Annotated in this window: 386 protein-coding genes, 2 tRNA genes, 1 pseudogene and 1 riboswitch (1 of these 390 cut by a window edge); of the genes and pseudogenes, 244 read left to right on the top strand and 145 right to left on the bottom strand. The window is 41.9% G+C overall.

What is annotated here, in order from left to right:
- The 4 genes from BLQ87_RS17305 to BLQ87_RS17320 all read right to left on the bottom strand — a co-directional run.
- Positions 1–619, bottom strand: partial view of a DUF4249 domain-containing protein gene (locus BLQ87_RS17305; protein WP_074609971.1) — the 5' portion only. The gene continues 194 nt to the left of window position 1, outside the view; 619 of the gene's 813 nt are visible here — the first part of the coding sequence; its start codon is at positions 617–619; the stop codon falls past the left edge of the window.
- Positions 620–624: 5 nt separating this feature from the next.
- The gene (locus BLQ87_RS17310; RefSeq protein WP_074609231.1) at positions 625–2,952 is read right to left on the bottom strand and encodes a TonB-dependent receptor; all 2,328 of its coding nucleotides are present in this window, start codon (positions 2,950–2,952) and stop codon (positions 625–627) included.
- 141 nt (positions 2,953–3,093) lie between these two features.
- Positions 3,094–4,359, bottom strand: a complete 1,266-nt coding sequence (locus BLQ87_RS17315) for a hypothetical protein (protein ID WP_143010466.1) — start codon at positions 4,357–4,359, stop codon at positions 3,094–3,096.
- Between the two features lie 215 nt (positions 4,360–4,574).
- Positions 4,575–5,042 (bottom strand): pyrophosphohydrolase domain-containing protein, encoded by a 468-nt coding sequence (locus BLQ87_RS17320; protein WP_074609235.1) that lies wholly within the window; start codon positions 5,040–5,042, stop codon positions 4,575–4,577.
- 303 nt (positions 5,043–5,345) lie between these two features.
- Here BLQ87_RS17320 and BLQ87_RS17325 point away from each other — a divergent pair, with 303 nt between their 5' ends.
- The gene (locus tag BLQ87_RS17325) at positions 5,346–6,026 is read left to right on the top strand and encodes a hypothetical protein (RefSeq protein WP_143010467.1); all 681 of its coding nucleotides are present in this window, start codon (positions 5,346–5,348) and stop codon (positions 6,024–6,026) included.
- A gap of 135 nt (positions 6,027–6,161) precedes the next feature.
- Here BLQ87_RS17325 and BLQ87_RS17330 read toward each other — a convergent pair whose 3' ends face one another.
- Positions 6,162–6,755, bottom strand: coding sequence for an HD domain-containing protein (locus BLQ87_RS17330; protein ID WP_074609240.1), 594 nt, complete (start codon positions 6,753–6,755; stop codon positions 6,162–6,164).
- A gap of 299 nt (positions 6,756–7,054) precedes the next feature.
- On the opposite strand from BLQ87_RS17330, the gene BLQ87_RS17335 reads away from it, so the two are divergent.
- The 24 genes from BLQ87_RS17335 to BLQ87_RS17450 all read left to right on the top strand — a co-directional run bounded on the left by BLQ87_RS17335 (position 7,055) and on the right by BLQ87_RS17450 (position 34,113).
- Positions 7,055–8,230, top strand: coding sequence for a hypothetical protein (locus BLQ87_RS17335; RefSeq protein ID WP_143010468.1), 1,176 nt, complete (start codon positions 7,055–7,057; stop codon positions 8,228–8,230).
- A gap of 18 nt (positions 8,231–8,248) precedes the next feature.
- Positions 8,249–9,487 (top strand): quaternary amine ABC transporter ATP-binding protein, encoded by a 1,239-nt coding sequence (locus BLQ87_RS17340; protein WP_074609242.1) that lies wholly within the window; start codon positions 8,249–8,251, stop codon positions 9,485–9,487.
- A 1-nt stretch (position 9,488) separates the two neighbouring features.
- Entirely contained in the window at positions 9,489–10,316 is an 828-nt protein-coding gene (locus tag BLQ87_RS17345; protein ID WP_074609244.1) for an ABC transporter permease, read from the top strand.
- A 41-nt stretch (positions 10,317–10,357) separates the two neighbouring features.
- Positions 10,358–11,221 (top strand): glycine betaine ABC transporter substrate-binding protein, encoded by an 864-nt coding sequence (locus BLQ87_RS17350; protein WP_074609246.1) that lies wholly within the window; start codon positions 10,358–10,360, stop codon positions 11,219–11,221.
- 192 nt (positions 11,222–11,413) lie between these two features.
- Positions 11,414–12,157 carry a glycosyltransferase family 2 protein gene (locus tag BLQ87_RS17355; protein WP_074609248.1) on the top strand — a complete coding sequence of 248 codons (744 nt, stop codon included), beginning with the start codon at positions 11,414–11,416 and terminating at the stop codon, positions 12,155–12,157.
- Positions 12,158–12,163: 6 nt separating this feature from the next.
- Positions 12,164–13,228, top strand: coding sequence for an MraY family glycosyltransferase (locus BLQ87_RS17360; RefSeq protein WP_074609250.1), 1,065 nt, complete (start codon positions 12,164–12,166; stop codon positions 13,226–13,228).
- 132 nt (positions 13,229–13,360) lie between these two features.
- Positions 13,361–14,356, top strand: a complete 996-nt coding sequence (gap, locus tag BLQ87_RS17365; protein WP_074609252.1) for a type I glyceraldehyde-3-phosphate dehydrogenase — start codon at positions 13,361–13,363, stop codon at positions 14,354–14,356.
- Positions 14,349–14,801 (top strand): GNAT family N-acetyltransferase, encoded by a 453-nt coding sequence (locus BLQ87_RS17370; RefSeq protein WP_074609254.1) that lies wholly within the window; start codon positions 14,349–14,351, stop codon positions 14,799–14,801. The genes gap (BLQ87_RS17365) and BLQ87_RS17370 overlap by 8 nt, the downstream gene beginning before the upstream one ends.
- Before the next feature lie 144 nt (positions 14,802–14,945).
- Positions 14,946–16,139, top strand: a complete 1,194-nt coding sequence (locus BLQ87_RS17375; protein ID WP_074609256.1) for a phosphoglycerate kinase — start codon at positions 14,946–14,948, stop codon at positions 16,137–16,139.
- A 201-nt stretch (positions 16,140–16,340) separates the two neighbouring features.
- The gene (mraZ, locus tag BLQ87_RS17380) at positions 16,341–16,814 is read left to right on the top strand and encodes a division/cell wall cluster transcriptional repressor MraZ (protein ID WP_074609258.1); all 474 of its coding nucleotides are present in this window, start codon (positions 16,341–16,343) and stop codon (positions 16,812–16,814) included.
- Entirely contained in the window at positions 16,804–17,709 is a 906-nt protein-coding gene (rsmH, locus tag BLQ87_RS17385) for a 16S rRNA (cytosine(1402)-N(4))-methyltransferase RsmH (RefSeq protein WP_074609976.1), read from the top strand. Before mraZ ends, rsmH begins: the two co-directional genes overlap by 11 nt.
- Complete coding sequence (locus BLQ87_RS17390; RefSeq protein WP_074609260.1) at positions 17,706–18,125, top strand: FtsL-like putative cell division protein; 420 nt, start codon at positions 17,706–17,708, stop codon at positions 18,123–18,125. Before rsmH ends, BLQ87_RS17390 begins: the two co-directional genes overlap by 4 nt.
- Positions 18,115–20,214: a penicillin-binding protein gene (locus BLQ87_RS17395; RefSeq protein ID WP_074609262.1), complete on the top strand. Its 2,100-nt coding sequence runs from the start codon at positions 18,115–18,117 to the stop codon at positions 20,212–20,214. Before BLQ87_RS17390 ends, BLQ87_RS17395 begins: the two co-directional genes overlap by 11 nt.
- Before the next feature lies 1 nt (position 20,215).
- Complete coding sequence (locus tag BLQ87_RS17400) at positions 20,216–21,673, top strand: UDP-N-acetylmuramoyl-L-alanyl-D-glutamate--2,6-diaminopimelate ligase (RefSeq protein ID WP_074609265.1); 1,458 nt, start codon at positions 20,216–20,218, stop codon at positions 21,671–21,673.
- Positions 21,673–22,920, top strand: a complete 1,248-nt coding sequence (gene mraY, locus BLQ87_RS17405) for a phospho-N-acetylmuramoyl-pentapeptide-transferase (protein WP_074609267.1) — start codon at positions 21,673–21,675, stop codon at positions 22,918–22,920. The genes BLQ87_RS17400 and mraY overlap by 1 nt, the downstream gene beginning before the upstream one ends.
- Positions 22,920–24,263 (top strand): UDP-N-acetylmuramoyl-L-alanine--D-glutamate ligase, encoded by a 1,344-nt coding sequence (murD, locus tag BLQ87_RS17410; protein WP_074609270.1) that lies wholly within the window; start codon positions 22,920–22,922, stop codon positions 24,261–24,263. Before mraY ends, murD begins: the two co-directional genes overlap by 1 nt.
- A 3-nt stretch (positions 24,264–24,266) precedes the next feature.
- Positions 24,267–25,433 (top strand): FtsW/RodA/SpoVE family cell cycle protein, encoded by a 1,167-nt coding sequence (locus tag BLQ87_RS17415; protein ID WP_172664858.1) that lies wholly within the window; start codon positions 24,267–24,269, stop codon positions 25,431–25,433.
- Between the two features lie 6 nt (positions 25,434–25,439).
- Positions 25,440–26,573, top strand: coding sequence for an undecaprenyldiphospho-muramoylpentapeptide beta-N-acetylglucosaminyltransferase (murG, locus tag BLQ87_RS17420; RefSeq protein WP_074609272.1), 1,134 nt, complete (start codon positions 25,440–25,442; stop codon positions 26,571–26,573).
- Positions 26,554–27,909 carry a UDP-N-acetylmuramate--L-alanine ligase gene (gene murC, locus BLQ87_RS17425; RefSeq protein WP_074609980.1) on the top strand — a complete coding sequence of 452 codons (1,356 nt, stop codon included), beginning with the start codon at positions 26,554–26,556 and terminating at the stop codon, positions 27,907–27,909. Before murG ends, murC begins: the two co-directional genes overlap by 20 nt.
- Complete coding sequence (locus tag BLQ87_RS17430; protein WP_245723877.1) at positions 27,902–29,149, top strand: cell division protein FtsQ/DivIB; 1,248 nt, start codon at positions 27,902–27,904, stop codon at positions 29,147–29,149. Before murC ends, BLQ87_RS17430 begins: the two co-directional genes overlap by 8 nt.
- A gap of 27 nt (positions 29,150–29,176) precedes the next feature.
- On the top strand, positions 29,177–30,538 hold the full coding sequence (gene ftsA / locus BLQ87_RS17435) for a cell division protein FtsA (protein WP_069379165.1): 1,362 nt from the start codon (positions 29,177–29,179) through the stop codon (positions 30,536–30,538).
- Positions 30,539–30,667: 129 nt separating this feature from the next.
- On the top strand, positions 30,668–32,296 hold the full coding sequence (ftsZ, locus tag BLQ87_RS17440; protein ID WP_074609274.1) for a cell division protein FtsZ: 1,629 nt from the start codon (positions 30,668–30,670) through the stop codon (positions 32,294–32,296).
- Between the two features lie 159 nt (positions 32,297–32,455).
- On the top strand, positions 32,456–33,697 hold the full coding sequence (locus tag BLQ87_RS17445) for an aminotransferase class I/II-fold pyridoxal phosphate-dependent enzyme (RefSeq protein WP_074609982.1): 1,242 nt from the start codon (positions 32,456–32,458) through the stop codon (positions 33,695–33,697).
- Positions 33,698–33,933: 236 nt separating this feature from the next.
- Entirely contained in the window at positions 33,934–34,113 is a 180-nt protein-coding gene (locus BLQ87_RS17450) for a histone H1 (protein ID WP_074609277.1), read from the top strand.
- Between the two features lie 67 nt (positions 34,114–34,180).
- On the opposite strand, the gene dapA is transcribed toward BLQ87_RS17450, so the two are convergent.
- The 3 genes from dapA to BLQ87_RS17465 are packed head-to-tail and all read right to left on the bottom strand — an operon-like array spanning position 34,181 to position 37,787.
- Positions 34,181–35,062 carry a 4-hydroxy-tetrahydrodipicolinate synthase gene (dapA, locus tag BLQ87_RS17455; RefSeq protein ID WP_074609279.1) on the bottom strand — a complete coding sequence of 294 codons (882 nt, stop codon included), beginning with the start codon at positions 35,060–35,062 and terminating at the stop codon, positions 34,181–34,183.
- 9 nt (positions 35,063–35,071) lie between these two features.
- Entirely contained in the window at positions 35,072–37,084 is a 2,013-nt protein-coding gene (ligA, locus tag BLQ87_RS17460) for an NAD-dependent DNA ligase LigA (protein WP_074609281.1), read from the bottom strand.
- A 19-nt stretch (positions 37,085–37,103) separates the two neighbouring features.
- Complete coding sequence (locus tag BLQ87_RS17465) at positions 37,104–37,787, bottom strand: ACP phosphodiesterase (RefSeq protein WP_074609283.1); 684 nt, start codon at positions 37,785–37,787, stop codon at positions 37,104–37,106.
- 63 nt (positions 37,788–37,850) lie between these two features.
- Between BLQ87_RS17465 and tyrS the strand changes: the two genes are divergently transcribed.
- Positions 37,851–39,137, top strand: coding sequence for a tyrosine--tRNA ligase (gene tyrS, locus BLQ87_RS17470; protein WP_074609285.1), 1,287 nt, complete (start codon positions 37,851–37,853; stop codon positions 39,135–39,137).
- A 70-nt stretch (positions 39,138–39,207) separates the two neighbouring features.
- Here the strand turns inward: tyrS and BLQ87_RS17475 are convergent, their stop codons facing one another.
- Genes BLQ87_RS17475 through BLQ87_RS17485 form a run of 3 tightly spaced genes read right to left on the bottom strand, consistent with a single transcriptional unit; the run spans position 39,208 to position 43,014 of the window.
- Entirely contained in the window at positions 39,208–40,191 is a 984-nt protein-coding gene (locus BLQ87_RS17475; RefSeq protein WP_074609288.1) for a LuxE/PaaK family acyltransferase, read from the bottom strand.
- A gap of 29 nt (positions 40,192–40,220) precedes the next feature.
- Positions 40,221–40,571, bottom strand: coding sequence for a hypothetical protein (locus BLQ87_RS17480; protein ID WP_074609290.1), 351 nt, complete (start codon positions 40,569–40,571; stop codon positions 40,221–40,223).
- 4 nt (positions 40,572–40,575) lie between these two features.
- Positions 40,576–43,014, bottom strand: coding sequence for a penicillin acylase family protein (locus BLQ87_RS17485; protein ID WP_317048282.1), 2,439 nt, complete (start codon positions 43,012–43,014; stop codon positions 40,576–40,578).
- 195 nt (positions 43,015–43,209) lie between these two features.
- Between BLQ87_RS17485 and BLQ87_RS17495 the strand changes: the two genes are divergently transcribed.
- From BLQ87_RS17495 to glgB, 3 genes are all read left to right on the top strand, one after another.
- Positions 43,210–46,089: a TonB-dependent receptor gene (locus tag BLQ87_RS17495; protein ID WP_074609297.1), complete on the top strand. Its 2,880-nt coding sequence runs from the start codon at positions 43,210–43,212 to the stop codon at positions 46,087–46,089.
- A 184-nt stretch (positions 46,090–46,273) separates the two neighbouring features.
- Entirely contained in the window at positions 46,274–48,745 is a 2,472-nt protein-coding gene (locus BLQ87_RS17500; RefSeq protein ID WP_074609298.1) for a glycoside hydrolase family 31 protein, read from the top strand.
- A gap of 24 nt (positions 48,746–48,769) precedes the next feature.
- Positions 48,770–50,761: a 1,4-alpha-glucan branching protein GlgB gene (gene glgB / locus BLQ87_RS17505; protein ID WP_074609300.1), complete on the top strand. Its 1,992-nt coding sequence runs from the start codon at positions 48,770–48,772 to the stop codon at positions 50,759–50,761.
- Here the strand turns inward: glgB and BLQ87_RS17510 are convergent, their stop codons facing one another.
- The 3 genes from BLQ87_RS17510 to BLQ87_RS17520 all read right to left on the bottom strand — a co-directional run bounded on the left by BLQ87_RS17510 (position 50,762) and on the right by BLQ87_RS17520 (position 56,566).
- On the bottom strand, positions 50,762–53,491 hold the full coding sequence (locus tag BLQ87_RS17510) for a CHAT domain-containing protein (protein WP_143010469.1): 2,730 nt from the start codon (positions 53,489–53,491) through the stop codon (positions 50,762–50,764).
- Complete coding sequence (locus BLQ87_RS17515) at positions 53,479–55,479, bottom strand: DUF7849 domain-containing protein (RefSeq protein ID WP_074609304.1); 2,001 nt, start codon at positions 55,477–55,479, stop codon at positions 53,479–53,481. Before BLQ87_RS17515 ends, BLQ87_RS17510 begins: the two co-directional genes overlap by 13 nt.
- A 97-nt stretch (positions 55,480–55,576) precedes the next feature.
- On the bottom strand, positions 55,577–56,566 hold the full coding sequence (locus BLQ87_RS17520; protein ID WP_074609306.1) for a hypothetical protein: 990 nt from the start codon (positions 56,564–56,566) through the stop codon (positions 55,577–55,579).
- A gap of 145 nt (positions 56,567–56,711) precedes the next feature.
- Between BLQ87_RS17520 and BLQ87_RS17525 the strand changes: the two genes are divergently transcribed.
- On the top strand, positions 56,712–57,281 hold the full coding sequence (locus tag BLQ87_RS17525; RefSeq protein WP_074609308.1) for an RNA polymerase sigma factor: 570 nt from the start codon (positions 56,712–56,714) through the stop codon (positions 57,279–57,281).
- Positions 57,281–58,012, top strand: a complete 732-nt coding sequence (locus BLQ87_RS17530; RefSeq protein ID WP_074609310.1) for a tetratricopeptide repeat protein — start codon at positions 57,281–57,283, stop codon at positions 58,010–58,012. Before BLQ87_RS17525 ends, BLQ87_RS17530 begins: the two co-directional genes overlap by 1 nt.
- A gap of 103 nt (positions 58,013–58,115) precedes the next feature.
- Here BLQ87_RS17530 and BLQ87_RS17535 read toward each other — a convergent pair whose 3' ends face one another.
- Together BLQ87_RS17535 and BLQ87_RS17540 are read right to left on the bottom strand one after the other, a co-directional pair.
- The gene (locus BLQ87_RS17535) at positions 58,116–58,535 is read right to left on the bottom strand and encodes a hypothetical protein (RefSeq protein WP_074609312.1); all 420 of its coding nucleotides are present in this window, start codon (positions 58,533–58,535) and stop codon (positions 58,116–58,118) included.
- Positions 58,536–58,666: 131 nt separating this feature from the next.
- Positions 58,667–59,185, bottom strand: a complete 519-nt coding sequence (locus BLQ87_RS17540; protein ID WP_074609314.1) for a hypothetical protein — start codon at positions 59,183–59,185, stop codon at positions 58,667–58,669.
- A 461-nt stretch (positions 59,186–59,646) separates the two neighbouring features.
- On the opposite strand from BLQ87_RS17540, the gene BLQ87_RS17545 reads away from it, so the two are divergent.
- From BLQ87_RS17545 to BLQ87_RS17575, 7 genes are all read left to right on the top strand, one after another.
- Positions 59,647–60,141: a hypothetical protein gene (locus BLQ87_RS17545; RefSeq protein WP_074609316.1), complete on the top strand. Its 495-nt coding sequence runs from the start codon at positions 59,647–59,649 to the stop codon at positions 60,139–60,141.
- A gap of 4 nt (positions 60,142–60,145) precedes the next feature.
- Positions 60,146–61,072: a TIGR01777 family oxidoreductase gene (locus BLQ87_RS17550; protein ID WP_074609318.1), complete on the top strand. Its 927-nt coding sequence runs from the start codon at positions 60,146–60,148 to the stop codon at positions 61,070–61,072.
- Between the two features lie 236 nt (positions 61,073–61,308).
- Complete coding sequence (locus BLQ87_RS17555) at positions 61,309–64,047, top strand: DUF1553 domain-containing protein (protein ID WP_074609984.1); 2,739 nt, start codon at positions 61,309–61,311, stop codon at positions 64,045–64,047.
- A gap of 8 nt (positions 64,048–64,055) precedes the next feature.
- Entirely contained in the window at positions 64,056–65,564 is a 1,509-nt protein-coding gene (locus BLQ87_RS17560; protein ID WP_074609320.1) for a DUF1501 domain-containing protein, read from the top strand.
- A 31-nt stretch (positions 65,565–65,595) separates the two neighbouring features.
- Positions 65,596–66,528, top strand: a complete 933-nt coding sequence (locus BLQ87_RS17565) for a sugar phosphate isomerase/epimerase family protein (RefSeq protein ID WP_083361926.1) — start codon at positions 65,596–65,598, stop codon at positions 66,526–66,528.
- A gap of 12 nt (positions 66,529–66,540) precedes the next feature.
- Positions 66,541–67,953, top strand: coding sequence for a c-type cytochrome domain-containing protein (locus BLQ87_RS17570; protein WP_074609322.1), 1,413 nt, complete (start codon positions 66,541–66,543; stop codon positions 67,951–67,953).
- Positions 67,954–68,148: 195 nt separating this feature from the next.
- Complete coding sequence (locus BLQ87_RS17575; RefSeq protein ID WP_074609324.1) at positions 68,149–69,390, top strand: MFS transporter; 1,242 nt, start codon at positions 68,149–68,151, stop codon at positions 69,388–69,390.
- A gap of 29 nt (positions 69,391–69,419) precedes the next feature.
- Here BLQ87_RS17575 and BLQ87_RS17580 read toward each other — a convergent pair whose 3' ends face one another.
- A complete protein-coding gene (locus BLQ87_RS17580) occupies positions 69,420–71,207 on the bottom strand; it encodes an alpha-L-fucosidase (RefSeq protein ID WP_074609326.1) in 1,788 nt (595 codons plus the stop codon).
- Positions 71,208–71,388: 181 nt separating this feature from the next.
- Here BLQ87_RS17580 and BLQ87_RS17585 point away from each other — a divergent pair, with 181 nt between their 5' ends.
- Positions 71,389–72,474, top strand: coding sequence for an acyltransferase (locus BLQ87_RS17585; RefSeq protein ID WP_074609328.1), 1,086 nt, complete (start codon positions 71,389–71,391; stop codon positions 72,472–72,474).
- A 75-nt stretch (positions 72,475–72,549) separates the two neighbouring features.
- Here the strand turns inward: BLQ87_RS17585 and BLQ87_RS17590 are convergent, their stop codons facing one another.
- Complete coding sequence (locus tag BLQ87_RS17590) at positions 72,550–72,864, bottom strand: helix-turn-helix domain-containing protein (RefSeq protein ID WP_083361927.1); 315 nt, start codon at positions 72,862–72,864, stop codon at positions 72,550–72,552.
- A 136-nt stretch (positions 72,865–73,000) separates the two neighbouring features.
- Here BLQ87_RS17590 and BLQ87_RS17595 point away from each other — a divergent pair, with 136 nt between their 5' ends.
- The 5 genes from BLQ87_RS17595 (at position 73,001) to BLQ87_RS17610 (ending at position 76,258) form a co-directional block, all read left to right on the top strand.
- Entirely contained in the window at positions 73,001–73,651 is a 651-nt protein-coding gene (locus tag BLQ87_RS17595) for a hypothetical protein (protein ID WP_074609333.1), read from the top strand.
- Positions 73,652–73,733: 82 nt separating this feature from the next.
- Positions 73,734–74,201, top strand: a complete 468-nt coding sequence (locus BLQ87_RS17600; protein ID WP_074609335.1) for a hypothetical protein — start codon at positions 73,734–73,736, stop codon at positions 74,199–74,201.
- A gap of 3 nt (positions 74,202–74,204) precedes the next feature.
- Entirely contained in the window at positions 74,205–75,287 is a 1,083-nt protein-coding gene (locus BLQ87_RS17605) for a winged helix DNA-binding domain-containing protein (RefSeq protein WP_074609337.1), read from the top strand.
- A 331-nt stretch (positions 75,288–75,618) separates the two neighbouring features.
- The gene (locus BLQ87_RS33530; protein ID WP_143010470.1) at positions 75,619–75,852 is read left to right on the top strand and encodes a hypothetical protein; all 234 of its coding nucleotides are present in this window, start codon (positions 75,619–75,621) and stop codon (positions 75,850–75,852) included.
- Positions 75,853–75,856: 4 nt separating this feature from the next.
- A complete protein-coding gene (locus tag BLQ87_RS17610; protein WP_074609339.1) occupies positions 75,857–76,258 on the top strand; it encodes a GreA/GreB family elongation factor in 402 nt (133 codons plus the stop codon).
- Positions 76,259–76,329: 71 nt separating this feature from the next.
- Here the strand turns inward: BLQ87_RS17610 and BLQ87_RS17615 are convergent, their stop codons facing one another.
- The gene (locus BLQ87_RS17615) at positions 76,330–77,301 is read right to left on the bottom strand and encodes an EamA family transporter (protein WP_074609341.1); all 972 of its coding nucleotides are present in this window, start codon (positions 77,299–77,301) and stop codon (positions 76,330–76,332) included.
- A gap of 8 nt (positions 77,302–77,309) precedes the next feature.
- Complete coding sequence (locus tag BLQ87_RS17620) at positions 77,310–77,789, bottom strand: Lrp/AsnC family transcriptional regulator (RefSeq protein WP_074609343.1); 480 nt, start codon at positions 77,787–77,789, stop codon at positions 77,310–77,312.
- Positions 77,790–77,935: 146 nt separating this feature from the next.
- On the opposite strand from BLQ87_RS17620, the gene BLQ87_RS17625 reads away from it, so the two are divergent.
- From BLQ87_RS17625 to BLQ87_RS17635, 3 genes are all read left to right on the top strand, one after another.
- A complete protein-coding gene (locus BLQ87_RS17625) occupies positions 77,936–78,604 on the top strand; it encodes an HAD family hydrolase (RefSeq protein ID WP_074609345.1) in 669 nt (222 codons plus the stop codon).
- Positions 78,605–78,725: 121 nt separating this feature from the next.
- Positions 78,726–79,244, top strand: coding sequence for a DinB family protein (locus tag BLQ87_RS17630; RefSeq protein ID WP_074609347.1), 519 nt, complete (start codon positions 78,726–78,728; stop codon positions 79,242–79,244).
- Between the two features lie 3 nt (positions 79,245–79,247).
- A complete protein-coding gene (locus BLQ87_RS17635; RefSeq protein ID WP_074609350.1) occupies positions 79,248–79,784 on the top strand; it encodes a DinB family protein in 537 nt (178 codons plus the stop codon).
- On the opposite strand, the gene BLQ87_RS17640 is transcribed toward BLQ87_RS17635, so the two are convergent.
- The 4 genes from BLQ87_RS17640 to BLQ87_RS17655 form a co-directional block, all read right to left on the bottom strand.
- Positions 79,765–80,436 carry a response regulator transcription factor gene (locus BLQ87_RS17640; protein WP_074609352.1) on the bottom strand — a complete coding sequence of 224 codons (672 nt, stop codon included), beginning with the start codon at positions 80,434–80,436 and terminating at the stop codon, positions 79,765–79,767. The two genes, BLQ87_RS17635 and BLQ87_RS17640, sit on opposite strands and share 20 nt — an antisense overlap.
- A 3-nt stretch (positions 80,437–80,439) precedes the next feature.
- Positions 80,440–81,228, bottom strand: a complete 789-nt coding sequence (locus BLQ87_RS17645) for a sensor histidine kinase (protein ID WP_074609354.1) — start codon at positions 81,226–81,228, stop codon at positions 80,440–80,442.
- Positions 81,207–81,728, bottom strand: coding sequence for a hypothetical protein (locus BLQ87_RS17650; protein WP_074609357.1), 522 nt, complete (start codon positions 81,726–81,728; stop codon positions 81,207–81,209). Before BLQ87_RS17650 ends, BLQ87_RS17645 begins: the two co-directional genes overlap by 22 nt.
- Positions 81,729–81,869: 141 nt before the next feature.
- A complete protein-coding gene (locus BLQ87_RS17655) occupies positions 81,870–82,238 on the bottom strand; it encodes a hypothetical protein (protein WP_074609358.1) in 369 nt (122 codons plus the stop codon).
- Between the two features lie 242 nt (positions 82,239–82,480).
- Here BLQ87_RS17655 and BLQ87_RS17660 point away from each other — a divergent pair, with 242 nt between their 5' ends.
- Positions 82,481–83,272 carry an EndoS/ChiA family endoglycosidase gene (locus tag BLQ87_RS17660; RefSeq protein WP_074609360.1) on the top strand — a complete coding sequence of 264 codons (792 nt, stop codon included), beginning with the start codon at positions 82,481–82,483 and terminating at the stop codon, positions 83,270–83,272.
- A gap of 95 nt (positions 83,273–83,367) precedes the next feature.
- Here BLQ87_RS17660 and BLQ87_RS17665 read toward each other — a convergent pair whose 3' ends face one another.
- From BLQ87_RS17665 to BLQ87_RS17685, 5 genes are all read right to left on the bottom strand, one after another.
- A complete protein-coding gene (locus BLQ87_RS17665; protein WP_074609363.1) occupies positions 83,368–83,991 on the bottom strand; it encodes a phosphatase PAP2-related protein in 624 nt (207 codons plus the stop codon).
- Between the two features lie 144 nt (positions 83,992–84,135).
- Positions 84,136–85,338 (bottom strand): DUF763 domain-containing protein, encoded by a 1,203-nt coding sequence (locus BLQ87_RS17670; protein ID WP_074609365.1) that lies wholly within the window; start codon positions 85,336–85,338, stop codon positions 84,136–84,138.
- Positions 85,339–85,725: 387 nt separating this feature from the next.
- A complete protein-coding gene (locus tag BLQ87_RS17675) occupies positions 85,726–86,829 on the bottom strand; it encodes a PepSY-associated TM helix domain-containing protein (protein WP_074609367.1) in 1,104 nt (367 codons plus the stop codon).
- On the bottom strand, positions 86,826–89,192 hold the full coding sequence (locus BLQ87_RS17680; protein ID WP_074609370.1) for a TonB-dependent receptor: 2,367 nt from the start codon (positions 89,190–89,192) through the stop codon (positions 86,826–86,828). Before BLQ87_RS17680 ends, BLQ87_RS17675 begins: the two co-directional genes overlap by 4 nt.
- Positions 89,193–89,364: 172 nt before the next feature.
- A complete protein-coding gene (locus tag BLQ87_RS17685) occupies positions 89,365–89,853 on the bottom strand; it encodes a hypothetical protein (RefSeq protein ID WP_083361928.1) in 489 nt (162 codons plus the stop codon).
- A gap of 165 nt (positions 89,854–90,018) precedes the next feature.
- Between BLQ87_RS17685 and BLQ87_RS17690 the strand changes: the two genes are divergently transcribed.
- Positions 90,019–90,255: a hypothetical protein gene (locus tag BLQ87_RS17690; protein ID WP_074609372.1), complete on the top strand. Its 237-nt coding sequence runs from the start codon at positions 90,019–90,021 to the stop codon at positions 90,253–90,255.
- Between the two features lie 2 nt (positions 90,256–90,257).
- On the opposite strand, the gene BLQ87_RS17695 is transcribed toward BLQ87_RS17690, so the two are convergent.
- From BLQ87_RS17695 to BLQ87_RS33535, 5 genes are all read right to left on the bottom strand, one after another.
- Entirely contained in the window at positions 90,258–91,049 is a 792-nt protein-coding gene (locus BLQ87_RS17695; protein ID WP_074609375.1) for a hypothetical protein, read from the bottom strand.
- A 139-nt stretch (positions 91,050–91,188) separates the two neighbouring features.
- Positions 91,189–92,190: a type I glyceraldehyde-3-phosphate dehydrogenase gene (gene gap / locus BLQ87_RS17700; RefSeq protein ID WP_074609377.1), complete on the bottom strand. Its 1,002-nt coding sequence runs from the start codon at positions 92,188–92,190 to the stop codon at positions 91,189–91,191.
- A gap of 4 nt (positions 92,191–92,194) precedes the next feature.
- Positions 92,195–93,037 (bottom strand): hypothetical protein, encoded by an 843-nt coding sequence (locus tag BLQ87_RS17705; RefSeq protein WP_074609380.1) that lies wholly within the window; start codon positions 93,035–93,037, stop codon positions 92,195–92,197.
- A gap of 2 nt (positions 93,038–93,039) precedes the next feature.
- Positions 93,040–94,026 (bottom strand): 6-phosphofructokinase, encoded by a 987-nt coding sequence (gene pfkA / locus BLQ87_RS17710; protein WP_074609383.1) that lies wholly within the window; start codon positions 94,024–94,026, stop codon positions 93,040–93,042.
- A gap of 344 nt (positions 94,027–94,370) precedes the next feature.
- Complete coding sequence (locus BLQ87_RS33535; protein ID WP_143010471.1) at positions 94,371–94,568, bottom strand: hypothetical protein; 198 nt, start codon at positions 94,566–94,568, stop codon at positions 94,371–94,373.
- Between the two features lie 340 nt (positions 94,569–94,908).
- Here BLQ87_RS33535 and BLQ87_RS17715 point away from each other — a divergent pair, with 340 nt between their 5' ends.
- Positions 94,909–95,598: an NUDIX hydrolase gene (locus BLQ87_RS17715; RefSeq protein WP_074609385.1), complete on the top strand. Its 690-nt coding sequence runs from the start codon at positions 94,909–94,911 to the stop codon at positions 95,596–95,598.
- Positions 95,599–95,743: 145 nt separating this feature from the next.
- Here the strand turns inward: BLQ87_RS17715 and BLQ87_RS17720 are convergent, their stop codons facing one another.
- Positions 95,744–96,601: an N-acetylglucosamine kinase gene (locus BLQ87_RS17720; RefSeq protein ID WP_074609388.1), complete on the bottom strand. Its 858-nt coding sequence runs from the start codon at positions 96,599–96,601 to the stop codon at positions 95,744–95,746.
- Positions 96,602–97,065: 464 nt separating this feature from the next.
- Between BLQ87_RS17720 and BLQ87_RS17725 the strand changes: the two genes are divergently transcribed.
- Genes BLQ87_RS17725 through BLQ87_RS17735 form a run of 3 tightly spaced genes read left to right on the top strand, consistent with a single transcriptional unit; the run spans position 97,066 to position 100,195 of the window.
- Entirely contained in the window at positions 97,066–98,103 is a 1,038-nt protein-coding gene (locus BLQ87_RS17725; RefSeq protein WP_074609390.1) for a threonine aldolase family protein, read from the top strand.
- A gap of 8 nt (positions 98,104–98,111) precedes the next feature.
- Positions 98,112–99,599, top strand: coding sequence for an acetyl-CoA carboxylase biotin carboxylase subunit (accC, locus tag BLQ87_RS17730; protein WP_074609392.1), 1,488 nt, complete (start codon positions 98,112–98,114; stop codon positions 99,597–99,599).
- Positions 99,600–99,607: 8 nt separating this feature from the next.
- Complete coding sequence (locus tag BLQ87_RS17735; protein ID WP_074609395.1) at positions 99,608–100,195, top strand: riboflavin synthase; 588 nt, start codon at positions 99,608–99,610, stop codon at positions 100,193–100,195.
- On the opposite strand, the gene BLQ87_RS17740 is transcribed toward BLQ87_RS17735, so the two are convergent.
- Complete coding sequence (locus tag BLQ87_RS17740) at positions 100,196–101,335, bottom strand: tetratricopeptide repeat protein (protein WP_074609397.1); 1,140 nt, start codon at positions 101,333–101,335, stop codon at positions 100,196–100,198.
- Positions 101,336–101,785: 450 nt separating this feature from the next.
- Here BLQ87_RS17740 and BLQ87_RS17745 point away from each other — a divergent pair, with 450 nt between their 5' ends.
- The gene (locus BLQ87_RS17745; RefSeq protein ID WP_074609399.1) at positions 101,786–102,085 is read left to right on the top strand and encodes a hypothetical protein; all 300 of its coding nucleotides are present in this window, start codon (positions 101,786–101,788) and stop codon (positions 102,083–102,085) included.
- Between the two features lie 51 nt (positions 102,086–102,136).
- On the opposite strand, the gene BLQ87_RS17750 is transcribed toward BLQ87_RS17745, so the two are convergent.
- Positions 102,137–103,912: a sensor histidine kinase gene (locus BLQ87_RS17750; protein ID WP_074609401.1), complete on the bottom strand. Its 1,776-nt coding sequence runs from the start codon at positions 103,910–103,912 to the stop codon at positions 102,137–102,139.
- Positions 103,913–104,062: 150 nt separating this feature from the next.
- Between BLQ87_RS17750 and BLQ87_RS17755 the strand changes: the two genes are divergently transcribed.
- Entirely contained in the window at positions 104,063–104,650 is a 588-nt protein-coding gene (locus BLQ87_RS17755) for a porin family protein (protein WP_074609404.1), read from the top strand.
- Between the two features lie 110 nt (positions 104,651–104,760).
- Positions 104,761–105,042: a hypothetical protein gene (locus BLQ87_RS17760; protein WP_074609990.1), complete on the top strand. Its 282-nt coding sequence runs from the start codon at positions 104,761–104,763 to the stop codon at positions 105,040–105,042.
- Here the strand turns inward: BLQ87_RS17760 and BLQ87_RS17765 are convergent.
- The 3 genes from BLQ87_RS17765 to BLQ87_RS17775 form a co-directional block, all read right to left on the bottom strand.
- Positions 105,039–105,959: a YihY/virulence factor BrkB family protein gene (locus BLQ87_RS17765; RefSeq protein ID WP_074609406.1), complete on the bottom strand. Its 921-nt coding sequence runs from the start codon at positions 105,957–105,959 to the stop codon at positions 105,039–105,041. The genes BLQ87_RS17760 and BLQ87_RS17765 overlap by 4 nt on opposite strands.
- A 123-nt stretch (positions 105,960–106,082) precedes the next feature.
- Positions 106,083–107,213, bottom strand: coding sequence for a 4-hydroxyphenylpyruvate dioxygenase (gene hppD / locus BLQ87_RS17770; protein ID WP_074609408.1), 1,131 nt, complete (start codon positions 107,211–107,213; stop codon positions 106,083–106,085).
- 35 nt (positions 107,214–107,248) lie between these two features.
- Positions 107,249–108,415: a homogentisate 1,2-dioxygenase gene (locus BLQ87_RS17775; protein ID WP_074609410.1), complete on the bottom strand. Its 1,167-nt coding sequence runs from the start codon at positions 108,413–108,415 to the stop codon at positions 107,249–107,251.
- A gap of 326 nt (positions 108,416–108,741) precedes the next feature.
- On the opposite strand from BLQ87_RS17775, the gene BLQ87_RS17780 reads away from it, so the two are divergent.
- Together BLQ87_RS17780 and BLQ87_RS17785 are read left to right on the top strand one after the other, a co-directional pair.
- Positions 108,742–109,740, top strand: coding sequence for a fumarylacetoacetate hydrolase family protein (locus BLQ87_RS17780; protein WP_074609412.1), 999 nt, complete (start codon positions 108,742–108,744; stop codon positions 109,738–109,740).
- Between the two features lie 112 nt (positions 109,741–109,852).
- Positions 109,853–110,740, top strand: coding sequence for a flavin reductase family protein (locus BLQ87_RS17785; protein ID WP_074609414.1), 888 nt, complete (start codon positions 109,853–109,855; stop codon positions 110,738–110,740).
- On the opposite strand, the gene BLQ87_RS17790 is transcribed toward BLQ87_RS17785, so the two are convergent.
- From BLQ87_RS17790 to BLQ87_RS17825, 8 genes are all read right to left on the bottom strand, one after another.
- Positions 110,735–111,271, bottom strand: coding sequence for a C40 family peptidase (locus BLQ87_RS17790; protein WP_074609417.1), 537 nt, complete (start codon positions 111,269–111,271; stop codon positions 110,735–110,737). The genes BLQ87_RS17785 and BLQ87_RS17790 overlap by 6 nt on opposite strands.
- 61 nt (positions 111,272–111,332) lie before the next feature.
- Complete coding sequence (locus BLQ87_RS17795; protein ID WP_074609418.1) at positions 111,333–112,034, bottom strand: SDR family NAD(P)-dependent oxidoreductase; 702 nt, start codon at positions 112,032–112,034, stop codon at positions 111,333–111,335.
- A complete protein-coding gene (locus BLQ87_RS17800; RefSeq protein ID WP_074609421.1) occupies positions 112,035–113,813 on the bottom strand; it encodes an aromatic amino acid hydroxylase in 1,779 nt (592 codons plus the stop codon).
- 116 nt (positions 113,814–113,929) lie between these two features.
- Entirely contained in the window at positions 113,930–114,415 is a 486-nt protein-coding gene (locus BLQ87_RS17805) for a GtrA family protein (RefSeq protein WP_074609424.1), read from the bottom strand.
- Positions 114,416–114,417: 2 nt separating this feature from the next.
- Positions 114,418–116,346, bottom strand: coding sequence for an LTA synthase family protein (locus BLQ87_RS17810; RefSeq protein ID WP_074609426.1), 1,929 nt, complete (start codon positions 116,344–116,346; stop codon positions 114,418–114,420).
- Positions 116,347–116,492: 146 nt separating this feature from the next.
- Positions 116,493–118,016, bottom strand: a complete 1,524-nt coding sequence (locus tag BLQ87_RS17815) for an FMN-binding glutamate synthase family protein (protein ID WP_074609428.1) — start codon at positions 118,014–118,016, stop codon at positions 116,493–116,495.
- A gap of 337 nt (positions 118,017–118,353) precedes the next feature.
- A complete protein-coding gene (locus tag BLQ87_RS17820) occupies positions 118,354–119,061 on the bottom strand; it encodes a CAP domain-containing protein (RefSeq protein ID WP_074609430.1) in 708 nt (235 codons plus the stop codon).
- Between the two features lie 173 nt (positions 119,062–119,234).
- A complete protein-coding gene (locus tag BLQ87_RS17825; RefSeq protein ID WP_074609432.1) occupies positions 119,235–121,715 on the bottom strand; it encodes a TonB-dependent receptor in 2,481 nt (826 codons plus the stop codon).
- A 491-nt stretch (positions 121,716–122,206) separates the two neighbouring features.
- On the opposite strand from BLQ87_RS17825, the gene BLQ87_RS17830 reads away from it, so the two are divergent.
- Genes BLQ87_RS17830 through BLQ87_RS17850 form a run of 5 tightly spaced genes read left to right on the top strand, consistent with a single transcriptional unit; the run spans position 122,207 to position 128,117 of the window.
- On the top strand, positions 122,207–123,316 hold the full coding sequence (locus tag BLQ87_RS17830) for a porin (RefSeq protein WP_074609434.1): 1,110 nt from the start codon (positions 122,207–122,209) through the stop codon (positions 123,314–123,316).
- Between the two features lie 19 nt (positions 123,317–123,335).
- Positions 123,336–124,766 carry an anion permease gene (locus tag BLQ87_RS17835; protein ID WP_074609436.1) on the top strand — a complete coding sequence of 477 codons (1,431 nt, stop codon included), beginning with the start codon at positions 123,336–123,338 and terminating at the stop codon, positions 124,764–124,766.
- A gap of 10 nt (positions 124,767–124,776) precedes the next feature.
- Positions 124,777–125,454 (top strand): succinate dehydrogenase cytochrome b subunit, encoded by a 678-nt coding sequence (locus BLQ87_RS17840; RefSeq protein WP_074609438.1) that lies wholly within the window; start codon positions 124,777–124,779, stop codon positions 125,452–125,454.
- Positions 125,445–127,361: a fumarate reductase/succinate dehydrogenase flavoprotein subunit gene (locus BLQ87_RS17845; protein ID WP_074609440.1), complete on the top strand. Its 1,917-nt coding sequence runs from the start codon at positions 125,445–125,447 to the stop codon at positions 127,359–127,361. Before BLQ87_RS17840 ends, BLQ87_RS17845 begins: the two co-directional genes overlap by 10 nt.
- 12 nt (positions 127,362–127,373) lie before the next feature.
- On the top strand, positions 127,374–128,117 hold the full coding sequence (locus tag BLQ87_RS17850) for a succinate dehydrogenase/fumarate reductase iron-sulfur subunit (protein ID WP_074609443.1): 744 nt from the start codon (positions 127,374–127,376) through the stop codon (positions 128,115–128,117).
- 54 nt (positions 128,118–128,171) lie between these two features.
- Here the strand turns inward: BLQ87_RS17850 and BLQ87_RS17855 are convergent, their stop codons facing one another.
- Complete coding sequence (locus tag BLQ87_RS17855; protein WP_074609445.1) at positions 128,172–129,653, bottom strand: glycine--tRNA ligase; 1,482 nt, start codon at positions 129,651–129,653, stop codon at positions 128,172–128,174.
- A gap of 433 nt (positions 129,654–130,086) precedes the next feature.
- On the opposite strand from BLQ87_RS17855, the gene BLQ87_RS17860 reads away from it, so the two are divergent.
- The 9 genes from BLQ87_RS17860 (at position 130,087) to BLQ87_RS17900 (ending at position 138,128) form a co-directional block, all read left to right on the top strand.
- Positions 130,087–131,007 (top strand): glycerophosphodiester phosphodiesterase family protein, encoded by a 921-nt coding sequence (locus BLQ87_RS17860; RefSeq protein ID WP_172664859.1) that lies wholly within the window; start codon positions 130,087–130,089, stop codon positions 131,005–131,007.
- A 1-nt stretch (position 131,008) separates the two neighbouring features.
- The gene (locus BLQ87_RS17865; RefSeq protein WP_074609450.1) at positions 131,009–131,716 is read left to right on the top strand and encodes an ATP-binding cassette domain-containing protein; all 708 of its coding nucleotides are present in this window, start codon (positions 131,009–131,011) and stop codon (positions 131,714–131,716) included.
- A gap of 92 nt (positions 131,717–131,808) precedes the next feature.
- Positions 131,809–132,327, top strand: coding sequence for a hypothetical protein (locus BLQ87_RS17870; RefSeq protein WP_074609452.1), 519 nt, complete (start codon positions 131,809–131,811; stop codon positions 132,325–132,327).
- 177 nt (positions 132,328–132,504) lie between these two features.
- Entirely contained in the window at positions 132,505–133,029 is a 525-nt protein-coding gene (locus tag BLQ87_RS17875) for an outer membrane beta-barrel protein (protein WP_074609455.1), read from the top strand.
- Positions 133,030–133,061: 32 nt separating this feature from the next.
- Complete coding sequence (gldF, locus tag BLQ87_RS17880) at positions 133,062–133,790, top strand: gliding motility-associated ABC transporter permease subunit GldF (protein WP_074609457.1); 729 nt, start codon at positions 133,062–133,064, stop codon at positions 133,788–133,790.
- A complete protein-coding gene (gldG, locus tag BLQ87_RS17885; RefSeq protein WP_074609459.1) occupies positions 133,784–135,460 on the top strand; it encodes a gliding motility-associated ABC transporter substrate-binding protein GldG in 1,677 nt (558 codons plus the stop codon). Before gldF ends, gldG begins: the two co-directional genes overlap by 7 nt.
- 34 nt (positions 135,461–135,494) lie before the next feature.
- A complete protein-coding gene (gene dnaN, locus BLQ87_RS17890; protein WP_074609461.1) occupies positions 135,495–136,619 on the top strand; it encodes a DNA polymerase III subunit beta in 1,125 nt (374 codons plus the stop codon).
- Positions 136,620–136,705: 86 nt separating this feature from the next.
- Positions 136,706–137,395, top strand: a complete 690-nt coding sequence (locus BLQ87_RS17895; RefSeq protein WP_074609463.1) for a DUF4397 domain-containing protein — start codon at positions 136,706–136,708, stop codon at positions 137,393–137,395.
- Between the two features lie 73 nt (positions 137,396–137,468).
- Positions 137,469–138,128, top strand: coding sequence for a VTT domain-containing protein (locus BLQ87_RS17900; RefSeq protein WP_074609465.1), 660 nt, complete (start codon positions 137,469–137,471; stop codon positions 138,126–138,128).
- Here the strand turns inward: BLQ87_RS17900 and BLQ87_RS17905 are convergent.
- The 5 genes from BLQ87_RS17905 to BLQ87_RS17925 are packed head-to-tail and all read right to left on the bottom strand — an operon-like array spanning position 138,125 to position 145,381.
- Positions 138,125–139,081: a zinc dependent phospholipase C family protein gene (locus BLQ87_RS17905; protein WP_074609467.1), complete on the bottom strand. Its 957-nt coding sequence runs from the start codon at positions 139,079–139,081 to the stop codon at positions 138,125–138,127. The two genes, BLQ87_RS17900 and BLQ87_RS17905, sit on opposite strands and share 4 nt — an antisense overlap.
- A 35-nt stretch (positions 139,082–139,116) precedes the next feature.
- Positions 139,117–140,976 carry a molecular chaperone DnaK gene (dnaK, locus tag BLQ87_RS17910; RefSeq protein ID WP_074609469.1) on the bottom strand — a complete coding sequence of 620 codons (1,860 nt, stop codon included), beginning with the start codon at positions 140,974–140,976 and terminating at the stop codon, positions 139,117–139,119.
- 39 nt (positions 140,977–141,015) lie between these two features.
- On the bottom strand, positions 141,016–142,116 hold the full coding sequence (locus BLQ87_RS17915) for a DUF3810 domain-containing protein (RefSeq protein WP_074609471.1): 1,101 nt from the start codon (positions 142,114–142,116) through the stop codon (positions 141,016–141,018).
- Positions 142,116–143,450, bottom strand: coding sequence for a dihydroorotase (locus tag BLQ87_RS17920; protein WP_074609473.1), 1,335 nt, complete (start codon positions 143,448–143,450; stop codon positions 142,116–142,118). The genes BLQ87_RS17915 and BLQ87_RS17920 overlap by 1 nt, the downstream gene beginning before the upstream one ends.
- 26 nt (positions 143,451–143,476) lie before the next feature.
- Positions 143,477–145,381 (bottom strand): M1 family metallopeptidase, encoded by a 1,905-nt coding sequence (locus BLQ87_RS17925; protein WP_074609475.1) that lies wholly within the window; start codon positions 145,379–145,381, stop codon positions 143,477–143,479.
- Between the two features lie 215 nt (positions 145,382–145,596).
- On the opposite strand from BLQ87_RS17925, the gene BLQ87_RS17930 reads away from it, so the two are divergent.
- Genes BLQ87_RS17930 through BLQ87_RS17945 form a run of 4 tightly spaced genes read left to right on the top strand, consistent with a single transcriptional unit; the run spans position 145,597 to position 147,980 of the window.
- The gene (locus BLQ87_RS17930; protein ID WP_074609477.1) at positions 145,597–146,928 is read left to right on the top strand and encodes a DEAD/DEAH box helicase; all 1,332 of its coding nucleotides are present in this window, start codon (positions 145,597–145,599) and stop codon (positions 146,926–146,928) included.
- An 11-nt stretch (positions 146,929–146,939) separates the two neighbouring features.
- A complete protein-coding gene (locus BLQ87_RS17935) occupies positions 146,940–147,218 on the top strand; it encodes a hypothetical protein (RefSeq protein WP_245723878.1) in 279 nt (92 codons plus the stop codon).
- Positions 147,219–147,554, top strand: coding sequence for a gliding motility protein GldC (gene gldC, locus BLQ87_RS17940; RefSeq protein ID WP_074609482.1), 336 nt, complete (start codon positions 147,219–147,221; stop codon positions 147,552–147,554). It abuts the gene before it with no gap.
- Positions 147,555–147,557: 3 nt separating this feature from the next.
- Positions 147,558–147,980 carry a hypothetical protein gene (locus BLQ87_RS17945; protein WP_074609484.1) on the top strand — a complete coding sequence of 141 codons (423 nt, stop codon included), beginning with the start codon at positions 147,558–147,560 and terminating at the stop codon, positions 147,978–147,980.
- A gap of 191 nt (positions 147,981–148,171) precedes the next feature.
- Here BLQ87_RS17945 and BLQ87_RS17950 read toward each other — a convergent pair whose 3' ends face one another.
- Positions 148,172–148,687 (bottom strand): DUF421 domain-containing protein, encoded by a 516-nt coding sequence (locus tag BLQ87_RS17950; RefSeq protein ID WP_074609485.1) that lies wholly within the window; start codon positions 148,685–148,687, stop codon positions 148,172–148,174.
- Positions 148,688–148,691: 4 nt separating this feature from the next.
- Complete coding sequence (locus tag BLQ87_RS17955; RefSeq protein WP_074609486.1) at positions 148,692–149,183, bottom strand: methylated-DNA--[protein]-cysteine S-methyltransferase; 492 nt, start codon at positions 149,181–149,183, stop codon at positions 148,692–148,694.
- A 73-nt stretch (positions 149,184–149,256) separates the two neighbouring features.
- Here BLQ87_RS17955 and BLQ87_RS17960 point away from each other — a divergent pair, with 73 nt between their 5' ends.
- Complete coding sequence (locus tag BLQ87_RS17960; protein ID WP_074609487.1) at positions 149,257–149,916, top strand: heme exporter protein CcmB; 660 nt, start codon at positions 149,257–149,259, stop codon at positions 149,914–149,916.
- Here the strand turns inward: BLQ87_RS17960 and BLQ87_RS33810 are convergent.
- The 9 genes from BLQ87_RS33810 to BLQ87_RS17985 form a co-directional block, all read right to left on the bottom strand.
- Complete coding sequence (locus BLQ87_RS33810) at positions 149,913–150,056, bottom strand: hypothetical protein (RefSeq protein WP_172664860.1); 144 nt, start codon at positions 150,054–150,056, stop codon at positions 149,913–149,915. The two genes, BLQ87_RS17960 and BLQ87_RS33810, sit on opposite strands and share 4 nt — an antisense overlap.
- Before the next feature lie 82 nt (positions 150,057–150,138).
- A complete protein-coding gene (locus BLQ87_RS33540; protein WP_143010472.1) occupies positions 150,139–150,345 on the bottom strand; it encodes a hypothetical protein in 207 nt (68 codons plus the stop codon).
- A 23-nt stretch (positions 150,346–150,368) separates the two neighbouring features.
- Complete coding sequence (locus BLQ87_RS17965; protein ID WP_074609488.1) at positions 150,369–150,575, bottom strand: hypothetical protein; 207 nt, start codon at positions 150,573–150,575, stop codon at positions 150,369–150,371.
- A gap of 217 nt (positions 150,576–150,792) precedes the next feature.
- Positions 150,793–150,960 (bottom strand): hypothetical protein, encoded by a 168-nt coding sequence (locus BLQ87_RS33815; protein WP_172664861.1) that lies wholly within the window; start codon positions 150,958–150,960, stop codon positions 150,793–150,795.
- A 59-nt stretch (positions 150,961–151,019) separates the two neighbouring features.
- Entirely contained in the window at positions 151,020–151,229 is a 210-nt protein-coding gene (locus BLQ87_RS33545; RefSeq protein WP_143010473.1) for a hypothetical protein, read from the bottom strand.
- Between the two features lie 47 nt (positions 151,230–151,276).
- Positions 151,277–151,492 (bottom strand): hypothetical protein, encoded by a 216-nt coding sequence (locus BLQ87_RS17970; RefSeq protein ID WP_074609489.1) that lies wholly within the window; start codon positions 151,490–151,492, stop codon positions 151,277–151,279.
- Between the two features lie 292 nt (positions 151,493–151,784).
- Complete coding sequence (locus tag BLQ87_RS33550; protein WP_143010474.1) at positions 151,785–151,985, bottom strand: hypothetical protein; 201 nt, start codon at positions 151,983–151,985, stop codon at positions 151,785–151,787.
- Positions 151,986–152,043: 58 nt separating this feature from the next.
- Positions 152,044–152,247, bottom strand: coding sequence for a hypothetical protein (locus BLQ87_RS17980; protein ID WP_074609493.1), 204 nt, complete (start codon positions 152,245–152,247; stop codon positions 152,044–152,046).
- Positions 152,248–152,352: 105 nt separating this feature from the next.
- Entirely contained in the window at positions 152,353–152,562 is a 210-nt protein-coding gene (locus BLQ87_RS17985; RefSeq protein ID WP_074609495.1) for a hypothetical protein, read from the bottom strand.
- Positions 152,563–153,121: 559 nt separating this feature from the next.
- On the opposite strand from BLQ87_RS17985, the gene ccsA reads away from it, so the two are divergent.
- The 12 genes from ccsA to BLQ87_RS18045 all read left to right on the top strand — a co-directional run bounded on the left by ccsA (position 153,122) and on the right by BLQ87_RS18045 (position 162,700).
- Positions 153,122–153,778 (top strand): cytochrome c biogenesis protein CcsA, encoded by a 657-nt coding sequence (gene ccsA / locus BLQ87_RS17990; RefSeq protein WP_074609498.1) that lies wholly within the window; start codon positions 153,122–153,124, stop codon positions 153,776–153,778.
- Positions 153,779–153,936: 158 nt separating this feature from the next.
- The gene (locus BLQ87_RS17995) at positions 153,937–154,155 is read left to right on the top strand and encodes a CcmD family protein (protein ID WP_074609501.1); all 219 of its coding nucleotides are present in this window, start codon (positions 153,937–153,939) and stop codon (positions 154,153–154,155) included.
- Between the two features lie 152 nt (positions 154,156–154,307).
- Complete coding sequence (locus tag BLQ87_RS18000) at positions 154,308–155,729, top strand: Glu/Leu/Phe/Val family dehydrogenase (RefSeq protein ID WP_074609504.1); 1,422 nt, start codon at positions 154,308–154,310, stop codon at positions 155,727–155,729.
- Positions 155,730–155,869: 140 nt separating this feature from the next.
- Positions 155,870–156,544, top strand: a complete 675-nt coding sequence (msrA, locus tag BLQ87_RS18005) for a peptide-methionine (S)-S-oxide reductase MsrA (protein ID WP_074609506.1) — start codon at positions 155,870–155,872, stop codon at positions 156,542–156,544.
- A 155-nt stretch (positions 156,545–156,699) separates the two neighbouring features.
- Complete coding sequence (locus BLQ87_RS18010) at positions 156,700–157,110, top strand: cytochrome c maturation protein CcmE domain-containing protein (RefSeq protein WP_074609509.1); 411 nt, start codon at positions 156,700–156,702, stop codon at positions 157,108–157,110.
- 5 nt (positions 157,111–157,115) lie between these two features.
- Positions 157,116–159,584 carry a heme lyase CcmF/NrfE family subunit gene (locus BLQ87_RS18015; RefSeq protein WP_074609511.1) on the top strand — a complete coding sequence of 823 codons (2,469 nt, stop codon included), beginning with the start codon at positions 157,116–157,118 and terminating at the stop codon, positions 159,582–159,584.
- A gap of 19 nt (positions 159,585–159,603) precedes the next feature.
- The gene (locus BLQ87_RS18020) at positions 159,604–160,365 is read left to right on the top strand and encodes a Rossmann-like and DUF2520 domain-containing protein (RefSeq protein WP_074609513.1); all 762 of its coding nucleotides are present in this window, start codon (positions 159,604–159,606) and stop codon (positions 160,363–160,365) included.
- Between the two features lie 43 nt (positions 160,366–160,408).
- On the top strand, positions 160,409–160,741 hold the full coding sequence (locus tag BLQ87_RS18025) for a 2Fe-2S iron-sulfur cluster-binding protein (RefSeq protein WP_074609516.1): 333 nt from the start codon (positions 160,409–160,411) through the stop codon (positions 160,739–160,741).
- An 18-nt stretch (positions 160,742–160,759) separates the two neighbouring features.
- Complete coding sequence (gene iscX, locus BLQ87_RS18030; protein WP_074609518.1) at positions 160,760–161,002, top strand: Fe-S cluster assembly protein IscX; 243 nt, start codon at positions 160,760–160,762, stop codon at positions 161,000–161,002.
- Between the two features lie 5 nt (positions 161,003–161,007).
- Complete coding sequence (locus BLQ87_RS18035; RefSeq protein ID WP_074609521.1) at positions 161,008–161,535, top strand: KdsC family phosphatase; 528 nt, start codon at positions 161,008–161,010, stop codon at positions 161,533–161,535.
- A gap of 109 nt (positions 161,536–161,644) precedes the next feature.
- Positions 161,645–162,049: a hypothetical protein gene (locus tag BLQ87_RS18040; RefSeq protein ID WP_074609523.1), complete on the top strand. Its 405-nt coding sequence runs from the start codon at positions 161,645–161,647 to the stop codon at positions 162,047–162,049.
- Between the two features lie 69 nt (positions 162,050–162,118).
- Positions 162,119–162,700: a Maf family nucleotide pyrophosphatase gene (locus tag BLQ87_RS18045; protein WP_074609525.1), complete on the top strand. Its 582-nt coding sequence runs from the start codon at positions 162,119–162,121 to the stop codon at positions 162,698–162,700.
- Here BLQ87_RS18045 and BLQ87_RS18050 read toward each other — a convergent pair.
- The 7 genes from BLQ87_RS18050 to BLQ87_RS18080 all read right to left on the bottom strand — a co-directional run bounded on the left by BLQ87_RS18050 (position 162,697) and on the right by BLQ87_RS18080 (position 168,776).
- Complete coding sequence (locus BLQ87_RS18050) at positions 162,697–163,602, bottom strand: Ppx/GppA phosphatase family protein (RefSeq protein ID WP_074609527.1); 906 nt, start codon at positions 163,600–163,602, stop codon at positions 162,697–162,699. The genes BLQ87_RS18045 and BLQ87_RS18050 overlap by 4 nt on opposite strands.
- A 5-nt stretch (positions 163,603–163,607) precedes the next feature.
- Positions 163,608–164,942, bottom strand: coding sequence for an ABC transporter permease (locus BLQ87_RS18055; protein WP_074609528.1), 1,335 nt, complete (start codon positions 164,940–164,942; stop codon positions 163,608–163,610).
- Positions 164,939–165,853 carry an ABC transporter ATP-binding protein gene (locus BLQ87_RS18060; RefSeq protein WP_074609530.1) on the bottom strand — a complete coding sequence of 305 codons (915 nt, stop codon included), beginning with the start codon at positions 165,851–165,853 and terminating at the stop codon, positions 164,939–164,941. The genes BLQ87_RS18055 and BLQ87_RS18060 overlap by 4 nt, the downstream gene beginning before the upstream one ends.
- A gap of 140 nt (positions 165,854–165,993) precedes the next feature.
- On the bottom strand, positions 165,994–167,169 hold the full coding sequence (gene dnaJ, locus BLQ87_RS18065; protein ID WP_074609532.1) for a molecular chaperone DnaJ: 1,176 nt from the start codon (positions 167,167–167,169) through the stop codon (positions 165,994–165,996).
- A gap of 6 nt (positions 167,170–167,175) precedes the next feature.
- A complete protein-coding gene (locus tag BLQ87_RS18070; RefSeq protein ID WP_074609534.1) occupies positions 167,176–167,757 on the bottom strand; it encodes a nucleotide exchange factor GrpE in 582 nt (193 codons plus the stop codon).
- Between the two features lie 129 nt (positions 167,758–167,886).
- Positions 167,887–168,570 carry a cell division ATP-binding protein FtsE gene (locus tag BLQ87_RS18075; RefSeq protein WP_074609536.1) on the bottom strand — a complete coding sequence of 228 codons (684 nt, stop codon included), beginning with the start codon at positions 168,568–168,570 and terminating at the stop codon, positions 167,887–167,889.
- Positions 168,571–168,572: 2 nt separating this feature from the next.
- Positions 168,573–168,776 (bottom strand): fructose-6-phosphate aldolase, encoded by a 204-nt coding sequence (locus tag BLQ87_RS18080; RefSeq protein ID WP_074609538.1) that lies wholly within the window; start codon positions 168,774–168,776, stop codon positions 168,573–168,575.
- Positions 168,777–169,533: 757 nt separating this feature from the next.
- Between BLQ87_RS18080 and BLQ87_RS18085 the strand changes: the two genes are divergently transcribed.
- The 5 genes from BLQ87_RS18085 to BLQ87_RS18105 all read left to right on the top strand — a co-directional run bounded on the left by BLQ87_RS18085 (position 169,534) and on the right by BLQ87_RS18105 (position 176,405).
- Positions 169,534–172,695, top strand: a complete 3,162-nt coding sequence (locus BLQ87_RS18085) for a SusC/RagA family TonB-linked outer membrane protein (protein WP_074609540.1) — start codon at positions 169,534–169,536, stop codon at positions 172,693–172,695.
- A 64-nt stretch (positions 172,696–172,759) separates the two neighbouring features.
- Complete coding sequence (locus BLQ87_RS18090; protein WP_074609542.1) at positions 172,760–174,250, top strand: RagB/SusD family nutrient uptake outer membrane protein; 1,491 nt, start codon at positions 172,760–172,762, stop codon at positions 174,248–174,250.
- A gap of 28 nt (positions 174,251–174,278) precedes the next feature.
- Entirely contained in the window at positions 174,279–174,938 is a 660-nt protein-coding gene (locus BLQ87_RS18095; RefSeq protein WP_074609544.1) for a fasciclin domain-containing protein, read from the top strand.
- Positions 174,939–174,964: 26 nt separating this feature from the next.
- Positions 174,965–175,945, top strand: coding sequence for a DUF5007 domain-containing protein (locus BLQ87_RS18100; RefSeq protein WP_083361930.1), 981 nt, complete (start codon positions 174,965–174,967; stop codon positions 175,943–175,945).
- Between the two features lie 34 nt (positions 175,946–175,979).
- Positions 175,980–176,405, top strand: coding sequence for a hypothetical protein (locus BLQ87_RS18105; RefSeq protein ID WP_143010475.1), 426 nt, complete (start codon positions 175,980–175,982; stop codon positions 176,403–176,405).
- A gap of 100 nt (positions 176,406–176,505) precedes the next feature.
- On the opposite strand, the gene BLQ87_RS18110 is transcribed toward BLQ87_RS18105, so the two are convergent.
- Positions 176,506–177,540 (bottom strand): acyl-CoA reductase, encoded by a 1,035-nt coding sequence (locus BLQ87_RS18110; RefSeq protein WP_074609548.1) that lies wholly within the window; start codon positions 177,538–177,540, stop codon positions 176,506–176,508.
- A gap of 75 nt (positions 177,541–177,615) precedes the next feature.
- Between BLQ87_RS18110 and BLQ87_RS18115 the strand changes: the two genes are divergently transcribed.
- Positions 177,616–177,966, top strand: coding sequence for a 4Fe-4S dicluster domain-containing protein (locus BLQ87_RS18115; protein WP_069380006.1), 351 nt, complete (start codon positions 177,616–177,618; stop codon positions 177,964–177,966).
- 63 nt (positions 177,967–178,029) lie between these two features.
- Here the strand turns inward: BLQ87_RS18115 and BLQ87_RS18120 are convergent, their stop codons facing one another.
- A complete protein-coding gene (locus tag BLQ87_RS18120) occupies positions 178,030–178,485 on the bottom strand; it encodes a universal stress protein (RefSeq protein ID WP_074609550.1) in 456 nt (151 codons plus the stop codon).
- 257 nt (positions 178,486–178,742) lie between these two features.
- On the opposite strand from BLQ87_RS18120, the gene BLQ87_RS18125 reads away from it, so the two are divergent.
- Positions 178,743–179,525 (top strand): C40 family peptidase, encoded by a 783-nt coding sequence (locus BLQ87_RS18125; RefSeq protein ID WP_074609552.1) that lies wholly within the window; start codon positions 178,743–178,745, stop codon positions 179,523–179,525.
- A gap of 260 nt (positions 179,526–179,785) precedes the next feature.
- Here the strand turns inward: BLQ87_RS18125 and BLQ87_RS18130 are convergent, their stop codons facing one another.
- From BLQ87_RS18130 to hisG, 11 genes are all read right to left on the bottom strand, one after another.
- Complete coding sequence (locus BLQ87_RS18130; protein WP_074609554.1) at positions 179,786–180,262, bottom strand: OsmC family protein; 477 nt, start codon at positions 180,260–180,262, stop codon at positions 179,786–179,788.
- 72 nt (positions 180,263–180,334) lie between these two features.
- Positions 180,335–181,231, bottom strand: coding sequence for a WD40 repeat domain-containing protein (locus BLQ87_RS18135; RefSeq protein WP_074609556.1), 897 nt, complete (start codon positions 181,229–181,231; stop codon positions 180,335–180,337).
- Positions 181,232–181,265: 34 nt separating this feature from the next.
- Positions 181,266–181,763 (bottom strand): 2'-5' RNA ligase family protein, encoded by a 498-nt coding sequence (locus tag BLQ87_RS18140; RefSeq protein WP_074609995.1) that lies wholly within the window; start codon positions 181,761–181,763, stop codon positions 181,266–181,268.
- A gap of 49 nt (positions 181,764–181,812) precedes the next feature.
- On the bottom strand, positions 181,813–182,403 hold the full coding sequence (gene hisIE / locus BLQ87_RS18145; protein WP_074609558.1) for a bifunctional phosphoribosyl-AMP cyclohydrolase/phosphoribosyl-ATP diphosphatase HisIE: 591 nt from the start codon (positions 182,401–182,403) through the stop codon (positions 181,813–181,815).
- Positions 182,400–183,155 carry an imidazole glycerol phosphate synthase subunit HisF gene (gene hisF / locus BLQ87_RS18150; protein WP_074609561.1) on the bottom strand — a complete coding sequence of 252 codons (756 nt, stop codon included), beginning with the start codon at positions 183,153–183,155 and terminating at the stop codon, positions 182,400–182,402. The genes hisIE and hisF overlap by 4 nt, the downstream gene beginning before the upstream one ends.
- 4 nt (positions 183,156–183,159) lie before the next feature.
- Entirely contained in the window at positions 183,160–183,909 is a 750-nt protein-coding gene (hisA, locus tag BLQ87_RS18155; RefSeq protein ID WP_074609563.1) for a 1-(5-phosphoribosyl)-5-[(5-phosphoribosylamino)methylideneamino]imidazole-4-carboxamide isomerase, read from the bottom strand.
- A 1-nt stretch (position 183,910) separates the two neighbouring features.
- Positions 183,911–184,504, bottom strand: coding sequence for an imidazole glycerol phosphate synthase subunit HisH (hisH, locus tag BLQ87_RS18160; RefSeq protein ID WP_074609565.1), 594 nt, complete (start codon positions 184,502–184,504; stop codon positions 183,911–183,913).
- Positions 184,504–185,637 (bottom strand): bifunctional histidinol-phosphatase/imidazoleglycerol-phosphate dehydratase HisB, encoded by a 1,134-nt coding sequence (gene hisB, locus BLQ87_RS18165; protein WP_074609567.1) that lies wholly within the window; start codon positions 185,635–185,637, stop codon positions 184,504–184,506. The genes hisH and hisB overlap by 1 nt, the downstream gene beginning before the upstream one ends.
- Positions 185,638–185,639: 2 nt before the next feature.
- Positions 185,640–186,686, bottom strand: coding sequence for a histidinol-phosphate transaminase (gene hisC / locus BLQ87_RS18170; RefSeq protein ID WP_074609569.1), 1,047 nt, complete (start codon positions 186,684–186,686; stop codon positions 185,640–185,642).
- A 1-nt stretch (position 186,687) separates the two neighbouring features.
- A complete protein-coding gene (gene hisD / locus BLQ87_RS18175; protein ID WP_172664862.1) occupies positions 186,688–187,974 on the bottom strand; it encodes a histidinol dehydrogenase in 1,287 nt (428 codons plus the stop codon).
- Between the two features lie 6 nt (positions 187,975–187,980).
- Positions 187,981–188,832 carry an ATP phosphoribosyltransferase gene (gene hisG, locus BLQ87_RS18180; protein WP_074609573.1) on the bottom strand — a complete coding sequence of 284 codons (852 nt, stop codon included), beginning with the start codon at positions 188,830–188,832 and terminating at the stop codon, positions 187,981–187,983.
- Positions 188,833–189,122: 290 nt separating this feature from the next.
- Here hisG and BLQ87_RS18185 point away from each other — a divergent pair, with 290 nt between their 5' ends.
- The 14 genes from BLQ87_RS18185 to BLQ87_RS18250 all read left to right on the top strand — a co-directional run bounded on the left by BLQ87_RS18185 (position 189,123) and on the right by BLQ87_RS18250 (position 203,203).
- Positions 189,123–190,700 carry a L,D-transpeptidase family protein gene (locus tag BLQ87_RS18185; RefSeq protein ID WP_245723879.1) on the top strand — a complete coding sequence of 526 codons (1,578 nt, stop codon included), beginning with the start codon at positions 189,123–189,125 and terminating at the stop codon, positions 190,698–190,700.
- Between the two features lie 21 nt (positions 190,701–190,721).
- Positions 190,722–192,767 (top strand): BatA domain-containing protein, encoded by a 2,046-nt coding sequence (locus tag BLQ87_RS18190; protein ID WP_074609575.1) that lies wholly within the window; start codon positions 190,722–190,724, stop codon positions 192,765–192,767.
- Positions 192,764–194,026, top strand: a complete 1,263-nt coding sequence (locus BLQ87_RS18195) for a dihydroorotase (RefSeq protein WP_074609577.1) — start codon at positions 192,764–192,766, stop codon at positions 194,024–194,026. Before BLQ87_RS18190 ends, BLQ87_RS18195 begins: the two co-directional genes overlap by 4 nt.
- Positions 194,019–194,690, top strand: coding sequence for a hypothetical protein (locus BLQ87_RS18200; RefSeq protein WP_074609579.1), 672 nt, complete (start codon positions 194,019–194,021; stop codon positions 194,688–194,690). Before BLQ87_RS18195 ends, BLQ87_RS18200 begins: the two co-directional genes overlap by 8 nt.
- A gap of 16 nt (positions 194,691–194,706) precedes the next feature.
- Complete coding sequence (locus tag BLQ87_RS18205; RefSeq protein ID WP_074609581.1) at positions 194,707–195,294, top strand: DUF4199 domain-containing protein; 588 nt, start codon at positions 194,707–194,709, stop codon at positions 195,292–195,294.
- Positions 195,295–195,381: 87 nt separating this feature from the next.
- On the top strand, positions 195,382–196,335 hold the full coding sequence (locus tag BLQ87_RS18210) for a glycosyltransferase family 2 protein (protein ID WP_074609583.1): 954 nt from the start codon (positions 195,382–195,384) through the stop codon (positions 196,333–196,335).
- A gap of 3 nt (positions 196,336–196,338) precedes the next feature.
- A complete protein-coding gene (locus BLQ87_RS18215) occupies positions 196,339–197,307 on the top strand; it encodes a glycosyltransferase family 2 protein (RefSeq protein WP_074609585.1) in 969 nt (322 codons plus the stop codon).
- Complete coding sequence (locus BLQ87_RS18220; RefSeq protein ID WP_074609587.1) at positions 197,304–198,092, top strand: hypothetical protein; 789 nt, start codon at positions 197,304–197,306, stop codon at positions 198,090–198,092. Before BLQ87_RS18215 ends, BLQ87_RS18220 begins: the two co-directional genes overlap by 4 nt.
- Positions 198,093–198,101: 9 nt before the next feature.
- Entirely contained in the window at positions 198,102–199,619 is a 1,518-nt protein-coding gene (locus tag BLQ87_RS18225; protein ID WP_074609589.1) for a GH3 auxin-responsive promoter family protein, read from the top strand.
- An 11-nt stretch (positions 199,620–199,630) separates the two neighbouring features.
- Positions 199,631–200,782, top strand: a complete 1,152-nt coding sequence (locus BLQ87_RS18230; protein WP_074609591.1) for a 1-deoxy-D-xylulose-5-phosphate reductoisomerase — start codon at positions 199,631–199,633, stop codon at positions 200,780–200,782.
- A 38-nt stretch (positions 200,783–200,820) separates the two neighbouring features.
- Positions 200,821–202,155: an RIP metalloprotease RseP gene (rseP, locus tag BLQ87_RS18235; protein WP_074609593.1), complete on the top strand. Its 1,335-nt coding sequence runs from the start codon at positions 200,821–200,823 to the stop codon at positions 202,153–202,155.
- A gap of 5 nt (positions 202,156–202,160) precedes the next feature.
- The gene (gene hscB / locus BLQ87_RS18240; RefSeq protein ID WP_074609595.1) at positions 202,161–202,697 is read left to right on the top strand and encodes a Fe-S protein assembly co-chaperone HscB; all 537 of its coding nucleotides are present in this window, start codon (positions 202,161–202,163) and stop codon (positions 202,695–202,697) included.
- 80 nt (positions 202,698–202,777) lie between these two features.
- On the top strand, positions 202,778–203,062 hold the full coding sequence (locus BLQ87_RS18245) for a DUF3817 domain-containing protein (RefSeq protein WP_074609597.1): 285 nt from the start codon (positions 202,778–202,780) through the stop codon (positions 203,060–203,062).
- Between the two features lie 61 nt (positions 203,063–203,123).
- Positions 203,124–203,203, top strand: a tRNA-Leu gene (locus tag BLQ87_RS18250).
- Here BLQ87_RS18250 and BLQ87_RS34265 read toward each other — a convergent pair.
- The 6 genes from BLQ87_RS34265 to BLQ87_RS18285 all read right to left on the bottom strand — a co-directional run bounded on the left by BLQ87_RS34265 (position 203,157) and on the right by BLQ87_RS18285 (position 210,321).
- On the bottom strand, positions 203,157–204,278 hold the full coding sequence (locus BLQ87_RS34265; protein ID WP_394331833.1) for a recombinase family protein: 1,122 nt from the start codon (positions 204,276–204,278) through the stop codon (positions 203,157–203,159). The two genes, BLQ87_RS18250 and BLQ87_RS34265, sit on opposite strands and share 47 nt — an antisense overlap.
- A complete protein-coding gene (locus BLQ87_RS18265) occupies positions 204,253–204,540 on the bottom strand; it encodes a hypothetical protein (protein WP_074609599.1) in 288 nt (95 codons plus the stop codon). Before BLQ87_RS18265 ends, BLQ87_RS34265 begins: the two co-directional genes overlap by 26 nt.
- Before the next feature lie 30 nt (positions 204,541–204,570).
- Entirely contained in the window at positions 204,571–205,650 is a 1,080-nt protein-coding gene (locus BLQ87_RS18270; protein WP_074609601.1) for an HNH endonuclease, read from the bottom strand.
- Positions 205,651–205,937: 287 nt separating this feature from the next.
- Positions 205,938–206,678 (bottom strand): DUF6602 domain-containing protein, encoded by a 741-nt coding sequence (locus BLQ87_RS18275; RefSeq protein ID WP_074609603.1) that lies wholly within the window; start codon positions 206,676–206,678, stop codon positions 205,938–205,940.
- Positions 206,679–206,704: 26 nt separating this feature from the next.
- Positions 206,705–209,050, bottom strand: coding sequence for a YecA family protein (locus BLQ87_RS18280; RefSeq protein ID WP_074609605.1), 2,346 nt, complete (start codon positions 209,048–209,050; stop codon positions 206,705–206,707).
- Positions 209,051–209,463: 413 nt separating this feature from the next.
- On the bottom strand, positions 209,464–210,321 hold the full coding sequence (locus tag BLQ87_RS18285) for an AraC family transcriptional regulator (protein ID WP_074609607.1): 858 nt from the start codon (positions 210,319–210,321) through the stop codon (positions 209,464–209,466).
- Between the two features lie 153 nt (positions 210,322–210,474).
- Between BLQ87_RS18285 and BLQ87_RS18290 the strand changes: the two genes are divergently transcribed.
- From BLQ87_RS18290 to BLQ87_RS18310, 5 genes are read left to right on the top strand one after another with little or no spacing between them, the layout of a single operon-like run.
- Complete coding sequence (locus BLQ87_RS18290) at positions 210,475–211,857, top strand: sugar porter family MFS transporter (RefSeq protein WP_074609609.1); 1,383 nt, start codon at positions 210,475–210,477, stop codon at positions 211,855–211,857.
- A 14-nt stretch (positions 211,858–211,871) separates the two neighbouring features.
- On the top strand, positions 211,872–212,750 hold the full coding sequence (locus BLQ87_RS18295; RefSeq protein ID WP_074609611.1) for a phytanoyl-CoA dioxygenase family protein: 879 nt from the start codon (positions 211,872–211,874) through the stop codon (positions 212,748–212,750).
- Between the two features lie 5 nt (positions 212,751–212,755).
- A complete protein-coding gene (locus tag BLQ87_RS18300; protein ID WP_074609614.1) occupies positions 212,756–213,616 on the top strand; it encodes a hypothetical protein in 861 nt (286 codons plus the stop codon).
- 9 nt (positions 213,617–213,625) lie between these two features.
- Entirely contained in the window at positions 213,626–215,590 is a 1,965-nt protein-coding gene (locus tag BLQ87_RS18305; RefSeq protein WP_083361931.1) for a DUF1565 domain-containing protein, read from the top strand.
- Between the two features lie 56 nt (positions 215,591–215,646).
- Positions 215,647–217,281 carry an ABC-F family ATP-binding cassette domain-containing protein gene (locus BLQ87_RS18310; RefSeq protein WP_074609617.1) on the top strand — a complete coding sequence of 545 codons (1,635 nt, stop codon included), beginning with the start codon at positions 215,647–215,649 and terminating at the stop codon, positions 217,279–217,281.
- Between the two features lie 41 nt (positions 217,282–217,322).
- Here the strand turns inward: BLQ87_RS18310 and BLQ87_RS18315 are convergent, their stop codons facing one another.
- Positions 217,323–218,405: an alpha/beta fold hydrolase gene (locus BLQ87_RS18315; RefSeq protein ID WP_245723880.1), complete on the bottom strand. Its 1,083-nt coding sequence runs from the start codon at positions 218,403–218,405 to the stop codon at positions 217,323–217,325.
- A gap of 159 nt (positions 218,406–218,564) precedes the next feature.
- On the opposite strand from BLQ87_RS18315, the gene BLQ87_RS18320 reads away from it, so the two are divergent.
- From BLQ87_RS18320 to BLQ87_RS18355, 9 genes are all read left to right on the top strand, one after another.
- Entirely contained in the window at positions 218,565–219,950 is a 1,386-nt protein-coding gene (locus BLQ87_RS18320) for an MFS transporter (RefSeq protein WP_216857796.1), read from the top strand.
- Between the two features lie 129 nt (positions 219,951–220,079).
- On the top strand, positions 220,080–220,640 hold the full coding sequence (locus BLQ87_RS18325; RefSeq protein ID WP_074609622.1) for an RNA polymerase sigma factor: 561 nt from the start codon (positions 220,080–220,082) through the stop codon (positions 220,638–220,640).
- 71 nt (positions 220,641–220,711) lie between these two features.
- On the top strand, positions 220,712–221,848 hold the full coding sequence (locus tag BLQ87_RS18330) for a FecR family protein (protein WP_074609624.1): 1,137 nt from the start codon (positions 220,712–220,714) through the stop codon (positions 221,846–221,848).
- 293 nt (positions 221,849–222,141) lie between these two features.
- Positions 222,142–225,723, top strand: coding sequence for a TonB-dependent receptor (locus BLQ87_RS18335; RefSeq protein WP_172664863.1), 3,582 nt, complete (start codon positions 222,142–222,144; stop codon positions 225,721–225,723).
- Positions 225,724–225,745: 22 nt separating this feature from the next.
- The gene (locus BLQ87_RS18340; RefSeq protein WP_216857797.1) at positions 225,746–227,167 is read left to right on the top strand and encodes a RagB/SusD family nutrient uptake outer membrane protein; all 1,422 of its coding nucleotides are present in this window, start codon (positions 225,746–225,748) and stop codon (positions 227,165–227,167) included.
- A gap of 9 nt (positions 227,168–227,176) precedes the next feature.
- Positions 227,177–227,332 carry a hypothetical protein gene (locus BLQ87_RS33980; RefSeq protein ID WP_216857798.1) on the top strand — a complete coding sequence of 52 codons (156 nt, stop codon included), beginning with the start codon at positions 227,177–227,179 and terminating at the stop codon, positions 227,330–227,332.
- Positions 227,333–227,529: 197 nt separating this feature from the next.
- Positions 227,530–228,222: a helix-turn-helix transcriptional regulator gene (locus tag BLQ87_RS18345; RefSeq protein ID WP_074609628.1), complete on the top strand. Its 693-nt coding sequence runs from the start codon at positions 227,530–227,532 to the stop codon at positions 228,220–228,222.
- Between the two features lie 75 nt (positions 228,223–228,297).
- A complete protein-coding gene (locus BLQ87_RS18350; RefSeq protein ID WP_074609631.1) occupies positions 228,298–228,711 on the top strand; it encodes a DUF1761 domain-containing protein in 414 nt (137 codons plus the stop codon).
- A gap of 10 nt (positions 228,712–228,721) precedes the next feature.
- A complete protein-coding gene (locus BLQ87_RS18355) occupies positions 228,722–229,303 on the top strand; it encodes a YdeI/OmpD-associated family protein (RefSeq protein WP_074609633.1) in 582 nt (193 codons plus the stop codon).
- Positions 229,304–229,379: 76 nt separating this feature from the next.
- Here BLQ87_RS18355 and BLQ87_RS33555 read toward each other — a convergent pair.
- A pseudogene (locus BLQ87_RS33555) lies at positions 229,380–229,613 on the bottom strand (hypothetical protein); the annotation flags it as partial.
- A gap of 261 nt (positions 229,614–229,874) precedes the next feature.
- Here BLQ87_RS33555 and BLQ87_RS18360 point away from each other — a divergent pair.
- Together BLQ87_RS18360 and msrA (BLQ87_RS18365) are read left to right on the top strand one after the other, a co-directional pair.
- Positions 229,875–230,258, top strand: a complete 384-nt coding sequence (locus tag BLQ87_RS18360) for a DUF4180 domain-containing protein (RefSeq protein ID WP_245723881.1) — start codon at positions 229,875–229,877, stop codon at positions 230,256–230,258.
- A 68-nt stretch (positions 230,259–230,326) separates the two neighbouring features.
- On the top strand, positions 230,327–230,818 hold the full coding sequence (gene msrA / locus BLQ87_RS18365; protein ID WP_074609635.1) for a peptide-methionine (S)-S-oxide reductase MsrA: 492 nt from the start codon (positions 230,327–230,329) through the stop codon (positions 230,816–230,818).
- A gap of 228 nt (positions 230,819–231,046) precedes the next feature.
- On the opposite strand, the gene BLQ87_RS18370 is transcribed toward msrA (BLQ87_RS18365), so the two are convergent.
- Positions 231,047–232,579, bottom strand: a complete 1,533-nt coding sequence (locus BLQ87_RS18370) for a Dyp-type peroxidase (protein WP_074609637.1) — start codon at positions 232,577–232,579, stop codon at positions 231,047–231,049.
- A 24-nt stretch (positions 232,580–232,603) separates the two neighbouring features.
- Positions 232,604–233,296: a hypothetical protein gene (locus tag BLQ87_RS18375; protein WP_074609640.1), complete on the bottom strand. Its 693-nt coding sequence runs from the start codon at positions 233,294–233,296 to the stop codon at positions 232,604–232,606.
- Positions 233,297–233,761: 465 nt separating this feature from the next.
- Here BLQ87_RS18375 and BLQ87_RS18380 point away from each other — a divergent pair, with 465 nt between their 5' ends.
- The 3 genes from BLQ87_RS18380 to BLQ87_RS18390 all read left to right on the top strand — a co-directional run bounded on the left by BLQ87_RS18380 (position 233,762) and on the right by BLQ87_RS18390 (position 235,336).
- Positions 233,762–234,067 (top strand): NIPSNAP family protein, encoded by a 306-nt coding sequence (locus BLQ87_RS18380; RefSeq protein WP_074609642.1) that lies wholly within the window; start codon positions 233,762–233,764, stop codon positions 234,065–234,067.
- Between the two features lie 120 nt (positions 234,068–234,187).
- Positions 234,188–234,727 (top strand): Crp/Fnr family transcriptional regulator, encoded by a 540-nt coding sequence (locus tag BLQ87_RS18385; protein WP_074609644.1) that lies wholly within the window; start codon positions 234,188–234,190, stop codon positions 234,725–234,727.
- A gap of 60 nt (positions 234,728–234,787) precedes the next feature.
- Positions 234,788–235,336, top strand: a complete 549-nt coding sequence (locus tag BLQ87_RS18390) for a DinB family protein (protein WP_074609646.1) — start codon at positions 234,788–234,790, stop codon at positions 235,334–235,336.
- 64 nt (positions 235,337–235,400) lie between these two features.
- Here the strand turns inward: BLQ87_RS18390 and BLQ87_RS18395 are convergent, their stop codons facing one another.
- From BLQ87_RS18395 to BLQ87_RS18405, 3 genes are all read right to left on the bottom strand, one after another.
- Entirely contained in the window at positions 235,401–237,839 is a 2,439-nt protein-coding gene (locus tag BLQ87_RS18395; protein ID WP_074609648.1) for a phosphocholine-specific phospholipase C, read from the bottom strand.
- Between the two features lie 73 nt (positions 237,840–237,912).
- Complete coding sequence (locus BLQ87_RS18400) at positions 237,913–239,397, bottom strand: SusD/RagB family nutrient-binding outer membrane lipoprotein (protein WP_074609651.1); 1,485 nt, start codon at positions 239,395–239,397, stop codon at positions 237,913–237,915.
- 32 nt (positions 239,398–239,429) lie between these two features.
- A complete protein-coding gene (locus BLQ87_RS18405; protein ID WP_074609653.1) occupies positions 239,430–242,573 on the bottom strand; it encodes a SusC/RagA family TonB-linked outer membrane protein in 3,144 nt (1,047 codons plus the stop codon).
- Positions 242,574–243,144: 571 nt separating this feature from the next.
- Between BLQ87_RS18405 and BLQ87_RS18410 the strand changes: the two genes are divergently transcribed.
- Positions 243,145–244,092 carry a helix-turn-helix domain-containing protein gene (locus BLQ87_RS18410; protein ID WP_074609655.1) on the top strand — a complete coding sequence of 316 codons (948 nt, stop codon included), beginning with the start codon at positions 243,145–243,147 and terminating at the stop codon, positions 244,090–244,092.
- A 64-nt stretch (positions 244,093–244,156) separates the two neighbouring features.
- Here the strand turns inward: BLQ87_RS18410 and BLQ87_RS18415 are convergent, their stop codons facing one another.
- Together BLQ87_RS18415 and BLQ87_RS18420 are read right to left on the bottom strand one after the other, a co-directional pair.
- The gene (locus BLQ87_RS18415; RefSeq protein ID WP_074609657.1) at positions 244,157–244,828 is read right to left on the bottom strand and encodes a hypothetical protein; all 672 of its coding nucleotides are present in this window, start codon (positions 244,826–244,828) and stop codon (positions 244,157–244,159) included.
- 76 nt (positions 244,829–244,904) lie between these two features.
- On the bottom strand, positions 244,905–245,990 hold the full coding sequence (locus BLQ87_RS18420; protein ID WP_074609659.1) for an acyltransferase family protein: 1,086 nt from the start codon (positions 245,988–245,990) through the stop codon (positions 244,905–244,907).
- 769 nt (positions 245,991–246,759) lie between these two features.
- On the opposite strand from BLQ87_RS18420, the gene BLQ87_RS18425 reads away from it, so the two are divergent.
- From BLQ87_RS18425 to BLQ87_RS18475, 11 genes are all read left to right on the top strand, one after another.
- A complete protein-coding gene (locus BLQ87_RS18425) occupies positions 246,760–247,329 on the top strand; it encodes an RNA polymerase sigma-70 factor (protein ID WP_074609661.1) in 570 nt (189 codons plus the stop codon).
- A gap of 101 nt (positions 247,330–247,430) precedes the next feature.
- Entirely contained in the window at positions 247,431–248,561 is a 1,131-nt protein-coding gene (locus BLQ87_RS18430; RefSeq protein ID WP_083361932.1) for a FecR family protein, read from the top strand.
- Between the two features lie 232 nt (positions 248,562–248,793).
- Complete coding sequence (locus BLQ87_RS18435; RefSeq protein ID WP_074610007.1) at positions 248,794–252,126, top strand: TonB-dependent receptor; 3,333 nt, start codon at positions 248,794–248,796, stop codon at positions 252,124–252,126.
- A 14-nt stretch (positions 252,127–252,140) separates the two neighbouring features.
- Entirely contained in the window at positions 252,141–253,964 is a 1,824-nt protein-coding gene (locus BLQ87_RS18440) for a RagB/SusD family nutrient uptake outer membrane protein (protein WP_074609663.1), read from the top strand.
- A 12-nt stretch (positions 253,965–253,976) separates the two neighbouring features.
- Complete coding sequence (locus BLQ87_RS18445; RefSeq protein ID WP_083361933.1) at positions 253,977–254,858, top strand: discoidin domain-containing protein; 882 nt, start codon at positions 253,977–253,979, stop codon at positions 254,856–254,858.
- Positions 254,859–254,930: 72 nt separating this feature from the next.
- Positions 254,931–257,342, top strand: coding sequence for a family 20 glycosylhydrolase (locus tag BLQ87_RS18450; protein WP_074609667.1), 2,412 nt, complete (start codon positions 254,931–254,933; stop codon positions 257,340–257,342).
- Positions 257,339–258,961 (top strand): discoidin domain-containing protein, encoded by a 1,623-nt coding sequence (locus BLQ87_RS18455; protein WP_074609669.1) that lies wholly within the window; start codon positions 257,339–257,341, stop codon positions 258,959–258,961. Before BLQ87_RS18450 ends, BLQ87_RS18455 begins: the two co-directional genes overlap by 4 nt.
- A 296-nt stretch (positions 258,962–259,257) precedes the next feature.
- Positions 259,258–260,484, top strand: a complete 1,227-nt coding sequence (locus BLQ87_RS18460) for an enolase C-terminal domain-like protein (protein WP_074609671.1) — start codon at positions 259,258–259,260, stop codon at positions 260,482–260,484.
- A gap of 10 nt (positions 260,485–260,494) precedes the next feature.
- On the top strand, positions 260,495–262,138 hold the full coding sequence (locus tag BLQ87_RS18465; RefSeq protein WP_074609674.1) for a sodium:solute symporter: 1,644 nt from the start codon (positions 260,495–260,497) through the stop codon (positions 262,136–262,138).
- 1 nt (position 262,139) lies between these two features.
- Positions 262,140–262,556 carry an L-rhamnose mutarotase gene (locus BLQ87_RS18470; RefSeq protein WP_172664864.1) on the top strand — a complete coding sequence of 139 codons (417 nt, stop codon included), beginning with the start codon at positions 262,140–262,142 and terminating at the stop codon, positions 262,554–262,556.
- A gap of 35 nt (positions 262,557–262,591) precedes the next feature.
- On the top strand, positions 262,592–263,362 hold the full coding sequence (locus BLQ87_RS18475) for an SDR family NAD(P)-dependent oxidoreductase (RefSeq protein WP_074609676.1): 771 nt from the start codon (positions 262,592–262,594) through the stop codon (positions 263,360–263,362).
- Between the two features lie 4 nt (positions 263,363–263,366).
- Here BLQ87_RS18475 and BLQ87_RS18480 read toward each other — a convergent pair whose 3' ends face one another.
- Positions 263,367–264,284, bottom strand: a complete 918-nt coding sequence (locus BLQ87_RS18480; RefSeq protein ID WP_083361935.1) for an AraC family transcriptional regulator — start codon at positions 264,282–264,284, stop codon at positions 263,367–263,369.
- Between the two features lie 148 nt (positions 264,285–264,432).
- Between BLQ87_RS18480 and BLQ87_RS18485 the strand changes: the two genes are divergently transcribed.
- Positions 264,433–265,758, top strand: coding sequence for an alpha-L-fucosidase (locus BLQ87_RS18485; protein ID WP_143010478.1), 1,326 nt, complete (start codon positions 264,433–264,435; stop codon positions 265,756–265,758).
- Between the two features lie 32 nt (positions 265,759–265,790).
- On the opposite strand, the gene BLQ87_RS18490 is transcribed toward BLQ87_RS18485, so the two are convergent.
- A complete protein-coding gene (locus tag BLQ87_RS18490) occupies positions 265,791–266,213 on the bottom strand; it encodes a DUF1801 domain-containing protein (protein WP_074609681.1) in 423 nt (140 codons plus the stop codon).
- A 134-nt stretch (positions 266,214–266,347) separates the two neighbouring features.
- On the opposite strand from BLQ87_RS18490, the gene BLQ87_RS18495 reads away from it, so the two are divergent.
- From BLQ87_RS18495 to BLQ87_RS18535, 9 genes are all read left to right on the top strand, one after another.
- The gene (locus BLQ87_RS18495; RefSeq protein ID WP_074610014.1) at positions 266,348–267,658 is read left to right on the top strand and encodes a Gfo/Idh/MocA family protein; all 1,311 of its coding nucleotides are present in this window, start codon (positions 266,348–266,350) and stop codon (positions 267,656–267,658) included.
- Between the two features lie 213 nt (positions 267,659–267,871).
- The gene (locus BLQ87_RS18500) at positions 267,872–268,567 is read left to right on the top strand and encodes a 3-keto-disaccharide hydrolase (protein WP_074609684.1); all 696 of its coding nucleotides are present in this window, start codon (positions 267,872–267,874) and stop codon (positions 268,565–268,567) included.
- A 17-nt stretch (positions 268,568–268,584) separates the two neighbouring features.
- Positions 268,585–268,893 carry a winged helix-turn-helix transcriptional regulator gene (locus BLQ87_RS18505; protein ID WP_074609686.1) on the top strand — a complete coding sequence of 103 codons (309 nt, stop codon included), beginning with the start codon at positions 268,585–268,587 and terminating at the stop codon, positions 268,891–268,893.
- 82 nt (positions 268,894–268,975) lie between these two features.
- Positions 268,976–269,899 carry a ClpXP adapter SpxH family protein gene (locus BLQ87_RS18510; RefSeq protein WP_074609688.1) on the top strand — a complete coding sequence of 308 codons (924 nt, stop codon included), beginning with the start codon at positions 268,976–268,978 and terminating at the stop codon, positions 269,897–269,899.
- Positions 269,900–270,297: 398 nt separating this feature from the next.
- Complete coding sequence (locus BLQ87_RS18515) at positions 270,298–271,995, top strand: glycoside hydrolase family 26 protein (protein WP_074609691.1); 1,698 nt, start codon at positions 270,298–270,300, stop codon at positions 271,993–271,995.
- Positions 271,995–273,311, top strand: a complete 1,317-nt coding sequence (locus tag BLQ87_RS18520) for a glycoside hydrolase family 2 TIM barrel-domain containing protein (RefSeq protein ID WP_083361936.1) — start codon at positions 271,995–271,997, stop codon at positions 273,309–273,311. The genes BLQ87_RS18515 and BLQ87_RS18520 overlap by 1 nt, the downstream gene beginning before the upstream one ends.
- Complete coding sequence (locus BLQ87_RS33825; protein ID WP_074609693.1) at positions 273,298–277,086, top strand: glycosyltransferase; 3,789 nt, start codon at positions 273,298–273,300, stop codon at positions 277,084–277,086. Before BLQ87_RS18520 ends, BLQ87_RS33825 begins: the two co-directional genes overlap by 14 nt.
- 53 nt (positions 277,087–277,139) lie before the next feature.
- Positions 277,140–277,460, top strand: coding sequence for a pyrimidine/purine nucleoside phosphorylase (ppnP, locus tag BLQ87_RS18530; protein WP_245723882.1), 321 nt, complete (start codon positions 277,140–277,142; stop codon positions 277,458–277,460).
- Positions 277,461–277,484: 24 nt separating this feature from the next.
- The gene (locus BLQ87_RS18535) at positions 277,485–278,381 is read left to right on the top strand and encodes a DMT family transporter (protein ID WP_074609695.1); all 897 of its coding nucleotides are present in this window, start codon (positions 277,485–277,487) and stop codon (positions 278,379–278,381) included.
- Here the strand turns inward: BLQ87_RS18535 and BLQ87_RS18540 are convergent.
- Positions 278,378–278,953, bottom strand: a complete 576-nt coding sequence (locus BLQ87_RS18540; protein WP_074609698.1) for a hypothetical protein — start codon at positions 278,951–278,953, stop codon at positions 278,378–278,380. The two genes, BLQ87_RS18535 and BLQ87_RS18540, sit on opposite strands and share 4 nt — an antisense overlap.
- Before the next feature lie 171 nt (positions 278,954–279,124).
- Between BLQ87_RS18540 and BLQ87_RS18545 the strand changes: the two genes are divergently transcribed.
- The gene (locus BLQ87_RS18545) at positions 279,125–279,883 is read left to right on the top strand and encodes a hypothetical protein (protein ID WP_074609701.1); all 759 of its coding nucleotides are present in this window, start codon (positions 279,125–279,127) and stop codon (positions 279,881–279,883) included.
- A 5-nt stretch (positions 279,884–279,888) separates the two neighbouring features.
- Here BLQ87_RS18545 and BLQ87_RS18550 read toward each other — a convergent pair whose 3' ends face one another.
- Positions 279,889–280,656 carry a DUF2625 domain-containing protein gene (locus tag BLQ87_RS18550; RefSeq protein ID WP_172664865.1) on the bottom strand — a complete coding sequence of 256 codons (768 nt, stop codon included), beginning with the start codon at positions 280,654–280,656 and terminating at the stop codon, positions 279,889–279,891.
- 118 nt (positions 280,657–280,774) lie between these two features.
- Positions 280,775–281,242, bottom strand: a complete 468-nt coding sequence (locus BLQ87_RS18555; RefSeq protein ID WP_074609703.1) for a hypothetical protein — start codon at positions 281,240–281,242, stop codon at positions 280,775–280,777.
- A 205-nt stretch (positions 281,243–281,447) separates the two neighbouring features.
- On the opposite strand from BLQ87_RS18555, the gene BLQ87_RS18560 reads away from it, so the two are divergent.
- Both BLQ87_RS18560 and BLQ87_RS18565 read left to right on the top strand, forming a co-directional pair.
- Positions 281,448–281,951 (top strand): hypothetical protein, encoded by a 504-nt coding sequence (locus BLQ87_RS18560; protein ID WP_074610020.1) that lies wholly within the window; start codon positions 281,448–281,450, stop codon positions 281,949–281,951.
- A 1-nt stretch (position 281,952) separates the two neighbouring features.
- A complete protein-coding gene (locus BLQ87_RS18565; RefSeq protein ID WP_074609705.1) occupies positions 281,953–282,624 on the top strand; it encodes a hypothetical protein in 672 nt (223 codons plus the stop codon).
- 8 nt (positions 282,625–282,632) lie between these two features.
- Here BLQ87_RS18565 and BLQ87_RS18570 read toward each other — a convergent pair whose 3' ends face one another.
- The gene (locus BLQ87_RS18570; RefSeq protein WP_143010479.1) at positions 282,633–283,463 is read right to left on the bottom strand and encodes a hypothetical protein; all 831 of its coding nucleotides are present in this window, start codon (positions 283,461–283,463) and stop codon (positions 282,633–282,635) included.
- Positions 283,464–283,672: 209 nt separating this feature from the next.
- Between BLQ87_RS18570 and BLQ87_RS18575 the strand changes: the two genes are divergently transcribed.
- From BLQ87_RS18575 to BLQ87_RS18590, 4 genes are all read left to right on the top strand, one after another.
- Positions 283,673–284,419, top strand: a complete 747-nt coding sequence (locus BLQ87_RS18575) for a hypothetical protein (protein WP_074609708.1) — start codon at positions 283,673–283,675, stop codon at positions 284,417–284,419.
- Positions 284,420–284,810: 391 nt separating this feature from the next.
- Positions 284,811–285,368: a TetR/AcrR family transcriptional regulator gene (locus tag BLQ87_RS18580; RefSeq protein WP_074609710.1), complete on the top strand. Its 558-nt coding sequence runs from the start codon at positions 284,811–284,813 to the stop codon at positions 285,366–285,368.
- 62 nt (positions 285,369–285,430) lie between these two features.
- On the top strand, positions 285,431–286,612 hold the full coding sequence (locus tag BLQ87_RS18585) for an MFS transporter (protein ID WP_074609713.1): 1,182 nt from the start codon (positions 285,431–285,433) through the stop codon (positions 286,610–286,612).
- Positions 286,613–286,842: 230 nt separating this feature from the next.
- Positions 286,843–287,661: an energy transducer TonB gene (locus BLQ87_RS18590; protein ID WP_074609715.1), complete on the top strand. Its 819-nt coding sequence runs from the start codon at positions 286,843–286,845 to the stop codon at positions 287,659–287,661.
- Between the two features lie 51 nt (positions 287,662–287,712).
- Here the strand turns inward: BLQ87_RS18590 and BLQ87_RS18595 are convergent, their stop codons facing one another.
- Together BLQ87_RS18595 and BLQ87_RS18600 are read right to left on the bottom strand one after the other, a co-directional pair.
- Positions 287,713–287,898 (bottom strand): hypothetical protein, encoded by a 186-nt coding sequence (locus BLQ87_RS18595; RefSeq protein ID WP_074609717.1) that lies wholly within the window; start codon positions 287,896–287,898, stop codon positions 287,713–287,715.
- Between the two features lie 42 nt (positions 287,899–287,940).
- Complete coding sequence (locus BLQ87_RS18600) at positions 287,941–288,849, bottom strand: AraC family transcriptional regulator (protein ID WP_074609719.1); 909 nt, start codon at positions 288,847–288,849, stop codon at positions 287,941–287,943.
- A gap of 107 nt (positions 288,850–288,956) precedes the next feature.
- On the opposite strand from BLQ87_RS18600, the gene BLQ87_RS18605 reads away from it, so the two are divergent.
- The 8 genes from BLQ87_RS18605 (at position 288,957) to BLQ87_RS18645 (ending at position 299,331) form a co-directional block, all read left to right on the top strand.
- Positions 288,957–290,432 (top strand): alpha-L-fucosidase, encoded by a 1,476-nt coding sequence (locus BLQ87_RS18605; RefSeq protein ID WP_083361938.1) that lies wholly within the window; start codon positions 288,957–288,959, stop codon positions 290,430–290,432.
- Positions 290,433–290,436: 4 nt separating this feature from the next.
- Entirely contained in the window at positions 290,437–291,093 is a 657-nt protein-coding gene (locus tag BLQ87_RS18610) for an RraA family protein (RefSeq protein WP_083361939.1), read from the top strand.
- 2 nt (positions 291,094–291,095) lie between these two features.
- On the top strand, positions 291,096–291,398 hold the full coding sequence (locus BLQ87_RS18615) for a UxaA family hydrolase (protein WP_074609722.1): 303 nt from the start codon (positions 291,096–291,098) through the stop codon (positions 291,396–291,398).
- Positions 291,391–292,596, top strand: a complete 1,206-nt coding sequence (locus BLQ87_RS18620; RefSeq protein ID WP_074609724.1) for a UxaA family hydrolase — start codon at positions 291,391–291,393, stop codon at positions 292,594–292,596. Before BLQ87_RS18615 ends, BLQ87_RS18620 begins: the two co-directional genes overlap by 8 nt.
- A 24-nt stretch (positions 292,597–292,620) precedes the next feature.
- A complete protein-coding gene (fucP, locus tag BLQ87_RS34075) occupies positions 292,621–295,824 on the top strand; it encodes an L-fucose:H+ symporter permease (RefSeq protein WP_083361940.1) in 3,204 nt (1,067 codons plus the stop codon).
- A 184-nt stretch (positions 295,825–296,008) separates the two neighbouring features.
- The gene (locus tag BLQ87_RS18635; protein WP_172664866.1) at positions 296,009–297,634 is read left to right on the top strand and encodes an ABC1 kinase family protein; all 1,626 of its coding nucleotides are present in this window, start codon (positions 296,009–296,011) and stop codon (positions 297,632–297,634) included.
- A 196-nt stretch (positions 297,635–297,830) separates the two neighbouring features.
- Complete coding sequence (locus BLQ87_RS18640) at positions 297,831–298,445, top strand: GNAT family N-acetyltransferase (protein WP_074609726.1); 615 nt, start codon at positions 297,831–297,833, stop codon at positions 298,443–298,445.
- Complete coding sequence (locus tag BLQ87_RS18645) at positions 298,429–299,331, top strand: GNAT family N-acetyltransferase (RefSeq protein ID WP_074609729.1); 903 nt, start codon at positions 298,429–298,431, stop codon at positions 299,329–299,331. The genes BLQ87_RS18640 and BLQ87_RS18645 overlap by 17 nt, the downstream gene beginning before the upstream one ends.
- 27 nt (positions 299,332–299,358) lie before the next feature.
- On the opposite strand, the gene BLQ87_RS18650 is transcribed toward BLQ87_RS18645, so the two are convergent.
- Entirely contained in the window at positions 299,359–299,664 is a 306-nt protein-coding gene (locus tag BLQ87_RS18650) for a hypothetical protein (protein ID WP_074609731.1), read from the bottom strand.
- Between the two features lie 389 nt (positions 299,665–300,053).
- Between BLQ87_RS18650 and BLQ87_RS18655 the strand changes: the two genes are divergently transcribed.
- A complete protein-coding gene (locus BLQ87_RS18655) occupies positions 300,054–301,037 on the top strand; it encodes a DUF6266 family protein (RefSeq protein WP_074609733.1) in 984 nt (327 codons plus the stop codon).
- A 395-nt stretch (positions 301,038–301,432) separates the two neighbouring features.
- On the top strand, positions 301,433–302,050 hold the full coding sequence (locus BLQ87_RS18665) for a hypothetical protein (RefSeq protein ID WP_074609738.1): 618 nt from the start codon (positions 301,433–301,435) through the stop codon (positions 302,048–302,050).
- 81 nt (positions 302,051–302,131) lie between these two features.
- Here BLQ87_RS18665 and BLQ87_RS18670 read toward each other — a convergent pair whose 3' ends face one another.
- Positions 302,132–303,361, bottom strand: a complete 1,230-nt coding sequence (locus BLQ87_RS18670; RefSeq protein ID WP_074609740.1) for a glycoside hydrolase family 27 protein — start codon at positions 303,359–303,361, stop codon at positions 302,132–302,134.
- Positions 303,362–303,568: 207 nt separating this feature from the next.
- Here BLQ87_RS18670 and BLQ87_RS18675 point away from each other — a divergent pair, with 207 nt between their 5' ends.
- A complete protein-coding gene (locus tag BLQ87_RS18675) occupies positions 303,569–305,947 on the top strand; it encodes a family 78 glycoside hydrolase catalytic domain (protein WP_074609743.1) in 2,379 nt (792 codons plus the stop codon).
- A gap of 206 nt (positions 305,948–306,153) precedes the next feature.
- On the opposite strand, the gene BLQ87_RS18680 is transcribed toward BLQ87_RS18675, so the two are convergent.
- Positions 306,154–306,224, bottom strand: a tRNA-Met gene (locus BLQ87_RS18680).
- A gap of 194 nt (positions 306,225–306,418) precedes the next feature.
- On the opposite strand from BLQ87_RS18680, the gene BLQ87_RS18685 reads away from it, so the two are divergent.
- Together BLQ87_RS18685 and BLQ87_RS18690 are read left to right on the top strand one after the other, a co-directional pair.
- The gene (locus BLQ87_RS18685; protein WP_073230680.1) at positions 306,419–306,598 is read left to right on the top strand and encodes a histone H1; all 180 of its coding nucleotides are present in this window, start codon (positions 306,419–306,421) and stop codon (positions 306,596–306,598) included.
- Positions 306,599–306,722: 124 nt separating this feature from the next.
- Complete coding sequence (locus tag BLQ87_RS18690; RefSeq protein ID WP_074609745.1) at positions 306,723–308,924, top strand: glycoside hydrolase family 97 protein; 2,202 nt, start codon at positions 306,723–306,725, stop codon at positions 308,922–308,924.
- Between the two features lie 83 nt (positions 308,925–309,007).
- Here the strand turns inward: BLQ87_RS18690 and BLQ87_RS18695 are convergent, their stop codons facing one another.
- The 3 genes from BLQ87_RS18695 to BLQ87_RS33830 all read right to left on the bottom strand — a co-directional run bounded on the left by BLQ87_RS18695 (position 309,008) and on the right by BLQ87_RS33830 (position 310,744).
- Entirely contained in the window at positions 309,008–309,679 is a 672-nt protein-coding gene (locus tag BLQ87_RS18695; protein ID WP_074609747.1) for a dioxygenase family protein, read from the bottom strand.
- Positions 309,680–309,772: 93 nt separating this feature from the next.
- Positions 309,773–310,567, bottom strand: coding sequence for a LytR/AlgR family response regulator transcription factor (locus BLQ87_RS18700; RefSeq protein WP_074609750.1), 795 nt, complete (start codon positions 310,565–310,567; stop codon positions 309,773–309,775).
- A 39-nt stretch (positions 310,568–310,606) separates the two neighbouring features.
- Positions 310,607–310,744: a hypothetical protein gene (locus tag BLQ87_RS33830; protein ID WP_172664867.1), complete on the bottom strand. Its 138-nt coding sequence runs from the start codon at positions 310,742–310,744 to the stop codon at positions 310,607–310,609.
- 184 nt (positions 310,745–310,928) lie between these two features.
- Between BLQ87_RS33830 and BLQ87_RS18705 the strand changes: the two genes are divergently transcribed.
- Positions 310,929–312,257: an alpha-L-fucosidase gene (locus BLQ87_RS18705; RefSeq protein ID WP_074609752.1), complete on the top strand. Its 1,329-nt coding sequence runs from the start codon at positions 310,929–310,931 to the stop codon at positions 312,255–312,257.
- A 52-nt stretch (positions 312,258–312,309) separates the two neighbouring features.
- On the opposite strand, the gene BLQ87_RS18710 is transcribed toward BLQ87_RS18705, so the two are convergent.
- Positions 312,310–312,771, bottom strand: coding sequence for an SRPBCC family protein (locus tag BLQ87_RS18710; RefSeq protein ID WP_074609755.1), 462 nt, complete (start codon positions 312,769–312,771; stop codon positions 312,310–312,312).
- Between the two features lie 131 nt (positions 312,772–312,902).
- On the opposite strand from BLQ87_RS18710, the gene BLQ87_RS18715 reads away from it, so the two are divergent.
- Complete coding sequence (locus BLQ87_RS18715) at positions 312,903–314,243, top strand: bactofilin family protein (protein ID WP_074609757.1); 1,341 nt, start codon at positions 312,903–312,905, stop codon at positions 314,241–314,243.
- Between the two features lie 22 nt (positions 314,244–314,265).
- Here BLQ87_RS18715 and BLQ87_RS18720 read toward each other — a convergent pair whose 3' ends face one another.
- The 4 genes from BLQ87_RS18720 to BLQ87_RS18735 are packed head-to-tail and all read right to left on the bottom strand — an operon-like array spanning position 314,266 to position 317,421.
- Positions 314,266–315,585, bottom strand: coding sequence for a sensor histidine kinase (locus BLQ87_RS18720; RefSeq protein ID WP_074609759.1), 1,320 nt, complete (start codon positions 315,583–315,585; stop codon positions 314,266–314,268).
- Between the two features lies 1 nt (position 315,586).
- Positions 315,587–316,261 (bottom strand): response regulator transcription factor, encoded by a 675-nt coding sequence (locus BLQ87_RS18725; protein ID WP_074609762.1) that lies wholly within the window; start codon positions 316,259–316,261, stop codon positions 315,587–315,589.
- Between the two features lie 10 nt (positions 316,262–316,271).
- On the bottom strand, positions 316,272–317,114 hold the full coding sequence (locus BLQ87_RS18730; protein WP_074609764.1) for a hypothetical protein: 843 nt from the start codon (positions 317,112–317,114) through the stop codon (positions 316,272–316,274).
- A gap of 10 nt (positions 317,115–317,124) precedes the next feature.
- On the bottom strand, positions 317,125–317,421 hold the full coding sequence (locus BLQ87_RS18735) for a hypothetical protein (protein ID WP_143010480.1): 297 nt from the start codon (positions 317,419–317,421) through the stop codon (positions 317,125–317,127).
- Positions 317,422–317,595: 174 nt separating this feature from the next.
- On the opposite strand from BLQ87_RS18735, the gene BLQ87_RS18745 reads away from it, so the two are divergent.
- Positions 317,596–318,393 (top strand): DUF4382 domain-containing protein, encoded by a 798-nt coding sequence (locus BLQ87_RS18745; protein ID WP_074610031.1) that lies wholly within the window; start codon positions 317,596–317,598, stop codon positions 318,391–318,393.
- A 205-nt stretch (positions 318,394–318,598) separates the two neighbouring features.
- On the opposite strand, the gene BLQ87_RS18750 is transcribed toward BLQ87_RS18745, so the two are convergent.
- Positions 318,599–319,426, bottom strand: a complete 828-nt coding sequence (locus BLQ87_RS18750; protein WP_074609770.1) for a M57 family metalloprotease — start codon at positions 319,424–319,426, stop codon at positions 318,599–318,601.
- A gap of 203 nt (positions 319,427–319,629) precedes the next feature.
- Positions 319,630–320,481, bottom strand: coding sequence for a LysR family transcriptional regulator (locus BLQ87_RS18755; RefSeq protein ID WP_074609772.1), 852 nt, complete (start codon positions 320,479–320,481; stop codon positions 319,630–319,632).
- A gap of 148 nt (positions 320,482–320,629) precedes the next feature.
- On the opposite strand from BLQ87_RS18755, the gene BLQ87_RS18760 reads away from it, so the two are divergent.
- The gene (locus tag BLQ87_RS18760) at positions 320,630–321,814 is read left to right on the top strand and encodes a helix-turn-helix domain-containing protein (RefSeq protein WP_074609774.1); all 1,185 of its coding nucleotides are present in this window, start codon (positions 320,630–320,632) and stop codon (positions 321,812–321,814) included.
- A 353-nt stretch (positions 321,815–322,167) separates the two neighbouring features.
- Here BLQ87_RS18760 and BLQ87_RS18765 read toward each other — a convergent pair whose 3' ends face one another.
- From BLQ87_RS18765 to BLQ87_RS18775, 3 genes are read right to left on the bottom strand one after another with little or no spacing between them, the layout of a single operon-like run.
- On the bottom strand, positions 322,168–323,802 hold the full coding sequence (locus BLQ87_RS18765; protein ID WP_083361942.1) for a tyrosinase family protein: 1,635 nt from the start codon (positions 323,800–323,802) through the stop codon (positions 322,168–322,170).
- 16 nt (positions 323,803–323,818) lie between these two features.
- Positions 323,819–324,286 (bottom strand): hypothetical protein, encoded by a 468-nt coding sequence (locus BLQ87_RS18770; RefSeq protein ID WP_143010481.1) that lies wholly within the window; start codon positions 324,284–324,286, stop codon positions 323,819–323,821.
- Positions 324,287–324,323: 37 nt separating this feature from the next.
- A complete protein-coding gene (locus tag BLQ87_RS18775; RefSeq protein WP_074609780.1) occupies positions 324,324–324,746 on the bottom strand; it encodes a hypothetical protein in 423 nt (140 codons plus the stop codon).
- 341 nt (positions 324,747–325,087) lie between these two features.
- Here BLQ87_RS18775 and BLQ87_RS18780 point away from each other — a divergent pair, with 341 nt between their 5' ends.
- Positions 325,088–325,528 (top strand): SRPBCC family protein, encoded by a 441-nt coding sequence (locus BLQ87_RS18780; protein ID WP_074609781.1) that lies wholly within the window; start codon positions 325,088–325,090, stop codon positions 325,526–325,528.
- A 77-nt stretch (positions 325,529–325,605) separates the two neighbouring features.
- Here BLQ87_RS18780 and BLQ87_RS18785 read toward each other — a convergent pair whose 3' ends face one another.
- Complete coding sequence (locus BLQ87_RS18785; protein ID WP_143010482.1) at positions 325,606–326,157, bottom strand: hypothetical protein; 552 nt, start codon at positions 326,155–326,157, stop codon at positions 325,606–325,608.
- A 213-nt stretch (positions 326,158–326,370) separates the two neighbouring features.
- On the opposite strand from BLQ87_RS18785, the gene BLQ87_RS18790 reads away from it, so the two are divergent.
- The gene (locus BLQ87_RS18790) at positions 326,371–327,984 is read left to right on the top strand and encodes a Na+/H+ antiporter (RefSeq protein WP_074609785.1); all 1,614 of its coding nucleotides are present in this window, start codon (positions 326,371–326,373) and stop codon (positions 327,982–327,984) included.
- A 47-nt stretch (positions 327,985–328,031) separates the two neighbouring features.
- Here BLQ87_RS18790 and BLQ87_RS18795 read toward each other — a convergent pair whose 3' ends face one another.
- Positions 328,032–329,246: an outer membrane protein assembly factor BamB family protein gene (locus BLQ87_RS18795; RefSeq protein WP_074609787.1), complete on the bottom strand. Its 1,215-nt coding sequence runs from the start codon at positions 329,244–329,246 to the stop codon at positions 328,032–328,034.
- 193 nt (positions 329,247–329,439) lie between these two features.
- Between BLQ87_RS18795 and BLQ87_RS18800 the strand changes: the two genes are divergently transcribed.
- Positions 329,440–329,853 carry a VOC family protein gene (locus BLQ87_RS18800; protein WP_074609789.1) on the top strand — a complete coding sequence of 138 codons (414 nt, stop codon included), beginning with the start codon at positions 329,440–329,442 and terminating at the stop codon, positions 329,851–329,853.
- A 23-nt stretch (positions 329,854–329,876) separates the two neighbouring features.
- Positions 329,877–330,455, top strand: a complete 579-nt coding sequence (locus BLQ87_RS18805; RefSeq protein WP_074609791.1) for a YdeI/OmpD-associated family protein — start codon at positions 329,877–329,879, stop codon at positions 330,453–330,455.
- Between the two features lie 30 nt (positions 330,456–330,485).
- Here BLQ87_RS18805 and BLQ87_RS18810 read toward each other — a convergent pair whose 3' ends face one another.
- From BLQ87_RS18810 to BLQ87_RS18820, 3 genes are all read right to left on the bottom strand, one after another.
- A complete protein-coding gene (locus tag BLQ87_RS18810) occupies positions 330,486–331,721 on the bottom strand; it encodes a Ca2+-dependent phosphoinositide-specific phospholipase C (RefSeq protein WP_074609794.1) in 1,236 nt (411 codons plus the stop codon).
- Positions 331,722–331,730: 9 nt separating this feature from the next.
- The gene (locus BLQ87_RS18815; protein WP_074609796.1) at positions 331,731–334,544 is read right to left on the bottom strand and encodes a TonB-dependent receptor; all 2,814 of its coding nucleotides are present in this window, start codon (positions 334,542–334,544) and stop codon (positions 331,731–331,733) included.
- 157 nt (positions 334,545–334,701) lie between these two features.
- The gene (locus tag BLQ87_RS18820; protein WP_074609799.1) at positions 334,702–335,775 is read right to left on the bottom strand and encodes a helix-turn-helix domain-containing protein; all 1,074 of its coding nucleotides are present in this window, start codon (positions 335,773–335,775) and stop codon (positions 334,702–334,704) included.
- 146 nt (positions 335,776–335,921) lie between these two features.
- On the opposite strand from BLQ87_RS18820, the gene BLQ87_RS18825 reads away from it, so the two are divergent.
- Both BLQ87_RS18825 and BLQ87_RS18830 read left to right on the top strand, forming a co-directional pair.
- Entirely contained in the window at positions 335,922–337,799 is a 1,878-nt protein-coding gene (locus BLQ87_RS18825; protein ID WP_074609801.1) for a sensor histidine kinase, read from the top strand.
- A gap of 117 nt (positions 337,800–337,916) precedes the next feature.
- Positions 337,917–339,758, top strand: coding sequence for a sensor histidine kinase (locus tag BLQ87_RS18830; RefSeq protein ID WP_172664868.1), 1,842 nt, complete (start codon positions 337,917–337,919; stop codon positions 339,756–339,758).
- 40 nt (positions 339,759–339,798) lie between these two features.
- Here BLQ87_RS18830 and BLQ87_RS18835 read toward each other — a convergent pair whose 3' ends face one another.
- A complete protein-coding gene (locus BLQ87_RS18835) occupies positions 339,799–340,281 on the bottom strand; it encodes a hypothetical protein (RefSeq protein ID WP_074609806.1) in 483 nt (160 codons plus the stop codon).
- Between the two features lie 244 nt (positions 340,282–340,525).
- On the opposite strand from BLQ87_RS18835, the gene BLQ87_RS18840 reads away from it, so the two are divergent.
- From BLQ87_RS18840 to BLQ87_RS18865, 5 genes are all read left to right on the top strand, one after another.
- Positions 340,526–341,659 carry an MFS transporter gene (locus tag BLQ87_RS18840; protein WP_074609809.1) on the top strand — a complete coding sequence of 378 codons (1,134 nt, stop codon included), beginning with the start codon at positions 340,526–340,528 and terminating at the stop codon, positions 341,657–341,659.
- Between the two features lie 461 nt (positions 341,660–342,120).
- On the top strand, positions 342,121–343,356 hold the full coding sequence (locus BLQ87_RS18850; protein WP_074609811.1) for an MFS transporter: 1,236 nt from the start codon (positions 342,121–342,123) through the stop codon (positions 343,354–343,356).
- An 84-nt stretch (positions 343,357–343,440) separates the two neighbouring features.
- Positions 343,441–344,262: a helix-turn-helix domain-containing protein gene (locus BLQ87_RS18855; protein ID WP_074609814.1), complete on the top strand. Its 822-nt coding sequence runs from the start codon at positions 343,441–343,443 to the stop codon at positions 344,260–344,262.
- A 65-nt stretch (positions 344,263–344,327) separates the two neighbouring features.
- On the top strand, positions 344,328–344,804 hold the full coding sequence (locus tag BLQ87_RS18860; RefSeq protein WP_216857801.1) for a VOC family protein: 477 nt from the start codon (positions 344,328–344,330) through the stop codon (positions 344,802–344,804).
- A 92-nt stretch (positions 344,805–344,896) separates the two neighbouring features.
- A complete protein-coding gene (locus BLQ87_RS18865; protein ID WP_143010483.1) occupies positions 344,897–347,332 on the top strand; it encodes a mechanosensitive ion channel family protein in 2,436 nt (811 codons plus the stop codon).
- A gap of 137 nt (positions 347,333–347,469) precedes the next feature.
- Here BLQ87_RS18865 and BLQ87_RS18870 read toward each other — a convergent pair whose 3' ends face one another.
- The gene (locus tag BLQ87_RS18870; protein ID WP_074609818.1) at positions 347,470–349,494 is read right to left on the bottom strand and encodes a M3 family metallopeptidase; all 2,025 of its coding nucleotides are present in this window, start codon (positions 349,492–349,494) and stop codon (positions 347,470–347,472) included.
- Positions 349,495–349,685: 191 nt separating this feature from the next.
- Here BLQ87_RS18870 and BLQ87_RS18875 point away from each other — a divergent pair, with 191 nt between their 5' ends.
- The 6 genes from BLQ87_RS18875 (at position 349,686) to BLQ87_RS18900 (ending at position 353,768) form a co-directional block, all read left to right on the top strand.
- The gene (locus BLQ87_RS18875) at positions 349,686–350,669 is read left to right on the top strand and encodes an NAD-dependent epimerase/dehydratase family protein (protein WP_074609820.1); all 984 of its coding nucleotides are present in this window, start codon (positions 349,686–349,688) and stop codon (positions 350,667–350,669) included.
- A 176-nt stretch (positions 350,670–350,845) separates the two neighbouring features.
- On the top strand, positions 350,846–351,361 hold the full coding sequence (locus BLQ87_RS18880; RefSeq protein ID WP_074609822.1) for an FKBP-type peptidyl-prolyl cis-trans isomerase: 516 nt from the start codon (positions 350,846–350,848) through the stop codon (positions 351,359–351,361).
- A 319-nt stretch (positions 351,362–351,680) separates the two neighbouring features.
- Complete coding sequence (locus BLQ87_RS18885; protein WP_074609825.1) at positions 351,681–352,154, top strand: RNA polymerase sigma factor; 474 nt, start codon at positions 351,681–351,683, stop codon at positions 352,152–352,154.
- Positions 352,144–352,641 (top strand): hypothetical protein, encoded by a 498-nt coding sequence (locus tag BLQ87_RS18890; protein ID WP_074609827.1) that lies wholly within the window; start codon positions 352,144–352,146, stop codon positions 352,639–352,641. Before BLQ87_RS18885 ends, BLQ87_RS18890 begins: the two co-directional genes overlap by 11 nt.
- Before the next feature lie 2 nt (positions 352,642–352,643).
- Positions 352,644–353,246: a GrpB family protein gene (locus BLQ87_RS18895; protein ID WP_074609830.1), complete on the top strand. Its 603-nt coding sequence runs from the start codon at positions 352,644–352,646 to the stop codon at positions 353,244–353,246.
- Positions 353,247–353,330: 84 nt separating this feature from the next.
- Entirely contained in the window at positions 353,331–353,768 is a 438-nt protein-coding gene (locus tag BLQ87_RS18900; RefSeq protein ID WP_176832997.1) for a DUF4822 domain-containing protein, read from the top strand.
- Between the two features lie 31 nt (positions 353,769–353,799).
- On the opposite strand, the gene BLQ87_RS18905 is transcribed toward BLQ87_RS18900, so the two are convergent.
- Positions 353,800–354,456: an HAD family hydrolase gene (locus tag BLQ87_RS18905; RefSeq protein ID WP_074609835.1), complete on the bottom strand. Its 657-nt coding sequence runs from the start codon at positions 354,454–354,456 to the stop codon at positions 353,800–353,802.
- A gap of 426 nt (positions 354,457–354,882) precedes the next feature.
- A riboswitch (SAM riboswitch) is annotated at positions 354,883–354,993 on the top strand.
- Positions 354,994–355,241: 248 nt separating this feature from the next.
- Between BLQ87_RS18905 and BLQ87_RS18910 the strand changes: the two genes are divergently transcribed.
- From BLQ87_RS18910 to BLQ87_RS18950, 11 genes are all read left to right on the top strand, one after another.
- A complete protein-coding gene (locus BLQ87_RS18910; RefSeq protein ID WP_074609838.1) occupies positions 355,242–358,430 on the top strand; it encodes a SusC/RagA family TonB-linked outer membrane protein in 3,189 nt (1,062 codons plus the stop codon).
- A gap of 5 nt (positions 358,431–358,435) precedes the next feature.
- Positions 358,436–359,875, top strand: a complete 1,440-nt coding sequence (locus BLQ87_RS18915) for a SusD/RagB family nutrient-binding outer membrane lipoprotein (protein ID WP_074609841.1) — start codon at positions 358,436–358,438, stop codon at positions 359,873–359,875.
- Between the two features lie 160 nt (positions 359,876–360,035).
- Complete coding sequence (locus BLQ87_RS18920; RefSeq protein ID WP_074609843.1) at positions 360,036–360,776, top strand: SDR family oxidoreductase; 741 nt, start codon at positions 360,036–360,038, stop codon at positions 360,774–360,776.
- 494 nt (positions 360,777–361,270) lie between these two features.
- Positions 361,271–361,429 (top strand): hypothetical protein, encoded by a 159-nt coding sequence (locus BLQ87_RS33835; RefSeq protein WP_172664869.1) that lies wholly within the window; start codon positions 361,271–361,273, stop codon positions 361,427–361,429.
- 53 nt (positions 361,430–361,482) lie between these two features.
- Entirely contained in the window at positions 361,483–361,647 is a 165-nt protein-coding gene (locus BLQ87_RS33840; RefSeq protein WP_172664870.1) for a hypothetical protein, read from the top strand.
- A gap of 36 nt (positions 361,648–361,683) precedes the next feature.
- On the top strand, positions 361,684–362,649 hold the full coding sequence (locus BLQ87_RS18925) for a sterol desaturase family protein (protein WP_074609846.1): 966 nt from the start codon (positions 361,684–361,686) through the stop codon (positions 362,647–362,649).
- A 101-nt stretch (positions 362,650–362,750) separates the two neighbouring features.
- A complete protein-coding gene (locus BLQ87_RS18930; RefSeq protein ID WP_083361943.1) occupies positions 362,751–365,921 on the top strand; it encodes a SusC/RagA family TonB-linked outer membrane protein in 3,171 nt (1,056 codons plus the stop codon).
- A gap of 19 nt (positions 365,922–365,940) precedes the next feature.
- Positions 365,941–367,491 carry a RagB/SusD family nutrient uptake outer membrane protein gene (locus BLQ87_RS18935; protein WP_074609848.1) on the top strand — a complete coding sequence of 517 codons (1,551 nt, stop codon included), beginning with the start codon at positions 365,941–365,943 and terminating at the stop codon, positions 367,489–367,491.
- Between the two features lie 24 nt (positions 367,492–367,515).
- Positions 367,516–369,096: an arylsulfatase gene (locus BLQ87_RS18940; RefSeq protein WP_074609850.1), complete on the top strand. Its 1,581-nt coding sequence runs from the start codon at positions 367,516–367,518 to the stop codon at positions 369,094–369,096.
- A gap of 25 nt (positions 369,097–369,121) precedes the next feature.
- Positions 369,122–369,865, top strand: coding sequence for a rhodanese-like domain-containing protein (locus BLQ87_RS18945; protein ID WP_074609853.1), 744 nt, complete (start codon positions 369,122–369,124; stop codon positions 369,863–369,865).
- Positions 369,866–369,876: 11 nt separating this feature from the next.
- The gene (locus BLQ87_RS18950) at positions 369,877–371,709 is read left to right on the top strand and encodes an arylsulfatase (RefSeq protein WP_074609856.1); all 1,833 of its coding nucleotides are present in this window, start codon (positions 369,877–369,879) and stop codon (positions 371,707–371,709) included.
- 72 nt (positions 371,710–371,781) lie between these two features.
- On the opposite strand, the gene BLQ87_RS18955 is transcribed toward BLQ87_RS18950, so the two are convergent.
- Positions 371,782–372,198: a transcriptional regulator gene (locus BLQ87_RS18955; protein ID WP_074609859.1), complete on the bottom strand. Its 417-nt coding sequence runs from the start codon at positions 372,196–372,198 to the stop codon at positions 371,782–371,784.
- Positions 372,199–372,361: 163 nt separating this feature from the next.
- Between BLQ87_RS18955 and BLQ87_RS18960 the strand changes: the two genes are divergently transcribed.
- Positions 372,362–372,970: an alpha-ketoglutarate-dependent dioxygenase AlkB family protein gene (locus tag BLQ87_RS18960; RefSeq protein ID WP_074609861.1), complete on the top strand. Its 609-nt coding sequence runs from the start codon at positions 372,362–372,364 to the stop codon at positions 372,968–372,970.
- A gap of 13 nt (positions 372,971–372,983) precedes the next feature.
- On the opposite strand, the gene BLQ87_RS18965 is transcribed toward BLQ87_RS18960, so the two are convergent.
- From BLQ87_RS18965 to BLQ87_RS18975, 3 genes are read right to left on the bottom strand one after another with little or no spacing between them, the layout of a single operon-like run.
- Positions 372,984–374,072 carry a metallophosphoesterase gene (locus BLQ87_RS18965; RefSeq protein ID WP_074609863.1) on the bottom strand — a complete coding sequence of 363 codons (1,089 nt, stop codon included), beginning with the start codon at positions 374,070–374,072 and terminating at the stop codon, positions 372,984–372,986.
- Positions 374,073–374,105: 33 nt separating this feature from the next.
- Positions 374,106–374,915 (bottom strand): 4-hydroxy-tetrahydrodipicolinate reductase, encoded by an 810-nt coding sequence (dapB, locus tag BLQ87_RS18970; protein ID WP_074609865.1) that lies wholly within the window; start codon positions 374,913–374,915, stop codon positions 374,106–374,108.
- A gap of 46 nt (positions 374,916–374,961) precedes the next feature.
- Positions 374,962–375,450, bottom strand: a complete 489-nt coding sequence (locus BLQ87_RS18975) for a DUF6985 domain-containing protein (protein ID WP_074609867.1) — start codon at positions 375,448–375,450, stop codon at positions 374,962–374,964.
- Positions 375,451–375,719: 269 nt separating this feature from the next.
- Here BLQ87_RS18975 and BLQ87_RS18980 point away from each other — a divergent pair, with 269 nt between their 5' ends.
- From BLQ87_RS18980 to BLQ87_RS19080, 21 genes are all read left to right on the top strand, one after another.
- Entirely contained in the window at positions 375,720–377,372 is a 1,653-nt protein-coding gene (locus BLQ87_RS18980; protein ID WP_074609869.1) for an alkaline phosphatase family protein, read from the top strand.
- A 99-nt stretch (positions 377,373–377,471) separates the two neighbouring features.
- Positions 377,472–378,008 carry a class I SAM-dependent methyltransferase gene (locus BLQ87_RS18985; RefSeq protein WP_074609872.1) on the top strand — a complete coding sequence of 179 codons (537 nt, stop codon included), beginning with the start codon at positions 377,472–377,474 and terminating at the stop codon, positions 378,006–378,008.
- 72 nt (positions 378,009–378,080) lie between these two features.
- On the top strand, positions 378,081–378,812 hold the full coding sequence (locus BLQ87_RS18990; protein ID WP_074609874.1) for a hypothetical protein: 732 nt from the start codon (positions 378,081–378,083) through the stop codon (positions 378,810–378,812).
- A 58-nt stretch (positions 378,813–378,870) separates the two neighbouring features.
- Complete coding sequence (locus BLQ87_RS18995) at positions 378,871–379,671, top strand: formylglycine-generating enzyme family protein (protein ID WP_074610036.1); 801 nt, start codon at positions 378,871–378,873, stop codon at positions 379,669–379,671.
- 159 nt (positions 379,672–379,830) lie between these two features.
- A complete protein-coding gene (locus BLQ87_RS19000; protein WP_074610038.1) occupies positions 379,831–382,293 on the top strand; it encodes an outer membrane beta-barrel protein in 2,463 nt (820 codons plus the stop codon).
- Positions 382,294–382,389: 96 nt separating this feature from the next.
- Positions 382,390–383,376: a glycoside hydrolase family 43 protein gene (locus BLQ87_RS19005; protein WP_074609876.1), complete on the top strand. Its 987-nt coding sequence runs from the start codon at positions 382,390–382,392 to the stop codon at positions 383,374–383,376.
- A gap of 244 nt (positions 383,377–383,620) precedes the next feature.
- Entirely contained in the window at positions 383,621–384,517 is an 897-nt protein-coding gene (locus BLQ87_RS19010; RefSeq protein ID WP_074609878.1) for a polysaccharide lyase, read from the top strand.
- A gap of 744 nt (positions 384,518–385,261) precedes the next feature.
- Complete coding sequence (locus tag BLQ87_RS19015) at positions 385,262–392,281, top strand: type I polyketide synthase (RefSeq protein ID WP_074609880.1); 7,020 nt, start codon at positions 385,262–385,264, stop codon at positions 392,279–392,281.
- Between the two features lie 2 nt (positions 392,282–392,283).
- Positions 392,284–396,579, top strand: coding sequence for a type I polyketide synthase (locus BLQ87_RS19020; RefSeq protein WP_074609882.1), 4,296 nt, complete (start codon positions 392,284–392,286; stop codon positions 396,577–396,579).
- Positions 396,567–396,866 carry an acyl carrier protein gene (locus BLQ87_RS19025; protein WP_074609884.1) on the top strand — a complete coding sequence of 100 codons (300 nt, stop codon included), beginning with the start codon at positions 396,567–396,569 and terminating at the stop codon, positions 396,864–396,866. Before BLQ87_RS19020 ends, BLQ87_RS19025 begins: the two co-directional genes overlap by 13 nt.
- On the top strand, positions 396,857–397,618 hold the full coding sequence (locus tag BLQ87_RS19030; RefSeq protein ID WP_074609886.1) for an alpha/beta fold hydrolase: 762 nt from the start codon (positions 396,857–396,859) through the stop codon (positions 397,616–397,618). The genes BLQ87_RS19025 and BLQ87_RS19030 overlap by 10 nt, the downstream gene beginning before the upstream one ends.
- Positions 397,619–397,630: 12 nt before the next feature.
- Entirely contained in the window at positions 397,631–398,830 is a 1,200-nt protein-coding gene (locus BLQ87_RS19035; RefSeq protein ID WP_074609888.1) for a glycosyltransferase, read from the top strand.
- A 15-nt stretch (positions 398,831–398,845) separates the two neighbouring features.
- Entirely contained in the window at positions 398,846–400,054 is a 1,209-nt protein-coding gene (locus BLQ87_RS19040) for a glycosyltransferase (RefSeq protein ID WP_245723883.1), read from the top strand.
- Between the two features lie 5 nt (positions 400,055–400,059).
- On the top strand, positions 400,060–401,313 hold the full coding sequence (locus BLQ87_RS19045) for a condensation domain-containing protein (RefSeq protein WP_074609892.1): 1,254 nt from the start codon (positions 400,060–400,062) through the stop codon (positions 401,311–401,313).
- Positions 401,310–402,581: a condensation domain-containing protein gene (locus tag BLQ87_RS19050; protein WP_074609894.1), complete on the top strand. Its 1,272-nt coding sequence runs from the start codon at positions 401,310–401,312 to the stop codon at positions 402,579–402,581. The genes BLQ87_RS19045 and BLQ87_RS19050 overlap by 4 nt, the downstream gene beginning before the upstream one ends.
- A 1-nt stretch (position 402,582) precedes the next feature.
- On the top strand, positions 402,583–403,071 hold the full coding sequence (locus BLQ87_RS19055) for a hypothetical protein (RefSeq protein WP_143010484.1): 489 nt from the start codon (positions 402,583–402,585) through the stop codon (positions 403,069–403,071).
- Positions 403,072–403,264: 193 nt separating this feature from the next.
- Complete coding sequence (locus tag BLQ87_RS19060) at positions 403,265–403,834, top strand: RNA polymerase sigma factor (protein ID WP_074609898.1); 570 nt, start codon at positions 403,265–403,267, stop codon at positions 403,832–403,834.
- A gap of 73 nt (positions 403,835–403,907) precedes the next feature.
- Positions 403,908–405,041, top strand: coding sequence for a FecR family protein (locus BLQ87_RS19065; RefSeq protein WP_083361954.1), 1,134 nt, complete (start codon positions 403,908–403,910; stop codon positions 405,039–405,041).
- A 287-nt stretch (positions 405,042–405,328) separates the two neighbouring features.
- Positions 405,329–408,652 (top strand): TonB-dependent receptor, encoded by a 3,324-nt coding sequence (locus tag BLQ87_RS19070; RefSeq protein ID WP_176832998.1) that lies wholly within the window; start codon positions 405,329–405,331, stop codon positions 408,650–408,652.
- Between the two features lie 10 nt (positions 408,653–408,662).
- Positions 408,663–410,051, top strand: coding sequence for a RagB/SusD family nutrient uptake outer membrane protein (locus BLQ87_RS19075; protein WP_172664872.1), 1,389 nt, complete (start codon positions 408,663–408,665; stop codon positions 410,049–410,051).
- Positions 410,052–410,062: 11 nt separating this feature from the next.
- A complete protein-coding gene (locus BLQ87_RS19080) occupies positions 410,063–411,145 on the top strand; it encodes a TlpA disulfide reductase family protein (RefSeq protein ID WP_074609905.1) in 1,083 nt (360 codons plus the stop codon).
- A 67-nt stretch (positions 411,146–411,212) separates the two neighbouring features.
- Here BLQ87_RS19080 and BLQ87_RS19085 read toward each other — a convergent pair whose 3' ends face one another.
- Positions 411,213–412,079, bottom strand: a complete 867-nt coding sequence (locus BLQ87_RS19085; RefSeq protein WP_074609907.1) for an ATP-grasp domain-containing protein — start codon at positions 412,077–412,079, stop codon at positions 411,213–411,215.
- A 30-nt stretch (positions 412,080–412,109) separates the two neighbouring features.
- Positions 412,110–412,370 carry an Ada metal-binding domain-containing protein gene (locus tag BLQ87_RS19090; protein ID WP_074609909.1) on the bottom strand — a complete coding sequence of 87 codons (261 nt, stop codon included), beginning with the start codon at positions 412,368–412,370 and terminating at the stop codon, positions 412,110–412,112.
- Between the two features lie 477 nt (positions 412,371–412,847).
- Between BLQ87_RS19090 and BLQ87_RS19095 the strand changes: the two genes are divergently transcribed.
- From BLQ87_RS19095 to BLQ87_RS19135, 9 genes are all read left to right on the top strand, one after another.
- Complete coding sequence (locus tag BLQ87_RS19095; RefSeq protein WP_074609910.1) at positions 412,848–414,101, top strand: aminotransferase class V-fold PLP-dependent enzyme; 1,254 nt, start codon at positions 412,848–412,850, stop codon at positions 414,099–414,101.
- 26 nt (positions 414,102–414,127) lie between these two features.
- Entirely contained in the window at positions 414,128–414,562 is a 435-nt protein-coding gene (locus BLQ87_RS19100; RefSeq protein ID WP_074609912.1) for a SufE family protein, read from the top strand.
- 44 nt (positions 414,563–414,606) lie between these two features.
- Positions 414,607–415,422, top strand: a complete 816-nt coding sequence (locus BLQ87_RS19105) for a class I SAM-dependent methyltransferase (protein WP_074609913.1) — start codon at positions 414,607–414,609, stop codon at positions 415,420–415,422.
- Positions 415,423–415,558: 136 nt separating this feature from the next.
- Positions 415,559–416,146 carry an RNA polymerase sigma factor gene (locus BLQ87_RS19110; RefSeq protein WP_074609915.1) on the top strand — a complete coding sequence of 196 codons (588 nt, stop codon included), beginning with the start codon at positions 415,559–415,561 and terminating at the stop codon, positions 416,144–416,146.
- Between the two features lie 99 nt (positions 416,147–416,245).
- Positions 416,246–417,397 (top strand): FecR family protein, encoded by a 1,152-nt coding sequence (locus tag BLQ87_RS19115; RefSeq protein ID WP_074609916.1) that lies wholly within the window; start codon positions 416,246–416,248, stop codon positions 417,395–417,397.
- Between the two features lie 288 nt (positions 417,398–417,685).
- The gene (locus BLQ87_RS19120; RefSeq protein ID WP_245723884.1) at positions 417,686–420,964 is read left to right on the top strand and encodes a SusC/RagA family TonB-linked outer membrane protein; all 3,279 of its coding nucleotides are present in this window, start codon (positions 417,686–417,688) and stop codon (positions 420,962–420,964) included.
- Between the two features lie 19 nt (positions 420,965–420,983).
- Positions 420,984–422,432: a RagB/SusD family nutrient uptake outer membrane protein gene (locus BLQ87_RS19125; protein WP_074610039.1), complete on the top strand. Its 1,449-nt coding sequence runs from the start codon at positions 420,984–420,986 to the stop codon at positions 422,430–422,432.
- Positions 422,433–422,455: 23 nt separating this feature from the next.
- Positions 422,456–424,822 carry a PDZ domain-containing protein gene (locus BLQ87_RS19130; RefSeq protein WP_074609923.1) on the top strand — a complete coding sequence of 789 codons (2,367 nt, stop codon included), beginning with the start codon at positions 422,456–422,458 and terminating at the stop codon, positions 424,820–424,822.
- A gap of 125 nt (positions 424,823–424,947) precedes the next feature.
- The gene (locus BLQ87_RS19135; protein WP_074609924.1) at positions 424,948–425,568 is read left to right on the top strand and encodes an NAD(P)H-dependent oxidoreductase; all 621 of its coding nucleotides are present in this window, start codon (positions 424,948–424,950) and stop codon (positions 425,566–425,568) included.
- Between the two features lie 42 nt (positions 425,569–425,610).
- Here the strand turns inward: BLQ87_RS19135 and BLQ87_RS19140 are convergent, their stop codons facing one another.
- The 5 genes from BLQ87_RS19140 to BLQ87_RS19160 form a co-directional block, all read right to left on the bottom strand.
- A complete protein-coding gene (locus BLQ87_RS19140) occupies positions 425,611–428,907 on the bottom strand; it encodes a TonB-dependent receptor (RefSeq protein ID WP_074609926.1) in 3,297 nt (1,098 codons plus the stop codon).
- Positions 428,908–429,093: 186 nt separating this feature from the next.
- Positions 429,094–430,233, bottom strand: coding sequence for a FecR family protein (locus tag BLQ87_RS19145; protein ID WP_083361946.1), 1,140 nt, complete (start codon positions 430,231–430,233; stop codon positions 429,094–429,096).
- A 108-nt stretch (positions 430,234–430,341) separates the two neighbouring features.
- Entirely contained in the window at positions 430,342–430,938 is a 597-nt protein-coding gene (locus BLQ87_RS19150) for an RNA polymerase sigma factor (RefSeq protein WP_074609929.1), read from the bottom strand.
- A gap of 451 nt (positions 430,939–431,389) precedes the next feature.
- Positions 431,390–432,547, bottom strand: coding sequence for a hypothetical protein (locus BLQ87_RS19155; RefSeq protein ID WP_074609930.1), 1,158 nt, complete (start codon positions 432,545–432,547; stop codon positions 431,390–431,392).
- 9 nt (positions 432,548–432,556) lie between these two features.
- Positions 432,557–433,450 carry a TssN family type VI secretion system protein gene (locus BLQ87_RS19160; RefSeq protein ID WP_074609932.1) on the bottom strand — a complete coding sequence of 298 codons (894 nt, stop codon included), beginning with the start codon at positions 433,448–433,450 and terminating at the stop codon, positions 432,557–432,559.
- A 119-nt stretch (positions 433,451–433,569) separates the two neighbouring features.
- Between BLQ87_RS19160 and BLQ87_RS19165 the strand changes: the two genes are divergently transcribed.
- The gene (locus BLQ87_RS19165; RefSeq protein WP_074609934.1) at positions 433,570–434,508 is read left to right on the top strand and encodes a type VI secretion system baseplate subunit TssG; all 939 of its coding nucleotides are present in this window, start codon (positions 433,570–433,572) and stop codon (positions 434,506–434,508) included.
- On the opposite strand, the gene BLQ87_RS19170 is transcribed toward BLQ87_RS19165, so the two are convergent.
- Together BLQ87_RS19170 and BLQ87_RS19175 are read right to left on the bottom strand one after the other, a co-directional pair.
- Complete coding sequence (locus BLQ87_RS19170; protein ID WP_074609936.1) at positions 434,505–436,358, bottom strand: type VI secretion system baseplate subunit TssF; 1,854 nt, start codon at positions 436,356–436,358, stop codon at positions 434,505–434,507. The two genes, BLQ87_RS19165 and BLQ87_RS19170, sit on opposite strands and share 4 nt — an antisense overlap.
- A gap of 83 nt (positions 436,359–436,441) precedes the next feature.
- Positions 436,442–436,876: a GPW/gp25 family protein gene (locus BLQ87_RS19175; RefSeq protein ID WP_074609939.1), complete on the bottom strand. Its 435-nt coding sequence runs from the start codon at positions 436,874–436,876 to the stop codon at positions 436,442–436,444.
- 152 nt (positions 436,877–437,028) lie between these two features.
- Between BLQ87_RS19175 and BLQ87_RS19180 the strand changes: the two genes are divergently transcribed.
- The 9 genes from BLQ87_RS19180 to tssD form a co-directional block, all read left to right on the top strand.
- On the top strand, positions 437,029–437,547 hold the full coding sequence (locus tag BLQ87_RS19180; RefSeq protein ID WP_074609941.1) for a type VI secretion system TssO: 519 nt from the start codon (positions 437,029–437,031) through the stop codon (positions 437,545–437,547).
- Positions 437,548–437,552: 5 nt separating this feature from the next.
- On the top strand, positions 437,553–438,041 hold the full coding sequence (locus BLQ87_RS19185; RefSeq protein WP_172664873.1) for a type VI secretion system transmembrane protein TssO: 489 nt from the start codon (positions 437,553–437,555) through the stop codon (positions 438,039–438,041).
- A gap of 29 nt (positions 438,042–438,070) precedes the next feature.
- On the top strand, positions 438,071–439,015 hold the full coding sequence (locus tag BLQ87_RS19190; RefSeq protein ID WP_074609943.1) for a PKD domain-containing protein: 945 nt from the start codon (positions 438,071–438,073) through the stop codon (positions 439,013–439,015).
- A 6-nt stretch (positions 439,016–439,021) separates the two neighbouring features.
- Positions 439,022–441,379 (top strand): type VI secretion system protein TssR domain-containing protein, encoded by a 2,358-nt coding sequence (tssR, locus tag BLQ87_RS19195; protein WP_074609945.1) that lies wholly within the window; start codon positions 439,022–439,024, stop codon positions 441,377–441,379.
- A gap of 10 nt (positions 441,380–441,389) precedes the next feature.
- Positions 441,390–443,903 carry an ATP-dependent Clp protease ATP-binding subunit gene (locus tag BLQ87_RS19200; protein WP_074609947.1) on the top strand — a complete coding sequence of 838 codons (2,514 nt, stop codon included), beginning with the start codon at positions 441,390–441,392 and terminating at the stop codon, positions 443,901–443,903.
- Between the two features lie 74 nt (positions 443,904–443,977).
- Positions 443,978–444,424: a hypothetical protein gene (locus BLQ87_RS19205; RefSeq protein ID WP_074609949.1), complete on the top strand. Its 447-nt coding sequence runs from the start codon at positions 443,978–443,980 to the stop codon at positions 444,422–444,424.
- A gap of 38 nt (positions 444,425–444,462) precedes the next feature.
- Positions 444,463–445,854 carry a DUF5458 family protein gene (locus BLQ87_RS19210; protein WP_074609951.1) on the top strand — a complete coding sequence of 464 codons (1,392 nt, stop codon included), beginning with the start codon at positions 444,463–444,465 and terminating at the stop codon, positions 445,852–445,854.
- 144 nt (positions 445,855–445,998) lie between these two features.
- Positions 445,999–446,568: an NAD(P)H-dependent oxidoreductase gene (locus BLQ87_RS19215; RefSeq protein ID WP_074609953.1), complete on the top strand. Its 570-nt coding sequence runs from the start codon at positions 445,999–446,001 to the stop codon at positions 446,566–446,568.
- Positions 446,569–446,748: 180 nt separating this feature from the next.
- The coding region (gene tssD / locus BLQ87_RS19220; protein WP_317048276.1) for a type VI secretion system tube protein TssD at positions 446,749–446,894 on the top strand (146 nt) is incomplete at its 3' end.

Genomic DNA, 446,894 nt, shown 5'->3' on the forward strand with positions numbered 1-446,894 from the left:
CTGTTTTCAGTTGATCCTGATCGTCGTTATTCCCGGTGAAAAACAGCACAGTAGGCACATCATTCCCATCAGTCAAACGGTCATTTTCTGCATACACCTGTTTCGATTGAACCCCATTTACTTTCATTACAAAGCGGTATTGGTTGGCAATGCCGGCCGGATCTTTATAATGTACCTGTGCCTGTTTCTGATCATCACCTCCAAAATTAAATACTTTGACATCCAGAAAATCAATCCCTACCGGAGCAGGCATACCGGACGTTGCGGTATAAACTACATTATTTACCGTTGCCTTAAGCGTATAAACCCGCCCTGTTTCTCCCTTTAAAGAGGGAAAAGTATACATCCCTGGCGCCGTTTCTGAAAAGGTCCAGGAATGGCTATTGTCATCTGTAACCGTAACCACTGCCCCGCTAACCGGAGGGTAGGTATTGTTTTCCGTATAAGGAACAGATTTGCTGATTTTAATCACCTGTTGTCCCGGCTGATCGGTGATGTTTCCCTCGATTACGAGTTGACTTTCGGCGTTGTCCAGCTTCACGTCAATCACTTTTTCACAGGCGCTAAGTGTAATGAATCCGGCAAGAAGCAGGGATATATATTTGATTTGTTGTAACATGATCATTAGAATTTGAAGTTATAAGTTACTGAAGGGGTGATGCCAAAAAGACTGGTTTGCACAGCTTCTGTGCGGGTTGGGTCATTTTCCTTATCTCTGAACCTGATGGCATAAGGGTTTTTAGTGTTGAGGACATTGTAGATACTGAATGTCCAGCTGCTCTGGAACCTCCGGGTTTCTTTTGCCTTCAGGGTCGCTCCAATGTCCAGTCTTGAAGTGTTGGGCATCCGGTTGGCATTTCTATCCGTATAATAATAAGTAGTCAGTCCGCCTATGTCGTACTTGCCTGCCGGATAGGTAACCGCATTTCCGGTATTGAAAATATAATTGGCAGAAACAGACCAGCGTTTACTCAGGTTGTACATGGCCACCATCGATAAATCATGTGTTCGGTCTTGTCTTGCAGGAAAATAACTGCTCTGATTGATCCCTTTAAACTGCCGCTCTGTTTTTGAAAGGGTGTAACTGATCCATCCGGTCAGCCTGCCTTTGGTTTTTCTTCCATAGAGCTCTATTCCGTAAGCGCGTCCCTTTCCGTACAAGAGGAGCGATTCTATCTCTGCGTTGGCTGTTAAATCTGCACCATCCTTATAGTCAATTTGGTTTTGCAGCCATTTGTAATACACTTCTGCAGAAAACTCATAACCATTGTCTTCTGTGTTTTTAAAATATCCAAGAGCGATCTGATCCCCAATCTCGGGTTTGATGTTGTTGCTGCTCATCACGTATTGGTCGGTTGGAGAGCTTGTTCCTGAATTGTTGAGGATATGGATGTTTTGAGTATTTCGGTTGTAAGAAGCTTTGATGGAGTTTTTATCATTCAGTGTATAACTTGCCGAAAAACGGGGCTCCAGGTTGAAGTAGTTTTTAACAAAATCCCCACTTTTGTAGGTCTTTGAAGAAATGAGTTCTGTGGCGTCGTTATAGGTATTGATCTTTCCGGGGCCAAGCAGGGAGAACTGGCTCAACCGCAGGCCAAATAGCAAATTGAATTTTTCGCTCAGTTTCCATTCGTCCGATAAATAAAGGCCAAATTCCAAACCATAACGCTTTTCAATAGAAAGTGGATTGATACTGGAATTACCGGAGGCTGTAATGTCAGAAGGCATGATCTGATGGTGTGTACCCTGTAAGCCAAATCTGAGCAGGTGATTACTGCTGAAATATTGAAAATCCTGTTTGAAGTTTAAATCCCTGATGAGCGATTTAACTTTGGCATTGCTTTGATCATCGATCAGTTCAATGGCATAACTATAACGGTTGTAAATTAAGGAGGTATTTGAGAATAACCTGTTGTTAAAGATATGGTTAAAACGTACTGTTGCTGTGGTATTGCCCCAGTCATTGGCAAACAGGTCTTTAATCCCGATATTGTCCTGGCCAAAGTAACCGGAAAGAAACAGGGTGTTTTTATCGTCAAATTTGTAATTCACTTTCGCATTGATGTCATAGAAATTAAGGGTATTCTTCTTCAAAGCGGAGTCGCCAAAAGCTTTCAGCAGGAGGTCGATATAGGTTCTCCTTGCGCTGATCATAAAGGAGCTTTTATTTTGAACCAGCGGACCTTCTGCTTTGATGCGTGAAGCAATGAGGCCAAGGCCACCCTCTATACCAAACTTCTTATCGTTACCGTCCTGCATTTTGACATCCAGTACGGAAGATAAACGGCCACCGTATTGTGCCGGCATACCTCCTTTATACAGGCTGACATCCTTAATTGCATCGGCATTAAAAGTAGAGAAGAAACCCAGCAAATGGGCTGAATTGTAAACCGTCGCCTCATCCAGCAGGATCAGGTTTTGATCAGCGGCACCACCGCGGACAAAAAATCCGGTATTGCCTTCTCCTCCGGATTTTACACCAGGCAGAAATTGTATGGCCTTTAACACGTCCTTTTCTCCCAGTAATACAGGTACATTGTCGAGGTCCTTCATGTTGATTTTGTTCAGGCCCATCTGGGGACTTCTGACATTTTCATTCTTCAGTTCTCCTGCACTGATCTGCACTTCCTGTAAGGTCGAAGCCGGGACAAGGGCTATGTTAATGGTCAATGCTTTGCTGAGCAAAACTTTCTGAGTTGAAGTTTGATAACCACTGTAACTAACGATCAGGCTGTATTCCCCGGCAGCAGCAGTAATTGAATAAAAGCCATAGGCATTAGTTGCCAGACCAGTATTTTGAGCTGCGTTTTGCAGTTTAACGGTTGCTCCGATTAACGTTTCCCCTGTCGCCCCGTCTTTTACCGTTCCGCTTATCGTAACGCGTTGCTGCGCAGACAAAATAAAGGGGACTGAGCTGAGTAGCGTAAAGAGAAAAATGAATGTTATTTTCATGCCATTTAGATGTTTAATGAAACGAAAGTATCTAAATGGCATAGAAGCGCCTTGAAAATAGCGATGAGTTGTATAGAATATCAGTTCAGCCGTTAAAAAAACAAGATGACCTGTATGGTCAATTCATGAAAGAAATGAAGCTTAAGGTTTGCAGCCAATGATACTGACCATCGTTAGTTTGTTGTCTTTGTCGTAAAAATAGGATTTGAGACTGCAATCCTGCCCGATGAGGGTCACTTGTTTAAATAATTGCTGCAGATTTTTATCCTTGCCGAGCATGATTTGTTTGTAGGGATGCTCCCAAATGATTTCGTTTTGCGAACTCAGCGTTTTTGGGTTTAAGCTGTAAAAACTGGATTTTGTGTAGAGGTCGTCGGTCTCATTTTTATATTCATAAATGGTTTCCGAGTCTTTGCTGCTTTCTCTGACGATTCTTCCATATTGATCATAAATATAATCTGTGTTACTGCCTGACCCGGCATCAGGCCCTCTGGAAAATCTCCTCACACATTGTTTTTGGTCATTGAAATAAAAAGTCTCACAACTCCGGGGAACACCGTTTTCGATGTTTATGGTGTGATATCTGTCTTTTTCATAGATAAACCGGGTGGTATTATTATCAGAAATCAGTTCCAGGATCAATCCTGATTGGTCGATGGTGTACCTTAGGCGATAACTCAGTTCGCCCTGATTGAAGTTACTCATTTCCAATACCTGATTTTTGTCATTATACAGGTAAGTACTGTGATTGGACATTTTTTCCTGCATCAGGCTATCTTTGAACATCTCAGCATTTCTTTCCGGGCAATTACAGTCTACATATCTTTTAGAATGACTTAAATAATGAATGGTATTGGCGTTTTTTATCAGTTGAACAGCATAATCCTGATCTGGAACGAATTTCGATTTCATGATCTGCTTCATTTCTTCCAGAAGACTGATGCTGTTTTTCTGATCCAGTATCTTTGGAACGAGTTCATCAGCAGAACTGATGTTGAGGTAAGTCTTTATGGTTTTTAGATATTGATCTGGCCTGGTTACAAGTATCGGTTGATCAATGCCATTGGAGATCAACATTCCATAAGGTTTCCGGGCATTCGGACGGTAAAAGAAAAATCTGCCCGATGTATTGTTGTATTCCACGACGTTCTTAGTGTTGATGTCGAATATTGGAAAGCTGGAATAAACCGCTCCAAAATAAGCATTTACTTCCCTGCTGTTTTTTTTGTGCTTCTGGTATTGAGGACTGCGATCATCTGATCCGAAAAATATGATGCTATTGCCGGGCTCAGTAAAACTAATGGCTGCTTTTTCTTTTAATGGCATCTCCCGGAGAAACACTTTCTGAGCAAAAGAATTGGTAGAAAAGAAGCAGAGTAATAAGCAATACAAAAGGGTTCTTAACATCTGATCGGGATTTTGGTTCAGGGGCTTAAATTAACGTTTATTATCAGACCTGTATTGCTATTTTGATGTTCGTCCGGAATCAGCTGATATTTGCGGGGATCAGGTCATTATTCGTTTGAGAATAGCAAAAGGGATTGTGAGAATGGCACGAGAGGTTAAAAGAACAGGATCCTTTTAAAAGGATCCTGTTTATGATAAAGAATTTTTTCAATTCCTTAATAAATGATGCTTTTCAGGTCTGCAGGGGAATAGTTGATAGATTTTAGGGTCTTATCATCATTTGATCTGTAAACCAGAAATAGGGAGTCTTCTTCTTTGTGGTAAGCATTACATTGATGATTGGTTCTGTAATGTTGAATCGTCTCATTTGCCTCTTCTTCAGATTTACAGGCCTTACTCATGTTTGAACGATGAACTTCGTCAAAAAGTGCTTTAAATTTATCTGCCAATCCGAATTCCAAAATGGCTCCTGCCAAAACATATTGCAGGTCACATAAAGCATCCGCTATTTCAATCAGGTTGTTTTCTTCTACTGCTTGTTTCAGTTCATTCAGCTCTTCAGCAAGAAGAGAAACCCTAAGGTTACATCTTTCCTTAGCAGGGATACCCGGTGCCTCTTGAATCGGATGTTTAAATGTTTTGTGAAATTCTGCGACCTGGTTTAGTGAATTTGTCTCTTGCATGTGTTATTGATTTAAGATGGTATGCTGTGTTTCCATCAAAATTAATATATTTCGGTGAATATATCAGCTGTCTGGTTTGGATGGTATTGCTGTGGAACTGGTCTTTATGCGAATCGTAAATACCCTGGAACGGAAATGTATCTTTCTTTATATTTATGAATGATTAACGTGCTATTTAGATATCCTGCTTCTTGCTTGCTTTTGTTTCTTACAGCCTGTAATCCCTTTCCCCAAAAGGATACACATCTAGAATTGCCTTTTCTTTCTGAACTGGTTGGTCGAAAGGAATTGTTCACAAAAATTATGGATTATAAAGGAGTGAGCGCGGTCAGCTTTTTAAAGGATGATCGGGTACTGGTGATGCCCGACAATAGTAGCCTGCCCTTGAAAATAACCGATGCGGAAGGAAAGGTCCTGTTTCAGGTGGTTTATGATTTCAGGAAACCACTTTATCTTGACCCACAAGGGAACCTGTATGGGAATGGCAGGAAGTATTTTTATCCTGACTATACAAGAGCTGTCGACTTTGAAAATGTGATGGTTAGCGATAGCCTAAGGAATAAATATGCGGAATTTGAATTGAAAAATCCAGGTAACGATAGCCTTAACCGTAAACTGACAGACGCTTATGAGGTCGGTTTTTTAAAAAAATATAAGCTGACACCCTGTGAGTTTGTAGTGGTCAATACGGAAAAGTGTGATGTCCTTGAAGTCAGAAATAATAAATTGTTGTTACGCCAGACAACGCTGACAAAAAATGATTTTGCTAAAAAAGAAGAACGGCTGACGGAGTTCGATGACGCAGTTTTGCTGAGGTGGAGAAATGGAAAAATGGTGACTCCGGAGTATATGCATTACTATCAGATCAATGATGAAGTCAGGTTTAAAATGGATGATGTGGAGTTGCTTAAATTCGGAATACTAAAAGGGGAGACCTATCTTGATACGCCTTATGGCTTATTTAAATTTCATTCCGGGAAATAGTGATGAAAATATTCCCGCCATTGCTAGTTGTTTATGTCTTATTCGTTACAAACTAACGATGGAATATTCCAAATGCTACATTATATCGCATTAAAAACGAAAGCCCCTTTTTAGGGGCGTTCCGGTAAAAACGGATTAGGTTTTCTTTAATATCCCCTTTTCAATACTTTCTTCGAACAGCATTTGTGTATGCTCCCAAAGTATTTGAGAACCATGTTGCATCGCACTGGTTTTCCTGATCACTGTATCATATTTAACATCAAACTCCATCCAGGTTCCTCCCCGGTTAGAGACATTTTGTAAAATCGGTTCTAATCTGTCCAGTGATTTTGCAAATCTGGCTTCCGCGGTCTGTCCTTCTTCAAATTCTTCCCAGATTGCAATAAATTCTTCTTTCTGTTGAACAGGTAACATGCCGAAAATTCTTTCTGCAGCTTTCCTTTCTTCTTCGGTATTGGTATGATTTGCGGTCGTATCGTATAAAAAAATATCTCCTGAATCGATTTCTACGATGTCATGGATCAGCAGCATTTTTACTACTTTTTGAACGTCTACTTTTTCATTGGCATGTTCGGCCAGAACCATGGCCATCATGGCGAGGTGCCAGCTGTGTTCTGCGTCATTTTCATTCCGCTCACTGTTAAATAGACGGGTTTTTCGCTGAATGTACTTGAGTTTGTCGATTTCGTGGATGAAGGCCAGTTGCTTAGCCAGGTGCTCTAAATTCATGTGATTACATTTGATGTTTAAGCATTGCAAAAGTAGCATTTAATCCGGTAAGAAAGAGCCGCCTGAAGCTCCATTTCTAAGGTAAACTTGATTTATTGCTTGTTTTTTCTTACCTTTGCAGTGTTTTTAATTTAAACCTTCGCTGTTGTTACGCCATCTGTGCGTTATTTTCTTAAAAGGAAACGGCACAATATCTGTTTAAATGCCTAAGGGATTTGCTCCCTGGAATTCATTATAATGTTTTATTTAAAGCATTTTTTTACAAGCAGCAATAAAGCGGGCCTGTATTAAACTTTATTATGGTAAAATTCACACAGCTTATAGGCTGTTTAGTGCTATTTATAGTTGTTCCATTAGCCACAACTTTAGCCCAGGACTCTACAAGAACAATACCCGACACCGCGTCGGTACGCATATTGTCAGATCAACCCAGTCTAAGGATCGGAGGTGCATTGCGGTTCAATTATAACCTTTCTTCCTGGAAGAAAGAACAAGTAAAAAGAGGAGGAGATTTCGGGCTCGATATGTTTCGGATCAATGCAGATGCCTCGTATAAAAAACTGGATTTTCATGCCGAATACCGGTTTTATGCCAAATCCTCCGGAGGAAGCTTTTTAAAGGATGGTTATTTAACCTATCATTTCAACGACAGTACCAATCTTGCAGTCGGACTGGTTCAGAATCCTTTCGGTAATACCACTTATAACTCTCACAACTGGTTTTTTAACCTGCCTTATTACCTCGGCTTTGAAGATAAAGCTTCCATGGGAATCCGGTTTCATCAACACAGCAAACGCTGGTCTTATGATCTTGCCTTTTTTAAAAATGCGATGGAACTCGATTTTGGCGATCAAACGGAAATTGATCCTTCGAGATATTCCTATGATGTGGCCGGCAGAAATAAAGAAGTAAATCAGGGAAACCTGAGAACAGAATATCTGTTGTCGGACAATAAACGAATTGGCATCTCCGGGATGCTTGGAGGAGTATACAATATACCTACGGGACAAATGGGCTCAAGATGGGCTGCGGCAATACATACAGACCTGAATTTCGGGAAACTGAATGTGAAACTTCAGTCGATGTATTACCAGTATCATTTGGCCGATTCCGCACAATATAAAGAGGTACTCCGTCTTGCTGCCTATGGTTCAGCTTATGAGGTAGCCACTAAAGCCTATTTGCATACTGCATCTTTTGCCTACACTGTACCTGTTAAACTGGGCCCGGTAACGGCAGTCACATTTTATGAAAACTATTCTTACATGAATAAGCCACAGGCCGGATATACGGATTCCCAAATGAACGTATTGGGAGGCATGATCAGCGCCGGAAACCTGGTCACTTATGTCGATTGGGCTGCCGGAAACAACCAACCCTGGTTGGGACCGGAATGGCAAAATGGCTTGTCTTCAGGTAATCCGGAATCAAAATGGCACAGTCGGTTCAACATCAATATCGGCTATTATTTCTAACATATAACATATAAAGACATGTCTAAACTTAAGATAGAAGACCTCACGCTCATATTCGGAAAAGAAAAAGAGGAGGCACTTTCATTATTGAAGCAAGGGAAAAGCAAAGCGGAGATTCTTAAAAAAACAGGTTGTACCGTTGCGGTAAAGAATGCCAGTTTTAACATTGAACAGGGTGAATTCTTTGTCATCATGGGATTGTCGGGGAGCGGCAAGTCGAGTTTATTGCGCTGCCTGAACCGCTTGATTGAGCCAACATCAGGAAAAGTGATTTTAAACCAGCGCAACATTACCAGCCTTGGAGAAAAAGAATTACAAGCCGTTCGCCGTAAAGAAATGGCCATGGTTTTTCAGAATTTCGGACTGTTACCTCACCGCACCGTACTTGAAAATGTTGCTTTCGGACTGGAGTTACAGGATATCCCACAGAAGGAACGGGAAGAAAAAGCAAAAGCAGTGATTGACCTGGTGAGTCTGAAGGGATATGAAAATCAGCATACTGGCGAGCTTTCGGGAGGGATGCAACAGCGTGTGGGACTGGCCAGGGCTTTAGCCAACGATCCTGAGATCCTGTTGATGGATGAGGCCTTTTCGGCATTGGATCCTTTGATCCGTACACAAATGCAGGACGAGTTGATTGATTTGCAGGAAAAAATGCACCGGACTATTGTGTTTATTACACATGATCTTGATGAAGCCATTCGTCTGGGAGATCGCATTGCCATCATGAAAGATGGAGAAGTGATACAAATAGGTACGCCGGAAGATATATTGACCAACCCGGCAACAGATTATGTATCCTCATTTGTGGAAAAAGTAGACCGTAAATCAATCATTACAGCAGCGAGTCTGATGTTTGAAAAACCGACGGTAGCAATTCTGAGAAAAGACGGGGTAGAAGGGAGTCTGCGTAAAATGCGTTCTTCCGGACTGACCTCCTTACCAGCGGTCTCCGTGGATAAACATTTTCTTGGTTTCGTTTACCTGAAAGATATTCTGGAACTGAAAGCAAAAGGAGAACATACGATTGAAAAAGCAATCATCAAAGATATTCCTGTTGCCTATCCGGAGACTACCGTAGAACAGATGCTTCCTTTCATTGCAGAAAATGGAAGAGCGGTTCCGATTGTCGACATCGAGACAAATAAACTGATCGGTATTGTTGCCCAAACTTCTTTACTGATCGAAACGACAGGAGCAAGCTGGGAAAATGTTACTGGAAACACAATTGATAACCTTCAAAAAGAAATAATATAGTATGATACATATAGGAACTTATATAGAACAATTTATAAACTGGCTTACCCTTCATTTTGCTGCACTGTTTCATGTCATCAAAGTGCTGGTGGAGTCTATCGTGAACTCTGTGGAGTGGATACTGATGTTCCCTCCATTTTATGTCATCATTGCATTGGTTGCTTTTCTGGCCTGGAAAAGAACGGGTTGGGGATTGATGCTGTTTACGCTGTTGGGCTTAACCCTGATCTGGGGAATGGGCTATTGGGCGCAAACCATGGCAACATTGGCGTTGATCTTATCTGCGGCTTTCATTGCCTTATTGATGGGCGTTCCGCTGGGGATCTGGGCAGCGAAGACACCGTTGGCCGGGAAACTGATCAGACCGGTACTCGATTTAATGCAAACGATGCCTGCTTTCGTTTACCTGATCCCTGCAGTGTTGTTCTTTGGGCTTGGAAAGGTTCCGGGAGCATTTGCTACCGTAATCTTTGCAATGCCTCCTGCAGTGCGCCTAACGACACTTGGAATCAGTCAGGTGCCAAAGGATATCGTAGAAGCGACCCGCTCTTTCGGAGCAACACCCCGTCAGCTACTTTTTAAAGTGGAATTGCCACTGGCATTGCCAACAATTCTGGCAGGCGTAAATCAGACGATTATGATGGCACTTTCTATGGTTGTGATTTCTGCAATGATTGCAGCTGGTGGATTAGGTGAAGTGGTGCTTAAAGGAATTACACAGTTGAAAATCGGTTTAGGCTTTGAAGGTGGAATTGCAGTCGTGATTCTGGCAGTGATTCTCGACCGTATTACACAGTCGTTCGGACCGAAGAAAAAGATAAACGCCTAGGTTGATCAGCGTATAAATTGAACAAATAAAAACAACATACTATGAAAAGATTCATCAGCGGAATATTAATCGCAATGACCATTGGGATGGTTTATTCCTGTGGAAATACAACAAATGATAAAAAGGTAACGATAGCGTACGTAAACTGGGCAGAGGGAGTCGCGATGACTCATTTGTCTAAAGTCTTACTGGAAAGAGAAGGATATACGGTGGATTTGAAAAATGCAGATGTGGCGCCGGTATTTGCGGCGGTAGCAGGAGGAGATGCTGATATATTTCTGGATACCTGGATGCCGATAACGCATAAAGATTATATAGATAAATTTGGGGCTAAGCTGGAAATGTTGGGAACTAATTTTAAAAATGCAAGGATCGGTTTGGTCGTTCCTGATTATGTGAAGGTCAATAGCATAGAGGAATTGAATGCAAATGCAGCGATGTTTGATGGCAAGATTGTGGGCATTGATGCCGGTGCGGGAATTATGAATAAAGCGGAAGCCGCGGTTAAAGATTACGGTTTGAAACTGGAACTGCAATCTGCAAGTGAAGCGGCAATGCTGGCCATTCTGAAGAAAAGCATCGATGCGAAACAAGCTGTAGTCATTACAGGCTGGTCTCCTCATTATATTTTCAGTAATTATAAATTGAAGTTCCTGAACGATCCTAAAGGAGTGTTTGGAGCAATAGAATCAATTCAGACCGTGGCTAATAAGGATTTTGTCCTGGCAAATCCACAGGTGACGACTTTTTTTAGAAATTTTCAGCTGGATGGTCAGGAACTGAGCTCCTTAATGGCTGCAATGGAAAGTGAGGACAACGAGAAAGTTGCGGTTGAAAAATGGCTGAAGGAACATGTAGTGCTTGAAGGGCAAATGAGGTCTTTCCTGAAAATGGACAGTAACTAAATTTAATAAATCCTGTAAAAGCGGTTTGAAATAAATTTTTCAAACCGCTTTTTTATGCGCGGGATACTGCTTTTATGTCTGTTTTCCGGTCTTTATGAAGGGGGATTTGAGTTTTATTTAATTTTTAAGACAACTTTTTAATTAACTATTAAGTATTTTCAATATATTCGAATGTGTGTAATTTAAATAGTTATGAAAATAAGTATCGTTACAGTTGTTTTTAATGGGGTGGAATTTATCGAAGATTGCATCTTATCACTGGTTGCTCAGGATCATTTGACGGTAGAATATATTCTGATCGATGGGGGCTCAACAGATGGAACCATTGAGGTCATAAACAGGTATCTGAAGTACATTTCCTATTTCAGTTCGGAAAAAGACCGTGGTTTATATGATGGGTTGAATAAGGGGGTTGCCATCGCTACAGGTGAGGTGCTGGGGATATTACATGCGGACGACTGCTTTGCCGATCGGGGCGTGCTCAGCGCAGTGGCCAATTGCTTTAAAGTGAATCATTGTGAGGCCGTGTATGGTCATTTAAATTTTATACAACGGCATTTTCCCGCCAAGTTGAAAAGGAAATGGATTTCTAAGGCTTATAACAGAAAGGACCTCCAGTATGGCTGGATGCCTGCTCATCCTGCTTTATTCTTAAAAAAAGAACTGTTTCTTTCTTTAGGGGGCTATGCGCTGGATTTCGGAACCTCCGCGGATTATGAACTCATATTGAGGTATTTCTACCGGAATAGGATTCATGCGGTTTTTATAGACCGGGTATTGGTGAATATGAGGTTGGGGGGATTAAGTAATGGTTCTTTCAGGAAGCGGGGCAGCGCTGCAATTTATGATTTTAAAGCATTGAGTACTCATGAAATCCCTTATCCTTTTTTAGTATTGATATTGAAAAAGCTTAGGAAAGTAAGGCAGTTTTTTTAGGTGTTGATGGTGGAGGGGATTGGCTTTTTTGTATTCAGTTTACTGCTGGTCGCATTGTTAATTCCTGTGGTCATTCGGTTTTCTTTCCTTTTAGGGTTGTATGATGAGGCTGACGGAGATAGAAAAGACCATGGAAGGAACATTTCCAGGCTCGGTGGGTTGGCCGTCTTTGCTGGATTAATGACGAGTGTTTTACTGTTCACAGATCTAAAAACAGATTTAAATATGGTCTTTGCGCTGGCCTCCTTTATCCTGTTGTTTACGCTGGGTCTGAACGATGATGTTTGCGGAACAGGTCCGCTTTTAAAGATTGCGGTGCAATTGGTATCGGCTATTATTCTGATCTCCGCCGGCTGGTGTCAGGAGCCCGGATGGATCGGCTTGTTAAAGATTTTTTTGTTTGTGCTGCTCTGCAATGCTTTTAATCTGATCGATGGACTGGATGGCCTGGCGGGAACTTTGGGGCTCTTTGTGAACCTTTTCTTTGGCATCCTGCTCTTTCTTGGGGAGGATCACAGTTATGGCGGAATTGCTTTGATGCTGTCGGGATCCCTTGCTGGCTTTCTCCTGTTTAACTATGCACCGGCAAGAATATTTATGGGGGATGCCATGGCAATGCTGACTGGGCTGATTTCCGGGCTAATGGCGCTGAGGTTTATTAAACTGGCGGATGGAGGAGGCATCAGTTTTCTGTATTCAGACTCGGCCATGGCTGTCGCTTTGGCGGTATTGATCGTTCCGGTATTTGATTGCCTGAGGGTATTTTTAATTCGGCTCCTGCATCGCAGATCTCCGTTTTCCGGGGACAGAAATCATATCCACCACCGCCTGAAACAAATGGGATATACAGATGGAACAGTAGTTTTTCGCCTGCTTATTTTTAATATCAGTATGGTCGTAATGACGCTTTTCTTGCAGCACCTGGGTAATTTTACCCTGATCATCCTGCTGTTTTCCATTTGTGTTTTTTCTAATGGGCTGCTTACTTTTATGATCCGGAAAACGGCAGACAAAAATTACCGTTTAAGGGATGTTCTGCTCAGGGATACTTTAAATATCGGCCGAAATTAATCGCTGCGTAATTTTTAATATTCTGTCCGGAAATAGTACCGCTCCTATAAAGAATATAGGTACTTTTGCGCCGTAATTTACAAAGACCGAAGGGTATTTTAGATTGCTACACCAACAAAACAACAGATAGAAATGAATATAGCAATTAATGGTTTTGGTAGAATTGGCCGTATGTTTTTACGCAGGGCAATTGAGAAAAACATCAATGTTGTGGCCATCAATGATTTAGGTGATGCAGCAACGCTGGCGCACTTATTTAAGTATGATACGGTCCACAGAGGGTTTAAAGGGAAGGTCTCTTTTGAATCAGATGCCTTAATCATTAACGGGAAGAAGATTCAGCTGTATTCAAAATCTAATCCTGAGGAGCTTCCGTGGGCAGCGCTGGAGATTGATCTGGTACTGGAATCTACTGGTAAATTCATTAGCAGGGCAGGAGCAGGCTTGCATTTGCTGGCTGGTGCTAAACAAGTGTTGATTTCTGCACCCGCTGCGGATAAAGACATTCCTATGGTGGTGCTTGGTGTAAATGATGGAGCGATAGATTTGAAAAGCAGCATTCTTTCCAATGCTTCCTGTACCACAAATAATGTGGCGCCAATGGTAAAAATATTAGATGATAACTGGGGGGTGCTGGAAGGGTATATCACTACTGTGCATTCCATGACCGGGGATCAGAACCTTCACGATGGCCCGCATAAAGATTTAAGAAGGGCAAGGGCGGCTTCAGCTTCTATCATTCCGACAAGTACTGGCGCGGCAAAAGCAATTACGAATATTTTCCCTCATCTGGAAGGTAAATTGGGTGGTGCGGGGATCAGGGTTCCGGTTCTGAATGGTTCCTTAACAGATTTTACCTGCCTTTTAAAATCGCCGGCAACGATTGAGGAGATTAATGCAGCTTTTAAAAAGGCTTCAGAAGAGGAGATGAAAGCTTTGGTGGAGTATACCGAAGACCCTATAGTTTCCGTTGATATTTTAGACAATCCACATTCCTGCATCTTTGATGCCCAGCTGACCTCCATCGTTGGAGATATGGTTAAAGTAGTAGGATGGTATGATAATGAATCCGGATATTCTGCCAGATTGGTAGACCTGATTCAAAAAATTGAGAAAATAAATGGTTAAATATATATCAGCTGAACAGACACTGCCCCTGCGCAGTTTGGTGCTCAGAAACGGAATGCCGGAAGCGCAATGTGTGTTCCCTCAGGATCACATGGAGGGGGGCTTACATTTGGGTTGTTTTGCGGGAGATCAATTGGTTTCTGTTGCGACAATCTTCCCTGAAGATCATCCTGAACATGGCCCTCATGGCTTCCGTTTGCGTGGAATGGCTTCTGATCCTGCCTTTGCAGGAAAGGGATATGGTGCAAAGCTCATAAATTTTGCAATTGATGAACTGACATCCGCTAATGCTGCTTATATTTGGTGCAATGCCCGCAGTGCTGCCGCTGCTTTTTATACGAAGCTCGGTTTTACAATGATTTCTGAAGAGTTTGAAATACCGGGAATAGGCCCGCATTTCAATATGATCCGGTTGCTGGCTGTAAAAAATAATAAGCTGAGTTAAACCTGTCTCTTTTTTTTAAGCTGCAGGACTATTAAAACCGATAATTCTAAACAATAACAATAATGAAACCATCATCAGCATACCAATACAAACCATAATAAAGATGCTGATGACAGCTTCATAACCTTTAAAAACTATATACGAATGAAAACAATAGACCAGTGTAATTTCAAAGATAAAAAAGCCTTAATCCGGGTGGATTTTAATGTTCCTTTGGATGCGGAATTTAACATTACTGATGATAAAAGGATGCGTGCTGCATTGCCTACCATTACTAAAATATTGAATGACGGTGGTTCAGTGATCCTGATGTCTCACCTGGGACGTCCAAAAGGCGGTCCGGAAGATAAATATTCTTTGAAACACATTTTAGGTGACCTTTCCAGAATGCTGGATTTAGAAGTGAAATTTGCAGAGGATTGTATTGGTACATCTGCGGTAGATAAAGCTAAAAACCTGGAGCCGGGACAAGTGTTGTTATTGGAAAATCTTCGTTTCTATAAAGAAGAAGAAAAAGGCGACAGAGATTTCGCGGAAAAGTTGTCTAAACTGGGAAATGTGTATGTAAACGATGCTTTTGGTACTGCACACCGTGCACATGCTTCTACATCGATCATCGCAGAATTCTTTCCTAACGATAAATACTTCGGCTATCTGATGGCGGAAGAATTGAAAAATGCAGAAAAAGTAAACCATGGTGCGGTGAAACCTTTCACAGCAATTATGGGTGGTGCTAAAGTATCTGATAAGATTTTGTTGATCGAAAGCTTATTGGATAAAGTGGATAACCTGATCATTGGTGGTGGAATGGCTTACACTTTTGCGAAAGCGCAAGGTGGTGAGATCGGTACTTCACTATTGGAAGAAGACAGAATGGCACTTTGCCTGGAACTGCTGGAAAAAGCAAAAGCTAAAGGAGTGAATTTATATCTCCCACTTGATACCACCATCGCCGATAAATTTGCAAATGATGCAGAGAAAAAGGATGTGGATACGGGTCATATTCCGGCAGACTGGATGGGATTGGACATCGGCCCGAAAAGTATTGAGCTGTTTTCTGAAGTGATTAAAAATTCAAAAACTTTGCTTTGGAATGGTCCGATGGGTGTTTTTGAAATGGCTAATTTTGAGCAGGGTACCCGTGCAATTGCAAATGCGGTTGTAGCTGCTACTCAGGATAATGACGCTTTTTCATTGATCGGTGGAGGTGATTCTGCTGCGGCAATCGCTAAATTCAATTTAGAAGATAAAGTGAGTTATGTATCTACCGGTGGTGGTGCATTATTGGAATATATGGAAGGTAAAGAATTGCCGGGAGTGAAGGCGATCAATGCCTAACGTTTTTGACTAAATTTAGGACAGGCGTTTCGTTTTAAACGGAGCGCCTGTTTTTTTTACCACCTTGATTCAGGCCTTTTTAGCACTTTAAAGGGGCAAAAATCTTGGTACGAAATATGTTGATAATTTTTTGTGGTAGAATGTGGTAAAAAGTGGTAGAAATATCTATTTTTACCCTACATAAAAAGTGCACATATTAAAATGGTTCAATTGTTAGGAGAATTTGATTGTAAATTGGATGCGAAAGGCCGCTTGATGGTTCCTTCGTCTCTGAAAAAACAATTGCCCAACGTTGAGCAAGAGGGACTTGTGATTAACAGAGGTTTTGAAAAGCACCTGGTGATCTACCCTAAAAAAGTATGGGAGGGAATCGTGGAAGAGTTAAGTAAGTTGAATCCGTACGAACAAAAAAACAGAGAATTTATTCGATATTTTACCCGCGGCGCGACGGAATTGACGTTAGATGCGACCGGAAGGGTGAATTTACCTAAGTCTTTATTGGAATCTGTAGGCATAGAAATCAGTGCAGAACTGGTTTTGGCCTGTCAGTTTGACAAGATTGAAGTTTGGTCTAAAAAAGCGTATGACGCTTTGTTTGATAAAGAGCCTGAAGATTTTGCAGTGCTTGCAGAAGAAGTAATGGGCAATAAGAACAGGAGGAATGATGGAGAATAATTACCACATCCCCGTAATGTTAAAAGAATGTATCGATGGTTTGAATATCAAACCTGATGGTGTATATGTGGACGTGACCTTTGGTGGTGGCGGACATTCAAGAGAAATTCTGAAGCATTTAGGTAAAGACGGAGTGTTGATCGCCTTCGATCAGGATCCTGATGCACAGAGGAATAAGATTGATGACCCACGTTTTATTTTTGTAGACCAGAATTTTGCCTTTATCAAAAATAACCTGCGCTTGCTGGGTTATAAAGCGGTAGATGGTATCCTGGCCGACCTTGGCGTTTCTTCTCATCAGTTTGATGTGCCGGAAAGAGGTTTTTCTACCAGGTTCGAATCTGACCTGGATATGCGTATGGATAAACAAGGCGCTTTAACGGCTGCTGATGTTTTGAATACCTATACGGAAGATAAGCTTCATAAAATTTTCGGAATTTATGGTGAGGTGAAAAATGCCAAATCACTGGCCCGTGCGATTGTAACCGGCCGTGTGGAACAACCGATTAAAACACTTGCTGATTTTAAAAGAGCAGCAGGTGCACATATTCCGAAAGGAAAAGAGCATAAATATATGGCTCAGGTGTTCCAGGCATTGCGCATCGAGGTCAATGCAGAAATTGAAGTGCTGGAGAATTTTTTAATGCAAACGGCTGATGTCTTAAAAACTGGTGGCCGTTTGGTAGTGATGTCCTACCATTCTTTGGAAGACAGACCGGTTAAGAATTTCATCGCAAAGGGGAAATTTAAAGGTGAGGTGGAAAAAGATTTTTATGGGAATGAGCAAAAACCCCTTAAAACCATCACCAGAAAAGCGGTGATTGCGGAGGCTGAAGAGCTGGAACGCAATAGCCGGGCAAGGAGTGCCAAACTCAGAATTGGAGAAAAGCTATGAATAACGAGTTCAGGCACCACATAGAAGAGGAGGATTTGGAACCTGAAGAAATTCAGTTGAAGAAACCACGGAGGAAAGTAAGGGAGCCTGAAGGTGAAAAAGCGTTCTTTAAAAAGTTATTTACCGAAGGGGTAGTGACTAAGGAAGCGGCAACAGATATGTTACCGTTTTTACTGTTTTTGTCTGTTTTGTGTATGCTATACATTGCAAACAGCCACATGGCAGTCAAGAACATTAGAAATATTGACAAATTAAATAAAGAAGTAAAAGAGTTAAGCTGGGAATATAAGTCGCTAAAAGCAGACTTAATGTTCAAAAGCAAATTGACTGAAGTAGCAAAAAAGGTAGATACATTGGGAATTAAGGAATTAACCGAACCTCCTAAAAAAATTGTAATCAACACAAATGAACATTAGAGCAAACATATTATTACGTGTTTATCTGTCTTTCGGACTGATTGTACTGCTTGCCGTGGCAGTATTGGTCAGACTATGCGATGTACAATTTGTAGAGGGGCATAAATGGCGTGCCATGGCCGATAGCCTCTCTACTAAGTATATCAATGTGGAAGCTGCACGTGGAAATATCTATTCATCAGACGGAAGTCTGCTGGCGACCTCAATTCCTGAGTATGAACTGAGGATGGATTTGTTTGCGGGCGGAATCGATGATGATAAAGTGTTCTATGGAAAAGTAGATTCTTTAGCGCTTAAATTATCTCAGTTCTTTAAAGATAAAACGCCTAAAGAATATTCACGTTACCTGCGTTCGGCGAGACAGGATAGTGCCCGTTACCTGCTGATTAAACGTAAAATCGGTTATCAGGAACTGAAAACGATCAGAACATTCCCGTTGTATAACATCGGGAAATATTCAGGTGGTTTAATTGCAGTGCAACAGAACAAAAGAATTAAGCCTTTCAAATTCCTGGCTTCCAGAACAATCGGTTATAAAAACGAGAACGTTGCCAATGGGGTAGGTCTGGAAGGCGCTTATGGAGATTACATCAACGGAGAAAGTGGTAAAAGATTGGTACAAAGGATCGCTGGTGGTGTTTGGATGCCGGTAAATGATGAAGCAGAAGTCGCGCCTAAAGAAGGAGCTGATATTATATCAACGATCGATATCAATATGCAGGATCTTGTGCAAACTGCTTTGGAAAGACAGTTAAAACTGAGTGATGCAGATCATGGAACAGTAATCCTGATGGAAGTAAATACCGGTGAAGTACGTGCCGTAGCGAATTATACCAGGGTGTCTGAAGGTGTTTATGAAGAGAAGTTTAATTATGCGATTGGTGGTAGCCAGGATCCTGGATCTACGTTTAAACTGGCTTCTTATATGGCATTGCTGGAAGACAAAAAAGTAGATACAAATACTTTGGTGGATACTGGCGATGGTTTTTACAGGATTCCGGGACATACGATTAAAGATTCACATGGCGGGATTGGTGTGGTAACGGTCATGAAAGCCTTTGAGCAATCGGCAAATACAGCGATTGCGAAATTGGTTAACATCCATTATAAGGATAATCCTTCTCAGTTTACGGATCATTTATATGATATCCACATGAACAAGAGATTGGATTTACAGATCCCTGGAGAAACAAATCCGGTGATCAAAAATCCTTCTAACAGAAGCTGGAACAAGAACATGACCTTGCCACAAATGGCTTATGGTTATGAAATGCAGATCACGCCGCTTCAAATGCTGACCTTTTATAATGCGGTAGCAAATGATGGAAAATACATCGCACCGATCTTTGTGAAAGAGATCAGAAGACTGGGAAATCCAATTGAGCAATTCCATGCAAGGGTAATCAGCGATAGAATTTGTTCGGAAAAAACGATTAAGAAATTGCAGGCCATGCTGGAATCTGTGGTGACCAAAGGAACAGGTAAGCTGATGGGCTCTCCGTTTTACAGGGTTGCCGGAAAAACAGGAACGGCACAGGTGGCTGATGGTAACAAAGGATATGGAAAGAAAGTTTATCAGGCTTCATTCTGTGGATATTTTCCTGCAGACAAACCTAAGTATTCCATTATCGTGTCGATCAACGGGCCTAAGAACGGATATTATGGCGCAACGGTAGCTGGTCCGGTATTTAAAGAAATTGCAGACCGCATTTACGCAAGTGATATGCAGATGTATAACAATGTAAAAGACCACCTGGTAGGGAATACGAAAAACCCGGAAGCTAAAGCCGGGCAGAGTAAAGCAGTGAAGAAAGTATACAATGCTTTAGGAATTAAATCGCTTTATGCAGCTAAGTCTGCCTATTTCAATAGCATCGATACCAATAATGGTGTGGTGTACGAAGAGTATAATTCTATCAAAGGAATTATGCCTAATGTAAACGGAATGGGACTAAAAGATGCTTTGTATCTTTTAGGGAATGTGGGATTGAAAACTAAAGTGATTGGAAGTGGAAAGGTGTTTAATCAGTCGATCCCTTCCGGAAGTAAAATAGGTAAAGGATTGGCAGTAGAATTAGAATTGAGATAGTATGCAGTTACAAGATGTTTTATATGGAATAGCAATAACAAACCTGGTTGGCGTAACCAACAGGGAGGTGACTGCACTTGCTTTTGATTCCCGTCAGATCATTAAGGATACTGTATTTTTTGCGATTAAAGGAACTTTGTCCGATGGGCATAAATATATAGCTGATACCATTAATGCAGGTGCTTCAGTAGTGGTTTGTGAGCAGATTCCTGAAAACAGACATGCAGAGGTGACTTATATTCAGGTAGAAAACACTTCGGTTGCCCTGGGTGCAATGGCGGCTAATTTTTACCATAATCCTTCTTCAAAATTAAAGCTGATCGGGATTACGGGTACAAATGGTAAAACGACCATCGCAACGATATTGTTTAAATTGTTCCGCGAGCTGGGCTTTAGTGTAGGCCTGATCTCTACGGTGCAGAACCACATCAATGATGCGGTAATTCCTGCTACCCATACCACACCTAATCCGATTGCTTTAAACGAGCTGTTGCAGAATATGGTGGATGAAGATTGTGAATACTGCTTTATGGAAGTGAGTTCTCATGCGGTTGTTCAGCACAGAACTGAAGGATTGAGTTTTGCAGGCGGGGTGTTTTCAAACATTACACATGATCACCTGGATTTTCATAAAACCTTTGACAATTATATCAAAGCGAAGAAAGCATTTTTTGACGGACTTCCGGCCAGCGCTTTTGCATTGACCAATCTGGACGACCGGAATGGAATGGTGATGTTACAGAATACCAGGGCCACAAAACAAACTTATGCCTTAAAACAGCTGGCTGATTTTAAAGCGAAAGTAGTAGAGAACAGCTTTAATGGTTTACACCTGGATATTGACCATTCAGATGTATTCTTTAAACTGGTAGGCTCTTTCAATGCGTACAACCTGTTGGCGGTTTATGGAACGGCGGTATTGCTGGGTCAGGATAAACTGACGGTATTAACTGCTTTGAGCAACCTGACCGGTGCGGAAGGAAGATTTGATTACATCACTTCCAGCCAGAACATTATCGGGATTGTGGATTATGCACATACTCCGGATGCGGTTCAGAATGTGTTGAGCACGATTAGCGACATCAGAAAAGGAACAGAACAAGTGATTACCATCATTGGCTGTGGTGGTGACAGAGATAAAACGAAACGCCCGGTAATGGCACAAGTGGCCTGCGACTGGAGTGATAAGGTGATCCTGACTTCGGATAATCCAAGGTCAGAGAATCCGCAAACAATTGTAGAGGAAATGGAAAAGGGCGTGTCGCCAACAAATAAACGTAAGACGTTGAGTATAGTGGATAGAAGAGAGGCGATAAAAACGGCTTGCCATTTAGCAAGGCCAGGAGATATTATCCTGCTTGCCGGAAAAGGGCATGAGAAGTATCAGGAGATCAATGGAGTGAGGTATCATTTTGATGATAAAGAAATATTAATGGAACAATTAAACTTAATCAGCTAATGTTGTACTATCTGTTTGAATATCTAAACCAGCATTACGATTTTCCGGGATTGAGGTTGTTTCAATACATCACTTTCCGTACTTCATTAGCGGTGATTATTTCGCTGATCATTACCACGGTTTTTGGCCGTAGAATTATTGATTATCTGCAAAAAATGCAGGTAGGTGAGACGGTGAGGAATCTGGGCCTGGAAGGACAGATGCAAAAACAAGGAACACCAACAATGGGTGGAATCATGATCCTGTTAGGGATTCTGGTGCCTACATTATTGCTGGCGAACCTTTCAAATATTTATGTTTTGCTGATGATCATCACCACAGTGTGGATGGGAATTATCGGTTTTGTGGATGATTATATCAAGGTCTTCAAGAAAAATAAGGAAGGTTTAGCGGGAAGGTTTAAGATCGTCGGACAGGTTGGTCTGGCTTTGATCATTGGCTGGACGATGTATTTCAATCCTAATATTGTGGTGAGGCAAACGGTGGATGAATCGGGAATCTCGAAAACTACGGCACCAATGGTGTTGAGACAAAAAGGAGAAAGTTTTTACTATACTCAGGATGTGAAATCTACGCTGACAAATGTGCCTTTTTATAAAAATAATGAGTTTGATTATGCCAAAGTCCTTAAGTTTTTGGGTGATGGATATGAGAAATATGCGGTTTTTGTATTCCTGTTGTTTGTGGTAATTATCGTAACTGCAGTATCCAACGGGGCGAACATTACGGATGGGATCGATGGTCTGGCAACAGGTACTTCGGCCATTATCGGATTAACCTTAGGCTTGTTGGCTTATGTATCTGGTAATACCGTGATCGCAGACTACCTGAACATCATGTATATCCCCAATTCGGGAGAGCTGATGATTTTTGCGGGTGCTTTTGTAGGTGCTTGTGTGGGCTTCTTATGGTACAATTCCTACCCTGCGCAAGTGTTCATGGGAGATACGGGAAGTCTGGCCATCGGGGGAATCATCGCAGCATTTGCGATCATGATTCGTAAAGAGTTGTTAATCCCGGTTTTATGTGGGGTATTCCTGATAGAAAATCTATCGGTAATTATCCAGGTGAGCTATTTTAAATATACCAAGAAACGTTTTGGTGAAGGGCGAAGGGTTTTCCTGATGTCGCCTTTACACCATCATTATCAGAAAAAAGGATACCATGAAGCGAAGATCGTTACCCGTTTCTGGATCATTGGAATTCTTTTGGCCATTATTACCATCATCACTTTAAAACTACGATAATGGAAAATAACAGGATAGTCGTTTTAGGTGCGGGAGAAAGCGGAGTAGGTGCAGCTATGTTGGCGCAGAAACATGGGTTTGATGTTTTTGTATCTGACTTTGGTGCGATTGCTTCTCAGTATAAAGAACGTTTACAGGAGCTGAATATCGCTTTTGAAGAAAAACAACATACCTCAGAAGAGATCTTAAATGCCACAGAAGTAATCAAGAGTCCGGGAATTCCGGATAAGGCTCCGATTATTGTCGCGTTGAAAAAGAAAGAGATTCCGGTGATCTCTGAGATCGAGTTTGCGAAAAGATATACCGATGCAAAAACGATTTGTATTACCGGGTCGAATGGAAAAACAACAACGAGCATGCTGACTTATCATATTTTGAAGAAAGCAGGTTTGAATGTTGGACTGGCCGGGAATATCGGAAATAGCTTTGCTGCGTTAGTGGCTACAGCTGATTTTGATTGGTATGTACTGGAGATATCCAGCTTTATGCTGGATGATATGTATGATTTTAGAGCAGATATCGCTGTTTTATTAAACATCACGCCGGATCACCTGGACAGGTACGACTACAAGCTGGGGAACTATGCGGCATCAAAAATGCGTATCGCTCAAAATCAGGGTAGTAATGACACTTTCATCTATTGTGCCGATGATGAAGAGACGATAAAGGCAATGAAACACATCAGGTTTAATTCAAAAATGTACCCCTTTTCTATTCGAAAACAAATCGAAGAAGGAGCATACCTGGAAAGTAACAACATGCATATCAATATTAACCATAAAGACCCATTAACCATGTCTATCATAGAACTAGCGTTACAAGGCAAGCATAATATTTATAACTCTATGGCTTCAGGCATAGTGGCAAAGGTATTAGAGATCAGAAATGCTACCATTCGTGAAAGTATGGGGGACTTCAGGAATATTGAACACAGACTGGAACATGTGGCAAAAATATCCGGTGTGGAGTATATCAATGATTCTAAGGCAACGAATGTGAATTCTACCTGGTATGCATTGGAAAGCGTAAATACCGATGTGATTTTGATCATGGGTGGTGTAGATAAAGGAAACGATTACGAAATGCTGAAAGACCTGGTTCGTCAGAAGGTAAGGGCAATCGTGTGCTTAGGAAAAGACAATAAACGAATTCATGAAGCTTTTGAAGATGATGTGGAAGTGATCGTCAATACTTTTTCTGCAAATGAAGCGGTTAAGATGGCTTATCACCTGGCTAAAAAAGGAAATACGGTATTGCTGTCGCCGGCATGTGCAAGTTTCGATTTGTTCAAGAATTATGAAGACCGTGGCAATCAATTTAAGATGGCTGTGAAAGAATTATAGATTATGATCGCAATAAATAAGATTTTAGACAAAACAAAAGGAGATCGCTGGATATGGCTGATCATTATCCTTTTGTCTCTTATCTCTATACTTACGGTGTATAGTGCTACGGGAACCTATGCTTATAAAGTTGGTAAAACAGTAGAAAAGGTTTTATTAACCAAGCATTTGATCTTCGTGATTATGGGGATAGGGATGATCTATATCGCGCATTTACTGGATTATAAATATTACGCAGGAATTTCAAAGATCCTGATGATCATCACGATTCCATTGCTGTTTTATACGGCCATATTCGGGGCGAGCATCAATGAGGCTTCCCGTTGGGTGAAAATTCCGGTGATCGGACTGACGTTTCAAACGTCCGATTTGGCGAAACTGGCATTAATTACGTTTCTGGCGAGAATGCTGACGAAGAAACAGGAAAATATTAAGGATGTAAAAGAGGCCTTTATCCCTATTATGGGATCGGTATGTGTCGTATTTGCTTTGATTGCATGGGCGAACTTGTCTACGGCAATCATGCTTTTTGGTGTAAGTATCCTTTTGCTCATCATTGGAAGGATCAGTATCAAACAGATCTCTATTGTATGTGCAGGCGGGGCGGTATTGCTGCTGCTGATTGTGTTTTTAGGCCCGAGGGCAGGAACATACAAGTCGAGGGTAAATGCGTTTTTGCATCCGGAGAAACAGAATTCAGATAAGACCTATCAGGCGGATCAATCTAAAATTGCCCTGGCAACAGGTGGCGTTTTTGGAAAAGGACCGGGCAATAGTACGCAAAGGAATTTCTTACCGCATCCGTATTCGGATTTTATCTTCGCGATTATCGTGGAGGAATATGGTTTGCTGGGAGCGATGACGGTGATTGTATTGTATCTCGTGTTGCTCTACCGATGCGTCCGGATTGTAACCCAAAGTCCGAAGGCCTTTGGGGCTTTGCTGGCTGCGGGCCTTAGTTTTAGTCTGACCATACAGGCTTTTGCTAACATGGCCGTAGCAGTAGGATTGGGTCCGGTAACAGGGGTTCCATTGCCATTGGTAAGTATGGGTGGAACATCAATGATCTTTACGAGTATCGCATTCGGGATTATCCTGAGTGTAAGTAGAGATGTAGAAGAAAAAGGCAGTAAAAAAGTAGTTGTAGGTGAAATACCTGCAATGGCATAATATAAGATGAAGAGAGCAACGAGAGTAATTATTTCAGGGGGTGGTACCGGCGGACATATTTTTCCGGCGATATCAATAGCGAATGCTTTAAAACGCATGGAGCCGGGCTGTGAAATTTTATTTGTCGGCGCTACAGGCAGAATGGAAATGGAAAAAGTTCCTGCTGCGGGATATAAGATTATTGGTTTAAACATCAGCGGTATACAAAGAGGCTCTATTGCGAAAAATTTAAGTTTGCCATTTAAATTGCTTGGAAGCATGCGTAAGGCCTTGCAGTTAATTGCTGATTTTAAACCTGATGTAGTGGTTGGCGTGGGTGGCTATGCTTCCGGACCAATCTTGTTCGCTGCATCACTGAAAAATGTGCCCTACCTGATTCAGGAGCAGAATTCTTATGCGGGAATCACGAATAAATGGCTGGGTAAGAAAGCAGCTAAAATCTGCGTGGCTTTTGATGATATGGACCAGTTCTTCCCAACAGGAAACATCCTTAAAACAGGAAATCCGGTAAGGAAAGATGTGGTGGATATCGCACAAAAACACCATGCAGGAGCAGAATTGCTGAAGCTGGACCCGCTAAAGAAAACCATTCTGGTGACAGGTGGTAGTCTTGGTGCAGGGACATTAAATAAAAGCATTGAAAAGCACCTTCAGGAATTGATTGATGCGGATGTGCAGTTGATTTGGCAAACGGGTAAGTTTTACTATAAAGGAATTGTAGAGCGGGTGGGCTTGGATTTTCATCCCAATATCAGAATCCTGGAATTCCTGAATAAAATGGACATGGCTTATGCTGCTGCCGACTTGATTATTTCAAGAGCCGGAGCAGGTACGATCGCAGAACTTTGTCTGATTAAAAAGCCGGTCATCCTGGTGCCTTCACCAAATGTGGCAGAAGATCACCAGACCAAAAATGCAATGGCACTGGTTAAGCAAAATGCCGCATTGTTAATTGCCGACCGTTCTGCGGAAGATACGCTGATACCGGAGGCTTTGAGTTTATTAAACGATAAGGAACGCAGTAAGATGTTTTCCGAAAATATAGGAAAGATGGCTTTGCCGGATTCCGATAATATAATTGCAGAAGAGGTAATGATTTTAGCAGGGAAAGGAGGTCATGATGGAGTTAGAAAGGATTAAGCGGATTTATTTTGTAGGAATTGGTGGGATCGGCATGAGTGCCCTTGCACGTTATTTCAAAAACAGGGGTTGTGTGGTATGTGGTTATGACAAGACCAGAACAAACCTGACGATAGCACTTGAAGGTGAAGGGATTCCGGTTTCTTATGTGGATGAAGTCGCTTCATTGCCTGCTGAATTTGCAACACATGATGTGGATACACTGATTGTGTACACTCCGGCCATTCCAAAAATCAGTGCTTTGCTGAACCATTTCAGGGAGGGCGACTTTGTCTTGAAAAAACGTTCTGAAGTACTGGGAATCATTAGTAAAGGTCAGTTCTGTATCGCAGTTGCAGGAACACATGGAAAGACGACAACTTCGTCGATCATTGCACATGTGCTAACAGATACGGGTTTTGGCTGCACCGCCTTTCTAGGAGGAATAGCCAGCAATTATAACAGCAACTTTTTGCTGGGAGATAACAATGTGGTGGTCGTAGAGGCTGATGAGTATGACAGGTCGTTTTTGACCTTACATCCGGATCTTTCTGTGATTACTTCCATGGATGCAGATCACCTGGATATTTATGGTGATGCGGGGCAGCTTGAGGAATCCTTCCGCCTGTTTGCCGGACAATTGAAACCGGAAGGAACCTTGTTTGTGAAAGCAGGATTACCTCTGGAAAACGGAATTACGTATAGCGCAGGTTCATCTGCTGTGATTAAGGGAGAGAACATCCGTGTGGAAGGCTCTAAGTTTGTTTTTGATTATGCAGATGGCGATACGCTGATTTCAGATTTTCAGCTGATGCTGCCTGGAAAACATAACGTAGAAAATGCAGTTGCCGCCATCGCAGTGGCCTTAAAGCTGGGCATTGATGCGGATAAAATAAAGGTCGCTATTGCGAATTTTAAAGGGGTAAAAAGAAGGTTTGAATATATAGTTAATGAGGATGGTCATATTTATATTGACGATTATGCCCATCATCCGGAAGAATTAAGGGCTTGTTTTGACGCAGTCAGACAGCTGTATCCGGAGAAAAAGCTAACGGTGATTTTTCAACCGCATTTGTTTACACGGACGCGTGATTTTGCAGATGATTTTGCGAAAGTATTGAGTACCGTGGATGAACTGGTGTTACTGGAAATTTATCCGGCGAGAGAATTACCTCTGGAAGGAATTGATTCCAGCTTTTTACTGAATAAAATTACCCTTAAAAATAAAGAGATTATTGCCAAAGGCCTGGTGCCGGAATACATTAAAAATAAGAACCCTGAATTGCTGTTGACAGTGGGTGCAGGGGATATAGATACGTTAATACAACCACTTAAAGCTAATTTCACTAATGTTTAAAGACATCAATTGGAAATCGGTATTTAACAAGTTTGCCTGGATATTTTGTCTGAGCGGCCTGGTGGTGCTTATGAGTTTCGTAAGCAGCAAGAAGAATACGGTTGCAATTGCCAATGTCAAAATATTAATTCCGGGTGCGGATAACTTTATCGAAAGAGAAGAGATTGATGCGGTTTTAAAACAGAGTCAGGGTTCTTTGATCGGGCGTAAGCTGGAAGAGGTGAACCTTCAGGACATAGAGAAAAAGATTAAATCGAATCCTTATATCGCTCTGGCAACGGTCTATGCGGATATGGACGGTGTGATTCATATTGAAATTAAGCAACGCCAGCCGATTTTAAGGGTGATTAATGCCAATGGTCAGGACTATTATATTGACCGGAATGGATTGAAAATGCCGGTATCTCCAAATTTCACCGCAGATGTACTGGTGGCGAATGGAAATGTGATGGAACATTTTACCGGAAGAGTGGATACACTGATCACCAAACTGGCCAGGGATTTGTATGAGACTGCATTGTTTATCAAGAAGGATACTTTGTGGGATGCACAGATCGAACAGCTTTTTGTAAATGATAAGGCAGATATCGAGCTGATCCCAAGAGTAGGCAATCAACGCATTATTCTGGGTTCTGCAGATTCTTTAGAAGTAAAGATGAGAAACCTGCTGGCTTTTTATAAGCAGGCCATGCCTAAGGTAGGATGGGATACGTATAAGACGATCAATGTCAAGTATACGAACCAGGTGGTTTGCGTAAAAAATAAACCGGATTCTGTAATTGTTAACGGTGTGAAGCGGCCTAAGATCGTCGATACGCTGAAGTCAAATAAAGCGGTGGTTGATCAATTGGTTTTGCAGCAGATCGCCATGGAAATGAAAAATGACGGAGATGACCCTGACCAGCCTGATGGCGCAGTGGCCCCCCCGCCAAAACCGGTTAAGCCTGTTGGAAGTACAAGACCAGCGATAGCGAAAACCACAAAACCAGTAACGGCAAAGGTCACAAAACCTGCGGTTGCTAAAACGGTAAAGAAAAAGGTTACCCCGCCGGTAAAGAAAGCAACAGTGCCGGTAAAGAAGGCAACAGCGCCAGTAAAGAAGGCAACGGTGAAACCAGCTACTAAACCGGCAACAACAAAGCCCGCTAAACCGGTGGTAAAGAAACCGGTAAAAACTGCTGCAAAGAAGCCGGGTGCAGCAAAAGAAAATAGTAAAACAGATACCAAGAAGAACAAATAGTATAAAACTCAACAAATCGATATAGTTATGGGCAAAGAAAAATCTATCGTGCAGTCTCCAATCGTAGTAGGATTGGATATTGGTACTACAAAGATCTGCGTGATCGTAGGCCGGCGCACGCAGCACTCAAAAATCGAAGTACTGGGCATAGGGAAAGCGGAGTCTGCCGGGGTTACCCGTGGTGTAGTTTCCAACATCCAAAAAACGGTGCAGGGAATCGCACAGGCCGTGGAAGTGGCCAGTGGGCAATCGAATGTAGAAATCCGCGTGGTAAACGTTGGTATTGCTGGTCAGCATATCAAGAGTTTGCAGCACCGCGGAATTCTGACGAGAAGAGAGCTGAACAATGAAATCGGTAAAAAAGATATAGACAAATTGATTGATGATATGTTCAAACTGGTAATGCCCCCGGGAGAAGAAATCATTCATGTTTTGCCTCAGGAATTTACCATCGATAATGAGCCCGGAGTAAAAGACCCTATCGGAATGGCAGGAGTGCGCCTGGAGGCGAACTTCCACATCATTTCAGGACAGGTTACTGCTGTCAAGAATATCATGAGGTGCGTAACCAATGCCGGGTTACAAACTCAGGAATTAATTTTGGAGCCTCTTGCTTCTTCTGAATCGGTGTTGAGCGAGGAAGAGAAGGAAGCAGGAATCGCATTAGTGGATATCGGTGGTGGTACTACTGATATTGCTATTTTTCATGAAGGTATCATCCGCCATACTGCCGTTATCCCATTTGGTGGCAATAGCGTAACGGAAGATATTCGTGAAGGTTGTTCTGTAATGAGAAACCAGGCTGAACTGTTGAAGACCCGTTTCGGTTCTGCCCTGGCTGAAGAAAATAAAGAAAATGAAATCATTTGTGTTCCCGGACTGAGAGGAAGAGAACCGAAAGAGATTTCCGTGAAAAACTTAGCTTATGTGATCCAGGCCCGTATGGAAGAAATCATTGAGCATGTTTACTATGAGATCAAATCTTCAGGATATGAGAAAAAACTAATCGGTGGTGTGGTCATTACCGGTGGTGGTGCGTTGTTGAAACACCTTTCTCAGCTGGTAGAATATGTGACTGGTTTGGATTGCCGTGTAGGTTATCCGAATGAGCATTTGTCGAAATATGAAGACATGCCAAAGACGATCTATGATGACCTGAAAAGCCCGATGTATGCAACGAGTGTTGGCTTGCTGATCAAAGGAATCCAGAAAGCAGAAGAGTTGATTGAAGAAATGAAACAACCCGGAGTTTATGTGGAAAAACCTAAGGATGGCAAAGACAAAACCAAGAATTCCGGTGGTGGCTTGTTCGACAAGCTGTTAGCGAAAGCCAAGGATTTTGTGAAGGATGATATGAACGTAAGTGATGAAGATTATATTAAATCATAATATTTATCCACAATAAACGATTTTTCCACATTTTAAACACTTGTGGGAAACGCCTGTTAAAAAGTGTGTATTATTACATAGGTAGATGAACAGGAAAAACGAATTTTTAAATAACTGATTCATAAAGATATGCAGTTCGAAATGTTAAAAGATAAGTCATCAATCATCAAGGTAATTGGTGTTGGTGGCGGTGGTGGTAATGCGGTAAACCATATGTACCGTCAGGGAATTACAGGGGTAGACTTTATTATTTGTAATACAGATGCGCAAGCATTGGAGTTTAGTCCGATCCCTAATAAGGTACAATTGGGTGCAAGCCTTACCGAAGGAATGGGTGCAGGCTCAATCCCTGAGGTTGGAAAAAACTCTGCTATTGAAAATATAGATGACATCAAACAAATGCTGGGAAGCACCACAAAGATGTTGTTTATTACAGCCGGAATGGGTGGTGGTACCGGAACAGGTGCCAGCCCGATCATTGCTAAAGCAGCTAAAGAATTAGACATATTAACCGTAGCCATCGTGACTACGCCTTTTGCCTTTGAAGGAAAGAGACGTAAGATGCAGGCCAATGATGGTTTGGATGAGCTGAAGAAATATGTGGATTCGTACCTGGTGATTTCGAACGACCGGTTACGTGAAATCTTTGGTAACCTGACCTTAGGTTCCGCTTTTGCACAGGCCGATGATATCTTAACTACCGCCGCAAAAGGAATTGCAGAGATCATTACCGTACCTGGATATATCAACGTGGATTTTAAAGATGTGCGCACCGTAATGAAAGACAGCGGTGTATCGATCATGGGTAGTTTTGCCTGTGATGGTGAGAACCGTGCTTTAAATGCAGTGGAAGGCGCATTGGCTTCTCCGTTATTGAAAGACAATGAGATTGAAGGTGCCAGATATATTTTGTTAAATATCAGTTCAGGTTTGCGTGAAGTAACGATGGACGAGGTAACCATTATCACGGATTATATTCAGGATAAAGCAGGTCTTTCTGCTGACCTGATCTGGGGTAATTGTATTGATGAGAACCTGGAAGATAAATTATCGGTGACGATCATCGCAACAGGATTCCAGACGACAGAGCAACGTGATGAAGAAAAAAAGAATGTAAAAAAGATTTCTTTGCTCACGCCTGAGGAGGCTCCTTTGGTAAAACCTATAGAAGCAGTAAACTCTTTTATTGCGCCTAAACCTGAAGCGGTTTCTAATGAGCCGGTGATGAAAGCAAAGGATGAGCTGAAACAGTCTGATCTTTTCGGTGACCTGTACGGAAACAATAAGAGAAAAATGGAAGATCCTGAAAACGGGATCGTAAGACATACCCTGGTTGAAGAAGAAGCTTCGGCTGCGGAAAGCCAGGAACCTTCTTTTGAGTTTGAAATCAAAGTGGCAGAAACTGATTTTGTATTTGAAAAACCAGAGTCTGTATTTAACAATGATGTAGAACCTCAAAAACAGGAAATCGTTGAAACAGGTGCTGATGACGATAAAAACGATGAGTCTATCGAAGATCAGTTGAAAAAATCCAAAGAAAGGATTTTGAGGCTAAAAGACCTGAGCATGAAACTGAGAACCAGCAATGGTTTACAGGAACTGGAAAATGAGCCTGCTTATAAACGCAAACAAATGCAGTTGCAACAGGTTCAGCATTCTTCAGAATCTCAGGTTTCAAGATTTACGTTGAGCAATGACGAGGACGGATCTACAGAGATCAGACCTAATAATTCATTTTTACATGATAACGTTGATTAATAAAATCATCTGAATATTTAAAAAGCCTTAGCAATTTCTTTGCTGAGGCTTTTTTGGCATAATAATCGTACGTATGCCTATAAAGGGGGATAATTGCTATTGAAGCATAATAACCTTAAATTTGCAAAAAATAAGACATATAATTTAAATAGATACACATTGGATATTTTTGATAAAGTAGCAAAGCGCATGGGCCCGATTGGTCAGCACCAAAAATGGTCACATGGATATTTCTCTTTTCCTAAATTAGAAGGAGATATCGCGCCTCATATGAATTTTCGTGGCAAAGAACATTTAGTTTGGAGTTTAAACAATTATTTAGGGTTAGCAAACCATCCTGAGGTAAGAGAGGCAGATAAACAAGGAGCAACGGATTTCGGTATGGCCTATCCTATGGGCGCAAGGATGATGTCGGGGAACTCTAAATACCATGAGCAAATGGAGCAGGAGCTGGCAGCCTTTGTTGGAAAACCTGATGCATTTTTGTTAAACTATGGTTACCAGGGAATGGTTTCGATCATCGACTGTCTGGTAGATAGAAATGACGTGATTGTTTATGATGCGGAATCTCATGCCTGTATTATAGATGGTCTGCGTCTGCATATGGGAAAACGTTTTGTGTATCAGCATAATGATATTGAGAGTGCCCGTAAGCAACTGGAGCGTGCTACTAAACTGGTAGAACAAACCGGTGGTGGTATCCTTTTGATTACTGAAGGTGTTTTCGGAATGTCCGGAGCACAGGGTAAACTAAAAGAACTGATCGAATTAAAGAAAGATTTCGATTTCCGTTTACTGATTGATGATGCGCATGGTTTTGGTACAATGGGACCAACAGGTGCAGGAACTCATGAAGCACAGGATTGTATTGATGGCGTAGACGTTTACTTTGGTACTTTTGCCAAGTCGATGGCCGGAATTGGTGCTTTCGTTGCCTCTACTGAGGAGCTGACCAATTTCTTCCGTTATAATATGCGTTCCCAGACTTTTGCAAAGGCATTGCCTATGCCAATGGTAATTGGATTGCTGAAACGTTTGGAATTGCTTAAAAACAGTCCTGAGTTAAGAGAACGCCTATGGAATATTGCGACTACCCTTCAGAAAGGTTTAAGGGAGCGTGGATTCGATTTAGGCGTAACGAATACGATGGTAACACCGGTATTCTTAAAAGGGGAGTTGCTGGAAGCTACAGCATTAACGATGGACCTTCGTGAGAACTACGGGATCTTCTGTTCGATTGTGGTGTATCCGGTAATTCCTAAGGGACTAATCGAGCTGAGGTTGATTCCTACGGCAGCCCATACTTTAGAGGATGTACAGCGTACCTTAGACGCTTTTAGCGAAGTGTCTGAAAAACTTAAAAGCGGTTATTACAAAGAGAATCAGTTCTCTATGGCTTAATCATAATCATGAATGAAAAAAGAGACTGCTTTTGATTAGGCAGTCTCTTTTTTATTTAAAAGAGAAATCTGTTTCGATTTGGAAAGAAAGGGGGTATACCGCTTCGGAAAGGCTGAAAATAGTTCTCATTTACGCCTATTTATTGTCTCAAACTCTTTTTTTATTAAAATAAACATCTTACTTTAGTAATAGAGTATCAATCAAACCATTAAAAAACTAAAAGGAGTAAATTAACGATGAAAAAATTTAACGAAGCAAAAGAACTTGTTGCCGCTTTAGAAGCTGATGCAGACAAATTCTACAACAAAGCCAACAGTGCTGCAGGAACCCGCGTACGTAAAGGTATGCAAGACCTTAAAAACCTAGCTCAGGCTATTCGTTTGGAAGTTCAGGAGACTAAAAACAAAGCCAGCTAACCCAACTTTTTGGTTCAAAAAAAAAGCGTCCAGGAAACCGGGACGCTTTTTTTATGGAACCTGCTTTTTAAGCAGTGATTCTTTTCGTTTCTGCAATGATGGCCTGACGCAATTCATCGGATACTTTTACCAAAGGTAAACGTACATGATCATCACAAACACCCAGTTGTTTCAGGGCTGCTTTTACACCGGCAGGATTTCCTTCTGCAAACATTTGTCTGGTAAATTCAATCAGGTTCAGGTGCAATGGAGCTGCAGCACTGAAATCGCCTTTTAAAGCCAGTCTGATCATATCAGATAATTGTTTTGGTAAAGCATTTCCGATCACCGAGATCACACCTACAGCACCCAGGGAGATCATTGGCAAAGCCACGGGATCATCACCGGAGATCAACATGAAATCAGCCGGTTTATCCCTCATGATCTGGTTAAACTGGTCGAAATTTCCGGAAGCTTCTTTCGTTCCGATGATGTTTTTAAAATCATTGGCCAAACGACAGGTCGTTTCCGGACTCACATTACTTGCCGTACGGCCCGGTACATTGTACAATAAAATAGGTAGGGCAGTTGCTTCAGTCACTGCTTTATAATGCTGGTAAATGCCTTCCTGAGTTGGCTTATTATAATATGGACTGGCTGATAAGATTGCATCATAACCATTCGCTTCAAAATCTTTTATGCTTTGTGCAACTTCTGCAGTATCGTTTCCTCCGATACCTGCAACAAGCGGTAAACGGCCATTATTGATTTCAGCAGTAAATTCCCAGATCTTCTTCTTCTCACTCTTATTCAGGGTTGACGCTTCTCCTGTGGTACCTAAGGATACCAGGTATTCTACCTTTCCTTCGACTAAGTAATTGATCAGGTTTTTTAGTCCGTCATAATCTACTGTTCCGTCTGCATTAAATGGTGTAACCACTGCTACACCTGTTCCGTGAAATTTATTCATCTTTTATGTTTACTTCAATAACTCTAATAGGTCGTCTACAGAAATCAGGGGGACATTTAGCTTGTTTGCCTTCTCTAATTTGGAAGGACCCATATTATCACCCGCTACAAGGTAATTCAGCTTGGCAGAAATGCCGCTTAATATCTTGCCCCCATTGTTTTCTATCATTTCTTTGAGCTCTTCTCTACTGTAATTCTCAAAAACTCCCGAAATTACAAATGTTTTTCCAGTTAACTTGTCACTTTCCAGTGTAATTTCTTTTTCTACCACTTCGAATTGCAGTCCGTAGCCTTTTAACAGGTCAATTTGTTGCAAATGCTCTGGTTTCCCGAAGTATTCTATGATGCTTTCTGCGATTCTCTGGCCGATTTCATCAATTGCAACCAGCTCTTCCAGACTTGCACTGGTTAATTTGTCAATATGCTTTGTGCCTACCGCCAGTTTCCGGGCAACGGTTTCACCAACATACCTTATTCCCAATCCGAAAAGGACTTTTTCGAAAGGCATTTGCTTGGACTGCTCTATTCCTTTCAGCATGTTCTCAATAGAACGTTCTCCAAATCGGTCCAGGGTTTTCAGTTGATCAGATTTTTCATGCAGGGTATAAAGGTCGCTGATATGGGCCACCAGACCACGCTGATAAAAAGTCTCGATCGTTTCATCTCCCAGTCCGTCGATGTTCATCGCCTTGCGGCCGATGAAATGCTGCATTTTTCCAACGATCTGCGGCGGACAAGCCTCGTCGTTAGGGCAATAGAAAGCTACTTCTCCTTCTTTTCTGATCAGGCTGGTATTACATTCCGGGCAAAGCGTTGGGTAATTGACCTTTACTGCTCCCTCTTTACGTTTCTCCAGGTTGACATTGATGATCTTAGGAATGATTTCTCCCCCTTTTTCTACGAATACGCTGTCTCCCTCATGAAGGTCCAGTCTTTCAATTTCATTCGCATTGTGTAATGTGGCCCTTTTTACCGTTGTTCCTGCCAGCTGAACTGGTTTAAGGTTGGCTACAGGGGTAACCGCACCGGTACGTCCTACCTGGTAAGTCACCTTCTCCAGAATGGTTTCTACTTCCTGTGCTTTGTATTTATAAGAAATGGCCCAGCGTGGGGATTTGGCGGTAAAACCTAATTCCTGTTGTTGGGCATAACTGTTCACTTTTATAACGATTCCGTCGATCTCATAGGATAATTTAAAACGGGCTTCTTCCCAGTATTGAATAAAGGCCAATACCTCATCTATACTGCTGCTGAGTTTGGTATGCTCACAAACATTGAAGCCCCATTCTTTAAGGTTCTCCAGGCTTTCCCAATGCGTTTTGAAATAGTTTTTATCGGTATTCAAAGAATAAAGGAAACAATCCAGCGGACGTTTGGCTACTTCTTTGGAATCCTGCATTTTAACGGTCCCTGCTGCAAAATTTCTTGGATTGGCATATTGTACCTCACCCAGTTCTTCGCGCTCCTTGTTGAGGCGGTCAAAGGCTGCACGGTGCATGAAAATTTCTCCTCTGATTTCAAAAAGAGGAGGAACCGCTTCATTTTTTAATTGATGAGGGACGTTGCGGATGGTTTTGATATTGGTGGTCACATCATCCCCTTTGCTGCCATCACCTCGGGTAACGGCTCTGACCAATTTGGAATCTTCATAAGTCAGACTGATGGAGAGACCATCAAACTTTAATTCACAAACATATTGAAACTGGTCGCCAATGGTTTTTCTGACACGGTCGTCGAAGTCACGGAGGTCCTGTTCATTATAAGTATTACCTAAAGAAAGCATGGGCCAGCGGTGCGGAACGGTGGTGAAGTTTTTAGTGATATCGCCCCCAACTTTTAAGGTAGGGGAGTTGGGATCAGCAAATTCAGGGTGTTCTTTTTCCAGTTTATCCAACGCTGCCAACTTTTGATCAAACTCATAATCTGCAATGGTAGGCATTGCCAGAACATAATAATTGTAACTGTGTTGGTTAAGCTCCTTAACCAAGGCTTCCATTTTGTCTTTTATCTCCATAAGTGGCATAAGACAAAGATAGAATAAATCAGAATAAAGGAGGAAGCATACCTTCTATGCGATCGAAAATCCCCATATAATCAGGCTCAATAGCTGCTTTATATGCTTCCAGTTTTTCTGTAAGCATGGCCAGCTGGGTTTCCGTAAATGGATTTTCCCATAAGCGCATGCAGATGCGGTTCAGTGCATAGGATATGTTTTCCATCTTTTGATAACTGAAAAGATACCTGCTGGAGATGAAACGTTCTAAGAAATTAAAGAATACAGTGGTGTCCCTTAGTCCGCAATTCTTTAAAAAAGCATCCAGGGAAGCTTTATCTGATTGGCTCAGGTGTTCATAAAATGTGGGGATGTTGACTTTTCCTTTTACTGTAAGTAAATGATCCAGGATCAGTTCCAGTCCGATGTGTGCCAGAAAAAAGGGTTTTACAGGGCTATTTTCAAAGACTGGTAAAATGAGTTGTTTTAAAGCATTGGTTTCTGTCTTGAAGAATTCCGAAGAATGGAAAATCCGGTCTACTTCCAGGTGTCTTTCCCAGCCTTTGAGCATGGACAACTGATGTTCATCCGCTTCAAAAAGATGTTTTTCTTTTAAAGGGTAGAGGTTGCTGTCCTTCTGTGCATTTTTGACCAAATCGGGCAAAATGACACCGATGACCATGTTTTCATCATAGTTGTCTCGTTCGAAATAGAAATGGGATAGAAAGTTCATCGCTTTAAAAGTAGCTATTTTTGTTCAGTGCTTTTCCTATATTTGCGGCAAAAGGATATAATAATGACCAATTTTGTTGAAGAATTACGCTGGAGAGGCATGTTACAGGACATCATGCCTGGTACTGAAGAAAAATTAAATGAGGGAATGACGTCCGGGTATATTGGTTTTGATCCGACTGCAGATTCACTGCATGTAGGCCACCTGACCCAGATCATGACGCTTATTCATTTTCAACGTGCAGGACATAAGCCTTATGCTCTCGTAGGTGGTGCAACAGGAATGGTTGGAGATCCTTCCGGTAAATCCGATGAAAGAAATCTTCAGACAGAGGCTATGGTAGAACATAACCTTGCAGGAATGAAGAAACAACTTTCTAAATTCCTCAAATTTGAAGATGCCGGTAATGGAGCAGTCATGGTGAATAACAATGACTGGTTTAAAGACATGAACCTGTTTACTTTTATCAGGGATGTTGGAAAACACATTACGGTCAACTATATGATGGCTAAGGACAGTGTGAAAAGACGTTTGGATGGTGATTCCGGACTCTCTTTTACCGAATTCTGCTATCAGTTGATTCAGGGTTTTGATTTTTATTATTTATGGAAACACCATAATTGCCTTATTCAAATGGGCGGTTCTGACCAATGGGGGAACATTGTTACCGGTACGGAACTGATCAGACGTAAAGACGCAGGTACTGCCTTTGCGATCACGACTCAATTGATTAAAAAAGCAGACGGAACTAAATTTGGCAAGACTGAAAGTGGCGCCGTTTGGTTAGATCCTGAGAAAACTTCAGCTTATAAGTTCTATCAGTTTTGGTTAAATGCTTCTGATGATGATACCAAGAAGTGGATCAGGATCTTTACGTTAAAAACGAAGGAAGAAATCGAAGCGCTGGAAACGGAGCATGATGCAGCTCCTCATTTGCGCACCCTGCAAAAAGCATTGGCAGAAGACATCACCGTAAGGACACATTCTTTGGAAGCATTGGAGACTGCGATCAAGACTTCAGAGTTTTTATTTGGAAATGGCTCTTTAGAATTTTTCAATACTTTAACAGAGACGCAGGTTCTGGAGATTTTTGAAGGAATTCCTCAGTTTTCTATTTCAAAAGAAGAGTTGAGCCTGGGTATTGATGCAGCCACTTTACTCGCAGAAAAATCTTCAGTATTTCCTTCTAAAGGAGAAGCGAAGAAATTGATTCAGGGTGGTGGAGTATCGGTAAATAAAGAGAAATTAAAAGATGCTGCAGAAATCATTTCGGCGGATCATCTGTTAAATAACCAGTTTATTATCGTTCAGAAAGGAAAGAAAAACTACTTCCTGCTGATTGTAAAATAATCTTAAAGAATTAAAGTAAAAATCCCGGCTATAGACCGGGATTTTTTTTATGAATCATTTTTTAGGATACTTATTGAACCAATAGGTTGCAGCCTCTGATATCGGCATTGTCAAAGCGGCCCAATACTTCAAAGGAACCGTCCCGGAATAAACGTCCCAGGTCTTGAGTGGCAATAAAAGAACAGGAATTTAGGTTTGCAAGGTCGATGACATTGATCCCACCGCTACGGTTGTTGCGGAGTAGTGTTAAAGGATCATTGGTATCTCTCAGGTGGATTTTCATCCATGGCGGGCAGGCGAATATGCCTTCTCCTTTAGAATAAGCCTGGGAAAGCAGCTCCGTCATGCCATACTCACTATGGATATCACTTACACCAAAGCCGGTTTGTAAAAGTCCGTGTAATTCCTCTCTCACCATTTCTTTTCTTTTTCCTTTCATTCCGCCGGTTTCCATCACTACAAGTTCTGGGAAATCTAGCTGATATTGCTCGATAAAATCAAGCAGAGCATAGGTCACACCAATCAGAATGGTTTTCTGACCTGTGGCCTTCAGCTGATTTAATTTTTGATGTAATTCTTCGTGGTTATGTAAAAAATATCCGCTATCCGGATGTTTGCTGTCCCGGATCAGGGCATCCACCATATAAATTAAAGAAGAGCCGTCGCGCTCCAGGTAGGATGGAAGTAAGGCCAGGAAACAGGTGTTTTCAATCTGTCCGTAAAACTGTTCAAAAGCAAGCGTAAAACTTTGATCATAGACGGAAAGATCAGTCACCAGGTGCCTGCTTTGGACCATTCCTGTCGTCCCGGAACTGCTGAAAGTGATTTCAGTGGCCTCCTTGCTGCTTAGTATTTCATGTGTTTTAAAAAAACTGATCGGCAGGTAAGGAATCTCCATAGAGGTTTTGATTTCGGCTGGTTTAACCCTCAGGTGAGAAATGTATTCCTTATAAATGTTACAGTTTTCTGCCTGATGTCTGAATACGCTCAGGCAGCTTTCTTCAAACTGACTGTCGCTACTGATCGAAAATATTTGCTTGATTAAATCCTTCACCCGGCAAAAATACGCAAGAATGTTTTAGTTTAGGCATTGGTCTTTTTAGATAATACTGCTTTTCTGAAGTGATATCCGCAAATGCCACTGATTGCAGCAACGAAGGCACCTAACAGGGAACTGAATAGGAGTACCATCCACCAGACTTTTACGCCCAGCATTTCTGCTACCCTCGAAGCTAAAAGATGCTGATTAGGAATGCTTTTAAACAAGGCCATACCCAGCCAGAGCAGAAGGATCGCAAAGAAAGGAGACCAAAGAGAAATCTTCGCTGTTTTACCTATTAATCCGCAGGTTGCAAAAGAAATTACAACGATGACCCACCAGGGGAGCACCATTTGCAGTAAAAAGGAAGCGATAAGTATGACTATAAAAACCATTGTATTATTTTTTGGTTATTTTTAATTGAGAAATTATTTTGGCATTAGGATCATTCGGGGATTGCATAAAGTAAAGGTCGTACAATTTTCCGCTTGCCCAGGTATCGATCATGTCATCATAGAAACGGCTTCCCGGATTTCCGGATTGTCCGCCGGGGAATACCCCATGTCCTTTAGGGTTTTTACCCAGTTCAATGACCATTCTCCAGGAAGGGCCATTACTTTCACTAAGGGCATCGATGGTCATCTTACCACCACCGATCATTAGGGTTTTAGATCCAAAACCGGGGATTTTCGCCAGGTGAGGCACATTGGTATGTTTTACATTTGCCCATTCCCATTTCTTACCGATGGCACCGTATTTTCTTTCCAGGCTGTCGCAGGAGTATTTAAAAGCTTCGTTCACTAAGTCACTCAGCGTTTCTTTTTCCGGTGTATTGATGTTGTCTACCCATTTGGAGTTAGGTTCCTTTAAAATCAGCTGTAAAGAGCGGTCGCGGGAAGGAAAGCGCATAGGTACGGAATCAACTACAAATTCATCACTCCAGATATTGGATTGCAGTCTTTTTGTCCAGAGGTCAAAAATGCTTGCGGCCAGCGATTTGGCTTCATAATATTTGTTCCACTCTGAGGTAATTCGGAGCGCTTCTTTTTGGGTTGCATTCAGTTTGCTGTTGTCTACCAGGCCTAAAATGGCAGGCAGGATATTTTGCGCAAAAATGCTGTAAGTATCGGTTTGCATTGTCCGGATACTATCGACAGTAGCTTTAGTCATCGCAGTTAAGCGGTCATTGATTCTTTTACCACGTTCATACGGACTAAATTCCCAGTTGATATAATAGGGATAGCTGGGATCTGTGGATGACTGGTTGGCCGAGCTGACAAAACCTCTTGGCGGATTCTTTACTGTAGGATTGTGTGCCGCAGGAATCCAGCCTTGCCAATCACTTTTAGGGTCTGTTCCATCCAGGATAAATTTACCCTGGTTTTTCCATTTTAAAGGGAATTTACCATTTGCAGTGATGGCGATGTCATTATTCGCGGATGCGAATATAAAGTTTTGCGCAGGGGCGGTATAATAAGTTAAGGCTTTGCGATAGTCATCATAATTTTTTCCCCTGTTTAAAAGGTAAAAGGTTTTGAGCTCGTTTGATTTTTCATGAGCAATCCAGCGGAGCGCATTCCCTATGGGAACATTTCCTGCCCTGGCGTAATTTTTAGGTTTTTGAAGGTATACCACCGGACCATGATGCGTATAGAAAACGGTATCGGTTTCTGTTTTGCCTCCCCTGATCTCAATTTTCTCCAGGCGCGTACTGGTATTTTTCCATTGGTTATTGTACCAATAGCTTTTATGGGTATTGTCTTTAAACTTGATCTGATAGAAATCCAGTACGTCTGCGGCTACATTGGTTACTCCCCAGGCAATGTTCTGGTTGAAACCGATGATAATGCCCGGAGCTCCGGGAAGAGATACACCATAAGAATTGAGGCCTGGAGCATGCAACTGAATCTGATACCAGATGGATGGCAGGGTCAGGTCAAGGTGTGGGTCATTGGATAGAATCGGTGAACCTGAAAGGGTCTTTGATCCGGATAATGCCCAGTTATTGCTTCCGATTCCTTCTTCTTTTTGTTTGGTTTTTACCGATCCTGTCATGATTTCGGTGAATGAAGCCGGTGGCGTCGGGATGGGTAAAGGTTGGAAATCCCATTTTGTGCCTACCGGAATGATGGGGTCTTCTTTGAAAGGATAATCCGGAAACAGATCTTTAACGACCTCAGTACCGAATTTCTTTCTGATATTGGTCATGTAAAACTCATCAGAACCCATGGCCAGAACGGCCGACATTTGTTTTAACAACAACGCGCATTTGATTGGCGTCCAGTCTTCGGGTTTAAAATCTAGTATTTTATATTCAATAGGTAATTTTGCTGCGGATAAAGAGTGGATATAAGCATTGATTCCGGCAGTATAAGCAAGAATCATTTCTTTGGATTTGGGATCAGCCATCATTCCTTCCAACGATTTTTCTGCGCCGTAGACCATTCCCATTCGCCGTTGGTACCTGTCGACCTCTATGGCTTTTTTTCCTACTACCTCAGATAAACGTCCGGCAGCATAACGCGTTTGAAAGTCCATTTGCCATAACCGGTGCTTTGCAGTTACATAACCCTGAGCATAATAAACATCGTGGTCATTCTGTGCGAAAATATGAGGAATCATACGATCGTCAAAAGCAATATCTACGTTGGCAATCGTTTCTTTTAAAACGAGACTTTTGCGCGCCTTTACAGAAGTATTCTCTGCGTTTTGCCAGAATCCGGTAAAAGGGTTAAGAAACTTTAGTATGGGGGGAGTGTCTCCGAATTTTGTATTCAATGCATAAGCTAACAGTATCGGGATTACAATGCAAATCAGGGCTTTTATTTTATTCATCATAATTGAATTAAAGGTACACTTTATCTTATCAATTAAAGCGCTCAGTTTCTGGTTTCTGCAATTTAACACAAAACTTAATTCGTTTAAAATGAAAATTAGATTTTGTCTATTAAATAGTCTACAAAATACAGTTTGGATAATTAAAAAATTGTATTAAATTTAAGATAAAATTAACCAAATATAAAATTCTTACGTATGAGCAAAACTTTTACAAAAGCAATCTTCACGTTTTTACTGTTCTTTGTTGCTGTTTCAGCGGCACAGGCACAAAACGTCGTCATTAGTGGGACGGTGACCGATAAACTCACTAAAGAACCAATACCAGGTGTTGGGATTACAGTTAAAGGCACCACTTCAGGAACCGCTACTGATAATGCTGGAAAATACAATTTCAGTACCTCGCAGAAAGCACCTTTTACGTTAGTCATTTCTTATTTGGGGTATATTTCGGTTGAAAAACAAATTACCGGCAATACTTCCAATCTGGATGTAGAGCTGGAGCAAACCGCGCTCTTAGGGCAGGAGGTAGTAATTTCTGCTTCCAGGACTCCTGAGAGAATTCTGGAATCTCCGGTATCTGTGGAGCGTATGGGCGCTACTGCAATTAAAGAGATCGCAGCGCCTTCTTTTTATGATGCCCTGAATAATATGAAAGGGGTCGAAATCAGTACCCAGAGTTTAACCTTCAAATCGATCAATACCAGAGGATTTAACTCAAATGGAAATACCAGGTTCAACCAGTATGTAGATGGGATGGACAACCAGGCTCCTGGTTTGAACTTTTCCGTCGGTAACATCGTTGGGGTAAATGACCTGGATGTGGACAATGTCGAGCTATTGCCTGGTGCATCTTCTGCTTTGTATGGAGCAGGAGGTATCAGCGGAACGATGTTGGTGACTTCTAAAAACCCATTCGACTATCAGGGTGCGAGTTTTCAATTTAGAAAAGGAATCAACCATGTGAACGACGATGCCACCAGCAGACAGCCGGTTAACCAACTGGATGTGCGCCTGGCAAAAGCATGGAATAACAGGTTTGCAGTTAAAGCGACCTTCTCTTTTATACAGGCGGAAGACTGGCATGCAAACAATTTCAGCAATTTTGACCGCGCAGCCCGTCAGTTTAAGCCTGGAGACAGGAGCTCTGATCCGAACTATGACGGAATCAACAGCTATGGTGATGAGGTGAGTCAGAACATGAGAAATGTGGCACAGGCGGTACTTAACGCCGGAACCTCAGGTTTTGTAAAGACCGCCTTAGGTTTGCCAACTGACCCTACAGCTGCACAGATTGCCGCTTTCAAAGCTGGTCCTGGTGCTCCTATACTTGCAAACTTCTTGAGTACAGATCCGCGTTTCAGGCCATTTACCGCAGGATTAAATACGCCAGGCCTGCTTCCGGATCAGAACGTTTCCAGAACGGGATATGAGGAAGCAAATCTGGTAGATTATAAAACCCAGTCTTTGAAAACCTCAGGCGCTTTACATTATAGGTTTACCCCTACGATAGAAGCGATTGCACAGGCAAACTGGGGAACAGGGACTTCTGTATATACGGGATCAGACCGTTACTCTTTACGTAATTTCAGCATCGGACAATACAAACTGGAATTAAAAGGACAGGATTTCTTCCTGAAAGGATATACTACTCAGGAGCGTTCCGGAGATTCTTATATTTCTTCTATCCTTGGAAGCTATATTAATGAGAAATCAAAGCCATCAAAAGATTGGTTCCCTCAGTATGTAGGTAATTATGTGGGTGCCCGTTCCTTAGGCGCAAATGATGCGGCTGCACATGCTGCTGCCAGAGCTGCTGCCAATCAGGGAAGATTCGAGCCTGGATCTGCACAATATGAAGCTGCCAAACAGCAGATCATGAATACAACAATTGCCAGTACAGATTTTAACAAAGGTATTTATGGGGCTAAATTCAATGATAAAACCAATTTATACCACTATGAAGGGATGTACAATCTAACCAATGCACTGAACAATGTAGTAGAGTTCCAGGTCGGCGCTTCTTACCGCATCTATCAGTTGAGGTCTGGTGGTACGATCTTTAATGACCTTAACGATAAAATCGACATCAATGAATACGGTGCTTTCGGACAGTTAGGTAAAAAATTCTTCAACGATAAGGTGAAGCTGACCGTATCCGGTCGTTACGATAAAAGCACGAATTTTGAAGGCCGCTTTACGCCAAGGGTAACGGGTGTATTTACTGTTGCGCCTAATAACAATATTCGTTTGTCCTATCAGACAGGATATAGAAACCCAACTACACAAAATCAATATATAGATTTATCTGTTGGTGGTGGTTCACAGCGCTTAATTGGTGGATTACCTGAAAGTCTGAACAACTATAGCCTTTATACCAATAAGCCATTTACTGATGTAAGTTATCGTGCCTTCCTGGCATCAGCTTCTGCAGGTACGCCAAACCCGGCTTTACTGCAAGCCTATAATTTTGATCCTAAAGGAGTACTTCCGGAAAGTGTTCAGGCTTATGAAGTGGGATATAAAGGTTTGTTAGGGCCTAAGTTCCTGATTGACGCCTATGCTTATTACAACAGGTACAAAAACTTCATCACCTCTGTAGATGTTTATCAGAATAACAGCGGTACGTTCACGAAGTTCGGTGTTCCGGTAAATGCTACCGGAGAGGTGAAAGCCTATGGTGCTGCTTTAGGAATAGACTATTTATTGGGTAAATTCAATGTGAGTGGTAACGTTTCCTATAATGAGATCGGTGATCTTCCTGCTGGTTATATCAATGATTTCAACACGCCTAAATACCGTTACAACCTTGGATTCGGTAATAAGGAGATCTTTAAAAATGTAGGCTTTAATGTGGCCTGGCGCTGGCAGGATAAATTCTACTGGAACTCTTCTTTTGCTTCAGGAGATGTACCTGCCTATAGCACATTGGATGCGCAGATCAATTTGAAAGTACCTTCGGTAAACTCTATGATTAAAATCGGAGGATCAAATGTATTGAACAAATATTACTTCACTTCTTATGGTAATCCTTCCGTTGGAGCGCTATACTATGTGTCTTATACTTTTAATCCTTAGGGATCTCTCTCCAGTTACACCATGAAAAGCCCTGGCCCCAAAGCCGGGGCTTTTTGTTGGTTAAAACGATCGCTTACAATGGAAAAGCTGCAAAATAATCCTTTGGTTTTCATATAAATTTTAACACCTTAGTTGTACAGATTACACGATCTATTGATCTGCTATTTTTACTTAAACGATTTTCATGGAAGAACAAAACGAACACGGGAAAGAAATAAAGGATGATGGCATAATTCAGGAAATTGTTGAAGAGACAGTACAACATTTGAATAATCCTGTTACCGACCTGAAGCCTATTGTTAAGAAATACCTCTCAGCAGTACAAAAGGTCAAAAAAGATGGGAATAAATTTTACTTTTCTGATGGTGATGCAAGGGTAGAGATCAGGGTGGTGAGCGATGAGATCATCAGAGTGAGACTGGCACCACATGGTGTTTTTTTAGATGATTTCTCTTATGCCGTTCCGGTAGTAGACCAGAAGGTGACGACTTTTAAAATGGAAGAACTGGAAGACCATTATGCCATTTCTACAAATACCATAACCTGTAAGATCAGAAAAGACGATTTCCACATCTCTTTTACGGAAAAACTGAGCCAGATGGTGATGAGCGAAGATGAATCGCCAATGCACTGGGAAGAAAATATAGAATTTGGTGGTTATTATGTATATGCTACTAAAAAATGCTTACCCGAAGAGAACTTTTATGGTTTAGGAGATAAATCAGGAAATATGAACCTCCGGGGGCGCCATTTCCAAAACTGGAATACGGATGCTTATTCTTTTGGATGGGATCAGGATCCTTTGTACCGGACGATTCCTTTTTATCTGGGAGTGCATCAGCAGGCCGCATACGGGATTTTCTTTGACAATACTTTCCGTTCTTATTTCGACTTTGGAAAAGAAGACAACCAAAAGACCAGCTTCTGGGCCGATGGTGGAGAGCTGCAATACTATTATATCCATGGCCCACACATGATGGACGTGGTGAAAAGATATCAGACGCTGACGGGCACTCACCCTATGCCACCTAAATGGGCATTGGGCTATCATCAATGTCGCTGGAGTTATTATCCTGAGAAGAAGGTGAAAGAAATTGCCGATGGTTTCAGGTCCAGAAATATCCCTTGCGATGCCATTTATCTGGATATCGATTATATGGACGGTTACCGTTGCTTTACCTGGAACAAAAACTATTTCCCTGATCCTAAAAGAATGATCAAGGAACTGGCGGATGATGGCTTTAAAACCGTTGTGATGATTGATCCGGGAATTAAAGTGGACGACAATTACTGGGTATTTAAAGAAGGTAAAGAAAACAATTACTTCTGCCGAAGGAGTGATGATTATTTTATGGAAGGCCATGTTTGGCCTGGCAGATGTCAGTTCCCGGATTTCACCAACCCAACAGTAAGGGAATGGTGGGGTAATTTGTATAAGGAACTGGTGGATATTGGCGTAGCTGGTGTCTGGAACGATATGAATGAGCCTGCCGTATTTGGTGCGGGAACATTTCCAAATGACGTAAGACATAATTTTGATGGTTACCGCGGATCACACCGTAAAGCACATAATGTTTATGGGATGCAAATGGTACGTTCAACCTATGATGGTTTGAAAAAACTGATGCGCAATAAACGTCCCTTTACGATCACCCGAGCGGGTTATTCCGGAATGCAACGGTATGGTTGTGTATGGACAGGGGATAACGTCGCAACCTGGGAACACCTGAAATTAGGGAATATCCAGTGTCAGCGGATGTCTGTATCGGGCGTTCCTTTCTGTGGAACTGATATCGGAGGTTTTAGCGGAGAGCCGGATGCAGAATTGTTTACCCGCTGGATTCAGCTGGGGACCTTCTCTCCGTTTATGCGTGCCCACTCTGCCGGAGATACTGCCGAAAGAGAGCCCTGGAGCTTTGGTGAACCTTATACAAGTATTAACAGGACCTATATAGAGTTAAGATATCGTTTGATGCCTTATCTGTACTCTGTTTTCTGGGAACATCACCGTTATGGATTCCCGATTCTGAGACCCTTGGTGATGTTGGAACAGGAAAATTTAAGCAATCATTTCCGTCAGGATGAGTTCACCTTTGGGGATAAAATACTGGTTTGCCCGGTTTTGGAACAGGGAGCAACTTCCCGCCTTGTATATTTGCCTAAGGGAAAATGGTATAACTTCTGGACACATGAAGTGCTGAACGGGGAAAGCGAGCACAATATCGAGGCTGCTTTAGATCATATGCCACTGTTTGTACGTGCAGGATCTGTGATTCCTGAATATCCGGTGATGCAATATGTAGGAGAGAAGAATGTAGATGAAGTATTGTTAAACATCTATTATTCGGACTACGAAGTGAATTCTTTCCTTTATGAAGACCATGGAGATACCTTTGCTTATGAGCAGGACATCTATTCAGAGAAGAAATTCAGCGTTAAGGGAGATCAAAAGAAATTAAAGATTGAGCAGAGTGTAGACGGACTTTACACGCCTAATTATGAACTCTACAATTATAACATCATCGGAATACCGTTTAAAGTGAAGAAGATCACGGTGGATGAACAAGATGTATTGGATTTTCATATGGATGAACGCAATTGTTTGCGCTTTAAATCCAACAAGAATTTTATGACGATTAAGGTATACGGTGAATAATGTAAACTAGTTAAAATCATTTTAATGAGCACATCAGGTAAAAGCAGTTCCAGTAAGAAAGTAACCGGTAAAAAGATCGAGACCACTCCTGTTTTAGAAGAACGCAGCAAAAGTGTCTGGCTGCATAGCTTGTTTACTGATTTTGACATTTCATTATTCATTTCGGGTAAGCACTTCCGTTTGTACGAGAAAATGGGAGCACATCTCCTGAAGATCGATGAAAGGGATGGTGCTTATTTTTCCGTTTGGGCGCCCAATGCGCAAGAGGTGAGTGTGGTGGGGAACTTTAATAAATGGGATCAGACCGCACATCACTTAAATAAACGCTGGGATGCCTCCGGTATCTGGGAGGGCTTTATACCGGATTTAAAAAAGGGGGAAGTCTATAAATATGCCATCAAAGGTTTTGATGGGGTAGACATTCAGAAAGGAGACCCTTTTGCTACACGCTGGGAACATCCGCCACGAACGGCTTCAGTAATTTGGGATACTGATTATAAATGGGGAGATAAGCCCTGGCTAAAGAAACGCCCAAAGCTGAATGCCTTAAATCAGCCGATGTCTGTTTATGAGTTGCATTTAGGGTCCTGGCAAAGAGATCCGGCGGAACCTAAAAGGGTGTTGACCTATAAAGAGATTGCTAAAAGCCTGGTTCCTTATATTCTGGACATGGGTTTTACGCATGTGGAGCTAATGCCCATCATGGAATACCCTTATTTTCCTTCCTGGGGGTATCAGATTACCGGATACTTTGCGGCGAGCTCCAGACATGGGACACCGGAAGAGCTGATGTACCTGATCGATGAGCTGCATAAAAACAATATTGCCGTAATCCTGGATTGGGTGCCTTCACATTTCCCGGGGGATGCACATGGACTTTATCATTTCGATGGAACGCACCTTTACGAACATGCCGATATGCGCAAAGGTTTTCATCCGGACTGGAAGTCTTATATCTTCAATTACGACAGAAATGAGGTTCGTTCCTTCCTGATCAGTAATGCTTTATATTGGCTGGATCAGTTTCATGCTGATGGACTTAGGGTGGATGCTGTCGCCTCTATGTTATATTTTAATTTTTCGAGAAAGGAAGAAGATGCAGCTACAAATGAATTTGGTGGTAGCGAAAATCTGGGCGCCATTCAGTTTCTAAAAGACCTGAATGAAGCGGTCTATGGTAATTTCGAAGGAGTGCAAACTATTGCAGAGGAAAGCAGTACTTATCCGGGCGTAACACATCCTGTACATGCCGGAGGCTTAGGTTTTGGAATGAAATGGATGATGGGTTGGATGAATGATACCTTGAAGTATTTTAAAAATGATCCCATTAACCGTAAGTTTCATCACCATCAGCTTACTTTTAGCATTACGTATGCGTTCAGTGAAAACTTTATGCTGCCTTTCTCTCATGATGAGGTGGTTCATGGGAAGTCTTCTATGATTTATAAAATGCCGGGTGATGAGTGGCAGAAGTTTGCAAACCTCCGTCTTTTATATGCTTATATGTTTACGCAGCCAGGGACCAAGTTGTTGTTTATGGGCAATGAATTTGCGCAGACGCATGAATGGGATTTTAAAAGCTCACTCGACTGGCATTTACTCCAGCATGCACCGCATTTGGGGATGCAGAAAACAGTACGGGCGATTAATAATTTATACCGCTCTGAGCCTGCTTTGTATGAACACAGTTTTTCTTATGAGGGATTTGAATGGATTAATGCTGACGATGCGGCACACTCGGTCTATATCTATCTTAGAAAGGGAACCAAAGCAAAGGATACTTTAATTGTGATTTTAAACATGACGCCGGTATACCGGGAGCACTACCTTGTGGGGTTACCTTTTAAAGGAAAATGGAAAGAAATTTTCAATACGGACGCTAAGGAGTTTTTCGGAAGTGGGAAACACAATGAAAAATTAATGATCTCTGAGGAGGTAGCTTGTCATGGACGTGAAAATTCCATCAGTTTGAACATTCCACCACTGGGGGCCATCATCTTAAAACAGGGTAAATAATCATTTTTTTAACCGGTAAAATACAAATGCTGCGGTAAGGCCGGCGATGATCAACGCAATGTAATAGTAGTGCGGAGGCCATCCCGCTTTGGGAAGATTGATGCTTTGGTCATAACCCATAAAGATGAGTGCGTCCCAATAATAGGGGAGGTATTGATTTGCACTTTGCTGAGGACTATTTAACCAGGTTAACTTTGCTTCATGTAAGGAATTGCTGATTTCCTTTCCTTTCAATAAATTTTTATAGGTCTCTGCGGTTATTTTAGCGGCCGCATCATCATTCACATTCCAGAGCGTAGCAATGGTGCCTTGTGTGCCAATTGCAGCGAAACCTCTGCTTAGGCTGATGATTCCTTCTCCCTCTGCCATCATCCCATCTGCGGTTCTGCAGGCGCTGAGTACCACCAGACCTGGTGCATTTTGCAGGGCCGACAATTCAAATAAGAATACCTGGTCATCATTAAAGGCAAGAGTAGGTTCTTTACGCACACCCGAAAGGTAAGAATGGGTACTGATGTGCAATACATCTGCCTGTTCAAAGGCCCTGAGGAAATCTTTTGTACCCGCTTCTTTGTCAATTAAGAATTCGCCGGAAACCAGTCTTTTTAAGGAAGCGGCTTCAAGGGCAACTGCAGGAATGGCTTGTTTGTTATTCCCCTGGTGGGTGATGAATAATCCTGCAAATTTTTCTCTGTCCGGTTTTTCTTTTTCAGATAAGCTGCTATGCTTTCTCTTGCTTTGGTTGATCCAGGTTTGGATGGAGAACGCATATGCTATGCTTTGTTTTTTTAAAAGAAATGGCCATTTGGAAATAGAGGTCTGGTAAGATTGATCAGTAATCAGTCCTTCAAAAGAAAGTTTTCCCATTGCTTCATCAGGAACAATGATCAGGTGCTCATTTTTTCGAAAACTGAAATCGCCCATTAAGGTCTGATAACAACGGTAAGAGGCCTTAAAAAAAGCTTCTGGGTTGTTCATCATCGCTTCCGGCCCATGGCTATAATAAGTGTCTACAAAATCACTGATCCCTTGTTTTACTGCTGAGGCCTGATTGATTCTGGTCACTTGTTTCACCTGTCTGTTGCTGATTTCAATGGCATAAATGGCACTGTTGCCGGAAAAGAACTCGACGAAATGTGCTTTAGCAGGTAATCTTTTCAGAATAGTTTGGGTATTCAGTTCTGCATCTGCATTCCAGGCCATTGCAGGATAACGTTCCCTTATTTTTTTATTGACATATTCCAGTTTAAATTTCAGGTCAGCGCTATTTCTTGCGGCATGACGAATGTCTCTGGCATCTTGTAATGCTATTTTTTCCTGATAAGCAATGGCACTTTCCAGGTTTTGTTTCTGAATAAACAGGGGCTCTTTGGTTTGAAGGGCCAGTTGTTGCTGGTTGCGTCTGATGTCGTCCAATAGCGTCCTGGCCTTGGTTTGTTCCATGAGGTTTAGAATGACTTCTGCATAATGGTGCTGCCTGGTTTTTTCCAATAATCCAAATGCGATGGCAATTGCTTGCTCGGCCATTTGTTTGGTTTCCGATTGAAAACGCTGCTTTGTTTTTACGTCAGCGAGTTCAAAACGTATTTTATCTCCTGCCAGTAGAGACCATCTGATGTTTTGAAGAGCTTCTTTTTCTGCTCCTAAAAGTGTATAAACCAGGGAGCGCTGATAAAACACATCCTGCAAACGGTTGTCGCCAAAGATTTTGTCGGGATTGACCTGCCCCTCGGAATTTAGGAGGCCCAGGGTATTTAAGGTTTGATTGAAAAAGCTCAAAGCCGCTTTGCCTTGTTGCTGTTTCAATTTTATTTTCCCTAGTTGGGTGATGATATTTGCTTTTTCCCGTAACCTGTTTCCTTTATAATACTGATCGTTGGTTTTTAATGCCAACTGGTAATAACGTGTGGAAAGCGGTAAGTTTTTCAGGGCCAGTTGAACATTGCCAGCGGTAATGTAACTGCTCAATAACCAGTAGGCGGTTTCCTGATCTTTTATTGTGTTTTTTTGTCGGGCAATGTTGCTGGAAATGACAACTTCTGCGTCCTTTAATTCCTTTTTGTCATAGTAAATATCTGCGAGGGTATTGTCTAAAAGAATAGCGATAGGCGAGGTTGATTTGACCTTTTGTTTTCCCCATTGAATACATTCCAGTGCTTTTTTGAAATCTCCGATAGAACGATAAGAAATACCAAGGTTGTTATAAGTAGAAGCAGCAAGTTCTGCATTGTGTTCTTTCAAGGCAAAGGCCAGTGTTTTTTGCTGGATAAAAATCGCCTTTTCATAATCTCCAAGCCGTGTATAATTATTGGCCCAGGGTTTTAATACAAAATCGGAAATATCCATACTGACGTTATGGTCCAGCCAGTAATTGTAGGCCTGTTCATAGCAATTGATGGAGTTTAGGATATTTCCTGCATACATTTGGTTGTAGCCCTGATGACTCAGCAGCAATAGCCAGGCTTGCATTTCTTCGGTGGATTTTGGACCACGCCAGGCAGCCGTAGTACTGCTCATCAGGAACGAGAGGGTTTCTCTGGGGTGCGCCTGGGTATAGTCGATTCTGGTGTAGATCCAATCACTAAGGTTGTTGCTTCTTTTTAGCGAGTCCAGTGTGTTTTTTGTAGGAACAGGTAACAACCCGGCCGTTTGTGCGGCGAGGAATGTTGAAGAAAATAAGAAAAAGGCGAAAAGACTGCCCCTGATCATTTTTCTGATTAGAACTTCCACGTTAAATAAGTGATTAACCTGTTGTTGCTATGTTGCAAAGTATATAAATATCGGAAGCCAATAGCCGGGCCTATATGAACCTTTCCCACTTGAATATCAGCAAAGAGCGTGTTTTGAAAATCATTGAAGCTGCTGCTGATCTTTTTAAAACTTTTTATAATCGGAGGACTGGCACCGGTTGCAGTGGCTTCGAGTACAATCGTCCGTAAAGGTGTGGCTTGTTTGTCGAGGTTAAAGGAAACCAGGGTACCAATGCCGGCACCGAAATACTTATTGAAATTACGCCTGATCTGCAGTGGGACCAGATTGATCGTAAGGACCCTGATCCTCGCGGTGCTATCGATATAGTCGATCTTTTCTTCTTTTCTGTTTGGAACGGGGATAAACCTGCCATTTCCAGGTGTTCTTTTGATCAGGAATTCTTTTTCTGAAAAGGAATTCATGTACAGCTCCGCCTGTAAAAAATAACGGTGTGGGGAATAAGGAGCGATGCTCAGTCCGAAAGTGATGTTCTTCTGTCCGGAAAAAGGAGTGTTGCCACTTTCAAATGGAAAGCCATATCCGGCAATAATTCCCGGCGACAAGCCTGTTTTATATTTTCCTGCAGCTCTGTTGGTATAGATCGGTTCATTCTTGTCAAAGACAATGGCGGCACCACTTCTGAAAGGCAGTTTTTTAGGTTTTTCCAGAAAGCCGATCTTATATTCCACATAGCCCATCGTGGAATCTGCATCGTTTACCCCTTTCTGTTGCAAACCTGGAAGATAGATGTTTTTGAAAACGAAATGAACGCTATCCGCTGTTCTGATGGTATCCATGCAGCTTTGATTGACATAGGCTGAATCACAGTTTACAATTTTAGGTTTTGAATCCATGACCTCAATGGAGGCAATATCCAGATTTGGAGGAATGGCTACACCGACGTCTACTTTTTTTGCGGGTCCTTTACCGGTGTTTTGGAATTTAACTTTATAGGTTAGTTTTCTGTTTTTTCCGGTAAAGCGATAATTCATCCTGCTGTTTTTCAGCATCATTTTATTCGGATCATGAGAAGCTACAATCTGTAGCTCCATCGTGAAAAATTCCGTAGCTGCGAGGGCATCGTCAGGAATGAACATACCTGTTAGTTTGACTACCGCATTGGTGTCTTTGATCATTTCGGGAGTTGTTTTTAGATGAAGAAAGAGAAAGTTCTCCTGTCCGGATTTTAGGTTTTGGAATTTCCAGCCTTCAGCTTTTCTAAAAGCGCTCATTTTTTCCTTGATCAAAGCAGTGCCTTCCGGATCAAATACGGGGCTTGTCGTTGCCGGAGCAGCAGGTCCTTTGAGCGAGGTGGTATATGGATTCTCTGCCTGTTGTTTTAGCGCTGCAAAGCTACCATGTTTATCTATCGCTGATTTTTTCTCATTGTAATAACTCCGGACTTCGGCAAGTTCAAAGTTATCTTTATTGAACTCCTTATCATTATATAGGAAAGCAATGGTTCCGCTTAAATTGGCAATGCCATTCTCTGGTTTATTTCTGTAGCCCAATACGAGCATCATATCATCACCAGGTTTAGGCATGCAATTGGTTTTCATTTCAATAGATCCGCCGGATTTAAAGAGTGATGGACCCTGGTTTGATGCAAGGACAGGTCTGCTGGTTCCTGGTTTTAAGGGTTTCGGTCTGGTTGGCGGGCGTTTGCCATCATCATAACTATTGGTTGCAAAAAGCCTCACCTGATATAGGTCGTTGCCTGGGAAAAAGTGAAGTGGCTCTTTTTCAAATGAAAAACTGCCATCGCCAAACTCCCAGAAATAGGTGTAAAATGGTTCCGGAGCTCCTGCGATTTGCCTTAGCGGGCGTAAAGTGGAGCTGAATTTTATTCCATTAGATTCCTGTTTAGAATGGATGATGGCGGGAACGGTATCTGCCGGAACAATTTGTGTTTGGGCAAATGCGCTTCCAAAGTAGAGCAGAGCGAGTATACAGACTAGTTTTTTCATCTTAGCTAATAAATTTAACAATAAAATCCTTAAAAACCAGAAAAGATAAAGCCCTGTTAAGGGCCTTATCTGATGGTATTGGAGCGCTTGCTTTTTTTTAGTAACTGTCGAGGCTATTGATTGCTGCCTGAACGGCAGATTCTGTAGTTTCAGCTAAAGTGAGGACTACATTTTGTCCGGCACTGATGGTCACTTCCTGTGAGGCATAGTAAAACTTGCCATCTTTGATAGAGAAAGAGAGCATCCGTCCCTGAACTCCGATTGGCATCATGTTGTCATAACTTTTTACTTTGTTCGCTCCACCAGGAGTATACAACTGAGCAGCAACATTACTTCCTTTGGCACAAAAGAAAACATAAGTTTCTCCGCTGAAAGCATGGAAGTTGGCAAAGGTTCCAGGGTTGTTGTTCACTTCAACAGTGATGGTTGTTTTAGGATTGGCATAGCTGTAGAATACATCGCAGTTGATCCAGCCCAGTGTTCCAAAGTCAAAGGTGAAGGTTGAATTTGTCGCATTTACTTCTTTTTGGCCTGCACCATTGGCTTGTGGTCTTGGTGCTTGCCATGCCATTTGATTATTGCCCGCAGCAACCAGTGGTTTGTCGTTCTGATCTACACCTATCCAAAGTTGGGTTGCACCTTCTCTTTTAGCAGGGATAGATATTTTTACGGGTACAGCAAGGTTTTGATCGACACTGCTGCCATTGGATTTTACGTCGACAAAGATAAACCCGTCGGAGGCAAGTGGTGCTCCTGAAGCATGGTTGGTATTTGCACCGGTAAACAAAACGGTACTTCTTTTCAATACTTCATATGCTTCAACAGTTACAGTACCCGTTACTGCTACACCTCCTTTGGTGAGTGATCCGGCAGGGAAATTGATTTTTGTTCCTCCTGCAAGGGTAACGGTCTGAGGTAATGCCGAAGCATTGATCTGTAATGTCTGTTGCTGGGCGCCGAATTTCGCTGTGAAATCTTTTGCACTTTGTACCATACCTTCGTCGTTGGTACCTTTGTCTTTTTTACATGCAATGGTTAAACAAACGATTGCAATAAATAGCGTAGAGATTAGGTTGAACTTTTTCATGTCTGTAGAATTTTAAATAATTGTGTGATTCGAATAGATATCAAGAACGATGAAATATTGTTACCCCCCTGGAATGATTTTTTTTTACAGCTTGTCAAAAGAAACTTTAAATTAGCAGGGACATCATTTATATTTAATCCGTTATATGGCTAAAAACATACATGCAGATCAACGTTTTATTGTCGGACTGGTAAATAATGATGCGGTCATTATCAACGACATCTATAAACGTTGCGCCCATAAAATAAAATCATGGATTACTTTTAATAATGGGAGCGAAGATGATGCTGCGGATATCTTTCAGGAAGCCTTAATGGATATATACCGGCAAGGGAAGTACAAATCCCTGGAGCTGACCTGTCCTTTTGAGCCTTACCTGTTATTGGTTTGTAAACGTAAATGGTTGAACCAGATTAAAAAAAGATCAATTCTACCGGTAACAAATTCGGAGGAGGATTTATTACATATCGGAGAAGATACTTTTGCTCAGGCAGATGAGCTGGAAAATCAGGCCAGACAATCGGACTTGTTTTACAGTGCATTTGAAAAACTGGGAGCACGCTGTCAGGAAATCATTTCCTGGAGCATGAAAGGAGAAGCACAGGAGAAAGTTGCGGAAGCACTTGGAGTAACTTATGGTTACCTGCGCAAAAAGAAATCTGAGTGTATGGCTTCGCTGATAAAAATGGTTCAATCAATTAAAACGGAAGAATAATGGCTAACGAGGATAAATTAACCGATGTTGCACGGTATGTGGAAGGGGATATGGAAGCAGTGGAACTACAGGCTTTTGAGGTGTTACTCAGAGCAGATGCCGGATTACAAGGCCTGCTGGCTGAATATAAAGATGTCCATCAAACTTTAAAGATGAAGATCGCACCTGATGCTCAGGATAAAGCCGTAGTGAATAGATTACTGGAACTGAATGGGGAATATTTCAGGAAGGATGGGAAAATAATGGCTTTGAACGGCTATTTGAAATGGATCAGTATTGCGGCGGTGTTGGTGATCGGACTATTGGTCTGGGCGCCATGGTCTGGCGGATTATATGAAAAATATACGATCAGCAGGGAAATGTCCGTAGCAGAGCGTGGAACAGGTGCCGAGCAAAAAATAGAAGATGCGGCAGCACTTTATAATACCGGCGATTTTTCCGGGGCAGCAAAAATATTGGGTCCTGTTTATCAATCCGATCCCGAAAGGGCAATGGTAGCCTATTATTATGGGATTAGTTTGATAGAAAACAGCCAGGAGAAGGAAGCACGCAAGGTGTTGTTAAAGCTATATGAAGGAACGTCTGTTTTTAAATATGATGCCCTGTATAACATTGCACTAAGTTATGTGAAAGAAAAGAACGATCAAGAGGCGCTGGTTTGGCTGGGTAAGATTCCGGCAGGTGATCACAATTACGGGAAAGCAAAGGAACTGATCGGAAAATTGAAATAATATATTTAAGGAAAAGAGCTGGTACTCAAAGCGCCTGGTCATGATTTATGACGCAGGCGCTTTTTTTTATGTGGAATATGCAGATTCGTAAGATTGGGTTATATTAATCGAATATAATCTGTTCTGGTCCTGAAACCTTGTTGATGTGGCAGGCACACCTGCCTCCTTGTACTTTGATAACAGCTGATTTTGTCTGCTTGGTGTCCACAGATGTGCCGGTAATTTTTAAATCATCGCCTTCTTCAGAAAGACTTTTCGTATTTCCGTCATTTACCACTATATGAGCGCCAGCTATAAGGTTTGCTGCAGCACTTGAATTTGCGTACACCTTTTCGCCAGTTCTTTGGTTGACTACACTGACGTCTTTGACTTCGGTGCCGATCCCTTTATTGTCTACGAATCTGATAACTATTGAGCGAAATTCTTCCGTACATATTTTATCGCCACATTCTGAATCTGTTGTCTTTTTTTTGCAGGAAAGGAATGCACTTCCCATTAATAGTGCAAGTATGAGGTTTTTCATAATTTGTTGATTTTTAATAATAAACGGAACAATTTGAAAAAACGCTACAGTTGAAATTAACGAGCGCCGTTACATTAACGCTGTATGATAAATATGGGCGAAAAAAAAGCCTGCAATTTGCAGGCTCTTTTTTATTCGAAATTATAAATGACATGTTGCGTCAACTGTTTTTTATCTCTTAACCGTTGAAGGTTGTCATGTAAAGCACTCTTGTCTTCGATGCCGGTACTGCTCAGCAGCGCTTGCTTATAAAACTCATTTGCTGCCTCCCAACGTTTATCCTGCTCCGCATAGTTTCCCATTTGTTCGTAGATACAGCACTTACATACGCCTTTTACAAGGAGTGCCTGACTGAAAATCTGTTCTGCTAATTTTGACATTTCCAAAGTGGTTAGCAAACGGAGATAAGGAAGGTAAACATCCGGAAATTCCGGTTCCAGTCCGATACATTTTTTATAATAGTATCCGGCAGTCTGATAGTTTTTGAATCTATCCTGATAGATATTTCCCAGATGATAATATGCCCTGGCATATTCCGGATCAATCTGAATAATTTCGTTCATTAGATGAAGTGCTTTCTGAGGCTCGCCGTGCTCTAGCTCGTCGATGGCTTCAAGATATTTCTCTTCGGTGGTATATAAAATGTCCATAAGGATACTTGTCTTTTTTTGTTCCGGTTATTAAAACTTCCGGAGGGCTATTAAATCTTTGATTATTGGTAATGCTGAATATCTTGGAGAGGCATTAGATCCCGGACAGAAAGGGAAGGTCCATGCTTATCCGGTGCAGGCAAACCACTGGGTTGCTGCTGTTCATTTGGATATGTTGGTACTTAAGCATGTTCTTTTTTTACAAATGTAAGGATATGTATCTAAATATCAAAACGTTTGGTTTTTCTGCAAGATCTTGAATGATAAGGGGAAAGCGATTGCTTACCTGGGTACGCTGGAACAGGTTAAAAATATTCAAGAGGATTGCTATTTATTATTAAACTTTCAGTATTTATTGAAAGTTTAATAATAATGTTATATTTGCATGTGGAATTAGCAGAAGAAAACGGAAGGGGGCTGGTTCCGGGACTCAATTGTAAAAATATTTAAATCCTGTAAATATGGAAACGCTAAAAAAATACCTGATGCTTTATGATGGGAACTTCGGAGTTCAGCAACCTTTAAAATGGGCTTATCGTTTTGGCTTTCTTCTTTTCACCTGGTTCTTTACGGGATTCATATTGACAGCCTATGTAGAACTATTGAAAGAATTGATGCCTGTTGGTCATGCTTACAGGGAATACCAGATTTGTGGCGGACAAATCATTTTTCAGGGGATCATCATCAGTTTTCTTTTTCCCGCGCAACGATGGACCTATCTTGGGAACATGATGACCATCTCTTTTGCCGGCGCATTGTTGTTATTGCCTGGTTTGCTGCTGGCTCAATATCTGGTACTTCCCGCTCTTTTTTATGCGCTTTACTTTATGGGCGTTGCAGGAATAATGTTTCTGGAACATATCCGGAGAACCAGACTCCTGCAACTTGGAAATACATTAACTATGACCTGGGTAGCTTACCGCATCATCATCCTTTTAATCATTCTTTTAGCTTAATTATATGAAATATCATAAAGTAATACTTGCAGGAGGTAATGGGTACCTCGGTAAAGTGCTCGCAGACTATTACAAAGAACTTGCAGAAGAGGTTTTGATTCTAAGTCGTAAACCCATGGCTGCCAGTGGTAACATCCGGACAGAAGTATGGAATGGTAAAGCCGAAGGAGACTGGGTAAAATCATTGGAAGGGGCAGACTTATTGGTTAACCTTTGCGGTAAGAATGTCAATTGCCGGTATACCGCTAAAAATCAGGCAGAAATCATCAGTTCCAGAACAATTCCAACGAGGTTGCTTGGTAATGTAATCGGGAAGATGGCCCAGCCGCCAAGACTGTGGATCAATGTGACCTCAGCGACCATTTATCGGCATGCGGAAGACCATGCTCAGGATGAAAAAAACGGGGAATTGGGATATGGATTCTCTATTGAAGTCTGTAAGCAATGGGAAGCAGCATTTTTTGAATCTGAAACGCCAAACACGAGAAAGGTTGCTTTGAGGATGGGAATAGTACTCGGTAGGAATGACAGCGTTTTCCCAAGGCTATTGAATCTGGTCAGGCTTGGATTGGGAGGTCAGCAGGGGGATGGTCAGCAATATGTTTCCTGGATTCATGAGCATGATGTTGCCCGTTGTACAGAATGGCTGACAGATGAAGAAAAAATGGAAGGCGTGATCAACTGTGCGGCACCGGTAGCAGTTAAAAATATGGAGTTAATGAAAGTGATGAGGAAAGCATATGGTATTCCTTTCGGTTTGCCATGCCCGCAGTGGTTATTGGAAATTGGTGTGCGGTTAATCGGTACAGAGACTGAATTGATCTTAAAAAGCCGCTGGGTTTCTCCTGGACGCTTATTGGATAATGGCTTCACCTTTCAGTTCGCGGAAATTAAACCGGCTGTACACGACATTTTGAGTATCAGGGTTTAATCTCAATCGTGATTGATTTATCTGGTGTATCAAGGATATTACGCTGTATTTGTTTATAGCACATTTTGTGTGGACAATATAGTGTCAGTATTGGAGAATCTACGTGAAGGTTTTTGAGCTGGCTTCGGCTATCTTTAGTTTTTAATTATTTATTGTAGTTGAAAGTGTTTTTGTAAAGAAAGAAACCCGGAACTATTTGTAAATTACCTGAACTAACTAAATGTATGATTCCCGGTATGAAATTATTTCGTAGCAAAAAGTTGCTTGTGATCCTTGTTATTTTCGGAGTTGTGGTGTTGGGTGCTTTCCTGATGCCTTCTTCAGATAAAGTGGATTTCAATACACAGATCAAACCTATTCTTAATAAGAAATGTATCTCCTGTCATGGGGGAGTGAAAAAGCAAGGTGGTTTTAGTGTCTTGTTTCATGAAGAAGCATTGGCAGCGACTAAAAGCGGTAAACCTGCTATTATTCCCGGGGATCCCGATGGGAGTGAAATGATCAAACGGTTACTCAGTAACGATCCGGAACTCAGAATGCCTTATCAGCATGAAGCCTTAAATGAAGAGGAAATAGATCTTTTCAAACGCTGGATTAAGCAGGGTGCCAAATGGGGAGATCATTGGGCCTATCTTCCTGTAAAAGAAGTGGAAATTCCTGATGTATCGGAAGACTGGGTAAAGAATGACATCGATAAATTTATTTATGCAAAGCTGGAAGAGAAAAAAATGAAACCTTCGGCGGAAGCAGATAAAGCTACTTTATTAAGAAGGGTAAGTCTTGACCTGATTGGATTGGCTCCTTCAGATCAGGTGATGCGCCAGTATCTCAATAGTAAGGACAACGATAAAGCTTATGAAGCACTGGTCGACTCGCTAATGGCTTCCCCTCGTTTTGGGGAGAAATGGGCTTCTATGTGGTTGGACGTCGCAAGATATGCAGATACTAAAGGTTATGAATCTGATGGTGGCAGGGAGGTTTGGAAGTATCGTGACTGGGTGATCAGAGCATTTAATGAGGATAAACCCTATAATCAGTTTATTACCGATCAGATCGCAGGAGATTTCTATGTTAACCCCACAGATGAGCAATATATCGCCACTGCGTTCCACAGAAATACGATGACCAATGACGAGGGGGGAACGAACAACGAAGAGTTTCGCGTTTCTGCGGTATTGGATCGTGTGAATACGACCTGGGAAGGTTTATTGAGTACCACCTTTGCCTGTGTACAATGCCATAGTCACCCTTACGATCCATTTAAGCACGATGAGTTCTATAAGTTTATGGCCTATTTCAACAATACAAGGGATGAAGACCTGCAATCCGAGTACCCGTTATTGAGACAATATGATGATTCCTTACAAAGAAAGCTGACCGGCTTAACCTCCTGGTTAAAGCAAAATGCTGGACAGGAAAAGGCAGCTGAAATTTATAAATTTCTTAAAACGGGGCAGCCCAGCATCAATTCAACGACTACAGACAGCCTGAAGAATGCCGTTATCGGCAATAATAATATCGCTTTGTTTTTTAAGAACAATGCACAGGCGCGAATCTCAGCTGTAGATTTGAAGGGGGTAAAACAAATGATTTACCGCTATTCCTCGAATGCGCCGGGAGGAAGTATGCAACTGCGTATGGACCATCCTAACGGACCAGTGATCGCTTCATGGAAGGTTCCTCCGGGAGATAAATATCAAAATTTAGAGGTAGAGATCAAACCTCAAACGGGGATTCATGATGTTTACCTGAGTTATCAGAATCCGGGGATAAAAAACAAAGACCAGTTTGCGGTATACTTCGATTGGTTTTATTTCTCTGATTCCTTTCCTGGTAAGACTAAACCGGGTTATGCGGAAAACAAAGCAGCTTTCTGGACTTTATTGAATTCAAATCCTTCTTCTATTCCGGTTATGGTAGAAAATCCAGCGAACCGTCAACGAAAAAGTTATGTGTTTGAAAGGGGCGCCTGGATCACGAAGGGAAAAGAAGTACAGGTTGGTGTGCCGAAAACACTGGGTTATGCCATGCCTGAAAATGCACCTAAAAACAGGATGGGCCTGGCGATGTGGTTAACGGATTCCAGAAATCCCTTGCTTTCACGGACGATGGTAAACCGACTTTGGGAACAGTTGTTCGGAACCGGAATTGTAGAGACGCTGGAGGACATGGGAACCCAGGGAATGTCGCCAACACATAAAGAATTACTGGATCATTTGTCGTGGGAGCTAATGCATAAGTATAAATGGAGTGTGAAAGCACTGCTGAAGGAAATGGTAATGAGTGCGACTTACAGGCAGGATTCCAGACTTTCGGAAGCGGTCAAAGAAAAAGATTTATTTAACCATTATTACGCAAGAGGTCCACGTACCCGATTAAGTGCAGAACAGTTAAGAGACCAGCATTTAATGGCCAGTGGCGTGCTGAGTACCAAAATGTACGGACATGGGGTGATGCCATGGCAGCCTGAAGGAATCTGGAACTCGCCTTACAATGGTGCCAAATGGGAAAATTCCAAAGGCGAAGATCAGTACCGCAGAGCGATTTATACCTATTGGAAAAGATCGGCTCCTTATCCTTCGATGATTGCATTTGATGGTGCACAAAGGGTGGTTTGCAGCCCGAGAAGAATCCGTACGAATACGCCACTACAGGCCTTAGTGACCTTGAATGACGAGGCTTATATAGAAATGGCACGTCATTTTGCAAAGCGGATGGAGCTGGAAGGTGGTAAAGATATCGGGCAAAGGATCAGTAAAGGCTATCAATGGGTGATGTATCGCCCCATTGCTGGGCCTAAACTCCGGATTCTGGATAAACTGTATTTGCAGGCCTTCAATGATTATAAAAAAAATCCTGCAAAGATGGGAGAGATCCTTGGCGCAGGGGATAAAGATAAAAATCCGGAAAAAGCCGCATTGGTAATTGTAGCCAATGCCATGCTTAACCTGGATGAAGTAGTGACCAAAAATTAATTACCGTCATGACAAGAGATGAATTAAATGCACACCGCCTCATAAAAGAAGCAAAGGAAACAGAATTGAGGTCTTTTACCCGCCGGCATTTTCTAAAAGAAAGTGCGATGGGTCTGGGTGCCATTGCAATGGGGTCCCTATTGGGAAGCTGTAACTTTGGCGCTAAAACCAACAATCCGGTTTTATATGATCCCGCTCATCCTTTATTGCCGAAATCACCGCCGTACTTTGGAAAAGCCAAAAGCGTGATCTATCTGCATATGGCAGGAGCGCCTTCTCAACTGGAGCTCTTCGACTATAAACCGGAGCTGATGAAAATGGATGGACAGGATTGTCCGCCTTCCCTTCTGGCAGGGAAAAAGTTTGCGTTTATCACCGGGGTACCTAAAATGCTGGGCGCACAGGCACAATTCGCACAGCATGGACAGAGCCGTGCCTGGGTGAGCGACAATATGCCTCATTTCTCGACGATGGTTGATGAAGTGAGCTTTCTGAAAGCAGTGAGTACCGATCAGTTTAACCATGCACCGGCACAACTGCTGATTCATACGGGAAGTCCTCGTTTGGGCAGACCAAGTATCGGAAGCTGGGCAACCTATGGATTGGGAACCGAAAATCAAAACCTGCCGGGTTATGTGGTACTTACAAGTGGGGGAAGTTTCCCCGATGCAGGGAAAAGTATTTGGGGGAGTGGATTTCTGCCTTCTGTTTATCAGGGCGTTCAATGCAGAAGCGAAGGAGATCCGGTCTTGTTTATCAAGGATCCTCATGGGATGAGCCGTGATCTGCGTAAAGCATCGATCGATGCCATCAATGCTTCTAACGAACTGGAATATGCAAATTATAATGATCCGGAAATTCTTTCCAGGATTTCACAATATGAGATGGCTTACCGAATGCAAATTTCCGCACCGGAAGTCATGAATATCAATGATGAGCCTGCTTATATTCATGAAATGTATGGTACACAACCAGGGAAATCTTCTTTTGCCAACAATGTATTGCTGGCCCGAAAGCTGGTGGAGAAAGGAGTACGGTTTGTTCAGCTCTTTGACTGGGGATGGGATGCGCATGGAGACGGACCGAATAATTCACTGAATATCGGTCTGAAGAATAAATGCAGAAGTACAGATAAACCAATCACAGCGCTATTGCTGGACCTGAAACAAAGAGGGTTACTGGACGAAACCCTTGTGGTTTGGGGAGGCGAATTCGGCCGCACGCCAATGATGGAGAACAGAAATGGAATTCAGAATCCCTATAATGGAAGAGATCATCATACGGAAGCATTCACGATGTGGATGGCTGGTGGTGGAATCAAGAAGGGCTATACACATGGCGAGACGGATGAAATCGGATATAGCGCAGTAAGTGGAAAAGTAGATCCTTTTGATATTCAGGCTACCATACTTAACCAGCTCGGATTTAATCATGAGCAATTTACCTATCCTTTCCAGGGCAGGCCATTCCGTTTAACGGATGTGTCAGGAAAGGTAATCCAGGATATCGTTGCCTAATTTAAAATTAACCAAACAACCACTGAAACGAATGCACCAAAACCGACGGAATTTTATTAAAACTACTGCCACCGCTACTGCTGCGGGACTATTTGCGCCCTTAACGGAGTTGGTCGCGAAGGAAACAATTGGTATTAAAGCTGCTGCAGGCTATGAATTGCTGTTTATGGCGACCGACTGGGGATTTAACGGTACGATAGATGAATTTTGCGCAGCAGCGAAAAAAGATGGATATGAAGGAATTGAGTTGTGGTGGGCGGTAGACAATCCTGCTGCTCAGCAATCATTATACGATGCTTTAAAAAAGCATCAGCTACAGGTCGGCTTTCTTTGCGGTGCTGGTCAGCCCAAAGCAAAGCCTCACCTGGAAACATTTATGAAAAACCTGGATGCGGCATTAAATAGCGTTCAGAAACCATTATACATCAACTGCCATTCGGGAAAAGACTATTTTACTTATGAGGAAAATAAGGCGCTGATTGATTATACGACTAAAAAATCTAAAGAAACCGGAATTCCGGTTTACCATGAAACCCACCGCGGGCGGATGTTGTACTCGGCACCGGTAGCCCGTCAGTTTATTGAGAAAAATCCGGAGCTGCGCCTCACCCTGGATATTTCTCACTGGTGTAATGTCCATGAAAGCTTACTGGCAGATCAGCAGGAAACAATTGATCTGGCACTGGAACGGGTTTCTCATATTCACTCCAGAGTTGGACATCCCCAGGGGCCTCAGGTCAATGATCCAAGGGCACCGGAATGGGAGCATGCCTTAAAAGCCCATCTGGGCTGGTGGGATAAAGTCATCGCCCGTAAAAAGAAAAATGGGGAGCGAATGACGATCTTAACAGAATTCGGTCCACCTGATTATATGCCGACTCTGCCGTACACCCGTCAGCCTGTTGCTGATCAGTGGGCAATAAATGTATATATGATGAACCTATTGCGTAAGCGTTATCAATAATTTGAGGCCAGAATGATGCTTTTATCTATATCAGACCTCATTGGGAGGTTTCACCCTATATTGGTACATCTTCCGATAGGAATTTTACTGTTGGGCTGTTTATTTCAGCTGATCAGCAGGTACCCTAAATTTTCCGGATTAAAGCCGGCGATTCCGCTGACTTATCTCTTTGGTTTCCTTGGAGCAGTATGTTCTTGCATAAGCGGCTACCTTTTGTCTCAGAGTGGCGATTATGATGCCGGTCTTGTTGATGTACACCAATGGCTGGGGATAGGCACTGCTGCCTTTTCTTTGGTTTCCTATGTGATGATTCAGAAAGCTGCCCGGGAGTTGTTCTTAAATGTGACCGCTGCGGGATTGCTCATGCTGATTACGTTAACAGGACACTATGGTGGCTCTTTAACACATGGATCTGATTACCTGACTTCCGCATTGACGGATGGCCCTGAAAAAGGTGCTTCTCCAATTCCTCCGGTTGCAAATGTCCAGCAGGCGATGGTATACACCCATATGGTACAGCCACTATTGAAGAATCGCTGTTACAGTTGTCATGGTGCGGAAAAACAAAAAGGAAAGCTTCGTCTGGATAGTAAGGAATTTATGTTGAAAGGGGGAGAAGAGGGAAAGGCATTGATTCCTGGAAGTCCTGAAGAAAGTGCCCTGATCAAAAGGTTACTGCTACCGATCAGTAATGAAGATCACATGCCCCCAAAAGAGAAACCTCAGCTTTCTGCGCAGGAACTCGCTTTATTGGAGTGGTGGATCAAAGAAGGTGCTGATCTAAACAAAAAAGTGCAGGACCTTAAACAAACGGAAAAAATTAAACCGGTATTGCTTAGCTTTCAGACCGGTGCAAAAAAGGAAGCGGACAAGGTTTTAGAAGTTCCTGTAAAAGAGGTTGGCAAAGCAGACGCTAAAGTTATTGCAGATTTGAAAGCGGCAGGGGTGGTAGTGATCCCGGTAATCAGCAACAGCAACTATTTATCGGTGAGTTTTGTGACCGCCAAGCCATCCGCCAATACATTAACGCTTTTGAAATCTTTGAATGAGCAACTGATCTGGCTGAATCTGGCAAATACAGATCTTGGTGATAAAGGCATGGAAATTATCGCAGGCTTGAAAAATCTGGTCCGCATTAATTTAACGAAAACACAGGTTACAGACCAGGGGTTGGTAAAATTGAAAAGTATAAATACGTTACAATATTTAAATCTGACGGGTACAAAAATAACTGGAAAAGGCCTGCTTACCCTGAAAGGCTTAAAGGAAATCCAGCAGATTTATTTGTATCAATCGGCGGTAAATAAGACAGAAGAACAGGTATTAAAGAAAGAATTCCCGAAAGTTATTCTTGATTTTGGCGGATATCTGGTCCCGACAACGGCGAAGGATACTACTGAAGTAAAGCCAGCTACGGCTTCTTGATCGTAATCCTGATTTTTTCTACGCTGCCGAAATTTTGTAAATTGATTCAGCTGACATCGGTAAAGAATCTTAGGTGGGTTTCGTACAGGGTAATCCGTACTAAAATAAACAGACAAAAATATGGGTTATTAGCACCATATGAAAATGGAATCACTATTTTAGAAATGGAATACCATTCCTAAACCCATTTTATAAATGACCACGCTAACCAAAGAAAAAAGTGCATTGGCATATTTGCTGAGTGCACCTGTTATTGTAGCTTCCCTGGGCTATTTTGTCGACATCTATGACCTCCTTTTATTCGGAATTGTGCGGATCCCCAGTCTAACGGAATTGGGCCTCGATGAAGCAGCCCGTTCGATTGAAGGCGCAAGTATTCTCAACTGGCAAATGACGGGTTTATTACTTGGAGGTGTGCTATGGGGAGTGCTGGGAGATAAGAAAGGGCGGCTCTCCGTACTTTTTGGCTCAATCATTACCTATTCCATTGCAAACTTTGCCTGCGGTTTTGTACATGATGTTTTTATCTATAAAATTTTACGCTTTATTGCCGGAGTTGGTCTGGCGGGAGAGCTTGGCGCAGGAATCACCCTGGTTTCCGAGAGCCTTCCAAAACGTCTAAGGGCATTGGGGACTTCCCTGGTTGCAGGTGTAGGCGTACTGGGAGCAGTAGTAGGTTATTTCACGGTTGAATTATTTAGCTGGAGAAATGCTTATTTTATCGGGGGCGGAATGGGAATTCTGCTGTTATTTTTAAGGATTGGTGTGTTTGAATCAGGCATGTTCCATGCGATGAAAGCAAAAGAGCAATTGAGTAAAGGGAATTTTCTTTCGTTTTTTACCAAGAAGAGCAGATTGATTTTATACCTGAAATGTATTGGTGTTGGTCTCCCTACCTGGTTTGTAATCGGAATTTTGGCCACATTTAGTAATGAGATCGGAAAAGCATTACACATTTCTGAAGCAATAAAGCCGGGATTAGCGGTGATGTGGTGTTATGTTGGCCTTGCAGCCGGCGATTTGGTGAGCGGCCTGTTGAGCTATTGGCTGGAATCGCGCCGTAAGGCAGTGGCCTTTCTGATGTTATTCGCAGCCATCGGAACGGTATTGTTTCTGTTTGGTGGAATAGAAACGTCCCGGGGTTTATACCTGATGTGTCTTTGGACCGGTTTCGGAATTGGATATTGGGCAATGTTTGTCACCATTGGCGCAGAACAGTTCGGTACCAATGTGCGTGCTACAGCTGCAACTACGATCCCAAACATGGTAAGGGGGACTGTGGTTCTAATGACTACGTTTTATACCTTTTTAAAACCACAGGTGATGGAATTATATGCCGCAGGAATCGTCGGGCTCATCTGTTTTGCAATCGGATTTTATTGTATTAAAACCATTCCGGAAACCCATCATAAAGACCTGGACTTTGTAGAAGATTAACTTTTTTGTGCTTTAAAAAAAACATCCGGTTATAAAACCGGATGTAAGATGACTGACTTCAGTTTGAAGAGTTCCTTTGCATTGGTTTCTGGTCGTAGTTTTATGGTGTATAGGCCAGCTTTGGGTACAGAAATGATGGCTACAGGGTGTTTAATGAATAACAATGGTTTTCCTGAATTGAATTCTGAAGTCCTCAGTGTTTGAAATTTGTAGGCCTTACCTTCAAATTCCAAAATTCCTTCCTGTTTTGCATTTTCTTCGGGGCATGAATATTCTAAAAGTATTTTATAGTCGCCGGCCGCTGTAATGTTAAACTTAAATTCAACCTGGTCATCGGGCTTAACCATATTCAGAATGCAGGGAGTGTGTTTCCAATCTCCGAAATAATGACTGTAAGTCAGGGTTTCCAGTTTTGCTGCACCACTGGTTTTAGCATTAACGACTTCCAGCATGTTGGTGTCGTATTGAGGTGATGCGGTGGAGATATTGTTTAAATACCTATCCTGTAATGTGCCTGTATAGTTGATGGCGATGACGGTATTGTGTGGATCAGCAGAATGTGGCATAGCTACGATTAAGGTCTGATCTTTTAGGGAGTATTTTAAAGCGGTTTTATCAGTTAAGCGGTAAACTTTAGTAATGTTGCTATTTACGCCTGGGACGACTATTTTTCCGTCTTTAGGTGGATTCAGGACATGAAGAAACAGCTTCCCTGGTTTGGAGGTTGTGACACCCCAGGGTTGCGCAGGAATAAGTCCATAAGTGCTTTCATAAATACTTTCTCCGTTTACTTTCAACCAGAGGCCGGTTGCTCTGAGAAATTTCTCAGAATAATAAGGGATTTTTCCTTCTCCATCCGGTCCTACATTGAGCATAAGATTACCACCTTTTGAGGCAACATTTGCGAGCAGGTGAATGATCTCTTCAGGTGATTTAAAATTCATATCATGACTGATGTATCCCCAGGAATCATTATGGGTGTATATGGATTCCCATGCTCCTTTAATTGGAGTAGCAGGGACCTCCGAATCTCCAAAGGTCCTGTAGTCGCCAAGCCCTTGCCCAACACGGCTGCTGAACAGACTTTTTGGTTGAAGTGCATGCATTTCATCTACGAGATCCTGAGTTTGTTGCTTGTTTAATCCTCCAGGCATGTCGAACCAAACAATCCCCAGATTGCCATAATTGGTTAGTAATTCTTTCAGTTGTGGGATTGATTTTTCTTTGTAATATTTCAAATAGTCTTTATCGGCTTCCTTGAAATCCCAGTTGTTTCCCCCTCCGTTAGGTTCATGCCAGTCTAAAAACTGAGAATAATAGAAGCCGAACTGAATGCCTCTTTTTCTGGTGGCATCGGCGAGTGCTTTCATTGGGTCTTTACCATAGGGAGAAGCTTTTACAATATTGAAATCACTGACTTTCGAGTCGTACATCGCAAATCCTTCATGATGTTTTGCAGTGATGACCATATAACGGATGCCTGCATCTTTTGCCAGATCTGCCCATTCCTGAGCCTTGAATTTAACGGGGTTAAAGCTGGAAGCAACCTTTGCATATTCGGATGCAGGAATCTTAGCCTGGTTCATCAGCCATTCTCCGCTGCCATAGTAATCTTTATCTTTCCATACACCCGCAAGCTTTGAATACAGCCCCCAGTGAATAAACATCCCAAACTTCGCATTCTTAAACCAAACGGTATTCGGATTTTCTTTTTCACTTGCTTCTTTGTCCCATCTGTCAATATCTTGTGCAAATGAAAATCCAGAGGTTAGGAAGTATAAAAAGCTGCAGATAATGATTTTTTTGAGGTGGTTCATACGAGTTTAATGGTTGCTGGTTAGTTTGTTACTAAGTTAAGGAGCCTGTTTTTTCATTGTTCTCTGTTTATAGCTAATCATTAAGCTTTTTTGGCAAGATATTCACATTTCCAGGCAATCCTTGGTAGTTTGCCTTAAATGGTTTAGGTTTATCCCTCCCAAATGTGTAGAAAGGATAGAAATGGAAGGTCTGGTAAAAATGGAAATGGATAGAATGACGAATAAGGTAAAAATTAACTGGCTTGATTTATTAAAAGTGATCGCTGTATTTATGGTGATTGTGGCGCATGCCAATGATTGCATTATTCTAAATCAGGATGGAAATTTTAATTTTGAATGGGGAACTTATATAGGTTCTTTATACCGTTTCGCCGTTCCGTTATTTGTACTGATCTCCGGAGTTTTACTTTTGCCTGCTAAATTGGGCACTATAGAGTTTTATAAAAAACGCCTTTGGCGAATTGTTCCAGCCCTGCTCTTTTGGGGCCTGGTGTATGTCTTGTTCGATGGATTGGTGCTAAATCATAAAGCTTGGGATAAGATCCTGATGGAGATTGCTAAACTTCCATTGAGCTTCGGAGATTCTGCTCCTCACCTTTGGTATTTGTATATGTTGGTTGGATTGTACCTGGTCATACCAATAATATCGCCATGGGTAGTTAAAGCCACAAAAAGAGAGCTGGAACTGGTATTGGCAATTTTTATCTTTTCGACTTTTATTCCTTATCTGAAGTTTCTGACTGGATTGGCCTTTGGGGTCTGTGACTGGAATGAATTCCATTCCTTTTATTACCTGTCAGGTTTTATAGGATATCTGTTAATGGGCTATTACCTGTATACTTATTTGCCGGGATGGAGTAACAAAGCAAAAAGGTGGACAGGGGCATTTCTGTTTTTAACCGGATATGGAATTACGTATTATCTGACAATCAGTGTTCCTTTCTCGATCCCAAATATTGAAATGGTATGGTACTACTGTTCTCCAAATGTCCTTTTAGAAGCAGTTGGTGTCTTCTTACTGGTAGAGGGAATGGAGTTTAAAGAAGGACTGCTCCTCAAAGTGATCCAAACTATTGCGCATTATTCTTTCGGGATTTTCCTGGTTCATTATTTTTTTATTGGTGTTATTTTCAGGTACATCGCTGCTCATTTTGATCTTCATCCTGGAGTAAATGTATTGGTATCCTGCATGCTTACCCTCTTCATTGCTTTTGCTGTGGTATGGATACTCGCCAGGTTCAGGCTGACGCGTAAATTAGTCATGTAAACCTGATTTATTTTGAGCTCCTTCGACTGAGAAAGCTGTTAAGGATAGCTGGCATGCTCATCGAAGGAACTACCGTTATTTGTCGTTGCGTAGTCCCAATAACCTTTTTATCCATCGGATAGTCTTCTGTAGAAAGGTATACCGGTGTTTGTGATCGGTAATGATATTGGAGATGATGAATTTCTGATCATAGGCTTTTATAGCGGCCAATGGCACATCCAGAATTTCGGCAATCTTCGTAAGTGATTCTTCTTTGATAACGGCCTTCTGCTCCATTCTTGATACCGCCTGCTGACTTATTCCCAGTGCCTTGGCTAGTGTTTCTTGTTTCATTTCACGAGCTGTGCGAATGCGGCTCAGGTTTCTTCCTAAATGAGGTCTCTCAGTCATAGTACTAATTTTTAAGTTTTTGTATTGTTTGAATAGCTAATTGTATAATACAACCTCTTAAATTGTTAATTACAACGGTGTGTAAATAAATTTATTGAGATGAGTATTATAGTTTTGGTTAATTAAAACGAAACATATGACAATTATCGCTAAAAGAAAAGAAAAAGGATTAAAAATTAGTTTTACCACTTTCGACCTGATTTACTTCATTCAGGTGAAAAGAATTGCTTCCGGCCTGTCTCAGGAAGAACTGTCCTTTTTAATCGGCAGAGGACACAGCTTTATAGAAGAAAGGGAAGCTTTTAAATCCAACAAAGAATTGTGGTTGGGGGACGTGTCAGTAATGTCTAAAATATTTGATTGCAGACCTGCTGAGTTCTTTAGGAGTGTAAAGGGGAAGGTGAATGAAATTCGGTTGTTATCCAGACAGATGATAAAAGGTGATTACATTCAATATGAAGTTTTTGGGTTACGTGAAGATAATTCCATTGAATTGTTATACATGATCAATGAGGAGGACCCGTTAAAAAAATATACGGAACATGAGCAGTCTGTTTTGCTGAAGCTTTCCCAAACAGAGGTTGCAGGATTGCTGAGTGAACGCTACTTTGAGGGAGTGGAAAGATCTCCGTTTGAAATTTTCAGGGAATGTCGTAAACGTGGTGGCTTGCTCATTAAAGCGGACTTTGTAGCCCAGGTTTTGAATAATTATTTGATCGGACCTGGACCGCAGGTGCTTAGGAAATACAAACATAAAGACAGGGGATTTGTGTATCAGGGATTGTAATGAAAAATTAATGTTATACTTAAAAAGTATTTTTAATATTTTAGTGAGACTTTAATTGTTTAAAGTCGATAAATCAACGGAAATGAATTTAAAAATTACTGCTCTTTTATTAACTACTGCCCTGGTTCCAGTCTTGAAACATGGGAATAATCCAAATCATGTAGCTAAAGATGTTCCGATTAAGGGAACATGGGAGCTGGTATCAGGTGTTACAATTCAGAAAGGGGATACGACCTTCACAGATTATAGAAAAGGCCAGAGGCAAATAAAGATCATCAATGATACTCATTTTGCTTTCCTAAACCACGACTTGAAAATGGGCAAAGAGGGAACCCCTGTCTTTGTAGCCGGGGGAGGAAAGTATACCCTAAAAGGGAATCAGTATACAGAGCACCTGGAGTACTGTAATTATAGAGAATGGGAAAATAAGACTTTCACATTTACGGTAACCTTAAAAAAAGATACCCTGACCCAGCGCGGAATGGAAAAAGATGAAAAAATTGGGGTGGACAGAGAGATCATTGAGAAATATGTAAAATCAATAGATTAAGCCATGAACCTGGAGGATGTTGCAAATATTAGGTTAGTAAACCAGCAGATCGAGGCAAGTACCTTTAATAGGGGGAAGGATCTGGTATCCTGGATGGGAGCAATGCAGGCTCAGGATTATGCAATGGCGATCTGGGGAATTGGACTGAGGCTTTCTGAGGCTACGGAAAAATTGATCCAGAAAGAGATAAACAACGGGTCGATCCTGAGAACACACCTGTTGCGGCCAACCTGGCACTTTGTTTCTGCCGATGATATCTGGTGGATGTTGGAACTCACAGCAGCACAGGTAAGGATGAAATCCGGATCAAGGCTTAAAGAACTGGGCATAGACTCCGAGGTTTCCTTGAAAAGTAATCAGGTTATCGAATCTGCTTTTGCAAACCATAAATACTTAACCCGGGAGGAATTGTATTTTGAAATGGAACAAAATAAGGTGGGAGGCGGTAAAGATCGCTGGTCTCACCTTATTTTTCTGGCGGAACTGGAAGGCATTTTATGCAGCGGAATAAAGAGAGATAAAAGCCAAACCTATGCCATCCTTGCTGATCGGGTGCCAAGACCAACTTCAATTAGCAGGGATGAGGCACTGGCGAAATTGGCGTTTAAGTATTTTTCAAGTCATTGTCCAGCCAGTATCAATGATTTCATCTGGTGGTCAGGCTTGCCTATAACTGCGGCGAAAAGAGCGTTGGAGATCATAAAGCCGAATTTTATTTCTGAAACGATTGCCGATCAGGAATTCTGGTTCCCTGAACATTTTTCCAGACCCCTCTCGAAAATTCCTTCTGTGTACCTGTTGCCGGCTTTTGATGAGTTTCTCATTAGTTATAAGGATAGAACTGCAGCATTTCCTTTAGCACATCACTCCAAAGCCTTTACCAACAATGGGATTTTTCATCCGGTCATTGTGGTCAACGGGCAGGTGAAAGGGCTATGGAAACGAACGATAAAGAAAGATGAGGTTTACTTTGAGCCAAAATTCTTTAACCCGGTATCTAAAGATATTTTAGATTTAACGGCGAAATCGGCCCTAAAATTCGCTGAATTTTTGGATAAAAAGTTAGTGTTTGTTGAACCAGCCTAAGGCTATATTTTTTATATCCGGGCATTTGGGCTACCTTTGTCTTAATGAATTCTACAAGGCAGTTAAATAAAACATACAACGATCAGTTTGCTACGCAATTGCGGACTGCGACTGCTATGTTCTGCCGTTTTCTCTCCCTGCAATATCGCCTGGGAGATTCTTTTCTTAAAAGTAGCAAGGACTTTATTAATTAAGCCCCAGCCTCTCTGAAGGTTTGGGGATGATTACCTTAATTTCTTTTCCTTTTATCTTTTTGTTTTTTTATCATGAAAAAATCAGACATGGCATCCCTTTTTAGGGCTGTTCTTGTGTTGCTTTCTTTGCTGAACCTATGCGTTTTGCTACTCGCTGTCCTATTGTTGAAACCCATATGGATTGGTTTTGCCATTGCCCTTTTTGTGCTGCTGATGGAAATACAATCGCTATTGATGAAATGGAAGATAAATCCTTAAGAAAGATGGAGAAATTAATCAGGAGGAGCCGGGATTTTGATGATTTGGCCCCAGTTGAGTTTCAGACTGGGGCTACAAGATTAATTAAATTATTTGACCCATTTAATCCATAAATCCATGAATACGACTTCATTAAAAATAGACAATACACCCATTATTTTATCAACAGGAATTTTCGATTTGTTAAAAGACCACATTAGAAGAAGGAAATTAAGCAAATTCAATGAAGAAAAGCTAAAGCTGGAACTTCGTTGTGCAAGACAGGTACTAAGAAAAGAATTGCCGGAAGATGTGGTTACCGTAGATACTTGTGTTCGGGTAAAAGAACTGGAATCAGGGAATGAATTTATCTACACCCTGGTGGCTCCGGGAAAAGCAAGGGATAAGCATAAGACGCTTTCCATCTTATCACCTATCGGCGTTGCAATGCTGGGTTATGTTAAGGGAGCTAAGTTACAATGGGAAATGGCTGATGGAATCAAAGCTTATCAGATAGAAGAAGTGACAAAACTGGGATAGCCTGGTATTTTAACCCTGTTCAGGATTTTCTACTGAACAGGGGTCTTATGACAATAGATATTTCTTCCCCCTTATTTAGAAACCTGCAATTCTGCGGCAGAAGAAGTGGCTTTTGTCGCATTTCTATATTTGACCAGATTAATCAGAAGTACACTTGCCAGGATTACAATAAGTCCTAAAATCTGGATCAGGGTCACTTTTTCATTGGTAAAACAAACACTTAGTAACACCGCTACTACCGGATTGACATAAGCATAAGTGCTCACCTGTGTTGCAGGGCGGACACTTAACAACCATACATAAGCACTAAAGGCAGCAATGGATCCAAAAATGATCAGGTAACCGATCGATAGCCAGGCATCCAGTGGGATGTTCTCCCAATGAAAGCCCTTGAATTCTGAAGTCAGAAAGCTGCCTGGTATGAAAGCAATCCCGGCGGCGAGCATTTGCCAGGCTGTATTCACGGCTACAGAGCTCTGTGGATCGGATTTATACTTGGAGAATAAAGATCCGCCAGCCCATGCAATTGGACCAATCATCAATAAAGCCATTCCTAAAATCTGCATATCACTTTGGCTGGTATTCAGCGAGCGCATGATCTGTTCCCCGAATAATAAAATAACACCAATAAAGCCGATGATCAGACCTGCTATGGTAGATTTGCTGCTCAGGTTCTCTTTCCATTTTGGTTTATCCAGAATGACAAACCAGATGGCAGCGGAAGCGACCATGATCGCAACCAATCCACTGGGAATAAACTGCTCCACCCAGATGACAATACCATTTCCAACACCAAGCATCAAAAAGCCACTTATTGCTGCATATTTAATATTTTTCCTGTCAAAGATTTGCTCTCCTCTGAAACGGCACCAGGCCATGAGTAAGGCTCCGGCAACGAGGAAACGAAAAGTGCCCAGAATAAATGGAGGAAAGCCCGCAAGCGCTTTCTGAATGAAAAAATAAGTAGAACCCCATACCACATAAACGGTGGCAAAAGCCAGATAGACAAGGAGGGGGGACGCGGTTTTATTTAGGTTTGCCATAGGATGAATTATTTTTCAGGGATGACCAATTGTTGTTCTTCTTTTACTGTTTCCAATACAATCGTGGTTCGAATGGAAAGTATATTCGGGATTTTACTAAATGAATTGCGCATTAAAGCCATGAGCGAGGCCGAATCTGTAGTCCTGACCTTTACCAGATAACAATCGTCGCCGGCAATAATATGTACTTCCTGGACCTCTTTTAGTTTAGAAAGTTCATTTGCAGTATCCATACAGCCTATGCTGTGCGACGCTTTCATAGATATGAAGGCAAGTAATTTTAAATTAACAGCAACAGGATTGATTCTTGCCGTATACTGAGTAATTACATTTTTTTGCTCTAGTTTCTTTACGCGCTCCAAAACTGCCGAGGGTGCCATTTCCAGTTCTTTCGCCATATGAACATTGGAGATTCTTGAATTTTCCTGCATTAACCTTAAAATGGCCAGGTCAATTTTATCTAAACTGATGGTGTTTTCGATTATCATTCTATAAATTTATGTAAAATCAGAATAATATTCAAAATTATATTTAAAAATATGTTTTTAATTCTTTTTGATGTGTTTCGTGAAGCTTATCTTGTTTAGGATGGTAACTAAGTATAAAAGAAATATATTAGCGGATATAAAAAATCATGAAGAATATAAAGGCACTTTTATTTGATTTAGATGGAACACTGATCGATTCTGAATATTTTCATTATGAATGCTGGAACGAAATTCTGGAGGAGTACGGAGTTCAGTTGACCTATCCGGATTGGCTGAAGAATTATGCCGGAATTCCTTTACCTGTTAATGCCCGTAATTTGCAGGAAAAATATGTGATCAATGCTTCCCTACCTGAAATGGTGAAAAGAAGGGAGGCCCTTACGCTGGAAAGGTTGAAGACTAAAGACGTCAACCTGATGCCTTTTGCTTTAGAAGTGGTCAAATTCTTTCATGAGCAAGATCTTGTACTTGCTATTGTTACTTCCAGTCCCCGTGAAGATGTGGAAGCCATCTTCGACAGAAATGGTTTGAGACCTTACTTCAGTTTAATCATCACGAGATCGGAGGTGCAGCACAACAAGCCTGATCCGGAGAGTTACAATAAGTGTTGTGAAGCACTTGGATTGTCCAAAGAAAACTGCTTGGTATTTGAAGACACCATTAATGGAATTAAAGCTGCAAAAGCAGCGGGGATCAGGTGTTTTGCCATTCAGAGTAATACAGATATGCACGAATCACTTGATATTGCTGACCGGTTGTTTTTAGATTTAATGGAAGCGAAAGAATACCTGCTTAGTGATCAGTTTGTTGCTTAGGCGGTTGTCTCGAATACCCCCTAAGATTGACATTTACAGCACCCCTTAAGATTCGGATTTAGCCTTAACTTAGGTATTGTATTGTTAATCAAATAATTTTTGAATCTCAAAATCTAACCAAATGGAAGCACTAAAAACAGATAAAACAGCATTCATCGAAGGGTTTATTTTGTTGTATGACCTGCATACGACATTATTTTCTAATGTAATTGAAAATATTTCAGCGGAGGATGCGCATAACCGACTAAATACCAAAGCAAATCATGTAGCCTGGCTTACCGGAAGTTTGGTGCAGGAAAGGTTTGATTTGGCCAACGCGTTGAATATTGAGGACCGGCAAAAAGCTGCATCCTTGTTTGAAGGGCATAAAGGCGTTCAGGATCAGTTAACTTACCCTTCTTTGGCGAGCTTTAAAGAAGATTGGATCGCTATTTCTCCAGAGTTACGGGCCGCATTATTAGCAGTAAGTCAGGAGAAACTGGACAGTATCATCCCAATGCCTGGTGGTGAGATGACTTTCTTCGATTGGGTTTTCTTCATTATTCATCGGGAGTCTTACTGCATCGGACAAATCGGCCTTTGGCGGAGACTACTTGGCTACGACGCGATGAGATACCCAATGGAACCTGAAAAAAAATAAAAGATGAATAAAGAAAAGATAGCTAAAGAAATGGAGGAAACAATGACTGCTTTATCAGCATTGCTTTCCTCTTTTAGTCAGGAAGAAATCAATAGGGTTCCCTTTGAAGGAAGTTGGACGGCTGGACAGGTGGCCAGACACCTGATGCTGTCAAACTCGGGCTTTTTAGAAATACTATTTGGGCCGGATAAAGAAGCTGACCGTCCTGTAGATCAGAAGGTGGAGCAGGTTAAAGCTGACTTTCTGAATTTTACGACTAAAATGCAGTCGCCGGACTTTGTCTTGCCTAAAGCAATGATTTATGATAAAACTGCTTTGCTCGATGCCCTGGAAGATATAAAAGCTAAGTTCGCAGTTGTGATTAACACTTTAGATCTGAGCAAAATCTGTATGGCATTCGAGTTGCCTGGATATGGCTATTTTACCCGATGGGAAGCAATTTACTTTGTTATTTATCATAACCAGCGACATTCACATCAGTTAGGAAATATTTTCCAAAAACTGAAGGACACAGCAGGGACTATAGATCTGCGTCAATAATCTTATTTTTGAAAGCGAAAACAACAAGGCCTGCTACATTTTTAGCGCCGGTTTTTACCAACAGGTTATTTCGGTGACCATCAACTGTTCGTAAGCTGATAGAAAGTTGATCGGCAATTTCAGCAGTCGTAAATTCCTGACAAATCAGCGTAAGGATTTCTTTTTCCCGCTGAGTCAGTGAGGAGCTGGCATCGAAGCCTCTGACATTCGCTTTATTGAGCAACTTGCCCGATTGCAGGGTTTTTAATACCATTTCATTAAAATAGAAACCATTGTGAAAGGTGGTTTCTATCGCATTTTTAAGCTCGCTTAATTCAGAGTTTTTCGCGATATAACCATTTACACCCTGTTGAATCATCCTGGTGATGTGTTTCTCTTCCCCATGAACTGACAGTACAATTACCCGTACGTCAGGAAAGGATGTTTTTAGCTTTCTAGTGGCTTCCATCCCATTCATTTCCGGCATATTCAGGTCCATCAGCACGATATCCGGCTTCAGTTCACCGCAGTCGTCCATGGCATTTAACAATTCTATTCCATTTCCTGCTTCAAACATCACTTCCATATTACCGAAGCTTTTGATGTTATTCACCAGGCATTCCCTGAACATTACCTGATCATCGGTAACTGCTATTCTTATCAATCTGTTCATATATTAAATTTTAACAGGAAAGTAAATGGAAACCCCAAATCCTTTTTGAGCGGTATGATAACTCAGGGTGCCACCATTCATTTCTATCCGGTTTGTAATATTGTGTATTCCCAGCCCTCTGCGTACCTGCTCGTGATCAAAGCCTATGCCATCATCATGGTAATCATAACTGACTTCTCCATTATTGCAGATCAGCATAATTTCAACCCGTTTTGCTTCCGCATGTTTTACCGTATTGCTAATCAATTCCTGTGTAATGCGGTAGAGCGCCAGTTCTATTTCCTGATTTCCGCATTTATCGAGACCCCGACTCTCAAAATCTACCTCTAAACCGTCAGTGCCTTCAAATTGGAAACACAATTCTTCTATTGCTGCTGCAATTCCGAACATTTCCAACTCATTTGGAATCATGTTATGAGAAATCCTTCTGACACTCATTATGCCTTTATCGACCAGAAGTTTGCTTTCTTTAATGAGTTCAATACTCCCGGAAGAGGTATTGTGTTTTTTTTCAAATTGTATGATCTTCATTCCAAGTGTTGAGAAAATACTCCCAACCTCATCATGAAGGTCTTTTGCGACCCTACGCCTTTCCTCTTCTATCTTTTCAATATTGTTGCGGGTTAATTTACGCTGGTAATCTGCTTCGGTTTCTTTTAATTGTACCTGTTGGTTGTAAAATTTCTTCTGGTATACAAAAAAGAGTACGACAACCGCGGCACTGAGCAGGAACATCACGAGCATGCCGGTAAACATAAAAAAGTAAACATCTAAGCCTTCCTGCGTTGCCATAAACCAATAAAGATTAAAGAATAAAGCACGCAAGAGAGAAAGGCATGTAATTGCCAGACGATCATGTTGAACTTCAAACTCAGGGGCAAAATGTAATTACTAAGCATAAATAGTAGAAAACTTCCCGAGAAATAAATAAAGAAGCCGGTATTGATCCAGAATGTGGCACTTTTCTCAATTTGTATGTACAAGGTTTGTTTGGTTATCTTATAATAGTAAAATAGAGAGGTGCTGATAATGATAATGCTTTCCAGCGTCCGTGGGTAGGTATTAAATATATGCCATTTTTGAATATAGAATGCATTGATCAGGCAAAAGACAAGAAATGCCAAAATGAGTGCGATGAACCAGACCTTATCAATAACGTTTTTAAAAACTATCTGGTAAAATAACATGATTGTAGAGAATTCAATCATGGTGTAGATGTGAAGGACCGGAAGATTATTTTTGCTGAATATCCACAATGAAGCGCTGTAAACAGCTAAAATTGCAATTAGCATTAAGTGAATACTAATCACTTTTAGTTCTTTTGGATAAGATCGGAAATACTTTAATGAAAGTATCAATGGGCAAAAAATGAAGCCCATTGAAAAAATTAAAGTAAGATATTCTACTTTTAGTATTTTAGAAAACATAATTTATTATCCTAATGGACTGTCTGGTGGTGGGCAGGTTGGTGGACAAGGCATGGTGAAGTCAAATATATTGCTGTCTTCTTTAATATTTTCAGCCAGAGAAACTTCAGTATTGATCATGTCATGACCATAAATATCTGCCGGAACCATAATTAATCTTTGCTCTCTTCCTTTTTCCATGTCAGTGTCCCAGCCAAAATAAACACGTACATAACTTGCGCCCTTTTCTTCTACCATGTCTTTTAATTCCTGTGCATCAATTAAATAAGATTTGATGAAGTTGCCGCGCGCTGCCCAGGCCTTGGTGATTTGTTGAGCTTCCGATAACGGGATCTCAAAAATACTTTTGTCGTGTTTAGACGAGTGATGTTCCATAGTTGTTGTTATTTTAAGTTATTATTTGATTTGTAAATCGAATGGCATTGTTTCAATTGGTTAATCTAAAATAAACATTTTTTGTTGAGTAGATTGATTATTTGCGCTGTATTTATATTTGTTACGCTCGTGTTATTTATATAGGTATAAATACCTGTTTTTGAATTCAGGTAATGCAACGCATATCTGGGTGATATCAATTGATGAACTTTAACCATCATTTTTAACCCCTTGACTGATTTATGAAAGCTCCTGATCCTCTTTTTGTTACTTATTGGCTAGGTTATGCGAATCAAAAAATGATCATTGAAGAGCTACCGAACGGAATTGACGTCATCAATCTGTTCCTGATCAATCTTGATCCTCAAAAGACATTGCAACACCTGTATCTAACCAGTAATGGTATGACCTGGGCCAGTATTTTGGCGGGGGTAAGGATACAGCAGAATAGAGGGGTTAAAGTTTTGGCATCGATTATCAGTTCACCCAATCCACAAATATCCTGGAATACCATTGCTGATCCTGCGGCTTTCGCAGCAGATGTTTACGATCTGGTAGTGAATACCTGGAAATTGGATGGAATAGATATTGATCCTGAAATGGGGGGTGATATTCCCAATGATACATTTATTGAAGTGGTCTGGCAGCTGTCTAAATATTTTGGGCCCAGGTCTAAAACCGGGAAGACGATGAGTTATGTCACCTATCAATACTATGCGGATGAACAATTATTGAAACAATGTAATGCCTTGTTTGATTACGTGGCGTTGATGGGCTATTTCTGGGATTTGGAAACGATGATCAGTCAATTTGAATTGTATGCAGGTCTGGTGAGTAGTAAAAAGCTGTTGTTTGGCGTACAGCCGGGTCATCATCAGGCAACCTCACTGGCAGAGGCAGTTCAGTTGACGAAATGGCAACCGGATAACGGAGTAAAAGGGGGCATGATGCTCTTTAACATTAATATTGATAAAGATTTTCACTACACAAACGGATTAATTAAAATGCTTAAATCGAGGGAACTGACTTCATAAGTCCGACGCCCGGAATAAAATTATATTGCTCTCAGGCACGTGAACGGGGTAGATCCCAGGATTTACCGCCGTTTACTATTCTCCCTGAGGAAAGCTTATAACTTCTCTATTGATTTTCCGAAATACCAGCAGATCCAACTAAAGAAAGGTGCTGCAATTACATCTGCTGTGTAGTGTACGTGCTGAACCAACAGTAATATCCCAATGATTCCGGAAGCAATAAAAGCAATTGTTTTCTCCCGCTTTTTCTCCAGACATAAGGCACCCAAAAAGATGGTAGCCGTATGTCCGGAAAAGAAAAGATCTTTTGTGATCACATTGGAGCCATAGAAGACTACGGAGCAGGGATCTATTAGTTCTATGATTTCTTTTGGTGGATGAAGTGGAACGATCGAAATGGTAATGATCCTTGCCGCACAGAGAAATATATAAGCCCATAATGCGGTCAGACAAATCGAGGTATTCCTGGACATGCGCATCAGGAAGAAGATAGACATCCCGTAAAGTAAAATAAATATATACAGAGAAACGTCAATAGCAGGGATCTGAGCCAACAACCAGTCATTAAGTGTATATCCCTTCTCCCTGTTTTCTACATAAGAGAAGAAATGAGGAATAAAAATCAGAATCAATGCAAGAATAAAGATTCCCAGGATAAATTTAAGTCTGAATGGCGGGTAATCCCAGGCAATTTGCCAGGAGAATTGTTTAAACTGCATTAAAAGGTTTTGTTGGTATTTCTAAATGTAAATTGAACAAATAACGTAATTAATCCCCTATAAAAGAATAACCTGACTAAGAAAAATTAATTATTCTACGAAAAAAATAAGATGTTTAAACAGGTAATTTGGCGCTTACAACTCTTAAAACAGACTAAGTTGATGTTTTGAAGGAGGTTTCGCGTCACCTAAGACGGTTTTACCGCCATATTTCCAGGAATCGTTGCGTTCTTTTTGGATCAACTCCTCAAAATTGTCATTTGGAATGAAGTTTTTTTCTGCTTTTCGGGCAAGTTCTCCTAATTTAAGAATGGCTTGTTGCTTATCCGACTGACCGATCCTGGCCTGTTGGATAGCTTTTCCCAGTACCTGAATCGTTTCATCATATACTTTTAGAGGAACAGGAAAAGGATGGCCATCTTTTCCGCCATGGGCGAAGGAAAAACGTGCCGGATCTGTAAAACGGGAAGGAGTGCCATAAATAATTTCACTAACCAATGCCAGAGATTGCAGGGTTCTTGGTCCGAGACCTTCCAGTAATAGCAATTCTTCAAAATCTGCCGGACGTTTTTCTTGTGTGAGCCATAACAGGGCACCCAGACGTTTTAGGTCGATATCTTTTGCTTTTACTTCATGACGGTTGGGCATGACTAGTTTTCTGACTTCTTTGAGTATGCGTTCCGGGCCTTCGGTGGTCATGGATAACATGGCGTCGCGGGAAGTTCGTGCCTCTTTTGCAACAAGATTTAAGATCTGCCCCTGGTTAATGCCACAAATTCCGGTATGAGGTTCTTCTACAAAAGAAGCAAGAGCGGAAGAGTGCCAGTGATACCTTCTGGCAGTAGCGCTGTCATTTCGCATTCCTTGTTGAACGACAGTCCACAGTCCAGCTGAATTGACCACAAAATTGTGGGTATACAATTGGAAACCGTCCTGGATAGCGGTATTGTCTACTTTGGCACTCAACCTGCTGCACCTCACCAATTCATGCCCATCAAGACCTGTATGCTGTGCGATGTTTAACAATTCAGCGGGAGTCTGTCTTGATTTTAATCCTTTTCCTCCGCAAATATAAATGCCCAGTTCCTTGCTTCGGGGATTGATTGCTCCTTTTAAAGCGCCCATTACGGAGGTGGTAATTCCAGAGGAATGCCAGTCCATTCCCATCACGGCCCCCAGACTCTGAAACCAGAATGGATCACTTAACCGGCGTAATACTTCGGCTGTGCCATGCTCTATAATAATCGCCTCAGTGATGGCAAGCCCTAAACGAGCCATGCGTTCTGCAAGCCATTTGGGCACATAGCCATAATGTAGCGGTAAGTCGGCTGTTCCGGAAGATTTCATTGCTAACAAAATTAGTAAAAAAAATCAATAGATGAATTTTTCGTCTTTAGGTACTTGTCTGATGCGTAAAAAATCCGTTTTATTTGCGCTTACATTCATTTGACCCTCAGGTAGTTTTTAAAACATCGTTTATAGGCCCGTTGGACCAATCAGGGATCAATCAACCCCCTATTGAAGATCAATAGATGATCAAATGCATGTTAACGGATATGAAAAACATTTTGATCGCATATTAACCGAAATGAATTAAAACAAGAAAGGGATGCTCCATCCAGACGCATCCCTTTTCTAACCAAATATAAACCTGTATGAAACGGTTTTTTCTTAAATCTCTTTATCTTAATTTCTGCTATGTATACATGAATTATGCCAAAATATATAATTAGCCTAATTGTATCGTTTTTTTACTTTTCTCCACCAAAGCAAGGCGCCTGTAATGGAGAGTAAACCAGGTAATAAACCTATAATAACATACAATACTTTAACCGGAGTGCCGCCAAAAGTCCCTGCATGCAATGGAAAAAAGGTCGCCTCTGTTTTTGCCCATAATCCTTTTTCAGTTAAACGTTCCATCGAGATGACCAGGCCTGTACCCGGATCAATGGCGACGGAATTCCCATTATAAAAGAAGGAGGATTGATTCTTCAGTGGTCCGCTAAGCCGGAATAGTTTCTCTGCTTGTGTTGGTAGGTAAATGTGCTGAGGAATCAAATCGGGCATCGCATTACGGGCAGTCCGGAGCAGCTGATCTGCAGGCTGAACAGACAGGACATTTGTAGGAGCAGAAACAGTTTGCTTTTTCCAATAACCTGGATCAAAGGCAAATTTATTCATCCAGAACCCGGTAAAGAAGATGATCAAATTAAAAAACAAAGCCCATACCCCAACGATTCTATGGAGGTCAGAGGAGATCGTTCTCCAGTTTTTCCATTTCATCTTTACCTGAAATGTGAAAACCTTCCAGATGTATTTCCGGTAGATGATCGATCCGGTTATTGTAGATAGCAGCATTGTGATCCCGAATACAGTTGCCAGCAATAATCCGGGAAGCCCTAACTGGAAACTCCAGTGGAACTGTAATATCCAATGCATAAAACTTGGATTGAAATCCTTCAGATTTCCGTCCCGCAAAATTGCTCCTGAATATGGATTGATGCTCATCATCCCCAAATCATAAGTACTGATTTTTCCATCGTTCTGATACAAACGGAATTCATATGCTTCATCAGTTGCTGCATTGGGATTTAGCCAGGCTATGCCTGTTAAATGAGCGTGCTGCCGACCAATCTTTCTATAAATGGTATCCAGTGATAATGCCTGCCCTTTAGGTTCTACATGGAGTACTTCTGCGTTGATCATCTGATCAATCTCTTTTAAAAAGACAAGGGCAGAACCACTTAGTCCCAACAACAAGAGAAAAATACCACTGATCAAGCCCAGCCAGCTGTGTAAAGAGAAAATCAGGACACGTGTAAAATTTATTTTTCTCATTTGATCTGGTAACTTAAACCAATTCTGTAGTTAAAAGGATCTCCCAAACCTCCGGTTACCGTACTTGACCTGCTCCCTGTGAAATAATGTTTATTCGTTAGGTTGTAGGCATTAAACTGGAGGTTGTACGGGCCCTTGCGATAGTTAACAGCAGCATCAAGTACCGTGTATTCCGGAAATAGAAAATTCTGGTTGCTAATAAGGCCTACCTGATCACTCACATACCTCAGGCCACCAGCAATTCCCAGCCCCTTGATTAAACCGGTGTTGACGTTGTATTTTAACCACAGATTGGCCATATGTTTAGGCGCGTTGTTAAAACGGTCCCCTTTTTTTCCAAACGCGCTTGTACTTAATATGATATGTTCATTATAGGCATATCCCATAATTACATTAAAGTTCCGGATCGTTCCCATAGCGGTAAATTCAACCCCTCTGCTTCGTGTTCCATCAATTGCAGCCTGGCGGTGGGAATTTTCTTCTGTCGGCGCAGGTGCCAGAATATTGGCATAGTTGATCTGGTAAAGTGATACATTGGTTGACAATTGCCGGTTAAAGAAATCGCCTTTATAGCCAATTTCATATTGTGTTGCTTTGCGGGTAGGGAAGGGGCCTCCTGAAAGCACATTGTTCGAGGTCTGGGGATTAAAAGATTTAAGATAAGTCCCATAGATAGACATATTTTCAGCTGGCAGGTATACGAATCCCAGGCGGGGGATAAGTCCTGAAGCCTGCAATTCATCACCCTGCTTATTATCTCTGCTCGAAAGCGGTGTTTCTTTAGCATCGTATGAATCGTATCTAAGGGAAAGTAATGCTTTTAACTGCCTGCCGAAGCTGATTTGGTCCTGCAGGTATATGCCTGCAAGGTTTGTAATGCGTTTATTGTCATCAGACTCTTCGGCTGCAACCGAAGCTGCCGGCGGATCATTACTATAATCAGGATTAAAAATCGAAATCCTGGAGGCCGCTTTGTATTGGTAATCGTTTTTAGTCCATCCGTATCTGTTGTAATCCGCACCTCCGGTCAATTGATGTTTTAATGGTCCTGTCTTCGTTTCATAAGTTAAATAGGCAGTAGTCTGGAGACTGAAGCGATTGGTTTCCCAGTCCTGGTAACCTCTGCTGATGGAATCATTTTTGATTTTCCCTACCGGGATATGATCGGTATAATCCAGTGCGTTATTAACCACCCGTTGAACTGCTGTCATTTTTAAACGGTCATTGAAACGGTGATTGAAGGTAAGTGTGGCAGAAGTATTGTGGGTTTTTCCATAATCTGTAGGACTTTGAATGGTTAGATGATCCGGGTAGTAATTGAAATCAAAAGTGCCATCGGGTCTCGTGCGGATAAAGGTTCCATTGTCGTATTGTTGTACGGTCTTTTGATAAGCATAATTGATCTCCAGGTTCAATTCTGTTTTATCGGAAAAAAGGTAAGTCAGGGAAGGGGCAATGAAGATGTTCTCTTTATTTTGGCCATCGCGGAAACTCTTCGATTTGTCGTACCCTATAATGGCGCGGTAAAGCAGTTTTTTGTTTCCGGACAATGGCCCGGTGAGGTCAAGGGATGCCCTGCGGAAATTCCAGCTACCCAAAGATAATTCGATGCCATATCTGTTTTGTGCCAGTGGTTTTTTGGTAATGAAATTGACCACCCCGCCAGGTGCACCTTCACTAAATAAAGCGCCCGAAGGACCACGTAAAAGTTCCACCGATTCTACATTGTATAATAAGGGCTGCTGACTCCATAAAAAGAGATTACCTCTGATGCCGTTATACAGTAAAAAGCTGGCATCTGTCGGGGAATAGGCAGTAAATCCACGCATATTGAAAGAACCATTTCCATTGTTTGCTTTCATTCCGGTAAACGTACCTGCAATCTCGTTTAAAGTGAAAGCCTGACGGTCTTTTATCGCCTGGGAAGATATGATTTGTACCGATTGTGGCGTACTTAATAAAGGAACATCCATCCGGGTGGAACTGCTGGAGTTTTGGACCTGATAAGGATTTTTTATGCGATTGATGACCACTTCTTTCAGCTCCTGTTTACTTTTCGAAAGTTGCAGGTGGAGGATCGCAGTTTTCCCCGGATTGATCATCAGGTTTTGTTTACTCGCGGTGTATCCGACATTAGAAACGATCAGGATGTAAGTCCCGGCGGGGATAGCTTTTAAAATGAAATTTCCATCTAAATCTGTTTTTGTGCGGATGTCGGTATTTTGAAACTGAATGGAAGCACCTGATATAGGCTCATCCTGAAAGGACACGATGTTACCTTTTAAAGATCCTGTACCGGATTGTGCCAAGAGTTCAGTGCTCAGGAGGAATAAAAATATAATGGAGAAAATCTTGATTTTCATTTTTTGTAATTGATTTTTTTAAAATAATGAAAGACACCAAGCCTAAAAAGCAGGGTCTGTTTGAAAAAAAAAGCAGTTTTTATTTTGCAGAATACACTTCAGCATCAACACAGGCAATATTAAATAATAGCCGGGGTTCGATACGGAAATAGGATTTTTAAAAATAAAAAGATTAAGCAGTCCTGAATTGGGGTGGTTTGAAAATGTCGTTGGAAAACGAGGAAGGTTTAAAATGAAGGTAAAAAGGGTTGAATTCTCTTCTTTGAAGTGACAGCAGGCATTCTGCTACTTTAAGCCGGTTCAACTTACAAAAAAAGAGAACATTTGCTTTCTCCTGACTTTGAGCCCTTTGTTTTTCTTCATTTTGTTCGGCTTGTTGTAGCTTTTTTGCTAAAACGCAGCGACCATTACAATGCATCTGAGGTTTGTCTTTATTTTCACAAAGCGCATTGGCGATGTAATCCTGATTCATTTTAAAGGCCAACATAATCCCAGCCTTATTAAAGGATTGCAATGCAATGATCAGGAGTAATAATATGCAGACGGGTTTTCTCAATGAATAGGCTTTCGATGGGGACAAAGTTATCATTTTTTTGGTAAAGGAGGAGGAATAGAAAAGGACGCTCCCACTTCTGGCAATGGTGAAAAAATGAAAATTCATTTACCGGTAATTTTCTGCTGTTCGGCGGTATTTTTGTCCGCTTCAACCATAAGGTCCTTTAGTTATTTCAACAGATGCTGCATCTTTAATTTAAATATCAGATGAGGGAGCATTGAGGTTCACAATTGCAAACCATCGCATTTAGAAATATTAAATCTTACAGCAATGAATATTGTTATTTTTAAAACGTCAGTTCAGGAGAAAAGCGACCTGATCTCTATAAAGCCAATTATGAACACCCTGTTTGGGGAAAAGAACTGGTCTTTTGCCTTTGAGGATGTCGATAAGATTCTGAGGGTGGTGAGTTCAGTTCCCTGTGTTGCCGCAGTAAGACAGATTCTAATGGACAATGGTTTCCTCTGCGAGGAACTTCCTTATTCACTAGACGAATTCAAGGTTTAACGCTATTTGAATTCTTTGATGTCCACAATCCTGTCGTCGTCATTGTATTTCAGAAATGAAATGCTTTTTTTGTTTTTCTGAAAACTATAGTTGTTTTGAATCCAGGCGTATACCCCTGGTATATCCTGAGGAACATCTCCTTTTAATAATTCGGTTGATACTTCAGCTGAAGGATAATGAACCTGGTATAGAGACTTTTGAACCAGGAAGACTGCCGTTTGTCTGTCCGGAGACATCAATAAAAACTGGCCCTGAATTCTTTCTGCGGGATTTTGTCTTTTGATAAGGTAAGCCTTGGCATTTACATTCGTAATAAAGAAATCGTTGTCCACCAGATATCCCGCTGCACCAACTCTATTGATTCCTTTGGTGAATTTTTGATCCTGACTGCCATTTGAAGGGCGGTACAAACTGATCACTTCCAATCCCTTGTCTTTTAGACTGATGATGTATGATGGGCTAACTAGTCCCGTGCTGTCGGCCAGTTGAACCAGCAAAGATGTTTTTTGCGTATTAATGAATTGAGCAGAAATAAATTTATCAGTGGATTTATTCTTGTCGGAGGCATCGGTTTGAATGCGAACAGTAGTGTCTCTGAACATCACGCTAAACTGTTGCGGGTGGCTATTGGCGACGGTATAAATGGTAAGAGAATCAGATTTTTGTTCCGGATAACGGTTAAAACCTTCATTTTTGGTTAGTATTCTTGGAAGGTAGGATTTCGTTTGTTCCTCTTTTTTATTGCATCCAATAGAAAGAGTGATTAAAGCAAGGGCATATAAGAATAACTTCATAACCAGAAAATAAGATGGAAAATTAATTTTCCGCAAAGATAAAAAAGAATAGTATGATTTCTTAGTAAATAACAAGAAAGGGATGTTCCATCCAGACACATCCCTTTTCTAACCAAATATAAACCTGTATGAACGGGTTTTACTTTAAATTTCCGTAGTACTCTACGAATTTAGCTAATGCATTAGAATAGCCCCATTCGTTATCATACCAGGAAACCACTTTTACGAAGTTGTCATTTAATGCAATACCTGCATTTGCATCGAAAATTGACGCATGATCATCTCCTATAAAGTCAGAAGAAACAACTTCATCTTCTGTATATCCTAATACACCTTTCAAGTAACCTTCAGAGGCTTCTTTCATGGCAGTTTTAATTTCTTCGTAAGTAGCCGCTTTTTCTAAGCGCACTGTTAAATCAACTACAGATACGTCTGCTACCGGTACACGGAAAGCCATACCTGTTAATTTTCCTTTTAAAGCAGGGATTACTTTTGTAACCGCTTTAGCAGCTCCTGTTGCAGAAGGGATAATGTTAGAGAAACCTCCACGTCCACCTCTCCAGTCTTTCGCCGAAGGACCATCTACTGTTTTTTGTGTTGCAGTAACCGCGTGTACTGTGCTCATTAAACCCTCGATGATACCGAATTTATCGTTTAATACTTTAGCGATTGGTGCTAAACAGTTAGTCGTACAAGAAGCGTTAGAAACCACAGTTTGATCAGCAGTTAACTGTTCGTGATTTACACCCATTACATAAGTAGGGATCGAATCATCTTTAGCCGGAGCAGAAAGAACAACTCTTTTAGCGCCTGCCTGAATGTGTTTCTCTGCATCAGCCTGAGTTAGGAATAATCCAGTAGATTCAATTACAGTTTCTACACCTACTTCATCCCATTTCAAGTTTGCAGGATCTCTCTCTGCTGTGATGCGGATGGTTTTTCCGTTTACTACAAGGTGTCCGTTTACTACTTCAATTGTACCATCAAAACGGCCGTGAGTAGAGTCGTACTTTAACATATAAGCCATGTAATCCGGCTCCACTAAATCATTGATCGCAACAATATCTAATCCTCTTTTTAAAGCAGCTCTAAAAACCAGTCTGCCGATACGGCCAAAGCCGTTTATTCCAATTTTGCTCATTTTGTTAATTTGAATAGTAGTTTAGTAAATTATATATCGGTTCTTTAGTAATCGATGTAATTTCCAGTTGGTGTCTTTTTGCAGTTGCCCGCAGTTCCTCCTGGAAGTTTCCCGCAACAAGGCCTACAAAATGTATTTCTTTTCCGGGGTGTAATTTCATTGTTGGCAATAAGTAAGTATTAAAGTAGCTTTCAAAACCTTTTTCAATGATGTCCAGAAGGAACTTATCCGTTCTGTTTTCCAGGAAAAAATCAAAGAAAGAACTTAAAAACTGTTGCGCCATCGGACGCTTATAAACGCGTTCCAAAATCTGTGGGCGGTCAAGGTTATATTTAACCTCAAACTTCTTCTGTAGGTCTGCAGGTAACTTTTCCTGTACAAAATTCTTCAGAAGCGTTTTTCCCAGGTAATTTGCAGAACCTTCATCTCCCAGAATATAGCCTAATCCGAAATTGTTTTTCTCCGGATTTTTGCCGTCGAAATAAGCACAGTTTGCACCACTGCCTAAAAGTCCGACAATCCCGCTGTTGTTGTAGCAGGAGGCTAATGCTGCACCATAAAGGTCATCTTTAACCGATATTTTGCTATACCTGAAAAATTGGCCCAGCGTTTCAGCAAGCTCATTCCTTCTTTCCTCTGATGAAGCACCGGCAGCGAAAACGTAGATTTTCTTAATGCTTTCCGCATGGTTCACCAGGATGGATTTTTTATTTAAAAATTGAAGTATAGACTTTTGATCATTAAAACAAGGGTTAATTCCCGGCATACTACATTCTGCAATGGTTTTCCCGTCTCTGGCAATTTTCCAGAAGGCTGTTTTTGATCCGCTATAAACGACTGCTATCATAATTATATTGATAAAACTTTAGTCATCTCCAACAAATCGCTTTCCAGTTTGAACGTATGTCTTGTTAACGCTTCGTCTATACTTGTCGTCTTTACATCATTACCACGTAAACCAACCATTTGCATGGTACTTCCTTTCAGGAGTTCGTTGATGGCTGCAAAGCCTAAACGACTTCCTAAAATCCGGTCGAAACTACTTGGACTACCGCCACGTTGGAGATGTCCTAATATAGTTACTTTCGTGTCATAGTGGTTAAATCTCTCTTTAACTTTTTTCGCAACATCGTAAGCACCACCATCTTTATGGCCTTCCGATACAATAACGATGCTCGAAGATTTTTTTGTAGAAGCGCCTACTTCCAGCTGAGAAATCAGCTCATCGAGGCTTGTTTCCTTTTCCGGTAACAACACTGCCTCAGCACCGCTGGCGATGGCACTTCTCAAAGCAATACATCCCGAATCCCTGCCCATTACTTCAATGAAAAATAAACGGTCATGGGAATCTGCAGTATCTCTGATTTTATCTATTGCTTCAATAACGGTGTTTATAGCCGTATCGTATCCAAGCGTAAAATCGGAACCATATAAATCATTGTCAATTGTTCCCGGAATTCCGATGACCCGGATGCCGAATTTTTTACCGAAGCGCTGTGCACCCGTAAAGGTTCCATCTCCTCCGATTACGACCAATCCATCAATGTCACGGGCTTTTAAGTTTTGAAAAGCCAGCTCCATTCCTTCTTCAGTTTTAAACTCAAGGCAACGTGCGGTCTTTAATATGGTACCACCAAGGTGAATGATGTTACTAACGGATCTTGCATCCATAGGAATGATGTTGTTACTGATCAATCCCTGATATCCCTGCAAAACCCCAAACATGTTGATACCATTGTATATTCCGGTCCGTACTACTGCTCTGATGCAGGCATTCATTCCGGGAGCATCTCCTCCTGATGTTAATACGGCGATATTTTTAATATTTGGTTTCATGATTTATGATTACGAATATAGCGTGTATTTTTTACACTAAGTAATTTATTTTAAAATTTCCTGCCGGAACACAAAAACCGTGTTCCAATTTGTTTACGTTTCAAAAAGAATAATAAGTTTATTACATGCGTTTTAAACCTGTTTTTAAGCTGTTATTTGGAATAAAAGAGAAAAACAGAATTAATCCTATGGGCCCTTACCTCATCTTAGTCTGGAATCCCTTATTCCAGATTCTGACAATACTCTGGCAAAAGCCGATTCATCCATTTCTAAAAATGAGATGAAAACCTTAATCCAGATGATAAGCAGCTGCAATATATAAAAGAGTATGGAAAAAATCAGAATTAAATTTGGTGTAATAGCTGGAGGAGTTCCTGCTCTGTTCTTAGGCTGAGGGAAGGATCTCCTGGAATCTGAATTTTTAAATTGTGCTCTTCCGTCCAGAGGTGATCGTCCTGAGCACACCAGTCACCACAATTTGCGTTCTGTAATATTGTAGATACTAAGATTGGAGAGGTTCTCACCACAGATGAAATATTCATTTTGATTACTATGCCTGATATAGGTGTAATATCCCGAATCGGATGATGGCAATTAGGAACAATTAGCAATGTTCATTATTGCTAATATAGAAAAACCGCTGAAAGAATATTTGCAACATTTTTTCTATAATTCTCTTTTTCATTTTGTTTTTAACTTAAATCCTGTTAATCTTGTTAAAACAGGATATTATTTAAGAACTTTAAAAGATTAGCTCCAATAACAACGGGGGAAAAAAGGGAAAAAAGATAGAGAAGATCAATAATCTAAAAAAAATGAGGTGCCTAAAAGAGATTTAAAGGCCGATTTAAGAAATAAGTTTGTAAAATAAAATTTAATATTTTGAAAGAAGTCTTACCAAAATTTAATTCCACTTTCTCGATTGATTGTGTGTTGTTCGGATTTGATGAAGGAGAATTGAAAATTCTTTTGATCGAAAGGAATGAAGAGCCATTTAAGGACTGGTGGGCCCTGCCGGGGAATATTGTTTCCGAGGATGAGAGTCTGGACCAAAGTGCGTCCAGAATTTTGCATGAGCTAACCGGCCTTGGCGACGTTTACATGGAGCAGTATTATACTTTTGGCGATGTAAACCGACATCCTCAGGGAAGGGTAGTCAGTATCGCCTATTATGCACTTTTGAGGCTGGGAGGTGATAAAGCTTTAAAACCGTTAAGCAACTACGCGAAACAGGCCCATTGGATCAATGTAAAGGACCTGCCTAAGCTGGCATTTGATCATCAGCAGATCTTTGATAAAGGCCTGGAAAAAATTAAAAGAAGGATCAAACACCAGCCCATTGCTTTTGAGCTCTTGCCTGAAAAGTTTACGCTTACTCAGTTGCAAAATGTTTATGAAATCATTTTGAATAAAAAGCTGGACAAAAGAAACTTCAGGAAAAAGATGCTGAGCTTCGGCGTGCTGAAAGACCTGGATGAAAAACAAAAAGGAGTGTCCTTCCGTGCAGCAACGCTATATAAATTTGATAAGCGTAAATATGCGAAGTTGTTTGGGAAAGAGATTTCCTTTTGAAACAGGACAGACCCCGATCCCGAAAACGGACTAAGGGGCAGTCTGACAAGGATTTCGATTTAACCGTTTTAAATGATAAAAGCCCAGGATGGGCTTTTATCATTTAAAAAAAAGCAGCTCTTTTAAGGAAGCTGCTTTGAATATTTTATTTATTTACTGCGCTGATGTGGTAATCTACCAGGTCATCTATAGGAGAGCGGATCACCTTGCCTACGCCCATCTCGTATCTGTCTGCCACAATGCTCAGAATGTCTCTGAAGCTGTAACCTACGGATCCCACACAGTTTAAAGAATACTCTTTATAATTCGGGTAATGAATAACCAGGTTCTCAAAGAATGCTGTAAATGCATAATCTACTGTAGAGAACGTATAGTCTTCGTAATTGTCTTTGAAGTCGTATAAGAACTTACTGAAACCAGCGCAAAAGCGGTTTGGAAGTGGTTTGTTATAGATGTGGTCAAAAATATCCTCATTGGTTAACGCATAGTTGTCATAAAAAGTCTCTCTAAGACCTTTAGGCATATAACCTTTCATATAATCACTCAGAATTCTTTTGCCGATGAAACATCCGCTACCTTCATCTCCAAGGAAATAACCCAGAGAATCGATGTTCAAAGAGATGTCTTTACCATCATATAGGCAGGAGTTTGTTCCTGTTCCAAGGATCGCTGCAAAACCAGGCTCATCGCCAAGTAATGCTCTGCAGGAAGCCAGTAAATCATGGCCTATATTGATCTCCGCATTCGGAAAAATCAGCTGCATGGCATCTGCTACAATTTTGCGCTTGGCATCAGTAGAGCAACCTGCACCATAATAGTTCACTTGAGTTAGTTTCTCCGTTTCTAAATGATCCGGAAGAGATTTTCTTAACGAACCAACAATATATTCTGTATCTGAGAAGTATGGGTTATATCCTTCTGTATTAAAATGAATTTTCCTACCTGCTTCATTAATTAAACACCAATTGGTTTTGGTTGAACCACCATCTGCAATAACTATCATCTTAATTTGTTTTTTTCGGGATAAAAGTAAATAATCCTAACACTTTTGTATGGTTTTTTTTCATAAATGTAATTCTTTAGTTTAAGTTTTTAAATAATTATCCGTCTTTAAATAGTTAAAAAGGCGGTTTTTTGTAATTTTATTTATTGATTTAAGGTTACCATATTGTTAAAAAAACACTAAGCTAAAATACGCTTGTTATTTTGAAATCCAAATTTAAAATCAAGCATTTGCAAGAAAGGGTTTTTTTATTGGGTTAAACTGCGCTTTCGGCGTAGAAAAAAACCTCAATTGGACATTTATTAAACGATTTAGTACCCATTTATAGCCAATTTTCCCAAAAACGCATAAAACTTAAAAAAGCGGCGAAGAAACTTAACAATAGTTTTACACAAAGGTTTAGTTTGTAAATAGAAGATAGATCGCCGGATTTTTTGAATATTTGTATTCATTCGTAAATGACTATGGCAATAAAAATTGATTTTAGAAGCGATACCGTAACCAGGCCAACGGAAGGTATGCTCGCTGCAATGATGAGCGCAAAGGTGGGGGATGATGTGTTTGGAGAAGATGAAACTGTTCATAAACTGGAGACTAAACTCGCTACGATGTTTAACATGGAAGCAGGGCTTTTTTGCCCCTCAGGAACCATGACCAATCAGATCGCCATCAAATGCTTCACTCAGCCGATGGATGAAGTGATTTGCGACCAGACGGCACATGTCTACAGGTACGAAGGCGGGGGTATTGCCTATCATTCTATGGCCTCTGTCAGATTGCTGAACGGCGATCGCGGGATATTAACCCCGGAATTGATTGAGCCGGAAATTAACGATGAAAATATTCACTATCCGAACTCCAGCCTGGTAGTCCTTGAAAATACAGTCAACAAAGGTGGAGGTGCCTGCTATAATCTGACTCAGATTGAGCCGATTCATACCTTATGTAATATTAAAGGTCTAAAACTTCACCTGGATGGTGCCCGTATCTTCAACGCATTGGTTGCGACTGGTGATCATGCCAGGAGTTACGGACAGTATTTTGATGGTATTTCCATCTGCCTTTCTAAGGGGCTGGGTGCTCCGGTCGGATCTGTTCTGCTCGGTTCTAAAGAAACGATTAGAAAAGCAACAAAAATCAGGAAAGCATTTGGTGGTGGAATGCGTCAGTCGGGTTTTCTGGCAGCTGCAGGAATTTACGCACTTGACCATCACGTAGATCGTATGGCCATTGATCATCAGCATGCCAAAGCGCTGGCAGCAGCACTGAGTCCATTGAATTATGTGGCTTCGGTGATGCCTGTAGAGACCAATATTGTGATTTTTGAAGTTGCTGCAGGATTTAAAGCAGAAAACGTCATACACCTGCTTGCCGAAAAGGGAATTGCCTGCAGCATGATGGGGACGAATATCAGATTGGTGACACATCTCGATATTTCTTCGGAGATGATCGACATGGCGATAGAAAACATCATACATTTGCACCCATCGGGGCATAAATAACCTATTAAATGAAGAAAATCCTTATAGCCAACAGAGGCGAAATTGCATTGCGGATCATGCGCTCTGCACGTGAGATGGGCATAAAAACCGTAGCCGTATATTCCGAAGCAGACCGGGAAGCGCTTCATGTGCGCTATGCAGATGAAGCCATTTGTATTGGTCCTGCTGCTTCCAGTCAAAGTTATTTGTTAGGAGAGAAGATCATTGAAGCCTGTAAAATTACCGGGGCTGAAGCCATCCATCCCGGATATGGTTTCTTATCAGAGAATGCTTCTTTTGCCCGATTGGTGAAAGCTTCCGGACTGATCCTGATCGGTCCTACACCCGAAGCAATGGAAATTATGGGAAATAAGTTGTCTGCAAAAGCAGCGGCTTTAAAGTATCAGATCCCAATGGTTCCGGGAACGGAAGAGGCGATTACAGATGTCAGCGAGGCAAAATTAAGAGCAGTAGAGGTTGGCTTTCCCATCCTGATTAAAGCCGCTGCCGGTGGTGGCGGAAAAGGAATGAGGGTGGTAGAGCAGGTTTCCGATTTTGAGGAGCAAATGCAATTGGCGGTAAGTGAAGCAACATCTGCTTTTGGTGATGGTTCGGTCTTTATTGAGCGTTATGTGTCTTCCCCGCGACATATAGAAATACAAGTCCTGGGGGATACCCATGGCAATATTGTTCATCTTTTTGAAAGGGATTGCTCTGTCCAGCGCAGGCACCAGAAAGTAATTGAAGAGGCACCTTCCAGCGTGCTTACTGGAGCAATCCGGGAGAAAATGGGAAAGTGTGCAGTTGATGTAGCCCGTTCGGTAAACTATGTAGGTGCCGGAACAGTAGAATTTATTCTGGATGAAAACCTGGACTTTTTCTTTTTGGAGATGAATACCCGGTTGCAGGTAGAGCATCCGGTAACAGAAATGATCACCGGACTGGATTTGGTAAAGGAGCAAATTAAAATTGCCAGGGGCGAAAAGCTTTCCTATCGCCAGGAAGACCTTCATATTAATGGCCATGCGATGGAACTGAGAGTTTATGCGGAAGATCCTGAAAATAATTTCCTGCCTGATATAGGTGTGCTGGAAACCTATAAGACGCCGAAAGGGAATGGGGTACGGGTAGACGATGGTTTTGAGCAGGGGATGGAGATTCCGATTTATTATGATCCAATGATCGCTAAATTGATTACTTACGGAAAGACGCGGGAAGAAGCCATGGACCGAATGATTCGAGCGATCGACGAATATCACATTACCGGGATAAAAACTACCCTGGCTTTTGGCAAATTTGTCATGCAGCATGAGGCCTTCAGGTCGGGAAACTTCAATACACATTTTGTAAGCAAACACTTTAACCCGGAACGTTTAAAGGAAGAGGATCCGGACGAAGCGCTGATGGCCGCATTGGCAGGGGCGATGTTTTACAAAAAGGCAACAGCGCTGGTAAATGCACAGCTTCAGACCGAACAGGTCAGTAACTGGAAAAGAAACAGAACAAATTATAATTAAATACGCAGATGTTTACAGGAATAATTGAAACATTAGGAGAAATAGAAAGCATCAGAGAAGAAGGAACTAACCTTCATTTCGTAGTTCAGTCTGAATTGAGCAATGAACTAAAGATCGACCAGAGTGTATCACATAATGGGGTTTGCTTAACTGTGGTCGCATTGACCGAAAATACACATACCGTAACCGCGATTCAGGAAACCCTGGAAAAATCCAACCTTGGTGATTTAAAGGTAGGAAGCAAGGTAAATCTGGAGCGTTGTATGCAAATGAATGGGCGTCTTGACGGACATATTGTACAGGGCCATGTGGATCAGACCGCAGTCTGTGTAAAAAGAGAAGAGTTGGATGGCAGTTGGGAATACCGTTTTAAATACGATTCCAAAAATGGAAATGTGACTGTAGAAAAGGGTTCTGTTTGCGTGAATGGGATTAGTTTAACGGTAGTTGGTTCGGCGGATGACGAATTTTCTGTATTCATCATCCCTTATACCTTTGACCATACCAACCTTCATCAGGTTAATGTGGGTGATGCCGTAAATATTGAATTTGATATCATTGGAAAATACGTGGCCCGATTGGTTGGCCGTTCGTAATTACCTCTTCAATTCCTCTACTTTATTTTTTATAAATGTGATCAGCTTGGGTTGTTCCTGCGGATTAATCGTCTTTAGGTATTGATTGTAATAGCTGATCGCATTTTTTTTATCGTTGAATTTGTTTTCATATACAAGGGCGATATTGTAGTATAAGCTGCCGTTGTTTTCAAAGAGAAGCCCTCTTTTGTAAGCCGTATTTGCCTGCTCATTCTTATCGATGTTCTCAAAAGAATCCCCCAAAAGACCATAATAACTTGCAATTCCCGGAGAAATGGCCGCTTTGATCGTTTTTTCTAAATAAGGAACTGCATTTTTATAGTCTTTAATCCCCCGGTAACTCAATGCAATATTGTAAAGCAGGCCTTCATTGTCGGCAGATGTGTTTTTGATCTTTAGAAAATAATCCAGTGCTTTTTGATATTCCAATAGCAAAAAATGGCTCTTACCAAGGTTGTTGAGGACAAAAGTGGAACTATCTCCATAGCTGAGCAGTTTTTCTCCGGTTTGGATGGCTATCTTATATTTTTTTGAACCCATGCTCACCGGCATTTTCATTTTGAGCAGCTGAAAATTGCTGCTGTCTGCTTTCAGTGCCGGTTCGAGAATATCTTCTGCTTTTTGAAAGAAATTACTCTTAAAATAAACCTCACAGAGGTCAAAAACAACATCTGCATCTATTGGATTTATTTTATTTGCTTTTTGGAGGTTACTCACCATTGGGCCAATTTCTCCCTGTTCTTTCTCGATTCTGGCGAGTTGTTTATAGGCATTAAAGCTATTGCTATCCAGTTTAAGGACCTGGTTGAAGTATTCTTTTGCTTTGATGTTATTCCCTCTTCTGATATTGATGTTAGCGAGGTTAAACAATCCTGAAATGTCAGCTGGCTTTTCTGTATACAACTTCAGGTAGTTCTTTTCTGCTTCTGCCAGTTTTCCCGCCATCAGATAAGCATATGCGAGCTGAGAGAGTTCCTTTGGATCTTTGGTATCTTCCTTATAGGTGCTTTGCAGGTACTGTGCAGCCTCTGCATAACGTTGCGTTTGAAAATAGTCGAGTAATTTCTCTTTATCTACCGCTTGTGCCTGTACAAATTGAACACTTACAAAAGTCAAAAGAAAGGAAAGAAGCTTTTTCATTGGAATATAATTGTTTTTTAATGGCTATGAAGCGATCATGATCTTTATTCGTTTCGTTATGTGATCTGTAAGATCATGATGGTTTCATTGGAATATAATTGTTTTTTTTTCGCGTTAATCATTGATTTTTAAAAGTTCTCAAGAACTCGTAAACTCGGTTATGAAGCGATCATGCGCCTATTATTCATTTTTATTTATTGCTTTCAATGGTATTCAGGAGCTCGCAAGCGAGGTTCATGACTTTTTGTAATCGGTATGCTGATGATGGCTTCATGACCATATAGTTAGGTTTTCGAAATCAACATTTCACAAACTAAGTTATTAGTTATTCCTTGATAATCCAAATCTGAATGTCATTATCTGTTTTTTTATCGAAAAAAAGAAAACATATTGCCCCGGTAAACGGTTGGTTAAGGTATACATCAAATGTTAATATTAATATAAAAGCATATGGATACTTTAAAAAAGTTTGAATTAATGGAGAAGATTGTCAGAGAGTTGGAAGATTTACAACACTCGCAGCAGGCGATCATCCAGAAGATAGGGAAGATCGAAGTTGACAATATTGAATTGGGAGATAAAAGACTGGATAAAGATTTACCCGATATGCACCAAAGGGTTTCAGACAATCTGGATACCATCGTAGGAATCCTCGAATATTTTGCGGATAAAACCCAAAGCTTCGGAAATAAGAACAATGTAGATGCGTTAAAAGAAAGACAGGCAATTAACGATGCCACTGGTAACTAGCCAGACAAATAACAGAAAAAGCCAGCAAGATCCTGCTGGCTTTTTCTGTTATTAACCCATCCCTGATGTGGGTTCAATAGGAATAAACAGGTGGAAGGTGGTGCCTTTTCCGAATTCGCTTTCTACGGTAATCCTGCCTTCATTTCTTTCCATAAACTCTTTACATACCATTAGCCCAAGGCCTGTTCCTTTTTCGTTCATCGTTCCCCTGGTGGAGATATTGTCACCGCCAAATAGCTTTTTCAAGGCCTCTTTTTTAATTCCCATTCCATTGTCAGCAATAGAAAGGAGCATCTGTCCCTTGTGATAAACTGCAGTGATGTCGATCTCACAACCTTCATAACAGAACTTTATGGCATTGCTCAACAGGTTTCTCACCACGATCTGAATCATCAGCATATCTGCGTAGACGATATTTCCTGGAAATACGTCCTGTATAATCTGTACATTTTTTGATGCAGCAGAGGGTAAATGGTAATTTACTTCATTAACGATCATACTCTTCAGGTCAAAATACTCTTTATTGATGCCATAGCCTTTGAGCTGACTTCTGGACCAATGCAGGATATTCTCTAATAGATCTGTAGTATACAGGATGTCTTTATTTAGTATCGGAGATAATTCTTTAAACTCCTCAATCGTAATCAGGTTGTTCGAAATCATTTTGAGGACTTCCGAAAGGTTCACCAAAGGGCCGCGCAAATCATGGGCAATGATCGAAAAGATCCTGTCTTTTAACTGATTGAGCTTTTTGAGCTCTTCAGTTTGCTGCTGCGACCTCAGGGATTCCTGCTTAAAATGGGTAAGGTCCTGTAATTTAATGATGGTCGCATCATTATTCAGGCGGTTCTCATCGAGGTATAAGATGTCGGCTTCCAAATCAACGGGGCCGGACTGACTCGCAATATGCAGCTCTATTTTCCCCGACTGATGTGTTTCCAGAAATTCAAAAAAAGCTTTCTGTTCCGGAAAGAACGTTTCAACTTGTGTCCCGATGATAGTTTTACTGTTCGGATCCGTCAGGTATTTTCTGAAAGCGTTGTTATAGTCGATCACCCGGTTCTTTTTATCGATCACCAAAAAGCCATCCTGAATTAAATCAAGTACTTTTTCTCTGGCAATTGGCAATACATCAAAGAGTTTGAACCGGTAGATGGCAATGGCGATAAAGAAAATCGTTGCTGCGAAAGAAAAAGGGGTAAGGTCTAAATTTCCAACCGGACGGAAGCCCAGGATATAAGCAATATTCGTTATCCATGGAATGATTGCTGCAAAGACCACACTGTAATTTTGACTTTTATAGATCGGATCAGCTTTGCGAAAGGTGGCTATTAACAGATAACTGCCATAGCCGAGTAATAGATAGAAGTATCCGGTGAATAATTTATAAGCGATCCCAGGGACAAGGTAGACCATTGGAAATTCCCCCGTTTTATCCATGTAATAGTTCTTATAATGCAAATGGTGGTAACTATTTGTCCAGACCAGCAGGGTAACTGTTACTGTGACTCCAATTAAAACGGAAAGCGTTAAAGGATGTTTGTACCACTTTTCCTTACCTGCTATTTTTAAGCAAAATAAGACCCAGCAGAGGGGAAGCGTGGTAATGCCTACATACTCGATGTTAATGAAAAACTTTGCCTGATCCAGTCCCGAACTGGCCAGCTCAAGTCCATACGCCAACGACCAGATCGCATTGGACAGCATCATCAGACCAAATACCTGAACCACTCCCTGCTTTTTTTTATAAGCATACCAGGAGAAAAAAAGCATAATGCTTCCGGAGAATATTAGAAATAAGGAGTAGACATTAAATGTAAAATCCATTTAAATAGTAGATGAGAATGCGATTTATAAGATGCCTCAAATATACCCCATACTTAATGATTGTGAATATAAAACTACGTAATTTAGTTATGAATTAAAAATATTCTTAGTTTTACATAACAGTTATCCATATCAACTTATCATCACATTATGAAAAAAATAATCTTATCTGCATTATTCATCTGTTCCAGCATGATGGCTTTCAGTCAGGTGTTACCTAGTTTTCAGTTCGGACTAAAAGGTGGGGTCAACCTGTCGAAATTCAGTACTCAAAGTACTTTTAGCAGCGATAACAGGGCGGGATATTATGGTGGCGTCTGGGCACGTATCGGTGCAGCAGGAATACACCTGCAACCGGAGCTTTACATTTCCGGTAAGAATACAACGTTAAAAAATAGCGCTGGTGAAGAAAATAAAGTAAAGTTTACCAGTTTGGATATCCCGGTTTTAGTAGGTACAAAAATCGGAGCAGCAGGGATTGGTATTCGTTTGAATACAGGGCCTGTAGTTTCTTTTATCCTGAATAAAGACCAGTCTATCGGTGATGCAACCAGCTCTGCGCTTAAAGGAAACTTTAAAGATCAAAACTTTGCATGGCAGTTTGGTGCAGGTTTAGACATCAGCAAGTTAGGTATAGATTTAAGATACGAACAAGGTCTTTCTAAAATTGGAAAAGACGATTATAGCGGTAAAAAGCTAGGCTTGTTCACTTTAGGATTGGCTTACCGTTTATTCTAAAAACAAAAGTTTTCAACATTTTGTTGAAAAGGGGTGAGCACCAGTTGCTTACCCCTTTTTTTGGCTCTAAAATTGACAGTATCATTCTCCCTAACTTAAATAATACGACTATGAATATCAAAGAGTTATTATTAAACGGAAAGAGCTTCTCTGAGCTCTTAAAACAGTTCTCCATCGAAGCAGATGATGTTAGAATTCAGGACGAAGATGTCATCCTGTCTGACCAGATTTTGAAACACCAGGAGGTAGTAAAGGAAAGTATCTGTATTGAAGGAAAAAATAAAGAAGGAATCGTGAACTTTTTCGGAACCCTTCATTATAACTTATTGAGCAAGCTGGCTGTATTTGAGATGCAGGGATTTGAGAAGATTACTTCTCCTCAGGTTTGTTAGGTATCCTTGATCACCTCTTTGATTTCATAATTAAATGTGCCTTTAATTGGGCGTATGGGAGTCTTTTTGTCGTCACTCAAGACTTTTACATAGCAGGCGCCGAAATAGAAAATGAAAGAAGAATAGAATACAAACAGCATAATCAGGACGATAGAGCCTGAAGTTCCATAAATATTGCCTATCCCGCTTAGTGGCAGCATAATCCTTAGAATATACTTTCCGATGGTGAATAAGATACCGGTCAGAATGCCGCCATGGATGGCTGATTTCCAGGTCGGACGGCCATTGGTCAGAAAGCGGAATAAAATCGTAAACCATACGGTTACAATGACCACAAACAAAGCCTGATTTAATATCGAAAGAAAGAATTTTCCAAATGTAGGAGCTGCATTATTGATATAAACTCCGATAATGGCCTGTACACTGTCTGTCAGCAGACCTACGAAAAATAAAAGCCCTGCGAGTAGAATAATCACAAAAGAGCGGGCCCGGAGCTGCATCTTAAAATAGAAACCTGCTTTTGCCTTGATTCCGATCGACCAGATCTGGTCCATGGAATTTTTGATCACCGCAAACAAGGTAGTGGCCACAAAGATGAAAAAGATAAAGCTCAATATGGTCGCATACCATTCATGATCAACACCTCTGATGTTTCTGAGGGTTTGCCGGATCTGCAACGTACTGCTGTCGTCCAATACACTGCCCAGGCTTTCAAACAACCGGTTCACCAGGGTTTTCCGGTCCATAAAAAAACCAAACAGCCGGATCAGGATAATGAGGATAGGAGGGATGGCGAAATTGGCAAAAAAAGCAGTTGCTCCCGCAAGACGTAAAGGATCATTCTTTTTGAACAACCTGAACGCTACACTGAAGCGCGTACAAAATAGTGAGATTCTGCTGATGCTGTTAATTTCCATTCCCCCGGATTGCCTTGAGGCCCGAAAATAGCTAAATTTTTTAAATCAGAGGGAGATGTAACATAAAAAAGCCAGTACTGTATTACAGACTGGCTTCGTTTTATGAATAATAATGGTCAGTTTTTATAAGTTTCCTCTCAGCTCCTGTTCACGCTCCAGTGATTCAAATAAGGCTTTGAAATTACCTGCACCAAATGATTGTGCTCCTTTTCTCTGGATGATCTCAAAGAATAGCGTCGGACGGTCCTCTACCGGTTTGGTAAAGATCTGCAGCAGGTAACCCTCTTCATCACAGTCTACCAGGATACCCAGCTCTTTCAATTGCGCAATCTCCTCGTCAATTTCTCCTACGCGCGTTGGCATCATGTTGTAATAGGCTTCAGGGGGTGCACTTAAAAACTCAACCCCTCGAGATTTTAAGTTCCTTACAGTAGACAAAATATCTTTTGTCGCTACCGCAATGTGCTGCACCCCTTCGCCTTCATAAAACTCTAAATATTCTTCAATCTGTGATTTTTTCTTTCCTTCAGCAGGCTCATTGATCGGGAATTTTGAGAAACCGTTCCCGTTGCTCATCACTTTACTCATCAGTGCAGAATATTCGGTATTGATCTGCTTGTCATCAAATGAAAGAATGTTGACAAAGCCCATCACCTCCTCATACCATTTCACCGTTTCGTTCATCCTGTTCCAGCCTACGTTTCCTACGCAATGGTCAATGTATAAAAGACCTGTTTCTGCTGGGTTGTAATCGCTTTTCAGATCCTGAAATCCGGGCATGAAAGTACCCGTATAGTTTTTACGTTCAATGAACATGTGGATCGTCTCGCCATAAGTATAAATACCAGACATTTTCACTTCTCCATGCTCATCTGTTTTTGTTACCGGCTCCAGATAAGGTTTTGCACCACGTTTGGTGGTTTCTTCAAATGCGCTGTAGGCATCATCTACCCAAAGGGCAAGAACTTTTACCCCATCACCATGTTTTTTCACATGCTCCGCAATCGGGCTGTCCGATTTCATGGCAGTAGTTAATACCAACCTGATTTTTCCTTGTTGTAAGACATAAGATGCGCGGTCGCGAACGCCTGTCTCTGGTCCTGCATAAGCTAAGGATTGAAAGCCAAATGCTGTTTTATAATAATGTGCAGCCTGCTTTGCGTTTCCTACATAGAATTCTATGTAATCCGTTCCGTTGATTGGAAGGAAATCCGGTGCTTTAGCGATCTTTTCTGCAAATGTTTGTGTACTCATGATTAAATATTTTTTTAAATACGCTGTTTATCTGATTATTCTACGTTATGCTGCCAGCTTTTGTGATAGCTTTCATCCTCAATCTTTATCGCATCTTCCGTTAACATTAATGGACGGAAAGGATCAATCATTACGGCCAGCTCCTGAGTGCTTTCCTTACCGATTGATTTTTCTACCGTTCCCGGGTGTGGTCCATGAGGAATTCCACCCGGATGTAAGGTGATTTGTCCTTTGACCACGCTTTTTCTGCTCATAAAATCACCGTCTACATAATACAAAACCTCATCACTGTCCACATTGCTGTGGTTGTATGGTGCAGGAATGGAAAGTGGGTGGTAATCGTATTTACGTGGAACGAAGGAGCAGATCACGAAGTTATGTCCTTCAAAAGTCTGGTGTACAGGAGGTGGTTGGTGCAAACGACCGGTAATCGGTTCAAAATCATGGATAGAAAAAGCCCATGGATAATGGAAGCCGTCCCAGCCTACAAAATCAAAAGGATGTGTACCATAAATATAAGGGTACATCAAACCTTGTTTCTTGATCAGCACCTTAAAATCACCGACTTCATCAATGGTTTCCAGGTCTGTAGGGCGTTTAATGTCGCGCTCACAATATGGAGAATGTTCCATTAACTGTCCGTATTCATTTCTATAACGCTTTGGAGAGCGGATCGGACTGAAACTTTCTGTGATAAAGAGTCTGTTCGTCTCGTCATCGAATTCCATCTGATAAATCGTTCCTCTTGGGATCACCAGGTAATCTCCATAAGCAAAACGGATTTTCCCGAAGCCTGTTTTCAAGGTTCCGCTACCTTCATGAATGAAGATGACCTCATCCGCCTGACTATTTTTATAAAAATAATCGGTCATCGATTTTCTCGGCGCCGCTAAAGAGATGTGCAGATCACTGTTCACCAATACCGGTTTCCTGCTTTCCAGGTAATCGTCTTCCGGTTTCACATTAAATCCGATTAAGCTCGTATGCCGCAGGTGTTTCTCACGGGCGATTTTAGGCTCTACAGAATAGGGTTCCCCAAGGGATTTTACGATGGTTGGCGGGTGACAATGGTAAACCAGTGAATATAAGCTTGAAAACCCTTCAGTAGAAACTAGTTCTTCTGCGTATAAATTGCCATCTGGTTTTCTAAAAACGGTGTGGCGTTTCGCAGGAATGGTTCCTAAGGTATGATAAATAGGCATAGCAGTAGGTTATTTTGGTTAGAATAATATATATTAATAACGATAAAACGCGGAAAACGTTTTATAAAAGTAGCGGGAAAAGCTAAATGGAATATTGAGCAAAAATGATCTTGGAAAGCATCGCATACCGGAACGCCGCCAACGCTTGTCTGGCTACTTGATTTTGGTATGTGAGGTGCTGTATCATTTTGTTTGCGTCAGCTAAATTAAGGAATAAATCCAGTAATCAACAAACAATAAAAGAGATTTAATGGAGATAATTTTTTTATGCACATGGTTGCTGTAATTTTATATAGCTTTGAACAACTACATAAAAAACTGAGCATATGAAGCTGGTATCCTATAAAACAGAAGACAGAGAACACCTGGGTGTTTTTGTAAACGGACATATTTATAATCTGAATTCATGCGACAAGCAATTGCCAAATGAGATGAATGCTTTTTTAGCGGGCGGAGAGGAATTGATGGACCGTGCAAAAAAGATTGATGCACAAATTAAATCAGGTGAGATTGAACCTAAAGAAGAAGCTTTCTATGAACTGATCGCTCCCGTACCACACCCGACATCCTGCAGGGACGGATACGCCTTCCGTCAGCATGTAGCGGCGGCAAGAAGGAACCGTAAGGTGGATATGATTGCTGAATTTGATCAGTATCCTATCTTTTATTTCACCAACCATAATGCCATTCAAGGCCCCGGAGAGATCGAATGTATGCCCGATCATTTCCAAAAGCTTGATTTCGAGCTGGAAGTAGCGATTGTAATCGGTAAAAAAGGAAGAAACATCACCGCTGCAGAAGCTGATGATTATATCGCAGGTTATATGGTGATGAATGATATGAGCGCAAGAACCCTGCAAATGGAGGAAATGCTCCTGAATTTAGGCCCGGCCAAAGGAAAAGATTTCTCTACCGTAATCGGCCCATGGTTGGTTACTCCGGATGAATTGGCGCAATATAAAGTAGCTGCCAAACCTGGTCATACCGGAAATGCATACAACCTGAAAATGACTTGTACGGTAAACGGAGTGGAAGTATCTGCCGGTAATATGGCGGATATGGACTGGACCTTTGCGGAGATTGTAGAACGTTGCGCTTATGGCGTAGATATCCTTCCAGGCGATGTGATTGGTTCGGGAACAGTAGGTACAGGATGCTTCCTGGAACTGAACGGAACCGGATTACTGAACAACCCTGATTTCAAGCCGCAGTGGTTACAGGATGGCGATGTCGTGGAAATGGAAGTTACCGGACTTGGACATTTAAGTAATATCATTAAAAAAGTGGATTCAGATTTCTCTATCCTCGCTTTAAAGAAAAAATAAAACCATTCCCGTAAAGAGCAATTCTCTTTACGGGATTTCATACGTCCTGAAAACCATGTCCTGTGCTAAAAACAGGGATGATTACACCTCTCAGGCCTTTAAATAAAAGAATATGCTGACTATCGACGTCGCCGAACTTTCCCCTGCCCAGTTGCAGAATTACATGCAATATGCCATTGCGCCAAGACCAATCTGCTTTGCCACTACCATTGATAAGGATGGAAATATCAACCTGAGCCCTTTCAGTTTTTTTAACATGTTCAGTACCAATCCCCCTTTGTGTATCTTTTCTCCTGCGAGAAGGGTGCGGGACAACACCACTAAACATACCCTTGAAAATGTGCTGGAGGTAAAGGAATGTGTGATCAATATCGTCAACTATCCGATGGTACAGCAAATGAGCCTGGCCAGTACCGAATATGCAAAGGGCGTGAATGAGTTTGAGAAATCAGGCTTTACCATGTTGCCTTCACAATTGGTCAAACCACCAAGGGTGGCCGAAGCTCCGGTACAAATGGAATGTATCATCAGGGAAGTGATTCACCTTGGAGAAAACCCCGGTGCAGGAAACCTGATCCTGGCAGAGGTAAAACTCATCCATATCAAAGAAGAAATCCTCGATACGGAGGGGAAGATTGACCAGGCAAAGATAGACCTTGTAGCCCGTCTGGGTGGCGATTGGTATTGCCGCGTTACTCCGGAAAACCTGTTCAAAGTAGCGAAACCTTTAACCACACTGGGGATTGGTGTAGATGCTTTACCTTCGGCAGTAAGAAACTCGCATGTGCTGAGTGGAAACGACCTTGGTATGCTTGGCAATGTAGAACATTTGCCTTCGGCAGATGAAATAGATGCAATCAGGGATACCGGTCTTGTTAAAGAAGTATTAGATGCCACTATTGGCGATGCCAATAACCGGGAGCGTGAACTCCATGAACTGGCAAAACAATGGCTAAGCGAAGGAAAAGTGAATGAAGCCTTAAAAGTAGTGCTGTTATAAAATGCTGACTAGTTTCATGAATCGTTTTTTATAAAAACCTTCATTTAAGCTCGTAATCGTCACTCCTTTTTTACTACCGGAAGAGGAGTGAATGAATTTGATCTCATCGCCATCTATCGAATAGACGATGCCGACATGGCCAATCCTGCGGACCCTGCTGTTCGTTCCTGTAAATAAGATCACATCGCCTATCTGTGCATCTTCCAGATTTTTAGCTTCCCCTCTGGAGGCAAATTCTCTGGAAGAACGGGGTACTTTAAAGCCAAAGTTCTGAAACACATAGCTGACAAATCCGGAACAGTCGAAACCTCTCTTTGGGTTACTCGACGCATAACGGTAAGGGATTCCGATCATGGACTTTGCAAATTCCAACAGTCTGTTGGTCGACTGCGGCTTACTGGCAGGCATTGCCGGCGTAATTTCCATCAGTTTGGAAACCAGTTCTTTATATTGAACAGGAGTCGTGTTTTGCGATCTTGCTGCAAACATACTAAATGAAAGAAAGAGGGAAAGGATGATGCTTTTCTTCATAAGGATGGGCTAAAGGTATTAAAATATCTTTAGCCCGTTTATAATGTTGATAACTTGATGATTAAGGGGTGGTTACGGCTACAGGAAGCACTTTTCCGTTAAAAAACTTATGTCCTGTCTTTGCAAAATCAGCCACATACTTGCCCATTTCGAAAGCCATTACCGGAGATTGATAACCCGGAAATGCCTGTTCCAGCATTTCTGTCTGAGCAGAACCCAGCGCAAGGCAATTGATTTTTATTCCGGTATCTGCCAGTTCAAAAGCCAGGCATTCCGTTAACGTATGTAAGGCACCTTTACTCGAAGAATAGGCCGCAAGTCCCGGAAATTTAACGCTGCCCTGGAAGCCACCCATACTGCCGATATTTACAATATGGCTACCTGAAGTCATTAAAGGAAGCAGGTTCTGGATCATGTTAAAATGTCCCAGTACATTGCTTTCGAACATCTGGTATAAATCTGCTCCGCTCGTTTCCAGAAAGGGTTTATTGATCAGCGCGCCTGCATTGTTGATCAGAATGTCTACTGTTCCTAACCTTTCCTTTAAAAAAGGAAGCAATGCAGCATAATCATCATTTACAATGTCAAACTCTACCGGAAGTAATACGCAGTCAGGATTTATTCCCTTCGCGATTTCCAGTAATTTACGCAGTTTGTCCGCAGAACGGGCAATACATACGATTTTGTTGTCTTTATTCAGTGCAAACTCTAAGGCGGCTTCAAAGCCTATCCCACTGCTTGCACCTGTTAATACTATATTCATCTAATCTTCTTCAGTAATCAATTGACTCACCGGGTTTTCAATCACATGTAAACCATCTGTGATTAACTTACGGTAATCTGCTTCATTCGCAGCCTTTAGCTCCAGGTAGTCCCGTAACTCCTTCTCGAACGCAGAATCCAGCTTTTTATGATAAATAATCTCGAGAATTTCTAAAGTCGCCAACCAGTCGGAACGGTGTGCTGTCTTTAATTCTTCAAATAGCGCAATACATTTTTCATAATCTCTTTTCTCCTGTCTGATGGTCCGGATTGCTTCATAGATATCGTGCAGCTTTTGAGTTTTCTCATCGTAGCTCACTTTATGGGTCTGTTTATCACTGATATGGGTGATTTCTTCGTAAGCGTCTTTATCTGCTGCCCCGTTAAATACCGAGATGATTTTTTCACCTACTGCCATATCATAAGTACCCCATTCCGGTTGGAACAGCACGTTGCCATTGTTTTCCTTTACCGTACAATCTTCAAATGCGATCAGCACTGTTTTTTCGGCATGTCTGATGATTTCTTTTACGGTTCCTGTCAGATGAATCCCGCTGTCGAAAGTCAGATCCGAAGCTTGTCCTGTAGCAATCCCCAGGTCCTGAAGCTCAGAAAGGCTCAGATTTTCCAATACCAGGCCATTCAAACGGCCAACAGGGGAGGAGAATCCATCTTTATGGTAAAATTTACCATGTCCTTCCAGTTGTTTATTGTTTACCGCCAATGCCGATGGACCGGTTGTTTTTATAAAAGTAAGTTCATTTGCCGTATCTATGCCCATATCTGTAAAGACACCAGTCACCTGTAAACCAGAACTGTAAACCGCCGTTGCCGGATTTTTACATTCGATTGCTTTGGTCAGACTTTCTGCGCCACCACGTCTGAAGGCCATTGTATCTGCATACTGCTCTAAAACGTCGATCAGGTTTTGAAAAGTTGCGGTCACAAATAATTGCGGCTGCGGTTTAGTGATGTCATACTGTGCATTGATCGCATCAATGGTATACCACTTCTTTTCCACATCATCTTTCATGCAGCTGGAGCTTTCTCCAATAGAGGACAGTAAACCTGCGCCATAAATTTTAGGCTCTTCCAGTGTACCAATCAATCCATATTCCACGGTCCACCAATGCAGGCGGCCCAGGAGTGCCATTTCAGAAGGCTCGCCCATATTCTCGGCCACCACCTGTAAATGTTTTTCTGCTTTTGCGATTTCCTGTTCCGGAGCATCAGCAGATTCCTTTAAAATGGAAAGGTTACGGATGGCCTCATAAAGTTCAAAATCTTTCGAAGAGAACATTGCTTTAGCCCCGATAGAACCAAAATAGCTTAGGTAACTGTTGTAATCTGCGTCTGCAATAATTGGCGCATGTCCTGCCGACTCATGGATGATATCCGGAGCTGGTGTATATTCAATATGGTTAATCTGACGAATGTCTGCGGCAATCACCAATACCTGGTAAGCCTGGTATTCCATGAAAGCTGCAGGAGGAATAAACCCATCTACGGTAACTGCTCCCCAGCCTATTTTGCCAAGGTTATCGTTCATGGTTTGTAAATTGGGGATATACTCTATGCTCAGACCTGCGCGTCGTAAACCTTTAATATAAGGGTAATAGGCCACCTGTTTCAGGTAACTATAGTTCTGGCGCATTACATAGCGCCAAACTGCCTGATCGATTGGCGTATATTTTTCGTAATGCTGCTCTACAATAAATTGCCTTAAATGCTTTGGAAGCTTAGCTACTTGGGGATTGTTAAAGTCATTAAAATCACTCATTACGTGTGTTGGTTAGTGTTGAGCCCAATATAAGAAAATCTATGCCTTCCCCTTAAAAAAACGGGAATAGATTTCAGAAAAATAACGCGAAACAGACAAGTTGTGCAGTATTGTACTTATTTTCTGACCTTAAATGTAAAGTACTTTTGAGAAAAATAACTGAATACCGTAAGGACCACAGTAATGATAATCTTTGAAATTGTCGGATAAAAACCGAAGGCCTCTACCAGTACTTTCAGCATGGCGAGGTTCAGCAGGATGTTGGTTACAAATACAGAACCATAGCGAAAGAGCTGGATCCTTCCCTTGAGGTTTGACTTCGTGAAAATCAGGTATTTATTGAGGATAAAACCGATACAAAAGGTGATTAACGACTCAATGGCCAGTGCCGCTACCGGAGCAGTAATCAGACCGGGAAGAAAAGGAATGGAGAGCTTTACGTCTTTTTGATGTAAAATCCAGTTATAGGCAATATAATACACCACAATCCCCGATGCTGCGGTTGTACTTCCCGATACCAGATAACGGAAAGTATGAAGCGATAACCAGCGGGAAAAAGGAGGATAAAAAAAGTCTATTAATCTTAATAACGCTTTACGCATGCTTATTTGAAGGTTAATTTATTCTCTATCATCCTGTTGTTATATTGCTGTCTGAAGGCCTTTAAATTCTTTTCCAATTTCTCTGCGATCAGTGGTTCCTGTTTCAAAATATTGTGTTTAACCAGGCGGTCTGTTTTTAAGTTATAGAGTGCCAGATTGTCTTTTCCATCATTTACCAGGTAGTAATCACCCATGTAAAAATTGAAAGAACCATCGTTATTGTTCAGGACAAAGTTATCCGTTTTTTTATCAAAAGCATCAAAACCGAAAGAGAAATAAGGTTTGTCGTAATGCAGATAGTTCAATACGGTAGGCATAATGTCTATCTGTTGTACCAGTTTATCCGCTTTTCCTTTCAGTTCTCCTCCCGGGCGGTAAAACAGAATTGGAATCGAGAAATACCCCGGGGAGTTTTGGTATTCAGGCAAATAAGACACCGTTGCATGGTCTGCACAGAGTACAAACAGCGTGTTTTTATACCATGGCATTTTAGACGCTGTTCTAAAGAAATTGCGCAGGGCCATATCGGTATAACCAAGAGGTTCCTGTACCGGAAGTGGTCCTTTAGGGAATTTGCCAACGTATTCATCCGGCAGGCGGAAAGGGTGATGAGAAGATAAAGAGAAGAAACTGGCAAAGAAAGGTTGTTTCAGCGTATTCATTTCATTTGCCATATACTGCATATATGGATCATCCCATATCCCCCAGGTACCATCAGAATCACCTTTCTTCTGGTACTCATTTTGTCCGAAATACTTTTTAATCCCTGCAAGGTGGGTATAGGAAGAGAAACCCATGGAACCGTTTGGTGCACCATGGAAAAACGCCGTCTCATAACCTTTCTCTCCTAACAATTGGGCAATACTTGTGGTTTTATTGCCGGAATAGATCGAAAGGACGAAGGGTTCATTAATAGAAGGGATTCCGGTGATGACCGAAGGCAGGGCATCTATGGATTTACGCCCGTTGGCATAGGTATGTGTGAAGGTATAGCTTTCGCCCACAAGGGAATCCAGGAAAGGGGTATAGCCCTTATACTTGCCTTCCAGTAAGTCCTTATTAAGGCTGCCTACATGCTCCTTGCCCAGACTTTCAATAATCAGAAAAACGACATTTAACTTTTTAAAAGCAGCGGTATCCGCTGGCTGATGAATTGGGTTATAGATGGCATTCAGCGTTTGTTCATCGTAATAATTTACAGGTTTTAATTTGGAAACCCTAAGTGTCCTGATGATTGCGAAAGGTGTATTGAGCACCAGGCTCATCTGATCGGGAGTATCTACAAATTCGCCCGCATTGCTTAAAGTGATCGGTCTGGTGCCGAAGCCCCATCCGCCACGTACCCCTGTGATACACATTAAAGTGATCGCCAATAATAATCCAGTATGTAAAAGATAGATTGGCCAGGTAAACCTGACCGTATTTTTAACCTTTACCAATTGATAAAGTTTGTGGAAGGCCCAGATGAAAACCGCAAGGACGACCAACAGGTACCAGTAATCCTTTAAAAAGTCTACAAAGAGCTTAAATTTATTCTGCTCATTGCTGAACTGACCAAAAACTGTTGCAGTTGTTCTTTTTAAGGTGAATTTATAATATACGAAATCAATCAGATTGGCGATGATGCCAATGCTGTTGGTGATGATAAACAGCCATTTGCAAAACTTTTGAAAGCCTTCACTATAACGGAATGGGAAGGGGATCAAATGAAGCAGGATGTAAATCGCATTGATATAGATTAAGGCAGAAACATCAAATTTAAGTCCGCCCCAAAGCATATACAGGTATTTCGGGAAAGTAATGTTCTGAAAAAGCCCCTGATTAAAAAGGTAAAATCCAATTCTGCACAAGGTATATAGGAACAGCAATATCAGGAAGCGATAGGCCAATACCAGATAGAGGTTCAGCCCTGTAGTGTCTTTTCTTTTCAAAGTTTTGATTTTAACCCTGCAAATTTAAGTATTGATAATGATTTATTGATGTTTAATTAACTGGCTTGTTGTATATAGCATAAAAAGGCTATCCCCTTTTACAGAAGACAGCCCTTTTATCAGTTTTATGCTCGCGGGAGCCGCAGTTAAGAGAAATAGATCTCCTTGAAATTCAAGGTTTTTGTCGTGTCAATTCTTCTGTTAAAACGTTCCGGTTTAATCTCCGACAGGCTATCAAAACCACAGGCTTCCATTAACTCTACTGTCGCATGGACGGTATTTTTATGGAAATTTGCGACCCGGTGTTTTTTGTCGGTCACATCGATTCCTTTGAATAAACTCTTATCCTGCGTAGCGATACCTACCGGACATTTACCACTGTCGCATTTCAGGGCCTGAATACAACCTAAAGCCATCATCATCCCTCTGGCACTGTAGCAGGCATCTGCGCCAAGGGCGACCACCCTCATGATGTCAAATCCGGTGATGATCTTTCCTGAAGCCAGAATTTTAATGTCATCCCTGAGTCCGTATTTCTTCAAGGTAATGTTTACAAAGGAAAGGGCATCCAGTAAAGGCATCCCTACATAATCTGTATATTCAAGAGGAGCTGCTCCGGTTCCACCTTCTGCACCATCTACGGTAATAAAATCCGGAGAGATTCTGGTCAGCGACATCGCTTCACAGATGTCAACAAATTCCTGTTTGCTGCCGATACACAGCTTAAATCCTACAGGTTTTCCTCCGGAAAGTTCACGCAATTGCTGAATGAAACGCATCAGGCCTGTTGCATTAGAGAAAGTACTGTGTGCCGGAGGAGAAAGGATGGTTGTTCCTGCCACCACGTTTCTGATCTCTGCAATTTCAGGGGTGTTTTTCGCTGCTGGTAAAATACCACCATGTCCCGGTTTTGCACCCTGAGATAATTTCAGCTCAATCATTCTCACATACTCTCTTTTAGCGTTCTTTTGGAATAAAGCAGCGTCAAACTTTCCTTCCGCATCCCTGCATCCGAAATAGCCTGTACCTACCTGCCAGATCAGATCGCCGCCACCTTTAACGTGATAGGGACTGATTCCTCCTTCGCCGGTATTGTGGGCAAATCCATTGAGGTTGGCCCCATTACTTAAGGATTGGATCGCTGTTTTGCTCAACGCACCAAAACTCATCGCGCCAATGTTCAGGATACTCAGGTTGTATGGCTGTAAACAGGCTTGTCCGCCTACTTTTACGCGGAGGTCCATATTGGTTAACTTCTTAGGGTAAATGCTGTGTGATACCCATTCGTATCCTTCCTGATAAGGGTCTACCTGCATTCCAAAAGCAACGGTTTCTCGTTCATTTTTTGCCCTTTGGTAAACAATAGAGCGCTGGCGGCGGTTAAAAGGTTTTCCATCCAGTTCCGATTCGAAGAAATACTGACGCATTTCAGGTCTGATGGATTCAAAGAAATAACGCAAACGGCCAATTACCGGATAATTGCGCAATACGGCATGTTTCGACTGAAAACGGTCGTAGGCCAATGCGGTTACTAAAATAACCGGCAGGGCGATCAATAGGTGGAACGCAGATTTTTGATAAAATGCATTCACGATTAAAGCTACAGTGCCCAGTAAGGCGATCCAAAGAAATACTGTTCCAAGTATAGAACGAAATTCTTTTTGTTTCATAAATTGAGGATAAATAAAAGGAAAATGGTCAGACTGAGAGGAACATGATTTAAGAATCGTATGCCTTCAGCATGATTTAAATGGTGATTTTGATAAATGAACAGGCCCCTGAATCAACGAAATCTTATGTGGAAAGACTCGGGGCAAAGAGAATAAAATCTCTGCAGGTACTCTGAAAGGCAAAGCCAAAGGCATAATTGTCTCTAACATATCGGCGGAAACGCCTATACACAGTTATATATTTACCCTCACTTGCTTTCATCCGGGCAAAGCTCGGCACCTTTTTCTTCAATTCAAAGCAATTCAAAGCAATTCTAAGTTATTTAATTGTAAATAATTATTCCGGAAGGGAGACGAAGTCGATTACTGCACAATAACGGTAACGCCTATGAGGCTGAATACTCAATCCTATTGTGTTTAGTTTTGAGGAGGTATTCAGGATGAGCTTTCTATGGCCAAGATCTGCAACCCCCTTGTCGAGCAATAACATACAGACGTTGGATAAGCCAGAAGTAAAGCCGAAAGCCAGGCATTCTCCGTTTGATTTATTGGGATATACCTTTCCAATGCGTTGTTGAACGGTACGCCCATCTTTGGAATTATGTCCTGCAAAATTATTTCTGTTCAGGTCTTTTGCATGTGATTTCGCCACGTTGCTGAGCGCTTCATCGGGCCAGAATACTGGAAAATCCTTCACCTTCTCCAGATCTCTGCGCAGACTTCTGTAATAATTGTCGTTCCTGTTTACCTTTACTTCATTGTAATTTCCGTATTGCTGCATTTGCAGGTTATGGGCATCAACAAATTCCTGAAAATAGGTGTCGAAAAACTTAGCACCGTCCATTCTGGCGAGGTTCATGTAAATGACCATATCTTTTTCTTCGGCTGTCAGGTAGTCTACATTGCCCGCAGTATTGGCCATTTTCAACTCCTCTCTTGTCCAGCTGTCGTCGGGATCTGATTTTTTGGATGAAGCAGAAGAGCCGGAAGAACCGGGAGAAAGCAGGGGGAATAAGAAACAAAGGGCAATTGTGATTATTTTCATTCGTGGTTATTGTGCTTAAATGCTAAGGTGATAAAGCATTTATCAGCGTTTTAACGCAAAAAACCGGCCATATTGTATACTATTGATTTTATTATTTTATGAAGTACAGGATTGGCTGACAAAGAAAAAGGATGTCTTTTGGGGACATCCTTTTTCAATAGAAACAATTGTTTTTAGAATTTATAGCTCAGTGTAGTGATAAACTGTCGTGGTGCAATCGGGTTCACACTGTAGTTTTCATGAACAAAATAATTCAGTTCATTGGTGATATTGGCTACTTTGGCTAACAAGGAAAGCTTTTTCCAGGAATAGCCGGCGGAAAGGTCGAAGGTGGTAAAGGCACCTAACGGGATAATCCCTGTTGAGGTTCCTGATTTATTGGTATTTCTTCCACCATTACGATCTCCGGTATAGTAGGCCGAAGCACCTAATTTAAGTCCTTTAAGGTCTCCATTCTGAAGGGTATAAAAAAGGGAAGCATTGGCCGTATTTTTTGTCGTCCCTACCAGACGTTCTCCTTCTTTGATTCCTCCGGGAATGATTACTTTGCCCGTATTATCTTTGGTCTCTTCCAGGGTTTTTTTATAACGCATAAAGTTATAGCTGTATCCTGCAAGAAAGTTCAGTCCTTTTACGATGGTTCCTGTGATGTCCAGTTCTAAACCATCACTGGCGGTCTTTCCGGTAAATTCTTTTCTATTGGTATCTGAATTTGGCATCCCCTGGGCATCGAACAATGCGGTTTGCGCAAACTTATTGTTAAGGATTCTATAAACGGTAAGGTTTGCGGACAATCTGCCATCCAGAAAGTCATTTTTAATACCGGCTTCATACTGATCAATAATGGAGGGATCCATTGGTGAATTGGTATTGATGTCAAGGCCGGCATTTGAGGTGAAGTTATTCGCATAGCTTACGTAAACAGAGGTCGTTTTAAAGGGCTCGTAGATTAAGCCGACTTTAGGTGAAAAAGCACTTTCTGTTTTTGATTTGTCAATTCCATTTTTGTTGATCGTTTTTTGTCCGGTCAGGTAATCAGTCGTGGCCGTCCTCGGTGTCTTCTGGAAGGTATAACGAATTCCTGCCAATACTTTAAACTGATCTGTTACTGCCACTAAATCCTGGATAAAAGCACCCATTCTGTAGATTGGAGTCTGGGTATCTGAAATTAGCGGAGTTTCAGGAAGGTTATTATTGGAAGGGATATTAAAGCTTGATCCATTGGTGATGTTCACCTGATCATAGTATTTGCTTTTAGTTACAGGGTCGGTCAGGTTATTAGGAACGGAGTATCCATAAGCCTTGGTTTTTGACTGATCTGCATCAGCTCCAACGAGGATGGTATGTTGTATACTCCCGGTTTTAACTGATCCGTTTAAATTGATCTGTTGATTGAAAGTAGTTTCTTCTGTCTTTGAGCGGGTAAGTGCACGGTTCCAGGTACCATCTTGAGCGGCAAAGGGACGTTCCGAAGAAAAGTAATTCCTGTTGTAGGATTGAAGTGCTGCAATTACATTCAATTTCCAGTTGTCATTGAATTTATGAGTCAGGTTTGCCTGGGCAGTGGTTGTATTGGTTTTATTGTATGCCCATTGTGTGTTTAGGAATACATTTCTTCCAATATTTTGTGGAAGCTTATTTCCAACAGTACCGATTCCAAAATCAGGTGTAAAATCACTTTTCAGGTAATCTCCCTGAATGAGAATTTCCGTATTTTTCCCTGCATTATACAATAGGGAAGGATTTACATACACTCTTTTGGAAGTTACATCATCTCTGAAACTCCCTGCATTTTCGTAGTTTCCAATCACGCGGAAGGCAAGATCTTTGGCAATTGGCCCATAGATGTCTGCAGTTGGCTTATACAGATCATAGCTTCCGGCACGCATGGAAACTTCTCCACCATAGTTGAATTTAGGTTTTTTAGTGATCATGTTGACCACCGCTCCACCTGAAACACCACCATATAGTAAGGCGGCACTTCCTTTTAGTATTTCTATTGATTCCAGGGTGCTTGTTTCAGGCATACCACCTGTAGTGGTGCGTGCACCGTTTTTAAATACGTTGTTTGTACCCAGAGCGTAGCCACGTGCATAAAAAGTTTCTCCGTTAACACCGCCACGGTTTGCACCGAAGGCAACGCCGTTTACATTTTTTAGGGCATCACTCAATCTGTTCATCTGCTGATCTGCAATCGTTACACTGCTAATGAGCTGAACGGCTTGAGGAAGATCTCTTGGCGATATAGCGATTTTACCTAACGTAACAGGTTTAAGATTCTGACTGTTGGTACCTGCGATGATCACCTCATTCAATTCTGAAGAGTTTTCTGACAGGATAAAGTCTACGGTCGCAGTTTGTCCTTCAGTAACTGTTACCTTTTGAGATTGCACCTGTAAACCCACATAAGAGGTCTTTATAGTATATTCAGCTGCCTTTAGATTGTGGAAGCTAAAAGTTCCATCTTCTTTTGTCAAGGTTCTTCTGTTGTTTTCGATAATCTGAACGTTAACGTATCCGGCAGGTTGTCCATCTTTGGACCTTACTTTACCAGTAATGCTTCCCCTTGCCGGGGCAGATGCGAGTTGTGCGAATGTATTTGCAGATAAAATTAAAAGTAGCGTAAAGCTAAGTAGTTTGTAGAGGTGTTTCATTTGCTTATTTAGACTTAATCTAACGAACGGCAAATGTACTTCCTGATTTTGATATGACCAAATTTATCTGGATTAATTTTAAATAGTGCGAATCTGAGGCAGATAACCCATTCTAATCACCTTTAGAGGTGGTTGTTAGAAAAAACATAAAAATATTTTTGCACAGATATAATAATCTGAATGTATGAGCGTCTATATATGTGAGAGCGTTAATTTAAACGGGGAGGCTTCGGACGAGGCTTCCCCGTTTTCCTTATAAAGGCTTCCCGTCCAATTCTGGTTTCTTTTGATAAAAAGATGTCCTCTTTAATTCCTTTATTATCCCCATAAAACTACATCATCAATGTCCTGAAGGCCAGAAACTTTTAGGGAATCCCAGGCTTTTAACCTTTTTTATTTTTCAGAAGAAGGAAAAAAAATCTCAAATAAATGTTACCTTTCAGTAGGTATTCGATACTTTTTGAGTTTTTTCATCCCTTAACTTAAATATAATGAAGTTCAATCTAACGCTGCTTTTCCTCCTTTGTTTGCCTTTTCTATCAAATGCCCAGGGGATTGATATTCCGGTAACCTCCAAAACTAAACTCAACTTTTCGGGAATGCTGCAAAGTCAGTTCAATTACTCATTGGATGATGATATTGACATTAAAGGATTGCACCATTCGGGTGATGAACAGGTTTCTCATAATTCTTTTTCCGTCAAAAGAGCACGGTTACAACTCAACGCCACCATCAGCGACCGCATCAATGCGGTTATCCTGGTGAATTTTGGTGATTTTACCGGAAACCCCCAAAATAAAGTACTTGAAAATGCCTTTATCAAATACAGCATCAATGACTATGTGAACTTTCAGTTCGGTCAGTTTCGCCCGCAGTTCGGACAAGAGGACAATTATCCGGTAGATTTTGTACAGTCTATAGATTATTCCAATCAGTATTACCTGTTTGGGGGGAACAGCTGGCAGAGTTTCCAGATTGGTGCTAGTTTCTCCGGTAAAATCAAAGACATTGCTGTTCCTATTGAATATGCTATAGGCATTTTTAACGGCAATAACCGGAATACCGTCGACAACGACGATGGCAAGATTTTTCCCGCACGACTGGTTTTTGGGCTGAATAAAGAAACACATTTGGGGCTCAGCGGAGGAGCCGGTAAAAATATGGGACAGAAGATCTGGGCTTATGGAATAGACCTGGACTATAAAAAACAACTCAATGAAAAATGGGGGATAAAATTCACCTCCGAATACAAACAGGGAATCAATAGTCAGGAATTCTTTAACCAGACAAGCCCTGTGATTCCGGTCAGCCGCTATGCGATGAGAGGGATTTATGTCTTGCCAAATGTCAGTTACAGCTTCAAAAATACAAGACTGAAAGACCTGGAATTTGCCTTTCGTTACGAATATCTGGATGCCGATTTTAAGCAGTCGGGCAATGCCAGACAAACCTACATCCCTATGCTTAGCGCTTCTTTTGCCGAGGCCTATGCGATCCGCGTTCAGCTTGGTCTGATGATGGACAGGTATCAGAGAAATATACCAAACACCACAGAATACAATACCAACAGGGTGATCTGCCAGGTGCAGGCGCGCTTTTAACGAACTAATACGACAAACTATGCAAGAAATTAACTACAAAATGATGCTGGTCACCCTGGCTTTTGGGGCCATTATTTGGTTTTTACCCATCCCGGATGGTGTTAAGCCGGAAGCATGGCATCTGCTCGCTATTTTTCTTGGAACGATCCTGGGGATCATCCTTAAAGCGGCTTCGATGGGAACGATGTCCATGATCGCTATCGCTACTGTGGCCTTGTCGGGTGTCCTTGCACCGGGAAATCCGGGTAAGTCCATCACTTTAGCTTTGAGTAGTTTCGGAGATAAGGTGATCTGGCTGATTGGAATTTCCTTTTTTATCGCCCGTGGCTTTATTAAAACCGGATTGGGCAGCAGGATTGCTTATCTTTTTGTCCGGGTTTTTGGTCGCAGTTCTTTAGGTTTAGGCTATGGGCTCGGACTGGCAGATCTGGTACTTGCACCAGCCATTCCAAGCAATACGGCCCGTGGCGGTGGAATTATCTATCCCATCATGAAAGCAATGGCCTTAAATTTTGGCTCTGTCCCGGAACAACCGGAAACACACCGGAAACTGGGCGCTTACCTGAGTTTGAGTTGTTATAACATCAATCTGGTTACTTCTGCTATGTTTCTTACCGGAACGGCGAGTAACCCGATGTGTCAGAAATTTGCCGCCGACCTCGGCATTCACATCACCTGGATGTCCTGGATGTGGGCAGCCATTGTTCCGGGGATCATCTCGCTGATCGCTGTGCCTTATATCCTTTACAAAATATATCCGCCAGAGCTCAAAAAAACCAGTGGGGCGACACAAATGGCGACAGAGAAATTGAAAGAGATGGGAGCGGTGACCAGGAATGAATGGCTCATGCTCACCGCTTTTGTGGTCCTGCTTTTTCTATGGATTACCGGAGATCTCTTTAAAATTGACGCAACGACGACGGCCTTTATCGGCCTGGTATTCCTATTGCTTTCCAGGGTCCTCACCTGGGAAGATGTGAAAAGTGAAAAAGGAGCATGGGATACCATTGTATGGTTTTCGGCACTGGTGATGATGGGGAGCGCGTTGAATCAACTGGGTTTGATTCCCTGGTTCAGCAACCTGGTGAAAGCCAAAATTGGAGGCATGAGCTGGACAATGGCCTTTCCGATCATTATCCTGGTTTACTTCTATAGCCACTATCTTTTTGCAAGCGCTACGGCACATGTGGCTTCCATGTATGCGGCATTGCTGGGGGTAGGCATCAGTATTGGGATTCCGCCGATGCTGCTGGCCTTATCGCTCGGTTTTTGCGGAGGAATATTTGGAACCTTAACCCATTATGGACATGGTCCGGCACCTGTGTTTTTTGGCAGTACCTATGTAGAGGTGAAGGACTGGTGGTCGCGCGGGTTCATCTTAAGTATCTTTTTCCTGATCATCTGGATGGGCATCGGAGGCCTCTGGTGGAAAGCGATTGGTTTATATTAAATGAAATAGAATGGAGCACACTTTATCTACCCTGATGCGCAAAACGCTGATGGCCTTAACGGGATTATTTCTTTGCTTTTTTCTGGTGATTCACCTGTTGGGAAACTTGCAGCTGCTATTGCCGGCGGTACAGGCAAAGGAAAGTTTTAATGGCTATTCTCAGCTGCTCTCCGGGAATATTTTTATCAAGATCATTTCCTATGTTTTATATACTTCCCTAATTGTCCATTGTCTGGACGCCCTGGTGATCACGCTTAAAAACCGAAAAACAGCAGGTAAATATGCCGTTGATAAAAGAGGGGCATCAAGCAAATGGTATTCCCGGAATATGGGGATTTTAGGGACATTGATCCTGATCTTTCTGGTTTTTCATTTTAAAGATTTCTGGTATCAGTATAAATTCGGCACATTGCCAGTGGACGAATACGGTCATAAAGATTTGTACACCATCGTGATTGCTGCCTATCAGGACTGGTGGTATGTACTTTTTTATGTGCTTTCTATGTTTGCATTGGGCTATCACCTTTTACATGGCTTTTTCAGCGCGGCCCGTTCTCTGGGTGTTTACCATCCAAAATACGTTTCCTGGATCAGGGTCTTCGGCAGGGGGTATAGCTATGTCATCACCGCAGGATTTGCCATTATCCCGATCTACGTTTACTTAACTCAGCATGTATCATGGAATTAAATGCAAAAATACCTCCCGGCCCCTTAAAAGATAAATGGAGTTTTTATAAAGATCATGCAAGACTGGTTAATCCTGCCAACAGGAAAAAACTGGAAGTAATTGTCGTCGGTACCGGACTTGCCGGAAGTGCTGCCGCCGCATCGCTGGCAGAAATGGGATATAAGGTCAAATCTTTTTGTTTCCAGGATTCTGCGAGAAGGGCGCATTCTGTAGCAGCGCAAGGTGGGGTAAACGCAGCCAAGAATTATAAAAATGACGGGGATAGCGTGTACCGCATGTTTTACGATACGATCAAGGGAGGGGATTTCCGTTCCCGGGAAGCCAATGTTTACCGCCTGGCAGAGTGTTCCGCACAGCTGATAGACCAGGCAGTAGCACAGGGCGTGCCTTTTGGCAGGGAGTATGGCGGCTATTTAAACAACCGCTCCTTTGGAGGGGTACAGGTGAGCCGGACTTTTTATGCAAGGGGACAAACCGGACAACAATTGTTATTGGGTGCCTATCAGGCATTGATGAGACAGGCTGCGGCAAAAACAGTCACGCTTTATACCCGTCATGAGATGCTGGATCTGGTACTTGTGGATGGAAAAGCAAGGGGAATCATCGTCAGAAATCTGGACACAGGAGAAATTGAGCGTCATTCTGCAAATACAGTGATCCTGGCCACAGGAGGCTTCGGTAAGATCTATTATTTATCTACGCTGGCGATGGGTTGTAATGCTTCTGCCATTTGGCGGGCACATAAGAAAGGCGCATTCATGGCTTGTCCAAGCTGGACTCAGGTTCATCCGACCTCGCTTCCACAATCCGGAGATTACCAGAGCAAACTAACCCTGATGTCTGAATCCCTGCGCAATGACGGGCGGATTTGGGTACCCTCAAAGCCGGAAGAGAAAAGAAAACCAAATGATATTCCTGAGAATGAACGTGATTATTACCTGGAACGCCGGTACCCTGCTTTTGGAAATTTGGCGCCGAGGGATATTTCTTCCAGAGCTGCCAAAGAGCGTATCGATGCCGGATTCGGCGTCGGGCCACAACTGAATGCCGTTTATCTGGACTTTTCTAAAGCAATAAAAGAACAGGGGAAAGAAAAGATTCAAGAAAAATATGGAAATCTGTTTGATATGTACCGTAAAATTACGGCCACAGACGCGTATTCAGAACCAATGATGATCTCGCCGGCAGCCCATTTTTCTATGGGTGGACTATGGGTGGATTATGAACTGATGACCACTATTCCGGGTTTATTCGCCCTTGGTGAAGCAAATTTTGCAGACCATGGCGCAAATCGTCTTGGGGCAAACTCCTTGTTGCAGGCTTGTGTGGATGGTTATTTTGTTGCGCCTTATACGGTTTCCAATTACCTCGCAGGAGAGATTCATTCCCCGAAACTGGAAACGGATGCGCAGGAGTTCATAGATGCGGAAGTGCAGGTGAGGGCGCATCTTGGGAAATTACTAGCGATTAACGGAACTAAAACCGCCGATCATTACCATAAAACATTGGGCAAACTGCTGTATGATTATTGCGGACTGTCCAGAAGTAAAAAAGGATTGTTGTATGCCATTGATGAAATAAAAAAACTACGCGAAGATTTCTATCAACACCTTAAGGTTCCGGGAACGGAGGAAGAAATGAATGGTGAACTGGAAAAAGCAGGGCGGATCAGTGATTACCTCGAAGTAGCAGAACTGATGTGTCAGGATGCTTTAACAAGGGACGAATCCTGTGGGGCTCATTTCAGGGAAGAATACCAGACTCCGGAGGGAGAAGCATTGAGGAACGATGAGGAGTTTTGTTTTGTATCTGCCTGGCAATGGCAAGGGGAGAACAGGGAAGAGCGGTTGGTTCCCGAACCGCTGCATTTTGAAAATGTGGAATTAACAGTGAGAAGTTACAAATAATCAAACCGGGTTATGAAGATCAATTTGAAAATATGGAGGCAAACTGATGCCGGAAGTCCTGGGCATTTAGTCGATTATCAGCTGGATAATGTCATCCCTCACATGTCCTTTCTGGAAATGATGGATACACTGAACGAACAACTTATCCTGAGTGGAGACCGTCCGGTGGAGTTTGACCACGATTGTCGGGAAGGAATCTGTGGCCAATGTGGGATGATGATCAATGGACGTGCACATGGACCAATCCCTCACCTCACCACCTGTCAGCTGCACATGCGGGAATTCAAAGATGGGGATACGATCTATGTCGAACCTTTCCGGGGTAAAGCTTTTCCGGTAAAAAGAGACCTGCGGGTAGACCGCTCAGCATTCGACCGGATCATTATGGCAGGAGGTTTTATCTCGGTAAATACGGGACAGGCACCGGAGGCAAACGGAATTCCGGTAAGTCATGAACATGCAGAATCTGCTTTTGATTCTGCAGCTTGTATCGGCTGCGGTGCCTGTGTGGCTACCTGTAAAAATTCCAGTGCAGCATTATTTACTTCAGCAAAAATTGCGCACCTGGCCAAATTGCCGCAGGGCAAGATAGAGTCCAGAAAAAGGGTGCTTTCCATGGTAGAACAGATGGACATAGAGGCCTTTGGCCATTGTACGAATACGGAAGCTTGTGAAGTGGAATGTCCTCAGAACATTTCTGTGCTGAATATTGCGAGGATGAATTGGGAATATACCCTGAGTAAAGTTTTGAAATAAAAAATCCGGTGTTATTTTCTAACACCGGATTTTTTATAAGTATGTTTTTATCGCTTATTGCAATAAGTTTCTCCAGCTCACTTTGCTTGAGATTAAAGACTCCAGGTCTTTAATGTCTATGCGTTGTTGTTCCATGGTATCACGATGACGGATGGTTACCGTATCGTCTTCCAGGGTCTGGTGATCTATCGTCAGACAGAATGGGGTACCGATGGCATCTTGTCTGCGGTAACGTTTTCCAATTGCATCTTTTTCTTCATATATACAGTTGAAATCAAGTTTTAAACTGTTCATGATTTCTCTTGCTTTTTCCGGTAAACCGTCTTTTTTGGTTAATGGGAAGATGGCTACTTTTACTGGTGCTAAACAAGGATGTAAGCGTAGTAAAGTTCTGCTGTCTTGTTTTTCTCCATCGCTCAGGTCCTGCTCTTCAAAAGCATTGATCATCGTTAAGAGGAACATGCGGTCTAAACCAATAGAAGTTTCGATCACATAAGGAATATAGTTTCCATAAGGTTTTCCTTCTTCATTCAGTTCTGCATCAAAATACTGCATTTTCTTGTTAGAGAACTTCTGGTGTTGCGTAAGGTCGAAATCTGTACGGCTGTGAATACCTTCTACTTCTTTAAATCCAAAAGGGAATTCAAATTCGATATCTGTAGCGGCATTGGCATAATGTGCCAGTTTCACATGGTCATGGTAACGGTATTTCTCTGCAGGAGTACCCAATGCCTGGTGCCATTTTAAACGCGCTTCTTTCCAGTAAGCAAACCATTTTGCATCTTCACCCGGACGAACAAAGAATTGCATTTCCATTTGTTCAAATTCACGCATTCTCATGATGAACTGACGGGCAATAACTTCATTTCTGAAGGCCTTTCCAATTTGTGCAATTCCGAAAGGAATTTTCATTCTTCCTGATTTCTGCACGTTTAAGAAGTTCACAAAAATACCTTGTGCCGTTTCCGGACGTAGGTATACTTCATCAGATCCTTCTGCCATTGCACCAAACTGAGTGCTGAACATCAGGTTGAACTGGCGTACTTCAGTCCAGTTTTTGGTTCCGCTTACCGGGCAGGCAATCTCATGCTCCTCGATTAATAGTTTTAAACGTGGAAGGTCTTCTGCCTGTAAAGCATTGTCCATATCGGCCTGCAATTTTGCAGCCTTTTCTGTTTTTCCGTCTTTTTCGTAGCGGGCAATTTTATCTTCTAACAACTGATCGGCACGATAGCGTTTTTTAGAGTCTTTGTTATCGATCATTGGATCGTTAAACCCATCTACGTGTCCGCTGGCTTTCCATACTTTCGGGTGCATAAAGATTGCAGAATCTATTCCTACAATGTTTTCATGCATCTGAACCATAGATTTCCACCAATAAGTTTTAATGTTGTTCTTTAGTTCAGCGCCTAGTTGTCCGTAGTCATATACAGCACTTAGTCCATCATAAATCTCGCTGCTTTGAAATACAAAACCGTATTCCTTGGCGTGTGATATTACATTTTTAAATTGTTCGTCGTTAGTATTCTTTGCCATAGTGATGCAAATATAGAAGATTAACAAATAAATCAGCTCACCTAAGTTGGATGATTCTTAAAATACAATGCAGGGATTGTAAAGACCAGGTAGGAATAGCACAAAATCAGGACATTTTTTTTGTAAAGCTATATCCGTAATAAGGGCTCGGAACTGCCTTGAAACAGGGTTCCGGGCACCACGCTCTGACCACGCTTTAAACTCGGTCTATACTCGGTGCAAGCCCGCTTGAAAGCGTGTTAAAGGCGGGTGAGCAACGCCTATAAATGGAGTGTGTTATGAGCAATACTGCAAGCTGTCTTTTACCTGCTTTTTCTCTGAATGTTTTGTGGTAAACTTTATTTCGGAATGAACAGCTCCATACTGAAAAGGCAGCATAAATTGAATGCAGAGAAATATCATTGGGTAAGGTCTAATTTTCCTACTTTTGAACATGAAACAATTTAATCTGCTTCTGGCGGGCTTTCTTTTGCTTGCCGTATCTTGTACCTCACAAACAAAAAATTACATTTCTTTTGGGAATGCCCGGGAATTAAGAGGCTTTTTAAACAGAAAAACGCCGGGATACCCACTGATCAGTGCACATAGAGGCGGGCCTATGAAGGGCTTCCCTGAAAATTGTATTGCCACTTTTGAAAATGCGACGACCCATCAGCCTGTAGTCATTGAGTTTGATGTGACATTGAGTAAAGATTCTGTGTTGGTGGTGATGCACGATGACAAGCTGGACAGAACAAGTAATGGAACGGGCTTCATCAGAGAACATACCTATGCCGAATTGCAGAAGCTGCAATTGAAAGACAATTTCGGAACCTTAACCTCTTATAAGATTCCTACTTTAAAAGAGGTCTTAAGCTGGGGTAAGGGAAAAGTATTGTTCACCATTGATGTGAAGAGGGGAGTTCCTTTTGCAAAAATCATTGAGGAAGTCCGCAAAACCAAATCTGAATCTAATTCGATCATCATTACTTACAATGACAATCAGGCAGTAGAAGTACATCAACTGGCTCCGGACCTGATGATTTCTGTTTCGGCCAAATACAATAACGATCTGGAACGTTTAAAGTCTAAAGGTGTTCCTTATGATAGAATGGTTGCCTTTGTGGGAACACGCGGATTTGATCAAAAAGATTTTTGGGCTTTACATCAGGACGGTATCCCTTGTATCATGGGAACAATGGGTAACTTAGACAAACGTGCAAAGACCAGAAGAGGCACTAAGTATTATTATATGTACGCGAACAGCGGTGCAGATATGATCTCTACAGACAATCTGGTGATGGCTGGAAAAGAACTGGATCAATATAGAAAAGATAAGAAGATAACTTCTGTACACGTTAAAAAAGTAAAGTAAATTGAGTATTCAGGTAAAGGGGCTGGCGAAACATTATGGTCAGCAAAAAGCAGTAGACGAGATTAGCTTTGAAGCTAAACCAGGAAAGATTTTGGGCTTTTTAGGCCCTAATGGTGCCGGGAAGTCGACCACGATGAAAATGCTGACGGGCTATTTAAAACCTACATCCGGGACGGCTAAGCTGTGTGGTTTTGATACCCAGATGGACAGTCTTGAAGTCAGGCGCATTATGGGCTATCTGCCCGAAAACACGCCGCTCTATACAGATATGTACGTGCAGGAATTTTTGTTATTTGTGGCAAATACTTATCAATTGAAAGATGCTGCATTACGTGTAAAAGAAACGATAGAAAAGGTAGGGCTCGATCCGGAACAGCATAAAAAGATTTCCATGTTGTCGAAAGGATACCGGCAAAGGGTAGGTTTGGCTCAGGCTATCATTCATCAACCCAAAGTATTAATTCTGGATGAACCGACATCAGGACTGGACCCAAACCAGCTCACAGACATCAGAGAGTTGATCAAAAATCTTGGGAAAGATAAAACGGTGATTCTTTCTACGCATATTATGCAGGAGGTAGAAGCACTTTGTGATGAAGTCATCATCATCAATAAAGGCAAAATTGTAGCCAATGCCACAATTACTGAACTTAAAAATGAACACCAAATGACTTCTTTAGAGGATATTTTCAGAAAACTGACCTCCTGATTAATTTTTATTTATGAGTTTGTAACGATTGGCCAAGTTTTTGCATCTAAGAGTTGATTTTATATCAGTAATATAAATTTAAACGTAAACACATGAGAAAATTATTTTTACTAACAGCAATCGCAGGTATTTTTGCATTCACTAATGTTAATGCACAGAAAGATGCGGCAATGAGTGGCCCTAAGTTAGGTATAGGTGCTGAATTCGCGTTTCCAGTAGGAAACTTTGGCGATTGGGCTAAATTTGGTGTTGGAGGTTCATTATTGTACCAACATCCGGTAGCTCCAAATTTGAATTTAACTGCTAATGCAGGTTACCTAAGTATCAAAGCTAAAGATATTATTGGTGGTGGTACTTCAGGAATTATTCCGGTAAAGGTTGGTGCCAGGTATTTTGTAGCAGAAAATTTTTATGTAAATGGTGAGCTAGGTGCTGCGTTTTCAACTGAAACAGGTGGTAGTACTGCATTTGCTTACTCTCCAGGTCTTGGTATTGAGTTCCCGGTTGCAGACAAATCTTCAATCGATGTAGGAGCACGTTACGAAGGATGGTCTAAAAATGGTACAAGTTCATTTATCGGCTTAAGAGCTGCATTTAACTTCGGTTTGTAGAACTTAATCTATTAAAACTTATAGATTCTGTCAAAGAATCTGATGAAGCCTTCCTGTTTACAGGGAGGCTTTGTTGTTTTATTCTTTCGGAGAAGTTTAACGTACGGTTTATGAACTTTTAATTTTTTTTGTATCTATGTGTCGAATTTTAGCTTCAGGCCCTATTAATTAGATTCCATGAAAAGACTACTCTTAATCCTCTTCACATTTGCTGCTATTAGTGCTACTAAAGCCCAAACGGGCGATCCTGCTATGGAAGGTCCAAAATTCGGAATTGGTCTTGACTTCACCTTTCCGATGGGAAGTTTTAAAGATCAGACAAATTACGGAGTAGGGGGCTCTCTATTATATCAACATCCTGTTTCCAAAAACCTAAGCATCACCGGAAATGTTGGTTATCTGAAATTAAACGGAAAGAAGACCATACTCAATCTCAATTACAGTGAAGGGTTTATTCCGGTAAAGGCTGGAGCAAGGTATTTCCTTGCGGAAAACATTTACGGCGGAGCTGAATTGGGTGTTTCTATTTCTACCGCCAGTGGAAATGGTTCAGGCACCTCATTTATTTATGTGCCAGCTGTTGGCGTTGCATTCCCTGTCTCCGATAAAGGCATTGTAGATGTGGGGGTTCGTTACGAAAGCTGGACGAGAAGCAGTAGTACCCGTTCTTTTATTGGCATTAGGGCAGGATATAATTTTTAATTTTCTAACTTCGGCATCGTTAATTAAAATGCATGTACGCGGTATTTAAAAGGGAATTATTTAGCTTATTGAACTCCTTAATGGCTTATATTACCATTGGGGTTTTCCTTCTGGCTTCTGGCTTATTGTTGTGGTTTTTTCCGGATACTTCTATTCTGGAATACGGCTATGCCGAGCTGAGCAGCTTTTTTAACCTTGCTCCTTTTTTATTCCTCTTTCTTATTCCTGCCATTACCATGCGTTCTTTTGCAGAGGAAAGGCGGGAAGGGACTTATATTTTACTCGCTACAAGACCAGTTACTGACTGGCAGATCATACTGGCCAAATACCTGGCCTGCTTTGTTCTGGTGCTCTTTGCATTGATCCCCACACTGATCTATTGTTATTCTGTATCAAAGCTGGCCCTGCCCGCAGGGAATATTGATACCGGGGCAATTATTGGTTCTTATATTGGCTTATTGTTATTGGGAGCTTCCTTTCTAGCGGTCGGAATTTTTGCCTCTTCCATCACGAAAAACCAGGTGGTGGCCTTTGCCATTGCCGTATTTCTATGTTTTATCGCCTATAGTGGATTTGATGCCATGAGCCAGATTTTTGGTTTTCGGGCCATTGAAAATATATTGCTCAGCCTGAGTGTAAACGAACATTATCAATCCATTAGCAGGGGTGTTCTGGATACCCGTGACCTGGTTTATTTCCTCAGTTTCATTATCGCATTTCTTGGGCTGACTAAACTCGTGATCGGAGGTCGGAAATGGTAGGCAACAAACAAAAACTGTCGGGTATCCTCATTTTTGTGGCGGGTTTAATTCTGCTCAATGTCCTTGCGCAATACGTGTATACCAGAATCGACTTCACCAAAGAAAAGCGATTCACCTTAACACCAAAATCAAAAACCATTCTCGGGAAGATCAATCAGCCGATTACGATTACTGTATTTTTAGATGGCGACCTTCCCGCTCCTTTTAAACGACTTAGAAATGCAACCAGAGATCTGCTTGCCGATTATAAAGCCTACGGTGGAAAAGAAATCAAAGTGATTTTCAGAGACCCGATTTCCGGGCTTTCGATACCCGAACAGGATACTGTGATCAATAATCTATACCGCTCGGGCATTGAACCGACCACCATAAACATTAAAAATGATGCTGGTTTTGCCCAAAAGATGGTTTTTCCGATGGCCATGCTGGAGAGTGGTGACCATCAGCTTCCGCTAAGATTATTACAAAACCTGAACGCGACAGGAAGTTACGAGGAGAACATCAACAATTCGATTCAGAACCTGGAATATCTGTTTACCGGTGCGATTCAGAAAGTGTTGAGCAATGAGCATCCCAGGATCGGTTTTACCGAAGGTAACGGAGAACTATCGGACCTGTCCTTAAATGATGCGATCAACAGCCTTTCAGAAAGCTATGAAGTGGGCCGGGTAAACCTGAATACCATTGATGCTGCAGGGCTGGATAAATTGAAAGTCCTGATCATTGCAAAACCACAGCAGGAATTTACGGAGGCCGAAAAATATAAGATCAACTATTTTGTCATGAAAGGGGGCAGGGTAGTCTGGACGATAGATCAGGTGAGTGCCGACCTGGATAGTTTAAAAGGATCGGGAGAGCAGCTGGCTTTCAATAAAAAGCTAAACATAGACGATATGTTGTTTATGTATGGCGCCCGTGTAAATTACAACCTGATCGCAGATGCGAATTGTGTTGAAATTCCGTTAAGCATGGGACAGCAGGGCCAGATAGAACTGGCGCCATGGGTTTATTATCCGTTGCTGATGCCGGATACGGCACACAACCTGGTGAAGAACATCGATGCAGTCAGAGGTGAATTTAGCAGTACGGTAGATACGATTGGGGTAAAAGGACTAAAGAAGACGGTGATCCTGCACTCTTCCCCATTTAATAAGATTTTTAATGCGCCGAAATTGCTTTCTCTGCAAATGGTGGCTGAACAACCTGATCCGCGTGATTATGCCAGTGTCCCACAAAACCTTGGGGTACTAATTGAAGGGACTTTCCCTTCCGTGTTCCTGAATCGTGCGGTTCCGGCAGGCATTACCGGAAATTACGCGGTTGCTCCGCTAAGTAAACCAACCAAAATGATCGTGATTGGTGATGGCGATGTCTTCAAAAATCAGCTGAGCAGTAAGGATGGTTCTGCATTTCCCTTGGGTTTCGACAGATACACCCAAAAAAGCTACGGAAATAAAGCATTGTTGTTAAATATTGCAGATTACCTGTCAAATGATGATAATTTAATTACTTTGCGCAATAAGGAGGTTAGGATCAGGTTATTGGATAAAGCACGTCTGCGTACAGAAAAGCTACAATGGCAATTGATCAATATGGCTTTACCTTTATTATTGTTAATATCGTTCGCAATTTTTCAACATTATTACCGTAAGCATAAGTATGCAAGGTAATTTTTATATTTTTGAGAACTGACAAGATCATACTATGAGATTTATTGTATCCACATCAACGTTATTAAAACATTTGCAAACAGTAAACGGTGCGTCGAGCAGTAGTACTGTATTGCCAATACTGGAAAATTTCCTCTTTGAGATTAAAGACGGAAGTTTAACCATATCTGCCACTGATTTACAAACCAGCATGACGACCTCCTTACCGGTGGAGTCTAAAGAAGGCGGAAAAGTAGCTGTGCCGGCAAAAATACTTTTAGACACTTTAAAAACATTACCTGATCAGCCGATCTCTTTCAATATCGATGACAATACCTTTTCTATTGAAATCAGCGCGGGTGATGGTAAGTATAAGTTAAGTGGAGAAAATGGAGATGATTTTCCTAAAATCCCAACTGTAGAAAATGCTTCTTCTGTAAATTTACCTGCTTCGGTATTAACGGAAGCAATCACCAAAACTATTTTTGCAGTGAGCAGTGATGAGTTACGTCCGGCAATGACTGGCGTATACTGTCAGCTTTCTGAACAACACATCACCTTTGTGGCTACTGATGCACATAAACTGGTAAGATATAGAAGAATGGACAGCAAAGGAGATAAAGCTTCTTCTTTCATCCTTCCTAAAAAAGCATTAACCTTATTGAAAGCAGCACTTCCTTCTACTGATGCGAATGTTTCTGTGGATTACAATGCTACAAGTGCTTTCTTTAAATTCGAGAACATCAATTTGGTTTGTCGTTTAATTGACGAGCGTTATCCTGATTATGAAGCAGTAATTCCTGCGAATAACCCGAATAAACTGATCATTGACCGTGCATTGTTCTTAAATACCTTGCGCAGGGTGGTGATTTTCGCAAATAAAACCACACACCAGGTGCGTTTAAAAATCAATGGCAGTGAATTGAACATCTCTTCTGAGGATTTGGATTTCGCCAATGAAGCACATGAGCGTCTGAGCTGTCAATATGAAGGTGAAGACCTGGAAATTGGATTCAATGCGCGTTTCTTAATCGAGATGTTGAGCAACCTGAGTGGAGAAGAAGTAACATTGGAACTTTCTACACCTAACCGCGCAGGATTACTGATCCCACAAACAAACGACGAAAATGAAGACGTTCTGATGTTGGTGATGCCGGTAATGCTGAATAACTATAACTAGATTTAAAAATAAATATATTGGAATGGCTTGGTTTTTGACCAAGCCTTCTTTTTGTAAAATACTTTGTAAATTAAATTGTTGTTGTCATGGAAAAAAAGTTCTCTTACCCAAAAAGCATTAATTTAGCCCTGACCATCATTTGTATTGGCCTGGCAACGATTTTGAGTTCCTGCCTGAAGGCTCCTAAACCTATTCCTGTTGGAGAAGCAAAATTAAGGTATATCAATGCCGCATTTGGCTCGGCTGCACAGGCATTTTATATCAATGGAAAACGGTTCGGATCAGGACTGGTCAATTACGGACAAATGTCTGCCTCATTTCCTGTAGTATCAGGAACGCAATCCCTGGCCTTTGCTGATGAAGCATCATCCCAGCCTACGGCAGGAATTAATGGAGAGCTTGAGATTAATGGAAACTATTCGATCTTTCTATATAAAAACCTGGATGGCAAAGCGGAAGTTCTGGGAATAGGGGATAACCTTACTGCCCCGGACGCCGGAAAAGCTAAAATCAGGTTTATTCACCTGAATGGTTTTCTGAACAATTCTATTGCCATAAAGGTGACTGGGGGAGCAGAACTTATATCGGCACTTCCTTTTGCAAACAGCAGCACCTATTATCAGGTAGATCCGGGAGCTAAATTTATTGCTTCAGGAACTGGCGTAACCAGCAATCCGGAAATTGACCTGGGCATCCTGGCGGGTAAAATTTATACCGTCTGGCTTAGCGGAAGCGACTCAACGGAATTGAAAGCCTATTCATTCACTGCTAATTAAATTTACATTACTAAATCAAAAAGAGCATGGTTATTGCCATGATATTCTTAATTTTGGGCTTAATTTATACAACTTGGAAATTTTCTCACAACTGGTAGATTTTATATTACACACCGATAAAGCTTTAGTACAGCTGGTAAGTGATTATAAAACATGGACTTATCTTATTCTTTTCTTAATTATTTTTGCTGAAACTGGTTTTGTGGTAACTCCATTTTTACCCGGCGACTCTATGCTGTTTGCAGTAGGTGCACTCATCGCAAAAGGAGGCACAGGTCTGGATATCTGGGTTATGTTCCTGCTGTTAAGTGCTGCCGCCATCCTGGGGAACAGTTTAAATTACAGGCTCGGCAGTTTCTTTGGCGTGAAAGTCTTTAAAGAAGGAAATAAGATTCTAAAACTTGAATATTACAATAAATCGCATGAGTTTTTTGAGAAGCATGGCGGAAAAGCAATTATGTTTAGCCGTTTCCTTCCGATCTTCAGGACGATTGCACCTTTTGTTGCCGGAGTAGCAAAAATGCCTTTTGGCAGGTTTACTTATTACAATGTGGTAGGTGGTCTTGGCTGGATCGGCAGTTTATTATTCGCAGGTTTCTTATTGGGCCAGATTCCGGTGATCAGAGATAACTTCTCTATTGTCATCATCACGATTGCAGTCGTTACTTTCGCCCCGGTGATTTACGCAGCAATAAAAAGCAGGATTAAACCTAAAGATATCATCGAGAACTAAGGCTCCCGGCCGATTAGTTGTCCTTTATCATAAAGCCTTTTGTCTTCCTCGGCCTTTTTCCGGTCTGAGGAAGACATTTTTTTTTGGATCAGGTTGCGCAATTCCGGTTGCCCGGCGTCTATCCAGGCGGAATACCAGTAGGAGCCTGTTGCGTGGATGGCCCCACGCATCTGTCTTTCCACCATCTGGTTCATCTGTTCATGGTAAGCCCTGGAATAACCTAAAGAATATTGTCTCATTACCTGTTGGTTTCTTTTTGAAAAGCTATACTTTCTGTAAGCAGGAAAGCTGGCGTTAAGCTGTGCTTCCAGTGTGAGCACACTATCCAGTAACGCATGACTATGACTGATGATTTTCCAGGCCTTTCCAAGTGGATCTTCTATGTACGCCGCCTTGCCGACTCTGTAATTGTACTTTTCGGCAAACAGCTCCGGTAAACGGCTTTCCCAGAAAGCGTGGATGCCATGTTGATTGCTCAGTTGCCCGTTATGGTTTTGCGTGGTATGCAGCGGGACATGCGCATCGGCAATATAATGCCCGAGGTAGGCAGAATAGATAAGAATCTTCATGGAATCCCTGTTTTTAAACGCGTTGACGAGCTGATAGTAAGACTTTTGAATCTGCCAGGGGAGGGTTCCGCTACTGCTTAATTTTTCAGCACCATATTTTTTTAAAGCATCGTTATACCTCCTGGGAATGCTGTCAATATTTGATTCATAGACTTCTACATCAAGGTAATGCCTTGGCGCTTCGGCAGAGTCTGCATAGCGGCGTTTGTCGGCATCTACAGAGTGATCACTGAGGTATTTGATATTTGCCTTGTAAAAAGTATTGATGCCGTTATGGAGCGTAAAAACAGCAAGGTGGTTGATCCGTTGATGGGCGTAAAATCCCCAGGAGCAAAAAAGAAAGGTTCCGGCACATAGCATTACAGAGATCAGCAAATACTTCATCTCTGTAAAACTATATAAAGGAACCTATTGAGTGGTTATTTATCTATGCTTTTTCCTTTCATGGCGGAGGATACCGCCACATCCATCACGCGCTCGGCAAACGGACGGGTAAATTCATTCAGTTCATCGGCTTTTTTAAGAATCTCATCTTTTTCTGCCTTTGCTAAAGCCTGTTTAAGAGCCTCAATATGTGTTTTTGTATCCGAAATTTCTTCCGGAGTCAGGAAACTGCCATGTTTTTCAATAAAGCGTTCGGCAGTATAAGCCAATTGTTCTCCTTCGCTTCTGGCTTCAATCAGCATGCGTTGTGCAACATCGCTTTTGGCATGGGTGATGCTGTCGATGAGCATTTTTTCTACCGTATCATCCGTCAGTCCGTAACTTGGGGTAATGTCAATTTCCTGTTTTACACCTGACCTTAACTCTATCGCCTGAACGGTTAGAATTCCATCGGCATTGAGCATAAAGTTGATGTCTACCTTCGGCAATCCGGCAGGCATGGCAGGAATGCCTTTCAGGTCAAATTCTGCTAATTTTCTATTCTCCTGTACCAGGTCACGCTCTCCCTGAAAAACAGAGATTTTCATGTTTACCTGTCCGTCGATAGAGGTGGTATATTGTCTTCCTGCTTTCGTAGGTACTTTTGCATTTCTGGGAATGATCACATCCATCAGTCCGCCCATGGTTTCAATACCCAGGGAAAGTGGGGTAACATCAAGTAAAAGGATGTCTGACCGGTTTCCGGCAAGGATATCCGCCTGAATGGCAGCACCAAGGGCAACCACTTCATCCGGGTTGATCTGATCATGAGGAGGGCGGCCAAAAAACTCGGCAACCTGTGCTTTTACATAAGGGGTTCTTGTCGAACCACCAACAAGTACAACTTCATCAATCTCAGCAACGGTAAGCTTGGAATCAGCTAAAGCCTGTTTACAAGAGTTTAAAGTTTCTGCTACTTTCGCTGCAATCAGCTCCTCAAAAGTTTGTTTATCTAAAGTACACCAGATGTCTCCGATCTGCTCATTGAACAGGTTCTGGCTACTTAGCGCTTTTTTTGCTTCTTCTGCTTTTAACCTCAGCGACTGCATTAATCCGGAATCCTGAGCCAGGGCTGCTGCATCAAGTTTATTTTTTTCTATCCAGTAGTGAACGATGGAACGGTCAAAATCATCCCCACCTAAAAAGGTATTTCCATTTGTGGATAACACTTCAAAAATGCCGTTTTGTATGGATAAAATGGATACATCAAAGGTTCCGCCTCCAAGGTCATATACGGCAATTGTTTTCTGTTGATTGGGATCAAGACCCAGACCGTAGGCCAGACTGGCTGCGGTAGGTTCGTTTACAATTCTCAATACATCCAGACCTGCCAATCTACCTGCATCCCGGGTCGCTTGTCGCTGGCTATCGTTAAAATAAGCAGGAACAGTGATCACGGCACGGTTTACCGGTGTTTTTAAAGCATGTTCAGCTCTTGCCTTCAATTCTTTAAGAATCTCTGCAGAAAGCTCTATTGGGGTATAGAATTTATCACCGGCTTTAATTTTTACCAGTGAATCATTTTCATCATCAATGATTTTATAAGAAAAGGTATCCTGATGACCGGCCACATCTTTATAAGACCTGCCCAGCAGTCTTTTTACGGAAAATATGGTGTTTGCAGGATCTGTAATTAAAAAGTCTTTGGCTTCATTTCCTACCAGTGCATCTCCTTTGGCATTAAAATGGACCACTGAAGGAACCAATAGCCCCTTTCCGGTATCATTGATCACCTGTGGGTTTTTGTCCGGGTTAATAAAGGCCACCAGACTATTGGTGGTGCCAAGGTCAATGCCGACGATGATTTCTTCTTGTTGCAGGGAGCCTGTCGCCAGGTTGATGGATATCTTTGCCATAGTCCGGCAAATTTAGGAATGTTTTAAGGTTTTTTTGTGTTAAGGTTGTAATGTTTTGAGCTTCTGCCTTTGAATCAGTTCTTTTTTGTGAATATTATACAGCCAGATCACAATATCCTGATAGCTGTCGGCACCCTTAGCCTGGTTATTGAGCTTTAGGAAACCATCCAGCGCGATGCCCATATAACCATACATATCGCTGTTGTATTTCTGCCAGAAGGCCCTCTCTGCTTTGAAATCTTTAATGGTTTCGGGATTGATGCTGGCATACAGGCGTTGATAGTCTTCCGGGGATTTAATTCTGATCTCGAATAAAATACTCCTCAGCATATTGTAAGCCGCGGAATAGCGGAAGTTTTCATCTGTGCTGTGAATGGCGGTTAAATAACCGATCAGGTTGGCTTCATCTTCTCTTCCTATGCCAAGCTGGTGGGCAATTTCATGACAGGTAACGAAAGGCAATGATACTGCCGGAAGTCTCATATTTACATTTGCCTCTCCAGATAAAGGATTGTAATAACCTTCAATGCCAATTTTGGTGACGATCCAGCTGTTTAAGACGGCTTTCACTGAGGGGCTGCGGTATTGAAAAAATGCGTTATTTTTTTTCATCAGATCGTAAGCTTCTTTTGCCTTACTTTCCAGCTCATCAACGTTGTAGTTTTCTTTTTTAAGGTGTTGAAGTGTATTCAGCTTGTCGATGAAATACTCCCCCAATAAAACGAGTTCTGTGGTATTGTATTTCCCGTCCGAAATTCCCAATCGTTTGGAAATAGATGGACGTGAATAATTGAGGCCCCAGAGGATTTTAAAAACAAGGTATAAGATCAGAAAGAAATTCAGCAATTGTAAGGGGACATTGATCCGGTCTTCGGACTTTAGTTTCTTTTGAGAAAGTTTTCTGAAGAACAGATAAATGCTCCTCAATGCATAAAGCACCAGAAGGAGGTATAGGAAATCGCCAAGTGCAAAAGGAAAGATGGAACTGAGGAATCGCTGAGCAACAGAGATGGCCTGATAGAGGCCATCTGAATAAAACCTTTCGATAAATGAGCTGTTCATCCCGGCGAGAAATACCAATCCCGACAGGAGGAAGAGCAGGACAAACTTTTTAATCCCGGGTTTGTCCTTTAATGTCATTATCTGTTGAAATTTAGTCTTTTGCCAATGGCATTGGTCATGAATTTCCCTTTTTGATAAGCCAGATTTCCGGAAACGAAGGTATGCGTAATTTCCGCCTGAAAGGTTTGACCTTCAAAAGGAGACCATCCGCATTTATACCAAAGATTGGCTCTGGTTACTTTTACGGGGTCATTCAGGTGAACCAATACCAGATCTGCCCAGTAGCCTTCTCTGATAAAACCTCTTCTGTCTACGTTGAAGCAGGTGGCCACATTGTGTGCTGTTTTCTCCGCAATCTGTTCGAGTGTAATTTTCTTTTGATGGTACATTTCCAGTAAAGCAGATAGGGCGTGTTGTACCAGTGGGCCTCCGGAAGGGGCTTTCAGGTAAGGTTGCTCTTTTTCTGCGATGGTATGTGGGGCATGATCTGTTGCAATGATGTCAATATGACCATCTAATACGCCTTTTAGTATCGCATCTTTATCTTGTGCTGTTTTTACAGCCGGGTTCCATTTGATCCAGTTGCCTTTGGCTGCATAATCCTGATCATCAAACCAAAGGTGATGTATACAGGCCTCGGCCGTAATTCTTTTATCTTTTAGCGGAGTAATTGCGTCAAAAAGAGCCACTTCTCTGGCAGTAGAGATGTGAAGAATGTGTAACCTGGTATTGTATTTCCTGGCGAGTTCTACAGCCATTGAAGAAGAAATATAACAAGCTTCTGCACTTCTGATGAGTGGATGCATGTCTATGGTGATGTTATCTCCATATTTTTCTTTGTAGGCAGCCATGTTCTCACGAATGGTTTTTTCATCTTCGCAATGGGTGGCAACGAGCATCGGGGCATCTTTGAAAATGTTTTCCAATACTTTCTCATTGTCAACCAGCATATTTCCTGTAGAAGAGCCCATGAAGACTTTAATTCCGCAAACATTTTTAGGGTCTGTTTTTAAAACTTCCTCCAGGTTATCATTTGAAGCGCCCATGAAGAAGGAATAGTTGGCCAATGAGACCTCTGATGCAATCTTATACTTGTCTGCCAGCAATTCCTGGGTTAAGGTATTGGGTACGGTATTTGGCATTTCCATCCAGGAGGTGATTCCTCCGGCTACTGCAGCCATACTTTCGGAAAAGATGTCTGCTTTGTCCGTTAAACCCGGTTCCCTGAAATGGACCTGATCGTCAATCATACCCGGAAAGAGGTGTAAGCCTTCCGCATTAATTTCTTTTGCGCCTTCCGCCTGGATATTCGGGGCGATTTTTTCAATAAATCCGTCTTTAATCAGTACGTCAGCAACAAATATTTGGCCTTCGTTAACCACTGAGGCCGCTTTTATCAGAATGGTGTTCATGACCTCAAACTTAAATAAAAATTTTGTTATTTGCTTTTCCAGGTATTATCTCCGGCATTTGCATCTACAAATAATCCCCCGTTTATATTGATTTCCGATACGGTTTTCTTCGCTTTTAAGGAAACTACCGCTGCTTTCTGATTGGCTTTCCATAAAGCAGGTGTCTGGTGGAAAACCCCGGTGGATCCGTCCTTATAGGTAAGGATCACGTCAAAAGGAACGGCGAAGCCTCCGGTATTGCGGACCGAAAGCTGGTAAGCCAGACCTTTGTTCGTTACTTTGGCGATGCTCAGGTCGATGTAATTATTGCTGAAAAACCAGTTGTTCCAGTACCAGTTCAGGTTTTGTCCGGAAACATCATTCAGCGTATAGAAAAAGTCCCATGGAATAGGATGTTTCCCGTTCCAGCGGTCCATATAAGCATGCAGGTGTTTTTTGAAAGCCACATCGCCAAGCATGTCTTTTAGTGCAAGATAGGCGAGGGAGGGTTTCACATAGGCGTTATTGCTATAGCCTGCTCCGGAAACCTGGGTAGATAAAGAAATGATGGGTTGATCTTCTTCTGTTGAAGGATCGAAGATCCACCTGTTCACCCTGAATGTCTTATAGTTTCCATCCGCTTTCTTTTTCCCCAGCTGGTCAATGCCAATAAGGTATTCTAATGTGGTTGCCCAGCCTTCATCCATATGTGCATAACGGGTTTCGTTGGTGCCCATGTAAAAAGGGAAATAAGTATGTGCAATTTCATGGTTCAGAACAAACTGAGAGAATTCCATATCCGGTGTGCTGGAGTCGTTTACCATCATCGGATATTCCATATCGGCAAAGCCCTGAACGGCGGTCATCTTTGAAAAAGGATAGGGGATGCCTGGCCAGTTGTTCGAAAACCAGTGTAAAGCCTGTTTAGACCAGGTTGTCGCCTGGGCAAAATCTTTTGCTTGGGCATCGTAAGCCGATTGTACACTCGCCCTTCTGTTTGTTTTTGCATCCACGATTACGCTCCCTGCATCCCAGAGGTAATGGTTGCTCAGGGAGAAAGTCATATCGGTAATGTGACTGGCGCTGAATCTCCAGCTGTTCCATTCCTTCTGTTGGGTCACCTGTCCTTTGGCCATCTCTTCTGCATTGGCAATGGCAATAATTTCCTCGCTGTTATAGGATTTTTTTAACCGCGCTGCATAAGCAGGCTGTAACACTTCATCCGGATTCTGAAGATCGCCTGTGGCCCATACTACATAGTTTTTCGGCGCTTTGACAGTTAACTGGTAATCGTTAAAGTCGTTGTAAAATTCGGCACGGTCGGTATGAGGGATTTGGTCCCAGCCATTGTAATCGTCATATACAGAGATTCTTGGGAAAGCATAGGCAACGAAGAAGGTGCTGCTGTCGAGCTGTCCTTCTCTTCCGCTTTCTTTGGATAGGGGATAAGCCCAGCTGATGTTAAAAACCGCCGTTTGTCCGGGGTTAAGTGCAGTTTTTAGTGGCACATCTTCTACAGTGCCCCAATTTTTAGTGTTTAGTGAATAGCTTTGACCATCTACTTCAAATGATTTGATGTCCAGTCCGGAGGTCAGGAAGTCTTTGCTGACATAACCCGATCTTGGTGCTTCAGGTTTATGGAGGTTATTGACAAACCGGATGGCGACCTGGTGTAGGGTATCCGGACTGTGATTGGTGTATTTTATGGTCTCTGTTCCTTCCACAAGCTTAGTGTCTGGGGTTACCTGGATGTGCAGGTCGTATTTTCCCTGATTTTGCCAGTAATGCTTTCCCGGTTTACCATCTTTAGAACGGGTTCCTTTATCGTAGGCAGCTTTAATGTTTCTTGGCATATACAGTTCCTGAGCATGTAAAGCGGTGTTGGTCGTGATGATTAGTGCAAGGGTAACCGGAAGACCAATGGTCAGCAACCTGAAGATATTTTTTTTCATCAGTATATATTAATACATAAACAATGCTATCGTTACCTAAAAGTACTGGTTTTACGTATAGATTTTTATCGGTAAATTTAAATTGAAAGATAAGAATCAATAAAAAAGGAATGATCGTCAAGGAGGTTACTGATGCAGAGGACATGATCAGGGCTTTAAACAAGGTTCTGTAAAAATGTAATTACTGATCCTGTAAATAATAGTATATTTGCAAAATGCCCAAAACATTTGAAGAGTTTAACCTTAATCGCCAGATTTTAAATGCTGTAGCTGATGCCGGGTTTACTCATGCCACCCCAATACAAGAAAAAGCAATTGCGCCTGTTTTATCAGGACAGGATATATTCGGCATTGCTGAAACCGGAACAGGAAAGACAGCAGCCTATGTTTTGCCGATCTTAATGCAATTGAAATATGCACAGGGAGATGCTGCCCGTGCCTTAATCCTGGCTCCGACAAGAGAGCTGGCGATGCAGATTACTGAACATATCAAGATTTTCTCTAAATATACAGACCTCCGTACCGTAGTGGTTTATGGCGGTCTTGGTCCGAAAACGCAAATTGAACAGATCAAAGCAGGTGTCGATATTATTGTTGCCACTCCCGGAAGATTCCTGGATATTTACCTTGCAGGACATATCAATACCCAGTATCTGAAATTTCTGGTTTTAGATGAAGCGGATAAAATGATGGATATGGGCTTTATTGGTTCCATTCACCGCATTTTGGAAATAGTTCCCCGCAGACGCCAGAACCTGTTGTTTTCTGCAACGATGAGTGATCTGGTACAAAAGATCGCCGGAGATTTCCTGAAACACCCTACAGTTATAGAGGTGGGTTTACAGGCTACGCCTGCTCAGACGGTTACGCAAACGCTGTATGAGGTACCCAATTTAAAAACAAAGATCAATCTTTTGCAGCACCTGCTGAAAAATGATGAGGAGTTTAAAAGGCTGATCATCTTCTGTAAGACCAAAACAGTAGCGGATAACATTTTTAGCTTTATTGAACGTAAATTCGGCGCAGAAGCGGTAAGGGTAATTCATGCCAATAAAGGACAGAATACGAGGATCAATTCGATCAATAGCTTTAAAGAAGGAAATGTCAGGGTATTGGTGGCTACAGACGTAGCTTCCCGTGGAATTGACGTTTCTGAAGTAAGTCATGTGATCAACTTTGATGTACCGATCATTATCGAAGATTATGTGCACAGGATCGGACGTACGGGCCGTGCTTATGCAAAAGGCGATGCCCTCACTTTTTTCACGCCTGCGGAAAAATATTACATTGAGAAAATACAAAAGTTGATCAGACAGGAGATTCCTGTAGTACCTTTGCCGGCGGAAGTTTTCGTGGAAGAGACACCTTACGAAGAACGTCAGGCCATTAACAGGGCTATTGATGATCAGAAGCGCAAGGAGGATCCTGATTTTAAAGGAGCTTTCCATGAGAAAAAACATGCGGCCTCAATTGCTGCTGCAGAAAGGGAGAAGAACAAAAACAAAACTCCTGCCTGGAAGTCAAAGAAATTCAAAAAAAGAAAGTAAACAAAGAAGAATTGAAAGTAAAACTGACACCGCTTAATATTGTTTCCGCGATCTTTTTGGTGATTGCTGTGCTGATGATGCTCGAAAAATCGCCTGCGCCATCAGCAAAGACAATTGACCTGTCGGGGATATTAATGTGGTTTAGTTTTTTAATCGTCCTGGTTTCTTTTATCTCCGATCAGATTTTCAGGAAGTTTATTCCCGAGTTGAAGAAAATATGGGCGATAGAATGTGCCTTTATCGTTTTCACCATCATCTTAGTTTTTATTATAAAAGTCAGCATATATTAAATGAAAAAAGCAGAAATTAAAATTACGGTGCAGTTAGATGATAACAATGTACCTGACAATATCCTTTGGGAATCTACAGACTCGAAAAGCCAGGAGCAAGTGCCTGTAAAGTCAATGATGCTGGCCCTTTGGGACCATAATTATAAAAACTCTATGCGCATTGACTTATGGACTAAAGATATGCCTGTTGATGAAATGAAAAGGTTCTTTTATGAAACTTTGCAAACCATGGGAGATAGCTTTCTTAAAGCTACCGGAGAGAAATTAATCATCGAAGATCTGCGTGATTACTGTGCGCATTTTGCAGATAAAATGGGCATCAATACACAACAATAAGTAATGAGAGCTCAGGGAATTATAGGTGCGGTAATTATGGCAATTGGTGGAATTTGTCCTTTGCTACGCATTCCAATTATAGGCAACTGGAATTATTTCGATCTGGATCAGACTTTAGCAATCACGTTTTATGTGGTGGCAGTGATCGGGTTATTGGGTGCCTTTACCCAAAAAGCCGGACTGATCAAATTTGCCGGATGGGCAGGGATTGTATTGGTGGCGATTACTTTAACCGGCATCTATTTCAAGGCACATGGCTCTTTCGGATTTCTTCATTTCAAAAAGCTGGTGAACCTGGCGGCGGGAATGGTGAAATATAAATGGGGTTGGTATGTGATCCTTGCAGGCGCATTTATCTTAATTACGGTAAGGAGACCTAAGGTGGTGATCGCAAATACTGCGGTTCCTGCAGGTGCAGCAGTATAGTTGTAAAAATATTCTTCCGGAATTGGTTGTTCCTTCGCTTTCTTCGGATCGCCTGGGTTTAACCGGTTCCGGAATTTTTTTTGCGCTGTTTTTAATTCAGGAGGTAATGTTTTGATTCAGTGACTGGTATTTTAATTCAGCAGTATGTGTTTTAATTCAGCGATTGCTATTTTAATTCAGCAGCTGGTGTTTTAATTCAATGACCCCAGAGATTTGTGTTTCTTTTTGCGCTTATATTGGGTTTGCTTTAAGTCGCCGGATCCGGTAATGATGCTGATATTGCCATCTGTTTCAAACATGGCCAGTTTTACATCTTTGTATTTATCCACTCCGTGTTCCCTCATTGCTTCACGTAGTTCTTCATCGCTGATATCGAGCTTGCTGAGTGTTGCGAAATCGAGGTGCCCATTGTGGATCAGGATTTCTGGTTTTTCTGATAACAGTTCCCTGAACTTTTTACTCTTAAACATCAGCTTTTTTAAGGCGTAATTCAAGGCAAACAGGACTGCGGCGGCAACGAGGCCTCCGAGCAGACTGGTGTCGCTGCCCACCATGGCATTCTGAACAGCATTGCTGATGAGTAGAATCAGTACTACATCGGTCGTGTTTAGTTGAGAGAGCTCCTTTTTTCCGGTTAAACGGATGGCGATGAGCATAAATGCATAGACGGCAAGGCTCCTTAGTATGATGTCGAGGTATGGGTTCATGTATTTAGAATTTTAGCATCATTTGTCCCTGCTGACTAACTTCCCGTTCATGGTCCAGCAACCATTTCTTGCGCCAGAGGGACCCGGCATAGCCGACTAAAGTGCCATCACTTCCAATCACCCTGTGACAAGGTACAACAATAGCCAGGTTGTTTTTTCCATTCGCTGCGGCCATCGCCCTTATGGCCAGCACATTGTTCATCTGCTTCGCCATTTGTAGGTAAGATCTCGTTACACCGTAATCTATCGTAAGCAGTGCAGCCCATACTTCCTGCTGGAACGCTGTTCCCGGCTGTTGAATAGGTAAGGTAAAAGTCTTTAAGCTCCCTTCGAAATAAGCCGTTAGTTGCGAAACGGCCAGTTGTGTGATCTCGTTTTCGTTTTGCTCAGTGATGATATGCTCTTTGAAGCTGATTTTTTGTACAAACTGCTCATCAGCAACGATGCTGATGGGGCCAAGCGGACTCTGTAAAATACTGCAATACTGAATATTCATAGGAATACAATATTATGGATATTTAATTGACAAAGATAAAAGATAGGGGATTAAGAATTATCTTTGCGGCTGCATGAATTTAATAGATCAGGTAAAGTTTTTAATTAAGAAAGAGTTGCTGCTGGAATGGCGTTCTAAATATGCTTTAAATGGCGTTCTTCTCTATGTGGTATCCACTGTTTTTGTTTGCTATTTGTCTTTTGTAAGTGTAGAGAAAATCACCTGGAATGCTTTATTCTGGATTATCATGTTATTTGCTTCTATCAATGCGGTTTCAAAAAGCTTTCTTCAGGAAAGTAAAGGCAGGCAGCTGTACATTTATACGATAGCAAGTCCGCTGGCACTGATCATTTCAAAGACGATTTACAATGTGTTGCTGATGATGTTGCTGACGGTTATTGCACTGGGTTTTTATACCCTTGTGTTTAATTATGTACCCGAAGATCTGGGTTTATATATTGTGGCTACCCTGCTGGGAAGTTTAAGCTTTTCTACGATATTCACGATGGTGTCTGCCATTGCTTCCAAAGCGGGAAATGGCGGAATGCTCATGGCAATTCTGAGTTTTCCGGTGATTATACCTGTCTTGATTGTATTGATTAAGCTGACAAAAAATGCCATAGACGGACTGGATAGGAGTGTGAGTATGGATGAAATCGGAATCCTGCTGATTATAAACGCGCTGGTGATGGCGGTTTCGCTAATCCTGTTTCCTTATCTCTGGAGGGATTAACAGTACTTTGAAGGGCCACCATTTACGCGATGGCTGCAATTGAAGGTGCAACCCGGAGGTCTGGCTCCACCTGTCACTTTTTTAAGTTCATTTCTGTTGAGTTGTTGAACTCCTTTCCGGTTTAAATTGTTTTTTAACATCAGTTTTGATTTAATTGGTTAGTGTTTTTTTTGTTTCGTATAACCGATACCGGCATTATTGGCAGCTATCGGTTATATTTTTTTATTGACAGACCTGGGTATATCCCATTCCCGGGCAGCGGACCATGACGCATTGTTGTGATTCAGGGCAACTGCTTCCGCCAGGAAGAGAATCGTCGAAATAGCAGGATTCAGGACATTGAGGTGTCAGGACTCCTCCTGTTACTTTTTTAAGCTCGGTTCTGCTTAATTTTTGACTTTGTTGGAGTTTTGAATTGTTTTTTAACATGAATTTTAAGTTTAGAATATTGTTTACATACAAATTGAAGCCCACATCCCGTTGCTGCACAGGTAGCCTGTGCATTGCTGATCTTCAGCGCAGCCTGGTACCAATACACTTCCTACGCGATGGGTACAATTTCCCGGACAGCTGTTAATAGGACCTCCGCCGGTAACTTTTTTAAGGGCATTTCTGTCCAGTTTTTGGTGTCCTTTCAGATTAGAATTATTTTTTAGCATGATATTTAGTTTGATTAATGGATGATGATATCGTGGTTTTTGTTTCGACGCTTTTCAGTGCCTGCGTTTTTTAGAAGCTCATCATAAGAATTAATTTTAAGCAGGGTTAATCGCATTTATAACCGAAGTCTTTTTCGGATCCGGACCACAATAATAGAGGTTATATGGTCTTGGTTTAATGTGATTTCTGGTGCTAACAGATGAGTTCTTTAGCGGACTACTGGCACCTGTAGCCCAGGTTTGGACCTAAGGGAGAGGTGCAGGCGTAGTTGATGCATTGTTTGTTGTCAGGACAATATCTGTCTCCCGTATTCGGGTCGCTTAAACACTGGTCAGCACAACGAAGCCTGGATGTATTGTCGTTTCCTCCCAGTAGTTTTTTCATCTCAGCCCTATTCAATGAATGGGCACTCTTTAAATTTAACATCAGATTTAGGGTTTAGGTTATACACATTTGTAACTGGTGATTTCGGGCTGTCCCGGACAGCTATAAACAATGCAGTGTTTACCGTCATTGCAGACCCGGGTTCCTGCATCGGGATCGTAGTCGCACTGATCGTCACAATTCAGCCTTGATGAATTGTGATTTGTACCTCCGGAGAGCTTTTTCATGTCGGCTCTGCTCAGATACTGAGCGTTCTTTAGTTTTAACATAGATTAAATTTGGTTAGTTAATGTGAATTTATGTGAGCGATTTGGCTTTATCCGCAACGATATCCGTATTCATCCGGACCGCCGCAGGGAAATGCGATGCATTCCATGTGTGAAGGGCAACCGAACATCTCCATTCCTCCAGGTTCCTGATAAGTACAGGTCAGAGGGCAATTTGGATCGAATTTAATTCCGCCGCCGGTTACGCCTTTGAGTTCATTTCTGCTTAGCTTTTTTCCTTGTTTGTCTAAATTGTTTATTAACATGATGATTGAGTTTAGATGAATGAATTGTTGTTATACACAATGAACTGCGTATTCGTCTGGTCCGCCACAGCTGTAGGGTACACAATCCATGTGGCTGGGGCAACCTAACATTAATGGGGTGTGGTCGTCCTGGTAGGTGCAGTCCTGAGGACAAAACGGATTGAATATGTTTCCGCCGGTTACGCCTTTGAGTTCATTTCTGCTTAATTTTTTTCCTTGTTTATTTAAGTTGTTTTTTAACATGATGCTAAGGTTTGAGTGGAAGAATGGATTTAGAAGTGAAAACTGGTTCTTAAAGCGGCTGGCAGCTTTCTCCCATATAGGTAGCGTCACAGCTATAGGTCACACATTCTTCGTAAGGTGGACAACCTATACGCAGTTGTCCATTGATGCGATGCGTGCATACATAAGGACAGTTTGGTGGTCTTGTTCCTCCGGTAAGGTTTTTCATTTGGGTTCTGCTCAGGGTCTGAGCGTTTTTGAATTTTAACATAAGATTGGCGTTTTGTTGGATGATTAATGTCTATTGTACTGTTTGATGTGATCCTGGTTTAACGGCATTCATATCCGTAATTTTCTTCAGGATTCGGACCGCAATAGTAAATGACACATTCTTGTCCCGGGTTACAGCCGGTTGGTCCTCCCGGATTCTCGAAACAGTAGGTGATGCAGGCGAAACCTGAATTTTGACTGCCGCCAAGGGCTGTTTTCATTTCGCTCCTGCTTAATGGTTTGGTGTTTTTAAGATTTAGCATGATGTCTGAGGTTTAATGGATACTGCTAATCGTTTTTACGTCGGCCTGCTCATCAGCAGGCCTTTTTATCGACGTTAAAGAATTGGATTTAATGAACAGTCTGGCTTAAACACATTTATAGCCATACTGATTGGAGTTGGGATTGCACCTGTACGACACACACTGTTTGTCGCCACCGCAGAAACGTTCTCCGGTATTTTCATCCAAAAAGCAAAATTCAGGGCAAAGGGCTTTGGCAGCATTGTCATTGTTGCCACCCATTAAATTTTTCATGTCGGTTCTGCTCAGGGATTGAGCGTTTTTCAGTTTTAACATAAGATTGAATTTGGTTAGTTAATGTATTGCTTTGTTGTCCCGGATCACAGCCGGGCCTGTAGTTCTTTATTATCGAAAAGCTGAATAAACTGTTGAAAAGACTTATTGTATTAATTTCAGTATTTGAAAGTGTGCTTCGGCAGAAAATAGAAACGGGGATCCGGGCTTTAAAGATCTTTAAAAGATATTCAGGGTTGTTAATTTTAATCGGAACGTTATTTGTAATTAATAGTTTAATATAATTATTAATTATATAGTTTTAAAATATATAATATGATTTTGGTGCGACTATTTTCGTGATTAGTATATTTATAGCGTATAGCGAGTTAAATTGATGGTATTTTATGTTGCAACGTTTTTGTGACATTTGTTCGTTTATGAACCGGATCTTCTCTTATCTGGAAATTGATGGTACTGATCGATTCAGTAATTTCACCGTCATTTGTGTCCGTTTGAATTTTAAAGGACTTGTGTTTATTGGCTTAATTATTAAGAAGTAGACAATTTTCTCTTTACATTTGGTGCTTAGTAAAATTGAAAGAATTAAATTTTTAGATCAATGTATAAGAGCTGGTGGAAAATATTAGGAGCAGTGTTGGTGATTTATTCAACAATTGCAGGTTTTTTGATTAAGACACCTGATTTACCTATCATACGCGAAAGCATTAGAAACCTCTACTTTCACGTTCCGATGTGGTTCAGCATGATTGTATTGTTTAGTACTTCGGTTTTTTATAGTGTCAAATACCTGAGCAGCAGTAATCCAAATGATGACATTAAAGCGGTCGAGAGCGTTAACGCAGGGGTAGTCTTTGGTATTTTGGGTCTTTCTACCGGTATGATCTGGGCAAGATTTGCCTGGGGGCAGGCATGGAGCTTTGATGTCAAGCAGAACTTTGCGGCCATCGCTATATTGCTTTATTTTGCTTACCTCGTACTTCGCAATGCGATTGATGAAGAACAAAAACGAGCCAAGATTTCTGCGATCTATAATATATTTGCTTTTCCAATCATGGTCGTGTTGCTTTTTGTACTTCCAAGAATGGCTGATTCTCTGCATCCGGGTGATGGGGGGAATCCGGGTTTTAACGCTTATGATCTGGATAGCCGGATGAGAATGGTATTTTACCCTGCCTGTCTGGGTTGGATTCTCATCGGATGTTGGATTTACACGATCCTTTATCGGGTTCGTACCCTTGAAAAAGACCATCGCTAAAAAAGATATTCCCGATGCAATTCCTAAAATCATAGGTAGGATTCATCTCCATTGAAAAAAAATATACTCATGAAACCATCATGATCTTACAGATCACATAACGAAATGAATATTAAGATCATGATGGCTTCATAACCGATAAAAAATATTATATACTCATGAAAAAAATTACAGCAACCTTTTTAATGTTCATGATCACCATGCAATTGTTTGCTCAGGGGCAAGGTTCATCCATAACAGACAGCCTATATGCATCCGGTAAAATATACGTTGTGGTGGCATGTGTACTGGTAATCCTGCTGGGCTTGCTTTTGTTTCTATTTACGATAGAAAAAAGATTAAAAAAAATAGAAAAGAAAACTTCGGCTAAAATCTAATTTTAAATCGTTTAGGCCCTGTTTTTGCTTGTTTTATGATGTGGTGTTTCCGTTACACTAAGTGATTCCGGATTTGCATTAATGGTTTTTTTTAATGCAATTTTGCACCTAATTAGGATACGAACTTATATTCAATTCATAAATAACAAATAATGGCTAATACAGCAAACGACACAAATTTCTTCGCAGATGTCTGCAAGAATTTTGACAATGCCGCCCAATTTACTTCCCATCCAGAGGGTCTGTTAACCCAAATCAAAGCTTGTAACAGTGTCTATCGTTTCCAGTTCCCTATCCGTAGAGGAAATGGTTTCGAGGTTATTGATGCATGGCGTGTAGAACACTCTCATCACATGAGTCCTACCAAAGGTGGTATTCGCTATAGCGAAATGGTTAATGAAGATGAAGTAATGGCCTTGGCGGCTTTAATGACGTACAAGTGTGCTATTGTCAACGTTCCTTTCGGTGGTGCTAAAGGTGGTATTAAGATCACTACCAAAAATTATACGGTTGGCGAGTTGGAAAACATCACCCGTCGTTATACGACAGAATTAATTAAAAAGAACTTTATCGGTCCCGGTATTGACGTTCCTGCTCCGGATTATGGATCAGGCGAGCGTGAAATGAGCTGGATCGCTGATACATATATGACCATGAACCCGGGTCAGTTAGATGCTTTGGGTTGTGTAACCGGAAAACCAATTGCCTTACACGGTATCCGTGGACGTAAAGAAGCAACCGGACGTGGTGTGGCTTATGCCATCAGAGAATGTGTAACTGTAGCTGAAGATATGGCTAAAATCGGTTTCACAGCTGGTTTAGGTGATAAAAGAGTCATCGTACAAGGATTAGGTAACGTGGGTTATCACTCTGCTAAATTCTTAGCAGAATTTGGTGCAACCATCGTTGGTCTTTGTGAGTTTGAAGGTGCGATTTACAATGCAGACGGTTTAAATATTGATGAGGTATTTGCTCACCGTAAATTAACAGGATCTATCTTAGGTTTCCCGGGTGCTACAGAATTTAAAAATTCTATGGAAGGCCTGGAGCAACCATGTGATATCCTTGTTCCTGCAGCATTGGAGAACCAGATCACTTCAGAGAACATCAGAAACATCAAAGCGAAAATCATCGCTGAAGGTGCCAACGGACCATGTACTCCGGAAGCGGAAGAAATCTTTACTGAAATGGGCGGTATCATCATTCCTGATATGTACTGTAATGCAGGTGGTGTAACCGTATCTTACTTTGAATGGTTGAAAAACCTTTCTCACGTAGCGTTTGGCCGTATGGAAAACCGTTACGCAGAGAACTCTAACAGAAACCTGATCAACACCCTGGAAAGTCTTACCGGTAAAAGCATTCCTGCTGAACACCGCTTAATGATTGTTAAAGGTGCTTCAGAGTTGGAGCTGGTAAACTCCGGACTGGAAGATACCATGATTCACTCTTACCATGAGATCAGAGAAACTTTAATGACCAAACCTGGTATTGAAACGTTAAGAACTGCTGCTTTTGTTGGTTCAATTGACAAAATTGCAATTTCTTACATGAACCTTGGTATCTGGCCATAGGGAATACCATGTTATTATATGAAGAAGAGGGCCAATAGCGCCCTCTTTTTTTGTGTCATATTTTTTTCATACTATTTTAACCATAAATCTTCCTGTCCTGGATTCACGTATCTTGTATAGATCAATCTGGAGGATTTTCAATGATGCGGATACCTGGAATAGTCTTAATTTTATTGCCGATGTTCTTTATGGCCTGTACTTCAGGTCCTGCAGCGCAGCAACTGGAAAGTAAGCATGGCTTTGCAGTGATCGGACCCCCGAAATCCGGAGAGCAGCTGGCTACTTTTGCCGGTGGTTGTTTCTGGGCATTACAGGAGGGAATGATCGAGCTAAAAGGAGTGCATAAAGTGATTAGTGGTTATTCCGGTGGGACAAGCGCAAATCCGGATTACGCAAAAGTGATGTCGAAAACAGCAGGACATGCAGAAGCAGTTCAGGTTTATTACGATCCGAAAGTCATCTCTTTTGAGCAGCTCTGCGAAGCTTTCTTTCATGCACATGACCCCACGCAGGTGGATGGACAAGGGCCCGATCTGGGAATTGAATACCGCTCTATTGCTTTTTTTCGCACGCCGGAAGAATACAGGACCATCCGAAGGGTGATTGACCGGCTGGAAGCCTCTGTTTATCGAAATCATCCGGTAGTTACCGAGTTAATTCCTTTTAAAATCATTTATCCGGCAGAAATGGAACACCAGGATTACTATAAACGTAATTTATGGGATAGCTATATCCGGAAAATCTCCCGGCCAAAAGTGTTGAAACTCCGTAAGGAAATGCCGGAATTCATCAAAACTGAGTACCTGAAAACCTAGAAATATTTTGTTTTCCCGGAAGGAACTGCTTCAATCTTAGTGTTTTTGTCAGAGAACTATCAATAAATCGTCATCAAAGTGAATTGAACGGCCTTAAAAGATTTTAGGTACTTATATTTTTTATCTTTGTACCATTCTAAATTTTTATTAGCATCATGAGAAAAAGTGCAATTATTGGTTTAATTACAATAGCGATATGTGTAGGGTTCTTAATTAGTCTGAATGCCGACACCAGCAGCTATTCTACTTTCTCCGAAGCTGCAAAAGACCCGCGCGAATTCCATGTCATGGGATATTGGGAAAAAGCGAAAGGGATGTATTATGATGCACAGAAAGATGCCAATCATTTTGCTTTCTACATGAAAGATGAAAAAGGCCTTGTGAACAAAGTAGTTTACAATGGCACAAAACCCCAGGATTTCGAACGTTCAGAAAAATTAGTTTTAATCGGTAAAATGAAAGATAATACCTTTTATGCTTCAAAAATATTAATGAAATGTCCTTCTAAGTACAACAATGATCTTGTAGAGGTGAAAGAGGACGGTCAGGTAATAAAATACAACTAATCTTAATGGATATACAATTTATTGGAGAGAACCTCCTGCCCGGTAAAATCGGCCAATTCTTTATTGTTTTAGCGTTTGCCGCTTCTTTACTCTCTGCGATTTCCTATTTCTTCGCAGCAAAGAATAAAGACCTTGGAGATCAATCATGGACCCGCTTAGGGCGGATTTCATTCTTAATAAACTGGGTAAGTATCCTGGGCATAGGAATCACCTTATTTTACCTCATCCTAAATCACAATAACGAATATTATTACGTTTATTCTCACTCTTCCAAAGCGCTTCCGGTATATTATATCGTTTCTGCTTTCTGGGAAGGACAGGAGGGTAGTTTCTGGTTATGGGCATTCTGGCAGGCTTTGCTTGGTGGGGTTTTAATCTGGAAAGCCAAATCCTGGGAAAACGGAGTGATGACCATTGTTGCTTTCTCACAGGTATTCCTGACTTCGATGTTGCTGGGGGTACAAATCTTCGGCGAAAGAATCGGAAGTTCTCCTTTTATCCTGTTGAGGGAAGCTGTAAATCTTAAAGAAATGGCACCGGTAGTATTTGCCGATGCTGAAAACTATAAAAATTACCTGAAGTTCATTACCGACGGACGGGGTTTGAATCCTTTATTACAAAACTATTGGATGGTGATCCATCCGCCAACACTGTTCCTTGGATTTGCGAGTATGATCGTCCCGTTTGCGTACGCGGTGACTGGTTTATGGCAGCGGAAATATAAAGAATGGGTTAAGCCGGCAATGCCATGGGCATTATTTGCGGTGATGATATTGGGAACGGGAATTATTATGGGCTCTTTCTGGGCGTATGAAGCCCTGAATTTCGGAGGCTTCTGGGCATGGGACCCGGTAGAAAATGCGTCTATTATTCCATGGCTGACCCTGATTGCAGGTGTTCACGTGATGATCGCTTTCAAAAATACGGGACATTCCTTCTTTACAGCAATTATTTTGGTGATCATCAGTTTTGTACTGGTATTATACGCGTCCTTCCTTACCAGGAGTGGTATTCTTGGAGAGACGTCTGTTCACTCTTTCACCGATCTTGGTATGTTTGGTCACCTGATCTTATACAATGTGGTATTCCTGGCCTTACCGGTATACCTGTTGATCTCAAGATGGAAAGAATTGCCGATTACGAATAAAGATGAAGAAACTTATTCCAGGGAATTCTGGATGTTTATCGGTGCATTGGTCGTTACTGTGGCCTGTATCCAGGTGATCTTCTCTACTTCAGTGCCGGTATTCAATGCCGCATTCGGAACCAAATTTGCGCCTCCGATTGATGCAATCAAATATTATAACCAATGGCAGGCACCTTTTGCCATTCTGGTTACGTTTATCTCTGGTTTCTCTCAGTTCATGAAATACAAGAGAACAGATACCCGTAAATTTTACAGCAGCCTGATTGCTTCTATTCTATTTGCAATAGTCATCACCGCAGGCTTTGTTTACCTGACAAATATCTATACCAATTTAATGTATATCCTGCTGACGTTCAGTTGTGTGTTCGCCATCCTTGCCAATGCAAGGATCCTCGGACAAGCCTTCGGCGGGAAACGTAAACTGGTAGGGGCCGCAGTAGCGCACATGGGATTTGCTTTATTATTGGTTGGCGCATTGGTTGCCGCAGCAACGAATAAGCCGATCTCTCTGAATGCAACGAACTTCATCCCGGTGAAGGATTTTGAAAAAGCGGAGAAGCCTGGTGAAAACATCGTGCTCTACAAAAACGAGCCTAAGAAAATGGGTAGGTATATGGTTACTTATACCAGAGATACGACCGTTGCGCCAAATACGATCTTTACCTTAAACTTTAAGGTTTATGATGAGGAGACGGGTAAGCTGAAAGAAGATTTTGAATTGAATCCTCATGTTCAGGCGAACGAGAAAATGGGCTTAATCGCTTCTCCGGATACCAAACATTACCTTACTTACGACGTATATACGCACATCACGAGTGCGCCGGATAAAAAACAAACCCGCGGGGACCATGAAGAAACCAATCCGGAAGAAAATTATAAAGCACCAAGGATTGTAAATGTGAGCACAGGAGATACCCTGCATACCAGCAGCGGGATCATTACCGTAAAAGGCCTGAACAACCAGCCAAAGGCGAAAAGCCTGGCATTGGCTCCCGGCGACCTTGCTGTAGGTTTACCATTGGAAGTAGTGGTCAACGGAAAGACGTATAAAACAGAACCGATCTTCCTGGTAAAAGGAAACAATACATTTGATTTTGCCCGTAATATTGATGAACTGGGACTAAGATTCAGGTTTACCAAAGTCCTTCCTGATCAGCAAAAAGTAGAGCTCCAGGTGTATGAGAAGCCTCAGCAGGCAAAAGACTGGGTAGTATTTAAAGCGATTGAGTTTCCTTATATCAATTTATACTGGGCAGGAACAATTGTCATGGTGATCGGATTTTTACTTTCGATCCTGAGAAGACAAAAAGAGGTTAAATCCGTTTAATTTACCATTGCCAAAAGAGATGAAAATTGTTTGTATCGGTTCGGGGAATGTGGCTACACATTTTGCAAATGCTTTTAAAGCAAATGCTGCAGAGCTGATTCAGGTCTGGAGTAAAAATCAGGACCATGCTGCAGAATTGGCAGGCGTAACGGGGGCACAGCCGATCTCTGACTTAAAAGAGATTGACCCTGAGGCTGATTTATACCTCATTGCGGTAAAAGATGATGCCATTCCGGAAGTGATAACAGCGCTGGCCAATGTGAAGGGAATGGTGGTCCATACTTCAGGGGCGACAGACATCGGGGTATTCTCTGAAACAGGGATGAACTTCGGGGTTTTATATCCATTGCAGACTTTTTCCAAACAAAAAGCCCTCGATTTTAACCAGGTTCCACTTTGTATCGAAGCTAAAGATCAGGAAACACTGGATGCCTTAAAATCCATTGCCCGGATGCTGAGTCCGCTGGTATATGAAGTAAACTCTGAAAAGAGAAGGATTTTACACCTCTCGGCGGTATTTGCCTGTAACTTTGTAAATCACTTATATGCCTTAAGCAATGAGATTCTGCAAAAGAACGACCTTGATTTTGAGATTTTAAGACCCTTGATCATGGAAACGGCAGTAAAGGTTCAGGATGCTTTTCCCGCAGATGTACAGACCGGACCAGCGATTCGTAACGACGAACAAACGATTATAAAACATAAAGAATTGTTGAAAGATAGGCCTGAATTGAAGGATATCTATGAAACTTTAAGTAAAAGCATTAAAAAAACACATTAATCGTGTAATTGCGGTTTTTGGTGCTTATTTTTGAGACCTAATTATGAGTATTTTTAAATTAAAGATAAATTTTGAAGAGCAGGGTAAAGAATCAATAGAGCTTCCAATAGCTGGAGGGGAATCGGTTCTTGATGTATGCCATGATCACGGAATAGAATTACAACACAACTGCGGGGGAGTATGCGGTTGTAGTACTTGTCATGTATATGTGACTAAAGGAATGGACGATATTCAGGAAATTTCCGATAAGGAAGAAGACTTTATTGATCGTGCAGTTCGCCCAAGGATTACCTCCAGACTGGGTTGCCAGTGTGTAGTGATCAGCGGAGATATTGAAGTAACGATCCCTGATCAGTCTGAGTTTTTAGGCCATTAATTAACAAACAAACATTATATGCAAGATAAATTTGCTTTACCAATTTATTGGAACGACCACGAGGATATCGCTCAGGAGTTATATGAGAAATTTGGGGACGAATTCAATGAAGCCAAAATATACCGTATCAGGTTTACTGAATTATTAGAATGGGTTTTAACACTGCCTAATTTTAAAGGAACCAAAGAGGAAAGTACTGAAGGCCACCTGGAGCAAATCCAGTCTGCCTGGGTTTATGAATGGAGAGATAACCAAGACTAGACCTGATGTTTCTGCAAAAACTTAAAGAAATCACCACATTTATATTTGATGTAGATGGGGTATTAACCAATGGTGATATCTTGGCCTCTGATTCGGGGGAGTTTTTGCGGACATTTAATATTAAAGATGGTTATGCCCTTCAACTGGCGGTGAAACGTGGATTCCATGTTTGCATCATCTCCGGCGGAAAAGGTCAGGCCATGCAAAAACGCTTTGAAGGTTTAGGCATTAAAGCCGTCTTTCTGGGCGTTTCTGATAAAGTACAGGTCTTCCATCAATACCTGGAAAAAATACAGACCGGGGCAACTCAGGTACTGTATATGGGAGATGACATCCCTGATCTTAAAGTCATGAAACTGGTAGGGCTCCCTACCTGTCCGGCTGATGCTGTTCCGGAAATTAAAGCCATTTCTCAATATATTTCTCCTTATACCGGTGGTAAAACTGCGGTGAGAGACGTTATCGAAAAAGTACTCCGGGTGCAGGAACAATGGTTTGATGAGCAACCTTCTGCCGCAGATTCAGGTAAATAATACTGCTTTTCTTTTGTAACACGTATGTTACTTTGCGGCGATTAAACTAAATTCCTTCCGGCTCCTCTAATCTTAAAAAACAATAGAACCGGTTTAATATTAGAATCCTATGAAAAAATTATTGATGATTTGCGGACTGTTATTCAGTGTAATTACATTCGCACAAGCTCAGCAAGATGGTGGTCGTAAAATGAGAACCCCTGAAGAAAGAGCACAAAAGAATGCAGAAGGCCTGACTAAGAGACTAGGTCTTAATGACGATCAGAAAACGAAAGCTACTGCTATCTTTTTGGACCAGGCCAATGCGGTAAATAAAGCACGTGAAGCTGGTTCAGGTGATAAAGAGGCGAGAAGGGCGGAAATGCTGAAACTAAGTGATGAAACCGACGCTAAAATTAACGCATTGCTAACTGAAGACCAAAAAAAAACTTACGAAACCTGGAAAGCAGAACGTAAAGATAAAATGAAAAAAGGAATGAGAGGTGATGGCCAGAAACCTGCCGGAGACCAATAAAAATCAATTAATGCAAATAACAGAAGCGGCCTTTGGCCGCTTTTGTTATTTTTGTGCAAAAATTCACTTATGTATCAGCAAAGACTTCCGATTATCCTGGCCTCCAAATCTCCACGCAGACAGGAATTGTTAAGCGCCATGAACCTTGATTTTAAAGTCGTGCTAAAGGAGGTTGATGAGAGTTATCCAGAGGAGCTCCTTCCCGCTGAAATCGCGGTATATATTGCTGAGAAGAAAGCCAAAGCATTTGATGAAGACAGCAAAGGAAGTATCATCATTACCGCTGATACCATTGTGGCGTATAACGGAGAGATTCTGGGGAAACCGGAAGATGCGCATCATGCCACAGAAATGCTGACTAAACTATCAGGCACCAACCATCAGGTATATACAGGAGTAAGTTTAATCTGCAATGGAGAGATGCGCTCTTTCTATGATACTACAGAGGTTTTTTTCAATGACCTCAGTCCGGAACAGATCAGTTATTATATTAAAAACTATAAACCAATGGATAAAGCAGGAGCTTACGGAATTCAGGATTGGATTGGTATGATTGCTGTGAAAAAAATAATTGGTTCTTATACCAATGTGATGGGACTGCCTACGGAAAAGCTATATAAGGCTTTAGCGGATCAGAACTGGACGGTTTAATTTTGCAGGTCGGCCAATACACCCATTTTAAGGTCGTAGGTAGATAAACTTAGTTTTTCGATATTTCCTGCCGACAGGATATAGTCTGTCAGTATGGAAGCCATAACGATCATGTCTACCCTTAAACGGATGAGTCCCGGCATCTTTTCCCTTTCTTCATGAGCGGAAGCAATGAAGGTTGCTGATAGTGCTTTGTAGGCCGGAATATCAATAGGATAGTGTTTCGTCTCTTTCAGATTCAATTCCGGATATAGCATACCGGTAAAGGTCTCAAAGGCGCCCGCTGAGCCAATTAAATGTTTAGGGCGATACAAGTTCAGTACGTCCTTTAAGTCGCTTAATTCTGCATCTAAATGGCGTGTAATCGCATTTTGATCGGCTGTTGTAATGGGGTCGGAATGAAAGAAGGCCTGCATTAAACGTGCAGCACCAATATTGTAGCTTTTCTTCCAGAGCAGTTCTTCTTTATTGCAAATGATAAATTCGGTACTGCCTCCTCCGATGTCCATAATCAGTGCAGTCCCGTTGATCACCCCTGTGGCCCTTACCCCTTTGAAGATATAGGTCGCTTCTTCATCGCCACTAATTACTTCGATGTCAATTCCTGCATAATTTTTAGCGGCTTTAACGAAGCTGCTGCCATTTTCTGCACTTCGGATGGCAGAGGTTGCGGTGGCTTTGACGAGCTCAACTTCGTGCTCCTTGATGAGCAGGCTAAACTTTTCCAACGCCAGGAGGCCTCTTTCGAAAGCCTCCTGGATGATGAAATTGTCATTGATCTTCCCTTCGCCAAGTCGTACGGGAAGGTTTGTTTTATAACAAATACTGGTGTCATCCGCTGTAAGTTCAGCAATGATCAGGTGGAAAGTGTTCGTTCCAAGGTCAATAACAGCAACCTTCATTCGGGTTAATTTTTATAGGTAAACCATTTAATCATTTCTTTCAGGCTTGTCTTTTTACCATACATCAGGATACCAACCCTGTATATTCTCGAGGCCAGCCAAACCGTGCCAATAAATCCGACTACGAGGATCAGCATAGATAATGCCAATTGCCAATCCGGAACGCCATAAGGTAAGCGGACCACCATTGCAATAGGAGAGGTAAAAGGAATCATGGATAACCAGAAAGCAATCGGGCCATATGGATCGTTGGTCACTACGCTTAAAGAAAGGGCATAACCGACCAGTAAAGGCATCATCACCGGCATCATAAACTGTTGGGTCTCTGTTTCCGAATCTACGGCAGAACCAATTGCAGCATAGAGGGCGCTGTAAAATAAATATCCGCCGATAAAGAAAAATATAAATACCAGAATGATCTTCGTCAGGTCTAAACTGGCCAGACTTTTCTGCATTGCCAATACCGGACTGTCCACAGGACTATTCACCGCTGGAGAGATGCTGGTTCCATCTTTAGCTTTTATGGCCACTGAGGTGTTCTGTGCGATGGCATCCTTGCCCACAAAAGCACTGACGGCCAGGGTAGAGATGGATGCGGTAAGCACGATCCAGAGTACAAACTGTGTCAGCCCCACCAGGGCGATGCCGATGATTTTACCCATCATCAGCTGGAAAGGTTTTACTGAAGAGATCATAATTTCGATGATTCTGCTGGTTTTCTCTTCGATAACACCACGCATCACCTGTATTCCGTATAAAAGGATGAACATAAACATGAATATCCCTGCTGCGGTTCCGATAATGGTACTGGCACCGGCACTGGAATCTTCTTCTTTTCCGGCTTCGCCGATCTTTTTAGTGTCAATATTCACGTCGGTTTTTAAGCCATCCAGGTCGGTCTGGGAAATCCCTGAGGCTTTTAATTTCTGTGTGCGGATCAGCTCTTCGATATCACCAGACACGCGGTTGCTGAGGGAAAGTCCGGCTTGTTTAGTGCCGATCAGCTGTATTCCTTTAGGAGAACTGATGTCGAATTCCGGCAGGTAAAGAATATAGTCGTATTCAGTTGTTTTTAAAGATGACTTCATCGCTTCCAGCGATTGATTGACATAGGCATAACCTATATTTTTAGTCGGCTGAAGTTTCTCCGTCAAAGATTTGTTGTTGTTAACAACGGCAACTTTATTAAAGGTCCCTTTTACTCCCTGAATAGAAAAGTAAATGATCAGTCCGTAAAAGCCGGCAACGATCAGTGGTGTAAGTAAAGTCATGATGATGAACGACTTCTTTTTTACCCTGGATAAGTATTCTCTTTGTATGATGAGTAAGATTTTGTTCATGGCTTTTGGTCTTGTTGGGTTACTTTTTGAATGAAAATGTCGTTCATGGTAGGGATTACTTCATCCAGGCGGTTAATGGATACATGTGGAAGTAATGCAGATAGGACCTGGTTGGCGGTTTGCTCCTCCCGGATCCTGATCTTCAGCTGGGTTTTTCCATTTACAGTTTCTGCCTGTAATACTTCAAAAAGCTGATTTGAGTTTTCAACGTTATAATCACCTTCATATTCCAGCCAAAAGGTATTGTTGCGGTATTGTTCCCTGATCTCCTTAACGGGGCCGTCCAGAATTTTCTTTGAGCGGTGGATGAGGGCAATGTTGTCACACAGTTCTTCAACAGATTCCATTCTATGGGTGGAGAAGATAAAGGTTGCGCCTGCCTTGTTTAATTCCAGGATTTCATTTTTTATGATGTCTGCATTTACAGGATCAAAACCGGAGAAGGGTTCATCAAGAATGATGAGTTCCGGCTGATGCAGTACGGTGGCCACAAACTGTACTTTTTGCTGCATTCCTTTACTGAGGTCTTCGACCTTTTTCTTCCACCAATCGGCCATTTCCAGTTTTTCAAACCAAAACCTGATTCTTCTGGTCGCTTCAGTTGTACTCAATCCTTTCAGCTTGGCGAGGTAAAGTACCTGCTCGCCAATTTCCATTTTTTTGTATAAGCCTCTTTCTTCGGGCAGATAACCGATTTGAGAGATGTGCTCTACATTGAGCCGTTCTCCATTGAACAAAACTTCGCCGCTGTCGGGGCCGGTAATTTGAGTGATGATCCTGATGAGGGAGGTCTTTCCTGCACCGTTTGGGCCCAGAAGTCCAAAGATTTTACCTTTTTCTACCTGCAGGCTGACATCGTCCAATGCGCGGTGGGTAGCGTATTGTTTAACAATATTCTTTATTGTGAGCATGTATTAGTTTTATTAGTCAATAGTTAGTAGCACATCTGACTAAAATGTTACTGTTTTTTTGATAAACTTTTCAAAAAACAAAAAAGGCCATATCTCCTGTTAAAAAGAGATATGGCCTAAACTAATTTCAGGAGTAAATATTACTCGAAATATTCTTTCATCTTCTCAAAGAAGCTTTTGTCGTTCTTTCCTGGCTGAGGTTTGAAATTCGGTGACTCCCTCAATTTTTCCAGCATGCTTCTTTCTTCCGAGCTCAATGCTTTAGGGGTCCAGATGTTGATGTGGATGATCTGATCACCACGGTGATAAGAATTGATTTCAGGAAGGCCTTTGCCTTTCAAACGCAACAATTTGCCGCTTTGGGTACCTGGTTCGATTTTGATTTTCGCTTTACCATCAATGGTAGGTACTTCTGCGCTATAACCTAAGGCTGCATCTATAATAGATACATGCAGGTCGTAAACCACATTGTTTCCTTCACGTTTCAGGGTTTCATGAGCTACTTCTTCAATCAGAATGATCAGGTCTCCCGGAATACCACCGTTAGGGGCAGCATTACCTTTTCCACTCATGCTCAACTGCATGCCATCACTTACACCCGCAGGGATATTGATGGTAATGGTTTCTTCACCGCGAACGATGCCTTCACCATGACAGGAAGTACATTTAGAGGTAATCTGTGAACCGCTGCCATTACAGGTAGGGCAGGTAGCCGTGGTTTGCATCTGGCCCAATATGGTATTGGTTACCCTGCGTACCGCACCGCTTCCGCCGCAAGTCTGACAGGTGCTTACCGAGTTGCGGTCTTTAGCACCTGATCCGTCGCAGGTTTTACAGCTGATCTGTTTATTTACTTTAATTTTCTTTTCTGTGCCGTTGGCAATCTCTTCCAGGGTAAGCTTTACCTTGATGCGCAGGTTTGTACCTTTCGCCACGCGTCTGCCACCACCACGAGATTGCTGTCCGCCGCCGCCAAAGAAGCTATCAAATGGACTGCCGCCACCGCCACCAAAGATATCGCCAAACTGGCTGAAGATATCTTCCATGTTCATGCCGCCGCCGCCATATCCGCCGCCGTTACCTGAAGCACCACCAACACCGGCATGGCCATAATGGTCATAACGCTGTTTCTTCTCCGGATTACTTAAAATCTCGTAAGCCTCTGCTGCTTCCTTAAACTTATCCTCAGCCGTCTTGTCATTCGGATTTTTATCCGGGTGAAACTTGATGGCCAGTTTACGATAAGCCTTCTTTATCTCTTCGGCGGATGAACTCTTGGATACACCAAGCACATCATAATAATCTCTTTTGCTCATAAAATATTAACTACCTACTACGACTTTGGCAAAGCGTATCACCTTGTCGTTTAAAGTGTATCCTTTTTCTAATTCGTCTATAACTTTCCCTTTCATTTCCTCAACCGGAGCAGGGATTTTTGTTATCGCTTCATGAAGGTCTGTGTCAAAAGGAATGCTGATGCTTTCCATTTCTTTCAGGCCTTTCTGTCCTAATACGCTTTTTAATTTATGGTGAACCAAGGCAACACCTTCTCGGATTGCATTGACTTCTGTTGCATTTTCCATGGCCTTATTGGCACGGTCAAAATCATCCAATACCGGAAGCATAGAGACGATCACGTCTTTACCTGCAGTCTGCAAAAGCTCTACGCGTTCTTTTTGAGTACGACGTTTATAATTGTCAAACTCTGCAAACAGGCGCAGGTATTTATCATTTAAAGCTGCAACTTCTTGTTGTAATTTTTCCTCAACAGAGATTTCAGGTTGAACTTCTTCAGTTGAAGCGGCATCTGCACTTTCTTCGGCTTGCTCGCTGGTTACCTGCTCTTCAGCAGTATTTTCCAAAATAGGATCTTCGATGTCGTTTTTTTTCTTCTTGCTAAACATGGTATAGTAGAATTTTTGGATCTGAACTCAAAAGGTTTGCCAATAAACAATATCAGCCATGCTGTCAGCTTTAAATGAAAAAGACTGACCAGAATGGCTGATTAAGAATATTTTTGTCAGGATAAAGACTTACACGATTTGTGCATCTTCATGCACAATACCCCCCTCACACTTGATGATTCTGGATGGGAAAGTGCGGATAATATGGTAGTCGTGGGTTGCCATTAATACGGCTGTGCCACTCTGACTGATTTGTTTTAACAACATTACAATTTCTTCGGAAGTATCCGGATCCAGGTTTCCTGTAGGTTCATCTGCAAGGATGATCTCCGGATTGTTCAGTAAAGCGCGGGCAATAACCACACGTTGCTGCTCTCCACCGGAAAGCTCATGCGGCATTTTTCTGATTTTTGACCTCAGGCCAACTTTCTCTAATACATCTTTAATGCGCTCCTGAATTAAAGCAGCATCTTTCCATCCTGTAGCTTTCAATACAAACTCCAGGTTTTTCTCTACGGTTCTATCGGATAGCAATTGAAAATCCTGAAACACAATGCCCAGTTTTCTTCGCAGGTAGGGAACGTCTTTTATCGCCAGATTTTTTAAATCAAAGCCTGCAATCTGTCCGTCGCCATTTCCAATATGAAGGTCTCCGTAAATGATCTTCAGTAAACTACTTTTACCGGAGCCCGTCTGGCCGATCAGAAAAACAAACTCTCCCTTATCTACATTCAGATTTACATTAGATAAGACCAGGTGCTTTTGCTGGAATACATCTACCTTCTTTAAATTTATAACTGCGTTTTCTGCCATGTTTAAATATCTAATTTAGCAATTTGTCCGAAAGGCAAATCATTAACAAAACTCATTATATAGGGCAATTTATCACTTAAACCTAATTTATCCAGGGATTTGTCAGGTCTGTCGACCCTGAAATAGGCGAGTAAGGTGAACTTATCATCCCTCAACTGCACATAGTCAGGAATTTTGGCGATGCCTTTTACTTTGATTACATACATTTTGTTCAAAAATAGTATTTCAAACTGAGAAATGAAGCGCTTTCCCGTATTTATCTAATTTCTACGCGGTTGGAATGGAGCGCCGGATTTTCTGCGTTGCTGTTCATCCCTTACTTATAAAGAAATGAAATAATGGGTAGGCCGGTTTTGGTTTGATTTGAATTGATTTTTTTGTGTTTTTGCTTGTTTATGGGGGCATCAGTGTTGAGATTTGCGGATTTTTGCGGGAATGGGGTTTGGGTATGGCGGAATTGATTTCCATTGATTTATGACGCTAAACTTCGTTTTTTGTAGAAAACAACCGTTTGTGTAGCATTGGTGTGGTATTTTTTTTGAATGACATTTGCAAGATACAGGTGTTATTTCCGCAGGATTTTTTTTTACTTTTTCTGACTGATGTTTTTCTTTTTGATTTATTGGAACTGCTCTCTTTACTGTACCTATAGTGTTAATAATAGGGTAATGCAAACGTTTGTGTTGTTAAAATTTGTTAAATGACGTCCGATTAACAATAAATTAGATGTTGAACCCGGTTCTAAAATATAACCAGCTATTCGACCAGATAGTTTTTAGAAGGGGTTCCCGACAAATTAATTGATTCAACTTAACCTAAACCAAGCCCCCTTATGATCACAATTCAACTCTTCTAGTACCTGTTCGTTTGGACGTGATAGCGCTATTATAGTTATCCCTCTGTCCCAGACAAATCTTCCCTTTGTTATTGAACACAGCTTAATTTTTAATTAAACAAAAATTTATGAATAAGTTTTACAAAAAACTCTTTATGGTCAGCCTATTGCTGTTTTTTTCCGCATTTGCTTTTGCGCAAAAGAAAGTTACAGGAACCGTTACCGGTGCTGACGACGGACTCCCTCTTCCGGGAGTATCGGTTATTTTAAAAGGAAGTACTAAAGGCGCAAGTACAGATGGTAATGGTAAATTCAGTATTGATGCCCCTGCAGATGGAACATTACGTTTTTCTTATATAGGATACGATGCCAGAGAAATCGCCATCGCCGGGAAGTCAGAAATTATCGTGAAGCTGAAAGCGGCTGCAAACTCATTAAATGATGTAGTCGTGATCGGTTTCCAGGAAGTATCACGTAAGAAGTCTACTGCTGCAGTATCAACGGTTAAAGCGAAGGATCTGGAAAATCTACCTTCTCCTACATTTGATAAACTATTGCAGGGTAGGGTTGCAGGATTGAATGTTCAAAGCTATTCCGGAGAACCGGGAGGCAGACCCACTTTTTTGGTTAGGGGAAACTCCTCTATCGGAAGAGCAGTGAATGCAGCGAGAGCATTGAGCAGTCCGCTATTTGTGATCGATGGAATTCCAATGGCTAATGAAGACATTTCTTCTTTTGGTGACCTGACCGGAACCAATGTTATCGCCGGACTTAACCCTAATGATATTGAATCGATTGATGTCCTGAAAGATGCTGCCGCGGCTTCCATATATGGTTCCAGAGGAGCAAATGGGGTAGTCGTAGTTAAAACAAAACGTGGAAAGACCGGGAAACCGGAAGTGAATGTGAATGCTTATGCCGGAGTTTCCAAACATGGGGAAATGGCAGAGTATATCATTGGTGCTCAGGAACGCAGGTTTAAAATGGATTACCTGACTAAATATGCTAACCATGCAGATCAGGGGCTTTTTCCGCAAATGTTGACGGATAGTCTCAATCCTGCATTTAACAATGCAAATGACTGGCAGGGCATGTTTTTTCAAACGGGGATTATTCAGAATTATGATGTTTCTGCTTCAGGTGGGGTAGAAAATATCAATTACCGCTTTAGTGGTAACTATTATAATGAACAGGGGATCATCAAAGGAACCGGGTTTAAAAGATATGCCATGTCGGGTACAATGGGAGTAAAACTGACAGAAAAACTGAAAATGGACGCAATGTTCAGGTTATCGCGTGGAGATCGTTCCCGTGGTCGTGGTCAGGCTCCATGGGAAAATCCCTTGCCGATTAGTGCGGGTACTTTTCCAACCTCCTTATTGTACATCAGTCCTTCTGATCAGGCGAATTTTACCGGACAATTGGAAAGTGCGAAAGATAAAAACATCAATGATGATGTTACTGCCAGTCTGAGTCTGGATTATGACGTTGTTAAAAACGTTCACTTCCGTACTCAGGGAGCATTGCAGTCGAGCAAAGGAGGCAGAGATATTTTCAGGCCTAGTATACTGGATGCGAATAACGTGTTTTACGCGCAGTCTTCCAGAGCAAATTATGATAATTTCAATATTGATAACCTCCTGACTTATACGCTTAAGCCAGCTGAAAATCATAACCTGACACTTTTGGGGGGTAATACCATTAATTATACAACCAGCGACTATACTGGTGTTGGCGGTACAGGAATTGGTAATAATGTAATCACTACTGTAAAAGGACTGGAGCCGAAGAACTATGTTCTGAGTGATCCTTACGGAAATATGATTACCGGATCAAAGACTGCGGCTTCAGGTCTTTTGTCTTTCTTTGGCCGTGCATCCTATGATTTTAAAGACAGGTACCTGTTCACTTTTAGTTATCGTGCTGATGCCTCTTCCCGTTTCGGAAAAAACTACAGATGGGCTTATTTCCCTGCAGTTTCGGCCGGATGGGTGGTATCTGACGAACCTTTCATGAAGTCGACCGAAAACTGGTTGTCTTCCCTGAAGTTCAGAGGTAGCTATGGCACATCAGGAAACCTGCCTTCTGATTATTATGCGCCTTTTAACTCTTACCTGACTGGTCAGGGAGGTTACCAAGGTTCTGGTCAGTCGAGCACTTATAATGGTGTCAATGCGGTTACCATTAATCCGCAGTCGATTACTCAGGATAACCTGACCTGGGAACGCTCAACCCAGGCGAATATTGGTGTCGATGCGGAATTCTTTAAGGGCCGGGCAATGTTAACAGTCGATGCCTATAACCGTGGAACTTCAGATATCTTTTTTGATTTAAACCTGCCGGTAACGAGTGGTTATGATAAAGTAAAAACAAATGCCGTTAACATCAGAAACTTAGGTGTTGATTTAAGCCTGTCTGGAAAAGTCTTTAATCAGGATAGTAAATTTCAATGGAACCCGAGATTAATTATGTCCTTTAATAAGAGCCAGATTGTTTCTCTTCCTGATGGCAACAGAGATATTATGGTGACTGATCCCAATACCGGAACAACATTTATACTGACCAAAGGGCGTCCGGTTTATGAATTTTTCCTGGTTAAATCAGAAGGTGTATATTCTACAAAAGATCAGATTCCTTTCGATCCGAGAACAGGCGATCTGATTACGTACTGGAACGGATCCAGAGTGGCACAACCAGGTTCTTACCGCTGGATAGATCAGAATTTCGATTATGACGTATGGGATCACTTTGATAAAGTAAGGGTGGGGAATCCTAACCCAAGGGTAACCGGTGGTTTCAGTAACAGCTTTACTTATAAGAATTTCTCTCTGGAGGTTTATACCACTTTTGTTCTGGGCAGAGAAGTTTACAATACTTATATCTCCAGTCTGTTAGACAGATATAAACAATTAGGTAGCTTCCCTGGAACAGGATTACTGGACCTGAATAAATTGCCGGTATGGCGCCAGCCTGGTGACAATGCCAAATATGCAGATTTGAATCCTTATGGTCCTTACTATTATCAGTTCAATAACTTCTCTTCCGCTTATATGGAGAATGGAAATTATTTGAAGATCAAATACATCAACCTTGCTTATAACTTCCCTGCGAAGATGCTGGAGAAATTTAAGATGAAGCGCTTACAGGTGTATACGATTATAGATAACGTGTATTCTTTCCAAAAATCAAGCTTACCTGATGTGGAAGCTGTAAATGAGCTGGGAGTTTACTCTGGTGATAGCTATCCTGTTCCAAGAAAATTCACTTTTGGTATACAGGCCAGCTTTTAAGGACGACAAATAAGTATTAATTAGAAAGACGATCATGAATTTATCAAAATATAGAATAATAAGTATGCTCCTTTTAGGAGGAATGCTTTGCGGAGGTTTACTTTCCTGTAAAAAACTATTGGATCTTAAGCCTGAAGATTCCGTATACGAAGCGGTGTTTTGGAAAACAGAGACGGATGCTACTTCCGGATTGATGGGAGCGTACTCCTTACTTCGTAAGTCGCTGACGCTGGGCGGACAGGGGATGTCAAACTTTGTGTATGGTGATTTTACGACAGGTGTATTGAAAGAAGGTGGAGATTATGCACTGAATTTCCTGGTAAAAGGAGATGAATACTATGGAACAGGAATAAGTGTGGATGATTTCAGGGGAGATTACATCGAAGACTTTCAAAACTGGACGCCTTATTTCAAGACGATAACCCAGGCCAATACGGTGATAGAGAAAGTAGGTAAAATGCCTGATAATGCCTTTAAAAGTCTCGCTGTTAAACGCAAGATAATTGGTGAAGCTTTATTTATCCGCGCCTACACCTATTTTTATATGGTCAGGATTTGGGGAGATGTACCATTGGTGCTTCAATATGATCAGGATCCGGTATCCTCTAAAAATGTTCAGCGGACTAATGAAGCTGTGGTTTTGGATTCCTGCGCAGCTGATATGAACAGAGCGAGGTTATTAATGGGCTGGAATACTGGAAGCGATCATGCTGTAAGGGCTGATAAAGGTGCTGCTTTTGCTTTGCTTGCTCATGTAAACAGATGGAAATACTTTGTGACCAAAGAATCTGACAAAACTTTATTGACCAAATCCATAGCTGCAATTGATTCCATTACTGCTTCAGGGATGTACAGCCTGGTGCCGGCAGCAAATTTCGACCGCCTGTTTAAAGGAAGATCACAGGAAGGAATTTTTGAAATCAATACAAGTGCTGATCAGTTGGAATATCAACCAAATGGAGGTTTTTACCTGTATACACTAGGACAACCTTACATTCCCGAAAAAACAAAATCGACGGTTTTTAACAGCGAAGTAGTGGGTTGGTTCTTTAACGATCCTACTGATGCCCGTTATGACTATTACTTTGACCGCACTAAAGAAGAAGACCTTATTTTGACCAAGTATATTGGAAAGAACAACCAGAACCGGTTTTTCCTGGATCCGGGAAATAACAGAGGTGGACTCGTTAATTGCAACATCAGTATTTTCCGCCTGGCTGAAATGAAGCTTTTAAGGGCAGAATGTAACGAATTGCTAGGTCGCAGTTCAGACGCTTTAACGGATCTGAATGATGTGAAACTGAGGTCTAACCTGACGGGGTATTCGGGTGCTGACCTGAAAACGGAGATTTTTGAAGAGACATTCCGCGAATTGTTCTGTGAAGGGCATTCCTGGTACGACATGGTGAGGAATAAAAGACTCGTAGAATACCTTGATCGTTTTCCTCAATCCAGATTTGATGAAGAAGGCTGGAAATGGCCGATAGCAAGATCGCTGTTTGTGACGAATAAAGATCTGGCCCAAAACAAATACTGGGTTGGCAGATTAAGGTAAATCAGTGTTTCATTTAAAAAAGATTCTCATGAAAAATAAATTAGTATACATTTTAACCTTCTTCGGGCTCTGCCTTATCGTAACTGCCTGTAAGAAGAAAGACTACCTCATCGGAGGAGACCTTCATGATCCGAGGGTAAATATGACGACCTATGACTTTTTGAAAAGTAAACCTTTGTTCGATACGCTAACCAGGCTCATCGATAAAGCAGGAATGAAAGAAGAGATCAATGGAAATACGACCTTCTTTGCGCCTACCGATTATTCTGTTGCAGAACTGCTGATCCGACGTACCAGAATTATCCAGCGAAAATACAATAATGAAAACCTTAAGTATACGCTGGATAGCCTTCCTGTTCCGGAATTAAGGGATTCCCTGCGTTCCCATCTTTTTACAGGAGCCATCAACCGCGAAAATTTGTCGTTGGAAAACAAGGTGTTTAAAAGTAAATCAAACGAAGATTATTCCATTCTGCTAATTGAAACGACAGCGTATACAGGTACAGTGACCACCAAGCCACAGTATTTGTACCTGGTGAGATTAAGGAACGGACTGGACCCAAAACCGTTGCCTGACAATTATCCGGATGCGGATAAAGACATTCAGGAACTGACCCAGACGTCTGGAATTATCACGACCAATGGAATCCTGCATGTGTTGAACAACAGGCATAAATTTTACTGGTAATATTTAACCACATTAAATCAAAAGAAATGAAGATTATAAGATCTGTTTTAGTGCTGATTGCATTAATAAGTGTAGCCTGGTTAGGCTGTAAAAAGATTCCGGTAGGTTTTATTGGTGAATCAATGTATTATAAAGATAGCCCTTTCAAGGTTGAACAGGGAAACATTAAGCAGGTAACGAGTTCACTTAATCTGGATGGTTCCACGCTTCCGGTATTGGTGAAATTGTTAGAAGTACGAAAAAAGGGAACCACTCAGCGTGCTGAAGAGTTTTATGCAGAACATGAGGTTTATGTTTATAAACAACCTATTGACCCGGCAGTAGACACGACTATCGCAATGGTCAATGCCAAACGGGAGAAGAAAATGCTTCCTCCATTTGAGTTTTTACCAAGCGGACAGTTCCTTTTCAATGCAGGGACGTCGTTCCTCCCTCCGAGATCACAATATGAGTTTGATGTTGAAGTAAGTAATGAAAGCGGTATGCGTGTGTATAAGAATATTGGAGAAATCCAGCTTCTTGATGCGGAATTGTTTAAATCTTATGCCATTGCCAACAGCTGGTTCTCGGATCAGACGGGATTGAGCGGAACAGTAGATGCTACTCCGGAAATGATCATCACAAAAGTGAGCAATGAGGGCACAAGTGTAAGCGTGAAAATTGTGGATAAAAATGGCGTTCCTTTCAATCCGAAAAAAGGGGAGATCATCAAAAGGGGAGACCGTCCTACTTTCGAATCCTATGCTAAATTTAATCCGGTAGTGATTGGAGATGAAACGATGACCTGTAATTATGAAATTACTCCTTTCCCGATGAAACGGATCAGTGGTTATGGGGACTTCCTCATTTATTACCGCATTCCAAGCACTTATGCCAAACTGGATAATTTTCCTCCCGGACAAGCGCCAGGTTCTACCTTTAGCATCAACCCGAGATTTGGATTTCAGATCAAACAGCTGGGGACTTACCTGATTACAATTAAATTAAATGGCTTGACGCATAAATAAGTAAATATTAAACCAATAATTAAACTCAACAATTATGAAAATGTTATCCCTTTTCCGAATGAGCAGTGCATTGGCAATTGTAATGTTTGCCAGTAGTTTTACCAACAGTAAGGAGCTAAATGCTGTTCCTCAGGCTAATGTGAGGGTGGTTCCTCCTGTTACAGTGACAGAGACCATCAATATCCCCTGGACTTCCCAGACGGCTACTGCTACCTTGACTTATGGCTCGTCCGGATCATCTCTGTATCAGATTACGGCTAGTATCAATGGCACGAGCCTGACCAATCTTAGTCTCGCTTTGGTGAATCACCAGGGAGGAACGATCAATGTAGATACTTTCCAAACGCGTGTGGTAGATCCGGCTGGAGGTTATGAGTACGATATTGAGGTTAAAGTTTCCGGGGTAGTCGGAGGACAATGGAGAATACAATCTTTCACTGTTGAGGCTATTGTGAACTAAGCTGAAAAGCTGAGGTCTGAAATGGCCTTTTAATTTGTTCGCATGTTTAATCAAACCACAAGCGGTACTGTTATCAGTACCGCTTGTGGTCGTTTTATACCTATCTGTTCGGTGTTTTAATCCCGTTAAGGAAGGCAATAGTGTTTACATTGTCTGCATAATCCCATAATCTTGGATGCTGACTCTGGCCAGGTGTTAATACAGTCGTATTCAATTCTAAATCTGCATTTGAAACGACACACTGAATATTCTCCGCCTCCTGATTTAGCCTTTCCTGAACTTCGTTCAGGTTCTGGTAACGCTCATAATATAAAACCGCAAGAGGGGAAGCCATATTGGTGTCTTCTTTTAGCAATAAGAACCCATTATCATAATGCGTGGCTGCATTTACCAGGTAAATAGACTTGTTATAATCGTAATTGTTATTGTACTTAAAGTGGTTAACGATGGGTTGGAAAGGTTCCAGTGGCTCATAGAAGTTTTTGATATCGTAATCTTCAGGAATGTAAAGTTTCGATACATTTCTGCAGCCTAAGCCAAAGTAATCAAAGATATCATGTCCCAGCATTGCAATTTCTGCTGTGCTTTCTTTTCCGGTCAGTACGGCAATGCTGTTTCTGTTCTTTCGGATGATATTGGGCACTTTACTGAAGTAAAATTCAAAGTATCTGGATGTATTATTGCTTCCGGTTGCGATTACCGCATCAAAATCTTTGAGACGTTCTACGTAAACAATGCGTTCTGCCAGGAGCGGCTCGATGGTCATCAGTTGTTTAAGCAGGGCAGGAAGTAGCTTATCATCGGAAGATGAAAGCTTGATCAAGGCCGTATTTCCGGTAGCAAGTACAGAAATCACATCATGAAAACCAACTACCGGGATGTTTCCGGCCAGAATCAACCCTACTTTTTTCGGGGTGTCACTTACCTTAATGTCTTTAAACCAGGTTTCAAGATCGGCTTCATTCAACATCTTATATAGGGCATTTAATGCCTTTTCTACCTCTTCAACCGTGAACCAGGCATTGCTGTTTGGGGCTGATAAAATTAAATTTTTGAACTCAGGATCCGGATTGGCAATAAAGTCAGTAAGTTTTTTGAATGCAATAATTAGTTTTTCAGCAGTAAGCATTGGCATATTCCAGATATTTTAAAGTTTATGTGTTATATTTGCATTGCAAAGGTAAACTTAGCATTAGATATAGACGAAGACATGGCTATTAAAATAACAGACGAATGTATTAACTGTGGAGCATGTGAGCCTGAATGCCCCAATAATGCGATTTATGACGCAGGCACGGCCTGGAGATTCTCCGATGGTACCAATTTAAATGGTATTATCGATTTCGGAGGTAAAGAAATTGATTCAGAATCTGCTATGGAAGCAGTATCTGATGAAGTTTATTATATCGTTTCCGATAAGTGTACAGAATGTAAAGGGTTTCATGATGAACCTCAATGCGCAGCGGTTTGTCCGGTGGATTGTTGTGTTGATGATGAAGATATCCGCGAAACTGAAGAGGAGTTATTGGCAAAAAAGGCCTGGTTACATCAGGAAAATTAGTCTTTAAACTAAGATCATAGAAAAGAGGATGTCCAACTGGCATCCTCTTTTTATTTTTAAGGATTAATCTTTATCCTCGAATTTGTTCGGAACGATGAGTACTGGACATGCCGATTTTCTGGCCACATGCTCTGCCACACTTCCCATTAAGAAGTGATAGAGGCCCGTGCGTCCATAAGTTCCGATGACAATCAGGTTGGACCCCCATTCATCTGATTGTTGAATGATGCCATGTGCGGCGCTGTCAATCACACTCAGATAGGTGGTTGGGATTCCCAGGCTATATTTTGATTCTATTTCTTTCAGGAGCATATGACTGTTCTCCTCGCTATTGTCGTAAGTTTCTAAAAAAACAGGAGCTAAAGTCAGATCCGGGTTGATATTTGCCGGTATCGGTTCTATAATATTGACGAGCGCCACCTCGGCACCAAATGTCTTTGCGATCTCATAACCTGTTTTGGCCGCCTTTTCGGAACAGGTACTATTGTCGACCGCAATTAAAATCTTTTTAAGGTTCATGATCTTACAAATTAAATTGATATGCTATAGATACATCTGGTATCTGTTAATTGTTTTACTAAAGCTTGTCAGTATGGTCATTGGTTTAAACAATAAGGCCTATATAAAAATACGATTTTTTTGAAAAATCTGTTGAGCCTGCTTAAATGTGTACAGAATTTGAATGAATGGACACTGATGCAAAAAAAAACGGGGAACAGTAATTGTAATAATCACACAGTTATGCTTATTTTTATTGCGCGAGACTAACTTATCATATGGGACAAGAATATGGAATTTGCCGGGTAGCAGTAGCTCCCCTAAGGACTGAGGCCTCTGATAGGGCTGAAATCAGTTCCCAGTTGCTTTTTGGAGATCATGTTGAGGTTCTTGAAAAAAAAGAGAAATGGTGGCTGATCTACAATGCCTATGATGGATATGAGGGCTGGATGGACTTTAGACAGCTCGCTGAACTGTCCCTTGAACAGTACGTTAAAAATCACGATTGTGACCATGTTGTTCCTGCTGAGCTGGCGAGCATTGTGATTGATGAGGCAGGCAGCAAATATTTTTTATCTCCGGGAAGCAATCTTCCTATGTTGGAAGAGGGCTTTTGTTCCCTTGGTTCGGAGAAATTTATGGTCATGTTTACCCCAAAAAAGACCACTGCCTTTCATACGGCTGAAGATATAGTGACCAATGCTTTATTTTTTCAAAATGTCCCTTACCTATGGGGCGGAAGAAATCTTTTCGGTCTGGATTGCTCCGGGTTTGTACAAATCGTGTACAAGTTAAATGGCATTCAGATGAAACGGGATGCATGGCAACAGGCAGAGCAAGGTACCGATGTTAATTTTCTACCACAGGTGAAAGCCGGAGATGTTGCTTTTTTCGACAATGAAGAGGGTAGGATCACCCATGTAGGTATTATGCTGAACGCAAATGAAATTATTCATGCTTCGGGAAAAGTAAGGGTAGATCCAATCGACGACCAGGGCATCTACAATGTAGAACTTGGGAAATATACCCATCATCTGAGGATAATTAAGCGCTTTATCTAAAGCTGGCTATTGCTGGACCCTTATTCTCCCCATTCCTCCAAAAGTGCTGTTTGGTCAGATTAAAATGTGATTCAAATCCTTTGCAGATGCGTTTTATTTCAATTGATGGTCACCTGACCATCAATAGGAGGTTGATAGGTCCTTAATTGGTCCTGTGGACCTTTAAACGATGTTTCTGAAATCAAGTGAAGGTTGATTTTATGCGAGCGCATATTTATGCCATATTCATATCATATGAAAAACATGGAAAACGGGCGATCTTAAGCCCCTTCTACCACGCATTGTGGCTGGTGCTTTACCGGAAAATTACAGGAATTGGCAATAAAACACATCTTATGGGCCTGTTCGTGCAGCGAATTGGCTTTTTCGATGTCTGCTTTATTGGTGATGGTCACTACAGGATTTAAGGTCACTTCAGTAAAGCGGCCACTTCCGTCAGGCTCTTCGATCATGGTGCCCACTGCATTGTCTTTATAATCCATGACAATGATCTCGTTCTGTGAGCATAAATGAAGGTACCAAAGCATGTGACAGGAAGAAAGGGAAGAAACCAGCAGATCTTCAGGATTGTGTTTGGTTTTGTCTCCTAAGAAGGCGGAATCGGATGAACCGGCAAGGTCGGCTTTGTGGTCAATTGAAATCACATAGTTCCGATCATAAGAGCGGTAATCCATTGTTCCGGATCCTTTATTCCCTGTCCAGGTAAGTGCGGTTTTGTATTGATGTTCTTTAGCCATGATCTGTACTTGTTTACACCAATTTAAACAATCTTCTTTTCCTTTTCTTAGTTTTTTTGAAAGTAAATGGCATTATTTTGATTCCCAGACCATTACTTGTCTGTCGTCACCTGTAGAAATTAAATAACGGCCGTCTTCGCTCCAGATCAGCTTGTTGATTGAATGGAAATGTCCCTCGGTATTCTTTTCCAGGCTTAGAATTCTGTATAGTTTGAAATCTTCAGCTCCCCAAAGTTTAATGCCTTTATCCTGGCTGCAGGTGGCGAAATATGGCTTTGTAGGATGGAAAGCAATCGCATAAATGCTGAACATATGTGCGGCAATACTGTTGATCAGTTCATATTGAGGCAGGCTCCATACTTTCAACTGCGCATCTCTGCTGCCGGAGATCAGGTAATTTCCGGTGGGGGCGTATTGTAATGCGGTAATGGGCAAAGTATGTGCATTCAGTTCCCGAATCAGGCTATAGTCTTCGGAATGATAAATGCGGATTACTCCATCTTTGCCACCCAATGCAATTTCCTTTTCATTATTACTTAAGGCAATCGACCGTACTGTTTGCTGGATTACCGGGAAATGGTATAATAAGGAGAAGTCTTTTAGCGACCAAACGGCAAGCATTCCATCCTCACCGGTGCTGATCAGCTCATTCTTATAACGAATGGTTTTAAGGTCGAAAACTCCTTTTTGATGGAAGCTTAAATTGGCGATCACTTTTTCTTCGTCGAGGTTAAAGACGAGAATCAAACCACTTCGCTGCGCAATGAATAACAGGTTTTCGTGGCGGTGTAAAGCGTAGACAGAACTTTGTACCGGAACCAGAACTTTTACAAAACCCATGGTTTCCAATGACCACTCTACAACACCTTTGTCATTTCCTGCACTAAAGAAGGTGTCTTTTTTAGGCGAATTGGCAAGGGCGTAAATGGGGTTTTGGTGTCCGTTAAGGGTATGTAAGTGCTGTAGCATGTTTATTTTTGTTATTAATTTATGCAAAGATAAATTAGATTTGAAATTCTTCAATTGTAAACCACTGTCCTCCGTCTTTCTGTTCAATTAAGCTGATTTTATTAAAACTTAGCTGAGCAGGTAATTTATATGCCTGAATCTGTTCAAAAATCAGATCAGTACAAGTCGAGTTTCGGGGATGCATTAAAGTTATATGTGCCTCCTGTTTGCGGGGGGACGCATTTATACCTTTCAAAACCATAGTCCTTAGCTCATCAAACGCTGAGTTTTGTTCTTTTGCAGGAATCAACACCCCTTTTCCATTTTCAAATCTTAAGGGAGGGTTAAATTCTATTTCAAGAGGTTTATTGCCGGCGATGGATTTGATATTTGCAATAACTGTTTCAATGGATGCGATTTCATCTTCTCTGCACAGGGTAATATGAGCCGCAATGAGCTGATATTGTATTGGGTTAAATTCAGCACGTATTTTTTCAATGATTTCGTTTTGATCAGAAATGAATAACGTAAGTTGTCTTCTCGTTTCGTACATTTTTAAAGAAAAAATACATGCTGAGGTAATGTAGTTTAAAAAGACCGCCTTATTTGCGGTGTCTTTTTTCCAGGTTTTGGGCGATTTCACTCAGGCTTTTTCCTTTTTCTTTCAGCAAAACCAAAAGATGGAAGATCAGGTCTGAGCTTTCATTTACAAAATCTTCATCGGTCTCATTTAATGCGGCAATTACGGTTTCGACACCCTCTTCGCCTACTTTCTGAGCGATTTTGTTTAAGCCTTTCTGGCGCAGTTTGTTCACATAAGACTCCTCAGAAGGGTTTTCGTAACGGTCGGAAATAATGCTTTCGAGTTCAAAAAGGAAATTCTGATTGTAATCTGTTTTAAAACAACTCCTGCTTCCGGTATGGCAGGTTGGGCCTACCGGACTTGCTTTAATTAAAATTGTATCCCGGTCGCAATCGATATGTGTTTCTTTCACAAAAAGGAAGTTTCCACTTTCTTCACCCTTGGTCCACAGGCGGTTTTTAGACCTCGAAAAAAAGGTCACTTTGCCTTCTTTCTGAGTTTTCGTCCATGCTTCCTGGTTCATGTAGCCCAGCATTAAAACTTCCAGGGTCTGTTCATCCTGTATAATTACAGGGACCAGCCCATCCGTTTTTTCAAAATCTATATTCATAACCTTACAGGTATATTGTGGTATTTTAATTTTTGTTTCAGGTCGGGGATGGGGATTTCACCGAAGTGGAATACCGAGGCCGCCAGGGCTGCATCGACACCTGTTTTTTCGAAGACTTCAATGAAATGTTCTACCTTTCCTGCACCGCCGGAGGCGATTACAGGAATATTGATCATTTGGGTAATGGTATTCAGTAAACCACAGTCAAAACCTTGTTTGGTGCCATCATGGTCCATAGAAGTCAGGAGGATTTCTCCTGCACCGAGGCCTTCCGCTTTGCGGATCCAGTCTTCGGTTTCCAGTTCCGTGATGAGTCTTCCTCCGTTGAGGTGAACCATATTTCTGCCTTCCACCAGTTTCGTGTCTACGGCTACCACTACGAACTGAACACCAAAATTTCTGGCCAGTTCTTCAATTAATTCCGGGTTCTTTACTGCTGCGGAATTGATACTGATTTTATCTGCACCTGCATTCAGCAATGCTTCGGCATCCTGTACGGTGGTTATTCCACCTCCGATGGTAAAAGGGATGTTCAGCTGACGGGCAACTGATTTCACCATTTCTATCATCGTTTTTCGGCGTTCATGCGTGGCCGTAATGTCGAGGAACACCAACTCATCCGCTCCCTGCTGTGCATATTGCCAGGCCAGTTCTACCGGATCACCTGCATCCTTAAGGTCAATAAAGTTAACTCCTTTAACCGTTCTGCCATCTTTAACATCCAGACATGGAATGATACGTTTGCTCAGCATTGGCTTAAAGGGAGGTCATTTGCTTTAGATTCCAGTCTTTAATCTCATCAATAGAGACTCTGTTTTCATAGATGGCTTTACCTACTACCACAGAACGGATGTCTAATTTCGCCAGTTCTTCTACGTCTTCCATCGAGCTGACTCCGCCTGAAGCGATCAGTTTAATGAAAGGAGAGTGCTCCAATAGTTTCTTATACAAATCTATTGCTGCACCACCCAGTTTACCGTCTTTGTTGATGTCGGTACACAGGAAGCGGAAAAAGCCGAGTTGTAAACATTTGTCAACGTAATCCATCAGTTTAATTGGTGAGCTTTCCATCCAGCCGGAATATTTGATCACTTCATCCAAAACATCAATCGCGATCACGATTCTGTTGGCATAATCATATTTCTTACCAACTTCTTTGCTCAGCTCGGCAAGGAAATCAGGGTTAGTGATTGCCTGTGTACCTACAATGACCCGGTGAATTCCGGCATCTAACAGGTTCGTTACCTGTTCGATCGTCCGGATACCGCCGCCATATTGTACGCGCATATCTGTTTTACTGATGATTTCAAAAAGTGCTTTTTGATTGCTAAAATCACCTTTTGCACCATTTAAGTCGATTATATGTATGAATTCTGTACCATTAGAGCGGTAGGTTTCGATCATTTCGGCGATGGAAACATCATATTCAGTTTTCTGGTTATAGTCACCTTCTCTGAGGCGAACTACTTTCCCATCTAAAATATCAATTGCGGGGATAATGTACATCTTACTGTTTTAAGTTTGAAAAATTCTTTAATAAATGCTCTCCGGCGATGCCGGATTTCTCCGGGTGGAACTGCACGCCATAGAAATTATCTTTATGTATTGCTGCAGAAAATGGCATCCCATAATTTGCAGTCGCAATATCAAAAGTAGGGTTATATTCAATAAAGTACGAATGGACAAAGTAAAATTGTGTCAGGTTTTCAACACCTTCAAACAAGGAATTGTTTTTGTGATCGATGTTATTCCATCCCATGTGTGGAATTTTAATCCCCTGATCCTTATTGAATAACCTCGTTTGTAAAGGGAAAATGTTCATCATTGTGGCATCCCCTTCTTCAGAATGGGCAGTAAGCAGTTGCATTCCTACACAGATGCCAAGGACTGGTTTCTTTAATGCCTTAATCGGTTCTACCAATCCCGTATCTTCCAGCTTTTTCATTGCCGCACCGGCATGACCTACTCCCGGAATGATGATGTGGGTATATTTCTCCAGATCAGCTTCGGTATTCACCATTCCGTAAGGAAGGTGTTGTCTTTCCAGGGCCGAAGTCAGGGAGAAGATATTACCAGCGCCATAATTTACAATTCCAATCATTACAATACTCCTTTAGTGCTTGGTAAGACTAATTTCTCGGCATCACGTTTAATCGCCATCTTGATCGCTTTTGCAAAAGCTTTGAAGATGGATTCAATTTTATGGTGTTCATTTTCTCCTTCGGCTTTGATGTTCAGGTTAGATTTTGAAGCGTCACTGAAAGATTTAAAGAAGTGGTAGAACATTTCTGTAGGCATATCACCCACCATTTCGCGTTTAAAATCTGCATCCCAGACGATCCAGTTTCTTCCGCCGAAGTCAATTGCTGCCTGTGCCAGACAATCGTCCATCGGCAGGCAGAAGCCATAACGTTCCAGTCCTAGTTTATTCCCGATTGCTTTGGCAAAAGCCTCGCCAAGGGCGATCCCTGTATCTTCAATCGTATGGTGTTCATCGATGTGGAGGTCGCCATTCGTTTTAATTTTCAGGTCGATGCTGCCATGACGGGCAATCTGATCGAGCATGTGGTTAAAGAAGTTTAAGCCCGTATCAATCTCTGCTTTTCCTGTGCCGTCAAGATCAATATCAATGCTGATCTTGGTCTCATTGGTATTTCTTTCATGGTGCACGGTTCTCGTTCCTGCTTTTAACATCGTATAGATGTCTTCCCAGTTTTGGGTTCTCAGGGCAATCACGTCTGAAAGCGTTTCTATTTTATCCAGGTTCTCATTTGCGCCGAGATCCAGGTTGTTCGACAACCAGATGGCTTTTGCACCCAGGTTTTTTGCCAGGACAACATCATTGATCCTGTCGCCGATAACAAAAGAGTTTTTCATATCGTATCCTTCTTCCATAAAATGCAGCAGCAGGCCTGTATTGGGCTTGCGTGTCGGTGCATTTTGGTGTGCAAAGGTTTTATCAATAATCACTTCACTGAATACCACACCTTCATTGGCAAAGGTTTTCATGACGAAATTATGTACCGGCCAGAAGTTTTGTTCCGGATGTGAATCCGTTCCGAGTCCGTCCTGATTGGTGACCATAACCAGGTCGAAATCCAGCTCTTTTGCTATTTTTGAAAGGTAATAAAGCGAGCGAGGGTAGAATTCCAGCTTTTCAAAAGAGTCGATCTGCTCATCAGCGGGTTCAGTAATGAGGGTGCCGTCTCGGTCAATAAATAATACTTTCTTCATGGTTAGTTGTTAAGCGATTTTAAAGCTTCTAAGAGAATTTGGTTTTCCTGGGTAGTTCCTATGGTGATTCTAAGACATCCTTCGCAAAGTGTTACTTTAGAACGGTCTCTGACGATGATGCCTTGTTCTACCAACGCGTCATAGGTTTTCAACGCATCAATGACTTCAATTAGTATGAAATTGGCATCCGAAGGATAAACTTTTTTCACGAGTGGAAGGTTGGCCAATTCCTGACTCAGGCTTTCTCTTTCTGAGACCGTTACTTTGATCCATTCGTTTACCTGTCCTATATTTTCCAGGGCTTTTAAAGCCAGGTCCTGTGTCGCCTGATTGATGTTATAAGGTGGTTTTACCTTGTTCAGGATATCAATTACCGGGCGGGCGGCAAATGCCATTCCCAAACGAAGTGCGGCAAGTCCCCAGGCTTTAGAAAATGTTTGCAAAATAACCAGGTTAGGATATTCCGTTAATTCGGGAATAAAGGTCCTTTGTTTAGCGTAATTGATATAGGCCTCGTCGATGACAACAAGTCCGTTGAAATTGGCTAAAACTGTTTCTATATCTGTACGGATGATTGAGTTTCCGGTCGGATTGTTTGGCGAGCAGATGAAAATCAGTTTTGTGTTTTCGTCGATCGCTTCCGCTACCTTTTCCAGATCCAGCTGAAAACTTGGAAGCAGGTTTACCTTGCGGACTTCAACATTGTTGATATTGGCTGAAACTTCGTACATCCCATAAGTTGGAGGAAGTATGATTACGTTGTCTTTTCCCGGTTCACAAAAGGCGCGGAAAAGGAGGTCAATCGCTTCATCGCTTCCATTTCCAAGGAAGGTGTTTTCTATCGGTACGCCTTTTATTTTACTCAACGCATCTTTAAGATCAAGTTGCAGAGGATCAGGGTATCTGTTGAAATTCTGATCCAGCGGAGAACCATATCCGTTCTCATTTGCATCTAAAAAAACGCTTGCCTGTCCTTTATATTCATCTCTCGCGGTAGAGTAAGGGCGGAGATTTTTGATGTTTTCCCGTTGTAAGTTATTGATATCCATCTTATGATTTTAAACGAATAGTGATTGCATTTTTGTGTGCCTGCAGGCCTTCGGCTTGCGCCAGGACCTCTACAGTACGTCCTATATTGGTTAAACCCTGTTCGGTGATGTGCTGAAAGGTGATTTTTTTAAGGAAAGAATCCAGAGATACTCCCGAATAAGCTTTAGCAAAACCACTGGTAGGGAGGGTATGGTTGGTTCCTGAAGCATAATCTCCCGCACTTTCAGGAGTCAGGTTGCCCAGAAATACCGATCCTGCATTATAAATCAGGGGTATAAGAGGTTCAAAACCTGTTGTTGATAAGATCAGGTGCTCCGGAGCATAGGCATTGCTGAATTCCATTCCTTGTTCCAGGTTATCCACGAGAACCGCATAGGAGTTTTCAATTGCTTTTGCAGCAATGTCTTTCCTTGGAAGGTCCTGTATTTGTAATTCAATCTGTTTTAGGGTGTTTTCTATGATTTCTTTGGATGTAGCGACCAGGATGGTCTGGCTATCTGTTCCATGTTCTGCCTGCGCCAGTAAATCTGAAGCGATGTAAGCTGGGTTGGCGGTCTCATCCGCAAGCACTAAAACTTCTGAAGGACCCGCGGGCATGTCAATTGCTGTCATGGTTGCCGACTGGATCAGTTGTTTTGCCTGAGTCACATAGCGGTTTCCCGGTCCAAAGATTTTGTACACTTTAGGAACACTTTCTGTTCCGTAGGCCATGGCAGCAACGGCTTGTGCGCCGCCAACGAGGTAGATCCGGTCTATACCTAACTTTAAAGCGCAATAGGCAAGATAGCAATTGGTCTTTCCGTCCTTTTGAGGAGGGGAGCAAACTACAATTTCTTTACATCCCGCTAAAACTGCCGGAATGCCGAGCATCAGAAAGGTGCTGGGCAGCACTGCCGTTCCGCCTGGAATATACAGGCCCACACGTTCTATTGCCCTTGATTCGCGCCAGCAGGTTACGCCTGGCATGGTTTCAATCTTGCTTTCTGAACTGGATTGTGCGGCGTGGAAGGTTTTGATATTGGCATAAGCGATATCAATGGCTTCCTTTTCTGCTGAAGGAATACCTGCAGCAATGATTTCTATTTCTGCTGCATCGAGGTATAGTTGTGTTAAGGAGACCTGGTCAAACTGTTGTGCATAATCCCGCAGGGCGATGTCACCTTCCGTTTTTACCCGTTCCACGATGTGTTTTACCCGGTCCTGGATGCTGCTATCGTCTTCGAGCTGTCTTAAACAGATTTCTTCAATCTGCTGTTTAGATAAGTCTTTATAACTGTAAGTCTTCATCAGATTTTAGGCAATTATTTTTTCAATTGGCATCACTACGATCCCTTGTGCACCGGCCGCTTTCAGGCTGTTGATCTTTTCCCAAAAGTCGTGTTCTGCAATTACGGAATGAACGGCAACCCATTCTTCATCGAACAATGGCACCACGGTTGGGCTTTTCACGCCAGGCAATAGGTCTACTACTTTTTTAAGGTTTGTTTTTGCCACATTCAGCACCACATATTTGGTTTCTTTGGCGCGTAAAACAGAAAGAATTCTTTGCAACAGCTCCTGAACTTCCGGTAGCAACTCTGAGCCTTTACTTCCGATCAGAACAGCTTCAGATTTCATCACTTCCGAGAAAGGCTTCAATCCATTGCTTTTTAAGGTTCCTCCGGTAGAAACGATGTCGCAAATGGCATCACTTAATCCCAGTCCCGGACCAATTTCTACAGAGCCGGAGATCGTTCTGATGTCTGCATTGACGTGATTTTCTTTGAGGTACTTATCCAGAATTACCGGATAGGAGGTAGCGATGGCTTTGCCTTCTAACTGAGCGATCTCTGTGATCCTGCTTTCATTAGGGATGGCAATCTTCAGCGTGCATTTTCCGAAGCCTAATTTCTGAAGATAGGTCACTTCAGCGCCAGCTTCTACAATGACGTTTTCGCCCACAATACCAAGATCGGCAATGCCATCCTGAACATATTCCGGAATATCATCATCTCTTAAAAAAAGAATTTCTAAAGGGAAATTGGTAACGGTGGATATAAGGGAGCTTTTGTAGTTTTCAAATGATAAACCACAATTTTTAAGAATTTCTACTGATTTTTCGTTTAGCCTGCCAGATTTCTGGATAGCAATTTTAAGTGTTTTCAATTATGCTGTGTTGAAATTTGTTGATTATTGGACAAGAAGATAGTTCCGAAACAAGTTTTGAAGTACAAAACATTACATATACATCGCCGACAGGCGATGGTGCAAATGTAAATGATGGTTCAAAATTTGATTCATAATTCTATTTAAGTCCTTAATCAACAATGACTAGCATGCTGAGGAGCTGCAAATATATAGATACAATTTACAAATCAAAATATATATGGCATTTTATTTGATTATATCGCTTCAATAAATATAATTAACATCTAGTTTTGCAAAAAAATACCATCTTGAAAAAAGCGTTACTCTTATTGATTCCCTTTTGTTTGCTGTTAAATGCCTGTTCCTGGTTTAAAGATACTCCTGAGGTCGGTTTAATCCTCTCAAAACATTTCGACAGAAAATTGTATAAAGACTTTGATACTGCAGCCTATAATGTAGTGTTTAGGAAACACTATGACTCTTTAAAGGGGAAATTATCCAATCCCAATACCATCAAAAAGTTCTACATCAACCATAATTACGAGCCTCGTTTGGTAAGTCTGTACTTTCCGGCCGGAGCTTTGGATACGCTGGAAGCGTATATCGGAAAAAGTGAAGATCATGGTTTTAATCCCGATAACTTCCGTCAGAAGCAGTTAGATGCGGCGCTAAAAGAGCTTGCAGCTGATAAATTCAAGAAAATTGAAGAAGTATATCCCGTAATTGCTGATCTGGAGCTGAATGCTGCGGAGGCATTGATCAAGTATGATAATTACATGAGCTATGGGGTCGTAAACCCACGTAAGCTCTTTTCAAGATATTATGTCCCGGTAAAGCGTCCGGATAGTGCCAGTATGTCTGGTGCATTGGCAACCAAAGATTTGGGTAAACTCCTGAAAGAGATACAGCCATCTTCGAAACAATACCTTGCACTTCAACACAGACTGAACATTCTAAAAAGGGAAGGTCTTGGTAAAGGTGATCAGGCAAAGACAATCATGGTCAACATGGAACGTTTGAGGTGGAAGTTACCCGAGATGGGAAAGGAATATGTGGAAGTAAATATTCCTGATTTTTCACTTACCTGGTTTAATCAGGAAGATACGGTTAGCCATATGAAAGTATGTGTAGGTGGAAAAAGAGAAGAGGGATATGCAGCGAAGATTGCCAAATATGCGAAGAGCGGCAATCTCGACGACAAGCCTAAAAACCACGAAACGCCGATTTTGTATAGTAAACTGAACTCTATTCAGGTAAACCCGGTATGGAATATTCCTGTCAGCATTGCCAGAAATGAAATTTACTGGATGGCACGTAAGGATCCTTATTACCTTTCCAATAGCAATATTAATGTTTACAGGAATGGAAAACTTATTGGAGAACCTGATACCATTCAATGGAGCAACTATTCAAGGGAGAAGTTACCTTATCAGTTTAAACAAGGATCGGGAGATGGAAATGCTTTGGGGAAATTTAAATTCATCTTTGATAACGGGTCCAGCATTTACCTGCACGATACCAATAATAAAAACGGATTTAACAAAGCCAACCGCGCCATCAGTCATGGTTGTGTGCGTGTAGAAAAGCCATTAGAATTTGCGCAAAACCTGGTTCGTGATAAATATCAGTACGATCAGCTGAGAATGGAAGTGAACCTTCCTCCATTGGATACAAACAGGATGAATTCCTATAGAAAGAAGCTTGCTAAAAAAGCAGATACCGTAAATTTATTTAAATTGAAGCCTACCTGGTTTGGAACAAAAAAGCCTGTGCCCTTGATTATCAACTACATTACGGCATGGTCTCAGAATGGAAGCATCCAGTTCAGACCGGATGTCTACGGTTTAGATGAAACTTTATGGCTGGCTATGAGAAAATTCATGTAAAAGTTCTACCTTTGGTTTTTAATGAATTTCCTATACCCAGGTTTTCTTTTTGCACTGCTGGCAATAGCCATTCCTATTGCAATTCACTTATTTAATTTCAGGAAATTCAAGAAGGTATATTTTAGTAATGTACAATTCTTAAAGGAAGCTAAAGAACAGAACTCCGCCAGGGAAAAGCTAAAACATTTACTCGTCCTGATCAGCAGAATTCTTGCGGTCATCTTTTTGGTCTTTGCTTTTGCAAGGCCCTTTATTCCATTATCCTCCACAGGAGAGCCGGGAAGAAGAAACCTGATCAGTATTTATATTGACAACTCCTATAGCATGGAGACTGTTAACAAGGAGGGGAGCTTACTCGATGAAGCGAAAAGAAAGGCAAAAGAAATTGCAGCGGCTTATCAGCTCAATGATCAGTTCCAGCTCCTGACCAACGATTTTGAAGGGAAACATCAACGGGCCGTCAACAAAGAGGAGTTTATACAATTGCTGGATGAGCTGAAGATTTCGCCTGCAAGCAGAAGCCTGCAACAGGTGGTCAACAGGTTGCAACGTGAAAGCGGGGCGAACAGAAATCAGATCGCCTATTTGTTGTCCGATTTCCAGAAAAGCTTTGTGGGCATTCAACCGGTTCAGTCGGACAAAGACATTCGCTATTCCCTGATTAAATTGAACGCCAACAGTCTTCCCAATATTTCTGTGGATAGTGTATGGAGCTTGTCGCCGGTACATCAGCCCAATCAGGCAGAGCAGCTTGTGGTTCAGCTTCACAACTATGGAGAAGAAGACGCTGCCGATATTCCTATAAAATTAACCATCAACCAGCAACAAAAAGCCATTAGTAATACTAAAGTTCCTGCCGGTAAATCTGTAAGAGACACTTTATCCTTTAGCGGATTACAAAAGGGCTGGCAAAAAGGGCTGCTGACGATTAAAGACTTTCCACTCACTTTTGATGATGCACTGAATTTTAGTTTCCAGGTGAATACGGAAATGAAGGTGTTAAACATTAGTGGAGATCCTTCACAAAAATTCATTAAATCGCTGTTTGCTGCTGACCCTTATTTCAAACTCAGTGAGATGCCGGAAGCGAATATTAAGTATTCCAGCTTTTCTGATTACAGCCTGATTGTACTCAGCGGATTAAAACAACCTTCTTCCGGACTGGCTCAGCAACTGAAAAGCTATGTGAAAAACGGTGGATCGGTGGTCATCTTTCCGGATCTTGATGCGAATGGAGCGGTGTATACCCCATTTTTAACTGCTTTGTCTTTACCCGCGGTAAAGCAACTCAACTCAGGGCCGGCCATTACGAGCAGTATCGAATTGAAAGATCCTGTTTTCAGAGACGTATTTGATCAGGTGCCTTCCAATATGGACCTTCCGGTGGTGACGCGTTATTTCAGTTACCTGGAAAGGAATGCCGGAGGAAAACAAGGCATTCTGCAATTGCCTTTGGGTCAGTTTCTTTTTGCCAGATATCCTTCCGGAGCGGGGGCAATGTATTTGTCGGCCAGTTCGTTGGATCCCAAAGACGGGAATTTGTCCAGACATCCGGTATTTGTACCGATGATGTTTAAAATTGCGTTCTCGAGCGTCAAAGAGCAGCCTTTATATTATACCTCAGGAGAGAGCGACCTGCTGGAGCATCAGAAGATTTCTTTGGGGGCCAATCAATCTTTGACCTTAAAATCTGATGGAATAGAAGTCATCCCTGAAGTCAGACAAATACCGGGAAAAACACTGTTGTACGTCGCAGATCAGATCCGGAAGCCTGGTTTCTACGACTTAAAGAAAGCGGATTCTGTATTGGCGGTAGTGGCTTTCAACGACAACAGGAAAGAATCTGATATGCATTATGCCACAGATCAAAGCCTGACCGATTTATTCGGCAAGCAAAAGATCGCCCTTTACAATTCTCAGAAAGATGCTTTGTCCTTAAATATCCAGGCAAAAAATAACAGCATAGAGTTATGGAAACTTTGCCTAATTTTGGCTGTTGTTTTTTTAGCCATTGAAATACTATTGATCCGATTTTTTAATAAAACAAAAAACATACAAACACCATGAATCTTCTCATCACTGGCGTAACTATTGCCGACCCAAACAGCCAGTTCAATCAAAAAACTTGTGATGTACGTGTAGAACAGGGCAAGATTACTGCTATTGGGAATAACCTGAAGCCTGCAAATAAGGAAGAAGTTTTTGATGGAACCGGTGCGATCTTATCTCCGGGATTCTTTGACCTGAACTGCTCCATCGGAGATCCGGGTTTTGAAACCAAGGAAGATATAGAAACGGCAACCAGGGCTGCCATGTCCGGAGGTTTTACCGGCCTGGCTGTTTTACCACATACCAAACCGGTGGTTCATTCCAAAGGGGAGGTGGCCTATATCATCAATAAAGCAAAAGGAAATTTGGTAGATGTATTGCCTGTAGGGGCAGTAAGTCATGACCTGGAAGGTAAAGAGCTGGCAGAAATGTACGATATGCAGCAATCCGGAGCGGTAGCTTTCTCTGATGGGAGCAAGCCGATTACAGACGATGGTTTCATGAGCCGTGCATTACAATATGTAAAAGGTTTCAATGGACTGATGATGGTGCATCCGGAAAACAAATCCATAGCGGGGAAATCACAGATCAATGAAAGCAAGACGAGTGTGTTGCTGGGCATGAAAGGTGTTCCTGCACTGGCGGAAGAAATGCACATCAGCAGAGATATTTTCCTTGCAACTTATCACGATGCGCCGCTACACATCAGCAACATTACTACTGCCGGATCGGTAGCGCTGATTAAAAGAGCAAAAAAAGATGGGGTAAAGATCAGCTGTGATGTGGCTGCACATTACCTGGTATTTACGGAAGAATTGTTAAACGATTTCGACAGCAACTATAAAGTGAAACCTCCTTTGCGTGGTAAGTCAGATACAAAAGCATTGTTAAATGGTTTGAAAGACGGGACCATTGATGCGGTATGTTCGCAACACCGTCCGCAGGAGATTGAGTTTAAAGCAGTAGAGTTTGAAATCGCTTCTTATGGCATTATTGCTTTACAAACGGTTCTGCCTTTATTGATCAAAGCTGGATTAGATGCTGGTCAGATTGCCGAAAAGCTTTCCATCAACCCGCGCAAATTATTAAACCTTCCTGTACCTGTGATCGCAGAAAATGCAGAAGCCAATTTTACGGTTTATCACCCGGCGAAGGAATGGGAATACAATACCGCTAACAATCAGTCAAAATCTGCAAATTCGCCGCTTTTGAATAAAAAATTAACCGGTAAAGTTCAACTGGTATATAACAACAAACAATTACAAGCATATGGATAATCATGTAAGAACAGCGCTAATTGCGTCGTTAGATAAATTTGCTGCGGTATCTGGAAAAGATTCCATCAAATTAGAAGAAGGGTTGATCGAAGTATTTAGTAAGGATCTTGGCTTCCTTGAAAAAGTAGAGGAATTCGATGAGGTGTTTAATGACTATCCGGCTTTTGAGGAACTAAGAGAAGTTTTCTTTGACTTGCTGATGATCAACTTCTTCGCCAATGACGTGAAGAAACTGGAAGAAGATTACCTGGAGTCGGATGAGTGGGCAGATATTGAAGAAGAGACGATCGAAAGAGGTACAGAGCTTTTAAACCTGTTGTTATACATCAACGAGTGTCATGATGAGCGCATTAAACCAGAGCTGGGCGACTTCCTGAAGGAATTCTTATTGGTAGAAGAAGATGAGTTCCAGGATGAATTTCACATCTATGAAGACCTGATCAGCAACCAGAATCTGGTAGAAAGCAGCATTGAAGACATCTGTAGTCATGTTGGAATGATCGAAATAGGAGAAGAAATGGAAGATTTATTTATTCCTTTCATGGCCTTCTTCCATCAGCCAAAAGAGAGTGAGCAGGTGATCAAAGATTTGCAGGAATATAGCCCTAACAAAGAATTTGATGTTGCAGTTTATACGTTAATTGCTAATTTTAATAAAAACTAGCTAAACGCTTATAGATATGGAAACCGAACAACCATTAGATAATTTAAAACCAGAAGCAGCTAAGAACGGATTGATTCTGGGCCTGATCACTTTAGTATTGGGGGTCATCTCCGCTTATGTTTTAGTGAAAGCGACTTCAATGTGGGCAATTTTCCTTGTTCCTATTGGAATTGGTTTCCTCATTCCGGTGATTCTTGCTGTGTTCCTTTCTCTTGACCTCAGAAAAAAGATTGGTGGTTATTGGAACCTTCGTCAGGCAACTTCCGGAATATTTATCATGTTTCTGGCTTCGTATATTATTTCTACCGGTGGGAACTTTGTTTTTACCAAACTGATAGAACCAACGATGTCTTCGCAGATTCAGAGTTCCGTTACCAATGCAACTGCTTCAATGATGAGAGGGCAGGGCGTGGATGAGGCAACTATTGAAAAGAAAGAAGCGGAAATGGCGGAGCAATTTGCTAAAAAAGAATCGGGAACGATGATACAAACCATTCAGGGGCATCTGATTGCAGTGATCATTATTTTTGTTGTGGCTTTACTTTTTGGCGCCATATTTAAAAAATCTCCTCCATTATTCTTTACAGAAGACAAAGAGGAATAATTATATACATTATCAGGCAACGTGCAGTTTTATCATTTTATTTGATGAAATTTGCACGTTGCTTTTTTTTAGTACGTTATTTAAGTCATGGATATTTCTATTGTAGTTCCTTTATATAATGAAGACGAGTCTCTTCCCGAGTTAACTTCCTGGATTGCCAAAGTAATGGCAGAAAATAACTTTTCTTATGAAATCCTGTTTGTTGATGATGGAAGTACAGATAATTCATGGTCTGTAATTGAAGATTTGAAAACTCAGTTTGATGCGGTAAAAGGCATTAAATTCAGAAGGAATTACGGTAAATCAGCGGCCTTGAATGTTGCTTTCGAAGCGGCACAGGGTGATGTAGTAATTACCATGGATGCAGATCTACAAGACAGCCCGGATGAAATTCCTGAGTTGTTTCGCAGGATCAAAGAGGAGAAGCTGGACATCATCTCCGGATGGAAAAAGAAACGCTACGACCCGATCACCAAGACCATTCCTACCAAATTATTCAATGCAGCTACCAGAAAGATGTCGGGTATTCAGCTGAACGATTTCAACTGCGGGCTAAAAGCATACCGTCATGATGTGGTGAAAACCATTGAAGTGTATGGAGAAATGCACCGTTATATTCCTGTAATTGCCAAATGGGCCGGTTTCAAAAAGATCGGTGAGCAGGTAGTAGAACACAGGGCCAGAAAATATGGGGTTACTAAATTTGGATTGAGCCGTTTTATCAATGGCTTCCTGGATTTATTGTCTATCTTTTTTGTGGGCAAGTTTGGGAAAAGACCGATGCACTTTTTTGGTTCATTAGGTGTATTCAGCTTCTTACTTGGAACTTTCATGGCTTTATGGCTGATTGGAGAGAAACTCTACCATATTGCCATGCTGATCCCTTATAAAAGAGATGTGACCGAGCAGCCGTTATTTTATATTTCGTTAGTGGCTATTATATTAGGTTCACAGCTTTTCCTTACCGGATTTGTAGCTGAGCTCGTTACCCGTAATGCGCCTGAAAGAAATGCTTATCTGATAGAAAAGGAGATCCTTTAATACATGTTTTTTTCTATAATTATACCGCTTTATAACCGCCCTCAGGAAATTGACGAGTTACTGAAAACATTAACCCATCAAACCTATACTCAGTTTGAGGTGCTGGTCATTGAAGATGGTTCTACTAATGATGCAAAGGCAATTGTACAGAAATATGAGCAGTTGCTCGATGTAAAATATTTCTTTAAGCCCAATGAAGGACAGGGTTTTGCCAGAAATTATGGTTTTGAAAGAGCCAAAGGCGACTATTTCGTCATCTTTGATTCCGATTGTCTGATTCCGGAAGATTACCTGGAGATTGTGAAGAATTATCTGTTTGAGCATCACCTGGATGCTTACGGAGGACCGGATGCGGCACACCAGAGCTTTACTCCTGTACAAAAGGCCATCAGTTATGCCATGACTTCTCCATTTACCACGGGAGGGATCAGGGGCAATAAAAAACACATCGGACAATTCCATCCCCGAAGCTTCAATATGGGTGTTTCCCGCGAGGTATATGAAAAGGTGGGTGGATTTATCCTCACCCGTTTAGGGGAAGATATTGAATATAGCATCAGGATTCATGAGAACGGATTTAAGATTGGTTTAATTCCTGCAGCTAAGGTTTTTCACAAAAGAAGGACGAGTTTTAGTCAGTTTTACAAACAACTGCACTTTTTCGGTAGAGCAAGGATCAATATTTATAAACATTTTCCTTCCGAGTTGAAATTAGTACATTTTTTTCCGGCAGCATTTACATGTTTTGTCTTATTTAGTGTATTCATGAACATCTTATGGCCAGCTTTGGCTTATATCTGTGATTTTATATTATTGGTATACTTTGTGATGATCTTTTTTCATTCCTGGCAAGTCAATAAGTCAGTTAAGGTTGCATTTTTTAGTATAATTGCATCGTTTATTCAACTAACCGCTTATGGGTTAGGGTTTATGCAAGATTTTTTTAAGCGTGTAGTATTTAAACAACAATGATAAATTTTTTAAAGGAGAGTACATTTACAGTGAATGAGGTAATTGTCAAAGCATGGGCGGTTACCAGAAGGAATTACTTCTCTATCGCTACACTATGCTTTTTGATGTTCATCACCTCCAATGCCTCGGGCTTGATGGCATTCTTTCTGAAAGATGTGAATAAAGGGCTGAGTGCATTAATGGCACTGGTTTTCATCATGTTCTATTTTACGATCAATCTTTCTCTTTTTCGTTATATTTTCCATTTACTGGACGATGAAGAGCGTGAGGTGAGTATCGTAAGTACCATTCCGACCAAGCGACAAATCATCAGGTTCCTGATTGGAATGTTGTATTTCATCCTTTGTATTGCAGGGGTGTACACGGTAGTCATTCTTGTTGCCTTTCCTTTCATTTACACTGGAATCAGAATGGAGATCATTACCAATATTGCCATTTCTATCGGGATCATTGCCATGTTTATCACCTGGGTAAGGATTTCCTTTTATCCATTCTTTATCCTGGATAAGAATCTGGCACCTTTTGCCTCTATTAAATACAGTCTGGCTACAACAAGAGGGAATTTTACCAAAATCTTATTGCTGTTATTGATACTGGGTAGTTTTTACCTGTTGTGCATGTTCTTTGGTTATATCAAATGGCCGATTATTGCTTTTCTTTTGAATGTTCTGAGCTCCTTTATTATCGTTCCTTTATCCAGCGTTGCCCTGACCATTGCTTATCGCAAAATGGTGAGTGAATACAAAGGAGAAGGTGAACCAGATATTTTACACAATATAGTTTAATACGCGTTTATGGGATTAAAAGCGGCATTAAGTAAACCCTTTGCTGCTCTTGTTGTTAAGGGCATCAATAAATGGAAAAAAAATGCAGTAGGTGCTCAGCAGACCATTCTGACACAGCTCATCAACTCCGCAAAGGATACTGCTTTTGGTAAAGATCATGGTTTCGGAAACATCCGTAATTATGAAGATTTTAAGAAGAACGTGCCCATCAGGGATTACGAAGGTTTGAGGTCTTATATCGACAGGGTGGTGGAAGGCGAAGCCGACGTGATGTGGAAAGGCAAACCGGAATACTTTGCCAAGACTTCAGGCACGACGTCCGGTGTTAAATACATTCCCATTTCTAAGGAATCTATGCCGGAACATATCAAAGCTGCCAGAAATGCCTTGTTAACTTATATCCATGAAACAGGCAAGGTCAGGTTCATCAATGGAAAAATGATCTTTTTGCAGGGAAGCCCGGTAATGCATAAAAAGAACGGCATCAATGTAGGTCGTTTATCCGGTATCGTTGCCCATCTTGTTCCTAAATATTTACAAAAAAACCGTTTACCTTCTTATGAAACCAATTGTATTGAAGATTGGGAAGAAAAGGTAGATGCGATTGTTTCAGAAACTTTTCATCAGAACATGACTTTGATCTCGGGGATTCCACCCTGGGTGCAAATGTATTTTGATAAGCTTGCTGAAAAATCGGGGGGAAAGAAGATCAAGGATATCTTTCCTGAATTTAGCCTTTTCGTTTATGGTGGGGTAAATTATGAACCTTACCGTGCGAAGATTGAAGAAAGCATAGGAAGGAAGATTGATGCAATTGAAACTTATCCAGCCTCAGAAGGGTTTATTGCTTATCAGGACAGTCAGCAGGACAAAAGCTTATTGTTATTGGCAAAAGCAGGAATGTTTTACGAGTTTATTCCCGCAGATGAATATTATAATGAAAACCCGACGCGTTTAAGTCTGGCGGAAGTAGAATTGGAGCAGAACTATGCTTTGATTCTGAATACGAATGCCGGATTATGGGGCTATAGCATTGGCGACACGGTGAAGTTTGTTTCCAAAAATCCTTATAAGATTATGGTAACGGGCAGAATCAAGCATTTCATCTCTGCTTTTGGAGAACATGTGATCGGGGAGGAAGTGGAACATGCGCTTTTATCCGTGGCCAATGAAGAAGGTGTAGGTATCACCGAATTTACTGTTGCTCCGCAAGTGAGTACCCCACAGGGGGAATTGCCTTACCATGAGTGGTTTGTAGAGTTCTCGGCCGCGCCAAAAGACCTTTTGGCTTTTAGTAAAAAGGTAGATAAGGCTTTGCAAAAGAAGAATATTTACTATTTTGACCTCATTGAAGGAAAAATACTGCAACCTTTAATCATTCGTTCCCTTCAAAAAGACGCATTTGTAATCTATATGAGGGGACAAGGTAAGCTCGGCGGACAAAATAAAGTTCCCCGTTTATCAAATGACAGGAAGATTGCAGATGATTTAAGTAGTTTTACAATTCGTCATAGGGACGAACAATAAGAAAGATCTAATTGAAAAATATAGCTATACTAGGTGCTACGGGTTCTGTAGGAACTCAGGCCTTAGCTGTAATCCTGGCAAATCCGGGATTATACAAGGTTTCAGCGCTGACCGCTCAATCGAATGCCACATTATTAATCAGTCAGGCGTTAACGTTCCTGCCGGATTTGGTGGTGATCGGTGATGAAAATCAATATCAGGCGGTAAAAACTGCACTGGCAGGAACTGCAATCCGTGTCTTGGTAGGAGAAGAGGCTTTGTGTGAAGCCGCATCTTTAGCCCAGGTAGATATGGTGCTGACTGCCATAGTAGGTTCCGTAGGTCTTCGGCCAACCATTGCCGCTATAGAAGCAGGAAAAGAGATCGCCCTTGCGAACAAGGAAACACTTGTCGTAGCCGGTGATCTGATTACCCGCCTGGCCAAAAAACATGGGGTGAGCATCATTCCGGTAGATTCTGAACATTCTGCGATTTTCCAATGTCTGGTAGGCGAGGGGAATGACGCTATAGAAAAGATTTACCTGACGGCATCCGGAGGTCCTTTCAGAGGGAAAGACCGGGAATTTCTGGCGAATGTGACCAAAGTTCAGGCCCTGAAACACCCGAACTGGGTGATGGGTGCCAAGATCACTATTGATTCTGCTTCCCTAATGAACAAGGGACTGGAAGTGATCGAAGCCAAATGGCTGTTTGACCTGGAGGCCGATCAGATTGATGTGATCGTACATCCCCAATCGATCATCCATTCCATCGCACAATTTAAAGATGGGTCTATGAAAGCCCAAATGGGCGTTCCGGACATGAGATTGCCGATTCATTACGCTTTGGCCTATCCTCATAGAATAAGCACGGACTTTAAGCGTTTTAACTTTCTGGACTATCCTGAACTTAGCTTTTATAAAGCAGACAATGATACTTTTAGAAACCTTGACCTGGCCTATGCTGCCTTACGTAAAGGTGGAAACATGCCTTGCATCATTAATGCCGCAAATGAGGTGGTGGTCAATGCCTTTTTACAGGATCAGATCGGCTTTTTACAGATGAGTGATGTGATTGAACAGTGTATGGAAGAGATTACATTTATTGATGAACCAGGCCTGAATAATTATTTAGAAACGGATCATCATACGCGTATATTTGCCAACCAATTAGTAACAAAATAGAATTTTAACAATCAAAATAAAAACATTTAATATAAGATATGAGCGGATTGATTATGGCTGCCCAGTTACTTCTGGGGTTATCGATACTGGTAATTTTACACGAATTAGGACATTTTCTGGCGGCACGTGCCTTTGGGATTAAAGTAGAGAAGTTTTATTTATTTTTTGATGCCTGGGGTGTCAAATTGTTTAGTTTCAAACGTGGTGATTGTGAATACGGAATAGGATGGTTGCCGCTTGGTGGTTATGTGAAAATTGCAGGAATGATCGATGAATCGATGGATACCGAGGCGATGAAACAGCCGGCACAACCTTGGGAATTCAGGTCTAAACCAGCTTGGCAACGCTTAATCGTGATGCTGGGCGGGGTGGTCGTAAACATTGTAGTGGGTATTTTCATCTTCTGGATGATGACTTTCAAATATGGGGAAACCTATATTCCAAACAGCTCGGTTCTTAACGGAATTAATCCTGGAGTGATTGGTAAAGAAATAGGTCTGCAAAGAGGAGATAGGGTGATTGCCGTAAACGGTAAGAAAGTGATCCGCTTTGAGGAACTGATCAGCTCGAAAGTATTGTTGGGTAACACGACGCTGACGGTTGTTCGTGGCAAGAAAACATTAGACGTTAAAGTTCCTGATAATATCCTGAACAAGGTTTCTGATCTTGGAATTGAAGAATTTATCAGCAGGGCTCCTTTATTGAGTACTACGGTAGATAGCATTATTGCTGGAAAGGCTGCAGCTAAAGCCGGATTGCTAAAAGGGGATCAGATTCTGGCAGTAAACAATGTTCCGGTGAAGTCAAATGTGGACCTTAGGGAACAGGTGGAGAAATTCAAAGGAAAAACAGCAGATTTTACGGTGAACCGTGCCGGAAAAACAATAGACTATAAGATTCCTGTCGATACTGCAGGTACGATCGGTTTTGCGTTCAATATCAATGAGATTAAACAGGAAACGATTAAATACGGTTTCTTTGCGGCCTTACCGATCGGTGTTGACCAGGCGTGGAAAACATTTAGCGACAATGGTAAAGGAATCTGGAAGGTATTAACCGGAAAGATTAAAGCAAATAAAGCATTTTCAGGTCCTGTGGAGATCGCACGTAAAGTTTACGGTGGAGAGTGGATCTGGGCAAGATTCTGGGCTTCTACGGGCTTTATTTCGATTGCATTGGCATTTATGAACTTGCTGCCTATTCCTGCTTTAGATGGTGGACATGTGATCTTCCTGTTGATAGAAATGGTGAAAGGAAAACCACTTAGTGATAAATTCCTGGAGCGTGCACAAATCGTAGGCTTCGTGATGTTACTGGCATTGATGGTGTTTGTATTGGGGAATGACCTCTTCAAGGTCTTCTTCAAACCATAAAGGATATGATAGATTACTTTGAGTTTTACGGATTGCCGGTAAGCTTTAATCCAGACGCAGGTTTGGTGAAAAAGAAGTTCTATGAGCTGAGCAAAAAGTATCATCCTGATTTTTACATCAACGAAACAGAAGATAAACAGGAAGAAGTACTGGAGCTGAGCACGGTTAACAATAAAGCCTACCAGGTATTGAGTGATCCACAGAAAAGGTTACACTATATCCTGGAACTGAAAGGCCAGCTGACAGAAGGGGAGAACTATAAGCTTCCTCAGGATTTCCTGATGGAGATGATGGATGTGAATGAAGCACTGATGGATTTACAGTTTGATCCGGATGCAACGCGTTTAGCGGGCTTGAAGATTGAGGTGGATGGAATAGAAAGCGGTTTAAGTGACAGAATCGCTGCCCTGACGGCTTCATTTGAATCAGCGGATACTTCTGGTCAGGTTAGTCTGCTGATTGCTATAAAGGATTTATATTACCGAAATAAGTACTTATACCGGATCCGGGAAAGTATCAATAAGGCCGAATCGGCCGCTTAGGTGTTAAAGCATTGTAAAAAAGCTGATTTCGGCTTTTTTACAATGCTTGTTTGAGGTACTTTTGCCATCAAATCACTTATATGACTACATTATCCATTTTTAGAAAAGTTGCTGTTGCTGAAGGGATCTCTTATCTCTTGCTATTGTTTGTCGCAATGCCATTGAAGTATTGGGCAGGAATGCCACTCGCTGTAAAATATACCGGCTGGGCTCATGGTTTGCTATTTGTAATGTATATCGTGATCCTGATTATGGCATGGCAGGAATATAAATGGAAGTTTACTAAGACTGCAATGATTGGAGCGGCTTCATTGCTTCCTTTTGCACCGTTTATCGTAGATAAAAAGCTAAAGGAAGAAAATTAAAAATAATTGTTGCTAATTAGGATTGTGTTTTATACATTTGCAACCCGCTAACAAAGCAAATGCCCAGCTGGCGGAATTGGTAGACGCGCTGGTCTCAAACACCTGTGGGAAACCGTGCCGGTTCGACTCCGGCGCTGGGTACTAAACCGGAGTTCAAGTTTTCAAAAAACTTAGCTCCGGTTTTTTTATGACGTAACTTGTTGTTAATGTGATAGATGAGAAGCGCCGCCTCATTCACTTTTGTGGTGTGATGTTCCTTGCCGTCAAAAACCCATTTTTCAGGAAAGATCACACCAGTGATGTACCTTTTGCCCTCTAAATTCGCCTCTGAATATAGTTTAGACAGGTTTTTTAGGTGTGATAATGCGTCGGTTGCCATCAATTCAATGTTTAGGCCATGTGAGACCTTATTTTCCAATTCTTTTAACTCCGCTTCGCACCTGATAATCGCCTCGTCACATTCACTTTTGATCAATTTATATTCATCACTAGTGAGGGTATCTGTTAAGAGTAATTCTCTCGCCTTTGTGCTACGGTTATTATTGTTTGTAATCACTTCTACAATCCTTCTGCGCTGGGATTGAAGAAATTTAGAATCGTCATTATAGGCATCACAGATAACCATTTCAAATAATTCAGCCATTCCTTTTCTTGGAATAAACCGCTTTAATTCCCTTTCAAATTGTTCATTTACAAAATCTGCTCTGAAACGCTGCTTGCAGGATATTTTGCAGTGATAGTAATAATAAAGTGCCCTTCGGCCCTTAGATGAACTACCAGTCATATTTCTGCCGCATAACGGGCAGGTTAAAAAACCTCTTAACGGATATACTTCCGGTGAAGAAGCGTTTGCACCACCATTTAGATAATTCCGTCGCCTGCCGTTAATAATGTCTTGTACCTTATAAAATAGGCTTTCAGGGATTAAAGGATCATGTATTCCCTCAGCAAGGTACATTTCTTCCTCTTTAAACTTCGGTACAATGATTTTACCACAATACACGGGATTTTTGATGGCTTCCCAAAAACTGGTTCTGGCACATCTCAGCGCCCTTTCTTTGGCCATCATCCAGACGTGTTCGGTTGCGAAAGTCCCCTTCGCAAGATGCTCAAACGCCCATTTCATATGAGTGGCCTCTGGTTCATCAAAAGCGATATACTTGTGTTTGCCATCTTCAGTGATCCTGTTTTTATAGCCAGGTAAAGCTTTGCCCATCGTCTACAGCCTCTCCGGTATTTGCACAGATATTTAGGAAATGACGAACCTTATTATAATTTTGATACTGACTTTTGATTTTAGGTATAAGGTCTGGGACTTGCACTGTTGCTACCTCATCTCCTTTTAGATTAAAAAAGAAACCAAAATGCATACTTACTGTTGCTGAAACTTGTAGCGAGTTATCAGTATAGGACATCGGTGGAGAGATAATTACAATTACAGGTTGTTGGGGAAATTCAGTTGGATGCAATAAATTCATATCTAAATATAAAGCTTTAAATTAAACAGCTTATTTCAAGCCTTCAGGTTTATCTCTGGCAAAAAGAATAGTAACAATTTCATTTGGATCAAATTTCTGATTACCAATCCTGCCCTGATCTATATTAACAGGAACACCTTGCTGAATTTTCTCCTTATCAAAATTAAGAGACATTTTCTTTACTTCACCCGCCTTTTTTTCGCATCCCGATAAATCTAAAATCTCATAATTCGCTCTACCGGACAAATTTTCTGTTGTAATTACGAAGGGTGGACACATGGGAATTTCCAATTTTTCCATTTCCAAAAGTTGCTTATCACCCTTTCTATAAGGTAAATGGAGCTGTAGACAAGAATCCTGATAGTATAATTGGAATATATGAGTTGGCAGGTCAGAGTTAACTTTTTTTTTCCTAAACAAAATACAGTAGGGAGTGGCTACCTCACCGCCTATTTGACTTCTAAAAACTTGGGTTGCATGGAAAGAAAAGTGATTGGTATTTAAACCCTTCATTATGAAGGCAAGTGCTAATCCATAATTTATAAACTCACTTTCAGACATTCTAGTCAACGCAATTTTTAACAAACTTTTATAAACATTTATTGGGATATATGAATTGCCTTTAACTTGCACTTCGATTTTTCCAGTATCGGTGAGGCTTGTAATTAGTCCTGGCATTTTTGCGGAAATTTCAACTGCTTCATTTCCATAAATTTCACTTGCCCTTGCTTCCATTGAACCATCTGGAGCCTTAAATGTTGGTATCTTCTCTTTACCTAAAGAATAAATACTTCTATTGACCCCTAGGAAGTCGGCCGTACTTGTTTCAAATTTGGAGAAGTGATTATTACATTTGTCACACTCAAAGTCAGATATGCCAGCATTATTTCCAAACAGCCGTGATATTATATGAGGCTTGCTAACAAATGTCGTGTCTGGATGCTTTTTGCCACAAAACCGACAGATCATTTCTGATCGTTTTTTTAGTTTTCCTCTATTTCTTGGGTCTTTTGGCGCAATATATATGTCTAGAACCTCATACTCTTTAAAGAAAGCATCACAGTGGGTATGATTGCCCTCATAAGTTCGGAATTGAATTTTTCGCTGCATTGAATTTTGAGTGTAACTATTCTATTAAGATAACAATAAATACTGTGTCTGAACTGGCTTCTAAAGCTACCTTTCACGCCACTGGTTGGTTCTTTAATGATAATACATAGTTGGGATGAAAATGGTATCGCTAAGTGCAAATTCCAATAATGGATTAGTATGGAGCAGAAAATGATATCAGGTAAAATGCGGAATCGGCGGCCATATTCATTCAAATACCCGACCAGTCTCGGCGAAATACCCAGCTAAATGATTCAAAAACATGCATGAATTTGAATAGGATCGAATTAAAATTCAGCAATTTTCTGATGTTCCTTGTCAAGGGCAAACCAGATAAAATTATTGTCGGCAACTGATCTGCCTGCAAGTGTGTCGACTAAGTTTGATATGAAAAATGAAAAGGATAGGTCTGGGATGTTGTAGACGGAATGCGGATTTGCATCATTAGGCCAGTATTTTACAAAAAAGTCCTTATTGAAGGATATATGGTTTACTTTAAATCGGCTATAATGTTGATCATTCTGAAAACTATTGTTTCCTTGTTCGATGCTATTTCTTATACGGTTGAGGGTAGGGTTCATAGATTGATAAGAAAATATACCATTAAAAAATAGATCCTCTTTATTGGTCTTACCTTCGAAAATAAATTTGCCTTTTTCGTTGGCAGCATTAATCACTGTTCTTGCGTTCTGATTTTGTATATCGGCTTTAACTTCGATTATTGCCCGAACACTATCAGGAGTTGCAATAACAAAATCTCCTTCTTTAAAAATTATTGGGCTTTCATTATCATATATCATCAGATCAATCTGACGAGAGGCCTGGTGTTGTCCGTAATCTTGCATCGGACGGATTACGAAGCCAGAAGCAATCTTATATTTCTCAGGCAGAAATCTGTTTATCATATTTTTTAGAACTGCCTCCTTGTACCGTCCATCTTCTCCATGATGATTAATCAAATTCCTAACATTATTGTTAGTTGCAATAAGTTGGCGTGTGGTGTTTTTATGATATTCTAATAAACTCATAGTTAAGGTTGATTACATTGATTTGATTAGTTTTTAGTTGGTTCGGAAAAAATTCTTGCACCACAGCATTTTTTATATTTCTTTCCGCTTTTACATGGACAGGGTTCGTTCCTGCCAATCTTCGCATGATTTCCAACTGGTATTTTAAATCCTGGGTTGCTCGTGCCGAAAAAACTATTGCATTCTGCTTCTAATTTCTGATCATAAATCCAGGGTTCATCAAGGTATATAATGTAGTCTACGAGGTTGGGACTTCTGGTAAACGTTCCTAATCCCAGCCATGCATTACATTTTGATTTGTATTTCCTCAAAACGGAGTAGACTTCTGTTACAGTTTCCAGTTCTTCGGGATTTTCCGTTTCGGTAACGACGTAGGTTAGGCCGAAGTCTGGAGCAGCTGGGTAGGCAAGTGACTTTCGCGTATTTTCTTTGATGGCCTTTTGTTTATAAGAGATCATATTTTTCACAATGTCTTCCTGCGCAGTGCCCGAGAAGTCCATGAGGCTGAAAATGATGTCGGTAACGTTTTCGTGCCTGCTATGTTTGATGTTATTTAACAATAGATCAAAATTTTCTGGTTTCCATCGGTTGAGAATGGGATCATTTTTTTCAGAGACAAGGTGGGATAGACCAGTTTTGTATGGATAATAGTTGCGGTCTATATTTGCTCCAAAATCGGTGTCCAGCATTCCCCCGTCGTAATTATCCATTTTCCAAAGTTTGTGCCTAAGGTGGTATCCCAGGAACACCAGTTCTTCTGCTGCATGAAAATAATCTAACAGGTTGATCCGCTGACGGACGTAATATAGAAAGTCATAGGGATCAGGTAGGTAGTGAGCAAGTAATTCGAGGTCAAAGATGGAAATGAATAGCGGGGCAGGCCCTTTTTCTTCCTTATCTAGCATCATATGAACTTGGTGCACAAGGGATGGATAGTTTTCTGTAGTCAACCCCATGATATATACTTCATTGATCTCCCTATTCAGTTGGGGAATATCCTTTCCGTTTTCGTCAAGAAATCGGACTTTTTTGTCCAGTATGCTTTGCCGGGAAACCACGCCCTGATCATAGGCATCCTGAATAGCACCTTTGAAATCTTTTGAAAGCTGTTCAAAGTTTCCTCGTTTTGCCATTAAGGTCATCTTTTTTGATTTGACCTGTACGCATAGGGCTTTGTTCCCTAGTAAACATAAAACATCTATATCGGTTTCAGTCTGACCTTTTTTTGCACTGAGCAGGACGGATTTAAAAGTGTTTTCTTTTCCAAAAACTTTGCACAGAAACTCAAATGCCATTTCTTCGCCCACGTCTCCACGGTGTTTGGACAGTTGAGGCCGGTATTGACTGTCATCCCACATCCAGTAAAACGGACTTTCATAAACTGATTCTGCAACCAGGTAATTGATAGGAACAAAGTACCGCTCCTGGTCTAATTGAATAAGCGGGCGTGAATTCATAATGTTATAGTGACCAGGCCCCTCGTAGCCAGTATTGCAATCTGCTGAAAATGAAAAATTTGTAAAAAACTCCACAAGGCCATTCTGGTCTTCAAAATCACTTTTCTTAACCGTAAACAGCTCCAACAAATTGCGGTAAAACTGCTGCCAGTCTTCGGTATTGTTTTTCTTTGAACGGTCAGGCATCGGGAACAATTGCTGGTATTGGTAGAAGTTAAGCGCAATGAACTGTTCACGTTCAATCTTTTTAAAGCCTTCTTTAGAATAAAGCTTGGTTAATTTTTTCTTTGTTTTCTGAATGATGCCAGGAAAAGTCTCTTTCAGATCAAACAGATTGACTTGTTTGGATTTTTCATTCAGAATTTGCTTTATTTTGTTTACAACCTTAACAACTTGCTCAATCTCAAATCCTTTGTTTTTAGTCAGCCATTCAAGGTCATATTTGTATTTTGGTTCTAGATATTCCAGATACTGAAAATCATAAACGCCGTCTCCTGCATAAAAAGTCGGCTCTATTATTCCGCCGTCTTTCACGAAAAAATCCACCTTATCCTCTAGATGGATCGGAAGCTCCTGGCCGTTTTCCGTTAGTTCCATCATTTCACGCAGCTTGCTGAACTGCGGAGCACTAAAGGACATTTGAAGTTCTTGTGCCAGTTCATAAGTATTCTCCTTCATTGCAATTACTTCTTCGGGTGATTTGGGAAAGTTTAGATTCAACGACCGCTGAACCAAAAAGCCGATTATCAGCGAGCATTCCTTAACGCTTAGCTTGGAACGGGGGTCTACTAGGTGAATTTTGTCCAGGTTATGGTGGAAGTCTTCGAAAAGGATTAGGCACAATGCGTAGATGTATCCATCAGTATGAATCAATGCCTTTAAATCAACAAGTACTTGATCAGTAGTTCTTATCATATGTGAGCTTAATTTAGTCAAATATAACTATTTCGGCCCAAAACGATATCGGCGTGGCTAATCACCCCTAGTAGTGATATTGCTCCACTTGGAGTATAAAAAACATCACTACTAGGGTTGACTAAAAATAACGCTTTAGCGATTTTTTGAGTCATAAAATTTCAAGCCAGCTTCTTGCCAAACGATTGAAAGAGGACGCTTTTGCTCTCTTGATCTGTATACTTTCTTTGATACTTCCGCTTAAAATCACGTCCAAGATTGGTACTTTCTAAAAACTCATTCATAGAAGCCAATTCAGCTAGATCATTCAAAAACGAGTGTGAATTCAGGACGGGTTCGAGTACAGATCCCTCTTTACGAAAGTAGAGAGGGATTTTTGGTTTTAGCAGGTTTTGGAGGTTCCTTTAATGCCCTCAATTATTGATGTGCCTGAAGTACCAAAGCCTGTATTGCAACGGCGTAGTTTTTTTTATTTTTAAAAACTGCTTATGGAAATTGGCCATGGTATTGTAACCGCTATCAAAACATATATCCAAAACCGTCTTTTTTGTTTCCACAAGGGATGTACAAGCGTATCCGATTCTTATTTCGTTCAAAAAATTGATATATGTTTTTTTAGTACTTTTCTTAAAATAGTTACAAAATGCCGGTATACTCATAGATGCGATATCCGCTACCTGGGAAAGTGAAATTGACTCCTTAAAAGAATCGATGGTAAATTGAAAGATGCGGTCGATACATTCCTTATCCTTATTGTTCATTTGTTTTACGTCTAGCGTCGAAATTTCGACGTATTCTTTGCTTGTTGCTATAATTTCAAGGCATTGGCCGAGGATCAGGATGCGTTGAAAACCGATGGCTGTTTCGAGATTGCTGATCAGCGGAAAAAGCAATTGTCGGCTGTCGCCCGTTATCTTTAAACCAGATAATGAAGTCAGAAGTAGTTTCTTAATATATCGGCTTTCCGGTATATTTAATATTTCAGTGCCCCAGAAATCTTCCCGGAACTGAACCACCATTGCACTTGTGATCAATTCAGGGTCTCTTTTTTGAAATGTATGCGGAAGATTACTTCCCAAAAAATAAATGTCACCAGTTTCAAATTCGCCAACATGATTGCCAACAAAGCTCAGTCCTGAGCCTTGAGTAAATAAGATGAGCTCGTATTCAATATGTTGGTGCCAACCGACTTCAAAATTTGGTGTTTTAAAAGTCTTGGCAACAAACGAAGTGTTTTCGTTCAGTGTTAGTTTTTGAATGAATGGCTTCATGAGTTGACGATATTTTGTTTTTCCTGTTGTAAGTTAAGGGATTTTGAATTTTTTTATTAAAATAGTTTTCTTTTTTGATATGAAAGTGTAAGATAGAAAAATCAGAAAGGGTTAATTTAGTGTCTTGACAAACGACACATCAATCTGGTTAATATGGCTATTGGATTCTCTTTAACAACATCAAAGCAACTCATACCGAAAGCAGAAGCAATAAACACAAGGTTTATTATCATGATCAGCATGGTGGCTGCACTAGGTGGTCTCTTATTTGGGTTTGACACGGCAATTATCTCAGGTGCTATTCCCTATATTACATCTTATTTTGGACTGGATGGATTTTCGCTGGGTTGGGCGGTCAGTTCAATACTGATTGGTTGTGCTGTGGGGGCGATGCTGGCAGGTCTGCTGGCTGATAAATGTGGGAGACGAATGACACTTATTATGTGTGCGATATTGTTCGCCCTTTCCGGTCTGGGATCAGGTTTGTCTTCAGATTTTACTTTGTTCGTCATTTTTCGTTTGATCGGTGGGCTGGGTGTAGGTGCTGCGGCAATGATTTCCCCAATGTATATTGCTGAAACTGCACCTGCTTCTCTACGGGGGAGATTGGTGGCATTATACCAGCTGGCTATTGTTCTTGGTATATTGCTGGCCTATTTTTCCAATTATCTTTTTGATGGGTTTGGTGAGCACAACTGGCGGTATATGTTTATATCACAAATTGTTCCTTCTTTTTTGTTCCTGGCATTGCTGTTAGTTGTTCCTGAAACGCCACGTTGGCTGGTTAAAAATGGTCTTAAAGAGGATGCATTATTGATATTGACAAAAATATCGGGTAGTACGGCCGCTAATACGGAAATTGAAGAAATTGAAAATACTTTTAAACATGAAAAAGGTTCAAGCCTGAAAGTATTATTTAGCCGCGCATATCGTCCTGTATTATTCATAGGGATATTTATTGCCGTTTTTCAGCAAATCACAGGTATCAATTCCATTCTTTATTATGCGCCAGTAATATTTAAAGAAACAGGTCTGAGTACCGCATCTTCTATGTTGCAAACCATTGGTATTGGTGTCGTAAATGTAATATCAACTTTTATAGCTATCGGCTTAGTGGATAAGGTAGGTAGAAAAATATTTCTGTTAAGTGGATGTGTATTAATGGGGTTGTCTTTAACGGCTATTTCATTTTGTTTTCATTTCCGGTATTTTGATAATTATGTGGTGCTCGGGTTTATGCTGATGTATGTAGGAGCATTCGGATGTACACTTGGTGCTGTTACCTGGGTATACCTTTCAGAAATATTTCCCAACCGGGTACGGGGCATCGCAATGTCGGTTGCAACGCTCGCATTATGGCTTGCAGATTTCATCGTGACCTATACTTTTCCGGTAATGACCAGGGAACTTGGCACCTCAAATACGCTATTTTGTTATGCTGCTTTTTGTCTGATTGCCTTTATATATATGTTTTTTAGACTACCGGAAACAAAAGGCAAGTCATTGGAAGAAATAGAATCCATTTTTATTAAATAATTAAAATCATTCACATGAGTTTTGAACAGGCATATATAGCGGGCGGAAAAGTATCACCTGCTAACATCAAATTTTATAAGGAGTCTGGTTATCTTGTTGCAGAGCAACTGTTGAGCAGTGACGAAATTGATGAGCTGAAAATAGAAACAGTAGAGATATTTAAGGGGAACCGCGGGCATGTGGATGGAATGGTCGATCCGGAGAATTTAACAAATGATGAGATACTTAAAAAATATGTAGCGATACATTTTCCACATAAAATATCCGAAGTGATTAAAACATATTTGAATCATGAAAAGGTGGTTGATATACTTACAAAGATTGTAAGTCCAAACGTAAAATGCATGCAATCTATGTTGTTTGTAAAAGCTCCGGGGAAAGCTGGTCAGGCTTGGCACCAGGATGAGTATTACATTCCTACCCGAGATAAATCTTTAATAGGTGTCTGGATTGCGATCGATAATGCTACCATTGAAAATGGTTGTTTGTGGATAGTCCCGGGATCAAACAAACCTGGGTATATTATGAAAAGGGTGCCGAATAGCAGTAAGGAATATGCCGATGTGGATACCGTTGACGTATCAGGCTTTACAAAGGAAAATATCATTCCTGTTGAAGTTAAAAGTGGCTCAGTTGTTTTTTTTAATGGATATACTTTGCACAGTTCTTTGAAAAATAAGACGACGGATTGTTTTCGTACCGCATTGGTTAATCACTATATGACTGCGGAATCTATGTTGCCATGGGATCAGGATGGTAAATTTGAACCCACAGAGGATCTAAGGGATATTATGATGGTTTCTGGCGAAGACCCTTACGCCTATAAAGGTGTTTTGGATAAGAATAAGCCCTATTTACGACCGGAAACTTTGAAAATTAAAACAACTGAATAGCTGATATGGAACTGAATTTTTTTTGTCCGCGTTGGGGAACTGAACATATCAAGCTGAACGAGTTCTTCAAACAAGCTAAATTGCAGGGATATGATGGTATAGAATATGCCATCCCGGGTGATTTACCTATCTCAATGATTGATGAGATTTTTAACCTGGCTGCGAAGGAAGATCTGTTATTAATAGTCCAACATTATGATACCAATGAGACAGATTACCACAAGCATGGTGATATTTATAACTCCTGGCTATGGAAAATGAAGGATTACAAACCGCTTAAAATTAATTCGCAGACCGGGAAGGATTTTTTTACCTTCCGGGAGAACGCCTCTTTGATTAATGCAGCGCGGAAATTCAGTCAGGATACAGGCATTAAGGTGTATCATGAAACCCATCGGAATAAATTCTCATTCGCAGCACATATTACCAAAGAGTATTTGCTTAATATCCCTGATTTGCAAATTACGTTGGATGCCTCACATTGGGTCTGCGTAGCTGAATCATTTTTAGAAAATCAGCAGGACGCTATGCAATTGGCCATTGAAAGAACAGAACATATTCATGCGAGGGTGGGCTATGAAGAAGGCCCACAGGTACCTGATCCACGAGTTCCTGAATGGCAGCACGCATTAAATGTCCATTTGAGCTGGTGGGATAAGGTGGCGGAACGTAAAAGGCGGGAAGGTGCAGATGCGATGCTAACCATAACACCTGAGTTTGGGCCATTTCCCTATATGGTTTCAATGCCGTTTACCCAACAGCCCATTACTAATCAATGGGAAGTAAATGCATATATGATGCAAATATTGAGAGAAAGGTATTGCTCAGGATTTCAGCATCATGATATACAAGGGAAAAAGATTTAAATAAGAGGAATGGAAACTAATGTAATCTCAGTGTTTTTAAAAAGAAACTATACAAAAAATAAGATGGTATTGAAAAAGCTTAAATTATTGACTTTAGTCGTATTGGCCTCTATGGCTGTCTCTGCTAAGGAATATCATGTATCTGTAAATGGTAATGATGCAAATGATGGAAGTCTGCCTAAGCCATTTAAAACGATTATGGCTGCGGCAAATGTGGCCATGCCGGGAGATGTGGTCACTGTTCATGCAGGTATATACCGGGAGCAGGTGACTCCTCCCCGCGGGGGCAATTCAGAACAGGAACGGATTGTTTACCAGGCAGCCAAAGGAGAGAAGGTTGAGGTTAAAGGTTCGGAAAGAATCCAAGGCTGGGAGAAAATTGGAAATGATGTCTGGGAAGTGAAAATTCCGAACCGCTATTTCGGGAAATTTAATCCATACAGCGATTTAATTCGTGGCGATTGGTACTGGCCTCCGAAAGACAGTAAGTATCATACCGGGGCTGTATATCTGAATGGGGACTGGTTGATGGAAGCGCTCAAACAAGAGGATATCATGAAACCGACGGACGAAAAAAATCCACTCTGGTTTGCAACTGTTGATTCAAGCTTTACCACAATACGGGCACAGTTTAAAAATGTGAATCCTAATAACGAAAGAGTTGAAATCAATGTAAGACAGACTGTTTTTTATCCCGATAAGCCATTTATTAATTACATCACGATCCAGGGTTTTACCATGCAGCACGCGGCTACGAATTGGGCACCACCTACTGCGGAACAAATGGGGCTTATTGGCACCCACTGGAGTAAAGGATGGGTTATTGAGAATAATATAATACAGTATTCAAAATGTGTGGGCATAGCATTAGGTAAATATGGAGATAAATGGGATAATAACAACACCGAATCGGCAGAGGGATATGTAGGCACCATCAAGCGGGCGTTGGCATTTGGATGGAATAAAAGTAGTATAGGAGGGCATATTGTTCGTAATAACACCATCGCGTATTGTGAGCAGGCAGGCATAGTAGGCAGTATGGGTTGTGCATTTAGTACGGTTGAAGGCAATACTATTCATGATATTCATGTCAGAAAACTATTTGGTGGTGCAGAAATGGCTGGTATTAAATTTCATGGGGCTGTTGATGTACAAATCAATAACAATCATATCTTCAGTACCAATATGGGGATTTGGCTCGATTGGATGGCGCAGGGCGTACAGGTAAAGAATAACCTGATGCACGGGAATGGACTGGATGTTTTCTTAGAAGTAAATCATGGGCCAATGCTGGTGAGTAACAATATATTACTTTCCAAAACCAATTTGCTGATGAACTCCAGTGGTGCTGTATTCGCACACAATATCTTTGGTGGCAATATGAATGTGGTTTCCTATGACAACAGGTTAACGCCATATCTCAAACCACATTCTACTTTTATGGCAGGGTTACATGACAATCCTGGTGGCGATGTTCAATTTGTAAATAATTTATTTGTAAATGGGGGCAATGCAGGTGAATACAAGAAAGCCATATTGCCAGTGACCTTTGATGGGAATGTTTATGTGAAGGGGGCTGTAAGGGCAGTTGCAGGAGATAAAAAAAGGAGCTTTGGCGAAATAAGCCCTGAAGCAAAAGAGAAACTTAAAAATGTGGCAGATAAAGATGCAGTAGAAATAAACTTTTTGGCGGAGGGGAATTTTGATGCTGGTGCAAAGTTGATCAGGGAAAAGGAAAAAATGTATCTTGAAATAACCCTTGACAAAAATTGGCAAACCAAACAAAAAAGAAAATTGGTCACAAGCCAGCTGTTGGGTAAAGTCATTATCCCCGATTTGCCATTCGAGAATCCAGATGGCTCCCGGCTAAGGATTGATACTGATTATTCTGGCAGGAAACGCAATATTCTCAATCCGTACCCCGGCCCCTTTGAAATATTGAAAAGTGGAGGGCAACGAATAAGAGTATGGTAACGCCATAATCCGGTGTCTTTCTTTTATCTTTGCCAATAACTCAATATTTCCATACTGTGATTAATGTAAATAACATCTCCGTTTCATTTGGCGGAACTACGCTGTTTAGCGACGTAACCTTTTCGATAAACGAGAACGATAAGATCGCCCTGATGGGCAAGAATGGCGCAGGCAAGTCGACCATCCTGAAGATCATTGCCGATGCGGCTAAACCTACTTCTGGTAATGTAACCGGTCCAAAGGATGCGGTAATCGCATATTTGCCACAGCATTTCCTCACTGAGGATAAGGTGACCGTTTTTGAAGAAACGATGAAAGCTTTTCAAGAGGTAAACCAGATGCAAAAAGAACTTGATGAGCTAAATGAGCAGCTTACTATTCGTACCGATTACGAAAGTGATGATTACATGAAGCTGATCGAACGTGTGTCGGAACTGAGCGAAAAGTTTTATTCGATTGAAGAGGTCAATTATGATGCAGAGGTAGAAAAGGTGCTAAAAGGCTTAGGTTTCGAACGCAAGGACTTTACCCGCCAGACGGCTGAATTTTCGGGCGGATGGCGCATGCGAATTGAGTTGGCTAAAATTCTGTTAAAGAAACCCGATCTCATCTTACTTGATGAGCCTACCAACCACATGGATATCGAGAGTATTCAATGGCTGGAAGATTTCCTGATCAACTCGGCAAAGGCGGTTATGGTGATCTCACACGACCGTGCTTTTGTAGATAACATTACCAATCGTACCATTGAGGTTACCATGGGTAGAATATACGATTACAAAGCTAAATACACGCATTATCTCCAGTTGCGTGCTGACCGCCGTGTGCACCAGCTGAAAGCCTACGAGGAACAACAACGTTTTATTGCAGATAACCAGGAATTCATAGACCGGTTTAGAGGAACTTACTCCAAAACCTTACAAGTGCAATCGCGCGTGAAAATGCTCGAAAAACTCGAAGTTATTGAGATCGATGAAGTCGATACTTCGGCATTACGATTGAAATTTCCACCATCGCCACGCTCTGGTCAATATCCGGTAATTGTAGAAGAACTGACTAAAACTTATGGCGATCATGTCGTGTTCCAAAAAGCATCTATGGTGATCAAACTGGGTGAAAAGGTGGCATTTGTTGGTAAAAATGGTGAAGGTAAGTCGACGATGATCAAAGCGATCATGAATGAGATTGATTTTGAAGGAAGTTTGAAAGTAGGTCACAATGCTAAGATTGGATACTTCGCCCAAAATCAGGCCGCATTGCTTGACGAGAACTTAACGGTATTCGAAACCATTAACCAGATTCCATTAAGCGATGGTAGCATAAAAATAAAAGACCTTTTGGGTGCCTTTATGTTCAGTGGAGATGATACCACGAAAAAAGTTAAAGTACTTTCCGGAGGAGAGAAAACCCGTTTAGCGATGATCAAGTTGCTGTTAGAACCTGTAAACTTGTTAATACTGGATGAGCCTACCAACCATTTGGACATGAAGACCAAAGACATTATCAAAGATGCGCTTAGGGATTTTGATGGTACTTTGATCCTGGTATCCCATGATCGGGATTTCCTGGATGGGTTGGCAGAAAAAGTATTCGAATTTGGTAATAAACGTGTTCGTGAGCACTTTGAGGACATCAAAGGATTCCTGGCCTATAAGAAAATGGATAGCTTAAAAGAAATCGAACAAAGCTAAAAATATGGCAGGGAAAGACTTTTGGTTTGGAGCACCTATCTTCAAAAGTCTTTCCTTTCCATTATATGCTTTATTCTTCTTAAAAAATCACTCTGCTGGTCGACAAAAGGATAATGAGCGCAATTGTGGATGATATGGAATTTGTTTTTACCGACAATTTTCTGCAGATCTGATACTTGTTTGGGCGAGAAAATGCCATCATCCGCTCCATAAACAGCAAACAGTTTTACACCCTTATTTGATAAGCCTTTTAAAATAGGCTTTGTATCAATATTCACACGGGATTCATTTTTATAAAATAAAACTGGTGCCTGATCATTACGTATGTTGGACTTCGAAAATTCACCAGCCTCATATTCTTTATTCACCCTTATTGATTCTTCCGTAGGCCGGGGCATTTTAAAATAGCCAAAACGAGCAGCAATCTGGTAAGTTAGGAGGCGATACTCCGCCCCGCGTTTATCCAGGGTGTTTATATAATGTATCTTGTTAAAGGATGCTGAATCATTTTGCGCTATTGCCTTTTTTGCCCCGGTGTGAAGTATATGATTATAACTTTCCTGCTGTGCGAAAAGAGCACCTACCAAGATCAGACGTTCTACTTTTTCCGGGTATTGATTTGCAAATAAGGTTGAGACAATTCCACCGAAACTGTGGCCTATTAGATTCACCTTTTTTAGTCCATATTGCTCAATTAGTTGGTTGAGATCATTAAATGCTTCCTTAAAGGTGAGTTTGGCTGAGGTGTCTATCGAACGGCCTTCAGCTCTTCTGTCGTATGCTATTACAAAGAAACCCATGTCTGCCAATCTTTGTGCGGTCGTACCTTCAAATAGGGTTGCATTCCCTCTTGGGCCGCCGTGTATAAAAATCAATGAGGGGTTTTTACGATCTCCGTAGGCTTTAGAATATAAAGTTTGAGCAAATAGCGAGGGTAAACAAGTACATACAATAAGTGCGACTGTTATAAATATCTTTTTAGCAAGCATAAAATGTGGGGCATAAATTCTATTTAGAACATGAGGTATTAAACATGCAAACAGAAGAAATAGCTCGGTTTTTATGGTAGGTAACCGATCTTCAAAAATAGAAATAAACTCATGAAAACCTATTCCTTTTTGCATTTCTCCCGCACAATTTTAGGTATGTCCTATTCAACTTCATTCCTGTCCTAACATCAGGATTACCATTCAAATTACTTTTGTGAGGTAAAACACATATTATTAAAAATAACCGGTATGCATGACGAAGTTATTCCTGAAAAAGTAGAAGATATCTCTTCAGTGCGATGGGTTCTGATCAGCCTTTCTCTTTCCATATTGCTTTCCTCGTTAAGTACCAGTATTGCCAACGTTGCATTGCCGACACTGGTACTGGAATTCAATGCTTCTTTCCAGGAGGTTCAGTGGGTTGTGCTGGCCTATCTTCTTGCTATTACAACAATGATTGTCAGTGTTGGGAAACTTGGCGATACCATAGGCCGTAAGCGATTGTTGTTATTCGGACTATTTTTGTTCACATTGGCTTCGGTTTTATGTGGCGTGGTATCTTCGCTTTCCCTGCTGATCGTCTTTCGTACGGCACAGGGGCTTGGTGCTGCTATTATGATGGCACTTTCGCTTGCCTTTGTTAGTGAAATGGTACCGAAAGAAAAATTTGGCCAAACGATGGGGTTATTAGGAACGATGTCGGCAATTGGAACTGCTTTAGGCCCATCCCTTGCTGGTTTTTTGATCGCTGGAATGAGTTGGCGGTTGATTTTTCTTATTAATCTGCCTATAGGCATGCTTGCCTTTTTCCTGGTTAGTCGCTATCTGCCTGCTGATCGCCAGCGGATGAAGATCGGAGGGCTTGGTTTTGATTATATGGGCACGCTGCTACTCGCATTAACGCTTGCCGCATATGCGCTTGCTATGACGACAGGACATGGCCACTACGGTCTGTTTAATGTCGTTTTACTCTCGATTGCCATTTTTGGAGCCATACTATTTGTATGGACTCAGCGGAAAGTTGCAAGGCCATTAATTCAGTTGTCTGTTTTTCAAAGTCCGGTATGGAACGCTGCGCTGATCATGAACATATTGGTTTCGACAGTAATGATGGCCACGTTGGTGATCGGGCCTTTCTATCTCTCCTCTGCTTTGGGACTCAGTCAGGCATCTGTTGGAATGGTGATGTCGGTTGGTCCGGTTGTATCTATACTGAGTGGTGTTCCCGCCGGTCGTATTGTTGACCATTGGGGGGCAGGTTTGTCGGTTATCATCGGACTGATCCTGATGGCTGCTGGTTCATTTATGCTATCTGCTTTTTCAGGGGTATTCGGGATTGCAGGGTACATCGCTGCTATCGCCATTTTAACCCCTGGTTATCAATTGTTCCAGGCAGCGAATAGCACTTCGGTAATGACGGATGTTCTCCCAGGGCAACAGGGGGTAATGTCTGGTCTACTTAACTTGTCGCGCAATCTTGGACTGATCACCGGCGCTTCGGTTATGGGAGCCGTATTTTTTCTTGCATCCGGGGCAAATGAAATGAAGTCAGCCAGTGCTGATGCCATTCTTACCGGTATGCAGATTACCTTTGCAGTTGCAGGAACACTGGTGGTCTTTGCTTTAGCGATTGCGATATATCGTTCGAAACTTTTTAATGCGGTCATACAGGAACTTTAGGCAGCTGCTTTGTGCCGGTTTCTGAGAACCCGGTCCGTTGTTCATCGGAACATAATCAATGATTTTGATTTGCCTTTATCTTAGATCTGAGGAAATTACATTATTATTGCTACAAAAAAAGAGGTAGGTATGGGGCAATTGTCAGGCATGAGCGATGATGAACTTCTGGAAGCATTTCAGTCAGGAGATCAGAAAGCTTATAAGCAGATATACGACCGTTACTGGCAGCTGCTGTACCGCCATTCCTGTAGCATGATGAGAAACGACGAAGAAGCAAAAGATGTCGTACAGGAAGTATTTACCACATTGTGGATGAAAAAGACAGAAATCAGGCCACCTGTTGCCGGTTTTTTGTATACCGCCAGCAGGAACAGGATTCTGAACCGGTTGAAGCACTTGAAAATTGAAGCAAGGTACGCCGAGCAGCGCAAGGCTGTTTTGGAAAATCCGGGAGTAGTCTTGCCGGATCAGCAGGTTATCGAACGCGATTTTGCAAGACTGATTGAAGCAGGTATTCAAAGTCTTCCACCAAAAATGCGGCGGATATTTGAGCTGAGCAGAAAGGAATTTAAAACACATCAGGAGATTTCTGAAGAATTGAATATCTCTTCTTTGACGGTTAAACGGCAAGTTAGTAACGCATTGAGTATACTGAAGGATAAACTTCATGTTTTTTTTACATTTTTTTAATTTTCATCTGCATCCTGGGTCCTTCTGAGTTGTTATATACATGAACAACCGTAGAAAGCTATTGATGATCGATGGATAAATTAGACGAGAAACAAGAAGAACTGCTTAGAAAATACCAGGATGGTACCTGTAGTCCTGAGGAGACTGTTGCAGTCCGGTACTTGTATAATCTGGCATCAGCATCAACAGAAGAGGTTCCCGCCAGGGAGAACGACGAACAGGTTGGAGCGGAAATCTGGAGCAGGCTTCCGGCTGGGAAAAAAAGCCATAGGTTAACTATTTTCAGAGCAATTTCAGCAGCGGCGGCAGTCATCATCATGATGGGTACCGGCTACTTATGGGTACAGAATAAAACGGCTGTTCCAAATGAGCAACAGGTGCATCATGACATTGCTCCGGGGAAAAATTCAGCCACGCTCACTTTAGCAAATGGTAAAAAAATAGTACTCACAAGTGATGTAAAGGGCGAGCTGGCCACCGAATCCGGGGTAAGCATTACTAAAGCTGCCGACGGACAATTGATCTATGAAATAAAGGATCAGCAAAACTCGGATCCAAAAGCTGTAAATCAGCTTTCTACCAGCAGAGGAGAGTCTTACCAGCTTCGTTTACCCGATGGAACTATGGTTTGGCTGAATGCGGCCTCTTCCATTACTTATCCTGTATCTTTTTCAAATGCATCATCTCGTGAGGTGAAGCTTGCCGGAGAGGCTTATTTTGAGGTCGCCAAAGACAAAAAACATCCCTTTCTTGTCACTACCATTCAGCAGCAAATCCGTGTTTTAGGTACAGAATTTAATGTGAACGCCTATCCGGACGAGCCGGAGATCAAGACCACCTTACTCGAAGGAGCTATAAAGTTAAGCCTGGAGGAGGGATCTCAAAACCGCATTTTAAAACCGGGCGAACAGGCCACTTTGGCCGGAACACAACTTTCTGTGTCGACAGTGGATGTGGAACAGGCGATAGACTGGAAAAACGGAGATTTTGTCTTCCAGTCGGAGCCCTTAACGTCTCTGATGAGACGCGTTTCCAGGTGGTATAACGTATCCGTTATTTATGCGAATGGCGTAGATAAAGAAGGCACATTTACCGGGAAGGTATCGAGAAACCAACCTGTTTCTGTCTTGCTGAAAGCATTACAGTCGGCCGGATTAAAATTTGAGGTCATCGGCAATAAAATCATCGTAAAAAATCAATCAACATAACTTTAACCAAACCCTAAACAAATGAAAAAACCATACAAAAAAGATCCTTAAGCCCCGGCAAAATAAGTTAAATGATGGCCGAAAGTGTACCACCACTTCCGGCCCGTGTTTCAGCTTATCCACGAGCCCCGGAAATCCCGGGTAATTCATAACAATTGATTAATGAACTGATGTAGGTTGCCCTGAAACTTTTGAGGTGCAGGCAACTAACTGATTAAACACGATGTAAATATATGATATTTTACACCAAAAGCCTATCTAGGCCATTGGCCGCTATTGCCAAAATTTCACTGATGATGAACCCTGTTTTCAGGAGACTCAGTGAGGTAAATAAAAACAAATGGATCATGCGAATTAAACTGATTGTCGTATTGTTAACTTCCGCCATTCTACAGGTAAGTGCTGCTACTTATGGTCAGAATGTAACCCTTAAGCACGATAGGGTAAAGTTAGCCACGGTATTGAATGAGATTAGAAAACAGACTGGTGTTGATTTTGTATTTAGCGATAAGATTATTGCTGCAGCGAGACCAGTCAGCATCAATGTAGCCAATGTGAGCCTCGAAGCTGCATTGGAAGAATGTTTTAAAAACCAGCCGGTCACTTTTACGATTGACCACAAAATGGTCACCATAGAGAAGAGGCCGGTTTCCTTTCTGGGAATGGACCAGCTGATTATCGCAAGACTAACCGGTACGGTAAAGGATACAGATGGACTCCCTTTACCGGGAGCATCGATTGCCATCAAAGGCACTTCAAAACATGTCATTACGGATGCAGAAGGTAAGTTTGTATTGGACGGAGCACAGAAGGGCGATCTTATTGTGATCACCTATGTGGGCTTTGTTCCGCAGGAAATTGTCTGGAATGGCGAAGGGCCGCTGAATGTGAAACTGGCAAGTACTGTTCAGGGGCTGGACGATGTCATTGTGGTGGCCTATGGAACGGCTAAAAAATCGACTTTTACCGGCTCTGTTGCCGTGGTAGGTGCCGATAAATTGTCAAAAATTGCAGGTTCAGGTTTTGCAGAAGCATTGCAGGGAATGGGAAGCGGAGTCAATGTAACCAATAATGAAGGTAATCCGGGTGGCGATACCCGTATCCAGATCCGCGGGATCGCCTCTATGAGTGGGGCTTCCAAACCATTATATGTGGTAGATGGAATGCCTTATGACGGACAATTGAATTCCATTTCGCCAAGTGACATCGAGTCGATCTCTGTATTAAAAGATGCTGCTGCTTCTTCACTTTATGGGTCACGTGCCGCAAATGGTGTCGTAATGATCACGACAAAAAAAGGAAAATCTTCTAAACCTCAGATTAATTTCCGTTCTGCCTGGGGAACATCAGACAATGCGGTTGGAAATCCGGTTAAAGCGAATCCTTCTGAGCAGTTGCTGTATACCTGGGAAGGGATGTATAATGATCAGTTTTACAAATACGGAATGACCAAGGCCAAGGCCGGAGATTGGGCTTCGGGCAACGTGCTGGGCAAAATATTAAAAGCGGTGAACAATTCTGCTGGTCAGCCAAGCTATGTATCTCCTTTTAAGCACATCAATGAAAATTATGTATTGCACGATGGTAATGGTAATCCTTACCTGAATCCTAACCTGCAAATGGTATGGGATCCATCAGACTATGATGTTAATGACGCGGTATATTCACGTAAGCTGCGTCAGGATTATGGCCTGGACATCAGCGGAGCGAGCAGCGATGGTAAGACCAATTACCTGTTCTCAGGTTCTTATCTTGATGATAAGGGTTTTGCCAGCAACCAGTATTTTAAACGTTATACGTTCAGGACAAATGTGACTACACAGGCGACCGACTGGTTGCAGTTGGGTGGAAATATCGCTTACAGTGGTTCAAGACAAAATAGTTCGGGTTCTATGCGTGCACAAATCTTTACCACAACGATGTCATCGCCATGGTTAAGAAATACAGACAATACAGACTGGGTTTATTCAGAAAAAACAGGTAAAAGGATGTTTGACTATGGTTCATATGTCAACAATTTCTTTGGTATCCATCCATTGAATAATGGTGGTGATTACTGGAATAATCCGAACGATGAGGATTTCAATAATAATCAGCGCAACATGATTTCTACGCGCTTTTTTGCCAATGTTAAATTACCTTTTGACCTGAACTTCAGATCCAGTTTAGGGATAGACAATAACAGTACCAAGCAATTTTTATACGGTTCGGCTGTTCATGGATCCGGACAGATGGCACCATACGGACTTACCGTACTTACTTCAGGTGGTAATGCCACCCGTAACAATACGGATGTTACTTCTCTGACCTGGAACAACCTGTTAACCTGGAACAAAAAGTTTGGAGATCATAGCTTCAGCGCTTTGGCGGGGCAGGAATTGTACAATAACAACCTTTTGTACAATAATGCTTACGGTGAGGGAATCATGCAGATCGGACAATTTGAATTGAACTCAACCACCAAAAACTGGAGCAATGGATCGTATAGAGACCGTTTTGCCCTATTCTCCTATTTAGGGAAAGTGGATTACAACTTCCAGGATAAGTATTATCTGTCGGCCTCTTATCGGGCAGATGGTTCTTCCCGTTTTCATCCGGATAACCGCTGGGGTAGTTTCTTTTCCGCAGGAGCTTCATGGAGAATTTCTAACGAGAATTTTATCAAAGACGTAGATTGGATCAATAACTTATCGCTTCGTGGAAGTTATGGTACCAATGGAAACGATAAACTGACCACGAGAAATGCAGATGGTAGTCCTGGTGGTGAAATACTATACGCTTACGAGGGCGTATACGAAGATGATCCTATGTATGGGAATCCAGGATTACGTCCTTCAGCTCTTGCTACACCAAACCTGAAATGGGAGAGCAACAAGCAGCTGAATGTAGCCCTTGATTTTACCATTTTTAAAGGCATTACCGGATCGGTAGAATATTATACACGTAATTCATCCGGATTATTGTTCCAAAAAACCCTGCCTTTGTCTGCACAAGCTGGTTCTGTTGTGGGGTTAAATACTAATTTAGGAAATATCCGTAATAGTGGTATTGAGGTTGCTTTGGGTGCAGAGCTGATTCGCAGCAAAGATTTTAGCTGGAAGATTGATGCAAACATCTCTACTTTAAAAAATGAAGTAACCTACCTGCCTGCCGGAGCATTCACGTTCTCTAACCGTGTTGCAACCTATAAACTGGAAGAAGGACATTCTATTTATGACTTCTTCATGGTGAAAAATGCCGGTGTTAATCCTGACAATGGAAATATGCGTTACTGGGTTCAGGATGGTTCGGGAGGTTGGAAAACCACAGAGAACTATGCCGACGTAACTACAAAGGATTATCAATATGGAGGTTCTGCACTTCCTAAAGCCTATGGAGCAGTGACTAATAGTTTTGATTGGGCCGGATTTGACCTTTCGTTTATGTTTTACTACTCTTTGGGTGGAAGGATGTTTGACTATGGATACATTGAGCGTACCGCATTACGTGGCGGGGTTGGAGTGATTCCGGATCTGGTACAGGACAGGTGGAAAAATCCGGGCGACCAGGCGACGTTTCCAAAATGGTCTAACGACAATTACTCAGATACCCGGAGAGGTTCAGACTTCTATGTATTCAGCAACAGTTTCCTTCGTCTTAGAAACCTGACTCTGGGCTTTACACTACCTAAGGGAATTAGTAAAAAACTGGGTATGTCATCTGCCAGAATTTATCTTGCCGGAAATAACCTGTTGACCTTCGGAGCGGCGAAAAACCGTTATTCAGATCCGGAAACAGGGGTGCTGGGAAATAATTATAACGGTAATGCCGATACGGATAATGGTGTTCAGGGTTCAAGAAGAATCTATATGGGCGGTATCCAGGTCTCATTTTAATAATATAAAAGATACGATAACGATGAAAAGAATATATAAAACAGTCCTGTTTCTGGCAATACCGGTCTTGATGACAGGCTTTGCTGGTTGTAAAAAATTCCTGGACACAAAATCGTCTACCGCTACCTCGGACGGGGCGGTGCTTAAGAATGTTACCCAGCTGAATATGGTGCTGAATTCGGCATATAAAAAGCTGTATTTTAATAATGGGGGAGCAGACCGGGCTTATTCGGGACTGGCTGGTTTACAGATGTATGTAGACCTTGGCGGTGCTGATATCCTTAGCCATACCAATATGGGGGGGAACCAGGTTACTTCTTATACTTTTGAGCCTACCAGAACACAGATTACCGGAAATTCGGATGCGATATGGTCAATGATGTATAAAACGATCAACCAGGTAAATGCCATTATCACTGCGCTGCCAAATGCAGATGGTGGTGCTGAAGAAAAGGCACAAATCATGGGACAGGCTAAGGCCATTCGTGGGGTATGCTATTTTCACCTGATCCAAAATTATCAGCAGACCTATGTACTGGCTAAAAATAAGCCAGGCGTAATATTGAGGTTATCGGCTAATGACCCGGTGAGCATGCCGCGCTCTTCTGTGGAAGCCTGCTATCAGCAGATTCTGGCTGATCTCAGGGATGCGAAAGCTTTACTGGCGAATTTTCAACGTCAGAACAAATGGACGATTGATAAAAATGTCATCTCAGGACAGCTGGCCAGGGTATATCTGGTGATGAACGACTGGCCAAATGCACTTGCTGAAGCCACAACTGCTTACAATGCTTATAGTCAATTAATGACCCGCGAACAATACCGTAGTGGTTTTGACAAAGTGATCAGCAATGCCTACCCGGAAATCATGTGGGCCATGAAATATACCGAAACAGATAATATAGGTGGAAGCACACAGTTTAATTTATGGTACAATCAGGATGAGAAATATGGTGAAGGTTTTACAGACGGACCTATTTACGCCTTCCTGAGTTTCTTTGCCGATGGAAAGTACGAGCAGCTGTTTGAAAAAACAGAAGACAGGTATCAATTTTGGAAACGTACAAAGAATGCTTCTCAGGAATGGTCTACAAAATGGGCCTACGACAAGTACAAACATTATGGCGATGCCAATGGCGCGGTACAGGGAAATACCCGTCCTGAAGTTTCGCTGATGCGTGGTTCAGAGATGTTACTCATCATGGCTGAAGCTGCTGCCCATTCAGGTGGAGATGCACTTACCTACCTGAACCGTTTACAAAGGGCCAGAGGAGTTACAGCGGTCACTACTGCAGCTGCCGGACCGGGACTGCTGGAGGCCATTTACGTAGAAAGACGCAAGGAGTTACTTTGTGAAGGTGTGACGGGTTTTTATGACCTGTTGCGTTTGCAAAAGCCATTGCTCCGTTATCAGGAAACTGCTACTTACCGTGAAGGACATTAAACCTGGGGTGTGAATCAATTGAATGGTTATGTTGCTTCTTCGGCTCAACCTACAGGCACTTTGCCGTCTAATGATTACCGCTTTATCTGTCAGATTCCACAATTGGAAATGACCAACAATGAGGCGCTTAAGACGAGTGATCAGAATCCTTTTTCCGGTCAATAGGACGTTTAGCTTATATTTTAGCAACAACTGATTTGATATTTTTGCAGCTGCCCGGTTTACAGATAACCGGGCAGCTTTTTTTATGTGCGCCTTGGTAGTAGGAAGCGTGAACTCTTCTTTGAACCATTGAAAATAATTTACATCTTCGATATCACGAGGTAGACACATTGAATCTGAAGCGCTGAAAAATTTGAATAATGAATGATAACGATACGAAACGACTTTCAAGGCTGACTGCAATTTTAACACAATTGCAAACAAAAAGACTTTTGACAGCAGCAGAGTTGGCAAACAGGTTTTCGGTAAGTACCAGGACAATTTACAGAGACATCAAGGCATTGGAACAGGCAGGGGTTCCGGTTTTGACGGAAGAAGGAAAAGGTTATACCTTAATGGAAGGATACAGAATTCCCCCTGTTATGTTTACCGAAAAGCAAGCGAATGCTTTAATCCTTGCAGAACAATTGGTGTTAAAGAATAAAGACGCTTCTTTTGTCGAAGACTATCTGGAAGCGATCAATAAAATTAAAGCCGTTTTAGGGAATAATGTAAAAAACAAAGCAGAGTTACTTACCGAACGAACCCGGTTTAGTCAAAATGTTAACAGTGAAAGAAATAGCAATAACCTATCTGATTTGCAGTTTGCCCTTACAAATTTTTATCTGGTTGGAATCGAATATACCAATGAAGCGGGTAAAAGCACAGATAGACTGATTGAGCCTTTTGCGATATTAAGTACACAAGAAAACTGGCTATTGGTTGCATGGTGCCGTTTACGCAATGAGTTTCGGTATTTTCGTTTAGACCGGATTAAAAAACTGGAAATCCTAGCCGAAAAGTTCAGCGCCCATAAAATGACCTTGCAGGAATATTTTGACAAGCATTATTAATTTCTTACTACCCTTGACATAGGGTTGTCTTTCGGCTGATTTAGATTTGTGACATCATTTAAAAAAAACAACCTTATGATTAGTCAGTTCGCAAACTTAAATTGGATCAGTGTTTTACTCGCATTTGTGGCCTATTTTTTCCTCGGAGCCTTATGGTTCACCTTGCTTTTTAACAAGCAGTACAAAATTTCTTTAGGGCGTGATCATGAGACGTTGCCCAACAAAACTATTTTTATTGCGGGACCTGCACTTTGTACGCTGGTAATTACAATTGTGACTGCAGTTTTGATTTATGCTTTAAATATTCAGTCTTTTGGAGCGGCGCTGGAGCTTTCTTTAATTGTTGGTGTTGGGTATTTGTTTGCCAACACGGTCAACATTGCAATCAACCCAAATATTCCCCGGCCAATCCTCTATGGAATTATAAGCGGCACTTATCATTTGGTGGGAATTCTGATTGCAGGTATTATTTTAATTGCAATGAAATAGGGAAATCCCGATGGAAAAAGAAGCTATAGAAACTTTTTGTCCGGCAAGCCAGCAAGATTGGAGACAATGGTTGAAAGAAAACCATAGTTCAAAACAATCTGTCTGGCTTGTTTATTATAAAAAGAGATGTAATGTTCCAACAATAAATTACAGTGACGCTGTTGATGAAGCCCTTTGTTTTGGCTGGATAGACAGCACAAAAAAATCCCTCGATGAGGATATGTTTATGCAGTTTTTCTGTAAGCGGAAACCGAACAGTGTCTGGTCAAAAATTAACAAGGGAAAGGTGGGGCGATTAATTAATAAGGGGCTGATGACTAAGGCTGGTTTTGATCGTATTGAAATTGCAAAACAAAATGGTTCCTGGGAAATTTTAGACGACGTAGAAGAATTGAATATACCGGAAGACCTGATTAAAGAACTCGATCACAAACCAGGTTCAAAAGAATATTTTCTAGGTTTAAGCAAGTCTGTCAGAAAAAGCATTTTGCAATGGCTTGTTCTTGCCAGGCGATCGGAAACCCGGCAAAAGAGAATTGCCGAAATAGCTGAACTTGCTGCCAAAAAAATGAAACCTAAACAGTTTGGATAAAAAGAGAAGAGATGAATAAGAAAAGAGGGCCTTCAGAACACTTTTTAAAGGCACTCTTTTTTAGCATCAGTTCAGATTAATGTAGTTGGGGAGGGTAACCGCAATCTGATGCCGAACCACCTTCAGGGAAAGAGTCTACACCAGGTATAGCGCCATCCGCACATAATGTTCTACAGGAATGCTTCGATTTTACAGCACCGGTATAACAGAAACAATTACAACCAACAGGGTCGATTGGGCCTCCGCCCATTACATGTTTCAAATCTTTTCTTGATAACTTTTGAACCTCTTTTAAATTTCTCATAGTATTTTTTTTAAGTTTTTAAATTCGGCTACGGATCAATGTAGGCTTAGATTAAATATAACAATTGTAATCGACAATTGATTAATTGTAACTAAATAATTAAACAAGATTATATCTTTTGTGTATCTATTTGTTTAATTGTTATCTGATTTTCATGTAATGCGCTGATGTTTGCTGCATTTTGTTTTAAATTTCGCCATATTTTTATGAAATTTGGTATGTTCAAAGTGATGTAGATTTACGCAAAAAGGTAATACACAATTATTGATGAATAATTATAAGAATGAAACTATGAATATTGTGACACACGAACAAGGTGCAATTAAGATCGCTGAAGTCATTTCTGATGGGATTTTAATCGGCAACGTAGAAGATGGATTGCAATTAATGGGCGATCTTTATTATCAGGGCTATGACAAGATTATCATTTATGAAACAAACCTCACACCTGATTTTTTCGATCTGAAAACCCGTCTTGCAGGAGAAGTTCTTCAGAAATTCTCTAACTACAGGGTGCAATTGGTCATCATTGGTGAATTCAGTAAATACCCTGGAAAGAGTATCCGGGACTTTATTTATGAAAGCAATAAAGGTAAAATCGTTAATTTTCTGCCAACAATTGCTGTAGCAAAAGACAAACTCTTCTGTTAAGGATTTTCAAATTCTTTGTCATTTACCTATCGGCACCGTATCTTTATTCCATAAAAAAGTAAAACGATATGGATACTGAAAAAGCAATTCTGGCCGGCGGCTGTTTTTGGGGAGTAGAGGAACTGATCAGGCAATATCCTGGTGTGATTTCCACGGTAGTTGGATACACGGGAGGAGATGTGCCCAATGCAACTTACAGGAACCATGGAACACATGCTGAAGGCATAGAGATCGTATTTGATCCCGAAGTTTTATCCTATCGTGCACTTCTTGAATACTTCTTCCAGATCCACAATCCAACTACACGAAACAGGCAGGGAAATGATATCGGCACTTCTTACCGTTCTGCTATCTTTTTTATAAATGAAACGCAACGTGAGACTGCAAATACATTAATTGCAGATATGGAAGCCTCCGGAATCTGGCCAGGACCAATTGTAACGGAAGTGGTTCCTGCAGCTGATTTTTGGAATGCCGAAGAGGAACACCAGGACTATTTGCAAAAACAGCCTTACGGGTATACCTGTCATTTTGAAAGGCCGGATTGGAAACTATCCTAATTCCACAAAACAAACAAATCCATTACTTCGAAAAATAGGTAGCCACAGGTAAACATCAGCTAAAAGCGTACTGACGCCGTTGGTGAGTTTTTGTGCCAATTGGTAAAGCTTCCTACTTCGGCCGGTACGGGTTGATCGTGCGTATCTATCCCTTTTTTCAAAGGCTTTCATCATGTTTAAATAAGAGCGTTTTTTCCATAATAAAGTTTTGTTGAATTATAGAATTATTTACATCGGTGGTATTTTTCCTTCTGATATGTACCTTAGCGCATTTATTCCCGGCAGGAACACATAGAGACTGCCATCGGTGCGGATAAAGCGGGTAAGGCCAGTTTGATCTTCATATGGCGGATTATTTCCTGTCTGTCCCACATAGTATTCCAGGTTCTGATGATTTGGATCGGGATCACTTGGCTGAGGCCCGAATAATGGATCTATGCCACTGTTGTTAGGAGTGTCGGGATTACGGAACGAACCCGCAGAGATCCATTGGCTCATAATGAATTGGAATTGATTGAAAAGATCAGCACCGATAAATAAACCCACCAAGCCCCTTTGTATGCCCGGTGTTTCTCCTGGCTGATAAACAGGTCCATATGGTGAAGCACGGCGCATTACCCGATGCTGGACCGCATTCTGTGGTTCACCGTTTACAGGCTCGTTCCCTTTAACATAATTGTCATCTCTGGGGTTTGACCTGCGGATATGAGCTGTATAGGGGCAACGTTGGCCCAGGTTATCCTCAATCGCTGGCCTTTTTTGGTTAGCGGTAGGAGTAATGTAATTAAAGTTGGTATAATCAAAATCTTTCAGACTTTTGTCCTCCCCATTTGGCGATACCTCTAAAGGGGTTCCGTCAAACCAGCGGCCACACATTTTGGCGGCAGTCAGCTCTGGATTTGAGCTGGCGTTGATAAAGGTATTAAAAGCTTCAACATCCTGATATAACAACCGAAAAGCCGCAAAACTGCCATTTAATAGCAATGGATGAGCTTTGTATGGCACATCTTTGTCAAGGCTGATCGCAAAATGATAGGCTGGCACAACCGGACGGTCGTCTATGGTGCTGATTCCATTTTTTAACCGGTTGGCCGTTTTGTTCCATGGGACTTCAGCAACACGGGGTTGCGATAAACTATCCTTATAACCAAAGTGGATATAGTCCGGATCTTCATCTACTATGATGGGGTCAGAATCTTTAAAAAATGCAGGCACAACCGCAGGCTGGCCAGCAATAACCGGAATCATACCTAATAAAAGATCATAATATTTATCTCTGTCTTCGGGGATATTCACGTACAGTGTTAGCTGCAGGTGTAATTCGTTGCCGGTTGCCGTTGGTGGTTCCGTTAACAACCATCCGCCTGACCTGCTCCACCAGTTGGCCGGAGCACTTTCGTCCGTATCGCCTATCAACTCTGTATTGTTAGGATCTGTGGCGCCTGGCGGATATATATTGAAAAGTTTCGGACTGGTTTTAGCTACGGAAGAACAATTTTCTTTTCCTATTAACTGAAGCAGCCCGGGGTAAGAGATCCCCAGATTTAAACAATACTCAGGTTTTATTCCTCCCGGCCATGGCCTTGCAGTAGTAATACTAAGCGGCGACTCGCTTTCCGGCAATAAGGCCGCACAAAACTTTTGTGCCCCCGAGGGGTTCTGTATTTTTAAGATGATGTATCGTATATACTGGAAATTGTATCCACGGAGTATCAACCCTTGTATATCATCAAGGGTAGTATTTGAAGAAAGTCCTGTCATATAGATTTAAGTTAAATCGATCTGCTATGGGTTACATTGAGGCTGTACGGATTTTCCGAAAACTACATTTGTTGCCGGAGGAGAAGGCCACAACTGATTTGCATTGGGATAATATTGAAGGATTTTGCCGACAGTGAGTCCGGGGAACGTTGCACCAAAGATCGGGTTTTTAATTGCTTTCGGATCAACATAAGCTACTCCCGGAACTACAGGATTTGCAAAGTTATACTTCATGAGCAGGCAATTGAACGCATCTGGATTGGCTACTACTCCTCCGTTTTTTTTGATGAAATTAGCAGAGTTAGGACCATCCGGATCTATACCTGGTATATTGCTTTCGTCTAAAAGTTTAACAATCAGATTCAGGCCCTTAGCAATTTCAGGTTGTTGAACGAATGAACCAATATAGGGTGCAAAATCTGCATCATATATGGCTTGTACGACCAGCAGATCTTTATTCTGTTCTGTTTGGAAACTGGTCACATGAATCGGAGGCCGGGTGTTTGCCGGCAATGCATAAAAGAGAAAAAAGTGTACTCCTGTAGATGCCCGCAAATCGGGACCTGGATCAGAAACCTGTAATGTTTGTTGTTGAAGTTCATGAACACCCGCTAAAGCTTGTTTCCAGGTGCCTTTTGTAATGGGCAAAAAAAGGAACAGCATGTGTTGTTGTTCAGGTGCACTGATAAAGGTGAGAGGGTTAATTGCAGTTGACATATTTTTGTCTAAATATTGATGGTACCTACTCTATTCAGGCTTTTCGGTGTCCGCCTTCAAAAAAGATTGATATCTGATCGACGATCTACTTATGATCAATAAGCACCATATACCGTGATATATAGTTCAATGATCCGGGGCAGGAAGTATGCTGATTTGAGAGCAGCTAATCGTATATCTGATTGTTTTTTAACAAAAGAGCTAAAATCAATCTGTTTAATTTGATATTAAAAATAATTCAGGGACAAAAACATAAAAGTTTTAACACATCATTATGTGTAATAATATCAACCTAAAGCTAAGGTAATATAATGACAATTACAATGTTTAAATATAAGATTAAACTGAGCAGGAAGAAAGGACTGAAATTTCTGGCAAATTAGTAGCAACTTAGCCTGCGGTGGTTATATTTGAGGCAATGAAAAATTTGTCAGCTGTACATTTATTTAAAAATTGAATACTACTATGGTTACTTGTCATTTAAAATATATTATTGATCCTTATCAATTGGCCGCTTTTGAAGCATATGGTAAGAAATGGATTGAATTGGTAAACCGTCTTGGCGGACAGCATCATGGTTATTTCATGCCGGGTGAAGGGGCCAGCAATATTGCATTTGCACTATTTTCATTTCCAAGCCTGGCTGACTATGAAATTTATAGAAACCAAATGCAGACCGATCCGGAATGTCTGGAGACAATCAGAATTGCACAGGAAAACAGATGTATCATCAGTTATGAACGTACATTTCTGAGACCTGTATTTGAATAGCTGGTATTTACCCACTTTGGTTACAAGAATGGAATAGATTTCTGAGATATCTGAAAGGAAATGTTTTTGACGCCGGAGGATGGTACGATTGGCATGAGGAAATAAAATCAAAATAGAAGGATGGCTGAGGAACACGCTTTTACACTAAACCTAATCAATTCGTTAAAAGCCGGGGGAAAGAAAAGGATCTGCTCCAGAGGGGAATTGTTACTTAAAGAAGGTGAAATTGAAAAGAACCTATATTACATAGAATCTGGTGCGGTACGTGTTTTCTTACTGTCGGCACATGAGGAGCAAACTATTCGTTTGGGGTACGAGGGTTCAATCATCAATTCCCTGTCCTCTTTTCTTAAGGGGAACCCATCTGAGTTTTATGTGGAAGCCATTAGGAAAACAACCTTAAAAGTGCTTTCCAAAGCAGCGCTCTCTGACCTTGTAAATAAAAACATTGAAAATCTAAACGGATACAATTCCTTATTGGAAACGGTGATTGCACAGCAAATGGAGCGGGAGATCGACTTACTTACCATTTCTCCGGCAGAACGCTTACAAAGGGTACTTCAGCGAAGCCCGAACCTTTTTCAGCACATCCCTTTAAAATATATTGCTGCTTACTTAAGGATGACTCCTGAAACATTGAGCCGCATCCGAAATTCTTGATTTCAATCAAGTTGTATAAAATACATTCTCTTCATTTTTGCAGAAATAAAGCAACCGGAAATGAAAATAAGAAATGAAGCGCTCATACAAGAGCTTTTGGAAATCACCCAGAAGTCAACCCGTTCAATTAACAAAATCAGGACCTTAGCTATCACCCGTTTAAAGTATAAAAGTAATTCGGAGACATGGAGTGTTTTAGAATGCATCGAGCATTTGAATCTATATGGTGACTTTTACCTTCCTGTTATAGAACAAGCGATTCTTTCCAATGAGTCCTCTAAATTTCCGGGAGTATTTCGTAGTGGTATCATTGGCAACTATTTCGTTAATTTAATTCGGGTTAAGTCCGGAGCAGTTAAAAAGATGTCCGCACAAAAGGAAATGAACCCTTTAAATTGTGATTTAACCATCACTACGGTCGATCGGTTTTTAAAGCAACAGCAGCACTTGGAATCATTGCTGATACAAGCTAAAGCCATTGATCTGGTTAAAGCTAAAACACCGGTTTCATTAACCAGATTGTTAAAATTAAGATTGGGCGATACTTTACGGTTCCTGGTATATCATATCGAAAGACATGTCTTACAGGCGGAGCGCATAGCTGATTAAGGTAACCATGGGGATCTCAACGTTTCTCCCCGGAAATTCAGGACGAAACGTTGAGATCACATCATTAATATTGTCTGCCCATCAGGGGATCCGTAAAACTTTCTTTAGCATGTTCTGCATGTCCGGCAAATTGCTGGCTATACACTTCGTTCTTCTCTGTTGTTACCGTAAAATCATACCAGCTATGGCTTGCTTTGAGATCGATTGGAATAAAAATCTCCTCCTGATTTTTGTTCAGCACTGCTTTTAGCATTGGTTTTTTATAGCTATTGTCCTTTATCATGAATTTAATCGGGTTGCCTTTGGCTAAACGCCTGATGTGTAGCAGCACATTCCCATTTACCCGTCTGCCATCTTTTTCACTTTGATACTTTAAAGAGATGGCAATTTCAGGATCATGGGCATTACCGGTGTACCTGCGGTAAAAGCCGTTCGAGCTGTAGACTTTTAGATCATAAGTTTCGGCATTAAAATCAGCCAATGGCCAGTTGTAGTCAATAGTGTCGCCTGCATCAACGGTAAAATTCCAGTTTTTGTCCCCACTGTAAACGATAAAACCTGCACCTTTGGAGCGGTCCCCAAAAAAGGTTTTTCCTGCAGTAAAATCTATCTTAAACTGTTTGCCTGCGCGATCCAATGCCGCATCTGCATACAGTTCATAAGGGATGGCATTTGCAGGTTTAATACCTGGTTCCTGTTTAGGTAAATTGGGGTTATCCTTTGGATGCTTAAGAATTCCGGCTATAGCTGCCTTATCCAGATTTTTAAAGTTGCTGGGTAGTTTTGCAAATTTAGCCTTATGAATCCCTTCTAAAAAAGGCATTCTTTCTACTGCTTTTGGCAGGGGAATGTGTTCTCCGTTATAGGGTCTGAAAACCGAAGTTAAATCACCACACAAGCTTCTTCTCCAGGAACTGATGTTATCTTCATAAATCTTTTTACCCGTTTTATGGGTTAGGAAATGCTCCAGAAATTGAATCGACGAAGTATGGTCGAAGGTTTGAGAGTTCACATAGCCACCTCTGGACCAGGGGGAAACCACTACCATCGGCACCCGGAAACCTAAACCTACCGGACTTTCTCTCTTGCTATGTTCGCCCTTATAAATATATTCTGAGCTGCTGTCTAATGATTTGGATATTTTTCCTGCCGCTGCGTCTTTCGGGTTCGGTGCCACAAAGGGAGGTAAATGATCGAAATACCCATCATTTTCATCGTAAGTAAGGATAAAGATCGTCTTCTTCCATACTTCCGGATTTTTTGTTAAAATATCGATCGCTTCCGATAAGTACCAGGCACCATACCATGGTGCTCCCGGGTGGTCGGAGAAATTGGAAGGGGCAACCAGCCAGGAAACAGTAGGTAGTTTGCCGGCATCAACATCGGTACGGAACTGATGCAATACATCGCCTTTAGGGATTTTAGCTGTTCTTTGAGTCCCGTTATCGTCATAGGTCAGGGTTTCCAGCTTATGGAAATCAGGATCATTCCGATTGGTAACAAAAGCTCTTTTATGTAGATCCAGCTGTTCCGGACTCAGTTTATCTAAGGTGTTTACTTCCAGGAAGTCAATTTCTTTACTTACAAAATCCAGCTTTTCCTGAAGTTTAGCATCCGCCTTTTCTTTTAATTTGCTTTCCAGCTCAGTCTTTGCCTTACGTAGATACGTCAGATGTTCCGGATGTCTTTTAACATGATATTGTTTGAAAAACTCCAGGTCATTGTCCGTGAAATTAGAAAGCCAGTCGTCCTCTTCATCTTGAAAACCTACGCCCACACTCAGTTCATTCTGGTAGATCTTCCAGTCGACATCATGTTTCGACAAACGTTCCGGAAAAGTACTCCAGTTTAAGCGTTCCGAGCCATCAATAAATCCGTTGGAGTGGTGAGCCATGGAACTTTCCTCTTGTTTTTCCCTGATCTTACCTGTCCAGAAGAAACAGCGGTTAGGACTTGTTCCTGTCAGGACAGAACAAAAATTATGGTCGCACACCGTAAAGGCATCCGCTAAAGAATAGTAAAAAGGAATGTCTTCCCGGTTGTAATAACCCATCGTCAGGGGCATCTCTGCATACGCCTTATTGCCGGATTTTTTTGCTTCCAGCCAGCCATCATAACGGCCATTGTTGCGGCCATCCACCTGATTTTCCCAGGAATGGGGAAGGGAGCTCATCCAGGTCGCTTTGGTGTCTTTAATATTTAACCTGAAAGGCGCATAAGTCTCTCCCTTTTTGTTGCTTTGCAGCCAGACCGGATACTGGTTAGGTAAGGTAATGGCTCTGGGGTTGTTAAATCCCCTTACTCCTTTAAGCGTACCAAATGCATGGTCAAATGACCTGTTTTCCTGCATCAGGAATACGACATGTTCTGCATCTAAAAAGGTGCTTCCTACTTTAGGATCGATGGCCATTGCCCTTTGTATCGAGGCTGGTAACATTCCCGCAACGCCAAGGGCGCCGGTTAATAATGTGGCTTTCTTAATGAAATCTCTTCTGCTTTCCATTGAATTGTATTGTAAAAAAGGATTGATCAGCCTAAACTAATCAATCCTTTTAAAAGTTATTATTTGTCGTTGCTTATTTTACCCACCAAACCTGCTGGTTGATCTTGTCGTTGCCTGCACCGAATTGATTTTCGATTGCTTTGGAAACGTTAGCCCTGTTGTTATCATATTCTGTTTGCGGGTAAATCCAGCGGAAAGGAACATTCACTCCCTGTGGCCTGCGGAATTCCGGATACCCTGTTCTGAGCTGGTCGTAGAAAGCGCTCCATCCGGATTGAAAAAATGTTCTCAAATACTTCTGATTAGCAATTTGTTCGATTTTTTGTTCGGTACTCGCGCTAAGTGCCAGGTCATTTAGAGGCAGTGCTAAATATTCGTTGGCTTTTTCTTCTGTAAAAAAGGCAGTATATCCTTTAACATAGTTCTGATAGAATTTGAAAGAGGCTTTTACTCCATTTTTATAATGCGCGTTGGCATCTCCTGAAATCCAGTTTCTCACAATGGCTTCTGCAATGATGAATTCCTGCTCTGCATAGCCCATTAATACCAGGGGCTCATTTATAGGATCACCCGGAAAGCGGAGATTCACTTTCGATACTTTACCTGCCGCCGCTTTGATGCTCGTTTCTGCATAAGGGGCTGCGGGATCTCCACCTTCATAGGAGCTAAAATCATCAATAGCTTTACCCGCTTCTTTGGCAACTTTTGTTTGGGTGCAATAGGCAAATAAACGTGGATCTTTTCTGGCCTGCAGCTGTTCGATAAACGTGGCACTCATAAACATTCCCGAGCCAAATCTACTCGAGTTAAACTCCGGATAGCGGTTTCCTTCCTGATCTAAAAATATCAGTTGACCATCGCCGCCGGCGTCTGTTCCTGTAAGCAGTTCGGCTTGCATTACCTGCGCAAATGTTTCCTTAACTTTTAAGTCAGCATCATTTTCTTTTTTTGAGAGGGTCATCAGGACTTTTAACCGGAAAGCATTGATCAGTCTGCGCCATTTGGCTGCATCGCCCTTATAAATAATATCGCCTGCAATGTTCGCATTAATGCCTTTGAGCATCGTATTGGCTTCGTCCAGTTCTTTAAGGATTCCAATAAAAACCGCCTTTTGAGTATCGTAAACCGGCGCATAGTTTTTTTCGCTTTCGCCTTTTAGTGCCTGTGAATAAGGGATGTCGCCAAAAGTCAGGGTTAAGTTATAAAAATAATAAGCCCTGAAGAATTTGGCCAGTGCTATATAAGAATTGTCTTTAATTCTATCAGCTTCTTCGACCATTTTGGTCACATCTCTAAGGTTCGCATAAGGTGAAAAATCCCCTCTTCCCCATTTAAAATACTGGCCCTCGCTCTCTCCGTCGGTTTGAACGAGCATGCGGTTTGCATATAAAGGAGAGGTGCCACCGAAAGCACGGAAAGCATTCCATTCTACTTTTGTCAGCAATAGCTGAGGGTGGGCCTGAATAGGTTTATTCGGATTGATATTCATGAGATCCTGATCCTTACATGAGCTGATCAGGAGTGCTCCGGCTAATAGACTATATATTAATTTCTTCATCGTTGTTTTTTTAATGGTGATCAGGTTTGTTCTTAAAGTTTGATGCCTATAGAGAAGCCGATAAATCTTGCTGAAGGATCCTGCAGGTTGTCGTCATCACCGTAATCTGGATCTAACAATGGCATTTTCTTCCACATCAACGGGTTGTAGCTATATGCAGAGAGGTGTATTGATTTTAAACTGCCTACTTTAACAATTTTTGCAAGGTCATATCCAACGGATATCCTTCTTAGTTTAAAGAAGGAACGGTCAAAAACATTGGCAAATTTCTTGTTTTCTCCTTCGGTTACCCTTGCCTGATAAGGGTAGATCTGGCTCCAGGTTTGCCAGTTCACAGCGGTTGTATTTTGTTTATAAGTCCGGGTATCGGACAATACATTTCCGTTTACATCTCTTTTAAGTTCACCGCCGGTAACGACTACACCGTTGGGTATATATATAGATTTTCCGGCGGCATATTCTGCATCCCTATACTCGACAGAGTTTGGATGTTTACCACCCCACCACATTTTTTCGATCGTTACCGAACGCATCACGCCACCCCATGCACCATCAATATCGATATTGATGTCAAAACCATTAATCATGAATTTGTTTTGAAGACCCAGACGCCATGTCGGGTCTTTATGACCAAGATTTACATTGAAATTGTCTTTTGTAGGCAGGCCTGTATTCGCATCGAGGATAACTTCTCCAGTTGCACTTTTTTGCCATACCGTTCCATAAAAGCTATCTGCCCTGTCATTTAGTTTCAGGTCTCCGAATTTACTCTGGTTGTTGTAGATTTCTACAAGTTTCTTTGCTGAGGTACTCCAGTTCGCCCCGATGTTCCAGCTAAAGTTCTTGTTTTTTATCGCACTGAAATTACCCACAATCTCCAGTCCCTGGGTGCGGTATTTGTTGCCGTTTACCTTACGTGTGGGGAAACCGGAAGCCTCTGAAGTATTTAAATCAATGATCTGATTTTCGTCGATCACATTGTAATAGGTGAATTCCAAACCCACTCTTTTTACTACTGAAGTGGAAAGTCCAACCTCATAAGAGGTGGATTGTTCAGGTTTAATGTTGGGATTAATCAATCCTTTCGGATAGCCCACCGATGGTGTTGAACCGTAGGTGATGTCTTTATCATAAGCTGAACTCACGCTGTATGGACTAAGGTCATTAGATACTTTTGCCCATGAGGTATAAACTTTCAGGTAATCCACAGCTTTTGGCAGATGGAGATAATCAGAAACCATAGTGCTCAATGATGCGGATGGGTAGAAGTAAGACCTGTTTTCTTTGATTAACGCGGAAGACCAGTCATTTCTTCCTGATACGTTAAGATATACGGCATTGAATAAGTCGAAGGTTGCCGAGGCGTATACGCTGCGGATGGATTTCTGTTCTAGTTTATTCGAGGCCTGTACCGGTCCTTGTGTATTGTTTAAGCTGTATACGTAAGGTACAATTAAACCGTCACTGGATGCATATTCCTGCTGAACATCTCTGTTTAGCGTAGATGCTCCTGCGTTTAAAGTGAAGCTCAGGTCTTTCGATATTTCTTTATTATAAGAGGCCAGGAAATCCAGGTCGACATTCATTTGAGAATTGTTCCACATCTTATAGTCACCATTTCTGGAATCGCCATAGTTCATATAAGATTTAGGGCTTTTCATGCTTTCAAAAGATTTGTTTTCTCTTCCGGAAGCTCTTGCCTGCAAGCTTAATCCGGGCATGACCTGCCACCTTAATTTTGCCTGTGCATTGACTACGTTTCTGTTCTGAGCTTGTGTCAACTCTTCGGAAGCAAAGTAGGGGTTGTTGTACCAGGCATAATTGTAATTGGCTTGTCTGTAACCCTCCATACCCGGAACATAAAGGTGATCTCTCAGGTCTTTTCCGTTTACATCATCACCCATCCAGATGAGGATGGTATACATGTGGTTTTTAGGACCGTAGCCGTAGCGTGGATAGTTGGGCGAACTTACTTTATTATAGGATAAGGAGGCATCCAGCTGAAGATTGTTCGTCAGGTTAAAGGAAGAGTTAAAGTTTGCACCGCCTGTAGTCAATGAGGTATTGGGTACCTGACCTCTTTGGAAACCATATTTTCCCGATACATAGAAACGGGCCTTAGCGGTCTTGTAAGCAACAGAAAAATCATTGTTGGTCACGATTCCGGGTCTGAGAAAATCCTTCAGGTTATCATGTCTTACCCAGTCCGTAGGTACTCTTTCGTACTTGGATTTATCATCATAAATGGTGCCTTTAACATTTCCCCACCATGCGATGGTCTCTCCGGTTTGTTTGTTTCTGATTGGGCTGTTCCATTGTGCAATTTTAACGCCTGGTTGAAATTTTGGTCCCCAGATCATGTCGCCATCCGAAATACCCCCATCTTCACCATCCCAGAATTCATACTTTCCATTGGAACCATTTCCGTATTCAGTTTGGGTTTTTGGAAAAACGGTAAAACCGGCGGTCACCATATTGTTGGTATTGATATTGATTTCCAGTCCGTCTTTTTCAGCGTTTTTTGTGGTGATCAGGATCGCACCGTTTTTACCTCTTGAGCCATATAAAGCAGAGGCTGATGTTCCTTTTAATACGTTGATATTGGCAATGTTGTCTCCTGAAACATCAAAGAAGTCTGTTTCTACAGGAATACCATCAATCACAATTAAGGGGTTTTTACCTCTTAAAGAGAAAGAAGGTGGCTGAAACATACCCGTAGGATTGCTTACTGTTAGTCCTGCTACCTGTCCGGATAAAGCATTCCCGATATTCATTGTTTTTGATTCCGACAAGACATCCATTTTCACTTCTTGTGTCGCATATCCCAGCTTTTTCTTTTGTTGTTTGATACCGATTGCAGTAACTACAACTTCACCAAGGGTCTTTGAATCTTCTTGTAAAACGATGTCCGCCTGAGTCCTTCCGCTAACCGCTATCGTTTGTGAAGTATATCCCAGAGCGCTAAAGGATAGGCTGGCATCTGTAGAAGCCGAAATGCTGTATTTGCCGTCGAAGTCGGTAATCGTAGCTTTGGCTGTGTTTAACACTTTTACTGTCACTCCCGGAATGCCAAGACCTTTGATGTCTTTGACGACTCCCTTAATGATATTTTGCGCCATTGCTACCTGGGTAAGAAACAGGGACAGCAGGCTAAATAGTAGTAATTTTCTTTTCATATTTGTGCTTGGTTTTTACCTGCAAATCTAGATTCAGGTTGTAAAACGAATATGAAACTGGCATTATGGTTATATTTTTCTGCGATACAGTCCGTTCTTTAGGGTTATGAAATTTTACCGCGTTAAAGATGCTGCTGGAATTGGCTAAAACGGTTTTAAGTGAGGTTTTTAGCGCTTTTTTTTAATAACAAGAAATATTGCAGCCTTAGTTTTGGTGGTAATTTCAGCGAGTCAGTCAGGTTGTTTATTAACCAGGTATTAGCTTTTTGTTATGAGATTGTTTTTCCGGGTTGCTGATGCTGTACCAACGATACCCGCCTGAGCGGGTACCTTATGGATGAGTCTCCTGAGAGGGGGGAGAAAAAAATATTGTTTTGAGTCCTGAATTGTCTTTTTTGGATGATCCTGATCAAATCTATTTACATTTTTATGAAAAAAGTAATTTTATAAGGGCCATGCGGTACGGGATTATAATCCCGAATCAATAGGCGGAAAAAAAGGCGCTGCGTTTTATCCTTAATTATCAATTAGCATTATCAATAATTTGGAAATAAACTTATCTTTACTCAATATGTCTAATCCTCATCCTGTCCAGCTGGTTCTTCAACAGCTTTCTTCTTTTCATCCGTTAAGTGCTGAATTAAGTCAGGAATTTGTGGAGAATTCTTCGGAGGTTTTTTTTAAAAAGGATGAGTACCTGATGAGGAAAGGAGAGCTGAGTACCCATGTTTACTTTGTATTAAAGGGAATTATTAGCGGACAGATTACGAGTAAGGAAAAAACAATTACCACTTTTATCACTGTTGACGGAGAGTTTTTGTCTGCCATCGAAGGGATGTATGGGGAGAAGCCCTGTGTTGAAGATGTGAAGGCCGAGGAGGATTCCTACCTGTTGGCCATGTGTTCATCTTACTTCCATAGTCTGTACGACCGATTTCCGGAGATGAACGTTATTTTCCGAAAGGTTCTGGAGATGTACTATGGTGATGCCCATTATCGTTCCATTTTTATACGAATGGGGAGTGTGGAAGATAAGTACATCTATTTCCTGAGGACATTTCCGGAGCATGCAGAGCGTATACCGGTAGAAGTTGCGGCCTCCTTCATGAATCTTAAAACGGCTACACTGGTGAAAATGATCAGCAAGATGAACGCCGGAAAAACGTTGAACCAGCAATTGTCCAAAGAAGATATTCTGGAAAATATGGAAAAGTTTAAGTACTATCTACAGAAAAAACTCACACTTAAGGAACTCGCCGACCGCTTGAATATCAACCCCCATCAGCTGTCTTATCTTTTAAATGTACACTTCAATGAGAACTTTAACAGTTTTATCAACCGGCTCAGAATAAATTATATCCTTGATCAGTTCTCAATTCATGATAACCTGCAACAGTATAGTATTGACGGACTGGGACGTCAGGCTGGCTTTTCTTCCAAAACTACTTTCTTCACTGAATTTAAAAAGCGGATGGGTCAAACTCCATATACTTATCTTCAACAGCATAAGTTATCCTAAAATTATACGCATAAAAAAAGACAAGTGTTTTTCTTGTCTTTTTTTATGTGCTGGCGATACATAATTAAGAATTATAAACATCAAACTCTTCATATTCATGTTTGATTTTGCTGAGTTTGCCATTCTTGAAATATAACCGGACAGATGAACGTCCTGTTTTTCCAGGTTTCACATCCATGAAGAAGCTAAAAGCCCATTCCTCATAATTTGCCATAGCCGGATCAAAGGGCTTTCCAAGAGGCTTTCCTGGCAGAGTGATTTGATAATTTTTATAAGCGGGTATCTGATAGATCGCCTTTAATTTGGTGTAAAGGGCATTTATAGGATCATTTTTATAAATCGCTATTTCGTCCGGAACATCCAGCGGCCATTTTGGTGATTCTTTGGGTAGGGCGCTACCAGCATCTATGGAAATTATTTTGTCCCCGTCAAATTGGATAGTCACCCGCTCTAACTTGCCGGTATTCGTTTCCAGACTGATGAGGTTATAAAAAGTGACACGGTTTTTTATCTCGTCAGGATTGGAGAAAGATTGCTGTTTAACAAGATCAACATCATTGACATTCTTTTCTTTACCCAGTTGCTGAAGCTGAGCATAAACATCTGAGTAGGAGCTTCCAATTTGAAGGCCCCATTTGCTCCCCTTGGAAATGGTTTCTATGCGGGGAGTGTTGTTTTCCTTTTTGCAGGAAAACAACACTAATATTGGAATGATTAAAATGAATATTCTTTTCATGATCAGTTGTTGGTTCTGATAAAGAAACGTACACCTGATCAGATTCGCTACAATGAATGCCGAAAAAAATACCGGTTTAATTCTGCTTCCTTTTGCTGGTCAGGTATTTCCGTACCGGAATGTCAAAAGCAACCATTACAAAATAAGCAATGCAGGTCAATAGAATTGTTCCTGTAATGATGATTAAGGTGAGCTGACTTGTTCCTGGTTTATGACTGGTATAATAATTTAAGAACATCCAGATGAACGCATAATGGGTCATGTACAAGGGATAGGAAATCTTTCCTGAAAACACACATAGCTTTTTAAATCCCTGGCTTAATGCAGCACCTGCACCGAGGGAAAGTAATAAAGGAAAATAAACGAGAACAACCAGTGGTTCTGTGATCCAGTTCCATTTGCTATAGGGCATCAGGAAGGCCAATAATAACAATACCGACAGCCCGATAAAACCCAGTTTATTTTTAATGATCAGATTGAAACGGAAGATCAGCAATCCAGCTAAAAAGGAATAAAAAATACGGGCACCGCCATCCCAGGCATTTGGTCCTCCCCATCCGCCCAGAAGCGATCCTCCGGCACGATGGCTCACATAACACAGTACTCCGGCAGCAATGACGGTTAATACAACCAGATAACGGCGATGAAGTCTGCATAGTACCAAAGCATAAACGATATTGGCCACATATTCCCAGAATAATGACCAGGCAGGGGCATTTATTCCGAATAAATTGAAAGAACGCTCTTCAATCACGGGAAAGGGAATCATAAAAACGGAAGCAAGAAATATCAGTATAATTTTTCCTGCGCTGTATACTTCCGGATGTCCTCCAAATGGATCAAAAAGGAAGGCCAGTAAACCCAATATGGAGCCTAAAATTACCAATGGTTGTAGTCTGATCAGCCTGGATTTAAAAAACTGACCAAGGCCCATTTTGCCGATCCGGTCGTCATAGGCATAGCCGATTACAAATCCGGATAAACAGAAGAAGAAATCTACGGCCAGAAATCCATGGGCAATGAAGTTTTTGTCAGGGAGATAAACCATTTCCATGAAATGAAAAATTACAATGGAAATCGCTGCTATTCCTCTTAATCCATCAAGAATTTCGAAATGTTGTTTTGTTTTTAATAAGTCAGGACTTAGTTCTTTTGTAGACATTTATAATTGGTTTGGTTTCAGTTGTGTTTTCAAGGTTACCAAATTATAGGGATTCCGTCAAGCTTCCGGGGGCAGGTATCGTCAAAAAGAACTGCTTTAGAAGAATACTATCATTATTTTTACTTAACTGACGTTCATTAACGCACATGCAAGGTTCATTTTTGAACAGCCGGAAACTCAAAAGTTGTTGTCGTATAGGTAGATGGAACTTTTTTATTTCTGGCCCTTATTCATATTGGTGGACTAGCCATTGGGATGAGCTGCTGCCTGATGTTTTTGCTATACGTGAATTATGAATGGAGTTAGGATAAACAGTGTCGGACTGCAGACCGTATTTATGCAGTGTATAAAAATTACCGGTCCGGCGGTCAGACCTTTACTTGTGGCGATTTTCTAATGGCTTTATTTTTATCCCTGCTGATCGCTTTATTAACGATCAGCCTGCAGGCTTTTAAAGTGGCAAAGGCCAATTCGGTAGATGCCTTAAAATATGAGTAAGATATTGGGTAAATCTCTACACAAGGAATATTAGAACACCTGACGGAAAAAATATGCAATTCTTTTTTTCTGTTGATAAGGGGTTAATGTCGAAATATGTTACAACACACATACAAAAGTTAAGGATTTTATCTTGCTCCTCTGATTAATTAATTGAAATGATCCGATCGGAGATTTGGCGGATTTATTACTATTGCCTTCATTCCCTGGAACCTGCCTGCCAGCCCTCTATATTAATTTAATATGATATATTCGTTTTTTTGTAACATCTATGTTAGAGCATCAGGACGATTCAGATACAGCACTATTTCACTTAATACAGTTAAGTGACCGTTCTGCTTTCAATGAATTGTATAAGCGACATGTTCAGGCTTTATTCAGGTATGCGAATGGGATCCTGAATGATCGGGATGCCACTAATGATGTTTTACAGGAAGTCTTTATCTGGTTTTGGAATAACCGCAATCAGATCAGGCCCAGTTCGATAAAGAGCTATCTGTTTGTTGGTGTCAAGTTTAAAATTGCCAATTACATCCGTGATGGTAAACTAAGGGATTCTGTTTATACCAAAGTTAAAGATGTCGGGATGGGCGACTTGTTTTATGACCATGATGAACTGGAAGTAAAGGAACTCAGAGCGTTCATTTATGGGTTTATTGAAACACTTCCGGATAAGTGCAGGTATGTTTTTCAACTCAGCAGGGTAGAGGGGTTAAGTCATAAAGAAATTGCTGAAAAACTAAACATTTCTGAAAAAACAGTAGAGAATCAGATCAGCATTGCTTTGAAAAAATTGCGTCAGAAAATGACCAAAAATCCTTTGTTGAGCATTTTATGCTAGTAAATAGCTGATGTGGATCAGAAAGTAATATTATTTTAATTTTCTTTTGGGGGGAGTCATCTTTTCAAGGTTTCTATACATAACGAACCGACAAAACTGATATGAAAGAAAGTGAATTCTTAATGCTGGCAGGCAAAGTATCTGATGGGACTGCTTCATATGCGGAGCTTTCCCTGTATAATGCTTACCTGAATTTTTTGCAAAAGAACGCTTCAGATACCGGAGCGGAGTTGACGGGAGAGGAAGTGTCTGTATTGTGGGATAAGATCAATCTGGGTACTGAAGAGCGCCCGGCAACAAAGTCATTTAGCCTGATTTACAAAATAGCGATCGCAGCTTCTGTCCTGATGATTTCAGGACTAGGGATTTATTTTTTCAATCCTAACCATGTATTAAAACCTACGGAAAACCTGGAGCTGGTTGCTGATATCCAGCCAGGAGGAAATAAAGCAGTGCTTACCCTTGCTGATGGGCATCAGGTTGCCTTGAACGACAGTTCGAATAGAATCATAACCGCAGAAAATGGAATGCAGATTCATTTGAACGATGGCGGTGAATTGGTTTATCAGATTACAGACGACAAAAAGATTAAATCTGATTACAATAAAATAGAAACAGGCATCGGTGGGCAATACCAGGTTATCCTTCCTGATGGAACAAAGGTCTGGCTGAACTCTTCTTCATCACTTCGCTATCCTACAGTATTTAATACAGGGGAAAGAACAGTTGAACTGAAAGGAGAGGGATATTTTGAAGTGACAAAAGATAAGACCAAACCGTTCAAAGTGATCACAGAAACTCAACAGGTAGAAGTGTTGGGAACGAAGTTTAACATTAATGCTTATCCCGAAGAAGAACACATCAGAACCACACTTTTACAGGGAAGTGTGAATGTCGGTGTGCTGAATAAAACATCAGCTTATACTTTGAAGCCGGGAGAACAGGCGGTATTGACTGCTCAGCACTTTAAGATTGCAACCGTTGATACCGAAGAGTTTATTTCCTGGAAAGATGGCTATTTCCTGTTTAATGATGAACCAATTTTTACCGCAATGAGAAAGCTTGCCCGTTGGTATGATGTGGAAGTGGTGTACGAAGGTGATTTTAAAGACATCAATTTCGGAGGATCAGTATCGAAATCCAATTCCCTGCAAAAGACATTGAAAGTACTACAGTCCACAAATAAACTGAAATTTAAAATCGAAGGAAGGAGGATTAAAATTATGAGGTAGCATTTTACTCAATTTTAGTCCATGAATCCGGAAGTGTTTGCCCACTCCCGGATAAATAAGTGGATTACATAAACCTAAATCAACAACTAACCATTTATCAAACAATCAAGAAGTCAAACTATTGGCACGCTCGTGCTATGGCTTTCTGTTAGATCCAATAACCAAATGTATGAAAATTTACGATCCCAACTCGTATGATATTTACTGTCTGAAGGATAAAATTTTATTGACCATGAAACTGATTGTAGTTTTAATTATCGCTGGTTTTTTACAGGTAAGTGCTGCCACTTATGCCCAAAAGAAAATCACGGTATCCGTTGAAAATGCCCCCATTGAACTGATTCTTAAAACGATCAGAAAGCAAAGTGGATTTAGCGTTTTTTTTATCCAGCGGGACCTGAAAAATGCTTTACCCGTAACCATGAGTGTGAAGGAGGTTTCACTGGAAGAAGCATTGGAAAAATGCTTTCATAACCAACCACTTACGTATATTATTGAATCGAATACAGTCGTGGTAAAGGAGAAACCAGCTCCTGTAAAAACAAGCAAAGCCCAGTTTACCATCTCGGGAAGGGTAAAAGACAATTCCAATCTGCCACTTCCCGGTGTATCCGTCCGGGTAAAGGGCAGTACCAATGTAAAGTCTAGCGACAACCAGGGTAAATATAGTATCCAGGTAGAACTGAAGGATAGCCTGGAGTTCTCTTATGTGGGCTATGTAAAGCAGGTATTGATAGTCAAAGGATTGGATAATATAGATGTCACCATGATCCCAAACGAAGGTAGCCTTGATGAAGTGGCTGTGGTAGGATTCGGAAAGCAAAAGAAGATCAGTATCGTTGGTGCAATACAGAGCATTAAACCGGAAGAACTGAGAATTCCCACGAGCAATATTTCTAATGCCTTTGCAGGAAAGCTTGCCGGGGTAATTGCCGTTCAGCGTTCAGGACAACCTGGAGCGGATGGATCTTCATTTTATATCAGAGGAATTTCCACTTTTAATGGCGCTACAAACCCATTGATCATTTTAGATGGTGTAGCAGTTTCATCAGGAGATCTGAATGCCCTGGCACCGGAAGTAATCGAAAGCTTTTCGATTCTTAAGGATGCGACTGCAACTGCCATTTATGGAAGCAGGGGAGCAAACGGAGTGATGATCGTGACCACTAAAAGTGGCAAGGATTTAGATAAACCGAGAATCAATGTGAGGTTGGAAAACTCTGTTTCTTCCCCTACAAAAATTCCGAAATTTGTTTCCGGAACAGAATATATGAAACTCTTCAATGAAACTATTGCAGGAAGAGGCTCCAGTGAAGTTCCTTATACACAGGATAAAATTGATGGGACAAGGGACAGACTGGATCCTTATGTATATCCTGAAATTGACTGGTACGATGAGATGTTTAAAAACGCGGCTTATAACCAGACGGTGAACCTGAATATTCTGGGTGGTGGAAAAAAGGTCGACTACTTTTTAAGTGCAACACTAAATAATAATTCCGGTCTGATCAGGGATTTTAACGTCAATACTTTCAAAAATAATATTTCCGTGAAAAGGTATTCTTTTCAGAATAACCTTAATGCAAACCTGAGCCAGGACACCCGGGTGTCTTTAAAACTAAATACCCAGCTCCGGGATTTTCGTGGCCCGGCTAAAGATGCCGAGGGGATTTTTGGGGATATCATGAATGCCAGTCCGGTTGATTTTCCATTGATGTTTCCTAATAATGCTGCTGAACGGAGGGACGTTTTTTTTGGTGGCCGTTCCGGAGGAAACGTAAACGCTGGTTATTTAAACCCATTTGCAGAAATGGTGAAAGGATATACCAATAATTTTCAAACCACTGTAATTGCAACCTTTGATGCGGAACAGAAATTGAATTTTATCACCGATGGATTGACGGTTAAAGGATTGGCTTCCTTTAAAAACTGGAGCAATACCAATACGGTAAGGAGCGGTGGATATAATAATTATGAAATAAAAAATCTGGTTAAGAATCCCGATGGTACTTATAGCTATGACCTGGCGATGATCGGCACCCCTCAGTCGGCAGCACTTGGAACAACTGGTTCTACAAGTGGCGACAGGATGCTTTACTTTCAATCTTCACTGGAATACAGTAAAACACTGGCCGAAAAACACAATGTTTCCGGTTTGTTACTATATAACCAGGAAGAATATAGTGTAAATAATCCTACTGACCTGATCAGTTCCTTACCAAGGAGAAGGCAGGGTATTGCCGGAAGAGCAACTTATGGATTTGACAACAAATACCTCGCTGAATTTAACTTCGGATATAATGGTTCAGAGAACTTTGCTAAGGGAAAGCGCTTTGGATTTTTTCCTTCTGTTGCAGTGGGGTACGTACTGAGCAGTGAAGACTTCTTCAAATCTTTATCTGCAACGATCCCTTTACTGAAATTCCGTGCTTCGTGGGGTAAGGTCGGAAACGATCAGATTGCAGGCGCAAGGTTCCTTTATATGTCTGATCTTAATCTTGTTGGACAGGGGTATACCACTGGTCTGGATATGAATTATGGAAAATCCGGACCTACTTTTGCCCGTTTTACCAATAATGACATTACCTGGGAAGTCGGAAAAAAAATCAATGTAGGGATGGACCTGAACCTGATGAATAAGGTTAACCTGGTGGTTGATTTTTATAGAGAAAACAGGTCGGGTATCTTCCTGGAAAGAGCAGGGATTCCCGGCTTCTTTGGAACAGACGGGACCAAGGTTTACAGTAATATTGGAGAAGTCCGCAATCAGGGGATGGACCTTTCCCTGGATTATAACCATGATTTTGGAAATGGTTTCTTTATGAGTCTGAAAGGAACATTTACTTTTGCAAGAAATAAGGTCATCAATAATGATGAACCTCCGTTTACCAAATACAAAAACCTTTCTGCTGTAGGTTATCCGATTGGTACTCCGCTTGGTTATCTAGCGGATCGTCTCTTTATTGACGATGCCGACATCAAGGCGCATGCCTTGCAACAGATTGGCGGAGTGATCATGCCGGGGGATATCAAGTACCTGGACATTACCAATGGGGTAGACGGCCTGAACATCATCAACAGTTCGGATATGATGAGGATGGGATATCCCGGAACTCCGGAGGTGATTTACGGATTCGGACCTTCATTTAAGCTTAAGAAATTCGATTTTTCTTTCTTCTTTCAGGGAGTAGCAAATACCTCATTTTTTATCAACGGATTCCATCCTTTTGGGCCAAGAACACAAAGAAATGTATTGCAGTTTGTTGCCGACCAGCGTTGGAGAGCAGATGATCCAAACCCTTATGCAACTTATCCAAGGTTATCTAAACTTGACTTGCCAAATAATACAGAAAACTCATCTTATTGGCTAAGAGATGCTTCCTTTCTGAAACTCAGAAATGTTGAGTTGGGATACACTTATAAATCAGCCAGGATTTATCTGAGCGGATATAATGTACTCACCTTCTCCAAATTTAAGTATTGGGATCCGGAGCAGGGTGGTGGAAATGGTTTACGCTATCCAAGTCAGCGGATTTTCAATATAGGTTTGCAAATGGGATTTTAATTAAGAATACGAAGATGAAATTCAAAAATATTATAGTATTAATGGTCGTTGCCCTGGTAATGGGAACGAATGCCGGGTGTAAGAAATACCTGGATGTAGTACCTGATGAACGTCCGACAGAGAAAGACATCTTCAGAGATGTATTGGCTGCCGAAGGATTTCTCTATTCCTGCTATGCTGCCATTCCAGGCCCAAGGAATACTTCGGGAGGAATTGACTTGATGACCTCAGATGAAATCGCCACTCCTTTTGAGCATGAGGCTGCATCTCAGTTTCCCCGTGGGAACTACAGCGCTTCCTCTCCGGTAATTTCTTATTGGAACAATCTTTATAAGGGAATCAGACAGTGCTATATTCTGATTAATGGAGTCGATGCGACACCAGGATTGGATGATGCTACAAAAATCAGGTATAAAGCAGAGGCGAAATTCCTGATCGGTTATTACCATTCTTTACTCATGAAATTGTATGGTCCGGTAATCATTCAGCGTACTGTTGCTGATGTGAATATGCCGGCAAAGGATTTTCCAGTCCGCAATTCTTATGATGAATGTGTGGATTTTGTAGTTAGTATTCTGGATGAGGCTGCTAAAGATTTGCCGGTAATGCCGGTGTCAACTTCCGAAGTAGGAAGGGCAACTTCTGTAATTGCAAAAGGGGTCAAAGCACGATTGCTTTTGTATGCCGCTTCTCCATTGTTTAACGGAGGCGGAGGTACTGTCGCAAGCTTCTATACCAACTTTAAAAACCAAGATGGAAAGCAACTGATTAGTCCCACATTTAATAAAGAAAAATGGAAAAGAGCTGCCGATGCTGCTAAAGAAGCGATTGATGTTGCGGAAAGTAATGGCTTTGCCTTGTACAAAAACAGCACTTATACCGCTTCATCATTGCCTTCCAATCCGGTGGAGAAAGATTTGAGGTTTACTTTTGTGGATAAAAATACAAATGAGGTGATCTGGGCAAGTACCATTCCGGAAGATATCTATAGCATTCAATATCTTTCAGGTCCCTTTGTGTCTAATGCAGCCGGCGGGGCTGCCGCTCCTTCACTGGCTATAGTAGAGCAGTTCTATACCAAAAACGGATTGCCAATAGATAAAGATCCTGCCTATAACTATGCAGGACGGTATGGGACTTCTACCGGACCAAACGGAGTCACAATGAACCTGAATCTGGATAGAGAACCAAGGTTTAATGCCTGGATTGCCTATCACAACAGTAAATATGAAATCATCAGGGGCGCGACAAAGGAAACAGTGGTTAAGTTTAGAAAGAATGATGCAAATGGGATTCAGAACAGATCTACCGATTATTCTACCACCGGATATTTAAATAAAAAAGGAGTGCATCCCCTGATTACACAAACTACATTAGGGGTAAATCAGCAATATCCTTTTCCTTTTATCCGTTTGGCAGAGCTTTATCTGGATTATGCCGAAGCATTAATTGAATATGGAAGCGACCTTTCACTGGCAAAGATTTATATCGATAAAGTAAGAGACCGTGCAGGAATTCCGGGTGTAGACGCGGCATGGGCTCCGATTGGGGGAGCTTCGGATCAGGGTACACTGCGGTCGGTTGTCCGTCAGGAGCGAACGATTGAACTTTACTTTGAAGGACACCGTTTCTGGGACCTCAGAAGGTGGATGGCAGCAGAACCTTTCGGAGTAAAAGTGAAGGGAATGAACATTCAGGGAGCCACAGATCCGGAATTTTTCAGGGTCACCGAACTGGTATTCCCAAGGTCCTTCCGTGTTCCCGCAAATTACCTGATGCCGATCCCGCAGACAGAGGTCAATAAAAATGAGGCACTTGTTCAAAACCCAGGCTATTAACATCGATTCTATATGAAAACTATATATATCATACTATTCGTATGCATGATCATTACGTCCTGTACCAAGGACAAAGAAACCCAAAAATCACCAACCTCAATCTCGGGTGTTCGCGCAGAGGCCAGAGTTGGGGGAGTGGTATTAAAATGGACATTGCCAAAAGACAGCAATTTCCTTTATGTGGAGGTCCGTTATCAGAAGAAAGGGCAGATGATCAAAACGCTGGTGAGTAAACATACCGATTCTCTGTTGGTAATAGGGTTGTTGAATAAACTGGATTATGCTTTTGAATTACAGGTGTTTAACCGGGATGGGAATGGGCCTAAAGCCGGTGAAACGATGACAACCAACAGCTTGAAGCCATTGGTCAGACCGGTAACCAAGACCTATCTCCCGGATCAATTGACTCAGGTAACAGGAATTACTCCTGCAATGCTGGAAACATTTACCCAGCAAAGTGATGAAGGACCAAAACAAGACCTGATCGATGGAAATATCAGTACCTACTGGCATTCTGCCTGGTCCGGGAATGTTCAGCCGCTCCCACATTGGGTCCGGATTAACTTTCCAACAGAAACGACCATCGGTAGTTTTAAATATTTTGTGCGTCAAAGTACACATGTAACAGCGAGACCCAATCAGTTTGCCATCGAAACAAGTACCGATGGATTGGTCTGGAAAAGAGAATGGACATCCAAACCTAATTTGCCGGTAGACCCTATGACTACCGAAAAACAACAGAATTTTGATAAAAACCTGACCTCAAAATTCTTCAGACTAATGCTTCTGGCCAATCAGGGGAATTTAAGCTATACACACCTGGCAGAACTTCGCCTGTTTAAAATGGCTGAGCAACAAACCGACCTGGAGAAACTTGCTGAAGATAATTATTAAACAATGCTCAAAATGCAGACGGAGGGAATATTCCCTTCGTCTATGCTAAGATGAATTAAAATGAAATCCCAAATGAAAATCAAGTCATCCTTTCTTTCTCTTATCTTTCCTTTTCTAAGTGTTACAGGTACTACTGCACAAACAACTGATAGTCTTGAATTCGCCAAAATCGCCAAACAGATCTCTTTTTCTGAAGTGGTTAAAAAGGGGGGTGTTTCTTTTCCTATACCCGCTGCTCCGGATGGATACCAGGTCATTTTAAAAGGAACAGACCGGTTAAATGTCATAGATCGTGAAGGGAAAATTTTTAGCCCTTTAGAGGATGTTCAGGTACAGTTGTTCTGTCAGCTGTTGAGATTAAAGGATCAAAAAAGCTTTGATATGTCTCCGGTTTTAGTACAGGTAAACGGAGCATTTAATGACCGTGCAGGAAATCCCAAACCATTTGTGATTCCTGCTTTAAGGGAATGGCATGGAGGAACTGGTGCTTTAAAGCTGACAAAGAACAGCAGAATTATTTTAGCCAACAGAGATTCCCGCCTTATTGAGGTAGCTTCTTTACTTAAAAAAGACCTCCTGGTCAGTTCTGGTCTGAACCTGAAAGTAAGCATAGGAAAACCTGAGGCAGGAGATATTTTCCTGGTCTTTGATGCCAGAGATGAGGGATTGGGCGAGGAGGGATATCTGATGGATATTAATGATCATGTTCGCCTGAATGCATTTCATAAAAGAGGCATGATCTGGGCAACACGCACGATTTTGCAGTTGCTGGAACAGGACCCTGCAAACCGTTCTTTACCCAAAGGACAAAGCAGGGACTACCCTAAATATGAGGTAAGGGGACTTGTTCTGGATGTAGCAAGGAAGTTCTTTACCATGGACTTTTTGAGAGACTATGTGAAAATGATGTCTTATTATAAGATGAGTGAATTTCATATCCACTTAAATGACAATGGCTTCCCGATCTATTTTAACAACAATTGGGATCGGGTATACGCAGCTTTCAGACTGGAAAGCTCCACCTATCCTCAGCTGACCGCCAAAGACGGACATTATACCAAGAAAGAATTCATCGCGCTTCAGCAGCTGGCAGCGGAATATGGCGTAGATATCATTCCTGAAATTGATGTTCCGGCACATGCGCTGGCCATCAGCAGAGTGATGCCGGAAATCGGAAGTAAAAAGTATGGAATGGATCATCTGGACCTGTATCATCCAAAGACCTATAAGGTGGTTAGCAATATTTTTAAAGAGTATCTGGAAGGATCAAAGCCTGTTTTTTCCGGAAAAGTAATCCACATCGGCACAGATGAGTACGATAAAAAAGAGGCCGAAAAGTTCAGGTATTTTACAGATTACTTTATCCGGTATGTGCAAGGATTTGGAAAGGAGGCCAGGGTATGGGGAGCATTGACACATGCAAAAGGAAATACACCGGTAACGGCTAAAAATGTAACGATGAATGCCTGGTATAATGGCTATGCAGAACCTTTGGAAATGAAAAAGCAAGGTTATCAGCTCATCAGTACGCCGGATGGCTCACTGTATATTGTGCCTGCTGCGGGCTACTACTATGACTACCTGAACCTTAAAAATCTGTATAGAAAATGGGAGCCGGTAAATGTAGGTAAAGTGACTTTTCAGGCAGGAGATCCTGTGATCAGAGGTGGGATGTTTGCAGTTTGGAATGATAAATCTCCGGCAGGGAATGGAATTTCACAGCAGGATGTTCATGATCGGGTTTTTCCTGCGATGCAGGTTCTGGCTCAGAAGATGTGGGCAGGAACTGACAGCATTCCATACACTCAGTTTCAGGCTAAAAGTAAAGGCATAAAAGAAGGGCCCGGGTTAAATATTGCAGGCTTTGTGAAGGGGCAGGATTCATTGGTTTTACATTATGACTTTAACAGGTCAGAAATAAATGATTTATCTGTTTATAAGCGTGGTAAAGCTGTTCTAAGGCCGCAGAAAGCAGGAAAAGGTCAATCCGGGAGATCACTGGTTTTATCAGCATCAAACAGCTTTGTTCAGCTCCCCTTAAAAGAGATCGGATACAATTATACCATTTCATTGCGGCTTAAACCTGATGGGGATTCGAAGGGTGAAAAGGTCTTGTTCAGCTCCCCTCATGGTGTTTTTAAATCTGCTGACAAGGACAATAAACTGGCCTTTTCAAGAGAAGGTTATGACTATCAGTTTGATTACCAGCTCCCGGCAGGAGAATGGACTGAGCTCACCATTACAGGGACAAATAAAGGAACTTCACTGTTTGTTAATGGAAAATCAAAAGAACGAAAGCTTGGAAAAGAGGTGTTGTATCCTGAAACCAAAGTTAAGATGTTCAAAGTAGAAACCCTGGTGTTCCCGCTGCAAATACTGGGCGATCGTAATCATGCTTTTCGGGGTGAAATTGATGACCTGAAAGTCTTCAATAAGATCTTGTCAGATCAGGAAATAGAAACAATCAACCAAAAACCTATATGAAAAAACAAATCAACCTATTGGCTTTAGCTGCCATTCTTTGCCTCTGTCTGAACAGTTGCAAAAAATCTCCTGAAGTGGGTACAGAAGTACCCGACCCTAATCCCCCGGTTTCAACTGCTGTTGTTACTGTAAAGGAAGGAGACTTTACTTATACTTCCGATTATCCCTATAACCTGAACCTGGTTTATTTTGTGCCTGCTGATTTTCCGGAAGTACCGGATTATCACAGAAGGGTGAGTGAGTATATGCTGCACATGCGTGCTTTCACTGCCAAATGGATGAAACATTGGGGTTATGGAGACAGGACCTTTGGCTTATTAACCGATGTTGCAAAACAAAGGGTAAGGATCACGCTGATCAGAGGCAAGCTCCTTAAAAAAGACTATCCCTATGAAGGTGGAGGAAGTAAGATCAAAACAGAGATTGATGCTTACTATGCTGCAAACCCGGATCAGAAAACCAGCGATCATTATTTTGTACTAGTGCCAAATGACCTGATCAATGACAACAGAGATTCTCCTTTTTATGGGATGGGAAGGTATGCTTATGCACTCGATTCGGAAGGTATTGAAGTGAAAAATATGGGCAAACCAGGACCTGCAGGTGCTTATGCCCAATGGATCGGAGGTTTGTTTCATGAATTGGGACATGGCTTAAATTTGCCACATTCCAAAGGACCGGAATCTGAAGCGAACGATACTAATTTTGGAATGGAACTGATGAGTTCGGGAAACAGTACTTATGGTTCCAGTCCGACTTATTTAAGTGCATTCAGTACTGCTATTTTAAATAAAAGTCAGATTTTTAGCAAGGAGAAAATTACCTTTTATGGACCGGTGACCGCTAAAATAACCAAAATTACAGGGAAGTATAGTGCTGGAAATATGATCATCAGCGGTAAGTTTAGCTCAACAGTCCCTGTGAGTGATGTGATCCTTCGTTTTCAACGTCCTTCAGTTGATGCGGGAGGGTATCAGGCAGAAGGAATCCGGACAAAGATCATTCAGACAGATAGCTTTTATGTAAGTATTCCGGTTTCTGATATAAAGGTGAAAGACAATACCCCTTATAGCCTTCAGGCGATCCTGGTTCATCAGAATGGAGTTTTAACATGGTCTGAGAATCCTGTACAATTCGTTAATGGCATCCCGAAATTCCATTTCAGTTCTGAAAAAGACGAGTTCAGTAAAACTCCCTGGAAGGTCACTGCGGTAACCTCCCAGGAAAATGGAGGTGAAGGTCCCAATAATGGATTAGGAATCCATATGATCGACAATGACTTGTCTACCGTTTGGCATACCAGATGGACAGGTAGTAATCCCCCGGCACTTCCACATTCGGTAACTGTGGATATGGGTAAAGAAAATCTGACGAAAGGATTCTCCATGGTTCAGCGCTCGGGAAGTATGAGCAGCATGAGTAAAGAGATCGAAATATCAGTCAGCAGTGATGGGACAACATGGGAAAGCGTATTGAACATCACCATGGCCCAGAATAATTACTTCCAGTATTTTGATCTGCCTGCTGCAAAAACGTTTAGATATTTCAAAATAACGGCTAAAAGTGCGTATACACCTAATCCTGCAAATGCTTCAATAGCAGAAGTAGGGGCGTATTAAAGATCCTAAATTGGGTTACTTAGGTTAATTTTGCAGGTGCGCTTCGGTCGGCGTACCTGCTTTTTTATGGCATCTGATTCATCAATTGTTTTCTGATATTACAGCGCTAAGCCACAGGGACAATAAGAAAGATTTATTTGTCAGAAGGTTATTTCGGCATTCCCTGGTTTGTGATTCAGAAATAAGCATCACTCTAAAAAGAACTGCATCGGATAATCCAGTTAAATAGAATTTTAGTCTATTGGTTTAGCCCCCTCAGGGTCGCTAAATTGCATTCACCAAGAATAAACTAAAATATGATTAAAAATATTCAGGTGAACGATGCCAGGTTTCCATTAGCCAAAGGTGCAGGAAGCGATGCGATTCACCGCGACCCGATCTATTCGTATGCGGTAACCAATCTGATAGACGACAGCGGACTTACAGGAACCGGTTTTGCTTTTACTTTAGGGGAAGGGAATGACCTCGTTTGTAAAGCTGCACAGTTTTATGCAGCGCAGCTTAAAGGCAGGGATATTGAAGAACTCATGTCTGATTTTGGGAATGTCTTTAACCAGCTGAGCAATGAACAACAGTTCCGTTGGCTTGGGCCTCATAAAGGGATAGTCCATCTTGCTCTTGCTTCGGTAACCAATGCCTGTTATGATTTATGGGCAAAAAAAAGAGGCGTACCACTTTGGAAATTACTCATAGACCTATCTCCGCAGGAGCTAATAAATACACTTGATTTATCGTACCTGGAAGACGAGCTTACCGCAGAACAGGCCTTGCAGTTGTTGAAAGATAACCAGGCAGGTAAAGCTGCGCGTCTTCAGATTACCAGCGCCGGATATCCCGGATATGATACCTCTATTGGCTGGTTTAATTATAGCGATGATAAGGTTCGCGAAAATTGTAAAAAGGCCATCGCCGAAGGGTTCACTGCCATGAAGCTGAAAGTAGGAAGTAAAGATCCGCAAAGGGATATCCGCCGTTCGCATATTGTGCGTGAAGCAGCTGGAGATCAGGTAAAAGTGATGCTCGATGCCAATCAGCAATGGACACTGCCCCAGGCGCTTAAAATATGCAAGGAATTGCAAAGCATGAATCCTTACTGGATAGAAGAACCTACCCATCCGGATGATATACTGGCACATAAAACACTGGCAGATGCGATTGCCCCGGTAAAGCTGGCATTGGGAGAACATGTGCCCAATCGCATCATTTTTAAAAATTACCTGCAAACGGGATCTGCCGGATTTATACAGGCAGATGCGGTAAGGATAGGTGGGGTAAGCGAGTTCATTACCGTTAGTTTACTTTGTCGCAAGTACGGAATACCAGTAGTTCCCCATGTGGGAGATATGGGACAGCTCCATCAGCATTTGGTCTTATTCAACCACATCAGCATGGGGCATGAAGCCTTATTTCTGGAACATATCCCTCATCTGCAAAAACATTTTGTACATCCGGTTATCGTGGAGTCCGGTGTTTACAGAACGCCAATGGAGCCGGGAAGCAGTTGTGATTTGAAAAATAAATAAACAGAAGAAAATGTTAAAATCACTAGACCTCAGCATCAGTATTCTCTATATCCTGGGCATTTTAGCTGTTGGATTATGGGCAGGAATCCGTCACCGGCGTAAAAGTAAAGCCAATGCTGCGGGCGAATATTTCCTTGCCGGAAAAACATTAAAATGGCCGGCTATTGGCCTGGCGCTTTTTGCAACGAATATCTCCACTGTCCATTTGGTCAGCCTGGCACAAAGCGGTTTTGACAGTGGCTTGTTAAACGGAAATTTTGAATGGATGGCCGCTTTTACCCTTATTTTGCTATCTCTGTTTTTTGTTCCTTTTTACATCAGGTCTGGCGTAACGACCTTACCGGATTTTCTGGAAAAACGTTATGACCGGTCCAGCAGAGACTGGCTGGCAGTAATCTCCGTGGTTTCTGCAATCATCATCCATATCGCATTTTCTATGCTGGCAGGAGGGATTGTATTGAAAACTTTGTTCGGATTAAATATGTACGTCAGTGTGATTGTCATTTGCCTGATCACTGCCATTTATACGATTATAGGCGGACTAAAAGCCGTAGTGGTTACAGAATCCATCCAAACGGTGGTGCTGCTTACCGGAGCCTTTATCATCAGCTACGCGGCCTACCATAAAATGGGGGGATGGGAACCCATGACCGATGTGCTTAAAAGCAAAGGGGAGCTGGATAAGCTTTCGATGTTGCGTCCACATGGTGATGCCAGCGGAATGCCCTGGTATACGGTGTTTTTAGGTTATCCCATTCTGGGAATCTGGTATTGGTGTGCGGATCAGACGATTGTGCAGCGTGTGCTGGGTGCTAAAGATGAAAACCACGCGAGGGTAGGTCCTTTATTCTGTGGGTTTATTAAAATTTTACCGGTATTCATTTTCGTGTTGCCGGGTTTGTTTGCCTATACTTTAGTGCAATCCGGTCGTTTAGATGTAAGCAGTCTGGGGGTTGATGCGAATGACCATGTAAATTCTAAAGGAATTTATACGCTGATGATTACCCAGCTCTTACCGTCCGGATTGGTGGGGGTATTGGTGGCTGCGTTGTTATCTGGTTTAATGAGCCAGGTTTCGGGTGCTTTGAATTCGATTTCCACCATGGTAAGCTATGATATGTATCAGCGTTATCGTCCGGAAGCATCAGACAAGCAATTGATCTGGATTGGTAAGGTTTCAGCCGGGATTGCACTGGTGTTTTCATTGGGATTATTGCCTTTGCTGGATCAGTATGAAAGCATCTTTAGTGGTATAAATGACATCATCGCTCATATTGCGCCACCCATCACCTGTGTGTTTTTATTGGGTGTGTTCTGGAAAGGTGCTTCCGCGGAATCTGCAAAATTAACACTCTGGATCGGCTCTGTTTTAGGAGTAGTGGTCTTTGCCATTAATAAGATCTATCCGGAAACACTAATCGGTCATATTCCGTTTATGATGATGGCATTTTACCTGTTTTGTACTTGTGTGGTGATTCAGGTGGCTTTTTCTTATATCTATCCGGTTCAGCATACCGCAGTAAGTGCAACGCTTTACTGGAAATCACCATGGGAACCATTGCAGGGAAATGCCTGGAAAGGACTCGGGAATTATAAGGTGTTATCAGCATTACTCTTAATCGTTACAGGGGTATTATACTACATATTCAGATAGGATGAAACAATATTTTTTGATGGTACTTCTTGCTGGTTTCTTACTGGCAGGTTGCAAAGAGAAGGTTAAGCCGGTTGATGTGAAACGCTTTGGTTCGGTAACTGGATTAAAGCCCGAAAAGCTGGAATATTATAAGCGCTTACACGCGGATGCCTGGCCCGCTGTTTTGAAAAAAATTAAAGAATGCAACATCAGGAATTACTCCATCTATCTCCAGAAAATAGGAGATGGATATTACCTGTTCAGCTATTTTGAATATACAGGAGCCAATTTTGATGCAGATATGAAAAAGATGGCCGGTGATCCGGATACACAGCGCTGGTGGAAAGAGACAGACCCTTGTCAGCAACCACTACCGGAAACTGCTGCTAAAAAACAGATCTGGACAAATATGGAACAGGTCTTTCACACCGATTAAGCGCTTTTAAATGATCAAAAACTACGATAGAAAAGATGAAATTATTATCCGGTAAAGTTATTTTCCTCACAGGAGGTTCAGCAGGGATAGGTTTGGCTTGCGCAAAAGCTTATGCTGAGGCCGGGGCAAAAGTGGTGATTGCAGCAATTGATGCATCAGCTGTTAAATCCGTTGCCGAGGCTTTGGGACCAGAACATTTCGGCATTTTATGTGATGTATCCAGGGCTGCTGATGTGGAAGCAGCAATTGAATTAACCATTGCAAAGTACGGGAAACTGGATGCGATACATAACAACGCAGGAATTGCTTCGCCTTCCAAACCTTTACACGAAACGAGCGACGGGGAATGGGACCAGTTAATGAAAGTAAACCTGAGAAGTGTATTGTATACGACCAGGTACGGATTTGAAGCACTAAAGAAATCTGAGGGTTGTATTTTGAATACAAGCAGCCTTGTCGGGGAAATCGGACAGGAAAACCATGCAGCTTATACGGCAACAAAAGGGGCGATGAATACGCTGACCAAATCTATGGCACTGGATTATGCGGCTGATAAGATCAGGGTCAATGCCGTATTGCCGGCAGGGGTATGGACGCCAATGCTTCGCGAATGGAGTAAAGAACAACCTGATCCTGCTTCTATCGAGAAATACCTGGACGATATACATGCGCTGGGTTATTGCCCGGAAGGGGATGTAATTGCAGATGCCTGTGTGTTTCTGTTGTCGGAGAAAGCACGGTTCATTACCGGAACAATCCTGCCTGTGAGTGGTGGCGCAGAATTGGGGTACCGGGTTTTGAGATAGTTATTTATGATCTGTTTTTGCTTTTGTAATCTACCGGTGAACTGCCCATGATTTTGTGAAACAGGCGGGAGAAGTAAAATGCATCTGCATATCCAACCGCTGCGGCGACTTCCTTGATCCTCAAATCCGACAGGGCGAGTAGCTGACAGGCACGTTGTATCTTTAGATGGATGAAATAATCAATGGGCGAAATTCCCGTTTTCGTTCTGAATAAGGTTTGAAAATGAGAAGCGGAATAAGCAAACTCCGCGGCAATCTCGGGAACCGTTAACCGGGAAGAGATGTTGTTCTTCATGTAGTCAATCACTTTGTCTGAGATATCTTCACTGGGATTCTGAGTCAGCTCAATGTTTTTTTGAGGATATAGAAAATTGGCGATCAGGTAATAAAGACTCAAATTGGCATAGCTTAGGTTTTCCTCACTGTATCCCTTTTCCAGGCAGTTGTAAATCATTTCCCAAAGTTTGATCCGGTGCTCGTCAAATGGAATGGTTTTCGGACTGATCAGATTGTTAATGGATAAAGATTCATTCAGGCTGGATAATTTACTTCCGGTAAAATGTATCCAGTATATTGTCCATGGATCACCCGCATCAGAAGCGTAACGCAAAGGTTTATCGGTGGCGGGGATAATGAAAAATTGATTGGCAGAGACTTCATACTTTTCGGTGTCGATGCTGAACCAGCCTTTACCATCTGTACAATAAATAAGGATGTTGTCAGTACAGCCTTTAGGTCTGTTCCGGTAATGTCCCGCGGCTTTTGGAAAATAACCAATATGGCTTATATACAGGGAATTTAAGAAAAAATCATCCTGAGGCCTGCGCTCAAACAGAAATTCGGGCAGACTGATCAGTTTTTCTCCACTAAAACCATCACGTTTTTTCTTATTGATCTTCATACTCGGCTTATTTGGCTCCATAAACTTACTGTTTTTATTGAAAAATAGCTGGCCTGTGAAGGATCTTTTTTTTCATGGTATAGTCCAGTATATTCATGAGATTCTCTATTCTTTATCCAGTGTCTTAGCGCTAATTTAGTTGGACACGAATGAACCAAAATATAACCCGATGAAAAAACACACCACAGTTTTAACACTTATTTTTATCTGTCTGTCCTGCCTGGTTTTTGCACAGGCACCCGTTATCCGCACTGATAAAAAAGTAGTGGAAGGATTTATGGATAAACGCTTCGGCATGTTTATCCATTGGGGGCCGGTTAGCCTTAGGGGAACAGAAATCGGTTGGTCAAGGACCACCTCTGTAGCTACAGAGGAGTATGATAATTTGTATAAAGAGTTTAACCCGGTATTATTTGATGCGGATAAATGGGCGAAGACGGCAAAAGACGCAGGAATGAAATACCTGACGATCACTTCGAAACATCATGATGGTTTTTGTCTGTGGCCAACCGCGTATTCTGATTACAACATCATGAATTCTCCCTATAAAAAAGATATCGTCGGAGAATTGGCAAAAGCCTGTAAAAAGTACGACCTGAAATTCTGTATTTATTTTACTGTTGCCGATTGGCATGATCCTGATTGGGCTGTACTTTACCCGGCTTCAACACCCAATAAATCGGCAAATATGGACAGGTTCGTATCGAGGATGAAAAACGAGCTGAAGGAATTGATTCAGAATTACAAGCCTTATATGCTTTGGTTCGATGCGAACTGGGATAAAGAATGGACGAGAGCACATTCATCAGCAGTATATAATGAAATCAAAAAACTAGATCCAAATGTGATCATCAATAACAGATTGGATACCAAGGATGCGAGCGGAGGATCACATAAGGTGATGCTGCCTGCTACATTGGCAGATTTTGCTACTCCGGAGCAAGAGGTTGGTGCAATGAATATGGATTATCCCTGGGAAAGCTGTATTACCATTTGTCAGCAATGGGCATGGAAACCAAACGACAAAATGAAATCTTTAAAGGAATGCATCCAGACACTGGCAAGTACAGCTGGTGGAAATGGAAACCTATTGTTCAATGTGGGCCCGATGATGGATGGAAGGATAGAAGCAAGACAGGTCAACCGTTTAAAAGAAATGGGCAGTTGGTTAAATAAAAACGGAGCATCGATCTATGGCACAAAGGGCGGACCTTATAAGCCCGATAGCGTGATGGCAGCAACGAGAAAAGGAAACAAGATTTACCTGCATTTATTTAAAAATCAGGGCACCGAAATTTCAATTGACGCCATACCAGGAGTTAAACTGAAAAAGGCTTATTTTCTTGATGGCGCAATACCAACAGCTTTTAATTCCAGAGCCGGTCAGATTACAATTACAGTGCCGTCGCAATTGCCTGATGGCAACAATACGGTGATCGTGTTAGAAATGGATAAAAATGTTGAATCTGTTCCGGTGATGAGTTTTAAATCCTGATTTGGGACCTTAACCCTGCTATTGTTTTACTTTTATTTTTTCGGGTATTTTTCTTTAGTCAGGACTATTGAATGATCAATCATTTTTGATAAAACTGTGAAATCAATATCTGCCAGTTTTTTTATATAAATACAGGCCTTGCTCATTTTATATTTTCCAAGTTGTTTTAGGAACTCTTCTTTTATCTCAAAGCCACAACCTACATATAAGGTGATGGCAGCACTTCGAGGTGAGAATCCGGCCAATGGCGCATCGCCTTCATGGCCACTTTCATATTTATAATGATAACTTCCAAAACCGATAATGGATGGTCCCCACATCTTTGCTGGAAATCCGGTCTGTTTTTCCATCAGTTCAACCAAGGCATAACTGTCCTGCCGCTTTACCGGATCAGTCACCTGTTCAATGAACTCACTTACACTTTTTGTAGTCTGAGTGGTCTTGTTCTTTGCCATGTTAATTGTAATTTTTTTAATTCATCTAAATGAACGGGTTGCTATCTTCTAAATTAAGAACAATAAATTTCTTAATTTAGAAAATATCTTCCGGAATCACACAAGCCCGGCTGATCACCCAAATGAAACCAAATATGATGAAAAAAACTAATGATTTACACTCAACTGACCGCAGGTCCTTTTTGAAAAAATCGGGTATAGTGATGTTAGGCAGCACGCTTGCTTATCAAGCTGGTTTTTCCAATCCATTATTCAGCACTGCAAAATCAACGATTAAGGTAGGTTTAATCGGATGTGGCGGACGCGGTACCGGTGCTGCGGCACAGGCATTAGCCGCAGATCCCGACGTGGTGATTACTGCAATGGGAGATATTTTTGAAGACAGGCTGGAAGAGGCTTACAATGCCTTAACTAATATCGATGCCAAACGGCTGAAGGTAGATAAAAAAAGAAAGTTTATCGGTTTCGATGCCTACCAAAAGGTCATAGATTCCGGTGTTGATGTGGTCTTACTCACCACTCCTCCGGCTTTCAGACCAGACCAGCTGACAGCAGCAATCGAAGCAGGAAAACATGTGTTTTGTGAAAAACCGGTAGCAGTTGATGCACCGGGAATCCGTAAAGTCCTTGCAGCAGCTAAGAAAGCTCAGGAAAAGAATTTATCCCTGGTGTCGGGTTTCTGTTTCAGGTATGACCTGCCAAGCAGGGCTGTATTTAGCCGGGTGTTAAATGGTGATCTGGGGGAGATCAGGACGGTTTCTACTTTTAGAAACGGATCTGGAAACTGGTCCAATCCCCGTCAGCCTGACTGGAATGACCTGACTTATAAATTGCGCAACTGGCACTATCAGAACTGGCTTTCCGGTGATTTTATTGTAGAACAGGCAGTTCATAGCCTGGACATGATGTCATGGGTGATGGGAGATCAGATGCCGGTAACTGCTACCGGAACCGGCGGGCGACAAGTGCGCGTGAATGAGATCTATGGAAATATTTACGATCATTTTGCCGTAGAGTTTGAGTATGCAAATGGGGCAAAAGGTTTTCATTTCTGCAGACAGCAGGAGGGAACTTCACATCGCAATACAGTGGACGTACTCGGGACGGATGGCAGCGCATTTGTAAACGTCGGTATGAAGTACGAAATCACAGGTAAACATAACTGGAAGTACGATGGGCCTAAGAAAAATATGTATCAGGTACAGCATGATGAGCTTTTTGCAGCAATCAGAAGCGGGAAGCCCATCAACAACGGCGAGTATATGACACATAGTACTTTGCTGGCAATCTGGGGACGGATGGCTGCCTACAGCGGACAGACCATTAGTTTTGAACAGGCTTTAAACTCAGATGTTGTGCTGGGACCAAAAATCGAAGAATACAACTGGGACCTTAAATGGGAAAATCAACCGGTGGCTTTACCGGGTGTGACGAAAGTGATCTAATCCTCCATTTAAATCAAATCATGAAACCATCATAAGCATACCGCTTACAAACAGTAATGAACGTCGCTTGCGAGCTCATGAATACCATTGAAAGCAATAAATAAAAATGAAGAATAGGCGCATGATAGCTTCATAACCGATAAACCGAGTTTACGAGTTCTTGAGAACCATTGAAAATCAATAAAGAACACGAAAAAATCAAATTATATACTGATGAAAAAAATATTAGTGGGGATCGGTATGGCCTTTATAGGCCTGTTGGCGAACACCTCAACCTTGTCTGCACAAACCAAACCGATACAGTTTGGAGAAGAACGGAGCCTGGAACATGGCAAAAAGAAAGCGATCAGCTGGATCAACGTAAACACGGAACCGGAGACCTGGAGAAAGGAAAAAGACCTGCTGATCTGTTCAGGAAAACCAATCGGAGTGATGCGCTCGGAGAAGGTGTATGAGAATTTTATATTGCAGGTAGAGTGGAAACACATGGAAGCCGGAGGGAACTCCGGTGTATTTGTATGGAGTGATGCAAAGCCAGGTGAACAAAACCGGTTGCCAGGTGGCGTAGAGGTGCAAATGCTGGAACTGGATTGGGTGAACCAGAATTTGCAGAATGGCGTAATGGCTCCAATAGCCTATGTTCATGGGGAGCTGTTCGGGGTAGGTGGTGTGGAAACGGTTCCCGATAATCCGAGAGGAGAAAGAAGTAAATCGATAGAAAACAGGTGTAAGGGCAAAGGAGAATGGAATACCTATGAAGTGATTTGTGTAGATGGAACGATCAAACTATCGGTAAATGGTAAGTTTGTAAACGGTGTGAGTAAGTCGACCGTAAAGAAAGGCTACCTTTGCCTGGAATCAGAAGGTGCGGAGATTCATTTCCGGAATTTAAAGGTGACGGAGCTTTGAGCACTCAAAAAGAAGATATGAGCACAGCTAATAACGACTGCAACGGGAATCCTTGTCCGGCGTCAAAATTATTGAAAATATTATCGGGGAAATGGAAGGCGCAGATATTCAGGCTGGCTTTAAATGGACCCTTACGTTTCAATAGCCTGATCCGGCAGCTGGAAGGATCAAATAAACAGGCCGTAGCAGTGGCGCTCAAAGAGCTGGAAGAAGAAGGCTTGTTTGAAAGAAAAGTCATTCAGCTCAAACCACTCCATGTAGAATATATGCTTTCCGAAAGAGGAGCCTCGATGATCAGCGTTTTTCAACAATTGGAAGGATTATAGTATTGATGCTCAGCCCCGGGGGGTAGTCATTTTTTTCTGACTTATTGCAGAAGGTGTTCAATCTGAATAGTTTTGTAGCTGAATGATGAAAAATAGGAACAATCCTTTAATCTGCGATCCCGAAAAAGGGAGCTGCGAAATACCTGGCTTTTCTGAAGAAAATGAAGCCAGCCTGCCGAAAGCGTCAGAAAAACCTTTGTGGGTCACGTATTTTACCGATCCGATTTGTTCTTCCTGCTGGGGGATTGAACCTCAATTGAGAAAGCTGAAGATGGAATATGGTGCGCTGCTCGAAATAAAGTACCATATGGGCGGACTTTTACCCGACTGGTCGTACAACAGTGGGGGGATTAGTAAACCTGCAGATGTGGCCTCACATTGGGACGAGGTGAGTTTACATTACGATATGCCTATTGATGGAGATGTCTGGTTAGAAGATCCGCTGGATTCTTCTTATCCGCCTTCTATTGCATTTAAAGCTGCTCAAATGCAGGATACAGACAAGGCTTTGCTTTTTTTAAGAAGGATAAAAGAAATGGTTTTCCTGGAGAAAAAGAACATCAGTAAATGGGAACATTTGCGGGCAGCAGCGGTAGAAACAGGACTTGATCCTGTGAAATTAGCATCGGATGCTAAAGGGAGCGCAAAGCAATATTTTCAAGAAGACCTGCAGCTGGCAGGCCACTGGAATGTCAGGGGCTTTCCAACTTTGTTTTTTACGGATGACAAAGGCAACCAGGAAAAAATATATGGGGTAAAACCATATCATGTTTATGAGGCGGCGATATTGTCGCTCTTACCAGGTGCTGAGGCAGAAAAAGTAAGGCCGGATCAGGACTGGCAGTCTTTATTTTCCACATATCCCAGCATGACAAGAAAAGAACTATCCGTTATCGCAGGTCTTTCTTCAGCAGATGCGGAAAGTTTATTGGGAAATCTGGTGACTGAAGGGAAACTGAAACTCAGCAGCACAAAAAACGGAAAGATCTGGAAAATAAAAAACTGACAATTACACTTAATGTTTTGACAAAAGCACGCAATCTTTTTATCCCTAATTCTGCTTAATTTGAAGTTGTGAATGTCATATAGAGACATCAAATTTTTATCATAAAGTAATATGATAGGTTAGTTAATTAGATAGGGGTATCTTCTTATCGAATTGAAAAGTTCTGCAGGGGCCTGGATGGGACCTACAGAACTTTTTATTCTGCTTTAACAGCCACTTTCTGGTCCATTGTCTTTTTGTGATCTGGAACCCGCTTCCCTGAATTCATATCGGGCTTAAAAAAGTTATTCTGATGTCCGGATGGGACCTGCAGGATGTTCTTTGTTTGTCGGCATTAAAAAAAAACACTAATTTGGACGTTTCTAACTGCTCGATTCGATATAGATAAATCACCGCTCGTGAAATACAGTAAATTATTTAAATTTTCCATTTTCTTCCTTCTGCTGGTTTTATCTGCAATTTTCTTATACATCAGATATGGAAAAGGGCCGGGCCTTCCGGACGAGCTAAACGATAAGGCCCGGAATGAAACTTTGATTGCGGTATATGATCGTAAACATGTCATTCCTGAAAACCTGCCGGATCAAATCCAATACCTCTCCATTAAATGGAAAAACGAAGGTTTAGCCTCAAATTCTTCAGATCTGAGGGGAAAACTATCCACCTCTAAAAACCTGCTGCTGACCCTTGAAATCTGGCCGGCTAAAAATAACAATGTGCTGGACGAAATCCTTAAGGGAACTTATGATGCAAAAATCAGGCAGCTGGCTTTATTTGCAGGTAACAGGCGGGATATCATGTTGCGCTTTCTTCCCGAAATGGAAATACCTGTTCAGGACTTTCCATGGCAGTACCAGTCGCCCGAACAATATATTAATGCTTTTAATTACTTCGCCAGGCAGTTGAAAAAAAATGCACCGGGCATCAAAATGCTTTGGTCTCCTGCCGGTTATCCGGGCGACTCAGAATTCTGGCCGGGACCGGACCATGTCGATGCGATCAGTATTACTCTGGGCAGCAAATCTGAAATGAAGACGAAGGCTTATCCTGTAGACAGCGGTTTGACGGCTGGTTTATTAAAAAGTAAAATTCATAGAATGCGGTTTATGGATAAACCCATTCTGATCTTGTCGGCAGGATGGAAAGCAGAACGGCCGGAGTTATCTGCTATGTTGAAGAAAGTGGAGCATCAGGCCGATAGTTTTAAAAACACGATCTATTCGTCCAGGTATTTCCAGGCAGATACTCCCGGGGTCATTAAACGTAAGACACTGTTGATAGGCGCCTATGATCCAAGACAGGTATTACTGAAAGAACCTGAATTGACGGTAGAACACCTTTTTACCGATTGGGGAGAAATCCAAAGAGGTGATTTTAACAGAAAATTTCATGAAGTAACCAGACGGAAACATGATGTAATTGTAACCATGGAGCCCTGGAGGGACATCACTAACCGGGAGGATTCATCGGTATTGCAAAATACGATGCGGGGTAAATACGACCGGGAGATCAGGGAACTATACCGGATCATTTCCAATTCAGGTCAGCATGTCTACCTGCGCTGGGCGCATGAAATGGAAATCCCGATTCACCGTTATTCCTGGCAAAGCAAGCTGCCGGTAGATTACATCAATTCCTACCGGTATTTTATGAAATTTAAAAAGAAAGACGATCAGATCTTCCGGGTATGGGGACCGGCCGGCGACAGAGGTTCTGCGGATTGGTATCCCGGAGATGATGTGGTCGATTATATCAGCATCGCTATCTACGGGCTACCCGATAAAAATATAACGGATGAACGTCAGCAGGAATCATTCCGTACCATATTTCAACGTAAAAGTTATAGAATGAGGTTTATGAATAAACCTTTTTTTATCACCGAATTTGGTGTGAAGGGGACAGCAGGCTATAAAAAAAAATGGCTTGAAGGTGCTGCGGAAACCATTCGCCAGAATCAACAGATATTTGGAATATGTTATTTCAATTTATTTGATAATCCTAAAGCCTGGGGGGATATAAAGGCTCCCGACTGGAGCATCACTAAAGATATATTTAAGGGTTTCTGTAAATCACTTCAAACCGGAACGGATTATTAATGAGCTATAAATTAACCAGGCTTTCCATGCTGCTGATGCTGCTTACATTTCTGGGTTGCTCCGGAAAGAAAAACAAGCAGAAGGGGCGTGTTTATATAGAAAATAAAGAAGGGAGATTTACACTGTACCGGGCAGGTGCTCCCTACAACATCAAGGGCGCATCTGGTTTTTCGGAATTGCAGACATTAAAAGAGGCAGGAGGAAATACCATCAGAATATGGGATACCGTTGGATTAAGTGCCATCTTGAAAAAGGCAAACGAAAATGGGATCGCGGTAATTGTTGGTCTTCCTCTGCCGGAAAGCCGGTACCTGTCTTTTTATGATGATCAGGCCAAAGTCGATTCACAGTACAATTCCATTAAAAGAATAGTCAATGCCCATAAGAAGGATCCCGCATTGCTGATGTGGTGTGTGGGAAATGAACTGGTTTTTCCGCTCAGACCAAAATACCGTAGCTTTTATAAAGCTTTTAATGACATTGTAGCACTCATTCATGAGGATGACCCTGATCATCCGGTAACAACCACTGTGCTGAATTTTACCCAAAAGGACATTTTTAACATCAGCATGCGTACAGAGATCGACCTCATTTCTTTTAATATTTTTGGGGCAATAAAGTATCTTAAAAAAGATCTGAAGGATTTTTCCTGGTTTTGGAAGGGCCCGTATCTCATCACAGAATGGGGGATAGATGGTCCCTGGGATGGAACACAGTATACGGCATGGGCCGCATATATTGAACCGACAAGTACAAAAAAAGCGGTACAATACAAAGAACGTTATGATCAATATATGCCGGTTAATGATCCCCGGTATCTGGGCTCGTTTATCTTTTTCTGGGGTCAGAAGCAGGAAACAACGCATACCTGGTTCAGTCTTTTCGATGAGCATGGCCGGAAAACGGAATCGGTTTCTGCAGCTGCAGCGATATGGACCGGAAACAATGGAAAAGATACCTTCCCGAAAATCAACTACATGCTCCTGAATAAGAAAGGGGCATATGACAATATCATACTAAAGCCCAATCAGCCGGCCAATGCGGAGTTATTGATCGAATCAGGATCTTTGGCACCCGAGAAAATTGAATGGGAAATCTATCCTGAAGACTGGTATAGAAAAGGAAATGTAAATAACATTGTCAGGCCTGCTGCAGTTAAAACAAAATTCAGCAGTACCGCGGATTTGCAGGTTGCATTTAATACACCCGCCAAGGAGGGCCCTTACAGATTATTTGTCACCATCACGAACCGTAACGGAAATATCGCCACTTCCAATACCCCATTTTACATAGCCGAGAATAATGAAAAGAAATAATCCTGTAATTAATCCTACCAAATATCAGTTGTTCACCTTACGGCTGATGATCTTTCTTGGTGTTTTTTGCATGTTTTTCTTTTTCGCCGAATTGTTCCGTATGGATACCGATTCAGCTCCGCTATATTGGATGCTCCTGTCTACCATTGGTTTTGCCTGTGCGCAGATCATCCACGAATGGATTCACTATTTATTCATTACGGTGCCCAAAAAACCGGGACCACAAAAAGACTTTACGGTTGATGTCTTCACGACATTTTGCGCGGGAGAACCTTATGAAATGATAAAGGAAACGCTGATTGCAATTAAAGCCATCACTTATCCTCATCAAACTTATCTCTGTGATGAAGCCAATGATCCTTATTTGAAAGATTTCTGTGAAGAACATGGCATCCATCACGTCACCAGGTCCTTGAAAATAGATGCGAAAGCAGGAAATATTAACAATGCATTGAAGCATTCATCGTCTGAACTTTGCCTGGTGCTCGATCCGGACCACGTTCCTTTTCCTGATTTTCTGGATCATGTTATTCCGCATTTTAATCGTCCTGAGATCGGATTTGTACAAGTGGTACAGTCTTATAAAAATCAGGACCAGACCTTGATTGCCAAAGGGGCAGCACAACAAACCTACCAGTTCTACGGACCGATGATGATGACGATGAACAAGTACGGAACGGTGCTGGCGATCGGAGCGAATTGTACATTCAGGCGGGAAGCACTGGATAGTATTGGCGGACATGCAGCTGGTCTGGCAGAAGATATGCATACCTCGATGCAGCTGCATGCTAAAGGATGGAAATCGGTTTATGTACCTGTGGTTGTCGCGAGAGGTTTGGTTCCAAATACACTATCTGCATATTATAGTCAGCAGTTAAAATGGGCGAGAGGTGTTTTTGAATTGTGGGTGACCAGCTACCCTGAATTGTTCAGGAAATTCAGCTGGAAGCAAAAAATACACTACGGAACGATACCTGTCTTTTACCTTTCAGGAATATTTTATCTGCTCAATTTTATTATTCCCATCGCTTCCCTGATGGGGAATACAAGTCCGGTGAATATTGATTTTTCAAAGTTTTTTATCCTCGCATTTCCGCTAACTATTTTGATTATACTCATCAGGCATTTTGTGCAGAAGTGGGTGATGGAAGAAGAAGAACGGGGTTTTCATTTGGTTGGAGGGCTGTTGATGATCGGTACCTGGTGGATCTTCCTGATCGGATTTGTTTATACCTTGTTGCGCATCAAAGTACCTTATATTCCTACACCTAAGGATGATGAAGAGGGGGATAACCGGCTGCTGAACCTTCCCAATATGCTGGTGATTTTCATTTCCCTGGTTGCCATTGGATATGGGTTATACCATGACCTGAACCCCTATAACCTTTTTATGGCTGGATTTGCTGCATTTAACTGCCTGATTCTGTTATTTACCATTGCAGCCAGTAAGCAGCTGCAATTTAGAAAGTATAAGGTCAAACATGCTTATCTGTTCTTCGTGATGCAGCAGATTGCCATATTTAAGACGCATTTCTGGAAATTCAGGCGACGCGTCTATGGATGGATGAGGAATGCAGCGCTCCTCATCACAGGAGCCATCACCTGTTTCACCGTATACCTGATCACTGCGCAGAAATCCGGGACCGAAGCGGCAACCCGGCCTTTTCCCGATCGGAGGGATCTTTTAATACCTGGAGTATTTGCGCCTTCCCAATCGGAAGGACTGAGCTCAATGAGGTTGGTAAGAGAGATAGAAAAGCAAAGTGACATTCATTTTGGTATTGTATCGCTTTATTTATCCTGGGGGGATCAGAAAAAGAATGAATTGCCAGGTAAATTACTGGATAGTATTTATGATGCCAATGCGGTTCCTATGATCACCTGGGAGCCCTGGCAAAGTTTGTTTGAACAAACCCGGAATGATAAAGAAAAAGAGGTAAAGGTCTTTTCCCGCATTACAGATGGTAAGTATGATGCCTACCTCAGCCGCTTTTCCAATCAGGTAAAAGCGCTAAACAGACCCGTTTTTATCAGGTTTGCGCATGAAGCAGATAACCCGCAATATCCCTGGTCGGCTGTTGGTGGAAATACACCTGCTGAATTTATTGCCGCATGGAAATATGTGCATGACTATTTTGGAAATCATCAGGTCCATAATGTGATCTGGGTGTGGAACCCCTGGAAAGCAGAGGCCGTGAAAACGTATTTTCCGGGAAAGGAATATGTGGACTGGATCGGGGTGACCAACCTGAACTATGCAAACCAAAATCCGGATGGGAAATCCTACACAATGGAGGAGCTCTATGAGCCTTTCCACAGACTGAAGGAATTTAAAAACGGATTGCCGGTGATGCTGGCCGAAACCGGGTCATTGCGTACGGCCGCCGGACAACAGGAATGGTTGCAAAATGCGTTTCATCAGGTAGATACCAGGTATCCGGAAATTAAATCTATTGTATTTTTTGATAGCGGGGAAGATAAAAATACTTTGATCACCAATAGCAATTCGCACCTTGACTGGAGGGTTGAAGACTTTAATCCGATAGGGAAAGTGTTAAAGGCTAGCCGAAAGCATACACGATGGGTTTCAAATCAAACTATTGTACGTCCTGAATCAGGTCAGATGACCGATAAGAAAAGGACTTTCAGTTCAGGAAAAACCGAAGATATCAGGGGTGTCAATTATACGAGGGATCAAAACTGGAAGATCAGCTATCATAGTTTGAAAAAGGAAGAAATTATAAATGATTTCAGGCAAATGAAGCAGATGGGAATCAATACGATCAAACATTTTGGGCCGAATATTTACGACCATAACATTCTGAATGTTGCTGCGCAAAAGAACCTTGGCGTGGTGTATAGCTTCTGGATTGAGGATCAAAACAATTTTATCACCGCGGTAGAAAAGATGGAACGTTTTGCGGACGAAATACTGAAAACGGTCAATAGGCTAAAGCATAACAAAAACATCATCATATGGAATATTGGCAATACGCCGATGCTCCAGATGGAAGCGCATTTTTATAAACCAGACTTATTTTATCCAAGAGAAGTTTACCTGTCATGGTTAAGAAAATTAGTACTTTCCATTCAGCAGGCAGATCCGGGGCGCCCGGTGGCGGTAGATTTGGCGCTGAACAGTAAGTTAGGTGCCAATGCCGTATTGTTACAGGATCGGGTCCCTTTCGCTTACCTGGGGCTGGTTGCCGGAAATCATGAAAACGATGAGCACGATGAGGACGAAATAAAAAAACTGAAAATGCCTTATTTTTATAGCAGTATCAATCCGGATCACTATTTAAAACTGAAGTCAAAAATATCAGGTGCCATCATTGAAAACTGGCAGGATCAACAGACAAAAAATACGGTTTCATTTGATGGCTTAAAGGACCTGTATGGGAATAATAAAACGGAGTTGTATGGACTTGGAGCGCGGTGGAATGGTTTAAACCGGCCAGAACCTATCCCCGGAATGAAGATATTAAAGCCTGCAACGACAATTTTGGAGTCTGGCACGGCAACTTATCATGTGATGTATGAGGTAAATGAGGGGTGGAAAATTCTGACAAATCCTAAAGATTTAAAATTCAAATGGCACTTGGTAAAAAACGATAGTTATGGAAATCCAATTCAAACCAATGAAATCGGAACTGGAGCAGAAATTACGTTGAAAATACCCGCCAGCCCTAAACGTTATCAACTTTACCTGTATGTGATCAAAGGCAGGCAGGTACAAGTGATAAAATCAAATTTAAACACGCCTTTAATCCCATAACGTAGCTTATATTTTACTTTTTTTGCGGTATTTTCGTACGCGTTTTAATCGCAATGATCAAAATCAATAATTACAAAACCATGGACAATAGCAATTCGGTAACACACAATGTTTATTTTGAAGGAAAAGTACAAAGCCTCGGTCTGGAAACGGAAAAAGGAAAAGCTACAGTAGGCGTAATGAAAAGCGGAACGTATACCTTTTCTACTTCTTCAGCAGAAAAAATGATCGTCATCTCAGGCACAATGACTGTCAGATTACCGGGGCAGGACTGGGCTAAATATTCCGCACAGCAGGAATTCGATATCGTAGCCGGTGTTTCATTTGAGGTGACCTGCGACGCAGATGTGGCCTATATCTGCTATTACGAATAATTCAATACGCTAATCATTTTCTGAATGAACACTAAAATTAAGGGCTATTTCTGGGCATGTATTTCCTCTGCTACGTTTGGCCTTATCCCTTTATTTGCTTTACCACTCGCACAAAAGGGGCTCTCCCATGATTCGGTTTTATGTTACCGTTTTGCCTTCGCTTCTTTATTTCTGGGGCTTTGGATGATCTTTAAAAAGGAATCATTTGCCATCGCGAAAAGAGAACTGATCCTGTTGACGGTGCTTGGTGTATTGTATGCCTTGTCGGCACAGTATTTATTCATCAGTTATGATTACTTAGGTGTGGGTACAGCTTCCACTATTTTATTCCTTTATCCGGTCTTTGTGGCGGTGCTGATGGCGGTCTTTTTCAAGGAAAAGATAAGTGTGGTGACTACAGCTGCGATTCTCATTGCCTTCTCAGGGATTTCACTTTTATATAAAGGCAATAACGGGATTAGCCTGAACCCCCTGGGAATCGGTACGATCCTGTTGTCCGCATTAAGTTATGCAGTTTATATCGTGGTCGTGAATAAGTCAAAGGTGCAACAGATGTCGGGCTATAAACTGACCTTTTATGTAATGGGATTAAGCTCAGTATACTTCCTGCTAAAAGCACAAATTACCGGAGGCCTGGCGCCATTACCGGATACCACTGCCATCATTGATTTAACTTTACTCTCGCTGCTGGCTACTGCCTTATCCTGCGTGGCAATGGTGTTTGCAGTGCAATATGTTGGTTCTACGGCAACTGCCATACTTGGCGCATTGGAGCCTGTAGTTGCGGTAGCGGTGGGCGTGCTTGCCTTTAAAGAGGTGATCACAGGAAACCTGATTCTGGGGATTTTACTGATCCTGATTGCCGTGTCTTTAATTGTCCTTTCTGAGTATTTTTATAAAAGACTAAAGGTTCAGAATTAAACCATCATTTGCGGAAGCAGCAATCCGCAGACAAAGCCTCCGATGATCAAAAATCCGGAAAGAAGGAACAAGGGGATGGCCAGAAACATCTGGTAGGCCGGACCACTTTCCCTGACCTGGATAAAATATTTGTCATAATCTACCATCTTTGCCGGAAACAAATCGGAAAATACCTGCTCAAATGAAGAGTTCTCAGAGCTTTCCCTAAGGAGCAGTTTGTAACTTCCACTTTCCGCATGAAATCTTTTCATCTCCATTCTGCCGGTTTCAAAGCCATTCATATTGGGGCGTAAAAAGGAGGTCGTTAATGTTACTCCTGCGCCATCACTTTCCCGGATGAGCTGCATTTCGAACTTATCTACAGGAGTTTTTCTGAACAGCTGACCTTTTTGCCAGATGGCGTAAACCCCGGTTTCAGGCAGCTGAAAGGTGGTTTCTTTTTGCGTAAAAGGGATCTCTGCCATCACTTTTCCATTGAAGGTCTTTTTCAGCATGCGGATGGTTTTGATCAGGAGAAATATTCCGACAGGGATAAGGCAAAATAAAACGATGCGCAGTAAGATGATGGTCATATGATTTCTGGTTCTGGTATCTGGTCCGGCAATCTACGATTAAGGCAGGGTTTTGCCATCGGACCACCGCAACTTTTGTTTAACATTTCAGGCCAAAATTTAATATTAGAAGTAAAATAGGAGCCGGGTTTTAATTTTATATTTGAGCTGGATACCATTTTAAATACCTGCATGAAAAAGCTGACAACCACCTTACTGCTGATTTTTAGTGTTTTTGCCGTTTTTGGGCAGGAATTAGAAACGAGATATCGTCCAGCCGTCTCGGGTTTTATTGATGCGGTGAAAAGCAAAAATCTCAGGAAATTAGCCGATAGAACATCCTATCCTTTGGAAAGGGAATACCCAATACCTGCGATTAAAAATAAACAGGAATTTATAAAACGCTATAAAGAGGTTTTTGATGATCAATTGATAAAAAAGATCGTCAACTCCAAACCTGCAAGAGATTGGTCTCAGGTGGGCTGGAGGGGAATCATGCTTTTTCAGGGCGATTTATGGCTGGATGATGATGGTACGTTAAGATCAGTCAACCACCAATCAGCGGTAGAGCAAAAGAACAGAGCAGCGCTGATTGCAATAGAAAGAAACAGTCTGCATGAATCCATTAAGGTGTTCAAAGATCCTGTTCTGGTGTTCGAAACGGCAAAGTTTAGAATCAGGATTGACGATTTGGGGAATTACAATTACCGTTATGCTTCCTGGCCGGTAAAAAGTAAAATGTCTGATCAACCCGATCTGATCATAAAGAAGGGAGAATGGGTTCCTGAAGGAAGTGGCGGGAATCATCGGTTTGATTTCAAAAGCGGCGATTACCTGTACAGTTGCTGGGTAATGGTGATTGGGGCCGGAGAAACTCCCCCGGCTACATTGACGATCTCTAAAGCGAATAAGGAGATCTTATATCAAAAAGCAATAAACATCAGGAATTAGCCTTTTTATTGAGGCTCTACCGGGGGTTTTTGGTTGATTTCTCTTTGGTTACTCATTACAAACTGATACAGTTCTTCGGTAGGAACGAGTTTCCTTTTACATTTTTCTATATCCATGCCTTCTTTCGTCCAGAGATAAGGTGAAAAACTATAGGATTTACTACCATCCAGTTTTGCAATAAACTTATCCCAGGTAGACCACCTCAGACCTTTGTAAAAGGCAGAAAGGTCACTGTCAAAGCAAAAACGAAGAAATTCTGTATAACCAAGTCCAAGAGATTCCCATTCCAGGCTATTGGGAGCGAGGTAGTAAATGGTTTTTAAGTCCTGGCCAAATGCACCGTAATTGATGGCAAAGAAGCCGCCTACCGCATCATCAGCAACCAGAAAATAAGGAGGAACTTCTCCAAATTCTTTAATTGATTTTCCTTTATTCCATTCTGAAACAGAGCGGTTCAATCTTGGGCTTCCTGAACCCAGAATTCGTAACCAGCCGTTGTCGATCATAATCCCTCCGCTATTGTAAACGACAGCACCTAAAGTAGAAAAGGTAGTCACCTGAGTATTAAATAAGGTTGTCTTTGCACTGGCGGAATCAAGTTCCAGGATCTCAACCTTGTTCTTTGCTGAATCTACCCATTTTTGAATCAATGGCCAGGCCGGATCTGTCGTGTTAATCAGTTCCTCCAGGCTTCGCATTTTGTTTTGCGCAAAAGCAGTAAAGGATAGGAAGGTGATACCCAGTATTAAGAGATTTTTGATGACATTTTTCATAGCAACAGAACTTATGTTTTTCAAAGATAGAATGAAAATTGGTTGGTATTGTAAATTCATAAAAAAGAGGTGCATTTACAAAAAAATGCACCTCTTTTTTGTTTAACAGAAGCGAAGGTTACAATCTGAATCCCACTCTTAAAGCAGCATAGGAAGTACCTGCATCTTCAACCCTGATTCCGGCATCGATACGGTTATTGAATTTATAGCCAACACCGCCACCCACAAGAAAGTTTGTTCCGGCGTCATTGAATCCAATCGCAGCACCTAAATTGAAGTTAATAAATACCTTAGGATCTACAAAGTACTTCACTCCACCTTTTAAGGGTAAAAAAGTATAATTGCTATAGTAATCATATTTAGGAAATAAGGTTTCTACTCCTGTTGCAAGGGTTAGCCCCAGTTTTTTCTCTACTGCCCATTCTGCTTCTAAAATTCCGCCAATACCTACATTGTAAGCTCTGCTGAAAGGAATAAGCAATTCTGGAGAAAGGGTTATTTTTGCTGATTGGGCTTGGGATTTTGTGCTCAGGCACACGGTCATCATTCCAATCAGTCCGGCGATTAATAGTCTTTTTGTATTCATAAGATGTGTATTTTAGTGTGATCAGCTTTAAACAAAGATTAGACCAATTTGTTTTTTCTTATTTTGGAGGCTATACATCCACTTTATCATCCTAATGTCTTTTTCTGAATGATTAAATTTCTATACATATGGGTTGTCGCTTTTCCAGCGATCAGAGAATGTAGATTTTAGTCTATTTTAGCAGATGCCTTTAATCAGCAACACAATGGAACTAAGAATAGAACTCGCTCCTCAGCTTGAAATCGCAGAACAGCGCTATCCCGAAATTTTGAATTTAATCCTGGAATACACGAAATTTATTGACGAAAACGGTGATGAAGACGGGAAAGAATACGAAAATCTTATCCACAAGCTGCATTTGCTGACCAATAAAGAGCTATCTAAGTTTAACCTTTGGGAATATTGGGAAGAGGAAGGGGCAGAAGTTTTGGCATTCCGGATTAGCCTGCCGGATCCGCTCAAGTCAGATCAGTTCTCGAAAGAAGAATTAACAGAGGTGATCAGGCGGTTAAAAACCTTTGAAGCAGGCACAGCTGAAGGATTTAAAGAGCACTTTAAGTATTATTTAGCTGATTATTACCATCAATTACTGGCCTTAAATTTCAAGAAGTATACGTATCAACTTTTCAACAGGCAGAAAGATAAAAAAGGAAATTACTTTGAGTATTCGGTTGAAGAGATCAGCGAAAAGATTAGTCCGGGACATTAAAATGGATCAGAAAATAACCACTTATACGACACTTTGGAATCTGGTTGAGGCGGATGAAAATGATCATGAACTAAAAGATATGGCCAGATTACTGCTCGAAGCGATGAGCGATTGGCCAAGGGCAGAGCAAAATAATATTGCTAACTTTTTAAACGAGTTCAAAGGATATTTTGGACAAGCCCTGACGATAAAGATGATTCAGGCTAAGAAGTTTGACGGGCATAATGCCTGGCAGCTAGAAGCTGGAGCCGCCATCCAGGAAATTCTAGATATTGCGGCCAAACACGGTAGGGAATCTGACTTTGATAAAATCATAGCTCATATTTTAAACCACTACAATGAAGTTTTTCGTGCGGTTGATTTTATCGCTGAACTCAGCTATCGGACATCAGCACAAGGCGGCCGGAGTACGCCGGCAAAATCTGGCTACAGGCCGGCGGTTAAATTTGATTTTGATGAAATGCAGACCTCCGGGCAACAAACATTTATAGGTAAGGATACCGTCTTTCCAGGCGAAACAGTAGATGCAAAAATTAAAATCATAGCCTCAGATTACTTCGCCGGTTGTTTGACAGAAGGGATGATTTTTGAATTTAAGGAGGGACCTAAAGTTATTGGAACAGGAATTATAAAGCAGATCATAAATGATAAACTTGAGCTAAATAAGCTGTAGTGATCTTGTTAAATACCTGATCTGATCAGCAGGAGTTTATAGTCTTCTATCTCAGTGGCTCTATATTGGTTTGCAATGGGGATATCTTTCAGGTCAAGCTGCAGCGTATTATGCTCCTTAATATTCCATTTTCCAATGCCTTGCAGGCTATCAATGCCTGTATTGCTAAGCAGGGATTTATGGCCGGTTCTATAGTTTTGAACCTGTTTATAGTCGAAAGCCTGATCGGCTTTAAAAGTTAGGCTGATGTCCCTGCGGCTGATGGCTTCTGGCAGATTGCCAGGACTTGTATGGAGGGAGTAGTTGTCGGTTAATGCGCTATAACTGTTGTAAAATGTCTGGCATTTTCTGGTCTTACAACGGCTATTAAAATCACTCCTGATGAGATAGAGCGTATCTGCATTTTTAGTAGCACTCAGTTTCCATGTTTTATTTTTTAGTAAAGCCAAAAGGTCAAACTGCTGATCCGTTTTTTTGAGGAAAAGTGTATCTACATTGTATTTTGCACCTCTGCGATTTCCACCGCCATATCGGTTGAACGTATAAATTTCATCAGGCTCAAAGCCCTCTTTTTCAATTCTTTCCATCACCATTAAAGGAGGGGCTTCCATGATGAACATCTCTGAGAGTAAGAATTTGTGATATCGTCGCTCCGGGAGTAAGAAGGAACCGTCTTTTGCCGTAGTGGTCTCGCCTACCTTGCAGTTGACCAACGGCTTGCGATTGTAATCCATGATGATCCCACGGATTTCAGGTCTTGCCAACCTGGAGACACAAGCAGGTAATGATAGCGTAAATAAGATCAGAACAATATTTAAGGGGATTTTTTTTGATGTCATTTTGAGTGATAACGCCTGAGCTGATCCGGCACATGACCATGGCAAATATAAGGTTAATGAAGAAGTAATGTATTTCTTTTTTTATTGTGAAGACCTAAAAGAAACTGTGGTGATATAAAATGTGTCATATTTTCATAGATGGTGCTGGAATTAATTTTAGTGAAAAAAAATAATAGTTATGTTTGTTACACACACAAATAAATAAGCAAATGAAAAAATTACAACTAATTCTGCCGGTGGCCCTGGTTTTACTGGCCAGCTCCTGCAAAAAAAACAATGCGGTAACTATCCCTGAGTTGGTAGCCACCAAAAAACATTTCGCTTCTGATAGCAGCTCCTTTACCATCAATGGGAAAAATTATAGTTTCAGTCATAATGCATCAACTACAAGAGGTGCAGGGAATAGGGGCACGAATATGAAGTTGAGTACAAAAGATGGCGATTGGAGCATTAGCAACGGTCATGATTATTGGGTTGGAGCCGTCGATTCAGTTCAGTTTTACAAATTCTATGAAAATTATCTGGACAACGCTAATGGGTCAATTACATTTTCATTTATAAAAAACTATAAAAGAACAAGTTTAGATAAAAATGGATTGTTGTATGCCCCTAAACTGGTGACTGAGGTGATTACTTTGGGTGATAAGAACTATGCATTAGATTTTGAAAGAGAAGGAAAAGATGAGGGCATCGCCATAAATTTATACTTGAACGGACAAACTTTGACCTCTTATAGCCCTTTGCTGATTCGTATTCCTTCATCATTGGGCACGGAAAGCCAACGTGATTCAAAGTTCAAAGTTCTTAAAATTGAAGAGGTCAAAGACACGGATTTTATACGGATAGAGGCGGTTTTTGAAGGTAATCTATTTGATAAGAATGAAAAACCTGTTAAAATTACGGATGGATTTGTAAGACTTACGGTATTGAAATACGGAGGACTCTTTCGATCATAATCTTTTTATATCAGATGAAACCAACCTTAGGAGAATGTAAATGCCTATGAAAATTGGCTTGTATATCATTGTTGGTTGGGTCTTTTAGGGCCAAAAAATAAAAAATCTCTATTTATTCGTCATTTTTAACACAATTTAACACTTTTTCTTACAACGATGTTGTAAATTTAGTTCTGAATTTAATCAGGGATGAATTAAGTTTAGTTAATTTAAGTATACGGGTGAGCAACTGATTACTGCTTGCCCGTTGCTATTTCTTTCTTTTCCCCTTTCTTTCTGTTTCTCCTTTAATGCCCAGGTGGGCAATAGGCATAGCTATAGCATATAACTTTATTCTTTTGGAATGTTTATTCCATTTGTGTAGGTTTGTAGCTCAAAGAAGAATAAGGGCATGAATAAGAAAGAGCAGATCTTAAAAGCGACATTGAAATTAATCGTAGAAAAGGGGATTGAATCCACACCAATGTCGGAAATTGCAAAGGCGGCTGATACTGGTATGGGAGCCATTTATAATCACTTTCCTAATAAAGAATCGCTGATCAGTGCGTTGTATTTTTATTTAAAGGCCAAGGAGTCTGCCATCATCATGGAAGGATATGATCCTTCTTTGCCCGTAAAACAGCGTTTTATATGGTTGTGGAAAAAGATGATCAATTATTTTATGGCTGAACCCATGGATTTTACGTTTTTGGAGCAGTTCTATTATTCTCCTGCAATAGACCCAAAAGCAAAACATGAAGGTAGTCTGTACGTCAGTGTGCTGGATTCGGTGTATTTAGATGGCCAGAAGCAACAGATCATAAAGGATGGAAATGTGAAAGAATGGATCGGATTTACAAGTGGTTCCCTGGTTTCCCTCGTTAAATTGCACCATAGCAATTACATCTGTTTGCAAGATGAAAGTATCGATAACTACATTCAGGCAGCCTGGGATGCCATAAGAAGCTAAACTAAAATTTTAACGTAAAAACGGAATAATCATTCCACTTGGGTGGTTTGGCATGGATAACTATGAAAAATAAAATAGCTTACCTGGGCTGTCTGAGCCTGATAGGAATGATCACCACAGAGTTTGGTGTAATTGGAATACTCCCGCAAATCGCCAGTCATTACCAGATCAGTATTGATCAGGCGGGGATGTTGCTCAGTGCTTACGCGATAGTGGTTGCACTGGCAGGACCTTTCATGACGATGTTTGCTTCCGGTTTTAACCGGAAAACCCTAATGGCAACAACCATGGCCATCTTTCTCCTTACCGGCATTGTTTCTGCGATGGCACCTCCTTTTTGGTTATTGATGACGGTCAGGGTACTGCCGGCCTTTCTGCATCCGGTATTGGTTGCTACTGCAGTGGCTGCGGCAACCAGCAATGCGGATCAAAAGGAGGCACATCAAATGATGGCCATCGTAATTGGCGGGATAGGGATTGCAACAATTACCACAGTTCCTTTTGCAACTTACCTCGCTGGTGCTTTCCACAATTGGCAAGCTTCTTTTGTATTACAGGCCGCAATTAGCCTGACGATCCTGATCTTAATCTTACTGCTCCTGCCTTCCTTACCTGTAGCGGAAAAGAAATCCTATCGCTCACAGCTCATGATTCTCAAAAAGCCGGTCTTTCTTGCCACTGCCTTATGCTCATTTTTGATGATCGGTGCTATTTTTAGTACTTACAGCTATTTTGCAGACTATCTGAGCAAGGTAAATGGGATGGATGAAAAAACAATCAGCCTCATGTTGTTCTTATTCGGATTAACCGGAATTGCCGGGAATTTCATTGCCGGAAAAATGCTGACAAAAAACATCAGCCGAACTACGTTGATCTTTCTGTCTGGTCTTATGGCAATCGCTGTTTTTCTCTATTTCTCTGGCCCAATGTCCATTTTAACGGTACTTGTTATTGCGGTATGGGGCTTCCTGCAAACACCATGTTTTTTAACTTCCCAGGCTTACATGATCGAAACAGCACCTGAAGCACCAGAATTTGCCAATAGCATTTCTATCTCTTTCGGCAATCTGGGCATCTCTGTAGGTACCATTATAGGTGGCTTGTCCATCTCTTCCAAGGGTGTACAAAGCACACCGCTGGTAATGCTGTTTTTTGCCGGTGCCGCATTGCTGATGATGCTGATCAAAACAATGCTGGAATCCAGGGGGAGAAATGCCGCAGCTCATTTAAGAGATCAGAATTGAGGGGTACAATCCGATCTCAAACAGACAGGCCGGGGTATTGTGGTAATGATCGGGAAGGCTCTGCTCTGATACTGCCATTGGCAGGCTGGCGAGAAATAAAATAAGTCAATTTTAAAAAATATAAAGAAATATTCGTTGACCTTATGGAAAGCAAATAGAACTGGCATCCATATTATAAATGAGCGGGAAGCGATTTTATAGTATGGTGTTAACTTCTAAATTTTAAAGCAATGTTAGGTTCGAAAATCGATTTATTTGGCAATGACTGGCTTGATGTAGTATTTGATCAGAAAAACAAAACTTATGGGGCTTATCAGCTTCGCAGGGAAAGCAATTCAAATACAGCTAAAGCACTCCTGATGGCAGGAACACTTTTTATCCTGTTTTTCTTAGCTCCTAAGATCATGAGTCTGATTAAAGGACAAAATACGATAGATGATCCTGTGGAAAGACAAGTGACCGTGGCGATTCAACCCCCACCGGCAGTAAATCCAGAAACGCCACTTCCAAAGACTATTGAACCACCTAAAGCAAGGGAGGCCCATGTTAAATTTCCACCTCCGATAGTAGTAGACAGACCGGTTGATGATGATCCGGTAATGATCAAGGACCTTGCAACAGCAAATCCGGGGCAGAAAACGATTGAAGGTGATATTGAAGGTGATATTGTGATTAACGTTACCCCTGGTGAAGGACCGAAACAAAAGGCCATTACAGAAGATAAAACGGTCTATGAGTTTAGGGCACTGGAAGTTCAACCCATTTTTCCGGGAGGAATGGATAAATTTTATAACTACCTGTCTAAAGCCATCAGGTACCCGGCACCTGCTCAGGAAAGCGGGATACAGGGAAAGGTATTTGTATCTTTTATTATTGAAACAAATGGTACGCTAACTGATCTTAAAGTAGATCGAAAACTAGGTTTCGGTACAGATGAGGAAGCACTGAGGGTATTAAAAGCCAGCCCGAGATGGATCCCTGGTATTCAGAACGGAAGGGCAGTCCGCGTAAGATATAATATTCCAATCAGTTTCTCATTGGCTCAATAAGAACTTATAGAAGAGAAAGGGGCAGTATTTATTAAGATGCTGCCCCTTTTTTTATTTCTGGTTATCGCCGTCCTGACTACCTTCATTTGCATTGATCCCATGATCGTCCAATGCTTTATTGTAACCTAAAGAATGTTTGATTCCACCCCAGGCAGTTAACATTAAAATGATGTCCTCGTCTTTCAATGGTCCGTTAACCTGACTTTTACAATAATCTAAAAATTCGTTTTCCGTCATACCGCAAAATTAGGAATTGCATTTAAATCTGAGGCATAAAGACTACCTTAAAACATTCCTGTTTTTGTACTGACTGGGAGAGATGCCCATAATATTGCTAAACAACCTTGAAAAGTAATACTGATCTGAGTAACCCAGTTCTGCCGCGATTTCTTTAATCAGCTTATTGCCGGAATATAACTCCTGACAAGCCTTTTGGATCTTAAGCTGGTTGAAATAGTCAATAGGGGAATGTCCGGTGCTGTGCCTGAAAATATTAGATAGGTGTGAAACAGAACATCCTGATGCAGCAGCCAGTTCGGCAATGCTAACTGATCTGTTGAGGTGCTGTTTCATATTTTCCACTGCCTTCTGTACAATCAGGTCATGAGGGTTTGTTGTTTCTTTGCGGATCAGAGATCCATGCTGAAAGAAAAACAGCGTCAGAAAATTGACAAATAATAAGTTCACATAAACCAGGTATTGTGTACTATATCCCTGCTCCAGCGTCTGGAACATCTCGTCGAACAATGCAATCGCCTCCGGCCCGTAAGCAAAGGATTTTGGAAGGAAAGATTGTTTAGTGAAGGAAAGCGTGTTTAAGCCGGATAATCCATCTCCTCCAAATTTTACCCAATAAATGCTCCATGGATCATGTTCAGAAGCACCATATTCATGTTCGGTATGCTGGGGCAATATCATAAAAGCGTTCTGGCTCAGGATATGCTTTTCTCCGTCTAATATTACCCATCCTTCACCTTTCAGGCAATAGATGAGAATGTTTTCCGGACTTCCTTTCCTTCGGTATGTATGGTGATTTAAGGCCTCAGGATAATACCCGAGATCGGTCAGGTAAAGCCCGTTGAGAAATACCCCGGTGGTCTTATGCTGTCTGATGATCTGTGGTGGAATGACGATGATTTTCCGCCCTTCCCCATGCCAGTAGTTTTTTGGAATCCCTGTTTTTGTCATTAAGGGTAAAGTTTGTAAAATAATCCATCACTTTTATAAAATCCTCTATTTTTCGGAGATGAACTTAGTAATAACTTGGACTCAGATAAGAAATAAGATAAATTGATATGAAACCAAACCTGATCAGATGCCTGTGTACTGTGAAGATCCTGATCCTGCTGTATTGTTCAGCGCATGCACAATCTTATACTGCAGACTGGAAAAGTTTGGACCAAAGGCCGGTTCCGGAATGGTTTAAGGATGCCAAGTTTGGCGTTTTTATTACCTGGGGCCCTTATTCTCTCCCTGCTTATGCACCAAAAGGGCAATATGCGGAATGGTATCAATACTGGTTGCAGACGAATGCATTTAATGGGGCAGTGGCGAAATACCATAAAGAGGTGTTCGGCGATCAAAGTTATTATGATATGGCAAAAAGTTTTAAGGCCGAATTGTATCAGCCGGAGGAATGGGCAAAGCTGATCGAGCAATCGGGTGCTAAATATGTGGTGCCGGTAGCGAAGCATCATGACGGTTTTTGCTGGTGGCCAAATAAATATGCCAATGAAACCTGGGGTTTCCCCTGGAATGCAAAGGATATGGGCCCAAAGCGCGACCTGTTGGGAGAATTGTTTGCAGCTTTAAAAAAGACCCGGGTAAAGGCAGGGGTCTATTTTTCCTGGTATGAATGGTTCAATCCTTTATATAAAGCCGACCCGGAAAAATATGCGTTGCAACATGCCATCCCACAGGCAAAAGATTTAATTGAAAGGTATCAGCCAGAGGTCTTTTGGACAGATGGTGATTGGGACCAGACCGATACTACCTGGCATGCCCCGGAATTTTTAAGCTGGCTTTATAATGAAAGCGCCATCAGGAAAACGGTCGTTACTTACGACCGCTATGGTAAAGGAACGAGGTTTAAGCATGGCAGTGTTTATACGCCGGAATACCAACCGGATATGGAGTTTGGGGACCATTACTTTGAAGAAAGCCGGGGAATCGGATTCTCTTATAGTTACAATAAGATGGAAGATGCCTGGGATTATAACAGCCCACAGATATTGGTATTGTTATTAAGTGATCTGGTGAGCAGAGGGGGCAATCTTTTACTGGATATTGGTCCTGATGGCTCAGGGAAAATCCCCGCTATTATGCAGGAAAGGCTGTTACAAATGGGCAGCTGGCTCAAAAAGAACGGAGAAGCGATCTATAATACCCGCAGATGGGAAAGGCCATGCCAGTGGAACGAAGGGAAACGCGATTATAAACCCGAAAGAACGCCTGGAGATTTTAAAGCAAATGGTGATTTTATGCTGAAAATGACCGTAGATCCGGCACCGGGATATGCAGTGAAAGAATGCTTTTTTACCTATAATCCGGTCAGCAAAAAAGTCTATGCCATCCTACCAAAATGGCCGCTGAACAATCGGTTTATAATTAAAAAGATGAAAATGAAACCGAATAGCAAGGTTCAGCTGCTGGAAACAGGAGAATTGTTAAAATGGAAACAGGAAAAGGAAGATGTGGTTTTAACCTTCCCTGCATTTAACCCGAATCAGCACAAGAGCGAATATGCTTTTGCAGTAAGCATCACTACCTAGAAAAATGAAAAATATAAAAGAACTAAGCGAACGCCTGGAGAAATGTTATTCCGGAGCAGTATATGATGTCATGAGAAATATGGGATATCCGGATCAGTTGCTGCCCAATCACATTCGTCCCTTGAACCTGCAACATAAAATTGCCGGTCCGGTATTTACTATCGCAGGAAAGATCGACCGGAGTCTGGACAAAGATACCTCTTTGTTGAAATGGTGTGAGATGTTGTCTAAGGCGCCTTCAGGACATATATTGGTTTGTCAGCCTAATGACGATACACTGGCGCACATGGGTGAGTTATCTGCGGAAACACTTACCTTTAAAGGAGTGATAGGGTACATTGTAGATGGTGGATGCAGGGATAGTTCGTTTATAGACCAGATTGGGTTCCCGGTGTATTGCAGTTATTATACGCCCAGGGATGTGGTGTCCGTATGGTCGGCCACAGAATTGGGAGGGAAGATCTGTATCGGTGAAGTCAGCATCTTCAGTGGAGATTTTGTGCTGGCAGACAGGGATGGCATTATCATTATTCCTCAGGACCTGGTGTTAACGGTAATAGAAAAAACAGAAGAAGTACTGGCGACGGAGAATCTGGTACGAAAAGCAATTTTATCAGGGACAGATCCCGTAGATGCTTACCTGCAATTTAGAAAATTTTAAACATGGCAAAACTCATTAAACTACACCCACTGGATAATGTTCTGATTGTTGTGGAAGAGATCGCCGCCGGGGAGCGATTGCTCATCAACGACAGCATGGTCTATATTCCCGATGCCATCGCGATCGGACATAAGGTTGCGGAAGTCTTTATCGAAGCGGGAGACAAGATCATTAAATATGGCGTATCCATCGGCTCGGCGACAACGAAAATTGCCATAGGAATGCATGTTCATCTCCACAATATGAAGAGCGACTACATTCCTACTTACACCATAGAGAAATCTTTTAGAGAAACAAATGACTAAGCATATGCAATGGCAGGGATATTTTAGAAAAGATGGCAGAAAAGGCATCCGGAACTATATTTTGGTGGTATATCTGGTAGAATGTGCACATCATGTGGCCAGAGAAATTGCCAGTCAGTTTAGGGAAGATACGGTTCAGCTGATTGGTTTTGCAGGATGCTATCCGAACGAATATGCAGACCGGATGATGAACGCATTGTGTACACATCCAAATGTGGGCGGGGTATTGCTGGTTTCTCTCGGCTGCGAAAGCTTTAAAAGGGAAAGACTTGAAGAAAATATCCGGGCATCAGGGAGACCTGTGCACACGGTCGTGATCCAGGAAGCTGGTGGCACAAAAAAAACCATAACAGAAGGGTTGTCATGGCTGCAGGAGAGCATTCCTGTGGTTGCCGCTGTGTCCCGTGTACGCATGACGGTCGATGAACTGATCGTAGGAACGATCTGTGGTGGAAGTGATGCCACCAGCGGTATGACTGCAAACCCGGCAGTAGGCAGGGCTTTTAATAAACTTGTAGCCAGTAAAGGGATTGCCATTTTTGAAGAAACCGGAGAGATGATCGGTCTGGAAGACATCATGAGCAGCAGGGCGGTTAATCCGGAGCTTGCAGCTGTACTAAAAGCATCGGTGGAGAAGGCCGCCAGATATTATACTTTAATGGGACATGGAAGTTTTGCCCCGGGAAATGCAGAGGGTGGATTAACGACTATTGAAGAAAAGTCGATGGGGGCCTATTGTAAAAGTGGCGATTCCCCGATTAGCGGACTCATTAAGCCAGGCGACAGGCCCACTAAGCCAGGGCTATACCTCATGGATGTGGTGCCCGACGGAGATCCGAAGTTTGGTTTCCCAAATATCAACGACAACGTTGAAATTGCAGAAATGATTGCCAGTGGTTGTCATACCATTCTCTTTACTACAGGAAGAGGCTCTGTTGTGGGCTCTGCCATTTCCCCGGTGATTAAAATCTGTGCAAATCCGCAGACTTATCAACGGATGTCGGATGATATGGACATTAATGCAGGTGCGGTGTTAACCGGAAGGACAACAATCGACGAGGTCGGCGACGATATTTTTGAAAGCATCCTCCTGGTAGCTGCGGGAAGAAAGACCTGTTCTGAGGAGCTTGGGCACCAGGAATTCATCTTAACTTATAAAACTTTTACCCCGATTGGCCCGGCTTGTCTGCCTGCCTGATCTTTCAGCAAAACGATTTTATTTATGGAATTAACAGCTTCGGAAAGCATACCTCATCAAAAAGAAAAAAGGAAAGTGTTTTTAGGAGGTACGGTTCTTGTCATCAGTTTATTTTTTCTCTGGGCACTCACCGCCAATTTATTACCCATACTTATTCCTCATTTAAAAAAAGCCTGTCAGCTGACTGTGCTTGAGTCTTCTCTGATTGATTCTGCGTATTGGATTGCCTATTTTGTAATTGCCATTCCCGCAGGTCTGGTCATGAAAAGGTTTGGTTATAAAAAAGCCATTATTACAGGGTTGTTGCTGGCTGCTATTGGCGCTTTCTTATTTTACCCTGCTGCGGAATCAAGGTCCTTTGTATTTTTTCTGTTTGCATTGTTCGTTCTGGCCTCAGGGATGACCTTTCTGGAAACTTCAGCCAATCCATTTATGACGATTTTAGGAGATCCTGCTACTGCATCCGGCCGATTGAACTTTGCCCAGGCATTTAACGGATTAGGCGCCTTTATTGCTTCCATGTTTCTCAGCAAACTGATCATCGGTAAAGAGCTGAAAACCGGAGCTGAACTGGACCTATTGTCGCCGGAAGCACTGGATCATTATTATTCCATACTTTTTCATAAACTTAAATTTCCATACCTCCTGATTGGGGGGATTCTGGTGATGGTCGCGTTACTATTTATGCTGACCAAATTCGCTGCGGATCATACGGGCAGAAAAAATGGTCCCGGGAAAAAGATCTCCTTTACTGCGCAACCTCAGTTATTAACAGGGATCATCACCCAGTTCTTTTATGTAGGTGCACAGGTTTGTGTTTCCAGTTTTTTTATTCTTTATGCAACTTCTGTATCTGGAATGACGGAATATGAGGCTACAAATTATCTTGGCCTGCTGTTATTGAGTTTTATGCTTGGCAGGTATCTGGGGACATTTATTATGAAATATGTAGCAGCGGCGAAGTTACTTTGGATCTATGCATTGATCAGCCTGGCACTGATGTTATTTATCGTACTGGCAGGAGGTAAAGCATCTTTATGGGCATTTATTTCCCTGGAGTTTTTTATGTCTATCATGTACCCTACCATTTTCGCATTGGCGATTAAAGACCTCGGGGAGGAAACGCCGATAGGATCTTCCTATATGGTGATGGCAATTATTGGCGGAGCAGTATTTCCACCGATACTGGGTTATTTGTCGGATTTAACCGGAAGTATCCGCATCGCTTACATCGTGCCCCTGATCTGTTTTATTCCTGTGGCTTATTTTGGATGGCAGCAACGCAGAAAGCTGAAATTGAATCCAATAACATTAGTCGTACTATTGCTGTTGATTTCTTCAGGAACTTTGCATGCACAGCGCTCAGAACCGAAGCCCTATGGGGCAGTGCCGACTAAAGCGCAACTGAAATGGCATGACACTGAATTGTATGCACTGGTTTGTTTTGGACTGAATACCTATACGGATAAAGAATGGGGCTATGGCGATGTGAGCCCTTCTTTATTTAATCCTTCTGATTTTGATCCTTCACAAATCACAGCTGTGTTGAAAGAAGCGGGTTTTAAAGGATTGTTGCTGGTTGCAAAACACCATGATGGATTTTGTTTATGGCCAACTAAAACTACGCCATATTCTGTAGCGGCAAGTCCCTGGATGAATGGTAAAGGAGATGTGGTAAAGTCTTTTGAACTGGCCAGCCGAAAGGAGGGACTAAGGTTTGGTTTGTATAATTCTCCATGGGACAGAAACAGTGCAGCCTATGGAAGTCCTGCCTATATTAAGATTTATCAGGACCAGCTGAAAGAGTTACACCGCAACTATGGCCCCTTATTTATTTCCTGGTATGACGGTGCAAATGGAGGTGATGGGTACTATGGAGGGGCAAAGGAAACAAGGCAAATAAACCGGGCGGAGTATTATCGCTGGAAAGAAACCTGGGCCATGGTCAAAAAGCTGCAGCCGGATGCGGTTATTTTTAGTGACATCGGTCCTGACGTCCGTTGGGTAGGAAATGAGAAGGGCTTTGCTGCTGAAACAAGCTGGGCGACGTTTACGCCAAAAGGGGAGAAAGAGGGAGAAGAGGCGGCGCCAGGAGCCAGTCGTTATGAGGAAGCACCCGGAGGAAATAGAAATGGCCGTTACTGGATTCCTGCCGAATGTGATGTTCCACTGCGTTCAGGGTGGTATTATCATGCTGCTCAGGACAACAGTGTGAAATCTCCTTACGAGCTTTTTGACATTTATTTTAAAAGCGTGGGCAGAGGTGCTGCCCTGGATCTGGGAATTGCACCGGATAAAAGAGGGATGCTGCATGAAAATGATGTCGCTGCCCTGAAAGGCTTTGGCAAATTGCTAAAAGAGACCTTTTCCGTTAACCTGTTGGAAAAAGCGGAGATTCAGGCCTCAAATACCCGGGGGAGAAAAAAGATATTCAGCCCTCAGCATCTAATTGATGGAGATAAAAATACCTATTGGAGCACGGACGATACCGTCAGGACGCCGGAGTTTACCATAAAACTAAAAGAACCGACGACTTTTAATATTATTCGTCTGAAGGAATACATTGCTTTGGGACAACGCATCGAATCTTTTGCCGTAGACATTTGGAAAAATGAGGAATGGCAGGAGCTGACGCAGGGGAGTTCAATCGGATCACAAAGATTAATCAGGCTACCTTATTTTGTGAGCACTGACAAGATCAGGGTCCGTATTTTAAGCAGTCCGGTTTGTCCGGTGCTGACGGAATTTGCGGTTTTTGCAGAACCTCAGGCAGCCCTGTCTGCCATAACGATGACAAAAACGGGAATCCTGCCCTTAGCTACCAAAGGATGGACCATACCAATTGCTCCCGGAGAATCAAATAAATTACCGTTCTTGTTAGATGGTAAACCAACGATTTGGGAAGGCCCATTTGGTAAAGAAAAACTAAGCAGGAATGCCATTGTGATGGATATGGGCAAAATACAGGAAATATCAGGATTGCTATTTACACCTGTATCGGAAACTTTTGGAAAAGGAATCCCGAAAGGGTACAAACTCGACATCAGCATGGATGGTCAGCATTGGACTGAAGTTGGTTCCGGGGAATTTGGTAATATTTATGCAAACCCGGTTCAGCAACAAATCAGTCTTTTAGAAAAAAGAAAAACACGTTTTATCAGGTTTACGGTAACCCGTCTCTGTGATGATGGCGAGCTGATGCGTATCGCAGAAATTGCTGCTTATTAGACATTATTCGGATAGTCAGGAGTTTTAGTATCTTCATCGCTCCGGAGATGGCATCCCTGAACAAACTGGTCGGCATCTCCGTGAATGGCATCAAAAGAAAGAGCCGGCAACAACTGATTCCGGCTGCTTGCATAAAAACGGCATGGTTCTAGGTGTTGGTCTATACAATAAAGGCGATAAAACCATGATGGAAAACCAAAAGAAAAAACTCAAAAGAACAGTATCGCTGGTCAGAATACTGGCCAAATATGGATTTGGAGAGTTGCTCAATTATACCAATAATCAGGTGGAGGGGGAAATTTCTTCCCTCAGCATTTATGAACGCATCAGGATGGCGCTGGAAGAATTGGGCCCTACTTATGTGAAATTCGGACAGGCATTCAGCAGCAGGGAAGATCTTTTACCTATGGAAATGATCCTGGAATTACGGAAGTTACAGGACAATGTAGAGGTGAAAATAATGGATATCCCGGCCTTACTGAAGTCGGATCTGGATATCGATCCTGAAGAGTTTTTTGCGCAGATTGATCCGGAGCCTTTTGCCTCTGCCTCCATCGCTCAGGTGTATCGTGCGACATTGAAAAACGGACAAAAGGTCATCTTAAAGATCAAACGTCCGGGAATAAGAGAGGTCGTGGCCTCAGATATGCTCATCATGAAAGATATAGCGAAGCTGCTGGTCAGTTACAGTGAAGTATTCCGGAGGATCAACCTCGTGGAAGTCCTGGAAGCATTTGAAAAATCTATCGTTCAGGAATTGTCTTTTCTTAACGAACTGGCTAACATCAACCGCTTTTCCCGGAACTTTAAAGGCAATACCTCCATTTATCTGCCCGGAGTTTATCCGGAGCTCTCTAATGATAACATCCTGTGCATGGAGTTTTTGGATGGTGTTAAAATAAGTGACAAAGACGCGCTCCTTGCTATGGGCTTAGATCCGGCAGCGATTGCGGGAAAAGGGCTCGACCTTTACCTGGTCCAGGTATTGGAACATGGTTTTTTCCATGCAGATCCACATCCCGGAAACCTGATGGTACTCAAAACCGGACAGATTGCCTTTATTGATTTTGGTTCTATGGGGAGCCTGACACCGATCGAAAAAGAAATGCTGGAGGATTTTGTATCCTATTTCATGGCACAGGATGCAAAGCGTTTAATTGCAATGCTGAAAAAGATGGCGATACGCTTTAATGTGACTGATGAAGATCTGCTGGAAAGAGATATCCATGGCTTCTTTGACCTGCTGGATGGGGCCTCACTGGAGGAAATGGACATCAAAGAAGTACTGGGCAAGTTTTCAGGAATTCTGAATAACAATGAGATATTGATGCCCGACCACCTTTATCTTCTGGTTCGCGGAATTGTGCTCATCGAAGGAATCGGCCGTGCCCTTGTTCCTGATCTGAATATCATTGAGAGCTTACGTCCTTATATCTTAAAAATAGCTTTTCGTAAACTGAGTCCTGAAGAATTAAAGAAAAGTGGATTAAAGTTGTTAAGAACGCTGACGGAAGCGATGAAAACCATGCCTGATGAATTGCAGTCGGTGGTTAGTAAGCTGAATGCCGGAGAGTTAAAAATCCGACAGGAAATACAGGGTTTACCAACCTTAAAGAAAACAATGAACCGGGGCATGAACAGAATGGTCATGGCCATTATGATGTGCGGAATGCTGATCAGTTCGGCAATCCTGATCCTGGCAGATAAGCCTCCTAAATTTAGCGGAATACCTGTTCTTGCTTTATTGGGTTTCCTGATCAGTATAGTCTTAGGTCTGGGGATTTTGATTTCCTCCCGTTCTAAAAATTAATACATGAAAATATACTGCCTGCTATTAAAACTAAAATGATTGTAGTCAGGAAAAGTCTTTTCATTGTTGCGATTTACCAGCTTAATGTCGTTTTTCTGAAAGGTAAGCTCATTCAAAAAATTACAATCCCCTGCCGGATTTAAATTTGCGATATCTTCAGACTGTTGTAGATTTATACGATAAGAAATTTATAGAAATGGCTGATATATTCGACGCGAAAAAAGACTATGTACTGGAAGATGATAATGCCTTATTAAGGCCGCTGACTGCTGCAGATTTTGAGCAGCTAAAAGCTTTTGGAATCAACGAGCCGGAATTGTGGAAATTCACGTTACAGAATGCCGGAAGCGAAGAAGGAATGCATGCATACCTTGAAACCGCATTGGAACGGAGGGAAAAAGGAACAAGCTATCCCTTCATCGTGTTCGACAAAAACAAAAATGAATATGCCGGCGCTACGCGGTTGTATGACATTGATGTTGCCAATAAGAATTTGTCCCTGGGCTATACCTGGTATGGAAAGAACTTCCAGGGAACAGGACTTAATAAACACTGTAAATACCTGCTTTTTGAATTTATATTTGAACAATTGGAGTTTGAACGGGTGGAATTCAGATTAGACAGCGACAATGAAAGAAGCATGCGGGCCATCAAAAGCCTGGGTTGTACTTTTGAAGGAATATTGAGAAATAACGGATATAAAATTGATGGAACGAGGAGAAATTCATCGGTACTGAGCATCCTGAAAAACGAATGGCTGGAGTCTAAGAAAGAACTGCTAAAAGAAAAACTTAATGACTATAAATCATAAGAATTATACTTTTCTGATGCAGTATCAGAACGAGGAGAAATGGAGAGAAAGCTTCAATTCACTTACAAAAAAGACGTATCGTTTTGATTTTGAAAAGTGGTATCAAAGTGGATACTGGGATGAAGGCTGTCTGTTGTACTCCCTTGCGGAAGGAGATAAAGTGGTTTCTCATGTGACCGTGAATGTCATCCGTTTTACCATACTCGGAGTGGAGAAAAAATTTGTGCAGCTCGGTACGGTGATGACTGATCCTGATTATAGGAAGCAGGGATTAAGCCGGGTATTGATGGAAAAGGTCATGCTGGACTGGCAGGATCATTGCGACATGATTTACCTGTTTGCAAACGATGCGGTACTGGATTTCTATCCTAAGTTCGGTTTTGTACCGGTAAATGAATATCAGGCAGTTTATCAACTGAAAGCAGTTAAAAAGGGCCCTGCATTCAGAGCGATGAATATGGACAATGCCGGCGACAGAGACTTGCTTTTTCATACTGCACAACAGGCAGTTCCATTATTTAAGATCTCCATGAAAGATAATGCCGGACTGGTGATGTTTTATGCGCATTATTTTGACCGCTTCAGCGTCAGCGACTTCCTTTATTATATCACAGATTTAAATGCAGTGGTGGTTGCTGAATATGAAGAAGAAATGCTGATCCTGCACGATATCCTGGCACCGGCAACAGTAGATATCAAAACCGTTATTCATGCCATGGCCCGGGAAAATACCAGCGAGGTGACATTGGGGTTTATGCCGGAAAATGCAGAAGATTATGAAATCAGTCTTCATAAAGAAGACAATTCCACCCTTTTTGTTCAGGCTGGTTGCAACAAGCTGTTTGAAGATCATCAATTGATTTTCCCCTTGCTATCCCATACCTAGCTCATTAATAGCCAGGTTCAGTCGAAATCAATAGCTAGGTTCAGTCGAAATCAGGTGTTCATCGATTTCCTTCAGTAATCTGAGCTGAAAAGCATCTGTATTGAATTCATCTAAAGCTACATCCATATTCAGGTATTTGCCATAAAAACTTTTTACGAGTATTTTTACACGATCGGGATGGTCATCTTTATGGCCTCCCGGAATATCGGAATACTTGTCGATATGACAGACGTATAGATAATGATTGCCATTGTATTCAAAGCTTTTAATCTTGGAATCTAATTTATTAGGGTCAACTTCCAGGTGTACTCCGGATTGATCTTCAGTTTTCATAAGGCTAATGTACTTATTAATATAATAGCAGCTTGTCCATAGCGCTAAAAATGGAAGCCAGCTTTCCAGGAGGAATACTTCAATTCACATGCGGGATAACAGCGATAAAGTTGCCCGATGAGGAGCCTTGCTTCCAGGTGGTGATTTTTGAACGGTTTTGGTGCATTTTGACCGAAAATGATATGCCTTTATCAAGGGGATTGTTGCCTATCTTGCTGGTAACAAATAGCAGGGAAACAGGTTTTATATTCGGTGTGTTTCCGCTCTATACCCGGTGTATACACGCTTGACAGCTTGTGAGCAACGGTTAGACCAGGGCTAAAGGTCTTGTTAGAAATGACTGAGCCCCAAAGGCGTTCAAGGGCTGGTATTGATTTAATTGATGTATTATGGCAAGAATTACAAAGGGTTTATTAGGTGGTTTTAGCGGCAAAATTGGCGCTGTGGTCGGTTACACGCTATATGGCATAGACCGGATGAGAAGTTTACCGGACCGGACTGCCCCGCCCACGGAGAATGAATTGAAAAACAGAAGCCAGTTTAAGCTGGTACAGGAAACCTTAAATCCCATTAAGGAATTGCTTAAGCTTGGTTTTAAGGATTATTGGACGGTAAGTGGTGGAACGCGCGGAGCCCTTTCTTATAACAGACAGTTTGCTGTTAAAGCGACTGAGGAGGGGTATGAGATCAATCCGGAACATTTTAAAATTAGTGGCGGAAGCCTTCCCGGGTTAACCGGACTGAAGGTCTTGCAGGAAAGTGAGAAGTTCCTGAGCTTTCATTGGAATCAGGAAAGTGCGCCCGGAGGTTCGGGTTATGACCAGGTGATGTTGTTGGCAATCGACCTGAAAGGTCAGAAATCCTGCTATGAATGTCCGGGTAATTTCAGAAGTGCCGGAACAGGGCTGTTGCAGCTCTCAGAAGATTTGTCGGGAAAAGAAGTAGATGTGTATATTGGAGTTCTGGCTAAAGACAGGTCCGTTCAGTCGGACAGTCAGTATTTAGGCCGGATACAATTACAGGCAGCAGCGCCGATTTTAAACAAGGAAATGAAAATTCCGGAACTGACAGAAGAAGAATTTAAAAACACGTTTAGCTCTGGAATGAGGGAGGTAACAGAGACAGTAGATGCCGTTACGGACATCTGGCCAGCTGTAAAACTGCTGAACGACAGGGGGATCGTAGAAGACCATACTTATCAGAATGAACTTGTTGCACATGTTTACCGCAATAATATTTCAACTTTTGATCATGTACTGCTTCCGGGGGTGTTTAAGAATCGGTTTGTTGTCATTGTAGTTGATATTCCTGAGAAAGTGGTAAAAGGATATTATGACCTGAATCTAAATGATCTTTATGGGCTTGGTTTTTAGTATATTTATTTTCTTATTTATTAATATAAATTCTTTTTAAATATATAGATTAGTCATAACTAACAATAGGCTAATTATTAACTAAGGAATTATGATATCAGATAGAGAGAGAAAAGAATGTATAAAAGCAATGAGGGCTTATACAAAAAAGATTTCCAAGAGTAAGGAAGCAGTAAAAAATCATTTTGTTAAAGCTGGCATATTGACTCCAAAGGGAAATTTGCGTAAGCCGTACCGGAATCTATCTATTCTTCTAGACCAGGCCAAGTATCAAAATAAGGGAACGGCATAATGTCAGATAGAGAAAGACGAGAATTTACAAATGCGATGAGGGCGTATACAAAAGAGCTTTGTAAAAGTAAGGAGGCATGTAAAGATTACCCGTATCGGAATCTATGTATTCTACGAGACCTGGGCTGATTTTAGGCTTTCATGGTTGCGATGAAAGCCTGGTGTCAGAAGTGTTGACTGGGAAAACGGCGCTTCGTAAGAGCACCAACAAGTACGACTGGCTAGGTCATGGTGTTTATATGTGGGATAATAGTCCTGCAAGAGCATTAGAGTTTGCTGAGTTTTTAAAAGCCAATCCCGGAAAGTCAATAAGACCTGTGAAAAATCCGGCAGTAATTGGAGCAGTATTAAATTTGGGTTTTTGCCTCGATTTACTGGATTATCAGAATCTCTCTTTAATAAAGGAGGCGCATGATATGTTGAAGCTTTTTCGCATTATCTTGGGAAAGGATATGCCTGTAAATACACCCTTGGGAAGGAATAATGATTTATTACTTCGGGAATTGGATTGCGCTGTAATTGAGCACTTGCATTTTTTTAGGGACCTGGGGGCTATTCAACCATTTGATTCTATTCGTGGTGTATTTTCAGAAGGCGAAGAACTGTATGAAAATGCCGGCTTTAAAGAAAAAGATCACATTCAAATCTGCATCAGAAACCCCAATTGTATCAAAGGGTATTTTCGTCCAATGATGGAAAATTCAAAATATCAAAAAGTGTAGTGAATTAGAAATAAAAGGAAGTCTAAAACTTCCTTTTATTAAGATCCTTGTCTTATTAATATTCCCGCTGAAAAAATACCCTTACTTTTCCGATTGGAAGATATTAAAAGGAATTAATTTCCCTTTGATTTTTAACGTGATGACACCATGTGCTGGAAGTTCAAACCTTTCTGTTTTTGCTTTTGTTGCCGGATAATCTTGATGTTTCCATAAATCTCTGATCGTATAATGGTGACTGAGGTCAAACCCCAGACTTTCCAGATCAAGATCAACCGAAGCGGTTTTGTCTGATCTGTTCAACAGGCTTACTGCAACCAGCCCACTCATGGTAGACACCAATGGTTTTGCCCAGATTTCCAGTTCTCCTGACTTTTTTAACCTGCGTGCCTGATAGCCAAGCTTGTCCTGATTGAGCGCGATGACCTCTGTATTGGTGACAAGGGTCAATGTCTCTTTGGAAATTGTTCTCAGGTCATTACCGAGCAATAGTGGGGAGTTCATCATGGCCCACATGCTGAAATGTGACTTATCTTCCTCGTAGCTCATGCCGCGGCCTACCTGCAGCATATCCATATCATTCACATGGCCGGGAGAACTATATTTCCACAGATCGGCATTTTTATCTATAATGTTTAAAATCGATTCAAATTTATTATTGATATCGCCGGAGATCCGCCAGGAATCTGCAATTTCAATGGCCCATTTTCCTGGAAACTGCCAGCGGCAAATATTGAATAAAGCCTCTTTTTTTATCCTTTTAATATGATTTGCGATTTGTGTATAACGCATCTCTTCGTCTAAGGCCAGCTTTTCTCCGCCACACCAGTCGACCTTAATGAAGTCATAACCCCAGGTTTTAAGCATCAGGTTTAAATCCTGCTCATCATGGCCATAAAGTCCGGAGCCCACTCCAATCGTGTCTTTATCCCATATCGATGCACAGGTATTGATCCCCGCATCCGAATATATCCCCGCTTTAAGCCCCTTACTATGGATGTAATCGGCGAGGGCTTTCATCCCCGAAGGAAAGCGTTTACCATGCACCAGGAGTTCTCCTTTTTCATTTCTTCCGCCAAAAAATCCATCATCCATATTTATAAAATTATAACCAGCCTTTTTAAGTCCGGTAAGCACCATTGCATCAGCCTGGGCTTTCATCACCTGCTCATTGATGTCTACACGGAAATTATTCCAGCTTGACCAGCCCATCATAGGCGTCTTTGGATGCGGCGGTGTTTCCTGGGCGTAAAGAAGAAAGGGGGCAAGAGTTAAAATAAATATCAGGCGGTAAAAAATGGTTTTGTGGATCATCGACTAAAGTTACTGACAAGTATTTGCATCCGGAAGTATTAAATCGGTTCAATTCTCACCAAAAATGAAAGGGAATGGTTAGATTTAATCCTTTTCAATAATCTGGTATATAGTGTGTTGGGTGATTGTGGCCTGCGTATATCAGGATGGTGTAGAAATATTTAAAAAAAGGCGATGAAGTAAAACTGAAGACGGCAAACAAATAAAATGAAAATAGGAAAAAAATTAATGCTCATAGGGATGCTGTTTGCTGTTGCGCTAAGCCAGGCACAGGATATAGCCATTAATCCCGCTTTGCTGACTGGTTCCTGGCCTGCTTCCTGGATTACCAAGCCACATGCTGCACAACGGGAATATGGAATTTACCATTTTAGAAAGGGTTTTTCATTGCCGGCAGTACCAGCATCTTTTGTGGTCCATCTTAGCGCTGATAACCGATACCGTTTATTTGTAAACGGACAGGCGGTGTGTTCAGGCCCTGCAAGGGGCGACCTGTTCAACTGGTATTTTGAAAGTCTGGATATTGCCCGCTATTTAAAACAGGGAAATAATGTCATTGCAGCAGAGGTTTGGAATATGGGGGATCTGGCTCCGGTGGCGCAGATTTCTAATCAGACCGGTTTTGTCATGCAAGGCAATACCGCGGCAGAGGCAGTGGTAAATACGGATGCTTCCTGGAAGGTGCTTCAAAATAAAGCGTATTCCCCAACTTCCCTGGACAATGGAGAAAGGTTGAGGGCATATATGGTGGTTGGTCCGGGAGATCATGTAGCAGGCGATTTGTATCCATGGGGTTGGGAAATGCCCGGCTATGACGATACTTCCTGGACTGCTGCGAAAAGTATCGCACAACCCGTCCCGGTTGGGTATGGAACGGATAATTTATGGACTTTAAAGCCAAGAAATATTCCTTTGTTTACGGAACATATTTCCAGATTCAGCAGGATCAGAAGAAGTACGGACAACACTGCTCCGGCAGCATTCTTAACCGGTAAACAGCCGATGAATATTGCGGCCAATCAATCTGTTAAAATTTTGCTGGACCATGGGGTAAATTGCATAGGCTATCCGGAACTGCGGTTAAGTGGGGGCAAGGGGGCGGTGATTAAGCTGACTTATGCAGAGGCGCTGGTGGATAAAGACCGGAATAAGGGCAACAGAAATGAAATTGATGGGAAGGAAATTATTGGCAATTACGATGTGTTTATTGCAGATGGGGGTATAGGAAGGAAGTTTCGCCCGCTTTGGCTGCGTACTTACCGCTATGTGGAAATGGAGATCAGCACAAAAGATGAAGCGTTGGTTGTTGATGATTTTTATGGAATGATGACCGGTTATCCTCTGGAGATGAAGGCTTCGTTTAGTAGCAGCGATCCATCATTGGAGCAGATTTGGAATGTAGGCTGGCGTACCGCACAGCTTTGTGCAGGCGACCTGTATTACGATTGCCCTTATTATGAACAGCTTCAGTATACGGGAGATAGCAGGATTCAGGCACTGATCTCTTTGTACCTGACTGGTGATGATCGTTTGATGCGCAAAGCAATTCTGGATTTTTACCATTCAAGAACCCCGGAAGGGCTTACGCAGGGACGTTATCCCAGTAACCGTTTACAGATCATTCCACCCTTTTCTTTATTCTGGGTATCGATGGTCCATGATTACTGGATGCACAAAAGAGATGACGAATTTGTCAGGCAATTTCTGCCTGCCATTAACGAGGTGATGTCCTGGTACATGGAACGAAAGGATGTCAGGACGGGAATGCTGGGCCCGATGAAGTGGTGGAACTTTACGGACTGGGATAATTTTGACGGTTGGGGCGTAGCACCCGGGGCTGCGCATGGTGGTTCTGCAATTATTTCTTTGCAGGCTGCTTATACGATGAACCAGGCCGCCGAGTTGTTTTCGGCATTTGGAAAAGCTGCAGAAGGAAGCAGCTTTCTAAATTGTGCAGAATCGCTGAAGTCTTCTACTTATCGCAAATGTTATGACCCGGTAAAAGGGCTTTTGGGGGATACGCCGGATAAATCCTCGTTTAGTCAGCATGCGGGAATCTGGGCGATACTTAGCGGGGCCCTGGAAAAGGAACAATCAAAGGAGGTCATGCAGCGCCTGCTTTCTGATCAATCTATTGGTCAGGCGACTTTTTTCTATCGCTTTTACCTGGCACAGGCGATGAAGAAAGCGGGAATGGCAGATCAATATTACGGACAGCTCAGCCCCTGGCGGAAGATGCTTGCCCTGGGCCTGAGTACTTTTGCGGAAAAACCTGAACCCGCCCGTTCAGACTGTCATGCCTGGAGCGCCAGTCCTGATTATGATTTCCTGTCGACCATTTGCGGGATTATGCCGGATGCTCCGGCTTTTAAAAAGGTGAGGATCGCACCTGCTTTAGCGGAGCTGAAATGGATCAAGGGCAGTATGCCACATCCTGATGGTATGATCTCTGTTGAAGTGACACGGAATACTAAAGATTCGGGCATCAAAGCGATAGTGGTATTGCCGGAAAAACTGGAAGGTGCGTTTGTCTGGATGGGAAAAGAAATCAAGCTTCATGGAGGCAAACAGGAGTTTCGCTTATAGCCTGCTTATCACCTGCTTATCGCTGATAAAAAAAAGGCTATCTGATGAGGGATAGCCTTTTAATAACCAAAGTGTAAATTAAACGAGTACTTAAATGTTTGTGCTTCGCAGCATGAAACCTTCGAAAAGCAGCTTGCAATGAGTAAACAAGCTGTCAAAACATGGAAAAGTTTAAGCTTGGCCTACAGACCTTCGCTACCACTTAGACGTCATGAGCGGAATCGAACCGCCATTCTAGGTTTATGAAACCTGTGCCTCGCCACTCGGCCACATGACTATATCTGATCAGCTTTCCTGCTGATGATGAAACAAATATATATAATGTCTACTGAATTAGTAGTATTTATTTGTAATTTTATTTTTAATCCTTATGTTTACACTGTTAAGCGCATCCAGAAGACCATAAAGATGTTTTTTGATGCAAAGCCTGACACAGATAACTAAGGAAAAACCAATTAATTAAAAAGAACCATGAGTAAATTTGCAAAACTAAAAGAAGTAGTAGCTGCAACAGAAGCAGACGTAGAGAAATTTTATAACGGCGGCAACAGTGCTGCAGGAACCAGAGTACGTAAAGCTTTACAGGAGATCAAAGGTCTTGCTCAGGAAATCCGTACCGAGATCACTGAAAAGAAAAACGCTGCAAAATAATTGGTAGCTCAGTATAACCGGATGATAATGATCTGGTTATACTGTTTTATTTAGGTAACGGGAATGTTCTGGGAACGTTCCCGTTAAATTTATATCTTTGCTTTCACACCTAATTATTATAAATGTGAAAAGGATATTAATCGCCCTGTTGTCTTTATGCCTCTCTACGGAGTTGGTAAAGGCACAAGACCTAAAATCGCCCGATGGAAAACTGCTGATGAATTTCTCAGTTCAGAACGGAGGGATACCTACTTATAAACTGAGCTATAAAGGTAAAGTTGTGCTTAAACCAGGGAAACTGGGCCTGGAGTTGAAAGATCAGGTACCTCCTGCAAAGTTTGGTACGGAGATGGGAATGAAATCAGGACCAGCCAATCCAAAGACTTCTTTATATGATCAGTTTACCATCGCTGATTCCAAAACAACCTCTTTTGATGAAACCTGGCAGCCGGTTTGGGGAGAGCTTAAAAATATCAGGAACCATTATAACGAATTGGCGGTAACGTTACACCAACAAGGAACCGACCGGAATATACTGATCCGCTTTCGTCTTTTTAACGATGGCCTGGGATTCCGTTATGAATTCCCTCAGCAGAAAAACCTGAATTATTTTGTCATCAAGGAAGAAAAAACACAATTCGCCATGTCGGGGGATATGAAGGCCTACTGGATTCCAGGTGATTATGACACTCAGGAATATGACTATACCACTTCTAAACTTTCTGAAATCAGGGGCTTGTTCCATACCGCAGTGACCGATAACTCCTCTCAGACCCAATATTCTGAAACAGGGGTACAGGCGCCTTTAATGCTTAAAAGCAATGACGGACTTTACATCAGTATCCATGAAGCTGCGTTGATCAATTATTCTACGATGAACCTGAACCTGGATGATCAGAACATGATTTTCGAGTCCTGGTTAACACCGGATGCAAAAGGGGATAAAGGTTATATGCAGTCGCCGGCCACTTCTCCCTGGAGAACGGTGATCGTGAGTGATGATGCACGTGACATTCTGGCTTCTAAAATGACTTTGAACCTGAACGACCCTTCTAAAATAGAAGATACTTCCTGGATTAAAACGAGTAAATATATTGGGGTATGGTGGGAAATGATCACCGGAAAAAGCTCCTGGGCTTATACTGATGAGTTGCCGAGCGTCCAGTTGGGCGTAACAGATTATGCCAAAGTAAAGCCCAATGGTAAACATGCAGCAAATACAGCTCATGTAAAAGAATATATTGATTTTGCTGCCAAACATGGCTTTGATGGCGTTTTGGTAGAAGGATGGAATGTAGGCTGGGAAGACTGGTTCGGCAATTCCAAAGATGACGTGTTTGATTTTGTGACGCCATATCCGGACTTTAATGTAGCGGAAATCAGAGACTATGCGAAAAGTAAAAACGTGAAAATGATCATGCATCACGAAACCTCTGGTGCAGTGCGTAATTACGAACGTCATCTGGATCAGGCTTATCAGTTCATGAAAGACAATGGGTACGATGCGGTAAAAAGCGGGTACGTAGGGAACATGATTCCTCGCGGAGAATACCATTACGGGCAATGGCTGGTCAATCACTACCAGTATGCACTGGAAAAAGCAGCGAAGTACAAAATCATGGTCAATGCACACGAAGCCGTTCGGCCGACAGGTATTAACCGTACTTATCCTAATCTGATCGGCAATGAATCTGCCCGTGGTACGGAATATCAGGCCTTTGGCGGTAGTAAAGCGAACCATGTGACCATTTTGCCCTTTACCCGTCTGATTGGTGGCCCAATGGATTATACACCTGGTATTTTTGAAATGGACATCTCAAAGCTGAATCCGGATAACCACTCTCATTTGAATGCGACACTGGCCAATCAGCTGGCCTTATATGTCACTATGGCCAGTCCTTTACAAATGGCTGCGGATCTGCCGGAGAATTACAACCGTTTCTTAGATGCTTTTCAATTCATTAAGGATGTTGCCATGGATTGGGACGATAGCAAATACCTGGAAGCAGAGCCTGGCGAATATGTTTCTGTAGCACGTAAAGCCAAAGGAACGAACAACTGGTTTGTAGGTAGTGTAGCCGGAGAGAACGGCCATACTTCAAAGATCTCGTTTAATTTTTTACAACCGGGTAAAACCTATGTGGCTACGATTTACAGTGACGCAAAAGATGCGCATTACAAAACGAATCCACAGGCTTATCAAATTAGAAAAGTGTTGTTGAACAGCAAATCAAAACTAACTCAGTTTGCAGCTCCTGGAGGAGGATATGCGATCAGCATCATCGAAGCTGATCCATCTCAAACAAAAGGACTGAAGAAGCTGTAGCGCCTTCGTTCATGAAAAAAGCCGTTTTACTGAAAAGTAGAACGGCTTTTTTATGGATTTGACAAAGATAAGTTGCTTTCGCCTCAATGAGGGGCTGCCGGATAGTTGGGGATGTGAAGGCCCAGCCTGATGTTGTGTTTCGCAATTTGTAAATTACCGGAAACTGAGGTCTTCAGAATGCCGCTCCCTCCACGATTTTCCAGGGCTTTTCTCTTTTTGGCATTCAGCAGGGGATCATCATCAAATACAAATTCATCAATATAATATTCCGTATCGATACCTGGCTCTTTGATCGAAGTATGAATGTGTGCGGGTTCAGAACGGTCGGGATAAGTGGCCGGACGGATGGTATATATGGCATACCTGCCCTGTTGATCTGTTTTTACCCAGCCCCGGATATGACCGTGGCGAAGGGTTCTTTTATCCATTCCTTTCCCGGGCGAATAATAGCCCTTGCTGTCCGTTTGCCAGTAATAGATGATGACATCAGGAGCAGGACTTTTCCCGTCAGGCTTAAATGCCCTTCCACTGATCAGTAGCTTTTGCCCTTTTTCTGTCCAGCCGGCACTGGTATCGGTGGGTTTGATTTGTTTCGGCATGCCGATATACATCAGTTCACAACCGTCGCAACCTCCGCCAACAGTTTGCGTTCTGGCGGCAACCGGATTATTTTTCCCGGCCTGGCCCTTGCAGGAACTGAAAGTCAGTATCGTTAAAATGAGTGCCAGGTAATTAGATTTTATGTGCAGTTTCATACAGATATGGTTTTACTCAAAATTCTGTTTTAGCTCCTGTGTTGTAAAATAAAATAGGCTATCCTGAGGAGATAATGATGCAAGCGGAGGTGCTTATCCCATCAGTTCTTTAAACTTTGCACTATAATTTCTGCTCAACCGGAGACTTTCTCCGTTTTTCAATAACACATCGTAATCACCGTTCAGTCTGGATTTATAAGAACTTACCTGTTCCATATTAAGAATGGTTGATTTGTGGATTCTGATGAACTGCTGCTGGTCTAATTTTTTATGGATGGATTTTAGGGATTCCGCATGTAGGTGGCTCTTCTGTTGGATACGGATAGCAATATAAGGAGCAGCACTGCTGATGTATAAAATCTCGTCAACAGCAATACTGATGTGATTTCTGGCGGAACCAATGGTGATTCTTTTTACAGGAGCTGTCGGAAATGATTTCTGTTTTTGGGCAACTGTCTGTTGCCGGGCATACAGAAAGGGGATTGTTCCGTAAATTAATACATACTTGTAGCTGTCTTCAGAGAGGGTATAACCGATTAAGTCTTTGAATCCATAGGTATGGGTAAATAACAAAGCTGACAATAGCCAGACGGAAAATGCAAAAGCTACAACATGCAGGATGACCGGGATCAACGTGGCGGGAACATATGCAACGGATCTTTTTAAAAGTTGGAACTGCAAAAATGAAAGGGGTAAAAACAGCAGCCAAAAGCTTTTGAATAAGAGCGATTCAGAAAAGTAAAAAGCATAGTTATGATAGCTTGAATGCAGGAAATCCTGAAAAATTGTGAATCCTGTAATCCCCAAAATCAGCAATAACAGAACAGGCAGGAGCGGGGCTCCTGAATGGTCATCTTTTCTGTTGATCTGGATTTTAAGCAGCTGCATACTCGTTGAAACGGACTACATAAATATACGTAATGAAATTTAAAGATCAATATCCTGCATAGCAGGCATGTCAATTTCTTTAACGCAGGTTTTGGAACTGGTATTGATCACAAATCTTAAGGCATTGATGACATCGGAAAGCGGGATCAGCGTTGCTCCCTCCTGATCGGTGGCCAAATCACCCAGATTAAGTATTTTGTTATTCAGAAGAAAATGTAAAACTAAATGTTTAACAATATTAGACTGTCATCAGAAAAACAAATCCTCTTTCTTGTTGCCAATTTCGCTTAATCATTTGGCAGGATCTCAGAATTAGTAAATCATAATGCAACTATCTTTACTATAGCCAACTAAAACAAGTATGAAGAAAAACATCCTGATGATCAGTTTAATGATCTTAATGTCCTCTGCGGTCTTTGCCCAGAAGAACTACCTCGAAGAATCAAAAGAAGCTAAAACCAAGCGCATGCAATGGTGGGACGATGCCACCTTCGGTATGTTTATCCATTGGGGCATTTATTCTGTTCCTGCGGGGGAGTATAATGGTAAAGGTGGAGGAGCGGAGTGGATCATGGAAACTCATAAAATTCCAACTGCGGAATATGAGAAATATGCCGCTCAGTTTAACCCGCAGCAATTTGATGCGAAACAATGGGTAGAGATTGCGAAAAATGCAGGAGTAAAATATATTGTGATCACTTCAAAACACCATGATGGTTTTAGCATGTGGGACAGCAAGCTGACTAAATATGACATTATGGATGCCTCTCCTTTTAAAAGGGACATTTTAAAAGAACTTTCTGATGCCTGTAAGGCAGGCGGTATTAAGTTTGCCTTGTATCATTCTATTATGGACTGGCATCAGCCGGATGCGATGTCAAAAGGCTCTATCCATCAAAATACGGTCAACCCTGATTTCAACAAATACCGGGAAGAGTATTTAAAGCCCCAGCTGGCAGAGCTGATCAAAAAATACGATCCTGCAATCCTGTGGTTTGATGGAGAATGGATTCCGGAATGGACAGAAGCACAGGGTAAAGACCTTTACAATTACCTGCGCAACATCAAGCCTTCCCTGATCATCAACAACAGGGTAGGGAAAGGCCGCGACGGTATGCAGGGCGTTAAGAAATATAAAGACGCTGCAGGCGATTATGATACCCCGGAACAGGAAATTCTGGCCGGAGCAGGACAAGATTATTGGGAAAGCTGTATGACGATCAACAACAACTGGGGATACGTAAAAGCGGACCATAACTGGAAATCTTCACAGACCTTAATTGACAACCTGGTTGACATTACCGCTAAAGGAGGAAACTACCTGTTAAATGTAGGTCCCTCTCCGGAAGGATTAATCCCTGGTCCGAGTGTGGAAAGATTAAAGGAAATGGGCGATTGGCTCAAGGTAAATAAAGAAGCCATTTATGCAACCAAAGGTGGTAAAACCTATAAAGAAGGGGAGCACATCAGGTTTACCCAAAGTAACAACGGCAAATTCACTTATGCGATCTTTAATAAGGCGGATAACAATGAGTTGCTGCTTAAAACAGTTCAACCAAAGGAAGGATCAAAAATTTACATGCTTGGTGTAAAAGAGCCATTGGTATGGACTAAAAAAGGAGGTGATGTGCTGATTAAACTACCTGCAGAACTTCCCTGCAAATATGCATGGACCATCAAAATGATGTAAGCTTTTAAAAACAAAATATCCTGTTCCGGAGCGGAACAGGATATTTTTTAATTTATTTAACTCCTTTTGGAAATTTGTCGGCAATTAAGTTCAGGTTGATGCCATGTTCCAGATAGGCTTTGAGGCCGTCTACTACCGTCGTAAAACCTCCGCTTGCACCACTGATCTCCTCCAGCAATTCGTCGCCTGTGGTCCGAAAGCCATATTGCGTAATCTTTACATAGGTTGCTTCATCGCCCATCGGCTCGAACTCAAAGTCGACGATGGTGGAATACTGATCCCAGTCTACCGAGATCTTTCTGTCTGTGATGATTTCTCTAACGAACACCGTGCTGGAAACACCGTACATTTCCCATTCCCAGGTGATGCTTTTTCCGGTTTCAAGTTTCCCGCTTCCTTTGGTAAACCAAAAGTTTTTAGTGACCTCCGGATCAATAAATGCGTTAAAAACGATCGCTGCAGGTTTTCTGATGAGCATCTGCGCTTCTACATGAGGTGTTTTCCTGGTTTCCATAGGATTTGTTTTTAGATAAAATGATCAGCAAATTAAACAAATGACATGGACTTTCGTTTTCTTTATTTATAGAAAATATAGGATATCTTCCTTACATTTTTTCGATACTTTCGTGATTTAAAATAAGAGCAATGTGTTTTTTTAGCTTAGTTCCGATTGGAGAGGTCATCAGCAGGTATCCATTTCTAAAACAGTATGAAGGGTTTAATTTGTATGACGACTGGAATGAGGAGGATTATTTTTTATTGGCAACCGGCGATGTTCATATCAGCGGACACTTTTACCTGGATATATTTGAGGATAACATCAGGAAATGGCTAAGCAAAACAGGGTTAGCTAAACCGCTGAGTGCTGATACCAGAATAGAAGGGATGCTGATCAACGGAAATCTCATTTGCGGGGGTTGTGTGATCAACAAAGAAGGGGATTATGGTCCCTTCGTCTATGTAGGCGGAAATATAACCTGTCAAAGTATGTTACTGGGGGGTGCTTATGTGGTTGTCAATGGAGATGTAAGTGCAGCGGAAGTGGTCATGACGGATTATAATCATGGGCATTTCGCATGTGAAGGCACAATTTATGCTCCGGTATTTATTGCCAATGACCACAACACCTATATCAAACAACATGTAAACGAATTGTTCTATTATAACGATAGGCTGGGCGATCATCCGGAAGAAAACAATGGTTACGAAGATGATGAAAGCGGAGCAGATTTTTTCTCAAAAGAACTGGCCCGGCATTTGGACAACCCCCTCACCCAAACCTTCGAAGAATTGCTGATGGATCTGGAAAACGGAGAATTTGTATTAAAGGGGCAGACAGGAACACTTAAAGACGCCGCGTACTGGCAAGAAAAAATAGCACAAAACTACCGCAACCTAAAGCGTGTTCCTGCAATATATAAAACCGAAGATTTGTGCTTAGCCGTTTTACAAAAGACCTTTTATGCATTACCTTTTGTCCCTGAACAATACATTACAGCGGCGCTTTGTAAGGAATTGGTGGAAAAAGACGGTTTTGCTATACGGGAAATACCGGAAAGATTCATCTCTCAGGAGCTTTGTATGCTGGCTGCACAAAAAGGGACAATGCTGCAGTTTATTCCGGCTCAATTTATCAGGGAAGAATTAATTGTAGCTGTCTTTACCAACAGTCGCACACAACCGGACATTAACGATGTGCCTGCGGAGTTTATAACAGAAGATTTGCTGGTACAATATGTTCTGCTGGGGAAAGGTTTGTGGTTGGATAAAGCTTGTACAGCAATGGGCCTCAGCAAAATTGCAGTGATCAAAAAAGTGATCGATGCGGGCATTGAATATGTAGATACGATATTTGCAAATCACTGTAGCCGGGAAGCATTTGACTATGCTCAGTTGTTGTATAACAAATCAGCATATCAACCGGAATGGGATAAATACATCAATACCTACAGGAATAAGTTAGGAAGAATAGGCATTGCTGTGTAATGAGCGTTTCTGATGTAGCCGGCTAAAAATAATCAGGGAACACGATGTTAAATATCGTTCCCTTTTTTATTTCAGAGCGGACCTCAATATGAAGGTGATGGTAAACCGCAATGCTTTTTACAATGGCCAGGCCAAGACCGTATCCAACACTTTCTTCCAGGTTTGTTTTCCTGAAACGGTCAAAGATAAAGGGCAAATCTTCCTCCGGAATACCAATGCCGGTATCGCTGATGGTGATTTCGTAGCTGCCTCCTTTTTGATATCCGTCTTTTATCATGATTTCTCCTTGCTGACGGTTAAATTTTATCGCATTATGGATAAGGTTGAAGAACAATTGAAACAACAAATCCCTGTTGACTTGTTTAACGATGGAATTTTCGGAGATATGAAGAACGATTTTGATATTTTTCTCTTCCAGCCTATGGCTGATTTCTTCTATAATCTCATTAAACAATTCCAAGGGTTTAACCTCTTCCTTTCGGATGTATTGCTCATTTTCTATTCTGGAGATCAGCAATAAAGAACCGGAGATTTTCTTTAGCCGGTCTACTGTTTTCATCATTTCTATGATCGCCAGTGTGGATGGCTCATCCAGTACTTCTTCTGCAAGGAGGTTTTCCATCTTATTCTGAAGAATACTAATGGGCGTCATGAGTTCATGAGAGGCATTGGAGGTGAATTCTCTTTCTTTATGAAAGGCTTCATTGATCTGATTCATCAATGCGTTGAGCGACTCGTCCAGGTATTTAAAATCAGTGGTACTGGTTTGGATCAGCTGCGGCTGGTCTTCGAAAGGGAATTTCCGGCTGACCAATTTACTTTTAATAATTTTTGCCAGCGGGCGGATGATCAGACGGGTGAAGGTAAGGTCGATTAAAATGGTTAGCGCGATTAAAATGATCAAAACATATAATGCAAACCGCTGTAAAGGTTTGTTGTATTGATTGATGCTGGCGGTGGTCTTCCCGATTTCCAGCAGGTAGTTTTTTTGATGGTCTTTAAAGGTATGGCTGAGCACCCTGTAATTGAGCGTGTCCCTTTCCAAAAGACGCTGTGAGTCTTTTATGGTATTGATGTTAAGGGAATCGGCAACGGGAATGATGGCAATAAATTCTTCCTTTAACATGGTGTAACTGCCATAATTGTCGTCGCCCTGGAAATAATAATCCAGTCCGTTCTTTTTGACGATGCTCAGTACTTTTTTTCGCTGTTGATGCAGGGTGTAATTGGTGTATTCAGAAGCAATCTGGCGGACAAGGAAAGGGAGGAGGAGGACAAAAAGTAAAACAATAGCCAATTTAGACCCTGTGATAAAAAGGGTAAGTTTCGTTGATAATTTCATATTATTTTCTGATTCGGTAACCTACACCGCGTACCGTCTCCAGCCATTCGGTATCTGCCCATTGGTTGAGTTTTTTTCTGATATTTTTGATATGTGCATCAATATAATTCGAGTCATAATCATCATTAACAAAAGTTCCCCAAATGTGTTCACTCAGTTGTGCGCGGGTAAGCACCCTGTTTTTATGGAGCAGCAGGTAACTGAAAAGGTCGAATTCCTTACGTGAAAGTCCAATTTCGGCTTCCTCAAAAAGGACCAGCCTTTTTTGCAGGTCAATATTAAACTTCCCTATAGACAACAGTTCCTGACTGATACTGAACCTCCGGCGGGCGATGGCCTGCATTCTGGACTGCAATTCTAAAAGATAAAAAGGTTTTGCCAGGTAATCGTCGGCACCCAGATCCAGTCCTGAAACCCGGTCTTTGAGATTGGTCCTCGCGGTGATAATGATGTAAATCGAATCAGGATTGTCCTTCTTGGTCTGCTTAAGGAGCTCCAGCCCGTTTCCATCCGGTAAGCTGAGGTCAATCAGGATATAGTCGTAAGTATTTAACGCTATTTTTTTGACTGCATCCTGGAAAGAATACGCGATATCACAAAGATAAAAGGCCTTTATCAGAAAAGCCTCCATCTCATGGGCCAGGGTTTTTTCGTCCTCAATGATTAAAACTTTCATAAATTAAAACTTAAAACTGATAATAAAAAGCAAGGCCAAAGAAGGACTGCTGACGCTTTAATTCTGGTGCTGCACCGGGACCGAGGACAGACAACTGGTAATTGATTTCGGCGATGTAATTTGCACGGCTCAGGCTCAATGGCAGTTTGAAATTGTAAGACAGGAGGTTGAAGCTATTGCTGGCCACTGTTGTGGTTTCAGGAATCCCTGGTTTGCCGGGTGGTACAACTGGTTTTCCCTTTCCTTTCGCCTGATCACGTTTACCCTTTTCTATGGTATAAGTTTCATAAAAATGTTTGGTACCTGCGATCAGCTCAATTGCCGGTTCTATATAAATTGTATTCTTCTCATTAAATAAACTGCCGAGACTGATTTCTTTCGAATTGGATAAACTTAGAAAAACATCGCTCTGCTTGCCAAAGGCATAGTCTGCGCTGAAATCTGTTTTGAACCATGGCCATAAATAACTGGTCGACAGGTTGACGTTATTTTCATTGGAAGCTTGTAGTAATGGAGAGTTTTCAGGGAAAAATGAACGGCTATAAGCGATCCCTGCGGTCCATTTGTCGTTAAAATCGTAATCGTAACCCAGTCCCAGGTCTGTCTCCGATATTCCTGAGCCATAATTTAAGAGTTTATAAGCCCCTGCGGAAAGGTGGAGCCCCATCGGAAACCTGAGGGTCGCATTAGTGAGTATGTAGGGAAGCTTTTCATCGGTTACCTGTCCGTAATAACTTACATTGCTGTTGTAAAGGGCGGCGAGGGTAAGTGTTGTTTTTTTTGAACTGTCTTGCTGCGCCCGGACCTGAATTGAAAGCAAACAAATGAGCGCGGGAATAAGGAGGAATTTCATAGGTTGGATACTACGGTCTTTTAATTTTTGGACGGATCACTTTAATCGGTTTGCCTTTAATGTTTGGTTTAACAATTACCGGCCTTGACTGTTTTTTCGCCTTTGGAATTTCTCTGATATCAGGGATGTTTTGTTCCGGCCCGCCTTTATCCTCTGTTTTCTTTTTCTCTTTCTCCTGTTGCCGACGGCTGAGGCTATCGCGAATCGCTACCTTATCATGCATTGGCGTGATTGCCCACAGGGACGCAGGCAACAACAAAATGATGATGATGTTCAGTAAAGTTCGGAAAAGGGAGGTATTGCCCATATATAAATATAAAGATTCTGTGGTAAAAAGCCCTGGTCTGACAAAGATGATTAGCCAACATGAAAATAAGATGAAAATTTGCCCCCAATTAATCCTGGAATTTCATCTTACTTTCATGTTCGCTTTTCAATTTTGGAGAAAGAAAATGTGAATATCTATTTAAAACTAAAACTTATGAAAAAGAGAATCTTATATGCCGGACTAGTCGTATTGACGGTAGGGCTGACCGTCCTTAACGGATGCAAGAAAGACGGTAGCAACCATACTGATGGGACGACAAAAGTTCAAATCCGGATGACAGATGCGCCGGGGAACTTTGACAAGATCAATCTGAGTGTTAAAGAGATTGTACTTTTATCTGATGGTAAACCTTATGTCTTTGCCTCAACAGTAAGTACGTTTAATATTCTGGATTTCAGAATCGGAACGGGCAACCCTGATATTTTAGTCGCTTCAGGTGAAATGCCTGCCGGTGAAATCACCGAAATCAGATTGGTCCTGAACGACAACAATACGATTGTCGTAAATGGCATCACCCAGGATTTAAAGACGCCAAGCGGACAATCCTCAGGATGGAAAGTTAAGCTAAGCAAGAATCCTACCCTTGTGCCGGGAGTAGCTTATTCATTGTTACTGGATTTCGACGCTGCAAAATCTATTGTGAGTACTGGCAATGGAAAGTATTTGCTTAAACCGGTAGTCAGAGGAATTACTGCAGCTACTTCAGGGTTGATCTCTGGTACTGTAATGCCTTTAGCGAGTCATCCTGAAGTATTGGTGATCGCCGGAACAGATACCGTAGGTACAATTGCAGATGCTTTAACCGGTAAATTCAGTGTGGGTGGTCTTGCCGGTGGAAGTTACTCCGTGAAATTTGCTCCTGTTACAGGTTATAAAGATAGTACAGTGACGAATGTCCAGGTAGCTCTTGGTCAGAATACCAGTCTTGGAACTGTAGTGCTTAAACAATAGGGGAGGGAAGCGTACTGTCCTGACAACAGGCTGTACCATATAGATGAAAGGCCTCCTTAGGGAGGCTTTTCTATTTCCGGCCAAAAAAAGCCTCCTGATTTTAAAACCAGGAGGCGAATTTGGGTTGCACGCCAAATTATAAGTCGATCTGCTACTGCGCAATAATAAATAATGAATGAATAAGGATTAGTTAATAGTTTTTTTATTAGTAAAGGTAGTTCAGGGCAATTAGGTCGTTTGCATTAAACGTTCTGTTGCCTCCGTTAGAGCAAGCCAACATAAATGATTCTGCATCTGCTTTAGATGGAGTACCTGGAATTTGAACAGCACCAACACCGGCAGTACCTTCATTAGCCCTTTTTCCTCCACAGCTGTAAGCGCGGTTCATGTAATCTGTATGACGGAAACCAATACAATGGCCTACTTCATGCTGCAATACAGAAGTCAAATACAGCAGGTTTGGATTCGTACCATAAGCATTCACATTGGTGTTCATTTTAACCTGGTTGAAGGGTTGTCCTGAAGAAGTTGGGAAGCCGGCTGAGCCTAAAGTAATGTAGCCTCCGCTAGGTCCTTCATTAAAACCGAAAACGTCAATGTTTCCAACAGTTCCGGTAGTTGCTCTCTGGAAAGTCAGTTGCAATCCCAATGCATTGTACCTGGTAATCATCTGGTCAACAGCATCGCTGTAAACCTGTGGCAGGTTGGTCACCGAGATGGTAATTACCCTGGGAAGACCGGTTACTAAATTGGTAGTTCTGTACTGCTCTGTTTCAGCAATGCTTAAATTGGCACCTTTTGATGTGTTTGAGAGGTTATCATCAGTTAAAAGAATATCTCCTTCCACTAAATAGCCGCCTTCTACTTTCCTTGCGCCATCAATACTGAAGCCCAGGGAAGTAATTTTTGACAAAGTAGTTTTAGAGATTTCTTCATTGCTTGTCGTTTCTACCGCATCTTTTTTCGTACAGGCGAACATAGATACAGTAAGCGCGCCGATTAAGGCAAGCGCCAGCAGGTTTTTTCTTTTCATAAATTTAAGTTTTTCATAAATATTATGGTGCAGCTAGTAGATCTTTGATTAAATTAGAATTCTTTTTTTTGTAATCAAAATATTACAAATAGAATATTCTTATTTATAATGATTATTGAGGCGATAAGTTGTTTTAAGTAGCTTTTTTGCTTTTTAAGTATTGTATTTTACTGATTATAAAGAATAAAGTTTTGATGTTTTGTTTAGTACATTTCTATAAAAGCCTGTAGCAAAGGATCCTGGTTTCTGTTCTTTCTGTAAATAATCATGGTTGTGGTACTGCCCAGTTCTTTACCAATAGAAAAGGTTCTTAGCTTTCTGTTTGGATAATACTGTTCAATCAATTCCAGGGGTAATATGGTAATCGCCAAACCTGCTTCTACAAAGTTGACGATGCCTTCCAGAGAATTCACGATGGTGCTTTTATAATTGATGATGCCTTTATAGCTCAGCCAGGATTCCAGTCTTGCCCTGTAAACACAACCTTGTTCAAAGACGATGATCTTAACCTGTGCATCCTGTACGATGTCATTAAGTGTTTCATATTTACCGGAACTGACGATCACCAACTGCTCTTCTTTGATCAGTCGCTGTTCGAGATCAGTCGAGGTAATGGGAGCGGTGATAAAGGCGGCATCCAGTTTATAATTCATGACTTCATGGATCAGGTCGGGAGACATGGCCGATTTAAATTCCAGTTCGATATCAGGGTAGGTGGTATTAAAGCGCTGAATAAGCTCAGGAACCTTTAAGGCCATAGTGGTTTCAATACAACCTATTTTTAAATGGCCGATGAGCTGATTGCGCTGAGAAAGTTCTCTTTTCGCTGCCTCTATCAGCTGGCTGATCTGTTTGCAGTAGTGCATCAGTGTTTCGCCGGCAGCAGTGAGCTGTACCTTTTTTGTCCGGGTAAAGAGGGAAACGCCAAATTCTTCTTCCAGACTTTTAATTCTGGCCGTGACATTAGATTGAACGGTGAAAGTCGCTTCCGCAGCTTTGGTGAAGCTGCCATGTGCAGCTACCGCTTCAAATATTTTGAAATCATTGGTATTCATGTTTAATTACTGATTGTGATTTAGGTATTATATTGAAATCATTTTTTAAGATTAATATAGGAATTAATATTTGAATTATCATAAAAGTAGCTGTTGCGGAAGCGTGACTTTTTTGATAACATTGTAGTCCTCCTGATCTCTTGCTGTAATGAACCTACTGTGCATTATCTTACTCTCACTTTCTACCATTAATAGCCTGACCTTAATTTTTAAACCTGAGAATCCATATTTAAAAAATAAGATGCTCGGCATCTCTCTTTTTTGCTATAATATCTCTCTATTGGTTTATTTTCTATGGTTTGAGAATGGGTATATCGTTGACCATCCTCATTCGCTTCGCAGCATGAGCCCTTTGATGTATTTAAATGCGCCATTCTTTTTCTTCTATATCAGGAATTCACTGAAGAATATAAATGGGCTAAAAAAAGCCGATTACCTGCATTTTATTCCTGCATTCGTTCATTTTTTGGATTTAATCCCTTTTTATTTACTGTCCTTTGAGGAGAAACAGGAGATTGCTAAAGCGATATTTTTGAACAAAAATTTATTGTATTATGTCGGATCGGGATTGATTCCGATCTCCTTTCATTACCTCTTCCGACTTGCATTGCAATTGATTTATTTCTGTTACTGTGTTTACCTGCTGAAAAAGCTGCGGCCTCAGCTGATGACCCTGATGAATAAAGAAAAGCTGGGGAACTGGTTGTTTATTTCTCTGGTTTTAATGGGAGGGGTGGCGGTCAGCAACTTCTTTTATATGATTGCCTGTTATTTTGGCGAAAATCAGCATCAGCTCTCCGGGGCAAAGCTTATTTTTTCCAGTATGGGGACTTTGGGCATCCTCTGCCTTAACCTCTATATAAATTTCAATCCTGAACGGGTTTATGGGTACTTTAATAAAGACGCAGATCAAAAAAATGCTGAAAAGGAGTCCATCGTCAAAACAAGCGCTTTGGAAAATCCGGTAATTGCTGAAATCAAAGACACTGATCTTTTGTTGGAAAAAATCAGATATGCTTTGCATGAGGAGCAGGTTTTTCTAAATAAAGGAATTACGATTGTTGATTTTGGGAAAAGAATCGGCGTTTCTCCTAAGCTCTTGTCTACAGTTATTAACCGGAAATTTGAAACCAATTTTAACGAGCTGATCAATAATTACCGTGTTGACTATGCAAAAGACCTTCTGGAAAAAAATATTTTGGAACGTTATTCCATTGAAGGCTTAGCTAACATGGCAGGATTTAACTCAAGGATAACATTTTTCAATGTGTTTAAGAAGAAAGAGGGGCTGAGTCCAAGTGAATACCTAAAAAGGTCTATAACTGTTGATTAGTCAGGTTTTTAGCTACTTATTTTTGGAATATTTACAGTCTTTATCTTGTTTCATATTCGGTTTTTGAAACCATAACCGGTTGCAGCTTCATTTTATTTTACGGTATTTAGTGTCGTCAAAGGCAAAAGCGCCGGGGGGAGCTTTTTGCCTGGACAATGAAAACAATAGTTACAGAAGCTTATCATATGACGCGCTCAACGTCGCAGCCGGAGTTCCTTCGGCTGCTTTTTTTTGCGTTTATTTCTTGTCAATCTGGTGATGTTTCATTTAGCTTCAGGGGGAGGCTAAAGTTGAAGGCAGCAATGTTGCTGCCTTCAATGAATTTTGCGCCCGGCGGGCGGGCTAAACCTGGATTATATAATTTCCAGATGGAATCCGGTAACCGGTTTTTCCAGCGCATTTAACAGCTTGCTTTTATTGGTGCCGTTGATGAATCCATCTCTGCCGTGTATTTCAATTTCTACATGTTCGTAAGGGTTCTCATTCAAGGCAGAAAAAAGCTTAGTTTCTATTATAGGAAGTTTAAAGAATGCTTTTACTTCCAGGTGTGTCTGGCAATTGGCACAGAATTGTGAATTCCAGCGGCTCAGTATGGCTTCTGTTCCAAGATGAAGTTTTTCTCCGTTCACATTCATGAATGCGGATACGGTAAAAGAACCCCTGATGGGCGCTTTATTAATTTTGCTGACCTTGATAATTCTGCTGGGGAATTCGTCTTGTTTTTTCGCCAAAAAGAGACTTGCATGATCATCCATGGAACCCTGACTATAGGTGTAGCCTAATTGGGTTTCAATATTGATGCAATCTTTAGAGTTGTAATAGTCTGTTTCATTCTTTTTAAAAGGCTCCAGCGGACTGTCCAGTGTTAACCAGGTATTCGGTGCAAATCCCGGTGTAGGTCCTTGATTGTCAATAGTGTTTGTTCCAGGATATTCCGGAATGATCTCCAGTGCATCTGTAGCACCGTGTTTTTTCTGCCACAACCAGAACACCCGGTCAATATTGCAATGGTGAAAATAAAAGATCGGATCAAGCGCTGCAGTATCGTTTTCGCCCATATCCCCATTTGCTCCCGGAATGGGCGATTTATTATAACTGGGGATGTCACAGCCTCCAACAGCAAGATGGATGCTGTTATGTGGTGATTCCAGAGAAACAACGGCCTTAAAATTGGGATCATCGACCATTGGTTTGCCGGTTACAGGATCAATCGTCTGGCGCTCCCCATTCCATTGGGCAGCTGAGCTGGTATTCGAGAAGACGGTAAAATTGGGCGCGTCCAGGCAATCTTTGAACTTCTGAACCAGATTGGTCGGAATGGTCACTTTGTTGACTACAATATGGGAGTTGAGCCAGTCTTTTACGTTGTTATTGAGTATTTTAACGTTATCCTCATACTTAGGGAACAGCGCATTATGTGCATGTGTCGCTGCGATATCGTTTGGTCCCATCAGACCAGACAATGGATAACGTTTGGTTTCGTAATTTTTCGGTTTGGAATAATCCGCTGAGGGGTCCTGACTGATGTTGTCGGTAATGTTCCTTGGAAACACAAAAGAACGTAAAGGGTTAGCGATCGTTTCGTTGTCCAGAACGAAATTTTCATCGGTTAAGCAAGATGGAATCCCATAGAGAATGCTGCTTTCATCGGTTTCATCCCAGTAAGGCAGCACTACATCCGCACAACCTGCAATACTTTGTAAAGCCCGTTCCAGTCTGAGCAGGTAAACGCGGTGCCAGGTTGGAAACAGTATATTCCCGTGGTTACAGTAGCCACCCCAGTAACTGGCGTTGCCCCAGCCTCCACCGCGGAATGGCTCCCCATGGTATCCACCGATTTTAAAGAAGGAATTGTCGTCAGTATAGTCGAGTTCTTTGATGCCTTTCCAGGCCCTCATCAAGTTTTCCAGGGGTTCTTTAATCCCGTTTGTGTAGTCTATCTGAAGGTCAATCAAAGAACGTCTGGTTTTTAATTTTGGAGTTGTCATAGCGTTAATTTTTAAATTATACTCGTTTAAAATTAGTTAAGGGTATACGGATATTGGAAAAGTTGTTGAGCAGTGAACCTGAAATGATCAGGATCATGCCAGTTACAGAAAGCCACTGTGCCAAAGGGAAAAATACTTTGCCCGATAAAATGACCACAGCCCCTGCCAGACTGATCAGGAAAGGTAGGTATCCTTTTTGAGGGGTTTTTCTCCACAGCATCACCAGGTGAACGGCTAAGAAAGCCATTAAGACGGGAAATAACCAGGGCATATAAGGCAGCCTTGCAAGCCCGATGCTTCCGAACATGCTCATGTATATCGCCCAGCAGAAGGGACATTTTGGGAAAAAGGCGATCAGAATGCTCATCAATACAGAAGGGAGCACACGTCCTGTTTTTTTAACCCCGGAAAATGACCCGCCCATGCTTTCGTCCTGCGAATTGTGGTGACAATTGCAGGAACTCATTTCTTTAGAATTACTCATTAGAAATAGGTTTTAGAAGGGTTTGAAGAAAGGATCGTTAAGCCTGTGTTTGCAGTATGGCATAAAAGGAATACACCGCTCCGGCCGGACTTGTGATCCCATGATCGCCGGGATGCGGGATTACTCTGGTGACACTGCCTACTAGCGCAGGGAACTGGTCAATACCATTGGGAATCACCGGAACCTGATAGCATAGGTAGCTGTAAAGCCATGGATCGTCGCCTACTTTACCAAAACCCTGGAACCATAAGGTGGCCGGGTTTCCATATTGAATAGAACCTTTCAGTTCCAGGTTCCAGCCATTGCCGCCGATGTTTCCTGAAATACTATTGTCGTCAGCGATGTTGATTTGCAGGAGCGCCCTGCCTTCTTCAAGGAGGTCGAAATCTGTTGTGATGGCGGGATTGTTTTTTAAGCTTCTGTAAGTCCAGATGCTTGTTTTTGAGATAGCGTTAGTCATAATATTGGTTTTGAGATGATTAATAATTTACATAGGATGTTGTTTATTTAATGAAGATAAGCATTTATTTATAAGTAAATATTCTGAATGAAAAATGAATAGATTTCAAGATGTAATGAATAATTTTTGTTCATTATCTGTGGTTTTATTAATCAGATTTTCTCTTTTTAATGTTGTTGATGTCAAGGCTAAAGGTCTTTTAGTTGCAGATGTCTCAAATAGCCCCTGAAAATGTCGTGATCGGCCACCTTGTAAACCAGCCTGTTGTCGTAACTTTAGATACCGGGATATGAAACATGCTTAATGATCGTTTCATCACCTTTTAAAAAAAATATATTCTTATGAAAAAGCTGGAATTTAAAATTTTGATTGATGCCCCACGTGAAAAAGTATGGGATGTGATCATTGGAAAAGATACTTATCCTCAATGGACTGCTCCTTTTGCAGAAGGATCTAAAGCAGAAACAGATTGGAAGAAAGGAAGTAGAGCGGTGTTCTCAAGTGGGAATGGTGACGGTATGGTCTCTGAGATTGCAGAAAATATTCCTTATGAGTTTCTGTCCATCCGGCATTTGGGAATGATCACCAACGGAGTGGAGGATCTGGATAGTGAAGAGATCAAAAAGTGGTCTGGCTCGCTGGAGGATTACAGGCTCCGTGATGTAGGTGGTAAAACAGAATGGAAGGTAGAGATGGATACCGCCGGAGAGTGGGAAGACTATATGAATAAAACCTGGCCATTGGCACTTCAGAAAGCGAAAGAACTGGCCGAAAAGCCCTGATTTTTTAGACCCTTGAAATTGCATTTAGCAGCGTCATCAAATGACGCTGCTAAATGTAAATATGATTTGGGAACAGGCTACTCCCACTTTACGTTCAGGTTGTTGTCCTGAGCGAATGCTTTTCCTTTTTCTAACAACCGGATGTATTTCTTCTCAAATGCTTCATTGTACTTTTCATCAATTTCCTTGACGATCAGGTCTTTTTGCTCCTGAGTGCCTTTGGCATCACATAATTTGGCATAAGCCATATATTCGTTTTTATAGACAGGAAGAACGAGCTCAAAAAGTTCAAGAGCAGCGGTCTTAATCTCTTTTTTAACGCCGCTTTCTGATAAGGCGTTAATGTCTTTTATACACTTTTCTATATACAGAATCTGATTGCTGATGTTCTTCTGTGCTTCATCTCCGTTTTTCTTGCTGGCCGGTACTCCCGGAAATTCTTTGGTTTCATCATTGAGCCTTTTGGCAAAGGCAGGGCTGCCAAACTCCCGCAGTATATTGGTGTTGAGTACGGCAATACCGAAAAAACGATCTGCAGATTCTGTACAGGCCGTTAGAAACAGCAGCCCGCTAAGTAGGGTGATTAATAAACGATGTGTTGTTGCTTTTTTTAAAATGGAAGTCATCATGCTTTGGTAAATGGGTAAAATATTTGTTTTCTTAGGGGCACAAATTTAAAATTAATTTTTGATCAGCAGCCGGAATAAACCTTATCCGGCCACTGGTTCGGGTGGGTTTTGGTACAGGTTTTGCAACGCGCTGTCCGACAGCTAAAACGGATCGTTTTTTTTAACGATATTGGTTACAATTCAGCAGCATCACACAAACTTATTCTTTAAATAATGCTTCACGACAACCTTATTCTCATTCTTGTCCTGCTTTTAGGTGTTACCATTCTGGTGATGATCGGACATAAGCTGAAAGTTTCCTATCCGATATTTTTAGTGTTATCAGGACTGATCATTGGGTTTGTCCCTGGTATCCCTCATATTTTTGTAGATCCTGACATCATATTCCTGCTTTTTCTTCCTCCTTTATTATACGAAGCTGCCTGGACAACTTCCTGGAAAGACTTTTGGGAATATAAAGGCGCTATCTTCTTAATGGCGGTTGGCCTGGTGCTGATTACCTCTATCGCGGTGGCCTATGCATCTGTAGCATTTATCCCGGGCTTCACTTTAGCCCTTGGTTTTCTGTTGGGAGGAATTGTTTCTCCGCCCGATGCGATTGCCGCCTCGACGGTGTTAAAGGGGGTGAAAATCCCTAAAACCATCAACTCCTTATTGGAAGGAGAGAGCCTGATTAATGATGCTTCCAGTTTAATTGTATTTAAGTTTGCCCTTGCAGCGGTAATTACAGGGAATTTTGTGTTTCAGGATGCGGCTTTAAACTTCGTTGTGGTAGCAGGATTCGGAATTTTAATTGGTCTTGGAATTGGATGCATATTTTATGCGATCCACCGCTGGCTGCCAACCAACGAAAATATAGATACTGTTTTAACATTATTGACGCCTTACTTTATGTACATCGTAGCAGAGCATTTTAAGGTCTCTGGAGTAATGGCTGTGGTTTCAGGGGGACTTTTCCTCTGTAGTCAGTCGCACGTGATTTTAACGCCCAATTCCAGGGTTAAAGTTAACGCGGTCTGGTCTGCCACGACGTTTATGATGAATGGTGTTGTTTTTATCCTGATCGGATTGGCATTGCCGGATATTGTGGCTGGTCTGGGATCAGACTATCCATTGAAAACCGCGATAGGGTATGGTGTTGGCATCAGTTTGCTGACACTGGTAGTTAGGTTTGTCTGGTTATTTACAACGAGCAGGCTGACCCGCCTGGTCAACAAGAAAACGAGGGTTCGCTACCAGGGGATGACCTGGCATTCCTCCGTTGTGATTGTCTGGGCGGGGATGCGTGGCGTGGTTTCACTGGCCGCCGCATTGTCCGTTCCCCTGCTGCTCACCGATCAGACGGCCTTTCCGCTGAGGAACCTCATCCTGTTCATTACTTTTGTGGTGATCCTTGTGACTCTTGTTTTTCAGGGACTTTCTTTGCCTTTTATCATCCGTTTATTGAAAATACCGGAAAATACCTTCAAACTGTCGGAACAGGAGCAAAGTTCGCAGATCCGCCTCCGGCTGATTGACCGTTCTCTGGAAAGAATGCAGCAAAATTACCAGTCTCAGTGTATCCACAATGAGTTGGTGGTTAGTTTTAAGGCGGAGCTGGAAAGATCGCTGGTGGATAAGAAGAATGCCGTGCAGGCCATGCGGGAAGGCAAGGTTGACCTTCAGGAACTTAAAGTGTATAAAGAAATGATGGTAGATTTGATTCACATTCAACGTCATGAATTACACCTCCTGAAAAAGGATAAGAATTACGATGACGATATCCTCAGGGAAGAAGAGAAGCGACTGGATTTAGAAGAACTGAGCAGTAACGGAAAACTGTTTTGATCCTTGCAGATCGAAACATTATTGACCGATCCGCAAGGCCATTAAGTTTATTTCTCTAAAGCATAGAAGAAGCCATTGGAATCTCCAAAATAAAGCATTCGCCCGTCTGTGAGCGGAGTCGATAATATAGACCCTAAAGCCAGGATCTTTTTCTCTACCTCGATATAGTCGTTGCCATACAGCGAAATATCTTTCCTGAAATGGTCTGTCGCATCATAGATACTGGCATACCTGCTTTTACTCTCCTCCGTTTGAAAAGTGGAATTGACTTTTCCTGTTTCCGGATCAACAAAATAAACTTTGCCATTGAAGCAACCAAATACCAGCTCATTGCCCACCATGATGGCAGCTCCATAGACACGCATGTTGAGCGGTAAGGTCCATTTTATCGTTCCGGATCTCGCGTTCATGGCATAAAAGCGATGGGTATCGGAAGTTCCGAAATAGACATTGCCCTTATAGAAAAGAGGGCTGGCAATGATCCAGCTTCCGATTTCCTTCCTGTTCCACTTACCGGTCCCTGTTTTTAAGTCCAGCGCATAAATGTTGTAATCCCGGCTTCCGAAAAAGACGGTACTGTCCTGTACGATTGCCGCCTTTTGTACCTCTCCTTTTGGAAAGGACTGATCGCCTACTGTTTTAAATTTCCATTTCAGACTGCCTGATTTTGAATCCAGGGCATAAAAGAAACCATCATAACTCCCTACTAAGACCGTTTTATCTTTGATTACGGGATCTGCATGGACACTGCCACCGGTTTTATAAGCCCATTGCTTTTTTCCGGAATTCAGCTCCAGGGCATAAATACTACTGTCGCCGCTACCTATATAAACAAATTGATCATCCACCAGGGGAGAGGAAAGGTAATAGTCCCAGGTATCGTACTTTTTCTCTCCATTGGTTTTGAATTTCCAGATCAGCTGGCCGCTGTTTTTATCGAGCGCATAAACAGCGCCATCCCCACTTGAAAAGATAACCCGCTGTTCATTGATCACCGGCGAAGAATGCACCTCTCCGCTGGTCTTAAATTTCCATTTCATTTTTCCGGAGTGTTTATCTAAGGCATATAAATGCTGGTCGCCACTGCCAAAATAAACCATGTTGCCATTGCTGACCGGGGAGGAGTGGATGGCGGCACCGGTAGGGAATTTCCAGGCCATTTTAGCTTGGGTTTGGGCAATCGTGCTTAATGTGCCACAGCAGGTACAGATCAGGAGAAGCAGGAATACTGAGGTATGGAAAGGAGCGTTTTTTCTTTTCATAAATGGCTGTTTACCAATAAATATATTTGAAGATACATAAATATTTTATTAGGCATATTATTCCTTATTTTTAAGAAAGTTCCATTGGGAAGTATCAGCAATTGTAAAAAAAATAACCCTTGACATAGGGCTGTCAAAAGCCCGGTTTACCTTTATCAAAAGAAATTAAATTTCAAATAAAAAGACATAAAAAATGGGCAATTCACAAACACTAAGAGGACTATCTACAATTTGTTATTACGCAATCGATCATGAGGCTGCAAAGAAATGGTATAGCGATTTTCTGGGCCTGCCTCCATATTTTGAACGTCCTGGATATGCGGAATTCAGGATCGGGGATTATCAGCATGAACTGGGATTGATTGACGGCCGTTATGCACCTGCAGGATGGACCCCGGGCGCCCCGGCTGCGATCACTTACTGGCATGTAGACGAAATCGGGGAAAGCCTCGAAAAACTGATCTCTTTGGGAGCGAAATTGCATGAACCGGTTACTGAACGTGGCCCTGGTTTTGTGACTGCCTCGGTCATTGATCCTTTCGGAAATACGCTGGGCATCATGTACAATGTGCATTACCTGGAGGTGCTGAAAGCGAAACAAGGATAAGTTACCTAAATAGATGGAAAGCTATGGAAACGAACAATGGAATACCTGCCTTTTACGCCAGTACAAATGAAGAATGGCGCAACTGGCTGGAAGAAAACGGGGCCAGGGAGAAGGCCGTTTGCCTGATTCTTTATCATAAGAAAAGCAAAACCCCTTGTATTGATTACAAAGAGTCCATTGAACATGCCTTGTGTTTCGGATGGATCGACAGCAAGGCAAATAAACGGGACGAAGAAAGCAGCTATCTGCAGTTTACCCCGAGAAAATCAAAGAGCAACTGGAGTAATGTAAACAAGGAACGGGTCGCGAGAATGACCGCGCAGGGCTTAATGAGGCCAGGCGGACAGGCCATGATCGATCTTGCTAAAGCCAATGGCAGCTGGGATATGCTTGCGGATGCGCAGAACACCATCATTCCCTGGGACCTGCAAAAAATGTTCGACAAGAATATCCAGGCATTCGAGAATTTCCAGCGTTTTTCTCCTTCTTCCAGGCGGATGATTCTGGAATGGATCACTAAGGCAAAGAAAGAAGAAACAAGGGAAAAGAGAATCGTACAGACCGTAGAACTTGCCACCAGAAATATAAAAGCGAATCATTAGCGCAGCGTACCTGCGCTAATGATGGCTGGTTTACTTGTTCCTTTTCGGAGCGTTAACTTTCGGAGCGTTAACGGGATTCAACCTTGCTACACCTCCTCCGGGAAGTTTTACCACATAACCCGTCCCATAACCATTTCCTTTTTTATAGAAATCGGTAGAGATGACTTGTGCCCCGGAATCAAATGCGGCTTTAGCCCTGGTATAGTCGTTTACTTTTGCTTCATAAGTTTCAATGTCACTACGGGTACGTACCATGTAACCCATGTTTACATATTTTTTGATGTCTTCCTGTCTTACAATCGCATTGTCTAACAGGAAGAAGGCGGCATAATCATCATTGGGTGTCGACTGCATAAACATGATCCTATCCTTTAAACCGGGATGATTTTTAAGATATGGAGACTGCGCGTCATTTCCTCCTCCGGCAGAAGGAAGCAATAGAAAGATAAATTTTCCTCTTGATTTGTTGACTTCAGGCCAGTTTTTTGCCAGTACAGCCTCCTTTAGCGTTTGATAATTTCCCCTCACTTCATCAGGAGTGATCAGTTTATCTTTTCCCAGAACACTTAATATCTCCGCATCAAGGGCATTAAAAGCAGTTTCATCAAATTTTAATACCGTTGTTGGATGAGGGAATACCGGAATTCCACTGTCCTTTGCTTCCAGCTGGATAAAGATGGGAATGTGATTTGGGTTTTCATCTGACCATGTTTTTAATGCGGTTAATGCATCCTTAAGCGTTGGGTAATGGGTTCTGAAATCAAAATCAGCAATGTGTAATACTTTAAATCCAGGTTTGTCGAGGCCTTCTTTTTTATAAGGGGCAAGGTTTAGCAGCCCTTTCTCTTTGAAATAGCGATAAGCGGCAGGATCGTTAAACCGGTTTCCCGTTGGATCATAATAGACATCAATCTCCAGGTTTCTCAATCCTGCATTGAGCTGGTCAGGAAATGGAGGATGGTCATATTTCAGGCCTTCTGCCATAGACATCCCATTGGGATGGTATTCTTTAAATTCCTCCAGCTTTGCTTTAGGCATGGAAGACATATAGGCACCCATCATCCTGCTGATTAAAGAATCGCCATAGGCAAGTACCGTAGGGTCCACCGGCCGGGCATAACTGTTATGGGTTCCCAGTACCTGGATTTCATTTATCTTCAGGTTTTTAGGGATGTTGGAGAATTCCATTTTCTGTTGGCCTTTGGCAACTGCAATAAAGGTTAGGGAGATCAGGAATGGACGAAGTACGATTTGATTGAAGTTCATGAGGGTTGATTAATAAAAGTTGACAGATACACCTGCCTGGCCACGGAAAGAAAAATAAGACACGTTCTCTACTCTTTTGGAGTTTCCATGGTAAAAGCGGTTGGGTTCGTTGGTAATGTTATTGAGTTCCAGAAACATTCTGATTTTCTTGCTAAAGGCATAAGAGGATGAAAAGTCTACCGTAAAATTTTTATCAAACCATTGGTAATGCTCCGGACCGGCAGAGGTTCTGATGGTATTCAGGTATTTTCCTTTGTAGTTTCCTGCAATCCTTGCCATGAATTTGTTGCTTTCGAAAAAGAGGATCAGGTTGTAATTGTGCTTCGCCTGTTTAGGTAAAGTGGTTTCTGTTACGCTTGTAGTCAGTCCGTTTGTGAAATTCGGGATCTTCACTCCAGAATTGACATAGGTATAGTTTCCTTCGAAGCCAAACTTGCTCAGGAAACCAGGGAGTTCCGTGAAACGTTTACTGATGCCCATTTCAAAGCCGGCAAGCCAGCTGTTTTTCAGGTTACCGGGATTGGATTTGATATAAGGCTGGTTATTGAGTTGCACCAGGCTTTGGTCATCATAAATCACATTTTTCAATTGTTTGTAAAAAGCTCCCGCAGATACCAGTCCGACATCGCCGAAATAATGTTCAAACATGACGTCAACGTTGTTCGAGAAGGTAGGTTTTAATTTGGTATTCCCTTCGGTAATGGTTCTGGCAACTTCATTGATGACGATCCCGGGGTTGAGGTCGTCAAAATCAGGCCTGGCAAAAGATCTGGTCAGTGCTGCCCGTAATATGGTATTTTTTGAGGGCGCATATTTCAGGTGAAACATAGGGAGGAAAGCATGGTAACTGTTTTTTTCTGTCAGGTCTACGGCTTCTGCACCTTTACTGGTGTTGACTACCTTTTTACCTGAAAAACTAATTTCGTTATACTCATTTCTGAAACCTCCGATGATCCGGACCTCATCAGATAACTTCAAATCACCCATTAGATAAGCGGAATAGACATTCTCTTGCCCCAGATAGGAGGTGCTGAGGTTGGCGCTGGAGTTCGGTCCCTGCACCTGAACCAGGCCTTTGTCTTTTCTGAAATCTTCAGTAAATAAAGCGTCAATCTGTTGATTGCTGATTTGATTGATGATCACATCGTTATAAGGGCTGCCAATTTCTGAGAGAAAACCTCCATTATAAGGGAATTTTTCGGTCGCCAGGCCATTCATGTAGATAGGCGGAGCATTGGGGATTCCCAGGGCTGAAGGGGGCATCCAGACTAAGGTTTTACTATTGGCTTCTTTTCTTTTGTTCACAAACTTCAGCCCTGATTTGAAGGAAAGCCGATCACTTGTCTGGTAGTTGAAATCTGCCTGTCCGCGGTAATCTCTCTCCTGATTGTTGTTTTGACTCATGATCACCTGATTGAGCTTTAGCTGATCCGGGGAAATGGCCGACTGTACATAGGGTAAGGTCCCAAGGTATTTATTTCCATCAGCAGATAAATTGCCATAGGTCATGGGCTGGACAAAATTAACGATTGGGTATCCTCTGTCTTTCTTTGCCAGCTGATCAGGTGAGTCAAACTTAAAGGAGGAACGGGCATTGTTCAAGGACCAGGTTGCGGTTAATTTTTTACTGATTTTAGATTCCCCGCCTACTTGCAGGGAATACAGGTCTGTCAGGTAATCTGCATGCCTGGCCTGCAATTGTACATTCTTCAGGTTAAAGTTGAAATAGGTCTCCCGAACGGATTGCTGATCTAAATATTGACTATATAAGCCTTTGAAATAGATTTTATGATTGGGATTGATCTCATAGTCAAAACCGGTATTGAAGCCTAACGTTCTTCTGTCGGCCACATAGTCCCTCAGTTGTAACTGATTAATGGCATATGATTTTTCGGGTACAGGATCATTGAAATTATAAGTCATCTGGTAATTGTCAAGTGCCGAGGACCTGTTCCAGATTACCCCTGAAGCAATAAACCTCAGCTTATCGGTAATCTTGTCGCCATACACGACTGAAGTGTTGTAAGTGGAGGATTGGGACTGGTCGACGTAGCCCCCGGCAAGGTTTACCGACAGGGTTTTGCGGTAAGGGGATGTTTTGGTAATGAAATCTACATTGCCACCAATTGCATCTCCATCCATATCGGGCGTAAGGGCTTTTGATAATTTTACATATTCGATCAGTTCAGATGGGAAGATGTCCATCTGTACGCCTCTGTTTGCATAGTCTCCACTCGCACTGGGCATTCGGTTTCCATTTAGAGTAGCCGAACTCCATTGGATAGGGGTTCCACGGACGGAGACAAAACGGCCTTCCCCCATATCCCGTTCAATCGTCACTCCCTGTAGTCGTTGAACAGCCTCTGCGGCATTTCTATCGGGCAGTTTTCCAATCGCATCTGATGCTAAAACTTCGGAGATGGTTAAAGAAGATTTTTTGATGTTCAGTGCCCTCGCTTGCGAAGGTTTGTAGGCGCTGCTGATGGCGACCTCATTCAATACATTTTTTTGACTTTCCTGAAGGATGATATTGCCCAGGTCGAGGTGCTGCGATTTGATAAGCGATACTTCCAGTTCTTTAGTCAGGTATCCCATATAAGAGATCAACAGGACGCCAGTACCTTCGCTCAGGCCAGAAAGCTGGAAGGCCCCGTCGTAAGCAGAGGTCGTCCCATTGTTTTTTCCTTTAATTTTAATGGATGCTCCGGGTAAAGGACCCCGGGTATCCATGATCTTACCACTGACTTGGGTTTGGCTAAACAACTCAAGCGTACTGAAAAGAAGGCATAAAAGTATGCCTGATCTGATGACTCCAAATTTCATTTTGTTTGTTCTGTTAAAATTTTGAACAAATCTATCCGGAGTCTGTATTCGGGATGTTCGTTTGGGTTGAAACGGACAATTTAGCTGGTGTTGTTTTTGTAACTAATTGTTTTTCAGTTGATTTTGTGGTGTTAAGAAATTGTGAAGGAAATAGATGCTAAATGTTAACCAGTGTTGAAGTATCAGTGGCCTGGCTAATCTGATACTTGTAGTCTGTCGGATTCAGGCCCATTTGTTTCTTGAAATACTTATAAAAGGTCGTTCTGGATTTGAAGCCACATTGGTAAAATACTTCCGATATATTCTGTGAATGGTCTGCATTGATAATCCGGACAAACTCTTCTACTCTGCATTTATTAATCAGGTCATAAAAGTTTGTCCCAAGGCTTTCGGTAATCGACTGACTTAAATGATGCCTGGAAACCTGAAGTTGTCTGGCGACTTCTTCAAGGGTGACCTCTTCATTAAGATAGGGCTTGTAAACTTTAAGTGTCTGCAACAGATTTTCGGCAATCTCTTTGAGCGTATTTTCCGAAAGGCTGGAGGTTTTGTATTTTATCGTTTCTGCTTTGTCTTCTTGTTTCTCTATCACCGTTGATTTTAATTTCATGATAATGATGATGGCAAACTGAACGAGGAATAAATAAGTATAAATCGTTCTCAAAAGATCTTTATTTAATCCTGCTTTATAAGAGATGTAATAACTGATAATAGAGATGATGAGATAAACCGTTAATATTTTCAGGTACTTCAGTTCTGTACTTAATGGTTGTCTGGCCTTACTGATGTGGTAATAAGTAAGGAGGACATAGCTGAGCCAGTAAAAGGGATAATAATGAAATATCTGCTGATAAATTTCCATGAGCAGATTGGTATGACTTGCCCTGCTGAATACCATAGGGAGAATGATCATATTCCATAAAAACACGAGGAAAAAAGGAAACAAGTGGAGAAAGATTGTTTTTCCGGATACATTTTTTCCGAGGCAGTTCAGGCAAAATAAGAGCAATAAGGGACCTTTTAGAAAACGGAAACTGCTGGGGATACTTTCTATATAGGAGGTTTCCCTGTTAAATAAGTGGTAGATAAACAGTTCGAACAGAAAATCTGCGGTTACTACGATCAGATACAGGTAGAGGAAATTGTATTTTCTGTCGTTATTTTTATTATGGTATAACAGAAAAATAGAGATTAAAGCCTGAATAATGATGGTAATATAGATCCCTGTCATGATTAACTATCGTTCCTTTTATGGGAAACAAAGATAGAACCGGAAAAAGAAGAACGGGAAGCAGGAGGATTATGTTTTTGTTAATTCTGTTTTTTTACCAAATGAATGCAATTAATAGTATTTTCACATGATCCATCCAATTGTTTATGCTCAAACGTGTCGTGCTATTTTTTCTGTTCACGGTGATTTTCCTCCTGAATCCGGGCAAGGGATTTTCTCAGATTGCGGAACTCAGCAAGCTGGAGTCAGGTCTTCCCCTGATCAAAGACAGCATCAGCTATGTGAATGCCTTGAACCGTATTGCGATGCTGTCTCACCTTCGATATCGGGATTCATGCCTTTATTATGCGCGGAAAGCGAAGCAAATATCCCTCAGGCTAAATTATAGAAAGGGGATTGCTGATGCGAAGAACTGCGAAGCCATCTATTATGTGTCACTTAATAACTACCTGTCTGCGAAATATTTTAATGATGCACTGCAAATCTACAGATCGATAGATGATCAGGAGAATGTTTGTCAGGTGCTGATGAATATCGGTGTTTTAATCTCCATGAATAAAGATGACGGGAGATCTCTTGAATACCTTCACCAGGCTTTTGAAAAGAGTAAATCATTGAAAAATGATTCCATCCGGTCTATTGTCATTAGTAATTTGCTTGACTTGGATACCACGCTTACACCCGAACGTTATCATTCATTGTCTGAAGAAGGGATGCAGATTGCTAAAAAATATAAAGACGACCGTATGATTCTTTACTACGACGTTAGCACCGGACAACGGCTTTACCAGCAGGGCGAAAAGGAAAAAGGAAAGGCCATTCTCTTGCGGTCATTGCATAAAGCGGATAGTTTGGGCTTAGAGAATGTGAAAGTTTGGATTTATGCTCCGTTAAGCGATATGATGATGGATGAGGGCAAACATGATCTGGGGATGGACTATCTTAAACGAGGGCTGGAGGAATCCGGAAAATTTGGTTATGCAGATTTCTATCTCATTTTTGCAGAGAAATTATACCAGCATTACAAGCAGCACAATGAGCCTGAGAAAGCCTATTATTATATTTCTCTTTTGCTGTCAAAGCAGAATAGCATTGCAGAGGCAGCAGATAAATCCGGATACAACTACCTGAATTATGCCCTGCGTGAAAATGAAAATGAAGAACTGAAAGGTAAAGTCGGTTCAAGAAGAAAAACAATTGCATTATTGGGCAGTTTATTTGTCGTCAGTGTGGCATTGTTATTCTTTGTATACCGCTCCTTGATGAGTAAAAGACAGCATGTAAAGGTTCAGCAAAAACTACACGATGTGACGTTGCAGCAAAATGCGGCATTACAAAAGACGAATCACTTCAATACGATGCTGATTTCAGTGATTGCACATGACGTCCGGCAACCATTCAGCACGATTGTGATGCTGGCTAATGTATTTAATGATGATGTGGATCTATTGTCTGAAGAAGAGAAACTGGGGATCATGAAAGAGCTTTCGGAGACTTCCCAGAAGAGTCTCTCTTTTATGGATGGGTTGTTGGAATGGATCAAATCCAAGAAAACAGGCTTTGAGTATCAGCCGGAAGAACTACAGCTTAATGGGCTGATTATTGAAGCGAATACTTTTTTTAGGATTGCTCAGGAGAAGAAAAATATAAAGCTGACCGTGAATATACCGGAGCAGACCAGGGTTCTTACGCACAAACAGATGTTGCTTTTTATCCTCCGGAATATCCTGAATAATGCGACTAAGTTTTCTCCTTTGGGTGGAACGATTACGATTGATTCCAGCATAGAAAACGGAAATATCGTCATCTCGATCCGGGATCAGGGTGCAGGAATGAGCCAGAAACAGATCGATCAGCTTTTTACTGCGGGATCAGGAGATCTGGAGCAGAATGAAAATAATGGAGCCGGACTTGCCTTGAGTATTTCTTATGAAATGGCTATGATTATGAATGCCAGGATTTCCCTGGACAGTGAATTGGAAAAGGGGACAATATTTTACATTTCATTGAAAAATGTGAAATAAGTAGGGACAGACGATAAATCGACTGAAAGGTTATTAATTACGCTTAAATAATGGTATTTTAACGTTATCCATTTAGTTGTTTTTATGCTCAAACGCCCTGTCTTGATTTTCCTGTTAATGACAGCACTTCTCCTGGACGCGGGCCGGGGATTTGCCCAAATCGTCGAACTCAGCGGGCTTCAGTCAGCTCTTCCCAGGATCAAAGACAGCATCAAATATGTCAATACATTGAATCGCATTGCCATGCTTTCTCAACTTCGATACCGGGATTCCTGTTTTTATTATGCAGGGAAAGCCAGGGAAATCTCTGTTAGGCTCAACTATAGAAAGGGGATTGCTGATGCGAGAAACTGTGAAGCGATCTGTTATTTCTCGCTCAATGATTACCTGTCTGCGAAGTATTTTAATGAGGCGCTTCAAATTTATGAATCGATAGATGACCAGGAAAATGTTTGTCAGGTTCTCATGAATATGAGCATATTATTGTCTGATAGTGGTGATGACCGAAGATCTATTGGGTACATGCGCCGGACTTTTGAAATGAGCAAGTCATTGAAAAATGATTCGATCCGGTCGCTGGTGATTCATAACCTTCTGGTGATTGATACCACTATAAAACCTGTACGTTTTGATTCTTTGTTCCGGGAAGGTTTCAGGATTGCCAAAAAATATAAGGACGACCGAATGATCCTTGCTTATGAAGACAATTTAGCGGAAAGATTGTATCATAAAGGAGAAAAGGAGCAGGCAATAAAGATATTATTGGATTCCTGGGCCAGAGCAGATAGCCTCGGCTTCGAAAGCGAGAAGGTATCTATTGATTGGATCTTGAGTAATGTAATGGCAAAGCAGGGAAAGGGGTTAAAGGAAGTCGATCATTTACGGAGAGGATTGGATGCCTCAGAAAAGTATGGTTATACAGAATTTTATATGGTTTTTGCAGAAAGGTTATATGGCTTTTACAAACGTACCGGTCAACCTGAAAAAGCTTATCATTATGTTGCTCTTTTACTCTCCAAAAAAGATAAGCTTGCCAAAGCAGCAGATCAGTCAGGGTACAATTACCTCAACTATGCGCTTCGTGAAAATGAAAATGAAGAGCTCAGGAATAAGGCAGGATGGAGAACGAAAACTATTGTATTGTTAAGCTGCCTGTTTGCATTGAGTATCGCGCTGTTGTTCTTTGTATCCCGCTCGTTGAGGATAAAAAAGGAATATGTTAAGGTCCAGCAAAAACTGCATGAAACTACCCTGGGACAAAATACCGAATTACAGCGGACCAATCACTTCAATACGATGTTGATTTCAGTCATTGCACATGATGTAAGACAACCCTTCAGCACGATTGTGATGTTGGCCAGTGTGTTTAATCATGATGTTAATCTGCTGTCGGAAGAGGAGAAACTGGGGATCATGAAAGAGCTTGCGGAAACTTCTAAAAAGAGTCTTTCTTTTATGGATGGCTTGTTGGAATGGATCAAGTCTAAGAAAACAGGTTTTGAGTATCAGCCGGAAGAATTATCTATCAATGAACTGATTATTGAAGCAAATACTTTTTTTAAGATTGCTCAGGAGAAGAAAAATATCAAGCTAACCGGGAACATACCTGAGCAAACAACTGTTCTTGGGCATAAACAGATGTTGCTTTTTATCCTCCGGAATATCCTGAATAATGCGACCAAATTTTCTCCTGTGAATGGATTGATTGCTATTGATTCGGGTATAGATCATGGAAATATGGTCATATCGATCAGGGACCAGGGAGCAGGAATGAGTCAGAGACAGATTGATCAGCTTTTTAGTGCCGGATCAGGAGATCTGGATCATCATGAAAATAGTGGCGCCGGACTTGCATTGAGCATATCTTATGAAATGGCAACGATTATGAAGGCAAATATCTCTGTGGCGAGCGGGTTGGGAAAGGGAACGGTATTTTACCTTTCGTTGAAAAACAGCTGATATCCGATACCTGGGATAAAAAGATAATCCAGGGTTTGTATTATTTCCTCCTGCTTTCATGATCTGTAAAGAGAAAATAGAACATGGCTTTTACCGGTTGGGTCATGAGTCTGGTGCCGTTAACCCATGCAGAAAGACTGCTTTTTTCTATCCCTGTATCTGCCACGATATCTTCAATCTGGATATGGTATTTTTCCATTCTTTCCTGTATCCATTTCGCGTCTACCACATCGACTAAAACTGGTGTGTAAATCAATGGCTGGACAGCAATGACCGGTTTTCCGGGCAATACACCAAACAGGCTTCTCGTCAGCTCGATCAGCTTGACTTCGTCTGCATAATTTCCGGAAAGGTGTTTGTCTTGTTTGGTTCTGATCATTAATCCATTGGCATCTGAGGAAATTACCTGGAAAGAGATATTGGAATGCCGTAAATATAACCTCGCCCCGGCTTCCAGTTTGGCTAAATCGGCAGAATCCACCCTTCCGGCAAGCTTCTCCATATGTTTAATCGTATTTGTCATGATCTATTTCTTAAAGCGGAGCGCTGCCTCTTCATTGTGGGGAAGGTGGACAGGTTGAAAATACGAAATGTTTTAGGCAATTGATACTAAAAGAATATCGGTTTTCTGATTTTCAGCTTGTTAGTTGCTGTTTTTTGCAGCTGTCTTCATTAAGTTGCATAATATTGCATATGATTTGTGTTTTTATTGCATATATTTGCAGTCAATAAGCCTGATTGTTATTGATCAGCTCCAAAATATTTCAATGAAACAACATTCTTCAAAGGTGATACGTATAGCAGTAGCTGCTATGTTTTTTATGACTGGCTTATGCTTTTCAAGCTGGGCATCGCGTATTGCGACGATACAACAAAAGCTTTCGCTATCGGATGCAGAATTGGGTGGTGTATTGTTTGCTTTGCCCGTTGGTTTAATGTTGTCCTTGCCCTTGTCTGGCTGGGCAGTAACCAAAATTGGAAGTCGCCGGCTTCTTGCAGCGGCTTTGATCACTTACGGTCTTATGCTGATTACACTTGGAGCAGCTACTGAAGTTTACCAACTCGTGATTGGTCTGGTTCTTTTTGGATTGGCGAGCAATGCAACCAATATCTCCGTGAACACGCAGGCCGTCGCTACGGAAGCACTGTATCGGAAACCTATTATGGCTTCCTTTCATGGACTGTGGAGCATGGCGGGCTTTATTGGTGCAGGGATCGGGACTTTAATGATCGGTCAGAACATCAGTCCGATGCCGCATTTTATGATCATCGCTGCCATTACGATACTCTCTGTTATATTTTGCTGGTCTTACCTTCACAATGATAAGAACCCCGTAAAAACAGGTTCTGCTTTTGCGATTCCTGATAAATCGCTGCTGACATTGGGATTAATCGCCTTCTGTTCCATGGTTTGCGAGGGCGCAATGTTTGATTGGAGTGTCATTTATTTTAAGAAGATCGTGCTTGCTGAAAAGGCCTGGATGGCTGCCGGATATACGGCCTTCATGTGTACTATGGCGATGGGACGTTTTGTTGCAGATCGCTTTGCAGCCCGTTTTGGATTGAAAAGAACCTTACAGGTTAGTGGGATACTGACTACGATCGGTTTGATGATCGCTGTGGTTTTTCCAACACTGGCGACTGCAATTATCGGATTTATGCTCGTTGGTGCAGGGGTGTCTTCTGTGGTGCCCATGGTATATAGTGCTGCAGGGAAATCAAGTACAATGTCGCCGGGAGCTGCTATTGCCGCAGTATCTACGATCAGTTTTGTCGGCTTCCTGATCGGTCCACCTGTAATTGGTTTCCTTGCAGGGGCGTTCAGTTTAAAAGTTTCTTTTATGTTTATCGCATTGATGGGTTCCTGCGTGGTGATCTTGTCTAGCAGAGCAAAGCTCTGATAGTTGACATAAGGCTCTTCAAATTTGCCATCTGCATATAAACCGATCAAACCATAACCGGGAGCAGTTTCTCTTTTGTTGCCTTTCCAACAGGCGCTACTCACGGACCCGTTGCTGATATAGGTGACCTCGTTATAGCTGACTTTATCTCTGAGGTGAATGTGTCCGCTCAGGAAAAAGCCCCGAATCAGGGCTTTTGTGGAATGATTAGAATTCAGTTCCAAGGCCCGGTATAGCGTTAGGAGTTGGCTGGAAATGCCAATCTTTGGTCTGACTCTTTTTGAATTGGATTGTTTGAATTGTGTAATTTTATAAAACACTTAAAAAGCTGCTATGAGTTGTTTTGAGTAATCTTCGTGTTTTTATGTCGGTTGCGGGCTTGTGTTTTCATTGATTTTCGTAAGTATATGTTTGAATATCATAATTTGGGCTCCTTATAAATTATTAATTTTGTGGCGTCTATGATTACGATTACATCCAAAACAAAAGAAATAAAAGAAAGCCATCAGGGCATTGCTACGCTTTTGGCTTTCGCATTGCTGCCTTTATCCGGCTTTGCTACCGATATTTATATTCCATCTTTACCTACAATGGCAGGGGAGATGCAGGTCAGCAGTATCCAGGTCCAGCTTACCCTGAGCATTTTTCTAATCAGCTACGGAATTTCCCAGTTATTTATAGGGAGTGTGCTGGATAGCTTTGGACGGTATAAAGTGTGCCTGGTTTCTCTACTGATTTTTGCCGGTGCCAGTATGGTGATTGCAGTGACGCATAACATTTACCTTATTTATGTCATGCGTGTGATCCACGGACTTACCGTAGGTGCCATTGTGGTGGCCAAACGTGCTTATTTTGTCGACTTGTTTACGGGAGATAAACTGAAGCATTATTTGAGCTTATTTTCGATCATATGGTCTACAGGGCCTATTGTGGCTCCTTTTGTTGGCGGATATCTGCAAACGGTCTTTGGCTGGGAGTCTAACTTTTATTTCTTAGCAGGATTTGCATTGGTATTTGCCATTTTGGAATTGATCTATAGCGGGGAAACGCTGGTTCATTTTACCGAATTCCGTTTCCGTAAAATTGTAGACATCTATGTCAATATGATCAAAACCGCCAGTTTTACACTTGGCATTGTGATGTTAGGTTTAGCCTATTGTATGGTGATGGTGTATAACATGACGGGACCTTTTATCATTGAACATCATTTAGAGCTTTCGCCCGTTATTGCAGGATATAGTTCGCTGGTTCTTGGCTTTGCCTGGATGGTAGGCGGATTTATTGGAAAGGCAACGATCAATAAACCCTTTTTCAGAAGGTTGGTGGTAAATGTGACAATGCAACTCGTGTTTGTTGCTTTAATGATCTTCAGTCTGCAATTTATCACCAATTTATATTCGCTGATCTTTTTTGCTTTCATCATTCATGTTGGCGCAGGATATACGTTCAATAACTACTTTACTTTCTGTTTAGGTAAATTCCCTAAAAATGCAGGTATTGCAGGCGGACTTACCGGAGGAATCACTTACGTAATTGTTTCTTTTTTAAGTTATGGCATTGTAAATGTCGTTCCTGCTAAAGATGAAAGAAACCTGAGTTACAGCTACCTGATCCTCATCTTGTTGTCGATCATAGTGATGTTTCTGATCTTTAGAATGAATAAAAAAGATAGTGTGCAGATTTCGGAAACGGTTTAATAGCAGGTTGAGCAACGTTTTAAGGAATTGAAAGTTCTGCCTGAGCAAAAGAAAACCTTATCTTAGTATAGGTTATTCCATTCTATGGCTTTAAGGAATGTTCATAAAATCAGGGACTTGTTTCGGCCGGTTCAGCCTGCAGCCGGCGTTGGATCGGGGCCTGTTGGTTATGGCGAGTTTTTGCCGGATCCCGGGCTTCAGGATTTAATTTACTGTTACTGGCAATTGAAATCTGAACAGCATTTGGCAGATCCCTACCCTTATCGGGTAGTGGCGGATGGATGTATTGATATTTTCTTTGAACTGGATAACCCAACAGAGAATTACCTGATGGGCCTGAGCAGTTGTTATACCGAATTCCAGCTGAACAACAGTTTTAATTACATCGGTATCCGGTTTCTTCCGACAAAATTCACCCAGCTTTATGGAATCAGTGCTGCTGAACTTACAGATCTCTGTGAACCTATGGAACAGATCCTCCCTGAAACTTCCTCATTTATCAGGAATAATTTTTCTGTGGGAATGGGAACAGCGAAGATTGTTAAATTGCTGGATCACTATTTTTTGAATCTTTTACAACATGCCATACTAAAAAATGATAGCCGGATTGCGCATGCAATGGAGATCATACTGCAAAGTGCAGGAGTCTTGAATGTGGAAAAGGATTTGGATGTAGGACTAAGCCCGAGGCAACTGAGCCGGCTTTTTGAATATTATACCGGAGATACGGTGAAAACTTTTAGTAAAATTGTCCGTTTCCAGAATTATATCCGAAGGCAATCGGCATCCGGAGTGTCCGGGCAGGATCAGCATTACCTCGCTGCCGGATATTACGATCAGGCACATTTTATCAGAGAATTTAAAAAGCTTTATGGAACTACTCCTTCTAAAGCATTTTCTGTTTAAGTTGTCTGTTTTTTACAATTTTTGTTTTGATCAGGGGACTAGATTTGTGGTCAATATTCACAATTATGAAAAGATCAGCCATGCTGCTTGCCATAATCCTGTTTTGCTGCTTTCAGCCAGGATTGTCTATTGCACAACAACTAAAATCACAACAGAAAATGAAACTAAACGCAGGAATTATTACCAGTAAACTGGCCGAAACAAAAGCATTTTACACCAGCATCCTGGGATTTGGGATTAGCTTTGAAAATGATTTTTACCTCCTTCTTCACACGCCGGGAAAACAGGCAGAGTTGAGCTTTTTACTTCCGGGACACGCTTCTCAGCAACCTTTATTCCAGCCTTCTTTTCAAGGGCAGGGGATGTACCTTACCATTGAAGTGGAAGATGTAGACCTGGTCTATCAGGAACTGAAAAAGAAAAATGTGGATATAAAGATCGATATCCGAAATGAGCCCTGGGGCGACCGTCATTTTGCCATTACAGATCCGAATGGAATAGCCATCGATATCCTGAAATATACCAATCCTGAAAAACCCTGATCTTTTCAGTATTTGAAATTTCTGCGCTGCATTCGAATCCAAAACCTATCTTGTATCTGAAATGCTGAAGCATTAAATGACCTGAACTTATCTTGCATTTAATACTTGGCATAAATACTGCTAAAGGTATTTTTCTCTACTATAAATTGATGGATCATATGGTTTTAATGGGTTCTTATGGCAAGAATGCCAGGGTGTTTTTGATATTCTTCTGCCTGCTTGCTGCTTTTCAGTCTTCTTTTGCCCAGAATAAACAACAAACTGCGCAGAAAAAGCCAAAACATGTCGTTACGGAATCTGAAATTCCTTTGCTGGTCAATAAAGTGGAAACGTATACACTGGCGATCGATAAGAATAATTTTATCATCAAGATTGGCTTTGATTTCAGTGTGATCGAAACGCCTTTATCAGAAATAGAAACGAAATTGAAAACCTTCAAAAAGAGGTTTGAAACCCAGGGACAGAAGATGAACCTGCGGAGCTTGAATAGTGCCGTGATCCTTTTGAAAGAGCAATCCGACAATTTACTGAACTATAAGAAAATACTCGTTTCTTATGGAGAGCAGCTCAGTAAGAGCAATACTGAAGTCAGGAAAATACTTTCTGATCCGGATTTAAATGTAATTATTCCGGATTCGGTTCTAAACGAGCAGTTGAACAGTATGGTCAAAGACGGGAAGCGTCTGGATACCTTGCAGCGAAAGATGTTGTCCCGTGTTAATTTATTAAGAAACAGACTGTCCATTAACCTGTTGCAACTGAACGACCTTTCTTCAAATATGAGCTATTTGTCGATCTCTAAAAAGATCAATATGTTCTCCAGAGAAGAAGCCCCCTTATTTAAGCTCAAGGCCGAAAAGTATAAACAGTCCTTTGGAGAGACGGTTCTGAATGCCTTTGAGCGCTCCGGAAAGATCATTTCTATTTATCTTGCCGGTAAAGGTCACCTGACCACCCTTGCCTTGCTGATCTTTATTTTTATCACCGCCTGGCTACTCTCCAACATGCGCAGAATTAAGAAACAGGAGGAAGTAGAAAGTGTATTGCTGCAAGTCAATTTCCTGAAGCGGAGTGTGATTGTCGGCTCGGTAATGGGCTTGCTTACTTATGCACCTTTGCTGTTTGGCAACCCAACAATGTCCTTATTACATGCCATTGAGGCCCTTAGGGTCATTGCGATATGCTTTTTATTGTTTCCTTTTTTAAATGGATCATCAAAATATTTATGGATTGGTCTGGTGTTGATTTGGTTCTTCTACGCGATTGACGACATCCTTTTGGACAGTTCCTTTGGCGAGCGCTGGGGACTGTTTATTGCCGGGGTATTGTTGTTTTTAATCTGCGTAGATATGATTCGAAGGAGAACGGCTTTCTTTCTGAAAATTGAAGAATCTCCTGTTACCAAAGCACTGGTCATTTTTACGCTGGCCCAGGTCGTACTCTCGATCTTGTTTAACTTGTCAGGACGGTTATCTCTTGCTAAAATTTTCGGAGTGAGTGCGATACAATGCCTGATGCTTGGGATTTCGTTAAAAGTCTTTTGTACGATGGTACTGGAAGCCATCTACCTGCAAACTGAAGCTTATCAATCCAGTCGTTTTTCAGATTTTATTAATTTCAAGGAATTACAGCATCGCTTTCAGCGAACCCTATGGATCCTGGCAAGTATCATCTGGACCATCGGATTGATCAGAAACCTAACGCTTTACGACTTGATGCTCCGCCTTTCGGCTGATTTTCTTCAGGAGTCCAGAAGCATTGGGAGTTACCAGTTTACTTTTGCCAGTATTGGTATTTTCTTTTGTATCATTTGGTTCTCTTCGCTCATCTCCAGCTTTATCAGTTTCTTCTTTGGGCACGAAAAAGCGACGGCAGGAGGTAAAAGAAGCGGTTTAAATTCGATGATGTTGCTCATCCGGCTGGCGATATGGACGGTAGGGTTTCTCATTGCAGTCGCTGCTGCGGGAATTCCAATAGACCGGCTTTCTATCATGCTGGGCGCCCTTGGCGTAGGTATCGGTTTTGGTTTGCAGAATATAGTGAACAACCTGGTTTCAGGGATCATCCTTGCTTTCGAACGCCCCATACAAATTGGTGATCAGATTGAGATTGGAAACAAGTCTGGCGTAGTTAAAGAGATTGGTGTTCGTTCCAGCAAGATCCACAATGCGGAGGGGGCAGATATTATCGTGCCCAATGGGGATTTACTGTCGCAACATCTGATCAACTGGACAATGCAGGACAGAAGTAAAAGAGTGGAATTTATGATTGGGGTACCTTATAGCACTGACCTGGATTCGGTCATCCTGCTGATCAAAGAGACACTGAAAAAAAATGAAAACATCTTGCCTGTCCCGGAGCCTGTGGTGATTGTTCAGGATTTTGGAGAATATGCCATCAGTGTCCGGATCCTGTTATGGGTTGGAGACCTGGCTGTTGGAGGAGGAGTTCGCTCTGCGGCAATGATTGATGTTAAAAAGGCATTGGCAGCAGCTGGAATTCAATTGCAAATCAGGCCTTTGAGTTAAAAGCTGTTTGATTATCAAGATCCTAAATTCCAGGTTCGATTTTTTTTATTTACTACAATGCCCCCCAAATTGTCTGAATTTTGGGGGCATTGCATTTAATACCAGGGCTATTCCTGCTTTATCTCCGGCAAAACGGATTAAAGCAATCCACGTTTAACCAGCATAGGCTTAATATCCGGTTGATGTCCGCGGAAATTAAAAAACATCTTTCCAAGGTCTTCTGTGTTTCCTTTTGATAAGATCATATCGCGGAACCGTTGTCCGTTGGCCCTTGATAATCCACCGTTTTCCTGAAACCAGGAGAAAGCATCATTTTCCAGCATAGAAGTCCAGCTGTAAGCATAATAACCTGCAGCATAACCGTTGCTCCAGATGTGTAAGAAATAGCTGGAGCGGTAACGTGGAGGAACTTCAGTTAAGTTGAGGTGTGTTTTCCTTAAAGCTTCCGCTTCAAATTTATCTACGTCCTGTAATGGTGCATTTGCGGGAAGGGTATGCCATTGCATATCCAGAGCAGCGGCTGCCAGGGCTTCCGTAAATTCATATCCCTGGTTAAATGAACTTGCCTTCTTGATTTTATCTAAGAGCGACTGTGGCATTGCTTCGCCTGTTTTATAGTGAACTGCATAGTTCTTCAGAATCTTAGGATCTGATGCCCAGTGTTCATTGAACTGAGAAGGGAATTCTACATAATCACGGGCAACATTGGCGCCCGAGAGACTTACATATTGCTGGTTGGCAAAGAGGCCATGCAGACCATGTCCGAATTCATGAAACATGGTAACCACATCGTCAAAACTAATCAGTGCAGGTTGTCCGGCAGCAGGCCTGGCAAAGTTACATACGTTATAGATGACTGGTTTTGTACCCATCAGTTTGGATTGAGGAACCATATTGTCCATCCATGCGCCACCATTTTTGTTGTCTCTTTTGAAATAATCACCATAGAACAGTCCAATCTGACTGCCATCTTTGTCCATCACATCAAATACACGTACATCTTTCTGATAAACGGGAAGGTCCTTCCGTTCTTTGAAAGTAATGCCATACAATTGTGTGGCAGCATAGAATACTCCGTTCTCCAATACTTTATTGAGCTCAAAGTAAGGCTTCACCTGGTTCTCATCAAGATCGTATTTGGCTTTTCGAACCTGCTCAGCATAATAGGTCCAATCCCATGGCCATAGTTTAAATCCTCCTCTTTGCTGGTCGATCACAGCCTGGATGTCTTTGGCTTCGGCTCTTGCTTTTGCCGTTGCAGCCGGAACAAGTTGCTGGAAGAAGGCTTCAACAGCTTCGGGAGTTTTGGCCATCTGATCCTGAAGTTTCCAGGCGGCATAGTTCTTAAATCCTAACAGTTGTGCCTGTTGTGCACGTATTTGTGCAATTCTCGAAATCAGCTTGCGGGTATCATTGGCATCTTTTTTTTCGGCACGGGTCCAGGAGGCTTCAAAAAGCGTCTGGCGGGCAGCACGGTCTGACATCCCCTGGAGGGCAGGCTGCTGTGTCGTATTGACGAGGTCCTTACCTGCGGCTAGTAATTGAGTGCTGAACTTGGTGGAAAGTGAAGATTCTTCCTTATTCAGTTCTTTCAGTTTTTCCTTGTCGCCCTCAGATAACTTCGCTCCTGCCAATTCAAATTTCTGATAATAATATTCTACTAAACGGAGAGATTCCGGATCTAATTTTAATTTAGCACGCTCCTGATAAACGCTTTCTACGCGTTTGAATAGTTTGGTGTTCAGGTAAATGGCATCATTGTTTGCCGTCAGTTTTGGTGCTTCTTCTTCCTGTACTTTTTGCAGATCCGGATTGGTATTGGCACCGGTAACTAAACCGAAAACCCGATTTACACGCCCCAGCAATTGCCCGCTCTTTTCAATCGCCAATATGGTGTTTTCAAAGGTGGCAGACTCCGTCTGATCTGCAATTTTCAATATTTCAGCCTGTTGCTGTTTCATTCCTTCTTCAATAGCAGGTCTAAAATCACTGTCTTTGATCTGGTCAAAAGCCGGTGCCTGGAATGGAAGTTTGCTGGCGTTTAAAAATGGGTTGGAAGGAGAGATGCTTTCCTCCGTCCCCCCTGATGAGGATTTCGGCTGATTACAGGCGCTGGTTATTGCAAGTAAAGCCATTATTGGTAAGTAAGATATTCGTTTCATCTATTTGATTTTTGTTTTGAAGCCTTTGATTATTAAAGTAATTATTGTCCTGCGTGCTTAATCCTTCTTTTAATAATGTCGGGTTCATTTTTTATGAATAAATTATAAGTCTTTTATAAAAGTAAGAATTTTTAGCTGAGCGAAACGTTGTAAATTTGGAGTAGTTCAGGAGATATTTTAAACAAAATAATATGAAAGTTTTAGTAACCGGAAGTTCCGGCCATCTTGGAGAAGCAATGGCGAGGAGACTAAAAGAATTGAACCATGAGGTACTTGGTTTAGACCTGATCAAATCTCCTTTTACCAGTCATATTGGCTCGATTACAGACCGTTCTTTCGTGAAGGAATGTATGGAAGGGATAGAGACTGTTTTTCATACTGCTACCTTACATAAGCCACATGTGGCTACCCACGACCTGCAGCAATTTATTGACACCAATATTACCGGAACCCTGCATCTGCTTCAGGAATCGCTGGCAGCAGGAGTAAAGCGTTTTATTTTTACCAGTACGACCAGCGTATTTGGGGAGGCAATGTCACCTCCAGCGGGTAGTCCGGCTGCCTGGGTAACAGAGGCATTGGTGCCGGTTCCCAAAAATATCTATGGCGTTACAAAACTAGCGGCAGAAGATCTGTGTCAGTTGTTTTATAGAAACCATGGCTTGCCTTGTATCGTCCTGCGAACGTCCAGATTTTTTCCGGAAGATGATGATGAAAAAGAAAAGAGAGCCGCTTTTTTCGGAGAAAATCTCAAAACAAATGAGTTTCTCTTCCGCCGGGTGGAACTGGAAGATGTGGTTCAGGCGCAGCTTCTCGCAGCGGAAAAGGCGCAGGATCTGGGGTTTGGCAAATACATTATCTCTGCCACTTCTCCGTTTTTGCCAGAAGATTTGGCCGCGCTAAGAACGAATGCTGCGCAGGTGGTTGGTAAATATTTCCCTGATTATCAGAAAGTATATGAAGGCTATAATTGGAAAATGCTGACGGAGTTTGATCGGGTATATGTGAACGAAAAGGCCAGGGCAGCATTGGGCTGGAAACCAAAATATGATTTCAGTCATCTTCTGGAGCAATTGAAGCTGGGAAATGAGCTGCAAAGTCCGCTGGCCAGGCTGGTCGGATCAAAAGGATATCATGCGCGATCATTTTCTGAAGGGCCTTATCCGGTAGATTGATGAGACCATCATAAGTATACCACTTACAAACAGGAACGAATAATACGGGCATGATCGCTTCATAACCGATAAACCTGGAATATGGGCTCTTGAGGACCATTGAAAATCAATAAAAAGATCGAAAAAATCAAATTATAGGCTGATGAAAAAACAATATATATGATATATTTGTGAACATGACTAAATTAAAACACCTGTTATTATTGGTTTGCATAGCCGGATGCTTTGCAGCCTGTTCGAAAGACAAAGCGGTTGAATGTTCTGGTGAAATACCAAAGTTCCCATTGCCTGCGAGTGCAATAGCCCAGTTTCAGCTGGACACTACTGCAATTCGTAAATTTGTAGTTGACAACAACATTCCTGATGTAAAGAAGGATGAAAACGGTGTGTTTTATCAGATTTTAGCGCCTGGTACCGGTACGCATCATTTTACCTTATGTTCCAACATTACCATTATTTATGAAGGTAAATTGTTGAACGGTACGGTTTTCGACAGCTCAAAAGGAAGTGAAACAACCTTTCCACTGGGTCGTTTAATTCCGGGCTGGATGGTTGGTGTTCCTAAAATTCAAAAAGGAGGAAAAATCAGACTTTTGATTCCTTCTGTTTTTTGCTACGGAACAGCAGCGGTAGGTCCAGTTCCTGCGAATGCAAATCTTGATTTTACCATCAGCCTGAACAATGTAAACTAAAGACGCATCGAATCTTAATATAGCGGAACCTGCAACGAATTCAATAAATGAATTCGTTGCAGGTTTTTTTATGAAGGAAAAGTAAATGTTTCTGCCGGGTTATTCAATTATTCTGATGATTATTGGAGTGGTTAAACCTGAGCCCGTCAGGAAGGATTTTGTTGCAAAATTCAATCGCAATTAGATTGTTTATCTGCTTTTTGTGAAAATTTATTCCTGAATGTTGTAAACTTTGTTTATTTTTATTTTAGTAAAAAGCGCCGTCCTTCCTGAAGGGTCTAATGAAGACAATTGGCGCGTTTGAAGAAGATGTAATCATATGCTCGAAACTACGCCTCACTCCTTAACAGAACATCAGCCGGAAAGCATACGCAGTCTGTATGACAGACATGCAGGCATGTTACTGGGCTATATTTTTGAGGTTGTAAAAGACCGTAAACTAGCCGAAGAATACCTGATTAAAGTTTTTTGTGACCTGTCCATCCGGTATAACGATGTCAATCGGACCGGAATCAGCGGCTGGCCTCAGCTGCAGAAATTTGCAAGGGAAAAGCTATTGTCTTTACCGGACAGCCCCAGATATGTAAGCCTGAATGCCGGAGTAAAAATATCCGATTCCCCGAACAGCTATCTGAGACAGTTAACCGAGGAGCAGAGACAGGTGTTTTGCGATGTTTATTATAACGGAAGAACAATTGCAGACATTTCAATAACGCTAAATAAAACAGAAGATTTAACCCGGAAGACTTTAAAAGAGGCTTTCGCTATAATGAGAAAAGGTAGTGAAAATTAACGAATACATAGAAAGCGGAATATTGGAAGCGTATGTATTAGGTTCTGCCTCTGAAGCGGAAGCGAACGAGCTGTTACACCTAAAAGCGCAACATCCACAGATTGAAGATGCACTCTTTAAACTGGAGTCAGATCTGGAACGTATAGCGGAACACATGGCCATTACGCCACCTCCCAATACTTGGGCTAAAATTGAAGGAGGTATAAATGAGCTGGTTAAAACACCTCAGTTTGAATATTTAATAGGAGAGGAACCTAAAGAAAGCAGCCGTGGTTCCAGATCAGGAAAAAGTGCACAGTTCATAGAAGTAGAGGCCGAATCAGGACACATGCGCATCCGTAAAATATGGAGGTGGGTGTTTTTTGCCGTTTTTGTGCTTGGAAAGATATTTCTTGCCTTTGCGATCTACTATTATCTGGAAAACCGTCATACCCAGGAGGAAATAGAAAAGCTGAAAACAGAGCTGGAAAATAAAAGTACCAAATAAAAATGACGGACTTTAAGCCGAAGCGCATCGAAGTCGTTCCCTATACAGAAAATTGGGCGCAAACTTTCGAAGCATTAGCCAACGTATTTAAAATTGATTTAGAAGATCTGATTATTGGTATGGAACATGTTGGAAGTACTGCTGTTCCGGGACTTGCTGCAAAGCCGGTGATTGACCTGGATCTGATCATTCGCGATAAAAGCAGATTTGAAGAAATTAAAGTTATACTCGGAAAAAGAGGATACCTGCATGTCGGTGAAATGGGGATTCCTGGAAGAGAAGCCTTCAAGCGCTCTTCTGAATACACACCTTTAAATGCTGAAAATCAAGTATGGCCTGCTCATCATCTGTATGTTTGTCTGCAGGATAGCGTAAGTTTAAAAAATCATTTATTATTTAGGGATTATCTGCGTGCAAATCCGGAAACAGCGGCAGAATATGGCCGGCTGAAGATGACACTCGCTGAAAAACATCCTTATGACATCGACCGTTATATTGATGGAAAAACAGATTTTATAATTACTGTTCTCGAAAAGACAGGCTTTGATAAAATGCTGTTGAATGACATCTCCGGACAAAATAAAATCGACGAATCAAATAATTAGTGCTGTTAATGCGCTAATCAGTCCTATCTGAATCATCTCTTTGGAACATAGTTTTGTGGAACTAAATAACAAATTATGAACCTAATGATGAAAAAATCGGTACTTATGGTATGTTGCATGCTTTTGCTTGGCATCACTTCCTGTAAAAAAGACGAAGACAAAACTCCGGAACAACCTGCTGCAAGCCCTTCAGAAATTCTGGCTTCAGTGACCTGGAAATCTACTACGGTTAAGGATCAGACGGGGAAAGATGTGACCGCCGCAAACGGCGGATATGTTGGTATAGCGAAGTACAATGTGAATGGTGATTTTGAAATCAAGGGATTCGATGGCGTGTTGAGAAGCTCAGGCCAATGGGCATTGACAGCTGATGGCAAAAAGAGAATGCTGATCGGTACGACCGCTGCAGGTGCCTCGTTTTCAAGGGTAGTGGATGTTCTGGTACTGAATAAAAGTATTTTTACTTACCGCATTACTAACCCTCAGGGAGAGGTGGTAGATGTAGAACATGTTCCAAACTAGGGGAGAAGAAAGAAGGGAATAATCCCTTCTTTTAAAATAATGCGATGATTTTATCGTAAGTAAGTTCGTTGTAGTTGTCTATGTATAAATCGCAATGAGGAAGCTCCTCAATGGTATGGGAACTAAGCACACCTGCTACACGCATTCCTGCATTTAAGGCGGCGGATATCCCGGAAAAAGAATCTTCAAAAACAAGGCATTGGTCTGGTGATACGCCAAGATTGCGTGCAGAACTCAGGTATACTTCCGGATCTGGTTTATGTTTTTTCACGTCTTCACTGGCCAAAATAGAACCTAATTTTTCACGAAGGTCGATTTTGCTCAGAATCAGGTCCAGGTTCGCAGCAGGGGCCGAAGTGGCTACACCAAGCTTGACCTGATGATCTTCCAGATCTGATATAAATTTAAGAAAACCGGAAATCGGGTCGACATGCGGCTCATAAATTTTTCGGAATAAGCCTTCTTTTTCCTCTTCCATTCGCAGGAATTCTTCCCCCTGAATCGGGCGCTTAAAAAAGTGACTGAAAATATAACTGTTACTTTTTCCGAACATGTGTTGGGCAAACTCAGCTTCAGTAGGGGCAAGGTTCCTTACAGAGAAAAAATCACGAAAAGCAAGGGAGTGGTATGGATTGGTATGGACGATCACGCCATCCATGTCAAAGATCACAGCAATTTCTTTATTCATCCGGCAAAGTTAACAAAGTCGGCGGTTTGCGAATAATAAAAACAAACCAGCAAATATAAATGAGCTGAGGACAAACAATAAGTAGATAGGGGAGTTTAAAAAAATGGGAATATTGATTCAGCAATTGTAGAAAATGAGCATAACTTTCACCCTAATAACTTCCTTTCTTTACGCACAAATCAGGAAAACAGAACTGAAACCGATAATTCTTTCGTGATTACCAGCAAGCCGGCGGCGGTTTATTCGCGGACTTATAAAGATGGTAAGCTATATTGCAGTGGAAGAGGGCTTAAGTCTAGTATAAGGACTGATTTTATATTCTTATTTAATGTCTTTGGTTTAAAGAAATAATAAAATATTATTAATTCCTATGGGATTACTAGATTATTTGTATATTTGCTGTCGAAGATGCTTCTTTAATCTTCCGACTTATCCAGAAAGACTGAGGGAATGGCCCTATGATGTCTTAGCAACCTCTACCTGTTAACCCGGTAAAAGGTGCTAATTCCAATTCGCGAATAGCGAATAAGATAAGCAGTTTCACAGCTACAAAGCTGCTGCTCATCAAGCCATACCTCATCAGAGAAAAAGAAGGAAATGCGGGCGCGTCTTAAACTTAAAATGTTAGCATATGAACCTACAATTACTTCTTTACAAAACCAATTGCGCTAAATCTTTTTACTTTCCTGTAGCAGATGGCTATATGTGCAAGGCTATCCCCATGTGTTGTTGCGGGATCTAGTCATACCAAATTCTAAATTTCTTACACTTAGTTAAAAACCAATATGTTAAAAATATACAAAATTTTTATAGGGATTGCTTTGTCCTTTTTTTTCCTGCTCACGGCCCAGGCACAGTCGCTTAAAATCACCGGTGTGGTTTCAGACGGTCCTGACGGACAGACGATTCCGGGTGCTTCGGTTACCATCAAAGGAAAAGAAACAGCTACTGTTACTGATATAAATGGACGCTTTTCTATTTCAGCAAATGTGAATGACATTATCCGGGTCAGTTATATCGGATATGCCAGCAAAGAAATCAAAGTTACGGCAGGAATAACTCAGCTGAAAGTCAGTCTGGAAGCTTCCTTAAATGATTTAAATGAAGTAGTGGTTACCGCTTTGGGAATTACCAAAGCAAAAAAATCATTGGGTTATGCCACTCAGGAATTGAAATCCAAAGACATCTCTACGGCTAAAGAAACCAACCTCATCAATTCGCTGGCAGGAAAGATTGCCGGTGTACAAACCACCAATAGTCAGGGAGACATGGGCTCTTCGAGAATCATCATCCGTGGGGAAACGTCTATTTCAAGTCAGAATCAACCTTTATTCGTGGTAGATGGTGTTCCGGTAGACAACTCTCAGTTTTTGGGGAATGGCGGTTCCAGGGACTTTGCAAATACGATATCCGACATTAATTCTGAAGATATTGAATCCATCAGTGTACTAAAAGGGCCGAATGCAGCCGCTTTATATGGTTCCAGGGCCGCCGCTGGGGTCATATTGATTAAAACAAAAACAGGAAGAGGCCAGCAGGGATTGGGCATCAGCATCAATTCCAACACAACGATCTCTAATTTATTGACACTTCCAAAATATCAGAATGCTTTTGGTCAGGGCTCAAACGGTAAGTTTAGCTATGTAGATGGTAAAGGGGGCGGTTTGAATGATGGGGTGGATGAAAGCTGGGGCCCCGCACTGGATGGCCGCCTGATTCCTCAGTTCAATACGAATGGAAAACCAGAACCTTTTATTGCGCATCCGGACAATGTAAAAGACTTTTTTGAAACAGGTTATGCCCTGAGCAATGGAATTGCCATTGCCGGATCCGGAGAGAAACAAGACGTTCGTTTTTCTTATAACAACCTGACTCAGGGAGGGATATTGCCCAACTCTTCGCAAAATAAAAACTCCTTACTGCTGAATACTACTTACCGCATTACCCCAAAGCTGACGTTGAATGCAAGTGTCAACTATGTCAAAAGCAGTGCTGCGAACCTGCCTGCATCAGGTGGTAAACGGGCTACGGGACCAATGCTTCAGTTTACCTGGTTCGGAAGACAGGTCGATGTCAGTCAGCTTAAAAAATATAAGGACGACAACGGGAATAACATCAACTGGAACAATAGTTATTATAGCAATCCTTATTTTATTGCTTATGAAAATACAGTGGGTCAGAAACGGGACCGCATCATTGGAAGTGCAGAGTTGAATTATAAAATTACGGAGGCACTATTCGCAAATTTCAGAACAGGAAATGATTATTATACGGATCGCAGAAAAATAAAAATTGCTTATGGTACAAACGGAACTCCTTTCGGATCCTATCAGGAAGATGCATATACGATAAATGAAAACAATACAGAAGGCAGGTTAGAATTTAATAAAAAACTAAGCAACGATTTCTCCCTTAACGTTTTGGCAGGTGTGAATGTGAGGACTTTTACGCAGGAACAGAATGACCAGATGGCTACTAAATTAGCCGTAAACGGTTTATATACCTTAAACAATTCCAGAGATCCGCTGGTATCGTCTAACTTTTACAGCAAGCTAAGGACCTATAGTACTTTTGGATCGGCACAGCTTGGCTATAAAGATTATGCCTTCCTGAATGTAACCTCCCGGAATGATTGGGATTCCAGTTTACCAAGACCAAACCTCTCTTATTTCTATCCTTCAGTAAATGGAAGTTTGATCCTTACGGAAGCTTTTGATCTAAAAAATGAAGTGTTGAGTTTTGCCAAAATCCGAGGAGGCTGGTCAAAAGTAGGTAAGGCAACGGACCCTTATCAACTGGTAAATACCTATAGTTTTACAGCGCCCTTTAATGGAAATCCACAACAAGCGGCGAGTCTGGTGGAGCTAAATCCAAATCTTCTGCCCGAAATCACTAAATCTGCTGAGGCGGGGATAGAAGTCGGTTTGTTTGACAACCGGGTAAAGCTGGACCTGAGTGTTTACAATACCAATAGTATCAACCAGATTTTAAAGGTGAATGTAAGTTCTTCGACGGGTTACAATCAGAAACTGATTAATGGCGGAAGCATCAATAATAAAGGGTTGGAAGTTCAACTGGGATTAATCCTGGTGAAATCGCAGGACTTTAGCTGGGACATCAACCTGAATTATGCGCTGAACCGTAGTAAGGTAACGGAATTGGATAAAGAAGGACTGATCAGCAGTTATACGATTGGCAGCAACAGAACGGTTGATGTATTGGCAACGATCGGAAAGCCTTATGGTACTTTTTTTGGAACTGCTTATCAGCGCAATGCTGCCGGTCAGCTTATGATAAGCTCAGGAGGAACACCGGTGATCAATCCGGCAAAACAATACCTGGGTAAGTTTACACCCAACTGGCTTGGTGGAATCAGTAACAGTTTTACGTATAAAAACATCAACCTGAATTTCCTGGTGGATGCCAGAATCGGTGGTAAAGTATACTCCAATTCAAACCGTACCGGAACTTATACCGGTGTTCTTGCGAGTACATTAAAAGGAAGAAATACTGAAAGCGGTGGCCTTAGCTATTATTTCCCTGGTAATGTAAATTCCGGAACAGCGGTTGGCATATCGAATGGCGGACAGGCTCCGGCAGGTGAAGTCGTATATACTGATGGGATGGTTTTCGATGGAGTATTAGCCGATGGAACAAAAAATGGCCGCATTGTCCCTGCTCAACAATATTATAAAGGCATTACCAATGTGGATGAGCAGTTCATCTATGATGCTTCTTACATCAAATTGAGAGAGGTTAAATTGAGCTACAGCTTACCAGGACAGTGGACTAAAAAAATAGGGTTTCAGAATGCAGTCTTCTCACTGGTAGGACGAAACCTATGGATCATTCATAAAAATGTGCCAAATATTGATCCGGAAACTGCATTTAATACCGGAAATGCACAAGGACTGGAAGACCTGAGCCTTCCAACAGCAAGATCATTCGGTTTCAACCTTAACCTTAAATTCTAAACATCATGAAATTCAACTATATTCCAATTCTTTTTTCTACGATCCTTGCCCTATCTTTCAGCTCCTGCAAGGACCAGCTGGCAGACCTGAACAAGAATCCAAATTCTGCCGAAATTCCTCAGCCGGATTACCTGCTTACCGGAGCGATTAAAAGTACGGCCGATACTTATTGGGGCGTAACGAATAATATGAATTCCAGTTTGTTATTCATTCAGCATTGGTCGAAAATCCAGTATACAGATCCGGACAGGTATATCTTTACCAATAATGACCTTCAGGAATTATGGGCATCGGGTTACACCAAAGGGGTGACCAATCTGAATAAGCTCGTTAGCCTGGCCGATGAGCAGGGAAATACCAATTACAGAGGGGTGGCCAAAGTACTGAGGTCATGGGTGTTTTTATTGCTAACGGATGCTTACGGCGATATTCCGTATTCACAATCGGTACAGATTAATGCCTATGTAAATCCGGTTTATGATGCACAGAAAGAGGTGTATTTCGGATTACTTGCCGATTTAAAATCTGCACAAACGGATTTGAATGTTGCTGGAAAACCAATTTTAGGTGACATTGTTTACAATGGTAAAATTGAGCTTTGGAAAAAGTTTGCCAATGCTTTGCGCTTGCGTATTGCACTCCGGATTGCAGATAAAGAACCGGAAAAATCAAAGTCCGTACTGGCAGAGATTACTTCGGAAGGAGGGACGCTGATTGCATCCAATCTGGAAAATGCACAGTTAACTTATTCCACATCTCCTAATCAAAATCCGGTAAGCAACTTATTTGATACCCGGGATGATTACAGAATTAGCAAAACTATTGTAGACCGGTTGAGATCCCTCAATGATCCCAGACTTTCCATCTTCGCGAGCCCGACAAAAGATGTAACCACGGAAACCTATATCGGTATACCCAATGGATTGCTAACCGGAGATGCCAGCAATTATGGACTTACAAAAACCTCCAAACCAGGTGCTTATTTCCTTGCGCCTGTTGCACCGGCGGTGATCATCAGTTATGCGGAAGTATTGTTCGATCGTGCAGAGGTTGCGGCAAGAGGATGGAGTAATGAGGATGCGGGAGCCTTGTACAAGCAAGCGATAGAAGTATCGTTACAACAATATGGAGTCGGAACGGCTGCCATTGCTACGTATACCCAATCTGCAGCTGTGCAGTATGAGCCTGCCAATTTCAGGAAGTCTATTGGTAATCAAAAATGGATTGCTTTATTCGGACAAGGATTAGAAGCTTTTGCGGAATGGCGTCGGCTGGATTATCCGGAACTTGTTCCTGCAGTAGCAGGTGTCCTGGGCGGAAAGTTGCCGCTAAGATTTATCTATCCGGGTCAGGAGCAGTCCCTGAATGGAAAAAATTATCAGCAGGCAGTAGCCAGACAAGGTGCGGATCTGCTGACGACCCGCCTTTGGTTCGACATTAAATAAATCCATCGGAGGATCACATCAATGCCAAAGAGAGGCTGTATCATTTTGGTATGATATGGCCTCTTTTTTTTACCTTAGAAATTTACATGTAATGCTGTAATATCAGTACTTTTTGCCTTGTTAAATCTGCCAACTTTGTGGTTCGTTAAAAGAGAAAATTATGAAAATTTTAAAAGATAAAGTAATCTTAATCACAGGTGCCTCCAGAGGTATAGGAGCTGCAATTGCACATAAATTAGCCGGGGCCGGTGCAAAAATAATTGTCAACTACGCAGGAAGTACTGCCGCTGCAGAACAAACTGTAAATGAATTAAAACAAAAAGGTGCCGATGCCATTGCCCTGCAGGCGGATGTCAGCAAAACCGATGAGGTAAAAAGATTGTTTGATGAAGCGATCTCCCATTTTGGTAAAATCGATGTATTGGTAAACAACGCCGGGATCATGATTACGAAACTATTAAAAGATACTACTGACGAAGATTTCAGCAGACAATTTGATATCAATGTGAAAGGGACTTTCAATACCATGCGTGAAGCAGCAGACAGACTGGCCGATAATGGGAGCATTATCAATTTTTCTACTTCTGTAAACCGGATTATGCTTCCGGGATATAGCACTTATGTAGCAACGAAGGCCGCAGTAGAACAACTCACCCGTGTCTTCTCCAAAGAAATAGGCGGGAGAGGAATCAATGTCAACTCCGTATCTCCCGGTCCGACAAATACCGAATTGTTCAGCAATGGCAAACCTCAGGAAGTGATCGACCGTTTAGCCGCTTTGTCTGCTTTTAACAGAATTGCTGAGCCTGAAGATATCGCCAAAGTGGTCTTGTTCCTGGCAAGTGATGAAGCCAGCTGGGTTACTGCACAGAATATTGGGGCGAATGGCGGTATGGCTTAACGTTCATAAAGGGGAATACAACGTATTCCCCTAAGGATTAATAACTGAACCAGGTGCTAATTTTGGCGTTGGACCTGATCCAATCTTGTCATTTAAACCTGATCAAAGTTAATTAATTCATTTTTAGGAATGATCATGACTGAATTTCAGATGATTCTTAAATTAATTCTACTTATTTAGTAGAATTAATTTGTATTGTTGGATTCAAATTCTATATTTGTATTAACAATATAACTCACACAGTATAACGATGTTAAGTTCAAACCTACATCCCGATTTAAAATTCATTATTGCAAATGAATATTTGATGTCCTCCCTTTCTAAGGCGGGATGCTGTTGTTGTTGTTAATCTGCTGTATCCTTTAAACAGCCAAATATCTCTAATCAAGAGCGCGTAATTATTTAGTAAAAGAAGTTCAAAAAACAGCATGAAATTTCATGCTGAAGGCCATTGCTATGGCTGACTTCTTCCTGTAACACCACAAAATCAAAATATGACTATTTCAGATGTACAACTGATCGGAAAGAAGATCGCAGTGGGGATTGTAGTAGCTACCGTTCCGCTGGTTATTCTTTTAGGGGGGCTTTGGCTTATTCAAAAAATTTTAACAGATAAACCACCTTCCTCCAGCAGCACTTTAACCCTTAAATAAGATCAGGAGGTCCTCATGATGGTGCCCATTAAAAAACGCAAAAAAATATGCTTATGAAAATTGAAGAATCAGTAAAGAAAAGAATCATCAGGAACATCTTCCTGAGTCTGTTTATCTATGCGCTGCCCATACTGCTGATGTTTTTTACCTTTTATTTTACGGGGCAGCGACCCTGGTTAAAGAAAAGAAATACAGCTGGCCAGGTGATTAAACCCTAAGCAATCCACTAAATAAAAACCAAATAAACCAATAACATGATTAAAATTATCCAACAAGTTATCGATAACCTGAATGGTTATGGACTCAGTGTATTGGTCCTCATTTTAGGGGTCCTGGAATTCTCTTTCGGCTTATATAAAAAGCGCTGGAACAAAAATGAAAAATTTGTAGACATCGCCTGTTTTGTGTTGCCAAAACTGGTCATCAGACCGGCCATCGCTTTCTTTGGACTGAAGTTTTTACCGGCAGTAATTCCTGTACTAAGAAACGAGTTCGACTGGGTTTCTTTCGGTTGGGGATTGCTCATTATTGCAATTGCCGACGATCTGACTCAATATTGGTACCATCGTCTGCACCATGAAATTCCCTGGTTATGGCGATTTCACCGTACCCACCATTCCGCTTCTTATATGGGAATGGCAATGGCCAGTCGCCAGAACGCATTATATACCTTATTCTTTTCTCAAACTTATGTGACAACTATTCTCGTTTATCTCGGATTGGGGGCACCAAGAATTGTCGTAGGGGCGATTAAAAGTACCATCACCACATTGGCACATTCCAGCATTCCCTGGGACAAGCCTTTTTATAAATATAAAGTGCTGCATCCGGTTGCCTGGGTCCTGGAACGTTTGATTTCTACACCTGCAACGCACCATGCACACCATGCCGCAACCACAGACGATGGGGTAGGTTATTATAAAGGTAATTTCGGAAACATGTTTTTCCTTTGGGATGTCATCTTTGGAACAGCTCATATTTCCAGGCAATATCCTTCCGCTTATGGTATTTCCCATTATGAAGGAGATCCATGGTATGCCCAGCTCTTGTGGCCGATCTTTAAATCCAATGTGGCAGGAAGTGAGCTGGCCGCAGATGGGCCCATTGTTAAACAAGACATTACCATAGAAGAAAGAGATTTGTTAACCATCAGGGCCGTCCATCAAAATAACGGAGAGCAGGAACTGGTATTAAAAGAAATACCGGCAGCGGCAGGATAAATAAAATAAACCCTACATCCCTAACGATTAATAGTATACAGAACAGGAAATCAATTGGCGTTGGACCTGTTCAGATCAAGTCATTTTAAATCCTAACAAATATGCAATATCTTGCTAAGGAGAGGGAGCGTTATGCCCTGTCTTTAACCTATCCGGTAATCTGGAAAACTACTGCCTCATTTACTGAAAAGCCAAAGTCGCTGAAGGTTATTTTATTGATCATCTTTTGCTCGCAGCTGCTTTTCTTATTTCCCCTGGCAGTAAAAGCGCAGGAGAATCAACCAATCATTAATTCTACGCTTGTCGGACAAGTGCTCGATGCAAAAACCAAAGAAGTGTTGCCGGGAGTGCTGATACAGATCAAAGGAACGACACATAAGGTCGCCACAGACGATAAAGGCAGGTTCAACTTCAGAACAGGACAGAAGTTCCCATATACTTTAATCATTAGTTATATCGGTTATGAAAGGATCGAGCTGAATGTTACCGGAAGTCCGGTAGAGGTCTTGTTAAAAGAGATCAGCAACAACCTGAACGATGTCGTGGTGGTGGGGTATGGAACACAACGGAGAAAAGATGTGACCGGATCTGTCTCTTCCCTGAAACTGGAAGAAGTAAAAGGGCAACCGGTAAGTTCTCCGGAGCGCTTGCTGCAAGGGTCTATTCCCGGAGTTCAGGTTACGCAGTCTACCGGACAGCCTGGCGGAGGAGTAAGCGTTCAGGTTCGGGGATCTGCCTCTCTTACTGCTGGTTCACAACCACTATATGTGATTGATGGTTTTCCTTTTTATAATGATGAAAAGCTGGCGGATGCGGGAGTGAGTAACGGACCTAAAATCAACCTGCTCTCTGCGATAAATCCCGGAGATATTGAATCTATTGACGTACTGAAAGATGCCTCTTCTACTGCCATATATGGTTCCAGAGGTGCCAACGGCGTCATCATCATCAATACAAAAAAGGGTACAGCAGGAAAATCATCGATTAATTTCGACAGCTATTATGGTTCACAAAAAGTAGTGAAAACCCTTCCTTTGCTCAATGCCAGTGAATGGGGAGCGCTAAGAAATGATGCGCTGATCAATGCAGGAAAAGCGGCTTATTATACGCAGGCCCAGATTGAGGCATTGGGAGCCGGAACGGATTGGCAGGCTGCTGCGTTTCGTACCGCTCCGGTTCAAAGCCATAATATTTCCGTGTTAACAGGTTCTGAAAAAACGAAGTTTGCCCTTTCCGGAAATTATTTCAAGCAGGAAGGAGTTTTGCAAAGCACGGATTTCAGTCGTTATTCAGGCCGGTTAAATGTAGAACATCAATACAATGAACGTCTGAAAATTGTTTCCTACATTGCGGGAAGCAGTTCCAAAGCACAGATTGCACCTCAGGCAGTGGTGCCAAATCTATTGCTGATGTCTCCGGCAGTTCCCCTTTATAATCCTGATGGTTCTTTTTACCTGAAGAGCCCTTTTGAAGGGGCTTATGGAAATCCGATCAATACTTTATATAACCAGCTGAATGAAACCCGCACCAATCTGGTTTTGGGAAACGCTTCCGCAGATTATAGGATCATTGAAGGCTTACAAGCGAAGGTCTCTGCGGGTGTTCTGATCGTCGACAATAAGCAAAACAGGTATTTGCCATCTACGGTATATGAGGGAACCGGAGTTTCAGGCCTTGGACAGGTAGGTAGTTTGTTTACCACCCGATGGCTCAATGAAAATACGTTGAGCTACACGAAGAAAATCAATGAAATCCATAATCTTAATGCATTAATTGGTTTTACACAGGAAGCGGCGGTAACCAAAGGTGCGATTGCAGCTGCGGCTGGTTTCGCTTCGGATGAAACGGGTTTTAATGACCTTTCTTCGGGAATCACTTCTCAAACACCTGCTTCATCGTCCTATGCTACAGCGCTAAATTCCTTTCTGGCTAGGGTAAATTATGGCTATGCAAATAAATATCTCTTAACCCTGACGCTTCGTGCCGATGGCTCCTCCCGTTTTTCGGATGGCCATCAATGGGGTACTTTTCCCTCGGCGGCCATCGCCTGGAATGTAACCGAAGAAAGTTTTCTGAAAGACCATCATTCCATTTCCAATCTAAAGCTTCGTTTTAGTGCCGGGCTGACTGGAAATCAGGAAATTCCCGCTTATCAATCCTTTGCAAGAGAAACTTTTTACCGTTATAATTTCAATGGCAATAATGTATCTGGTTTTGCTCCGGGTACGAATGCCAATCCTAACCTTACCTGGGAAAAAACGGCGCAATATAACCTGGGAATCGACCTTTCTTTGTTCAATAGCCGGATTAACCTGGTGTCGGATGTTTATTATAAGAAAACAAGAGACCTGCTCTACAACATCACCGTCCCCGCAACAAGTGGGTTACTGGATTTCTCCACGCTTCAAAGTCAGATTTACCAAAATATAGGAGCAGTAGAGAATAAAGGTTTTGAACTGGGGATCAATACTAAAAATCTGGTGGGGGATTTCAAGTGGGGAACGAATGTGATTTTTGCTGTTAACAGGAATAAAGTGTTGAGCCTGGATAAGGTAAACCAGATCATACCGGACAGCTCCTTACCCTCTATTGCCGCAGTGGGTTATCCCATCGGCTCTTTTATAGTGTATAAAACAAATGGATTGATTCCGGCGGGAACTCCTCCCGGAAAGGCGCTAACACCTTCTTCGAATAAAGCTGCAGGCGGACAGCAATATGTAGATAAAAATGGTGATGGGGTCATTACCCAGGCCGGCGACAGGTTTATCGTTTCCAACCAACCTTTATTTACAGGTGGTTTAACGAATAATTTCAGTTTCCGGGGATTTGACCTGTCTGTCTTTTTTCAAACCTCCTACGGAAATAAACTGTACAATCAGAACAGGGGAACTTTAGAGTTGGGAACAGGTTATACGAATGCACCCCGCAGTCTGTTGAACCGCTATTCTGCCTCAAATACCAATACAGATGTGCACAGCGCCTATACCGATCCGGCAGTAACGATTGCAGACCGTTTTATTGAAAATGCTTCTTATCTGCGCTTAAAGAATCTTTCTCTGGGTTATACTTTACCGCAAAAAGTCTTAAATAAAGCGAGGTTAAGAAACCTGAGGTTTTACGTTTCTGCACAGAACCTCTGGACCTGGACCAATTATACAGGCTACGATCCTGAAGCGAATTTTAACGGGCAGTCGGCGATCAATTCGGGTGTAGATAACGGAGTTTATCCCAATAGCAAGACCATCATGGCTGGTGCCTCCCTTTCCTTTTAATCCTATATAAAATAAGAAAATGAATATCCTCAAATATTTTTCATTCCTGATTGTTCTTGCAGTGCTGAGTTCCTGCGCTAAACTAAAAGAAGATCCCGGTGCTTTTATTACGGCAGGAGAATACTATAAAACAAAAGCAGATGCCGTAAATGCGGTGAATGCAGCCTATTTCCTTTTAAATTCAGGAGGGCCTTCCGTTCAAACACCATACAATACTTTGTTTGCGACGGGGATGGACTTCATGTCTGACGACATTGATCCTGGACCCGGAGCGACCAATGCGGATGTGCGTTCCCAGGCAGTGCTCAACCATTCTTCTACCGGACTGAGGGTACTGCAATTATGGCAACAACATTATGCGGGAATAAAAAAGGCAAATGTTGCCATAGATAAGGTTCCCGAAATTGAAGATGCGGCTTTGACAGATGCCCTTAAAAAAAGGCTGATAGGGGAGGCTAAACTCCTCAGGGCATTGTATTATTTTAACCTGGTTCGTTTGTTTGGCGGAGTTCCGCTGATCCTGCACGATCAACCTGGAGTAAGCATCTCGGATTTCCAGATTGCCCGTAACACAGTGGCTGAGGTATATATCCAGATTGAAAAGGATTTTACAGAGGCGGCATTGGCATTACCGGACAGCTATACCGGAGTGGACATTGGAAGAGCGACCGCCGGCGCGGCGAAATCATTGTTGTCTAAAGTATACCTGACGCAGGGAAAATGGACGGAAGCAGTAGCAAAAGCAGAAGAGGTGACCGGAGCTTTTCCTTACGCCGCGGGATCCAGTCCTTACCGTTATGATTTGTTTGCATACTATGCACAGGTCTTTCTGCCTGCTTATAAAAATGGGAAAGAACATATTTTTTCTGCGCAATTTAAATCCAATTCCCTAAGCCAGGGAAACAACCAGGCACCACGGGGGGCGCGCTCTGGTGTTCCGGGAATGGTCGGTTCTTATACCGATCAGGTGCGGTTTTATACCCAGGGAGCGGATAAGTTTTTCAGCATTTATAAACTGTACGAAGCCAACGATAAGAGAAAGAAGAATGGCAGCTTTGTGACCCGTTTCCTTGGTACTGATGGCAAGTGGTATGGAGATTTAAACGATAAATCTATTCCCGGAGATTCCATCCCTTATCTCAATAAATATTGGGATCCAAATCAATCTTCAAACCTAAGTGAATCTGCAGCCAATGTGCCTGTGATCAGATATTCTGAAGTATTACTTATCCTGGCAGAAGCAGAAAATGAATTGAATGGACCTACTGCGAAAGCTTATGCGGCTTATAACCGGCTCAGAGACCGGGCAGGTTTAACGCTTCTGGCTGATTTGAGTAAAAACCAATTCAGGGAAGCACTATATCTCGACCGTCGTTTGGAGCTGGTTTGGGAAAATCAACGCTGGTTTGACCTGATCAGGGAGAAAGATGCTACAGGGAAAATTATCCTGGAAGATGCGCTTCGAAAAGTGGGGAAAGTCAATGTCTCTGTCCCTAAACATCTGCTTTTTCCAATTCCTCAACAGGAAATCGATTTGAACACTAAGCTCATCCAAAATCCTGGCTGGTAAGCCTTTTATGAAAAGACAATTGTTATGAATCAGCGAATCATTTTTTTAACGGCTATTTTTTTTGGACTGAACGCTTCTTATGGGCTCGCACAATCAGGAAGCGCAGGGCCCAATGTGCTGATCATCCTTGCTGATGATCTCGGCTTCTCTGACATTGGCGCATTTGGTTCAGAGATTCATACCCCGGCATTAAACCAACTGGCAAAAGAAGGAATGATCTTAAACCAGTTTTACAATGCCGGAAGGTGTTGCCCTTCCCGCGCTTCTTTGCTGACAGGTCTTTACCCGCATCAGGCCGGAGTTGGAGATATGGTTCAGAACAAAGGAACGGAAGCTTATCAGGGATATTTGAGTAAACATAGCGCGACAATTGCTGAATTGTTGAAACAGCAGGGATACCGGACTATTGTTTCCGGGAAATGGCATGTGGGCTTGGTGCCTTCGGCCCTTGCTGTGAACAGGGGATTTGATAAATCTTTTACGTTACAAAATAATGGCAGCAGTTATTTTAACTCCCGGCCGCTGTATAACGATGGAAGAACGGTCACTTTCCAGTTGAATGGGCAGGAAGTTCAGCGTCAGGATACGTCGCTGTACCTCACACAGGCCATTACCAATTTCGCGCTGAAATCTCTGGATGAAATCAAGGATGAACCTAATCCATTCTTTCTTTATGTCGCTTATAATGCACCTCATTGGCCAATTCAGGCCCTGCCTGAAGATATTGCGAAATATAAAGGCCGGTACCTATCCGGCTGGGATGAATTGAGACAGGAACGTTATCAGAAACTTCGGGCTTCAGGATTGATTAAGAAAGAATGGCGCTTATCGCCGGGGTTCGAAAATGCGAAAGCATGGAAATCCTTATCTGTGGAAGAAAAAGACATTTGGGATACCCGCATGGCAATTTATGCTGCCATGATTGACCGCATGGATGCGGGTATAGGGGAGCTCCTGAATAAACTCAAAGAGATCAAAAGAGATAAAAATACGCTGGTCATCTTTCTCTCCGATAATGGAGGCAGTGCCGATGAAGTCAAAAAATGGGACTATGTAATTCAGAAAAACGGAAATCCGGGAAGTGTAAATTCGATAGACAGCTATGAAGCACCATGGGGAAATGCGAGTAATACTCCGTTTCGTTTGTTTAAGAAAAATACGCATGAAGGAGGAATTTCCAGCCCTTTTATTGCCTGGTATCCGGGCTTCATCCCTTCGGGATCTTTAAATGAAGAACCCGCACACCTTATCGATATCTTACCGAGTATTCTGGAGCTTACAGAGACAAAATACCCTGATTCGTTGAAAGGAAATTCCTTAACCGCATTGCCTGGACATAGTCTGTTGAAGGTTTTAAAAGGAAAGAAGGAAGAACTGCATTCCAGGTTGTTTTGGGAGCATGAAGGCAGCAGGGCCGTTCGGGAGCAGGACTGGAAGCTCGTTGCCGAACTCAATGCGCCCTGGGAATTGTACCACCTGAAGTCAGACCGGACAGAAACAAATAATCTTGCCCCGAAGTATCCGGAGAAGGTAAAACAACTGGAAAAAAAATACCTGGAATGGGCTGGCAAAGTTGGGGTTCAGGACTGGAATAAAATCAAATGATCATTGACAACCTAAATCGAAAAAAATGAAATACTTAAAACACCTCTTTTTAATGCTGCTGCTCCTGGAGGGAGCCCTCGTTAAAGCACAGCAGCCATTATCGACTGTGAAAGAACAAACTCCTTCACTCGCCGTATTGGCTACAAAATCAAAAGCTGCAGACGCGCAGATTCTGGATGCAAGGACCAGTGAAGAATTTGCACAGAACCACTTATCGGGGGCGATCAATATTGATCCTGCTTCAGCCAGTCATGAAAAAGACATCGCAGCTTTGTCTAAAGACAAACCCACGTTTGTTTACTCCATTGCCAATGGCCGGAGTGCGGCATTGGCAAAAGAGCTCCGGGAAAAAGGCTTCAAAGAAGTGATTGTGCTTCCCGGTGGAATTGCCAATTGGATAGGTTCAGGATATCCAATCGTAAACAATGCGAAGAAAGGCATATCGCTATCCCTTGCTCAGTTTCAGACCCTAACCGGATCTTCAGACTTTGTGTTGGTAGACTTTGGTTCTAAATACTGTGGCGCCTGTAAGAAGCTGATTCCCGTGCTGGACACGCTGGAAAAGAAAACAGGATTTTCCGCTAAAATAGTAAGGATTGAAGCTTATGATCAGACCGCGCTGCTCAAAGAATTGAAAATTAATCAGCTTCCAACGCTGGTGTTATATCATCATAAAAAACAGATCTGGAAGAAAGCAGGACAATCGACCTCAGCGGAAATTGAAGCCGTTATTGCACAACATCAAACAGAACTGGCAAAAAGCAATTAGAAAATCAATCCATGAAAAGAAGAATCATTACAGCCTGGATACTCCTGGGCAGCGCTTTTAGCTATTCTGAGGGCTATTCGCAAAACATTACACAGCAGCAACAAGCTTTTCAGGGCATAATTGGCAGGACCCTTGCGGATTCCAAAGAATCCTGGACAAAGCCGGTTAAGGCTCCTGCAGGATCACCAAATGTGCTCTGGATTTTGCTCGATGACGTGGGCTTTGGGGCTACGAGTACATTGGGTGGAGTGATCAATACCCCTACTTTTGATAGCCTGGCCCATCAGGGGTTGACCTATACCAATTTTCATACAACAGCCATATGTGCGCCTACAAGATCCGCACTGCTTACCGGGCGGAACAGTCATTCTGTACACATGGGGGGATTTGCTCATGTGGCGATGTCGGCCGGATTTCCAGGTTACGATGGCCGCATCCCTTCGGATAAAGGTACAGTAGCAGAAATCCTCCGCGAAAACGGATACAATACTTTTGCAGTAGGGAAATATGGATTGACACCTGATGAGGATGCGACAGATGCCGGACCTTTTGACCGATGGCCAACCGGAAAAGGTTTCGATCATTTCTTCGGCTTCCTGGGTTCCGCAACAGATCAGTATAAGCCCGACCTGGTGGAAGACAATGCACATGTTCAACCGGATGGCAGGCACCTGAACGAGCAGATCACTGATAGAGCAATCAGCTTTATTGAAAGACAGCAAAAGGCCAATTCCGGAAAACCTTTCTTCCTGTATTATGCACCCGGTGCCACCCATTCCCCACATCAGGTGGCTACAGAATGGAGTGACCTTTATAAAGGTAAATTTGATAAAGGCTGGGATGTTTTCAGAGATGAGGTCTTCAAAAGACAAAAGCAACTGGGAATTATTCCAGCCAATGCAGTATTACCAGCGCGAAATTCAAATATAAAGGCCTGGAATAAACTTCCCGAAGCCGAACGGAAGCTATATGCCCGTTTTATGGAGATCTATGCAGGGTACCTGAGCTATACTGACCACGAGGTTGGCCGGGTGATCAATTACCTGAAGGCCAGCAAACAATTGGAAAATACCCTGGTTTTTGTGATCATCGGCGACAATGGGGCGAGTAAAGAAGGAACCTTCAGCGGGACAATAGATTTACCAAGAGGAGCGACCAATAAGCTGAGCCAGCAGGAAATTATTAAGCATAACCTGGAAGCTTCAGGAGAGATCGGAACACCCAAATCGATTCAGGGAAATTACCCTTTGGGATGGGCACAGGCATTAAACACGCCTTTCAAGCAATGGAAGCAAGATGCAAATTCGGAAGGAGGGACGAGAAATCCATTGATCGTTTTTTATCCTAAAGGCATAAAAGATAAAGGGAGTATCCGGACCCAATATGGTCATGTGATCGATTTGCTACCCACGACATTGGAATATACCGGCATTAAAGCACCTGAGTACATCAGGGGTATTAAACAGGATTCAATACAGGGAACCTCCCTGGTCTATTCTTTTGCGGATGCAAAAGCAGCTTCACAACACCGCATTCAGCATTATTATATTTTTGGCGCAAGGTCAATTTATAAAGATGGCTGGAAGGCCGCACTTTCTTACCATCCGGACTTGCTGGATTTGTCGAACAACAAGGAGGGGCTGCCAAAAAACTATGTGGAGAATGTTTGGGAGCTGTATAACCTGAATGAAGATTTTAATGAACGCATTGACCTGGCAAAGAAAAATCCGGCAAAACTGGAAGAGCTGAAGGCGCTGTTTGAAGTTCAGGCGAAGAAATTTAACCTTTATCCGTACATCACCTGGGACGATGTATATAACACCAGGATTCATAAGAACTACTAAACCACCTAAACTAAGAACAAGGCTGTATCATGAATTTATGATCAGCCTTTTCTTTATTTTAATCTTCAGGAACTATTTTTCTTTTGACTCCATTCTAACCATACATCGTACTTCAACATTGCTCAGGTATACTTCGACACAATAACCCTGAGGGTCTAAGCCGGGAGTGTCCAATAGCGATTTAAATTCACAGCCGATGAGTTCCGGGGCTTTCATATAATCCCTTAGAATGGAACTGATGTAAGTCCCTTTTTTCAGTACTAATGATGGACAACCGTATTTTTCAGCTTCCCCTTCATAGGATTCTTCTACACCAGCACGGTAAACGATGGGTCCACCCTCTGGTCTTGAAATTCCATAAAGGGTCCTTTTCTTGCTTAAAGGGACCAATCTCCCTAATTCCTGGTAAGCCGCAGGAATGCCTTCAGGAAAGGAGGATGCGGTTACATAAAAGATTTTAACGTCCTTGTCTAAGTTGTATTTTTCCATGATGTTTTGCTTTTGGTCTATACAAACTTAGCGATTGAAGGTAAAAACTGAACTGTGTAAACGCGACAAATGCAAGGGGTAATTTCGACAACCAGGGAGGTGTTTTTTTGTTTGCTAATATTTTTAGTTAAATTGCGGAGCTGAATTTGAAAAGAATAGGAAAATGGAGCAATTGAGCTTTTTTAAGGAAGAAGGACAAACACCTGGATTGCCGGTTTCGTTGCTGGATTATCGGCCGGAATTGTTCAGTCAGGAAGAAGGCGAAAGGTTGATGGAGCGGCTGATCAGGGATTCGGAATGGAAACACCGGGTCGTAAAAATGTATGATAAAGAGGTGATCACGCCGAGGTTAACCGCATGGTATGGTGATCCGGAGGCCTACAACTATACCATACTTGGGAAATCGGCTCCTTTGCCCTGGACAGCGGACCTGCTCATGATTCGAAGAAAAGTGGAGTTGATCGCCGGGATTTCTTTTAACAGTGTGCTTTTAAATTATTACCGGGATGGCAATGACTCTGTGGCCTGGCATAGCGACAACGAAAAAGCCCTGGGTACTCATCCGGTGATTGCTTCTGTCAGTTTCGGACAGGTCCGTAATTTTGACATCCGCAACAAAACAGATCATGGTCTGAAATATGCTATAAGGCTGGAACATGGTTCATTGCTGATCATGAAAGGTGATTTACAGGCCAATTGGGACCATCGCATTGCAAAATCTACAAAACCAATGAAAGGAAGACTGAACCTCACCTTCAGGGTCGTGATTTAAGGGGGGAGAGAAATCAGGTATCTAATAAGTGCACTAATTCTGTTTCTTCCAGAACAATGCGTGCAGGACCGGATTCAGGATTGGATTTCCATTTAACGAGTTTGATTTTCCCACCTTCCAGCTCTATTCCGGTAATGTCTCCATCGTTAAAACAGCAGCAACCGGTATTAAAATACGTGTTTTTAGAATAGTCCAATCTGGGGGAGGTGTCTCCACTGATTTTTCCAGCGGCCAGTTCTGCATTTATCTTTTGGATTTCTGCCTGATCTCCCTTTTTTTTTGCTGCTTCCAGCCGGATATAAGTCCGTTCCAGGTGTGTTAATGAATTGAATACCGGTTGATGGGTATGCCCGGTAATCAGGGCAAGTCCGGATTGTTTGGCGGTCCAGTCGTACATAATGGCATTGTGTGCAGATTTCAATTGATTGTCGTAAGCCGGGGTATTTGGATTAATGCGCAGGTAGGCCTGGAGCGGACCCCATACATTGGAAACAAACCATTTGCTAAACCAGTTTCCATCGCTTTGCAAATCTCCCTGATGACCATGGGTCATAAAGATGGACAGCAGCTGATCTTTAATGGGAATGCGCAAAATGACACCCTCATAGATTTTTATCTTTTGCCCATAGACCTTTTCAAGGGTAAAACCTGCAAGAGGATCGTTGTCCCAATACAGGTCATGGTTGCCAAATATTTTAATGAAAGCATTTCTTTTTAGAAATAGCTTTTCCTGCTCAAAGGTCGCTTTGTTATTCCTGATGACGCCGAGAAGCGTATTCTTCCAAAGTTCTTCACTGTCGCCCAAACTGCAAAAAAGATAATTCTGCGCATTGTAATAGCTAAGTGCTGCGAGGTAATTCTTTTCGGAAAGGACAAAGTCATCGCTGTAGTTCCTGCTGCCTTTATGCTGATCGGAAAAGATGATGAGCTTGTCGGAGTGGTCGAAATCTATCAGCTGGCCACGCTTACCGGGTTCTTTTTGGATCTTATTGAACAAGGCTGTTAAAGCATCGTGCACCCGTTGCTGATCCGGTCTGGAGGAATATTTATTGGCCAGTCTGATGATCGGCCCGGTAAACAGCCTTTGTAAAAATTTGCGCATATATAATTGGAACAGGAAATTTTGCTTATTGTTTTAATCGATTACGCTATCCAGACCTCTTTTCAACCCGGTAAAGGAGCCAACTTTTTTAATCGCCAGAAAAGCACCTGTCACATAAGGTTTCGAGCTGTTGCCGGCCTCATGTTTCAAGGTCAGTTTTTCATCGGGCATGCCAAATATGGCTTCCAGCGAAATGACAAATCCGGGAAGCCTCAGGGAATGAACCCGGGTGCCGTTTATATCCGCTCCTCTGGTCTCTTTTACACCTTGAGTGTGCTCCATAGAAACCTGTAGTTCCTGTTTTTTAACCTGCGATAAACGGTAAGCCAATTCCCTCGCACTCCCACTCGGAGCATCAATTTTTCCGGCGCTGGCATAATCGATGATTTCCCAGTTAGACATGTACCGGGCTGCCATTTCTGCAAACTTATTCAACAGTACGACACTGATTGCAAAATTGCCGACTGCAAGTACGGATTGCTGATGCGCTGCAGCCTTGATCCCTATTTCTTCATAATCTTCATCACTCAGACCGGAGGTGCCCACCACCACATTTACACCTTTGGCAATGGCTGTCAGGATATGATGTTTTGCAACGCCGGGTTTGGTATATTCGACCAAAACATCACAGGGAACCGTTAAGGCTTCTTCTATGGTAGCGAAAACAGGGATTTTGGTCCCCGCAATATCCAATACCTCATTTAAACTTTTTCCGGCGTGCTGGCGGGAAATTGCCGCTACCAGCTCCAGTTCTCCTGAAACTGCAATTGCTTTAGCGAGTTCTGAGCCTGCCCATCCGGTTGCTCCGGCTACACATACTTTTATTTTCGATTGATTTGCCATTTGTTTTAAATTAAAAGCTTGATTTATCGTTGCTGATCGTTAATGCTTAGGTTTCGGCGATTCCTGCTATGGCAACGATTTTGTTGTTTTCTAACCTTATTTCCAATCCGTGTTCTGTGTCTATGCCATATCTGATTGGGATTTGCAAGGTATGGTTATCCAGAACCCGGATATAGTTGATCTCTTTTAAATGTTGAAAATGTTTGCCTGGGGTGTTGAGGTTTAGAGGTGGTTCTCCGGATTTTGCTTCATCCTCAAAATAATGTGCATACAGTTTCTGGTACCTGTTGAACGTTTGTTCTTTGATGTCTATGATAATCGCATCCAGATGTTCAAGAAAGCTGGAAAAGGTTGTGGCATAGGCATTCAGTTCTTCCCCGTCCGGAGGGGTATCTATCTCTTCTCCCTCCTCATCAAACTCTTCTCCTAAAAATACTGTTACTTTCTGCTCAAAATGTGGAATGTCGAAGGTCTTTTCCGCAGAAAAGCCAGCCCAGTCTGCCGCTACTTCTCCCCAAAATTTATGTTTCTTCATATGCTATATTGTTTTGATAACTAAGTACAAGGTAGGATTTCGCCTGAGGAGAAAATAACGGTTTAATAGGGAATTGTCAGATATGACATTTCGCTGTGGCTAACAGTGCCCGGTTACGATTTAAGCCCTGAAAGCCAATGTTATCAATCTGTTAATATTCGTAAACATAGGTGTACTTATACTAAACTTATGTTTACCTTTAGGATACTGATCTCTTTAATCATCCCTATTAAAGAAGAGCTGTTTAAGGAAAATAAACACAAAAAATTATGAGAAAAGTAAACCGAATTCAACCTATTCTATTGCTCATCCTGTGTTTTGCAGGAGTTATTTCCAGTTGTAAGCGGGACAGCAGTACCGACAGTCCGGGAACAGATGTCAGCCCTAAAGCCAGGAAAGTATTGTTCATTGGTATCGACGGATTGGTCTGGAGAACACTCACTGCGGCAAATGCACCAACTTTAAAAGCTTTGATGGATAGCTCCTGGACAAGTACAAATGCTTTGGCAGAAACCCCAACCTGGAGTGCAAACGGATGGGCTGCGCTATTAACCGGAACGGGGGTAGCAAAACATAAGGCAAATGAAAACTCTTTTGCAAATGCTGATTTCGCAACCTATCCTTCCTTTTTTCATGCCTTAAAAACAGCGCTTCCAACGGCAAGAACAGGAGCAATTGTTACATGGGGACCTATTAACGACAAAATTATTGCAACCAATGACATTAGCTTTAAAATAAAAGGAGCAGATGATAACCAGACGGAAGCAAGCCTCATCAATGAATTGAGTACGAACAATCCGGATGTCTTGTTCAGTCATTTTGATGATGTTGATCATGCCGGACATGCGTATAATTTTAAACCGGAAACCCCGGAATATGTTGCTGCAGTTACCCTTACAGATAAACGTGTGGAAAGGATTATCAAAGCACTTAAAGCAAGGTCAAATTATAAAAATGAAGATTGGCTGATCGTTGTTGCTACAGATCATGGTGGCGACAATTCACATGGAGGGAGTAGCTATAAGGAGCAAAATGCTTTTATTATTCTGAACAATAAGGCCATCAGTCCGACAGTAGTTGCAGGGGAACCTGAAGTCACTATCGAAACAAAGCCCAACAGGATCAATACCTTGAATTTCCAAAAGGATGTTTACGCAGAATTACCTGCTTTATCCGCTCTTGACCTAAGTGCAGCCGGGAGCTTTACCCTTGAATTCAGGGTCCGGGCAACTGCTGTAAACAGTGATCCGGTGATCATGGGAAATAAAAACTGGGCCAGTGGCAGAAATAAAGGCATTATCATTTCAAATAACGGTGGAACGATCAGGGCAAATTTCGGCGATGGGACTACGAACAGGCTTGATGTTGATGGCGTTGATCTTAGGGATCAGAACTGGCACCATGTCGCCATTGTTGTCAACCGGACTTTACAAAAAGTAACGATGTATGATGGCGGAATACCTGTTGCGCAAGGAGATATCTCGAAGGTCGGGGACCTGCAAAGTGGTACTACTTTTAAAATAGCACAGGATGGAACAGGGGTTTATAATCCTAATTTTACAGGTAACATCGCCGGAATCCGTGTTTTTAAAACTGCGGTTGGAGAAACAGCCATCAGCAATTATGCTTTTATGGACCTGAACGACAGTCACCCTAACAAAAACGACTTGTTAATCTATGCTAAAGGAAACGATGGTACGGGGATCGTTTATGCAGGAAGCCTTGGCCTACCCGGGCTGACCATCAAAACAAATAACGGACTCGCAGCAACATGGGGGTATATTGCCGCTGCTGTATTTATCAAAAAAACGACCAATCTTAAAGGTGCTCCGCATTTATACTCCGTTGCACCAACGATTCTTAAATTTTTGGGAATTGTCATTCCTGCAACCTACGATGGACAACCTTTGATTAACTTCTAAGGATTATTTCATAAAGCCGGATAAATTTGTAAATTCAAATCGTCCGGCTTTTTTGAAAACATGGTACTTGAGCCGGCGGTGTACCTTTACTTGTGATTCATGTTTGTATTTGTAAAAGAAGCGTATCGGAATATAGTGCAGACTGGTTCTATCATTGAGAGTTCCCCCTACCTGGCGCGGAAAATGATGCAGTTTATTGACTTTGAAAAGCCGCTTCAGCTGGTTGAGATGGGAGCAGGAAAGGGCAGCATCACGGGGCACCTGCTGGATAAGATGAATCCTCAATCGAAATTATCGGGGTTTGAAATGAATACGGTGCTTTTTGAGGAATTGAAAAAAGAAGAGGATTATCGTTTTGTTCCCATTCACGATGATGTGATGAACATTACGCAGTATTTCAAAGCCGGAAGCCTGGACTACATCATTTCAGGACTTCCACTGGCCAATATGGGCGGACTCAAAAAGGCTAGGCTATTGAATGATTGTTATCAATTGTTAAAGCCCGGAGGCTGTTACATCCAGTTTCAATATTGTAAAACAGACCTGGCATTGATCAAAAGGAGATTTGAACATGTGCATTGCGAATTTACGTTATTGAATCTTCCCCCTGCGTTTATTTATTATGCCGAAAAATAAGAATACCTTTAGGCTTCTATTTAGCGCAATATGACAAGCTTATACTTTAAGAAAATAATAAATATCTCTCTAATGGCCGTAATCACGGCTTTATTGGTTCCTGTTGTTGCCTTTTCGCAGGAGGAACTTCCCTGGAAAGAAGCCAGTGCGAGCAGTCAGGCTTACCATAAATACCGGCAAAAAAGTACGATTCCTCCCTATGGATTGGCGAAAGTAAAAAAGTTGATTAGCGGAATCGTATATCTGGAAGGTGATGGGGACAACGGAACTTCTGGCCTGGGTAATAAAACTTATATGGCCCTCTCGCTTAGGGAAAAGTTTACTTACCACATGATTCATGCAGAAGTTTCCAGTCAGAATTGCGATGTGAGCCCACCGATTCTGGAGGAGGATAAGAAAATATTCGGGAATCTTCCCGATGCTTTTGACGAAGCTGCCTGGAGTGAAAGACAGGAGAATTTCCTGCAGAGCAATAGAGATTCTGTACTGGCATTGATCAAGGCATCTGTTAGCCGGACAAATAGGGTTGGTTTAAATTATAAGGCCGCCATTGTTCAGGTAAACGGAAAAGAGATCATCCCTTTCTTAATCGAAACCTACAAGCGTGATCAGAAAGATTATGATATCCTGACTGTATTGATGTTACTGATGAAAAAAGGAGAATATAAACCCTTCATGACCTCCGCTTCATTCGTCAAATTATATGGCTCAAAAAGCACCTACCTTAGCTTTATCGACTACAATAAGGCCAATGAAGAGCTGATCATCAACCGGGCAACTGCATTTTACAATGGGCCTAGATAAAGCAATTTTTCTGCTGCGGTCAGGACGATTTTTATTTCTGCTGGTAAGCGGTATGCTCATGATGGTTTCATCTTCTAAACTGAAAGCACAGCCGGACAGTACTTTAGTGAAAATTCCTGCCGGAGCGTATTGGATCGGCGGACAAACACATCAGCTTAACCCTTTAAGGAAGATCAGTCTTGCTAATTTCTATATTGGGAAGACAGAAATTACCAACCTTCAGTTTGAGGACTTTGTTAAGGCTACAGCCTATAAAACCGATGCAGAGCGATTGAGAAATGCAATGGTTTTTGAGCCGGGGCTGGCTGAATTTAAATGGCTTAGAGACAGTACCGCTTTTTGGCGCTTTCCCAATGGAAGGAGCAGAGGAGGGATCGAAAATAAAATGAATCACCCTGTAACCAGCATCAGCTATGCAGATGCCGAAGCCTACTGTAAATGGGCAAAAGTAAGGCTGCCTACTTTGGATGAATGGGAAGTTGCTTCCCGTGCAGGTGCTAAAGGCACTTATTTCTGGGGCGAAGATCAGGAGCAAATCGGGACTTATGCCAATATCTGGAATGCCCGGGATCACCTGACCGCAGATGTTTCGGATGGATATATGTATACTTCGCCGGTGGCTAGCTTTAAAGCCAATGCTTTTGGTTTATATGATATGTATGGCAATGTGTTTGAATTCTGTGAAGGCAGTTTAAAGAACGATCCTAAAAAGCGGAAAGTAGTCCATGCCCGTGGAGGTTCCTGGTGGTGCAGCAGGAATTCCTGTGGATTTTTTAATTCTGTAGATATCGGAAGGGTAAATCCTCATGCGGCATTTAGCAACCAGGGATTCCGGATTGCTAAAACAACGCCGAATTAACTCTAGCCGGCTTTTTTACAAAATAATCAAAATATTTTCTGTTTCTGTGTAACGTTTCTCTTTAGGGAACTGTCTTATGTACAATAACCCTAATCACCAACAACCATTCACATATGTTCAGAGTATGCTTAAAAGCGTATGTGGAAAAATTATGTCTATATGAAAACGAAAATATATACTTCTTTATTCCTCACTTTAGGTCTTGCTTTAGTACTTTTTACATCGGTAAAGGCACAAACAACTGAGATAAGAGGGGAAATATCCGGTAAAGTATTGGATGAAGATCAGAAAGCATTTCCTTACGCAACCATCAGCCTGCTGAATGCAAAGGACTCTACTGCGGTAAAAGGTACACTCACAGGAGATAACGGAACCTACGAATTTAAAGGACTGAATGCAGGAAAATATTTAGTTGCCATCTATGTAGTGGGCTATAAAAAGACCTTTAAAGGACCTTATGCGATTGGTGCCGAGCGGAAATTATATGAAGTTGGCCAGGTCCAATTGGCAACGGATGCCAAGCTGTTGAAAGGAGTAGAGATCGTGAAACAAAAACCTTTGATAGAAAGACAGATCGATAAAACGGTGTTGAATATCGAAAACAGTGTGTTGGCTGCTGGAAATACAGCACTGGAGATCTTGCAAAAGGCACCTGGTGTAACCGTCGATAAAGATGGAAAAATCAGCCTGAGGGGAAAACAAGGGGTAAATGTAATGCTCGATGGAAAACCAACTTATTTATCAGCAGATCAGCTGGCCAATTTACTCCGCTCTACAGAGGGAAATGCGATCCAGTCTATCGAGTTGATTACCAATCCTTCTGCTAAATATGATGCAGCCGGGAATTCAGGGATCATCAATATCAAACTAAAGAAAAATAGAAATTATGGAACGAATGGCACTGCTTCTGCCGGGGCAGGGTATGGCGACAATTATAAAGTAAATGGTAGTTTGAACATGAACCATAGAGAGAAAAAGTTCAATATTTTCGGAAATGCGGATTATGGTTTCAATAAGCGTTTTCAGGAAACAGATATTGTTCGGGTGAATGGTACTACTGCAAATCCGACCTATTTTGATCAAACCAGTCATACTGATATCAAAAGAACAAACCGGAATTATAAAGCGGGGATCGACTATTTTATTAATGACAATAATACCCTGGGATTCTTTCTGAACGGCTATCATACCAATGGGGATGATGCTGCCAATGTCCTTACGCTCATTGGAGATCAGCCAGGAAAAAGAGATTCATCTGTAGTTGCACCAAATACCAATCTTCGGAAATATACCGGGATTACCTATAACTTAAATTACAAAGGAACATTGGATACCCTTGGTCAGGAAATCAGTGCAGATATGGATTATTCCCGCTATTATGGCAAGCAAAACAGTGTCTTTAACAATATGTATAAAAATGCCTCGGGCCAGCCTTTAAAACCTGATTATATTTTCAGGAATGCTTCTCCTTCCATTGTAAAAATATGGGGCGGAAAGGTTGATTATACTTTGCCAATCAATAAGGCGATGAAGTTGGACCTTGGTCTGAAAACAAGCTTTGTACAGACAGATAACAACTTTCTGTTTGAGAACTTTACCAACAACCAATGGGCCAGTGATCCAGGGAAAAGTAACCAATTCCTTTACGATGAAAACATCAATGCTGCCTATGCCAATTTAAACAAGAAATTTAAAAGTACTACGGTACAGCTAGGTCTGAGGTTGGAACAGACTAACTCTAAAGGCAATTCTGTAACCGATCAGAAAGTGGTGAAAAGAGATTATATTAACCTGTTTCCCAGCATTTTTATCAATCAGGAACTCTCTAAAGATCATGAGGTAGGCCTGTCTTACAGTCGAAGGATTGACCGTCCCGATTACGGATCTTTAAACCCTTTTATCTATTATTTGGACTTGTATTCCTTCAGACAGGGGAATCCCTTTTTGAAACCTCAGTACACCAATTCCTTTGAGCTTTCTTATTCCTTCAAAAAAAGTTTAAATGTGACTTTCGGATATAGCCATACCAATGATGTGATGACTGATGTTCTGTTAACGGATACCGTAAAAAAGACGATTTTTATTTCCGTTCAGAACCTGGCCAAACAAGATTCCTATAACATGAACATGAGCTATCCGGTACAGATCACCAAATGGTGGAGCAGCAATAACAATCTGACGGTATATTATAATAAATTCCAGACGCCTAACCTATTGGGACTTCCTTACGAAAGCGGAAGAACATCATTTAACCTCAATACCAGTCAGACGATTACTTTGAATTCTTCCACCAAATTTGAATGGTCGGGTTATTATCAATCGAAACAGGTTTATGGAACCTTGTTGATCGCGCCTCAGTATGGAATTGATCTCGGTGCGAGTAAGTCTTTTATGGACAATAAACTGAGCATAAAGTTCGCCGCTAATGACATCTTTAAATTACAGAAAAGTCAGATTACCAGCGCCATCCCTTCGCAGAAATATGTCGTTAACGAGAAGTGGGAGAGTCAGGTATTCCGCTTAACCTGTACCTACCGTTTTGGAAGTAAAGATATTAAAGGTGCCCGTCAGCGCTCGAGTAGTTCTGAGGCAGAAGGAAGACGTGTGAAATCAGGAAGGTAAATGAGGGTGTAAAGGGTTTATTTTAATTAAAAACGGTTTAGCACAATGGTTTATGATAAAGTATTGCTATTTTAGTATACAAAAAATATCATTCCAATGCGTTCCATTCTAATCCTTGCCATTCTTTCTTTTTCGGCCATTTCGGTTTATAGTCAACATTCCGGGAAATCGGTTAAAAGTCCCGGTAATCCGGTTTTCCCAGGTTGGTATGCTGATCCTGAAGGAGCTGTATTTGACCAGACCTACTGGATTTATCCGACCTTCTCAGATCGATATGAAAAACAGGTTTTTCTGGATGCTTTTTCCTCTAAAGATTTACTCAGTTGGAAGAAACATCCGGGGATATTGGATACTGCCGGATTTAAATGGGCAAAGAAAGCGGTTTGGGCGCCTTCGATTATTAAAAAAGATAAAAAGTACTACCTGTTATTTGGAGCAAATGATATTCAAAGCGACCAGGAAGCCGGAGGAATTGGCGTTGGTATTGCCGATCGCCCGGAAGGACCTTTCAAGGACCACCTGGGTAAGCCATTGGTGGATAAATTTTATAATGGTGCCCAGCCCATTGATCAGTTTGTTTTTAAGGATAAAGACGGACAGCATTACCTGATTTACGGGGGCTGGAAACATTGCAACATCGCGAAGCTTAATCCCGGTTTCTCCGGATTTATTCCCTTTCCTGACGGAACAGTCTTTAAAGAAATTACTCCGGACAATTATGTAGAAGGTCCCTATATGTTCATGAGAAATGGTAAATACTATTTTATGTGGTCTGAAGGAGGCTGGACTGGTCCTGATTATTCTGTTGCCTATGCGATTTCTGATTCCCCTTTAGGTCCATTTAAAAGAATTGGTAAAGTGCTGGAGCAAGATCCTAAAATTGCTACCGGTGCAGGACATCATTCTGTGATCAAACATCCCCATAAAAATGATTATTATATCGTTTATCATCGGAGACCTCTCGGGGAAACAGATGGAAATCATCGGGTCACCTGTATTGACCGGATGGAATTCGATGCCAATGGATACATTAAGCCTGTCAGCATAACCTTTGAAGGTGTAAAAGCCAACTCCATAAAATAAATTGAAAAATATTTCTTGTCTTGTAACCGTATTGCCTTGATTTTTAAATCAGTACAGTCTCTTTCCTGAGGACTGTTTTACCCTGCTTTTTTTCAAGACAGGGTCGTGTTTGAAGCGTATTGGTTGTTTTGTAACTAATTGTTTTACAGTCATTTGTGTTTGTTTTTTAAAATAAAACTATGTTAAATTTACTTAACCAGATGTTTTATTTATCAACCAAATCATAAACCCTAAAAACGAAGCAATGAAAAATCAAACCAAACAAATTCAATTTACCACAGGTATTCTACTGCTGGCCATATTGGCCCTTGGCTCCTGTAAGAAGGATACTAAAGCAGTAGCAGAAGAGCAGGTCAGTTTACAGCAGGAAAGTTCAGCACTCAGTGCCGCCGCTGTTTCACCTTCACTTAACCTGAACTGGGAAAACCGCAGCAATGGATCTACTTATACTGCTTCACAAGCTTCCTCCGACTTCGGTAATGTTTCCGGCTGGCAGGAATCCCGCGCTTTCATCACCAATGGTAAAGATGGAACAAATGGGCTGAGGGTGACTTTACTGCCCAATCAGCTCTCTGGTGCCGGTGGTATGGTGACGAATGTTGACATCACTGATGGCAGTGCTTATGAACTGGATTTTGATGTGAAATTTCACAGTCAGTTTAACTTCAGCAGAGGAGGGAAAATTGGATTTGGACTTTCCGTTGGTGAGGGGAATACAGGAGGAGATCCGGGATGGGATGGCAATGGTGGCAGTTTAAGGTTAATGTGGTATTCGCCGGATAGCAACCCAAACCGGGTATTTTTTCAGCCTTATGTGTATCATAAAGATCAGCCAACAGAATTTGGTGATACCTATACCCAACGTTTCCCGGCTTCGGGAGCACTTCAGAAAGGAGTATGGTATCATGTTCATATGTACATCAAGAGCAATACCGGATCCAGCACAAACGGTCGTGCACAGATCATCATTAACGGAACGACAATTCTGGATACGGATATCCGCTGGACCACCAACGACAGCAAAAGGCTGATCAATAACCTGACCTTCCATGCTTTCAGGGGCGGAAGCCAGGATTACTGGAAAACGAGTACAACGGATTACATCTACTATGATAATTTAGCCGTTAATAAACTGAATTAATGGTCTCTTAAATACCTGAGCCCTGACGACAGCTGACTTCCGGGCTTAGGTATTTGCTAAAATAATCCTCAATAAAAAGATTCTTCTTTGTGAAGAAACTCAAAAAAAGGCACTACTCTTTTCATCCCCGAATCTTTGCTGAAGGGCAAATATTCGAATGTCTTCAAAGTGCAGTGCCTTTTTTTTAAAATCCTGCATGCAATCATCACATGGAATCCTGCTTGAAAATAAGAAAAGGAAAGTATGCTCAGAAAGCTACTGTGTATTTCGGATGTCTGTTTATGCCTGTAAATTCTGCTGATTTTTCAGGAAAATAGCTCTGTTGCTTTTTTCAGCAGGATTTTTATTTTTTTAGAGCAAATAGGAATATTTTTCCAGTCATTTAGCAATAGTTTTGTTTTCTATTTAAGCTTTGCGTTAATAACTCGTTAAGTTATCATCTGTTTTTCTTGTTCCTTGCCGTTTTGAGCTTGTTCTTTTTGTTCATTTTCGGTGATTTTATGGCCCTACGTTATTATAGTAGTAATTTCGCTCCTATAAAAGCGTAGGATTATTGCTTTTCATTGTGTTTTTAGAATCCCTATTGAAAAAATACCTAAAAGCCAATGATTTTCTTGATATAGAGCTACTTTGAATAAAAATCAAGGTGTTTTCTCATTAAAAATCCTGTTTCTATAGGCTATTGTTTTCAATATCTATAGAATAGCTCGAAAGTTGAATCCCTAATCATCCCCCTCAACCTATATGAAAACTCCCTTAATTATTGGAATAACTCCATTTGAAAGGCCCGATGTGAATCTGGCACTCTCTTTATCAAATGCAAAGGCTTTTCCTGTACTCCATCTCGGAAGAGACCGGATCAGGGCTGCTGAAGCACTTGAACAGTTAACAGAAAAATCTTCTATGGAATTTGGCGTTTGCCTTGTTTCGGAAGAATTGAACGACATCATTTTGCCTGAGCAGGTAACAATGGTGATTTTGCCCTATGGCATGAAAAGGACCAGGTCGAAGAAGGTAAAGCTGTTTTACCAGGTTCATGATGTCCATGAAGCACAAAAAGCGCAGGCTGAAGGTGCGGATGGGCTTATTGTAAAAGGCAATGAAGGTGCCGGAAAGGTAGGCTATGAGTCTTCATATGTCCTTTTTCAGCGCATTGCTAAAGAAATAAAAGATATAGACCTCTATGTTCAGGGAGGTGTAGGTATACATACCGCTGCTGCTTTAATCGCCTTTGGTGCAAAAGGAGTAGTGCTGGACAGTCAGCTGGCATTGTTTCCGGAAAGCACAGTTCCAAAGGCCATCAAGCAGGTTTGTGAAAAACTCAGCGGAAATGAAACCCGCCTGATTGGTGATTTCCGTGTACTGGTAAGGCCCAACTCTCCGTCATTAGATAATGATGCCAGCGCAAAAGACCTGGAAAATTATTTCGGGGATTTTGATCTTGAAAAGGCTTTCTTGCCGATGGGTCAGGATATTGCGCTTGCTATAGACCTGGAAGCACGTTATAGAAAACTGGCTAAACTGGTTTTCGGTATCGAAGAGGCCGTTTACGGTCATTTGAACCAGGCTAAATCACTAAATGTAATCAGTGCAGGTAATGCCCTTTCCAAAGAACTCAACATTACTTATCCGATTGCTCAGGGCCCGATGACAAGGGTGAGCGACGTGGCTCCTTTTGCCAATGCTGTTGCCGAAGCGGGCGCACTTCCTTTTATTGCGCTTTCCCTGTTAAAGGGAGAAACTGCAAAAAATCTGATCATTGAAACGAAAAGACTGGCCGGCGACAAGACCTGGGGAGTTGGAATCCTTGGTTTTGCGCCGCAGGAATTGCGCGATGAACAGATCGAATACATTAAAGAACAAATGCCACCTGTAGTACTCATTGCGGGCGGCAGACCTTCACAAGCCAAGCCCCTGGAGAAATTAGGTATAAAAACCTTTTTACATGTGCCCTCGGTATCCTTGCTGGACATGTTCCTGAAAGAAGGTGCCAAAAGATTTGTGTTTGAAGGAAGGGAATGTGGAGGGCATGTTGGTCCTTTATCAAGTATGGTCCTTTGGGAAAAGCAAATCGAACGCCTGTTAAAAGAAGACCATCCTGAGCAGATCAGTGTATTTTTTGCCGGTGGTATCCACGACAGCTTATCTGCTGCATTTATTGCGGTAATGGCCGCCCCATTAGCCGCAAAAGGCGTCAAAGTAGGGGTGTTGATGGGAACTTCTTACCTCTATACCAAAGAAGCGGTAAGTACCGGTGCTATTCAGGAGCAGTTTCAGGAACAGGCAAGGTTATCAAATGATACGATCTTACTGGAAACAGCCCCGGGACATGAAACCAGATGTCTGAATTCGCCCTTTGCCACCTTCTTTAATCAGGAAAAAGAAAAACTTCAGAAAGAAGGCATAGACAAAAAAGAGATCTGGGCAAAGCTGGAAACCCTCAATGTTGGCAGGTTGCGTATTGCTGCGAAGGGGATTGAACGCAGAGGAGATCAGCTGGTAACGATCGATGAGCAGGAACAGTTGAACCTGGGTATGTATATGATCGGACAAATTGCATCGATGTGTAATGAGATTGTCTCCATCCTTGACCTTCATAAGGAAGTTGCGGATGGTAATTTCCAACACATTCAGCAAGCTGTTTTATCAGGCCCTCCGGAAGCGAAAGAGAAATCGTTAAATGTAGCTATCGTTGGGATGGCCTGTATTTTCCCCGGAGCAAAAAATATAGAAGAATATTGGCGAAACATCATTCTTGGAACAGATGCAGTAACTGAAGTTCCCGATGAGCGCTGGAATAAAGCATTATACTATGACCCTGCATCTACCGCCGCAGACATGTCTCATTCTAAATGGGGCGGCTTTATTCCTAAAATTGATTTCGATCCTCTGGAGTACGGAATCCCTCCGCAATCGCTGGCCGCAATTGAGCCCACTCAGTTGCTGAGCCTAATGGTGGCCAAACAGGCCATGGAACATGCAGGGTATAAAGATGGCAGTTTTAACGCCGAGAATGTATCGGTGATTATTGGTGCCGAAGGTGGAAATGACCTCGCCAACAGTTATAGCTTCAGGTGTTTCTTTAAACAGGTGTTCGGAGAAATGCCGGAAGAGCTGGATGCAGCATTGCCAAAGATGACGGAAGATTCTTTCCCTGGAATCCTGGCCAATGTGATTTCCGGAAGGATTACCAACAGGTTGAACCTTGGCGGACGGAATTTTACCGTAGACGCGGCCTGTGCGTCTTCCCTTGCGGCGATTGACCTCGCTTGTCAGGAATTATTTTTGGAGAAATCCGATATGGTTCTGGCCGGAGGAGCAGACCTGCACAACGGAATAAATGATTATTTAATGTTCTCCAGTACACATGCTTTATCCCGCAAAGGACGGTGTGCAACTTTTGATGCAGAAGCCGATGGCATTGCTCTCGGTGAAGGGGTGGCAATGCTCGTCTTAAAAAGGCATGAGGATGCACTAAGAGATGGAGATACCGTCTACGCGGTGATTCAGGGGATTGGTGGTTCAAGTGATGGCAAGAGCCTCGGCTTAACGGCACCAAGGAAATCAGGTCAGGTAAAAGCACTGGAACGTGCTTATGAACAGGCAGGAATCTCTCCCGCTTTGTTGGGATTGGTAGAGGCCCATGGTACCGGAACAGTTGTTGGCGACCGCACGGAGCTCACTGCGCTCACCGATATGTTAAACCAGTCGGGAGCTATTGCCAACCAGACTCACCTGGGATCTGTGAAAACACAAATCGGACATACCAAATGTGCCGCCGGACTGGCTGGTTTGATTAAAGCCACGCTATCCGCCTACTATGGCATAAAACCGCCTACCATCCACCTTAAAACACCGAACAGCTATTATAACGGCAGGACAAGTCCTTTCGCTTTTCATACGGAAGCAGCATTGTGGCTGGAAGAGAAAAGATATGCAGGGGTGAGTGCCTTTGGTTTTGGCGGAACGAATTTTCATGCAGTCATAGAAAGTAACCATCAGGTTTCTGATTTAATTCCCGCGATGAAATCCTGGCCCTCAGAATTATTCGTCTTCAGAGGCAATACCTACGAAGCGGCTAAAGCAAGGTTAACGAAGGTGAAAAATCTGCTGGATGAGAATGATAATATCGACCTTAAAGACATTGCCTATAGCCTGGCTGTAGAAAATGATCAGCCGGTACAACTCAGTATTGTGGCCGACAGACCCGAAGACCTGCTCATGAAAATTGACCTGGCCTTATCAGGAATTGAAAGCAAAGATACCTACATCACCAGGAAAAAAGATGGAAAGGTAGCCTTCATGTTCCCCGGACAGGGCAGTCAGCGGATCAATATGGCAAGAGACCTTTTTGTCATTTTTCCAGTCATGCGTAAACTGCTGAAAGGGAAACCGGAATACGAAAAAGTACTCTTCCCGAATGCAGTTTTTGATGAAGATTCATCAAAAGCTCAGAAAGACAGGATTAAGGATACCCGTATGGCACAGCCACTGTTGGGCATTGTTGACCTTGCCCTGGCGAATTTCCTGAAAGAACTTGGAATGGTACCGGATATGGTTGCCGGACATAGTTACGGAGAGTTGCCTGCTTTATGTTTTGCCGGTGCTTTTGAAGAAGATCAACTCGTGTTCCTGAGTGAACAACGTGCCCAGTCTATTCTGGATGCAGTAGTAGGAGAAGACACCGGAGCAATGATCGCTGTAAATGGCCGTCAGGAAGAGCTGTCTAAATGGATTACTGGTGTTGCAGATGTTTATGCGGTTAATTTCAATTCTCCAACGCAGCAGGTCCTTGCCGGAACAACTCCTGCGATCAAAAAACTATCAGAGACACTGAAAGCTGCAAAGGTTTCTTTCAGACCACTGGAAGTCGCCTGTGCTTTTCATAGCCCGATCGTTGCCAAATCAAAAGAGAATTATCAAACTGTACTGAGTCAGGTGAGTTTTAATGACCTGAGCTTACCAGTGTGGTCAAATACCACTGCTAAGACCTATCCGGTAAATGCTGAAGCGGTAAAAGAAAGACTTACAGATCATCTCGTGCAACCGGTTCAGTTTGTAGAACAAGTACAGCAAATGTATGCTGATGGTGCCCGGATTTTTGTTGAAGTGGGACCCGGAAAAGTATTAACCTCATTGGTAAAAGCCTGTCTTGCCAAGGATGAACTCCTCCTGTATGCAGAGGATAACGGACACAATAAAATTACCCATTTGCTTTGTACCCTCGCCAGCTATATGGCTACCGGAAGAGCATTGAAAGTGGAGAAACTTTTTGATGGACGTGAAGGGAAATTACTCAACCTGGATGAACCCGGACAGTATAAAAAAAGCCCAACCGTATGGTCTGTTAACGGACAACATGCGGTCCCTGCTGTAGGTAAGCTTCCCGCTTATGGTGCATTACCAATCATAGAACCGATTAAAATGAAAAATATAGAAGGAAGAACTGAAATCATCAATGCCCCTTCCAATGCCCCTTCCAATGCCGCTGAATTGATGATGCAGGAATACCTGAACAGCATGAAAATGATGATTCAGGCACAACGTGATGTCATGTTAACTTTCCTTGGGCAAGCTATTCCACAAGGAACACCGCAGGCTTTCCAACCCTTGCAAAGCGCAGCGGTTGCACAGCATGTGATTCCTGCAACGGTGGTGGCAGCAGTTCAACCTGTTGTTGCAAAACAGGCGAAAATACAGATCGATGTTAAAATGGTATTGATGCAGATTGTGAGCGATAAGACCGGATATCCACAGGAAATGCTGGGGATGGAAATGGACCTGGAAGCCGATCTGAGCATCGACTCGATTAAGCGCATGGAAATTATCGGTGCTTTACGTACAGAACTTGGCGGGTTTAGTCAGGCTGATAAAAATGAAGATACCTTTATGGAGCAGCTGGCTGCCATCAAGACCTTAAACGGTCTGGTTAACTGGATTAAAGAAAACAGCCAGGTAACGGAAAATATTGCCGAAGCGGAGCAGACCTTGGTAAGTCCGGTCTCCACTACCGTTAAATTTACTGCAGCAGACATCAAATCGGCCATCCTGTTGGTCGTGAGTGAAAAAACAGGTTACCCTCAGGACATGCTCGGTATGGACCTTGATCTGGAAGCAGATCTGAGCATCGATTCCATAAAAAGAATGGAAATCATCGGGGAACTGAAAGTTAAAATCGGATTTAGTAAAGCTGAAGATGCCGGAGATGACCTGATGGAGAAGCTTGCTGCCATCAAAACACTGAATGGCCTGGTCAACTGGATTTCGGAAATTGAAACAGAAGGACTGGAGACGGTGACCGCTGCGCAGAAAATTATTGATGAAAGCGCAGAAAACTCAGGAGAGCGCTTGTCACGGCTTCGTTTTGAACTGACGCCTTCTGAATTGCTGAACACGGAGTTTACCCCCCTTAAAGGACAACGTTTTGCCGTCACCGACGACGAAGGCCCTCAATCGATCGCCATTAAACGCGCTTTTGAAAAACAAGGTGCATTGGTGGATATCGTAGCTGTAAATGGTAACCTCAAAGGATATCAGGGATTGGTGATCCTCAATATGTTCGCTTCTCCGAATCAAACGGAAATCATCGATAATATTGCCCTCATCAAACAGCTGGATCTGGAAGAGATCAAATGGGTATACGTTATTTCTGATACCAAAGGGCATATGACGGAACAGGCAGATGCCACACTTTTAAGGCGTTTTCAAGGCTATTCAGGCTTATTTAAAAGCCTGGATAAGGAATATGAAAACACTAAGTTCAGGGTAATCAGCCTGGCCACGAAACAAACGGCTAAGCATATTGCCGAGATAACACTGAATGAGATTTTAAACCCTGACGAGCCATCGGAAGTGATTTATAACGGAGAGGGCAGGCAAACGCTGGAACTGATTCCTTCAGAACTGATCACCGGGCTGGGAGATTCCCATATCCAGCTGGATCGCGATGCGGTGGTATTGGTATTGGGAGGTGCTCAGGGAATTACCTCAGAGCTGATGATGCGCTTTGCGAAGGATTATCCTTGCCGGTATATCCTTGTTGGCCGTTCCTCTGATCCTAGAACAAACGGATTGGAACAATTCTCCTTCCTGAAAACTAAAGAGGAGATCCGGGCCTACCTGATTCAACTTGGGAACCTCAAAAAACCAGCTGAGATTGAACTGGAGACTTCTAAAATCTATAAGAACAACCAAATCCTGCAAACGATCAGTTCCATGGAAATCACAGGCTCTACCGTTTCCTATGAAGCATTGGACCTTCGTGACGAACAAGGTTTAAGTGCATTGATCAGTAACGTTTATCAGGAGTACGAAAGGATTGATGGCGTGGTACATGGTGCAGGTTTGCTGGAGGATAAGCTCTTTCATGCGAAAAGCCTGGATTCATTTAAAAGGGTTTTTGAAACCAAGGTGACGCCATTAAGGGTGCTTGCAGAACAACTTAGGGCCGATACACAATTTGTCATCCTGTTTTCGAGCATCGCTTCTGTTTATGGGAACCGCGGACAAACGGATTATGCTGCGGCGAACAGTGTGATGGACAGGTATGCCTGGGCATTAAAAGAAAAGATCAAAGGAAAGGTGATGTCGATCAACTGGGGGCCCTGGAAAGGCGCCGGAATGGTATCACCTTCTTTAGAAAAAGAATATGAACGAAGAGGAATTTCCATGATCCCTCTGGATGAAGGCATGGAAACCTTCCTCAATGAGATGAAATATGGAAACGAATCTCAGGTGCTGATCATGGCAGGAAACAACTGGTAGCCATGAAAAAGACCGACGTAGCCATTATTGGAATGTCCTGCATTTTCCCTGGTGCGGAAGATGTAGCTGCATTCTGGCAAAATATCATCAATAAGGTAGATTCTACGCAGACAGTGCCTGCCGATAGAATTGATCCTGTACACTTTGATTCCGACGCTACGGGGGTAGATCGATTCTATTGCAATCGGGGAGGGTTTATTCCGGAATTCGTATTTAATCCTGCGGATTTTGGAATCCTCCCCCTTGCAGTAGAGGGAACGGAACCGGATCATTTACTAACGCTGAGCCTGGTGCATAAAGCACTGGGAGATGCGGGAGTGTTGGAAAAAGATTCCATTCTTGAAAAGACCGGAATCATCATTGGCAAAGGAAATTATTCCGGACCTGGTGCCACCCGGGCCATCGAGATCGTGCGGACAGGGGAACAGATTGTACATTTATTAAAAGACCTGATGCCGCATTTATCCGGGGAAGAAATTGAAAAAGTAAAAAAGGAATACCAATTGCGCAAAGGCCGTTTTGGTCCGGATACCGCCATGGGGCTGATTCCGAATCTTGTTGCATCACTAGTAGCCAACCGGCTGAACCTTGGTGGAGCGGCCTATAGCCTTGATGCTGCATGTGCGAGTTCTTTACTCGCCATAGATCATGCAGTGCAGGAACTCAATAGCGGCCGCTGTGACCTCGTGATTGCCGGAGGTGTCCATGTTGGACAAAATGCTGCTTTCTGGAGTATTTTCAGTCAGCTGGGTGCCTTATCTAAAAGAGGAAAAATAAGTCCCTTTGATGCGAATGCAGATGGATTGCTGATCGGTGAAGGCTGCGGTTTTGTCGTCCTTAAACGCCTTGATGATGCGGTTCGTGATCAGGACAAGATCTATTCCGTATTGAAAGGAGTGGGAGTGAGCAGTGATGGCAGCGGAACGAGTGTGATGAGTCCTTCTGTAAAAGGACAGCTGAAAGCGATTACACAAGCCTGGGAAAACTCAGGCCTGGCGGCTGGAAAGATCGGCTATATTGAAGCCCATGGAACGGGAACTCCACTGGGAGATAAAACAGAAATAGAAACGCTCTCTCAGTTTTTCGGGAAGGATCAATCTTTACCGAAAGCAGGAATAGGAACGGTAAAATCCAATATCGGACATGCGATGCCAGCTGCAGGAATTGCGGGTTTAATTAAAGCTTCCCTTGCTTTGTATCATGGAATTATTCCACCCACCCTTCATTGTGATGAACCGCTTGCTTTGTTAAAAGACAGCCGTTTTGATGCCGTTCAGGAAGCGCAAGACTGGGAGAAATCTGGGCTACCGAGGGTTGCCGGAGTCAATGCTTTTGGTTTTGGTGGCATCAATGCACATGTCGTATTGGAAGGGTATCGCCCTGCGGAAGGTCAGCTGAACAAAGCACCTGAAGTAAAAAAAGCAGCGGTAGACCAGGTCTTGCTGCTTGCCCGTGAAAGTCATGACGAATTGATCCTTGCATTGGAAAATAATGACCGGAATCCCGGAAAGGGCAGTTATCGGATTGCTGTATTTGATCCCAGTCCGGAAAGGCTAAAGAAAGCCCTTAAGATTGCCACTAAAAATTTAGCATGGCGCAATAAACAGGACATCTGGTACAGCAACGAACCTTTGTTGAGCAAAGGCGGCAAGATTGCCTTTGTCTTTCCCGGGCTTGATGGCCTTGCAGGTGGAGAGGTAAATAGCGTAGCGGAATATTTTGACATCCCACAAGACCAGCATACCAAAGCCGAAGGCCTCCTCAATGAGGCCCTTAAGATCCTAAATAAAAGCAGTGTACTCGATACTGCACTTAAACAGCTCGGTGTATTACCGGAAATGAACGCAGGACATAGCCTGGGAGAATGGCTGGCTGCAAGGTCTTCAGAACTGGCAGAAGAATCCTCCGTACTGCAATTGCTCAGTTTCCTCAACCCGGAAACTTTTGAACTCAAAGATTCCAGATTTATAGCGGTAGGATGCGGTATTGAACAGCTACAGCCCATCCTAAAAGAAATTAAACACCTGTATCTCTCCAATGACAATTGTCCGCAGCAAGTGATCCTTTGCGGAAGTAATACCGCATTAGAGGCCCTGGTACCAATTTTAAAAGCCAGACAGATTTTCCATCAGATCCTTCCTTTCCAATCTGGTTTTCACTCTCCCTTTGTGGCAGATAAGCTGGATGTGATGCTGGAAGGGATGAGCAGGATGGAATTCAGGAAGACAAAATTTCCCTTATGGTCTGCCACGACACTGGAATTGTACCCGGAAGGTTTTGAAGCCATCAGGAGGCTCAGTGTGGAACACCTCATTCAGCCCGTTCGCTTTCGCGAGCTGACTGAAAAGCTTTATGAGGAAGGTGCCCGGATGTTTATTCAGGTGGGCTCCGGCGGACTGATCGGATTTATTGACGATACCTTAAAAGGAAAAAACTGCAGCACGGTATCTTCAAATACCGCATTGAGGTCTGGTCTCACACAGCTGCAACGTGTACTGGCTGCTTTATTTGTAGAAGGTAAAGAAGCCGGAATGAAGTTCATGGGCTATGACCAACAGCAACCATTGCTTAAAAAAGGACTGAAACTGCAACTCGGACTACCTTTGATCAGCAATATGACTGGCCTTAAAAGCCTGGCGCTTCAACAGCAAAATAAGGCGCCCCGAAGGGAAGCCATTATGGAAGATATTGCCCATCCGTTGATGAAAGCATTTAATGAAAATGTGGAAGAAATGATGGGGATTCAATCCGAATTATTTCAGCTATTTCAGAATAAGTCATTTACGCTCAATGCGTACGCTCCGAAGTCCGGGACATCACCAGCGGCCCCACCGCTGGTGGTCACCCCGGTAAGAATGCCTTTTACCAAAGCCATAGACATTACTTTGGAGAATTGTCCCTACCTGGTAGACCATTCTCTGCTGAGGCAACCCAAAGGCTGGCACTGCGTAGACGATATGGACCCTGTAATCCCCATGACGATGATCTTTGAAATGTTCGGGGAGATCGCCGCAGAACAGGCTCCTGCAGAACGGGTGCACAAGATTCTGAACATTAAGGTATTTCAATGGATGAATGTTGCGAAACCTTTTCGGGAAACCATTACCGGTGAATGGAGGGCAGAGCACCTGGTATACCTCAATCTGGAACGTTTTGCAAATGCAGAAGTACTGCTGAACAGGGAACCGGCTACGCCGGCAGGGCGGAATTTTGACATTGGTGAATCCCTGAATATCGACCGGACCGCCACACAAATTTATGAAGAACACATGTTCCATGGTCCCGGATATCAGGGAATCCGGAAATTGACCAAAGTAGGAGAGAAAGGCATTACCGGAATCATTGAAGGAGGGAGCGGTAAAGGTTCCCTACTGGACAACGCCGGACAATTGTTTGGTTTATGGCTACAACTAACCCTGACCAAAGACCGGATCGCCTTCCCCGTTAAAATCCAGGAAATCGAATTCTTTGGAGAGATGATGGATCAGGAGGGAACTTTCGAATGTACCTGCCTGCTAACCGAACTTAACGATGAATTTGCTACTGCAGATTTTGTCATGAAAAGGGACAACCAGGTTTGGGCCATCGTTACCGGCTGGCAAAACAGAAGACTGGAAATCGATGAAGCTTTATGGAAAGTATCGATGTCGCCGCTACACAACCGCTTGTCGGAAGAGGTGGCACCGGGCGTTTTCCTGTTTCATAACGCTTATACCCGGGTCGTTTCCTGGGATTTCATCCTGAAACGCTATTTCAATCAGGAGGAGAAAAAACACCACCTGTCGCTCTTGCCAAATAAAAGAAAGGAATGGATCATCAGCCGGGTCGCGGTAAAAGATGCCGTTAGAAACCTGTTAAATCAACAAAAGAATGCCGCTTGTTACCCGATTTCCTTTGAGGTCCGCTCTGACGAAGTTCATAAACCTTATCTGCAGGGGCCGATGACGGATGGAATCTCCATTTCCATCGCTCATAAAGGAACAGACGCTGTCGGAATTGCCCGATTTGACCGTGCCGTAGGGATCGATATCGAAAAGATAGAGGAACGCAGTGAGGGCTTTTATGAGCTGGTATTTTCAGTAGCAGAGCAGGTTTTACTCGCCGGTAAGGACAAAGCAGAATGGGCAACCCGTTTCTGGGTGGCCAAAGAAGCCTATGGCAAATTCCTTGGAAAAGGCTTACAAGGAAATCCAAGAGCCTATGTGATCGAAGAAATCATGGGCGAAGAATTAAGAATTAACAACATTATCATCAGAACTATTAAACATAAAAACTATATCATCGGATGGACACTATAACCTCAACAACGAAACTGAACAGCAGCGAGATCTTTGATCTTATGAAACAATTTATTACGGAAGTAATCGGCGAAGAATTTGTGGAAGAGATGGACATCACGATGGAAAGCTCCTTCACCAAAGATCTGGAAATGGACAGCATAGAGATTGTCTCTTTCTCAGAAAAGATAAAGATTCATTTCGGAGAACAGATTGACTTCACCGGCTGGTTGTCCAATATGGACCTGGATGAGCTGATCAACCTGAATCTCGGGACGATTGTCAATTACATCGAAGAATGCCAGTAATTAACGTAGAAACACGTGCTGTTCATGTTCAGGAGCTGAATAAAGGAGCCGCAGAGACGGTGCTTCTTGTTCATGGGATGTTCAGCAACCTCTCTATTTATTATTTTAACATTGCCCCTATTCTGGCGAAACATTTTCATGTCGTGATGTATGATTTGAAAAGTCATGGCATGAGCGAAAAGATTGCGGATGGCTACGACCTGAACAGCATGACCGATGATTTGTCTGCCTTGCTGGATCAATTGGAGCTCTCGTCGGTACACCTGGCAGGCTATAGTTTCGGAGGATTGATCTCTTTGAAAATGGCAGCCCGTTTTCCCGATAAAGTAAAGAAGCTTGCCGTAATCGAAGCCCCTGATCCCAACGACGATAAAACCAGGGACATCATTGATGAGTACAGCAGGGAGTTTCTGGAATATTACGTTCAGAACTTTGCCGATACCACCAAGTCCAAAATGGGGAAACGGCAGATGGAGAAAAACCACCGCATGTACGAATACCTGTTTCATGAAACGAGCATCAAAAGCGATATGATCAGGGAACGGGATTTCTTCAGCGCAGCGGAGATTGACGGGATTTCACAAGAAACCCTGTTGCTTTATGGTGCAAGTTCCAATTGTCTGGATGCAGGTAAACAGTTAAAAAAGAAAATAAAAAGAGTGGAGCTGATGGAAGTGGATGGCGATCATAATGTGCCTATCCAGCAGCCGGTAAGCATAGGAAACTTAATGGAAACATTTTTTAAGAATTAAAGAAATCGCCCTATGGCAAGATTTGTATTTGTAGTTCCGCCTTTAACAGGTCATATCAATCCAACACTGAGCATCGGTGCAGTATTGCTTCAACGTGGGCATCAGGTAGGATGGATTACTTTGGATGCAGCCTTAGCCCCGAAACTTCCGAAAGGGGGGGAGCTCCTGCTCATTCAATATGAAACGGATGACCTTCAGAAACAGGAAAGTGAGAAATACCTGGACATCATCACTAAAAAGATCGTCTACGGCATAGACAGCATTAAATTTTTATATGAAGAGGTCCTCATTCCTTTAAACAGGCACAGTTATGAAGGAATTGCCAATTGGCTGGACCGTTTTAAACCCGATCTGGTCATCACTGATCATCAGATGTTTGCCGGTGCAATTGCTGCGGTTAACAAAGGGTATACTTATGCGACCTCAGTTACTGCACCTGCGGCAATTAAGGTAATGGATGAACTTCCTAAGGTGCATGAATGGGAAATGAATCAGGTGATCGCCCTGCAAAAGGAATTTGGTGTCGACAGTGATACTGCGATTGCCTGTTCTGAAGAACTGACCATGGTGCTGACCTCCAAAGATTTCTTTGGAGAAATGGAACTGCCTGAACATTACCGTTTTGTAGGACCCGTGATTCATCAACGGACTGAACAAGTGCCTTTCGACTGGGCACAATTGAACCAGCAACAGGAAAATAAAAAGATCCTCGTTAGCATCGGTACCACCTTCGATCATGAGCATAAAAAAAGCTTTTTTGCGAAAGTAATTGAGGCATTTGAAAATGAACACTTAACAGTGGTGGTCGTTTCTGATCCTTCTTTATTTGAGCAATGGCCTTCAAATTTCATCGTTCAGCGCAGTGTTCCACAACTCGAACTGCTGCCGCATCTGGATGCCGTGGTTTGTCATGGGGGCCATAATACCGTTTGTGAAACGTTGACCCATGGTTTACCGATGGTCGTGGTACCTATCGCCTATGATCAGTCGCACGTAGCGGGAAGGGTAGTGCGTGTTGGCGCAGGCTTGAGGTTGAATTTTAACCGTTTTAAAGCGAAACACCTCAAAGAAGCGGTCGCAGAAATATTGGGAAATGCCTGCTTTAAGAATGCTGCAATAGAAATCAGTGCTTCATTCAGCAGGGTAGGGGGAACCGAAAAGGCGGCCGACCTGCTGGTGGAGCTGGCTAAGGAACCTGTAATAGATTGTTAAACAATTAAAGAAGAAATGATGTCAAAGTTTTTATTCGTTGTACCACCGTTTTTTGGTCATATCAGTCCTACGCTAAGCATTGGTGCCAGTTTAATTGCCCGCGGGCATGAGGTAAAATGGCTCGGCGTAATCCCTGTTGATGCAAAACATATCCCTGAAGGGGGCACATATATATATCCTGAAGCAGACCTGGCAGAATACCAGGAAGAACTTCAGAAAATCCTGAAACGTCAGGATGATGGTCCTGCCTGCTCTGGTCCTGAAGTGATGAAACTTGCACTGGAAGAAACCTATGTTCCTATTGCCCGGATTATGATGAAAGGTTTGGGAAGGTTTGTCGATACCTGGCAACCGGATGTGATCGTAAACGATTGCATCACTTTTGCCGGTGCTTTACTCGCCCATATCAGAGGGATTCCCAGTGTCACGACTACTCCTGTACCTCCGGATGTGATGGGAGATACCGCGAACAGCGCTCCTAAAATATTTGAATGGCAGGAAAATCTGGTTAAGGGTTTACAGCGGGAGTTTAAGGTGTATGGAGATGATATTGTGATTCATTCCCGTAAGCTGAACCTGGTCTTTACCTCTCCTGAATTTGCCGGAATTGAAAATCCGGAAGCACATATGAAGTTCGTTGGCCCCGTTAAAGGAAGACCAAACCATGCGGCTTTTGATTGGGAACGACTGGAAAAGGCGACTACACCAAAAGTGTTTGTTTCCTTAGGAACCTTACTGGTCGACATCAGGGCGGCTTTCTTTCAGAAACTGATCGATGCTTTTGCAGATGCACCGGTTACGATTGTGGCGGCAACAAACCCAGATATCTTTGAAAAATGGCCGGATAACTTCATTGTCAATGGTTTTGTTCCTCAGGCAGAGCTGATGCCGATGATGGATATGGTGATTTGTCATGGGGGATTCAATACGGTGAACGATACTTTTATGAATGGATTGCCTATGCTGATCACACCGATTGCCTATGATCATTTTCATACGGCCAAACTGATTGAAAATGCAGGTTGTGGCATCAAGATCCGTTATAAACGATTGCGCATTGAAGACCTTAAAAACGCCGTGTTTGAACTGCTGGACAATCCCCGGTATAGAAATGCTGCCCTAAGGATTAAAGATACTTTTATTGCTGCGGGAGGAAATGATAAAGCAGTTCAGCTGCTGGAAGAATTTGCGGCTACAGAAACGGAATTGGTGGCCATCAGCTGATCGGTATGAGAAGGAAATTGCTATTTGCCGAACGGATGCTTCATGGAAATGGAGAACTGCCTTTTAATGCAGTAATTCCGATAAAAATCAAAGGAACTTTCCCGGAAGAAAATCTGCATCATGCTTTAAGAAAGCTCCAGGAGAAACACCTGCTATTGAATGCAGCTGTGGCAGATGATGAAGATGGCATGCCCTGGTTTGTGGTTGCGGAAGGTGAATCTGCTCCGATCCCGGTCCGCATTACGGAGCGCTCAGGAGCCGGGGACTGGAAAAAGGAATCTATGCAGGAATGGTCCGGTGTTTTTAACACCCGTAAAGGACCTTTGATGCGGGTGGTGTGGATTAAAGGGGCTGAAGTCTCGGAAATGATTCTCGTCCTTCACCATTGTCTTTGCGATGGCGGTTCTGCGATGGCGATTTTAGCGGAACTGCTGCTGTTGATCGACGATGGCACGGTAAACATCGGAAAGGAAGATCCGATTTTAAGTATGCATGACATCATCCCTGCCGAGATTCTGAAAAGCCGGAAGAAGATCATCAAAGCGAAGCTGATTGGAGGGGTAGCCACTTTTGCCCTCTGGCTGGTTCCTTTAAAGAAGCGCCTTATAGAACGTAAAAAAGACTATATGCTGCACTGGAAGCTGGAAAAGGAGCTGAGCGACCGTTTGATGCTCAGGTGTAAATCCGAAAAGCTAACCGTAAATACCGTACTCTGCGCAGCAGTCTTACAAGCCTTTCAGGAAGTTAGAAAGGCAGCCTTTCACAATAAGATTTCCTGTCCCGTAGACATCCGAAGGTTTGCACCGCAAATTAAAAGAGACAACATCTTTGCTTTTGGTTTAATGTTCGTGGTCTCTGCCGATCAACAGCTGGATTTCCTCGGTAATGCGAGAAAGATGCAGGAAGACATCGACAGGAAAACGGCTAAGCTGGATGCTTATGAAACGATCATGATGATGGAAGCTTCACATTCTTCCCTGGCTAATTTCACTGATTTTTTGAAATACGGCAAATCGAGTAACGATTGCATGTTCTCCAACCTTGGCAAAATAGACATCGTGCATCAATACAAAACCTTTGAACTCGAAACGATATTCAGCCCTTCTGTGATTGGCCCTTTAGGCAATACGACTACCCTGGTGACCTCTACTTACCGGGGGCAGATGGATTTTACCTTCGTTGCAAGCGAAGGATTTATTCCTTACGAGGAAGCGCTGGAGATACAACATAAACTAATGGAAATCATCAATAAACTATGAGACGAAGACTGATCATTGGCGAAAGAATCATGTATGTAGATGCAGACACTCCGCTTAACTGTGTTTTTACCGTTAAAATACGGGGTACTATTCTTATAGAAAACCTGAGGATTGCCCTGGCAAAAATCCAGCAAAAACATCCTTTGTTGCGTGCCAGAATAAAGGAGGATAGCGCCGGTGTGCCGCATTTTGTATCGAGCAACAGCCTTTCGGCAATTCCGGTAAGGACCGTGGAAAGGCATGGCGATGAGGATTGGCAGCAGCAGTCTAAAGCAGAATGGAAAACGCTGTTTGATAGCGAATCGTTGCCCCTGGCCAGAATTGTCTGGGTTAAGGGGGCGGAATGCTCCGAATTGCTGCTGGTCTGCCCGCATTGTATTTGCGATGGGACAGGCTTTGTGGCTTTAATGTCGGAAATACTCCAGCTGTTGGATCATCCTGAACAGGAATTGGTTTCTTATCCGCCTTTTAATTCTATTGAAGAGTTGTTGTCTGCTTCATTTAAGAGCAGTACCGCTAAGGTTTTAAAAACGAAAGCCTTTGCTGTTTTAGCGAGGTTATTCTTTTTCTTTAAGTCGTCCAAGACCATACACCCGAAAGGAGAAGGATATCTGTTGCACTGGAAGCTGAACGCAACAGAAACTTCTGCCCTGGCAGAAGCCTGTAAAGAAGCTGGTGTAACGATGCATGCGGCCTTATGTGTTGCTTTTTTAGAAGCCTTTGAGTTGGTAAGAGGGATTAAAGCGCAAGGCAAAGTGATTTGCCCGGTAGATGTGCGGCATTTTGTAGAAGAGATCAAGAAAGATACCCTATTTGCCTTTGCACCCATTGCGGAGCTTTCCCTACCTAAAGAGAAAGTGATGGATTTCTGGGCGAAAGCAACGACATTAAAAACGGAGCTGAAAAAGAAGATCGCCGCCATGAAAGTGCATGAGCTCCTGGTGATGAGCGAGTATTTTCAGGGTTCCGTAAATAAGATGCTGAAACACCTGAAAACGACAGATGGAGGGCATGACCTTACGCTTTCCAATATGGGAAGACTTAGCATTGCAGAACATTATGATTCCTTTGAGGTGGAAACCTTATACAGTCCGAATGTTGGCTTTCCATGGCGAAATGCGAATACCCTGGTCGTAAGTACTTTTAAAAAGAAGATGGATTTTGCCTTTCTCTCCAATGATTCCTTTTTACCGGAGGAGGAGGCAAAGGCGATCAGAGATCAGGCGATGGAATTACTGAGGACACATGTGATGGTTAGCTATGCTTAATATGAAAACACAGGGTGATGCGATATTGAAAAAGTTTGTGCAAAAGAAGCTGTTGCTCTATATTATTCCTAATGTTATTTTCAATACCGTAATCCCTTATCTGACCCTTCGGAACCTGGGACCTGTTTATTTGTTTCAGGGCGAGTATTGCTTTGCCCGTTTCTTATTGCCTATGGCCTTGTTCCTGCCCTTTATCATCACTTTTGATATGTTAAGGAAGACCATTATCCTGTCGGAAGAAGGGAAGGCCGGTTTTGTGCTGCCTGATGATTTTAGTAAGAACAGGTTTATGTTTAAAATGGCTGGGCAGAACGGATTCGCTTCTTTGGTAGTGTTGTTACTGATGATGCTTTGTGTTCATTTGAATGTACCTAAAGGGTATGGTTTTGATGCGGCCTCGCTTTCGCTGATTCTGGGAGTAGTTGCGGGAACACTGACGGTTATTTCTACATTGTGGCCGATAAAGAAAGTGAAAGAATTGAGTCATTGATGAGCATTCATTCCATCCCGGGCAGTTTCCAAATCGATGCCGAAAGAAAGATCACCGCAAAAGATTTAAGACACAGAGCAGTATCGGCTTATTCAGCTAAGTTGTTTTAAATCAAAAATAATTCATTAATATTGAACAGGGGGAAATATGATTCTGTAGCATTTTGTGTTAGAAATGCACTCGTATTCGATTAATGAAGATTTACCATACTTTTTCTGATCAGGAATTGATCACTATGTTGAGGCATGGTGAAAAAGGAGCGCTTACAGAAATTTACAAACGTTATCAACCGCTTCTTTACAGTCATGCTTACCGCCGTCTGCCCGATCAGGAAGAAATCCGGGACCTGATTCAGGAGCTCTTTATTACGCTTTGGGACAACCGAAGTTCGTTTCAATTGAATGGCAGCCTGGCTTCCTATCTATATACCTCTGTGCGGAACAGGATTCTGAATCTTTACAGGAATCAAAAAGTAAGGGACAATTACAGCCGTTCTTTAGCGCATTTTATCGAGAAAGGAAGCAATGTTACAGAAGAGGTGCTTAGGGAAAAGGAGCTCATTCAGCTGGTGGAGCAGGAAGTCGCTGCTTTACCCTCACAGATGCGTCTGATTTTTGAAATGAGCCGTAACCTCGAGATGAGCCATAATGAAATTGCGGGGGAGCTTGGTCTGAGTCCGCATACGGTCCGTACTCAGGTCAGAAATGCACTTCGTATTTTAAGAGAAAAGCTGGGGGTAAATATCTTTTTAATCTTTTTTTAAAAATCATCTACTCTATGAGCCCGGTTTAGGTGTCATTTGTTTATGGCCCGGAATATTTATGGAGGGCAACTCAATGAAAAAAGCAACAGATTTATTAGATAAGTATAATTCGGGAATCGCTACAGAAGAGGAAAAGACCATTGTAGAAAGCTGGTACCTTAAATATGAGGCTGCAGCTGCTGATCTTAGTCCGCAGAAACTGGAGGAGGAGTATCTCCTTGGGCTGGACGGACTGAGCAGACATATGGACCGCCCTTCTTCGCTGAAGTTATGGCCCCGAATGGCCGCAGCAGCAGTATTGTTTCTGGCTTTGAGCATTGGTGTCTTTTTTACTTTCCGCCCGGCGCTAAAACAGGAAGCAATTTCCTATCGGCACAACGATATCGGTATTGGCGGGAACAGGGCTGTGCTTACGCTTGCGGATGGAAGAAAGATCTCATTGACCGATGCGGCCAGGGGAGTTATTGCTGAGGAATCGGGAATAAAGGTGACGAAAGCCGGGGATGGTCAGCTGATTTATGTGCAGAAAGGAGACCCGCAGGGACAAAAGCAACTCGCCTGCAATACCATCACCACCCCTAAAGGTGGGCAATACCAGATCACGCTTCCCGATGGGACTAAGGTTTGGCTAAATGCGGCCTCTTCTCTGGTATATCCCACCGTATTTTCGGCAGCACAAAGGAAAGTCATCTTGAAAGGTGAAGCCTATTTTGAAGTAGCGAAACAGTTCCCTAAAAAAGTACCTTTTATCGTGCAGACGGACAGGGCAGAGGTAGAAGTGCTGGGGACCCATTTTAACGTCAACGCATACGACAATGAGCCTTTTACAAAAACCACCTTATTGGAAGGGAAAGTTCGCGTCAGTTACCCTGAAACAGACCAGGCCATTGTTCTGAGTCCTAATCAACAGGCCTGGAACAATAAAAAAACAGACTTGATCCGGGTAATTACCGTAGATCCTGAATCTGAGGTAGCCTGGCAAAAGGGCTGGTTCATGTTTAATGACGAAAGGATTGAGAGTATCATGAGAAAGATCGCCAGATGGTACGACGTAGACGTTGTATATGAAGGAAAGATCACGGCTCAGCAGGTATTTGGAGGAACAGTGAACAGGTTTGAAAATGTGTCCAAAGTCTTGGAGATGCTGGAACTAACCAATGCCGTTCATTTTAAAATTGAAGGAAGAAAAATTACGGTAATGCCCTGAAACCACCAGGTGTCGTAAGCTCAGCTAAATATCAATAAACCATAAACAACCAACGATGAAAAAACAACTACAGGGCCAGACTTAAGCATTGCGGTTAATTTAAAAAAGCACACCCCGATTGGCCTCGGGATGCGCTATAATTTTGAGTTAACCCCTCCGGTAATACCGGAAAAAAAGTTTTAGAGAACTATTCATGTATTAACCCAAAACGAACCAAAAGTATGAAAATAAATGCTTTTAACCTTGGTGTGCCCAAACTATGGCTACCCCCTAAACTTCTTTTAGTGATGAAGTTAGTTATCATTTTAATGACTGGCCTCCTGTTACAGGTCAATGCCAGCGGATTTGCACAGCGGATTACGATAAATAAAAAAGATGCTTCCCTTAAATATATCTTCAATGAAATCAGGAAGCAGACTGGTTATGACGTGTTATGGCAATCAAACCAAATTCAGGAAGTTAAAAATATCGATGTTTCTTTCCGGAATGAAACGCTGGAAAATGTATTGAAACAGGCACTTACGGCCAGTGGCTTATCTTATGCCATTAAAGATAAGACTGTCGTTATTCAAAAAACAGATAAAACATTTCTTGACCGCCTGGTTGGCTTTCTGAAGGCAATAGACATTCATGGACTTGTGCTTGATGAAAAGGGACTTCCATTGCCAGGTGCGAGTGTAAAGGTCAAAGGCAGTAACAAAGTAACCAAAACAAATGGCCGTGGGGAGTTTAGCCTGGAGCAGGTAGAGGAAAACGCGGTATTGTCGGTTTCCTATTTAGGTTACCAGACTAAAGATGTTGCGGTAAAGGGCGAAAACAATATGAGGATTACCCTTTCTGAAAGTCAGGAGAAGCTGGAAGCGGTAGTGGTTGTCGGTTATGGAACAACCAAAAGAAAGGACCTTGTCGGCACGGTCGCCACTATTGGTGGAGATGAAATGAGAAAGCAGGTGGCCACGAATTTCACACAGGCCCTGGCAGGAAGAGCTGCGGGTGTTCAGGTGAGCAGGCCTAACGGGAATCCTGGTGCAGGAGCTTCGATCAGAATCAGAGGCTTGTCGACTACAAGTGGGGTGAATGACCCGTTATTTGTGATTGACGGGATTCCGGTCCAACTGTTCAATGGAGGTGGAACAGATGCTGCGCGCTCTGCGCCCGCAAATGGATTGATGGATCCATTGGCAGGAATAGATATGAATGATGTGGAGAATATAGAAGTCTTAAAAGATGCTACAGCGACCGCTATTTATGGTTCAAGGGCTGCAAACGGGGTTGTGATTGTGACTACAAAACGAGGCCGGGCAGGGGAACAACCGGTTTTTAGTTTTAATTATGATGTTTCCATGGATCGCCAGAATAAATTTCTGGACGCACTGTCTGGTCCGGAATATGTAAAATTCATGACCGAAACGTATAAAAAAGCAGGAATTCCTATTGAAGCGCAGGGTTTCCCGGGCACCGCAAGTACCGACTGGCAAAGGGAAGTGATCCAGAAGGGCCTGATCCAGAACCTCAACCTGAGCGTGATGGGCGCATCCAAAGATGGCAACACGAATTATGGCTTTTCAACAGGTTTAACAGATCAGAAAGGAGTGCTGATCAATACCGGTTTTAAGCGTTACTCTTTGCGTGCCAACGTAGAATCTAAGTTTTTTAACCTGTTAAAAATGGGAACGAACCTGAATTATAGCCTGAGCAGGCAAACAGGAGGTTCTTCGGCTATGTATACGAACTACGGAGCGGCGAACTACAGACCGGATGTCCCGGTTCGGAACCCGGATGGATCTTATGCAAATGATGGGCTTAACGATAACCCTGTAGCCTCCAGAATGGCGACTGATATTAATGAAAGTCAGCGGTTACTGGCTTCCGTATATGCGGAACTGGAGATCATTCCAGGTTTAAAAGCGAGGTCATCCCTTTCCTATGATGTGAACCACAATGCCGGCTTTTTGTATAGCCCAAGTTGGCTGCTCGCAAGCATCAATGAGAATAGAAAGGGATCGAGAACGGATAGAAATTTTGAATATACAAACAGGATCTTTGACAACACCCTCAGTTTTACCAAAGCTTTTGATAAACATCATATAGATGCCGTTGCAGGTGCTTCCTGGACGCTAAACAGAAGTAATTTCAGTAACATAAGCAGCATTAACTTCCCTAATGATGATGTCCTGAACAATCTTGGTTCTGCCGGAATGATAAATGGATACAGTAGCGGAGGGGAAAGCAGCGGACTGGAGTCCTTTTTCCTTCGCGCGAATTACAATTACGATGGAAAATATTACCTGACAGTAAGCGGGAGGGCAGACAACTCCACCAAATTCGGACCTGAAAATCAATGGGGATATTTTCCTTCAGTGGGTTTGGCCTGGAGATTTTCTCAGGAGAACTTTATGAAAGGACTGAGCTTTATTGATGATGCAAAATTAAGGCTAACCCGGGGGAAAACGGGAACCTCTGCGTTTGGAAGTTTTGGCTTTTTAACGTTGTTTAATACGGGCTATTTCTATAATGGTGTGAATGGGCTCAGGGCAAACCCTGGTGACGGGCAGCCCAATCCGGACATTCGCTGGGAAGGAACAACACAGACAGATGCCGCATTGGAACTGAGTTTCCTAAAGTCAAGGTTAAAAACTACTGTCAATTTTTATAGAAAATATACCGAGGGTATGATTACCGGACCAGGTATTCCTTCCTCCAATGGTTACAGTTTCCAAAATAAGAACATTGGGGATGTCAGCAATCAGGGTTGGGAGTTTACCGTGTCGGCTATTCCGGTAAATACGGACAAGTTTACCTGGATCTCTGATTTCAACATCAGCTTTAATAAGAACAAAGTTGAAAAGACCTATGGAACCGCATTGTATGGTACTATTCTTCTGACTGAAGGACTTCCCCTGAATGGAATCAGAGGATACCGTACAAATGGGCTTTACCAGAATCAGGGGGAAATCGATGCTTTAAATGCCAAAGCGAGGTTAGCTACAGGGAATCCAGGCGCATTTTATCAAACGGCACTGACGGCTCCCGGCGATGTGAGGTATGTCGACCTCAATGGAGATGGAAGGATCGATACCAAAGACAGGTCAATTCTGGGTTATTCTCAAAACCCAAAATATTTTGGCGGCTGGAACAATACCTTCCGGTACGGACAACTGGAATTGAGTACGCTCTTTCAGTTTGATGTGGGAAGTAAGGTATCAAGAGAACAGAACAATGATATTTTCAATGGCTACTTTTCCAATGTGTCTTCATTGGTGCTTACCGGATGGACGCCAGAAAATACAAATACCCGGCAGCCGAGAAATGTGGTGAACGGGCCTGCACAGAATGTTGATACGAATACAGACCGCTTTATTGAAGACAGTTCTTTTCTGAGGTTAAAAAATGTGCAACTAAGTTATCTTTTGAACACTGCACTTTTAAAAAAGATGCACATTCAGCAGCTCCGTTTATTTACCGGAATGACGAATTTATTTACCTGGACAAAGTATAAAGGGCTGGATCCGGAAGTGAACAGTGAAAATACGTTTACAGATCATGGAAGGGACACTGCCACTTATCCAATTACTCAAAGTATAACGTTTGGTGTTAATCTTAAATTTTAAAAAGATGACGATGAAATCTATATCAATCGCTTTAAGCTGTCTGCTTTTCATGGGGCTGCAGGCTTGTAAATTAACAGACGTTACAGACCTTAAGCCGGAAAATAAGCTGGATGAAAGTACTGTGGTAGTCGATATTCCTTCTGCTGAGAAATTATTGGCAGGTACCTATTATAGCTTAAGGGATGAACCCCTTGCCAATCAGACGCCAATGTATGTGGGGCTGATGGGACTGAACGTAACAGCCAGTGGTACTTCCAACAATCCTTATCTGACGAACAATGTTCCTCCTAATAACAGCAGTTTAAACGGCTATCTATATGGCGGGCCCTATCAACTAATCCAAACGGCTAATTTTGTGATTCTGAAAACAGGCGCATTAACCAGCACAGATCCGCGGAAGGCACAGATTATTGCCGAAGCAAAGTTTCTCCGTGCAATGGGACATTTTTACATCCTGCGTCTTTTTGGTCAGTTTTGGGACCCGGCGTCCAGCTATGGAATCGAGATTAAGAATATTCCGAATTCGCCTGTTGCTGCCAGGGCAAGTGTCAAAGCATCTTATGAGTTTATCCTTGCAGATCTGGAGGCAGCGATTCGTGACTGCCCGGAGTATAAGACCGGAGTGATGAAGGGTTATGCCACAAAACTCGCTGCAAAAGCGTTAAAAGCAAGGGTTCTGTTGTATGAAAAAGACTATGCGGCCGCGGCGGTATTAGCTAAGGAAGTGATGTCTGGTCCGGCAGTATTGTCCGGCGACTTTGTCAACCTTTTTACAAAGGAAAAATACAATTCTGATGAAGTGCTTTTGGCCTCCATCACTTTTGCAAATAACAACAACATCTATTACGAAAATGGAAAATCCTATTACTGGACCTATGGAGGATTTAAATTTACTGACCGGTATGCTGAATTATTAAGACAAGATACCAGAAAATCGATTATTGTGAGGACCCCAAGAGATCCTGTGGACTTGCTAAAATGGCGCGGTAACGGAAAGTTCAGTACGGGTGTGGAAGGAAGTCAAAACGATACAGAATATTATTTGCGTCTGGCAGAAGTATACCTGATTTATGCTGAGGCAGAAGCAAGAAGGCCCGGAGGGAATTTAGAGGATGCACTTAAAGCATTGAATACCTTGCATATGAAACGAGGCAATTCGGAACTGATCGCCTCCGGACAGAAAGAATTACTGAGCCTGATCAGGAAAGAGAAAGAACTGGAGCTGGGTGCAGAATCAGGAGAAGATTGGTACGATATCGTTCGTTATATCAAAAGCGGAGACCTGCAGGGATCAGCTGTAAAACAAAGCCTTACAGATGAGAACAAACTGATTCTTCCGATACCACAAGTGAGTGTTGATGCTTCAAATCATTTAATTAAACAGAACCCTGGATACTAACCCCCCTAAATATGAAAAAGAATATCATTTTATTAAGCTTAACCAGCATTTGCCTGTTTGCAACTGCGCAGGTAAAAAAAGATGGTTATACCATCAACGGAAAAATTGAAGGGCTAAAAGGTCCGCATATGTACATTTATGGTCTGGGAGCAAGCGATTCTGTTGCCGTAAAAAATGGCGCTTTTAGCTATAAAGGTAGTGTGAAGGAGCCTACCAGGATTTACCTGACTGATCGCAAAGGAATGCAATTGGAGTTGTATGTGGAAAATGCGCCGGTAAGCATCAAGGGCAATGTAAATGCAACCGAAGATATGCTGATCTCGGGCGGAAAGACACAACAGGAGCAAAATGCTTTAAAGTTGACGAAGAAAGCCTTGGATAAGGAGCAAAAGCAGCTTTATGCCAGGTACGAAAAGGCAGAAAACGCTAAAGATACTACGGCAATCGCAGGGATAGAAAAGGAATTTTCTAAAATCTATAAAGCCTCAGATGCTTTGAACAAAGCATTTATCAGGAAGCATCCTAAAAGTTATGTGAGCCTGATCAATATTAAGGACCTGGGTATGAGTACCGAATATGCGGAACTGGCTGCGCTTTATCAATCACTGGATGCAAGCCTGAAGTCAAGTCCCGGAGGGAAAAAGATGGAAGCTACTTTAACAGTGCTCCAAAAAGGAAGTAATGGTCAGGCAATGCTGGATTTTACGCAGAATGATATGGATGGTAAACCAGTTCGTTTTTCTTCCTTTAAAGGGAAGTATGTATTGGTGGATTTCTGGGCAAGTTGGTGTGGTCCCTGCAGAGGAGAGAATCCAAATGTGCTGAAGGCTTATAACGACTTTAAAGATAAAGGATTTACAGTGTTGGGTGTTTCGCTGGATGATAGTGGTGATAAATGGAAAAAGGCAGTTCAGGAAGATAAGATGCCATGGACCCAGGTATCTGATCTAAAGGGCTGGAAAAATGAAGTTTCTACCTATTATGGAATTCAGGGCATCCCGTCCAATTATCTTGTAGACCCGAATGGAGTGATCATTGCCAGAAACCTGAGAGGAGAAGCATTGCAGGAGAAGTTAAAAGAATTGATGAAATAGTAAACGTAAATACACAAAAAAAGCTGCCTGAATTAATTCCAGGCAGCTTTTTCGTTGTATTAGCGATTTATAGATGGGCAGATAAAGCTTTGTAATAATTTTCTGAAGCTTCCTCATGCGTATCTAAAAAAAGATAAGGCTCAATCAGTTCCAGTTCCATCAGGTTCAATTCTCCGTTTACGATCAATCCATCAACTCTGGCATACAAACAACCCTGTGCATACTGTTCCACATATGCTGCTGCACTTTTAATGTGTTTGTCGACACCTTCCTGAGCATTAACACTACCGCCATGATAACTCTGTACTCTGAAATCGCCGTCTTTTGGTATTTTCAACAGGCTATGGCTATACTTTCCGTTAAAGAAGAGGAAAGACCATTCTCCATCATGGATTTCCTGCATAAAAGGCTGGGCAACGAAGGCTTCTTCCTGTAATAACTCATTGAGCTGAGTTTCGTGATCAGCAAGGTTTTGCGCAGTTATGATAAATGTATTTTTTGCTCCTGCACTAATACAAGGCTTGATGATTAGTTTTTCGGTATTGAAATGAGTAGCCAAGACATTCAAATCAAGACGATCTCCTTTTTCAAGGAAAAAAGAAGGGATGACTGCTAGTCCTGAGGCTGCAATTTCGCCAAGGTAATGTTTGTCCATATTCCACCTGACCCGTTCGTAGGGGTTCAACAGTTTTACATTCAATGACTCCAGCTGGTTCAGCCATTGTTTAAATGCGGCGATGTGTTCATGGTAATCCCATGGAGATTTAATGATGGCCAGATCATAACTTTCCCAGGCCACTGCCGGGTCATTCCATATCACGCGTTCTATAGAAAGTCCTTTATCGGTTAAAAAGTCTAGTAAGGTTTTATCCTCATCTACGGTAGCTGAGGTATATTTTTCCTGGATCTGATAAGAAACATAAGCGATCTTCATAAAAAAATGGGTTAGGTCGTAAAGATATCATTAATGGGCTGATTTCCATATTTTGTAGGCTTCCCGAAGGCAACGGGCGCAAGGTCTGTAGCCTGCCTGCAGGGCTTCATTTTCATCTTTGAAGAACACCCTGTTTTCTACTTTCATGCCTTTCCCGGAGGCGCAATTCAGCAGGCCATATATTTTGTTTTTTTTATAACCTCCAAGTTTGATCTTTCCGGCCCTGATTAAGGAAAAAAGCTGTCTTCTCCGGGTATCGGGATCAGGGCCAAGGCTTAAATGAAAAATCATATACAAATAGGGCTAATGCCATAAGATTTAAGGCAGGGGCAAGGTAAGGTATAGATCGGGCTGCATCAATCCGGATTTTGCGGTTTAATCCATAGGCATTACTCCCGGCAATTACCAGCTTCAACTGGGCGTCAGGCACAACCTGAAAAATTAATTCCTGTTTTTTTTGTTCAGCGCGGTAAAACCCGTTTTTTCAGGGCAAAATATTCCTAAAAGCGCTGGTTCAATTCGGCCTTCTTAACTATAATTTGTACGATACCAATCAATGAACAAATTGAATGATACACTTTTAGGAGTGATTATTTAATTTTAAATAAAAATATTTCATTATAATTCCCCTGGTTTTTTAATGAGTAATTTTTTGAAGATGATTGCTGAGTGCTTAGATTTCTGATGTGTATTGGTTTTAGTGATTCCTTTTTTTATGAATAAGCGCTCCTGTTTGTAATTAATGAATTAACGAAAAATTATCGCCTCATGAATCCCAATGAAATTGTTTGTAATTCTATTTACAAGGATCTTTTTAAGATCCGTTCAGAATTCCCCGTTCTTCATCAGAAGATAAACGGGGCACCATTGATCTACCTCGATAACGCCGCAACTACCCAGAAACCACTAAGTGTGATTAATGCTATAGCTGAGTATTACCAGTGTTATAACAGTAACATTCACAGAGGGGTTCATCACCTCAGTCAGAAAGCAACAATGGCTTATGAGGAATCCCGCGTAAAAATTGCCAGGTTTATCAATGCCAGGCATGCTCATGAAATCATTTTTAATAAAGGCAGCACTGATGGCATCAATATGATGGCCTATTGTTTCAATAAAAAGTATTTGAAAAAAGGGGATGTGGTGCTGATCTCTGCGATGGAACATCATGCTAATATTGTCCCATGGCAAATCTTCGGACAAGAGAACGGGGTAGAACTTCATGCCGTTCCGATTGACTCCTCAGGAGAACTGAATATGGATGCCTTCCGGTCGATGCTGGATGAAAAGGTAAAACTGGTCTCTATTACCTATGTTTCCAATACCCTTGGAACGGTCAACCCCATAAAGGAAATTATTAAAATGGCACACCGGCAACAGATCCCCGTGTTGTTAGATGCGGCACAGGCGATCGCTCATACTGCTATAGATGTGCAGGAACTGGATGTTGATTTTATGGTATTTTCCGGACATAAGATGTATGGCCCTACCGGAATTGGGGTGCTCTATTCGAAAGAAACATGGCTGGAGCAAATGCCACCCCATCAGGGAGGAGGGGACATGATTAAAGAGGTGAGTTTTGAACGGACTACTTATAACCGTCTGCCCTATAAGTTTGAGGCAGGCACTCCTGCTATTTCTTCTGCCATTGGTTTAGGCGCTGCGGTTGATTATCTCGGGACCATTGGAATGCATGAAATTGCCGCGTACGAACATGAGCTTACCGGCCATCTCATGACATCTTTAACGGAAATTGAGGAGCTCAGATTGATAGGAACAGCAAAGGATCATGCCGGAGCTGCATCTTTTGTCATTTCCGGTCATCACAATTCGGATATCGGGGAGTTGTTAAACCAACAGGGGATTGCCGTCCGTACAGGCCACCATTGTACACAGCCTTTGATGAAAATATTCAACATCAAGGGGACAGTCAGGGCCTCGCTGGCACTTTACAATACGCACGAAGAGATAGAGGATTTTATTTCGGGCCTGAAAAACGCCATCAGCATTCTGAAATCATAAACTATTGTTCACTTAAAAAATCAATTATGACTATTAATCAACGACAGGATGAGCTGATCGTCAGGTTCAGCAAGATGGAAAACTGGCTGGAGAAATATAAATGTATTATTCAGATGGGGAAGGAGCTTCCGGCAATGGATGCCGGCTATCGTAAGGATGCCAACCTGATCTGGAGTTGCCAGGCAATGGTTTGGGTGCATAGTGAAGAAAAGGATGGCAGGCTTTTTATCAGGGCAGATAGCGATGCTTTTATTACCAAAGGCTTGATTGCATTGGTCCTCTATGTATTGTCTGGGCAGCCGGTTACAGAAATCGCAGCATCTTCGCTTTATTTCATCGATGAAATTAACCTGAAAGAGCACCTGACGCCTAATAAATCCAATGGAATACTGGCAATGATTAATGGCATACAAACCTTGGCATCGGAAGGGCGGCTGGTCGCTGCCAGCTGCACGATCTAAATTCAAAGAGAATAAATCATTATGAATAACCAAAACCCTATTGTATGAACACTGCAACAAAAACAACCTCGTTTTCAGGGAATATCCCTGTCAACTATGAAGAACATCTCGGACCCCTGCTTTTCGAACCTTATGCGATTGATATGGCAGAGCGGGTTCAGAAATTGAATCCTGCTGCTGTACTGGAGATCGCTTGCGGAACCGGAAGAGTAACCAATCACCTGTTGAAGGTCTTGTCTGACGATGCCATGCTGACCGCCACGGATATCAATCCGGCAATGCTTAACCTGGCAAAAGAAATGGTAAGAGAGACGAAAGGTATCAAATGGGAAATCGCCGATTCGATGTCCCTCCCTTTTGGCAATGAGACTTTCGACTGTATCGTTGCGCAATTCGGTGTCATGTTTTATAGCGATAAGGTGAAAGCGCATCAGGAAGCTTTCCGTGTATTGAAAACGGGAGGGACACTCATCTTTAATAGCTGGAACATGATGTCAGGAAACATTGCTGTTCAAATGGTAAAAGAATTACTTGATGAATATTTCCCTGAAAACCCACCCAATTTTTATGACATTCCATTTTCCTATTTTAATACCGGATTAATCAGAATGGACCTGACTAAAGGCGGTTTTAGCCATATTGATACCACCTTGCTAAAGGTAAACGGGTATAGCCCGAATGCGTATAGCGCAGCAAAAGGATTGCTGGAAGGAACGCCTGTATCTGTGGGGATTACGGAACGGAATGGGGAGATCCTGCCAGAGCTGGTAGAAATCCTGGCCGGGCGCCTGGCTGCACGTTTTGGTGCAAAAGACCTGAGCGTGCCATTGGAAGCTGTGGTCACTACTGCCATAAAGTAGCCTCATTTTAGCGGATCGGCCATACTGGAAATCACTTCCGGTATGGTCAGATTCCAAATCTTTAAAAATAACAGCATTGGTCATTCTGCCTAACTAATAGCGCTTTTTCCTATATTCGTTGGGGGACAAATAACGAATGACGTTTCAGCACAGGCTTTCTGATCAGGAATTGGTGGATCTTTTAAAGACCGGTAACCAGGCCGCATTTACGGAGATCTACGATAGATACTGGCGGATCATGTACGGTCATGTGTATAAAATGTTGCTCGATGAAGAAGAATCAAAAGATGTAATTCAGGAGCTTTTTAGCTCCTTATGGATCAATTCTGACCGGATTCCCGATCAGTTGAACCTTTCCGGATACCTCTATGTGATGGCGAAAAATAAGGTGTTGAACCTGATCCGGAAGAACAAATTTCAAACGGCTTATTTAAATTCCCTGGCAACATTCATCAATGAAGCGAGCACTGCAACGATGGATGAGTTGAACGAACGCGATCTGGCGACCGCAATTGAACGTGAAATTCAAAGCCTTCCGCCCAGAATGAAACAGGTATTTGAACTGAGCAGAAAGGAAAACCTCTCGTATAAAGAGATTGCAAAGCGGTTGGGGATTTCAGAAGAAACGGTCAAAAAGCAGGTACACAATTCGATAAAAGCGATCAAACATCATTTGAAAGCATCGGGAGGAGCGGCACTCCTGGCCCTTGCCTTTCTTCGCTAACCACCGGTTTAATTTTTTTTTAATACCCGATACCCCCCGGTTATCTTTCATGTGTTTTATTTTAAATGGGGAGGAAACTCCACTTTAAATGCTAAAACTATGAACGAGCAGGAAGCACAGGTATTGATCGATAAATATAATAATGGAACTGCAAGCCCGGAAGAAAGGGCATGGGTAGACCATTGGTATATGAAAGAAGCTTCCGGAAAACGGCTGACTGACGAGGAGGATTTTGAACACCTGAACAAGGAGATCTGGGAAGGTACCCTTAAAAGGTCCGGGCTCCCGGAAAAGAAAGCCCAACCTAAAATCTGGCCCCGGATAGCGGCAGCAGCGGCAGTTTTAATCTTTATCGCTGCAGGAACTTATTTTTATAAAACAGCCTACCTGCCGGATGCCCCTAAAAAAGTACAACAATATGCGCAGGACATTCCCGCCGGAGGCAATAAAGCCATACTTACCTTAGCCAATGGCGAAAAAGTGATATTGACAGATGTTGGAGAAGGCAAAATTGCAGAACAGGCGGGCATCAATATCAGCAAAACTGCAGAGGGACAATTGATCTACGCAATAGATCCTTCCAGCACTGAAAATGCAAATACTCCGGTCACTTATAATACCATTGAAACCCCGAAAGGAGGTCAGTATCAGATCAATTTACCGGATGGAACCAGAGTTTGGCTAAACTCCTCTTCGTCTCTGAAATACCCGACACGGTTTGTCGCCAAAGAAAGAAGGGTAGAATTGAAAGGGGAAGGCTATTTTGAAGTTGCCCGGGATTTAGGAAAACCTTTCCGTGTGAGGAGTAATCAGCAAGAGGTAGAAGTATTGGGAACGCATTTTAATGTGAATGCCTATCCCGATGAGAATGGCACCCGAACCACTTTATTGGAGGGCAGCGTGAAGGTGAAGGAATCCGGACATCTGGCTGTACTTAAACCCGGAGAGCAGTCGGTGCTTAAAGGAAACAGGATGACCGTTGATGAGGTGGATACTGAAATGGCCATCGCCTGGAAAGAAGGATATTTTATGTTTAAAAATGCCAGCCTGCAAACGCTGATGCGTCAGTTGTCCAGATGGTATGATGTAGAGGTGACCTACCGGGGAGAGATTCCCCCCATCTTATTCTCCGGAAAGGTACACCGAAATACCAGCCTCGCACAAACGCTGGAACTCCTCAGCTTTTCGAAAGTTAATTTTAAGATCGAAGGAAAAAAAATGAGCATTATATCTCCTTCAGTCAAAAAGTAATAAAACAATAACCAACAAAACAACCAAATCTAAACCAGACTTACACATGAAAAGAGCACTCAGGACACGGTGATCCACCGTTAGGGAGAGAACAAAAAAAACCGCAGAAGTATTCGAAGTACTTCCACGGTAAGTATTTGAGTCAACCCGGATTTCTGATGAAATCAGGAATAAAAAATCAATTGGAAACGAATTCTTGTATTAACCCAAACACTCAAAAGTATGAAAATAAATGCTTTTAACATAGCTGTGCCCGAAACATGGCGCCCAAGAAAAATACTAATAGTCATGAAACTAACCACTTTCCTGATGATGATAGGCCTGATGTACGCCAGTGCAAAAGGATATAGCCAAATCAACCTGAACGAACGGAATACCACGCTGGATAAAGTTTTCCGGTCGATAGAAAAACAAACGGATTACGTTTTCTTTATAAAGAACTATGACGCAAGTCGTGTAAATGTTTCGGTAAAGCTTAAAAATGCTTCGATTAATGATGCTTTAACCCTATGCCTTAAAGACCTGCCTTTAACGTTTAAGGTGATCGGTAAAAATATAGCCATCGTTGAAAAGGAAGTTTTAAACGATCCTTTAAATACTTCGGTTGTGCTTGCCATTGAGGTCAAAGGAAGAGTGCTGGATGGGAAAGGACAGCCGCTCCCGGGCGTAAATGTCACCGTAAAAGGAATCCCGGGAAAGGGAACCAGTACCGATACACAGGGCCGGTTTTCCCTCAGCGCGAACCCCGGAGATCTCCTTGTATTTAGTTTTATAGGCTTCAAAAAGAAAGAAATAAAAGTAGCGGAAGCTGCGTTGCCGGATATCATTCTGGAGGAAGAACCGGCACAGTTGGAATCGGTTGTGGTGGTCGGTTATGGTGCCGTGAAAAAGACGGACCTGACGGGATCGGTGTCTTCCATCGGATCGGAAAAGATCACACAGGTGAAGGGCGTTTCCAACGTAGCTCAAACGCTGCAGGGACAGATGGCGGGTGTACAGGTGAACCAGGGCTCCGGACAGCCTGGTGAAGGAATGAAAATCTCCATCAGGGGAACGAATTCGATCAGCGGCGATAATGCACCACTATATGTGATCGATGGGATTTTATCTCAGGGCGTTTCTGCTCAGCTCAATGTGGATGATATCGAAACGATTGATGTGCTGAAAGATGCATCTTCCACTGCAATCTATGGTTCCAGAGGGGCGAATGGGGTCATCATGATCACTACAAAAAGTGGCAAAAGTGGAAAATTGCAGGTGAATTATGATGGATACTATGGTTTTCAAAACCTCAGAAAAAGAAAAGACCTGATCGATGCTTCGGAATACGGACAACTCCAGAATGAAGTAGCCGCCAACGATGGCAAAGCCTTGCCTTATACTGATGAGCAAATCAGAGGGTTGGGGAAAGGCACCGACTGGCAATCACTGGTCTATAAAACCGCTCCTGTTCAGAACCATACTTTATCTTTTTCCGGGGGTTCTGACCATACAAAATATTATACTTCTCTGGGCTACTTTGATCAGAACGGAATCATTGAAAACTCAAACTACAGAAGGTTTTCTTCCAGAATTAACCTCGATCAGAAGTTAAGTGAAAAATTAAAGTTCAACACGAATTTATCGATCGTTCAGGACAGGTATAGACAGGCGAACTATGCCGGTGCCGACTTTGGTGGCGTGCCTTTTCAGACGATGGTCATGCCGCCAACCCAGGGCGTGTACGATGCCAATGGAAAATATACGGTCTTTACAGGAGTGAGCTGGGGACAAACAAATCCGGTAGGCGTAGCAAAAGAACAATACAATCCCAGCAATACGCTCCGGATCTTAGGAAGTGCAGCTTTTACTTATGAAGTGATTAAAGACCTGAAATTTAAAAGCAGTGTGAGCATTGATGCGAACAACAATAAGATAGATACCTATAACCCGCCAAGCATTACTTTCGGACAACCGGCTGGTAAAGCCTCCAAAAGTTATGGCAACAGCTCTTCTTTTGTAAATGAAAATACATTGAACTACAATAAGGTCTTTGGCGCGCATCACCTTGACCTGCTGGCTGGATTTAGTTATCAGTATGATAAAAGAGAAGGATTGAACAGCAATGTGGCTTCGGGATTTGTGACGGATGATTACCTGAACAATAACATTCAGGGAGCTACCAATAAAGCGTTGCCGGAGACTTACTTTGGGGAGAGAAGCCTGCTTTCTTATCTCGGCAGAGTCAATTATGATTACATGGGCAGGTACTTTGCCACCTTTACCGGAAGGTTTGACGGCTCTTCCGTTTTTGGAGAAAACAATAAATACGCCTTTTTCCCTTCCGCAGCACTGGCCTGGAAAGTATCGGAAGAGGACTTTCTGAAGAACAATACTTCAATCTCCAACCTGAAACTCCGGGCAAGTTATGGCGCTTCGGGGAGTCAGGCCATCGATCCCTATCAGACGCTGGCGAGGGTATCGGCAGTAAACCCTACTTTTAATAACCAACCTGTATTGGGTTACGTGTTGGGCTCATTACCCAATAGAAATCTAAAATGGGAGACCACTAAAGAGCTTGATTTTGGAATAGATTTAGGACTATTCCAGAATAGGATTCAATTTACAGCTGATTACTACGATAAAAAAACAAATGATTTGTTATTGAACGTAGACCTGCCTCAATCTTCGGGTTTTGGTTCGGTACTTCAAAATCTGGGCTCTGTACAAAACCGTGGCTTTGAGTTCCAGCTGAACACCAGAAATATAGAAGGAGTGGATTTCAAATGGTCTTCTTCCCTGACCTTTTCTCACAATACCAATAAAGTAACGGATTTGGGGAAGGCTGCTAATGGAAGCCCGATCTTATATAAAGAAGTGAGGGCCGGAGGAAACTGGTTTCCGATGATCCTTGGTCAGCCGATGCATTCTTTCTACGGACAAACGGTAGCTGGTGTTTACCAGACCGATGCAGAAGCAGTGGCGAATGGAGAATCTCAAAAACGTGCAGGAGAATATAAGTTTCTGGATTACAATGGTGATGGAAGAGTTGACGATTCAGACAAACATGTCCTTGCGAACATGACGCCTAAATTTACCTTCGGTTTTAACAATAATTTTAGCTATAAAAACTTCGACCTGAGTTTGCTGTTTGTGGGCTCTTTTGGGAACAAAATTGTCAATGAGTTCAGGAAATATAACCTGACACTGAATGGCCTTTGGACACCAACACAGGAAGCTTTTGATGCCCGTTGGAGAGGAGCCGGAACGAGCAATACCGGCGATAAGCCCTCAAGCGCAAGCATGCAGAATACCAGAGATTATGCAAATAGCCTTTGGGTGGAAAACGGTTCTTACCTGAAATTAAGAGATGTGACCCTGGGATATACCTTCTCCCCGAAAATATTGAAGGCCCTGAATATCGCTTCTATTCGTCTGTATGCGAGTGCCCAGAACTACTTTACCATCACCAACTATTCGGGTTATGATCCGGAGGTTTCCTGGTCTGTATCCACAGTAAACGGATGGGACAGGGGGAATTATCCAGCTGCAAAATCAATTACCACTGGTGTTAAAGTTAATTTTTAATCATTTAGAAGAACAGATCATGAAAAGATATATTACCTATTCCCTGTTTACTTTAATGCTGATGACCACGGTTATTTCCGGATGTAAAAAAGCATTGGAGGAAAATCCTAAGACATTTATTTCCCCGGAGAATTTTTTTAAGAATCCTGATAGTTATGAGCTGGCCGTATTGGGGATTTATTCAGGCCTGCCTTTGTACTCTGGAAACAGTGCCATGATGCTGGAGATGTGCACCGATATTTATGGTGCTCCCGCTTCTGCATTTGAACAGGCACTGCCGATGTATCAGAACGCGCCGGCAGCATTTTATTACAATACCAGGGAAGCCTGGGGAGGCGCATACTCCATCATTAAGAATGCAAATTTTATCCTGGACGAATTGCCTAAAGGCCCGCTGGAAGAGCTGAAGAAAAAGCAACTGATGGGCGAGGCCCGTTTTCTTAGGGCTTATGCTTATTTCCATTTGGTACAACTGTATGGTGATATTCCTATGCCTGTAAAGCCGATTACAGATTACGCCAATTTACAAATGCCAAGAACAGCGCAAACCGAGATTTACAAATTGATCCTGGACGACTTAAACTATGCAGAAGCAAATCTTCCGGAATCGACAACGGCTCAGGGTAGGGCTTATAAATTGGTTTCTACGGCATTACTGGCTAAAGTTTACCTCACCATGGGAGGAAGCCCTTTAAAACAAACGCAATACTTTGCCAATGCGAAAGAGAAAGCAACAGCGGTAATCAATTCCGGAAAGTTCCGGCTGGCAGATGATGTTGCTGGTGTTTTTCATAAAACGGTTTATACGTCTGAGTCGATCTGGGAGAAACTGTATGTGACTGGCCTGGGAGGAAATCCGGTACACGGGCTTACCCTGACTGCCGCCACCTACAACCCGATCCTTGTTCCCGCAGATTGGTTTATCAATAGTTTTGCAACCGGCGACCGGAGAAAAGAGTGGGGGATTGTTCAAAACTATGCCGGTCCGAATGGGACAACATTGAAGCCTTTCTTCCAGAAGTTCGCTGATGTATCGGGTGTGGCTTCCGGGACCACTTCTTCCGGAGCAATTGTGAGTTATACTTTTCCTTATCTTAGGCTGGCGGAAATGTATTTGATCGCTGCTGAAGCGGAAAATGAAGTAAACGGACCTGCAGGAGCCTATACTTATATCAACGAAATCAGAAAACGCGCAAGGGTAGATAAAGCAAATGTGACGAATGTGCCGGATTTAAGCGGACTATCGCAACAGCAATTTAGGGAAGCAACCTGGATGGAACGAAAATGGGAGCTTTGCCTGGAAGGAAGCACCTGGTTTGATTTGAAAAGGACGAATACCCTGCAAAATATCCAAAACAGAAGAGGTGCCGGCCTGATCAATCCGATTGGCGCGTATAACCAAACCTGGTTGATTCCTGATAAAGAGGTGGTTAATAATAACATTGCTCAAAACCCAGTATATAAATAATTAAAAAATAATCCTGTTGATTTATGAAACGTACGACAAGGCCCCGGATCACTTTACTCAGCTGCCTGCTGTGTTTATTGTTAAGCAGCAACAGCTTTGCTAAAGAGCTCTACATTTCCAGTAAAGGGAATGACAAAAATCCAGGCAGCAAAGAAAAACCTTTTGCCACTTTTAAAAGGGCGCAGATGGCCCTGAGGTCTATAAAAGGGGCGACAACGGTTTATGTGCGTGGGGGAACCTATTACCTGACCGCCCCGGTGATTTTTACGAATTTAGATTCCCGGAATAGCGGGGAGGGCGTAACCTATAAGTCCTACCCGGGAGAGCAGGTGAAAGTAAGTGGTGCAAAACCATTGCAGCTCAAATGGGAAGCTTATAAAGGCTTGGTTAAGCAAGCTAAAGTAAGTGGTGACCTGTCCTTCGATCAGTTGTTTCTGAATGGAAAGCAGCAACGCATGGCGAGGTATCCGAATTTTAACCCGGACATCAGGTTCTTCGGTGGCGCTGCTGCTGATGCCATCAGCCCGGAGCGCGTTAAAGGATGGAGTCATCCGGACGGTGGCTTTGTACATGCGCTTCATAAGCATGAATGGGGAGGGTATCAATACCTGATTTCCGGAAAAGACGGGGAAGGGAAACTGACCCTTGAAGGTGGTTTTCAGAACAACCGTCAGATGGGAATGCACGATAAATACCGTTATGTAGAAAACATCTTCGAAGAGTTGGATACTGCCGGAGAATGGTATTTCAATAACAGGGAAAAAATCCTTTATTTCTATCCGCAACAAAAGACAGATTTAACGAAAGCTATTATAGAAGTTCCACAATTGAAATCACTCTTTGAATTTCGCGGAACTGAACAACAGCCTGTAAAGAACATTCAGATTGAAGGGATGGAACTGAGCCATACGCTAAGAACCTTTATGGAAACAAAAGAGCCGCTGCTGCGTAGCGACTGGACCATTTATCGTGGAGGAGCAGTGGTAATGGAAGGTGCGGAGAACTGTGTGGTAAAGTCCTGTTTTTTCAATACGGTTGGTGGTAACGGGGTGTTTATGAGCAATTACAACCGGAACAACCTGGTTTCAGGATGCCATATTGCTTTCGCAGGTGCAAGCGGAGTCTGCTTTGTGGGCGATCCTAAAGCGGTTCGTTCTCCAAGTTTTGAATATGGACAGTTTGTACCATTAAACGAAATAGACCGGGTACCGGGACCAAAAACAAACAATTATCCAGCAAATTGTACAGTAGAAAATACCCTGATGTATGGTCTTGGAAGTGTGGAGAAGCAGGTTGCAGGAGTGGAGATTTCTATGGCTATGGACATCAAAGTGAGTCACAATACCATTTACGATGTGCCCAGAGCAGGAATAAATGTGAGTGAAGGAACCTGGGGAGGGCACCTGATTGCGTACAATGATGTATACAATACCGTGTTGGAATCGGGAGATCATGGTGCTTTTAACTCCTGGGGCCGCGACCGTTACTGGCATCCGGATTATGCGGTAATGGCGGGTATTGCAAAAGACAATCCGGCATTGATCACCGCAGATGTGATTAAACCGATTGTGATTCATGACAACCGTTTTCGTTGTGACCATGGATGGGATATTGACCTGGACGATGGCTCCTCAAACTACCATATCTACAACAATGTTTGCCTGAACGGAGGATTGAAACTTCGTGAAGGTTTTTTCAGAACCGTAGAGAACAATGTGATCCTGAACAATTCTTTTCATCCTCATGTATGGTTTAACAATAGCGGCGATGTATTCAGACATAACATTGTAACCCGGAACTATTTCCCTATCCGTGTGAACGACTGGGGCAAAGAAGTGGATGCCAACCTTTTTCCGGACCAGCCGGCACTTGCTGCAGCACAACAAGCAGGTACTGATGCACATTCTGCATTTGGAGATCCTGGGTTTGTAAAAGCAACTATCGGAGACTATCAGGTGAAACCTGGTTCTCCTGCGCTTAAACTGGGCTTTAAGAATTTTCCAATGAACCAATTCGGGGTCACTTCCCCTTCGTTGAAAGCGTTGGTTGTCCCGGTAAAATTGCCGGTGCTGATTTCGGAGATGAAAGCCGGGGGGCAGGAAAGCTATGAGTTCTTAGGTGCAAAGGTGAAAAACCTGAACACGCTTGGAGAGCGTTCTGCAACAGGAATGGCTACAGAAACTGGAGTGCTGGTCTTGGACGTTTCAAAGAAAAGTGTCCTTTACGGAAAACTGCAGCCTAATGATGTAATCCTGAAATTTAATGATGGAGCGGTAAAGAACATGAAAGACCTGATGACGATCCAGATGGGCTTACAGCTGAGTCAGAAAGCAACAGTAGAAGTGTTTAGGAATCAGGCTTCGAAAAAAATTGAAATCGCTCTGAAATAAACATTCAACCCCTTTCTTTATCATCGTAAAAATATTTGCTGTTGAGAAGAAAGGGGTTGTTTCGTTTTCTTACAATACCCGCCTTTGCAGGTGCCCTAAGTTTGTCTTAACAAATTTAAGAAACCATGAAGCACCTCATTATCTATTGCCATCCAAATCCAGCAAGCCTTAACCATGCGATTAAGGAGTCTGTGAATCATTATGCACAAGCTGCAGGACATGAAACAAGAATTCGCGATGTCTATACTTTAAACTTTAATCCGGTCTTAACGCCAGAGGATATATTGTCTTTTAAATCGGGAAACGTTCCTGAAGATATTCGTGTAGAACAGGAACATTTTCTTTGGGCCGAACTCATTACCATTGTTCACCCGGTTTGGTGGACGGGAATGCCGGCTATTTTAAAAGGTTATTTCGACCGTGTGTTGAGCTATGGTTTTGCTTATCGCTATGGCGAGAATGGACTGGAGCAAATGTTAAAGGGTAAAGACCTTTACCTCATCAATACTGTCGGATCAGAAGAACAAAATTATATAGACAAAGGAATTTTTGATGCGATGAGGACCGTTGCCGAAAATACCTTTGGTTTTACAGGAATGCGAATTTTGGAACACCGCTTTTTCTCTAACGTAATTACCTGTGGCGAGGAGACAAGAAAGGGGTATCTGGAATCGCTTGGGGAACTGTTCGATAATGTGGCAGGTAATATAAAGCCCCGGGACGGTCTCAAATTCAATGCAATTTAGGGGGCTACCAGCCCCCTATAAGCAAAATAAAAAGCTGATAAATTAAAAAACAGCCCTGACACCAGCGGCGAGCCTGACACCTGTCATACCATAAGCAAGCGGTCTGCTTTTATCGTAGGCTGGTGAGGCTGTACTTGATGAGAAGGTTTTATCTATTCCGTTGTTGATGTTTGCAGCATCTGCAAAAATGGTAAATCCTTTCTTTATGTTATAGCTAATGGAACCATCTAACTGCCCATAGTTGTTCTGCCATATTTCCTGGCCAAAAACGTCACTTGGCATTAGCAGATACTTATCACGATAGGTATAAGCTAATCTGGCTTGCAGTTTTCCGCCATTGTCATAATATATAGCTGAATTAAGGCTGAAACGTGATATACCTGGGAAAGCGGATGGTTTACCATTGTTTAAATTTAATTTGCCATCAGAAAACGTAAAATTAGCAATGAAACCAAGGCCTTGCAAAAAACCGGGTAAAAATTTTAATGGTTGCTGAAAGGTAATTTCATTCCCTAAAATATTCCCGCCAGCCTGGTTCTGTGGTTGAGAAAAAGATCGGTATTGCACCCCCAGGAAATCTACATTGTTTGTTGTTTCATTAGTAATAAATGACGATAAATCTTTGTAAAAGAAATTGGTTGAAACAATCCCGCCACCGGCAGTGTACCATTCAAAACCTATATCATAATTAGAGGATTTGTATGGCTTGAGTTTGGCATTTCCGTATTTATTCACAAACAGATTGGTGAAATTTACCGATAATCCTCCTAAATCACTGAATAATGGTCTTGTCAAAGATTTAGAATAGGCCATTCGAAAAAATGTATTATCGCTCATCGCAAATTTAAGATTTATTGAAGGCAATAAATTGGTGTAAGAACTGGAACTGTTTATTTTGGTTGTTCCTCCCGTTAGTTCAGGAATACCAATTCCATTAACAAACTTCACAGTAAAGCTCTGCACAAAACTAGTTACATCCGAATGCGTGTTTACGACCCTAAGCCCTGCATTTCCTGTAAAGGGGATGTCGCCTAATGTGCCTTTCAAATTAGCCTGAAAATAACCGCCCATTGTTTTCTCATGGACATCAAATGATTGATTAGGGTTGTAGATATTGGTTTCTACAGCTCCGGCCTGTATTAATTTGCTGTAAATCCCTTCAATATTTGTTGGAAAGGTGATATTGGAATAATTTAAAGGAAAATCACCATTTAGAAAATTACTTATCCCCTGAGCGTGGGGTACACTCGAGGCAGGTAGCGAAATCTGTGTCCCGGTCCCGTCGCTTTTTGTCTGGTTCACTGAGCCGTTATATTCGCTGATATTTTTTTCGCGGTTACTATACCGTACACCAAATTTTATGGATGAGATGAAAAAATTTTCAATCTGTTTTTCCACATCGGCTTTAGACGAGTATTCCCGGTCACGATTTGAACGATTGGTAATTCCATTATTGCGGGTGTGAAGGCTATCAACCGAAAATGCATTTGAGTGTATTGGTATAACGGAAATATAATTACGGTTTACATTAACGTTGACCGGTGTTGAAGGATTGTTTGTCACAAATACAACTCCTCTATCATGCATTGAACCGTCGGCCTTTGCATATGCAGCATCAAAATCCAGTTTCCATCCATTTGAATTATGAGTAATATGATACCCCGTGTTGTAAATATTATCTAAGGATCTTTGATCATCAGCTACACTTGCCGGCCCTCCGGAATTGACAGCATAATTGGTCGCAGTATTGGAAGGACTGACCTGTAATCCTGGCCATTGAACGCTTCCATCTGAATTGGTCCCAGTGCTTCCAATATAACCCCCAAAAGGTTGTGCCGTGAAAATTATCTGTGTAGAACTGGAAAACAGGTTTCTTCTGCTGTATAAGAAGTCCAGCGACATCGTTGTTTTAGGATCCAGCTTCCATTGCAGAGCCCCATTCAGAGAAAGTCGTTTTCTCTTCTCGTTGAAGCTTTCTAAATTGGAGGAAAACGGAAAGTAAACATTGCTTACGTTTGCTTTACCACCGCCATTGTTATCAAATGTATTTCTACCCCCAAATAAGCCTTCAGGGGCATATCCAAAACCTTCTGCTTTATCTTCTCTTATCTGCCTCTCTGAATAGGCTACGTTCAATAAACCGCCAAGGGTATTGGCTTTATTCACCCAGGAACCAATTGCGGAAAAGTCTCCGCCGAGTTTACTGCCAAAAATACGATCCTGTTCTCTGTAGGAGAATGCATATTTATTACCCATGGTAAGCGGCTTCGCTGTTTTAATATCAACTACACCACCAATTCCGCCTTCTGTTTGTTCAGCAGCCCCAGTTTTATACACTTCGATGCTTTGAATGATCTCAGAGGGCAGCACATCATAATTCGTTTCCCTTCCGGTGCTGCTTTGTGCACCACCTGAAATCGTCGAGTTAAAAGATTCAGTTGCGCTTACCAGGGTTCTGCCATTAATACTCCCCGCAACAAACTGAGGCCCAAGTCCCCTTATCGAGACAAAATCACCTTCTCCCCTGTTTCTTTGAATAGCAATACCGGGTACCCGTTGCAAGGCTTCGGCAATATTTTTGTCTGGCAACTTTCCGGCATCTTCAGCAGTAATGGCATCTAAAAATTGATTGCTTGCCTTCTTAATATTCAATGAACGTTTCTGGGCTCCGCTAATTCCATTGACAACAAACTCTGACAATTGTGCGGTATTCTCCTCCATTTTTATCTCTATAAAGGTTCTGTTATCAATCGCTATCTCTATTCTTTGATAGCCAATCAAGCTAAATACCAATACTGCGTTTTTAGGTGCATTTATTGAAAAAGAGCCATCTTTTGTCGTTTTTGTACCTTTACCAGCGGCCCCTTTTAACATTACTGATACATCTTCTAAAGGTTCACCTTTCCCATTGGTCACTTTGCCGGTAATGGTGATGTCGACGGATGCCGAGACGACTCGTTTTGTTACCCCTTCGAGAGCGAGCTTTGGGCTAACCACAATTGTTTTGTTATCAATGGTGTAACTTAGCCCGCTATTTGCCAGGCACTTGTCCAGCACCTCGACAAGGGGGGTAGATTTGAAATTGGCATTAATTTGTTTTTTACTGGTCAATTGACTTGGTGACCACAGAATATTATAACCTGTTTGCTTGTTAATTACCCTAAAGACGCTGTTTAGCGAAATATCTTTTTGCACAAGGGTAATCGTTTGGCCAAAGCCGGTAGCTCTTACCTGTATAATGGCCACACAAATCATCAACACGGTTAATTTCATCACGTTCGCAATTTTTCGGATATAACTACTTTGGTCATATCTAAATTCAATATAAAGTTTATACATTTGGTTATCTGTTTAGGTTGTCAATGATTGTTCGTTCAATAATTAATTAGGGCTTCTACAGATAATCGATCAGGAGCATCGCAAGTGTTCCTGATTTTTTATACTGTATACCCTCATTTGGCGTAATTCACTACGAGGATTCTTCAGCGTTTTTCATGTTTAAATTCTTTAGGTTTTAAATTATATTTATAAATCAAGGATAATTATTTTATGGTCATTAATCTTGGCCTTTACTTCTCCAGTGCGTTCCAGCATATGTAAAAGTTCGGAAATACTAACAGACCGTGTAATGATACCTGATAATATCTTTTCTTTTGACTTCTCATTTTCAAAAACCACCTCCATATCATACCACCTTGATATTTGACGCATGATGTTTCCCAGGTTATCATTGTTAAAATTAAATTGTCCGTTTTTCCAGGCAATCATATTCTCAATATCTACAGTCCGTATTTCTATCCGGCTCCCTTTTAATGAAGATTGCTGTCCAGGTTTTAGTATTGTGGCCTTATGTTCAGAATCAGAACTGGCACCTGATGTGGATACTTTTACGGCACCTTCAACCAATGTAGTTTTAATGGATTGTTCATCAAAATAGGCATTGATATTGAAATGAGTGCCTATGTCTTCAACAATTTGCCCTTTTGTCACCACACGAAAAGGTGATTTGCTATGATGAACTACCTCAAAATAGCCTTCTCCAGTCAACTCTACTTTTCTTTCATTACCAGAGAAAGAAGTAGGGTACCTTAATGTAGAAGCTGCATTTAACCATACCCGGGTGCCATCTGACAAAGTAAGTTTATATTGCCCTCCTGGCGGTACCTCTATGAAATTATAGGCGGTCGTTTGAGCGTTGGATGTTGCCTCTGCATGGTACACCAATTGCCCGTTTCCGGTTTTATTTATGATAACGTTGCCCTGATCGGCCAACTTGCCATTTTGTGCACCGTTAAGAATAATTTTCTTACCGTCAGCTAAAGTCAGTATCGCTTTATTGCCGCCTGGCCGAACGTCATATCTCTGATTTTTTGCAATTTGTTGTTTTACCGGTGTTTTATAGAATAGATTAAAAGAGCCCCAGCCTAATAACAATAATATAGCAGCAGCAGCCGGATATTTCCATAAGTTTTTCTTGTGATTTTTAGTTATTTGCTTTTCCTGAAGGATTGAACCGATTTCAAGACTCATATGTTCTTCTATTAACAAGTCTAAGTCATTAGTCGTTAAAAGACCGAAGAAAGCCAATAGCTCATCCTCAGTAGCTTCTCCGGCGACGTAGCGGTTAATGAGTTTTTTCTTATAGTTTTCGTTCAAGCCTGGCATTTATATTTCGGTTTATATAATGCTTGACGATAGAAGGATAGGTGTCGGGTACCCCTAAATTAAAATAAAACGCAGTAAGCTAATAATCAGCATGTTAATGTGTATCCCTTATGGCTTATTACCTATAAAAGCAATTAGTAGAAATAAAGGTATGCCTAAGCCTCCTTTGGTGGCGTCTTTTAGAATCTTCATGGAGCGAACCATGTGTTTTTTTATGGTGTGAGTTGAAATCCCTAATATTTTGGCAGCCTCATCATATGATTTATATTGCTGTCTGCATAATTTAAAAACTATGCGTGTTTGCTCGGGCATGGCAGCAAGCACGTTCTCAATAAAATTCATGTAATCCAGAAACTCCTGGTTTTCCTCAACTATGTTCAAACTAGGATGATAACTCTGCAAGAGCCGTTCCATGACCTTCTCTTCAACGGAAGCCCTCTTTAAAAAATCAAAAGACATTCGTTTGGCCACTGTAAATATATAAGCACCAAATTCTATTATATCTGTCTGCGCTCTCTGTTCCCAGATTTTCAGAAATACGTTCTGGCATATATCCTTGGAAAGTTCAGACGATTTTAGGTATTTACGAATAAATTTGAAAAGGCAATCATGATATCGGTTATACAACTCTAAATACGCACTATGATCACACTCCTTTACTAAAATAAAAAGTTCGTTGTCAGATAGCGTTTTATATTTCTTCACAAATGGCTTTGATATAGATCTAAAGTTAACAACTTAATTGTTTAATTGACCATTCCGATTGAAATTTCAAGCTTCCTGATCTCTGTTGTCCGGTAAAATAACCAGTTAGTTTCCTTTTGAAGTTGGGAAACTATCAAAGTAACTATGGGCAAAAAATACAACTTTTAGCGGACTGTCGTGACAGCGTCTGGAGAGGTTTGAAACAGGTTTTAGGGTACCTCGTTCTAACCAGGCTCTATACACGCTCTATACTCGGTGGTGACCCGCTTGGAAGCGTGTTAAAGGCGGGTAAACAACTTGTATAAAACGAGTTTTAACTGTGTATTCCTGCAAGCAGTTTTTTACTTGTCTTGTACCGGATCTGAATCCCTTTAAAACCAAAAAAAAATTCCCGTTGAAATTGCTTCCAACGGGAATTATAATTATACAAAATTAGGTATTTCTCTTACCTTTAATCCAATAGCGTCCAGCTTCTTTTCGTCTGAACCTGCTGTACCACCTGTTGTTCTGCAACAACAATATTTTCTTTGCGCTGACCAATGTATTCCAGCATACCCAGCTTATTCCAAAGGGCAACCATTACTTTTAAAAATTCTTCCGTCATAGACATCGAAGCATAGATGTTCTGATGGTCATAGACCATCTCGATCATGCGCGCAAGGATTTCTTCAAAGTTTCCTGGCGTTACATCTCTCCATTCGTAGAAATACTTTAGCATTTCTTCTCTTTCCCTGGACTCTACCAACTTAATTCCGGTAAAGAACACATGGGCAAGATTTGAGCAATAGCCTACAATATAAACCGGAGATTGCTGATAACCAAAGTTCCGGTAATTGAAAAAGATCTGCGCAATATAATCCAGCAGTTTTTCAGACAGCAACCGGATATTTTTGCCCAGTGGCGTAATGGAGTCTTTTCCTGTCGTCTTATCGATGATTTTAAAGGCTGCCAGTTGCAGGTCATTGATGAGGCTGCTAAACAGTTCATAATACCGCGTTAAGCCAGGATGACTAATCATGCTGCTGCTTGGGGCAATGTAATTATGATTGATGGTAATTCTGCCGCTTTCCTGTATCAGCTGTCCGATGGTCAGGTGATAACTGTCTGTCGCCTTAGGCGCCATTTCCGAAGCCGGCAAAATGGTGATGCTGTAATTTTTGGAAATGTCCGGATATCTTGGTGGATTGTCTTCCGGATCAGGATTTCCTGAAGGCATCCTTTCAAATGGGTTCACCATCAGCAGGATGTTAAATACCATGACCCTGGAGTGGTCTATATTTTCGCTGCTGAAATATTGACTATAAGTCAGCTGATCTTCAAAGTTGGAAGAGCTTTCAATATCTATTCTGCAACCTTCGGCAGTGATGGCATTACAATGTCTCACCTTAACCTCAATGTGGTTCGTTGCCTTTTCGATGATCTCGATGTCGTGCGACAAGCGTTGCCCTGCAAAAGGAGGGAGCAGACCATAGTTGAAGTGGTTGATAAACACAGAGTTCGCATCTCTGACAAAGTCCTGGTTAAATTGATCTGTAGCAATAAAATGATTGCTGGAAAGCTTCATGCCATCCACCCAGTTAACGGGCTTGTATTTTAATGGTGAAATCATAGTCGTCGGTTATATAAAAATAGATTCGTCACCTACTTTTTCTGGTTTATTAGCGTTTTCAGATACTCTCTTTGCATAAATGGTCATTTTCTCTGTAATGCCATTGTTGATGATGTCCAGGTCAGGATCAATAAAAATGTTCTTCTTAAAGAAGGATGTTTTTATGAAAAATATCCATTTAAAAGATTCAAAATCTTCTCCCATATATTTCACGGGAGCTTTAGGGAATTTCAGGTTATAATCTTCGATGAATTTATAGAACCAATCGCCAAACACCATGTTTTCCGGTGCTTTTGCTTTTACTTTCAGCGGTTCAGGATCGTTCGTGCTTTTATACAATTCCAGTTCAAGCACGAGCATACGGTCAAAATCAAGGTGATCCAGATTGATGTTCAAAGGACTTGAAGGGTATTGCCAGATTTTATAGATTTCCGTAGGGATGCTAATTAAAGCTACATAGGCCCACCAGAACAGCACAGGAACAAAGAAGGTGGCCAGGCTTGTTGCGGCCCAGATGCCGAAATGAATGTCGCTAAGCCAGTTGAAGGCAAGCTGGAAAAGGTAAAAGCTGAGCAGGCAGCTAATTAATATCGCAAATATTACAAAGAACTTTCTCTCGAGCAATTCTTTTGGGTAGTATTTTGTGAACAGGTAAACAAAAAGAATTCCGAGTCCTATAAAATAGATTTGACAAATGATATATCCCCATGGCATAAAATCAAAGCTTAAAAAGCCAAGGAATCCAGGGAGTGCAAGGCATACGCTGAGTACTAAAATGCTTACTATTAGTCTTTTGTTATTTAGAAATTGGTTTTTCTTGTTGACAATAGAGAGTAGCGCAGCGGATACAATAAAGATTAAGGGGAAAAGTAAATAACGAATAAAAAATGATTGAACGTCCATTAAATAGTATTTGATGATTTATGCTTAATCTGTTAACAAATATAGTACCTTAAATTTTTTAATATAAAAATGGTATAATTATTAGGGTATATAGGTTTAAGTATGCGGTAAATAAATATATGAAAGAGAGTTTACATTTGAAAAATGATCTCCAGACGGATTTTAAGGCTACAGCTTTGGCTGCAGAACTGATTGAAGCGGGAGATTTTGAAGCCGATCAGATTGCCGTACTTCCTGTTGGTCCCAAAAAAAGGGCATTTGCCAAAGAAATCGGTGGCCATACTTTTTATTATTCCGACAGTAAACGGAAGGATTGTATCAATATTGAAAGTCATGAGGAAGGCTTATACGACATGCTTCCGGAAGGCCTCTTTCACAATCCGCCTACCGGAAGTTCCGGGATGTCGGAACAGCAAATGGTTGAAGATGTTCAGTTTAGACGAGCTGAAGAGAAAGATGCCAGAAAATTCTTCATGCCTTTCGAAGCGGAGATCAATCACCTGAAGACCATTCTGGAGCTTTATGAAAACAGACTGGATAAAAAAACGACCTATACTGAGCTGACCAGAATCTTTGCCGCAGAATGGAAAGAGTTTGAATTGTTTGATAAAGAACAAAGCATCATTTGGATGCACCTTTTGCCGGTCATTCATCAGAAACGTAACGATGTTGCCTTCCTCGGACAACTGCTTTCCGTCCTTTTCAAGACGCCGGTAGAGGTACTGATGAAACAATCGAATGTTAAGCCTAAGTTAATAGACGAGCACATGCAGTTTAAACTTGGTTTTGGTGCGCTTGGCATCAACTCCATCATCGGCAACAGCTTTGCCACCGATGAAGAGGAAATGATCATTAATATTGGCCCTACGGATACACAGCGTCTGCTCAGCTTTATGCCTGGGACTTCCCATTCCCGCATCATCGATCTTGCGGTCTCTTACCTGGTTCCGGTAGAGACTGAAGTGAAGGTCAACCTGCTCGCCAGCGAGGCCAACAGGGTAGGGTCTTTGGGTGCCGACAGTCAGAATGCTTACCTTGGGTTTACGGTTTACCTCTAATCGAGGATCAACCGGTAATGGATGTTCATCGTGCTGCGGATTTCAAGTTTTGATTTGGTCAGTTCCAGCATAGATTTCCATTCTTCTCTGCTCAGTTCGTTCTGCTGACTTGGAGTGATCACAATATCAGTCGTTTTGATAAAGCCTTCTTTTGGATTTGGCGTCGACATGAGTCCTTTCCGGATATTGACTGCTTTGATCTTTGTCCCGAGCTCGTAGAAACAGAAATTAATAATGTCAGATTGAGTAACGAGCCTGTTTCCTGTCGTAAGGCCGTATTTATAAGCCTGAACCCGGTTTCCTGCATTTAATCTGGCCCTTCCACCTTTAGAATTACTCAGTAGAAACAGGCTTTCCGGCATCACTTTGCTGCTTTCAAAAGATTGCAGGTGACTTCCCGAACGGATCTGGTTTCCCATTTCTGCATTGGTGGTCCAGAACTCTAAAAACATGATGTCAGCATTGTTCAATGGCTTTACAATCACATAGTTCAGCAGCTCTTTGATCATGCTCAATTGTGCCTTTGTTTTCTGCTCAATGATCGAGATATTTTGTTCGAGGTCTTTTAAAGAGCTGTTTAAAAAGTCGGAACCATAAGCAGAAAAAGCAGCTTTTTCATCTCTCAGTAGCTCAAAAAGATAGTCGACAACTTCCTTCGCATTCCGGCCATCAAAACGCTCTGAGCCACCGTACCGGATGGAAAATGAACCTACATTGCGATCGTCATAATGCGTATGCGGAATTTCTGTATAGGTGTTTCCCAGCTTGTCGCTAAGGGCATGTACAGATAGAAACTGGTCATGGTCCTGTAGCTTTACCGGGATGATATTGGTCATCATTTTTAGGCGGTGTTTGATCTCAAACATCCGCTTATTCACTACAGGGAAGGCATTGGTAGAAATGTGCAGCTCATCGAGCATCACATCAGATATGGCGGCAGGAAACTGGACTTTAAACCAAAGGACAGGCTTTTTAAAGCTAACCAGGCTTCCCGGTTGAAAGACATTTTCAAATTCCTTGGGATAAAGTTGCAAATAAGGATGCGGAAGGAAGATATTCTCGTCGTCGATGGTGAGGAAGCGGCTGGAATAAAAGGCCTGTATGTCCTCATTGAGGAGGTTCAGTATATCATGTTTTTCAAATGGCGACTGGAAGTTGTTTTCCGGTTCCATATGGAACTTATTCAGGGAGACGTTGACGGGGGCATTGTTGATCGACCATTTGGACAAAGAAAGGAGGTCATAAGTATGGTCATTTACCACGTAGTTTCTCCAGTCAAAATAAAAGCTCATGCCTTTAAAGGTCGGGAGTCCCGGCGTAACTTCTACGCCGATATAGATGGTGTTGTTTTCCAGTGAATTCCCTGGAATGGTATTGCTGAGCAGTAATTTGTTGTGCTGTCCGTCAATCTGAAACAGGTTATTCCCATTGGCGAGGTAAGAAACGCCGGAATTGAATACTTTTACCGGTTTCAGCGGGCTAAAAAACACGTCTACCGCATTTTCTTTATTGGATTCGTTTTTGTCTTTTAACTTTTTCCGGTGAAAGAACTGTGTCTTCGTATCAATGGTCTCTATGGCCTCAAAAGGCCTTGCATGAAGGATCGCATGTGCGGGAAGGGCGGAGGTGAGGGTATCTGAGGCGAGTATGCGGGAGATTTTGTCGAGTATTCTGTTTTCCAGATTTTTAACATCGTTGGAAACCCCGAATATTTCCGTGCTCAGCGCTTCGATGATCAGTTTAACCAGTGGATCGAAGTCGTTGGTGTTTTTTATTCCCCAATAGTCTTGTGCATTTTTAAGGATTCTATTTCGGATTTCGTCTTTTGAAGAGTAAAATATGTTTTTCATCGTTTAGAGAATGATTGGTGTGATGGATTAACAGGACTGTCTATAATTGTGTGCATAGTATCCTTAAAATAGAACAATTTGATTTAGCTGGATAATGGGCTTAAAAAGAGACCGGTGTTGAAATAATATTTTTCTCCTGTTATATTCATTTTTCCCCAGATAGAGATATCTACCTTTTTCTTAATTTCTGTAACATTTCTGATGGAAAATATCTTCTCTACCTCACTCATTTTAATTTCTACCTCTACCTGGTACAATCTGGGCTCATATTGCGTGATGGAGCGCAATAAGGATTGGCGGAATTTTTCTTCCCAGGTGGTTTCGCTTACAATTAACTCGAAATCCAGGTCCCAGATTTCACATCCGAAATTACGGTTGTGCCGATGTTCCCCATACCTCGTAAAAATGATGAGTTCTATGTTTTGAGAGATGGATTTTCCTATATCAGCCTCTTTCAAATCCTTGTTTTCGAAGATGTTTTTTAGTCGAAATGGTTTATTGTACAGGAAATCTGACATGGCGTTGTGCTTAAATGGAACAATAATTGGTAAAAGGTTAATCAATATTACGTCCAAAAAATGAAATAGGGTGACGTTAGAAGAAAATTATAAAAAAATGTTTTCGTATTTAAAAACTTAATGCAGCTCAATGCCAAACCAATCATCCCACTATGAAACCAATCAACGCTCAGGAACTTAGCAGATCTTACCGGCTCTTTGTTTTAAACTTTATCCTGCTTACTTCTTTTGCAATTCTTTGTGTATACCTGTTTTTTTTATCCTCAAAATTTGAATACCAATTGCTGGAAAAGGAAGTGAAGCAAACCGATATGCTGCTGGCCAAAAGAAAAGAAATCAATACCAATTTTGATATGATCTTGCAGCGCTTTCAACAACTTTCCAAATACACTTCTATTGGTTCTGCTGAAATGAACAATCAGGCGATCATGCTGGAAGACATTCAGAACAAAAATTTTAGGATCAGAGAAATTATCAAAGAGCAGAAATCTGATGCAAGTAGTTTTCAGCTGTACAAAAAGATGACCGATGACGTCGCACAGATGGCAGGGATTCAGGATTCTTTATTTGGAACGAAATTTCAAATCGCCAACCTGAAGAGTCAGCTGGAATCCTGCCTGAGAACAAATCAGGCCGCAACCAAGAAATTGAAATCAGGAATATTTAAATAAACACGATGATTAAACTGAGTATAAAAGAAAGAAGAGAACAGTTTTTGTTTTTTATCGGAATCTTCCTGTTTACCGCTATACTATTAAGTTTTGGCCTTTTCCACGACTATGGAGATGGTAGAATGGTGTCCAAACAGGATCTGGCAGATAAGTTGTCGCAAAACGCTGAATTTGAAGAAACGGTGAGAGACCAACGCGCTACAGTGGATACCACCTACAAACAAATCATCAAGTTCGATCCGGGGGTACAGGCTGTTTTCCTGGAGAATGACATCAAAAATTCTTTGAGCTCCATCAAGTCAAATTACGAAAGAAGGGCTTCAGATTTACGCTATAAAACATTTCTTCAAGCCTCACAATTGTACAATGACCTTTTTTACGATAGAAGAGAGCTGAAAGGAAATAACAATGATATGGAAGGATTAAACAATTCACTAAAGGATTGTAAACTCTCTACCAATCAGTTGAAACAAACCATGGGCAACCAGAAATAACCGAATAAAAACAATCAAACCACAAGAATATGGCCGACACGACTACCAATGGAAAATCAGTGAGCAGTAATTCGCAGGGATATATATTTCTGTACATATTTATTGCAATACTCGTTCTCGCAGCAATCATTTTTTTCTTTAAGAGCTCCGTTTTTGATAAACGTACTGTTGATGCAAGGATCTTAAAAGATGAGCTGTACCTAAATGAAGACCTCGTATTTACAGACAATACAAGAAATGCCAAAAAATGGCTATGGGAATTTGGTAATGGCGCCAAATCGAATACACAAAACGGAAGCTACCGCTATTTAAAATCCGGTTCTTATATCGTGAGATTAACTGTCGACGGAGAGCTGCGTGAGCAATTTCCAGTGAACGTAAGAGATACGGCAATGGCCGCAATAGACACTTTAGTGAGCATTAACGGACCTACATCAGGGGTGGTTAATGAGGAAGTGCGATTGGAAGCAGAAGGAAAAGCTGGTTTATATGAATGGGCTTTTGGAGAAACAGGACGCGTGGATGTGAAAGGAAGAACTGCATTGTATACTTTTCATGCACCAGGACAATACATGGTGAAGTTAAGCACCGATAAAGGACACAGACCTGTGTACCATACGATCTTTATTACGGATCCGAACGCGGTAATCGATACTGAATTGGTACTACCGGGAGAAGGAGAGCGTAAAGTAATTGATGACATCAGAGCAAGGCTGCAGGCCATTGCCAATGGTGCTGACTTTAACTCGAATTATTATTACCTGACCAGGAAATACATGTGTAACAGCGAAAAGGTTACGGTTGCTGTAGAACAGGACAACGTGAAAAAGTCCAGCGACTTTTATTCTTACTGTATGGGATTAACTTTTGGTGGTGAAATCGTTGTCGACGAAGCCCAGCTGACCATTAGCCCTACTTCTAACTGTGCCATCCTGGTAAATATCAAACAACATTCAGCCAAGACTGTAAAATAACCATCTATGAAACGAATGATCTCCCTATTAGTACTCATCACCCAAACTGCTTTTGTTATGGCACAGTCGCCGGCAGCATTTGGGAAGAAAGTGAAATATATGCCTAAGGCTTTCGAAAAGCCATCTGCCAATACCGATTTAAGCACCGAAGGCAAAACGACAAACTTACCCTGGATCGTTTTCTCCGACAGGGATGAAAATTATACCACAACCGCTCCGGGCGGAAGTCTGATCATGAAGAAATTGAACTTCATGGAGCCTTTTTATGTATCCAAAGAAGAAAACGGATACCTGAAGCTGATCAAGTATAAAGCTGGAATGATCAGGGGCAGAAAGATCAATGATAAAAAAAGCGCGATCAGCTATGGCTGGATTCCGAAATCAAAGCTGTTGCTTTGGCAGCGTTCTTTTTCCAATCAGAAATCCGGCTATCCGGAGAAATCTATCGCCGTCATCAATGGTAAAATGCCAATGACGGAATCAAAGTTCTATTATGACAATACGGATTCTGCTTATGTTTACAATTCTCCGGAATTGAAACAACGTTCGGCAAAGGTGAGGCTTCATGAGATCTCCTACATTTTCAAAAAATCTGAAGATGGAAAGAAATACCTGATTGGAAATGAAGATCAGCTCGTAGCGGATAGCGCAAGAAAAAGTGTTTATGGCTGGATTGCAGCAGATGCGGTGCACAACTGGGGAAACAGGTTGTTCATCTCTCCTTTACAGATCAACTCTTACGAACAAAGTGATTCTGTAGCTTTTGCCCTGCATGGCGTACATATGGACCCGCTTCTGGGAACCAACGATGTGATCCTGAGAAGTTCTCCGGTAGTTGCTGAGGAAGGGAACGGACGTTATGTATTGGGTACTGCTGCTGATGTATACAATAAATCAGACAATAAAGTCATCACGATCAGCGGTTCAGCATTGCCTTACCTGAGCTATCTTGACCTGAGAAAGAACATCCATAAGATCAATGTGGTTTTTGTAGTAGATGGCGGAAGTCCGATGACAAGGTATTTCTCCGGACTGACGAACACGATTCAGTCATTTGAAAATGTTTTCAATGAATATGGTAAAAAACACAATTTAAGCTATGGCGCTGTGGTTTACAGAGATGGTGTAAGTTGTGCATCTACCGGGATTTTAAGTTCTCCATCTTTATCTCCGGATTACAGAACGCTGATGTCCTTCCTTTCCAAAGAAGCGAAGAAAACAGAAGGATGTAATGGACGGATCGCTCATCAACCAGTTTATGATGGAATTAAAGCAGGATTAAACCTGTTGAAAAATCACCATAATGAAACAAACCTGATCGTATTGATTGGAAGTACCGGAAATGAAAGTTCTACTGCTTATCGTTTGAATCAGCTGACGGAAGATTTTGCTCAGGTAGACGCGAGGTTACTGGCCATCCAAATGTATAGCGATTACGATCAGTTGTTTAACAACTTCGTATTGCAGTCTAAGAAATTAGTATCTGATGCAGCGGTTTATGCGGCAGACAGAAAGAAAAGATTTTTGGTAAAAGGAGAAGGATTAAATAGTACACAGGCTTACAATACGAGTAAACTGGATTCCATTTCTTACTACCTGGATTATCCTAAAAACAGTTTGATTCAGGGTGGGGTAGTTTTCCCAACTAAAGGATCGGTAAATTCTGCAGAATCGATGAACATTGCCCTGAAACGTTTCATCAAAGAAACGGATATGGACATCAACAGCCAGATCAGCTCTTTGGATAGCGCTTTCCGCTTAACAGGTATAGCGCGTAAAAACCTATCTGTTACGGTAGAGTCGCAGCTGGAAGCTCCTGTTTACGGTGATGTAGCAGATAAGATGCCGCACAATGCGTTTAAATATTACATGACCAATTCTGTTGCGGAAGATATCGTAGCAAAGAACAAATCGTTGCTGCAATACTCGGTGGTCTTAAATACAATGGAATTTAAGCAATTGAACGATATCTTTTCTTTGATGATCGGACAGAACCTTCAGCCGGACCAGTCGTCCTTCAGAAGTAAACTGGTAAAGAATTACATCAATATTCAGCGTCAGTTGTTAGATATGGACATCTCCAACAGCGATATCAGGAAAATGAGCCTGGCAAAATATTTTAAGACCGTAACGGGCTTACCTGTACAAAACGAGCTGTTGAACAAATACACGGTAATTGATCTGAAAAGAGGAAGCAAAATGCCGCAGCTGGATTTTGAGAATTATTTGAAATTCCTGATCAGCTCAAGTGAGCGCATCAAGAGGAGTACTCAGGTTGGTCAGCAGTTCATTTCCAATGGAAAGACGTATTACTACATCACAGAGCAGAATTTTATTGCTCCTGTTGAAAAAGAAACCCCTTAGCATTTAGATTATGAGTCTTACAAATATCAGTGAATCAGTAAAGCTAGCCATCAGGGTTGCACAATCCCTGGCTAAGGAATACCATAACCCGGAATTTACTGCGGCACACCTGTTAAAAGGGTTGATGCATAAAGACGTGGGATTGAGACAGTTTTTGTCGTCCATAGGGAAAGATGAGGAATATATCAGTGAATGGGCAGAAGTAAGAATTGAAGAGTTGGATAAAGCAGCCTCGGCTCCTGATGAAGTAAAAGGTAGTCGGGAGATCGCAAAGGTTTTTGAAGAAGCCGACCATATCCGGATTAAACTCGGGCTGGACCTGATTACGCCGGTATGTATCCTTACTGCATTGTGTAAGCCTACGATAGGATTTAAACCGGATGAGCTGAAATCATTTCCGATCAAAGAAAGAGAATTACTGGATCTGTACATCAAAGATGAAGAGATTCAGCAGGTTGTTTCGCCTGGAGGATCGGGTAAGGAGGCAAAAGCTTCGGGAGCGGCCTCGGCTCTTCATAAATACTGTATTGACCGGATTGCCCTTGCCAGAGATGGAAAGACGGATCCGATCATCGGCAGAGACCGGGAAGCAAGGATGATCATGGAGATTCTTTGCCGGCGGACCAAACCGAATGTGATCATTACCGGTGATGCAGGGGTAGGTAAAACCGCATTGGTAGATGGCTTTGCGCAGGATATCATCGCTGATAATGTTCCTGAACTGCTCAAAGGAGTTCAGTTGTTTGAGTTGGATCTGGGTTCATTGATCGCAGGAGCTTCTTATAAAGGAGAGATTGAAGACAGATTGAAGAATATCCTGAAAGAGATCAAGCAATTTGATAAAGCGGTGCTGTTTATCGATGAGATCCATACCCTGCTTGACAATAAAGGTCCTATTGGTGGCGGGGTGGGCAATTTGCTCAAACCGGAGCTGGCGAGAGGAGAAATCACCGTGATCGGTGCGACAACGATTGATGAGTACCGTAAAATTATAGAACCTGAACAGGCTTTCAGCAGAAGGTTTGAAGTGCTGCAGGTCAACGAACCGAATGAGGCTTCAGCCATTAAAATGCTGGAGAAACTGAAGGAAAAATATGAGGACCACCACCAGCTGAAAATTCAGCCGGACTCTATCCCTGAATGTGTAAGGCTGGCAAAACGTTATATGAAAGACCGCCGCCTGCCGGATTCGGCCTTTGATTTACTGGACCGGACCATGGCTGCCATGAAAATGATGAACGATACTTCTGATAAAGTTTTGGAAGAATTATCGGTCAGACTTGGTGAACTGGAAATTTCGGAAGAAGCGGAAGAAATCAGACTGGCGGATTATCGCTGGTTGTACAGTCAGCTGATGGACAAGGTAAGTCCTGTACTTCTTGGTCAGCTGACCGATGAAACACAGGTAGAAGCCTTTGAAGCGATCGAAGAGTACCATGATTACCTGAGCAAGAACCTGGCGGCATTAAAGCTGCTGGCGGAACAAAAAACGGATGAAGTGCATAAACAGGACATCGCTTCTATCGTTTCCTATAAAACCGGAATTCCTTTAGGAAAGATCCAGGCTCAGGAAAAAGAAAAACTCCTGAATATGGAGCAGTTTCTGAAGAGAAGGGTAGTCGGACAGGATCAGGCTTTAAGGGCGGTTTCTGATGCAATCCTGGAATCCAGAAGTGGGTTGAATAAAAAAGGACAACCAATCGGATCATTTTTCTTATTGGGACCAACCGGAACAGGTAAAACGGAGCTGGCCAAATCTATTGCCGAGTTTCTCTTTAATGATGAGAAAGCAATGATTCGCTTTGACATGTCCGAATTCAAGGAAGAACATTCTGCGGCCTTGCTGTATGGTGCGCCTCCGGGATATGTGGGCTATGAAGAAGGTGGTTTATTGGTGAACAAAATCAGGCAACAGCCGTATTCGGTCCTGCTTTTTGATGAGATTGAAAAAGCACACCCTTCGGTATTTGATACTTTCCTTCAGATTTTAGATGAAGGACATATGCACGACAGGTTAGGTAAAGAAGGTGACTTCTCCAATTCCCTGATCTTATTTACTTCCAATATCGGAAGTGAGTGGATTGCTGAACAGGTGGCTAAAGGAGAGATTCCTACATCGCAGCAGCTGATGGAAATTATGGCCCGGCATTTCAGACCTGAATTTTTAGCGCGTTTATCGGAGATTGTGCCTTTTGCGCCGATCTCAGAGCACAATGTAGTGCGCATCTTTGAAATTCAGTTGAAGAGCTTAATCGAGGCGCTGGACAAACAAGGCATAGCTTTTGAGATAGAGCCGGAAGCTGTTAAGATGTTGGCTTTGAGTGGATTTACGCCTAAGTATGGGGCCAGACAGTTGTCGGGAGTGATCAGGAATGAGCTGAGAAGGCCAATTTCCAAATATATCATCTCAGGAGAATTGAAAAAAGGAAACCTGATTGTGATTAAAAAGCACGAAAACGAGGAGCGCCTGGAATGGGAAATTATCGAACAAAGTGCGGTAACTGAACTGGAAAACAAAATATAAGTAAATAATGTTTTCTTAATTAAATTCAATATTTTTAGTAATAAAAAGATCTTAAACCCTTAAATATCAATACTATGTTTAACTATGAAATTGGTGGTAACGAAAGAAAAATAGATACCTCCGAAGCGTTTGCAGACATTGCCTATAATAAAACTTTATTCATACAAAAGCTGACAGATAATGATCCCATCAAACCTGAAAAAGTGGAGGGTTTAAAAACTGTACAGGAAGTTTTCAACCATTATAAGCCGAAGGTGAACGTTGCATTTGAAAGAGAAGATGGATCTACCACACCGGAAACCCTTCATTTCAGCAATCTGGGTGATTTTGCGGTAAAACACATCATCAATCAAAGTACCCATCTGAGCAATGTAAACATCGAAAGGGAAATGTCCCTGAATGTGATCAAGCAACTGAAGTCGAACAAGACTTTGAAAGCTACGCTTGATGATGAAGAAACAAAAAGTGCTTTTATCAGTGCTTTGAAAAATTTTGTTGCTGAATTAGAAGAGAATAAATAATTCAGTAATCCACCAAAGAACGATTTAAAAATATTAGCATGGCAACTCCAGAAGAACAAAAAATAGCACAGGATTCATCACAGGAAACGGCATTTAAGCCGGCGGAAAAGCAGAGTAAAGAGAAACTTTCCCTTCAGGATAGTTTGGATAAACTGGCAAGAGTAGGTGGTTTTGATCTGTTGGAAGCAACAGTAGACGGTTTACAGAACTTAAACCCGGAAAGAAAAGCAAGAAAGCAGATCTTCCTGACCGGTGATGAAAAGAAAAAGGAAAGAGATGAACTGAAAAAGAAAATCCAGCTTTGGATTGATGTATTGGAGGATTCTGATTCTGTAGCTTCTATGGTAGATAAGAGCACAGAGAAATTAAAAAATGCAGAAGAAAACCTGAATAAGAACATTGCTTCTGCATTGGAAAGTACCAGAGAACTGGAGCAGGCTTACCGTTCGGTGAACTTGTTCTATCAAAATACGGAAGCAGACAAAGTGAAGAATGTGATCATGATGAATGCTTCCATGGACCAGATCAAAGATCTGGACAACCCAAGGTTTATCGATTATGTAAGCGATGAGCTGAAACAAAAATACGATAGACTGGATCTTCGCGAGAACTACTCTTTAATGGTAATCCCGGGATATATGGGCTCCAATAAAGTAGTAGAGAAATGGAGCAAGATTGCTTATGAAAATAAAGCGATGCTGGTAACTGATTTCGCGGATCTTGATCAGCCGGATGATGTCATTGACTTGTTTACTGCGGCGAACTTAACCGGTGGTGATGCTTTCAAATCAAATACGATCATGACCTGTAACTGGTTGGTAGGAAGAGGAAAGGTTGCTGAAGTAGGTGAAGAAGACGATTTAACCGTACCCGGATCTGCAGCTTTGGCTGGTAAGATGTATTACACCCTGATGTCGCAGGTAACTGCAGGTAAAAAACATGGTGCCATCAATGATGTGGATGGAGTGAAGTTTGACCTGAAGAAAAGTGAAATTTCGCACCTGGAAAGAATTGGTTTGGTACCGATGGTAAACGAGTATGGAAAAGTAATGGCCTTCTCAGCTAAAACCTTATTCAACGGGGATAACATTGGGCTGCAGACTTATTCGGTAGTACGTGTGTTTGATTACGTGACCAAAGTATTGTTCGACTTCCTGAACAGAAGGGCTTTTGAAAACTGGACTTCTAAAACAGAACAGGACCTTCGCGGACAGATCGTGAAATTCCTGGATGGTATTCAGGGACCGGAGCGCCTGATCGAGCGTTTTAAAATCATGCGTTTTGAGCGTGATGAAGTGCAGAAAGATAAAATCCACCTGGACATTCACATTACTCCTTATTTCCCGGCAAAAAGTTTCGTTGTGAAACTGGATGGTCAGAAAGGGGAGGATGAGGAAACTACCTGGAGCTCAGAATATGCACAGCAGTAGCTAATAATTTTTTTCTTTTTTAAACAATGTCCGGACAGATTTAATAAATCTGCTCCGGATTTTTTTTTAAGCCGGATTGCATTTCCTGACTTAACAATTTCTTTATAATTTAGCACCTCAATGTTTACTTAGGCCGGGGAATAAATGAAACAAGTATTGATCATCAATGGTGATCCTGAAAAGACCGCTGCGACAAGCCACCTGATCCAGGCCTACCATAAAGGAGCCGCGGATGCCGGTGCACATGTGAAGGAAATTGCAATTATTGACCTGATCTTTAATTCCAATAAGCAATTCAATAACCGGGTTCCTGAACTGGAGCCGGATCTGAAGCGCGCATTGGATATGATCATGTGGGCAAATCATGTCGTTTTATTCTGTCCGGTATATTTATCGTCGATCCCTACCAGGATTAAAGGTTTCTTCGACAGGCTCTTTATGCCTGACCAGGTTTTTGTGTCCAAATTCCAGAACATCAGCAATAACTTCAGCGGCAAGTCAGCACGCATCATCTCCATTCTGGACGAAGAAACTTTTGAGTATTGGAAACAAGACAAGAAAGTCACTTACCTGTCTATAAAAAGAAACGTTTTTGAAAATTGTCGTTTTCATCCGGTCCATACCAGTACAATTGGTCAGTTGTATTCCCTTGAGAATGATTACAGTAAGAAATGGCTGAGAAAGTTAGAGAGCTTCGGTTCAAAAATGATGTAAGATCCGGAAATCTTTAGATTTTTATTTTTTCAGAAGGAAAATGTCTTATTGCGCTATAAAGTGGCTTTTGAAAATGTTTTTATTTTTTTTCTGATATATCGTTGATTATTAGGTAATAGTGGCAAACTTTTTGACGTTATAGGAGTAGTTAATTAAATAACAACCCTAAAACCAAAAGTTATGGCTTTCAAAGCAAGATTAGACTTTTCGGGCAAGGAGTACGATGTACTTCACTGTGCCTATTCCCTAAACCGTGATGTAGATGCAAAAGGAAGACCTTCTTCCGGAGTGTATGGTGGAACGATCGATATCGAGATCGAATCAAC

Source organism: Pedobacter steynii (assembly GCF_900103665.1).
In the GTDB taxonomy this organism is placed as follows: Bacteria; Bacteroidota; Bacteroidia; order Sphingobacteriales; family Sphingobacteriaceae; genus Pedobacter; species Pedobacter steynii.

Coding starts and splice junctions, on each gene's coding strand:
- BLQ87_RS17535 (WP_074609312.1), bottom strand. CDS start 58,535: ATGAAAAACCTCATACTTGCACTATTAATGGGAAGTGCATTCCTTTCC.
- BLQ87_RS19045 (WP_074609892.1), top strand. CDS start 400,060: ATGAGAAGGAAATTGCTATTTGCCGAACGGATGCTTCATGGAAATGGA.
- BLQ87_RS18015 (WP_074609511.1), top strand. CDS start 157,116: ATGGATATACAATTTATTGGAGAGAACCTCCTGCCCGGTAAAATCGGC.
- BLQ87_RS18510 (WP_074609688.1), top strand. CDS start 268,976: ATGATGAAAAATAGGAACAATCCTTTAATCTGCGATCCCGAAAAAGGG.
- BLQ87_RS18480 (WP_083361935.1), bottom strand. CDS start 264,284: ATGGAGCCAAATAAGCCGAGTATGAAGATCAATAAGAAAAAACGTGAT.
- BLQ87_RS18385 (WP_074609644.1), top strand. CDS start 234,188: ATGGCTGAGGAACACGCTTTTACACTAAACCTAATCAATTCGTTAAAA.
- BLQ87_RS19085 (WP_074609907.1), bottom strand. CDS start 412,079: ATGAAGATCGCTTATGTTTCTTATCAGATCCAGGAAAAATATACCTCA.
- BLQ87_RS17670 (WP_074609365.1), bottom strand. CDS start 85,338: ATGAAATCTTCCGGAACAGCCGACTTACCGCTACATTATGGCTATGTG.
- BLQ87_RS18040 (WP_074609523.1), top strand. CDS start 161,645: ATGAAAAAATTATTGATGATTTGCGGACTGTTATTCAGTGTAATTACA.
- BLQ87_RS18885 (WP_074609825.1), top strand. CDS start 351,681: ATGCTCGAAACTACGCCTCACTCCTTAACAGAACATCAGCCGGAAAGC.
- BLQ87_RS19060 (WP_074609898.1), top strand. CDS start 403,265: ATGAAGATTTACCATACTTTTTCTGATCAGGAATTGATCACTATGTTG.
- BLQ87_RS18735 (WP_143010480.1), bottom strand. CDS start 317,421: ATGGGCAATACCTCCCTTTTCCGAACTTTACTGAACATCATCATCATT.
- BLQ87_RS33535 (WP_143010471.1), bottom strand. CDS start 94,568: ATGAATATTTCATCTGTGGTGAGAACCTCTCCAATCTTAGTATCTACA.
- BLQ87_RS33545 (WP_143010473.1), bottom strand. CDS start 151,229: ATGTTAAAACTAAAGAACGCTCAGTATCTGAGCAGAGCCGACATGAAA.
- BLQ87_RS18790 (WP_074609785.1), top strand. CDS start 326,371: ATGCTTCACGACAACCTTATTCTCATTCTTGTCCTGCTTTTAGGTGTT.
- BLQ87_RS18440 (WP_074609663.1), top strand. CDS start 252,141: ATGAAATTCAAAAATATTATAGTATTAATGGTCGTTGCCCTGGTAATG.
- BLQ87_RS18810 (WP_074609794.1), bottom strand. CDS start 331,721: ATGAACTTCAATCAAATCGTACTTCGTCCATTCCTGATCTCCCTAACC.
- BLQ87_RS17415 (WP_172664858.1), top strand. CDS start 24,267: ATGATCGCAATAAATAAGATTTTAGACAAAACAAAAGGAGATCGCTGG.
- BLQ87_RS19100 (WP_074609912.1), top strand. CDS start 414,128: ATGACTATTAATCAACGACAGGATGAGCTGATCGTCAGGTTCAGCAAG.
- BLQ87_RS17465 (WP_074609283.1), bottom strand. CDS start 37,787: ATGAACTTTCTATCCCATTTCTATTTCGAACGAGACAACTATGATGAA.
- BLQ87_RS18905 (WP_074609835.1), bottom strand. CDS start 354,456: ATGAATAAAGAAATTGCTGTGATCTTTGACATGGATGGCGTGATCGTC.
- BLQ87_RS18935 (WP_074609848.1), top strand. CDS start 365,941: ATGAATATCCTCAAATATTTTTCATTCCTGATTGTTCTTGCAGTGCTG.
- BLQ87_RS17315 (WP_143010466.1), bottom strand. CDS start 4,359: ATGTTAAGAACCCTTTTGTATTGCTTATTACTCTGCTTCTTTTCTACC.
- BLQ87_RS18210 (WP_074609583.1), top strand. CDS start 195,382: ATGGATATTTCTATTGTAGTTCCTTTATATAATGAAGACGAGTCTCTT.
- BLQ87_RS18910 (WP_074609838.1), top strand. CDS start 355,242: ATGTTAAAAATATACAAAATTTTTATAGGGATTGCTTTGTCCTTTTTT.
- ligA (WP_074609281.1), bottom strand. CDS start 37,084: ATGCCACTTATGGAGATAAAAGACAAAATGGAAGCCTTGGTTAAGGAG.
- BLQ87_RS17545 (WP_074609316.1), top strand. CDS start 59,647: ATGGAAACGCTAAAAAAATACCTGATGCTTTATGATGGGAACTTCGGA.
- BLQ87_RS18750 (WP_074609770.1), bottom strand. CDS start 319,426: ATGAAAAGAAAAAACCTGCTGGCGCTTGCCTTAATCGGCGCGCTTACT.
- BLQ87_RS18855 (WP_074609814.1), top strand. CDS start 343,441: ATGGCTTTAAGGAATGTTCATAAAATCAGGGACTTGTTTCGGCCGGTT.
- BLQ87_RS18400 (WP_074609651.1), bottom strand. CDS start 239,397: ATGAAGAAATTAATATATAGTCTATTAGCCGGAGCACTCCTGATCAGC.
- BLQ87_RS18225 (WP_074609589.1), top strand. CDS start 198,102: ATGGGATTAAAAGCGGCATTAAGTAAACCCTTTGCTGCTCTTGTTGTT.
- BLQ87_RS17480 (WP_074609290.1), bottom strand. CDS start 40,571: ATGGTTTTTATAGTCATACTTATCGCTTCCTTTTTACTGCAAATGGTG.
- BLQ87_RS17870 (WP_074609452.1), top strand. CDS start 131,809: ATGAGAAAATTATTTTTACTAACAGCAATCGCAGGTATTTTTGCATTC.
- BLQ87_RS18695 (WP_074609747.1), bottom strand. CDS start 309,679: ATGAAACTGCACATAAAATCTAATTACCTGGCACTCATTTTAACGATA.
- fucP (WP_083361940.1), top strand. CDS start 292,621: ATGGAATTAACAGCTTCGGAAAGCATACCTCATCAAAAAGAAAAAAGG.
- BLQ87_RS17815 (WP_074609428.1), bottom strand. CDS start 118,016: ATGAAACAAAAAGAATTTCGTTCTATACTTGGAACAGTATTTCTTTGG.
- BLQ87_RS19135 (WP_074609924.1), top strand. CDS start 424,948: ATGAAGCACCTCATTATCTATTGCCATCCAAATCCAGCAAGCCTTAAC.
- BLQ87_RS18775 (WP_074609780.1), bottom strand. CDS start 324,746: ATGACTAACGCTATCTCAAAAACAAGCATCTGGACTTACAGAAGCTTA.
- BLQ87_RS17875 (WP_074609455.1), top strand. CDS start 132,505: ATGAAAAGACTACTCTTAATCCTCTTCACATTTGCTGCTATTAGTGCT.
- BLQ87_RS18410 (WP_074609655.1), top strand. CDS start 243,145: ATGTCTAATCCTCATCCTGTCCAGCTGGTTCTTCAACAGCTTTCTTCT.
- BLQ87_RS18315 (WP_245723880.1), bottom strand. CDS start 218,405: ATGCAAAAAGGAATAGGTTTTCATGAGTTTATTTCTATTTTTGAAGAT.
- BLQ87_RS18940 (WP_074609850.1), top strand. CDS start 367,516: ATGAATCAGCGAATCATTTTTTTAACGGCTATTTTTTTTGGACTGAAC.
- BLQ87_RS18985 (WP_074609872.1), top strand. CDS start 377,472: ATGTTTGTATTTGTAAAAGAAGCGTATCGGAATATAGTGCAGACTGGT.
- BLQ87_RS18415 (WP_074609657.1), bottom strand. CDS start 244,828: ATGAAAAGAATATTCATTTTAATCATTCCAATATTAGTGTTGTTTTCC.
- BLQ87_RS18500 (WP_074609684.1), top strand. CDS start 267,872: ATGAAAAAAATATTAGTGGGGATCGGTATGGCCTTTATAGGCCTGTTG.
- BLQ87_RS18850 (WP_074609811.1), top strand. CDS start 342,121: ATGATTACGATTACATCCAAAACAAAAGAAATAAAAGAAAGCCATCAG.
- BLQ87_RS33815 (WP_172664861.1), bottom strand. CDS start 150,960: ATGAAAAAACTACTGGGAGGAAACGACAATACATCCAGGCTTCGTTGT.
- BLQ87_RS18840 (WP_074609809.1), top strand. CDS start 340,526: ATGAAACAACATTCTTCAAAGGTGATACGTATAGCAGTAGCTGCTATG.
- BLQ87_RS17850 (WP_074609443.1), top strand. CDS start 127,374: ATGAAGATCAATTTGAAAATATGGAGGCAAACTGATGCCGGAAGTCCT.
- BLQ87_RS18360 (WP_245723881.1), top strand. CDS start 229,875: ATGAATAATTATAAGAATGAAACTATGAATATTGTGACACACGAACAA.
- BLQ87_RS17630 (WP_074609347.1), top strand. CDS start 78,726: ATGGAAGCACTAAAAACAGATAAAACAGCATTCATCGAAGGGTTTATT.
- BLQ87_RS19065 (WP_083361954.1), top strand. CDS start 403,908: ATGAAAAAAGCAACAGATTTATTAGATAAGTATAATTCGGGAATCGCT.
- BLQ87_RS34265 (WP_394331833.1), bottom strand. CDS start 204,278: ATGGGCAAAGCTTTACCTGGCTATAAAAACAGGATCACTGAAGATGGC.
- BLQ87_RS17690 (WP_074609372.1), top strand. CDS start 90,019: ATGAATATTGTTATTTTTAAAACGTCAGTTCAGGAGAAAAGCGACCTG.
- BLQ87_RS18720 (WP_074609759.1), bottom strand. CDS start 315,585: ATGAAATTATCAACGAAACTTACCCTTTTTATCACAGGGTCTAAATTG.
- BLQ87_RS17555 (WP_074609984.1), top strand. CDS start 61,309: ATGAAATTATTTCGTAGCAAAAAGTTGCTTGTGATCCTTGTTATTTTC.
- BLQ87_RS18590 (WP_074609715.1), top strand. CDS start 286,843: ATGTTAGGTTCGAAAATCGATTTATTTGGCAATGACTGGCTTGATGTA.
- BLQ87_RS18055 (WP_074609528.1), bottom strand. CDS start 164,942: ATGAACAAAATCTTACTCATCATACAAAGAGAATACTTATCCAGGGTA.
- BLQ87_RS18675 (WP_074609743.1), top strand. CDS start 303,569: ATGAAAATAGGAAAAAAATTAATGCTCATAGGGATGCTGTTTGCTGTT.
- BLQ87_RS17800 (WP_074609421.1), bottom strand. CDS start 113,813: ATGAGTGATTTTAATGACTTTAACAATCCCCAAGTAGCTAAGCTTCCA.
- BLQ87_RS18395 (WP_074609648.1), bottom strand. CDS start 237,839: ATGGAAAGCAGAAGAGATTTCATTAAGAAAGCCACATTATTAACCGGC.
- BLQ87_RS18075 (WP_074609536.1), bottom strand. CDS start 168,570: ATGGCAGAAAACGCAGTTATAAATTTAAAGAAGGTAGATGTATTCCAG.
- BLQ87_RS19050 (WP_074609894.1), top strand. CDS start 401,310: ATGAGACGAAGACTGATCATTGGCGAAAGAATCATGTATGTAGATGCA.
- BLQ87_RS19025 (WP_074609884.1), top strand. CDS start 396,567: ATGGACACTATAACCTCAACAACGAAACTGAACAGCAGCGAGATCTTT.
- BLQ87_RS17525 (WP_074609308.1), top strand. CDS start 56,712: ATGGCTAAAAACATACATGCAGATCAACGTTTTATTGTCGGACTGGTA.
- BLQ87_RS17985 (WP_074609495.1), bottom strand. CDS start 152,562: ATGTTAAAACTGAAAAACGCTCAATCCCTGAGCAGAACCGACATGAAA.
- BLQ87_RS18545 (WP_074609701.1), top strand. CDS start 279,125: ATGAAAAAGCTGACAACCACCTTACTGCTGATTTTTAGTGTTTTTGCC.
- BLQ87_RS17840 (WP_074609438.1), top strand. CDS start 124,777: ATGGAGCACACTTTATCTACCCTGATGCGCAAAACGCTGATGGCCTTA.
- BLQ87_RS18540 (WP_074609698.1), bottom strand. CDS start 278,953: ATGACCATCATCTTACTGCGCATCGTTTTATTTTGCCTTATCCCTGTC.
- BLQ87_RS17550 (WP_074609318.1), top strand. CDS start 60,146: ATGAAATATCATAAAGTAATACTTGCAGGAGGTAATGGGTACCTCGGT.
- BLQ87_RS17780 (WP_074609412.1), top strand. CDS start 108,742: ATGAAGCTGGTATCCTATAAAACAGAAGACAGAGAACACCTGGGTGTT.
- mraY (WP_074609267.1), top strand. CDS start 21,673: ATGTTGTACTATCTGTTTGAATATCTAAACCAGCATTACGATTTTCCG.
- BLQ87_RS19090 (WP_074609909.1), bottom strand. CDS start 412,370: ATGATTTTTCATTTAAGCCTTGGCCCTGATCCCGATACCCGGAGAAGA.
- BLQ87_RS17570 (WP_074609322.1), top strand. CDS start 66,541: ATGATGCTTTTATCTATATCAGACCTCATTGGGAGGTTTCACCCTATA.
- BLQ87_RS18585 (WP_074609713.1), top strand. CDS start 285,431: ATGAAAAATAAAATAGCTTACCTGGGCTGTCTGAGCCTGATAGGAATG.
- BLQ87_RS17360 (WP_074609250.1), top strand. CDS start 12,164: ATGGTGGAGGGGATTGGCTTTTTTGTATTCAGTTTACTGCTGGTCGCA.
- BLQ87_RS18950 (WP_074609856.1), top strand. CDS start 369,877: ATGAAAAGAAGAATCATTACAGCCTGGATACTCCTGGGCAGCGCTTTT.
- BLQ87_RS19080 (WP_074609905.1), top strand. CDS start 410,063: ATGAAAAAGAATATCATTTTATTAAGCTTAACCAGCATTTGCCTGTTT.
- BLQ87_RS18455 (WP_074609669.1), top strand. CDS start 257,339: ATGAAAAAACAAATCAACCTATTGGCTTTAGCTGCCATTCTTTGCCTC.
- BLQ87_RS33835 (WP_172664869.1), top strand. CDS start 361,271: ATGACTATTTCAGATGTACAACTGATCGGAAAGAAGATCGCAGTGGGG.
- BLQ87_RS17740 (WP_074609397.1), bottom strand. CDS start 101,335: ATGAAAAAGCTTCTTTCCTTTCTTTTGACTTTTGTAAGTGTTCAATTT.
- BLQ87_RS19040 (WP_245723883.1), top strand. CDS start 398,846: ATGATGTCAAAGTTTTTATTCGTTGTACCACCGTTTTTTGGTCATATC.
- ftsZ (WP_074609274.1), top strand. CDS start 30,668: ATGCAGTTCGAAATGTTAAAAGATAAGTCATCAATCATCAAGGTAATT.
- ccsA (WP_074609498.1), top strand. CDS start 153,122: ATGTATAAGAGCTGGTGGAAAATATTAGGAGCAGTGTTGGTGATTTAT.
- BLQ87_RS18965 (WP_074609863.1), bottom strand. CDS start 374,072: ATGCGCAAATTTTTACAAAGGCTGTTTACCGGGCCGATCATCAGACTG.
- BLQ87_RS17615 (WP_074609341.1), bottom strand. CDS start 77,301: ATGGCAAACCTAAATAAAACCGCGTCCCCCCTCCTTGTCTATCTGGCT.
- BLQ87_RS18635 (WP_172664866.1), top strand. CDS start 296,009: ATGATGGAAAACCAAAAGAAAAAACTCAAAAGAACAGTATCGCTGGTC.
- BLQ87_RS17495 (WP_074609297.1), top strand. CDS start 43,210: ATGAGCAAAACTTTTACAAAAGCAATCTTCACGTTTTTACTGTTCTTT.
- BLQ87_RS18130 (WP_074609554.1), bottom strand. CDS start 180,262: ATGGCTAAAGAACATCAATACAAAACCGCACTTACCTGGACAGGGAAT.
- BLQ87_RS17835 (WP_074609436.1), top strand. CDS start 123,336: ATGCAAGAAATTAACTACAAAATGATGCTGGTCACCCTGGCTTTTGGG.
- BLQ87_RS17960 (WP_074609487.1), top strand. CDS start 149,257: ATGAATTTAATAGATCAGGTAAAGTTTTTAATTAAGAAAGAGTTGCTG.
- BLQ87_RS18580 (WP_074609710.1), top strand. CDS start 284,811: ATGAATAAGAAAGAGCAGATCTTAAAAGCGACATTGAAATTAATCGTA.
- BLQ87_RS18830 (WP_172664868.1), top strand. CDS start 337,917: ATGACAGCACTTCTCCTGGACGCGGGCCGGGGATTTGCCCAAATCGTC.
- BLQ87_RS17825 (WP_074609432.1), bottom strand. CDS start 121,715: ATGAAACACCTCTACAAACTACTTAGCTTTACGCTACTTTTAATTTTA.
- hisH (WP_074609565.1), bottom strand. CDS start 184,504: ATGATTGGAATTGTAAATTATGGCGCTGGTAATATCTTCTCCCTGACT.
- BLQ87_RS18915 (WP_074609841.1), top strand. CDS start 358,436: ATGAAATTCAACTATATTCCAATTCTTTTTTCTACGATCCTTGCCCTA.
- dnaJ (WP_074609532.1), bottom strand. CDS start 167,169: ATGAGCAAAAGAGATTATTATGATGTGCTTGGTGTATCCAAGAGTTCA.
- BLQ87_RS17980 (WP_074609493.1), bottom strand. CDS start 152,247: ATGCTAAATCTTAAAAACACCAAACCATTAAGCAGGAGCGAAATGAAA.
- BLQ87_RS17930 (WP_074609477.1), top strand. CDS start 145,597: ATGCCCAAAACATTTGAAGAGTTTAACCTTAATCGCCAGATTTTAAAT.
- BLQ87_RS18770 (WP_143010481.1), bottom strand. CDS start 324,286: ATGAGTAATTCTAAAGAAATGAGTTCCTGCAATTGTCACCACAATTCG.
- BLQ87_RS18975 (WP_074609867.1), bottom strand. CDS start 375,450: ATGAAGAAACATAAATTTTGGGGAGAAGTAGCGGCAGACTGGGCTGGC.
- BLQ87_RS18990 (WP_074609874.1), top strand. CDS start 378,081: ATGGCCGTAATCACGGCTTTATTGGTTCCTGTTGTTGCCTTTTCGCAG.
- BLQ87_RS17335 (WP_143010468.1), top strand. CDS start 7,055: ATGGTAAAATTCACACAGCTTATAGGCTGTTTAGTGCTATTTATAGTT.
- BLQ87_RS18135 (WP_074609556.1), bottom strand. CDS start 181,231: ATGCTACAGCACTTACATACCCTTAACGGACACCAAAACCCCATTTAC.
- hisD (WP_172664862.1), bottom strand. CDS start 187,974: ATGAAGACTTACAGTTATAAAGACTTATCTAAACAGCAGATTGAAGAA.
- BLQ87_RS18835 (WP_074609806.1), bottom strand. CDS start 340,281: ATGACAAATACGATTAAACATATGGAGAAGCTTGCCGGAAGGGTGGAT.
- BLQ87_RS17390 (WP_074609260.1), top strand. CDS start 17,706: ATGAATAACGAGTTCAGGCACCACATAGAAGAGGAGGATTTGGAACCT.
- BLQ87_RS18555 (WP_074609703.1), bottom strand. CDS start 281,242: ATGAATACAAAAAGACTATTAATCGCCGGACTGATTGGAATGATGACC.
- hscB (WP_074609595.1), top strand. CDS start 202,161: ATGATAGATTACTTTGAGTTTTACGGATTGCCGGTAAGCTTTAATCCA.
- BLQ87_RS18375 (WP_074609640.1), bottom strand. CDS start 233,296: ATGTCAACTGCAATTAACCCTCTCACCTTTATCAGTGCACCTGAACAA.
- BLQ87_RS18955 (WP_074609859.1), bottom strand. CDS start 372,198: ATGGAAAAATACAACTTAGACAAGGACGTTAAAATCTTTTATGTAACC.
- BLQ87_RS18710 (WP_074609755.1), bottom strand. CDS start 312,771: ATGGAAACCAGGAAAACACCTCATGTAGAAGCGCAGATGCTCATCAGA.
- BLQ87_RS18805 (WP_074609791.1), top strand. CDS start 329,877: ATGGAAACGAACAATGGAATACCTGCCTTTTACGCCAGTACAAATGAA.
- BLQ87_RS18100 (WP_083361930.1), top strand. CDS start 174,965: ATGAAGATTATAAGATCTGTTTTAGTGCTGATTGCATTAATAAGTGTA.
- gldC (WP_074609482.1), top strand. CDS start 147,219: ATGAAAAAAGCAGAAATTAAAATTACGGTGCAGTTAGATGATAACAAT.
- BLQ87_RS17795 (WP_074609418.1), bottom strand. CDS start 112,034: ATGAATATAGTATTAACAGGTGCAAGCAGTGGGATAGGCTTTGAAGCC.
- BLQ87_RS18120 (WP_074609550.1), bottom strand. CDS start 178,485: ATGAACCTTAAAAAGATTTTAATTGCGGTCGACAATAGTACCTGTTCC.
- BLQ87_RS17330 (WP_074609240.1), bottom strand. CDS start 6,755: ATGAATTTAGAGCACCTGGCTAAGCAACTGGCCTTCATCCACGAAATC.
- BLQ87_RS18080 (WP_074609538.1), bottom strand. CDS start 168,776: ATGTATGTAATCAAAGTAAAAGGCATCGCCAAAATTCCTGACTATGTG.
- BLQ87_RS17655 (WP_074609358.1), bottom strand. CDS start 82,238: ATGGAACATCACTCGTCTAAACACGACAAAAGTATTTTTGAGATCCCG.
- BLQ87_RS18010 (WP_074609509.1), top strand. CDS start 156,700: ATGAGAAAAAGTGCAATTATTGGTTTAATTACAATAGCGATATGTGTA.
- BLQ87_RS17450 (WP_074609277.1), top strand. CDS start 33,934: ATGAAAAAATTTAACGAAGCAAAAGAACTTGTTGCCGCTTTAGAAGCT.
- BLQ87_RS17775 (WP_074609410.1), bottom strand. CDS start 108,415: ATGCCTATTTATCATACCTTAGGAACCATTCCTGCGAAACGCCACACC.
- dnaN (WP_074609461.1), top strand. CDS start 135,495: ATGAGATTTATTGTATCCACATCAACGTTATTAAAACATTTGCAAACA.
- BLQ87_RS18930 (WP_083361943.1), top strand. CDS start 362,751: ATGCAATATCTTGCTAAGGAGAGGGAGCGTTATGCCCTGTCTTTAACC.
- BLQ87_RS19130 (WP_074609923.1), top strand. CDS start 422,456: ATGAAACGTACGACAAGGCCCCGGATCACTTTACTCAGCTGCCTGCTG.
- BLQ87_RS17370 (WP_074609254.1), top strand. CDS start 14,349: ATGGTTAAATATATATCAGCTGAACAGACACTGCCCCTGCGCAGTTTG.
- BLQ87_RS18600 (WP_074609719.1), bottom strand. CDS start 288,849: ATGACAAAAACAGGGATTCCAAAAAACTACTGGCATGGGGAAGGGCGG.
- BLQ87_RS19140 (WP_074609926.1), bottom strand. CDS start 428,907: ATGTATAAACTTTATATTGAATTTAGATATGACCAAAGTAGTTATATC.
- ftsA (WP_069379165.1), top strand. CDS start 29,177: ATGGGCAAAGAAAAATCTATCGTGCAGTCTCCAATCGTAGTAGGATTG.
- BLQ87_RS17660 (WP_074609360.1), top strand. CDS start 82,481: ATGAAAGCTCCTGATCCTCTTTTTGTTACTTATTGGCTAGGTTATGCG.
- BLQ87_RS18725 (WP_074609762.1), bottom strand. CDS start 316,261: ATGAAAGTTTTAATCATTGAGGACGAAAAAACCCTGGCCCATGAGATG.
- BLQ87_RS18245 (WP_074609597.1), top strand. CDS start 202,778: ATGACTACATTATCCATTTTTAGAAAAGTTGCTGTTGCTGAAGGGATC.
- BLQ87_RS17375 (WP_074609256.1), top strand. CDS start 14,946: ATGAAAACAATAGACCAGTGTAATTTCAAAGATAAAAAAGCCTTAATC.
- BLQ87_RS19170 (WP_074609936.1), bottom strand. CDS start 436,358: ATGAAAAACATATTTTACTCTTCAAAAGACGAAATCCGAAATAGAATC.
- dapA (WP_074609279.1), bottom strand. CDS start 35,062: ATGAATAAATTTCACGGAACAGGTGTAGCAGTGGTTACACCATTTAAT.
- BLQ87_RS17625 (WP_074609345.1), top strand. CDS start 77,936: ATGAAGAATATAAAGGCACTTTTATTTGATTTAGATGGAACACTGATC.
- BLQ87_RS17745 (WP_074609399.1), top strand. CDS start 101,786: ATGGATACTTTAAAAAAGTTTGAATTAATGGAGAAGATTGTCAGAGAG.
- BLQ87_RS18430 (WP_083361932.1), top strand. CDS start 247,431: ATGAAAGAAAGTGAATTCTTAATGCTGGCAGGCAAAGTATCTGATGGG.
- BLQ87_RS19030 (WP_074609886.1), top strand. CDS start 396,857: ATGCCAGTAATTAACGTAGAAACACGTGCTGTTCATGTTCAGGAGCTG.
- BLQ87_RS18090 (WP_074609542.1), top strand. CDS start 172,760: ATGCTCCTTTTAGGAGGAATGCTTTGCGGAGGTTTACTTTCCTGTAAA.
- BLQ87_RS33530 (WP_143010470.1), top strand. CDS start 75,619: ATGCGTTTTGCTACTCGCTGTCCTATTGTTGAAACCCATATGGATTGG.
- BLQ87_RS18945 (WP_074609853.1), top strand. CDS start 369,122: ATGAAATACTTAAAACACCTCTTTTTAATGCTGCTGCTCCTGGAGGGA.
- BLQ87_RS18345 (WP_074609628.1), top strand. CDS start 227,530: ATGAATGATAACGATACGAAACGACTTTCAAGGCTGACTGCAATTTTA.
- BLQ87_RS18425 (WP_074609661.1), top strand. CDS start 246,760: ATGTTAGAGCATCAGGACGATTCAGATACAGCACTATTTCACTTAATA.
- BLQ87_RS17925 (WP_074609475.1), bottom strand. CDS start 145,381: ATGAAAAAAAATATCTTCAGGTTGCTGACCATTGGTCTTCCGGTTACC.
- BLQ87_RS19010 (WP_074609878.1), top strand. CDS start 383,621: ATGAAAAATCAAACCAAACAAATTCAATTTACCACAGGTATTCTACTG.
- BLQ87_RS17620 (WP_074609343.1), bottom strand. CDS start 77,789: ATGATAATCGAAAACACCATCAGTTTAGATAAAATTGACCTGGCCATT.
- BLQ87_RS19205 (WP_074609949.1), top strand. CDS start 443,978: ATGTTTAACTATGAAATTGGTGGTAACGAAAGAAAAATAGATACCTCC.
- BLQ87_RS18760 (WP_074609774.1), top strand. CDS start 320,630: ATGAACCTACTGTGCATTATCTTACTCTCACTTTCTACCATTAATAGC.
- BLQ87_RS18895 (WP_074609830.1), top strand. CDS start 352,644: ATGACGGACTTTAAGCCGAAGCGCATCGAAGTCGTTCCCTATACAGAA.
- BLQ87_RS18460 (WP_074609671.1), top strand. CDS start 259,258: ATGATTAAAAATATTCAGGTGAACGATGCCAGGTTTCCATTAGCCAAA.
- BLQ87_RS19095 (WP_074609910.1), top strand. CDS start 412,848: ATGAATCCCAATGAAATTGTTTGTAATTCTATTTACAAGGATCTTTTT.
- BLQ87_RS18925 (WP_074609846.1), top strand. CDS start 361,684: ATGATTAAAATTATCCAACAAGTTATCGATAACCTGAATGGTTATGGA.
- BLQ87_RS17820 (WP_074609430.1), bottom strand. CDS start 119,061: ATGAAAATAATCACAATTGCCCTTTGTTTCTTATTCCCCCTGCTTTCT.
- msrA (WP_074609506.1), top strand. CDS start 155,870: ATGATGCGGATACCTGGAATAGTCTTAATTTTATTGCCGATGTTCTTT.
- BLQ87_RS18000 (WP_074609504.1), top strand. CDS start 154,308: ATGGCTAATACAGCAAACGACACAAATTTCTTCGCAGATGTCTGCAAG.
- BLQ87_RS18800 (WP_074609789.1), top strand. CDS start 329,440: ATGGGCAATTCACAAACACTAAGAGGACTATCTACAATTTGTTATTAC.
- BLQ87_RS17955 (WP_074609486.1), bottom strand. CDS start 149,183: ATGAATATTCAGTATTGCAGTATTTTACAGAGTCCGCTTGGCCCCATC.
- BLQ87_RS19075 (WP_172664872.1), top strand. CDS start 408,663: ATGAAATCTATATCAATCGCTTTAAGCTGTCTGCTTTTCATGGGGCTG.
- BLQ87_RS17665 (WP_074609363.1), bottom strand. CDS start 83,991: ATGCAGTTTAAACAATTCTCCTGGCAAATTGCCTGGGATTACCCGCCA.
- BLQ87_RS17580 (WP_074609326.1), bottom strand. CDS start 71,207: ATGAACCACCTCAAAAAAATCATTATCTGCAGCTTTTTATACTTCCTA.
- BLQ87_RS18195 (WP_074609577.1), top strand. CDS start 192,764: ATGAATCTTCTCATCACTGGCGTAACTATTGCCGACCCAAACAGCCAG.
- BLQ87_RS18335 (WP_172664863.1), top strand. CDS start 222,142: ATGATGAACCCTGTTTTCAGGAGACTCAGTGAGGTAAATAAAAACAAA.
- BLQ87_RS17695 (WP_074609375.1), bottom strand. CDS start 91,049: ATGAAGTTATTCTTATATGCCCTTGCTTTAATCACTCTTTCTATTGGA.
- BLQ87_RS18125 (WP_074609552.1), top strand. CDS start 178,743: ATGGGACAAGAATATGGAATTTGCCGGGTAGCAGTAGCTCCCCTAAGG.
- BLQ87_RS18880 (WP_074609822.1), top strand. CDS start 350,846: ATGACTAAATTAAAACACCTGTTATTATTGGTTTGCATAGCCGGATGC.
- BLQ87_RS18355 (WP_074609633.1), top strand. CDS start 228,722: ATGGAAAAAGAAGCTATAGAAACTTTTTGTCCGGCAAGCCAGCAAGAT.
- BLQ87_RS18060 (WP_074609530.1), bottom strand. CDS start 165,853: ATGCTCACAATAAAGAATATTGTTAAACAATACGCTACCCACCGCGCA.
- mraZ (WP_074609258.1), top strand. CDS start 16,341: ATGGTTCAATTGTTAGGAGAATTTGATTGTAAATTGGATGCGAAAGGC.
- BLQ87_RS17685 (WP_083361928.1), bottom strand. CDS start 89,853: ATGAATTTTCATTTTTTCACCATTGCCAGAAGTGGGAGCGTCCTTTTC.
- BLQ87_RS18290 (WP_074609609.1), top strand. CDS start 210,475: ATGGCTATTGGATTCTCTTTAACAACATCAAAGCAACTCATACCGAAA.
- BLQ87_RS17325 (WP_143010467.1), top strand. CDS start 5,346: ATGGATTATAAAGGAGTGAGCGCGGTCAGCTTTTTAAAGGATGATCGG.
- tssR (WP_074609945.1), top strand. CDS start 439,022: ATGAAACGAATGATCTCCCTATTAGTACTCATCACCCAAACTGCTTTT.
- BLQ87_RS17920 (WP_074609473.1), bottom strand. CDS start 143,450: ATGAACACCATTCTGATAAAAGCGGCCTCAGTGGTTAACGAAGGCCAA.
- BLQ87_RS17400 (WP_074609265.1), top strand. CDS start 20,216: ATGCAGTTACAAGATGTTTTATATGGAATAGCAATAACAAACCTGGTT.
- BLQ87_RS18380 (WP_074609642.1), top strand. CDS start 233,762: ATGGTTACTTGTCATTTAAAATATATTATTGATCCTTATCAATTGGCC.
- BLQ87_RS18655 (WP_074609733.1), top strand. CDS start 300,054: ATGGCAAGAATTACAAAGGGTTTATTAGGTGGTTTTAGCGGCAAAATT.
- BLQ87_RS18140 (WP_074609995.1), bottom strand. CDS start 181,763: ATGTACGAAACGAGAAGACAACTTACGTTATTCATTTCTGATCAAAAC.
- BLQ87_RS17970 (WP_074609489.1), bottom strand. CDS start 151,492: ATGTTAATAAACAATTTAGACAAACAAGGAAAAAAGCTAAGCAGAAAT.
- BLQ87_RS17965 (WP_074609488.1), bottom strand. CDS start 150,575: ATGCTAAAAAATAATTCTAATCTGAAAGGACACCAAAAACTGGACAGA.
- BLQ87_RS17590 (WP_083361927.1), bottom strand. CDS start 72,864: ATGACTGAGAGACCTCATTTAGGAAGAAACCTGAGCCGCATTCGCACA.
- BLQ87_RS19120 (WP_245723884.1), top strand. CDS start 417,686: ATGAAACTAACCACTTTCCTGATGATGATAGGCCTGATGTACGCCAGT.
- BLQ87_RS18340 (WP_216857797.1), top strand. CDS start 225,746: ATGAAAAGAATATATAAAACAGTCCTGTTTCTGGCAATACCGGTCTTG.
- msrA (WP_074609635.1), top strand. CDS start 230,327: ATGGATACTGAAAAAGCAATTCTGGCCGGCGGCTGTTTTTGGGGAGTA.
- BLQ87_RS19055 (WP_143010484.1), top strand. CDS start 402,583: ATGAAAACACAGGGTGATGCGATATTGAAAAAGTTTGTGCAAAAGAAG.
- BLQ87_RS18920 (WP_074609843.1), top strand. CDS start 360,036: ATGAAAATTTTAAAAGATAAAGTAATCTTAATCACAGGTGCCTCCAGA.
- BLQ87_RS18570 (WP_143010479.1), bottom strand. CDS start 283,463: ATGACATCAAAAAAAATCCCCTTAAATATTGTTCTGATCTTATTTACG.
- rseP (WP_074609593.1), top strand. CDS start 200,821: ATGAGCGGATTGATTATGGCTGCCCAGTTACTTCTGGGGTTATCGATA.
- BLQ87_RS18620 (WP_074609724.1), top strand. CDS start 291,391: ATGACTAAGCATATGCAATGGCAGGGATATTTTAGAAAAGATGGCAGA.
- BLQ87_RS18215 (WP_074609585.1), top strand. CDS start 196,339: ATGTTTTTTTCTATAATTATACCGCTTTATAACCGCCCTCAGGAAATT.
- BLQ87_RS18300 (WP_074609614.1), top strand. CDS start 212,756: ATGGAACTGAATTTTTTTTGTCCGCGTTGGGGAACTGAACATATCAAG.
- BLQ87_RS17430 (WP_245723877.1), top strand. CDS start 27,902: ATGTTTAAAGACATCAATTGGAAATCGGTATTTAACAAGTTTGCCTGG.
- BLQ87_RS18745 (WP_074610031.1), top strand. CDS start 317,596: ATGAAAAAGAGAATCTTATATGCCGGACTAGTCGTATTGACGGTAGGG.
- BLQ87_RS17855 (WP_074609445.1), bottom strand. CDS start 129,653: ATGGCAAAGAATACTAACGACGAACAATTTAAAAATGTAATATCACAC.
- hisA (WP_074609563.1), bottom strand. CDS start 183,909: ATGTACATTATCCCCGCAATTGATATTTTAGATGGGAAAGTAGTTCGC.
- BLQ87_RS18110 (WP_074609548.1), bottom strand. CDS start 177,540: ATGCCAATGCTTACTGCTGAAAAACTAATTATTGCATTCAAAAAACTT.
- BLQ87_RS17350 (WP_074609246.1), top strand. CDS start 10,358: ATGAAAAGATTCATCAGCGGAATATTAATCGCAATGACCATTGGGATG.
- BLQ87_RS18870 (WP_074609818.1), bottom strand. CDS start 349,494: ATGAAACGAATATCTTACTTACCAATAATGGCTTTACTTGCAATAACC.
- BLQ87_RS17635 (WP_074609350.1), top strand. CDS start 79,248: ATGAATAAAGAAAAGATAGCTAAAGAAATGGAGGAAACAATGACTGCT.
- BLQ87_RS18505 (WP_074609686.1), top strand. CDS start 268,585: ATGAGCACAGCTAATAACGACTGCAACGGGAATCCTTGTCCGGCGTCA.
- BLQ87_RS18715 (WP_074609757.1), top strand. CDS start 312,903: ATGTGTTTTTTTAGCTTAGTTCCGATTGGAGAGGTCATCAGCAGGTAT.
- BLQ87_RS17645 (WP_074609354.1), bottom strand. CDS start 81,228: ATGGCAACGCAGGAAGGCTTAGATGTTTACTTTTTTATGTTTACCGGC.
- BLQ87_RS18575 (WP_074609708.1), top strand. CDS start 283,673: ATGAAAAAATTACAACTAATTCTGCCGGTGGCCCTGGTTTTACTGGCC.
- ppnP (WP_245723882.1), top strand. CDS start 277,140: ATGATCAAAATCAATAATTACAAAACCATGGACAATAGCAATTCGGTA.
- BLQ87_RS18085 (WP_074609540.1), top strand. CDS start 169,534: ATGAATAAGTTTTACAAAAAACTCTTTATGGTCAGCCTATTGCTGTTT.
- BLQ87_RS17750 (WP_074609401.1), bottom strand. CDS start 103,912: ATGGATTTTACATTTAATGTCTACTCCTTATTTCTAATATTCTCCGGA.
- BLQ87_RS19160 (WP_074609932.1), bottom strand. CDS start 433,450: ATGGACGTTCAATCATTTTTTATTCGTTATTTACTTTTCCCCTTAATC.
- BLQ87_RS17485 (WP_317048282.1), bottom strand. CDS start 43,014: ATGATGAATAAAATAAAAGCCCTGATTTGCATTGTAATCCCGATACTG.
- BLQ87_RS18045 (WP_074609525.1), top strand. CDS start 162,119: ATGTATCAGCAAAGACTTCCGATTATCCTGGCCTCCAAATCTCCACGC.
- BLQ87_RS17600 (WP_074609335.1), top strand. CDS start 73,734: ATGAATTTAAAAATTACTGCTCTTTTATTAACTACTGCCCTGGTTCCA.
- BLQ87_RS18995 (WP_074610036.1), top strand. CDS start 378,871: ATGATGGTTTCATCTTCTAAACTGAAAGCACAGCCGGACAGTACTTTA.
- gap (WP_074609252.1), top strand. CDS start 13,361: ATGAATATAGCAATTAATGGTTTTGGTAGAATTGGCCGTATGTTTTTA.
- BLQ87_RS18650 (WP_074609731.1), bottom strand. CDS start 299,664: ATGAAAACTGAAGATCAATCCGGAGTACACCTGGAAGTTGACCCTAAT.
- BLQ87_RS18815 (WP_074609796.1), bottom strand. CDS start 334,544: ATGAAATTTGGAGTCATCAGATCAGGCATACTTTTATGCCTTCTTTTC.
- BLQ87_RS19185 (WP_172664873.1), top strand. CDS start 437,553: ATGATTAAACTGAGTATAAAAGAAAGAAGAGAACAGTTTTTGTTTTTT.
- BLQ87_RS19020 (WP_074609882.1), top strand. CDS start 392,284: ATGAAAAAGACCGACGTAGCCATTATTGGAATGTCCTGCATTTTCCCT.
- BLQ87_RS18520 (WP_083361936.1), top strand. CDS start 271,995: ATGAGCTATAAATTAACCAGGCTTTCCATGCTGCTGATGCTGCTTACA.
- BLQ87_RS18390 (WP_074609646.1), top strand. CDS start 234,788: ATGAAAATAAGAAATGAAGCGCTCATACAAGAGCTTTTGGAAATCACC.
- BLQ87_RS17575 (WP_074609324.1), top strand. CDS start 68,149: ATGACCACGCTAACCAAAGAAAAAAGTGCATTGGCATATTTGCTGAGT.
- BLQ87_RS19215 (WP_074609953.1), top strand. CDS start 445,999: ATGAAACAAGTATTGATCATCAATGGTGATCCTGAAAAGACCGCTGCG.
- BLQ87_RS17340 (WP_074609242.1), top strand. CDS start 8,249: ATGTCTAAACTTAAGATAGAAGACCTCACGCTCATATTCGGAAAAGAA.
- BLQ87_RS18685 (WP_073230680.1), top strand. CDS start 306,419: ATGAGTAAATTTGCAAAACTAAAAGAAGTAGTAGCTGCAACAGAAGCA.
- BLQ87_RS18475 (WP_074609676.1), top strand. CDS start 262,592: ATGAAATTATTATCCGGTAAAGTTATTTTCCTCACAGGAGGTTCAGCA.
- BLQ87_RS17565 (WP_083361926.1), top strand. CDS start 65,596: ATGCACCAAAACCGACGGAATTTTATTAAAACTACTGCCACCGCTACT.
- BLQ87_RS18535 (WP_074609695.1), top strand. CDS start 277,485: ATGAACACTAAAATTAAGGGCTATTTCTGGGCATGTATTTCCTCTGCT.
- BLQ87_RS17785 (WP_074609414.1), top strand. CDS start 109,853: ATGCTGACTATCGACGTCGCCGAACTTTCCCCTGCCCAGTTGCAGAAT.
- BLQ87_RS18875 (WP_074609820.1), top strand. CDS start 349,686: ATGAAAGTTTTAGTAACCGGAAGTTCCGGCCATCTTGGAGAAGCAATG.
- BLQ87_RS17650 (WP_074609357.1), bottom strand. CDS start 81,728: ATGCTAATTGCAATTTTAGCTGTTTACAGCGCTTCATTGTGGATATTC.
- accC (WP_074609392.1), top strand. CDS start 98,112: ATGAAGAAAATCCTTATAGCCAACAGAGGCGAAATTGCATTGCGGATC.
- BLQ87_RS18730 (WP_074609764.1), bottom strand. CDS start 317,114: ATGAAATTCCTCCTTATTCCCGCGCTCATTTGTTTGCTTTCAATTCAG.
- BLQ87_RS17705 (WP_074609380.1), bottom strand. CDS start 93,037: ATGATAGCAGTCGTTTATAGCGGATCAAAAACAGCCTTCTGGAAAATT.
- BLQ87_RS19155 (WP_074609930.1), bottom strand. CDS start 432,547: ATGATTTCACCATTAAAATACAAGCCCGTTAACTGGGTGGATGGCATG.
- BLQ87_RS18780 (WP_074609781.1), top strand. CDS start 325,088: ATGAAAAAGCTGGAATTTAAAATTTTGATTGATGCCCCACGTGAAAAA.
- BLQ87_RS17845 (WP_074609440.1), top strand. CDS start 125,445: ATGGAATTAAATGCAAAAATACCTCCCGGCCCCTTAAAAGATAAATGG.
- BLQ87_RS33825 (WP_074609693.1), top strand. CDS start 273,298: ATGAAAAGAAATAATCCTGTAATTAATCCTACCAAATATCAGTTGTTC.
- BLQ87_RS19175 (WP_074609939.1), bottom strand. CDS start 436,876: ATGTCAGATTTCCTGTACAATAAACCATTTCGACTAAAAAACATCTTC.
- BLQ87_RS18025 (WP_074609516.1), top strand. CDS start 160,409: ATGAGTATTTTTAAATTAAAGATAAATTTTGAAGAGCAGGGTAAAGAA.
- BLQ87_RS18280 (WP_074609605.1), bottom strand. CDS start 209,050: ATGATAAGAACTACTGATCAAGTACTTGTTGATTTAAAGGCATTGATT.
- BLQ87_RS17720 (WP_074609388.1), bottom strand. CDS start 96,601: ATGATAGTTATTGCAGATGGTGGTTCAACCAAAACCAATTGGTGTTTA.
- gap (WP_074609377.1), bottom strand. CDS start 92,190: ATGAGCAAAATTGGAATAAACGGCTTTGGCCGTATCGGCAGACTGGTT.
- BLQ87_RS19180 (WP_074609941.1), top strand. CDS start 437,029: ATGAAACCAATCAACGCTCAGGAACTTAGCAGATCTTACCGGCTCTTT.
- BLQ87_RS18785 (WP_143010482.1), bottom strand. CDS start 326,157: ATGATGACTTCCATTTTAAAAAAAGCAACAACACATCGTTTATTAATC.
- BLQ87_RS18420 (WP_074609659.1), bottom strand. CDS start 245,990: ATGTCTACAAAAGAACTAAGTCCTGACTTATTAAAAACAAAACAACAT.
- BLQ87_RS17640 (WP_074609352.1), bottom strand. CDS start 80,436: ATGAACAGATTGATAAGAATAGCAGTTACCGATGATCAGGTAATGTTC.
- BLQ87_RS19210 (WP_074609951.1), top strand. CDS start 444,463: ATGGCAACTCCAGAAGAACAAAAAATAGCACAGGATTCATCACAGGAA.
- BLQ87_RS19005 (WP_074609876.1), top strand. CDS start 382,390: ATGCGTTCCATTCTAATCCTTGCCATTCTTTCTTTTTCGGCCATTTCG.
- BLQ87_RS18270 (WP_074609601.1), bottom strand. CDS start 205,650: ATGCAGCGAAAAATTCAATTCCGAACTTATGAGGGCAATCATACCCAC.
- murD (WP_074609270.1), top strand. CDS start 22,920: ATGGAAAATAACAGGATAGTCGTTTTAGGTGCGGGAGAAAGCGGAGTA.
- murC (WP_074609980.1), top strand. CDS start 26,554: ATGGAGTTAGAAAGGATTAAGCGGATTTATTTTGTAGGAATTGGTGGG.
- BLQ87_RS18435 (WP_074610007.1), top strand. CDS start 248,794: ATGAAACTGATTGTAGTTTTAATTATCGCTGGTTTTTTACAGGTAAGT.
- BLQ87_RS18665 (WP_074609738.1), top strand. CDS start 301,433: ATGTATTCTACGAGACCTGGGCTGATTTTAGGCTTTCATGGTTGCGAT.
- BLQ87_RS17530 (WP_074609310.1), top strand. CDS start 57,281: ATGGCTAACGAGGATAAATTAACCGATGTTGCACGGTATGTGGAAGGG.
- tyrS (WP_074609285.1), top strand. CDS start 37,851: ATGACCAATTTTGTTGAAGAATTACGCTGGAGAGGCATGTTACAGGAC.
- BLQ87_RS17610 (WP_074609339.1), top strand. CDS start 75,857: ATGAATACGACTTCATTAAAAATAGACAATACACCCATTATTTTATCA.
- BLQ87_RS17500 (WP_074609298.1), top strand. CDS start 46,274: ATGGAAGAACAAAACGAACACGGGAAAGAAATAAAGGATGATGGCATA.
- BLQ87_RS18825 (WP_074609801.1), top strand. CDS start 335,922: ATGCTCAAACGTGTCGTGCTATTTTTTCTGTTCACGGTGATTTTCCTC.
- BLQ87_RS19105 (WP_074609913.1), top strand. CDS start 414,607: ATGAACACTGCAACAAAAACAACCTCGTTTTCAGGGAATATCCCTGTC.
- pfkA (WP_074609383.1), bottom strand. CDS start 94,026: ATGAAACCAAATATTAAAAATATCGCCGTATTAACATCAGGAGGAGAT.
- BLQ87_RS17995 (WP_074609501.1), top strand. CDS start 153,937: ATGAAAAAAATTACAGCAACCTTTTTAATGTTCATGATCACCATGCAA.
- BLQ87_RS18795 (WP_074609787.1), bottom strand. CDS start 329,246: ATGAAAAGAAAAAACGCTCCTTTCCATACCTCAGTATTCCTGCTTCTC.
- BLQ87_RS17905 (WP_074609467.1), bottom strand. CDS start 139,081: ATGAAGTATTTGCTGATCTCTGTAATGCTATGTGCCGGAACCTTTCTT.
- BLQ87_RS18560 (WP_074610020.1), top strand. CDS start 281,448: ATGGAACTAAGAATAGAACTCGCTCCTCAGCTTGAAATCGCAGAACAG.
- BLQ87_RS19165 (WP_074609934.1), top strand. CDS start 433,570: ATGAAAGAGAGTTTACATTTGAAAAATGATCTCCAGACGGATTTTAAG.
- BLQ87_RS17895 (WP_074609463.1), top strand. CDS start 136,706: ATGGAAAAAAAGTTCTCTTACCCAAAAAGCATTAATTTAGCCCTGACC.
- BLQ87_RS17765 (WP_074609406.1), bottom strand. CDS start 105,959: ATGGAAATTAACAGCATCAGCAGAATCTCACTATTTTGTACGCGCTTC.
- BLQ87_RS18325 (WP_074609622.1), top strand. CDS start 220,080: ATGGGGCAATTGTCAGGCATGAGCGATGATGAACTTCTGGAAGCATTT.
- BLQ87_RS18450 (WP_074609667.1), top strand. CDS start 254,931: ATGAAAATCAAGTCATCCTTTCTTTCTCTTATCTTTCCTTTTCTAAGT.
- BLQ87_RS17950 (WP_074609485.1), bottom strand. CDS start 148,687: ATGAACCCATACCTCGACATCATACTAAGGAGCCTTGCCGTCTATGCA.
- BLQ87_RS18095 (WP_074609544.1), top strand. CDS start 174,279: ATGAAAAATAAATTAGTATACATTTTAACCTTCTTCGGGCTCTGCCTT.
- BLQ87_RS17680 (WP_074609370.1), bottom strand. CDS start 89,192: ATGAAAATCAAGATTTTCTCCATTATATTTTTATTCCTCCTGAGCACT.
- BLQ87_RS18470 (WP_172664864.1), top strand. CDS start 262,140: ATGAAACAATATTTTTTGATGGTACTTCTTGCTGGTTTCTTACTGGCA.
- BLQ87_RS18275 (WP_074609603.1), bottom strand. CDS start 206,678: ATGAGTTTATTAGAATATCATAAAAACACCACACGCCAACTTATTGCA.
- hisC (WP_074609569.1), bottom strand. CDS start 186,686: ATGGATATCAATAACTTACAACGGGAAAACATCAAAAATCTCCGCCCT.
- dapB (WP_074609865.1), bottom strand. CDS start 374,915: ATGGCAAATCAATCGAAAATAAAAGTATGTGTAGCCGGAGCAACCGGA.
- BLQ87_RS18670 (WP_074609740.1), bottom strand. CDS start 303,361: ATGATCCACAAAACCATTTTTTACCGCCTGATATTTATTTTAACTCTT.
- BLQ87_RS18980 (WP_074609869.1), top strand. CDS start 375,720: ATGAGAAAAGTAAACCGAATTCAACCTATTCTATTGCTCATCCTGTGT.
- BLQ87_RS18405 (WP_074609653.1), bottom strand. CDS start 242,573: ATGAAAAGAAAATTACTACTATTTAGCCTGCTGTCCCTGTTTCTTACC.
- BLQ87_RS17540 (WP_074609314.1), bottom strand. CDS start 59,185: ATGGACATTTTATATACCACCGAAGAGAAATATCTTGAAGCCATCGAC.
- hisB (WP_074609567.1), bottom strand. CDS start 185,637: ATGAAGAAAGTATTATTTATTGACCGAGACGGCACCCTCATTACTGAA.
- BLQ87_RS18605 (WP_083361938.1), top strand. CDS start 288,957: ATGAAACCAAACCTGATCAGATGCCTGTGTACTGTGAAGATCCTGATC.
- gldF (WP_074609457.1), top strand. CDS start 133,062: ATGTACGCGGTATTTAAAAGGGAATTATTTAGCTTATTGAACTCCTTA.
- BLQ87_RS18070 (WP_074609534.1), bottom strand. CDS start 167,757: ATGTTTAGCAAGAAGAAAAAAAACGACATCGAAGATCCTATTTTGGAA.
- iscX (WP_074609518.1), top strand. CDS start 160,760: ATGCAAGATAAATTTGCTTTACCAATTTATTGGAACGACCACGAGGAT.
- BLQ87_RS18960 (WP_074609861.1), top strand. CDS start 372,362: ATGGAGCAATTGAGCTTTTTTAAGGAAGAAGGACAAACACCTGGATTG.
- BLQ87_RS18860 (WP_216857801.1), top strand. CDS start 344,328: ATGAAAAGATCAGCCATGCTGCTTGCCATAATCCTGTTTTGCTGCTTT.
- rsmH (WP_074609976.1), top strand. CDS start 16,804: ATGGAGAATAATTACCACATCCCCGTAATGTTAAAAGAATGTATCGAT.
- BLQ87_RS18265 (WP_074609599.1), bottom strand. CDS start 204,540: ATGAATTTATTGCATCCAACTGAATTTCCCCAACAACCTGTAATTGTA.
- BLQ87_RS18550 (WP_172664865.1), bottom strand. CDS start 280,656: ATGAAAAATGTCATCAAAAATCTCTTAATACTGGGTATCACCTTCCTA.
- BLQ87_RS18700 (WP_074609750.1), bottom strand. CDS start 310,567: ATGCAGCTGCTTAAAATCCAGATCAACAGAAAAGATGACCATTCAGGA.
- BLQ87_RS18445 (WP_083361933.1), top strand. CDS start 253,977: ATGAAAACTATATATATCATACTATTCGTATGCATGATCATTACGTCC.
- BLQ87_RS17355 (WP_074609248.1), top strand. CDS start 11,414: ATGAAAATAAGTATCGTTACAGTTGTTTTTAATGGGGTGGAATTTATC.
- BLQ87_RS18190 (WP_074609575.1), top strand. CDS start 190,722: ATGAATTTCCTATACCCAGGTTTTCTTTTTGCACTGCTGGCAATAGCC.
- BLQ87_RS17395 (WP_074609262.1), top strand. CDS start 18,115: ATGAACATTAGAGCAAACATATTATTACGTGTTTATCTGTCTTTCGGA.
- BLQ87_RS19200 (WP_074609947.1), top strand. CDS start 441,390: ATGAGTCTTACAAATATCAGTGAATCAGTAAAGCTAGCCATCAGGGTT.
- glgB (WP_074609300.1), top strand. CDS start 48,770: ATGAGCACATCAGGTAAAAGCAGTTCCAGTAAGAAAGTAACCGGTAAA.
- BLQ87_RS18565 (WP_074609705.1), top strand. CDS start 281,953: ATGGATCAGAAAATAACCACTTATACGACACTTTGGAATCTGGTTGAG.
- BLQ87_RS17755 (WP_074609404.1), top strand. CDS start 104,063: ATGAAAAAAATAATCTTATCTGCATTATTCATCTGTTCCAGCATGATG.
- BLQ87_RS17595 (WP_074609333.1), top strand. CDS start 73,001: ATGACAATTATCGCTAAAAGAAAAGAAAAAGGATTAAAAATTAGTTTT.
- BLQ87_RS17760 (WP_074609990.1), top strand. CDS start 104,761: ATGAATATCAAAGAGTTATTATTAAACGGAAAGAGCTTCTCTGAGCTC.
- BLQ87_RS33840 (WP_172664870.1), top strand. CDS start 361,483: ATGAAAATTGAAGAATCAGTAAAGAAAAGAATCATCAGGAACATCTTC.
- BLQ87_RS18220 (WP_074609587.1), top strand. CDS start 197,304: ATGATAAATTTTTTAAAGGAGAGTACATTTACAGTGAATGAGGTAATT.
- BLQ87_RS18295 (WP_074609611.1), top strand. CDS start 211,872: ATGAGTTTTGAACAGGCATATATAGCGGGCGGAAAAGTATCACCTGCT.
- murG (WP_074609272.1), top strand. CDS start 25,440: ATGAAGAGAGCAACGAGAGTAATTATTTCAGGGGGTGGTACCGGCGGA.
- BLQ87_RS17605 (WP_074609337.1), top strand. CDS start 74,205: ATGAACCTGGAGGATGTTGCAAATATTAGGTTAGTAAACCAGCAGATC.
- BLQ87_RS18765 (WP_083361942.1), bottom strand. CDS start 323,802: ATGACAACTCCAAAATTAAAAACCAGACGTTCTTTGATTGACCTTCAG.
- BLQ87_RS18465 (WP_074609674.1), top strand. CDS start 260,495: ATGTTAAAATCACTAGACCTCAGCATCAGTATTCTCTATATCCTGGGC.
- BLQ87_RS18305 (WP_083361931.1), top strand. CDS start 213,626: ATGGAAACTAATGTAATCTCAGTGTTTTTAAAAAGAAACTATACAAAA.
- BLQ87_RS18820 (WP_074609799.1), bottom strand. CDS start 335,775: ATGACAGGGATCTATATTACCATCATTATTCAGGCTTTAATCTCTATT.
- BLQ87_RS18200 (WP_074609579.1), top strand. CDS start 194,019: ATGGATAATCATGTAAGAACAGCGCTAATTGCGTCGTTAGATAAATTT.
- BLQ87_RS18495 (WP_074610014.1), top strand. CDS start 266,348: ATGATGAAAAAAACTAATGATTTACACTCAACTGACCGCAGGTCCTTT.
- BLQ87_RS18205 (WP_074609581.1), top strand. CDS start 194,707: ATGGAAACCGAACAACCATTAGATAATTTAAAACCAGAAGCAGCTAAG.
- BLQ87_RS33810 (WP_172664860.1), bottom strand. CDS start 150,056: ATGTTAAAAAACAATTTAAACCGGAAAGGAGTTCAACAACTCAACAGA.
- hisIE (WP_074609558.1), bottom strand. CDS start 182,403: ATGAATATAGATTTTGAAAAAACGGATGGGCTGGTCCCTGTAATTATA.
- BLQ87_RS18705 (WP_074609752.1), top strand. CDS start 310,929: ATGAAGAAAAACATCCTGATGATCAGTTTAATGATCTTAATGTCCTCT.
- BLQ87_RS19125 (WP_074610039.1), top strand. CDS start 420,984: ATGAAAAGATATATTACCTATTCCCTGTTTACTTTAATGCTGATGACC.
- BLQ87_RS17915 (WP_074609471.1), bottom strand. CDS start 142,116: ATGACATTAAAGGACAAACCCGGGATTAAAAAGTTTGTCCTGCTCTTC.
- BLQ87_RS18050 (WP_074609527.1), bottom strand. CDS start 163,602: ATGAAGGTTGCTGTTATTGACCTTGGAACGAACACTTTCCACCTGATC.
- BLQ87_RS17735 (WP_074609395.1), top strand. CDS start 99,608: ATGTTTACAGGAATAATTGAAACATTAGGAGAAATAGAAAGCATCAGA.
- BLQ87_RS18645 (WP_074609729.1), top strand. CDS start 298,429: ATGACTATAAATCATAAGAATTATACTTTTCTGATGCAGTATCAGAAC.
- BLQ87_RS19115 (WP_074609916.1), top strand. CDS start 416,246: ATGAACGAGCAGGAAGCACAGGTATTGATCGATAAATATAATAATGGA.
- BLQ87_RS17805 (WP_074609424.1), bottom strand. CDS start 114,415: ATGCGTAAAGCGTTATTAAGATTAATAGACTTTTTTTATCCTCCTTTT.
- BLQ87_RS17675 (WP_074609367.1), bottom strand. CDS start 86,829: ATGAGAAAAATAAATTTTACACGTGTCCTGATTTTCTCTTTACACAGC.
- BLQ87_RS19145 (WP_083361946.1), bottom strand. CDS start 430,233: ATGCCAGGCTTGAACGAAAACTATAAGAAAAAACTCATTAACCGCTAC.
- BLQ87_RS17860 (WP_172664859.1), top strand. CDS start 130,087: ATGAAACAATTTAATCTGCTTCTGGCGGGCTTTCTTTTGCTTGCCGTA.
- BLQ87_RS18350 (WP_074609631.1), top strand. CDS start 228,298: ATGATTAGTCAGTTCGCAAACTTAAATTGGATCAGTGTTTTACTCGCA.
- BLQ87_RS18330 (WP_074609624.1), top strand. CDS start 220,712: ATGGATAAATTAGACGAGAAACAAGAAGAACTGCTTAGAAAATACCAG.
- BLQ87_RS18615 (WP_074609722.1), top strand. CDS start 291,096: ATGGCAAAACTCATTAAACTACACCCACTGGATAATGTTCTGATTGTT.
- BLQ87_RS17945 (WP_074609484.1), top strand. CDS start 147,558: ATGAGAGCTCAGGGAATTATAGGTGCGGTAATTATGGCAATTGGTGGA.
- BLQ87_RS19070 (WP_176832998.1), top strand. CDS start 405,329: ATGAAGTTAGTTATCATTTTAATGACTGGCCTCCTGTTACAGGTCAAT.
- gldG (WP_074609459.1), top strand. CDS start 133,784: ATGGTAGGCAACAAACAAAAACTGTCGGGTATCCTCATTTTTGTGGCG.
- BLQ87_RS18035 (WP_074609521.1), top strand. CDS start 161,008: ATGTTTCTGCAAAAACTTAAAGAAATCACCACATTTATATTTGATGTA.
- BLQ87_RS33550 (WP_143010474.1), bottom strand. CDS start 151,985: ATGTTAAAATTCAAAAACGCTCAGACCCTGAGCAGAACCCAAATGAAA.
- BLQ87_RS17515 (WP_074609304.1), bottom strand. CDS start 55,479: ATGAAAAAACTAGTCTGTATACTCGCTCTGCTCTACTTTGGAAGCGCA.
- BLQ87_RS17585 (WP_074609328.1), top strand. CDS start 71,389: ATGGAAGGTCTGGTAAAAATGGAAATGGATAGAATGACGAATAAGGTA.
- BLQ87_RS19110 (WP_074609915.1), top strand. CDS start 415,559: ATGACGTTTCAGCACAGGCTTTCTGATCAGGAATTGGTGGATCTTTTA.
- BLQ87_RS17310 (WP_074609231.1), bottom strand. CDS start 2,952: ATGAAAATAACATTCATTTTTCTCTTTACGCTACTCAGCTCAGTCCCC.
- BLQ87_RS19190 (WP_074609943.1), top strand. CDS start 438,071: ATGGCCGACACGACTACCAATGGAAAATCAGTGAGCAGTAATTCGCAG.
- BLQ87_RS18755 (WP_074609772.1), bottom strand. CDS start 320,481: ATGAATACCAATGATTTCAAAATATTTGAAGCGGTAGCTGCACATGGC.
- BLQ87_RS18610 (WP_083361939.1), top strand. CDS start 290,437: ATGAAAAATATAAAAGAACTAAGCGAACGCCTGGAGAAATGTTATTCC.
- BLQ87_RS18900 (WP_176832997.1), top strand. CDS start 353,331: ATGATGAAAAAATCGGTACTTATGGTATGTTGCATGCTTTTGCTTGGC.
- BLQ87_RS18640 (WP_074609726.1), top strand. CDS start 297,831: ATGGCTGATATATTCGACGCGAAAAAAGACTATGTACTGGAAGATGAT.
- BLQ87_RS18115 (WP_069380006.1), top strand. CDS start 177,616: ATGGCTATTAAAATAACAGACGAATGTATTAACTGTGGAGCATGTGAG.
- BLQ87_RS17520 (WP_074609306.1), bottom strand. CDS start 56,566: ATGAAAAAGTTCAACCTAATCTCTACGCTATTTATTGCAATCGTTTGT.
- BLQ87_RS17345 (WP_074609244.1), top strand. CDS start 9,489: ATGATACATATAGGAACTTATATAGAACAATTTATAAACTGGCTTACC.
- BLQ87_RS19035 (WP_074609888.1), top strand. CDS start 397,631: ATGGCAAGATTTGTATTTGTAGTTCCGCCTTTAACAGGTCATATCAAT.
- BLQ87_RS17560 (WP_074609320.1), top strand. CDS start 64,056: ATGACAAGAGATGAATTAAATGCACACCGCCTCATAAAAGAAGCAAAG.
- BLQ87_RS19000 (WP_074610038.1), top strand. CDS start 379,831: ATGAAAACGAAAATATATACTTCTTTATTCCTCACTTTAGGTCTTGCT.
- BLQ87_RS18285 (WP_074609607.1), bottom strand. CDS start 210,321: ATGAAGCCATTCATTCAAAAACTAACACTGAACGAAAACACTTCGTTT.
- hisF (WP_074609561.1), bottom strand. CDS start 183,155: ATGCTGAGCAAACGTATCATTCCATGTCTGGATGTTAAAGATGGCAGA.
- BLQ87_RS18490 (WP_074609681.1), bottom strand. CDS start 266,213: ATGGCAAAGAACAAGACCACTCAGACTACAAAAAGTGTAAGTGAGTTC.
- BLQ87_RS33540 (WP_143010472.1), bottom strand. CDS start 150,345: ATGTTAAAAAACAATTCAAAACTCCAACAAAGTCAAAAATTAAGCAGA.
- BLQ87_RS18370 (WP_074609637.1), bottom strand. CDS start 232,579: ATGACAGGACTTTCTTCAAATACTACCCTTGATGATATACAAGGGTTG.
- hppD (WP_074609408.1), bottom strand. CDS start 107,213: ATGAGTACACAAACATTTGCAGAAAAGATCGCTAAAGCACCGGATTTC.
- BLQ87_RS18020 (WP_074609513.1), top strand. CDS start 159,604: ATGAAAATTGTTTGTATCGGTTCGGGGAATGTGGCTACACATTTTGCA.
- BLQ87_RS18105 (WP_143010475.1), top strand. CDS start 175,980: ATGAAAATGTTATCCCTTTTCCGAATGAGCAGTGCATTGGCAATTGTA.
- BLQ87_RS17830 (WP_074609434.1), top strand. CDS start 122,207: ATGAAGTTCAATCTAACGCTGCTTTTCCTCCTTTGTTTGCCTTTTCTA.
- BLQ87_RS17790 (WP_074609417.1), bottom strand. CDS start 111,271: ATGAAGAAAAGCATCATCCTTTCCCTCTTTCTTTCATTTAGTATGTTT.
- BLQ87_RS19015 (WP_074609880.1), top strand. CDS start 385,262: ATGAAAACTCCCTTAATTATTGGAATAACTCCATTTGAAAGGCCCGAT.
- BLQ87_RS18485 (WP_143010478.1), top strand. CDS start 264,433: ATGAAAAAACACACCACAGTTTTAACACTTATTTTTATCTGTCTGTCC.
- BLQ87_RS17725 (WP_074609390.1), top strand. CDS start 97,066: ATGGCAATAAAAATTGATTTTAGAAGCGATACCGTAACCAGGCCAACG.
- BLQ87_RS17320 (WP_074609235.1), bottom strand. CDS start 5,042: ATGCAAGAGACAAATTCACTAAACCAGGTCGCAGAATTTCACAAAACA.
- dnaK (WP_074609469.1), bottom strand. CDS start 140,976: ATGGCAAAGATATCCATCAACCTGGCGACAGGCTCCCTGCAACAAGAA.
- BLQ87_RS18595 (WP_074609717.1), bottom strand. CDS start 287,898: ATGACGGAAAACGAATTTTTAGATTATTGTAAAAGTCAGGTTAACGGA.